Genomic DNA, 460,232 nt, shown 5'->3' on the forward strand with positions numbered 1-460,232 from the left:
TGTAGCCTTGCGCGTAGTCCGGCATGCGGGCGGCCGGCACGTCGATATAGCTGTTCTTCAGGCCGAGCGCGGGGAACAGGCGCTGTTGCATTAGCGGCGTGAACGCTTCGCCCATGCTTTTGGCCGTGATCAGGCCGAGCGTGCCGATGCCGGGATTCGAATACGTCCGGCAAGTGCCTGGCGCGCAACCCGGTTTCCATGCTTTGAGGTAGCCCAGAAACTGCTCGTCGTTCTGGATCTCGTCGGGCACCTGCAGCGGCAGCACGCCGGGCGTATGCGTGCCCAGATTGACGAGACGCACGTTGCCGAACGGACTGCCTTGCAGCGACGGCAAGTAGTGGCTCGTCTTGTCCGACAGCGATAGCTTGCCCGTCACTTGCGCGTACGACGCCAGCGTCGCCGTGAAGGTCTTGCTCACGGAGCCGATTTCGAACAGCGTGTCTTGCGTGACCGGCTTGCCGGTTTCCGTCGACGCCACGCCGTAATTGAACACGTAAGGCTGACCCGCCACGATCACGCCGACCGCCATGCCGTGTACGCCGTCTTTGGCCATGAGCGGTTGAATGGCGGCGTCGACCGTGTGTTGAATGTTGGCTTGCGAGGCGTTGTTGTTGTCGGCGGCGTGCGTTGCGGCGGCGGTGGCGCACAGGGCGACGAATGCGATCGTCGCGATGGGAGTGAGGGGGCGGAGTTTCATCTGCGTTGTTTCCTTGACTATCGGCCAGGCCGCACTATCCGATATTTACGGTTGGCTGACAATCGACGATATGTTGCGTGAGGGTAAAGAAAATCTTGTGGGCGAGGAGCGCACGCCGATTCCGGGTTGGCCCGCTCCGGTTTCGAACAACCCGTCTTTACCTCCCTATCTGAGCAGGTGTTTTCCCCGAGGGAATTACTAAGCTGCCTGTGTGCCATTTCTGGTTATTCAGCATGCCGGGCGGATAGAGCGACCCGTTAATGAAAATGGCCAAAATTGATTCTCACTCAGGAGAAAACTTTGAAAGCCAACATGATAAAAGGCATTGCGGCCGGTCTTTTATGCGCCGTGATCGCAGCGTGTGGTGGAGGTGCTTCAGATCCGGTCGGTGTCAGTCAAAAGAAAATGTCCCATGCCGCCGTTGTGGCGAAGGGATTTATTTTCAGTCCCTACAAAGATCTCACGATCAATATGAACTGGAACACGAATGTGATTTCCACCAACGTGACGGGGTCGTTACAACCCATTCTGAGTGTGATGCCGGGCAAGCTCAATACGCTGACCTGGGCGTTCGCCACCGGCGAATGCGGGAGCGAAAACTGGGCGGGGCTGACGCCTTCGCAGGTGGCGGGGGCGAACGTTCAGGCGGCCGTCAATGCGGGCAAGAGCTATATCGTGTCCACCGGCGGCGCGGCAGGCTCGTTCACCTGCGGCTCGGACGCCGGCTTTAGCAAATTTATCCAGACCTATTACTCGGCCAATATGCTCGGTGTCGATTTCGATATTGAAGCGGGCCAAAGTCAGGACGACATTAATAACCTGATCCAGCGCGTGATCGTTGCGCAGAGAACTTATCCCAACTTGCGTTTCAGCTTTACGATCGCGACATTGGGCGGTAATTCGCCGCAAAGCCTGGGCGGCACAGGCGAGATGGTCATGAACGCCATTCAATCCGCCGGCTTGACGAATTACACGATCAACCTCATGACCATGGACTATGGCAGTTCCATTCCCGGCAATTGCGTGGTGGGCAGTAGCGGTTCGTGCGATATGGGGCAATCGGCGGTGCAGGCGGCGATCAATCTGCATGGCTATTACGGCGTGCCGTATAGCCAGATCGAACTCACGCCGATGATAGGCGGCAACGATACGCAGGACGAGGTCTTCACCACCGCCGACGTCGCGACCGTCTCCTCGTTCGCGACGCAGAACGGCCTGGCCGGCGTGCATTTCTGGTCGTTCGATCGCGACAACGACTGCGCGCCGGGCTACGCGTCGCCCACCTGCAATAGTTATGGCCAGGCGGGCACGCTGGGCTTTACCAATCAGTTCATCGCGCAGTTGGGCCTTTGATCGACGTGAGCGAAGCCACAACGGCGGCGTTCACACCGCCGCTGTGGCCTCACGTTTTCTCGAAGGCGTGCCGTTCGCGACGAAGTAGGGCGTTTCGACGCGCGCCAACGCTGCCCGTCCGCGGATCTGGTCCGCGATCTTTTCCGCGAGCATGATGGTCGGCGCGTTCAGATTGCCAGTCGTGATGAGCGGCATGATCGACGCGTCGACCACGCGCAGCGCTTCCATGCCATGGACGCGCCCCTCATTGTCCACGACCGCCATGTCGTCATAGCCCATCTTGCACGAGCACGACGGATGGAACGCCGTCTCCGCACGCATGCGCACGAAGGCGTCGAGCTGTTCGTCGGTGCTCAGCTCGGCGCCGGGGTTCAACTCACGGCCGCGATAACGGTCGAGCGCCGGTTGCCGCATGATTTCGCGCGTGATGCGAATGCCGTCGCGGAACTCGCGCCAGTCGAGCGGATCGGCCATGTAGTTGAACAGAATGCTCGGATGCGCGTTCGGATCGCGCGAAGCGAGCTTCACGCGGCCGCGGCTCGGCGAACGCATCGAGCCGACGTGGGCCTGAAAGCCGTGCATCCTGATCGCGTTCGAGCCGTTGTAATTGATCGCGACCGGCAGGAAGTGATACTGGATGTTCGGCCACAAATCGTCGTCGCGTGTGCGGATGAAGCCGCCCGCTTCGAACTGGTTGCTCGCGCCGATACCCGTGCCGTTCAGCATCCATTCGAGGCCGATGCCGGGCTGGTTCCACCATTGCAACGCGGGGTAAAGCGACACCGGTTCCTTGCACTCGTACTGGATATACATCTCCAGATGGTCCTGCAGGTTTTCGCCGACGCCGGGCAGATCGTGCACGAGCGGCACGTCGAGTTCGCGCAGCCACGTCGAGCGACCCACGCCGGAGCGCTGCAACAGTTGCGGGGAGGCAATCGCGCCGCTGCACACCAGCACTTCGCGGCGCGCCTGCGCGTTCACCGCCTTGCCGTGATGCAGATACGTAACGCCGACCGCCCGTTTGCCGGAGAACAGCACGCGGTCCGTCACCGCATGCGTGACGATGGTCAGATTCGGCCGCGTTTTCGCGCGATCCAGATAGCCGCGCGCCGTGCTCGAACGCCGGCCATTCGCGGTGACGGTGCGGTCCATCGGGCCGAAGCCTTCCTGCTGGTAGCCGTTCAGGTCGTCGGTACGCGGAAAGCCGGCCTGTACACCGGCTTCGACCATCGCGGCGAACAGCGGATTGTTGCCGGGCTTGCTGGTCGTGACATGCACGGGGCCGTCGCCGCCGTGATACGGATTCGCGCCCACGTCGCGTGTTTCGGCCTTGCGGAAATACGGCAGGCAATCCAGATAGGTCCAGTTTTCCAGACCCGCGCGCGTGGCCCAGCCGTCGTAATCGAGCGCATTGCCGCGGATATAGCACATGCCGTTGATCAGTGACGAGCCGCCGAGTCCTTTGCCGCGCCCGCATTCCATGCGCCGGTTATTCATATGCGGCTCGGGGTCCGTTTCGTAGGCCCAGTTGTAGCGGCGGCCTTGCAGCGGATAAGCGAGCGCGGCCGGCATTTGCGTGCGGAAATCGAAGCGGTAATCGGGACCGCCCGCTTCGAGCAGCAGCACGCTCACGTCCGCGTCTTCAGTGAGGCGCGACGCGAGCACGTTGCCCGCCGAACCTGCACCGACGACGATGTAGTCGTATTCGTTCGAAGCCATCGCGTTTCTCCTCGTCAGAACACCGGTTGATACGGGCCGAGTTCGACCTGCACGGACTTGATGCGCGTGTAGTGTTCGAGCGTGGTAATGCCGTTTTCGCGGCCGACGCCCGACTGTTTATAGCCGCCCACCGGCATTTCGGCAGGCGACTCGCCCCACGTGTTGATCCAGCAGATACCCGCTTCGAGCCGATGAATCACGCGATGCGCGCGCGCCAGGTTTTCGGTCACGACGCCCGCGGCGAGTCCGTACGCGGTGTGGTTCGCGCGGCTGACGGCTTCGTCTTCGTCGTCGAAAACGAGCAGGCTCATCACGGGCCCGAAGATTTCCTCGCGGACGATACGCATCCCGTCACGACAGTCGGCGAACACCGTGGGCTCGACGTATTGACCGTTGGCGAAATGACCGTCGGTAAGACGCTTGCCGCCCGCGATCAGCCGCGCGCCTTCCTGCACGCCGCTTTCAATGTAGCCCAGCACCTTCTGCAATTGCGCGGCGCTGACCAGCGGGCCGAAGTTGGTGCGCGCGTCGTTCGGCGCGCCGACGCGAATGCGCTTCACCCGTTCCAGCACGAGCGCTTCGAAGCGTGCCATCACGCTGCGTTGCACGAACACGCGCGTGCCGTTGGTGCAGACCTGGCCGGAGCTGAAGAAGTTGGCGCTCATCGCGATGTCGGCGGCGCGTTCGAGGTTGGCGTCGTCGAACACGAGCAAGGGCGACTTGCCGCCGAGTTCCATCGTCACTTCTTTCAGCGACGAAGCGCCGGCCATGGACATCACTTTCTTGCCGGTCTCCACACCGCCGGTAAACGAAATCTTCTCGATGTCAGGATGCGCGGCGAGCATTGCGCCCACGCGGCCATCGCCTTGCACGACGTTGAAGACGCCAGGCGGCAGGCCGGCTTCGGTGTAGATCTCGGCGAGCTTTAACGCCGACAGGGGGGTGATTTCGCTCGGCTTGAAGATCATCGCGTTGCCGGCCGCGAGTGCGGGCGCGGATTTCCAGCACGCAATCTGGATCGGGTAATTCCACGCGCCGATTCCCGCGCACACGCCCAATGGTTCGCGCCGCGTATAAACGAACGAGGTCGGCCGCAACGGAATCTGCTGCCCCTCGATGGCGGTGGCGAGCCCCGCGTAGTACTCGATCACGTCCGCGCCGGTGACGATGTCCACGGCCTGCGTCTCCGCAATCGGCTTGCCGGTGTCGCGTGTTTCGAGCGCGGCGAGTTCGTCGTTGCGCTCGCGGAGTAGCTCGACCGCGCGGCGCAGAATGCGCGAGCGCTGCATGGCCGTGAGCGCGGCCCATTCGCGCTGACCGTCGCGCGCGGATTGCACCGCACGGTCAACGTCCGCCGCCGACGCCTGTTGCACCGTGGCGAGCATTTCGCCGGTGGCGGGGTCGAGCGTGTCGAAGGTTTCTCCGCCGGTCGCGTCGACGTAGCCGCCGCCGATATAGAGACGTTGGGTTGCGAATACCGCCATGACTTGCTCCTTGCTGAAGAGTGGACTGGTCTAGGCGCGTGCCGCCAGCACCAGATCGATATATTCATTGGCCACGCGCAGTGCCGCTTTGGGGTCGAACGGTTCGCCCGACAATGCGCCGCGCAGCCACAAGCCGTCGATCAGCGCCGCGAGGCCGCTGGCCGCGCGGCGCGCCGCCGGACGCGGCAGCGCTTTCGAGAAATCCGCGCACAGATTCGAGTTCAGCCGCCGCGTGTTCACGTACTGCAGGCGCCGCAATTGCGGCTTGTGCATGCTCTCGGACCAGAACGCGAGCCAGGTTTTCATCACCGGACCGCTGGTTTGCTCCGCGTCGAAATTCGCGGCGACCACCGCGCGCAGTTTCGAGCGCGGGTCGGCCTTGGCGGCGCGACGGCGGCGCGACGTGGCCTGCCACAAATCGCGCAATACGTGCCGCATGGTGGCTTCGAGCAGCCCGTCCTTGTCGCCGAAATAGTGGCTGACGATGCCGGTGGAAATGCTCGCGCGCTGCGCCACGGAAGCGAGCGTGGCGCCCGCGAGACCGGTCTGGTCGATCGTGAGCAGGGTGGCGTCGATCAGTTGCGCGCGACGGATTTCGCGCATTCCGAGTTTGGGCATGGCGCTGGCAGTAACAGGGCAAAAGGCGGGCACGTATCGTTTCGCCCACCGGGTCGATGGGGCATGTTAGTTTTTTTATATTGAACGGTCAATCAATAAAAACCGGCTAGCATCAACGTGGACGCGGCTTGCGGCGGCCGTGTCGGTTCCGGTCAAACTCCTGTCGCGTTAGACCCCAGTGCTTTGTTCAGCGGGCGCTACGCTCGTTGAACGGCGTGCCGCGCGAGAGTCGGTCACGCCGCTCACAAGACATGGAGACAGACAATGAGCAGCAATCGCGGCGTCGTGTATCTCGGGCAGGGCAAGGTGGAAGTGCAGTCGATCGACTTTCCGAAGATGGTCGATCCACGCGGCCGGTCGATCGGCCACGGCGTGATCCTGAAGGTGGTGAGCACGAATATTTGCGGCTCCGATCAGCACATGGTGCGCGGCCGCACGACCGCCGAAGTCGGCCTCGTGCTCGGTCACGAAATCACCGGCGAGGTGGTCGAGGTGGGCCGCGACGTCGAGACGCTGAAGATCGGCGATCTGGTCTCGGTGCCGTTCAACGTGGCCTGCGGGCGCTGTCCCACCTGCAAGGCGCAGCACACCGGTGTGTGTCTGAACGTGAACCCGGCGCGTGCGGGCGGCGCGTATGGCTATGTGGACATGGGTGGCTGGATCGGCGGCCAGGCCGAATACGTGCTGGTGCCGTATGCAGACTTCAACCTGCTGAAATTCCCCGACTACGCGCAGGCCATGTCGAAAATCCGCGACCTCACATGTCTGTCCGACATTCTGCCGACCGGTTATCACGGCGCGGTGATGGCCGGCGTGAAGCCGGGCGCGACTGTTTATATCGCGGGCGCGGGGCCGGTGGGCATGGCGGCGGCGGCTTCCGCGCGACTGTTGGGCGCGGCCTGCACGATCGTCGGCGATATGAACGAAGCGCGGCTCGCGCATGCTCGCAAGATGGGTTTCCAGACGATCGATCTGTCGAAAGACGCCACGCTAGCGGAGCAGATCGAGCAGATTCTCGGCAAGCCGGAAGTGGATTGCGCGGTGGACTGCGTGGGCTTCGAAGCGCATGGTCACGGCAGCAGTGGTTCGCACGAGGAAGCACCGGCTACCGTGCTCAATTCGCTGATGGAAATCACGCGGGCGGCCGGCGCGATCGGCATTCCCGGGCTCTACGTGACGGACGATCCGGGCGCGGCCGATGCCGCCGCACGCAAAGGTGCGCTGAGCATCCGCTTCGGGCTGGGTTGGGCGAAGTCGCACTCGTTCCATACCGGGCAAACGCCGGTGATGAAGTACAACCACAATCTGATGCAGGCGATTTTGTGGGACCGTCTGCCGATTGCGGATATCGTCAACGTGACGGTGGTGTCGCTGGATGATGCGCCGGAAGGGTATCGCCAGTTCGACGGCGGCGCGCCGCGGAAGTTTGTGATTGATCCGCATGGGTTGTTGAAGGCGGCTTGATGCGCGGAGGGGGGCGTAGCGGGAACCTGAGAGTGCCGCACCTACAAAAACAAAACGCGTTGAACGATGTTCCGTTCAACGCGTTTTTTGTTGCCTTGGGCTTTTCCGAGCGAAGCCGCTTAAGCTAAATTCAAGCCAACCTTCAAGCCGCCATCACCGGCATCGCCGCCAGCGAAGGCGCCTGCTTGCGCCGCTCGCGCGTGGGTGCCGTGCCGAACGCGTCGCGATAACTCTTTGAGAAGTGACAAGCCGACTGGAACCCGCACGCCATCGTGATGTGCATGATCGACATATCGGTCTGCAGCAGCAATTCACGGGCGCGCCGCAAGCGCAGCGTCAGATAGTAATGCGTCGGCGTCATCCCCAGATGTTCGCGGAATAGCCGCTGCAATTGCCGTTGCGACATCCCCGCGAGCCGCGCGAGTTCTTCGCGCGAGAGCGGCTCTTCGATGTTGTTCTCCATCAGCGAGATCACTTCGAACAGCGACTTGTTGGCCGAACCGAGCCGCGCCACCAGCGGCATTTTTTGTTGCGCGCTGGTGTCGCGCACATGTTCGACGATGAACTGCTCGGCGATCTGCGTGACGCGCGCCGTGCCGACGCGCGGTGCGATCAGGTTCAGCATCATGTCGAGCGGCGCGACGCCGCCGGTGCAGGTCACGCGATCGCGGTCGATCACGAACAGCTCTTTCAGAAAGCGCGTGTCGGGAAACTCTTCCTTGAGCGCCGACATGTTCTCCCAATGAATCGCGCACGCGTAGCCGGCCAGCAGACCGGCGCGCGCCAGCGCATAAGTGCCCGTGCACAGGCTGCCGAGCACGCTGCCCATGCGCGCGAAACGGCGCAACGCGGACAGGTGATCGGGAGTCGTCGCGCGTTGCACGTCGATGCCGCCGACCACGAACACGATATCGGGCTGGCCGACGCATTCGACCGGGCCGGTGTCGACCGACAGGCCATTACTCGCCGCGACCGGACCGCCGTCGGGACTCACGATCGACCAGCGGTAAAGCGTTTGCCCCGTCAGATAGTTCGCCATGCGCAGCACTTCGATGGCGTTGGTGAACGCGATCATCGTGAAGTTGGGGAGCGGCATGAATGCGAAATGCGACAACGACGCCGTGCGATCGGTGGACATGGGAGGAGTGATTCCTTCGAATCTGTAATGTCGCGTCGCCGTGGGGAGCGGCGACTGCTGCAATTCTGAGGACTAGCGCAACTACCGTGCCATCAGGCTAAACCCTCGGTTGGCTGGCGAATGGCCTGGAACACTCAACGAACAGCACCAGAACGGAGCCCGACAAGACGGTTGGCGCACCCGAAGCGCGCACGACGTTCAGGTGCAGTGCAGCATGAGCGGGTCGCGGGCGTCGTTCAGCGGCGCGCTTGCCGCGAGCGACACGCTCAGCGACCTACGCCGACTTGTCGAAAAAGGACGTCTATGGCGGAAAAGGCAAAGAACGCGTCTGAATTCGTAAATTGACGCGCGGGGCAAGCGTCAAGAATAGACCCAATGCAGAGCGGCGACAGCGCGGCGCAAACACCGCACCGGGCGGCGCTCACGGCCCTTCCGTCAACGACTTAACGGACTTTCCATGTCGAACCCGAATCCCTTCTTCGAAGAACCGCTGGCCACCCGCGACGCGGCCGTGCGCGGCGCCATTCTGAAAGAACTCGAGCGCCAGCAGTCGCAGGTCGAACTGATCGCGTCGGAAAACATCGTGTCGCGCGCGGTGCTCGAAGCGCAGGGCTCGGTGCTGACCAACAAGTATGCGGAAGGGTATCCGGGCAAGCGTTACTACGGCGGTTGCGAATATGCGGACGTGATCGAAACGCTGGCGCTCGATCGTATCAAGCAACTGTTCAACGCGAAATTCGCCAACGTGCAGCCGCATTCCGGCGCGCAGGCGAATGGCGCGGTGATGCTCGCGCTGGTCAAGCCGGGCGACACGATCCTCGGCATGTCGCTCGATGCGGGCGGCCATCTGACGCACGGCGCCAGGCCGGCCCTGTCGGGCAAATGGTTCAACGCGGTGCAGTACGGCGTGAAGCGCGACACGATGTTGATCGACTACGAGCAGATCGAAGAGCTCGCGCAGCAGCACAAACCGGCGTTGCTGATCGGCGGCTTTTCCGCTTATCCGCGTGAACTGGACTTTGCCCGCTTGCGCAAGATCGCCGACGGCGTCGGCGCGAAACTGATGGTGGACATGGCGCACATTGCCGGCGTGATCGCGGCGGGCCGTCACCAGAATCCGGTGGAACACGCGCATGTGGTCACGTCCACCACGCACAAGACCTTGCGCGGTCCGCGCGGCGGTTTTGTTCTGACGAATGACGAAGACATCGCCAAGAAAATCAATTCGGCGGTGTTCCCCGGCTTGCAAGGCGGTCCGCTGATGCATGTGATCGCCGGCAAGGCGGTGGCATTCGGCGAAGCGCTGCAACCGGGTTTCAAGACCTATATCGACAACGTGCTCGCCAATGCGAAGGCGCTCGGCGAAGTGCTGAAGGAAGGCGGTGTCGATCTGGTGACCGGCGGCACGGACAACCATCTGCTGCTGGTCGATCTGCGGCCGAAGGGCCTGAAAGGCAATCAGGTCGAGCAGGCGCTGGAACGCGCGGGCATTACCTGCAACAAGAACGGCATCCCGTTCGACGCCGAGAAGCCCACGGTCACCTCCGGCGTTCGTCTCGGCACGCCGGCGGGCACCACGCGCGGCTTCGGCGTGAGCGAGTTCCGCGAAGTGGGGCGCCTGATCGTCGACGTGTTCGACGCGCTGCGCGATCACCCCGATGGTCATGCCGCCACCGAACAACGCGTGCGCCGCGAGATTTTCGCGCTGTGCGAACGCTTTCCCATCTACTGAGCACGCCTGGAGCGAACCATGAGTACTCTGCACGACAACAGCATCATCATCGACGGTCTGAACATTTCGAAGTTCGAGCGCTCGGTGTTCGAAGACATGCGCAAGGGCGGCGTGACCGCGGTCAACTGCACGGTGTCGGTCTGGGAGAGCTTTCAGAAGACCGTCGACAACATTGCCGAAATGAAGCAGCAGATCCGCGAATACGGCGAGATGCTGACGCTGGTGCGCACCACCGCGGACATTCATCGCGCGAAGAAAGAGAACAAGACCGGCATCATCTTCGGCTTCCAGAACGCCCATGCGTTCGAGGACAACCTCGGCTATATCGAAGCCTTCAAGGACCTCGGCGTGAACGTGGTGCAGCTCTGCTACAACACCCAGAACCTGGTGGGCACCGGTTGCTACGAGCGCGACGGCGGCCTGTCCGGTTACGGTCGCGAAGTGATCCAGGAGATGAACCGCGTCGGCATCATGGTCGATCTCTCGCACGTGGGCGGCAAGACTTCTTCTGAAGCGATCGCCGCGTCGAACAAGCCGGTGTGCTACTCGCATTGCTGCCCGTCGGGGCTGAAAGAACACCCGCGCAACAAGAGCGACGAACAGTTGAAAGAGATCGCCGACGCGGGCGGTTTTGTCGGCGTGACGATGTTCGCGCCGTTCCTCAAGCGCGGTCCGGACGCGACCGTCGACGACTATATCGAAGCGATCGAATACGTGGTGAATCTGATCGGCGAGGATCAGGTGGGGATTGGCACCGACTTCACGCAAGGCTATAGCACGGAGTTCTTCGACTGGATCACGCACGACAAGGGCCGTTATCGTCAACTGACGAACTTCGGCAAGGTCGTGAATCCGGAAGGTATTCGCACGATCGGCGAGTTTCCGAACCTGACGGCTGCGATGGAACGCGCCGGCTGGAGCGAAGCGCGCATTAAAAAGATCATGGGCGAGAACTGGGTGCGTGTGTTCGACGAAGTCTGGACAGTTTGAATTCCACGCTGGCCTGCCACCCCCACACGTAAAAAAACGGAACCCTCACATGCAACCGCAACTGCCTATCAACGTCGATCCGGACACCGGCGTCTGGACCACCGACGCGCTGCCGATGCTGTACGTGCCGCGCCATTTCTTCACGAACAATCACACCGCCGTCGAAGAAGCGCTCGGGCTCGATGCGTACGCCGAGATTCTCTACAAGGCCGGCTACAAGTCCGCGTATTTCTGGTGCGACAAGGAAGCCAAACAGCACGGCATTGCCGGCATGGCGGTGTTCGAGCATTACCTGAACCGACTGTCGCAACGCGGCTGGGGTCTCTTCAAGATCACCGAAGCCGATCCGTCCAGCTCGCACGCACGCATCGAATTGCATCACTCGTCGTTCGTGCTTGCGCAACCGGACAAGGTCGGCAAGCTTTGCTACATGTTCTCCGGCTGGTTCGCGGGCGCGATGGACTGGGTCAACGACACGGCGCCCGACAGCGCGCGCAAGGGTCCGCCGTCCCATTCGCGCGAAGCGCAGTGCGCGGCCGAACACCACGACCATTGCGTATTCGAAGTGTCGCCGCTCGCGGCGTAGTGCCTGACTGACGCGTTTATCACGACGCCGACAAGCGCGCGGCAGAGCGCAACAAGCTATTTATTCCGAGGTCGATCGCGATGCGTTACCCGAACCTTTTCAAGCCTCTCACGCTGAACCAGCTGACCTTGCGCAACCGCATCGTCAGCACGGCGCACGCGGAGGTGTATGCGGAACCCGGCGGCTTGCCCGGCGACCGTTATATCCGTTACTACGAAGAGAAGGCGAAGGGCGGTGTGGGCCTCGCCGTGTGCGGCGGCTCGAGTCCGGTATCGATCGACAGTCCGCAAGGCTGGTGGAAGTCGGTCAATCTGTCGACCGACAAGATCATCGATCCGCTCGCGCGGCTCGCCGAAGCCATGCACCGCCACGGCGCGAAAATCATGATTCAGGCCACGCATATGGGCCGCCGTTCGGCGTTTCATGGCGAGCACTGGCCGCATCTGATGTCGCCGTCCGGCGTGCGGGAACCCGTGCACCGCGGCAACGCGAAGATCATTGAAGTGGAAGAAATTCGCCGCATCATTCGCGACTTTGCCGCGGCGGCGAAGCGCGTGAAAGATGCGGGCATGGACGGTGTCGAAATCTCGGCGGCGCACCAGCATCTGATCGATCAGTTCTGGAGCCCGCGCACCAATTTTCGGACCGACGAATGGGGTGGCTCGCTCGAAAACCGTCTGCGCTTCGGCACCGAAGTATTGAATGCTGTACGTGAAGCGGTGGGCGCGGATTTTTGCGTCGGCCTGCGCATGTGCGGCGACGAGTTTCATGAAGACGGGCTCGATCACGAACAACTCAAGGAAATCGCTCAGGCGATGAGTGAAACCGGCCTGATCGATTACCTCGGCGTGATCGGTTCGGGTGCGGATACGCACAACACGCTCGCCAACTGCATGCCGCCGATGGCGCTGCCGCCGGAACCGTTCGTGCATCTCGCCGCCGGGATCAAATCGGTCGTGAAGCTGCCGGTCATGCACGCGCAGAGTATTCGCGACGCGGGCCAGGCGGAACGGCTGCTGGCGAGCGGCATGGTGGATCTGGTCGGGATGACGCGCGCGCAGATTGCCGATCCGCACATGGTCATCAAGATCCGCGATGGCCGTGAGGACGAAATCAAGCAATGCGTCGGCGCGAATTATTGCATCGACCGTCAGTACAACGGGCTCGACGTGCTGTGCGTGCAGAACGCCGCGACGTCGCGCGAAGAAACCATGCCGCACGTGATCGCGAAGACACGTGGGCCGAAGCGCAAGGTGGTGGTGGTCGGCGCGGGTCCGGCCGGACTGGAAGCGGCGCGCGTCGCGAAGTCGCGCGGCCATGACGTCGTGCTGTTCGAGAAGAACGACTACGTAGGCGGTCAGATCATGCTGGCCGCGAAGGCGCCGCAGCGTGAACAGATGGCGGGCATCGTGCGCTGGTTCGATATGGAAACGAAGCGCCTTGGCGTGGATCGCCGTCTCGGAGTCGCCGCCGACGACAAAACCATCATGGCCGAGAAGCCGGACATCGTGGTGCTGGCCACGGGCGGTTCGTCGTTCACGTCGCAGGTCGCGGCGTGGGGCGTCGACGAAGGGCTCGCCGTGAGTTCGTGGGACGTGCTGTCCGGCAAGGTCGAACCCGGCAAGAACGTGCTCGTGTACGACGGCGTCAGCACGCACGCCGGCGCGGGCGTGGCCGATTTCATGTCGAGCCGCGGCTCGAACGTCGAAATCGTGACGCCGGACGTCAAGGTCGCCGACGACGTGGGCGGCACCACCTTCCCGATTTTCTATCGACGGCTCTACGCGCAAGGCGTGATCCATACGCCGAATTACTGGCTCGACAAGGTCTACGAGGAAGACGGCAAGAAGATCGCCGTGATCCGCAACGAGTACACCGAGGAGCAGGAAGAGCGCGCGGTCGATCAGGTGGTAATCGAAAACGGCAGCACGCCGAACGACGAGCTGTACTGGAAGCTCAAGCCGGAATCGGTGAATCTCGGTCAGGTCGACGTGCACACGTTGTTCGCGTCGGAGCCGCAACCGTCGCTCAGTGAAGAACTCGGTAATGGCCGCTTCCTGCTGTTCCGTGTCGGCGACTGCATTTCCATGCACAACATTCACGGCGCGATCTACGACGCGCTGCGCCTTTGCAAGGATTTCTGACGATGAGCCCCGTGTTTGTCATCACCGTCCTGCTGTGGTTGTCGATGGCGGGTCTGGCGTTCGCGCTCGTCAAACGCGCCGCTTACTGGCGCGAAGGCCGCGCCACGGCGGCCGGCGCGTACGGCTGGACCCATCTGCTGACGATTCCGAAACGCTACTTCGTCGATCTGCATCATGTGGTGGCGCGCGATCCGTACATTGCTAAAACGCACGTGGCCACGGCGGGCGGTGCGATTCTCGCGATGGCGCTGGTGTTCGTCAATTACGGCCTGGCGATCTACTCGCCGTGGCTGGACAAGCTGATTTTTCTGGCCGCACTTGTGATGCTGGTCGGCGCCGTGTTCGTGTGGCGTCGCCGGCATGGGGCGAAAGCGGTGCCGGCGCGGCTCTCGCGCGGGCCCTGGGATCATCTGCCGCTGTTGCTCGGCTCGTTCGCGCTGGGGCTCGTGCTATTCATCGCGTTGCCGGCGGGTGCCATGTCGGGTGCGCTGGCTGTGGTCGTCGCGTTGCTGATCGCCGCGGGCGCCTTCACGATGACGTTCGGCGCGGCGCGCGGCGGTCCGATGAAGCATGCGATGGCGGGCTTGCTGCACCTGGCGTTTCATCCGCGTCAGGAACGCTTTGCCGAGCGCAACGACAACGACGTCGTGCCGCCGACGGCCCTGAAGGTGCCGCTGCTCGACGCGAAGGAATACGGCGTCGGCAAACCGGTCGAGTTTCGCTGGAACCAGTTGCTCAGTTTCGACGCGTGCGTGCAGTGCGGCAAGTGCGAGGCGGCCTGTCCCGCGTTCGCCGCCGGTCAGCCGCTCAATCCGAAGAAGCTGATTCAGGATCTGGTCACCGGCATGGTGGGCGGCACGGACGCCGACTACGCGGGCAGCCCGACGCCCGGCATCCCGCTCGGAAAACACGCTGGCGCACCGGAAAAACCGCTGATTTCCACGCTGATCGAAGCGGACACGCTGTGGTCTTGCACCACGTGCCGTGCCTGCGTGCAGGAATGCCCGATGTTGATCGAGCACGTCGATGCGATTGTGGACATGCGCCGCAATCAGACGCTGGTGGAAGGCAGCGTGCCGGGCAAAGGCCCGATCACGCTCGCGAATCTGCGCGAAACCGGCAGCTCGAACGGTTACGACATCGGCGCGCGTTACGACTGGGCGGTCGATCTGCAAGTGCAGGTCGCGCAACCGGGGCGCCGGGTGGAGGTCTTGCTGATCGCCGGCGAAGGCGCGTTCGACATGCGCTATCAGCGCACGCTGCGCGCGCTGGTCAAGGTGCTGAACCGCGCGGGCATCGACTACGCGGTGCTGGGCGGCGTCGAAACCGACACCGGCGACACGGCCCGTCGTCTCGGCGACGAAGCCACCTTCCAGCAACTCGCCCGCAAACTGATCGGTACGCTTTCGCAGTATTCGTTCGGCAAGATCGTCACGGCCGACCCGCACGTGCTGCATAGCCTGCGCAACGAGTATCGCGCGCTGGGCGGTTTCTACGAGGTGCAGCATCACACCGCGCTGATCGACGAACTGGTCACGAGCGGCAAGCTGTCGCCGCGAGCGGTCGCCGCGCTGGCGGAACGCAAGATCACCTATCACGATCCGTGCTATCTGGGCCGCTATAACGGCGAGACGGAAGCGCCGCGCCGTCTGCTGAAGAGCATCGGCATCAAGGTGGTGGAAATGGAGCGCAACGGCATGCGCGGGCGGTGCTGCGGCGGTGGCGGCGGTGCACCGCTGACCGACATTCCCGGCAAGCGGCGCATTCCGGACATTCGTATCGACGACGCCCGCACGATCGGCGCGGAGATCGTCGCGGTGGGCTGCCCGAATTGCACGGCCATGCTCGAGGGCGTGGTCGGCCCGCGTCCGGAAGTACTGGACGTCGCCGAACTGGTTGCAGCAGCGCTGGAGTAACGCGATGAATACGCTCAAACGAATCGATCCGCGCCGGCCGTTCACGATCACGGCGGAGGGACTTAAACGCATCACGCTGGGTATGACCGGCGTGGTTGGGTCATTGGAACTGATGGCGGCGTCCGGTGCGGCGCATCGCGAGCAGGTCAAAGCGCGTCGTACCACGGCCGCGCCGCAGCGCGTGCTGCTGGTGGCCGCCCATGCCGACCGTGGCGCACTGGACGATCATGCACGCCAGACGTTGGCCGGCGCCGCGTTGATCGCGGACACGCAGACCGAAGTCGTGCTGCTCGTGTTCGGTGAATTTACCGGCGACGCTGCCGCGCTCGGCGCCGACAAGCTGATCGAATTGCCGATGTTCGACCGCCGCCGCTTCGCACCGGTCGACGAACTGAACGCGCTGGCCGCGTGCGTGGTCGCGTATGCACCGGTGCATGTTTTCCTGCCTGATAACGCCACTGGCGACGGCGATCTCGGCCGTCGTTATGCCGCCGCTGCGAATGCGAGCGTCGCGACGCATGTGGTCGAGATCGACGCCGCGCACGTCGCGTCTTTTGTCCACGCGAATACGGCGTTCGCCACGCGTTCGCTGCCGGACGTGATATTGCTCGCGGCAAATGCCGTCGAACCGAAGTTGCCTTTTGTCGGTGCAGGCGAACGAGTCGTCTGGCGTTTCGACGGCGCGTCGACCGGCGCGGGTGATAGTGCTGGTGCTAGTGCTAATGAAAGCACCCTGCGCGATCTCGGCATCGAGGAAATCGACGCCGCGCAACTGGCGCTGGAAGAAGCGGATTTCATCGTCTCGGCCGGTAACGGCGTGAGCGATGTGCCCGCGTTCGAGCGTCTCGCGGTCACGTTGGGCGCCGCGATCGGTGCAAGCCGCGTCGCCGTGGACGACGGCAAATTCACTCGCGACAAGCAGATCGGCGCGACCGGCAAGACGGTTGAAGCAAGCGTATATATCGCGTTCGGCATTTCCGGCGCGGTCCAGCATTTGCAAGGCATCAAGGATTGCCGTCATGTGATCGCGGTGAATCTCGATGCCAGCGCACCGATTGCCAAGCGCGCGAATCTGACCGTGATCGCGGATGCGCAGGAAACCATCGCGGCGCTCAACGAGGCGGCTGCGGCGGCGCGTAACGCGCGCGGCACGGGCGCTGCGCTGTTGAATTCATCCGCTGTTGCCGAAGGAGCGCTCGCATGAAGATCGCCGTGCTGGTTTCCGTGGGCCGTCATCCGGTCAGCGGCGTGGCGCGCTATAGCCGCAACGACGCTGCCGCGCTGACGCTGGCGCTCTCGCTGGTCAAAACCCACAAGGCGACGCTCGACGTGTTGCACGCGGGCGATGCATCGAATCCCGCGTTGCAGGAGTATCTGGCGCTCGGCGCTCGCTCGGTGGAAGTGCTTGAAACGCGCGCGTCCGACGGTGTGCAAGCCGACGCCGCGACTCAGCTCGCCGCGCGTCTGCGTGGTTACGACCTCGTGCTGACCGGCACGCGCGCGGAAGGCGCGTTCGACAGCGGCATGTTGCCGTACCGCGTCGCCGCGGCGCTCGACATGCCGCTAGTCGGCGCGGCGGTCGACGTCACGCTGCGCGACGGTTGCGCCGAAGTCCGCCAGTTCATGCCGAAGGGTCTACGCCGACGCGTCGAAGTGCGCTTGCCCGCGCTGATCGCCGTGCATCCGCTGGCCAATGCAACGCCGACCTACGCGTATGCCCGTTTGCGGGAAGGCACGATCCGCCCGGTCGCCGCGTCAACCGTAGTGAATGCAGACGCAACCCACGCCGACAACCTCGTCTGGACGACCCGTCCCGTGACCGCCAAACCGGTGCGCCTCGCCGCCGCCGAAAAGCGTTCCGGCCACGCCCGCATGCTCTCGGCGACGACCACCGAAAGCCGCGGCGGCAGCGTCGTAATTGAAGGGAGTTCCGTCGAAAAAGCACAAGTGATTCTGGCGTATTTGCGCGAGCATCAACTCGTGGATTACTGATTTCCGGTTCGGGCCAGCAGGCGACCAGGAGGGCCTGGCGCTGCGCCAGACGTGACATGCAACGGAGCACACAATGAAAGTTTCGGCAGACGTTCGCGCAATGATCGAACGCCGCAAAAAGAATCACACGCTGGAAGCGCCGTTCTATACGAGCGAGGCGATTTTCGCGCTCGATATGGAAGCGATTTTCCGGCAGCACTGGATTCAGGTGGCAGTGGAACCGGATGTGCCGGAACCGGGCGATTACATCACGGTGGAGATCGGCCAGGACTCGATCCTGATTGTGCGCGACGACGATATGCAGGTGCGGGCGTTTCACAACGTCTGCCGCCATCGTGGCGCGCGGCTGTGCAATAGCGACAAAGGCTCGCTCGGCAATATCGTCTGCCCGTATCACAGCTGGACGTATAACCTGAACGGCGATCTGATGTTTGCCGAGCACATGGGCGACCAGTTCGACCGCTGCAAACACAGCCTGAAATCGGTGCATGTCGAGAATCTCGCCGGGCTCATTTTCATTTGCCTGGCCGAGAATCCGCCCACCGATTTCTCGGTGATGCGTGCCGCGATGGAGCCATACGTGCTGCCGCACGATCTGGCCGGCTGCAAGATCGCCGCGTCGATCGACATTATCGAAGATGGCAACTGGAAGCTCACGATGGAGAACAATCGCGAGTGCTATCACTGCGTCGCGAATCACCCCGAGCTGACCATTTCGCTTTACGAATACGGCTTCGGCTATCAACGCACGCCGGCCAACGAAGAGGGCATGGCCGCGTTCGAGGAAACCGTGGCGCGTCGCACCGCGCAGTGGGAAGCGATGAAGCTGCCCTCGGCGGAAATCGAACGGCTTGCCGATCTGGTGACGGGTTTCCGGACGCAGCGTTTGCCGCTCGATCGCGACGGCGAATCGCAGACGCTGGACGCGAAAGTGGCGTCGAAGAAATTGCTGGGCGGTTTCGAGCAGGCCGATCTCGGCGGTCTGTCGTTCTGGACCCAGCCGAATTCGTGGCATCACTTCATGAGCGACCATATCGTCAGCTTTTCGGTGATTCCGCTGTCGGCTGGTAAAACGCTGGTGCGCACGAAATGGCTGGTGCACAAAGACGCGCGCGAGGGGATCGACTACGACGTGAACAATCTGACCGCTGTGTGGCGCGCCACCAACGACCAGGATCGCGCGCTCGTCGAGTACTCGCAACGCGGCGCGACCAGCAGCGCGTATGAGCCGGGCCCGTATTCGCCGTTCACCGAAGGGCTCGTCGAGAAGTTCTGCGAGTGGTACATCGGCCGGATGGCGAATTACAGCGATGCACCCCAAACCCACGACGCCGACGGCACCACACCGGCTTCACACGGCGAAAAAGTCGTGTCTTTCATGCGCTGAGCGCGATACCGCAACCAGGAGCGGGAGTAAACAATGATGCGCGATCAGGCGACGTTTCAGGTCAGCCCCGAGTCAGCCCCAAGCCGCGCGGAGAACCGTGTCACGCAGCCGCGTTTCTGGGACGCGCTGCCGGCGCGCTGGGACAGCGATAGCGACGACACGCTCGTGTGCTGCCAGGTTCGTCAGGAAACGCACGACGTGAAGAGCTTTTTCTTTCGTGCGCCGTCCGAACGGGCTTTCGTGTTCGAACCCGGGCAGTTCATTACGCTGGAACTGGAGATAGACGGCGAGTCGGTGAATCGCTGCTACACGATCTCGTCGCCGCCCACGCGGCCGCATACGATTTCGATCACCGTGAAGCGCGTGCCGGGCGGCAAGGTGTCGAACTGGCTGCATGACAATCTGCAGGCGGGTTCGCCGGTTCGCGTGCTCGGGCCGTCGGGTGAGTTCACCTGCGCGCGGCATCCGGCGCGCAAGTTTCTGTTTCTGTCTGCGGGATCGGGCATTACGCCGCTCATGTCGATGAGCCGCGCACACCACGAACTCGGCGAAGATAGCGACATTGTGTTCGTGCACAGCGCCCGCACGCCGGACGACATCATCTTTGCGCGCGAGCTGGATCTGATCGCGTCGAATCAGGCGCGCTTTCGCACGGCGTTTGTTTGCGAGCGGCTCGGCGCGCGCACGAATTGGCCTGGCGTGACGGGGTTTCTAAGCTTACCGTTGCTCAAGCTGCTTGCGCCGGACTTCATGGAGCGCGAGATTTTCACGTGTGGTCCTGCGCCGTACATGCAGGCCGTGCGCAATCTGCTCGACGAGGGCGGCTTCGATCGCGGCCATTATCACGAGGAAAGTTTCTCATTCGAGACCGTCAGCGAAGTGGCCGCGCAATTGACTACCGCGCATGTCGCGGATACGTTGCAAGCCGCAGGCGCTAACGCTAGCGCGGAGAGTTTTGTCGAAGCGCGCGAGCAGGCGCTGGGTTTTGCGCCGGAGGTGGCGCCTGCTACGATCGAAACGGAAACGCGTTTCAAGGTGAGTTTCGCTAAAAGCAATCGCGAGATCGAATGCGGCAGCGGCCAGCATGTGCTCGACGCGGCGAAGAAAGCGGGCGTGCGCTTACCGGCGTCGTGTACGCAAGGCATGTGCGGCACCTGCAAGGTCAAACTGGTGTCCGGTGAAGTGTCGATGAAGCACGCGGGCGGGATTCGTCAGCGGGAAATCGATCAGGGCATGGTGCTGTTGTGCTGCAGCAAACCGCTGACCGATCTCGTCGTCGATAAGTAAGACGAGACGCGCGAGTGCGTGGGCAAGTCGAAGTCGCGTGTGGACAACTCAACGTCGTAAAACAACGCTACCCGGCAATTCTGGCTGGCGATTCTAAATGCTCATTGGGTGGATTGGAAACGGGAGAACGGCGATGAGACTGATCAAAAAGATACTGGTGTTGAGCGCGATGAGCGCGGCGCTGGCGGCCGGCAGCGTGAGCATGGTGTCGGCGGATACGAAGCCGACCATCAAGATCGGCTACGTGGAAGGCTGGGACGATAGCGTCGCGACGTCGAACGTGGCCGCGCAGGTGATCGAGAAGCGCCTGGGTTATCAGGTGACGCTCGTGCCGGTTGCGGCTGGTGTGATGTGGCAGGGCGTGGCGCGCGGCGATCTGGACGCGACCCTGTCGGCCTGGTTGCCGGTCACGCACGGCGCGTACTGGAACAACTTCAAGGATAAGGTGGTCGATCTCGGCCCGAATTTCAACGACGCGAAAATCGGTCTGATCGTGCCGGACAATGCCGACGTAAAAACCGTGGGCGATCTGGAAGCGAAGAAAGCGGAGTTCGGTTCGCGCATTGTCGGTATCGACGCCGGTGCGGGCGTGATGCAGAAGACCAGCGAAGCGATCAAGGCCTATGGCCTCGATTATCAGTTGATGCCGAGCTCGGGCAGCGCGATGACGGCGGAACTGGCGCGCTCGGAAGCAGCGAGCAAGCCGATCATCGTGACGGGCTGGAAGCCGCACTGGATGTTCGCGAAGTACAAGCTGAAATTCCTTGACGATCCGAAGAAGGTGTTCGGCGACTCGGAGCATGTGGATAGCGTTATCAATCCTGAGCTGGAGAAGAAAGCGCCGACGGTGGTCGCGTTTCTGAAGAAGTTCCAGTGGAAGCCGGGCGAGATCGATAGTGTGATGCTGGCCACGCAGAACGGCGAGAAGCCGACTGCCGCGGCGGATGCGTGGATCAGCGCGCATGGCGATCGGGTGGATAGCTGGGTGAAGTAAGCTTGGGTTGTCTGGTTTTGTGTGAAGGAACCGCCGCTGTTTGAGCGTGGCGGTTCGCAAAAAACGCCGCTTTTAGCGGCGTTTTTGTTTGTCGAAGCTATCGACGGCTATTGATGCTATTGCAGTACGACGGTTCTATCACCATTGATAAACACCCGACGCTCGATAAACGCCTTCACCGCACGCGCCAGCGTAATGCTCTCGACGTCGCGTCCGGTGGCCAGCAATCGTTCCGGACTGTACGAGTGATCGACGCGTTCCACGACCTGTTCGATGATCGGACCTTCGTCGAGATCGTCGGTCACGAAATGCGCGGTGGCGCCGATCAGTTTGACGCCGCGCGTATGCGCCTGGTGATACGGCTTCGCACCCTTGAAACCAGGCAGAAACGAGTGATGAATATTGATCGCGCGTGCCGCCAGCGCACGGCTCGTTTCGCCGGATAGAATTTGCATGTAGCGCGCGAGAATCAGCAATTCCGCGCCGGACGTGTCGAACAGATCGAGCAGGCGCGCCTCCTGTTGCGGCTTCGTGTCCGCCGTGATCGGCAGATGATGAAACGGTAAGCCGTGCTGCTGCGCGAGCGGTTCGAGATCGCGATGATTCGAACCGATGCCGACAATATCCATTTTCAGCTCGCCCATCCGCCAGCGGAACAGCAGATCGGCGAGACAGTGCTCCAGCTTCGAGACCATGATCAGCACTTTCGGGCGCGTGCCGACGTCGTGCATGGCCCATGTCATCCTGAAGCGTTCGGCAATCGGCTCGAACTCGTGTTTGAGCGACGCGGCGTGCAGCGTTTCGTTACTGTCTACGCCGTGGAACACGCAGCGCACGAAGAAGCGCTCGCTGAGGTCGTCGTCGAACACGGTCAGTTCGTCGATATAGCAATGATGCCGGTCGAGAAAGCCGACGACAGCGGCGACCTGGCCCGCCGCGCTCGGACACGCGACAGTGAGAACCAGTTGATCGGGACGGGAATCGGCGGACATGCGCTCTCCACATAAACGATAGAACGATGCCGCAGGGCGCGGCATGCATCATCGCAGTAGAGCAAATGGACGGCCTGCGCGGATAGAAGCTAACCGCCGTTGCGCTGGAACGGGTGCGCCAGGCGCGGGTTCGCTGACTGAGCTGACGGAAATGATTGATTCAATTCACGCGCTCATTCCGTATCGAGTCCGCATTCACCGAGCAGCCATTGGCGGAATGCGTTGATGACCGGGTTCGCCGCGCGCTGCGTAACGAGCAGATAGCCGCGCTCCGTGACGACGGGTGCATCGAACAGTTCGACGAGTTGCCCGGTCGCGAGCAGTTCGTCGACGAGCGGCGCCCAACCCAGCGCGACACCCTGGCCCATGATCGCCGCGTGCGCGACCAGCGTGAAGCTGTTGAACGTGATGCCGCGATGCGCGGCCGGTGTGTCGAGACCGTGCGCGGCGAACCAGTCGCCCCATGACAGCCAGCGCGCCGGTTGCGTGGGCTCCAGATGCAGCAGCGGCACGCCCGGCAAGTCGGACGGCGTGCGCAACGACGGATGCGCGGCGAGAAACGCCGGGCTGCATACCGGCATGACGTGTTCAGGAAAGAGTTTCACCACGCCGCGCGCGGTCCAGTCTGCGTGGGCGTCGCCGAAAGCAATCGCAATGTCCGCCTGATCGTGCGACGGATCGAACACGCTCTGCGACGTGATGATTTTCACGTCGACGTCCGGCATCAGCGCCTTGAATTGCGACAGACGCGGCATCAGCCAATACGTGGCAAAGCCGAAGTCGGTAGAGAGCGTGAGCGTTTGCGGCGTGCGCCGCGCGCGGATTTCGGTAGTCGCCGCGCGGATCGTGTCGAGTGCATGGCGCACCGCTTCGAACAGCCGCTCGCCGTCTTCCGTCAGCGTGACGCCGCGATGGCCGCGTTCGAAGAGCGGCGCGCCGAGCGCTTCTTCCAGTTGTACGACGCGCTGACTGACCGCCGGTTGCGTCGAACCGAGTTCTCGCGCGGCGGCCGTGAAGCTGGCGAGACGCGCGGCAGACTCGAACATCGTCAACGCCTGCATAGGCGGCAAGCGATCCTGCCTCGACATAACGCCCCCTTATAGACACATAACGAATTGCCGTCTTCACAGCCGCGAATTGGACGGCAATAGTGGTGCTCATCGCGGCGGCCAGAATAGCGCATCACACATTGCGCGCGACGCCTCCCGCTTCTTGCACCGCTTCTTGCACTATTCCTGGCACCGACACTTGCGATTCTATTCGAGGCGCACTCTCATGCTTGACAGCAAAAAGAATATTCTCATTCTTATGGCGGATCAGATGACACCGTTTGCGCTCGCCGCCTACGGAAATACGCTGACGAAAACCCCCCATCTCGATCGCCTTGCCAAACAGGGCGTGGTATTCGACTCGGCCTATTGCGCGAGTCCGCTGTGCGCGCCGTCGCGGTTTTCATTTCTGTCGGGCAAGCTGCCTTCCGCGATTGGCGCTTACGACAATGCAGCAGAATTTCCGTCGCAAACGCTGACGTTCGCGCATTATCTGCGCGCCGAAGGGTATCGCACGATCCTGTCCGGCAAGATGCATTTCTGCGGCGCCGATCAACTGCACGGCTTCGAAGAGCGGCTGACCACCGACATCTATCCGGCCGATTTCGGCTGGACGCCGAATTGGGACGACTTCGATACGCGCCCGAGCTGGTATCACAACATGAGTTCGGTGCTCGACGCCGGGCCATGCGTGCGCACCAATCAACTCGACTTTGACGACGAAGTCACCTTCACCACGCGTCAAAAGCTCTTCGATATCGCACGCGAACGTCATGCCGGCAAAGATGCACGACCGTTCTGCATGGTGGCCTCGTTAACGCATCCGCACGACCCGTACGCCATTCCGCAAAAGTACTGGGACATGTATCGCGACGAAGATATCGCGTTGCCCACGCATCGCGATTCGTTCGATGAAGCGGACGCGCATTCCAGGCGTCTGCGCCACGTATGCGAAACCGACCGCACGCCGCCCACCGATCAGCAGATCCGCAACGCGCGCCGCGCGTACTACGGCGCGATCTCCTATGTCGACGACCAGTTCGGCGCGATCCTCGACGCGCTCGACCAGTCCGGACTCGCGGAAGACACGGTGATCGTCGTCACGTCGGACCATGGTGAAATGCTGGGCGAACGCGGGCTCTGGTACAAGATGACGTTTTTCGAGGGCGGCTGCCGCGTGCCGCTGATCGTGCATGCACCGCAGCAATTCGACGCGCACCGCGTGCGGAGCTCGGTATCGCATCTCGATCTGTTGCCGACGCTGGTAGAACTGGCGCGCGGCGAGGCACCGACCGAGTGGCCCGATTCGCTCGATGGCCAGAGTCTCGTGCCGCATCTTCTCGGTACGCAGGGCGGCCACGACGAAGCCATCGGCGAGTACCTTGCCGAGGGCGCGATTGCGCCAATCGTGATGCTGCGACGCGGGCGTTTCAAATTCATTCATACGCCGGTCGATCCCGATCAACTCTACGACGTCGATGCCGATCCGCTGGAGCGCGAGAACCTCGCGGCTCGTGCGGAATACGCGTCACAGGTCGCCGCGTTGCGCGAAGAGATCGCGCAGCGCTGGCATCTCGATGCGCTGCACAACGAGGTGCTGCAAAGCCAGCGGCGCCGCCGCTTTCATTTCGACGCCACGACGCAAGGCACCGTGGCGTCGTGGGACTGGCAGCCGCATGTGGATGCAAGCCAGCGGTATATGCGCAATCACATCGACCTCGACACGCTCGAAGCGATGGCGCGGTTTCCCGCTGTTGTCCGTTGATACCCGAACGCCTTATCGATCTCACCTACAGGAAGCCGACATGATGAAAAAGCTCTTCAAACAGGCGGTATCCGGCGTGGCGCTGCTTTGCGCGGCGACGGCCTTCACGGCGGCTGCGGAGCCGCAATCGTGCACGCAGGTCAATATGGCGGGGCCCGGCTGGACCGATATCGACGCGACCAATGCAATGACCGGCGTGCTGCTGAAGGCGCTCGGTTACAAGCAGAACGTGGCCAATCTCTCGGTGCCGATCACTTACCAGGGCTTGAAGAAAGGCCAGATCGACGTGTTCCTCGGTAACTGGATGCCGGCGCAGGCGCCGGTCGTCAAGCCGTTCGAGGAAGAGAAGTCGATCGAGGTCGTGCATCCGAATCTGAGCGACGCGAAGTTCACGCTTGCGGTGCCGGATTACGTCGCGGCTGCGGGTATTCACTCATTCGCGGACCTCGCGAAGAATGCCGACAAGTTCGACAGCAAGATCTACGGCATCGAGCCGGGCTCGCCGGCTAATCAGAACATCAAGAAGATGGTCGACGACAAGGCCTTTGGACTCGGTAGCTGGAAGCTGGTTGAATCGAGCGAAACCGGCATGCTCACGCAAGTAGAGCGAGCCGTGCGCGATAAGAAGTGGATCGTGTTTCTCGCGTGGGAGCCGCATCTGATGAACACGAAGTTCAAGCTGACCTATCTGGACGGTGGCGATAAGTACTTCGGTCCACATTACGGCGGTGCGACCGTCAATACCGTCGCGCGCAGCGGCTATGCGGAACAGTGTCCGAATGTGGGGCGTCTTTTTAAACAACTCACGTTCAATGTCGATCTGGAAAACGGCGTGATTACCGAAGTACTGGAGAAGAAAACCGGTGTGGATGTCGCAGCGACCGAAGCACTCAAACGTCATCCGGAATTGTTAAAGACCTGGCTGGATGGCGTGAATACCGCGAGTGGCGCTAATGGGCTACAAGCCGTGCAGACCGCACTCGGCGTGAAGTAATGATGAAGTTGTCGCTTTAAGGTCGCTGAGCGACAGATTCATGTCGCTTCCGGTCGAATCAAACTAAATCTGGACCCGTATTCTTGTCCCGTCGATACCGCTTCGTCTGGTCAACGAAGTCATCGACGCCGGCCTCAGCCGTTTCAGTCAGTCTCAACCGGTTTCGAACTGCCCGTCATGCGAGAAGCGCGGCGCGCTGGGTGACAGCGCGCGGCAGGGATCGCTTTATCCAACGAAATAAGCAGGCAAAGAGCAGGGGAGAATCAGATGAAGAAGAACAGTGCCGTCAGCCTATCCGGACTCGCGATCGCGGCCAGCGCCGTATGCGCTTCTCCAGCGGTCCATGCACAAAGCAGCGTTACGCTGTACGGCATTCTGGATGCGGGTATTACGTATGTGAACAATGCCGGCGGTGCGCATCAATTCAAATTCGACGACGGCGTCTCGTACGGCAACCGGATCGGCTTCAAAGGTGTTGAAGATCTCGGCGGCGGGTTGCAGACGGTATTCGTGCTCGAGTCGGGTTTTCACCTGGGTAATGGGCAATACGGATTCGGCGGTGCGGAATTCGGCCGTCAGGCTTATGTCGGCCTGAAGAGTAATACCTGGGGGACGGTCACGCTCGGCAATCAACTCGATATGACCGAGGAGTTCGTCTTTCTGTACAACATCTCAGCGTGGGCGAGCGGCTACGCGATTCACCAGGGCGACTTCGACCGGATGAACGGCGACCGGTTGCCGAATTCGATCAAGTACATGTCGAACGACTATGCGGGCTTCTCGTTCGGCGGCATGTATTCGTTCGGCAATACCGCGGGCGATTTCCATCAGAAGAGTGCGTGGAGCGTGGGCGCGCGTTATGAGCACGCCGCGTTCAATATCGGCGCGGCTTATACGCAGTTGAACAATCCGTTCGGTATCTACGCGTTCGACCCGTACGCGATGATCGGCACCAAAACCTTCCTCGGCCAGCCGACGGTGTCCGTCGATCCGGCAACCGGAGCGGTGACTGATCTGTATAGCGCATCGTCGTTTCCGGTCGACAAGCAGGGCGCGTTCGCGATCGGCGCGGCTTACACGATCGGCAACGTGATGCTGACCGGCGACTTTACCTACACGACGATCAAGGGTCTGGGGCAAACCTCGCATATGCAGGTTTATGAAGGTGGCGCGTCATACACGATCACGCCCGCGTTGATGCTGTACGGCGGCTATCAGCACACGAGCTTTGAAGGCAACCACTGGAATCAGGGTTCGCTGGGTCTGCACTACCTGCTGTCCAAGCGCACGGATGTGTATATCTCCGGCGATTATCTGCGCGCGTCGGATGGCGTGAATGCGGTGATCGGCTATAGTTTCACGCCGTCGACGTCGAACACGCAGTCGGACGTGCGGATCGGGATGAAGCATTCGTTCTGATGCGAAGGTTGCTTGCCGCGATACCTTGCGGCAAGCACCTCGCGATGCGATGGAACCCGATGCTCGTGAAGCTCGGCGCGCGCTTCACGAAGCAGGGCGATTCAAGCCGGTTTGCGTGACTTTGCTTTGCTCGCGGCGGGCGTGATGGCTTTGGTGGGCCTGGCCGTCTTAGTGGCCTTAGTGGCCTTAGCGGCCTTGGCACTCGCCAAAGCCGCTTCTTCGCGTTCCCGACTCCAGTGCTCAAGCAGCGTGCGTGTCTGCTCGCGGATGGTCGACTTGAGCTGTTCAGCCTTCTCGGCATCGATGCTCGTCCAGCCGAGCATGGCCAACGTCGAGCGATGCGCGACGTGAAAAATCACCAGTTGCCCATGCAGGCTGAAGCTGCGGATCAGCGTCGTCGGGTCGTTGGCGGCACGCCCGGTAATGCGCGAGAGGAGCGCCGCGCTCGCATCGTTTAGCGGCTCGCGGATCTTGCACGCCAGGATATGCGTCGCGCTTTCGGGTTCGTAGCCGGCCTGCTCGCGCGCAAAAAACATTCGCCGGCCAGGTTTGTTCGCCTTCTCGAAAGTGCGGTCGGCCATCACGTCCTGAATGCCGAGAAAGGCGTCGATCAGGACCGCGATGTCGGCGTTGTCGCGCAGCATCTGTTGCGCGTGTTCGACGGCCGGCCCGAAGCTCTCCCATGCGTCGTCCGCGAGCGCTTCGACGCAGGCGCGATACACCCCTTCCTTATTCTCGAAGTAGTACTGCAGCGCGGGCGCGTTGACGCCGGCGCGCGCCGCGATATCGCGCGTCGACGCGCCTTCGAAACCGTGTTCGCCAAACAGCTCGACCGCCGCCTCGATGATCCGATGACGTGTTTCTTCGCCGCGCGCATAGCCGCCTTCCGGCGAGCGCCGCAGTCTCTTTGCGGTGTTCATGCGTTGTGTTCTCCGCCTTTTCCGTTTCTCTTCATGACAGCTGCAGGACACCCCTACGAGGTTCCGCAGAAATATATCACTTGACACAATTTTACCGGCTGGAATAATTGTGCCAACTGGAAACAATTGGACCACCTAGATGTCAACCACCGCAGGCTCTCCCTCCCGCCCGACTCCCGCTGACGATCAGCTTACGGCAGGCGCTCGACGTCCTTCCCGGCGAACCGTGTTAATGGCGCTCGGCGTCGTCGCGCTGATTGTCGGCGCGGTCTGGCTAGCACGCTGGTGGACCGTGGGGCGCTTTATCGAAAGCACCGACGACGCCTATCTGCAAGCCGACAGCGTCACGGTCGCGCCGAAAATCGCCGGCTACGTCACTGAAGTTTATGTCGCGGACAATCAGGTGGTGAAGCCCGGCGATCCGCTCGTGCATCTCGACGCGCGCCAGTATCGGGTGGCGCTGGACCAGGCGCAGGCCACGATCGACGCGCGCAAGGCCGACATCGAGCGAGCCCAGGCGGATATCAAACAGCAGCAGTCGAATATCGCGCAGGCCCAGGCACAGCAGCAGGTGGCGCGGGTGAGCGCCCAGCATGCCGGCGACGAAGTACGGCGTTACGCGCCGCTCGTCGCGACCGGTGCCGAAACCAGTGAACGGCTGGCGGAATTGACCAGCAGCCGCGATCAGGCCAACGCCACGCTGGCGGCGAATTCCGCGGCGGTCGAGGCGGCCCGCTCGCAGATCGGCTCGGCCACCGCGCAACTCGCGCAGGCCCGCGCGCAACTCGAAGCGGCCCAGGCCAGCGCGCAGCAATCGCAACTCGACCTGGACAACACCGTGGTGCGCAGCGTACTCGGCGGCAAGGTCGGCGATCGCACGGTACGTGTTGGGCAGTACGTGCAACCCGGCACGCGGATGCTGACGGTCGTGCCGGTGCAAAGCACGTATCTGCTGGCCAATTTCAAGGAAACGCAGGTCGGCCAGATGCGGGTTGGTCAGCCGGTGGAAATGCACGTCGACGCGTTGCCGGGTCATACGCTGCACGGCGTGGTCGACAGTTTCTCGCCGGGCACCGGCTCGCAATTCGCGCTGTTGCCGCCGGAAAACGCCACCGGCAACTTCACGAAGATCGTGCAGCGGGTGCCGGTGCGGATTCGCATCGACACCGGCGCGGAAACGCGTAGCGTGCTGTTGCCGGGCCTGTCGGTCAACGTGGACGTCGATACGCGCTCGGCGCGCGACCGCGACGAACGGATCGATGCTGAGAACCATCATGGCTGAGCCGGGCGCCGCAGTGCCCGCCACGCCCTCCGCAGCCCCTGCAGCCACCGCGCCGCATGCCGAGGAACGCGCCAGCGTCAGCGACTGGATCGCGGTTGCCGCCGGCGCGCTCGGCGCGTTGATGGCCACGCTCGACATTTCGATCACGAACTCCGCGCTGCCGCAGATCCAGGGTGAAATCGGCGCCACCGGCACTGAAGGTACGTGGATTTCGACCGGCTATCTGATGTCGGAAATCGTGATGATTCCGCTCGCCGCGTGGCTCACGCGCGTGTTCGGCTTACGCAATTTTCTGCTGACCAACTCGGTGCTGTTCATCGGCTTTTCGATGATGTGCGGCTGGTCGCACACGTTGCCGATGATGATCGTTGGCCGCATCGGGCAGGGCTTCGCCGGTGGGGCGATGATCCCGACGGCGCAGACCATCATCCGCACGCGGCTGCCGCTTTCGCAGATGCCGGTGGGCATGACCGTGTTCGGCCTGACCGTGTTGCTCGGGCCGCTGTTTGGCCCGGTGGTTGGCGGCTGGCTCGCTGAGAACATTAGCTGGAGCTGGTGCTTCTTTATCAATCTGCCGGTCTGTATTGCGCTAATGACCTTGCTGATCGTCGGCCTGCCGTCGGACCGGCCGCATTGGGAAGCGTTTATGAAGGCGGACTGGATCGGTATCGTCGGATTGGCGATCGGCCTCAGTTCGCTTACCGTGGTGCTGGAAAACGGTCAACGCGAGCGCTGGTTCGAATCGTCGATGATCGTGACGCTCACCTGCGTGTCGCTGTTCGGCATGCTCCTGATCGCCGCCTCGCAAATGACCGCGAAAAAACCGATCGTGCGTCTGAGCTTGATGCTCAACCCGAACTACGCCAGCGTGATCGTGATCGTCTCCGCGGTCGGCGCGGCGCTGTACGGCGTGTCGTATCTGCTGCCGCAGTTTCTCGGCGTGGTGGCGGGTTACAACGCCGAGCAGGCCGGCGCGATCATGTTGCTGTCCGGATTGCCCGCCTTCCTGATCATGCCGGTGCTACCGAAACTATTGAGCAAATTCGATTTTCGGGTGCTGGTGATCACGGGGCTGACGTTATACGCGATCAGTTGCATGATCGACATCGACCTGACCGCGCAGAGCGTCGGCCACGATTTCGTGTGGTCGCAACTGATTCGCGGCACGGCCCAGATGCTCGCGATGATGCCGCTCAATCAGGCGTCGATGGCGGCCGTGTCGCGTGAAGATTCGGGCGACGCCGCCGGGCTCTACAACATGGCGCGCAATCTCGGCGGGTCGATTGGCCTGGCGATTATCGGCACCGTGATCGACCGGCGCACGACATTTCATGCCGCCACGATCCGCGAGTCGGTCAGCGCCAATTCGCTGATCGGTCAGGAGACGCTGGCGGCCAACGCGGCGAACTGGTTCACCCATACGGGGGATATGGCGTACTCGCAGATGCGTGCGCTCGGCCAGCTCGGTGCGCAGATCCAGGTCCAGGCCACCGTGATGACTTACTCGGAAACCTTCTATCTGCTCGGTATCGCGTTGCTTGCCTGCATTCCGCTCGCGCTGCTGTTGAAAACGCCGCGCAGGAATGCGCCGCTGCCTTCGTCCGCTGGACACTAATGCTCTTCAATCGCCCCATGATGTCCAACCGTCTGACGTGTTTCGCACTCGCCGCCGTTACGTTGCTGTCCGTCTTACCGGGCTGCACCGTCGGCCCGGATTATCACGGTGCGCCGCCGGTCGCGCAGGACGCCCGTAGCAGCGCTACTTTCGTGCGTACGCCGGCTGCCGGCACCACGGCGGCGCCCGCGTCGAACCAGTGGTGGCTCGCCTTCAACGACCCGCAACTGAACGACCTGATCGCCGCCGCGTTCGCGCACAATCCCGACGTCGATGCCGCAAAAGCGCGGCTGCGGGAATCGCGCGCGCAATTGCAGCAGCAACGGGCCAACGAATTGCCGAAACTCTCCGGCGATGCCGCGGCGCTGCGCATGCGTGAGCCCGACGTGAGCGCGCTGAGCTCGTCGAGCGGAGGCAGTTCGGGTTCGTCGGGAAGAGGGCCGTTGCAGCTTTATACGGCCGGCTTCGACGCCACGTGGGAAATCGATCTGTTCGGCGGCACGCGGCGGGCGATCGAAGCGGCCTCCGCGGATGCCGAAGCGGTCGACGCCGATCTCGCGGACACGCGCGTGTCGCTCGCGGCTGAAGTGGCGCAGGCGTACATCGATCTGCGTGACCAGCAGGCGCGGCTCGCACTGGCGCAGCGCCAGGCGGAAACCGAGCAGAAAAGTTTGACGTTGACGCAGCAGCGCAGGGCGCGCGGCACGGCGGCGGACGTCGACGTCGAGCGTCTGACCACGCAGGTGGAAAACACGCGCGGCACGCTGACGCCGCTCGACGCGCAAGTGACCGATTCGCTCGATCGCCTCGCCGTGCTGACCGGCCGTGCGCCTGGCGCGCTGGACGCGCAACTTGCCGACGTGCGGCCATTGCCGGCGCTGCCCGCTACGGTGGCGATCGGCGATCCATCGACGATGTTGCAGCAGCGGCCCGATATTCGCGCGGCCGAGCGACGGCTCGCGTCGAGCAATGCGCAGATCGGCGAACACGTCGCGGATTTTTTCCCGAAGGTGACGCTGCTCGGCGATATCGGTTTCAGTGCGGGCGATCCTGGGCACCTCGTGCGCAAGAGTAATTTCAGTTGGATCGGTGCGCCGTATCTGCAATGGAATGCGCTCGATTTCGGGCGTACCTTGGGTAGCGTGCATGCGGCCGAAGCCTCGCGCGACGAAGCCGAGGCGCGTTATACGAAGGCCGTGCTCGGCGCGTTGCAGGATGCGAATTCATCGCTGTCGCGCTATGGGCATCAGCGTGAGCACGTTGTGACGTTGCAGAAGGTGGAGGCGTCCGCGAGTCACTCGGCCGTGTTGATGCGGCAGCGGTATTCGGCGGGCGTGTCGACGTTGATCGATCTGCTGGATACGCAGCGGGAAGAATTTACCGCGCAGCAGAATGTGGTGGCGGGGCAGGCGGAGTTGCTGAAGGACTTTGTTTCGCTGCAGAAGAGTCTTGGGATTGGGTGGGAGGCACAGCGGGGCTAGGGCGCGATTCTTTGAAAAAATCTGCGGTGTCTTGAGCGATTCGATTGATGGGGTACGCTTGCGTTTTGACCAGCGTGAGTTTTCATCGATGAAACTGAAAAACAGAGTCGCCATCATCACCGGCGCGCAACGCGGCATCGGCTATGCGATCGCGAGACGTTACCTCGACGAAGGCGCACACGTCGTGCTCGCGGATGTGAACGATGCTCGTGACCAGTTGCCGGGTTTGAACGGCGCGCAAGGCACTGCCAGCTTTGTGAAGACGGACGTGAGCATCGATGCGCAGGTCCGTGCGCTGGTCAGCAAGACGCTCGAGTTGCATGGCCGTGTCGATATCCTCGTGAATAACGCGGGCATCGAATTTGCCAAGACCGTTGTGACGACAACGGAAGACGAGTGGGACCAACTGATGGCGGTCAATCTCAAGGGTGTCTTTCTCTGCTCGCGCGCTGTGATTCCCGTCATGCAGCAGCAAGGCAGCGGCGTGATCATCAACGTGGCGTCCGAACTGGGGCTCGTCGGCGAGGCGGGCGTCGCGGCCTACTGTGCGTCGAAGGGCGGAGTCGTCATGCTAAGCAAGGCGATGGCTATCGACCATGGGCCGCAGGGTATCCGGGTAAATTGCCTGTGCCCGGGGCCGGTCACGACGCAATTGCTCGAAGACGTTTTTGCCAGCAGCGACGATCCCGACGGTATGCGTCGAACCTTCGAAAATCAGACGGTACTGAAGCGCCTTGGGCGACCGGAAGACATCGCGGCCGCCGCCGCGTTTCTCGCTTCCGACGACGCCGCTTTTATGGCGGGCAGCGATCTGGTGGTCGATGGGGGATGGACTGCGCGGTAGGACTTTGAGGTCGGCTCGGGGCGCACTCGGGGCGCTTCAGCGCGCTAGCGTGATAGATTGAGTCTGTGTTTCAGCAGGGTGATATTGCGTCACCCATTTTCTTCACCTGCCTGGATGACGATCGATAGATCACAGGAGCGTGTATGAACTGGGGAGGCGGGACTTCCTTTCATCTCCGTGCTCACCAATCCGACGACCGGCGGTGTATCGGCAAGCTTTGCCTTTCTCGGTGACGTGGTAATCGCCGAACCGAAAGCGCAGATCGCATTTGCGGGTCCGCGAGTCATCAAGCAGACCGTTGGCGAGACCTTGCCCGACGGCTATCAGCGATCTGAATTTCTGGTGGAGCGGGGGGCGATCGATATGATCGTGGACCGTCGCAAGATGCGCGAGGAGATCGCGCCCTTGGTGGCACTGCTTACGCGTCTACCGACGGACTCGATGGTCTAACTGATACCTCTGCTGCAATCGATCTACCGAACAAGGAACCCGTATGTGAGCGGGTCTCGCTCATCCACAATCCAGTTCGCGAAGCCGCACACGAAAGCGTTGCCTTCGACTTCGGGAATGACAGCCTTGAAATCGCCAACAGTCGTCTCGCTCAGCACGCGGCCTTTGAACACAGTACCGATGATGGATTCATTGACAAGCGTCTCATCCTTTCCCAACCGGCCACGCAGATAGAGCTGGGCAACACGGCCACCCGTACCGGAACCGGTGGGCGAGCGGTCCACTTCACGGTCCGCGAAAACGCAGCAATTCGCCTGGGTCGAACCGGCATGTCGGGGTGCGTTGGCGATGATGGTCCCGTAGATATGATTGATCTCCGGGATATGTGGATGCTCGACAGGGAACGCGGCGTTGGCGGCCGCCTTCACCTCGGCACCGAAGCGGATCAGTTCTTCCACCGACGACTCGCGAACTTCGAGTCCGTGCGGTTGGCCATCGGTGTAGAAGTAGAACGCGCCACCGAACGCAATATCGCCCGTCACCTTCCCAAACGACGGCGTGTCAACCGTGACGTCTTTTTTCCAGATGAACGACGGCACGTTGACGAAGCGTACGTTGCCCGCATGCTCGCCGTCCCACTGCACGAACGCTTCGATGAACCCGCACGGCGCGTCGATTCCCACGCGCGTTTCGGGTATCTGACGCTGTACCCAGCCCAACTCGACCGCCGCGGTTGAAAGCGCAATGACACCGTGGCCGCAGTGGTCGCTGTAGCCTTCGTTGTGAAGGAAGATGATCCCGAAGTCGGCATTCGGGCTAACCGGTTCCGTCAGATACCCGCCGTACATGTCGGCATGGCCGCGCGGTTCGAACATCAGCGCGCGGCGAATGTCGTCGGCGTTCTCTTTCAACCATGCGCGCCGCTTGACGATCGTGTCGCCAGGCAGCCGCGGCAGACCGCTGGTGACGATGCGAAAGGCTTCGCCGCCGGTGTGGACTTCGACAGTCGAGAGGGTGCGGGAAATTTTCATGTGTGCTTCGTGAGGTCAGTGGGGCGATTGCGCTTACTGGCCGTACGGAACCGGCAGACCGTTCTTGATCACATACACGGTGGTCGGTGCGCCCTTGAGGTCGCCGTATTCGTCGAACGAGTAGGTGCCGGCAACGCCCTTGTAGTTTTCCCTGGCCAGTTGAGCGATGAGTTTCGCCTTGTCGGTCGTCGTGCCCGCCTTCACCATGGCATCAGCCAGCAACTTCACGCCGTCGTAGTAACTGACGGCGTAGACCTGCGTATCGGTGTTGTAGGCGGCCTTGTATTTCTGCAGGAACTCGCGGCCGGCCGCCGTCTTGTCGAGCGCAATGCCGCCCTGCGCGCAATACACGATTGAAGCTGCATCGCCCGCCACCTTGCCCATGTCCGCCGAGCAGATACCGTCGCCGCCAAGCAGCTTCGCCCGGAGGCCGCGCTGGCGCATCTGCTTCGCCATCGGCGCGCCCTGTGCCGCGTAACCGCCGAAGAAAATCACGTCGGGATTCCTGGCCTTGATGGTGGTGAGAATGCCGAGAAAATCGGTCGCCGCGGAGTTGGTGAACTCCTGATCGACAATCTGGATGCCGTTTGCCTTGGCCACCTTGATGAACTGTTCGGCGACGCCCTGACCATACGCCGTGCGGTCATCGATTACCGCCGCAGTTTTGGCTTTCAGCGTCTTCGCCGCGAACTGCCCCATTGTTCCGCCGAGTTGTTCATCGCTAGCACCGATACGGAAAATGTTCTTGAAGCCTTGTTTCGTCAGGGCAGGGTTGGACGCGACCGGCAGCATCGGCACACCACCGGCATTGAAGACGCGTGACGCAGGAATAGCGACGCCCGAGTTGTACGGCCCGACAACCGCGACGACTCCGCTGTCGACCAGTTTCTGGGCGACCTGCACGCCGATTTTTGGATCAGCCTGGTCGTCTTCCGAATCGAGTTTGAACGTGACTTTCTGACCGGCAACCGTGACGCCCGTTTTGTTCAGCTCTTCGATCGCGAGACGTGCGCCGTTCTCGTTGTCCTTGCCGTTCGGTGACTGCGGTCCGGTAAGCGGAGCCGAGTGACCGATGGTGACGACGACCTGCGCGTTGGCGGACAGCGTAAATCCAGCGGCCACGGCAGCAACCGCGATTGTTGCGAGACGGCGCATACGAACTCCAGGTGAGCTAAGGGGAGGCCAGACCATTCCAGTCGGGTCGGCTGACGATGTGACTTCGAGAATGTAGGGGGGCTGCGGGCATCGGGATAGTCGGGTTAACGGTCGGCCGGCCCCTAACGTGCGACGCGGCAAGGGTCGCCTCGGCGTCGAAATTCTGTTTTATTACGGCAGCCATTCGGCTCGCCTGGCTCAAGTCATTCTGCAATGCGTTTGAAACTGGCGTAGTAATCGTCGGTGTAATAGCAGTCGCCGATCTGCCTGCGCGATCCACCGCACACGATGCGTCGCTGCCCGCGGTCCGCCGAGCCAGGCGTGCGAACTGTGTATGCGTGGTAATAGCCGCGCGGATGCAGCGGCAGTAATACCGCGCTGTTACGAAACAGGACCCCATCCTCGCCAAAAGGGTAGGGACCGCCCGCTTTGATCAAACGCAATGTTTCGGCGGCTTCCCCCGGCAATTGCGCCTTGGTGACCGTGACTGGCGTGCTCCGCGCCTGGGCGCCCGACGCGGCGGCTGTGTCGCTCGCGGATTGCCCAGGCTGAACCGGCGCCTGACTCGCGGATGCACCCGCATCCGGAGTAGCGTTTCGCGATCCGTCCTTGCCGCATCCGCCGAGGATCGCGCTCAAGGCGAGGATGTAGGAGAAAGCCCACGCTCGCATCACGAAACGGTTGTCTCCGGGTTGACTAGCATTCGACGACCATCATCCATTTGAGGGTACAGCCAACAGCGGAGCGAATCAACGTTCAGCCCGAAACTGGGATTTTTTTACTCGATAATTGCTGATTTCTTCGGTGGTCTGTCAAGTCACTTTGCACCGTTCGCGGCGAACATCTCCTTCGCCTCGGGTGAAGCCAGGAACGCGATGAAGCCTTCGGCTGCATCACGTTGTGAGGTGTTCGTCATAAGAACGGCGGTGTACGCGAGCGTGCTCTGGAGATCACCCGGGAGCGGGCCGAGGAGCTTTATGCCGGGTGTAGTCGCGATGAGCGGTATCGTACCTGCGACCATGTCGTTGCCATTGCCCTTTAACACGGGTTCAAAAATCCCATTGGGAGTCGTGCGCACAATTTTCGGCTTGAGTGTTTCTGCAATTCCCAGCTGCTCAAGGGTGTTCGCAAAGGCTTGTCCTGATTTAACACTGTTAAAGACGAGGAGGTCCGCACCGAGCAACGTGTTCCTGAGTTTCTCAACAGTTGAAATGTCGTACGCTGGACTATCCTTGCGGTTACCGAGGCCGACGCCAACATGCGCGATTATCGGTCTGTCCCCGGCACTCACCTTGCCCGATTTCGTAAGATTGTCAGCGAAGTCCGGCTGAACGATAACAACGTCGGCCGCTTCGCCGTCTTCAATCCTTTTCTTCACAACCGGCGATGGATCGAACACCAGCCTGACCTGGTTATGTGTCTGCTGGCGATAAAGATCGACGACCTTGGTCAAGGCGGGTTCGAGGGGGCTGTCGCTCATGACCTTAATGTCTGCTGCTTGAATTGATGCAGCGAACGTACAGAATGAGCCAGCCAGAAAGGTGCTCAAGCTGATGCGTTTAAGTTTTGCGTTCATGGAACCTGCCTCGCCGCCGGCCGACATATCAGACGAATCTCCGATTGAACCGGCAAGACCGCCAAGCCAACAACGAAGTAGGTCATGGACTGGGTCATGGCAGTCTCCTTACAAGGTCGCAAGCATGCTTTTATTGTAGGTCAGCGCTCACCGAAGTGGCGTGCGAGGAGCACACGCATCACTGACCCTGTAGCGGCTTGCCGGTGCTGAGGCGACGTTCAAATGACCGCGAGACTGCGCCGGCGACTGGCCGGAGTCAGCCGACAGGGACCCACGGCAAAGCACTACGCACCCGCGTCAGACGATCCCGGCGAAGCGTTGCTCCAGGTACGCGATGATCGCCTTGGAATCGTAAAGCCAGCGCGACTGGTCTTCTTCCTGAATATGCAGGCACGGCACCTTGATCTTGCCGCCGCCTGCCAGCAAATTCTCCCGTTGCGCGGAATCGTTTTTCACGTCGTGCAGAGTCATCGGTACGTTCAGACGATGCAGGGCACGTCGCGTCTTGACGCAGAAAGGGCACGCATGAAACTGATACAGCGACAGTCGCGCCGCTTCCTTTTTCACTGCGGCCTGACCTTGTACCGAACGGCGTTGCGGCCGCGGGCGGCTAAGGGCGTCGCCGAGCACGATTAGCTGGCCGAGACCGACACGCAGGGCTTTCATCAACATAAGGGGTATCTCGAGCGGGGAATAGAAGCTGGCAAGTCTACTCGTTCCAACAGCCGGTCACTTTGTAGTGGTCAAGCTTCTTTGGATACCCACGATGGGGCTTTTCAATAAATAGAAGTTTCGTATCGCACTGGCGGCGACCGATTTGCCGCCGAATGTATGCGCCTGCTGTGAAAGTCAGCGATGTAGCCCGTGATGTCGCGCCGGGCGAGTTCGTGGCTGGCGTACTCCTACATGTGGGTTGACATAATATAAATTATCAACAATCTGTCTGTAGCAGCAATATGAGAATGTCGTGTTTCAGCAAGATACAGATGTCGTGTTTTGCGGCTGGTGCCATGCTCGGCGTTTCCGGTCTGATTGCGGGAGCCCGTCATGCGTGCAGCCGAACTGGTGACACTGAACATGCGCGAACTCGACCGGTTGAAGGTAATCCAGGCGATTGTCGAGATGGGACTGAAGCCCGGCCGTGGGGCTGAGCGCCTGGGACTGAGCGTGCGTCAGGTCGAGCGGCTGGTGATCCGCTACCGGGCCTCGGGCGCCGCCGGTCTGTGCTCAGGGCGGCGCAGCCGTCGAGGCAACCGGAAGCTGGACGAAGGACTGGCGGCGCGTGCGCTGGCGATCATCCGTGAACGCTATGCCGATTTCGGGCCGACGCTGGCGCGCGAGAAACTGCGCAAATGTCACGGGCTGATGGCGTCCAAGAAAACGGTGCGACAACCGTCGCGCGTCGGGTTCGCCGTCACGAACCAGTCAGGGGCAGGCGCCGAAGTCGAAGGAGCGCAGGACCGGCACAAAAAAGCAGCGCGAAATCACGGTTGAGGATCTGAACACCGCGATTGGCAAAACAGCGGCCAGCCTCCAGGACTCCGTACTCAGAACCTCGTCATCCGGTTATGGGATTTATCAACCGGGTGCGAGGTCAGGCATCCACACCGGTCACGATCTCGCTAAAGGCAAAAATCGGCCAATAGCCGACTTGCCCCGGCACAATCGCATCGCCGGAAAGCGGCCATTCGCCGGGAGCGTAGGAAACATTACGGCTCGATAAACAGAAACCTTGCATATCTTCCGCTTCCGTAATTCTCGGGCATTCGACATTTCTGGTAGCACTGTACCAACCGGAAACCGGCCTTCTCACGATCTGACTCATCGCCTTCCTGAGACCAGATACCGTAACTTTTCTCTGCGAGAGTGACGAGAAAGTTCCTCTCCCCTCCCGAGAGCGTTGAGCGCTCCAGCAGATCGCACACGAGATTTGCAGTCACCACGCCAAACAGGCGGCGCTGTGCACGAGAGTCGAGCGCAACCATGAGTTGTATCGCCTCTGTGAATATTTCCTCGCCCTCCTGCGCTGACCGCTGCAACGTGATCGCAGGCAGAGCAAGCGCAGTGATATAAAACTGGTCCTGCTCATCGAAGCTGTCGAGTCGTACAGTCGAATCCTGAGCTTTCACGAGTACGGCTTGTTGACGTTTCACACGCGAACAGCAGGCAAGAGACGCGTGCGGATGTTCATGTCCCAGCTGTTCCAGATAACGTATTCCGTTCTGCCAGTCACCCAGGTGCTCGCCGAATACATGGGAAGCGAGCGCCGCCAATTCAACGAGATCTGACTCGCCCATCGGGGACGATAGCCTTGTCCAGAGCCTCTCAGCAACACCCTCAGGCTTCTTCGTATGGTCCTGCCAGTCCTGCTTCAAGGCTTGACGAAGCAATTCGTCGTTCATCGGCATCGTATTCATACACACCTCCCGTTAGATTGCCTAAATGGTAGATTCGAGGCTGGTGTGCGTACAGCGCATGTTTTACAGGTATAAGTTGCGTTCAACGCATCTTTATGAAGGAGCCATAGCGAACTATATGGATCTCAACCTGCTACTCGCGCTGAAAGCGCTGATTGAAGAGGAAAGCGTGTCGCGTGCAGCGATCAAACTTAACCTGAGTCCGTCGGCGATGAGCCGAAGCCTTGCTCGCGTCCAAGATGCTTTCGGCGATAAGGTCCTGGTTCGAGCAGGAAAGAGAATGGTGGTTACGGAAACAGCACGGCACCTGAAAGACCCGCTGGACCGGATCCTTCACGACGTCGGATTGCTGCTTGGCAGGCAACAAAAAGCGATCGCGACGGAGAGAGTCGTCAATATAAGTGCTAACGATGGATTCATTGACTCGTTTGCCGTGCACCTCATTGCAGAAGCGCACGAGGTCTGGCCGCTTGTGAAGATCCGTTTTTCGCCAAAACACGAAAAAACCCCTGAGTATCTTCGCAGCGGCGACCTCGATTTCGAAATCGGGGTGGTCGGCAACACCGGTCCGGAAATCTTGATTAGAAAGCTGTTCGATGACCGTATGGTCGGTGTCTGCAGGAAGGGACATCGACTGGCACGACGCAAAATAACACTCGACACCTACCTTGCCTTTCCGCACATTAGCGTGTCCCGTAAAGGTCGATTTCATGGGCCGATCGATGACGCGTTGAGGGTTCAGGGGCTGACACGGAACGTAATCGCTGTTGTCCCGAGCTTCAGTTCGGGTATTGAACTCGCCCAGCGTTCTGACTGGATCGCTCATGTTCCTGAAAAGCATACAGTCCAGTCCCGGCGCGACGTTGTGACCTTCAAACTGCCGATAGTCACACCAGCTTTAGCCATTTCAATCATGTGGCATCCCCGGTTTGAACACGACCCGATTCATACCGGGTTGCGAGACATGATCGTGAAAGTCTGCAGGCGGATCACTGGGGCGTCGGTGGATTGATACTTGAACGTAGGTGGCGATCAGTGAAGCCACAGCCGTGCTGGTAATGAGGGGGCTTGACGTGGGCTTACGCGGCGCCGTGAAAAGCGGCGCGCTACAGGCGGGAGTCGGCCTGGGTGCCGGCCGGTCGGCACGACGTAGAGATGCCCGGCAACGAACCGGACATATCAACTGCGACGAGTATTTCGTGCAGTCCGCTCGCCGCCTGGTCATCGCAGCTCTCCAACACCGTCTGCGCAGCTCGCAGGATCGACATGCGGGAATGCAGACGCCTTTCACAGTCGGCAACGTAACGTGCAAATTCGATAGGCTCGTCGACAGACAGTCGATCAATCAACTCTCGATCATCCTTCACGATCAATGGATTCATTCTTGCGAAACTGAAGATCCGCTTCAACGGCAAGAACCTCTGGCTGCGGACGATCGTGTCGACGCTGTTCGCCGAATTCGTCTACTCGTATGTATGCAGCTTCATCGCTTTCCACAACAACCTGCAGGTGATCGATCTGATCAAGCTGCAGTTCATGATGGTCACGATCAAGGTCATGTGGGAAGTCGTTGCGACACCGCTTCTGTATGTCGCCTCGCACGTGCTGAAGAAGCGCGAAGGGGTCGATGTGTACGACTATTACACCAACTTCAACCCGTTCTCTCTCGCGGTGAAGTGAGCTCGCGCGTTAGCGCACGCCGCACCGGGCCGACGGTGCGGCGGCCTGGCATAGCGCCAACGCTGGCGCATTCTGCCGCCTGGTCGTGCCGCTCAGCGGCGCGCAACCATGAAGAGCCGTTCGAATGGCAGCGTGCATGAGCCATCGTCGTTCTGGTAGTGGCGCGCCAGATGGCTCGAATAGTTCTGGCAATACACCTCGAACGACGCGGGATCGAGCATGCTGCTGACCGGTCGAAGCGGCGCGCGCCCTTCGCCCACTCGACGAGTCCTTCGACGCCGCTGAACGTCAGCTCATAGGTCGAAGTCCAGATCTCACAGGTTACGCCGAGCGATGCCATGATGGCCGCATATTCATCCGCACCGAGCACAGGAGCCTGCCTGAGCTTTCCCTGCAACCTGCCCTTCCATTCAGCCGTCCCGGCAACCGCAAGGATTGCCGTATAGAAAGGCGTGCAGAACATGTTCGGCATCTGGATCGCAAGCGTTCCTCCCGCCGTCAACATCGCGCCCAGTCGCACCAGTTGACGGGGGTGATCGGCGATCCACTGGAAAGACGAGCCGAGGTAAAGCAGATCGGTTCCCTCGTCGGCCTCGAATGTTTCGATCAGGCCGGTACGCCATTCGACGTCGGCCGCCGGTTGCAACTGGCGGGCCTCGTCGATCAGCGACGCGGACGAATCGATTGCATGGATGTCGGCGTGGGGATAGCGCCGGCGCAATGCAAGCGTCGAACAGTCGCCTGAACCGCACCCCAGATCCGCGATTCGGCTCGGCTCGCCGTGAATTTTCGCGATCAGTTCTTCGTTGGGCCAGTTGCGTTCCAATGCGAATAGCCTGTACTGATTCGCGTCCCATTCAGTCACCACGCCGAATCTCCCGCACTTGCCCCAACTTGCGATAATGGCCCTTCAACAGCGGGACGGATTCGAACTTTGCATCGGCAAAGTGCAGAGTTTCCCGTTGCTGTTTCCTGATGTAGTTGCCCACCATGATCCTGCTGTCGGCGGCCTGAATCAGGAACATCTCTCCTGCGGAGAAGTCGGCCTCGTAATCGACAATCAACAGATCATCGGAGCGAATAATGGGCGCCATCGCACGGAAATTTTCCACTCTGGTTGCGTAGAGCGTCGATTCCGCCAGTGTCGTGTCGACACACGATGGGTCCGAAGCAAACGCTCGTTGGTTTCACCCTTGCGCCGTTGCCTGTCGAGCGGTTGATCGGCCCGCAGTTGCGCCGTAGTGACAGAGAAGAATTCGGCGACAAGCGCAAGTGTGGCGTCCGTAGGCGTGGCCGTGCGTCCGAGCAAAATATTGTTGATCGCCTTCTGCGATACGCCGGTTAGTCTGGCGAGTTCGCGTTCACTGACGCAAACGTCATCCATCAGGTATCGCAGCACATGCGCTGTGGACTGAAGCAGAACAGGTTCGGTATCGGTGCCGGCCAGGTCCGATGCAAGGTCAGCCGGGCTCACACCGAAAAAGTTGCCCAGCACCCTGAGCGTCGAGGCGCGAGGGTTTGACGCGCCGTTGACGAGCGCCTGCAGCGCAGACAGTGTGATGCCACTGCGCTTCGACAATTCATTGACGCTCGCTATACCGTGTCGGCGCATCAACGTTCGGATGTGTTGGGCGATGGTGCTCAACGTGGCTTCCTGGCAGGATGATTATCTCGTTCGCATGATAAGTGAAAACGGCTACGGCTTGACGCACATTCTGAACACCGCGTTGCATGTACGAGGTTCGACGACACGCTTCGAAATGACAATGACTTCACCTCAAGGTCTTAACGCTCGAACCATCGTTCCGCAGCCTCCTATCTCACCTCGACCGTCACCCGATCGTAACGCCCGCTTTCGTCGAACGCCGTAATCGCATAATCACCCGGCTGCGGAAACTGCACGGTCCACCCACGCCCCGCCGCAGCACGACCGACCAGCATTCCGTTCACGAGCCAGCCGACCGTGCCGCGCGCACCATTTACACCCAGACGCACCTGTGGCGGCGCAGCGCCGTATGCGCGCTGAATCACTTCCCCGGCACTCGCGCCGGTAATCGCCAAACGCCCCGCCCCACCCGTCTGCGGTGCACACCCCGGCGCCCAGCGTGGTGGATCGAGACGCCGGCTGCGCTCATCGAGCCACGGTTCGAGCACCGCGGGCCATAACGGACTTTCGGCTTCCCGCAACGGATGATTCGTGCAGTCCGACGTAGCCCGCAATCCGCTCACGGCGTCGACGGTGTAACGCAGAATCGGTTCGCCGCCGCGCACCGGATCGGGAAACGTCGGCGGCGCCACGCCACCGAGCAGCCATGCCCGACGCTGCGCGGCACACAAGTTATCGGGCTGCGTGTCGACCGCATTGCCGAGCGGCCAGCAGATCTGCGTCTGCGTCACATCCGGCGGCGGTTCGCGATGCAGCGTTGCGACCGCGTCGGGCAACGCCGCGAAGACGCTCATCATCAATGGCGTCGCCGCGTTGGCGCCGAAATAACCGGGGTTCGGCGTGCCGTCAGGCCGTCCGATCCACACGCCGACCGTGTAGCGATCCGTCACGCCGACGGCCCACGCGTCGCGAAAGCCGAAGCTCGTCCCGGTCTTCCACGCAATGCCGTGCGGCGCCCCGCGTTCTTCGATCGCGCGCCCCAACGGGCCGCCCGTCTCCAGAATATCGCGCACGATAAACGCCGCGCCCGCGCTCATCATCCGATGCTCGTCGCGCGGCGCATCGGGCGTGAGACGCGGCTGGCCCGCCATGCCGCCGCGCGCGAGCGAAGCGTACGCGCCGACCAGGTTCTCGAGCGTCGTATCGGCGCCGCCGAGAATCACCGCCAGATTCGGCGTGGCGCCGCGTGGAAAGCGTAGTGTCAAACCGCCCTGACGCAGCTTGCCGACGAAACGATCTGGGCCGTACTGGTCGAGCACCTGCACCGCCGGCACGTTCAACGAGCGTGTCAGCGCTTCCGAGACGCTCACCGCGCCGCTGAACGATTGCTCGAAGTTGCCCGGCTGATAGCCGCCGAACGATTGCGGCACATCGGACAGCAGCGACTCCGAATCGATGATCCCGGCGTCGAGCGCGAAGCCGTAGAGAAACGGCTTGAGCGTCGAACCCGGCGAACGCCACGCGCGCACCATGTCGACGTGGCTGGCGCGTTCGAGATCGCCGAAGTCGGCCGAACCCGCATAGGCGCGAGTCTCGAGCGTCGCGTTGTCGATGACGAGCGCCGCGCACGACGCATGGCGCGGCAACGTGCGCACCCGCTCGAGCAGCAGCGCCTCAACGGTGCTTTGCAGATCGGCGTCGATCGTGCTCGTCACGTGCAGTTTGCCGTGCGCGCCGCGCTTCAGGCGCTCGGCCAGCAACGGCGCCAGCATCGGCTCACGGATCGTCTGCGCGTAGACAGGCTCGGTCAGCGCATCGGCAATCACGGCAGCCGGCCAACGATCCGTCATCCGCTGCAGCACCTTGTCGCGCGCGTGCCGGGCACGCTCGGGAAAACGGTCGGGGCGCAGCAGCGACGGCGCCTGCGGCAGCACCGCGAGCATCGCGGCCTCCGCATGGCTCAGATTCGAAGGCGGCTTGCCGAGATAGGCGCGGCTCGCCGCGTCGACGCCTTCGAGCACGCCTCCCATCGGCGCATAGTTCAGATACAGCGTGAGGATTTCGCGCTTCGAGAAATGGGCCTCGAGTTGCAGAGCGCGCAGAACCTGGCGCAGCTTGCCGGTCAGTGTGTGCGGCGTCGGGTCGATCACGCGCGCGACCTGCATCGTGATCGTCGAGCCGCCGGACACGATGTGGCCGTGCAAGGCCCACTGTGCGGCAGCGCGCACGAGCGCAAACGGGTTGACGCCCGGGTGCCACCAGAACGCGCGGTCTTCGTAGCCGATCACGGCCTCGACATAGAGCGGTGAAACCTGGGCGAGCGTGATCGGATTGCGCCAGATGTAAAGCTTGTCGGGAAACGCGCGCAGCGGCGTGCCGTCGCGCGCCGTGACGATCAACGAAAACGGTGCCGAGCGCCCCGGCGTCGGCAGCGGACAGAGACGGTCGGCGACTAGAGCCAGCACGCCGACACCGACGGCCGCGGCAAGCGCCACACGCACCGCGCGCGACGCCCGAGCCCAGCCCAACACGCGACAAGCGCGCGCCCGGCCACCTGCCCAGCATGAACGTGCCGGCACTACCACGCGGTCCCCGTCGCTCGACACTGCCGCTACCTCAGTTGACCGTCGCAGTCGAAGCAGCGGACGAAGTCGCCCTCGCGCTGGCCGGTTCCGCCGCCACGGCGCGCGTCGCACTCGCGGCAGCAACGGGCGCCGGCGCAGCGCTGTCGACAATCGTCATCTTCGTCTGCGGATCGAGCACGCCGAACACCTCGGGCCGGTACATATCCTGCGCGAAAAGCGGCGGCACCGTGTACTGCCCGGGCGTCACGACGCGCGCGCGGTAGAACAGATCGAGACTGCCCCAGCCGAGTTTCACCGCCGCCACGAAGCGATCGTCGCGGAACTCGACGTGCTGGATGCGGTTGCTCTGCATCGCCTCGTTGACATTGATGCCGTCCACCTTGAGGCTATCGCCGTTCTCGCCTTGCACGAGGTTCGCGTTCTCGATTTCGAGGCCGGCCGGAATCCGGTCGACGACGATGGCGGACGCCGTCACATAGCTCGCCGCGCTCGCGTGAAGATGGACCAGCACCGTATCGCCGATTTTCAGCGTCTCGTTGCCGAGGGCCGTGCCGTCCGCCTTCCGATACTCGCGGGTCAGCGAGATCTGCGGCACGCCGCTCGCGGGCTGCGGCGTGTGCACGGGGCTACCGCTCAACGCCAGTTCCACGAACAGGTGTTGATCCGACGGATTCGTCACGGTCAGCCCCTGCGCGAACTCCGTCGCGCTGACGTCGGCGAACTGCGTCGCCACGCTGTCGACGCTGCGCGTGCCGCTCGCGCTATCGATCGTCGCGCGCCACGGCTTCGGCTCCTCGGAGGCCAGTGACTGACCCAGACGGAACAGCGCGAGACGCTCCTGCGTGCTGAAGTAGTACGAACCGCGCGCTGCCATCTCACCCTGCACGCGGCCGAGCAGCGTCGCCGCCTGCGGCGCCTGGATGTTGTCGCGCCTGAGCAGCACGAATTCCATCGCCTGGTCGCGCAGATTGCTGCCGTAGTCCCACCACCAGTAGCCGCTCCGGCGCTCGACCTTGAGCCCTTGCGCAATGGCCTGCTGGCCGCGCGCGTTGTCGCCCATCAGGTTCAGCGCGATGCCCAGTTCGACCAGCGAGAGCCCCGAGTTGGCGTACACGCGCTGATCGAACAGCAGACGCAGCGTCGCGAGCGGCGCCTTGCGTTCGTGCGCGAGCACGTACGCGGCCTGCACAAGCGCTTCGTACGAGCGGTTGTTGCGCGTCACGTCGTCGATCAACTGGCGCAGCGTGTCCGGGGTCACGTGCGTGGGCAATGGCGTGATCTGCGCGCTGCCCTCCTGCAAACCGCGCAGCAGATAAGCGGTCGCCTTGCTGTAGAGCGCGTCGGGCACCGCGAAACCTTGCGCGCGTGCGTCCTGGAGGAAGCCCGTCACATAGGCGGACAGCCAGAAGTCGTCGGGCGTGTTGCCCCACAGGCTGAAACCGCCGTGCGCCGACTGGTAGCCGCCCAGCTTGCCGAGCGCGAAGTCGATCCGCTGGGCGCGCTCCTCGCGGGTGTAGACCTTGAGGCCGTAGCGCTTCGCCGCCGCCTCGTCGACGTAGAGCCACGGATAGGCACTGCTGGTCGCCTGCTCGGCACAGCCGTACGGATATTCGAGCAGCCACTTGACGGCCGCCTTCACGTCGACGGGCGGCGTGTTCGAGACGAACAGATGCGCCGACAGCGAGCCCGGATACAGACCCGCAATGGCCGGGTCGCGGATCGTGAGCGTCGCGCCCGGGTCGATCGTGTAGCGCAGCGTCTGTTGTATCGACGGGGTCGGCGCTTCCACTTCGAGCGCGTAATGACGCGTCAACGCCACCCCCGCGCCCTGCACCGCGACGTCGATGGCATGCAAGCCTTGCTGGTCGCCGGCATCGACGTCATAGCGCAGCGTCACTTTCTGCTGCGGACGCAAGGTCACGTCGCGCGAGCCGTTCTGCACCGTGAGACCGTCCTGCGCCTTCACGTCGATCCTGAACGTACCGGCGCCGCCCGTGAGGTTCTGCACGTCGAGGGCGAGCGTCGAGTGATCGCCAAAGTTCAGATAGCGCGGCGTCGACAGCTCGGCGATTACCGGCGCGGCGACGACCATCTCCTGGCTCTGGCTACCGAAGCGGTCAGCGGTTGCGACGACCGCGGCAAGCCGCAGCGTGCCGTTGAAGTCGGGCAGCGTCAGCGGGATGTCGGCTTCGCCGTTTGCATCGAGCGTGATGGGGCCGGTGAACAGGTCGACGAGCTTCACCTTCTTCGGCAGATCCTGGGTCGACTTCGGCGTCGTATCGCCGCCCCATTTCAGCTTGCCCTTCTTGCCCGCCAGCTTCTCGATCAGACGACCGTAGATGTCGTGCAGGTCCGCGCCGTATTGCAGCTTGCCGAAGAACCCCTGGAACGGATCGGGAACCGGGAACTTCGTGATGTTGAGAATCCCCACGTCGACGGCCGACAGCGTCAGCATCGCGCTCTGTCCTTTCGCCGCCGGCACCTTCACCTTGATCTTCACGACGGTCTCGGACTTGACCTTCGCCGGCGCGTCGATCGACACGTCGAGCCTGCGGTCCTGGCGCTCGAGCGGCAGCGCAATCAGACCGAGCGCGCGCGCCGGCGTGACCAGATCGCCTTCGTTGCCGGGGCGCAGCACCATCACGTTCACATACAGGTCGTGCCGCTGCCAGGCCGGCTCGACCGGAATGTCGACCGTGCTGCTCGCGCCGTCGATCTTCACGCGCTTCGTCCACAGCGTGCGGTCACCGTCGACCGTGATCAGCGCGCTACCGGCGTGCGGTGGCGTGATCGTCAGATGCGCGGTGTCGCCGCTGCGGTACGCGTCGCGATCGAGCTTCAGCGTCACGCGGTCGGGACGCTGGCCGGCCTGCTCATTGGTCTGCGCGTTCCAGCCCGCATAGAAGCGATAGCGCTGCGTGAGGCCGGTTGCCGCGTCGAACAGTTCGAGGCGATAGCGGCCGTATTTGACCGGCACGTGCAATTGCCCGCGACCGCCCGCCGGAATATCCAGCACGCCCGTGTACATCAGCTCGTCGGTATCCGTGAAGCCGGAGTTCCAGCCGCGCTGGTCGTCGAAGCGCCAGTAGTAGTCGCGGTTCTCGCGGAACATCCGCACCTGCAGGCCCTTGGCGGCTTTCGGATTACCGGTCTGATCGACGCGGATCACTTCGAAATCGGTGGGGGAGTTTTCCGGTGCGTAGTCGCCGGTGAACAGCGGACGAACGGCGGTCAGGACCGGCGCCGGCCAGATGGTGCGTTCGAGATTGCGTACCACCGGGCGGCCGCCCGATTCGAGCAGGCTCAGCGTAGCCCGTACCGTGACCGGCGAATGCGCGTCTTTCGCGGGATCGGCGGGAATTTCAAAAGAGAGCTTGCCGTTGTCGTCGAGCGCCTGGTCGTCGAGTTGCTGGCGCGCATGCAGCGCGTCGTCGTTCGCGTCGCCGAACTCGAAACCCGGATAGCGTGCGTTGAGCGGATTCTTATCGCGCTCGAACTCCGCGACGCCGAGCAGACGATTGCCCGCCGCCGGCGCACCGTACAGGTACATGCCCGTCACATCGACGTGGAACGCCTGCCCCGGCGCGAGCACCGCCGACGGACTTGCCAGGTCGAGCTTCATGCGCTCCGGCAGGAATTCCTCGACCTTGAACTTCACGGTCGCATTCGGCGCCTTGCTGGCCGGGTCGTTGCGCAACTCAAGCGCCCAGCCGCCGGTAGGAGCGTCCCCAGGCAGCGTGATCTTCTGCTGGTAGTAGCCGGGACGCCCGGCCACCGGTTGCCAGGTCGAGACGAACTGCGTCTTGCCGTCGGCGCGCCGCAGCGTCGCCTGCAACGGCTGCGGCGGTACGGGCCGGCCGTCGGCGTCGCGCGCGAGCACCGACATCGTGAAGGTCTCGCCCGGCCGGTACAGGTCGCGCCCACTCCACGCGAAGAGCCGCACCAGCTTGTAGTCCGACCCGGCGATGTCGAACTCGCCGAGATCGAGCGCCGCTTCGTGCACCGATAGCACCGACATCTGCCCTTCTTTCTGCGCCAGCACGAGGGCGGCGCCGTCGGGCTGCTTCGCGAACGACGCGTGTCCGTCACCGTCGGTCTGCCCGCGCCCGAGCACCTTGCCCTGTCGGTCGAGCCAGGTGATGTCCACGTTCGATACGGCACTGCCGTCGGTCAGCGAGCTGACGAAGGCTTCGGCCGCGTGATCGAAAAGCCGCAGATGCAGCCCGAGGTCGCTGACGTAGTAGTAGGTGGTCTGGTATTCGTAGCGGAAGCGCCCCGGCTGCGACATCACGGCGACGTAGATGCCGGGTTCCTGCAGCGCCTTGATCGTCTCGACCGGCAGATAGGTCACGCTGCGCCGGTCGGTTTGCTGCTCGGTCAGGAAGCGCCCTTGATAGACGCTATCCGCCATCTTGTGGAGGCCGTCGAGCGACCAGAGCGATACCGCGCCGTGCAGATCGCTGTTCAGATCGGGGTCGCGGGATTGATTGCTGTTGTCGCCGGAATCATCGTCGTCGCCCGACGAGGGCGACGGCTGCTTGCGCGCGAGCATCGCATCGATGAAGCGCGGCAACTGGTCCGGCCGCACGCGCATGAACTGCACGTCGACTTCCGGCACATTCACGGTGACCACCGGCAGGCCGCCGCTCTCCTTCGCCGGCAGCACCATGCCGCGGCTCGCGAAATAAAACGCGGGCGAGACGGCGGGCGTGTTGATCGAATAGCGGACTTCGCGGCCGAGCTTGCGACCGTCCTTGCCGGTCAGCGTGTCCTGAATCTGCACGACGTAGTGCGTCAGCGGCTCGACGTGCGGGAAGTAGAGTAAGCGCGGATTGTCGCCGACGACCCATGCGCCGGAGACGGCCACGCCACCCGCGAGATCGGTCAGCTTCTCCGACGTGCTGACTTCGCTCGCCGCCGATGCGCCTTGCGCACTGGCGGCGCTGTCGTCGCTATCTTCGCTATCGGTCGACGCGGTCGTTTTGGCGTTGCCTTTCGACGGCATCTTGAAGACGCGTACGACCTTATCGTAATCGGTGCCCGCATCGAGCGGCTGTGAAAATGTCAGCGCCAACGCCGGGTGTCCGTCGAGCTCGCGGTTGGCGGCGTCGATCACCGTGAATGGCGTGTTGGGATCGGAGGCTACGTCCGCTTCTTCCGCGTGGCCGCCATGCAGGTAGCGCACCATGGCCCAGATCGCCAATGCGGCGACGATCAGCAGGAAGGCGGCGGCGAGTCCACGTTTGTAGTTCTTCTTCATACGACCCCTGGTCGAATTCGCTGCGGGCGCTAGAGTGGTCGGCGCAGCATTTTTTGGCAAGCGACTTTAGCATGCGTGGAAGGCGTTACGACGAGTACCTGTGCGCAAACACCTTCAACAAGACGGAAGGGCAAAGCGGCGTGATTAACGGTGCGACTACTGCGCGGTCTTTCTCCACGACCGAAACAGATCGAGCAGGACACGACACGGCGTCGACATCGCACCGCCCCTCCGCCAGACTGCGCCGACATCCATGGTCGGCACCGTCACGCTGAGATCGCGGCGACTAATCCGGTTTCCCTCCAGAGACCAGGGTCGATAGACCAGATCCGAAAGGATCGTGACACCCTGCCCGAGCGCGACAAGACTTCTTACCGCTTCGATCGATTTGCTCTGCATCCAGACATTCGGTGCGACGCCGTAACTTCCCCAGTACTTGCCGACCGTTCGCAGATGCTCGTCCATGTCCAGAAGCAGATAGTTCTCGCGCGCAACATCTTCGAGTGTGACCCGTTGCGCCTCTTGCAGAGGATGGTCAGGGGAAGTCCACAACCGGCGGGTAAAGCGAAGAATCGTCTCGTACTTCAGGGTTTTGATTTCCGCCGTGTTCGACACCAGCAGGAGCGCGATATCGAGGCGATCGTCGACGAGCATCTCCTCAATGACTTCCCGCTCGCGTTCGACGATGCTCACACTCAGGTTGCCGAAACGTTGGGCAATGGCGGAAATCAGCGACGGCATCAGGTAAGCCGAGATGGTTTCGGTCACGCCGATCCGGACATGTCCCGAGATCTGTTCTGGATCTTCCTGTGCCGCGGCAACGGCGCGCTCGACCGACACCGCCGCGTGTTGCACATGGCGCAGAAATCGCTCTCCCGCCTGGGTGAGCCGAACCCCTTTCGAATGACGCTGAAGCAGCGTCACGCCCACCGCATCCTCGAGTTTCTTCAACGCGATCGTCATGGACGACTGGGACACCGCGCAAAGGTCGGCCGACTGGGAAATCTTCCCGGTGTCGGCGACGGAGACGAAGTATTCGATCTGGCGAAGCGTGATGGATGTGCTCACGGGCATGAACCTGGAAAGGCCGGGCAGTGATAGAACAGCACTGCCTCGAAGACCGGACAGTACATCGGATCGGGCCGCCTGATATTGATCCAATATATATCAGGCTATCAAAAGTATGAATTTGTCATGATCATTTCGGCTTCCTAGCATGCCGTAATCATGAAGCGGACGATGCGAACGAATGGATACGCAGGAGAAAAAGGGGTTTTGCACGCTGTGCCGGTCGCGGTGCGGCACGATCAATGTCGTGCGTGGCGACATGATGATCAAGGTACAGCCCGACCCCACGCATCCGACCGGCCATGCGATGTGCATGAAAGGTAAAGCCGCGCCTGAACTGGTGCATAGCCCGAACCGCGTGCTGTATCCCATGCGGCGCACGCGCCCCAAGGGTTCGGCCGATCCCGGCTGGCAGCGCATCGGCTGGGACGAAGCGCTGTCCGAGATTGCGGAGCGCCTTGCGCATTTCAGGCGCGAGAACGGCGCCGAGTCGGTTGCGTTCGGCGTGACCACGCCGAGCGGAACACCGATGAGCGACAGCATCGACTGGGTCGAGCGATTCGTCTGGTTATATGGAAGTCCGAATATCTGCTACGCGACCGAGATCTGCAACTGGCACAAGGACAGCGCCCATGTCTTTACGTTCGGTTGCGCAATGCCGACAGCGGACTACCAGAACGCCGAGCTCATCATTCTGTGGGGAAACAATCCCGCCAACACCTGGCTGGCCCAGGCCGATGCGATCGCAAAGGGTCGCCGCAACGGGGCACGGCTGATTGTCGTCGACCCGCGGCCGACAGCGCTCGCCCGCGAAGCGGACCTCTGGCTGCGCGTCCGCCCGGGAACGGACGGGGCGCTCGCGATGGCGATCGCGCGACAGATGATTGCGATCGGCAACGTCGACGATGCCTTCGTCCGGACATGGACGAATGGCCCGCTGCTGGTGCGTGCCGATACTGGCCGGTTCTTGAGGGAACGGGACATCGACAGGCACGCATCGAACAACCGGTACGCAATCTGGAACCAGGCGCTCGATCGGCTGGAACTGGTCGGCGAAGAGGTCGGCACCACGCCTTTCGATCTGTTGATGTCGGGCACGCGTTACGTTGCGATCGATGATTCGACCGGCCGCCGGACCGAGGTGGCGTGCACACCGGCATTCGACCTCTATGCGAGGGCGCTCGACGACTTCACACCAGAACATGCGAGCGCGATTACCGGCGTCAGCGCAGACGACATCATCAAGGCCGCCGAGATGCTGAAGCCGCGCCAGCGTATTGCGTATCACGCGTGGTCTGGGGTTGGCATGCACACCAACGCCACGCAGACGGAGCGCTCCATCGCGACGCTGTATGCGTTGACGGGCGCGTTCGACACGCGTGGCTCGAATCGGGAACTGAAGAAGCAACCGGCCAATGTGGTCAGCAGCTACGCGATGCTGAATCCGCAGCAGCGTGCGAAAGCGCTCGGCCTCGACGAGCGGCCGCTCGGGCCACCTTCGCAGGGTTGGGTGACCGCGCGCGATGTCTATCGGGCCATCCTCGACGGTGAACCCTATCGGATCCGTGCGCTGGTCGCATTCGGCACGAACATGGTGATGTCCCAGGCGGATGGCGGCATCGCCCACGACGCGCTCTGCGCGCTCGACTTCCACGTTCACTGCGATCTCTTCGAAACGCCGTCGTCGCGCTATGCGGACATCCTGCTGCCCGTGAACACGCCGTGGGAGCGCGAAGGGTTGCGGCTCGGCTTCGAGATCAACGAGCGTGCGGTCGAACTGATCCAGCTCAGGCAGCGCATGGTGCCGCCGAGGGGAGAAAGTCGCGCGGACTACGACATCGTCTTCGATCTCGCTGTACGTCTCGGGATGGGTGACGCGTTCTTCGGCGGGAGCGTCGAAGCGGGATGGAATCACGTGCTCGAACCGCTCGGACTGGACGTCGCATCGTTGCGCGCCCGTCCGGAAGGTGTCGACAGGCCATTGGTCCAGCGCGAGCGGCAGTATGCGTCGCCGACGCCCGACGGCGCACGCGGGTTCAACACGGAGACCCTGCGCGTCGAGCTGTATTCCGAGAAGCTGCATCGCCACGGCTACCCGCCCGTTCCACACTACGTGCCGCCGCAACACGGCCAGGACGGGGACGCGAACAATCGCCGCCGTTTCCCTTGCACGTTGACCTCGATGAAGAACGGCTACTACTGCCACAGCCAGCACCGCGGTCTCCCGAGCCTGCGTCGCCGCGCACCGTATCCGGTCGCTGAACTCAACGACGCGCTGGCGGCGGAACACGGCATTGTCGACGGTGACTGGTTCCTGATCGAAACGACGAACGGCTCGGCGCGCTTCAAGGCGCGTCTCGTCGCGGAACTCGCGCGGGACGTGATCGTCGCCGAATACGGCTGGTGGCAGGCCTGCGACGAGATCGGCATGGATTCGCTCGAAGCCGACGGTCAAAGCAACAGCAATTTCAACCAGCTCGTCTCGGCGGCAGTGCTCGATCCGGTAAGCGGCTCGTCGCCGCTGCGCTCCGTGCGTTGCCGCGTCCGGCGTGACCCGTCGATCGATCCGGCGCGTCGGGCGTGGCCGGGGCTGCGGGAATTCGTCGTGTCCGCCGTACGGCTAGAAGCGAGCGGCGTGCGAGCCGTCACGTTCCGGGCCGCGGATGGCGGCGCGCTGCCGGACTACCTGCCCGGCCAGCACGTGACCGTGCATATTCCGGCGCTCGGCGACGGCGGCACCACGCGAGCCTATTCCCTGACCGGCGCGGCTCGCGAAGACAACCGCCTGACCTACTCCATCGCCGTGCGTCATCAAAAAGGCAACACTCGCGACGGCGTGGCTTTCGAAGGCACGATGTCCTCGTACATCCACGGCGCTCTCAAGGTCGGCGACCCCGTACTGCTTGGCGCGCCCGCCGGTACGTTCATCGTGCCGCCCGCGTTGAAGCAGCCGGTCGTGATGTTCGCGGGCGGCATCGGGATCACGCCGTTCGTCTCCTATCTGGAGTCGATCCAGGATCTGGGCGACCAGGCACCGGAGTCGCGACTCTTCTATGCCAATCTGAACAGCCGGACTCACGCCTTCCGGGAACGCATCGAAACATTGAAACGGCGCTTGCCGAAGCTGGAAGTGGTCGACTGCTACAACCAGCCCAATGACGAGGCACTGGGCCACGATTTCCAGATGCGTGGCTACCTGACGGCCGACGTGGTCAGCGACGATCTGATCCAGCGGCGCGCCAGGTTCTATCTATGCGGCCCCGAGCCGATGATGCAGGCGATTACGTCCGGGCTGATCGAGCGTGGCGTGCCGCCTGTCGACATCTTCAAGGAAGCATTCCGGTCTCCGTCCCGGCCGGCGGCCGATCCGTCAAAGCGATTCGCCGTGCAGTTCACGCGATCGCATCGCACGGCCACCTGGACACCGAGCGACGGAAGCCTGCTGTCGTTTGCGGAAAACCTCGGGATCGCCATGCCGAGCGGTTGCCGCGTCGGGCAGTGCGAGAGTTGCGCGGTCAGGGTCGTAGCGGGAGAGGTCACGCATCTGAGCGGGCACGGACCGGACGAAGCGGAAATGTGTCTTGCCTGTCAGGCCATTCCAGCCACCGACGTCGTCATCGACGCATGAGTTCATTTGAGAAAAGGACTGACATGAAAATTTTTGACACCCTCGCGACACGCGAGGCCCTCGATTTCGAATCGCTGATCTCGCGTCTGAGACAAGCCTTTATCGACGGCTGTCATGTGCCGCTACGTCATTCGCACGTACTCAATACAGACAGCGAAAACGAGGGAACCGTTCTCGTGATGCCGGCGTGGCAAGACAACGGTTACCTGGGCATCAAGACGGTCAACATCTTTCAGGGCAACGCGAAACGCGGCATGCCCGGACTGCACTCGACCTATGTGCTGTATGACGGAAGAACCGGCGCCCCGCTTGCGCAACTCGACGGAAATGAAATCACGTCGCGCCGCACCGCTGCCGCTTCCGCCCTGGCCGCAACCTATCTGGCCCGCCGCGATGCCTCGCGCCTCGTGCTGCTGGGCGCGGGTCGGGTCGGCAGCCTGGTTCCGCTCGCCTACCGCAGCCAGTTGCCGATCGCGAACGTCGAGGTGTGGGATAGAAATCCGGAAGCCGTTGCCGCGCTGGTCGATCAATTGATCCGTTTGGGCTTCAATGCGGCGCCCGTCACCCACCTTGAAGCGAGCGTTCGTCGCGCGGACGTCGTGACGTGCGCAACGCTTGCGACGGAACCTGTCGTATTCGGCGAATGGTTGTCTCCGGGCTCGCATCTTGACCTGATCGGCAGCTTCACGCCGCGCATGCGTGAGGCAGACGACGCTTGTTTCCGGCAGGCGGAAATTTATGTCGACACGGACGAAGCGCCGCAAAAATCCGGCGACTTGCTCGGCCCGCTGTCTCGCGATGTCATGACGATCGGCAGCCTGAGCAGAACGCTGACGGCACTGTGCCGCAGCGAGGTCGAGGGGCGCGTCAACGACAGTCAGCGAACCGTTTTCAAGGCAGTCGGCACTGCGCTGGAAGATCTGGCGGCTGCCGTGCAGGTTTACGAAAAATCAAACTGAAACCGTGACGCGAAAGGAGATCGAGATGAAAGAATTGACGGAAATGCGCAAGAGTGACGCGTCCGACGCCGAGCGTGAGGGCGTACTCGAACGAATGGCCGCCAGCGTGGCGCGCTGGTCGGAAAAGTGGTTTCCGGACGCGTATATTTTCGCGGCCATTGCGGTCGTGATCGTGGCGGCCGGCGCGCTGGCGATCGGCGCGCCGGTCAGGCAGGTCGGCATTGCGTTCGGCGACGGTTTCTGGAGCCTCATCCCGTTCACGATGCAGATGGCGATCGTCGCCATCTCGGGTTACGTCGTCGCGGTATCGCCGCCCGCGTCGAGACTGATCGACGGGCTCGCGCGCCTGCCGTCGTCCGGGCGTGCGGCGGTGGCGTTCGTCGCGCTGATCAGCATCGGCGCATCGTTGTTCAACTGGGCCATCAGCCTGATCTTCAGCGGTCTCCTGGTTCGTGCGCTTGCGCGCCGTACCGACCTGCGCATGGATTACCGGGCCGCCGGCGCGGCCGCGTATCTGGGCATGGGCGCGACGTGGGCGCTTGGCTTGAGTTCCTCAGCCTCGCAACTGCAGGCGAATCCGGACAGCCTGCCCAAGGCATTGCTGGCCATCACCGGGGTGATCCCGTTCTCCGAGACCATCTTTCTGCCTCAGTCGATGCTGATGGCCGCGGTGCTGACCGCTGCGTCGTTGCTGATCGCTTATCTGTCCGCACCCCGCGACGCGCGTGCGAAGACCGCGACTGAGCTGGGGATTCAACTCGACGAAGCGCATGCGACGATCGCGCGACCGACACGCCCGGGAGACTGGCTCGAATACAGCCCGCTCATCACCGTCGTTATCGTCGCGATCGGTGCGATCTGGGGTTGGCACGAGCTCACGACGAAAGGCCCGATGATCGCGATCTCGAATCTGAACACCTACAATTTCCTGTTCCTGATGCTCGGAATGTTACTGAACTGGCGGCCACGGCGATTCCTCAACGCCGTTGCACGTTCGGTGCCGTCGGTTGCCGGCGTACTGATCCAGTTTCCGTTGTACGGTGGCATCGCCTACCTCCTGACGAAAGCGTCGGCGCCCACCGGATTGCCGCTCTCCGATCACCTCGCGCATTTCTTCGTCGCGCTGTCCTCGCATTCGTCGTTTCCCGCGGTGATGGGGGTGTATTCCGCCGTCCTCGGATTCTTCGTGCCTTCCGGCGGCGGCAAGTGGATCATCGAAGCACCCTACGTGATCGAGGCCGCCAAACTGCTGCAGGTTCACCTGGGCTGGGCGGTGACGATCTACAACGCGGCCGAGGCATTGCCGAACCTGATCAACCCGTTCTGGATGCTGCCGCTCCTCGGCGTGCTCGGGCTGCGCGCACGCGACATTGTCGGATTCACGTTCACGCAACTGGTCGTGCATCTCCCGCTGGTGATCTTCATGCTCTGGGCCTTTGCGGGAACGCTCACCTACCATCCGCCAGTCATGCCTTAACTCACGCCGCGCTCCCGATGACCGACTGACTTCGCCTCAATCTTTCCGCGCGCCGCGCACTCGAAGCAGCCGAACGATGCCGCAGCTTTACCGCGGCCGCCAACGAACGGAGTCTGACACACGGCGCGATCCGCCATCAGATCCGGCAGATCGAATCGATGCTGGAAATTTTTTCGCGGCGGCGATTTGGGAATTCTCCCCGGCTGTTCTTGCCAAAATGGCCACAGCACCTCACCGAAGATTGCTGTGGCCATATGTTCCGGCTAAAAACACTGATGTAAAACATTTACGAAAAGTCGCGACGATGAATCACTTTATTTTTCCGCGCAGACATTTTCATTTACATCAGTGCGGAATATCAGCCGCGGTGCCAAACCGTGTTGTTCGACCACAGCAACTTACCGTCAGTCGCCAGAACACCCGTTTTAGGCGGTTGATCGTCAGTAAAATTGACGGTCAGAACCGGGGCGCCCAGGTTTGAGCTATAGCCTTGAAACGGACCGCGGCCGCCTGAATATTGAACGGAAACAACGTCCCAGGCACCGGTAATCGTGATTTTGGTATTGTTGCCATCGATCCACTGTCCTGCAAATGTATTTGCACTCATGTCTTTATCCTCGGAATGGCCTCTCACAGGGACCAGCGAATTATTGAAGTGAGTAGGCATCTGCAATATGCAACTGGAAGGCGTTGCCCCGTTAAACGTGGCGCCACAAAAAAATCCATAATAAATAGAAAGGGCCTTCGTGGCACGCCAATAATGGACCGCTGCATTTTACAAGTAAACCAGATTGTGGGTAAAATATGATATCGGCATAAAAATGTGAAATAAAATGATTCGATTCGATTATTTCATGCCTGATAGATTGATAATCTCGTGCCGACTCGCCTGGTTCAACTGGAGTCCACTATTCCCGATCTGATGAACTCACTTTGTCACAGGCTTGCCATTAAAATCATGAATCACTTGGTTCAAGTCAAAGGTGCTTGAAAATATCGCCGGGATACCGTAAACGAGAACCGCTGGACCTTCGTTGAGACCAGAAGACGTTCTCCGGCAACGAGCGCTCGAGATCGAGCACGTGAAGCGGTGAACCGCGAAACGCCAGCGCATGCGGTTCGGGCGCAAGTTGACGAAGATCGATCGCGGGATCGAGCAACTTGAGCCTCGCGGGGCTGCCAACTAGCAGTCAGACGAACACGTTAATGATCCCGCCAATCAACCCCACCACAGGCGCAACCGCTGCAACCGCCGCGGCAACGTGGACCACGTCGCCGGCGATACGGTCCACTGTCTGAACGAAATTCGAATTCGACGACGGCGCACGCTGGTTCGACGACGACGTCGTCCATTGATTTGATGCTGCGACAGCGGAGCTCGCAAGGGAACCGATATTCACGCACACCTCCAGTGAGATCAAACAAGGCAGAACAGGTTGGCAGCCCGCATGACGACATTCAGTGCTTACCGACCCGTAACACCCCTTACTTTAAATAAGCGTTGCTGGCCGCGCTCGCCGGCGCGTCCACGTGCAACATCGCAGCCATGCGGACCTGATTCATCGGACGCTGGAATCATATGAAACATTTTCCTTTCCGGCAAGTAAGCTGTTGTGAGAGATTTGGTAAGGAAATGGAAGTTCTTTTGATAGAAATACGGCAGCGTGCGCTGAGGTTTTTTCCACGCTACAAGAATCATTACGGATTCCAGATGATCTGGATTTCGCCCAATGCCCTCTAAAATTCAGTACATAGTCAGCGCACGGAACGCCATTCATACCGCTCGACAAAAACTTCACCAATGCAAAGCCCCCTCCTCTTCCGTCGTCACCCGCAACGGTCATCCACGCGACCCTCGCGAAAGTCACGATACCGTCACGAAATCACCGCCACACTGCGGCTCTCAACTGCGGCCGCTTCAGCCCACCTCGTGGTGCACTTCGCGTTGAATTGAGCATAGACTTGGCAAGCGCGATTTCCATCGAGCGCTGCTATGCGCCGCACAACGCTGGTCACACGCGATTCGCCGCTGCAACAGTAATCATCTGACCAGGAGCTTACGTATGCACGACATGGCGGCTACGGACGACTTGCAAAAAGCGAATATCAAGTCGGTCCAGGAGTACATCGACGAGCGGCCGATGTGGGCAGACGGAACGCGCTTACCTTCAATTCCAATGACCAAGATGCAGTGGCGCATCTGGTCACTCGCCGCGGCCGGAAAGTTCTTTGAAGGCTTCGTCGTGTTTATGACCGGTGTCGCGCTGCCGCTGATCTCGCGCGAGTTCGGCATCGGCGCGGCACAAAACGGCTTTATCAGTGCGGCGAGCCTGTGCGGCATTCTGGTCGGCGCGGTGGGACTGGGCGGCATGTCCGATCACTTCGGACGCAAACGCATGTTCATCGTCGAGATGATCATCTTCGTCGCGTTCCTCGTGCTGCTGGTGTTCTGCACCAATTTCGTTTCGCTGGTGGTGTGTCTGTTCGGTCTGGGCGTGGCGCTCGGTTGCGACTATCCGACCGCCCACATGATCATCTCCGAAAGCATTCCGAGTACGAGTCGCGGCAAGCTGGTGCTGGCCGCGTTTGCCTTTCAGGCCGTGGGCGCGCTGGCGGGAACGGGCGTGGGCTTTCTGGTGCTGTCGATGGTGCCGACGCTCGACGCATGGCGCTGGATGTACGGCACGGCGATTTTCCCGGCCTTGCTGGTCACGATCGGGCGCTTCTTCATTACCGAAAGTCCCAACTGGCTGCACGTACGCGGCGCGACCGATCGGGCGGAACTCGCCGCTCGCCGCTTGCTGGTTCGTTACCCGCAGTATCCGGCCGAGATCGTTCTCGCGCGCGAATTCGTCGTGGTCGGAAAAGGTGAGCACGAGAAAGGCAGCTTCCTCGCGCTGTTCGAACGGAAGAACCTGCGCGCGACGATCTTCGCCTCCGCGCCCTGGTTTCTGCAGGATCTGGGCACCTACGGCATCGGCATCTTCACGCCGACGATTCTCGCCACCGCGTTCGGCGCCAAGCCCGATCACGTGCGCAGCATCGCCGATCTGATCCTCAACGATATCCTCGCCGCCAAGGGCGCCGCGCTGATCACGGCCCTGCTGATCATCGGCATCATGTTCGCGGTTGCGCTGGCGGACAAGTTCGGGCGAATCTGGCTTCAGGTCGTCGGCTTCGTCGGCTGTGCGGTCGGCTTGCTGATCGCGTCGTTCTCCGACAGCTTCGACGGCACAGCGAAAACCGCGATGATTTTCGCGGGCTTCATGCTCTTCAATTTCATGACCAATCTCGGACCGAACGCGCAAACCTATCTGCTCGCGGGTGAAGTCTTCCCCACCTCGATCCGCGGAACCGGCGCGGGCTTCGCGGCAGCGGTCGGCAAAATCGGCGCGGTCGCCACGGCGTTTCTGTTTCCGATCCTGCTCAACAGCATCGGCACGGGTCCACTTCTTTACATTCTGGTGGGTACGTCGCTCCTCGGCGCCGTGGTCACGTGGTTGTTCCGTATCGAAACCAACGGGGTGAACCTCGACCAGATCGGCCGCTAATCGTACGCGGCCGATTACCGGCACGCGATTGAAGCAATGCTTTCGCAACAAGGCGACGGAGACTCGCATGGCTTACCCGCGTAACAGGCAGGGATTCTGGTTAAAGTGGCGCAACTTCGCAGGATGGACGCTCGGTGCGGCGACACTCACCATGCTGGTCAGTGCCCCCGGTCTGGCACAAGAGATGACGCTCAACGAAACAGGCTCGACCCTGCTCTATCCGCTTCTTACCATTTGGGTCGCGCAATACGCCAGGTCACACCCCGGCGTTCAGATCAACATCGGCGCCACCGGTTCCGAGGCGGGTGTCCAGCAAGTGATCGCAGGCAAGGTGAATATCGGCGCGTCGGACGCCTACATGTCGGACGCGGAGATCAAACACAATCCGCGGATCATCAATGTGCCGCTGGCCATCGCCGCCCAGTCGATCAACTACAACGTGCCGGGGCTCAACGCGATTCATCTGAAGCTGGATGGCCCGACGCTTGCCGGGATTTATTCCGGTACGGTCCGCTCGTGGGACGCACCGCAAATCACGGCACTCAACCCGGGTGTGTCGCTGCCTCATCACGCGATCGTGCCGATTCGTCGCGCGGAAGGTTCGGGCGACACGTTCGTGTTCACGCAATTCCTGACGTTCTCCACGCCTTCGTGGGAGAGCGATCACGGTTACGGCACAACGATCTCATGGCCCAGCGTGCCTGCCGGCATAACGGCCACCGGTAATGCGGGCATGGTGAAGTCGATCCAGTCGACCGACTACTCGATTGGTTATGTCGGCGTGAGCTATAGCGATAACATTGCCCAGGCGAAAATCGGCACGGCGGCGCTGAAGAATGGCGCGGGCGAATTCGTCTTGCCGACCCGGGACACGATCATGGCCGGCGCTGCTTCGCTCGGCGCACGCACGCCGCCTGACGAGCGCCTCACGCTGGTATTCGCGCCCGCTAGCGGCGCTTATCCGCTCGTGAACTATGAGTACGCCGTTGTCTCTACCCAGCAATCCAGTCCGGCAACCGCCGCCGCGATTCGTCGTTTTCTGCTCTGGACGATTCTGCCGTCCGAAGACAACGAGGCATGGCTGACCGGCGCGCACTTTATTCCGTTGCCGCCGCACACCTGGGAATTGAGTCAGGCGCAGATCCAGTCGATCAAATGAAAAAAGCCCTGCGCGACGCGCAGGGCTCGACGCTCATTGCGTAACGCCCCTCAGGGCTGATTGACCACAATGTAGGTCACGTTGCTGCCTTGATACTGCGGTTGATACCAGACCGTCCCGCATTGCATGTACGCGACATTGACACGCATCACCTGAACGCAACTCGGCGGCAACTGATTGGCGCGTATCACCGAGCCGACCACCGCCGACGTAACCGCTACCGTTGCGGTCACGGCCGCGGCCGTCGCGATCGGATGATAGTGGTCGTCATAACGGCCGCCGTGATTGTCGACGTTGATGTTGACGTCACGATTGCTGTTCACGTTGACGTTCTTGTTGCTGTTCACCGTGGTCCGGCTCGAACTGCGGTTCACCTTGTTGCCGCCCGCCGGCCCGGGTCGATTGATGGATGCCTTGGCCTGCCCTTTTTCACGCGGTCCGGCCAGCGAGTCGGCCGACGCGGCAGCGGTGACAAGCGCAACAGCCGTGACCGCCAGCAGAACGAATTGCGAATGTGTCCGTTTCATCTGGTCACCCCTTATTCCTTGACTTTCTTGAACGGGATCGACGTATCGCCCTTGCCCGGTGCGAACGTAAAGCTGGATTCCTTGATGGCCGGCGTCAGGTTCCAGCGGTACACCGCGCTGTATTCAGGCTTGCTGTCGTCGTCGGTCGTCGTGATGACGAGCTTGCAGGGCAAGGGCTTGTCGGAGCGGGACACCCACAACTGCCAGTCGGCGCCATCCTGGCGGAACGCCAGGTGATCGCATACCTTGCCGTCGACCTTCGACGGGCCGACGTACGCCGCGCTCTTGAGCGCGTCGATCTGCGACTGATCGCTGCCGAACAGGAACAGATCTTCCATGGGCAACTGCAGGCCGTAGTAATCCTCGAACTGGTGCAAGGCATCGAGGATTTTCGGCGGTGCGTTGACCGTGGTGTAGTACTTCAGGCTCGGCGAGTACTGCGTAAGCTGTTTGCCGTTGTAGAAGTACTCGCGGCTTTGCGTGTCGGTTTCGGCTCGCGCGTAGAGATGACTTCTGCCTTGCACCACCATCTCCGTGGTGCCGAGCGTCTTGATCTTTTGCCCGTTGTCGAGCACGACATCGCGCTCCACCGCGGCGTTCACCTGGAAATCAGGCAGGCTGCGAAGGTAATCTCCCATTTGCACCACTTTGTCCACGACCTGTGGATTGACCACGGCGGCGGAGTCGGCGGGTTCGGGGGCATTGGTTGCGTCGGCGGCCCAGACTGAGGTGGTCAGTGGAACCACCAGCAGACATAGCAATCTGGCGCTAGGTGCCATAGGGCTTCTCCTGAATAGTCGTAGTACAGGATCGAAAAACGGCGGTAATAGCGATTTCGAACAGGCAGCTGATACGGCGGGTCAACGCGGGCCGGCCTCAGCCCAATGGTTATTGCTCGTGTTTCGTTGATGCGTATTTCAGTGACACTCAATGAAATGCGAATTCGCGCAGACAATCAAAGCCACGGATTCGAGTTCGACAAGCGGTGGAGGATGGATATCCGCGTCAGACTTTACTTCAATTTTCACTGCATGCGTGATGTTGGCGATAAAAATAGGGATCAGTAATTCGTGCTGAATCGAAGTCCATATCACATATTTACAATGGTGGCGCATTCGCTGCCAAAAATTCCAGTCATTCCATTATGCGTATGCCGGGAACCCCGTGGGCCAATGAACATCGGCATGCCGCGGAACGGTTGCTGTATTGCATCATCGATTGATATGTTGAATTTTTCTTTTCGGGTGCTACACTCAATTCGCGCACAATCATGCATGACAGGTGTGGCTTTCTTTTAAACCACCGCTGACTTTTCATGGAAGTCAGTGTGAAAGCGAGCCTGCGCAAGATACTGCTCGTCATGCCGGCGTTTTATCGCGTTCGCTTCGCGCAACGATTCAATCGTGAATCGTTGTAATAGACATGCCGTTGCAATACGCATTTCATTCGACTATTCGTCGTTGTCCAGGTGTCCACGCAATGAAAATTCGACCTCCGCGTTAAAGGTCGATCCGTGATCGCCACCCTGCGGTTCGCGACGATTCTGCATGCCGTTTTCGCCGAAGCTTCCCATTCCGATTGCGATGCTCACGATTGACGACGCCATGAACCATATCTTTCGCCTGTGCTGGAATCGTGCTCTCAAACAGTGGGTCGTTGCGTCCGAGCTGGCCACGCGTCGATCAGCGGGCGCCTCCGGCCAATGTGGCCGAGCCGCGAAACGCGGCGTGGGTTCATCGTTCGTCGTGACGGTGTCGTTCATCGTCGCCGAGCTGGCGCATGCGGGCGGCCCGAGCGGCGGACAGATTGTCTCCGGCGCCGGCAGTATCCAGCAATCGGGCGCGACGACCACGATCCAGCAAGGCAGTCAGACGCTCCAGTTGAACTGGCAAAGCTTCAATATCGGCGCGGGCCAAACGGTCAATTTTCTGCAGCCGGGGCGCGGTTCGATCGCGGTCAATCGCATCCTGGGCAGCACGCCGAGCGAGATATTCGGGCGTCTGAACGCCAACGGCCAGGTGTGGCTGATCAATCCCAACGGCGTGCTGTTCGGCCCCACGGCGCAGGTCAACGTGGGCGGCCTGGTGGCCACTACACTGGACCTCGACGCCGGCACCCTCGGCAGCAATAGTCGCCGTTTCAGCGGCTCCGGCAAGGGCAGCGTCGTCAATCAAGGCACGATATCCGCCGCCGACGGCGGTTACGTCGCCCTGCTGGGCAACGTGGTCTCCAACCAGGGCGTGATCAGCGCGCGGCTCGGCACGATTGCGCTCGCCGGTGGCAGCGCCGCGACGCTGACGTTCAACGGCTCGCAGCTCGTGCGACTCCAGGTGGACGGCAGCACGCTGAACAACCTCGCGGAGAACCGCCAGTTGCTGATCGCCGACGGCGGCCAGGTGATCATGACGGCCGGCGCCAAAGATGCGCTGCTGGCCAGCGCGGTGAACAACACGGGCAAGGTGCGCGCGCAGACGGTCGAAAACCATCAAGGCACGATCACGTTGCTGGCGGGTATGGAAGCCGGCCAGGTCAACGTCGGCGGGACCCTGGACGCCAGCGCGCCGGGCGGCGGCAACGGCGGCTCGATCGAAACCTCGGGCGCGCATTTCAGCGTGGCGCCGGGCACCCGGATCACGGCGGCCGCGCCCAGCGGGCGGGCCGGTACGTGGCTGGTCGACCCGATCGATCTGACTATCGACGCCACCGCCGCCACCGCCATTTCGAGCACGCTGCAGGGCGGCACGAACGTTACCGAGCAGACCACGGCGTCGGGCGCCTCGGGCTTCGGCGTGCAGGCGCCGGGCGCGGGCGACATCAACGTCAATTCGGCGATCAGCTGGAGCAACGCGGCCGCCAGTCTGACGCTGCAGGCGCTCAACGCGATCTACGTGAACGCGCCGGTAACCGGTGCGGGCGCGGTGACGATGCAGGCCGGCACCGGTAATCTGACCATCGCCTCGGGCGCGTCTATTGTGGGCGGCGCCGGCGTGGTGCTGGCCACCGCCGCCAACTTCGTGAACAACGCGGGTAGTGCCGCCGTCAGCACGGGAACCGCGTCGCCGTGGCTGATCTATTCGACCAACCCCATGAGCGATACGGCCGGTGGACTCACGCCTTCGTTCATCCAGTACAACGCCGCATACAACGCCACGAACCCCACCGCACCGGTCGTTACCGGCAACGGCTTCCTCTATGGCCTGGCGCCCACCGTCACCCTCACCGGCCTGACCGGCAGCGTGACCAAAGTCTACGACGGCACGACGCTCGCCAGTCTGAGCGGCGCCAACCTGGTGACGACGGGACTCGTCAACGGCAATATCGTCACGAAAGCCACCGGCACGTATGCGTCGGCAAATGCCGGTTCGGGCATTTCGGTCAGCTCGCCAACCTCGATCGCGAACGTCAGCTTCGCCGATTCGACCGGCACCATTCCCGTGTACGGCTACAAAGCGGCCGGCTCGCCCGCCACCGCCATCATCGGCATCATCACGCCCGCGCCGCTCACGGCCACCATTGTCGGCAATCCGACCAAGGTGTACGACGGCACCACCTCGGCGCCGCTCACGGCGAGCAATTACGGTTTCACCGGTTTCGTGGCCGGCCAGGGCGCGACGGTCAATCAGGCCAGTTCCGTCTCTTATGCAAGCGCCGACGCCGGCACGGCGATCCCGGTCAATGCGACGTTCACGTCGACGAATTTCGTCGCGAACACCGGCACGAATCTGGCGAATTACTCGCTGCCGGTCTCCGCGACGGGCAGCGGCGCCATCACGCCCGCGCCGCTGATCATTAGCGGGCTGATCGCCGGCAACAAGGTCTACGACGGCACGCGGGCCGACACGCTCAACGTGAACGGCGCGTCGCTCTTCGGCATCATCGGCGCGGACAGCGGACAGGTGGCGCTGAACGCATTGGGCGCGACCGGCACCTTCTTTACCCCGAACGTCGGCACCGGCATCACGGTGGTCGCCAGCGGCTTCACCCTGACGGGCGCGAAGGCGTCCAACTACCAGATCAGCCCGCCCTTGAACCTCGCGGCCGACATCACGCCGAAGCTTCTGTCGATCACGGGCGTCACCGCGAACAGCAAGGTGTACGACGCCACCACGACGGCTTCGCTCAACGTCGGCAGCGCTGCCGTGTCGGGGCTGGTGCCGTCCGACAGCGGCAACGTCACCCTGTCGACGAGCGGCTCGACCGGCACCTTCAGTCAGGCCGATGTGGGCAGCAACCTGGCCGTCTCGGCGAACGGCTTCGTGCTGGCCGGATCGGCGGCCGGCAATTACTCGGTCGCGGCGCTCATCGGCGTCACGGCGAATATCACGCCGGCTGCGTTGACCATTACCTTCCTCGGTTCGCCGACCAAGGTCTACGACGGCAGCGTCAACGCCACGCTCGGCGCGGCGAACTACACGATCGCCGGTTTCGTGGGCGGCCAAGGCGCCACCATCGGACAGACCTCGTCGGTCTACGCCAGCAAGAACGCCGGGACCGGCATTGCCGTCACCGCGACGCTGGCGCCGTCGGATTTCACGCCCGCGGCGGGCACCTCGATGTCGAACTACACGTTCCCGGCCAGCCTGACGAATCCGAACGGCATCATCCAGCAGGCGCCGATCGTGGTCGGCATCATCAACAACCCGACCAAGGTCTACGACTCGACGACCACGGCGACGCTCGGCCCCGGCAACTACCAGGTGAGCGGCGCGATTCCCGGCGAGACCGTCAACCTGAATCCGGCGCCGACCACCGGCGCCTATGCGTCGCCCAACGTCGGCTTCCAGGGCGTGAGCACCAGCCTGAGCGCGGCCAATTTTTCCGCGGGGCCCGGCACCCTGCTCTCCAACTACGCGCTGCCCGCCACGGCGATCGGCATGGGCACGATCGTGCAGATGGCGCTGAGCGGCAGCTTTACCGCGGCGATTACCAACAATCCGTCGAAGACTTACGACGGCACCACCGTCGCCACGATTCCCGCCGGCGACTTCACGCTGTCGGGCTTCCAGGGCAACGACAGCGCGGCCGTGTCGCAAACCATCACCGGACAATATGCGTCGAAGAATGCGGGCCAGCAGCCCGTTTCGGCCACGCTGACCCTGGGCGACTTCACGGCCGGACCAGGCACGAATCTGGGCAATTACACGTTCCCCGTGATCGCCTACGGCGTCGGCACGATCATTCCGGCGCCGCTCACGGTCAGCATCGTCGGCAATCCGAGCAAGGTCTACAACGGCGTCGCGAGCGCGCGGCTCAACAGCGGCAACTTCCAGATCGGCGGCTTCGTGAGCGGCGAAGGCGCGACGATCACGCCGTCCACCCAGTTCGACTACGCGCAAGCCAATGCGGGCGGCTGGACCGTCAGCGGGCAACTGGTGCCGGGCAACTATGCGGCCAACGGCAATACGCTGTTGAGCAACTACACGCTGCCGACCACCGCGTCGGGCCCCGGCACGATCACGCAGGCGCCGCTCTATATCCTCAACACCTACGCGAACAACAAGGTCTACGACACGACCACGGCCGATACCCTGAATGTCGGCAGCGCCGCGCTGTCGGGCCTGGTGGCGGGCGACACGAACAGCGTAACGCTGAACACCTCCACCGCCGGTACGTTCGCGCAGTCCAACGTCGGCAACGGCATCGCGGTAAGCGCGAACGGCTTCAGCATTTCAGGCAGTGCCGCCGGCAATTACGCGCTGCAGCCGATCGCCGGACTGACGGCGAACATCACCCCGGCGCAACTGTTCGTGAACGGCGCCATGGCGAACAACAAGGTCTACGACGGCACTACGGCGGCGACGATCAATAGCGGCGGCGCCACGTTGTCGGGCGTGCTCGGCAACGACAACGTCACGCTGGCTTCCGGCGCCGCCAGCGGTCAGTTCATCACACCGGCCGCGGGCACCAATCTGCAGGTGGTCGCGAGCGGCTTCACCGTCGGCGGCGCGCAGGCGGGTAACTACACGGTGTCGCAACCGTCGAACCTGATCGCCAATATCACACCGGCGCCCCTCTCCGTCGTGATCAGCGGCAATCCGGTCAAGCAGTACGACGGCAGTACCTCGGTGTCGCTCGGGGCGTCCGATTTCACGCTCACCGGTTTTGTGGGCAGTCAGAGCGCCACGGTCACGCAGACCGCGTCGAGCGGTTATTTTTCGCCGAACGTCGGCACGAACATTGGGATCGGCGCCACGCTGGAGCCGTCCGACTATGCCGCGCCGCTCGGTACGAACCTCTCGAACTATCTGCTGCCGACGTCCGCGACGGGTTCGCTCGGCGCGATCACGGCGAAGGTGATCGACCTCACCGGCACGCGGGTCTATGACGGCACGATCAACGCCGAATCGGGACTCTTCAGTTCGGGCGGTCTGGTCAACGGCGTCAACGGCCAGACGCTGACGTTGAGCGGCGTCGGCATGCTGCCCAGTAAAAACGTCGGCAACAAGGTGCCGCTGGGCAGTCTGGGCACCCTCGCGTTGTCCGACGGAACCGGCCTCGCGAGCAACTACACGCTGACGGGTGGCACCGATTGGGTGACCGTGACCCCGGCCCTTCTAACGGTCCTCAATACGACCGCCAGCAACAAGATCTACGACGGCACCACGGCGGCGGCGCTGCAGAATGCGCTGCTGTACGGCGTGATCGGCGGCGACAGCGTGTTGCTCGGCAATGCGGCGACCGGCACGTTCAACAACAAGAACGTCGGCACCAACAAGCCGGTGTCCACGCAGATGACGATCTCCGGCACGGACGCCGGCAACTACACGCTGGTCCAGCCGAGCGGCATTGTGGCCAGCATTACGGCGCTCGGTATCACGGTAGGCGCCACCGGCATCAACAAGGTGTACGACGGCACCACCGCGGCGCAGGTGTCGATGAGCAGCCCCGGCGTGGTGGCGGGCGACAATGTGGCGTTCACCAGCGCGTCGTCCAGTTTCGCGCAGGCCGACGTCGGCAACGCCATTCCGGTCACGGTAATGGGCATCGGCGTGAGCGGCAGCGATGCCGGCAACTACACGCTGAACAACACCTCGGCCACGACCAGCGCCAACATCACGCCGTTCGTGCTGAATCTGACCGGCAACCGGGTGTACGACACCACCGCTATCGCGGCGGCCAACCTGTTCGGTGCGAACGGCACGCTGGCCGGCGCCAACGGCGAGACGCTGACGCTGACCGGCACAGGGCAACTCACGGACAAGAACGTCGGCAATCAGAAGGCCTTCGCGGCGAACGGCCTGAGCGGCTACACGCTGACCGGCGTAGGCGGCGCCAAGTCGACCAACTACACGTTGAGCGGCGGCACGGACTGGGTCACGATTACGCCCGCGAGCCTGACGGTCACCGGCACGTATGCCGACAACAAGGTGTACGACGGCACGACCAGTGCGGCACTTCACGGTGCGGCGCTGAACGGCGTGCTCGGCTCGGACAACGTGACGTTGGCCAACGACACGATCGGGCAATTCAACGACAAAAACGTCGGCACCGGCAAGCCGGTCACCACCAGCATGACCACGACAGGCAGCGACGCCGGCAATTACACATTGACCCAGCCCGGTGGCATCACCGCCGACATCACGGCGCTCGGTATCACGGTCGACGCCACCGGCAACAACAAGGTCTACGACGGCACGAGAAGCGCCACCGTGGCGCTCGGCAGCACGGGCGTGGTGGCGGGCGACAACATCTCGTTCACCAGCAGCTCGGCCACCTTCCTGCAGCCCAACGTCGCTAACGGCATCCCGATCGCCGTGGTCGGCATCGGGACGACCGGCGCCGACGCGGGCAACTATACGTTGAGCAACAGCACGGCGTCGACCAGCGCGAACATCACGCCTTATGTGCTGAGTCTGCAGGGCACGCGTATCTATGACGCGACCACCGGCGCCAACGCGACGCTCTTCGGCAGCAACGGCGTGCTCACCGGCGTGAACGGCGAAACGTTGACGCTCGGCGGCGCCGGCACGCTGTCCACCAAAAACGTCGGCACGCAGCAACCGTTCGCGGCCGGCGGCCTCGCCGGCTTCACGCTGACGGGCAACGGCGCGGCCCTGCAGAGCAACTACACGCTGACGGGCGGCACCGACTGGGTCACCGTTACGCCGGCGACGCTCACGGTGAGCGGCGCCTCGGTGAACACGAAAGTCTACGACGCCACCACGAGCGCCACGTTGAGCGGCGCGACGCTATCGGGCGTGCTGCTGGCCGATACGGTCACGCTCGGCAACGACACCAGCGGCACGTTCGCCGACAAAAACGTCGGCACGTCAAAAACCGTGACGGCGTCCACCATGACGATCGGCGGGGCGGATGCCGGCAATTACACGCTCGTGCAACCCTCGGGTCTCACCGGCACGATCACGCAGCGCCCGATCACGGTCACCGCTACCGGCAACGACAAGGTCTACGACGGCTCGACGTCCGCGACGGCGGGCGTCGCCAGTACCGGCGTGCTGGCGGGCGACACCGTGAGCTTTAGCTACGGCACCGCCGCGTTCAACTCGCCGAACGCGGGCACCGGTATTCCGGTTCAGGTCGGCGGCATCACCGGCAGCGGCGTCGATGCGGGCAACTATTCGTTCAACACCACGGCCACGACCTCCGCGAACATCCTCCAGGCGGTGCTGAACCTCACCGGCACGCGCGCTTACGACGGCAGCACGAACGCGGTCGCAGGCCTGTTCGGCAGCAATGGCGTCGTGACCGGCGTCAACGGCGAAACGCTTACGTTGAGCGGCACAGGTACGCTGACGTCGAAAAACGTCGGCACGCAGACGCCGTTTACCGCCACGGGTCTGAATGGCTTCTCGCTGAGCGGCAACGGTGCTGCGCTGGCCAGCAACTACACGCTCGCGGGCGGCGTCGACTGGGTCACGATCACGCCGCTGTCGATCACCGTCGGCGCGACCGGGCAGAACAAAACCTACGACGGCACGACGGCCGCGACGGTGACGCTCGGCAGTAGCGGCGTGATCGCGGGCGATACGTTGAACTTCAGCTACGGCTCGGCCAGCTTCAGCACACCCAATGCCGGACACGCGATTCCGATCGCTGTAAGCGGTATTGCCGGCAGCGGCGCGGACGTGGGCAATTACGCCATCAATACGACCGCCACGACGAGCGCAGATATCGATCCGTTCATCCTCACGCTGAGAGGCACACGCGTCTACGACGGCACGACCGACGCCAACGCGATCCTGTTTGGCAATAGCGGCGTGCTGAGCGGCGTCAACGGCGAAACGCTGACGCTCACCGGCACGGGTACGCTGGTGGGCAAGAACGTGAGCCCGGCGCAGGCGTTCACCGCGACGGGCCTGAACGGTTTCACGCTGACCGGTAACGGCGCGGCGCTGGCCGGCAACTACACGTTCGTGGGCAGTGTGCCGTGGGTCGCGATTACGCCGAAGGCGCTGAGCGTGACGGCCGTCGGGCAGAACAAAACCTACGACGGCACGACGCTCGCGCAACTCGGCAGCTTCACCGTGAGCGGCCTCGTGGCGGGCGACAACGCGTCGATCTCGTACGGCGCGGCCAATTTCGGCTCGCCGAATGTCGGCACCGCGATTCCGGTGACGGTCACGGGTATCAGCGGCAGCGGCGCGGATATCGCCAACTACACGTTCCCCGGCTCGGCCACCACCAGCGCGGATATCACGGCGGCGATCCTGAACCTGACCGGCACGCGCAGTTACGACGGCACGGCCAACGCGTCCGCCGGGCTGTTCGGCAGCAATGGCGTGTTGACCGGGGTGAACGGCGAGACGCTGACGCTGGGCGGCGCCGGCACGCTGGCCACGAAAAACGCGGGCACCCAGCAACCGTTCGCCGCCAACGGTCTCGCCGGCTTCACGCTGACGGGCAACGGCGCGGCGCAGGCCAGCAACTACACGTTCGCCGGCGGCGTCGACTGGGTCACCGTCAACCCGCTCGCCGTCACGCTCACTGCCAGTGGGCAGAACAAGACCTACGACGGCACCACCACCGCCCAGGTCACGCTCGGCGAGAGCGGCGTGCTGACCGGCGACACCGTCACGTTCCACTACACGGGCGCGAACTTCAACACGCCGAACGTCGGCACCGCGATTCCGGTGCGGGTCTCCGGCATTACCGGCAGCGGCGCGGACGCCGGCAACTACACGTTCGCGAACAGCGCGACGACCAGCGCCAATATCACCCCGGCCATTCTCAATCTGACCGGCACGCGCAGCTACGACGGCACCGCCACCGCAGCGCCGGGGCTGTTCGGCAACAACGGCGTGCTGACCGGCGTCAACGGCGAAACGCTGACGCTCGGCGGCACGGGTGCCTTGTCCTCGAAGAACGTCGGCACGCAGATTCCGTTCGCGGCGAATGGGCTCGGTGGTTTTACGCTGACGGGCAACGGCGCGGCGCAAGCCGGCAACTACACGTTCGCCGGAGGCGTCGACTGGGTGAGCATCACGCCGCTCTCGCTGACGCTCGTCACCACGGCGCAGAACAAGACCTACGACAGCACGACGACCGCCCAGATCAGCGGCTTGACGATTCGTGGCCTGCTGGCGGGCGACTCCGCCAACTTCACCTACACCGGCGCGAACTTCGTCACGCCGAACGCCGGCAATAACATTCCGGTGGTGGTGTCCGGCATCGTCGGCACGGGCAGCGATCTCGGCAACTATTCGTTCAACACCACCACGCTGACGGTGGCGAACATCACGCCCGTGGTGCTGAACCTCACCGGTAGCCGGACCTATGACGGCAGCAATCAGGCCGCCGCCACGCTGTTCGGCAACGGCGGCGTGCTGACCGGGGTCAACGGCCAGTCGTTGACGCTGAGCGGTGCCGGCACGCTGGCGAGCAAGAATGTCGGGCAGCAGCAACCGTTCGCATCGGGCGGCCTCGCCGGTCTCACGCTGACCGGTAACGGCGCGGCGCTCGCGAGCAACTACACGCTGGCAGGCGGGGTCGACTGGGTGAGCGTGTCGCCGCTGGCGATCACGGTCACGGCGACAGGTCAAAACAAGGTCTACGACGGCACGAGAACCGCGTCCGTCAGTCTGGCCAGCAACGGTGTGGTGAGCGGCGACAACGTGACGTTCAGCCCGGGCGCCGCCAGCTTTGCTTCGCCGAATGCCGGCAACGGCATCGGCATTGCGGTCGCCGGTATCGCCGGCAGCGGCGCGGACGCGGGCAACTATACGTTCAACAACGCGGCCGCCACTTCCGCCGACATCACGCCCGCCCAGCTCAATCTGACCGGCACCCGGATCTACGACGCGACGACGAGTGCCACCGCAAGCCTGTTCGGCACGAACGGCACGCTGCAAGGCGTGAACGGCGAAACACTGACGCTCGGCGGCGCCGGCACGTTGTCCACGAAGAATGTCGGCACCGCGCTGCCGTTCGCGGCGGGCGGCCTCGCCGGCTTCACGCTCAGCGGTAACGGCGCCGCACTCGCGAGCAACTATGCACTGGCCGGCGGCACGGACTGGGTGACGATCACGCCGGCCACGCTCGCTGTCGTCGGCACGACGACGACCAACCGGCCCTACAACGGAACCGTGCTCGACGGTCTGTCGGGCGCGACGTTGTCCGGCGTGCTCGGTAGCGATCTGGTGACGCTCGGCAATCGCACCGTGGGCACGTTCCAGGATCCGAACATCGGCATGGACAAACCGGTGGGCACCGGCATGACGATCGGCGGCGTCGACGCGGGCAACTATGTGCTGGTGCAACCGGCCGGACTCACTGCGGACATCGTCGCGCCGGTCACGCCCGTGCCGCCTGGTGCGCTCGCCAGCACCCAGGCCCTGCTCGGCGCCGACGCCGTGTCGACGCCGTACGGCACGGCGTCGTCGACCTCCGAAGGCAATTTCGCGGGCAACCAGAAACAGGAGGATCGCCCGGTGGAGCGCAATCTGACGCGCACGGATTTCCGCTCCGGGCTCGCCCTCACCGTACTGAACGGAGGCGTCAAGCTGCCGACGAATTGAGGCCTCTCGTTGAAGCAAAAAATAAAGTGCGCCGTAGCGCGTCCAATACCTTCTTCAAACTGGCGAACATGACCGCGATTCACTCGAACGGCTTACGTATCACCCGCATGTGTGTCGCCCTTTCGCTCGCTACGACTGCCATCACCGCGCTCGGGCAGGTGCGGATCACACCACCGCCCGATAGCGGTCAGCTTCTTCAACAGGTGCCGCAGGCGCCGATACAGCCGCCGTCGTCGAACCTCGGCCTGACCGTCGAGCCGCAAAGCCCAACGCCGGCGGACAATACGACGTCGTTTCCGGTGCGTTCCATCGTGATCACGGGCAACACGGCGCTACCCACGGCAACGCTGCACGCGCTGGTGGCGTCCAGCGAGGGCAAACGTCTCACGCTGAACGATCTCAACGCGCTGGCCGAGCGCATCAGCGACGCGTATCACCAGCAGGGTTATCCGCTGGCGACCGCGTATGTGCCGCCTCAGGCGATCAAGGACGGCGTGGTGCGGATCGACGTGGCCGAAGCGCGTTATGGTGCGGTATCGCTGAACAATCAGAGTCGCGTCGCCACGCGTGTGCTCGATTCGACGCTCGCCGCGCTGCAACCAGGGCAAGCCATCACCGAATACGAACTCGAACGCACCCTGCTGCTGCTCTCCGACATCCCCGGCGCGACCGCCAGTTCCACGCTCAAGCCTGGACAGCAGGTTGGAACGTCGGACCTGCTGGTCGATATCGCCCCGCAGCAGCGTTTCACGGGCGAGGTCGGGGTGGACGACTTCGGCAACAAATACACCGGCCGGGTACGCGGCAATGGCAGCTTCAACGTCAACGGACTGTTCAACCAGGGCGACGCGCTGAATGTCAACGCAATGACGTCCGGCAACGGCATGACGTATGGGCGCCTCGGCTATACGTACCTGCTCAACGGTGAGGGCACAACGCTAGGCGCGTCGGTTTCCGGGCTCGACTATCACCTCGGCGACGATCTTTCCGCACTGGAAGCGCACGGCTCGGCGTTTGTCGGCAGTGTGGTGCTGGCGCATCCGTTGATTCGCAATACACGGGGCAATCTGTTCGGGCAGGTCGAATTCGATTACCGCAAGCTCAACGACAATATCGACATTATCGGCATCCAGAACGACCGTCAGACCAGTAGCTGGACGGCCACGCTCGCCGGCGACGAACTGGATTCGACCGGCGTGATCAACGCGCGCGCCTCGCTCACTTACGGAATTCTGGCCGCCAATAACCTGCAGACCGACTATATCGATCAACTCGGCACGGACACGTCCGGACACTACGTCAAACTCGCGCTTTCGCTGTCCCGCCTGCAGCAACTCACGCGCCACGATGCCCTCTACTTCGGCTTCTCCGGACAGACCGCCAGCAAGAACCTCGATACCTCCGAGCAGTTCTATCTGGGTGGTCCGGACAGCGTGCGTGGTTACGATGTGGGCGTGCTGGCCGGCGCGCAGGGCTATCTGGCGACGCTCGAATACCGTCACGACGCCGTGTTCCCGCGCGTGCCGGGTGTCTGGCAGTTTTCCGCGTTTGTCGACAGCGGCTGGGTGCAGCAATACAAGGATCCGTTCGTACCGGGGCCCAACACCGGCCAGTTGAGCAGCGCGGGCGTCGGGGTTCAGTGGAGCGGCCCGTATCGCGTGATGCTTAGCGTGAGCGTCGCCGTTCCGTTTGGCAAAAGGCCCGAGTTGCTAGGCAGCAATACGAGCCGGTCAACGCACGCGTGGCTACAGTTCCGCAAGGGATTCTGATCGGGGTCTACCGATCCGAGGTCGAGTTATTGAGGTACATGGACTGAATCCCCACGCGCCCCGGACCCGTGAACCGGTTCACGATGAAATTGACGCCCGCGCCAAAGAGGCCACTGGTCAATCTGTCGACCACCGTATCCATCTTGACCTGCGGATCCTTGTAAAGCCAGCCGCCGGGTTCGATGTCGATGGTCTCGCCGGCCGCCAGTACCTTCTCGAACACATTGCCATAGCCGTGGAGCCAAAGCACCCCTTCGCCGCCGTGTCCGTGGAACTTGTCGATAAAGAAACCAGTTTGTCCGAACAGCATGTTGGTGATGCCGCGAATCCGTTCGAAGGTGTATTCCACGTTGCCGGTGGCGGCTAGAAACTGATGCTCGCGCACATGCAATTCCTCACCCGCGCGAAGATGGATCGGCACGATGTGACCGGCGCCGTCACGGCTGAACGCAATGATGCCGTCGCCGCTCGCCTCCGTAATGAACACCTGCATGCCGGCGAGCATGCGCTTCACGGCGCCTTTGACGGGCCGGATGCCAATCCGGACATTCGAGTTCTTCCACAGCAGAATGTGGTGCTCGAAGTAGACCGGCTGCCGGGAGACGTCGACCGACAACACCGGCACCAGCTCGCCGCCAATGTGATAGGTGACGCCGCCGAACGTTTCGTCCGCCGCAGCCGTCGGCAGAAGCCGGGGCAATTGATTCATGCGTTTCCTTTCACTCGTTAGCCGACACAAAAAGCATCGAAATATAAAGAATCGTCGACACTACGATAATCGCCACGCCGACCAGTACCTTCACGCGATTGAACTCCAGCCCGCCGTCGATCGCCACGGCAATGCCCACGACCGCCGACAACGTACCGATTGCCGCGAGCAGAACATGCACCTTGCTACGAATCAGCTTTCTGCGTTCGGGCGGGAATCGGTCTTTCAAAGAGTGATGTTCCATTCGAAGCTCCTTCGTGCGGAATGGTACGGGACCGTGGCGCAGGCTCACCGCACACTACTGCGTGGTGTTCATCGTCCAGCCATATCCCAGCGCCTTATACAACGCGACAACCTGCGCAAGCTGCTGATCCTGCAACTGCGACTGCTGCAACTGCGCCGCGAAAAGATTGCGTTCGGCGTCGAGTACTTCCAGATAGCTCGTATAGCCGCCCTCGTACAGATCATGCGCAAGCGACGTGTATTGAACCAGCGCCTCGACCTGTTGATTGGTCGCCTTCAACTGGTCGCGCGTACTCGTCACGCCGACCAGTGCGTTTTCCACATCCGCGAACGCCGACTGGATGGTCTGCTGATAGCTGAATAACGCTTCCTGCTGCTGCGCCTCGGCCGTGCGCACCGAGCCGGCAATCGCACCGCCGGTGAAAATCGGCTGCGATATTGCGCCCGCGAACGACCAGATGCGCGCGGGTCCGGTCCAGAGTCCGGACAGTGCGGTGCTCGCCGCGCCGAACAAACCCGTCAACGATATCTCCGGAAAGTATTGCGCGCGTGCCGCGCCGATCGATGCATTCGCGGAGACCAACGCCTGTTCGGCCTGCAGCACATCCGGCCGCCGCTCGAGCAGCGACGACGGCAGCCCCGCCGGAATCGCCGGCGCGGTTAATTGCGTGAGCGGCTTGCCGCGTGGAATCGGCCCCGGGTTATCGCCGAGCAGTAGCGACAACGCGTTTTCCTGCTGCGCGATCTGTTGCTCGAACGCATACACCGAAGTCTGCGCCGATTGAAACTCCGACTTCGCCTGACTCACCTGCAGTTGCGAAACCACGCCACCGCCAAAGCGCTCCTGAAACAGCGCAAGCGCGTCGGACCGGCTCGCCAACGTCGATTTCGCGATCTCCAGCCGTTGATCGAGATCGCGCAACTGCAGATAAGCGGTCGCCACGCTCGCGATCAACGCGATACGTGTGGCCTGTTGCGCGGCCTGCGTGCCGAGATAGTCGGCCCGCGCGGCTTCGGTCATGCGCCGCACCCGGCCGAACAGATCGATTTCCCACGACGCCATCAAGTCGAGCTGAACCTGATTGCCGACAGCCGGCGGATAACCCGGCGCGGGCACGCCGCGGCTGCGGCCACCGGCCAGGTTCGCGCCGACTTGCGGGAACAGTCCGGCGCGCGTTGTCATCAAGCGGCCGTAAAACTCGTCGACGCGTGCGGCCGCGATGGAGAGATCTTTGTTCTGCGCCAGCGCCCGCTCGATCAGCGAGTCGAGCACAGGGTCGTTGAACTGATTCCACCATTGCAGCGCGGACGGGTCGACCACTTCGGCATCAGGCGCTGCGTAACGGAACGATGCGGGCGTGACCACTTCGGGCCGATGATAGTTGGGCCCAACCGTGCAGCCGGCCAGCCAGCACGCGCAGACCACCGGGGCGAGTCGACGTAGCGAGGGTTTCATGTTCAACCCTCCTTCGGCCCGGGCGCAACGGGCGGCTCGGTGGCCGGCTCAGGTTTGCCCTTGCGTCGCGACGACAGGGTTTCGAAGCCCCAGAAGAACATCGGAATAAAGAACAGCGCGATAACCGTCGCGCCGAGCATGCCGAAGATCACGCCGGTGCCGAGCGAGCGGCGGCTCGCAGCCGACGCGCCGCTCGCGATCGCCAGCGGCACGCAGCCGAGAATGAACGCGAGCGAGGTCATGATGATCGGCCGCAGACGCAGCTTGGCGGCCTTCAACGCGGCGTCGTAAGGCGACAGGTTCTCTTTCTCGCGCATCTCGACGGCGAACTCGAAGATCAGAATCGCGTTCTTCGCCGCGAGCGCGATCAGCACGGTCAGGCCGATCTGAAAGTACACGTCGTCTTCCATGCCGCGTAGCAGGATGCCGATCAGCGCGCCGAACAGCGCGAACGGCACCGCGAGCAGCACGCCGATCGGCAACGACCACTTCTCGTATTGCGCGGCGAGAATCAGGAACACCATCAGCAACGCGAACGCGAACACCGCGGCGGCGGTCGAGCCGGCCTGTTTCTCCTCGTAGGCCTGGCCGCTCCACGCATAGCTGTAGCCGTCGCCCAGCACTTCCTGCGCGGTCTGCTCCATCGCGGCGAGCGCGTCGCCCGAACTGTGCCCGGCCGCGGCGTCGCCGGTGATCTTGGCGGCCGGGAAATTGTTGAAGCGCGTCACGATGTCGGCGCCCGGTACGAAGCGGAACGTGGTGACGGCCTTGATCGGCACCATGTCGCCGCTGCGGTTGCGCACATAGAGTTGCTGGATATCGTCGGGCTGCGTGCGGTATTGCGGCTCGGCCTGCACGATCACCTGGAAGAGCCGGCTGCTCTTCGGAAACTGGCTGACGTACGACGAACCGAACATGGTTTGCAACGCCGCGTAGATGTCCTGCACCGGCACGCCGAGCGATTCCGCCCGCTCGCGATCGACCTCGACCAGCAATTGCCGCGAGTGCGTGTTGATAGTCGAGTTCACGCCGCGCAGTGCCGGGTTCTGGCGCGCCTTCGCAATGAACGCGCGCACGCGTTCTTCGAGGTCCTGGTAGCTGCCGTCGCCGGTGCTTTGCAGCCAGAACTCGAAGCCGCCGGTGGTGCCGAGACCCGGAATGGACGGTGGATTCAGCGGCACCACCACGCCGTCCTTGTAGCCGGAGAAGGCCTTGTTCGCGTCGCGGATCAGGTCTTCCGCAGTGCCGTTTTCGCCGCGTTCCTTGAAACCCTTCAACGTGATGAACAAGGTGCCCGCGTTCGACTTGTACTGCGAATCCACCAGGCTGTAGCCGATTGGCGCCGCGACCGATTTGACCGCCGGCTGTTTGGCGAACCATTGCTCGGCGCGCTGCGACAGATCGCCGGTGCGGTCGAGACTGGCGGCGTCGGGCAGCACGACCGCGCCGAGCAGATAACCCTGATCCTCGGTCGGCACGAACGACGACGGAATGTGTTTGAAGAGGCCGCCCGTCGCGATGATCATCACGACGATCAGCAGGATCGACACGACGACGCGGCGAATCGCAAGTTGCACCGCGCGGCCGTAGCCTTCGGTCATGCTCTCGAAGCGCCTGTTGAACCACAGGAAAAAGCGGTTCTTCTTTTTCGTTTCCGGTTTGAGCAGGATCGCGGCGAGCGCCGGCGACAGCGTCAACGCCACCACGCCCGACAGCACGACCGACACGGCGATCGTCACCGCGAACTGCTTGTACAACTGCCCGGTAATGCCGGACAGAAACGCCACCGGAATGAACACCGCGAGCAGCACCAGCACGATCGCGATCACCGGTCCGGTGACCTCGTCCATGGCGCGTTTGGCGGCCTCTTTCGGCGGTAGACCGAATTCGGACATATTGCGCTCGACGTTTTCGATCACGACGATCGCGTCGTCCACCACGATGCCGATTGCCAGCACCATGCCGAACAGCGTCAGCATGTTGATCGAAAAACCGAACGCCATCATGCCGATGAACGCGCCGAGAATCGACACCGGTACCGCGAGAATCGGCACGAGCGTCGCGCGAAAACTCTGCAGGAAAATGAACACCACCAGAATCACGAGAATCACCGCGTCGCGCAACGTGTGCACAACCTCGCCGATGGACTCCTGCACGAACTCGGTCGTGTCGAGCGCGACCTCGTATTTGAGGCCGGGCGGAAAGCCCTTCTGCATCCTTTCGAGGGTCTGGCGCACCTCTTTCGCGACCTGCAGCGCGTTGGCGCCCGGTTGCTGGTACACGGCGATCAGCGTGGCGGTTTTGCCGTTATAGCGGCCACGCAGCGAGTAATCTTTCGCACCGAGTTCTGCGTGGCCGATATCCTTGATACGCACCGTCGACGCATCGCCCGAACCGGCGCGCAGAATGATGTTGTCGAAGTCGGCGGGTTCGGTCATGCGGCCTTTAGTGGCGACCGGGAAGGTCTGCTGCACGGGCCCGTTGGTCGGCGACTGGCCGAGGCGGCCGGCGGAAAACTGCTGGTTCTGGTTGCTGACGGCCTGCTGCACGTCGGCGACGGTGATGCCGAGCTTCGCCATCCGGTCAGGCTTGATCCAGATGCGCATGGCGTAGTCGGCCGAGCCGAAGATCGACGCCTGATTCGCGCCCGGAATCCGCTTCAACGCGTCGAGCACGTAGACGTTCGCGTAGTTCGCCACGTACGACTGGTCGTACGTGTTGTCCGGCGAATAGATCGCGATCACCATCATGAACGCCGACGAGCGCTTCTGCACCGAGACCCCTTGCGCGGTCACCGAATCGGGCAGCGTCGGCAGCGCCAGATTCACGCGGTTCTGCACATCCACCTGCGCGAGCGACGGGTCCGTGCCGGTCTTGAAGTACGCGGTGAGCGTCATGTTGCCGGTCGATGAACTCGACGAGTTCATGTACATCATGTTGTCCGCGCCGTTGACCTGCTGCTCCAGCGGCGCCGCCACGTTCTGCGCGACGACTTCGGCGCTCGCACCCGGATAGGTTGCGCTGACGGTAATGGTGGGCGGCGCGATGTCGGGAAACTGCGAGATCGGCAGGTTGAACATCGCGACCGTGCCGGCCACCACCAGGATGATCGACACCACTGACGCGAAAATCGGCCGGTCAATGAAAAAGTGGGCGAACTTCATCGCTCAGCCTCCGGTCGTGGGGCTGAGGGTGACATCGACGCGGCGCGATTTGTCGGGCGCGTCGGTGGCGACGATCCGTGCGGGGCGGTGCATGTCGATCCGCGCGACGTCGACGCCCGCGACGATCAGCGCGGAGCGCACGGTCGCGGCACGCGCGGCGGCCAGTTTGACGTTGTCGGCGTAGGAGCCGGTGGCGTCCGTGTAGCCGGAAATCGCCACGCGCGCACCGGGCGAAGACGCCAGTTGGCGTGCCACGGTGGCTAGTGTGTCGGCGGATTGGTGGTCGAGGCTTGAACTGCCGACGGCGAAGAAGAGTTCGGTGTGGGCCGGTTGTGCGGCGCCGGCTGTTGTCGTGCTTGCCTGAGCGCCGGCGTTGCCGTTGGTGCTGTTGGTGCTGTTGCCCGTTGCGCCCGCTGTTGCGGCACCGCCAGCGGCACCTGCCGTCGCGCTCGTGCCGGACTGAGCCGCGCCACCTTGCGCCCCTGCCCCCGCACCGTTTTGACCCGCCGCCCCGGTCGTTGCGCTCGCACCCGATTGACCCGCGGCTTTACCGCCACCCCCCGCCGTTCCACCCGCCCCGCCCGCGATCGCCGCGATATTCACGCTCGCGGCCGGCAACGGCACCACACGCGCATTCACCGCCGCTCCCGGCATCAATCGCATCGCGTTGTCGATCACTACCCGATCGCCCACCTGCAGGCCGGAATTGACGACCCAGTCGTTGCCGTTCCATTCGCCGGCTTCGATCGCGCGTTGCTGCGCCTTGTTGTCTTTATCGACGGTCCACACGTATTCGCCGCGCGCTCCCTGCATGACCGCGCCCTGCGGCACGGCGACCGCCGCGCTGCGCTGCGCGCCGAGCAGCTTGATCCGGACGAACTGCCCGGGCCGCAACGAGCCGGCCGGGTTCGGCACGGCGGCGCGAATCAGATACGTGCCGGTCTCCGAACTCAACGCCGCGTCCTGAAACGCGATATGGCCGCGCTGCGGATAGATGCTGCCGTCGGCCAGCACGATCACCGCTTCGAGATCGCCGAGCGGCGGCAGCTTCAGCGTGCCGTTCGCGGTCTGCGCCCGCAATTGCAGCATCTCGTTCTCGGACAGCGAAAAATTGATCCACATCGGATCGAGCTTGGCGACGTAAGTCAGCAGACTATTGGACGAATCGATATACGAGCCGTCCTGCTTCTTCGCGAAGCTCGACAGGCCGGTGACCGGCGCGGTGATCGTCGTGTAGCCGAGATTCAGATTCGCACTGGTGACGTTGGCGCGCGCCTGTTCGAGCGCGGCGGCGGCGCTCAACTGCTGGCCGATCGAATCGTCGAGATCTTTCTGGCTCAGCGCATTCTTCGCGACGAGCGGCCGCACGCGATTGAGATTCGCCTGCGCCGTATCGAGCCGCGCTTTCTGCTGTGCCATTTCGGCGCGCGCGGCGTCGAGCGCCGCTTCGAACGGCTTGCGGTCCATCACGAACATCACGTCGCCCTGATGAACCATCGCGCCTTCCTGGTAGACGCGCTTCTCCAGAAAGCCGTTCACGCGCGCGCGGATCTCGACCTGTTGCGAACTCTCCGTCTGGCCGACGTAGTCGAACGGCACGGGCACGTCGCGCAGCGCGACGTCGACCACGTCGACGTTGACCGGCGCTCGCGCGGCTTCCGGCGCCGGTTTGTCGTGGCATCCACTCAGCGCTGCCAGCACCGTAATGGCGAGGCCAGTGGTTAAGACGTGCAACGCTCGCATCATCGTGATCTCCGTCGGCAAAGCGGCTGGACCGTGGTGCACGGACGCCGGGACGCAATCGCGCCACGCCGCGGCGTGTTGCCGGTGCGTGCGCGTGGAACCATCTTGATACTGCGCTGCAGCGCCAGGTATTCCGCGCGAATGTGCGTGTGCTCAACGTGAAATCCGTCTGCGGACCAATTCGCTTCCGCTCGTTAAAAACGGACAAACGTGGAGCGTCCTGTCGTTCAGCGACGACTCACGGCCTATGACAAAGCCGTTAAAGCGACCGCAAAAAACGGGTGAACCGCATGGAAATGAAGGGAGGCAAACCGCACGGATGAGTGCGGCGCCAGCAAGCGTGTTTCGGGTGACTCGTCCACTGATGCATACGTGCTCCTTATTTTTCTAGCAGTATGTCAATCGGATATCCAGTACCGTTGCACCGAGTTAGAAGGCAATGGCCATTTGCCCGGGAATGTTTCGTGCGTTTTCCCACCTCTGCGCGCAGGCAGTGTAGCACCGCTAATCGAAAAACAACATGTGAGGGTGGGAATCAGGCTGCGCGAATAATAGGTCTATTTTGTGTGCTTTTCAGCGTGCGCCACATAGTGAGTTGGGCCATAGACCAGGCTGCCAGGCGAGTTGACGGATCGCCGACCGTTGCGCGAGCTTCGCCGGTTTTTGCGGCGAAGCTCGACAGCTCGATTACGGCGAAACCGTGAACGCCGGATTCGGGCTGACCGACAGGCTATTCACCTTGCAGTTGCCGGACAGCGGCTGATTGCTGGCGCTCAGCGTATTGGTCGCGTTGCTCCACGCGCCGCTGATCGTGGAAGGACCGCAGTTCGCGCCGAGCACGCTGAAGCCGACGTTCGCCACATTGCCGGTCGTCGTGCTGGTGGCGACGAGCTTCCACGGCAGTCCGATGATCTGCGGCACGCCGCACAGGCCACCGCCCGTGATCGCGACCGAGTTGATCTGCGCGTACGTGCCGTCGGTGCTCACCACGCCGCTGAGCGTGATACCGCAACTCACATTGGGCGCGATCGGTGTGCTGACGTTGATCGTGCCCGGTGCGCTGAAGGAAGCGCCTGCCGGTCCGATCGTCGCCGCGGCGGCGATCGGCGCGACGGCGGCGAATGCGATAGCGATGGCGCTGCTGCATGCGAAAGTTTTGATCAGCTTCATGATTTACCTTCCCAGAAAAAAGGCTAAAGAAATTGCTGGAGTTGGGCAGCCGGCGGCGCTGTGCGTGGACCTCGCCGCCTGACCGTTTGACGCGCCTGACTACTGCCATCCGCTCGGTCGGCGGGCATCGTCATGCCTGCCGCCGTCGGCGTCGTTCGTGATCCTGATCGCCTTGGTGTGGTGTTTTCAGGAAGGCCGAACCTCATGCGATTGCTGTTTCGATTGCGATTGCCATGTTGGTTGCGATTGCACGAAGGCCCGCATAATGACGGCCGACACAGCGCCACGCACAGGTGTCCCAAATCCCATTGCTTTGTCTCCGTCAGTATTTTTAATTCGCCACGCACGATAATCGTCCGGCATACGTAAGCCGGTTTGATACGGACGTAACAGGCCACGACATTAAAATGCCGCGTATAGGACTGCCCGGCCCAGTTGGCCGAGGATCTATTCAGTCGGAAAATGCGCGCCGCATTTAAAAACGGGTGAATCCCGTAATAGGCGTGGTGTCTCGCGAGATGCTTGTGCCATCGCACTCCTCGTTGGATTGGGATGCTGCAGTGCACCGCAGTCATTGGCCGGATGTTTCAAATAATTATGTGGGCACACAGTAGTCTGGACGGCGCGGCCTGTATATAGAATTTTTGATCCAAACCGATGCTTTCGGCTGAGCCTTGTATTGCCGTCGTTTCGCGGATGTTTTTAAACGGTCGAATGAATCCGGTATCGCGGTGCGGAGGCGTTTAATAGTTTCGACCTCATGCAATTAGCGTATTCTGACTGCCGGGCCGACTAATTTAGAAAGCGCCGCGATCCGATTGATTGCGTCGGCAATCGGCTGTTAATGGGGAAACGCGCACTATGTCATTTCGGAACGCGAGAAAACCTACCGCCATGCGGTTATGGCTTTTCGCCGGCTGTGGGGTATTGGGCTTCGGCACGATTGCGCTGACTGCGATCTTGATGGGGCAGTGGCCGACGCGCGCGGACCCCGCCACGCAGGTTGCGATTCAAGCGGAGGCTGAGCCTGGAAATACTGGACAGGTCACGAATCGCCACAGCCTGACGGTCGCATCTTCTGCTGCGCCGGCCTCCTCGACCCACATAGGGATCGACGTGCTATCGCGGCTGGAAACGGCGGGACGCGATAAATCGCTGATCCAACCGGAAGCCAACCTCAGCAATACGCTCGACGAAGCGCTGCAGCGTGCGCTGTCGTTTCCCGATTTCGGCGCGCTCGCGGGACGCACCGACCCGGAGGGTCTCTTTGAAGCCGCGGCCTGGGTCGATGCCTGCGAGCGTGGCGCCTTCGCCGCTCAGGAGATGTCGTTGCGATGCCGGGAACCGGATCTGCACGGCGCGCATTACGCGGACGACCTGTTGAAGCAGGCCGCCGATGCGGGCCAACCCGGCGCCGTTCTGAGCCTGGCCGCACGACACCCCGAACAGTGGCTGGAGATCCCTTTGCGCAGCGGCGGCATGCTCGGCGACCGCGTGTTCGCACTCGCCGCGCGGGGCCGATCCGCCGCGCTCGTGCTGCTCAGTCAACTGTGCGCCGTGCCCGACGCCTGCGTCGACGAACAATTGACGCGCAACGTGCTGGCGCTGCTGCAGTTGAGCATCTACAAAACGGGGACGTCGGAGACGGGTGACTATCTGACGGGCGCCGAGATCAACCGCCGCGAAGCGGTCGATCGCGCCGAACGGATTCGCACTGCACTGCAATGGCCGCCTTGAGCCATCGCAGCTAGGCCGCAGCAAGCGGTTCACGCCGCGTCGGCGCCGCGGCCACCGCAGCGGGTTGCGACAGATTTTTCGGATCGAAAACGCGTTCATGCAACCGCGTGAACGAGCGGAAATTCCACAGGCTACGCGCCACGAACACGCGCTGCACCCAGCGATACAGGGGCTGGTGGAAGCCGCACAGACGCTCGGCTTCAGCCGCGCCGAACTGATCCTTCATGTGGTGCTGCCCGGTGCGCTGCCCACCGCGCTGGTGGGCCTGCGTTATGCGCTCGGTTCGGCATGGCTCGCGCTGGTGTTGGCCGAGCAGGTGAACAGCCAGGGCGGGCTCGGCTATCTGGTCACGTTTGCCCGCGAAGTCTATCGCACCGACATTATCGTCGTGTGCCTCATCATCTATGCGCTGCTGGGCCTCGCTGCGGATTTCGGCGTGCGCGCTCTCGAAAAGGGACTACTGTCATGGCATCCGGCATGTCGCGCTCGTTAAATCATCCTGTTGCCGTGGACGACACGCTCGCCGTGCGGGTCCGCGACCTCACCAAACGGTTCGGCGCGCGCCGCGTGATCGATGGTCTGTCGCTGGAGATTCGTCGCGGCGAATTCGTCGCGCTGGCGGGACCGAGCGGTTGCGGCAAGAGCACGCTGTTGCGCGTGCTCGCCGGGCTCGATCGCGAGATCGACGGCGCCGTGCGGGTGTCGGCGAAACGCGGCGTCGCGTTCCAGGCGCCGCGTCTGCTGCCGTCGCGGCGCGTGTGGAAGAACATCGTGCTGGGGTTGCCCGGCGATCGCAGTCGCAAGCGCGCCGACGCCGCGCTTGCTGAGGTCGGACTCGCGCATCGCGGCGGGGCGTGGCCGAAGGATCTGTCCGGCGGCGAAGCACAGCGTGCGGCACTGGCCCGCGTGCTTGCCCGCAACCCCGATCTGCTGCTGCTCGACGAACCGTTCGCGGCGCTCGACGCGCTCACGCGGCTCACGGTGCAGGCGCTGGTCTCGCAGCGATGGGAGCGCCACCGTCAGGCGATTCTGCTGGTCACGCACGATATCGGCGAGGCGCTGCTGCTGGCGGATCGCGTGCTGGTGATGAAGGAAGGTCGGATCGCGTTCGAACTGATCGTGGATTCGCCGAGGCCGCGCGATATCGACAGCGAGTATTTCGCGCAGGCGAAGCATGTGTTGCTGGCGCAACTGGGTATTGCGCGGCATGACGATTTGGAGGCCGATGCCGATGCCAATCAAGACTCGCTGGTTCGCGCAGCGGCCTGACCTAAACGAGGTGACGCTACGTGCGTAACCTGACACTGATCGGCTCGCTAACCCGCCACGGCCGCGGTGCAGACGCTCGCCTTCCTGAGCTGGCCGGGCAGCGTGCGCGAACGCTTCAATACCGCGCTGCTATGCTAAGCAGCGGGCGAAGGAATGGACCGCGTTGTCGTGCCTATACGCGCACAAATTAACTGAAGATCGCCAATCTATTCGACGAGTCGGACGTTATCGCTTGAGGTTCGCTACTAGCGCGCCCTACCCGCACAGTTTGCCGATATCCATATCGATTATGGTTGTTTGTTCAATCAGTTCGGCTTGCTTAAGGTGACTTGCCACCTCGCTTCTCGCACCGGCAAATCATCCCCGACTTCAATAAAACTGATTTGAACAACCATGAAAAAAATCATCTTCGCCTTTGGCGTGTCGTCTCTTCTGGCCGGTACTGCCAGTGCTCAAAGCAGCGTCACGCTGTACGGCATTGTGACCGGCAACGTGACGTATTCGAACAATGCGCAAACCGCGGCGACGTCGGCCTCCGGCAAACCTAAAGGCGGTGCACAGGTCGCGCAGCTCGACGGCGGTTCGTCGGGGCTGTCGTCAAGCCGCTGGGGCCTCACCGGCGCGGAAGATCTGGGCGGCGGACTGAAGGCGATCTTCAAGCTCGAAAGCGGCTTCAGCGTGAATAGTGGCGCGCTTGGACAAGGCGGCACCGAGTTCGGCCGTCAGGCGTGGGTGGGATTCACCGCCGACAAGTACGGCACGTTCACGCTGGGGCGTCAGGCCGATACGTCGGTGGAGTTCATCTCGCCGCTGCTGGCCGGCTGGTACTGGGGCAACCTCGCGATCCACCCCGCCGACTACGACAACCTGAACTTCACGCACCGTATCAACAATACGGTCAGGTACCTGTCGGATTCGTTCAGCGGGTTCCGCTTCGGCGCGTTGTACAGCGTGGGCGGCGTGGCCGGGAATGTCACGCAGAATCAGTTCTGGTCGACCGGTTTGAGTTATAGCGGCGGGGCATTTGCCTTCGCGGCGTCGATCATCAATGCGCGCAATCCGAATTCGTCGCTCTACGGTACGAACGCCAATGCGAGCGCGACCGGCAATAACCTCGGTTCTGCCGGCTCGGCCACGGCCGCGGAGTCCAATCCGGCGATCGCGGGTTTCGCTTCGGCGCATACGCAACAGACGGTGTCGGTCGCGACCACGTACACGGTGGGCGGTGCGATCTTAGGCGCGGCTTATTCGACCACACAGTTCCGCGGGCTCGGCTCGAACGCGTCGCTGAATACGCTCAACTACAGCGGCTCGACGACACTCAGCACGGTCAGCGCGAGTCTGCGTTATCAGGCGACGCCGTACCTGCGCTTCGGCACGTCGTTCGATTACACGCAAGGCGGCAGTGTGGGCAGCAAGGGCAATGCGAAGTACGAGCAATTCAATCTCGGCAGCGCGTATTCGCTGTCGAAAGCGACCGAGCTTTACCTGACTGGGGCATTCCAGCATGCGAGCGGCACGGATTCGCTGGGCCGTCCCGCGGTCGCGGCGATCGGCTATCTGACACCTTCCGCGACGGACAGGCAGGTGGCGGTATCGGCGGGGCTGAAGCATCTGTTCTGATGCACTCGAATGACAGGGCCTGTTGCATGGATGGCCCTCTCCTACCTGATGCGGGACCGTGGATGCGCTGCATTCCGACGGTCCCGCGCCAGTATTTTCATCACCGGCTTTAGCGTGCCAGTTCAGCCTCGATTGCCGCAACGAGGCGCGGGTCATCGGCGGTGACATCGGGAGAGAAACGCCCCACCACGCGACCGTCGCGACTGACCAGGAATTTTTCGAAGTTCCACAGCACGTCGGGTACCGCGTTGGGTTCGATGCCGTAGCCCTTCAGCCGTTCGCGGAACGGACCCTCGCCGGTGGCGTCGGGCTGCGCGGCCGTCAGCGTGTGATACAGCGGATGCTGGTCGGCGCCGACCACCGATATCTTCGAGAACAGCGGGAATTTCACGTCATAGGTGCTGGTGCAGAAGGTCTGGATTTCCTCGTCGCTGCCCGGCTCCTGGCCTTTGAAGTTGTTCGCCGGAAATCCCAGTACTTCGAGACCGTCGCCGCGTTTGTCCTCGTAGAGTTTTTCCAGACCTTCGTATTGCGGCGTCAGCCCGCATTTCGAGGCCACGTTCACGACCAGCAGCACCTTGCCTTGAAACGGCTTCAGTGTTTGCGGCGTGCCTTCAATCGACGTGACGGGTACATCGTATAAGGCTTGACTCATGGATCACCTTCGGTTGGTTGAGGGATGAGACACGATACGCCGCTTTCTGGATTTCGGCAGAGCACGGCATGGCCGCCCTTCAATATCCTTATTCCTATTGATTGGTTCGCCTGGTTTCGGCGGGACGCTATTGTCGAGCGCTCGTACGGTCTCACTCACTCCACCCAAAACACAATGAGAGTTCAGTCATGAAACTACCACGTTCGCTACGCCTCACCGGCTCAGTTCTGCTCAGCGCGATCGCGTCGATCGCCATGGGCTTCAGCACGCTCGCATTGGCCGGCGTCGCGCTGGATCTCAGTCCGCAGCAACCGGACCGGATCCGCGTGCAAAAAGATCCGGCGGCCGTGAAAGCCGTGTCCGCGCAGTTTCGTTTCGTGAAAGACGACACGCTGACGATCGGCATTCATCCGACCATCCCGCCGATCAGCACCTATGCCACCGACGCCAAAACCGTAGTCGGTTTCGATGCCGACCTCGCGCAAGTAGTCGCGGATAGCCTGGGTAGAAAGCTGGAGCTGGTGCCGGTGGCATGGGCCGACTGGCCGCTTGCGCTGGAGTCCGGCAAGGTCGACGCGGTGTTGTCGAACGTCACGGTAACGGAGGAGCGCAAGCTCAAATTCGATTTTTCCAGCTACCGTCAGGATCAGGTTGGCTTTTACGTGAAGTCCGATAGCAAGATCGTTTCGCTGAAGGAGCCGAAGGACGTGGCCGGCCTGCGAATTGTCACGGACTCCGGCACCAACCAGGAAAAGATCCTGCTGGCGTGGGACAAGGAGAATGTCGCGCACGGTCTGAAGCCGGTCGCCGTCCAGTACTACGACGACGTTGCCGTGAGGAATCTCGCGCTTCAAGCCGGCCGCGCCGATGCCGTCTTCAGCGTCAATGCGACCCAGGCTTATCAGGCCGCGCAGCAAGGCAAGACCCGACTGGTCGGCACGGTAAGCGGCGGCTGGCCGCGCACCGCCGAACTCGCAATCGCGACGCGCAAAGGCAGCGGTCTCGCCGATGCGCTCACCACCTCGTTGAACGACCTGATTGCGTCAGGTACGTACACGCGTGTGCTGGACCGATGGAATCTCGGTTCGGAGGCGATCGCGCGGTCGGCGACTAATCCACCGGGGTTGCCGAAGCTCTGAGGCGGTTTCGCGAGCAAGCGCTCAGCGCGCGGCGCTGAGTTTTCGGGCTCGACGCCGCAAGTAGAGGTTATTGAGGATCAGTGCGAGTCCCGTCGTACACGCACCGGCAATCTGCGCGCGCGCTGGAACGACGCCGGTCAGCGACGACAGCACGAACGTCGTGACCGGCAGGACGTCCATGAAGAGCACGCCGTTGAGCGGCGTCAGAATCCGGTTGCCCATATTCCAGAACAGAATCGCGACGAAACCCGCAATCGGACCCATATAGAGCAGATGCGGCGCGATGGCCCACAATTGGCTGCCCGACGGCACGGGGACGACATGCAACGCGAACAGCAAAGCATTGAGCCCGAGGATTGTCGTCAAGCCGAGCCACAAGGTCACTGTGGTGTACTTCAGCGCCGACCAGCGCTTGAAGTGCGAGGCGCTGAACGTGTAGATGACCCAGCAGAGCGCGCCGACCAGAATCAGGCCATTCGCCGAATAGTGCTGCGGTTCGTGCAGCGCCGACACGACATCGCCTTTCGTGACCACCAGCGAGACGCCGACGAACGACATCAGAATGAAGAGCAGCGTCACCACCGGCGGCATGCTTTTGCGGACCAGCGAGTTCAACAGCAAGCCCATCATCGGCTGGGTCGCCATCATGATCGATGCGGTCAGCGCGCCTTGCGGGCCGGCGAGTTGCTGACCGAGAAACACAAATGAACCGAAGCCGCAAAATCCGACCGAGCCGAGCAGCCAGGCCAACGCAAGCGATCCGCCGTTCGGTCGCCATGCGCCCTTGCCTTCCTTGATTACCAATAGCGCGAGAAATGCCACGCCCGCGATCAGATAGCGCAGCGACGTGAAGGTGAACGGGTCGACGTGCGTCAGCGCGTCCGTCATCACGGGGAACATGATGCCCATCAACACGGTCGCCGCGACGCAGAACAGTACGCCTTTGCCATAGGAACCATGAGCGGCCGGCGTTGTGGCGCTTGCGGCTTCGGCACGACCGGCGGTGACTGTCGATAATCCAGGCGGCGTATTCATGAATGATCGTTCCAGAAATGGAGAAAAAATTTTAGAGCAACGCGCGCATCGTCATTTCAACGACGGGCACGAGATCTTTCTCGTGGAAATTCGCTTTGCCCAGCACACGAAAACCCTGGATCACGCACAACAGGAAGGTGCTGACCGCTTGCTCGTCGAGCGTGCAATTAAATTCTCCCGCTTGCTGGCCGCGGGTCACGGCAGCCGCGAGGTGCGACGCGATACGGCGCAAAGTGGCTTCGATATGCGGACGCAAAGCTTCGTCTGCGGGCAGCAGTTCGATGACGGCGTTCGTGATGAAACAGCCGTGACGTTGCGACAGCTTGGCTGACACCCTGGTGTAGTGCAGCAACGCCTGGCGTAACGCCTCTTGCGGCGACTCCGCCGCTTCCAGCCGCTCTTTCACGCGGGCGACCGCCCCATCCGCATATTGACCGAACGCAGCGACGAGCAGACCGTGCTTGTCGCCGAACGCACTGTAAAGACTGGCACGGAATAGACCCGTGGATTTGCACAGCGTCTCGATCGACGTAGCGTGATAGCCCTGCTGCCAGAAGACCCGACCTGCCGCTCGCGTGACTTCGTCGATATCGAACTCGCGCGGGCGTCCACGCTCGGCGGAAGCGGACGATGAGGGCGTGGGCGGGCTATGTCGTGGCATGGTGTGCGGATATTAAGACTGATCGTTCCACAAAGCAAGCGGACTGAAGGCCATATCGCCGAAGGAATTCGGCTTCCTTGCCGTGCCCTGGTACATGAGCAGCCTGCCCGTTTTCGGCTCGATCTGTATTTTTGCATTGTCCGTACTGGGACTGGCAGCAAAGATAAATGGCGGCAGCGCATCGACCGCTTTTGTCGCGCCAGTCATGTTTGGATCAGCGCTCTATGACTTCATCCAAATAGTCATGTCAGCGAGAAAATTGAAAAAATAGACGGACTGTTGTCCACTCGCCGACGCACAGAAATCGCCCATTCTTGCCGCGTCGAAATGGCACACCGCACGCCTCAGCAACCGTCTACATCTTGCCCATACCGGGCCGCCCGATCCCATCATCCTCAGATGAAACAGGGCGCCTGCGCGCCACGGACATCGGCGAGATCGCCGAGAAAACCGCAAACCCCAACACCATCGCGCAGATCGCACCAGCCGCGGCAAGCCGAAACATCAGCGTCTGAAAATAAGCCTCGGGCACACCAAACGCAAAGATCGAAACCAACGCGCCTAACTGGATGACAACCGCAGACATCGACGCGGTCACCAGACAGGCGCGCAACCTGACGGTAGTGGAAAGCTTCATGGGCTGCTGCCTGATAAGCAAAACGCGACGAGCGTTGCGCGCGCAACCAACCGTCCCAAACGACGAAACCGTCCGGGCGGCACACTACGCACATCACAGTACGCACATCAACCGACGTTCCAGCCTATCAAGCGAACCTTAATGGAACCTGATGCGGCGAGAATCTTCGCCGCACGAATCCCAGATCACCAGCGCACGCGCCCTAAGCCCCACGCGGACGCTTCACGCGCGCCCGCAGCGCCTCGATCTCGTCCAACAGGTCGAGCGCAAGCGCGATGCCCGGCGGGTTGATCTCCAGATCGTGCGCGAGGCGCTGCGCGGTTCGCACGCGCCGTAGCGCGACGCCGCTAAATCGCCACTCATCGGGCCGTTCGCCCGCGGGTTCGAACACGCCTTCGGAAACCCACAGCGTCATCTCTTCCGCCGACGCCCCGCTCACCCGGCACAACTCGACCAGCGTGAATTCGACGTTTTCATCGACGATCTGGCCTTCCATGTAAGTCGTCACAGTGGTCTCCTTCACGAGGATGATCCATAAAAGTGCGCGCGCGGATCGAAGCTGAAAGACCGGCGCATCGTCTCGTAAGCGGCCTTCGCGGCGTCGCTGTCCGCGGGCGGCAGCACGAGATTCAGCACCACGTACAGATCGCCCGGCGGGTTGGCGGGAATCCCCTTGCCTCTCAACCGTAGACGCCGTCCGCCTGCCGAGCCGGCCGGCACGGTCATCTCGACGGAACCGTCGACGGTCGGCACCGTGACCTGCGCGCCGAGCGCCGCTTCCCATGGCGCGACCGGCAACTCGATGGAGACGTCGCGGCCATCCACGCGAAAACGCGGATGCTCGCGAAAGCCGACTTCGAGGTAGAGATCGCCGGCGTTTTCGGGCGTCGAGCCGGGGCCGCCCTGGCCCGCCAGCCGCAGGTGCTGCCCCGCGCGAATGCCTTTCGGAATGGCGACGTCGAGCGTGCGCGTTTCCAGCGTGACATGGCCTTGCGCGTCGACCACCGGCATCTGTAGGGAAATGGAGCGCTGCGCGCCCCGATACGCGTCTTCGAGATCGATCAGCACCTTCGCGTGATGATCTTCGCCGCGCATGTCGAACGGCCGGTGCTGCGCCTGCGTCCCATGTCGGCCCTGCGGGCCGTGCGCGCCGCCGCCGAACATCTGCTCGAAGAACGACTGAAAATCGGCCTGCGCGCCGGCCTCATCACCCGCACCGCCTGCACCGCCCGCGCCACGGCCATGGAATTCGAAGCCCTCGTCCCAGTTCGGCGGCGGCTGAAATTCCTGACCGTTGCGCCATTCGCTGCCCATGCGATCGTAGGCGGCACGCTTCTCCGGGTCCTTGAGCACTTCGTAGGCTTCGCCCAGTTCCTTGAAGCGCTCCTCGGCGTCGGCCTCCTTGCTGACGTCCGGGTGATACTTGCGCGCGAGCTTGCGATACGAGCGTTTGATGTCGTCCTGAGACGCACCGCGCTCAAGCGCAAGCACCTCGTAATAGTCCTTGTATTTCATCCTGGCGGCAGCTCCTTGAGGTCAGGAAGCAGCCGTGCGGCGCCTGCGCGCCGCACGGCAGTCACCGTTTTACTTTATACCAATCTGGGCGGCCCGCCAGTGGCGCAGCCCATATGGAAACCCGCCCCAACCGACGGCGGTCCATCAAATGCCGGGCAGTACCGGATACGGCTCCGTGTGGTCTTCCACCCGCTTCACGCCAGGAATACCTTCGGCCGCCACCCGCACCGCTTCGACGGCTTCCATCGAATGGAACACGCCCCAGAGGTGAATCACGCCGTCCGTCACGACGACGTTGCGCCCCGCGAACGCCCACGTGTGACCGGCCAGTTCGCCGAGCAGCATCGCGCGGATCTCGCGGTCGGAGAAGGTGGTGTCGGGTGCCGGTTCCTCGGGCAGGCTCGCCAGCGCCTGAACCAGGTTGGCGCGGCTGACAATGCCGGTGAGCTGTCCCGCCTTGGTGACCGGCACGCGTTTGATGCGACGTGTTTCGAGCAGGTTGGCGATTTCGCCGAGCGGCATGTCTTCGTCCACCGAGACCACCGGGCTCGACATGATGTCCTGCACGTGCATCGCATGTGACTTGACGTAGCCGCGGGCGTCGTCGTTCGTGGAGAACAGTTCGAGCCACGACGATCGGCGGCGTTGTTCGGTGCCGATCTCCACGCGATGCAGCAGATCGCCTTCGCTGATCATGCCGATCAACTTGCCGGCTGCATCGACCACGGGCGCGCCGCTGATCTTGCGCTCCACGAAAATGCGCGCGACTTCGCGCACGGTCATCTCGGGTTTGACGGCAATGACGTTACTGGTCATCACATCGGCTGCACGCATGATGAATCTCCCTGACGGTTGCGTTGAATGTTTTGCCGCACGCTCACTCCGCGCGGCGCGTTGCCTGAGCATGGCCGTGAGGCCGTATGACGCACGGCGGTTATGACACTTCGATAATCACTTTCAGCGCATGCGTTTCGGCCGCGCGGCTGAAGGTGTCGTAAGCGCCGGCCATGTCTTCGAGCTGGAAGCGATGCGTGATGAGCCGCGTGGGATCGATGCGTCCCGCGCTCACGGTTTTCAGCAGCATCGGCGTGCTGATCGTGTCGACCAGCCGCGTGGTGATCGAGATATTGCGGTCCCACAGCTTGTCGAGATGCAGATCGGCCTTCACGCCGTGCACGCCGACGTTGGCGATCACGCCGCCCGGCGCGACCAGCGCTTCACACAACTCGAAGGTTGCGGGCACACCCACCGCTTCGATCGCGCAGTCGACGCCGATCTGTCCGGTCAGCGCGAACACCGCGTCGACCGGATCGACCCGGCCGCTGTCGATGCACGCCGTGGCGCCGAAGCGGCTCGCCACCTCCAGCCGGTTCGGGTCGAGATCGATCATCACGATCTGCGCCGGCGAATAGAGTTGCGCGGTCAGCAGCGCGGCGAGGCCGATCGGCCCCGCGCCGACAATCGCCACGGTGCTGCCGGGCTGGACCTTGCCGTTCAGCACGCCGCACTCGAAGCCGGTCGGCAGAATGTCCGACAGCATCACCAGCGCTTCTTCGTCGGCGCCGGCGGGAATCGGGTACAGACTCGTTTCGGCGTGCGGGATGCGCACGTATTCGGCCTGGGTGCCGTCGATCCGGTTGCCGAGAATCCAGCCGCCGGTGGTGCAATGCGAATACATCGAGCGGCGGCAGTAGTCGCAGCGGCCGCACGACGAAATACACGAAATCAGCACGCGGTCGCCGGCCTTCAGCGTCGACACCGCCGCGCCGACTTCCTCGATCACGCCGACGCCTTCGTGGCCAAGCACGCGTCCCGGCTCGCAGCTCGGCACGTCGCCCTTGAGGATATGCAGATCGGTGCCGCAAATCGTGGTGCGCGTCATGCGGACGATCGCATCCGTGGGAGCGATGAGGGTGGGCATCGGCCGTTCGTCGAGCGACTTCTTGCCGGGACCGTGATACACGAGCGCTTTCATGTGCTGCCTCCGTGGTACGCAATGAGCAATGAGCTTGCAGGACTGACTTTAAGCTCGTCCACGCCCTGCCCATTGACGTGCATCAAGCGATCCCTTTGCCCGCCGAAGCCTCGCTCGCTGCGACCGTTGCTTGATCCAACGCAACCGCATCGGCGCGGGCCGCGCGTATGTTGAGCCGACGTCCGCTGTCCGTATTGGGGGCATGGCGGCGTTTATCGAAAGGACCTCCCTCGTGCAAAAAACTGATCCGCTTCACCACGCAACTCGCCACGCCGACCTCGCTACCGACCGACTCGCCGACACGGCGGACGGCCAGTTCTACCTGGTCGGCGGCGGCATCGCCGCAATGGCGGCCGCGGCCTTCCTGATCCGCGACGGCCGGGTACGTGGCCGCGACATCACGATTCTCGAAGCGCTCGACAAACCCGGCGGCAGCCTCGACGGCGCGGGCACGGCGCAAAGCGGTTACGTGGTGCGCGGCGGGCGCATGCTCGAAAGCAAGTATCTGTGCACCTACGATCTGTTCTCGTCGATCCCCACGCTCGACGACAGCAAGAGCGTCACGCAGGAAATCTTCGACTGGACCGAGACGATCCGCACCTCGTCGACTTCGCGGCTGGTCAGGAACGGGCGACGCGAAGCCGCGCCCGCGTACGGGCTCGACGAAAAACATCTGCTCACGCTGGGCCGTCTGTCGATCGAACCGGAACGGATGCTCGCCGACAGCCGGATTGCCGACCACTTCGACGCGTCGTTCTTCGAGACCAATTTCTGGCTGATGTGGTGCACGACCTTCGCGTTCCAGCCGTGGCATAGCGCGGTCGAATTCCGCCGCTATCTGCTGCGTTTCGCGCATATGTCGGCGGGCTTCAACCAGTTGCACGGCATCATGCGCACGGTCTACAACCAGTACGATTCGATGGTGCTGCCGCTGCGCCGCTGGCTGGACGATCACGGCGTGGTCTTCGAAGCGGACACCTGCGTGACCGATCTGCTGGTCGACGAGACGGACACGCTCAATCGCGTGCGCGGGCTGGTCTGCGAAACCGCGCAGCGGCGTGTCGAGTTGCCGGTCGGCCCCGCCGACAAAGTGATCGTCACGCTCGGTTCGATGACCGCCGCGTCGAGTCTGGGCGGCATGGATCGCCCCGCGCCGTTGAACACTGTGGACAGCACCGGCGCCTGGCGTCTGTGGAAAAACATCGCCGCCGGCCGGCCCGAATTCGGCCACCCCAGCGTGTTCGCCGATCACACCGATGCGTCGAAATGGCTCTCTTTCACCGTGACGCTGCGCGATCCGACGCTGTTCCGGCTGATCCGCGATCTGACCGGCAACGTGCCGGGCGAAGGCGGTCTGATCACGTTTCCGGAATCGAGCTGGCTGGCCTCCATCGTGTTGCCGCATCAGCCGCATTTCATCGGCCAACCGGCCGACGTGCAGGTGTTGTGGGGCTACGGATTACGCGTCGACGAGCCGGGCGATTTCGTCGGCAAACCGATGCACGCCTGCACCGGCCGCGAAATCCTGACGGAGATGCTCGGTCATCTGCAGATCGACGCCGAAGCCGCTCGAATCCTCGATCACGCCAATTGCATTCCATGCATGATGCCGTTCATCACGAGTCAGTTCCTGCCGCGCAAGCATGGCGACCGGCCGGCCGTGACGCCGGAAGGCTGGCGCAATCTCGCCTTCATCGGGCAGTTCTGCGAGTTGCCGGACGATGTGGTGTTCACGGTGGAGTATTCGGTGCGCTCGGCGCAGAACGCCGCTTATGCGTTGCTCGATCTCGATCGTGCGGCGCCGGCAGTCTACAAGGGGCAGCACGATCTGCGGGTGGTGCATCAGGCGTTCTCTTCGCTGCGGGACCGGACGTAGAGAGCGTGATCTGAATCAACGCCGCGCGGCCTCGCGCTCATAGACTCGGGGCACACGTTTGTGCGTCGCATGTGCGTCGTTCGTTCACTTTCGGAGCCTTGCCATGAGCTACAGGACCCTCGTCGTTCATCTGGATACGAGTCTGCGCGCGCATCCGCGTCTGGAACTCGCTATCACCCTCGCCAGACAGTTCGGCGCGCATCTGACCGGCGTGTTTGCGCTGTACACGCCGAATCCGCGTTCGCTCGACGTGATGTCCGGCACGTCCGGTTACTTCGAGGCGCACCAGCAGTTGCGTGCCGAGCGGCGTGGCGCGCTCGAACGGCTCTTTCATGCGGAGCTGAAGCGCGCCCAGGTGCCGGGCGAGTGGCTCGCCACCGATCAGGCGGCCACGCTCGCCATGCCGCAACTGGGCCATTGCGCGGACCTGATCATTGCCGGTCAGGACGACCCGCAGGATCCGGAGGCGTACGTCGGCGACAATTTCGCGGCCAACCTCGTGCTGTCCGCCGGCCGGCCGGTGCTGCTGGTGCCCTACGCGGGCAGCGTCGAGTCGGCCGGGACACACGTCCTGGTCGGCTGGGACGGCAGCCGCGAAGCTGCCCGCGCGGTCCACGACGCGCTGCCGTTCATGCGCTCGGCCGCGCGTATCACGGTCGTGGCAGTGAACGGCGCGCATCGCGACGCGACGGCGCGGATTCCGGTGGCCGGCATTGCCACGGCGATCGCGCGGCATGGCGTCCATGTCGAGACCCGCGACGTCACGGTCGATTTGGAGGCGTCGGTCGGCGATACGCTGCTCTCGGAAGCGGCCGGACTCGGCGTGGACCTGCTGGTGATGGGCGGCTATGGCCGTACGCGCTGGCAGGAACTGGTGCTGGGCGGCGCGACCCATACCGTGATGCAGTCGATGACCTTGCCGGTGCTGCTGTCGCATTGAGCCGGCGAGCCGGGGCATCATGTCGGACGCACTGGTACGAATCGCGCAAATCGCGGAAAATGCGCGGAGCGGGTTCGGCGCGCGGCTTGCATGAGTAGGCGCCGCGCGGCCACCGCTGATCGTTGACTACTGCTTTGCTGGCCGCGCTCGTCCGTCGAGATATCGCGCCGTTCCTGATCCGCCCCGCGCTGTTATCGGTACGACTTGCGGATCGATCTTCACTCCAGGAGGCGCCCATGCCCTGTCGCGGTAAAACGCCCCTCACACCCGAATCGCCTTCCGCGTCGCCAACGCCTGCGCCCGCGCGCGCACCGACCACCCAGCGGTTGCGACGCCCCGCCCTGATCGCGGCGACGACACTGGCCGTCGCGCTGGCCATTGCATTTACCGCGTGGCAGTGGGCCGTTTCAAGTTTCGCCGGCGACACCCCCGCGGCCGCTCACACCCTGCTGGCCGCGTATGTGATCGCAGCCTGCCTGCTCTGCGCCCTCGCCTTCGTCCTGGCGCTGCAGCACGGCGGCTCCAGCGCGAGGAATGAGGCGCTCGACCAGTCGAGCCTGAACGAAGCGCGCATGATGGGCATCATCCGTTCGTCGATGGAAGCGATCATCACCGTCGACGAACGCCAGAACATCGTCATCTTCAATCCCATGGCCGAGCATGTGTTCGGCTGCAGCGCGCACGAGGCGATCGGCGCGTCGCTGGCGCGCTTCATCCCCGAACGGTTTCGTGCGGGCCATGACCGGCATGTCGCCCAGTTCGGCGTCACCGGCGTCTCCGAGCGGCAAATGGGCCGGCAGCAACGCGTGCTATTCGGCCTGAGAAGCAACGGCGAAGAGTTTCCTATCGAAGCGTCGATCTCGCAGGTGCGCGACGGCGACAGCAAGCTCTACACGGTCATGCTGCGCGACATCACCGAGCGCTTCGAGGCGGAAAGCGCGCAACGCAAATCGCGCGAGGAATTGCGCGAACTGTCGGCCAATCTGCAAAAGGTGCGTGAGGAAGAGAAGACCCGCATCGCCCGTGAATTGCATGACGATCTCGGCCAGCAACTGACCGCGCTGAAAATGGACCTCTCGTCGGTCGAGCAGGCGCTGGACACCCGCACCGACCCCGAGGTGCTGCAACAGCTCGGCGGCATGCGCCGGCTGATCGATGCAACGGTCGCGTCGGTGCGGCGGATCGCCGCCGATCTGCGGCCGGTCATGCTCGACGACCTCGGCCTGATTCCGGCGATCGAATGGCTCGCCAACGACTTCACGAACCGCTACGGGATCGATATAGATCGCGACGTCGAGGTCGGCGAAGCGAATTTCACCCCGGCCGGCGCGACCACGCTGTTTCGTATCGTGCAGGAGGCGCTGACCAACGTCGCGCGTCACGCGGAGGCCACGCTCGTCACGCTCACCGTGCGGCTGGACACGGACACCTGCATCGTGCGGATCGCGGACAATGGCCACGGCGCGAGCCGTTCCACCGCGCCCACCGAAAAATCATTCGGCTTGCTCGGCATACGCGAACGCGCGCACATGCTGGGCGGCACCGTCGACATTCATACGGTCAACGGCCAGGGTTTCGCGCTGACGGTGCGCTTCCCGGCCACGGCCGTGCAACAGCAGGAGATGGAAACATGATTCGAGTGCTGATAGCCGACGATCACGCGCTGGTGCGCGACGGTCTGCGGCATATCCTGCGCAACGCCGACGGCTTCGAAGTCGTCGGCGAGGCCAACGACGGCGCGAGCGCGATCGCGCTCGTCCGCTCGCAAGCCGCCGAGGTACTCGTGCTCGATCTGTCGATGCCCGGGCGCAACGGCGTCGAACTGATCAAGCAGATCAAGGAGGAAATGCCGGCGCTGCGAATTCTCGTGCTGACCATGCATGCCGAGCAGCAATACGCGGTGCGCGCATTCAAGGCGGGCGCGTCGGGCTATCTGACCAAGGAAAGCGCCAGTGCGGAGCTGGTCGCGGCGGTCTCCAAAGTGGCGTCCGGCGGCGTCTACGTGAGCCTCGCCATGGCCGAGCGTTTCGCGCAGAGCCTCAACGAGCCGGCCGACACGCTGCCGCATCAACGGCTGTCAGATCGTGAATTCGACGTGTTTCGCCGCATCGCCGCCGGCCAGACGCTCACCGAGATTGCCGGCGAACTGTGCGTCAGCAGCAAGACGGTCAGCACGTACAAGACACGCATCTTCGAGAAAATGCAGATGCCGCATGAAGCCGCGCTGGTGCGCTACGCGCTGCGCCACAAACTGCTCGGCGACGACGACGAAATTTGACGCCCGGCTTATCTGCAACGCCCCCGCTGTTCTTCTGACTGCAACACCTTCGTGTAGGAAATTCCCTACACGACTTCCTCCTCGCCTACCTGAAGTTCGTTCAGCGCCGATTTCTTTTTGAGATAGCGCGCCCGATACTGCCAGCCATGAACTCAAGCCCGTCACAACACGCGTTGCGCGTGTTCCTCGTCGAGGATGCGCTGGCCATTCGGGCGCGCATGGCGGCCCGTCTGGGTGCGATCGAAGGTGTCGAAATCGTCGGTGAAGCCGAGGAACCGGACGCCGCGCTCGCGGCGATCGGCGCGACTGCTGCGGACGTCGTGGTACTCGATCTGCGCCTCGCGGGCGGCACCGGTCTGGAGTTGTTGCAGCGCCTTGCGCAGCGCAACTCGCCGGTCGTCACGATGGTGCTGACGAACCATTCCGGCGCGTGGTTCCGGCAAGCCTGCCTGACGAACGGCGCGCGCTATTTCTTCGACAAGACCAGCGAATTCGATCTTGCCTGTCACACCATCAAGCGACTTGCCCACGCGCATTGCGCACGGGATCTCTATCATCTGGGAGCACACCATGTCTGATGTTGCCGACTACCTTGAAACCCGGCCGTTAACGCCGGCCGCGGCTGTCGTGCCGATCGTGCCGATCTCGTCTTTAACGGGCGCCGCCGTGTCGCCGCAAGCGAAACAGGCCGGGCTCGCGGCCCCCGACGCGAAACGCGCCGGCGTGCCCTGCTCGAGCTGCGCGATGCATTCCTTCTGCATGCCGGAAGGTTTGACGAGCGCCGAGGCCGAGCGCATCGAAGCGTTGATCTGCCCGTCGCGCACCATCCGCAATGGCGAGACGCTGTTTCGCACCGGCGATTCGTTCCAGAGTCTCTACGCGGTTCGCGCGGGTTCGTTCAAGACCATCGTGATGCATCGCGACGGCCGCGAGCAGGTCACGGGCTTTCATCAGGCCGGCGACATGCTCGGGCTCGACGGCGTCTGCTCAGGCCACCATAGTTGCGACGCGGTCGCGATCGAAGACAGCCAGGTCTGCATCATCCCGTTCCATCTGCTCGAGGCCATGTGCCGCGACGTCAAGGTCGTGCAGCAGCACGTCCATCGCATGATGGGCGGCGAGATTGTGCGCGAGGCGACGCTGATGATGCTGCTCGGCACGATGTCCGCCGAGCAGCGCGTGGCGACCTTCCTGCTGAACCTGTCGGGCAAACTGCAGAAACGCGGTTACTCGCCCGCCGAATTCCATCTGCGCATGACGCGCGAAGAGATCGGCAGCTATCTCGGCATGAAGCTCGAAACCGTCAGCCGGATGTTGTCCAAATTCCAGAAAGACGGTCTGGTCGACACGCACGGCAAACAGATCCGGATTCTCGACATGGAGGGTCTGCGTCGCGTGTAGATGCAACGACGCTACGGCACGGCGAAACGCAGGCGCAAACGCTGAGATTCAAGCGCTGAGATTCAACCGCTCAGACTCAAGCACTGTCGTGAGGCGTCGGAATCAGCAGCGCAACGAAACCGATCACGCCGATCACCAGCGCCGCCGCGCCGTAGTGAATGAAGCTGGGGCTGTCGTCCAGCAGGCCGCGGATCGCCGCGCCGATCCCCGCCAATGCCGTGAACACCGCCACCACCGCGCAAACGATTCTGGGTTCGCCACTGACCATGATGTCCTCCTGGGCCGAGGCACGCGAGGCACGGCGCGGAGGGTGTCCGCGAGCCGGCGAGTCGACGTAGAGAGATCATCATCGGCCTGTTGGCGGCCGAGCGGTTGATTTGCGGCAAAGAAATATCTGTCGCCGGCGAGCGGCCGTCTGTTCGATGCGGCGGTCGATTGGGCCGCCGCGTCCTGAACGATCCGATCTCGTTACCGCCGCCCCTCACGCGGCGGCGCATCACGTCTATGTCAGATCGCCCGCCTCGATCAGTTCGCCTTCGTGCAACCGCAGCGGCGCCCCTGTTCAGCCCCGGCGAATCACTCCGGCTGCGGCCGTACGCGCGCGGAAGGCTGCAAATCGGGCTCATGCGGCTTGTCCGCTTTGCCCGCGTCCGCTGAATCAGCCGCACCGGCATGCGCGAGGCGCTTGACCCGCTCAGCCACGTTCCTCGCACCGCGTCGCGCCCGCATCGCCAGTAGTCCCCAGATCGAATTGACGATCTGCACGGTCCACGCGGTGCTCGCCTCGTCGCGCGACCAGTACGATTTGAAGCGCTCGACACCGACGCCGAAGTCGAGGTCGTAACCGTTATCGAAGGCCCATTTGACGCATTGCTCGACCGCGATCAGGCCGGGACAGCATTTGCCGACGTACGGGTCGTAGCCCGCGAAAATTGCGCTGGCCCACGGATTGCCGAGACTGACGATAATCCCGGCCACCGGCGCTTCGTCCAGCGTGACCACGATCAGGCGCGCCATGGACGGCACATCGGCCGAGTAGATCAGCTTGCCGAGAAAACGCTCGAACTCCGGCGAATCGAGCCACACGCTGCGTTTGCCGACCCGGTCGCTCCAACTGCGCTTGCAGTTGAACATCCATTCGATGACCGCCGCGGTCTCGCTTTCCTCCGTGGGATCCATCACACGCACCGCCACCTCGCCTTCCTTCGACAGCCGGTTCGCGAAGGTGCCGGGCCGTTTGCCGAACAGCGTGCCGAGCGAGCTGCAATACTCGTCCCACGTCCCCTGACCGCGCAGTTTCGCCGCCGACGCGTTGTGCGCTTCGGCGAACAGCACATGACGCTCCTGTGTCACCAGCCGATGCAGATCGAGCATGTTGCGCACATACGGCAGGTGAATGAAATCGGCGCCGCAGCGCCGCCGGGCGGTGTGCCAGGCGCCTTCCACCCGGGCCGTCGTCGCCGCGTCGTTCTCGACGAGGACGCTCGTGTAGTCGCCGCCTTCGGGACCGAGCGGCACCAGATAGGTCCACAGCACGCGCTTCACCGTTTCGAGCGGCCAGATCATCACCAGTTGCCCGGCTTCACGACACACGATGCATTTGAGCCCGCGGCCATGCGGCTTCGTCACATGTTTCCATGCGAGCCAGCAAAAACTGAACGACTGGTAGTAATAACCGTGCGCCCTTAACCAGAGCGCATCCCATTCGGGCTGCAATGCGCGAAAATCGTCTTCGTCGCTGATGATGTCGTAACGCCGCGTGCTCGGGGTGCCCGGGGTACTTTGCGTGCTGTGCCCGGTCTGCGTAATCGCGTCCACATTGGCTCCCGGAAAGCCGGACGTGTTGACGCGCGCGCAAGTACGTCGCGGACACGAAGCATCGCCGGCATGGGTGAAAACGGATGCGCAAAGCATGCGCCGGAGCGTTATTCGCGTGTGTGCGGTGCCGAACATTACAGTACCGCAACACGACATTTCAAAACCTTTCAGTGGCGCCGAACGAGCGCCGCGCAGGAATCGCCGTTGTGCCCCCGTTGTGCCCCCGTTGTGCCGCGGTTGCGTCGCAACTGCGTTATTCTTTGCGCCGAAGGCTCGCCACGAGGAGGCAATCATGAATAACAGACGTTTTTGCTATCGGTCTCTGGGCGCGGCGGCCGCCCTGCTGCTCATGCTGTTCACGTTGCTGACCCCGCCGCCCGCACGGGCGAGCGAAGAAGGCGCCAACGCCAGCACCGAAGCCGCCGGCCAGCGCGCGCGATTTCTCCAGGACTTCTGCGGCGCGTCGCCGGAAGACATCGCGCAATACAAGGACAAGCTCAGCAAGATCCTCACCGAAGCGAGCGACTTCGAGACCCGCTGGCAGAACGGCTGGCGGCTCGGCGAACGCGACGCGCTGCAGTTGCGCGCGCTGCAACTGAATTCGCCGGCCGAATTCGCCACGCGCGTCAAAAACAATTGCGAGCGCGTCAAGTGGCAGGCCGACAACTCGCTGCGGCCACGCCCACCCAAGTAGTCCGCGCCGCGAAACTGTTATTCTTCACGCTCTTTCGACCGTCATCTGGTCCCCTGCCGCCTCCGGGCGGCCTCCCCAAGCGGCGCTCATGCGCCCGGCATCCAAGAGACAGGTATCTGCATGTTCGGTTTTCTGCGTGGCTATTTTTCCAATGACCTGGCCATCGACCTCGGCACGTCGAACACCCTGATTTATATGCGCGGCAAGGGCATCGTGCTGGACGAGCCCTCGGTCGTGTCGATTCGCCAGGAAGGCGGTCCGAACGGCAAGAAGATCATTCTGGCCGTCGGCAAAGAAGCAAAACAGATGCTCGGCAAAGTGCCGGGCAACATCGAGGCGATCCGCCCGATGAAAGACGGCGTGATCGCCGACTTCAACATCACGCAGCAGATGATCAAGCGCTTCATCCAGATGGCGCACGAGACGCGCATGTTTGCGCCGTCGCCGCGCATCATCATCTGCGTGCCGTGCGGCTCGACCCAGGTCGAGCGGCGCGCGATCAAGGAGGCCGCGCACAGTGCCGGCGCCTCGCAGGTCTATCTGATCGAAGAGCCAATGGCGGCGGCCACCGGTGCGGGGCTGCCGGTGTCGGAAGCGACCGGGTCGATGGTGGTCGACATCGGCGGCGGCACGACCGAAGTGGGCGTGATCTCGCTCGGCGGCATCGTGTACAAAGGCTCGGTGCGGGTGGGCGGCGACAAGTTCGACGACGCGATCGTCAATTACATTCGCCGCAACTACGGCATGCTGATCGGCGAGCAAACCGCCGAAGCGATCAAGAAGGAGATCGGCTCCGCGTTTCCGGGCTCCGAAGTCCGGGAGATGGAGGTCAAGGGCCGCAATATGTCGGAAGGCATTCCGCGCAGCTTCACGGTATCGAGCAACGAGATTCTCGAAGCGCTCACCGACCCGCTCAATCAGATCGTCTCCGCCGTGAAGATCGCGCTGGAGCAAACGCCGCCGGAACTGGGCGCGGACATCGCCGAGCGCGGCATTACGCTGGCGGGCGGCGGTGCGTTGCTGCGCGATCTGGACCGCCTGCTGGCCGAGGAAACCGGCCTGCCCGCGTTCGTCGCCGAAGCGCCGCTCACCTGCGTGGTGCGCGGTTCGGGCATGGCGCTGGAACGAATCGAGAAGTTTGGCGGGGCGTTCTCGTACGAGTGATTTTCGTGCGAGCGATTTTCGTTCGAGTAAGGCGGCGGCCGTTCAGGACACGAACGGCAACTTGCTGTCCCGCGCGGCCGCCAGCATGGACAGCGTGATCTTGCGCACCTCCAGCTTGCTCTGCGTGATATGCGCGCGTAGCAGGATGATCGCTTCGGTCATCCTGCCGCGTTCGATCAGGTTCAGCATGGTCGAATGTTCGTCGTAGGTGGCGCTGGTGCGGTGCGGCTTCAGAAAATCCAACCGCCGCACAATGCGAATCCGCTCGGTCACTTCGTTATGGACACGCAGCATTTCCGCATTGCCGGTGGCGGCCACCAGTTGCCGGTGAAAGTTTTCGTCCATGCCGAACATTTTCACCGGATCGCTCTCGCGCTGCGCGGGTTCGACACACCACACCGCCTTCAACGCATCCAGCACCGCATGCGCGGTGTCGCCACCCGCGCCGATCCGTTCGACAGCCGCCACTTCCAGCACGATGCGTAAATCGTAGAGCTGATCGAGCTGATCAAAGTTGATCGGCGAGACCTTCCAGCCGCGCCGGAAGCCGACTTCCAGATAGCCTTCGCGTTGCAGCCGGAACAGGCCGTCGCGCATCGGCGTGCGCGACACGCCGTAGTGTTGCGCGATGCCGTTTTCCGAAAAACGGTCGCCCGGAAACAGCCGGAAACTGAAGATGTCGTTTTTCAGTTGCTGATAAACCTGTTCGGCAAGCGGATTGGCCGCGCCCGGCGAACTGGCCGCAGCGGGCGCAGCGGGCGCCGCGGGCGGGTCCTGCGCGGTCGTGACGCTGCGTGTCTCGAGCAGATTCGTCGGGTCGTCGTTCATCTTGCCTGATTCCCTTTTTTCTTATTATCGGCGTTTCAGGGCGCGTTTATCGGGTCGAGTGCGTCGTTGTCGCGAATCGGGCCGATCAGGCTGACGTGAGCGGCGACGATTTTCCAGCCCTCAGTAGGACCGAGCCGCGCCCACGTCTGCATCTGGCGGCCGAGCAACGGTGTCGCGTCGCTGGTGAATTCGGTGCTGACCGTTGCAAAGTCGCGGCCGAAGGTCGTCACCACGGTGCGATGCAAGGTGCGCGAGGTCGGCACCGGCTCGCAACTCTCGCGCCACGCGCGAATCGCCGCCCCGCCATGCTGGATTTCGCCGATGCCGTAGCGCACCGTCTGCGGCGTGTGCCAGAACAGCGCGTTCATCGCGGCGATGTCGTGGTCGACCAGCGCCCGTTCGTAATCGGCAAACGCCGCCTGCACCTGCGCCACGATCTCCGGCTGATTTATTTCCATGCTGGGTGAGTCCCGTCGAGTTTCATCAAGGAAGACAGCGGCGCGGTCCAGCCGACAATACCGCCTTGCGAGCGCACCATGTCGAGCGTCGCCTGTTTGAACGCGGGGAAATAGCTCGCGGTCGCGTCTTCGATCAGCAGGCTGTCGTAGCCGCGATCGTTGGCTTCGCGCATCGACGTCTGCACGCACACTTCGGTGGTTACGCCGGCGAACACCAGGTGCGTGATGCCACGCAGCGCGAGTTCTTCGCCGAGGCGTGTCGCGTAGAACGCGCCCTTGCCCGGTTTGTCGATCACGAGCTCGCCGGCCAGCGGCGTGAGCGGCTCGACGATCGCATTGCCGGGTTCGCCGCGAATCAGAATGCGGCCCATCGGACCGGCATCGCCGATACGCATGTTCGGCGCGCCACGCAGACGTTTGGCCGGCGGGCAATCGGACAGGTCGGCGGCATGCGCCTCACGCGTATGCACGACCAGCCAGCCATGGCGACGCGCGAACGCCAGCAGCGCGGCCACGGCCGGCACGATTTCGGCGAGCAGCGAGACGTCGTTGCCGAGCGATTCGCCGAAGCCGCCCGGCTCGATGAAATCGCGCTGCATGTCGATCACGACGAGCGCGGTGGACGCGGCGTCGAAAGAAAACAGGCTGGGTTGAGCGTCGATCGTCGAGGTCGTGGCGGCGGTCATTCAATCGCTTCCTTGTCGTGTTCCGCGGGCACGGCGTGCCGCGCCGGGGTGTCGCCATGCCCCGCCATGTGTTGACCGAGCACGGCACGATCCGCGTGCGCCGCCGGGGTGTCGAACACCAGTTCGCCTTCGGCGATCACCATGATGCGGTCCGCCAGTTCCAGCAACTCGTCGAGGTCTTCGCTCACCAGCAGCACGGCCGCGCCGGCGTCCCGCGCGGCCATCAGACGCGCATGAATATCGGCCACCGACGCAAAATCGAGCCCGAAAACCGGGTTCGCGACGATCAGCACGTCCACCGGTTGGCCGAGTTCGCGCGCCAGCACCGCGCGCTGCACGTTGCCGCCCGAGAGCGTGCCGATCGCCCGTTCGGGCAGCGGCGGCCGCACGTTGAACTCCGCGATCCGCTGCGCCGCGCGCTCGCGCAACGCGCGACGGTCGAGCCACCAGCCGCCGCGCCGCAACGGCTCGCGGTCGAAGTCGCGCAACGCGAGATTCTGCGCAACGCTCATTGCGCCGACGCAGGCGTTTTTCAGCGGCTCCTCGGGGATCGCGAATACGCGTCGCTGGGTCATCTCGGCGCGGGTCGCGTGGTACGGCTTGCCGGCGATCCGCATGTCGCCGGTTTTGACGCGGCGCTGGCCGACCAGTGCTTCGACCAGTTCCTTCTGGCCGTTGCCGGATACGCCCGCGAGTCCGAGAATCTCGCCCGCTCGGACCGACAGCGTGGCGTGTTTCACCGCGGTGTGGCCGCGATCGTCTTCCACCGATACATCGCGCAGTGCGAGACGCACGGTGGCGGATTCGTCGAGCGGTTTGCGTGGGAGGCGTTCTACCTTGACGGCGGCAAGCACGGCGGCGTTGGCGGCGGCGGGTGTTGCGGTCGTGGTGGGCGTTGTGGTCGCCGTGCCCATCATCCACGCCGCGAGCTGGTCGCGGCTCGTGTCCGCCACCGCGCTCGTGCCGACCTGACGGCCTTTGCGCAACACCGTGACGTCGTCGGCATAAGCCATCACCTCGCGGAACTTGTGCGTGATCATCAGCACTGTCAACTCGCCGCGCGTGGTCAACGCGCGCATCAGGCCCAGCACCTCATCCGCTTCCTGCGGCGTCAGCACCGAGGTCGGCTCGTCGAGGATCAGAAAACGCTGCTGCAAATAAAGCTGCTTGAGAATTTCGAGCTTCTGCTTTTCGCCGGCCGCCAGCGCGGCGACCGGTGCGTCGAGCGGCAGCCGGAACGGCATGCGCTGCATGAACGCGGCGAGCGCGGCGCGTTCCGCTTTCCAGTCGATTTTCCACGGCATCTGGCCGCGCGCGAGCAACAGGTTTTCTTCGACCGACAGCCCGCTAGCCAGCGTGAAATGCTGATACACCATGCCGATGCCGAGCGCCTGCGCGTCGCGCGGCGAATGAATGTGGACCTCGCGGTCGTCGGCGGCGATCTGCCCGTCGTCGAGCAGGCCGTAGCCGACCAGCCCCTTGACCAGGGTGCTCTTGCCCGCGCCGTTTTCGCCGAGCAGCGCGTGAATCGTGCCGGCTTTCACCTTGAGCGAGACGCCGTCCAGTGCGCGGAATGCGCCGAACGATTTGCCCGCGTTCATCACTTCCACGCCGAGCGCTTGTCGCTGTGCCGTCGCCATGATCAGCCACCCAAGGTCTGGAGCAGCGCGGTCGAGTTCGAGACCGTGCCGAATACGCCGCCTTGCATCGTGATCATGTGCAGGGCGGCGGCGTGATTGCCGGGATCGGTCGCGCCGCAACAGTCGGCCAGCAGCGTGCATTCGAAGCCGCGGTCGTTGGCTTCGCGCATGGTCGTGTGGACGCAGACGTCGGTGGTAATGCCCGTCAGAATCAGATTGACGATGCCGCGCGTGCGCAGGATCAGTTCGAGGTCGGTCGCGCAGAACGAGCCCTTGCCCGGTTTGTCGATCACGATTTCGCCCGCCAGCGGCTTCAGTTCGTCGATGATCTCCCAGCCCGGTTCGCCGCGCACGAGGATCCTGCCACACGGGCCGTCGTCGCCGATGCCCACGCCTTCGGTGCCCGCGCGACGGCTGCGCCAGCGCTTGTTGACGGGCAGGTCGGACAGATCGGGGCGGTGCCCTTCACGCGTATGGATGATCGTGAAGCCCTGCTCGCGCAGCGGCTTCAGCACACTGTTGATCGGCTCGATCGGCGCGCGCGTGAGCGACAGGTCGTAACCCATCTTGTCGACATAGCCGCCGTGGCCGCAGAAATCCGTCTGCATGTCGATGATCACGAGCGCGGTGTTGTCCGGGCGCAGGTTGCCGTCGTAGGGCCATGGGTACGGCTTGGCTTCGATGAATCGGGTCATGGTCGGCATGTCCTCGTTGGGGTTCGTGTGCGCCGAAGGAAAATGCGTTCGGCTTTCCGTGTGCGGCGAAAGCAGCAACAACGTCTGCAGCGGCGTGAACATTTCAGCGGGTCAGGCTGAGTTCGCCGGGCGCGCCCGCGAGGGTGCGATCCGGACGGCAATTGACGATCATGATCGCGAGCGTCAGCACATACGGCGCGGCGTTGAACAGGTAGTAGCCGCTGGTTACGCCGACCGCCTGCAACGCGGGCCCGAGCGCGCCGGCCGCACCGAACAGCAACGCGGCCCACAGGCAGCGCAACGGTTGCCAGCGCGCGAAAATCACCAGCGCGACCGCCATCAAGCCTTGTCCGCTGGAGAGCCCTTCGTTCCAGCTCCCCGGATACACCAGCGACAGATACGCCCCGCCGACTCCCGCGAACACACCGCCCACCGCCGTCGCGGCGATGCGTACGCGGGTGAGCGGATAGCCCATCGCGCGCGCGGTTTCGGCGTGATCGCCGACGAGCCGCAGCACCATGCCCCAGCGGGTATTGCGCAACCCCCATTGCAGAACGAAGGCCAGCGCCACGCCGATCACGAACAGCAGATTCAGATGCAGCGCGTTATGCAGTTGCGGCGACGACGACCACGCGCCGAGATCGATAAACGGCAGCATCGGCGCTTGCGGTTCGATGAAGGGTTTGCCGAGATAGAACGCGAGTCCGGTGCCGAGCAGCATCAACGCGATGCCGAACGCAATGTCCGACACGCGCGGCAACGAACACACGAGACCGTGCAGACAGCCGAGCAGCAAACCGACCAGTCCGGCGGCGAGCACGCCCACCCACGGCGAGCCGCTCAGAAACGCAGCGGCATAACCGCTCATCGCGCCGGAGACGAGAATGCCTTCAAGGCCGAGATTCACGCGCCCGCCCTTCTCGGTCAGACACTCGCCGAGACTGACGAACAGATAAGGCGTGCTGACGCGGATTGCGCCGGCGAACAGCGACAGCAACAGGATCACGATGGGCGAGTGCATATCAGGCATGGGTCTGCTCCAGTTGCACGGCAGGTTCGGTGCGCGCGGCGGCCTGCAATTTGACGCGCCACGCGGCAATCCGGCGGCCGAGCGCTTCCCACGCGAGCAGGTTGGCGAACAGCAGGCCTTGCAGCACCAAGGTGGTGGCGTCGGGCAGATCGAGATGCCGTTGCAGCAGGCTGCCGCTCGCTTCGATGCCGCCGATCATCAACGCGCACGCAATGATGGCGAGCGGATTCTGGCGCGCGGCGAAGGCCACCAGGATGCCCGCGTAACCGTAGCCCGCGAGCAGCGACGCATTCGCGCTGCCCTGCACCGCCGCGACCTCGAACATGCCGCCGAGGCCGGCCGCCGCGCCGCCGAGCACGCAGGCGCTCAGCGCCAGCAGGTTGACGGGCAGGCCAACCAGCCGCGCGGCGCGATTGCTGCCGCCCACCACGCGCATCGCGAAACCTTGCGTGCTGAACTTCACGAAGACCCACGCGGCGATACATGCCACCACGCCCCAGAACAAGCCCCAATGCGTGTCGAGCCCCGGGATCGAGCCGATCATCAACGCGTCGGGCACCGGCAGCGTGGACGGCTTGTTCAGGCTCGCGGGATCGCGCAGCGGTCCTTCCACCAGATGCTTGAACACGGCGATCGCGATATACGACATCAGCAGGCTGCTGATCGTCTCGTTGACGCCGCGCCACTGCCGCAACGCACCGACCGCGCCGATCCAGATGCCGCCGGCCAGCATGCCGGCGAGCGCCATCAGCGGCGTGGCGATTAGCCAGGGCGTGTTGTGCGGCAGCAGTTGCGGGACGATCGCCGCGCCCAGCCCGCCGAGCGCGAGCGCCCCTTCGCCGCCGATCACGATCAGCCCGACCTGGGCCGGCAACGCCACGCACAACGCGGTCAGCATCAGCGGCGCCGCGCGCAGCAAGGTGCTTTGCCATGCGAACGACGAGCCGAACGCGCCTTCGAAGATCAAACCGATTGCATCGGGCGCGGGCTGCCCTTGCACCAGCAGGAACAGCGAAAACAGCAGCAAGGTGCCGAGCACCGCCAACACGGTCGGCAGCGCGGGCAGGAGCGACAGCAGCGCTCTCGCGGCGAAGGGATTGGGGGGATGGGCACGCATCACGGCTCCTCGATTCACGCAATTTCGTCAGGCAAACGCGTCAAGCTAAAACATCACGTACGCGCCGCGCCGCGATCAGATCTGACCGACGACGCCCGCGACCAGATAGTTCATGCTCTCGAGCGTGTAGTCGGTCTGCCCGTGGCTCGCGCCCGAGGCGATCGCCATGCCGCCCTTGTTGTCCTTCATCGGGCCTTTGAAGATCACGAAATTACCGGCCACCATGCTGGTTCTGATCGCGTCGGCGTTCTGCTTCGCGGCCGCGCTGACCTTCGCGCCGTACGGCGACATTTTCACGAAGCCTTCCTTCAGGCCGCCGCGCAGCACGTTGGGTTGCGGCGTGCCGGCCTGCGCGCCCGTCACCAGTTGCTTGTACGGCGTCGCCCAGTCCCACTCGGCGCCGGTCAGATAACCCTTCGGCGCGAGCGCCGCCTGGCTCGCGTGATAGCCGCAACTCATCGCGCCGCGTTTCTCCGCGGTTTCGACCACGACCTTCGGACCGTCGACGTGGCAGGTCACCACGTCGCAACCCTGATCGACCAGGCTGTTGGTCGCCTCGGCTTCCTTGACCGGCATCGACCAGTCGCCGGTGAAGATCACCTGGGTGGTGATCGACGGATCGACCGACTGCGCGCCGAGCGTGAACGAATTGATGTTGCGCAGCACCTGCGGGATCGGTTTGGCGGCCACGAAACCGAGCTTTTTGCTCTTCGTCATATGACCCGCGACCACGCCGTTCAGGTACTGGCATTCGTCGATATAGCCGAAGTAGCTGGTGATGTTCGGCGGGTTGCCCTGCTTCCACAAACCGCCGCAATGCGCGAAACGCACCTTCGGATACTTCGCCGCCATCTTCAGCACGTGCGGGTCGAAGTAACCGAACGAGGTCGCGAAGATCAGCGTGGCGCCGTCCTGTTCGATCATCGCTTCCATGGTTTTTTGCACGGCGATGGTTTCCGGCACGTTCTCTTCTTCGACCACCTTTACATCGGGCATCTTCTTGATCACGGCGGCGGCTTGCGCCTGCGCCTGGTTGTAACCGTAGTCGCCGCGCGCGCCGACGTAGATCACGCCGACGGTGGTCTTCGGCGCGGCAAACACCGACTGGAACGGCAGGATATTGCCGAGCGTCAGCATGCTGGCGCTGGTGATGAAATGGCGGCGGCTGGTCATGGTGTCCAATTCCTGATCGAGGGTTAGAGAGCGTTGGCTTGCGGGTTCGGCTGAAGACCGGCGGGCGAGTCGCCGTGCGGGCTGTCGTGCGGCTCGGCGCGCTCGGCCGTGGCGCTGTCGAGCCACGCGAGCCAGCCGCCGAACGCGGTGATGTCGTGCGCGCCGCTGGCGTCGCTCACGGCCGACGGTTCGCAGATAAAGCCCTTCACCGCGCGACCGTCCGCGAGTTGCAGCGTGCCGATGCCGAGCGGCGCGGGTACGTCGGCGACGAATGGGCCGAAGGTGCGCAGCGGGATCTGCCAGACTTCGACGGCAATCGGTGCGCCCTGGTGCGACGCGTCCGTGCGGACCAGGCCGGGTTTGGGCGGTTGGGTGTTGGCGAGCGCGTAGAGCCGGTAATCGGCCGTTGTGGCGGTGGCTTCGACGAAGCGCGCGCCGGCTTGCTGAAGCTGCCAGTTCAGCGGCTGGCCACGCAGATGCGCGCCGACCACGGCGAGTGCGACGCTGGGTTCCTGGAATGGCAAAGGGGCGATCGCGCTGGCGATGGTGTCGGTGCTCGTTCCAGCGGCAACGCTGTTTGCGTCGGCGAACAGCGCCTCGATCCGCGCCCCCAGTTCCGCGAGCCGACGATCCGCGCCGCTTGGCGCGATCAGCGTGACGCCGGCCGGCAAGCCGTCGTGCCGACGCCGGCACGGCACGGCCAACGCGCACAGATCGAGCAGGTTCACGAAGTTCGTGTAGTAGCCGAGCTGGCTGTTCAGTTCGACCGGATTGGCCACGACGTCCGCGATCAACGGATGGGTCGGCACGGTCGGCACAATCAAAACGTCAATGGTGTCGAACAACGCTTCGGCGCGCCGTTTCAGATCGACGAGCGCGTACTGGCCGTTGAACGCATCGACGGCGCTGAACCGGTCCGCCTGGCCGATCACTTTCGTGACGACCGGGTCGATCGCTTCACGATGCGTGTCGAAAAAAGCCCCGAGCGCGGCACGGCGCTCAGCGACCCACGGACCGTCGTACAGCAGCGCGGAAACTGCCTTGAGCGGTTCGAAGTCGACCGGCTGGAGGCTCAAAGACAGATGCGTCGACAGTGTGTCGAGCGCCGACGAAAACGCCTCGCTCGCTGCGGCGTCGCCATAAAATTCGAGCGAATCCGGCACGCCGATCCGCGGGGCGGCGTGCAGCAGACCCTGCATCGGCAGCTTGCGCGAATAGCCATCGAGCGGATCAAAAGCCGCGATTTCGACGAGCACGCGCCACGCGTCGCCGACGTCGTGCGCGAATACGGAAATCGTGTCGAGGCTGCGGCAGGCCGGCACCACGCCGCGCTTGCTGACCAGTCCCAGCGACGGTTTCAACCCGACGAGTCCGTTGAATCCGGCAGGCACCCGCCCTGACCCGGCGGTATCCGTGCCGAGCGAAAAAGCTACGCAGCCCGCCGCCACGGCGACCGCCGAGCCCGAACTCGAACCCCCCGACACACGCAGCGGATCCACCGGATGCCGCACGGCGCCATACGGCGAACGCGTGCCGACGAGGCCGGTGGCGAACTGGTCGAGATTGGTCTTGCCGATCAGGATCGCGCCGGCATCGAGCAAACGCTGCACGGCGAACGCGGACACGTCGGGCGTGGTGCTGAACGCGGGGCAAGCGGCGGTGGTCGGCAGACCGGCGACGTCGATGTTGTCCTTCACCGCGAACGGCACGCCGAACAGCGGCATGCGCTCGAAGACGGCGCCGCCCTGCTCTTCATAGGCCACGTCGAGCGCACGGGCGCGCGCCATCAGGTCGGCGCCCGGCACACGGAGCGTCCAGACTTCCGGCCGGTCGATGCCGTCGATACGTGCGAGCGCCGACGCTACGACTTGAGACGGCGTGAGAACGCCCGAGGCATAGTCGTCGAGAAGGCTGCGAACCGTAAAAGGTCGTGGAATAGACACGCTGTTTTCCTTGAGTCCAATCTTGAATACAAGTTTGAACTCAACTAAGCAGGAGCTATGCCAAATGCAGTGCCGGCTTCGGTGCAGAGCCTGCGCGGCTTACCTGGTAAGGGTTGCGAGGCGACGCTGTCGGTCCCGGCGCATCATTGCGGCGCTCACGGCCAGCCGCACTCATGGTGCAGCGCTCACCAACTCGGGGCCGGCTCGCCCAGTCTTTGCGCCCGGCCGTGTGCCGTTGCGACGCATAGTCCGCCCGTGGCGCCGACGTTATATTTCGCCCGGTAGCCGCCACTTATTCAATTCATTATCCCGATCGAATGAGCGTGTTTCTGGATCGGAATATCGCGAGGGAAATCTTATGCCGCGAACGTTAAAACACGTTCTGATTTATTGCACCCTGCTTTTAACGGGCGTCTTTCTCCTTTCCGCCGCTAATGCAGCCGATACGCAAGCACTTTGGCAAGATTCAGGCAATCCGCGAAACGACACACTGAGATCAAGAATTGAAGCGGGATATCCGGCACAGCGGCGAATTCTCACCCTGGATTTCGCCAGCTTAAAATCAGAAATAGCGGCCATTCCGATAGTTTCAGAAGAAATAACGCCACGATCTAAATACCCGGATATCCGGCTGTCTTTACCTTTACCTGAAGGCGGTTTTTCCGAGTTTGTCCTGTCCGATTCCGGGACCCTGCCGCCGGCGCTAGCCCAACGCTACCCGGAAATCCGCAGCCTGAAGGGCCGTGACGCCGAAGGACGCACCGTGCGTCTGGACATGTCGCCGCAAGGCATGAAAGCCATGGTCTACGACAAGGACGGCGCCTGGCTGGTGCAGCCCGCGGAAACGCTGAGCGGTAAGGTGCAAAACGCCCCGGCGCGCGGCGGACAATACTGGAGCTTCCGCCGTCATTCGCTCCCTGCTTCGGATCAGCCATTTCACGAACACATCAGCGATTCGGCTTCCGGCGATCGACAATTCGACGCGAACCGCGACGCGTCCCAGTCGCGCACCGCGACCGGTAATATTCGCCGCGATTATCGTATTGCCGTGGCGGCGACCAGTGCCTATACCGCCAAATTCGGCGGCACGGTGGCCGGCGGATTGGCGTCCATCAGCCTGATGATCAACCGCGTCAATGAAATATTCGAGCAGAATTTCAACGTGCATCTCACGCTGATTCCCAATAACGACAAGCTTATTTATACGAAGGCCGCCACCGACCCGTACCTGAATAGCGGCGATGTATTGCTGGCCAACGTCGAGAATCTGGACCGTGTCGTCGGCGCGGCCGGCTTCGATCTTGGGCACGTCGTCACCACGGCTAGCGGAGGCGCCGCCGGACGTATCGGCAACACCTGCCGCAACGATGCCGGTACAAACAATAAGGCGGCCGGCATGTCGGGACGGACCCATCCCGTGGGAGATGCGTTCCACGTCGATTTCGTCGCGCATGAGTTGGGGCATCAATTCGGCGCCTGGCATACCTTCAACCGCTGCGGCGGAGGAAGATCGACGCTACCGGGCTCGGCGCTCGAACCCGGCAGCGGCTCCACGATCATGGGATACGCGGGCATGTGTCTGCCCGTGGAGAATCTGCAGGATCACTCGGATCCGTACTTCCATGCCGTCACTCAGGCTCAGGTGAATGCCTGGATTTCATCGAAAGGCGGCGACTGCGCGGTTAAACGTCTCAATCCGGGCAGCGCGCCGACCCTCGAGCCGCTCAGTCTGTCGGCCGGCGGCCTCGACACGCTGACGATCCCCTCGGGTACGCCGTTCGTCCTGCGGGGCCACGCGACCGGAAGCACACGCGCAAGGATGACGTATGGCTGGGAACAGTTCGATGCCGGGCCGGTGCAGGGCATCGTACTCAAAGACGACGGCCTGGGTCCGCTGTTCCGTTCCTATCTCCCCAATATCAGCGGCGAGCGCGTGTTCCCGCGCCTCGCGGCGGTCCTCGGTGACGAGCCGTTGGGCAAGGGAGAGGCCTACCCCGCCACGAACCGCACACTGACGTTCCGCTTGACGGCGCGCGATACCCTCCAGAACACCACCGCCAGCTCGGATGTCACGCTCAATGTGCTGAAGACCGCGCGTCCTTTTGCCGTGACACTGCCGGGACGCTCGGCGACGCTATCCGGCGGCTCCGTCCAATCGATCGGCTGGGACGTCGCGAGCACCGACCAGGCGCCGATCTCGTGCACGGCGGTGCGTATCGACCTCTCGGTGGATGGCGGGTACACCTATCTGCCGCGCCCGCTGGCTGCTGCCGTACCGAACACCGGCAGCGCGTCCGTCATGCTGCCGCGCGTGAGTGAGCGGACCGCGAAAGGTCGCGTCAGGGTAAGTTGCATCGGCAATGTCTTCTTCGCGGTTTCACCTGCCAACTTTGTTATCCAGTAACGACGCGGAACGCGTCACGTAGTAACGCGCCGTGCCGATTATTGTCTGCACGGCGCGCGAATTTATACTCCGTACTCCGACGGGTTCGCTCACGCCCCGTCTCTCGCTGCGGAGTAGCCATTGCCCGATACCCGACTCGCCGTCTCGACCGGCGGCATGGTCACCAGTCCTCATGCGTTAGCTAGCGAGGCCGGCCGCGACGTGTTGCGTGCGGGCGGCAATGCGATCGAAGCCGCGATAGCGATCGGCGCGGCGCTGTGCGTGACGTATCCGCACTTCACCGGTTTAGGCGGCGACGCGTTCTGGGTTATCGCCGACCGGCACGGGACGCTGCGCACGTTATCGGGCATCGGTCAGGCCGCGGCGCAACTGCCCGCATTCGACGGCGCCATTCCGCTACGCGGCGCGACGGCAGCGCTCACCAGCGCTGCCACGGTCGATACCTGGTCTCAGGCCGACGAGATCAGCCGCACGGTCTGGGGCGGCCGGCAGACGTGGGCGGCACTCTTCGCGCGCGCGATCGAATACGCCAGCGAGGGTTTCCCGGTGACGCCGTCGCAGCACTTCTGGCAAAGTCTGCGTGCCGATGAATTGCGCGCCCTGCCCGGCTTCGCCGCGACGTTCGCGCCGCACGGCCGGATTCCCGCCATTGGTGAGCGCTTCGCGCAACCGGCGCTGGCAGGAAGCCTCGACCGTCTGGCCCGGTTCGGTGCGCAGGAGTTTTATCGCGGCGAACTGGCCGAACGCATGGCTCGCGGCTTGCAGCAGGCCGGCTCGCCGCTGCGCTTGAGCGACCTCGCCCAAACCCGCGCACGCGATGAAGCGCCGCTACGGGTTGCTTACCGCGGTGGCGAACTGGTGAGCATGCGACCGCCAACCCAGGGCGTCACCACGCTGCAGATCATGGGGATACTCGAACGCTTCGATCTGGGTCAGATCGCCGAAGGCAGCGCCGACTACTATCACCTGCTGGTGGAAGCGGTGAAATGCGCATTCATGGATCGCGATCGCTACGTGGCCGATCCGGAGTTCACGCACGTGCCGGTCGACGACATGCTCTGCGCCGCCACCCTCGACGCGCACGCACGCACCATCCACCCGCACAGCGCACGGCCGTGGCCGCACACGTTCCGGCCGGGCGACACGGTGTTCATCGGCGCGACGGATCGCGAGGGCCGTAGCGTGAGCGTGCTGCAAACGGTGTACTTCGATTGGGGCAGCGGCGTGGTGGCGGGCGACACGGGCATTCTGTGGCACAACCGCGGCGCGTCGTTCAGCACGAACCCCACGCATCACAACGCGATACAACCGGGCAAGCGCCCGTTCCACACGCTCAATCCCGGCATGTATCTGCAAGACGGCCGGCCGCGTTTTCTGTTCGGCACGCAAGGCGCCGACGGTCAGCCGCAAACGCTGGCCGCCATCCTCACGCGCCTGATTGACTACGGCATGGACCCGCTGACCGCGCTGGCCCGGCCACGTTTCCTGCTGGGCAAAACCTTCTCCGACACGCGCGATGCGTTGAAACTCGAAGCGGATGCCGGCGCCGACGTCTTCGCGGCCCTCGCCGCGCGCGGGCACGAAGTCAGCGCGATCCCGGTGCAGAGTCCGCTGGCGGGTCACCCTGGCGTGATTCGCCTCGACGCGAACGGCGCGGCGTGCGGCGCGCACGATCCACGCAGCGATGGGCGCGCGCTCGGCGTCGATTTCTAGTCAGCCAGCCAGCCGGTTACGGCACGGCGCAACGGCCCTACGGGAAACCGGATCAGCCCGCGCAACGAGCCTGCTAAGCTACGCGGACGCCGTGTGGGCCAGACGCGCTTGCGCTGCCAAAGACCGCTCGCGCTCCCCATTCCAGAACCAGAAAAAATCGGAGACAAGATGAAGCCGACCGTTCATCCGGATAGCGACACCGCTTCAGCGAACATCACCAGACGGATCGAAGAACTGGCGGACTGGCGTGGCGAAACGCTCGCGCGCATCCGCGAACTGATTCACGCGGCCGACGCCGACATTCAGGAAGAGTGGAAATGGATGGGCACGCCCGTCTGGTCGCACGACGGCATTGTCTGCACCGGCGAATCGTACAAGCAGGCCGTCAAGCTCACGTTCGCGCGCGGCGCGGCGCTGAAGGACCCGAAGAAGCTTTTCAATGCCAGTCTCGACGGTAATACGCGGCGCGCGATCGACCTTCACGAAGGCGAGAAGATCAACGAGACCGCCTTTAAGCAACTGATTCAGGCCGCGGTAAAAGCCAATACCGAAGCGCTCGCCGAACGCGCGGCGAAGAAAAAAAGCAAACCGCGCGCGTGAATCATGTAGTGGAATCTGACGCCTATTCCAGCGTAAAGCGGTCCCGCGTGGTCACGTAATCGCTGGCGCCGAAACGGCCCACCGGAAAGTAGTGCTGCAGCCGCACGCGCCAGGTGTCGGTGTCGATTAACTCGTCGCGCGCATGGAGCCGATGCACCCGGCCGATGAAAATCTGCCGGCTGCTCGTCTCCAGCGTTTCCCAGATCGTGCATTCGAACGCAACCGGCGCTTCGGCGATTCGCGGCGGCGCTACATGCGTGCTGGGCACCGCCGTGAAACCCACCTCGGCCAGCTCGCTCACGTTGGGCGGCAGCCGTTCCCCGCAGCGATGCATCTTCAGCGCGATGGCTTCGTCGGCGAGATGCACGACGAACTCGCCCGTGCGTACGATATTGACCGCCGTGTCCTTCAGCGTGCCGTCCGCGACGCGGTTGATGCTGATCATCACGATCGGCGGTTCCTCGCCGAGCATGTTGAACATCGAAAACGGCGCGGCGTTGATCGTGCCGTCGGCGCCGAGCGTGGTGACGAGCGCGATGGGACGCGGCACGATCAGGCTCGCCATCAGTTTGTAGCGCTGGTATTCGGTGATCGCGTCGAAGTCGATTTCCATGTCAGCGCCCCTGAATCGGAACAGCGTGCCCGACGAGGCCGAGCAATTGGCCCAGACTTTTTTCGCCACGCATGCGCGTGATTTCGATGCGCTCCTCGATATGCCGCAAATGCGCTTCCATCAGCGTCATTGCACCCGCGGCATCGCGCGCTTCCAGACAATTGACGATCGCCGCGTGTTCCGCGTGCTCGCACGGCGCGTTGCCCGGCGTCTCGTAGACGCCGACAATCAGCGAACAGCGCGAGACCAGTTCCTTCAGGTAGTTCTGCAGGATCGAATTGCCCGCCAGCGCCGCGATGCGCATATGGAAACCGCTCGCAAGCGTCGCCCATGACGGTTGATCGAAACGATGCATCGCCGCATGCTCGCTCGCGAGTTGTTGACGCAAGGTCTCGATGTCGTGCGCGCTCGCGCGCTGCACGGCCAGTTCCACCAGCATCCGTTCGACCGAGCGCCGCGCTTCGAAAATCTCGCGGGTTTCCTCCGGCGTCGGCTCGGCGATCACCGCGCCTTTGTTCGGGCGCAACACCACGATGCCATCGTAGGCGAGCTTTTCCAGTACGCGGCGCACGACCGCGCGGCCGACGCCGAACAACTGGCATAGCTCGGGCTCCGGCAATTTCGTGCCGGGCGTCAGGCGATGATTCAGCACGCCGTCGAAGATCGATTGATAGAGGCGCGCGTCGACGTCGGCGTCTTCCTTCTGCGCTCCCTTCGGCGTTCTTTTGGCGGTGGCCGCGCCGGCGTTCGCGCTCATGCCTCGGCCGGCTGCAACACGCCGTCCCGTTCCAGTTGGTCCATGTGATCCGCGATCGCGCCCGGCGTGGTGATCCACACGTCGCCGCGCGCGCGTGCCGCGGCGATATGCTCGAGCGCGCGCCGCACATGCCGCAAGCGATACGGCTGCCCGACCAGATAAGGATGCAGCGCGATACCCATCACCAGCGCCTGCGGCTGGGCGCCACGGTTGGCCTGATCGAGCATCTCGTCGAACTGGTCGACGATCATGTCGGCGAACGCGCGGCCGTCCATCAGGCGGCCCACCATCATCGGCAGATCGTTGAGTTCCTGCGGATACGGGATCGACCACAGCGGCGCGCCGCGCGTGGCCATCCGCACCGGACGGTCGTCGTGGCACCAGTTCAGCGTATAGCGGTAGCCGGTTTCCGCGAGCAGATCCGGCGTTAGATGCGACTCCGAAATCCACGGCGAAAGCCAGCCGTGCGGCGGCGTGCCGGATTCGTCGGCGATCCGTTCGCGGCAATGCAATAGCAGCTCGCGCTCGCCGGCTTCGTCGAGTTCGCTCTGCCGGTGCGCGTTGGTGTGGCCGTGGCCGATCAGTTCGTCGCCGCGCGCCACGCACGCCGCGATCAATTCCGGGCAGTGATCGTAGAGCGCGGTATTGATCAGCGTGCCGGCCGGCATGGCCAGTTGATCGAACAGTTCGATGCAGCGCCATGCGCCCACCCGGTTGCCGTATTCGCGCCAGCTATGGTTCAGCACATCCGGTTGCGGCGACAACGGACCGAGCGCCGCACCGAGACCTTCGCCAAAGGCAAAGTGCTCGATGTTGAAGCCCAGATACACCGCGAGCCCGCTGCCGCCCGGCCAGCGGAACGCGTCGCGATCGGTGATCGGCCGGTACGAAAAACGGCCGTGCGTGGCGAGCCGTTGACGCGCGCGGTTCTCTGCTACGGACAAATTGCGTGTGTCGTTCATGGAAAGAAAGCGTGGGTGACGAAACGCGGCCGGCGCCGTTGCGGATGAACCGGTTTGGCCGGTTCATGCCCCGCGTCGGACCGAAGACGCACCGTGATCGCGCAAACCGGATGGCTCGGATCGCTAACGATCGACGCTTCGGATCGTTTGCAATATATGCGCCAACTCGCCGACGTTAAGCGGACCGGCGTGTCGGCGATCGACGCGCGTCGCGACGCAATGGATGGCACATGTCTTGCATTTACGTCGCTTCGCATAGGCCGTGCGGTTTCTCGCATGCGTGCCGCGCTTCGCCGTTCACGAGGACTTGCCCTTCATGATTCAGCCTGTTTCAAAGGTGCTCGACACCCACGCCGCCGATATCGAACTGGTCCACGTGTCGAAGCAGTACGGCGACGCGCTGGCCGTCGACGCCATCGACCTGCGCATTGCCGGCGGCCAGTATTGCTGCCTGCTTGGGCCCTCGGGATGCGGCAAGACCTCGACGTTGCGCATGATCGCCGGGCATGAATCGGTCACCGAAGGTGACATTCTGATCGCGGGCCGCAACGTCACGCGTGCCGAGCCCGCGGCTCGGGGCACGGCGATGGTGTTCCAGAACTACGCGCTGTTTCCGCATCTGAGCGCGCTCGACAACGTCGCGTTCAGCCTGAAAATGCGCGGCATCGCGAAAGACGAGCGCCGCAAGCGCGCCGGCGAACTGCTCGAACTCGTCGCGATGTCCGCGTATGCCGAGCGCAAGCCGGCCCAGTTGTCGGGCGGTCAGCAGCAACGCGTGGCGCTGGCGCGCGCGCTGTTGAATCAGCCCGGCTGCCTGTTGCTCGACGAACCGCTGTCCGCGCTCGACCCATTCCTGCGCGTGCAGATGCGCGCGGAACTCAAGCGCTGGCAGAAGGAACTGGCCATCACGTTCGTACACGTCACGCATTCGCAGGAAGAAGCCATGGCGCTGGCCGATCTCGTGGTCGTGATGAGCCACGGGCGGATCGAGCAGAGCGGCACGCCGCATGAGGTGTTCAACCGTCCGCGCACTGAATTCGTCGCGCGCTTCCTGGGCGGTCATAACGTTTTCAAGAGTAATGGCCACTTGTTTACCGTGCGCGCCGATCATCTGCGGATCGTGCCGCATGGCGTGACGCCCGTGCAGAACGCCGGCGGCGACAGCGGCCTGACGCGGATCGGCGGCGTGCCTTGCACGGTGCGCGAAGCCGAATACCAGGGCACGCATCTGCGCATGACGCTCGATCCGCTCGATGGCTCCCCCGAACTGATTTCGCTCGTCAGCGATGGCGACTATGACCCGGCGCGGCTCGGTCCCGACGCCCGCGTCGTGGTCTGGTGGAACGAGCAGGACGCGCATCCGCTCGCCGCGTGAGCGGCGGCATGCTTGTAGTGAATAGAACGTCAAATCGAACGTCAATCCCGCGTCAACTGAGGAGAAAGCAATGACTGAAGCGAACGAGAGCCCGGCAGCGGCCGCCGTAGAAGGCAAGGAAAAAGGCCTGTCGCGCCGCACGTTCATCAAGGGCGCGGTGGCGGCGGCCGGCATTGCCGGTTTTCCGTACGTGCACGCACAGGAAAAGATCACGCTGCGTTATCTCGGCACGGCGGTCAACCAGAGTTCCGACATTGCGAAGAAGTTCAAGGAAGACACCGGCATCGAGATTCAATACATTCCGGTCACCACCGACGACGTCGCCAAGCGCATCATCACGCAGCCCAACTCGTTCGATATTGTCGACACCGAATACTTTTCGCTGAAGAAGCTGATTCCGGCCGGCACGCTGGCGGGCATGGACACGAAGCGCATCAAGCTCGCCGACAAGATCACGCCGGTGCTCACACGCGGCGAAATCAACGGCAAGAAGATCGGCGACCAGGGCACCGCGCCGAAGAAGGTGATGTTCCTGACCGGCCCGCGGTCGACCGAGTTCTCCGCCACGCCAACGCAATGGATGACGCTGATCCCCACCACCTACAACGCGGATACGCTGGGCATTCGTCCCGACCTGATCAAGCGGCCGATCGACAGTTGGGCGGAATTGCTCAACCCGCAATTCAAGGGTAAGGCGGCGCTGTTGAACATTCCCGCAATCGGCATCATGGATTCGGCAATGGCGATCGAGGCGATGGGTCATATCAAGTACGGCGACAAAGGCAACATGACCAAGGCCGAGATCGATCAGACCATCAAGATCCTGATCGAAGCGAAACGCGCCGGCCAGTTCCGCGCGTTCTGGAAGGACTTCAACGAAAGCGTGAACCTGATGGCGTCGGGCGAAGTGGTGATTCAGTCGATGTGGTCGCCCGCCGTGACGAAGGTTCGCACCATGGGGATTGCCTGCAAATTCCAGCCGCTGAAAGAAGGCTACCGTTCGTGGGCCTCGGGTTTCGGTTTCCCGCGCTCGCTGCAAGGCAAGAAACTCGACGCCGCGTATGAGTTCGTCAACTGGTTCCAGGACGGCTGGGCCGGCGCTTATCTGATGCGTCAGGGCTACTACTCCGGCGTGCTCGAAACAGCGAAGACCCACATGCAGCCGTACGAGTGGGACTACTGGATCGAAGGCAAAGCGGCGGCGCAGGACATCAAGGCGCCGGACGGCCAGTTGCTCGAAAAAGCCGGCACCGTGCGCGACGGCGGCTCGTACACGCAGCGCATGGGCGCGATTGCCTGCTGGAACGCGGTGATGGACGAGAACATCTACATGGTGCAGAAGTGGAACGAGTTCATCGCGGCCTGAGTGTCCAGCCGAGCGATCAAACACGCGTTCAATCAAGGGACTAACCGAGCAAGCCATGGCCACCATCGACCTTTCGTCGCGCGCGCAGGATGAGCCCGTCAAGCACCGGCGCGCGCCGGCCTGGCTGCAGGCGACGCCGCTGACGCTGACGTTCCTGCTGTTTTTCATCGTGCCGCTGGTGATCACGCTGATCGTCAGTTTCTGGGACTTCAACGAATACCAGATCATCCCCGCGTTCACGCTGAAGAACTACGCGGCGATCTTCAACGGCTGTTCGTCGATGACCGACATCTGCGTAACGCTCAAGACCTACTGGTCGACGCTCAAATTCTGCGCGATCGTGTGGGCGGTGACCCTGCTGCTGGGTTTTGCCATCGCCTACTTTCTCGCGTTCCATGTCCGCACCACGAGCATGCAGACAGTGCTGTTCCTCGTCTGCACGATTCCGTTCTGGACCTCGAACGTGATCCGCATGATCTCGTGGATGCCGCTGCTCGGCCGCAACGGCCTCGTCAATCAGGCGCTGATCGGCGCGCATCTGATCGATCAGCCGCTCGAATGGCTGCTGTACTCGAACTTTTCGGTGGTGCTGGCGTTCGTGCATCTGTACACGTTCTTCATGATCGTGCCGATCTTCAACGCGATGATGCGGATCGACCGCTCACTGCTCGAAGCGGCACGCGATGCCGGCGCGAGCGGCTGGCAAGTGGTGCGCGACGTGGTCGTGCCGCTGTCGAAAACCGGTATTGTGATCGGCTCGATCTTCGTGATCACGATCGTGATGGGCGACTTTCTGACGGTCGGCGTGATGGGCGGCCAGCAGATCGCGTCGGTCGGCAAGATCATTCAGGTGCAAACCGGCTACCTGCAATTTCCCGCGGCCGCCGCCAACGCGATCATTCTGCTGGCCGTGGTGCTGATGATCGTGTGGGCGTTGACGCGGGTCGTCGATATTCGCAAGGAGCTGTGAAGATGCAGGCCATTCGCGTCAAACACCGGGAACGGCGGCCGGCCAGTTTCTACTGGCTCGCGCTGCTGTTCGGCCTGTTCGTGCTGTTCCTGTATGGACCGGTGATCACGATTTTCATTCTGTCGTTTCAGGGCCCCGAGGGCGGTCTCACGTTCCCGATGCGCGGCGTGTCGCTGCACTGGTTCGCGGTGTTGCGCGACGGCGTGGGCGACATCGATATCTGGGCCGCGTTCGGGCGCTCGGTGCGGCTCGCATTGGCGGTGACGGTGCTGACGGTGCTGTTTTCCGTTGCGGCCGGTCTCGCGTTCCGGCGCAAGTTTCGCGGCGATACCGCGGTGTTTTATGTGTCGGTCGCCAGTTTGATCATGCCGTCGATCATCGTTTCACTCGGCATCGGCCTGACCTTCCGCCTGCTCGACAACGGCGTGAAGTATCTGGCCGCCGCGTGGGGCTATCAGTCTGTCGCCGATAGCTATACGACCTCGATGGGCCTGTTCACGTCGGCGCTCGGCGCGCATTTGACGTGGACGCTGCCGTTCGGTCTGCTGGTCATGTTCGCGGTGTTCAACCGCTTCAATCCGGCTTACGAAGAAGCGTCGCGCGATCTCGGCGCGACGCCGTGGCAGAGTTTCCGCCACGTCGTGCTGCCGATCATCGGACCTTCGGTGGTGGGCGTCGCGATGTTCGGCTTCACGCTCTCGTGGGACGAAATTGCCCGTACCTCGCAGGCTATCGGCGACCAGAACACGCTGCCGCTCGAACTGCAGGGACTCACCACGTCGGTCACGACGCCGGTCATTTACGCACTGGGCACGATGACGACCGTGTTGTCGCTGACGGTGATGGGCGTGTCGCTATTCGCGGTGCGGTGGCTATCGCGCAGGCGCGCAGTGGCGGCGTTGAAATAGCGCGTGTGGCGGCAGCCGGTCGAGTCGAACCCAGCGCGCATTTCACTTCTCGTGCTAAGAATCGGCCAATTTCTTCGTTGCTAGCGCACGCCCTGCTCCCGTACCGTTCTCCGATTGCGCACCACGCGCACCTGTTTTCGGAGAACCTATGGCAGCAAATGAATCGCAATCAAGCCGGACACACTCCATCGCCGACGCCGCACAACTAGCCGGCGAAGACGAACTGACGCGCCGCTTCGCGCCAGTCTTCGCGCGGATCGCCGAAGGCGCGGTGCAGCGCGAACAGCAACGCGAACTGGCCTATGCGCCGGTCGACTGGTTGCGCGAGGCGGGCTACACCAGACTGCGCGTGCCGACAGCGTACGGCGGCGAAGGCGTGTCGTTCACGGCGTTTCTCACGTTGGTCACGCGACTCGGCGAAGCGGATTCGAATCTGCCGCAAATCCTGCGCGTACACGGCGGTTTTATCGAGTCGCTGCTGGAAAGCGACGACGAGCCGTTGCGCGACCGCTGGTTCACGCGCATCGCGCAAGGCCAGATCATTGGTGGCGCGACCTCCGAGCGCGGCGCCGCGACGGACAACAGCGTGCGTCTCACGCAGACTAACGGCGCATGGCATCTCGACGGCGAAAAGTACTACACCACCGGCACGCTCTACGCGGACTGGGTCGACGTCACCGCGCACGACGGCGAGAGCCATGTGCGCGTCATCGTCAAAGCCGACGCGCCGGGGCTCGAACGTATCGACGACTGGGACGGCTTCGGCCAGCGCCTGACCGGCAGCGGCACCGCGCGCTTCAACCATGTGCCGGTTGCGATCGACAATCTGTACCGCCGCTATCGCGCGTCCGAGCCGCGCAGCAACAGCCTGCTCACCACGTATTACCAGGCGCTGCATATCGCGAATCTGGCGGGCATCAGCCGCGCGGCGTTGCGCGACGCGGTCGTCTTCACGCGGGCTAAAACCCGCACCTTCGGCGTTCCCGGCGAATCGAGTCCGCGTGACAACCCGCTGGTGCAGCGGGTGATCGGACGGCTCGCCAGCCTCGCCTATTCGACGCAGAGCCTGAGCACGTCGCTGGCGCGCGCGATCGACGAAGTCTCGACGGCCCGCGCGCAAGGCCGCAGCGATGAACAGGCCTACGTGCATCTCGACATTCAAACGTTTCAGGCGCAGCAGATCGTGATCGAACAGACGCTGCAAGCGGCGACGCTGCTGTTCGAAGTGGGCGGCGCGTCCGCGACCAGCGAGTCGCTTCGTTTCGACCGCTACTGGCGCAATGCGCGCGTGCTCGCCTCGCATAATCCGGCGATTGTCCGCGAGGCCGCGATCGGCGACTTCTATCTGAACGGCAACGCGCATAACGAGCGCTTCGGGCTTGAGCCGCAAAGCGCTTCGGCTTCTGTTTCAGCCGCCGCGTAATAACCGGCCTCGCCAGGCCGGTCGAATCTACGCCGCCCCAGGGCGCCCGGTCGGCACACGCATGCGCTAAGCTTGCGCAACCGAACAGCCCTGACGAGCGCCATGAAGAACCTGCCCGCCTACGAGCCTCCCGTCGACGAAGCCGAACTGCTGCTGAAGTGGATCCGCCGCGCGCGCGAATCGCAGATGAGCCATTACGACATGGCCGACCTGTTATCGGCGCGCGACCGCCAGCTCGGCTGGCTGGTCACGGCGTTGACCGCGTTCGTCGGCACGGCGGTGTTCGCGTCGCTGACGGCGGCGGCGGTCTCGCCGGCGTTGCGGATCTTCGTAGGGTTGGTGAGCGTCGCGGCGGCGGTGTCGGCGGCGTTGCAAACTTTTCTGCGCTATGCGGAGCGCGCGGAAAAACACCGCGCCGCCGGTGCGCGCTATGGCGCGGTGCGCCGCCGGCTCGAAGCGATCTTCGCCGGCGACGCCGATGCGCGCGACGGCCACTACCTCGCCGCCACGCGCGAAGAGCTCGACCGGCTCGCCGAAGATTCGCCCAATGTGCCGCCACGCGTGTTTTATCGCACGCAGCGCAAGCTCTCCACCGACCCGCTGCGCAGCCGCGACGCCTGAGCCACGCGAAGCCCTGACGAGCCCGCGCACACCGGCCCCGTCCGGTCGTCGCGCCACCTCGATCCCGCCACGGCTTAAGCCTCGCTTAAGCGGACGCCGCCCATAATCCGTGACGCTCGGCATACCCGCTCGATCCCCGTGCGATGGCGCCCGGATTCACGCCGCCGCCTTACTGTCCGATAGCAGAAGCCTTACATTTTGGCGGCCTTTGAGGTGGCCTGATTATGGTATCGTCCGGCCTGCGCTTTGAATGCGCATGCCACACTCAATCGGGCGCGAAATCGCTCCCCAAAAAAATATCATGGATGTCCAAAACGCCCGTCGCTGGGCACCACGGGGTACACGCGCCTGGCTAGTCGCGGCCGCTGCATTGGCGGTTGCCTGCGACGTGCGCATGTTGCTTCACCCATTAATCGGCCCGTTCTTGCCGGGCACCGCGTTCTGCATCGCGGCGTCGCTGGTCGAGTATTTTTTCGGCCTGGCGCCCGCCCTGACAGTGATGCTGCTTGGCCTCGGCATTGCCGACTATCTTTTCGTACCGCCTTACGCGGCCATCACCGTGTTCAATCACGCCGACGTGGTGCTGCTGATCTCCTATCCGCTGGTCACGCTGCTCGTCATCATTCTGATCGAACGCTTGCGGCGCTCGCAGTTCCGCGCCGAGTTGATCGCGTCGGTCGCGCAGTCGCGCTATGAAATGCTGCTGCGTCACGATAACGAACGGATGCTCGCGCGCCGCGCCGTCGACGAAACGCACCGGTTGTTGCGCCATCTGTCGCATCACCACCGCACCTTCATTTTTATTCAGGCGCTCGAACGCGATGCGCTGCAGCCGGTCGACGACCTCAAACAGAACAGCGTGCTGCCGCGCCTGCCCAATGAAATCGCGCCGGGCCCGCGCTTTGCCGACGTCGATCCCGACGACATTCAGCGCCTGGGCAAAGCATTGCGCCCCGGCACGCACCGCGTGCGCCTGAAAACCGGCGACGGCGCGGCGAAGCTCACCGAATGCGTGTGCGAACGCTTCACCACGCACGCCGGCGACTTCCTCGTGTTGCGGATCGGAGCCTGAGCCATGAATCAACCGACCCAGCCGACCAGCCTGTTCTTTCCCGGCGACGACCACGCGGTGCTGATGCTGCACGGCCTGTCGAGTTCGCCGCTCGAATTGCGTTTTCTCGCGCGCTATCTGAATGCGGAAGGCTTTACCGCCTGCGCGCCGCTGCTGCCCGGCTATAGCGCCGGCTCCGAAGAAGCCGCGATGGAAACGTGGATCGACGCGGCCGTGCGCGAGTACGACGCGCTCGCCGCACGCTTCACGCATGTGTCGATCTGCGGGCTGTCGATCGGCTCGGCGCTGGCTCTCGCGCTCGCGCATCGGCGTCCGCAGGCGCAATCGCTCGTGTTGTTGTCCTTGACGCTTTCTTACGACGGCTGGGCGATTCCCTGGTATCGTTTCCTGCTTAATTGGGCTTACTACACGCCGATGCGCAAGCGCTGGCGCTATCGCGAGGCAGCGCCGTTCGGCCTGCGCAACGAGGCGCTGCGCGCCAAGATCGCGCGCGCGATGCAGCGTAGCGACTTCAGCGAAGTCGGGCCGTCCACGATCTCATTGCCGGCGCTGCACGAGGCGAGCCGTCTGGCGTCCGAAGTTCGCACGCTGGTGCGCGACATCAAGACGGATTGCCTGATCGTGCATGCGATCGACGACGAGACATCGAGCCCACGTAATGCCCAATTCGTGGCCAGCCATATCGGCGCGGCCTTTTTACGCACAATCTGGCTGGATGACTCGTATCACATGATTACGTCGGACAACGAGCGCGAAATCGTCGCGCGCGAAACCGCGCTGTTTCTGCGCGAAAGCGAAGCCGTTCGTAGCGGCGGAGACGACGGCCGCCAGCCCGTCGTCTCGAAGGCGCTCGCGCGGCGCCTGCGGCAACTTGCGGCACTCGGCAAGGAGCGGGCATGAGCGCGCGCGTGAAGCCTGCTGGGCATGGCCTTGTTGGACACCGCGTTGTTGAGCACCGCCAGCCGGCGCGTGCGTCGTCGCTGACGCTGGCATTGGCGCTAAGCGGCGCGTTGCTGGGTTTGACGACAGCGCAAGCCGCGCATGCCGACGACACGACGCCCGCTACAAACGCCGACACCAGCACCGCGACCGCCACGTCGTCCGACAGCAAATGGAAGATCGGCGTCGGCCCCGGCCTGGTGGTCACGCCGAAGTATCCGGGCTCGCGGCAACTGAGCTACATCCCGTTTCCGGCGCTGGACATTTCCTACGACGACCGCTTTTTCTCGCAAGGCCCGGACGTGCTCGGCGTCAACGTGCTGCGCGGGCCGGCCTATCACCTGGGCGCGGCGCTGAGTTTCGACTTCCAGTCGCGCAAGGAGTCGGACGATCCGCACCTGCACGGTCTCGGCGACGTGGACGGCGGTCCCAAGCTGAAGCTGTTCGGCGACTACACGTGGTGGGCGTTCACCGGCTCGGTGGCGCTGTATCAGGATATCGCCGGGCATCATCAAGGCACGACGATCAGTACCGATCTGGTGGCGTCCGCGCCGGTGGGCGGCTGGCTGTTCTCGGTCGGGCCGGGCTTTACGTGGGCCAACGGCACCTACACGCGAACCTTTTTCGGCGTCTCGCAGCAGCAGAGCGCGGCGTCGGGATTGCCGACGTACAACACCAGCGCCGGCATACGCGACATCCATATGAATGCGATGGTGACTTACGATTTTTCGCGGCACTGGAACGGCTCGGTCGCGGCGACCTTCGGGCGCCTCGAACACAATGCGGCAAATAGCCCGATTACCGAAAAGCGCTTCGAGTTGAATACGCTGGCGTCGGTGAATTACAAGTTCTGATTGTTGTTGAATGCGCGCCTGGCGGGCCGGCTTGCACTGACGCCGGCCCCGACTCAAACGCGCAATAGGTGAAACGCCGCTCAGGCGTCGTCGCCCAGATCGTCGACCGCGATCCCCAACTCCGCGGCCATGCGCCGCACTACCGTCTTGAGCCGGCTCACTTCTTCCGCGAGACGCTTCTGCTCGGCCTTCACCGCCTCGAACGCGGATAACGGCACGGAGTCGTCGTCATTGCCCGGCTGGGCCAGATCGCTCGCGTTGACTTCACCGCACAGCAGATGCGTCCAGCGGTTCTCACGTTCGCCCGGCGTGCGCGCCAGTTTGACGACGCGCGGCGGATCGTTGGCCGCGAGTTCGTCGAGAAACGCCTCGACCGATGAGATGTCCGCGAAACCATGCAGGCGTGCGCTGTTCAGGCGCAATTCGGCTGCGGTCTGCGGGCCACGTAGCAGCAAGGTGGTCAGCAACGCGCCCGACTGGCTCGGCAAGCCCAGCACCCGGTTCATGTTCTGCTCGAAACGCGGCACGCGGCTGCTGCTGCCTTCCATCACCAGACTCAGTCGTTTCAGACCGTCGACGGCGGTCAGCACTTCGGCTTCGGTGGCGTTCATCACCGGCGCGCGGCCGGTTTTCTGATTGCAGCCCAAGGTCAGCGCGTTCAACGACAGCGGATAACTGTCCGGCACGGTGTGCTGCTTTTCGACGAGCACGCTGAGCACGCGCCCTTCGAGCAAGGTCAACGCGCGGAGGGAGGGACGGGAAACAGCGTCGGGAGTGGTGTTCATGGATGATGTTGCGGCTGGAGTCGCCGGGTCTCGTAGATGTGGTGCGTTGCCGTTGCACAGCCTGGCGGCGCTTTCTGGATGGCGGCCCCTATGATAAACGGGCCAGACGGTGCGCGGTGCATGAATGCCGGTCGCCGCGCGTCTACGTTCACCTTCACGCTGCGAGCGGTGAACATGGTGCCGAACTTCACTCCTCCTTTTTGTTCCGATTGACGAATTTCCATATTTGAGATAATTTCCCGAATATGGAAATAACTCACCCCGACGACAACGCCATCGACCGCCGCATCGCGCAGCGTCTGCGAGCGCTACGCGCCGAACGAAACTGGTCGCTCGACGATCTCGCGCGACTCAGCGGCGTCAGTCGCGCCACGCTGTCACGCCTCGAAAACGCCGCCGTGAGCCCGACCGCGAGCGTGCTCGGCAAGCTGTGCGTGGCCTACGGCCTGCCGATGTCGCGCCTCATGCATATGGTCGAAGAGGACTTCGCGCCGCGGGTGCCGCGCGCCGAGCAGCCCTTGTGGACCGACGCCGCGGCCGGCTTCCGGCGTCGCTCCGTGTCGCCGCCCGCGCAGGCGTTGGCCGGCGAAGCGCTGGAGTGCGAACTCGAACCCGGCGCGCACATTACCTACGACGCGTCGCCGAGACCCGGGCTTGAACATCATCTGATTCTGCTGGAAGGCCAACTGCGAATCACCGTCGACGGTCAGAGCCACGATCTGCAGCCTGGCGATTGCCTGCGCTACCGGCTGTTCGGCCCGAGCGCTTTCGTGACGCCCGCACACAGCGGCGCCCATTACTTTCTTTTCATCGTGTGAGCCGACATGAGCGCCATGACCATCACCCCTTTTTCCGCCGACGATCTCGAACGCCATCTGCCGGAACTCGGTACGCTGCTGCATGCTTGCGTGCATGACGGCGCCAGTGTCGGTTTCGTGCTGCCCCACGGCGTCGACGAGAGCGAAGCGTTCTGGCGCGGCAAGGTGCTGCCGACGCTGCTTAATGGCCGGCTGGTTCTGCTTGTCGCGCGTGAAGGCGACGCAATCGCCGGCACCGTGCAACTGGATTACGACACGATGCCGAACCAGCGACATCGCGCCGAAGTGCGCAAGTTGCTGATTCATCCGGCGTGGCGTCGTCGGGGGATCGCCCGTGCGTTGATGATGGAGTTGGAGCGGCACGCGCTGCGTTTGCAGCGCAGCCTGCTCACGCTCGACACGCGTACCGGCGATCACGCCGAGCCGCTGTACATCGCACTCGGCTATCAGGCGGTCGGCATGATCCCGGGCTACGCGCGCGGACCGGACGAGGAACGCTTCGACGCCACGACGATCATGTATAAGTCACTGCGCCCGCGACACCTTGAAGATGAATCGCGAATGGACGGATCGGCGCGATGAATAACCCATGCCGCGTGCTCCCCGAGCAGGTCGGCAGTCATACTGCCGACCGTTACATGCGGCCATCGCCAGGCGCCGCACGCTCATTCGGAATCGCTGGATTTTCTGTCGCGCGGCACGCCTCGTTCGAGAAGGTGAATCTTGCTGGCCTGACCCGCTGCCGCGTCGATATGCGCCTCGAGGAACTCCAGCGCACCTTCCGCGACTTCGCGTGGCGGCAACTTCTTCAAGGCCTCCGCTGTGCGGCCCGTTGCATGCGCGACAAACTCGGTGTTGTAGTCCACGTTGTCTTTCAGTGACGCGCCCTTGTACCCTTTCGCATCGATTGCGTATAAGTCGTAGTGACCCTCCCCGTATTCACCGTTGCCGAAGATGCGGGCACCTTCCGGCGTTTCAGAAACGATAATCGCGTCGCCCTGGATCATCTTCTGAATTCCGCCGAAGTGATTGGACGGACTAAAGCCATGCGCGGCGATCTCTTCTCGAAGACCGGGACGCTCAACCCGATACACGGTTGAAAACGACGACTTCTCCAGCATGCCGACTTCATTGATATGCATGCCGCGCGGCACGGCGTTCGGGCTGAGATAGGGATCGGGACCGCGTATTCCGGCATGACTGGCGGACGGCGCGCTGCCTTGCGCCGAATCGGCCGGCCGGTCTGCCGTGGTCCCATCCGGGCGACCCGCTGCGGGCGTGGGTGATGTGTCCTTCGGCGATGCTGGACGGGATGGCGCGGGCGACACGTCCATCGGCGATGAAGGACGCGACGGTGCGGGCGACACGTCCATTGGCGATGAAGGACGCGACGGTGCAGGCGACACGTCCATCGGAGAGGGAGGACGGACTGGAACCCCGGATGGCTTCTGGAGCATCTCGGTCGGGCCGCCGGCTAACACCGCGAAAGATATCGCCAATAAAATATCGAGGGTCGATTGCTTCGGCTGCTTGCCTTCGTTCGCTGGTACCGAGCCCGCCTCGCACGTGCCGCTCTGGCGGTTATTCCAGTTGAAATGTCTACACTGGAATTCGCTCCAGGTCTCCTTGGTGGACTGCCATCGCGGTTCAGTCAACGCCCGTTGCGTACGAACGTGCGCTGCGCCCGCGTGACCGTCTCCCGGCAAGAGACTCGGCCCCTGTCCCGTCGGCGCGTTCGTCTTCGTAAGATCGGGGCGAGAGGCCGGGGCCATGGACTGCTGCCCGCCGGCGCTAGCACCGGTGCCGACAGACTTCCTTTGAAATGCAGATTGAAGGGGGGAATCGCTCCGAATGGGCATGCTCATGTCGTTCATCCGCCTTTTCCAGTGTCGTCCGCCGGGGTAGCAGACTAAGGAGTCAGCATAGACATGACGACAGTCAGGCGGTCATAGCGGAGTAACGCAACGACACGCCGCACGCAGAGCGTTTGCCCGGGAATGCTATCGAACCGCTTACCGACGCGAATCGAGCGCGATTCGCACCGCGAGTCCGGCGAGCACCGTGCCCATCAGCCAGCGCTGCACCCTCAGCCACACGGGACGACCCGCGAGGAACCCGGCGATCGACCCCGCCATGCTCGCGATAATCGCATTCACCGTCACGCTGACCACGATCTGCACGCAGCCGAGAGCCAGCGACTGCAACAGCACACTGCCATGTCCCGGCGAAATGAATTGCGGCAGCAGCGACAGATACATCACCGCAATCTTCGGATTCGCGAGGTTGGTGACGAAGCCCATGGTGAACAGCTTACGGGGGCTATCGTGCGGCAGATCGCGCACCTGGAACGGCGAACGGCCGCCGGGTTTGACTGCCTGCCACGCGAGATACAACAGATACAGTGCGCCGCCGAAGCGCAATGCGTCGTACGCAAACGGCACCGTGAGCAATAACGCGGTAATGCCGAACGCCGCGCAGAACATATAGAACACGAAACCGAGCGCCACGCCGCCGAGCGACACGAGACCGGCGCGCTTGCCCTGACAGAGCGATCGCGAGATCAGATAGATCATGTTCGGTCCCGGCGTGAGCACCATGCCGAGTGAAACCAGACCGAAAGCGAGCAGCGTTGTGAAAGCGGGCACGGCGTTCTCCTCGTTGATGAATGGGGATTGTGCCGCTGACTATAGCCGATCGCCGCCACGCCGACCCGGTACACAATCGCAGCACACGCACAGGACAGCGCGCACGCATACCCACGCTCGGACAGCACACACGCGCTGCAACGCAGCGCACGAAACACTTGCGGCAATAATTTTTGCCCGGTATCGTCGTGCCGTTCTGCATGCAGCGCGGGAGAGATCGTCATGCGGTTAGTGACGACGCCGACGGAGCAACCGCCCCGGAAACTCTCAGGCAAAAGGACCGCGCAGCGGGAACATCTGGAGAGCGACGCCGCCGACACTTGCGCGCGTCCACCGAAGGGGATTCCCCACTCCGGCTCGCATTGAGCCGGCATGGCGCGGGAAGAAACTCTCAGGTACAGGGACAGATGGGGCATCGACGCCGGTTTCGACACGAAATCGACACCGGTGATGCTCAACTCATCTGGACTATGTCATGTCACGAATCGCCATTATCGGCGCCGGCATTACCGGCGTCACGACCGCTTACGCCCTCGCTCAACGCGGCCACCACGTCACGGTTTTCGAACGCCATCGCTATGCGGCAATGGAGACGTCGTTCGCCAACGGCGGCCAGCTATCGGCCAGCAACGCCGAAGTCTGGAACAGCACCGCCACCGTGCTGAAGGGTCTGCGCTGGATGCTCACGCGCGACGCCCCGCTACTGCTCAATCCACTGCCCACGTGGCACAAATACTCGTGGATGGGCGAATTCCTGCGGCAGATTCCGCACTACCGGAGCAACACCGTCGAGACCGTGCGGCTCGCGATTGCCGCGCGCGAACATCTGTTCTCGACGGCGCGTAGCGAGGGCATCGAGTTCGATCTCGAACGGCGCGGCATTCTGCATATCTACAAAACGCAGAAGGAATTCGCTGCGGCGAATAAGGTGAATGCGTTGCTGCGCGAAGGCGGCCTCGACCGCAATCCGGTGTCGGCGACCGAGTTGCAGCGGATCGAGCCCACGCTGCAAGGCGATTTCTTCGGCGGTTTTTTCACGCCGTCCGATTCGACCGGCGACATCCACAAGTTCACGCGCGGTCTCGCGGATGCCTGCGTGCGGCACGGCGTCGAGTTTCACTACGACGCCGAGATCACGGCGATCGAGCAGCCCGTGGAGGGCAAGTTTTCGCTGACGGTCAATCTGGAAGGCGAGTCGCAGCGCATTGCGTTCGAGCGGATCGTCGTCTGCGCCGGGGTGAAGAGTCGCGATTTTGCGGCGATGCTCGGCGATCACGTGAACATCTATCCGGTGAAAGGCTATTCGATCACGGTCTGTCTCGACGACGAAACCAGTCAGCGGCGCGCGCCGTGGGTGAGCCTGCTCGACGACAGCGCGAAGATCGTCACCAGCCGGCTCGGTGTGGATCGATTCCGCGTGGCGGGCACGGCGGAGATCAACGGCTTCAACCGCGATATCCGCTCGGACCGGATTGCGCCGCTGGTGGACTGGACACGGCGCTACTTCCCCGAAGTGTCGACGTCGCGTGTGATTCCGTGGGCGGGTTTGCGGCCGATGCTGCCGAGCATGCTGCCCAAGGTGGGACGGGGCAAACGGCAAGGCGTGTTCTACAACACCGGGCACGGGCACCTCGGGTGGACGTTGTCGGCGGCAACGGCACAGGCGGTGGCTGCGGCGATTGTGTAGCCTCCGTTTGCAACGCGCCCCTGCTGTGGGACGTCCCCCACAGCAGGGGCGAACGCTTTTGTGGATGGCGATCACGGCGGCAAAGGCCGAATGCAAAATCCGTCACATCTGCTAGTGTTCTCCCATCCCCGCAATCTCCGTGGAGAACCCATGCCACACCACCGTTCCACGAAACACAGCACGACCAGCCCGCGCCTGACCGACGCTCAGATCGCCGCCGAAGCGACCCGTCGCCTCGCGTGGGATACCGCGGTTCCCGAGCACGCCGTCAAGGTGAAAGTCGCCGCCGGTCGCATCACGCTGCGCGGCGAACTGCAACGCGATCAGCAACGAATCGCCGCCCTCGAAGACGTCACGCGTCTGTTCGGCGTCACCGGCGTATTGGATCGCACGACCATCAAGCCGAAATAAGAGGCTAGGTCAGCGGCAAAGAAAGCGGCCAGATCAGTTCAATGCGCCTCAGCGCGCAACAGCGTCCGGCAATGCCGCGCGATCTGCTTCTCTTCCTCGGTATGAATCGCCCTCACCTTGCCCGCCGGATCGCCCTCCACGAGTCCCATGAAAGCAAGCCCGTCGCACACGCGCTTGCGAATCCCCGCGCTGTGTTCACCGATCCCACCCGTGAACACCAGCAGATCGATCCCGCCCAGCAACGCCGCATACGCGCCAATGGTTTTGCGCACCGCCGTAGCGAACGCATCGAGCGCCAGCGCCGCATTGGCATCGCCCGACGCGGCCAGTTTTTCCAGCGCCTGCATATCGCTTTCGCCGTCCGTATAACCGGCGAGGCCGCTGTGCCGATTCAATAGCGTCTCCAACGCGGCGGCGTCCAGCTTCTCGACCCGCATCAGATACAACAACACGCCGGGATCGAGATCGCCGCTGCGCGTGCCCATCGGCACACCGCCGGTCGGCGTCAACCCCATCGACGTATCGACCGACTTACCGTCGCGCAGCGCGCACAGGCTCGACCCATTGCCAAGATGCGCGAACACCGCGTGCGACGGCAGCGCGTTGCCGAGCTGCGTGACCAGCGACTCATACGACAGCCCGTGAAAACCGTAGCGGATCACCCCCGCCTTTACATACCGCCGTGGCAACGCGAGTTGCGCCGCGCGCGGCGGCAGCGTTGCATGAAACGCGGTATCGAAGCAGGCGAAATGCGGCGCGTCGCCGAAAATCCGCGCGGCCTCGTCGATCAGTGCGAGCGCCGGCGGAATATGCAGCGGCGCGAAATGCACGGCGTCCTGCAGACGCTGACGCACCTCGGGCGTGAGCCGCTGATGCTTGCGCAAATGCGGCCCGCCATGCACCACCCGATGCCCGACCGCCGCGGGCCGCCCATGACCCTGCTGCGCGAGCACCTCGGCAAGCTTGCGCAACGCGTCGGTCTGCGACTCCAGCACCCGCTCCTGCTGCACCAGCACGCGGCCGTCCGGCGCCTTGATCAGCAGGCTGCCGTCGCCGCGCCCGATGCCTTCCGCACTGCCGGCGAGCAGCAACGCTTCGTCGCCGCTCGCGTAGGTGAACAGCCCGAATTTCAGCGACGACGAACCGCTGTTCAGCACCAGAATCGTCGGCGCCGGGGCGCGCTCTTGAGGTTCCATCGCCTGCCTCGCTCAGCCTTTCCAGGTCCAGTTGCGGATCTCTTCCTTGTCGATGCCTTCGGCATGCGCATAAGCAAGATGCTCGATGATCTGGCCGCGCAGCCATTCCTTCGCATGGTCGCCGACGCCGCGCAACGCCGGCACGCGATCGATCACGTCGATGGCAAGCGAGAAACGGTCCACCTGGTTGATGATCGCCAGTTCGAGCGGCGTATTGATGTTGCCCTTCTCGTGATAGCCGTGCACGTGCAGATTGTCGTGATTGGTGCGGTTATAGGTCAGCTTGTGCACCAGCGAAGCATACGAATGGAAGTTGAAAATCACCGGCTTGCTGGTAGTGAACAGCGAATCGAAATCGCGGCTCGACAGCCCATGCGGATGCGCGTGCTCGGGCATCAGACGGAACAGATCGACCACGTTGACGAAGCGGATCTTCAGATCGGCGAAACGCGCCTTCAGGATCTCTACCGCGGCGAGCGCCTCCATGGTCGCGATGTCGCCCGCGCAGGCGATCACCACGTCCGGCTCGACGCCCTGATCGGTCGACGCCCAGTCCCAGATGCCGATGCCTTTGGTGCAATGCGTGACGGCCGCGTCCATGTCGAGATACTGCAGATGCGGCTGCTTGTCGGCGACGATCACGTTGACGTAATCGCGCGAACGCAGGCAATGATCGGCCACGCTCAGCAGGCAGTTCGCGTCGGGCGGCAGATAAATACGCACTACGTCCGGGCTTTTATTCGTGACCACGTCGAGAAAGCCGGGGTCCTGATGCGTGAAGCCGTTGTGATCCTGACGCCAGACCAGCGACGTGATCAGCAGGTTGATCGACGGCACCGGCTGCCGCCAGCCGAGGTCGCGCTTGGCTTTTTCCAGCCACTTGGCGTGCTGGTTGAACATCGAATCGATCACGTGGACGAACGCTTCGTAGGTCGCGAACAGGCCGTGACGGCCGGTCAGCACGTAACCTTCGAACCAGCCTTCGAGCGTATGTTCGCTCAGCATTTCCATCACGCGGCCATCGGTGGAAAGTTCGCCGCCGTCGGCGTCGCTCGCTTCGGTTTGCGCGAGCCAGGTCTTTTCGGACGCCTCGTAGATCGCCGTCAGCTTGTTGCTGGCGGTTTCGTCGGGGCCGAATACGCGGAAGTTCGTCATGTTATTGCGCATCACGTCGCGCAGGAACGTGCCGAGCACTTCGGTGGGCGACGTGTACGAGGCCGCCGGTTTTTTCACCGCGACCGCGTAGTCGCGGAACGGCGGCAGGTCGAGCGTCTTGCACAGCAAACCGCCGTTCGCATGCGGATTGGCGCTGATACGGCGCGCGCCTTCGGGCGCGAGCTCGCGCAGTTCTTCGACGAGACGCCCCGCTTCGTCGAATAGCGATTCGGGTTCGTAGCTGCGCAGCCAGTGTTCGACCAGCTTCAGGCTTTTGCTATTCGTGACCGGATCGAGCACCGGCACCTGGTGCGCGCGCCACGAGCCTTCCACTTTATGGCCGTCCACTTCCTTCGGGCCGGTCCAGCCCTTCGGTGAACGCAGCACGATCATCGGCCAGCGCGGTCGCGTGGCGTCGTTGCGTTCGCGCGCATGCTGCTGGATCGCGCGGATTTCGCCGATGCATTGTTCGAGCGTCGCGGCCATCTGCTGATGCATCGTGTCGGGGTCGTCGCCTTCGACGAAATACGGCTTGTGGCCGTAGCCGGTCAGCAGTGCTTCGAGCTCTTCACGCGGAATCCGCGCGAGGATGGTCGGATTGGCGATCTTGTAGCCATTCAGATGCAGCACCGGCAGCACCGCGCCGTCGCGGATCGGGTTGAGGAATTTGTTCGAGTGCCACGAGGTGGCGAGCGGGCCGGTCTCGGCTTCGCCGTCGCCGATCATCACGGTGACGATCAGGTCGGGGTTGTCGAACGCCGCGCCATAGCCATGCGACAGGCTGTAGCCAAGCTCGCCGCCTTCATGAATCGAGCCAGGCGTTTCGGGCGTGCAGTGCGAACCGATGCCGCCGGGAAACGAGAACTGCCGGAAGAAGCGGCGCATGCCGGCTTCGTCCTCGCTGCGGTCCGGATAGATCTCCGAGTAGTGTCCTTCGAGGTAGCAATTGGCGAGCGTGGCGGGCGCGCCGTGACCGGGGCCGGCAATGTAGATCAGATTCAGATCGAGCTTGCGGATCATCCGGTTCAGATGCACCAGCAGGAAGCTTTGTCCCGGATCGGAGCCCCAATGGCCTAGCAAGCGGTTCTTGATGTGTTCGGGTTTGAGCGGCTCGCGCAACAGCGGGTTGTCGCGCAGGTAGATCATGCCGGCCGACAGGTAATTGCAGGCTCGCCAGTAACGGTCCATCTTGCGCAGTGTGTCGGGATCCAGAATCGTCGGCGGGGTCGCACGTGAGGTTGCTTCGGCCATGGCGTCACTCCTCGAAAAGGACTGTCAGGCAGGTTAGCGGGTGCTGCGGCGATGATGCGTGACATGCGCGGGCTTTTAAAAAAAGCGATGAAACGGCCGGCTTGTCATGCGCATGACATAACGGAAGCGTCAAAGCAAAGACTCGACGCGCATCGCGTGGCGGGACTTCGTCGACGATTGTCAGGGGTTGTGACCCACAGTGCGCGTCATGGTTCGACGCAATTCGCTCATGCTTTGATATAGATCGCGTTTGCCGCGTTCAAGCGACGGCCGACACGAGTATCGGCCGCGATTGTGAGGTAAAAACTAGTCGGCCGTGCGCGCCTTTTTGGTCGGCGAACGACCGGCCTCCAGCGCGATCTCCTCCCGTCCCGGCGGACGGTAACGCCATTTACCGGCGCTCGGATCGTTACGGGCGTCGTCGTGACGTCGTTGCTCGGCACGCGCTTCGTCGGCACGGCTGAGTTCCGCGCGCCGGTCACGCGTGGCGGCAGGCGTATCGGACTGACGCAGCGTTGACGGCGGCGGTCGTTGCGTGGGTAGTGACGACATGATGACTCCCTGATCGAGGATAGGCGTGAGACTGCTTGGGAACGGATTTGCCGGTCAGCGCTTCTTGCCTGTCCAGCGGCGGTCCGGGCGATGCAGAAGATGGATTTGACGCAGGTAGATCGAAGCGCCGAACATCAGCGCCGTGCCGGCCACGATGCCCCAGATTGCGGATGTCATGATTTTCCTTTTGGCCCGCCTGTCACGCGGCGCCTGAGCGCCGGCAACGAAACCGCGGGCAACCGACGGCGCATGTGGCTGACTTTGAACAAACCCGCATCACTCGTGCCGCGATGCACGGAGTATGCGCCCTAATGAACCACACGTCTGGTCGCCGTTCGATCGCGCGGTGCAGCGGCCGGCCGGTGCTCATGCGTTAGACTTTAAGCACGGATTAAGCGAACCGGTTTATGCTCGCCGCGCGGTGCGCATCGGCGGTGCGCATCGGCGGAGCGCATCGGACGCGTGTAGCACGCCTTCCTCTCATCCCTCATTCTCAACGGCCATCATGTCGACACCCAGCCGCTTCAAGGCGCCTCTGATTCTCGTTCTTTCGATCGTGCTGCTGTTCGCGGGCGTCTCTGTGCTGATCGGTGTGTTCGGGTTGCTGGTCAAGCTGTTCGGGGTGACCTGACGCGAGGCCGGACATGCGAGGTGGGCACGGGATCTGCGCGGACTGTACGCGGACTGTGTATTCTGAGCGTTCGCGCGGCGCCAGCATGGCGCCCAGGCTCATTGCAAGGAGATTCCATTGACCCACCATCCTGAACCCTCCCCGGCCGACCCGTCGAAGATCGATCCTGAACTGATCGAACTCGCGCAGCAGGTATTCGATCTCGCACGACGCGGCGACGCCACGATGCTGGCCGCGGTAATCGAAAAAGGCGCACCGCCGAATCTGCGCAACGACAAGGGCGACAGCCTCGTGATGCTGGCGAGCTACCACGGTCACGCGGATGCGGTGCGCGTGCTGCTCGAACGCGGCGCCGATCCGAACCTGCGCAACGACAACGGCCAGACGCCGATCGCGGGCGCGGCGTTCAAGGGCTTCGACGCGGTGATCGAGACGTTGCTCGCGCATGGCGCGGATGTGGAAGGCGCGTCACCCGACGGCCGCACCGCGCTGATGGTTGCCGCAATGTTCAACCGCACGGCGATCATGGAGTTGCTGATTGCGCATGGTGCCAACCCCAACGCGCGCGACGCGAACGGCGTGAGCGCGCTGGATGCCGCCGGCCGCATGGGCGCGGGAGACACGCAGGCGCGGTTGAAAGAACTCGGCGGCGCCTGAGTTCCGGTTTTCTGTTGAAGCGCTGGAGTGGCGTTGGTCCAAGCGTCATGCCATGCCTTAGTACGGCACGGCATGAAGCGTGGCAGCCAACCCAACTCGCAACCGGGAAGGGCTACCGCCCGTATCAGCCCTTCCCGCCCAGCAGCGCATCCAGATCGATCTCCGCCAACTCGCCGATCCGTTCGACGCTTACATCCGCCGGCGGATTGCTGGAGATTTCCTTCGGATCGAAAGCGTAGTGCCCCTGGCGCGGAAACACCGTGGTCAGCTTCTCGCCCCACGCCTTCTTCATCGCGGTCAGAATGCGCAGCTTGTCGTCGACCATCACATAGTGGCGCGCCGGGTAGCACTCCATCACCTGATCGAGCATCTGCTCCTTGTGGATGTAGATCAGCACGCGCCCTTCGACCTCGTCCCATAGACCCGAACGGGCAATCTTGCGCGGCTGGAACACCACGTCGCCATCGGACAGAATCACCGTAGGCCCGCGTTGCGCGACGTGCCGCAACGCATCCAGCGCGCCCGGATAGAGCCGGTTCGCGAACGGATACTCGATCAGAAACGACGCCATCAGCAACAGGCGCGTGTCGCGCGGATGTTCGAGCCGGTAGCGCTGCAACGCGCCAAGATAGTCGGCGTAACCCAGTTCCGAACGCAACTGCTCGAAAATCTCCCAATAGCGTGCGCTGTTTTCCGCGCCGAACGACTTCATCATGTGCGCGCGCAAATCCGCCAGCACATGATCGTTGTCCAGCAAGGTGTTGTCGCAGTCGAACAGAAACACGACGTCGTGCGGCGTGGCGGGGGTGGCTGACATTGCTGCTCCGTTGATTAACTCTTCTGCCCGTCGGGCGGCGTAGCGGCTTTCTCGACGTGGCCGCCGAAGTCGTTGCGCATGGCCGACAACACCCGGTTCGAGAAGTCCGCTTCGCCGCGCGAACTGAAGCGCGCGAACAGCGCCGCGCTCAGCACCGGCGTAGGCACGCCTTCGTCGATGGCGGCCGCGACCGTCCAGCGCCCTTCGCCCGAATCCGATACGCGGCCCGCGTAGTTCTTCAGCTCGGCATCGCTGACCAGCGACCCCGCGATCAGATCGAGCAGCCACGAGCCGATCACGCTGCCGCGACGCCAGACCTCGGTGACCTCGGCGAGATTCAGATCGTATTGATACAACTCGGGACGGCGCAGCGGCGTGGTTTCAGCGTCGACTTCGCGCGCGTGTTTGCCGGCGTCGGCGTGATGCAGGATATTCAGCCCCTCGGCGTACGCGGCCATGATCCCGTACTCGATGCCGTTGTGAACCATCTTCACGAAGTGCCCCGCGCCCTGCGGCCCGCAATGCAGAAAGCCCTGATCCGCCGTGCTGGCGCTGGCCGTGCGGCCCGGCGTGGGCGTCGCCGCCCCCGCGCCCGGCGCGAGCGCCGCGAAGATCGGTTCGAGGTGTTTCACCACCTCCGGCTCGCCGCCGATCATCAGACAGTAGCCGCGTTCGCGACCCGCCACGCCGCCGCTCGTGCCGACGTCCACGTAGTGCAGCTTGCGTGCGCCCAGTTCGTTACCGCGACGAATGTCGTCGTGGTAATAGGAGTTGCCGCCGTCGATCACGATGTCGCCCGGTTCCAGCAGCGGCACCAGCTTGTCGAGCGTGGCGTCGACCACGGCGGCCGGCACCATCAGCCAGATGGCGCGCGGCTTCTCCAGTTGCGCGACGAGGTCTTCGAGCGAACTTGCGCCCGCCACGCCGTCCTGTTTCAGTTTGTCCACTGCCGCTGCCTGCACGTCGTAGGCAATACAGTGCTGACCGCCTTTCGTGAGGCGTCGCACCATGTCGGCGCCCATGCGTCCCAATCCAATCATGCCTAGCTGCATATCTCGCTCCGGAAAGTGCGTCGTTGCGTTGCTCGACCTGGTTCGTTTTACTGTGCATCACCGCGCGCGTCAAAAGACGATACGCCTCTTTGCAGAGGTTTTGCACGGCGTAAAGTTCCGCGTGAATGGAATTGGTTTGGTGTGCCGCCCGTGTGGGTTTCGATTCGGCTGACGGTCGTCTTACAGGTGGGTCTTTTTACGCGGCTGTTGCGTGTGGGTTTTGCACGTTGCGCTTAGGCCCGGTCACGCCGTCCACCGCCGCGTGCCTGCAACTTCACATATTGCGCACGCGCGAAGCGCTTCACCGCGCGCCACATCAGCGGATAGCGATCGCCCGGCACCGCGAACAGCACCAGCGCGCACAACGCCAGCAAACCGCAAAACAGGAACGTGCCGCGATAGCTGAACGCCTGCACCAGCAAGCCCGACAACACGCCCGACAGAATCGAGCCGACCCGCGCCGCGTTGAAGAACAGCGCGGTGGCGCGGCCCGGCGCATGCGGCATCAGATCCTGCACATAGGTCATGCCGAGGCACGAGGTCACGGCGACCACGAACGCGTTGAGGATCTGCATCGGGATCAGCATATGCACCGTGCCGGCCATCGACATGCCGACGAAATACACCGCGTGCACGGCGGCGCACGCCGCCAGCCAGTTCGGCTTGTGCAGCGAGGACGACTTCGCGCCGAGCGCGAGCATCATCGGGATTTCGGTCAACGCGCCGAGGCCGAGCATCACCGACACGTCCAGATGCGTGCCGTTCAGGCCATGCACGATGTACAGCGGCAGCACGATCATCGTCGCATTCGCGGCGAGCCCCAGCAGCGTGAGCGCGGCGACCGCGCGGCCGATGTCGTTGGCCGACGCGACGCCGGGCAGGTCTTCGTGTGCGTCTTCGCCCGGCGTGGTGAGCGGCGGCACGGTGATCGACGCCGACGGCTCCGACGCCGTGTCTTCCACCGTGTGGTCGCCCAGATGACCTTGCGGCTCGCGCATACGCCAGACGATCGCCGCGCAGGCCGCGAAACTGGCCGCGGCGAACAGGAACAGGCCGTAGAAACTGCTGGCGGCCAGCACCAGCGCACCCACCGACGGCCCGAACACCCACGCCGCCGACAGAATGGTCCGCAAGGTCGCGCTGGCGAACACGCGCTCGGCCGGGTCGCCGACCGGCAACGCCGCGCGGCTGAACGAGAAGACCATGGAAATCGCCGAGCCGCCCGCGCCGATAAAGACGATGCCGACCGCCAGCAGCAAGCGGTAATCACGCACCACGCATAAACACAGATAGCCGAGCGCGGCCGCCACCAGTGCCGCGAGCAGCAACGGGCGATGCCGTCCGCTCGCATCGCTCCAACGGCCCGCGAGGGTGCTGGCGAGCACACCGCTGGCGGCGATCAGCGTCATGAAGACGCCGAGCCTGAACGGCGTCATGCCGGCGCGTTCGACGCCGAACAAGGACAGATACGGAGCGGTGAACGACATCGCGACGCCGAGCATGAGGGTCGCGGCGGCGAGCGGCTTGAAGCCAGGGATGCGCAGCAGGTCGAAAAAACGTGAGGTTTTCAACACGGGTGGCGGTGGGTCAGGAGGAGCGTGCCCGCGAAACGCAACGCGCGCCGAGGACTTCGTAGCCGGAACAACCGGGGCATTATCAACCTGGCTTGCGGGCGCGTAAACCCGTGCCGGTCGCATCCCAAATCCGCTTACCTAGCAGTTTGCGCGTCACAGCACGACATACCCGCGCTTTTCCAGCGTCCAGCGATGCCACTGATTGCCGTACACCCCGCAACCGACGCTGAACAGCACGCCGAGCACAGTACCGATCCAGTCGGCCGTTTCGCCCCACAGCCCGGAGCAGAACAGAATCACGCTGACCGCCAGCATCACGAACGCGGCAAACCACATCTTCTTCGACAGCGCCCACATGAAACCCAGCAGGCATGCGCCCCAACTGAAGCCGGTCGGGACGGCGACGGTGTCCTCGTTGCCGGGATAATGCAGATAGATCCTTGCTCCCATGTCCTTTCCTCAATGCAATACGCCGCCACTCGACGGCGCGTGACGATGTTTAACACGCCACGAGAACAGGCGGATGAAAATGCGCGCAAAAGGGGCGGCCGAGCTCGCCGTGCGGTGCTCCATCGAGGCCTTGCTCACTGACGATTAGAAGCATAGCTGCTACTCTTACCGAATTCACGCGCCGGCCTTCCCACCCCGCGAAAGGCCTGCCCGCAAAGATCGAACCGCACCGGAGCATGCATGGCCACCCAGACCGCCTACTCAACGAAAGCCCCTTCGCGCGCCGAACTCGACGCCCTGCCCGGCGCCACCGTCGTCGAATTCGGCACCGACTGGTGCGGCTATTGTCAGGGCGCGCAGGCATCGATCGCGAAGGCGTTCGAACCGCATGCCGACATCCGCCACCTGAAAATCGAAGACGGTCCCGGCCGGCTGCTGGGCCGTTCGTTCAAGGTCAAGCTTTGGCCCACGCTGGTGTTCATGCGCGACGGCATCGAAGTCGCGCGCGTGGTGCGGCCCACCGGCGCGGCGGACATCACGCAAGCGTTGACGTCGCTGTGAGCCGATGAGATAGCAGGTCGAGTCACCAGATTCATCGCAGGTTTTACTGCAGGATTCCATCCGCAAACCGGATCAAAAGGGAGCACACCTCATGGACACCCGTAGCGAGCTGCAAGCCACCGTCAAGGCCATGGTTCAACCCGGCAAAGGCCTTCTCGCCGCCGACGAAAGCGGCCCGACCATCGCCAAACGCTTCAAGACGATCGGCCTCGAATCGAGCGAGGAAAACCGCCGCGCGTACCGCAATCTGCTGCTCACCACGCCGGGGCTCGGCGAGTTCGTGAGCGGCGTGATCCTCTATGAAGAAACGCTCGGCCAGAAAGCCGACGACGGCACGCCGTTCCCGCAACTGTCGGCGAAAAACGGCGTCGTGCCCGGCATCAAGGTCGACCTCGGCAAGATCCCGCTAGCGCTCGCGCCGGGCGACGAAATCACCGAAGGGCTGGACGGCCTCGCCACACGCTTCGTCGATTACAAACGGCAAGGCGCGCGTTTCGCCAAGTGGCGCGCGGTCTACAACATCACCGCGAGCCTGCCGAGCCGTCTCGCGATCGAAGCGAACGCGGATTCGCTGGCGCGCTACGCGGCGATTTCGCAGGAAGCGGGCATCGTGCCGATCGTCGAACCAGAAGTGCTGATGGATGGCGATCACACCATCCAGCGCAGCGCGGAAGTGACCGAAGCCGTGCTGCACGAGGTGTTCAATGCGTTGCACCGGCACCGCGTGGTGCTCGAACATATTCTGCTGAAGCCGAGCATGGTGCTGGCCGGTTCCGAGCACGCCCATCAGTCGTCGGTGGCCGAGATCGCGGCGCATACCGTGCGGGTGTTGCGGCGTACGGTGCCGTCGGCGGTGCCGGGCATCGTGTTTCTGTCCGGCGGTCAGACGCCCGAAGAAGCCACCGCGAATCTGGATGCGATGAATCGCCTCGGGCCGCTGCCGTGGAATCTGAGCTTTTCGTATGGGCGCGCGTTGCAGGAACCGCCGCTGCAAGCGTGGAAGGGCCAGCCGGGCAACGTCAAGGAAGCGCAGGAGGCCTTGCTCAAGCGCGCGCGGCTGAACAGCGCGGCCGCGCTGGGGAAATACGACGCGGCGCAGGAAAAAGGCTAACGGTTAGCCGTTAGCCGTAAAAGTAAACGGCGAGACGCCACTCGCCGACAAACCTCGCGCGGCGTCCTTTATAAAGGCGCCGCGCCGAACGCCTGCCGCTGCGCAAGCGAGACAAAAGCCTGCGCGTCACGCGCGGCCTCCACCACCGGCGCCATCCCGAAGAACTCATGCGTCGCGCCGCGATAATTGCGGTGCTCCACCGCTACGCCCGCCGTATGCAGTTTCTGCACCAGCGTCTCACCGTCCGAGCGTAACGGATCGATGCCCGCGGTCACCACCACCGTCGGCGGCAAACGGGACAGGTCGGCGCTCACCACATCGATCAACAGGCTGGTCAGATCGCTCTCGCTATTGATCACGTTCTGCATGAACCACAGCATCATCGGCTTGTTCAGCGGCCGCGCATTGCGGTTCTCTTCATAAGATACCGACACGATATTGTTGCTCGCCACCGGATAGATCAGCGTTTGATGCATGGGCGTGTGCATGCCGGCATCGCGAGCGCGGATCGACACGTTGATCGCCAGATTCGCGCCCGCGCTCTCGCCCATCACGGCGAGTTTCTCCGGATCGCCGCCGAGGCTCGCCGCATTCTCGACCAGCCAGTGCCACGCGCTGAACGCGTCGTCGTGCGCCGCCGGCAGACGATGTTCGGGCGCTTGCCGGTAATGCGCGGACACCACGATCGCGTGGCTTTGCGCGGCGATGGCGCGCGGCGTTGCGTCGTAAGTGTCGAGATCGGCGATCACCCAGCCGCCGCCGTGAAAATACAGCATCAGCGGGAACGGCCCTTCGCCTTGCGGCGTATAAACGCGCGCCGGATTGCCATGGCCGCCCGCGCCCGGAATCACGATGTCTTCAGTACGCACCGCCTCCAGTTCCAGCGAAGGCCGCGCGCTGAATGCCGGCTGCGTCATCAGTTTCTTGACGGCGTCGGCGGGCGTGGGCTGTTTTCTCGCCTCCGCTACCGTGCATTTTTCGATCGGTTTGGGATTGAGGCTCTTCAGTGCGTCGAGCACGGCCTTCATATCGGGATCGGCATGTCCGGTGGGATCGAGTCCCACCATGCCTTTGATCGTGTCGCCGAGTGTCATGTCGCAACTCCTGATGGGTGAAGGCACGGACCCATCGGAGGCACTTTCAAAGCGGCGCTCGACGACCGTGTATGCGGTCGAATTCAGCAAGCGCTATACCCATCGAACGAAGCATTCAACGGCCCATTCGATGGCGAAACATCAGACTAAACGCTCAGCACTAACGCTCAGCGGTTCGCGGTGGTTGCGCGCGCAATCTTGTCGAGCAGCGCCTGCAACGAAACCGGTTTGCCGAGATGGCCGTCGTAGCCCGCGCGAATCGCACGCGTGGCATCCTGCGGACGGCCGAAGCCGGTCAGCGCGAGCGCCGGCACCGCAGCGGTGGCCGGCAGCTTGCGCAACGCCGCGATCAGCTCATAGCCGTCCATGCCCGGCATGCCGATATCCGACAGAATCAGATCGAACGTCTGATGCGCGGCGACCGCCAGCGCGGCCGCGCCATTGGTTTGCGGCCACACCTGCGCGCCTTCCATTTCGAGCAGGCCCTGAAACGCTTGCAGGCTCTCTACCGCGTCGTCGACCAGCAGAATGCGCATGCCCTTCAGCAGACTGGCGTCGCCCTGAGCCTCGCGCGGTTCGATTCGCGGCGCGGCATTGTCGGCCGGCAGCCAGACGCGGAAACGCGCGCCCTTGCCCGCGCCCGCCGACGCCGCTTCGACCCGTCCGCCATGCATTTCGCTCAGTTGCTTGACGAGCGCGAGTCCAATGCCCAGGCCGCCGCTATGCCGCCGGTGCGCGCCCTCCGCCTGGCTGAACATATCGAACACGTTGGGCAGAAACGCCGCCTCGATGCCGCGCCCGGTATCGCGCACTTCAATGCACGCATGGTCGTTCTCGCGCGACAGTTGCAGCGTCACGCGTCCGCCCGGCGGCGTGAACTTCACCGCGTTGCTGACGAGGTTCCACAGAATCTGTTCGAAGCGCACGGCGTCGGCGTCGATAAAAAACGGCTCGGCGACGCCGATCACCTCGACGCTCACCTGATGCGCGGACGCATCCGCCTCGATCGCGCTGGCCACCTGCGCGGTGATCGCCGCGATATCGACCCGCGAGCGTTCCAGCGCCAGCTTGCCGGTACGCACGCGCGACAGGTCCAGCAAGTCATCGATGATCTTCGCAAGGCTGATCACCGAACGGCGGATCGCGTCGGCCGCGTCGCGCACTACCGGCAAGCCCTGGGTGGACGGTGCGCGATCCAGCATGTCCGCTTTCACATGAATCAGGTTGAGCGGATTCTTCAGTTCATGCGACAGCACCGCGAGAAATTCGTCCTTCAGGCGGCTGGCGGCTTCCACCTTCTGCCGCACCGAGCGTTCCAGCGAAATCTTGCGTTGTTCGAGCGCCTCGGTGCCTTTGCGCTCGGTCAGATCGCGCACGATCTTCGCGAAGCCGCTGAAACTGTCCGACGCGACCGGCGTAATCACACCGCTGCAATAGAGCCGCGCGCCGCTCTTATGGACGTACCAGCGCTCGTCTTCCGCGCGGCCGTCGTTCTGTGCGCGGCGCCGTTCGCTGGCGGATTCGTTGGCTTCACGCTCTTCCGGCAGGTACAGGCGGTCGAGCGTTTGTCCGACCATCTCCTGTTCGCTGTAACCGAAAATACGCTCGGCGCCCTTATTCCAGGTCGCCACGCGCCCGTCCATGTCCTGCACGATGATCGCGAAATCATTCGTGCTTTGCGCGGCCAGATGCAGGCGCTCTTCACTGGAGCGCACCAGTTGCTCGGCACGCCGCAGCGCCGAGATATCGACGATGGTCAGCACCGCGCCCTCGATGCGATCGTCGGTGGTGCGATACGGCGACAGCCGCGTGAGGAAATGGCGCCCGTTGATGCCGCGAATCTCGCGTTCGATCAGTTGCAGCGAATCGAATACGGCAACCGTGTCGTCGGCCAGTTGCGGGTAGTCGAGCCGGTGCGTGATGTCGTGCAGCGGACGGCCCACGTCCGACGGAATCACGTTGAACAGTTCCGTGGCGGCGGGCGTATAGCGCTTGATACGCATCTCGCGATCCACGAACACCGTCGCGATGCCGGTCGACGCGATCACGTTCTGCAAGTCGTCTTTGGCCTTGCTGGTTTCCTCGATCTTGGCCTGCAACTCGGCGTTGACGGTGAACAGTTCCTCGTTCAACGACTGCAATTCTTCCTTGCTGGTCTCGAGTTCTTCGGTGGCGGCGCGCAGTTCCTCGTTGATCGCCTGCAGTTCTTCGTTCGACGCCTTCAGCTCTTCCGTCGACGCCTCCGACTGCTCGACCGTCGAGCGCAATTCCTGTTTCGTGCGATGCAGCTCGTCCTCGAGATGCACCAGAAGCGAATCCTGCGCGGCGGGCTGGGTCCGCGGACCCAGCCCGCCGGCAGCAGCGCCGGCGGCGACCTCCTCGAACACCACCAGCGCGAATTCCGGCGCATCCTCCGAACGGCGGTAAGGCCGCACGACGATCCGCACGTGCGCTTCCGGCGTGAATTCGATCGACTCCGTGGTCACTTCGCTATTGCCGCGCAGCGACTGGAACAGCGCTGCGCGCAATTGCAGGCGCAGCGCCGGGTTCACCAGCATGATCAGGTTGTACGACGGCTCGCCGCGCGCGAAACGCAGATAGCGGCCGGCATGCTCGGAGATATGCAGGATGTTCGCGTCGGTATCGACCACGATGCTCGGCGGCGCATACAGTTCGAGAATGCGGTGATGCAGCGCGGAGAACGGCAACGCCTGCGGTAGCGGCTGCACCGGGCCGGCGTAGGGGGTGGCGCTCACGCCACCGTGCTGAATGACCGGCATGCTGATCGGCGGACGCACCGCGGTCGTCACGCGGTTCGCGCGGTAGATGCGGTTTTTCTTGTCGACCGGGGTGAAGAGTTCGCCGGCCGCCTCCGCGGATTCGGAGCTGCCGAGCAGCAGATAACCGCCCGGCTGCAACGCGAAATGGAACATTTGCAGCACCTGGCTCTGCACGCTGCGGTCGAGATAGATCAGCAGATTGCGGCACGACACCAGGTCGACGCGCGAAAACGGCGGATCGCGCAACACGTTGTGCACCGCGAACAGCACCCGTTCGCGGATCGGCTTGCTGACCCGGAAGTGCGAGCGCTCGGGCGTGAAAAACTGCCGCAGGCGTTGCGCGGAAACGTCCGCCGTAATCGACTCCGGATAGAGCCCCGCACGCGCGAACGCGATAGCGCGTTCGTCGATGTCGGTGGCGAATAGCTGCACCGGAATGCCGTCGTGATGCGCGGGGTGGTCGGCGAGCAGCATGGCGAGCGAATAGGCTTCCTCGCCCGTCGCGCAACCGGCGACCCACACGCGCAGCGGATCGTCCTCGGATTTCTTCTGGAACAGCTTCGGCACGATCTCGCGCTCGACCACCTCGAAAGTCTCGCGGTCGCGGAAGAAATTCGTCACGCCGATCAGCATGTCCTTGAGCAGCGCCGGGGTTTCTTCCGGATGCGTGAGCACATAGTCCTGGTAACTCTGCAGATCGGGAATTCCGTTGACCTGCAAACGGCGTTCGATACGCCGCAGAATCGTCGCGCGTTTGTAACGGCGGAAGTCGTGGCCGGTGCGCGCGCGCAACGTGGCGAGCACGCCGAGCAACGCGCGCTCGGCGGTGGAGGCCGCGTCGGGCTGGGCGGCGGCGAGCGCTTCGGGTTCTTCTTCGGCGGCCGGCAGGCGGATCGCGCGGGCGTTGTCGGCCAGTTCGCGGAGCTTGCGCGGCATCTCGGCGGCCGGCAGCGCGAAGTCGATCATGCCGGTCGCCATCGCGTTCTGCGGCATTTCCGGGTACTCGGCGTCCGACGGCTGCTGCGCGATCGTCACGCCGCCCTGCTCCTTGATCCGGCCAATCCCGGTCGAGCCGTCCGCGCCCGTGCCGGAAAGCACGATCGCAATGGACCGCTCGCGGTGCGTGTCGGCGAGGCTGCGAAAGAACAGGTCGATCGCGATCGGCCGGCCACGCGGCCGCCCGACTTCGGTCGGCGTCAGATGGCCGTCGTCGAGCGCGAGGTCGTGCGACGGGGAAATTACGTAGACGTGGTTCTTTTCCACCTGAACCGGGTGTTGAACCTGCAGCACCGGCATGCGGGTGGCGTGTTGCAGCACCTGGTCGGCGCTGCTCGCATGGTTGGGCGACAAATGCAGCACGACCACGAAGGCCATATCCATATCGGCCGGCGCGTTCTCGAAGAAACGCAGTAGCGCCTGCACGCCGCCCGCGGACGCGCCAATGCCGACCACTGGAAAATTCAATGGGCTCGACTCGGACGCAGCCGTCTGCGCCGAAGTCGCGGCGGCGCTTTCGGCGTGGGTGGAGGTTCCTGTTTGCGTGCTCGTGGTCGCCGTGGTCTGCGCGTTGGCTGGAGACGCCCCTGCTTCACTGCCGGTCATACCCATCCTTGTGTGCTGCGCTGCGTCCCAGCGGCCTCGCCGTCATTGCGACGTGGGCCTCCCTTTGTTCAGCCCGCATTGTCGCGTGTGTCGGGCCGCATTGCAAAGGCTGGGATGGGGCTGGACGGGGTCGGTGCGGGCGCTGGGCCGCCCGCTTCCTGCTCGCCTGGGGTTCGCCTGGGGTTCGCCTGGAACTCGCGGCGTCCTTATTGCCCCTTTGTGTCGCTGCTGGCGTCGGCGCCGGGGGTATTGGTCGAATCGGTCATCGGCTTTTTGGCCTTCTTCGTGTGATGCTTTTTCATCGACTTATGCGCGCTCGCGCCGGACGCCTGCATGTCACCGCCCTCGCGGGTCGAACCGGCGTTGGTGCCCGCGTTCGGGTCGTTGCCCGCCGCGCCGCCGCCCCCGCTGCCTTGCGCCATGGCCAGCGACGAGGCCGCGAGCAACGTTGAGATGAGCAATGCGTGTTTGATCTTCATGATCCTTCTCCCGTTCCTGAAAGTAGCGGGTCGCGCCGGCTGCGCCAGCCGGATACGCGAACCTCGTCCACATCACAGCAAGGGGTGTGCCGCGAGTCATGAAACGCTTCGAACACGCCGACCTTTGCCTTACACCCGCGCCTTAGGGTTCGCAGACCACCAGCGCGTGCAGTTCGTCGATATTGAACGGCTTCGCGAGAATCGCAACGCCGAGACGCCGTGCGCGGTCGAGCTCGTCGGCGTAGCCGGTCATCAGCGCGATCTTCTGCGACGGCCACGCGCTGCGGACTTTTTCCGCGAGATCGATGCCGTTGAGCTTGCCGGGCATCTGGATATCGGACAGCACGAGCTCGAAGCGCGCGCCGCCCGTCAGCACGTCGAGCGCCTGGTCGGCGGTCGGTTCGTGCCGCACTTCGCAGCCGAAGGTCTCCAGCACGGCAGCCACGCCCGCCGCGACGTCTTCGTTGTCTTCCACCAGCAGCACCACGCCCGCCGACGCCGGCACCGGCTGGCGAGCCGTTTCGAGATTCGCGGCGGCGGCGGTCTGCCGTTCGCGGTGACGCGGCAAATACAGCCTGACCGTCGTGCCGCTGCCCGGCACGCTTTCGATCTTCGCGGTGCCGCCGGCCTGTTCGCACATCGACAGCACCTGCGCGAGACCGAGACCCGTGCCCGAGCCGCGCAGCTTGGTGGTGAACAGCGGCTCGAAGGCGCGCCGCGCGACGGCCTCGGGCATACCCTCACCGTCGTCGGAACAGGCGATCAGCACGTATTCGCCGTCGGGCAGCAAGGTATCGCTACCCACCAGCCGGTTGTTCTGGCAACGAATCACGAAGTGGCCGCCGCGCGGCATCGCATCGCGCGCGTTGACCGCGAGGTTCATGATCGCGAATTCGAGGTCGGTCGAATCGGCCAGCACCTGCCAGACGTTGTCGACCATGTTCAGCGCGAGTTCCACGTTATCGCCGAGCGCCGCGTCGATCAGCGGCGCGGCGGCGGGCAGCCAGTTCGCCAGATCGACCGCCTCCTGCTTGAGCGGCTGCTTGCGCGCCACGCTCAGCAGACGCCGCGTCAGCGATTCGGCGGTCGCGGTGGCGCGCTCGACCGCGAGCACTTCTTTTTCGAGGTTGTTGTAGCGCTTGAGGCGCGCCAGTTCGGTATTGGCCGCGACTACCATCAGCAGATTGTTGAAGTCATGCGCGACGTTGGCGACCAGATTGCCGAGCGCGCCCATACGCTGCAACTGGCGGCTCGATGCTTCGGCGGACAGCCGCATCGCGACCTCCCCCTGCCAGCGCTCCCACGCGCGGCGCTCGCCTTCGAGTTGGCGCAGCGAGTAAAACACCAGCAGCCAGATCGCGATGCAGGGCACTGCCGTGAACGCGGCGATCATGATGAAATGCTGACGCCACGCGACGCCGATCGACTCGGTCGCGTACGCGCTCATCACATACAGCGGGTAGTCGCCGACGCGGCGAAACGCCAGCAGTCGCTCCACGCCGTCGACGGTGGAATGCAGGCGCACATGGCCGAACAGTTGTTTGTCGCGCAGGGCTTCGGTAAAGGCGCTCTGCGAGGTGGGCTTCGAACCCGGCGGCCATTCGGGGTAACGCACCAGCAGATTGCCGTCCTGGCGATACAGCCCCAAGGCCAGCGACGAATCGCCATTAGTCAGTTCACGGTAGAAGCGTAAAAAGTAGTCGTTGCGCAGCGCCACGGACACTTCACCGAGGAACTGGCCATCCACGCCGGAGCGGCCGGTCGAGGTGGTGAACACATTGGTGCGCGACACAGGCCCGAAGATCGGCAACGAGAAATACGGTTGCGGACGCATGGCCTTGGCGGCGATAAAGTCATCGCGCTGCGCGTTCGACAGGGTCGGCGCCGGATACGCGAGACTCGACACCAGCAGATCGCCTTTCGCGCCGAGCAGATAGATGGACGACACCTGCGGAAAGTCACCGCCGATTTCGCGCAACCGGCCGTGCAACTGCGCGTCATGCGCGCGAACCTGCGCGTCGTCTTCATTGCCGAGCAAATCGACAATGCGCGACGCCATCTGCTGGTTGAGGTCCATCACCTTGACGGCCTGTTCCTCGGTCACGCGCGCGAGCCGGTCGATCATGTCGTTCGAATCGGCAATGCGGCGCTGGTAATCGAAGTAGCCATAACCCGCCAGGCAGACCAGCGGAAACACGATCGATACGGCGAGCACGATCAGCAGCATGCGCCGCGTGGCCGCGAAGTTTCGCGACGGCATCGGGAAATCGACTGCAACTCGCTCCGCACGCTGCACGGCCACGATCTCCATGAAAGGTCTTTACAAGGCAAGGCGCGCATTTCTTTCGAATACCCATGCGCGGCGCGTTGTTCGTGCGCTATTTCCTGCTTTCCTGAATTTACCTCACTTCCGTCGTTCTCCCTAGCGCGCGCGATGACGAAAAATGTCTTCGGACAAGTCGAGCGGTCGTGGGCACGTGGATTGCTGAAGCAGAGGCGTTCGGCGAATTCCGCCATGCCTGTGTGCTGCGCTGCAATGCGCGACATCGCTTTAAACATCGAATCGAAGTTCACCGCCCGCGAGGAACCGGCCATGTCCACCACTGCCCGACGCGTCGCCCAACTCTCGCAACTGCGAGCGGATCGTGCTGAACGCGTGGAGGTGGACGACGAAAAAATTCTGCTGGTGCGCGACGGCGATACCGTTCGCGCCTACGCCGCCGATTGCCCGCATGCCGGCGCGCCACTGGAAGAAGGCGCGCTGTGCAATGGAAAAATCATTTGCCCGTGGCACAAAGCCATGTTCGATGTCGCCACCGGCGACGTGCTCGAACCTTGCGCGCTGATCGCGCTCGACCGTTACCCCGTGATCGTGACCGGCGACGACGTGATAGTCACCCCCGAAAAACTTCCGCGCCCGATGCACAACGCATCGTCGCGCGATCCGCATTACGTGATCATCGGCGCGGGCGCGGCGGGTGCCGCCGCTTGCGCCGCATTACGCGAAGGCGGTTTTGCGGGCCGCCTCACGATGATCGGCGCCGAGCCGCACGCACCTTACGATCGCACTGCACTCAGCAAATTCGTGCCGTCCGGTGAAATGGCGCCGGCCGATGTGCCGCCGCTCCTGGCGCCCGACTGGTACGCGCAACACGACGTGGAACGGCTCGTCGCGACAGTCGCACGTCTCGACGTGCCGAAGCGCACGATTCATTTTGAAAGCGGCGGCGAACTCACTTACGACACCGCGCTGCTCGCCACCGGCAGCACGCCGAAACTACCCGATATCCCCGGCTGCGAACTCGGCGGCGTGCATGTACTGCGCACGCTCGACGACGCCGCCTCGCTGGTCGACGCGTTCGGCGACGACCCGTCGCAAGTGCGGGTCGCGATTATCGGCGGCAGCTTTATCGGTCTGGAAACGGCCTCGGCGTTACGCACGCGCAATGTGCAGGTCACCGTGATCGCGCCGGACAGCGTGCCGTTCGCGAAGCAGTTCGGCGAACGTGCCGGCGCGATGATCCGCGAATTGCACGAGCGTCATGGCGTGGTGTTCCGGCTCGGCGCGAAGGTCGCCTCGCTCGAAGGCGAAGAAGGCAACGTGCATGACGTGATGCTCGAAGGCGGCGAACATGTGGCTGCCGATCTCGTGTTGCTAGGCACGGGCGTTGCGCCGGCTACCGGTTTTGTCGAAGGACTGCCGTTGCAGAAAGACGGCGGCGTGATCGTGAATGCCGGCATGCAGGCCGCGCCCGGACTGTATGCGGCCGGCGATATCGCGGCGTTTCCGCTGGTCGAGAACCGCGAGCCGTTGCGTATCGAACATTGGCGGCTCGCGCAACAGCACGCGCGGATCGCGGCGCAAAACATGTGCGGTGCGCGGCACCGTTATAGCGGCGTACCGTTTTTCTGGACCTATCACTTCGGCAAAAACTTTGAATACCTCGGCCATGCGAGCGAGTGGGACGAGTTCGTCGTCCGTGGCGAGTTGGAGAACCAGCAATTCATCGCGCTGTATGTGAAGGATGGGCAGGTTGCCGCCGTACTCGCCTGCGAGCATGAAGCGCACACCGCGCGTCTGATCGATGCGATGCGCGACGGTCTGTCGCGCGCTGACGCGTTGGCGATTATCGAAGAAGTCGATTCCCTGAAGGAGAAACCGCAATGACGGAACACAAGGAAAAACATCCGCACTCGAACAAGAGCGAGAAACAGATCGACAAACAGGTCGAAGACAGTTTTCCCGCCAGCGATCCGCCCTCCACGGGTGGCACCACGAAGATCGTGCCCGACAAGGAACACGCGTCTAAGCCACACACGCCGGCCGATAAGCCGGCTCACCGCTAGCACGCTTTCCGTACCGATACCGCCCCGACGCACCGCCGACGGGGCGGTTTTCTCTGCTATGCATCTGCTGCCCCTCTCGAACGACGGGAACGAATCGCCATGTCAGACGAAACCGACGCCGCTGAAGACACACAAGAGCAGGACGAACATAAAAAACCGCAGGACAGTAAAGACGAGAAGTCGGACAGCAATAAAGACGACGACAGTGGCAAAGGTGATGGCAAAGGCGACGACGGCGACGACAAAAAGCGCAAGAAGCCCAGCAAAAAACCGCTGATCATTCTCGCCATCGTGGTGATCCTGCTGGCGATCGTCGCGTTCATCTGGTGGTTCGCGACCCGCAACGAACTGACCACCGACGACGCCTACACCGACGGCAACGCAATCACCATGGCGCCGAAAGTCTCGGGCTATGTGGTGCAGCTCGCCGTCAACGATAACGTTTACGTCCACAAGGGCGATCTGCTGATCGTGATCGACAAGCGCGACTATCAGGCGCAAGTCGATCAGGCTCAGGCCCAGGTCGGCCTCGCGAAAGCGCAACTGAATGCCGCCCAGGTTCAGCTCGATATCGCGCGCGTTCAATATCCGGCGCAGTACCGTCAGGCCAGGGCACAGACCTCGTCGGCGGAAGCGAACCTCAAGCAGGCTCAGGCCGCGTACATCCGCCAGCATGCGGTGGATCAGCGGGCCACGTCGCAGCAGAATATCGACACCGCCGATGCGCAGCAGCAATCCGCGCACGCCAGCGTCGAGCAGGCGCGCGCGCAGCAGCAGACCGCGAGCCTCGTGCCGCAACAGATCCGCCAGACGGAAGCGACCGTCGAGGAACGCCGTCAGCAGGTGCAGCAAGCCGAAGCACAACTCGAACAGGCGCAACTGAATCTCTCGTACTGCGAGGTGCGCTCGCCTTCCGACGGCTGGATCACGCGGCGCAACGTGCAGCTCGGCAGCTTTTTGCAGGCGGGCGTGTCGCTGTTTTCGATCGTTACGCCGCAGGTGTGGGTGACGGCGAACTTCAAGGAATCGCAACTCGAACGCATGCGGCCCGGCGACAAGGTCAAGGTCGAAGTCGACGCGTATCCGAATCTCGATCTGCACGGCCACGTGGACAGCGTTCAGCTCGGCAGCGGCTCGCGTTTCTCGGCGTTTCCGGCGGAGAACGCCACCGGCAACTTCGTGAAGATCGTGCAGCGCGTACCGGTGAAAATCGTCATCGACGACGGCTTGCCGCGCGATCAGCCGCTCGGACTCGGCTTGTCGGTCACACCGAAGGTGTATCTGAAATGACGGCGCTCGTGTCGACCTCGAAAACGGCGCTCGTTCGCGTGGTATTTGCCGGCCTCGCCAATCCGTCTGACGCGGTGTGCTCATGAGTTCAGCCGACGCCAGCCAGGACCACGCCAACTGGAAGCCGGCCGCCAATCCGTGGCTGATCGCGATTGTCGTGACGCTCGCGGCATTCATGGAAGTGCTCGACACGACCATTGTGAACGTCGCGTTGCCGCACATTGCCGGCACCATGTCCGCCAGTTACGACGAAGCCACGTGGACCCTCACCTCTTACCTCGTGGCCAACGGCATCGTGCTGCCGATCTCGGGTTTTCTCGGCCGCGTGATGGGTCGCAAGCGCTACTTCCTCGTCTGCATCATCGCGTTCACGGTCTGTTCGTTCCTGTGCGGAATTGCTACCGATCTTTGGCAACTGATTATCTTCCGCATCTTGCAGGGCTTTTTCGGCGGCGGTCTGCAGCCGAACCAGCAGTCGATCATTCTCGATACCTTCCCGCCCGAACAACGCGGCCGCGCGTTTTCGATTTCGGCGATAGCGATCGTCGTCGCACCCGTGCTCGGGCCGACGCTCGGCGGCTGGATCACCGACAACTTCTCGTGGCGCTGGGTGTTTCTGCTCAATGTGCCGGTCGGCGTGCTGACCACGCTCGCGGTCATGCAACTGGTCGAGGACCCGCCGTGGAAAAAGAATGCCGACACGAAAGTATCGATCGACTACATCGGCATCTCGCTGATCGCGATCGGGCTTGGCTGTCTGCAGGTCATGCTCGATCGCGGCGAGGACGACGACTGGTTCTCATCGAACTTCATTCGCATCTTTGCGGTACTGGCGGTCGCGGGGATTGTCGGTGCCACGCTCTGGCTGCTGTACACGAAGAAACCCGTGGTCGATCTGCGCTGCCTGAAAGACCGCAATTTCGCGCTCGGCTGCATGACGATCGGCGCCTTCGCCACCGTGCTGTACGGCAGTGCGGTGCTGGTGCCGCAACTCGCGCAGCAGCAACTCGGCTACACGGCGATGCTCGCGGGCCTCGTGCTGTCACCCGGCGCGGTGCTGATCACGCTGGAGATACCGATCATCAGCAAGCTGATGCCGTATATCCAGACGCGTTTCCTGGTCGCGACGGGCTTCGCGTTGCTGGCGTGCGCGCTCGCCTATTCGCATCTGCTGGTGCCCAATATCGATTACGCGACGCTGGTGAAGATGCGCAGCGCGCAATCGCTCGCGATCGGCTTTCTATTCGTGCCGATCACCACCCTCGCCTACCTGACCGTGCCGCCAAAGTTGAACGACGACGCGTCGGCGCTCTTCACGATGTTTCGCAACGTGGCGGGGTCGATCGGCATTTCGCTGTCGACCGCGCTGATCCGCGAGCGTACTCAGGCTCGTATGGCGCATCTTTCCGAACACATGTCCACGCTCTCGCAAAACTACAACGACGCCGTGCAGCGCAGCGCGAAAACCATCGCCGACATGACCGGCGTGCCATTCGCGCAGGCCATGCAAACCGCCACCGGCCGCCTGTACACCGAGTTCATTTCGCAATCGACCATTCTCGCTTACGTCGACGTGTTCGCGATTCTCGCGGTGTTCTGCGCGCTCTGCATTCCGATGACGTTCTTCTTTTCTCCGGCCAAAGCGGCCGGCGGTGCGGGAGGACATTGATATGACACGCTCGCGTTTTGCTCCAAAGCTATCGGTGCTTTCTCTGGCCATGTTGCTCGCCGCTTGCAGCGTCGGGCCGGATTTTCATGCGCCCAACGCCGACGTGCCCGCGCGGTGGCGCGATCCGCAGCGCGCCGCTGCTGCTGCTGCTTCCACGGCTTCGGCCACGGCCACGCCGGCTTCCGCTGCGAGCGTGGCGTCCGTGCCGACGCTCGACACCGATCCGGACCCTCGCTGGTGGCGCAATTTCAACGATCCGCAGCTCGACACGCTGATCGAACGCGCCGTGCGCGGCAATCTGGATTTGCAGGAGGCCGTGTTGCGCATCGTCGAAGCGCGCACGCAGGTGCAAAGCGCCGCGGCTCAGGGACTGCCGAACGTGCGCGCGACCGGCAGCTACCAGCGCGAACAGCTTGGCGTGAAGGGCTTTCTCGAATCGGACGGCGTCTACGACAAGGTCAACCAGCTCGGCGCGGCGAACTCGCCGGTCAACGCGATCGCGCCGGGTGCGGGCGCGACGCTGCAAAGCGGCGCGAACAACCTGCTGAACGAGCTCACCGCGCCGGTCAATCTCTGGCAGGCGGGCTTCGACGCGTCGTGGGAGCTGGACCTGTTCGGCCGTGTGCGTCGCTCGGTCGAGGCCGCGAACGCGCAAACCGAAGCGGCCGAGGAAAGCCGCAACGACGCGCTGCTGTCGCTCGAAGCCGAAGTCGCGCAAACCTACCTGCAATTGCGCGGCGCGCAGGCCTTGCACGACATCACGGCGAGCCTCGTCGATCAGCAGCGCGAGATCGTCACGCTGACGCAGAGTCAGGCGAAGGTCGGTCTCGCCAGCCAGATCGATGTCAAAAGCGCCATCGCGCAGCTCGCGCAAACCCAGGCGCAGTTGCCGCAATTCGACCAGCAGATCGCCCAGGCGTTGAACGGTCTCGCTTATCTGGTGGGCGAGGCGCCCGGCGCCCTGGAAGCGGAACTCGGCACGCCCGTCGCCGTGCCACCGGTGCCGCCCACCGTGCCGGTCGGTTTACCGTCGACGCTGGCGCGCCGCCGGCCGGATATTCGCCGCGCCGAGGCCAACCTGCATGCCGCGACGGCGAACGTCGGCGTGGCGGTCGCGCAGTTTTACCCGGACGTGTCACTGACCGGCCAGGTCGGCACGCGCGCGACGAATGCAAGCGATCTGTCGCGCTGGTCGCATCTGTTCTATTCGTTCGGGCCGAGCGTGTCGCTGCCGATTTTTCAGGGCGGTGCGCTGGTGTCGAATCTGCGGATGTCGAAAGCGCAGCAGGCGGAGGCGGCGCTCGATTACCGCAAGACCGTGCTGACGGCGCTGCGCGATGTCGATAACGCGCTAGTGGTGTATCGCACCGATCAGGCGCGACGCGACGCGTTGGGCGACAGCGTGGCTGCGCAGCAAACTTCTTACGAACTGGCGCGGGACAGCTATCGGAAAGGGATCACGAGTTTTATCAACGTGCTCGATGCGGAGCGGCAACTAGCGCAGGCCCGGCAACAATATGCGCAGGGCACCGTGCAGGTGAGCACCGATCTGGTGGCGTTGTATAAGGCGCTGGGAGGTGGGTGGCAAGGTGGGGAGGCATCGAGCGTTAGCCGCTAAACGATGGGGGTCGTTTAGTGTGTACCGCTAGCGCTCGCCCGTTTGAGGCGGTGCAGGTCACGCGTTGACCACCGCCAGCGCCTCCTCTTCGTGCGCGCTTTCAATACGCCGGCACGCGGCCAGCATTTCCCGCAACGAACTTGCGTAACACTCCGCGCCGAGGGCGCTTTGCAGATCGGCACTCCACTTGCCCGTATCCTGAGCGCCCCACAAGCCGACGACGATATGCACCTGTGGCAACCTCGCGCGAAGCCGCCTGACCAGATAGCGCAAATGCGACGGAATGCCGTCGATCCGCAGGTAGAGAAGGCAAACGGTATCGACGTCGTCCGCGTCGAGCCGCTCTATCGCGGCCCGCGACGCGGCGTCGTGCGGCAAGGTCCGCGAGACGAAACCGTGCTTGCCGAGTAGCTGCAACAGAATCGTGGCCGCGAGCGGATCGAGCGGCCCGCGTCCGGGCAGGCATAGCACGCGGTTTCGCGCTGGCTGAGAGGTGCTGCTTTCGCGTCCAGAGGGAGACTTTGCCGGCACTTCGAAGGTAGTGGCGAGCGGCTTGTCCGTTGCGACATTGCCGGTGGAAACGCCTTGCATCTTCAGTGGCTCGACTCGGCGCGCCGTGTTGCCTTGCACGCCGGCGCTCCGGTCTGCCTCAGCTTCGACGGACGCTGCGTCGGCAGCTTCCGGATCGTTCGGCGGCACGACGGGACTTATCGCGCTCCATGCCTCCTCCACCACCGGCGGCGCAGGCTCTTCGTCTTCGTAACCGTCGAGGCCATCCACCAGATCGTTGGTCGTCGATTCGATCCGCGCGAGTTGCGCCGCTGTCACGCTGCCGCGTTCCACGTCGTTGGCCGCGAGCTGCAAGCCCTTGATCGCCACCTCGTCGTAGTACGTCGACAACGACCGGTCCCGCAACAGAATCTCGGCCTGTTCGATCGCTTCGTCCGGATCGCCCGCGAGCGCACGCTGGTAAAAATTCTCGACGGGAGTCAGCGCGGGCTGATCGCCGAGCAATACGTCGAGAAACTCCAGACGCCGCACATGACGACCCAGCACCAGCAGACACAACGTGAGCGGCGTCGACAGAATCAGCCCTATCGGCCCCCAGATCCAGCTCCAGAAAATCGCCGCGACCACCACGGAAAACGGCGAGAGTCCGGTGCTGCGTCCGTACAGCAGCGGCTCGACCACCTGCCCGACCAGCAGTTCGACGGTCGCGAACAGCGCCAGCGAGCCGATCGCCATCGCCCAGCCGGGACTCACCGCAGCAGCGAGCGCGGTGGCCAGCGTCGCGGAAATCCAGATGCCGACATACGGCACGAGCCGCAGCAACGCCGCGAGAATGCCCCACAGAATCGGACTCGGCACGCCGATCAGAAACAGTCCCGTGCCGATCACCACGCCGACGCCCGCGTTCAGTCCCAACTGCGAAACGAAATAGCGACTCAGACGCCCAGCGGCTTCATCCATCACCGTTGTCGTGCGATGCAAATCACGCGAGCCGAACAAACGGATCGCGCGGTCGCGCAAATCGTCACGTTGCAACAGGATCACGATCATCACGACGAACACGATGAACGCGGTTTCGAGCGGACTGATCGCGGGCGACAACACCCGGCGCGCCAGTTCGAACGGCGTCGGCATCGGCTCGCGCACTTCCACAGGGACGGCGGCCGGCGCGTGCGCCGTACCGGGCGACGCGCTGCCGCGCAACGGCTCCGCTGGCGGCGGTTCGCTGGTCACGCGTTGCAGCGCCTGGCCAGCCGCGCCCGCAAAACGGTCGAGCTTGCCGATCGTCAAGCTATGCACGGTTTCCATCTTGTGTTGAATGGTCGCCTGATAGCGCGGCATGCCGGCCGCCAGATCGGTCAACTGGGTGGCGATCAGCGTGCCGAGCAGGCCGATCACCGAGACCGACACCAGCACAGCGGCGAAGACGGACGCGACATGACCCAGCCGCAGACGCGCTAGCGCATCCACCAGCGGCGCGACCAGAAAGCTAAGCAGAATCGCGAGCGTGATCGGTATCAGCACCGCGCTCGCGAAGTACAAACAGGCAACCACCGCCATGCCGACCGCCAGCGCGATCAGACTGTCGATGCCGAAGGCGGCGGGCGGCGCCTGAATCCGGGTGGCGGGCCGCGCGCCGCGTGGGTCGGGTAGGTCTTTCATTGCCGACTACTTGGCGGGCTCCTTTGCCGCTTCTTTGGCGGATTGTCGGGTGGGCGGTTCCTCCACGCCTTCATCCCCATGTCCCGCTACCGGCTTACTCTTGCCCAGCGGCGTATTCTGTTCGACCTCGGCGCGTGCCTGTTCCCAATACTCGTCAGGCGGGCCCTTCGTGCCGGTGGCTTGCTCCCACAGGTAATAGGCGCGCTCGCGAATCTGTTCCTCTTGAGAGGTTGTGTCCTGTTCCATTTGATCACCTCGGTTAGACCTGACGAAAACCGGTATCGGTTGTGCTGCGCGCCGGCCGCACAAAAACATCGGCGGCCACGCGCGCAGTTGCAGGCAATCGAGCAAGCGCTATACCCGGCTATTCAAATGCTTCGGGGTCGTGCGCTTCGTCGGTCCATTGATGCGATGTCACGCCGCGTCGGGCGTTTCGCTTTCGTCCGTGGTGAGCTGTTCTTCGAGGCGGTCGAACACGCGTTGCGTCGCGCGGCTCGGCGCTTCGAGCGCGAACAGCAGTAGCGAGCGCGCCGTCACCTGGTACGCGTCGCCCGCGCTGAACTGCGGCAACTCGGCGCGCACCGGCATATTGGTGTCCAGCAGACAGGTCCACTGATCGCCCTCGGGAATATCGGGCAGCGTGAAATTGACGACGTCGTGATGTGCGTTCAGCACCAGCAGCAAGGTCGCATCCGAAGCCGGCCGGCGAATCCCGCTCGCCTGCGCGCGGCCGTCGATCACGAGGCCGAAGCAGCGCATCGACGGATCGTCCCACTGTTCCTGCGACAGATCCGTGCCGTCGGGCGACAGCCAGCGCGCGTCGGTGACTTCCAGCGCCTCGTTGAATTCGCCGCTCAGAAAACGCCCACGCCGCAGTACCGGCAAACGATGCCGCAAGGTGGTCAGATTCTTGACGAACTCGGTGAGCGCGCGGCCGTCGTCGTCGATCGCCTCCCAATCGACCCAACTGATCTCGTTGTCCTGGCAATAGGCGTTGTTATTGCCTTGTTGCGTGCGACCGAATTCGTCGCCCGCGAGAATCATCGGCGTGCCTTGCGACAGCAGCAGCGTGGCCAGCAGATTGCGTTTCTGGCGCTCACGCTGCTGGCGGATCTCGGCGTCGTCGGTCGGGCCTTCCGCGCCCATGTTCCACGACTTGTTGTCCGAGTGGCCGTCTTTGTTGTCCTCGCCGTTGGCCTCGTTGTGCTTGTCGTTGTACGAGACCAGATCGTTCAGCGTGAAGCCGTCGTGCGCGGCGACGAAATTTACGCTCGCCCACGGACGCCGTCCGCGATGATTGAACTTGTCGCCCGAACCGGTCAGCCGGGTGGCGAGATCGGCGACCTTGCCTTCGTCGCCCTTCCAGTATTCGCGCACGGTGTCGCGAAAGCGGTCGTTCCACTCCGCCCAGCCCGGCGGAAAGCCGCCCACCTGATAACCGCCGGGGCCGCAGTCCCACGGCTCGGCGATCAGGCGCACGCTCGAGAGCACCGGGTCTTGCCGGCAGCTATCGAGAAAGCCGCCGCCTTCGTCGAAACCGTGGGTTTCACGGCCGAGAATCGTCGCCAGGTCGAAGCGGAAACCATCCACCTTCATTTCCGTCACCCAGTAGCGCAGGCTGTCGGTCACCATTTGCAGCACGCGCGGATGCGACAGGTTCAGCGTATTGCCGGTGCCGGTGTCGTTGATGTAATAGCGCGGCTCGTCGGGCATCAAACGGTAGTACGACGCGTTGTCGATGCCCTTGAACGAGATCGTCGGGCCGCGCTCGTTGCCTTCGGCAGTGTGGTTGTAGACCACGTCGAGAATGACTTCGAGATTGTTGTTGTGAATGCGGTCGACCATTTCCTTGAACTCGGCCACCGAATCCGTCGACGATGCGAAGAAACGCGGATCGGCCGCAAAAAAGCCGATCGTGTTGTAACCCCAGTAGTTGGTGAGACCTTTGTCGAGCAGATAGCTGTCGTTGACGAAGGTCTGGATCGGCATCAATTCGATCGACGTCGCGCCGAGGTTGCGAATGTAGTCGAGCACGGGCTGCTGGCCAAGGCCGGCAAAGGTGCCGCGCAAAGCCTCAGGCACGTCCGGATGACGTTTGGTAAAACCTCGCACGTGGGTTTCGTAGAAGATCACGCGCTCCCACGGCAACGCGTTGCGCTCAGGGTGGCTCCACGAGAAATTGGCGTCGACCACCTTGCACTTCGGCACGAACGGCGCGCTGTCGCGTTCATCGAACGATAGATCGCCCTCTTCCGAACCGAGCGTATAGCCGAAGATTTCCGGCGCCCATTTGAGTTCGCCGATATGCGCCTTGGCATACGGGTCGAGCAGCAGTTTGTTCGGATTGAAACGGTGACCTTGTTCCGGTTCGTAAGGGCCATGCACGCGGTAACCGTAGATCGCGCCGGGCTTGAGTCCGGGCACGAAGACATGCCACACCTCGTCGGTATATTCGGGCAGTTCGATGCGTTCGATTTCGTCCGTGCCGGTGTCGTCGAACAGACACAGTTCGACCTTGGTGGCGTGCGCCGAGAACAGCGCAAAGTTCACACCGCTGCCATTCCATGTCGCGCCGAGTGGGAACGGCGTGCCTTCGGCAATGCGCATCGAGAAGTTGGCCTGGGATGACATAGCGTTTCCTGTGAAAGCATGGGCGCTTGCGCGCGAGTTGGGCTCGCTGATGTAGCAACTTCCAGACCTGAGAGGGTGCGAGGCACAGCTGAGGCACAACTCTTGCAGCCGGCAAGGTGGAATCGGATCCATCACGCGCCGCAATGAGCGCCCACTACATCAGGGAGAAAACACATCATGCGCCGACTTCATCTCAAACCGCTTGTCGCCTCCGCGCTGCTGCTCGGCGCGCTGACAGGCTACGGCAATGCCTACGCACAAGGGGCGCCCCAGGCGATTACGGAAAAACGCACGGACGTGGTCCAACTCGCGAGTGGGTATAGGGCGTCGAAGCTGAACGGCGCTGACGTCTACAACAGGAATAAAGACACCATCGGCACGCTAGACGACCTGATCGTGTCGCCGAGCGGCGATCGCGGCACCTACGCAATCCTTTCCGTTGGCGGTTTTCTTGGCATGGGCAAGCATCTGGTGGCCGTGCCGTTCAACGATTTGCAGATCAATAACCGGCGGGTTGTGCTGCCGGATGCCACCAGGAAATCGCTTGAGGCGTTGCCGGAGTTTAAGTACGCGCCAGATTGATCGATCCGCGAGAATTGCGGTCGGGCATTATTCTTCGTGCTTGATGTTCAGGCGCAATCGGGCTGCCGCGATCGACTGATGGAGCTTGGCCTGCAGGGTTTCCCGTGGGGGCAAAACGGTCAGATACTCCGCAACGTGAATGCCGCTCTTGTCGAGTTCGAGCAATTCGATTTGTTCCTGCTTTTTTCCCGCGCAGAGAATGATGCCGAGCGGCGGCTGCTCGTCCGCCTCCTGTTCGTGTTTTGCCAGCCAGCGAAGATACAGTTCCATCTGGCTCTTGTATTCGGCCTTGAAAGCGCCGAGCTTCAGTTCGACCGCTACCAAACGCTTGAGCTTGCGGTTATAAAAGAGCAAATCGATGTAGAAGTCATCGTTGTCGATCTGCAGTCGCTTCTGGCGCGCTACAAATGTAAATCCCGCGCCCAGTTCAAGCAGAAATTGCTCCATTTCCCGCAGGATGGCGTCCTCGAGATCCCGTTCCAGGTAATGATCGTTCAGTCCAAGAAAATCAAGAATATACGGGTCTTTCAGCAACACGTCCGGCGACACGCGCTGCTCCTGCCGCAATTGCGCGAGGTCGTGTCTTACGGCCTCATCGGGCCGCCGCGAAATCGCCGTGCGCTCGAATAGCATCGAACTGATACGCTCCTGCAACTGTCGTGACGACCAACGTTCGAGCCGGCACAATTCGAGGTAAAACTCGCGTTTCAGCGGATCCTCGATGTACAGGAGCGCCTTGATGTGCGTCCAACTCAATTCTCTCCGCACCGCGGAGAGAATGTTGTCATCGGGAAAAATCTCGGCGGCCCGCAGGCAATGACGCAACTGCTGCGCACTCCAGCCGCGCCCATATTCCGCGGTGAGGGTTCGCGCAAGCGATGCAATCACCTGCTGTCCGTACTCAGCGCGCGCACCATTAAGCACCTCCGCGCGAATGCACCGTCCCACCTGCCAGTACAGCAGGGTTAGCTCTGCATTGACGGCGGCTGCGGCGCGCTCCCGCGCCGAATCGATCAGCTGTCGGACTTCGGAAAGTAGAGGGGCATGCGTAAGGGCGCTCATGCTGGATCAGTCTCGCGTGTCAGAAAAATGGCGTTATTAGCTTCCTCATGCCACGGTGACTTGATCGGAGCATTGCCACCGCGTTGTTCATGAATGAAGACCGACACGTTACCGGATCGTGACCCCACCGGCAAACCAAGCAGCAGGTGCAACGCTTGGACACGCTCCATCGCGGGGGGCGTAGCAGTTCGCTGGTGAGGAACAGGGCTTTCAACCACAAGCCGCCCTTACGGCGGCCCGGCCGCATGCAGTGCCGCCGCCGATTCCAGCACCCGCAACAGCCTTTCCGGCGTCAGCGGCTTCGCGCAATGCGCATCGAAACCGACCGCCTTCGCACGCGCCCGATCATCGCGCGACGCGAAAGCCGTACACGCCACCAGCAGCATATGCGAAGTGTCCGGATGCGCGCGCAGACGCCGCGCCAGCTCCAGCCCATCCAGCCCCGGCATCTTGATGTCCAGCACGACGGCAAACGGCTGCCATTCGCACGCCATGTCGCACACGGCGTGCGGATCTTCCAGCGCGCGGCATTCGAAGCCGTCCGCGTTCAGCAGCATCTGCAAGGCCTCCGCCGCTTCTCGGTAGTCGTCCACCACCAGCACGCGACGATGCGAAGCCATCGCGTACTGAATCGGCCGCCACACTACGACGTCGTCGTTGTCGTCCATTCGGTCATCGAGCCTCACCCTGTTCTCCTTATTCTTCCGGCGCCCTGTGCGCGCAACCCGCGGCGTATGCGCAAGATTCGCTCCCGCGATCCGGCAAACTGCATCTCTCATCGGATGAACTCGCAGACGCGGGTCACGTCGATAGCATGCAGTCAACTGGGGGCGCGTCAATAAAAGACAGCGGGTTTTCCAGGGTTTCCGCTCTGAGGGTTATCCCGTTCGATCGTCGATAAATCCTTTGAGCATAACGAGCGTGTCGGCGTCGTCGATGGTTTTGTCGGTACGCCAGCGCAGCATGCGTGGAAAACGGACCGCCACGCCCGATTTATGGCGTGGGCTCGCCTGAATGCCTTCGAAGCCGATTTCAAACACCAGGGTGGGCGTAACGCTGCGCACGGGGCCGAATTTTTCGATCGTGGTCTTACGGACGATTGCGTCGACCTGGCGCATCTCGTCGTCGGTGAGACCGGAATAGGCCTTTGCGAACGGCACGAGCGTGCGCACGCCGTTCGCTTCGTCCCAGACCGCGAACGTGAAGTCCGTGTAGAGACTCGCGCGGCGGCCGTGACCGCGTTGCGCGTAGAGCAGCACGGCGTCTACCGCGTAGGGATCAATCTTCCACTTCCACCAGGTGCCCGATGCTTTGGTGCGGCCTACGCCATACATCGAGTCGCGCTCTTTCAGCATCAGACCTTCCACGCCACGCGCGCGGCTTTCCTCGCGCAGTGTGGCGAGCGTCTGCCAGTCCGGCGCGTCGATCGACGGCGAGACGCGCAGCAGATCGCGCGCCAGCGTGCCGTCTATCGACACGGCCAACGCGTCGAGTTGTGCGCGCCGTTGCGCAAGCGGCGTGGTGCGCAGATCCTTGCCTTGCGCTTCGAGCAGGTCGTAGGCGAGCAAGGTGGCGGGCGAATCGGCGAGAATCTTTTTCGTCAGCGTTTTCCGCGCAATACGCGGTTGCAGCCGCGCGAACGGCAAAGGCGCACTCGCGCCCGGCTGCCATGCGAGGATTTCGCCGTCGATCACGTAGCCGTCCGGCAACGCGTCGCCGAGCGCCGCGACTTCGGGAAAGCGGTCCGTGATCAACTCTTCGCCGCGCGACCACAGCCAGACGCGCCCATCGCGTTTGACCAACTGTGCGCGTATGCCGTCCCACTTCCATTCGATCTGCCACAGCGACGGCGCGCCGAGCGTCGCCGGATCGGCCTGCAACGGATGGGCGAGAAAGAACGGATACGGCAGGCCGAGATCGCTGTCGTGCCTGAACTCGCCGTGCTGCGCGTCGCCGTCTTCGTCCGTGGCTTGTGGCGCGATCAGACGCAGATAGCGCGCGGCGTCGGGCTTCTGTTGCGAGTCGGTCCAACCGACCATGCGTTGCGCGATCCGCTTAGGGTCGACGCCCGCGACTTCCGCTAACGCCCTCACCACCAGTTGCCGCGCCACGCCGACCCGAAAGCCGCCGCCGATCAGTTTGGTCAGCAGAAAACGGCCGCTCCAGTCGAGTTCGTCCCAATAGCTGAGCAAACGCGTGCGCAGTTCGTCGGGCGCGATGCCGCGCAGCGGCAGCACGCGTTGCTCGATCCATTGCGTGAGGCCCAGTTCGGAACTGCGTTGCGCGGGCGGCAAGATATGCGCGATGGTCTCGGCCAGATCGCCGACCGCGTGATACGACTCTTCGAATAGCCACGGCGGCAGGCCGGCCCGTTCGCGGGCGATCTCGCTCAACTGACGGGTGGGCACCGATTGACGCGGCTTGCCGCCGGCCAGGAAGTACGATGCCCACGCGGCGTCTTCCGGCGCGGCCACGGAGAAATAGGCGGTCAGCGCTTCGAGTTTGTCGTGCGTGGAGGTGCTGGCGTCGAGCGCGGTGTAGAGGGCGGCGAAACGTTTCATGGGGTGTTTGCGCCAGTGATTGAATCGTCGCGCGCTTCGGGCTGGTCGATGCGTTGGATGCGCTCGTCAGCCTGCTCGGCCGATGCATGACGCTCCGCATCGCTGTCCTGCGCGGACGCCGTTTCATCCGCGACCGCCGCATCCGCTTCGACCGTGTCGTCGCCGTATTGCGTTTCAAACGCGCCGGCTTCAAGTCCTTGCTCGTGCAACCAGCGCACCATCGGTTCGACCGAACCATGCGTGACGATCACGCGGCCGGCCTCCGTCGCCTGAATCGCGCTTTGCAGGCTCGGCCAGTCAGCGTGATCCGACAGCACGAAACCGCGATCGACGCCGCGTCTGCGCCGCGCGCCACGCAGGCGCATCCAGCCCGACGCAAACGCGTCGCTATAGTCGCCGAAGCGCTTGAGCCACGCGCTGCCTTGCGCGGACGGCGGCGCCACGATCAACGCCTGGCGGAACATCGCCTTGTCCTTACGCTCGATTTCGCTGACCAGCCTGACCGGCGGCAACGGCACACCGGCGTCGCGATACGCGCGATTGAGCGGTTCGACGGCGCCATGACAGAAGATCGGGCCGATGCCCGCGTCGACGCTGGCCAGCACGCGCTGCGCCTTGCCGAACGAATAGCAGAACAGCACCGACGCGCGCCCTTCGGCGGCGTTGTGGCGCCACCATGAATCGATACCGTCGAACACGCTTTGCGGCGCGTCCCATCGGTAAATCGGCAAGCCGAAAGTCGATTCGGTGATGAAGGTATCGCAGCGCACGGGTTCGAACGCGTGGCAGGTGGGGTCGGGGTCGAGCTTGTAGTCGCCCGAGGCGACCCATACGCGGCCGGCGTGTTCGATCCGCACTTGCGCGGAACCCAGCACATGTCCGGCGGGATGCAACGACACGACCGTGCCGCCGATCGGGAGGCGCTCGCCGTAAGCGAGCGTTTGCAGCGTAATGCCGGGCAAGCGCGACAGCAGCACGTTCGCCCCAGGTTGCGCCGCAAGATAATGCCGATGGCCGAAGCGTGCGTGGTCGGAATGCGCGTGGGTGATCACCGCGCGCTCGACCGGCCGCCATGGGTCGATGTAGAAGTCGCCCGCCGCGCAATACAAACCTTCGGGGCGCGCGACGACGAGGTCTTGACTGTCGTCGTGCGCGCGGTCCTGCTTCACAGGCTGATCGTCCTGCTTCTCATGCTGATTGTCAGACGCGGTATTCAATGGCGGCTCCGTTGCGGTGGCCCCCTCGGCCCGTTGCGATAATCCTGCGCCCGTTGCCGACCGGTAAGCCTTGCTGCGCAGCGGCAAGCAAACTGTATTCCTGACACGCGCGCGGCACGCGCCGCAACGGCGTATCGCGCAAGCGAACCGCCGCCAGCCCGCTATCCACGCTCAGTCGAGCCACCCAGCCACAGTATGGCTGCGTTCTTGCTTCAGTTCACGCAATAGAGTTCAGTACGTGGGCAAGGGCGGCCTTCCCGTCACCGTCCACCACGTGCGCCGCGAGGCCCCATGCAAACGCTCATCGACCAACACGCGTTATATGTCGCGAAACATCCCGGTAGCTTCGTGCTGCAAACGCTGAAGGCGTTCCGCGCGAATCAGGGCCTGCTGCTCGCGGGTGCGGTGGCGTATTACGCGTTGCTGTCCATCGTGCCGTTGCTGATCCTGATCGTGATCGTGCTGTCGCGGATGGTCCCGCAACATGTGCTGCTGAACGCGCTCGGGCATCTGCTGCAATGGCTCGTGCCGGGGCAATCGAGTGCGCTGGTGCGCGAGCTCGCGAATTTTCTGGCGCACCGCGCGGTGATCGGCTGGGTGCTGCTGGTGACGATGATCTTCTTCAGTTCGCTCGCGTTCACCGTGCTGGAAAACGCGATGTCGTTGATCTTCGTGCATCGCGTGGTGGCCAGGCGGCGGCACTTTTTGCTGTCGGCATTGCTGCCGTATTGCTACATTCTGTTTCTCGGCGTCGGCCTGCTGATCGTCACGTTCGTGTCGAGCGGGTTGGAAGCGATCGGCGCCGAAGGTGTCGATCTGTTCGGCCTGCATGTGTCGCTGCAAGGGCTCTCGCGAGTGGTGTTGTATCTGCTCGGCCTGGCCGGTGAAATCTTCGTGCTGACGTCGATCTATCTGGTCATGCCGGTCGGCAAGCCGTCGCTCAAACACGCGCTGTTCGGCGGCGTGGTCGCGGCCGTGCTGTGGGAAATCACCCGCCATGTGCTGGTCTGGTATTTCGCCACGCTCTCGCAGGTCAGCGTGGTGTACGGCTCCTTGACCATGGCCATCGTGATCCTGTTCAGTCTGGAATGGCTCGCGACGCTGCTGCTATTCGGCGCCCAGGTGATCTCCCAATACGAACGCTTCGGACTCGAACCGGCCGGCGCCCCGTTGCCCAAAATTAAAACCGGCTGAAGGCGTTTCATGACGAACTACCTGGCGTCGTCAATGCGTATCGCATGACCGGCGCCGGCTGTCTGGCGCGCACACTTCTCGAGCGGGTTAGTCCAGTCGCGATTTGCCACAAGACTGCGGTAACATCCCTCGAAGTCGGCGGGCCTGGCGCAATCGCCGCTTCATGCCCAGCAGGCCTCAGGACACCACGATGAGCATCGCGCAGCGCAACGACTTACCGACTACCGCCAGCGGCAAACGAATCACGACGCCGGCCATCCACGCCTCGACCGGGCCACGGGTCCCATAACGCAATGTCAAGCACGGACCGCCCGCCGCCTTCCGCCGACGCACTATTCGAGCACGCCGCCTGCGGCTTGCTGCTGACCGATCACCGCGGCCGCCTCCTGCGCGTCAACGCGAGCTTCTGCGATTGGCTCGGTTATGACGCCGCCGAACTCATCGACCTGAAGCACCTGCAGGATCTGCTGAGCGCCGGCGGCAAGGTGTTCTATCAGACGCACTGGGCGCCGCTGCTGCAAACGCAGGGCTCGGTGAGCGAGATCAAACTGAACATGGTGCACCGCGATGGCCACATGGTGCCGATGCTGCTCAACGCAGCATGCCGCCGTCACGGCGAAGCCGACTTCATCGAGATCGCGGTGCTGATCGTCGAGGACCGTCATAAGTACGAGCAGGAATTGTTGCTTGCACGACGTAACGCGGAGGCTTCGGTGGCCGCGCATCAGCGCGCGCAACAGGAGTTGCAGGAAAGCCGCGACGTGCTGAGTCTGGCGATGCGCGGCGCGCGCATGGGCGCGTGGTCGCACGAGCCCAAGTCCGGCAAGTTCTGGTGGAGCCGCGAACTGGAAGCGCTCGCGGGCTACGCCGAAGGACGCTTCGCGAAGATGCCCGGCGGCTTCTTCGAACTGATCCATCCGCGCGACCTGATCGCGCTCAACGAGGCAGTGGAACGTGCGCTCGCGAGCGGCGACGATTACGTGGTGGAATTCCGCTTTCTGCATGCGAGCGGCGACTGGTGCTGGATGGAAGGCCGCGGCCGCTCAACCTATGACCGCCAGGGCGAGCCGCTGACCGTCTACGGCCTCGGCACCGACATCACCGAGCGCAAGGAAGCGCAGACCGTGCTGCTGCGCCAGGCGGCGATTTTCGAGCACCTGAGCGACGCGATCGTGATCACCGATCTGCGCGGCAATATCACCGACTTCAACGTCGGCGGCGAACGCATGCTGGGTTATCGGCGACGCGAAATTCTCGGCAAACCCATTACGATGTTCCACCCGCAACAAGACGCGTTGCGGGTTCGCCGCGAAGCGTTCGCCGCGCTCGCCGCCGACGGCACCTGGCGCGGTGAATTGCCGTTCGTGCGGCGCGACAGTTCGCGCGGCGTGTGCGACACCGTCGTCAAACCGCTGGCGAACGCGCGCGGCGACATCTACGGCGCGGTTTGCGTGAGCCGCGACATTACCGAGCGACGGCGCGCCGAGCAGCAATTGCAGCGCTTGAATCTCGAACTCTCGAAGGCCGATCGTCGCAAGGACGAATTTCTGGCCACGCTCGCGCACGAGTTGCGCAATCCGCTCGCGCCGATGCGTAACGTGCTCGAGATTTTGCGGCTCAAGGAGTTTGCCGATCCGCAACTGAACTGGTCGCGCGACGTGTTCGACCGTCAGTTGCAGCATATGACGCATCTGGTGGACGATCTGCTCGAAGTTTCGCGCATCACCCAGGGCAAACTGGAGTTGCGCAAGCAGCGCCTCGAACTCGCCCGCTCGATGCAGTCGGCCATGGAAGCGGCGCGGCCCACGGTGCAGGCGTCATCGCATCATCTGAGCGTGACGCTGCCGCGCGAGCCGCTTTATCTCGACGCGGACCCGACGCGCCTGTCGCAAATGATCCTCAATCTGCTGAACAACGCCGCCAAGTACACGCCGCCGGGCGGCCGCATTTCACTCGCGGCAGAGCGCGAAGGCGACGAGGCGGTGATCGTGGTACGCGACTCCGGCATTGGTATTCCGCGCGAGCATCTGAACAGCGTGTTCGAAATGTTCTCGCAGTTGGCACCCGCGCTCGACCGCTCGCAAGGCGGCCTCGGCATCGGTCTCGCGCTGGTGCGCGGGCTCGCGGAACTGCACGGCGGCACGGTCGCGGCCTTCAGCGACGGCGCCGGCACCGGCAGCGAGTTCATGATCCGCCTGCCGCTATCGCGCGCGGCGTCCGCACCGGCGGACCATGCGACGCCCGAACCCGCGCACGCGGCCGGCCTGCGGGTCGTGATCGTCGACGACAACGCGGATGCCGCCGACAGTCTCGCGATGGTGCTCGAACTCGAAGGCCACGAAGTGCGCACGGCCGGCGACGGTCTCGCGGGGCTCGCGTTGATCGGCGAATTCGCGCCGCACGCCGTGATTCTCGATATCGGATTGCCACGGCTCAACGGCTACGAGGTCGCGCGACGGGTTCGTCATGAATATGGCGACGCGAGCATTCTGCTGATCGCGGTAACGGGCTGGGGTCAGCAGCAGGATAAGCAGACCGCCGTGGAAGCGGGCTTCGATCATCACTTCACGAAACCGGTCGATCCGCGCGAGTTGCAGCAGGTGTTGGGGCGGCAGCGGGTTTGAGGCTGGGTTTGAGCCCTGCGGGCAGCCCTTGCTAAACTAACGCGCTCGCTTCCCGCCGGCTATCCATGTTCAACGATTTCACCATCACCGTGATCATCCACGCCCCTTCATCCTGCGGGACGCTTACTCATGCTTGATCCGGCTCAGGTCACCCGCAGCCTCGCCGCGCGCGGCATCGAGCCCGACGCCAGCCAGCGCGACGCGATCGCGGCGCTCGTCGCGCTGCTACATTCGGAAGCCCGGCGCGAGAACGTCGACGCTACGTCTGCGCGCCAGGGCGTCTATTGCCACGGTCTGCCGGGCCGCGGCAAAAGCCTAGTAGTCGACACCGTGTTCGAACTGGCCACGTGCAGCAAACGACGTTTGCACTTCCACGAATTTCTGCGCGAGATGAACCGGCGGCTCGTCAGCGAACCTCGTGGTGACGACCGGCCTGGTTCGGTCTCGCGGCAGTGGCTCGATGGCGTCGACCTGCTGTGCTTCGACGAATTCCATGTGCACGATATCGCCGATGCGTTCCTGATGGCCCGTTTCCTCGATACCGCGATCAGCCTCGGCACGCGCATCGTGCTGACCTCGAACTACGCGCCGGATGCGCTGCTGTCCGACCCCGAGTTTCACGAGCGTTTTCTGCCGACCATCGAGCAGATCGAACGCTGCTTCACGGTGATCCATTTCGACGGCGCGCGCGACTATCGTTTCGGTGGCGAAGAAGCCGACGCGCCGCGTTTCTTCGCGCCGCTCGACCCGTCGAATCACGACGCGCTTCGGCAGATTTTCGTGCGTCATGAAGGCGACGATGCGAGCCTCGAACCGGTCACGCTGAGTGCGGCGGGCCGGCCACTTACCGCGCGTGCGGCGGGCACGGCGTTGCTGTGGGCGGACTTCGACAGCTTGTGCGTGGCGAGCCGTTCGCACCTCGATTACCTCGACCTCGCCGGGCAGTGGCATGGGCTGATTCTCGACAACCTGCACACCGACTGGCTCACGAAATCGCATACGTTGCAGCGGCTGGTGTGGCTCGTCGATATTTTCTACGACCGCAAGCGGTCGCTGTTTATCGCGTCCGATCAGCCGATCGAAGCGGCACTTGCAGGGTTGGAAGGCGCACACGATCTGTCGAGAACGCTGAGTCGGCTCGCGGAAATGCAATCGCGCGGATATCGCAGCACGCTTGAAGATGTGGCCGATGGGGCCGGGCAAACAGCGGTCAAAACCTGATTCGCGCCAAGCCTTAAGACGCGAGCGGTCGGCTTCGCTCTGGCGCGAGGCGCAAGCGAGCGGCAGCGCTAAACGCGAGCAGTCAGCAAGCCAACCTCGCGCATCTCCTGCGCGCATTCCTGCAAATCTTGCAATGCAACGGCAAACCCTGCGCGACAGCACAGCGCGCGTTAGCCCGCGCAAACTCCCTATTCATAAGCTGAAACGACGAATCAACCACGCCCACCCCAGGCGCGGGAATGCGCCCTGCTAACGCCGTTGCGGGCTCATTCTTCAGCGGATTACGCTCCGCCTCCTTCGTTGCCATGATCAGAACCGCTTCTGTCGCCGCAGCACTTTGCGCGGCCTGCCTCACATCGGCTTGCGTCCATATCGGCCCGTCCCGTCTCAAAGCCGACCAGGTCGACTACGCCCGCGCGCTAGGCGACGCCAAAAAACGCGAGATTCTCGCCGCCGTGGTCGGCCTGCGTTATGGCGATGCGCCGGCCTTCCTGACCGTCAGCAGCATCATCGCCGCCTACACGTTCGACGCCACCGGCGGCGCCACCGCCAACGCCGGTTCCGGCAGCCAGCCGAGTTACGCGCTCGCCACCGGCAGCGTGTCCTATTCGAATCACCCCACCTTCACGTTCGCGCCGACGACCGGCGAGGCATTCGCGTCCGCGTATATCCGGCCGCTCGCGCCATCGCTCGTATTGCCGCTTGCCGAGGGCGGCATTCCGATCGATCTGTTGCTACGTATCACCGCGCAATCGGTCGGCGGTTTGCAGAACGGCAACGCGCTCGGCGGCGAAAACAGCGCGGGCGCGCCGGGCTTCTTCGAACTGCTGCAAGCGCTGCGTCGTCTGCAGCTCGCGGGCGAACTGAATGTCGAGTCGCGCCAGGCCGACGCGAAGAGCGGCCAGATGGGCGTGTATCTGGTGATGGGCGCGGCCACCAGCGGCGAATCGCCGCAAACCGGCGCGGATCTCGCGCGGGTGCGCAAGCTGCTGCATTTGTCCTCAACCACGCGCACGTATGAGATCGTCTACGGGCCGTCGTCGTCATCGAAAAAGGGCGACAGTATTCCGATGGTCACGCGCTCGGTGCTCGGCATTCTGAGCGATCTCGGCGCGCAGGTTCAAGTGCCCGTCGCGCGTATCGACGACGGGTCGACCAAGCCGACCGTGGGCCTGATCGGCGGGGAGACGCGGCCGACGATCATCGTCCATTCCGGCAAGACGCCCCCCGATAACGTGTATGTGATGATTTCTTATGGCCCATCCTCGTATTGGGTGGACCGCAACGACTTCGATTCAAAATACGCGTTCACCGTCGTGCAGAATCTGATGGCGCTGGCGGAGGCCGATACGAGCAGCAAGGCCCCGGTGGTGACGATTCCGGCGAATTGATTGGAGCGTTCGTTGAAACTGAGGTTATCGGCGTGACATAAAAAAACCGGCGGCTTTTACGCCGCCGGTTTTGGTACTGCGCATCATGCAGTTCAAAGCGAACCGAATTAATGCGTTAAAACCCGCTTAACTCCGTTTCGCCTGCGCCCTCGCAATCTGCTGCTTCGCCGCCTCATACACATGCTCGGGCGTAAAGCCGAACTTCTTCTTCAGCTCGGAGAGCGGCGCGGACGCACCGAACGTATGCATCACCACCTGTGCGCCATGCCGGCCCACATAACGATCCCAGCCCAGCGAAGCCGCCTGCTCCACCGCCACACGCGCAACCACGTCATCCGGTAGCACGGCATCCTGATACGCCTCGTCCTGACGCTCGAACACATCCCACGACGGCATCGACACCACGCGCGCCGCGATGCCCTCGCTCTTGAGTTTTTCGTAGACGTCGACGCACACCGACAATTCACTGCCGGTCGCCATCAGAATCACTTGCGGCTTCTGCCCATCGGGTGCATCGGCGAGCACATACGCGCCCTTCTGCACACCCTTCGCCGACGCATAACGGCTGCGGTCGAGCGTCGGCAATGCCTGGCGCGATACGACGATGCACGACGGCCGCCGTGGATGCGACAGCGCCAAACGCCACGCTTCGGCGACTTCGTTCGCGTCGCCGGGACGCAGCACGGTCAGTCCCGGCACGCCACGCAGCGACGCCAGTTGCTCGATCGGCTGATGGGTCGGGCCATCTTCGCCGACGCCGATCGAATCGTGCGTAAAGACGTAAATCGCCGGCACTTCCATGATGGCCGACAGACGGATCGGCGGCTTCATGTAGTCGCTAAAAATCAGGAAAGTCGAGCCGAACGGCCGTAGATTCGACAACGCGAGGCCGTTCACCGCCGAGCCCATTGCATGTTCGCGAATGCCGAAGTGCAGATTGCAGCCGCCGTAGTTATCCGCTTCGAAGCTGCCCGCCCCTTCGAATTTCAGATTGGTCTTGGTGGACGGCGACAGATCCGCCGCGCCGCCGATCATCCACGGCACGCGTGCGGCGATGGCGTTGAGCACCTTGCCCGACGAATCGCGCGACGCGACGCCCTTCGGGTCCGCGTCGAAGGTGGGAATGTCGCTGTCCCAGCCGGTGGGCAATTCGTGCGCTTCGATCAACGCGAGTTCGCGCGCCAGTTCCGGATACTGCTTGTTATAAGCCTCGTGCTTCGCGAGCCATGCGTCGCGCGCCGCCTTGCCGCGTGCGCCGATGCCTTGCGCGAAACGTTCGTGCACGCCGTCCGGTACGTAGAAAAATTTGTCTTCGGGCCAGCCGTACGCCTTCTTGGTCAGCGCAACCTCTTCGACGCCGAGCGCTTCGCCGTGCGCCGCCGACGTGTCCTGCTTATGCGGCGAACCCCAGCCGATAATGCTGTGCACCACGATCAGCGTCGGCCGGTCCGTGATGCTTTTCGCCTCGACGAACGCGGCTTCGAGCGCGGCGGCGTCGTTCGCGTCGTTGACGTGCAGCGTGTGCCAGTTGTAACCGCGAAAGCGGCTCTCCACGTCGTCGCTGTACGCGAGATCGGTGTGGCCTTCAATCGTCACGCGGTTGCTGTCGTAGATCCAGATCAGATTCGACAGCTTCAGGTGTCCCGCGAGCGACGCCGCTTCGTGCGAGATGCCTTCCATCATGTCGCCGTCGCCGCATAATGCGTACACGCGGTAGTCGAAGAGCGGCACGTCCGGCTGGTTGAAGCGGCTCTCGTACCAGCGCGCGGCCATCGCCATGCCGACGCTGTTGCCGAGTCCCTGGCCGAGCGGTCCGGTGGTCGTTTCCACGCCGGTGGTCATCCGGTACTCGGGGTGGCCCGGCGTCTTGCTGTCGAGCTGACGAAAATGTTCGATGTCGTCCAGCGACACCGCGGGGCCGCCGGTCGCGTGGCCTTCTTCGTCCACGGCCTTCACGTTGGCCAGATGCAGCAGCGCATACAGCAGCATCGACGCATGCCCCACCGACAGCACGAAGCGGTCGCGATTCGGCCACAACGGTTCGTCCGGATCGTAACGCAGATGGTTTTGCCACAGATGGTAAGCAACCGGCGCCAGCGCCATCGGCGTGCCGGGGTGACCGGAATTGGCCTTTTGCACGGCGTCCATGGCCAGCGTGCGAATCGTGTTGATGCACAACTGGTCGAGGGCGGGATCGTTTTGCATGGGGACACTCCTTGTTCGGCGGTGGGGAACATGGCCGGCATGCCGCGCCTCATTCGGCGATTCGGCGAGCGCGGCCGGTGGTGGTGTTCAGGGGATAACGCAGGGAAACCGCACAGGCTCACCGATGATGCGCCCATGCGCGCGATTCTGCACGCTAGCTGCCAGGCAGCGGCGCGCGGCGGGCGGGTTGGACGATGGATCTTTCAGGAGGCTTGCGACACTTGCTCCGACGCATGGAAAAAAGAGGAATGGCGCGCGTTTGTTTATCCGCTGCGAGCCGCATGCAGCCAAAACTCGATCAACGGGCCGAGCTTGCCGTCGATCGGATCCATGGATGGGAACGGCAACGCGTCCATCGCTGCCACTTCTTGCGGCGTGAGCGCTTCGCGGCGGATGTCCCACTGCTGCCCGTCCGGATAACCGCCCACCACCTGAAAATGGCGCGCGAAAGATTGCAGGCAATGGCCGGTGCCGGCGGGTAGCAACAACGCATCGCCCGCGGACACGGTCACCACTTTGCCACCCGGACCGCCGACGATCACCTGCGCGGAACCGTCCGCGATGCCGAGCACTTCGTGCGCACTCGCGTGGAAATGGTGATAGTCGAAAATACCGTCGCGCCATTGCGGCGGCCAGTCGTTGCGCTCGAACAGAATCTCGAACGCCGCCGCAAGGTCACCGCTATCGGGCAAAAGTGCCCGGCGATAAATCACGACCGGTAGTTTGCGGTTGTTCGGCACCCAGTCGTGCGGCTCCAGCATGAAGGCTTCGTACTCGGTCTGCGCCGCGTCGAAACCGTGCTTCGAATCGTTGAACATGGTTCGCTCCTGTGCGTGCTGCCGGGTGGTCGCCTATGGTGTGCGGTGCGGCGGTGCAGCTTTGCGGCGCCATTTACTCCTTGCGCTGCGACTCTCGGCCGCCGCCGCCCGGAGGCTCGGCCTGCGCGCCGGTGCCGAGCGGGACTTCGGCGGTCTGCGCGGGATGTTCGGTCGAACGCGGCGGATTGGTGGCCTTGTCGACGCCCGTCTGCTCAACCGGTTCGATGCCCAGCGGACTCGGTTCGACGTAATGCGTGCCGCTCGGTTTGTTGCGCTGCTTCGTTTCCGGTGAGATGTTCCATACGTTGGTGGTAGCGCCGGATTTCCCTTGCTCGGGGTCGCTGTTGTCGCTTCTGCCGCTATCGTTGTCTTGCGCGTCGTTCTGGTCCATGTCGCTCTCCTTGACTGGCCTGTCGGCTATCTGATCTGTGCAGCAACAATTGGTCCCTGTCTGTGAAACGCGCGCCGAGGGGCCTCGCGCAACGCTTCCGCCGATTCACTGCGCACGGCCATTGCCACGCTAAATGCGGAGGTCACGGCCATTGTTTGTAAAAAGGAGAACGTCATGACGATCGCGACGATTTGCGAGTCCAGCGTCACTGCTCCGGGGCCAAGCGATCGGCGGCCACGATCTCGCGTCCGTAATCGATCGCGGCGCGGCGCGCCTCGTCGGCGGTCGCGTAAGGCCCGATCTCGGGCGCGCCATCGAATGGAAACAGAAGCTTCCTGTCCGCTTTTCTGACTACCTTCAGCCCACCTACGTAACGGCCGTCGCCTGTTCCGTGATAGCTCGCGTAAATCTCGAAGTCATCGTCAGCAACGTCGGCCTTATGTCGCGCCATGTGTCTTTTCCCTTATCCCTGCACTCGTGGTGCGTCGTATTCCGTGTCATCGTGCGGCACTTATAGCGGTAACGCCGCCGCGTATTGTCCAAGGTCGAGCAAGCCCCGTTCCACACGACGCCGGGCCGCGTCCGCCGGGCTTGAGGCGCACCGCGCGTAACTCCGAGCGCGACTCATCGGCCAAAGGCAAAAAAGGGCATGCCGGATAAACCCGGCATGCCCTTTTCTAACACCGGACACGTCGATCAACCGTGCCCGGCGCTCACCTCGTACTCATCTCAGCGCAGCTTCCCCACATCCTTCTCCGTCACCTGCACCGCCGCCGGATTCCCAAACTGCGTCGTCACGTAATTGGCAAGCGCAGCAATCTGCGCATCGTTCAACTGCGTAGCAAACGCCGGCATCCCGACATCGTTACCCGCAGTCTTGCGCTGCACACCATGCAAAATCACCTGCACCAGATTGCCCGGATTCGACGCCCCCACCGTGGTGTTATGCAGCAGCGGCGGATAGTATCCATCCGGCGTGCCCTTGCCTTGCGCCTGATGGCAAGTCGCGCAATTGCCGAGATACAACCGCGCCGGATCGAGCGTGCCGTCGCTCATCGCAACACCCCGCAACCGCGTCACGTCCGTGGCCGGCTTGCCCCACGTAGCGCGCGCTTGCCGGCTGCCGTCGCTGACCGCCGGCACCGTGCGCACGTAGGTAGCGATCGCGTTGATATCGGCGTCCGTCATCTTCGAGAAGCTGTGTTCCACCGCCTCACCCATCGGCCCAGCGGCTTGCGCGAGACCCGGCACGCTCCCCGTCTGCAGATACTGGACGAGTTGCGCATGGGTCCATCCGCCAATCCCGCTGTTGGTCGCCGATGTGATGTTGTAGCCATCCCAACCCGCCAGCACCGAACCGCCGAGAAAATCGCCGCCGGTTTCGTCGAGCGCTTTCTCCTGCATTGCGAAGCCACGCGGCGTGTGGCACGTGCTGCAATGCGCGAGGCCCTGCACGAGGTACGCGCCACGATTCCATTCGACGCTCTGGCTCGACTTCGCCTGATACGGACCGCTCGTCAGGAACAGCCAGTTCCACGCGCTCAGCGGCCAACGCATATTGAGCGGCCACGGAATGTCGCTCACGCGCGTGGGCTGATTCACCGGCGCGACGCCGTAGCGGAAGTACGCGTACAGCGCCTTCACGTCGTCGTCGCTGACCTTCGCGTAGGACACATAGGGCATGGCCGGATACAGATTGTGGCCGTCCTTCGAGACGCCTTTGCGCAGCGCGCGATCGAAGTCGTCGAGCGACCAGGTGCCGATCCCCGTTTGCGGATCGGGCGTGATATTGCTTGAATAAATCGTGCCGAGCATCGGTACTTTCAGCGGCAAGCCACCGGCAAACGGCTTGCCCTTTACCGAGCTATGACACGCCATGCAATCGCCGGCCGTCGCGAGATATTCGCCGCGTTTAATCAATGCGGTGTCGTTGCCGTTCACAGAAGCGTCCGCCTGCGCCAACGCGGGCAGAGTCAACGCACCGGCCAGCAGCCAGAAAAAGGTTTTCTTCAGCACGTTCAAACTTCCTTCTTCAACTGGTCGGCCATGCGCAGCGCCAGCGCCGCGATGCTCAGCGTCACGTTGACGGTGCCCACGGTCGGCATCGTCGCGCTGCTCGAGATAAACAGGTTCGGGTGATCGAAGGTACGGCAATGCTTGTCGACCACCGAATCGCGCGGATCGCTGCCCATGATGGTCGCGCCCGTGATGTGATTGTTCGGCGCGAACTCGTCCTGATACTCGATCTCGGTGCCGCCCAGCACTTTCGCCGCGTTGGCGTAGACCTCGCGCGTATGCACGGCGCCGCGCTTAACGTAATCGTCGATACGATACGTAATCTCCGGACGGGGAATACCGATCGCGTCGGTCTCCGTTTTGCTCGGCACGATGCGGTTTTCCGGCGCCGGCAGAATTTCGTGGAAGCAGTCGAACTCGACAAAACGCGCCGCGCGGTCGCGAATCTGCGCGTCCAGTTCGGCCGGTTTGATCAGCTTGCCCTGCTTGAAAATCTTCTGCGTTTCCTGATCGATACGCGACAGGTTCGACAGGTGGATCTTCTTCGCGGCTTCGGTCGCGCGGAATGCGCCGTCGCGGAAACCGATCAGCGAGGTCATTTCCTGCGGGCCGCGGCCCGGCCACAGTTTTTCGTCGGCGTAGAACGTCACGCCGGTGCCCGGGTGGTCCATCAGATTGCGGCCCACCATGTCGGAGCTATTGCCCACGCCGTTCGGGAAATCGTGACTGGTGGACATCAGCATGATCTTCGGTGTTTCAATGCCGTTCGCGGCCAGCACGAAATACTTGCCTTCCACGCGATACTCGTTGCCCTGCGGGTCTTTATACAAAGCCGCGACGATGCGCTTGTCCGCCCCCACTTCGAGCTTGTAGACGACCGCGTTGTCGATCAGTTTCGCACCGGCCTGCTCCGCTTTCTCGACGTGCACAATCCCGTTGTACATCGCGCCGATCGGACAGATCGGCATGCAATTGTTGTTGCCGCAACAGGTCGGGCGGCCGTCGTACGGACGGCTATTGCGCGCCACCGGTTCGGTTACCACGTGATAGCGCGAGTCGAACGCGTTGAGCTTGCCCTTGATGGTCTGCTCGTTGTACGACAGCGGCAGCGGCGCCATCGGATACGGCTGGCTGCGCGGCGAACCGAGTTCTTCGTCCGTCGGGCCCCACACGCCGAGTTCTTCTTCGGCGCGCTGATAGTACGGCTCCAGTTCGTCGTATTCCATCGGCCAGTCACGGCCCACGCCGTACACGGTCTTCATGCGGAAGTCGTTCGGCATGAAGCGCCATGCGGAAGCCGCCCAGTGCCACGTTGTGCCGCCCACCGCGCGAATGTACTGCGAGTTGAATTTGTGCTCGCCCTTCAGGATCAGATAATTGTTCGGCGGACCGTATTCCGGATGCGGCGCCCATTGACTCGACGGATACGGCGCCGAGTTATCCGACTTGTCGAACTGGTTGCGAAAGCGTTCGACGATTTCCCAGCGCGGCATGCGCGGCCCGGCTTCGAGCAGAATCACGGACTTGCCGGCCAGCGCCATCTGATGCGCGACGATCGCGCCCGCCACGCCCGAACCGACTACGACGATATCGGCCTGCTGGGTTTTGGGTTGTGTTTGATTGTGTGAATCGGCCATGCTCAGGCTTGCCTTTCGATCGGTTTGGCAGCCCAGAAACCGGGCTTGTTGGGGCAGTACGAACGGATGATCAGCGTGTCGGAAACCACGTCGTACATCAGCGCCTGTTCGTACGTGACCACGGTCGTATCGACGGTGCCGAGGTACCACGCTTCGAGAATTTTCAGCGCGAGCGCCTGCTGCGAGGCGTCGGCGGAACCGGCGGCGAGCGCGCCGGCCAGCTTCGGCAACTGCTGCGCGAAAGCGGGCGACGACGTCTGCAGCGCGGCCAGCAGGCGCGTGCCGACGTCGCGATTCAGCGTGGCTCGCGCGGTCAGCGATTGCGACAGGCTCATGAACGCGTCGACGGGCGCGGCGGAGGTGTCCGCGGCGAGTGCCTTGAGCGCGAGCGAGCCGGTCAGGCCCGCGGCGGTCAACGCGAGTGCGCCCTGGAGCCAGCGGCGGCGCGTCATGCTCGACGCTTCACCGCTCGTGGCGAAGGCTGTCCCGTCGCGGGACTCGCCGTGAGTATCGTGTGGAGTCAATTGTTGTTTATCCCTTGTGAGGCGTTCTTCAAAACTTATTGCGGGGTGATGCGAGATCGGCCGAATGCAGCACGAGCGGCACCACGAGCGCCGTTCGCTCGTAGCACGTTCCATGCCGCTTATCGCGCAGCGTCAGAACTGATGCAGCATCCCGACATAAGCGCCGGTCTGCGATTCGCCGACCAGCGGACTCGTGTTGCTGGTCGAGTCGCGCGGCGACGCTTCGAGCGAGAAGTTCGAGTTGCCGCCGTTGTTCACGTAACCCACCGTGCCATACAGGAAGGTGCGCTTCGTCAGGTTGTAGGTGGTGCCGAGCACGTACATCATCGCGTGGCCGGACGGGTCGTGCGCGACGTCGCCGCTGCCGTCGCCGACCTTCACGTAGTAGCCGCCCGCCGTCACCGCCCAGCGCGGCTGGAAGTTGTAGGTCGCGCCGAGCCAGTAGTGATCCGCGCTATCGGCCACGCCGACCGGCGAGTCCGGCGCCGAGTAGTGCGTATAGGCGCCCTGAATCTTCACCGCATCGAAATGCACGTTGGCGCCCACGAAATATTCGCGCGACGCCTGGAAGATATTGCTGAAGCGGCCGTTGCTGTCGCGCAGTTCGTCGTAGATACCGCGCACGTCGAACAGAGTGGAGTGATAGCTCAGCATGATGCCGTCGGAGCGGCCGAACTCGCCGTTGGCACCGCTGTTGAACGAGCCCGGCTGATTGCCGAACGAGTATTGCCCCTGCACGTCGAAGCCCCAGAACACCGGGCTGTGATATTCAACGTTGTTGCTGGTCTGCTGCCAGTTGCGCCCGCGCACCAGCGAGGCCGACGAAAACGCCTGCTGCACGAACGGATCGAATTCCCACACGCCGTCGCTATCGATAAACAGATTGCGGCCCGCCTGCAGCGTGCCCCACTCCTGGCTCTTCAAGCCGACGAACGCGCGCCGCGACCAGAGGCGCCCGCCGCTGGTGGTGCCGTTCATCACCTGCAAGCCGGTTTCCAGGTTGAAGATCGCATTCAGGCCACCGCCCAGATCTTCATTACCCTTGAGGCCCAGCATGCTGGTGCCCCAATCCCCGCCCTCCGCGCTCCAGCGGCTCGAACTGCCGCCCGCGGCGTTGCTGATGTGATTCAGGTATTCCAGACCCGCGTCCAGGCGGCCATATAACGACACACTGGTTTGACCATAAGCCAGCGGACTGGCCGCTACCGCGAGCGCCGCCATTAATTTTTTAGCAGGTAGTCTCATTGTTTTGCCGTGAATTGTTTTGTATCGCGAGGGAGGGCAAAGCCAAATGCAGATGATTCAAAACTACTCGGTGCAGCGTCGGCCGCGCTCAGGCTGCGACCGCCCGGACAACACCGGTGTAAAGCGGGATTCGAAAACGATGAGGGGTAGAACGATGGATAGATGTTGCGAAACTACATCCTGCGCGGTCGAACTATAGGGGATACGCGGCTGATAGCCTATCCGTTTGACGCAATAAACTTTTGCGGACCGCGGACTCGACATTGAGTGGGCAACCGAAAAGGGTGATCGAAAGCTGCTCAAGATAAGATAGATGCTCATTACGTCCGCGCCAAATAGAAACGTATAAACCGTTATCAATCCTTTACCTCCTGCCATGAATGCGCCCGAACTGACCGAAGACGAACACCTTGGCCTTTACCAACGCGCAACGGATAACGGCGCTGAATGGTGGCGCGTCAGCGTCGCCGACCGCCCGGAAAACTATCGCCTCGAACATGGCACGGACGACGGCGAGCGCACTGGCGCGGTCGATATCGATCTGGTGGTCGACGCGGAAAACCTGCGCGCCAAGCTGAAAAAATGGCGCCGCGAAGGCTTCGCAATCGATATCGACGACACCAACGCGGAGCACGACGCGGCCGAACGCATCGCCTTCATGCCCGCCTTGCAGCGCGCCGCAGCGCTCGCGGCGGTGGCGAAACAGCGGCACGCCGAAGGCGTAAACGAGAGCGAGAGCGTGCGCATCGGCCATCTCGACGTGCCCTGCGGCATGGATGGTCCGCTGGTGCCGCGCATCAATCCCGCCTATCTGTTTTCCGAGCGCTTCAACGACATCGTCGAAGATATCGTCGAGAACCGCCGCGTCATGCTGATCGGCCACACCGGCGCCGGCAAGACCAGCCTGATCGAACAGGTCGCGGCGCGCTCGCGACACGGCGTGCTGCGCTCCAACATGAACGGGCAGACCACGGTCGGCGATTTCGTCGGCTTCTGGACGGTCAAGGGCGGCGAGACTTTATGGGTCGACGGTGTGCTGCCCACCGCGATGCGCGAAGGCCTGTGGCTGATCGTCGACGAAATCGACTTCGCCGAGCCGTCGATTCTCGCCGCGCTCACCGCCGTGCTCGAACCGCACGGCCGCCTCGTGCTGAAGGAGAAAGGCAACGAGATCGTCGCGCCGCATCCGGCATTCCGGCTCTTCGCCACTGCGAACGCGGTCGGCGCAATGAGCCAGTTCCGTCATCTGTATCAGGGCGCCAATCTGATGAACGAGGCGTTTCTTGATCGCTGGCGCGTGTATCTGCTCGACTATCTGTCGCCCGCCGAAGAAGCCGATGTGCTGATCCGCACGCTCGCCCCGCACATGACCCGCACGCTTGCCACCACGCTCGCCGCAATTGCCGCCGACTGCCGCGCGGCGTTCTCGCGCGAAGATCTGTCGAGCGCGTTCTCGACGCGGCGCCTGCTCGATTGGGCCGAGCTGATGTTGCGCACCGGCGACCCCGAACGCGCGGCCGGGCCGGCCATCTACGCGAAGGTGAGTCCGGAAGACGCCGCGTTGATTCGCGGCATCATCCGCCATCACATCGCGCCGGCCGCCTGAACGTGGGCACGATGCACGCTACGCACGACACGCGCGGTTTCACCTTCGAATCCACGCTCAGCAAAGTCGCCCGTGTGCTGACGGGGCAATACGGCGTGACGGTCGCGTTCAGTCCGGACGGGCCGCGCGTCGAACCTGGCCGGATCGTGATTCCCGATTACGAGCTGAACGGCGGCATCGAGCGCGATGTGCTGATCGGCTATCTGGATCTGCTGGTGGCGCGCGCGAAACATGCGTCGCTCGCGGAGCTCGACGCGTTGCCGGCCGGGATCGAAGCGAAATTTGCGCAGGTGATCGACGACCGTCGCGTGTGCGGTGAATTGCTCGACGAGTATCCGGGCGCGCGCTGGTTCATCGGCAAACTGCGCGTGCATGCGGCCGAACGTGTGCGGCAACGCTGGCCAAAACTGCATTGGCGCGACCGGCTGGTCTGGCTGGTGGAGCGCGCGCTGTGGGACGAGTCGCCGACGCGAAGCGAAGCGGTCCATTCGCTGCTCGCCGCGTTGCATGCGTCGCAGGATCTATTGCACGAAGCACGTGGCAGCCGCTCGACCGCGCAGAGCATCGCGACGGCGCGAACGCTGGTGGCGCGCGTGCGCGCGTTGTCGGCGGGTGACGTGAACAGCATGGTCTTCACCGCGGACCCGGTCGAAGATATCGACACAGAAACGGCCGCGAGTTCGTCCGCGCCGCTCGACGACGAAGACGACACCGTGCTGCCCGATCACGACAGCGCGAATTCGCCGCCGTCGGAGCGCAGCGGCGGCGCTGAGGCGGAGAACGCGGTCGGCATGGGCCAATCGCTCGGCGACGCGCAATCGCCTTCGGCGGATAGCGAAGGCGAAGCCGGCGCTGCTGTAGCCAACACAGTGCGCGCACAACTGTCCATTCCCCTCGCCACCGAATTCGACGACATCGCCGACCTCACCGGTCAGGGCGACAGCGCGGCGTGGCGTGAACTGCGCGCGCAAGCCCGTGCGGACACCGCGCCGCTGAAGGAAAAACTCGAACGTGCGCTGAGCGCCGACGAACGCACGCGCTGGCGCCGCGAGCAGGAGCGCGGCGAGATCGACCGTACCGCGCTCGCGAAACTCGCCACTTCGCCGGGTTACCGCACGCCGTTTCGTACGCAGCGGGCGCACAAGGGGCGCGACGTGGCGGTCACGTTGCTGATCGACCGTAGCGGCTCGATGGCCGGCCGCAAGATCGAACTCGCGCGCCAATGCGCGACCGCGTTGTGCGATGCGCTGACGCAGTTGTCGTTCGATTGCGAGGTGCTGGGCTATTGTTCGGTCGAATCGGAGCCGATGCGTCAGCTTTATCAGCGGCAGCTTGCCGCGGGCGCGGATTTGCGGCGCTATAACCGGTTTGTCGAGCGGCTCGATCTGAAAGTCTACAAACGCTTCGGCGCGACGGACCTGAGCGGCATCGCGCGGATCGACTGCGGACACGAGAACCCCGACGGTGAAGCGCTCGCGTGGGCCGCGACGCGTCTGGCGGATCATCAGGCCAGCCGGCGCATTCTGATCGTGTTCTCCGACGGTTATCCCTCCACCGGCGACGGCGACCCGCAAGTGCTGCGCAGTGATCTGCGCGAACGCGTGGCGGCGATCGGCCAGCGCGGCATCGAGTTGGTGGGGATTGGCGTGTTGACCGACGCCGTGGAGGATTTCTATCCGCACAACGTGGTGGTGAGCCGTCTCGCGGAATTACCGTCGACGGTGTTCTCCGTACTGAGCACGATGCTGCTGAAGCGCTAGCGCAACTCAGCTTGGCGCGACCCTCACCCGCTCAGAACGCGTTCAGCGGAATCTTCAGATAGCGCACGCCGTTCGCCTCCGGCTCCGGCAGCGCGCCCGCGCGGATATTGATCTGGATAGCCGGCAGAATCAGCGTCGGCATGCCGAGCGTGCGGTCGCGCGCAGTGCGCAGCGCGACGAACGCCTCTTCGCTCACGCCGTCGTGCAAATGGATATTGTCGCGGCGCTGTTCGGCCACGGTGGTCTGCCAGCGCGGTTCGCGCGAGGGTGGCGGGTAGTCGTGGCACATGCACAGCCGCGTTTCCGGCGGCAGCGCCAGCAACCCGCGCGCGGACTCGTACAGCGTACCCGCGTCGCCGCCCGGAAAATCGCAGCGCGCCGAGCCGAGGTCCGGCATGAACAGCGTATCGCCGACGAACACCGCATCGCCGATCCGGTACGCCATGTCGGCGGGCGTATGGCCCGGCACATGCAGCGCCTCGCCGCCCAATCCGCCGATGCTGAAGGTCTCGCCCGGGGCGAACAGATGATCGAACTGGCGGCCGTCAGTGCGCATCTCGTCGGCCAGATTGAAGACACGTTTGAACGCGCCCTGCACGATGCGGATATCCGCGCCGATGGCGATCCTGCCGCCCAGCGCGCCCTTCAGATACGGCGCCGCCGAAACATGATCGGCATGCGCGTGCGTCTCCAGCAACCATTCGACCTGCAAGCCATGGGCTTTGACAAAGTCCACGACGCGTTCCGCCGACGCCGTCGACGTATGCCCGGACTTCGGGTCGTAGTCGAGCACCGGATCGATCACCGCGCAGGCCGAGCCTTCGGCGGCGAACACCACATACGTGAACGTGCCGGTCGTGGTGTCGTAGAAGGCTTCGATCAACGGGCTCATGCTCTGCTCCATGCTACTCATACAACTCATCCTGCTCGAAGGTTCACGCCAGTTGCGGCTTGAACGGATATTGCTCGATCGTGCCGCCGCGCGCCACCACCGCCGTGCTTTCGGGAATTTCCTCCCACCAGCCCGGCAGATCGGCGAGCGGCTCGGACAGCACCAGAAACGCGTCGTCGCCGGCCGCCGTGATGCGCGAGTCGTCCGGATACAACTCGTGCAGATGATGAAGCGACGTGCTGTGAAACAGCGAGCGCGACGCCCCTTCGCTCGAATAGCGTACCGCGACGATCTGCTCGCCGTCGGTCGCGCACACCGTCATGTTCAGCGGTTCGTCGACGCCATGCGCGCGGCCGGTGGCTTCGACGAAACCCACCATACGTTCGAGCGCGGTAACCGGCGCGAGTTCAAGGCCGAACGTCAGCGCCAGAAAGAACAACACCTCGGAATCGGTCGAGCCTTCAATCGAAGGAAACAGCTCGGGGTCGATCGCCAGCATCAGATCGCGCCGCACCACCGGATAATTGCGCACCAGGCCATTGTGCGCGAACAGCCAGCGGCCATAGCGGAACGGATGACAGTTGGTTTCCTGCGAAGGCGTGTCGGTCGCCGCGCGGATATGCGCGATGAACAGCGGCGCGCGAATCGCCCGCGCGGCTTCGCGCAGATTGCGGTCGCTCCACGCCGGCTGGATGCAGCGGTAACGGAACGGAATATCGGTCGGGTGGCCGTACCAGCCGATACCGAAGCCGTCGCCGTTCGTGGTGGTATGGCCGAGCCGCGAATGCAGGCTCTGATCGATCAGCGAGTGTTTCGCGTTGAACAGCACCGTTTCGAGCTGAAGCGGGTTACCTGTATAAGCGAGCCAGCGGCACATTGGGTTCTCTCCGGTGCGATGCAACCTGGCGGCGGTTGCGCTCTGCTGCGACACAACGCTCCGGCGCGGCAGGCTGCCGCCCGGCCCGACACTACTTGATCACCGGCTGCAACGTCGCGATCGGAATCAGGAATTCGGAGAAGCCGGTCAGCATGATCTGCACGCCAATACACAACAGCAGAAACGACGAGACGCGCATGGCGACCTTGGTGCCTTCCACGCCGAGGTAACGGGCGAAAATCACCGCACGGCTGTATACCAGATAGACGCTGAGCGCCACCAGCAGCGAGATAACCACCGACGCAACGCTCGACAGCACGAACTCGGACAGCTTGTGCGTGCGGTTCGCGGTCAGCGCGATGGCGGTGGCGATCGAGCCCGGCCCGGTGGTCAGCGGAATGGTGAATGGGAAGAAGGCCTTCGACATGGCGTTGTCCGCGTCGACGCGTTTCACCGCCGGTTGCTCGGCCGGCTGGGTATCGGGCGCGTTGAGCATCTGCCAGCCGCCGACCGCGACCGCGAGGCCGCCGCCAATGCGCAGCGCCTGCATCGAAATGCCGAAGAAATGCAGGATCGGGGTGCCGATAAAGAACGCCACCAGCAGCACGCAGACCACGTTGATGGCAATCTTGCGGGCGAGCGCGGTGCGCTCCTCGGTGGTCAACGACGCAGTCCGGTCAAGGAAGACAAAGGCAATGCCGATCGGGTTGATGATGCTGATCAGCCCGGTGAAGCCAAACAGAATGTCCGAGATCAGACTTTCGACCATATGCGTTTTCCGTGATGAACGACTGCTCGCGTCGCGTGACCGGGATGATATCGCGCCGCGCCAGCCGGCACGGTGAAAAGTGCGCAACCGGCACCCTTGCCATAGTCTCGTCACCGCGGACGCCGCGCATTGCAGCGCAGCAAGCCGCGCGGAAAACACGCAAAAAAGATGCACGCGCAACTTTCGGAAAGCCTACACTTTTTTGACTTACTTTACGTACCCAAAGCATCAGGCATAAAGTCCCCAGCGAAGCCGCACTTTCAACGAGACGTACTCACCGGTTCGAGGAGTTGCCCCCATGTTGCTTCGTGTACTCGCCGCGCTGCCGTTCGTCGGCATACTGCTCGGTGTTCCGTTTGTGAATCGCGTCGAGCCGCTGATGCTCGGCATGCCGTTCGTGCTGGCCTGGATCGTCATGTGGGTCGTGCTCAGCGCGATCATCATGGCGGTCGTCTACCGTCTGGACCCGTCCAACCGTCAACTCGCCGCCGTCGAAGGCGAGGAGGTCCGCCCATGAGCGCCCTGCTGATCATTGCTGCCATTACGCTGTTCGCGCTGTACCTCGGCATACGCGCGCGGCGCGGCCACGACATGAGCCTCGAACAATGGACGGTGGGCGGCCGCAGCTTCGGCACCGCGTTCGTGTTCCTGCTGATGGCGGGCGAGATCTACACCACCTTCACCTTCCTCGGTGGCAGCGGTTTCGCCTATGGCAAGGGCGCGCCGGTCTACTACATTCTCGCGTACGGCACGCTCGCGTACATCATCTCGTACTGGATGCTGCCGCCCATCTGGCGTTATGCGCGAGACCACCGGCTCGTGTCGCAACCGCACTTCTTCGCGCGCAAATACGATAGCCCGGCACTCGGCACGCTGGTCGCGCTGGTGGGTGTCGCCGCGCTGATTCCGTACCTCGTGCTGCAACTCAAGGGGCTCGGCATTATCGTCGCGACCGCGTCGTACGGCGCGATTTCGTCGACCACGGCGATCTGGCTTGGCGCCGGCGTCGTGACCGCTTACGTGATCGTCTCCGGCGTGCGCGGCTCGGCGTGGAATTCGGTGGTGAAGGACACGCTGATCCTCGCGATCGTGCTGTTCCTCGGCATTTATCTGCCGATTCACTACTACGGCGGCTTCAGCGACATGTTCCGCGCGATCGACGCCGCCCGCCCCGGCTTCCTGACCTTCCCGGCCAAGGGCTCGAGCGTGACCTGGTTCCAGTCGACGGTGCTGCTGACCGCGCTGGGTTTCTTCATGTGGCCGCACTCGTTCGGTTCGATCTTCACCGCGCGCGACGAACGCATCTTCCGCCGCAATGCGATGGTGCTGCCGCTGTACCAGCTGATCCTGCTGTTCGTGTTCTTCGTCGGCTTTGCCGCGACGCTGAAGGTGCCGGGCCTCAAGGGCGGCGACATCGACCTGTCGCTGTTCCGCCTGTCGCTGCAGACCTTCGACCCGTGGTTCGTCGGCGTGATCGGCGGGGCCGGCATTCTGACCGCGCTGGTGCCGGGCTCCATGATCCTGACCTCGGCCTCCACGCTGCTCGCCAACGACGTCTACCGCGGCATGGTGAACCGCAACGCGTCGGACGCCACGGTGACCAATCTGGCGCGGCTTCTGGTGCCGGTGGTAGCGCTGGTGGCGGTCGGCTTCACGCTGCACGGCGGCGAAACGATCGTGGCCCTGCTGCTGATGGGTTACAGCTTCGTGACGCAGTTGTTCCCGGCGGTGATCTGCAGCCTGCGGCCGCATAACCGTGCCACCAAACAAGGCGCGTTCTGCGGGATTCTCGCCGGCGTGGCGGTGGTCACCATCACGACCACGATGCACCTGAGCGTCGGCCAGTTGATGCCGTTCCTGCCGGACGCGCTGAAGGACGTCAACATCGGCTTCCTGGCGCTGGCGGTGAATATCATCGTGTTCGCGCTGGTCAGTGCGGTGACGCAGCCGCATCCGGTCGAACAGACGCACGCGCCGGTGCATTAAGCTTCGCTTCCCGCAGGACTTGAAAGGGCTGTCGCCATTGGCGACGGCCCTTTTCCGTTTACCGGTCGCGCGCCGAATGTCAAATCTACATAAGAATGAAAAAACCGCCCGCGTTCCAGCGCGAACCTCAGCGCGAACGTCACGGCGAAATACAGCGGCCCGCACTGCAACACAAACCCGCAGCCGCGGCGCAAATCTTCCGCCCGCTCCGGGCACACCCCTTGCTGAATAGACACATCGCCGAATCCGGCCGCACTGTGCAAGTGCAAAAATTTGCGTCCCTGGGGGCCACCTTGTCGCTCAACGTTCTTCTTGTCGCTTCCGAAGCCCTGCCGCTCGCCAAATCCGGCGGCCTCGGCGACATGGTCAGTGCCTACGCCGCCGCGCTGCGCGATGCCGGTGTGGATGTCTCGATTCTGATGCCCGCTTATCCCGAGGCGCTCGAACGCGCCCTCAACGTCGCGCCCGTCGCGCGCATGACCGGCCTGCCCGGCGGCGACGCCCGGCTGCTGCGCGCGCGTATGCCCGACACCGGCGTCACCGTGCTGCTGCTGCAAATGGATCACCTGTTCGCCCGCGAAGGGCTGTACCGCGATCCGCAAGGGCGCGACTACCTCGACAACCTGACGCGCTTCGCGTCGCTCGCCGCGGCGGCCACGCGTATCGCGCGCGGCGTGCGTAATCTGAAGCGCCCCGACATCGTGCACGCGCACGATTGGCATGCAGGCCTCACGCCGCTTTATATGCGGCTCGCGGGCGTCGCCGCGAAAAGCGTCTTCACGATTCACAACCTCGCGTTCCAGGGCAACCATCCGCTCGCGATGGGCGGCTGGATCGGCGTGCCGTCCGACTTGCTGACGCCCGCGTTGTCCGACGAGCGCAGCATCGAGTTCTACGGCTCGCTGAGCATGATGAAAGCGGGCATCGTCCACGCCGACCGGGTCAACACCGTCAGCCGGCGCTATGCGCGCGAGATTCTGACGTCCCGCTTCGGGCACGGCATGGAAGGTGTGTTGCAGGCGCAGGCGGGCAAGCTGTCGGGCATCGTCAACGGGATCGATACCGTTGCGTGGAATCCGGCGACCGATTCGCAGATTGCGCGCCCCTATTCCGTCGACGACACCGCCGGCAAGCAGGCCTGCAAGCGCGAGCTGCAACAGGCGTTCGGACTGACGCGTGACCCGTTCGCGCCGCTGGTCGCGATCGGCAGCCGGCTGACGGAACAGAAGCTTGCCGACGTCGTGGTGCACGCGCTGCCCACGCTGCTCGAACGGCATCCGCGTTTGCAATTCGCGATTCTCGGTCAGGGCGAGCCCGCGCTCGAACTGGCGCTGCAGCAACTGGCGGCAGCGTGGCCTGGGCGCGTGGGCGTGCAGATCGGTTATGACGAACGACGCGCGCATATGCTGCACGCAGGCGCGGACATGCTGCTGCATGGCAGCCGCTTCGAACCCTGCGGACTCACCCAGCTTTACGCGATGCGTTACGGCACGATTCCGGTGGCGTCGCGCGTGGGTGGGCTGGCGGATACGATCGTCGACTATGTGCCGCTCGAGGCGCCCGATCCGCGTGAGCCGCGTGACGTGCGGCTCATGCACGGTGAAGACAGCGCGACCGGCTTTCTGTTCGACGGCGAGCAGGTCGACGATGTCGTGCATGCGCTCGGACGGGCCTTGACCGCGTTCATGCAACCGGCGTCGTGGCACGCGTTGCAGCGCAATGCGATGAGCCGCGATTCGGGTTGGGAAGCGTCGACCGAGAACTATCTCGCGTTGTATGCGGAGATGGTCGATGCACGCCCGGCGCTGCGCGAGACGCGCGTTCGCAAGACACCGGTTCGGGCTCGCGCGGCGGGCTCCTCGAGTGCGACGCGCCAGGCTGCGCGTGCGGACGAGGGGTTCAACGCGGGCGTCGGAGAGATGGCGCGCAGTGCATAACCCGCGCTTCGAATAACCCCACGCGGCAACGGTTGAACGACCCGACGCCGCGTCCCGCACGTTAAGCTCGCTGGCATACTCGTCTTTCCCGGAGTTGCCGATGCCGTCACCCGTTCTCCGCGTCGCCCGTCCCACCAACCAGCTCAATCAGGTCGCCGATTTCTACACGCGTGGACTCGGCTTCGAGGTGCTGGCGCGTTTCGCCGATCACGAGGGTTTCGACGGCGTCGTCGTCGGACGGCGCGACTGTCCGTGGCACATCGAATTCACGCATCAGCACGGCGTCAGCGTCGAACGCGCGCCGACTCACGAACATCTTCTCGTGCTCTATCTGCCCGCCCTCGGCGAGTGGACCGCCGCGGTCGAGCGGCTTCAGGCATTCGGCGCGATGCCGTGCCAGGCCGAAAATCCCTACTGGGATCGCCAAGGCAAAACCTTCGAAGATCCTGACGGTTATCGAATCGTCCTGCAGCATGCCGCCTGGGGCTGAGTTCGATAATTCATCACGCATAGCATGCGCAAAAGCGATGTTCCACACCGGGCACACTCGCCCGATGTTGAACGCTTCCTGACAATCCCGGCGAACTGAATGCTGCTTGACAGCTCGCGAGCACGCAAGGCAAGCTTCGGCATCCAGAACAATTCCCGCTTCCATTCCCTTCCATTCCGGCTAGCTGCATTTCGCGTGTTGTGCCTGTCGTACCCGTTACCTCCCGTGTTCCGATTCCGTTGACGCTGTCCATGCCTGCTTCGAGAGGGTCGCCATGTCAAGAAGTCGAATCATCGCCGCCGTGCTGCTCGCTATCGCACTGACCGCCTGCCAGACGTCGCCGAGCGGCGACATGGCCCAGTCCCGCGCCGCGCCCGTGACCGCCAGCACCGCCGAGATCCGCTCGATCGCCAAAGACGCGTATCTCTACGGCACGCCCCTGGTTGCTGTGTACAGCACGATGTATGCGTTTTCCGTGGACAGCACCAATCCGCAATACAAAGGTCCCTTCAATTCCATCCTGAACGTCGCACGCGTTTTCACACCCGACGACACCGCTTTCGTCACGCCCAACTCCGACACGCCCTATACGTTCGCCGGTCTCGATCTGCGTGCGGAACCGGTGGTTATCACGGTCCCGCCGATGGACCGGAAACGCTACTTCGTGTTCCAGTTGCTGGACCTGTACACCTTCAACTTCGCCTATATCGGCAGCCGCACCACCGGCAACCACGGCGGCACATTCCTGATAGCGGGTCCGCGCTGGAACGGTCAGACGCCGAACGGCATCACCCAGGTGATCCGCTCCGAGACCGATCTGGTGAACGTCGTGGGACGCACGCAACTGTTCAATCCCGGCGACCTCGACAACGTCAAGCAGATTCAGGCGGGCTACAAGCTGCAGACGCTCTCGGCGTTCACCGGCACCGCGCCACCGCCCGCCGCGCCGGCCGTGCAATGGATCAAGCCGATCTCGCCGGCCGCCGCGCGCACCTCGCTCGAGTTCTTCAACCAGCTCGCGTTCGTGTTGCAGTTCGCCCCCGTCAATCCGGACGAAGCCGGACTGCGCAGCCGCTTCGCACAGATCGGCGTGGTGCCGGGGCAGCGCTTCGACGTGAACGCGCTGTCGGCGGAGCAGAAGGCGGCGTTTAGCGCCGGCATGCAGGACGGCCAGAAGGCGATCGACGACCGGCGCGCGTCGCTCGGCGGCAAAACGGACACCTTATTCGGCACGCGCGAGTATCTGAAGAACGACTATGTGACGCGCGCCACCGGCACCCAGGTCGGTATCGGCGCGAATTCGCGGGAAGAAGCGCTGTATCCGGTGCTCGACAAGGACGCGAGCGGCCAGCCGCTGGACGGCAGTCAGCATCGTTACGTGCTGCGCTTTCCCAAAGGGCAATTGCCGCCGGTGAACGCGTTCTGGTCGGTGACCATGTACGGATTGCCGGACCAGTTGCTGGTGAAAAATCCGCTCGACCGCTATCTGATCAACTCACCGATGCTGCCGCAACTCAAAAAGGATCGGGACGGCGCGGTGACGATTTATATCCAGTCCGAAGCGCCCGCCAACGCCCGCAAGGCGAACTGGCTGCCGGCGCCGGATGGGCCGTTCATGATCACCCTGCGCTATTACTGGCCGAAGCAGGCGCTGCTCGATGGCAAGTGGAAGACGCCCGTGGTCAAACGCGTGAACTAGCGGGTTAAGTGCGCGCGGCGTCGACCCGCGTCATCCCGTCGGCGCTCCATTCTTCCGAGCCCACGCCGTGGTGTACGAAGAACAGGCCGTCGGGATCGTACTGGCGCTTCACCGCCGCGAGCCGCGCGTGATGGTTTCCCCAGTAGGCCCGCTGCCAGTCGCTTTCGAAGAAGTCGCTCTCGGACAGATACGTACCCGGGTCGGGCACGATGGTGCGCAGGATCTGCGTGGCCTGGGCGATGCTCGTTGCGCTGCGCCGCCCGTTGCGCGTATCCGGCTCATGTCCCGCGATGCCCGGAAACGCCGGCGCGCCCAGGTCCGCGAGGATCGCGAGCGCGAAGGCATCGAGTACCGCGGGATTGGTCGCGGTTTGCCGGGTCGCGTTCAACGCGTCGGCCGGAGCGCCCGCCAGTCCCTTGTTGAAGTGCAACGTGACGGACCAGCGCCGGCTGCTCTGCACCAGCGTGTCGGCGAGGTCGCCGCGCCGTGCGGGCGCCAGCAGCGCGGCCGGCAGCCAGGTCGAGGTGTAGCCGTACAGGTACTGGCCGGCATCGACCAGGTTGTCCGTCCAGAAGACGTTGCCTGGGTCGGCGCCCGGGCGGTCGTCGACCGTTAGCGCGTCAGGGACGTGTTGCGCGAGGAAGGCCGGGTCCCAGAAGTGCCGCGCCGAGGCGGTCAGCACCTGGGGCGGTGTGGTCGTGCAGCCATGCTCGCCGTTCGCGACCCAATCGAAGAACGGCTGCCAGACGCGCATAGCGGTGTCGCGATCAAGCCCCTGGAACACCATCGAAATGCGCAGCGTATTGTCGCTGCGGAACGCCACCGTCTCGCCCCAATGCGGATTGATCAGACTGGCCGCGCTGAACGCGATGAACTCGCCCACCAGCGCGCGGAATGCCGTCTCCGACGACGCCTTCACCGTCGCGTTCACGACACCCACCAGATCGGGCAGTTCGTGCGTGCGCAACGTCAACTGCGTCACGACGCCGAAGCTTCCGCCACCGCCGCCTTTCAATGCCCAGAACAGATCCGGGTGCGTGCAGGCATTCACCGTGCGCACCACGCCATCGGCCGTCACGATTTCGGCTTGCAGCAAACCCGCGGCCGCCGAGCCGAACCGCTTCGAAAAGCTGCCGAAGCCGCCGCTCTGCACCAGCCCGGCGACGCCGACCGTCAGGCAGCCGCCGCCTTGCACATAGCGCCCGCTTTGTGCGCTGACAGCGGCATAGACATGCCCCCACAGCGCGCCGGCGCCGATCGTAACCGCAGTCTCCGGTTTGACGCGCCCTGCGCAACCGTCCGGGACGAAAGCGTCGTGCGAGGTGATGCCGCGCATGGCGTGCGTCCAGACCATCAGCGAATCGGCCGCGTTCGAGGTGCCCTGATAACTATGGCCGCCGCCTTTGACCACCAGCCGCAGGCGATGCCTACGCGCGAAGTCGACGGCGCTCGCAATGTCTTGCGCTTCGCCCGCTGCGACGACGTACTCGCTCGGCACGGAGGTCCACGCGTCGAGCCAACCGCAGGTCTGCGTTAGTGCCGGGGTATCGCCGATATAGAAGGGGTTTTTAAGTCGCTTGAATTCGTCCGCGCACGCCTGGCTCGCGGGCGATTCGGCGCATACCGCGAGCGGGGAGCGAACCACGCTCAAGCGCCCGTTCACGGCCGCATTCAGTTGTTGCCAGGCGTCCGTGGAAGGCCACGCTGGATCGCCGGGTCGCACGCGACGCAGTGTCGGACCGGCTGCTTCGCTCGCCTCACTTGCCTCGATCGTCTTGTCGGCCTGCGCATTGGCCGGCCCCTGTGCGAGCGGTTGCGGTTGCGGTTGCGCCAAAACTCGCCAGTTCGCGCCGAACCATGGCGCGGCGAGTGCGCCTTTGAGCAGAGTCCGCCGGTCGAATGCGCACATACGCTTGCCTGTCTCCCGAATGGCCGCGCTGCGCAACGCCCCATGGCGCGGCATCAGGTGAATGCTTTACGCTGCGGTGTGATCGAACCGCATGCCCGTTCCGGCCGATAAAACGGTCGAAGGATAGTAGCCGCGAACCCCCGCATCCGCTACTACGAGAACGCGCGTTACCGCGCCGCCGATGCGATAAATGGCGCTAGACTACCGCCGGATCGAACCACCAAAATCGCACAATTATCCGGAGCGCATCGATGCCTTACGTTCTCTACTATTCGCCCGGCGCGGCCAGCATGGCGGTGCATTGGATACTGATCGAACTGGGCGTCGCATTCGAAGCCCGCCTCGTCGATATCGATATCGGCAAGCAGCGCGAACCGGACTATCTGCGGCTCAATCCCTCGGGTCGGGTGCCGACGCTGGTGGTCGACGGCGTGCCGCGTCACGAATCGGCTGCACTGCTGATGCTGCTCGCCGAACGCCATCCCGAAGCCGGCTTCGCGCCCGCGCCCGGTTCCGCCGACCGCGCCGAGTGGTTCGAAACGATGATCTTTCTCGCCAACACGGTGCTGCCCGCCATGCGCGACTGGTTTTACGCGGAGGTCGACGGCGACGCGGCCGGCGCCGACGCAGTGCGCGCGCTCGCGGAGCGACGACTCGTTGAAGCGTGGGACCGGCTCGACGCGCAACTCGCCGACAAGCCGGGTTACCTGATCGGCGGCAAGCTCAGCACGGTGGATTTGATGGCGCTCATGCTGATGCGCTGGACCCGCAATCAGCCGCGACCGGCGACCGGTTGGCCGCATCTCGCCGGCTATATCCACCAACTGCGCGCGCTACCGTCGTTTATCGAATTGAATACGCGCGAAGGGTTGACCGAGTGGCTTAACCCGAACGATTGACCGGCACGGAGGGCCAGGCTTCAGCCCTGCCGCTTGCCGATCACCACGACGCCGCGCGACAACCCGCTCACGTTATCGACCGCGAGCGCCGCCGCGTACAACTGCGCCACCGGCACCCACACCGCCGGGTACTTGTAGCGCGCTACATCGAGCAGCAAGGCGCTGTCGCTCGCCGCGTCGTACGCAGCAAGCGGCGACCAGTGTCCGCCACCGGTTTCGCCGATCTCGACACGCCGGAAATTCAACAGCGCGAAACGATCGCCGTGGCGCGTGGTCTCGCGAATCAGATCGCGAAACTGCGCCAGCGTGAGGTCCGCCGCGTGGTAAGGCTGCACCGCGACCGGAAATGCCTGCAAGGCTGCGCCGAGCTGGTCGAGCGTCATGCCCTCGTGAGAAACGCGCGCCGCGTTGGCCACTTGCGGATCGACGCCGCGAAAGAAATCTTCCTGCGAGAAATACGGAAAGTCCGGATAGAGCGTCGAGGCGGGCCGGCGAATACCCAATGCGTTGAGCGCCATTACCGACGTCGCGACCGAGCAATACGCTTCGTTGCGCTGGGTTTCGAAATACTGCGAGAGCGGCCAGTACGACTGATTGGCCGCGGCGCCGATCAGGCGCTTCTGGCCGGCCGGCTGCGCCAGGGCGACGAGGTTGGGTGGCACGGGCAGCGGGCCATCGGCGGACTTCGCATTGATGGGCGGCGTTTGAGCTGAGGGCTGCGCAACGGGCTTCTGCGTGGCGGTTTGAATGGCGACCGGATTCGCGGTCTGACTCGCGGTCTCACTTGCCGTCTGACTGGTCGCTACCGGCGCCGGTGCGCAGGCTGCGAGTGCCGCCGTCATCAGCAGCGCGGCAATCCACGCGAGCCGACCGGCGCGCCCAACGGTACGCTTCAAGGAGTATCTGGACATGGATCCTTCCGCTGCGGATGAACTCGGAACGACTGCGCCGCCGCCGATGCATCTCGACAGGCACGGCCAGGCTCCGGTTTTGTAACACGAAACGAAACTGCGCGTGAATCGCGGGAAAGCCTTGGCGTCGCGCCTTACGCAAGCATCAACGGCGCGCTGCCCGGCCGTGTCCAGTTCAACGGCCAAGTGCGGTAAGATCCGTCGCCATCGAAATCAAACCAACGGAATCAGCAGCTTGAGCATGACTATCCCGTCACCTTGCGTCGACGTCTGCAGACTCGACGGCGCAACCGGCTTCTGCATCGGATGCCTGCGCACACGCGACGAAATTCGCGGGTGGAAAACCATGACCGACGACCTGCGCGTGCAGGTGATCGCTCAGAAAACCCATCGGGAAGTGACAGCGAAAGCGCAGATTCACGGACCTCGCGCGGCGGTGTAAACGTCCTGAACGTGCTGATCGGCAGCGCTTATTCAGGCGGCACCGCGAACGCGAAACTGTTTTTGCCGCTGCGCTTGACGTGGTACATCGCTTCGTCGGCGGCGGCAACCAGCCGCTGATAATCGTCGACGAGATCGGGAAAGCTCGCAATGCCGACGCTGGCGCTGACCGAGCCGATGCCCATCTGCGTATCGGTCTCGACCACGCAGGCAATCAGCCGCTGGGCGATCTCGCCCAATTCCGCGGCCTTCGAAAACTCCCGCACCAGCACCGCGAACTCGTCGCCGCCAATCCGCGCGACGACGTCGCCTTTACGCACCGAGACGCGAAAGCGCCGCGACACCGCGATCAGGAATTCATCGCCGACGCGATGGCCGAGCGAGTCGTTGATCTGCTTGAAACCGTCGAGGTCCAGATACAGCACCGCGATCTTGTACGGCGGCGGCGTTGCAAGGTCGCTGCGCCGGGCGATCGCATGCCAGTTTTCCGCGGCGTCTTCGAGCGTGGCGAACAGCTTGCGGCGGTTCGGCAGCCCGGTCATCGGATCGTGCAAGGCCGCCTGCTCGAACTCCTGCGATTGCCCCACCAGTTGACGGTTGCGTTTGGCGTACAAACCCAGCGCCGCGAGCAGCAGGCAAAACAGCAACGCGGCCAGCGCGATCAGCAGATTCGCGACATGCGCGATCCGCAGCCGCACGTCGGCGCTGTCGACATCGTGTTGAGCGCGCCAGTAGGCGGACACCGTGGCGAGCCATGTGTCGATGCCGTTCAGCGGCGCGTCGGGCGCGAGCGCCGCGGGTGGTATGCGTGGCGCGGGAATCGGGCTGGCATTGACGAGCGCCGCGAGCGAATCGAGGCGCTGCGATAGCTCGACGCGCGCGATCTTGACGCCCTGGGCCGTGCGCTGGCTACTGCCGGGCGCCTGCTGCCACACGCCGACGACCGCTCGCGCGCCTTCCGCGCGATGCACCGCGTCGAGCACCAGTCCGGCGTAGTCCTGTTTCAACTGGTCGGAGAAGATCGTTCTGATCTGCAGCGCGAGATACAGCAGGCCGATCAGCAGACATAGCAGCGATACGGCGGCCAGCATGGCCGGCGCCGGCCCGAAGCGGGTCGCGAAAGCGCGTTCCGTGCGACCGCGCCAGGAGCGGTGCCGCTCACGGATGGGAGTAGATGTCTTGTTGACTTGCGTTGCCATGCTGCCGATAGCTCACACGATGGAAGAACTGCCCCATGCGAGCGAACAGGCTTTTGTGTCGGTTGTTCGCGGCGTGGCGCTCGGAAGGGGAAGCGGCGCGCGCGTCGGTGGACCGTGGGTCTTTGGCGGGCCTGGCGGCGGTGAATTGTTGAGTGGGCGAATCGGTTGCGGCCGTTGAGCGGCGGTTCGCTGACGATGACGATGCGATCGGCGTGGCGTCTGTTGCATCAGTGGCGCGAGCGAGTTCCGGGTCCGGCGTGGACGGTCGTGCTACCTGACCGGACCACGAGGCCAGGCGGCCACCCTGCTCGGCCGGTTGCTCCGCCTGTGCTTCGGCGGACGTTCCGGCCGCCGTGGGTGCCACCGTCGTCGGGTTCGGTGCTGCGAGCGCTGCAGGGGCTGCGTTCACCGCATTTGCCGTAGCAACGTTTGCCCGGGCTGCGTTTGACGTAGCTGCGTTTGCTATGGCTCCGTTTGCCGTAGCTGCGTTCGCTATGGCTCCGTTTGCTGCGGGTCCGTTTGTCATAGCCGCGTTTGTCGTAGCCGCGTTTGTCGTAGGCATGCCTGCTCGCCCCGCCGCACCGCCCGCCCCCACACCTACTCCCGCACCCGCACCAAGCGCCTGCCGCGCGCCCGCAATCGCCTCTGCATAAGCCTGCTGATCGTGATTGAACCAGACGCCGTACGCAACCGTCCCCATCACGCCAAGCGCCAACGCGCCGGCGATGGCGACGCCCATCGCCAGTCGGCCGAAGCGCGGCGGCGCGACGGCGGGCGCAGGCCAGCCGTACGTGTCGCCGGCGGGCGCGAGGCCGTCGATTGAAGAAACTGAGGGATTGGGCAAGTCGGTATCGTGGTACATCGCAATACGCTCCGGAATCCTTATGTCTGACGTGTATACAGACTGGGGTTTCGCGCGACCTTGCCGAGCCGACGCCTGGTCGTTCGAAGAATTTACCCCGCTTAACGGATAGCGACAACACGGCAATGCTGCGCTTTAAACGCCATCGTTACGAGAGCTATTCGCGTCGGGCATTCAGGTAAAACCTGCCAGGCTACCCGTTGCCGGACGCGCCGCCGGGAAGCCTCCCGGCGCGCTATCGCCCACCGGAACAAGGCCCGGCGTGGCGAACGGCTCTCAACCGCGTTCGATGGGATTGATAGACGCAACAACCAGGCCTGCACCAGACTGGCGCTGTGCCGAACCATGAATTTTCGCGGGCGCCGCTTGAAACGCAGGGGCGAAAAACAACGGACGAAAGACCGCCCGCGAACGCATGTTGACCCGACCCACACGGCGCCGTTACTCGACGGTAATCGTCTCCTTCATGGTCGGATGAATGCCGCAGAAAACCTTGTACACGCCCGGCTTATCGAATTTGAACTGGTACGTGTCGTTCTGATCGAGCGCGGCGGAACGGAACAGACCCGCGTCGTTCACCACCGTATGCGGCTCGCCGTCGAGGTTTTTCCATGTCACCGTCGAACCGGCTTTAACGGTTATCGCCATCGGCGTGAACATGAAATTCTTGATGACGACAGCGCCCGGTGTCTGCGCGCACGCAACAGACGAACCGGCCGCCGCCGCAAACAGGCTCGCGCCCAGAAACAGCACACATGACACGCGACGAAGAGTAGGGATTTGCATAGTCGATCTCCTGAATCTGAAAAGTGCGCTGGATCAGACCAGCGTCGTATCGTCGAGCGTTGCCTTGAGCGGATGGTGCGCGATCTTGATGCGGGTCACGCCGAGCATTCGGGGCAGTTGGTCGCTCGCCACCATCAGCGGGCCGGGACCGGGGCCGTTGCCCGCGGTCGGCTGCGGATAAGCCGTGGAGCGCGCGGTGTGGAACGTGATGTTGCCTTCCACCTTCGAGACGATCTGATGAATGTGCCCGTTGAGCACCGTCACCGAGCCGAAGCGCTTCAGGTAGCTCATCGCCTGGCCCGCGTCGCCGGTGCCCCAGCCCCACGGTTCATAAATTGTCCACATCGGCATGTGCGCGAACACCACGATCGGTGTGCTGGACGAGCGTCCTTTCAGATCGTTTTCGAGCCACGCGAGCTGGTCGTCGCCGAGACCGCCCAGACCGTTCGGCTTGAAATGCATCACGTTGACGAGCGCGACGAAATGCACGCCCTGATGATCGAAGCTGTAATAGCCCTTGTTGTCCGAAGCCTGACCGAAACGGCTGAAGTATTCGGTGCCGGTGCCGTCGGTCACGTCGTGCTCGCCGGGCACCGTGTGCAGCTCGGTGATGTTCAGGCCGGACATGAGTTGCGCGGCGAGATCGAATTCCGCGGGCCGCGACAGGTGCGTGATATCGCCCGTATGAATCGTCAGCGCAGGCTTCACCGGCATCGCGTTGACGAAGTCGATGGTCTGCTTCAGCGTGCCCGCCACGTCCGGATTGGCCTCCTTGTTAAAGCCGATATGCGAGTCGCTGATCTGCAGGAAGAGCGGCACGCCGGACGTTTTCGCGTCGGCGGCGAGCGCCAGTTCCATGGGCGTGAGAATCCCGCCTGCCAGCACGAACACGGTGCCCACGCTGCCGAATGCCAGGCATTTGAGCGCGTTGCGACGTGACGCGTCGAACGGTTGATGTGACGACATGGTGACCACCTCAGTGTAAAGACTCGCGAACGGACCACCGGATCATCCGGCGGGTGTCGCGACTCGGTTCGTCACGCATGACTGGCGGGGTGTCGGTTTTATTCCAACTTATTGACTGCGCGCCGCCCCGGCGAGCTCGACCAATTGTCTTTACCTCGCTATTCCCATGCCTTTTGAGCATGCCTACCAGCTTATAAAGTCTTTTTCCTCCGGCTGCCGAACCACTAAATTGCATTCAAGCCAACGATTTGACGCCACTCGCAACGTACCGAACGCGACGGCGAACAGGTCGGCCCCATACCGCAAACACATACCCGTCAGGAGTTGAACATGAACCAGCCCGTCATTCTGATCACCGGCGCACTCACCGGCATCGGCCGCGCCACCGCCGTCGCTTTCGCGCAAAGCGGCGCCCGCCTCGTCGTCTCCGGTCGCCGCGCGGCCGAGGGCCGCGCACTCGAACAGGAACTGCGCGATCTCGGCGCGGATGCCCACTTCATCCAGGCCGACGTGCGCCGCGATGAAGAAGTGGCGAGCCTCGTCGACCAGACGGTCGCCCGCTTCGGCCGCCTCGACGCCGCCGTCAACAACGCCGGCACAGAAGGCCAACCCGGCGCGATCACGAACCAGACCGCCGAGAGCTACACCGCCACGTTCGATACCAACGTGCTCGGCACGCTGCTCAGCATGAAGCACGAACTGCGCGTGATGTCGGCGCAAAAGAGCGGCAGCGTGGTGAACGTGTCGTCGACCTACGGTCATGAAGGCGCCGCCTTCGCGTCGGTCTACGCGGGCAGCAAGCATGCGGTGGAAGGCATGACCAAATCCGCCGCGCTCGAAGTCGCGTCGCTCGGCGTGCGTGTGAATGCGGTTGCGCCGGGACCGACCGACACCGGCATGCTCGACCGTTTCACCGGCACGCCGGAAAACAAGGCGGCGCTCGCGGCGAAGGTGCCGCTCGGCCGGATCGGCAAGCCGGATGACGTGGCGCGCGCAATCGTCTTTCTTGCCTCGGAAGCCGCGTCGTTCGTGACGGGGCAGATCGTCAGCGTCGATGGCGGCAAGACCGCAGGCTGAATCCATTCCATAACGTGGGCTAAAAAAATGAACGCTTCTTCCGAACTGAAACTGCTGTCGCCGGCCAACGTCGGGCCGATGTCGTTGTCCCATCGCGTGGTCCTCGCCCCGATGACGCGCCTGCGCGCCGATCCGGACGACAGCCCCAGCGCGATGATGGTCGAGTACTACCGGCAGCGCGCGTCCGCAGGCGGCCTGATGATTACCGAAAGCGCGCATCCGTCATACGACAGCCGCGGCTATCTCGGCGCGCCCGGCATCTACACCGACGAGCACGTCAACGCGTGGCGCAAGATCACCGACGCGGTCCACGCACGCGGCGCGCGCATCGTCATGCAGATCGCGCACGACGGCCGGCAATCGCACGTCGACCTGAGCTGGGGCAATGCGCCGGTGGCGCCGTCGGTGGTGCCTTATGACACGACCGTGTTCACGCAGAACGGCTGGGTGCCGAACTCGCCGCACCGCGCGCTCGAACTCGACGAAATTCCCGCGCTGATCCGCTCGTTCCGCGACGCGGCGGCGCGTGCGAAAGATGCCGGTTTCGATGGTGTCGAATTGCACAACGCCAACGGATACCTCGCCGATACATTCCTGCAGGACGGCACCAACAGACGCACCGATGCCTACGGCGGCACGCTCGAGAAGCGCGCGCGCTTTTCGCTCGAAGCCGTCGAGGCATTCGCTTCGGTGTGGGGCGCGGATCGCGTCGGCGTGCGGGTGTCGCCGAGCGGCCAGTGGGGCGCCATTTCGGACAGCGATCCGGAAGCGACGTTCGGTTACTTCGCGCAACGGCTAAACGAGTACGGTCTCGCGTATCTGCACGTGATCGAACCGCGCGTGATGGGCACGGAAACGCTGGTCGAGGGGCAAACGCCGGTTGCGTCCGCGTTCCTGCGCCGGTTTTTCAGCGGACCGATCATCGCCGCGGGTGGTTTCGATCGCGACGGCGCCGAGCAGATTCTGCAACGCGGTGACGCCGACCTGGTGGCATTCGGCCGGTGGTTTTCGTCGAACCCGGATTTGCCCGAGCGTTTCCGGCTCGGACAGCCACTGACTCAGTACAACCGCGAAGCGTTCTGGGGTGGCGACGAACGCGGCTATCTCGACTTTTCCACTTACGCGGAAGGCGTCGCGGCTTAACGCGCGCGTTCGGCATCTTCAACATCGTTCAAAGGAAGCCTGTCATGACAACCGAAACATTGACGCTGTACCACGGCGTTTCGTCGCCGAATTCACGCCGTGTCCGCGTCTTTCTCGCTGAGAAAGGCCTCACGGTCCCGCTCGTCGCGGTCGACCTCGGCAAAGGCGAACAACACGGCGACGCCTATCGCGCGATCAACCCACGGCGGGTCGTCCCGACGCTGGTGCTCGCGGACGGCACGTCGATCGGCGAGGTGCCGGTGATTCAGCGCTACATCGAAGACATCTATCCGGACGTGCCGCTTCTCGGCACCACCGCGAAAGACAAAGCGTTGATCGCGATGTGGGACCGGCGCGTGGAACAGGAGGGTTTCGCGTCGGTGATGGAAGCGATCCGCAATCTAGCGGCGGGTTTGAAGGGCCGCGCGATTGCCGGGCCGCACGATTACGCGCAGATTCCCGAGCTTGTAGAACGCAGCCGGCAGCGCACCGTCAATTTTCTGGCGGATCTCGACGAGCGCCTGCAAAAGACGGCGTTCGTCGCGGGTGATCTTTTCTCGGTGGCCGACATTACCGCCTTGGTCACGATCGATTTCGCGGCCAAGGCGATCGATCTGCCCGTGCCGACGGCGTTGCAGTCGGTGAAGCGCTGGTATGACGGTGTATCGGCGCGAGCCAGTGCCGCGGCTTGATGGATCGGCGCGCGTGAAGCGTCGCCTCGTTCGAGGCGACGTCGACAATCAGGCTGGAACAATGGCCCGCTTCGCTGTATTGCTGCATCGTGCTGCTTCGCTGCATTGCGATGCGGGCCACCCTGCTACTCACTCCTACCGCTTATTGCCCCTGCTGCGCCTGCGGCTTCAGCCGGAACTTGCCCTGATAGCGGATCGTCGGACGTTGCGACTGCGTGGTCGGCGCCGTCATCAGCATCTGACGCGCGAGCGGTGCGGCCGTCGGACTGAGCGAACCGATACTCGTGGCACGCGACGGATCGGCCAGGCCGTTCTTCACCAGCAACTTCGCCTCCAGTTGCAGGCTCGTCAGCAGCACAGGATCCTTCAGCGCATTACCCTGCGCGAGCAACTGACTCCACGCGGTGTTGCTGTAGTTGGTCACGTAGTAGTCGAGACCGCTCGGATCGGCGAGCACCGCGGAACAGCCGTTCAACCGCAGTTGGGTTTGCGTGTCCTTCAGCGCAATCGTCTTGCGCGACGTGAGTCCGTCGCCATAAGCGAGCGTCAACGGAATCGTCCACTGCGTGCCCGGATACGGGTTCTGGTTCGGGAACGGCGACTGTTTCAACGTCACGACGGTCTGGTTGGTCGTCAGATCGCACTGGGTATCCAGCGAGATCAACGGCACCCCCGTTTGCCGCACGAAGCTATCGCCGATCGCGCCCATCGGCTGCCCGCTCGCCTTGCTCAGTTCGTCCCACAGGCGCTTCGGCGTACCGTTGCCGAGCGAGTAATCGGCCAGATACGACTGCAGGCCTTTACGCAACACGTCTTCGCCGAGATAGTTCTCCAGCATCTTCAGCACGTGGCCGCCCTTGTTGTACGTGAAGGCGCTCGCGCTCAGCACGAAGTCGTTCGACGCCCAGCCATTGAAGTTCGGCTGCACCGGGAACGCGGTCGACTTCAGGTCGGCGTTGATCACCGCGTACTTTTCCTTCACGTTGTCGACCCAGTTGAAGCGGTCCGGGAAGAAGCGCACCTTGGTCTTGTTCTCGAAGAACGTCGCGAACGATTCGTTGAGCCACACGTCGTCCCACCAGTCGAGCGTGACGAGATCGCCGAACCACTGGTGCGCGGCTTCATGCGTGAGGACCGTCACGCCGTAGTCGGACATCGGCGTGCCGGGCGGCGGCAGAATGTCGTCGGCGAATTCCAGAATCGCCCCCCAGTTCTCCATGCCGCCGAAGTTCAGGTCCTTCTGGTCCTTGAACGCGTCGTTCGCGGCGATCGTGTCGAACTTGGCGAGCGGCAACGGAATGCCGGTGTAGCGATAGTAGTAATCGAGCGCCTGCTTGGTCTGCTGCATCGCCGGTTTGGCCCAGTCACGCATGCCGGGCGGCGTGAAGATACGCAGATGCAGACCCTTGCCGTCGGGCAGCGGGCTCGTGAAGTCGTCTTCGAGAATATCGAACTGACCGCCGCCGAAGAACAGCAGATACGACGGCATGGGCGGCGTCCTCTCGAACGACACCAGCTTGTAGCCGCTATCCACGTTCACCGCCGGTTTTTCGGCCGCGTTCGAGACGACGTTCCAGTTCTGCGGGACTTCGGCGCTCACCTCATAGGTCGGCCGGAAAGCCGGTTCGTCCCAGCCGGGGAACCATTGCCGCGACAGATTCGTCTCGCCCTGCGTGAGAATCGCGCCGCTGGTGCTGCCGTCGGTGGACTTCAGATCGACGCGGAACACGCCCTCGGCCGCGGAGCAGCCCGGATACGGATCGTCGCCGCAACTGCCGCCGGTCTTCGCGACGGGATCGTCGTAGGTCTTGAAGTTGATGATGCCGCTCCACTCCATATGCAGCGAGTAGTTGCCGGCGGCGATCTGGCCGCTGACCGGGCGGAGCTGGTAGAAATCGCCGTCGTCCTGCGGGGTGGCGATCAGCGAGATGTTGCCCGGCTGCAGCGTGATCGTGCCGTTGGTGAACTTGATCCGGTGGCCGGCAATCGTGATCGCATTGACCGCTTTCTGCACCTTGATCTGCACGTCCGCGCGGCCGTCGAACGACGAGAGCGCCGTGTTCGGCCGGAACCACAGCTTGTAGTTGATCGGCGTGACGGTGTCCGGCAACTCGACCGGCGGCACGCTCCTGTTGATCGATGTATCGGCAACGACCGGTGCGGCCGGCGGCGTCAGCGCGGCTTCGGACGCGGCGACGGGAGGCTGCGCGGCCTTGCTGCTCGGCGAAGGCGAGCCGTCGCTACCGCCGCATCCCGCCAGAACCACGATTCCGGCAAGTGCGAGGCACTGTATCTGCAATCGGAAATTTATACGCATTTTTAATCCTCGACTGACAATATCGGCATAAAGAATGTGCGATGAGTACTTGAGCTGTGTTTCTCTGTTTTTTTCAGCAAAAAAGGTCTCCCGCACTAGCACCGAATTGCTAGCGAGAATATAAGGACGTGTTACACCCTCAGCACTAACGGCTGATTTTCAAATGACGACTTCAATTCATTACAATGCTTTCAGAATGACGGCTTGAGCCGTTTTCTTCGGCTTTCACGCAATCGCCCACCTGACCGGCACAGCGGCGCCTCACCTGCGTCTCCGGGCAGGTGCATCAAAGCAGGATCAGTTTTGACGACAGTGCGTAGCCTAGTTTGGCAGACGTTCTCATGTCAACTTTCTTTCAAAATATTTCACGCACGCGTTTCGGCGTATGCCTATCGAATGGATTAGGTAATCGCGAGAGTTAATCTTCTAAATCGCGGCATTCACGCCGACACTACGGGGAAACTTAATTTCCCATGAGTCTGGAATGTGTTATTCGCGTCGCCGACATCAATCGCGCTCAATGCGAGTTCAATTTGAACCGGCAATTGAGTTCGCCGCCATGCGGCATGGTGATGCGGCTGTCGGTGGAATGTTTTGCGGGAACGAGCGAGCCCTGTGGCTAGATCAGATCGCGTCGCTTGAACTCGTCGCGCAGTTCGGCGGCGCCGACGAAAAGATAGCCCTGCAAACCGGCGTCGATCGCACCGTTGACATTGGCCTGGGTGTCGTCGACGAACAGCGTTTCCGCAGCCGGCACGCCGAGTTGTTCGACGCAGCGCCAATACGTCTGCGCTGCGGGTTTCGCTGCACCGAACGACGCCGAAGCGCAAACGTCAGGGCCAAACAACCGCGCCACCGGCGGGTTCAGATAACCGATGTTCTCGGCCAGCATCCGGCAATTGTTCGTGAGCACCGCAATGCGCCGATGTTGCGCGACGCTCGCGGCTAGCGCGATCACATCAAGGTTCGGCGTGATTGAAGCATGGCGCGCCGTCAGCCAGTCGTCGCGGCTAACCGGATAAGCCAGCAGCGCGCTCAACTCGCTCAGGTAGTCGTCGTCATCAATCTGGCCCGCGTCGACGCGGCCTTCGAGACCCGACGTCCAGATCGCGTCACGCACCGTGTCCGGCGTGCAACCTGAAATTGCCGCGAGACGCTCGACTCGCGCGGCGCGATCGTAATGCGAGAGCACCCCCTCCATGTCGAACAGAACCAGCGCGATCGGTACGTTCATGCTGACGGCCTCGCTTCGAAAGCTTTCAGAAATGAAGGCAGCCCATAATGCGGTGACGCCGCACGTCTGCCCGTTTTCGATTGTGCCCCGCCGATTGTCGGCAGGCCGCTTTTCGGCACGAGTTTTTCGGCACCCTTGCGGCAAAAAACAAAAAATCGCCCCGACCTGCCATTTGCCGCGCGCCGGATGCCTCATTCCGCCGTGCGGTCGACCCGTCAGATCTTTTTTCGACCCGCTGTCAGAATCTTGCGCCCTTCCCGACCAAGCACGACACCGACTTTTGTAGAGGGAATCAGAGGGTGGACGATATCAACTTTGAATGCACGGCCTGCGGTAAGTGCTGCCACGATTTACGCCTGCCGCTAACGCTGGCCGAGGCGGCCGCGTGGCTCGCGCGAGGCGGCCAGATGGAGCTGCTGTGCGAGGCCATTCCATGGCCGGTCGAACCCGAAGCCGGCAACGAACAGGCCGCCTACAAGAAGGCGCGTTCGGCGCCGACCATGAGCGGCACGTTGCCGGTGCGCGTCTCGGTCCTGCTGGTCGCCGCGTTCGCCGGCCCCTGTCCGAATCTGGACGCCGACATGCGCTGCCGTATCTACGAACAGCGGCCGCTGGTGTGCCGGATCTATCCCGCCGAAATCAATCCTTTCGTGCCGCTTGCACCGGAAAACAAGGGCTGTCCGCCGGAAGCCTGGCAGCACACGCCGCTGCAACGGCATGGCGTGCTGGTCGATGAAACGACGCGAGAACTCGTTGGCGAGTCGCGCCGTATGAGTGAGCTCGAGGCCGCGTTGCGCGTGAAGTTGTGTCTCGCGCTGGGTATGAACGAAGCGGCCCTGGCCAACGAAGGTTTCGTGATCTACGCGCCGGACAGCGACGCGCTGCGCAACGCGCTCGAACAGATTCGCACGACGCCGGACGCTCTGGTTGAAGCCGAGCCGTGGACCTTCGTGTCGAATCGCGCGGTGACGGTGGAAACGCTGCTGTCGGTCGGCGCGACGGGTCGCCTCAGCGAACCCGCTTCAGACGCGCATTTCCGCTATCACGGTTATTTCCCGGCGGAGCCGGCATGATTGCGCCGCGCGCTGGCGTCGCGTGAAGCAGGTTCAGGTGAGAAAAGTGAGAGGTTGGACACGCCGCCTGCGCGTCTAACTCTTCACACCGCGCACCGCGTAAGCCGACCACGTGGCAAGCCGCCCGACACTCAGCATCCTGGCGATCCGCTTCACCGCGTGTCGCACACGCCCACGCAAATGCGCCACGCGCATATGCCGCCAGAAACGGTCCGGCGCGAATTCGCCGAACCGCGCTTCCTTTTCGAGCAGCGCCTTGCCGCCCGGCAAATGAACGAACGAGCAGCAGCGAAACCAGCGCACGTCGCGATAGTTGTTGCCCGGCCAATGACGCCCCACGGCCTGGTAGGCGCCCACCTCGATCAGCACCTGCCCTTCGTCGACCAGCGTATTGAGCGCGGCGGAGATGAACGCTTCGTCGCCATGATGTTTGAGGCGCCCGCTTTCGCTGAGATAACGCGCGTAATAGGCGCGCGCGCACGGCACCAGGCGACGCAGTGAAGCCGGCGTGGCGAGCAGGAATTCGCCGCCGTACCAGCGCGGATTTTTCAGGCGCCGATCCGCGACGATTTCCAGATCCTCGACAACGCTCTCGCTGCCATACGCCGGAAACACCTGATCCGAAATATCGAACACGCCAAGCCCCGCTTCCGCGCAACGTTCGACGAGATTCCGGTCGAGCGGCAGCAGCGCCACCATATCGGCATCGAGCAACAACATCATCGTGTCTTCGGACAAACTCGCGGCCACCTGGTCCATCAGGTCGAGCTTGAAATGCGCGGCGTAGAACGGCGTGTTCTTCGGCAGTTCGATCGTCGCGGCCAGCTTCGTCACCGCCGGCCGATGCTCCGCCGGCATGCTGGCAAGCCGCTGCTCGACGAGTGCCGGCGCGTTCGTCATGATGGTCAACGCCGGCATGCCGACGCGCCGCAAGCTGTTGTTCAGGCAGATCGCCTGGCTGACATACGACAGCGGATCGCGGTTCGTCGAATTCGGACCGGGCTTCGCGTCACCATCCACATAAACGAGCGTGCAAGGAAAAAGATTCACGTTGCTCCTCACCATGCGTGAGAGACGGTTCGCTTTTTCCAGCGCTGCCGCAATTGTTCGGAAGTCGAATCGGTGTGAGACTGATCTGCGGCGATGGAGTCAGATGAACCGGGGCGCAGGCATCAGGTATGCCCAATCGTTTCACGTCCTTGCATTACCTTTCCGCCAAAAACCAGCGAGACATAACGCAGCGAGAATCGATCGTGTTTCGGCGTCGCGGCTCTGCGCAATAATTGCAGGTTGCTGATTGGGCGCGCATGAACAACTTACTGATCAATGCGATGACCAGCGCGACATGTGACGCGCGACACGTTGCAGCGTCATGCTGTGGTGAGGCGTGGCCGACTCACCTGAAAGAAAACATCAGGCGCGCGCTTCGCTTTCCACGCCTTCGCGCATGCCGTGCGCGGCCAGCAAACGGTACAGCGTGGCGCGTGAAATGCTGAGTTCACGGGCGGCGTCGCCGGGGCGGCCGCGATGACGCAACAGCGCGAGTTCAATCGCCTGGCGTTCGGCGGTTTCGCGTGCCTGCGCGAGCGTCACCGGCAGCGTCGTGGCGTAGCTCGACAGTTCGAGATCTTCGGCGCTGATTGTGCGCCCTTCCGACATGACGATGGCACGACGCACCCGGTTGATCAGTTCGCGCACGTTGCCGGGCCAATCGTATTGATGCATGGCCGTGATCGCGTCCGGTGAGAAGCCGTATAACCGGCGGCTTGCGTCCTTGCGATAGCGGTCGAGCGTGGACAGCGCGAGCAGCTCGATGTCCTTGCCGCGCGTGCGCAACGGCGGCTCGTCGATCCGCAACACGCACAAACGGTGATACAGGTCGGCGCGAAACCGGCCGGCTTCGATCGCGGCTTCCATGTCCACGTGAGTCGCGCAGATAATGCGCACGTCGATATCGATGGAACCCTGCCCGCCCAACCGTTCAATGGTGCTTTCCTGCAGAAAACGCAGCAGGTTCGCCTGGCTCTCAAACGGCAGATCGCCGATTTCGTCGAGAAACAGCGTGCCGCCGTTGGCCGTTTCGACGCGCCCGACTTTGCGCTGATTCGCGCCCGTGAACGCGCCACGCTCGTAGCCGAACAACTCGGATTGCAGCAGATGCGGCGGAATCGCGCCGCAATTGATCGCGACGAACGGCGCCTTGCGGCGCGGCGAACGCGCGTGGATCGCGGCGGCGGTCAGTTCCTTACCGGTGCCGGACTCGCCGGCAATGAACACCGGCGCGTCGGTGGTGGCGACTTTGCGGATCGAGCGGAACAGCGCGAGCATGGCGTCGCAGGTGCCGATCATCTCGCCTTCGGCCTCCGCGGTGTCGATGAACGCCGGTTCGCCGAGCGAGATCATGCCGCAGGCGTGGCCCACGGTGTCGACGATTCTTTCGTTGGCGGCCGGCAGCGTGATGTAGTCGAAGCAGTAGTCCCGCACCAGCCGGCGTGAATTCGCGTCGTCGAGTTGCGTGGCCGCGGCCATCGCCACCCAGCCGATGGTCGGCAAGGCCAGACAGGCTTCGAGCATGGCCGCGTCGCGCGGCTCGTACACGCTCGAAAAATCGACGAGGCCACCGGCCAGCGAGCCGTCCTGCATGACTTGCCGCACTTCCTGAACCGAGCCGATGACTTCGACGTTCCATTCGCGCGCCTGGAAGCTCGCGAGCAGATCCGCCGAAGGATCCCGGGTGAAATAGATGACGCGCCGCGTAATGGCCTTCATTTTATGCATTGTTTTTTGATGGTCCGCACTGTCTGCACTGGACTGTATCGAGCCCAGCCCCCTCGGCGCTGCGCTATGCCGATGCGCTATGCCGATGTGTGTCCCGGATACGGTGAGGACCGTCGATGATACGCGGTACGGCCCCCATTCAGACCGAGTCTGACGAAATTTAATGGTTCGGCGGTCATGCTGTTTTGCGTTCTTTTGCGTTTTTTTGTGCTCTTCCAGACAGAGATCCGCGCTATTTGACGCTATGCCGCAAGGGTCTGAAAAACGTGCGGATCTCGTGGGCGAGTAACGCGGGCTGTTCCATGGCCGCGAAATGGCCGCCGCTCGGCATCTCGGTCCACTGCTGGACGTCGAAGGTTCGTTCGAGCCAGCTACGCGGCGGATGGTTGATCTCCTTCGGGAAACTCGCGAAGCCAACTGGCGGCACGACGCGTTGATCCGCGGCGAAGCGCATCGGTTGCAAACGGTTCTCCCAGTACATCTGGATCGACGGGCCAATGCTTTGCGTGTACCAGTAGAGCGAAATGTCGGTGAGCAGGTCGTCTTTCGAGAACACCCGCTCTATCTCGCCGCCGCAATCGCTCCACGCACGAAACTTTTCGCCGATCCAGGCGGCGAGTCCCACCGGCGAATCGTTGAGCGACGCCGCCAGCGTGAGCGGCTTCGTGCCGTGCAAGTGGGCGTAGCCGCCTTCGAGCGTGGCCCATTCGGTTTTCGAGCGCAGATAGTTTTCTTCGGCGGGCGTGAGCGGCTGCCGGTCCGCGCCGATCGCGGGTTCATACGAGGACGGCAGAAAGTTGAGGTGAATCCCGTCGACTTGCTGTGGATGCCGCGCGGCCAGCGCCACCGACACGCCCGCGCCAAGGTCGCCGCCCTGCGCGCCGAAACGCTCGTAGCCGAGCCCCTGCATCAACGACGCCCACAGGTCGGCCACCTGAAACGCGGAACAGCCTGGCTGAGCCGGCGCCGGTGAAAACGCGAAGCCAGGCAGCGACGGCGCGACGACGTCGAACGAATCCGCGGGGTCACCGCCGAACGCGGCCGGATTGCACAAGTGCTCGATAAGCGTGTGGAACTCGAAGAACGAGCCCGGCCAGCCGTGCGTCACAACTAGCGGATACGGCGCGGGACCTTCACCGCGCCGATGCACGAAGTGCACGCGCTGACGGTCGACATGGGCGAGGAATTGCGGCTGCGCATTCAGCTTGCGCTCCGCCGCGCGCCAGTCGAAAGCGTCGGCCCAATAGGCGGCCAGTTCACGCAGCCACGCGTTGTCGGCGCCTTGCTGCCACGCGGGCGACGGCGTGGCCGGCGCCCAGCGCGTCGCGCGAATCCGCCTGCGCAGATCGTCGATGTCGGCGTCGGGAATGGCAACGTGAAACGGGTCTATCCGCATGGGGGAACTCATCCGCAAGAGGCTGGGAAATCACGCGCGACGCCCAACGGCCACCCTGCGCACGCTACGAACACGAAGCAGGGGCCATGGTACACAATGGGCAAATTTTCCGTTTCCCCCTGTCCGTTCCGGAGACCGTCATGCTTGGAGCGCTCGCTGCCCTACTCACGTTTCAGTGCCTTGGAGAAGGCATTTCGTACCTGTTCCATGTGCCCGTACCCGGACCCGTGATCGGCATGCTGCTGTTATTCGGCTTCCTCATGCTGCGTCCGCAAGCCGCCGACGCGATCGAGCCGACCGCGCTCGAATTGCTGCGTCATCTGTCCTTGCTGTTCGTACCGGCCGGCGTCGGCATCATGGTGTCGGCCGAGCGGATTCGCGGCGACGCGCTGGCGGTGATCGTCTCCATTGCGGTCAGCACGACGCTCGCGATCGCCGTGGCCGCGCTCGTCACGCGTGCATTGATGCGCCGGCAGCGGACTGATCCGGTCGCGCCGGAGGCCGCATCGTGACCGCCATTCCGAAGCTCGGTGCGATCTGGGTCTATCTCGCCGCGAGCCCGCTGCTCGGGTTGACCATCACGTTGATCGCATATCTGATCGCCCAGATGCTCTACACCAAAGCGCGCTTCAATCCGCTCGCCAATCCGGTGCTGATCGCGGTGGCGATACTGGTCGCGCTGCTCGAAATCACCCACACGCCGTATGCGACGTACTTCGAAGGCGCGCAGTTCGTGCACTTCCTGCTCGGCCCCGCGACGGTGGCGCTCGCGCTACCGCTTTACCGGCAGTGGCCCAAACTGCGCCGCTCGGCCTTGCCGCTGATCGGCGGGCTGGTCGCCGGATCGCTGACGGCGATCGTTTCGGCAGTGGGCGTGGCGGCGATGTTCGGCGCGTCGCATCAAACGCTCGCCTCGCTCGCACCTAAATCCGCGACCACGCCGATCGCCATGGCGGTGGCGTCGGAAATCGGCGGTATTCCTTCGTTGACGGCGGTGCTCGTTATCTCGACCGGCGTGTTCGGCGCCGTATTCGCGCGCGCGATTCTCAACGCGCTGCGGATCGTGGAACCGGAGGTGCGGGGCTTCGCGCTCGGGATCGCGTCGCACGGTATCGGTACGGCCCGGGCGTTTCAGGTCAGCGAGGAAATGGGTGCGTTCGCCGGTCTGGGCATGGGGCTCAACGGCATCTTCACCGCGCTCGTCGTGCCGGTGTTGATGCCGCTGGCGGCACGGTGGTTGATGGGTTGATGTGCGCAGCGGGGAATCGTAGGGCGCGGAAAAGCGACGGCTAGCCGCTGTACCTGCGTCTGCGCTTGGCGGCGTTCAGCAAGCGCAATCTCAAGGACGCTGCGCGTTGACCAGACTCGGCGCGCCGCCCGGCCCCGCCGGGTCCGGATTGCCGAATGCCGGCAGGCTGCCGTTGCTTCGCGCGCGAACAATCTCCTCGCGCACCTGCTCGCGCGTTTTCGGCCCCTCCGATTTCAACAATGTCCCGCCCGGCGCGGTCGGCTGCAGCGACGTCGACTGAAGTGGCGCTTGCGCGGTCAGTTCGGCCTGGCGGTTCGACGGCGACGCCTGCTCGACGCCGGCTGCCGGTGGCGTTTGCAGGATCAGCGGCGGCACGGCCGGCGCGCTGGCGAGTCCCTGTCCCACCCTTATCGTCGGCGCAATGGTACGCGCTCGCGACGTCAGCACGGTAGGCTCGTCAAGCGGGACGTTGCTGGCCGCCATGCGATCGCCTGAAGAACCCGTTACCTGGGTTCCCACACCGCGCCGTTTTGTCGCGTAGCCGGATGCACGGCTTGAATAATCGCGAGTGGCATAGCGGCGCTCACGAGAGTGATGGCCCTTCACCGGCGCCGACGTACGCGTCGCTTTCGGCTCCTCCAGCGCCACGACCTGCGCCTGCGGCGAGGCTTGCGCGCGCGCCTGCACCTCGCGCTGCAGCGCGGCCACCTGGCCATCGTTTTTGTGCGTCGCCGCTACCGCGTCGAGTTGCGCCTGCGCGGCGCCAAGGTCGTTGCGCTGCAAACTACTGCGTGCGGCTTGCAAGCCGCTGGACAACGCGGCATCCGAAGCACCGCCAGCCAGCACCGGACCGGACGTGATCGCCCCGCTCATGATGTCGCCGCGCGCGTGCCGGGCCGCCTCGCCGCCGCTGTCCATGCTGGGTTCATCCACCGAGAGCCAGTGCCGGCCTGCCGGTGAGACGTAGGCCGCAATCGCTACCGCGCCCACCACGAGACCGCTCAGAACGACTTTCCTGGGTTCGCCATGCATACCTTGTCCCCTCCGATCGTGGCCGCCCGCCGCGCTCGCCGCAACGTGTCCGAACTCATCAGAAGGTTCGCGGCGACCGGCAGATCGATGCCACCGCAACGACCACGAGTTCGGGGCCGATCCAGTCACGTACGAAAGTGTGATTGAACTGGATGCGAGGAAATCTCGGTTTCCGCGTTTGAAACGCCGAAACGTCGGAATGGGCCTGCCAGTTGTCCGAAAAGACCTGCGGCAGCGGGGTTTTCTTCCGAACGATGTTGGAACTGCCTGGCAATCCACCGACATGAAACCATGCCCGCAGGTCCGGCATGTGGGACTAGACGAGCGGCCCTTCCGCCTGCTTGCCGCGCATCGCCACCGCAATCGAACTGCCGACAATCAACGCGATGCCTAGCAGCGCCATCGCGCCGATCGTCTCGCCCCACACCACGTAGGCGAACAGCGCCGCCCAGACGATGCTGGTGTAGTTGTACGGCGCGAGCGCGCCCGCGTCGGCCTCGCGAAACGCCATCGTCATCAGCAACTGCCCGGCCGTCGCGAACGCGCCGAGCAGGGCCATCGTCACGAGCGCTTCGAGCGTCGGCGTGCGCCACGCCAGCAACAGCGAAGCGCCGGTGACGAGCGTCCCGATCACCGTGAAGTAGAGCACCGTGGTGCCCGAGTCGTCGGTGGCGCGAATGCGCTTGATCTGAACGATCGACAACGCGCCGAAGAACGCGCTCGACATCAGCAGCACCGGCCCGAGCCAGCTCGAATGCGCGCCGTCCGGGCGCACCACGAACAGCACGCCGATAAAACCGACCGCCGCCGCGATCGCATCGCGCGGCTTGAGCGTTTCCTTCAGCAGCAGCGGCGCCAGAACGATCACCAGCAAGGTCTCGGAATAAACGATCGCGACCGCCTCGCTGAGCGGCATGTACGGCAAGCCGGCGAAGAACAGACCCGACGCACCGAGCAACGTCAGCGCGCGCAGCGTCTGACCGCGCACGTCCATGTGTCTGAGACGTTCGGCAAGCGGCTTGCCGCGCAGGCAGACCGCGACGGCCGGCACGAGACCGAACAGCATGCGGAAGAACGTCACTTCGTTGGCCGGATAGGCGAGCGCCACGGATTTGGCGAGCGCGTCGACGAGCGCGAAACAGAACATCGAAACGAGGATCAGCGCGATGCTGCGCGGCGGTACGGCGGTCGTCCGAACGGCGGTGATGGGCGGCATGAGGGGTCCTGGGAAGCGCGCGTGACGAGCGCGGCGCCGGGGTTTTGCGTGATGTTCGTGGGGCGTTCTTGCGGCCCTCGTGCAGCGTTTATGAAGCGCGCGCCGTCGGAAAACGGATTATGCCCGCTGTCCGGAAGGCGGGTCGATCCCAGTCCAACGGGTCACCCAATGCGCATCGCATCACCGCCCTCGCCGTCCGGAAACTTTCCACCGACGATTCCGGGTAAGTCCCGATACAGGTAAGCAAAAGTAATAATATTATTCATATCGATTTCCGCATCGCGAGGCCAAGACTCTCTGTCCATGGCCCCGTTCAGCTTTAATAATAATTATGACCATCTACTAAGCGGGGACATCAGGAGATACAGGTGCGCAATTATCTTGTGCTTGCGGCGCTGGCTACGCTCGGCGCTTGCGGTGGCAATGACGGCTCGCCCGGTGCGGCCGCATCGGCGAATAAACAGACCGTCGCGGCCGATCCTTCGGCTTCGGCCTCTTCCGCGGCGGCCGCGGCATCGGCTGCCTCGGCCGCCGACCTGGCCAGCGTCGACAACGAATTCCGGGCCGCGAAAACCGTTCCGCTCGGCATGAAAACGACCACCCCGCCGCTCGTGATCGCCGATCCGACGCTCAACCTGCCGCCGTACACACCGCCTGCGTCGCCCGCGCCGGTCTCCACCACCACACTCTCGTTCGGCGACTTCACCAGCTACCTCGCGCCCGGCTCGAATCAAGGCTGGCAGACCGGCGCCAACAGCTCGACGATCGCGATTCCCGCGCCGCCGACCAATGGCACGGGCGCCGGCGACAAGACCGTCGCGCTCGGCAGCACCTACGCCACCGCGTCGTACGAAGCCGACCTGACGGTCAGCGCACCGGTCGGCAACGGCGCCGCCAACGCGGGCTTTCTCGTGCGCACCACCAACCCGACGGCCGGCGGTCCCGACAGCCTGACCGGCTACTACATCGGCCTCGACACCGGCACGCACTCGGTCGTGGTGGGACGCGAGAACAACAACTGGACGAACTTCATCGCGTATCCGGTCAGTTCGGTGGTGGGCGGCAGCACGCATCACCTGAAGGTGACGACGAGCGGCACCGCGATCACCGTCGACCTCGACCAGCAGCGCGTAATCAGCGTCAACGACGCCACCAATGCCCTGCCCGCCGTGTTCCAGTCGGGCAGCTTCGGGCTGCGGCGCTTCGGCGTCGGCGCAAGCTTCAGCAACGTCACGATTCGCACGTATCCCACCGTGACCTCGCCGAGCTACGATTTTTCCAAGGTGGTCGGCGCGGTGTACACGCCGTCGAACGCGGTGAACGCGATCGACTTCTGGGAGAACTACGACCCGGACATCGTCAATCGTGAACTGACGTACGCGCAGACCTACGGCATGAACACCATCGCCGTGTATCTGCACTACCTGGTGTGGGCGAACGATCGCGTCGCGTTCCTGAGCAAGTTCGAGAACCTGCTGAAAATCGCCGCGCGTCACGGCATCAAGGTCTCGCCGATTTTCTACGACGACTGCTGGAACCCTACGCCGCAATACGGCCCGCAACCCGCGCCGGTCTGGGGCGTGCATAACAGCCAATGGGTGCAGTCGCCGGGCACGCCGGTCGAACAGGCGTATTTCCAGCCGAGCGCGTTAAACGCCAGCATCACGTACAAGGCGAGTCTGGCGAGCTACATCACCGACTTCGTCGCGCCGCATCGCAACGATCCACGCGTCATCTTCTGGGAGACGATGAACGAGCCCGGTTGCAGCGGCAATGGCGCGCTGCAGGAAACCCGCGCGGTGTTGATGAACGACGCGCGCATCGCGATCCTTAATGCCGGCGCCACCCAGCCGATCAACGCGCCGCAAGTGCAGGAGGACGAAGGCACGTACTTCTCGGACTTCTACGCGTTCCATCCGTACGGCAATCCGTACACCGGTCCGGTGAACGGAAGCTCGGTCAGTGCGCTGAATTCCGAAACCTTGCAGCGCGGCTTTCCGGGCACCACGGGGCAGACTATGCCGGGCATCGTCGCGAACTACGGCGGCAGCACCGGTTTTATCGTGTGGGAGTTGATGATCGGACGCACCAATACGCGCTTCCACTGGGGGCAGGTGCCGAGCGCACCCGCTACGGTCGAACCGGCCATCCCGTTCCAGGGGACGATCTATCCTGACGGCCACCCGTGGCAGACCTCGGAGACGCAGGCGCTGACCGGTGGTTTCGATGTGAAGTTGCCGGTGCTGCAGGTCGGCTACTACAACGATCCGACCTTCAAAAGTGCGCCGGTCAAGACGTCGGTTACGCCGTTGATCGACTTCGATCTGAACACCGAGCGCGGCACCGATTCGCCTGACGCCTCCGCCGGCGTCAATGCGACCGGCTATGGCGTGCGTTGGACCGGTGCGATTCAGGCGGCGCAGTCGGGGCTCTACACGTTCTCGATCGATAGCGACAACGTCGCACGGTTGTGGATCAACGGCGTGAAGATCATCGACAAGAAGAGCGCGTCGCAAGGCACGTTGAGCGGCAAGACCTGGCTCGCCGCGAAGCAGCGCGCGTCGATCAAGGTCGAGTACGTGCATGGGACGGGGCCGGCCAGCATGCATCTGCTGTGGTCGAGTTCGGCGGCGCGCAATCCGTCGGCGTTGCGGATCGTGCCGTCGGATTCGCTGGTGACGGCGAATTGATCAGGTGGTGAGAGAGTCGTCCGGCAGTGCGGTGCTGCCGGACGACTTGTCTATCCAGCAAGAACCGATCGACCTTTCCCAAGCGAAAAACCACTGTATAAAAACACAGTACAATAGACGACAGCAAACACCCGCGCCCTTCCGCGCCCTCGTTACCGTCGTTGGAATGATGTCCGCCCAGCAAGCCCTCTTCGCCGCCGAACCCGTCTCTCTCGTTCATGACGACGAAGGCGGCATCCGCTATCTGCCCGACTCGATCCCGCCGGCTGTCGCGCAGCGCTGGTTCGACGAGGCACAGCGCAACGTCGGCTGGCTCAGCCAGCAGCGCATGATGTACGAACGCGAGGTCGCCGTCCCGCGCCTGCTCGCCACTTTCGCCCGCGAATCGGCCGATCTGCCCGCGCCGCTCGGCGAGGCGTTCGAAGCCGTGCGCGCGCTGATCGGCGCACCGTTCAATCGCGTCGGCCTCAATCTCTATCGTGACGGTAGCGACAGCGTCGCGCCGCATAGCGACAAAACGGACAAACTCGTGCCGGGCCAACCGATTGCAATCGTCTCGCTCGGCATGAGCCGCCGCATGTCGATCCGTTCCAGAACAGGCCCCGGCCGAACCGTGCACGTCGAACTTGAACCGGGGAGTTGCCTCGTGATGAGCTACGCGTCGCAATTCACGCACGAACACGGCATCCCCAAGCTGGCGGATGTCGCCCGGCCGCGCATCAGTCTCGCGTTCCGCTGTTTCGCGCCTTAGATCAACGTGACCTTGCCCGTCGCCAGATCGTAAATACCGCCCACTACCTTGACCTTGCCGCGTCGCACGTACTGGCCGATCAGCGGTTTCGACACCATCAGCCGACTCGTGTTCAGCTTCACGTTCTCGATCGTGGCGCGCGCAACCAGATCGTCATCATGAGCTGAACCGGCCAATTGCACCGCCGGCTTGAGCGAGCGAACCAGGTCGGGCAAGTGCCCCGGCAATACGGTGCCCTTCTGAATCACCTTGACGGTCGCGGCAATCGCGCCACAGTTCGTATGCCCGAGCACCATGATCAGCGGCACGCCGAGAAACTCGACGCCATACTCGAGGCTCGCGAGCATATCCTCGTTGACGAAATTGCCTGCCACGCGCACCACGAACAGATCGCCCGGGCCCTGATCGAAAGCGAGCTCCGGCGCGACCCGCGAATCCGCGCAACCCACGATCGCCGCAATCGGATACTGCGCCTCCACGCGCGCCACCCGGCCTGCGGAAAAGTCCTTGTTTGAAGGGCTATTCACAGCGTAGCGCGCGTTGCCTTGCATGATCCGGTCGAGCGCTTCCTGCGGTGGAATCGAATTCGGCGCATTGCCGGCAACCGGTTCGGCCGCCATGACATCGTGCGGCGACAACGCCGCCAGCGTGATGGCGGACGCGCCGGCCAGTAGCCAGTCACGTCGCGTGGAAGAAATCGGATGGTGTTCGCACATGGCAGGTCTCCTATGTGCTGGTGCGCTACGGAGATACTCAGGTCACGCCAAGCCTGGCAAGCAACGCCTTCGCGGCCGCTTCCGACGAAGCCGGATTCTGCCCGGTGATCAGATTCCCGGCGACCACCACATGCGACAGCCAGTCCGGTCCTTTCGAATAACTCGCGCCGTTTTTCTTCAACATGTCTTCGACCAGAAACGGCACGACGTCGGTGAGCCCGACAGCCGCCTCTTCGGTATTCGCAAAGCCTGTGACGGGTTTATCGCGCACCAGCGGCGTGCCGTCGGGCGTCTTCGTGTGACGAAACACCGCGGGCGCATGGCACACCGCGCCGACCGGCTTGCCCGCGGCATACAGCGCTTCGACGAGCGCGATCGAGTGCGGATCTTCCGCCAGATCCCACAGCGGCCCGTGACCGCCGGGATAAAACACCGCGTCGTAATCCGCCGCCGACACACTGGAGAGCGTGACCGTATTCGCCAACGCGGCTTGCGCATCGGCGTCTTTGCTGAAGCGCCGGGTTGCGTCGGTCTGCGCGTCGGGATCGTCGCTCTTGGGGTCGAGCGGCGGCTGTCCGCCTTTGGGCGACGCCAGGGTCATCGCGATACCCGCGTCTTTGAACACGTAATAAGGTGCGGCAAATTCCTCGAGCCAGAATCCGGTTTTTCTGCCGGTGTTGCCAAGCTGATCGTGGGACGTCAAGACCACCAGAATTTCCATATCGACCTCGTAAACGGTTTCGATTCGCCCGGCTTGCGCGCGCCGGACGGCGCTGGAGTGGCGCCGCAGTGGCGCGAGCCGCTCCAGGCGCTCTGGCAGTATAGGTGGCGCCAGGTGACGTCGAAGAGGATTTCTTGCCGCGCGAGCGGGCCGCGTCGGCGGGCCGCTCACATCGAAAAACGCGATGTCAGACCGCGTAAATATTGGGGTTGTCCACCAGCGGCAAAAATTGGCCGGTGCGCCCGTCGAGCGCGAGCATCGTGCCGCTTTCGATGTCGAAGATCCAGCCGTGCAATTGCAGCGTTTTATTCACGAGCCCGACCGCCACCGACGGATGCGTGCGGATATTCGACAACTGCGCGATCACGTTGTCCTTCACCAGCGCGGACAGACGCTCGGCGTCCGAGTGATACGTGCGTGACGCGTTGATTGCTTTGGCGGCATCCGAATGACGCAGCCAGCTGGCCACTGCCGGCAGATGATCCAGATTCGTGCAGGTCGAGATCGCGGTCATCGCGCCGCAGTTCGAGTGTCCGCAGATCACGATATCGCGCACGCCCAACACCGACACCGCGTATTCGACCGTGGCCGACACGCCGCCCGGCTCCGGACCATACGACGGCACGATGTTGCCCGCGTTGCGGATCACGAACAGCGCGCCCGGCTCGGTCTGCGTCAGCAACTCCGGCACGACGCGACTATCGGAACAGGTCACGAACAGCGTATTGGGGCTTTGCGCGGCCGATAAGCGCTTGAACAGCGCACTCTGCTGCGGAAAGACGTCACGTTGAAAGCGGATGATACCTTCGATGATTTCCTGCACGATGATCTCCAGATAGTCGAAGCTTAGGTCTGCAGCGCCCGCACCGGTCAAGCGGTGCGAGTCGGCTGTCTGTTGGCGGGACTATACCGCAGCCGGCGTCTGGCTCACCGGCCACGCGAGGTGGTGAATCGTGCGTGCGACCATCACAGCGTTTTGATCTGAAGGCCGCGCCCATAAAAAAAGCCCCGACTGTTACCAGCCGGGGCCAACTCTCTCGCTCGCACACCGGAACCGTGCGTGCATGACTACTGTATCTGGGTCGACGAAGCGGATATAGGTGCCGCGCTGGAAGAGTCCCTTCCATCGCGGCTCACTCTCGAAGCGTTGCGCTAATGCGCGGTTTCAACACCGGACACGCATAAGCGCAACACAACCAGGCCGCTCGACATTCACTGCGATTACATCGCGCTCCGTCGGATAAGGCACACTGAATCAACGGCTATACATCGCATTCCAGTCGGCCTTGGACACCGCCGGGCGACCGCTTTCCGACGCCCCTGCCGCGTTGCCGCCATAGCCGCTGACGTTGCTGTTTTGCGCGGCCACGCGCGCTTCGGCGGCCTGAATCGCGTCGGGATAATGCGCCTGGTCGCCGTCGCCGACGTGATAGCCGGCCTGTTCGAGTTGAACCAGTTCGGCGCGAACCTGCTCGCGGGTGACACGGGTGGTCGACTGGGCAAACACGGTGGCCGAAGCAGTGAGCGAAGCGACGATAACAACGGCCTTGAGCAATGACTTCATGATAAAAACAACCTCCGGTAATTGATGGTTTGCGGTGCTGCGAGTCGGACTCACCGTCACCGCAGGACTCAATATAGGCGTCGATTCGTCGGAGAATAATGGGCGCGCATCGAAGGGATTGTTGCTGGATCTGGAGAAGTCGCGCTCAAGGCGCCGACTCAGAGTCGGGTACTCAAAAGCAACGACTCAAAAGCGGGTACGCAGCCCCACGGTGCCGACCACCTGATTCCCGGTCGACGACGCGCCGCCCGCTGTATTGATGAACGCGGTATAGCCCTGCCCGGTCACGTGCTGAAACATCGCTTCGGCGTACACGTCGGTACGCAGCGAGAGCGCATACACGGCTTGCAGATTCACCTGGTTCCATTTCGGATCGGCGCCGAAGCTCGTCGTGCCGCCCACGTGCGCGTCCGTGTACGTGTACGCCGCGCCGAGGCTGAACGCCGGCGTCACCTTGTACTTGCCGTTCACTTCGTAGTTGTCGAAGCGCATCGAGCCGTGCGTGGCGCCGAACGACGCGGTGTTCTGAAACTGGCTGTGCGTGTAGACGAAGCCGGCCGTCACGGGACCGAAACCATAACTCAGCGCAGCGCCTGCCGTGCGCTGAACCTCGGCGCCAAGCTGGAAGCCACCCGTGCCGTTCGCCGTCGATTCGCCGAGATCCACCGCACCCGCCGTGTTGGTGGCGGAGTTGGAGCCGTTGATCTGCAGATAACCTGCGGCCGCTTTGAACGGCCCATTGCTATAGCTCACGCCTGCGCTGTACGCGCGATTGACCGCGAAGTCGCTGTTGTTCGAGAACGCGTAGAGGCCACCGAACTTCAGACCCGCGTAGTTCGCGCTGGTGTATTTGACGGCGTTGCTCATCCGCACCGAGTGGTTCAGATTGTCGTTGTCGAACGGATGCGCGAAGCCGGTGTCGCCGAACGTGCCCGCTGTGCCCGACAACGGCGCGACGAAATCGACCAGCGAATCGTACTGACGGCCGAGCGTGAGCGTGCCGAACTGCTGGCTGCTCAAGCCCGCATACGCCTGACGTCCGAACAGACGACTGTTCTGGCCGAGCTTGCCGTTCTGCACGTTGTAGCCATTTTCGAGCACGAATACCGCTTGCAGACCGCCGCCCAGGTCTTCGCCGCCGCGCAAACCGAAGCGGCTGCCGTTGACGTTGCCGCTGGTCGCCTGCACCAGCGCGCCCTGCGTGCCGCCCTTCTTGACGTTGTTGGTGTACATCACGCCGGCGTCGATAAGGCCGTAAAGCGTGACCGAACTTTGCGCATGCGCGAGCGTGCCGGCGAGTCCTGCAAACGCCGCGACCGCGGCCGAAATCTTTTTCACTTGATGCTCCTGCGTAGCTGGGTGTGGGGTTGAACAGCGACGCGGAGTATAAAAACGCGGCCTTCGAAAACGGATGCCCGCGGCCTGGAGGAGTCCTTTATCGAATCAGGAACAATCGGTCACGGAGAAGTCGCAATCGTGGCGCGGTGCGCGTTGGCGCGATGTTTCGATGGCGTGATCGGCAGGCGTGGCATGCCGGGATGGCGCGTGGGGTGGTGTGTGAACAACGGTGCGCAGCACCGATGAAAAGCGCCGATGAGAAGCGCCGATGAGAAGCAACGATGAGAAGCAACGATGAAAAGCACCAGCGGCAAGCATGCCGCGAAAAGCCCGGCGCGCGAACGCCGGACTTTCTATGCCCTAATTGAAGTCGTCCGTCTCGAGTTCCACGGACTGTCCGCCGTTTTTCTCGAGGACCCGGCGCGTAGCGTTTTCAATCCTTGCGCGATTTGCCTCGAACGTATTGACGAGATGATGGGCCGATGGGCCGTCGTTGCCGAAATGGTTGTTCAGCGCATCCAGCGACACGCTGCACCAGACGTCGGCCCCGTCGACATTGGCTTCGAAGGCGACGCGCGCCGCGGCTACCACTTCGCGGCGTCCGGTGAATTCGATCCTCATAGTGACCCTCCATGTGTGAAAGTAGCGTTGGACGCGCAAACGCCGTGCCAAAGCTGGGCGATCCGCTCAGGCTCGCCCGCACGATTGGTGCGCTGCGCGCTTTCTCCGCAAGGTGCATACTCGACCCTCGGCCGCTTTCGCGCGGCCGCGCTGATGCGTCGCGGCATGACCGTAGTTGGTGCCGTGCGACGTGCCTGACATCCTAATACTAACGCCCCATGTCCTCCCGCAACCCACAATCGTCGCGTCCTCTAGTCATTGCCGCGGTCATGGCCTCAATGGCGATGGTCGCCATCGAAGCCACCATCGTCTCTACCGCGATGCCGCAAATCGTCGCGCAACTCGGCGACCTGCATCTGTATAGCTGGGTGTTCTCGTCGTTCCTGCTCACGCAAACCGCCATGACGGTGGTGTTCGGCAAACTCGCCGATCTGTACGGGCGCAAACCGATCATGCTGATCGGCATCGCGATCTTCCTGGTCGGCTCGGTGCTGGCCGGCTTCGCGTGGTCGATGCCCGCCATGATCGTGTTCCGCCTGATTCAGGGCGTCGGCGCGGGCGCGATCCAGCCCGTCACGCTGACCATCGTCGCCGATCTCTATCCGGCTCATGAACGCGGCAAGGTGCAAGGCTATCTCGCGAGCGTCTGGGCGATTTCAGCGGTGGTCGGGCCGATGGTCGGCGGCTTCATCATCCATAACCTCTCGTGGGCATGGATCTTCTGGATGAACGTGCCGATCGGCCTCGCGTCCGCGGCCGGCTTCATCGCGTTCCTGCGCGAATCGGAGCGCCACGCGCGGCCGTCCATCGACTTCGCCGGCGCGGCGCTATTCATGGCGGCGATCGCCGCATTGATGATGGCGCTGACCTATGCGGGCGACGACGAAATCGCGCGCGCCTCGCTGGCGGGCGGCGCGTTCCTGCTGTGCGTGCTGTTGTTCGTCGCGCAGGAGCGTCGCGCGGCCGAACCGATGATCTCGTTCGCGCTATGGAGCCGCCGGCCGATCGCCGCATGCAACGGCTCGACGTTGCTCTCCGGCATGATCCTGATGGGCGCCACCACGTTTCTGCCGATGTACGTGCAGGGCGTGCTGCATCGCTCGCCGGTAGTGGCCGGCCTCGCGCTGACGATGATGATGGTCGGCTGGCCGACCGGCGCCACGCTCGCGGCCAAGTCGTTTCACCGCCTCGGCTTGCGGCGCATTCTGATCGTCGGCAGCGCGTTCGTGCCGATCGGCGCGGCGCTGCTGCTTTTCCTGTCGCCCGGCGCGTCGCCGTTGATCGCGGCGTTCGGCTCGCTGATCATGGGCTTCGGCATGGGCACGTCCAGCGTCTGCTCGCTGGTACTGATTCAGGAAATCGTCGGCATGGACGAACGCGGCAGCGCCACCGCGTCGAACCTGTTCTCGCGCAATCTCGGCAGCACGTTGGGCGCGACGCTGTTCGGTGCCGTGCTCAACTTCGGGCTGACGCATTCCAAGGGTCTGGCGGTCGTCACGTCGGATCAGTTGAAGTCGCTGCTGCAGAATCAGGCAGCGAGTCTCGGCGACAGCGACATGATCCGCATGGTGTTGCATCAGTCGCTGCACCTCACGTTCATCTCGCTGTTCGTGATCGCGATTTTCGTGGTCGTGTTGCTGGCGTTCGTGCCGCCGGTCAACATTCGCACCGCGAGACCCGTGCCGCTCGAAGCGTTGTCGCCGCTGGAAGATTGACCGTCGGCTAAGGCTGCTTCTCAAGCTGCTTTTAAGGTTGTTTCGCCGGCAGCGTCGCGGCAAAAAAATCAACCGCCTGCGCCGCTGTCTTCGCATGCACCGCGTCACGATCCACGCCGGGATTGTCCCGGCAGATGCGGGCAAGACGCGTGGCCACCGCCGGCAAACAGGTATCGAGAAACGTGTAGTGCCACGCGTCAGGCACGAACGTGACGCTGGCCTTGGGCATCGATGCCGCAATGCGACGAATGTTGGTGTCCACCGGAGCGGTGACGTCGCCCGCGCCCGCGACCAGCGACACGGGAATCGTGATCGCGGCGAGCGACTCCGCGGTCAGCGCCTCGCCCAGCGCGGGCGCAATCGCGAACACCGCCTTGACGCGCGGATCGCGATACGACGCACCAGACCGCGCACGCGACGCCTTGGTCTCCGCCGACGCCGCATCGTCTGTTGATTGATCGCGCAACGGCACCGTCGCGCCGGACGCGTCACGAATCCGCGCCGCTTCCGGCGGCTGGCAGATCGCATCGGCCGCCGGCGAGGCGCAGAACCGATCGAAGCCCGCCAGATCGGTGCGCGCTCCCGCCAGTTCCAGAACCGTATAACCGCCCAGAGAAAAGCCCACCGCGCCGATCCTGTCGCGGTCGACATGCGCGCCCAGCTTCGGGTCCGCCAGCACGCTATCGAGCACTTCGCTGGCGTCCGTGGCGCGTTCCCACCACAGCGTGAAACCGTCGCGGGTCAAGGGTTCGAGTTCGTTGTTGCCCGGATGATTGACGCCCGCCACGATATAGCCGTGCGCGGCCAGCGCGGCGCCGAGCCAGTCGAGACTGTCCGCGCTGCCGCCGGTGCCGTGCGACAGCACCAGCAACGGATACGTAGCGCGCGCGCTCGACAGCGGCGCGCCGTCGGCGACGGGATGCCCAACGAACAACGGATCGCCGGGTTTGCCGACGTCATGCCGCTGCTCCGGCACGGACGGATCGACGGGATACCAGATGCGCGTGACCAGCGCCTCGGTGGCCGCGCCGCGCCAATTGCGCGCGACAGGCGGATGAATGATCCGCACCGTCTCGCCGACATGCCAGCCGGCCCCGGCAGCCTCCGCCGATACAGCGCCGCCCGCCCACGACAAAGCCGCCGCACACAGGAGCGCGGCACCGCATTTGCGAAACATGGTCAGTCCTTGCGAATGGGGATCATCAGATCCGTGACGCAGGCGCGCTGCGATCCGGCGCGCGCCGGGCTGCGGTACAACTCCAGCGCCGGACGGATATCGAGCGCATAGCCGCTTTGCGGCAGCCACACGCCGTACAGCGCGCGAAAGGTCGGCGCGATCAGCGCATACGGGCCGACCAGCCGGTGTACCGCGTATAAACCACCGTCCACGCGCAGCGGTTCGACCGGCGCGCGCGGCGCTTCATGCGATGCAACATCGGGCGACGCGACGATCCCCGCCAGATAGCGAAAACTGCCCTTGAGCGCCGGGTCGCGCACGCAAATGCCGACGCGCCGATCCGTGCGCGGGTCGTCTTCGCAGCGCAGCATGTGCATCAGATCGCGGAACGTCTGGCCGATCGTCGCGACCGGTCCTTCGTGGCGCAGGCAGAGCACGTCGATCGGCGCGATCTCGGCGAGTTCGACTGCGGGCCAGAGCGACATGCGGCCATCGTCGGGATTCGTTGCGTCGTTTGCGTTGGCCTCGTCGGCGTCGTTGGCGTCACGTTTATCCGTGGCGTTCGCGGCATCGGCGGCATCGGCCATGTTGCCCGCCGCGCCCGAGCGCCCGCTCGCCGCCGGTGTCGCGAGATGTTTCTGGCGCGCCTTGAATTCACTCGGCGTGACGCCGGTAAAACCGCGAAATGCGCGGGCGAAGGCCTGCGGACTGTTGTACCCGGCATCGTGCGCGACGGCGGTCACGCGTGCGGACGCGTCGGTCAGACGTTGCGCGGCTTGCGCAAGACGCAGGCGCTGCACGGTCTCGACAATGCTCTCGCCAGCGAGCGCGCGATAAATGCGATGAAAGTGATACGGCGACAGATGCGCGACCGCCGCCAGACTGTCGAGCGTATGCGGCGCGCCTGGTTCGAGCAGAATCGCCTCGATCACACGAGCGATCCGCCGACGATAATCGAGTTCCGTGCTGGCTTTCATCATGGCGCTAGGATAGCGGCCTCGTCGCCACAAAACGGTGCAGAGCTTGCGAAATTTCATCGCGAGTTCACGGCGATGCTGCCGCGCGTCATGGCACTATGGCGGGCATTGCTTTGCAAGCCCCGCGCAACGTGCGTTGCTTTCCCGCTTGGTGCCGTACCGTGGCCGACGCCTACACAGCATCACGGCACGACACGAAACCCGGCGAAGCGACACGACGCATACCGCGCTTGCCATGGAGTCCCGACGACATGATGCAGCCTGCAGCGAGCGTCACGCGTGCCTCGATCCGCCGCCGGCTAGGCGCTGCGCTGCTGCTGACCGGCGCCCTGCTGCTGGCCGGTTGCACGCTGCCGTCGCTGGCCGGCCGCACGGAATCGGCGGCGCTCGATCCGGTGCAGGCTCAATCGACCCATCTCGGCATGGCCGTAGCGGGACCGCTTGCGCAGCATCCGGGCCTGAGCGGCATCTATCCGCTCGAAAATCCCCACGACGCGTTCGCGGCCCGCGTCTTTCTCGCGCACGCGGCGCAACGCACGCTGGACGTTCAATACTATATCTGGCGTGACGATCTGACCGGCACGCTGATGCTGGAGCAACTGGTCGAAGCGGCGCAGCGCGGCGTGCGGGTGCGCCTGCTGCTCGACGACAACGGCATTCCCCCTTCGCTCGACACCACGCTCGCGGCGCTCGACGCGCATCCCAACATCGAGGTGCGCCTGTTCAATCCGTTCGTGGTGCGCAAGCCGAAGTCGATCGGCTTTATCACGGACTTCTCGCGCGCCAACCGGCGTATGCATAACAAGTCGTTTACCGCCGACAGCACCGCGACGATTCTCGGCGGCCGCAATATCGGCGACGAGTATTTCGGCGCGACGGACGGCGTGGTGTTCTCCGATCTCGACGTGCTCGCGGTCGGTCCCGCTGCCGGCGCTGTGGCGCATGACTTCGACCGCTACTGGTCGAGCGAGTCGTCGTATCCCGTGGACCGGATTCTGCCGCACGTGAGCGCCGATCAGTTGCCCGCGCTCGAGGCCAGAGCGAAGGCCGTTGCCAGCGATCCCACCGCGCTCGCCTACGAAGACGCGTTGCGCGAGTCGCCGATCGCCCAGCAGTTGCCCACCGGCACACTGCCGCTCGAATGGGCCGCGACGCGTCTGATCAGCGACGATCCCGCCAAAGGCCTGAACCGCTCGCCGACCGACGCGCTGGTGCTGAAGCAGATGCACGAGATACTCGGCGACCCGGCCGAGGAACTCGACCTGGTGTCGCCGTATTTCGTGCCGACGGAGGTGGGCGTCCAGTACTTCACCCGGCTCGCCTCGCGCGGCGTGACGGTGCGCGTGCTGACCAATGCGCTCGAATCGACCGATGTCGCCGCCGTTCATTCCGGCTACGCGAAACACCGCGTCGCGTTGCTCAAGGGTGGTGTGGCGCTCTACGAACTACGTCGCCAGCCGGGCGCGGACGGCAAAACCGAACAGCGCGCCGGTCCGTTCGGCAGTTCGGGATCGAGCCTGCATGCCAAGACGTTCGCGGTGGACGGCCAGCGTGTTTTCGTGGGTTCGTTCAACTTCGACCCGCGCTCGGCGAAGCTCAATACCGAACTCGGTCTGGTAATCGACAGCCCCGCGCTGGCGGGGAAAATCCGTTCGACGTTCCAGACCCAGGTGCCGCAAGTGGCGTACACGCTTAGCCTCGACGACAAGGGCAAGCTGGTCTGGCTCGAACAGGACGGCGCCAACACGATCCGCTACGACACCGAACCGAACACCACCTGGGTGCGCCGGCTCGGCGTGTGGTTCATGTCGATCCTGCCGATCGAATCGTTTTTATAAATCGGCGGGCCGGCACAGGCCGATCATCCACGCATGCACGGCATCGACCGCGACCGAACGCGCCGGCTGCGCCGAGCGCATCAGCCAGAGCGGCGCCAACGCGAAGCCCGGCACCTGCGGCAAGACTGCCACGCGGCCGCTCGTCAACGCGTCTCCCGCCGTGAGCCGCGACACCATCGCAATACCCGCCTCCTGCTCGGCCGCCGCCACGACGAAGCGTGGATCGCTGACCGTCAACGCGCGGCGCGTGCGCAAACCGCCGCGCCTGAGTTCCGGCAGCCACGGCGCCCATTCCGGACGCGCTTCGTGAACCAGCAGCGGCGCTTGCGTGAGCACGTCGGGAAACGGCGCGTCACGCAGACGGCGTGCCGTTTCCGGTCCGCAGATCGCCACCGCCTCTTCGTCGAGCAACAGCTCGCAGGTGACTTCCGGCGTACGGATCGGCCTGGCTGACACCACCAGATCGACATCGACGCGATCGATCTCGTTGACCTCCTCGTCGGTCACGAGCCAGATCTCGAGCGTCGGCAGCGCCTCCGCGAACTGCCGCATGCGCGGCATCAGCCAGCCTGAGGCGAATTGCGGCGCGCAAACAAGAATCACCGAATCCGGATTGCCATACGGCTCGATCCGGTCGCGCCCGTCGGCGAGTGTGGCGAGCGCCGTCGTGACGGTTTGCGCGTACAGCACACCGGCGGCGGTCAACGCGACGCCCCGGCCGATCCGCCGAAACAGCGGCTGCCCGGTCCACTCCTCCAGTTGCTGGATCTGATGGCTGATCGCCGACTGGGTCAGCGCGAGTTCTTGCGCCGCGCGCGTGAAGCTGCCGACGCGCGCGGCGGCGTCGAAGGCGAGCAAGGCTTGCAACGGGGGCAGTCTACGCATGAGCGATCCCAGTCAGATATTAAAAATATCGATACTTCCAGCAAGATTCTTCGCTTTTCGCGGGAATTTTTCCCCGCAATCATAGCTCCAGTTGCCCTCCACCTGTTTTCTCCTTTCAGCAGACATGAGAAATATTTGTGCGACGGGCGCCCCACTTAAATCGGCTGAACCCACTGGACCGACAAGCATGACTCTGGATCTCTCCCCCCATCCGCACGCGCCCGGCAGCGAACTGTCTGCCGCCCCCACCTACGCCGGCGTGCTGTCGTTCATGCGCCGTCCCTATACGCGCGACCTCACGGGCGTCGATGTCGCCGTCTCAGGCGTGCCGCTCGACCTCGCGACCACCTTCCGCCCTGGCACCCGCTTCGGGCCAGCCGCGATGCGCGCCGCCTCGGTCCAACTGGCCGGACTCGGCGCGTTTCCGTGGGGCATCGATCCGTTCGACCACTTGAACGTGGTCGACTACGGCGACTGCTGGTTCGACGCGCACAACCCGCTCGGGATTCGCGACGCGATCGTCGCGCACGCTCGCGGCATTCTCGCGACCGGCACGCGCATGCTGACGCTCGGCGGCGACCACTACATCACGTATCCGCTGCTGATCGCGCACGCCGAGAAATACGGCAAGCCGCTGAGCCTGATCCACTTCGACGCGCACTGCGACACCTGGCCCGACGACAACCCCGACTCGCTGAATCACGGCACGATGTTCTACAAGGCGATCCGCGAGGGCTTGATCGATCCGGCGCGCTCGGTGCAGATCGGCATTCGCACGTGGAATGAGGACTTCATGGGCGTGCGCATTCTCGACGCGCCGTGGGTTCATCGCAACGGCATTCAGGCCACCATCGACGAGGTACTGAAGATCGTCGGCGCCGCGCCGACCTATCTGACCTTCGACATCGACTGCCTCGATCCCGCCTTCGCGCCCGGCACGGGTACGCCGGTGGCGGGCGGCCTGAGTTCGGCGCAGGCGCTGGAGATCGTGCGGGCGCTCGGCGCCGTGGATATCGTGGGCGCCGACGTGGTGGAAGTGTCGCCGCCCTACGATCACAGCGACGTCACCGCGCTCGCCGCCGCGCATATCGCGTACGACATGCTGTGCCTGATGCGCAACCAGAAGCTGCAACGCCAGCCGCGCCGCTAGACACCCTCACACGCACTGACGACAAACCCCCACGAACCCCTAGCGGACGATCCGACGACCATGCCCCATACCGCCACGAAACCGATCCTGACCGCGTTACTGATGTGCGCATTCGGCACTGCAGCGCACGCCGACGACAAGCAGCTCAATCTGTACAACTGGGGCGACTACATCGCGAAAGACACCGTGCCGAACTTCCAGAAGGAGTTCGGCATTCAGGTGCGCTACGACGAGTACGACGGCGACGAGACCTTGCAGGCGAAGCTGTTGACCGGTTCGACCGGCTACGACGTCGTGGTACCGACCTCGAATTTTCTTGCCAAGCAGATCGAAGCCGGCATTTATCAGAAGCTCGACAAATCGAAGCTGCCGAATCTGGTGAACCTCGATCCCACGCTGATGAAACTCGTCGCCGATGCGGATCCCGGCAATCGGTACGCGGTGCCGTGGGCGTGGGGCACGACCGGGCTCGGCTACAACGTCACGCGGGTAAAGAAGATTCTCGGCGACAACGTGCCGCTCGATAGCTGGGACGTGCTGTTCAAACCGGAATATCTGAGCAAGCTGAAGAGCTGCGGCGTGTCCATGCTCGACGCGCCGACCGACGTGTTCGCAGTCACGCTGCACTATCTCGGCCGCGATCCGAACAGCGAAAATCCGGCCGACTATCAGGCCGCGTACGAAGCGCTGAAGAAGATTCGCCCGTATATCACGCAGTTCAATGTGACGAGCTACATCAACGATCTCGCGGGCGACGATATCTGTTTCGCGCTGAGCTGGTCAGGCGATGTGTCGATGGCGAGTCATCGTGCGCGCGAGGCCAACAAGAGCTACCAGGTCAAGTACTTCATTCCGCAAGGCGGCGCGCCGGTCTGGTTCGACATGATGGCGATCCCGAAAGATGCGCCGCATCCGCAGGCGGCGCTGGAGTGGATCAACTATATCGAGCGACCGGAGGTTCACGCGGCGATTACGAACACGGTGTTCTATCCGAATGCAGATGCAGCCGCGCGTAAGTTCGTGAACGCGGACATTCTCAACGACCCGACCGTGTATCCGCCTGAGCCGGTGTTGAAGACGCTGTTTCTGCTGAAGCCGTTGCCCGCGCCGATCAAACGGCTGGAAGGCAGGTTGTGGGCGCAGTTGAAGTCGGGGTCGTAGAGGTTCACGTTTGACTCGTGCCGCCTGATAGACGACGCGGTACGTTCAATCCTTCGCGTACAACGTCGAGTCCGCGAAACCTTCGGCGGCCAGCACCTGGCCGACCAGGATCAACGCGGTCCGCTCGATCGATGTCGACTGCACCTTGTCGACAATATCGTCGAGCGTGCCGGTGATCTTCTCCTCGTCGGGCCAGCTCGCGCGATAGACCACCGCGATCGGACACGCGCCGCCGTAGTGCGGCCGCAGTTCATCGACGATTCGTGCGAGATGCCGCACGCCCAGGTGGATCGCCATCGTCGCGCGGTGCCGCGCGAGGTCGGCGAGCTGTTCGCCTTCGGGCATGCGGGTTTTGCTCGCGTAGCGCGTGAGAATCAGCGTCTGCGAAACGTCGGGCAGCGTGAGTTCGCAACCGAGCGTCGCGGCACAGGCGGCGGCCGCCGTCACGCCCGGCACGATTTCGTACGGAATGTTCAGCTCGCGCAAACGACGGATCTGTTCGCCGATCGCGCCGTATAACGACGGGTCGCCGGAGTGCACGCGCGCGACATGCTGGCCGTTGTCATGCGCGGTTTTGAGCAACGCGACGATCTGGTCGAGATCGAGGTCGGCGGTGTTGACGACGAGTTCGGCGGTGTGACCTTCAAGCACCGCGTCGGGTACCAGCGATCCGGCGTACAGGATCACCGGGCAACTGCGGACGAGGCGCTGGCCTTTTACTGTGATCAGTTCCGGGTCACCTGGACCCGCGCCGATAAAAAACACCGTCATTGACTGCTCCGTGGTTTGTTGGGGTGGCGTGGGTGGCATGCGCTGCGTGAGTGGCCGCTTCCGTTTTCGCGGCACAAGCTCACGTGGTGGCGGAGGCCGTGACTAGCACTACGATTCAAGCCGCCGTTAAGACCGAGGTTCACGCGAGCACTCGCAGTGCGTCGAGCAGACCGTCAACGCTGTCGAACTCACGATCCACCGCCGGCAGGTCGGGCCGGCGCAACATCACCACCGGCAAGCGACGTTCGCGCGCTACCTCGAGTTTCGCTTCCGTCGCGCCGCCGCCGCTGTTTTTGCTGACCAAGACATCGAAGGTTTGCAGCGCGAACAACGCGCGTTCGCCTTCGAGCGTGAACGGGCCGCGCGTCGCGATGATCCTTGCGCGCGTGGCGTCCTGGTGCGGATCGAGACAGCGGACAGTCCAGAACTGATGCGCGGGAATTTCGTCGAGATGCGCGAGCGGTTCGCGGCCGAGCGTGAACAGCGGCTTTCTGAATGGCGCGAGCGCCGCCGTGAGTTCGTTCCAGTCGCCGACCATCCGCCAATCGTCGCCGGCTTGCGGCTGCCAGGCCGGACGGCGCAGCGCCCAACACGGCACCTGCGCCGCATGACTGGCGCGCGCGGCGTTCGCGCTGATTTGCGCGGCGTACGGATGGGTCGCGTCGATCACGAGGCCGATGCGTTCGTCCGCGAGGTATTGCGCCATGCCGTCGCTACCGCCGAAACCGCCGACACGCACCGAGCACGCCAGATCGTCGGGCACCTTGCCGAGACCCGCGAGACTGTACACGTGCGTGGAATCGAGTTGATGCGCGATTCGTAACGCGTCGCCAGTGCCGCCTAGCAGCAGGATTCGCGTCATTGCGGGGTGCCGCTGTTTGCGGCGCTGACGGTGTTCGCGGTGCTGACCGTGTTTGCCTTGTTTGCGCCGCTCGCATCGCTTCCGACGCTTGCCGCGTCCACCCCACGCCCCGGCTTCATCACCTCCAGCAACGTAATCGGCAACGCCTGCCGCCACGTATCGAAACCGCCGAGCGGTTGCGCATCCGCCAACGCAATCCGCGTCAACGTGCCGCCAAACCGCTCGCGCCACGCAACCAACGCCGCCTCGCCCTGCAACGTCACCGCGTTGGCAACCAGCCGGCCGCCTTCGCGCAAGCTCGCCCAGCACGCTTCGAGCACGCCCGGCACGGTCACGCCACCGCCGATGAACACAGCATCCGGCGCCGGCAAGCCCTGCAGCGCATCCGGCGCGCGACCGGCCACCAGTTGCAGACCCGGCACGCCCAACGCATCGCGATTGTGTTCGATAAAGCGCTGCCGTTCCGCGTGACCTTCAATCGCGATCGCGCGGCACGCTGGATGCGCGCGCATCCATTCAATGCCGATCGAACCGCTGCCCGCGCCCACGTCCCACAGCAACTCGCCGGGCGTCGGCGCGAGACGCGCGAGCGTGATGGCCCGCACGTCGCGCTTGGTCAACTGACCGTCGTGACGAAACGCATCGTCGGGCAAGCCGCAAGTGAGCGGCAGACGCGGCGCGCCCTGGGTCGCCCGGCATTCGAGCGCGATCAGATTCAACGCGGCCACCTCGCTCGCGGACCACTGATCCGCGCGACCGTCGATCCGGCGTTCCAACTCCCCGCCCAGATGCTCCAGCACGATCATGCGCGTCGCGCCGAAGCCGCGCGCGTTCAGCAACGCCGCGAGCGCCGCGGGCGTGCGGCCATCCGCGCTCAGCACGAAAACGCGCGCGCCGTGATGCAAATGCGCGTTCAATGCCGGCAGTGGACGGCCCACCAGCGACACCGTCGCGACGTCCTGCAACGGCCAGCCGAGACGCGCGGCCGCCAGCGACAACGACGACGGCGCAGGCAACACCCGCAACTCATCCGCCGGCAATTGACGCGCGAGCGTCGCGCCGACGCCGAACAGCATCGGGTCACCACTCGCCAGCACGCACACCGCACCGCCACGCTCGGCGAGCAACGGCGCGAGATCGAACGGACGCGGCCACGCGGCCCGCCGCGCCGTGAGACGCGCGGGCAGCATCGCCAGATGCCGCTCGCCGCCATACACCACCGACGCCGCCAGCAACGCACGTCGCGCGGACCGCCCCAAACCGGCGAAGCCGTCGTCGCCAATGCCCACCACGGTCAGCCATGCCGGCATCCGACCATCCTTATTCTGTATCTTCAAATAATGCGCTGAGCCACGCCGATCAAGGCGTCCAGCCTCGTTATGCTGTTCGAAAAAAGGCATAATACAGCCGCCGGCGCCCTTCGGGGCCTAAGAGGGAACACAGTGTCACTGTGGCTGCCCCCGCAACTGTATGCAGCGAGTCCGCCCGCGCTGCGCGCCACTGGTTCGACCGGGAAGGCCGCGACGGACTTTGACCTGCCAGCCAGGAGACCTGCCGGCGAGACTGTTCGTGCCAACCAACATCGGGCGGGGTGTACCGATGCCGCAGCAACGCCCGCTCCCAGGCTTGCTCGGGCCACCGCGCGACGCTACCCGGTGTCCGTTTTGAAGCAAGCTTCGTCCTCCCCTGTTATGCAACATGCGGCGCTCGCGCTGCGGCCGTCGGCCTGTCCGGGGCTGCTGCGGATCGTCGTCGCGCGCGACGGGGGGCTGTGCCGGATCAAGCTGCCCGGCGGCGCGTTGAGCGCGGCCCAGGCGCGCGCGATTGCCGATGCGAGCGTGCTGCACGCCGCCGGCGCGATTGAGGTGACCAATCGGGCGAATCTGCAGGTGCGGGGCGTGCGCAGCGGGCAGGAGGCGGCGTTGATCGAGGCGTTGATGGAGGCGGGGCTTGGGCCGAGCGACGCGTTGGTCGAGGACGGGCTTAGGCCGAGCAGCGCATTGCTTGAGGGCGTGCTTGGACCGGCCGACGCGTTGATTGAGGCGGCGCCTAGGCCGACGGAGACGGTGGCAGCCGCGGAAGCCGGCCACGTAAATCCAACCGCCGCCTACCCAGCGACCGCCCTCGCAGCCGACGATGTCCGCAACGTGATGATCAGCCCCGCCGCGGGACGCGATCCGTTTGCGTTGTTCGATACAGGTCCCCTTTGCGCCGAATTGCTGGCGTTGCTGCAAAGCGAGCCGCGTTTCGCGGCGCTGTCGCCAAAATTCGCGCTGTTGCTGGATGGCGGCGAAAAGCTTGCGCGTATCGATCATCCGCATGACGTGTGGCTGGCGGCGACGCGAGATGTCGATCACGTGCGGTTTGTCTTCGGGCTAGCGGGTTGGCCGCCTGAAACCGGATCGCAACACGCCGGCCACACCGGCGCTTTAGCTGCCGTGCTCCCGTCACAAGTCTGCGCGCTGATCCGCGCGTTGCTGCACACGTTTCTCGACCTCGCCGCAGCCGATGCCACGCGTATGCGTCACCTGCTCGCGACCCATTCCGCCGATGCGCTCCTGCACCACGCGCAACGCTACGTCGATTTCCCGCTGTCACGCGATGCGTCGCTAGCCCGGTGGCAACGCCGCACACCCGCCGACGCGACGCTCCGGCTCGGCGCACACGAGCAAAGCCAGCCGGACACCTGGCACGCAGGCGGCCAGCCGCCGCTCGGACGTCTCGACGCGGCCACTCTGCACGGCCTCGCCACACTCGCCCAACAGCACGGCAACGGCACACTGCGGATGACGCCCTGGCAAAGCGTCCTGCTGCCCGACATCGCATCACACGCCGTGCCGGCCGTACTAGCCAGCCTGGCTGAACTCGGCCTCGCCACCGACCCCGCGCAGGCCATTACGCGTCTGATCGCCTGCGCCGGTTCGACCGGCTGCGCCAAAAGCCTCGCCGACACCAAAACCGACGCGCTGCAACTCGCGCCGCGCCTGCCCGCCGATGTCGACGTGCATCTGAGCGGTTGTCCGCGTTCGTGCGCCGCCGCGCATTGCGCGCCGTATACGCTGCTGGCGATCGCGCCCGGCGCCTACGACCTGTATCGACGCGACGGCCAGCCCGGTTTCGGCGCCTGCGTCGCGCGTCGACTAACGATCGACCAGGCCGCCGACACGCTCGCACGCCTGGCCTCTATCGACGCCCCAATCAACGCCGCTATCGAAGCCTCAATAGACACCCCTATCGACGCCCCTATTCACGACGCCGATAAGCGACACCCACGAGCAAAACCCATGAGTAACCCCGATGCTTGATTACATCCGCGACGGTCAGGAGATCTATCGCCAATCTTTCGCGACGATCCGCGCGGAGGCCGATTTGTCGCGCATTCCCGCCGACCTCGACAAGCTCGCGGTCCGCGTGATCCACGCGTGCGGCATGGTCGACGTGGTCGACGCGCTGCGGTTTTCCGAAGGCGCCGGCACGGCCGGCCGCGCGGCGCTCGCGCAAGGCGCGCCGATTCTGTGCGATGCGGGCATGGTCGCGCAAGGCATCACGCGCGCGCGTTTGCCGGCGAACAACGAAGTGATCTGCACGCTCACGCATCCGGACGTGCCGTCGCTCGCGCGCGAACTGGGCAACACGCGCTCGGCCGCCGCGCTCGAATTGTGGCGCCCGCATCTGGCGGGCAGCGTCGTCGTGATCGGCAATGCGCCGACTGCCCTGTTCCATCTGCTCGACATGCTCGATGACGGCGCACCGAAGCCCGCGCTGATTCTTGGCTTTCCGGTCGGCTTCGTCGGCGCGGCGGAATCGAAAGCGCTGCTCGCGGAAAACAGCCGCGGCGTGCCCTATGTGGCGATCGAAGGCCGGCGCGGCGGTAGCGCGATGGCCGCCGCCGCCGTCAACGCGCTGGCCACGGAGGTCGAATAAATGACCGTGCGAGGACGTCTAGTCGGACTCGGTGTCGGCCCCGGCGACCCGGAACTCATCACGCTGAAAGCGCTGCGTCTGCTGAAGGCCGCGCAGGTGGTCGCTTACTTCGTCGCGAAGGGCAAGAAAGGCAACGCCTTCAGCATTATCGAAGCGCATCTGCACGACACGCAGCAACATCTGCCGCTGGTCTATCCCGTCACCACCGAAGCGCTCGAACCGCCGCTCTCGTATGAAGCGATCATCGCCGAGTTCTACGACGGCGCGGCGGAGATCGTCGCGGGCCATCTGGATGCGGGCCGCGACGTCGCCGTGATCTGCGAGGGCGATCCGTTCTTCTACGGTTCGTACATGTACCTGCACGACCGCCTTGCGCCACGCTATGAGAGCGAAGTCGTGCCGGGCGTGTGCTCGATGCTCGGCGGCGCGGCCGTGCTCGGCGCGCCGCTGGTGTACCGGAATCAGAGCCTGTCGGTGCTCTCCGGCGTGCTGCCCGAAGCCGAATTGCGCCGCCGTCTCGCCGATGCCGACGCTGCCGTCGTGATGAAACTCGGCCGCAATTTCGACAAGGTGCGGCGCGTGCTGGGCGAACTCGGTCTCGCCGATCGCGCGCTGTACGTGGAACGCGCGACGATGGGCAACCAGCGCATCGTGCCGCTCGCCGACGTCGATCCGATGGCGTCGCCGTATTTTTCGCTGCTGGTCGTGCCGGGGGAAAAATGGCAAGGATGAACGCCCCCGCCATTGTGATTCTCGGCGCGGGCGCGTTGGAAACCGCGCGGCGCATTCAGACGCTGTATGCCGGCAGCCAGGTGTACGCGCTGCAAGGACGCGTGACCGCCGACGTGCCGTACGCCGAACTCAGCGCGCAATTGCGCGAGCTGTATGCGAGCGGTACGCCGATCGTCGCGTTGTGCGCGGCCGGCATTGTGATTCGCTGCGTCGCACCGTTGTTGACGAACAAAGGCGTCGAGCCGCCGGTGCTGGCGGTGGCCGAAGATGGCAGCGCGGTCGTGCCGCTGCTCGGCGGTCTTGCCGGCGTCAATGTGATGGCGCGCGAGATTGCCGCCGCGTTGAAGGTGCCGCCCGCAATTACAACGAGCGGCGAATTGCGCTTCGGTACCTGCGTGCTCAATCCGCCGGACGGTTACACGCTGGCGGATATCGGGCAAGGCAAACGCTTCGTGTCGGATCTGCTGGCGGGGGAAAACACGCGCGTCGAAGGTGAAGCGCCGTGGCTCGACGACGCGCAATTGCCGCGCTCGGCATCGGCGCGTCTCGCGATTCGCGTGACGCCGCGTGCGTGGGATGGGCGTGAGGATGAGCTGGTGATTCATCCGCGCAGCGTGGTGGCGGCGGTGGCGGCGGTGGCTGCTGGTGCTAGCGATGGCGATGGCGCTCGCGCGAGTGCATGCTCGTCAAGCGCCGAAATTGCGGCAAGCGTACGCGCTGCGTTGAACGAACATGGCCTCGCGACGCTTTCACTAGCCGCCCTGCTCGCCGCGTCGGATCGAATGACGCACCCCGCATTGGCCGAAGCCGCTTCGAGCCTGAACGTCCCACTGCGCTTCGCCCAAACCCGTCCCGAAGACGGCGCCCCGCCCAGCAACCTGCTGCACGCGGCGTTGCGGATCCCCTACGAAACCCTCCACGACGACCCCGACGCGGGCGTCGCGCTGGCACTCACGCCGCTCGCCATCGACGCGAACACGATCGGCATGGGACGCGGCCGCCTGACCGTCATCGGTCTAGGCCCGGGCAGCGCCGAGCTGATGGTGCCCGCCGCGCGCCTCGCGCTCGACCATGCGACCGATGTCCTCGGCTACGACACCTACGTGAAAATGGCCGGGCCGTTCCGCGCCGATCAGCGGGTCCACGGCACGGATAATCGCGAGGAATTGCAACGCGCACGTCATGCGTTCGAACTGGCGAGCGCGGGACGTTCGGTGGTGATGGTGTCGTCGGGTGACCCCGGCGTGTTCGCGATGGCCGCTGCGGTGCTCGAAGCGCTCGAAGCCGCTGGGAACGACACATGGTCTGCGGTCGAACTCGCCATCGTACCCGGCGTGTCAGCGGCGCTGGCGACCGCCGCGCAAGCCGGTGCACCGTTGGGTCACGACTTCTGCATGCTGTCGCTGTCGGACAATCTGAAGCGGTGGAGCATCATCGAAACGCGTCTGCGGCACGCCGCCGAAGCGGATCTCGTGATGGCGTTCTATAACCCGATTTCGCGTGCGCGTCCGTGGCAACTGGATAAGGCGCTGGATATCGTGCGGGCGTATCGCGCGGCAGCGACGCCGGTGGTGTTGGGACGCGATATCGGCCGGCCCGGCAGCACGTTGCGTACGCTCACGCTGGGCGAACTGCGCTCGTCCGACGTGGATATGCGCACGATGGTGATCGTCGGATCATCGACGACGCGGCGCTTTGCGAAAGGTGTTGAAGGCGGCGAATGGGTTTATACGCCGCGATGGTATAAGTGACGCGGGATGAGTGACGTGGGATGAGCAGACATGATGCGCTGGCTGATACAAAAAACCAGCCACCGCATCATCGCTTCATCCCTTCGTTCAGCGCGCGCATCTGCACGCCGTCAACCCGCGCCAGGTCGTCCAGAATCGTGAAGTGATTGCATTCTGGCAACGGCACGAACGCAACCGTTTCCCCCGCCTGTCGGCACGCCGCCACATAGTCCTCCGAATGCCGGACCAGTTCCGGCAACTCCGCCGTGCCGACCGTGACCGTCATCGGCACCCCTTTGCCGATGTGCCGCATCGGGCTATAAGCCGCGATTTCAGCGGGCGTGAGTTGCAGTTTGTCGTTGAGCCATGACAGCGCAATCGGTTCGAGATCCACCAACGCGCTGATCGGCATGGCGTGCACCACCGCTTCGTGTGCCCGGTACAACGCGCTCAATTGGCCGCCCGCCGAGTGTCCGGCGAGGCAGATCGGACCGCGCGTGCCGAGTCCGTCGCGATCGGCCGCGAGCGCGGCGAGCAACGCGTCGATCTCGCCGACGATCTGCGTCATCGACGCCTCGGGCGCCAGCGTATATTCGGCCAGCACGACATTGAAGCCGCAACCCAGCGGCCCGCTCGCGACGAACGCGAAATCTTCCTTGCTGCGCGCCTGCCAGTAACCGCCGTGGATGAATACGAAAACCGGTGCGTCGGTCTGCCCGCACGGCAGCCAGTCGAAGCGCTGGCGCGGCAGCGGTCCGTAGCGAAGGTCGCGCCGGCATGGCACGGCCTCATACAGCGCCGTGCTGCGGGCTTGAAAGCCGAGCATGCGCTCGGCGACGTCCGCCACCGCCGCCACGTTGTCGTAGGCGGCGCGCAATGCCGTTCGATCCATGCCACGGTAAAGCTCGGTCATGATGTTCCTGAATGATTCACTGCTTAACAGCCTCAGTGCCGGACGACACGCTTAACAAGCCTAGGCCGCCACTTTCAAATCGTCGATAGCCCGTTGCCGCACGCCCAGATCGTCCCACAACTCCGGATGACACGTGAACACCAGAATCTGATGCCGCGTGGCCGCGTCGAGCAGCGCGCGCTTGATCGCGTCGCGGCGCGCAGCGTCGGTGTGCACGGCCGCGTCGTCGAGCATCAGCAAGGTTGGACGGCCTGACGCCTTCAGCAGGTCCGCGTAAGCGAGCCGCGTCAGGATGCCGAGTTGTTCGCGTGTGCCGAAGCTCAGCGCGTCGAGCGTATCCGCCCGGCCGTAACGGTCTAGCGTCGCGGGACTCAGATCGTCGCCAAGCGCGATCGTCGATTGCGGGAAAATTCGGCGCAGGTAATACCCGAGCCGCTCGGTCAACGGCGCACGCAATTGCGCAACTGCAGAGTCGCGTTCGTCGACGAGCACTTCGTCGAGCAGACTCAATGCGCCGGCGCGCAGGCTCAACTCTTCCTTGCGACGCGTGGCCTGTTCGACACGCGCCTCCAGCGCCGCCAACCGTTCACCGAGCCCGGACGCGCCGACGGTTTCCAGTTGGCTGCGCAACTGCGCGATTCGCACCTGACGCTCATGCTGCTCACTGCGCGCCAGATCCGCCGACGCGCGATAACGCTTCGCCTCCGCCGCCGGATCGTCGAGCCGCGCCGCCTGCAATTCGCGCTCGCGCGCTTCCTGCTGCTTGCGCTGCGCGTCGACCTGGACGCGTTGTTCGACGATTTTCGTCTGCCATTGCGCACGGTTGCGGCAGAAGGTTTCATCGCTCAACTGCGCTTCCTTGCGCTGCAATTGCGCAGCCAGCGATTCCGCGTTGGCGACGCCGGTGGATCGTTTCTCCGCCGCCAGCGACAACACCTTGCGCGCCGCCTCCAACGCATCGCGCGCGGTCGCAGCGTTGCGGCGCGCTTCGTCGAGCGGCGGCGCGGCGGAGACGTCGGGCAAATGCTTCAGCCGGTCGTTCGACGCCTGCCAACGCGCAGCCGCCGAAGCCAACGCCGCACGCAGCGCGTCGATGCCTTGCGGTGCGTGGACTTTGAGAATGCCAGCATGACTCTTCTGCTGCGCGACGAGCGCCTTCCACTGTTCGCGCCTGAGTTCGCCTTCAACGAGCGACGCCACACCCAGCGCCTGCAGCAACTGCGTATGCTGCGCTTCCAGCGACGCCAGTTCGGTCAACTGCGCGGACAGGTCCGAAACGCCCGGAATCACCCGCAATTCACCGAGTTCGCCGAGGCCGATCAACTTTTCTTCGTCGACACGCAGCACGCCGTCGCCGTTTATCGTCCTCTCGTTGACGGTCAGCGCGCCGGTCAGCCTGTATTCGATGCGTGTCATCGCCGCTTCGGTGCGGGCGCGCAAAACGGTCAATTCGCCGTCGAGCTTGGCGAGCTGTTTCAGCTTCGTCTCGTCGATTTCGACAGCCGCCGCTGCGCGAGCGGCTTCGAGCACGGCGTCATTCGCCTGGCCGGCGGCCTGGATGGCCACGTCGAGACGCTGGCTTTCCGTCTCGTAGAGGCCGATCTGATTGCGCAAGTCGGCTGCGGTTACGGCCGCGTTCGCAAGATCGAGCGCACGGTCGGCCGCCACCGACGCCAGCTCGAATTGCGCGACGCTTGTCTTGGCTTGCTCGTGATCGGCCTGTACCGCCGCGACGCTGGCTCTTTCAATATCAAGTTGCTGCCGCTCACGGGCCACAGTCGCTTCCCGCTCCGCCGCGCCCTGTTCCTGCTGCAACGACAGCGACAGTTCCGCTTCGCTCAGTTTCAGCGACTGCACCAATCCCTGCAGCCCGCGCTCCATTTCCGCAGCGTCCTCCGCACGCTGTTGCGCCAGCACGGCCTTCTGCTCATGAAGCTCCCACGGACGCTTGCGCTCGGTGTCTTCAAACGTTTCCTGCTGCGTCGCGAGGCGTGCAATGTTCTCTTCAAACTGCAGACGCTGCTGCTCCAGTTCGTCGCGGTCCTCAATCAAACTGGCGAGCGTCTGTTCCGCTTCGGCCAGCGGCCCGGTGGATTTCTGCGTGCGCGCGGTGAGCAATTGCCGGAGTTCGCGTTGCACGGCGACGATCAACGCGTCTTCGCCGGCCGATTCGCTGCTGCCCGACAATTGCGACAACGCATCGCGCAGATACTGCGCCGCGTGGCCGGTGGAGTCGCGCACCTCCTGCGTGCCGCCTTGTTGCACCCACAACAAACCCGGCACACCCGCGTTCTCGGCCTTCAACGGCCCACGCGCGGCACGCGAAAAACCGAGCAACGCAGCGAGTTTGTCTTCGGCTTCGTCTTCGCCGAACACGCTCTGGCCGATCTTCAACTCGCAGCGCTGCCGCGTGACGAACTGCTTCGACAACCGGCAGGCGGTGCCGTCCAGATTGAAACTGACTTCCACCGACGGTTGTCCGCTCGCCTTGCCCCACGGCAATAAATCCTTCAGGTGCGAAGCCTTGTAGCGCTCCAGAAACACCACGCGGACCGCTTCGGCAATCGTACTTTTGCCGGCCTCGTTCGGCCCGACGAACAGATTGAGTCCCGGCTGCAAATCGTCGATAACAATCCGCCCGGCGAACTGCTTGAATTCCTGAATCGCGATACTTTCCAACTTCATGCGGACCTCGCTTCGCGCGGCAGTTCACGTTGAAAACGCGCCAGAAGCAACAACGCTTCCGCCGCGCGCTTGACCTGTTGCGGATCGGACTGCGGGTCTTCCTGCAAGCCGCGCAGACGCGCCACCACTTTCGCGAGATAACCGCTTTGCGCGCCGAGTTCCGCGAGGTCGTCGGCGGTGGGCAGCACTTGCAGGCCGCTCAGATCGACGCGCAACGCGCGCACGCGCGCACGGGCTTCTTCGACCGCGACATGAATCGCTTCGGCGTCCGCCAGCGCCGTCGTGCCGCTCACGGCCACGCGCAGCACGTCATGGCTGCCGAGCGCCGCGAGCCGCGTTTTGAGCGCGTCCACGTCGGTCGGCACCGCGATCGTCTCATCCCAGCGATGCCACTGATATTGACCGACCCGCACCGCCTCGACGACCGGCGCGGCGCCCGGCTCGCTCAAGGTCACGTCGAGCATGAAACCCGGATCGTTGGCACGGAACCGGTCCTGCTCGTGCGTGCCGGCGTACCAGGTGCGCTCGTCGACGCGTAGATGACCGTGCCAGTCCCCCAACGCGAGATAGTCGAGACGCGCGCTCACGGCACGCGTCGGCGCGATGGGATTCGATGAGTCGATGCCTTCCTGCAGAATGCCGCTCACGCTGCCGTGTGCCAGGCCAATGCGGTGATAACCCGCTGGCGTCTCCGTCGTATCGAAGAAGCCGGTGGTGTCATCGTAGGTGATGCGCTGCGTGAGCGGCGCGCACAGCAACGCGCAGCGGCAATCGTCGAGCAGCACCACGCCGGGTTCGAGCACCACGCGCACGTTCGGCGCGATGCAGTTCAAACGCTGCGCGCGGGTCCACACGCTCTCCACCAGCGCCGCGTCATGATTGCCCGGCAGCATGATCCACGTTCCGCTGAACGCCTGCAGCGCACCGAACAGACGGCGGATCACCGTATCCGACACGGTCTGCAGATCGAATACGTCGCCCGCGACGAGCACCGCGTCGACCTTGCGCGCGGCGGCTTCCGTCGCGATGCGGCGCACGGTTTCGAAACGCGCCTCCGCGAGATGCGCGGCTTCGTCCGACTCGAACTGGCCGAATTGCGTGCCGATCTGCCAATCCGCGGTGTGCAGAAACCTGATCACTGTGCCTCCATGGCGTTCACATTGCGTTCTATTACACGACCTCGTAGTCTAACCGCGAATGTTACCGCGCCGACGCGGTAAAGCGAGTCCCGCGCCGCGTGCTTGGCGCATGGACCGGCGAGCGGCGCTACACTCGCGTGTCTGGACGGGCGCCGACCGTGCCGTCTCATTGCCTCAGACCCGAACCCTGCCTAATCGCCGATGAATAAAGCAATCGAACTGAAACAGGCCAAGCGCACGCCCTTACTCCTGTTGCTCGCCGCCGCCTGCGTTTTCGTGGTGACCGCGTTCATGCCGCGTGGTGTGTGGGTGGACGGCATCAAGGCCGTAGCCGAAGCCGCGATGGTCGGCGCGCTCGCCGACTGGTTCGCGGTGGCCGCGCTGTTTCGCCGCGTGCCGATCCCGATCGTCTCCGCGCACACCGCAATCATTCCGCGCAATAAGCATAAGATCGCCGACAACCTCGCGGTGTTCGTGCAGGACAAATTCCTCGACGTGTCCTCGCTGGTCGGCCTGATCAAGCGGCACGATCCGGCGCGGAGCATCACCGGCTGGCTGACCGAGCCGGCCAATACCGCACGCCTGGGCGACTACGTCGTGAAGCTCACCGGCGGCATTCTGGAATTGACCGACGACGTGCGGATTCAGAGCTTCATCAAGGACGCGCTGCGCGACGTGCTCACCAAGGTGGACCTGTCGCAATCGATGGGCTCGATTCTCGATACGCTCACCAAAGACGGCCGCCACCAGGAGTTGCTCGACGCCGGCATCGAACAGGTGGTGATGCTGCTGCGCGAACCGCAGGCGCGCGAGTTTATCGCCGAGCGGATCGTCGACTGGGTGAAGAACGAGTATCCGAAGATGGAGAAAATTCTGCCCTCCGCGTGGCTCGGCGAGAAAGGCGCGGAAGCGATCGCCAATACCGTGGACCGCATGCTGCAGCAGATCAGCGACAACCCCACCCACGAATTGCGCGACCGGTTCGACGAGGCCGCGCACAAGCTGATCGTCAAGCTGAAGACCGATCCGGCGTTCCTGCAGAAAGGCGAAGACCTGAAGCGCTATCTGGTGGAAGGCGAAGCGCTTAGCACGTATGTGAAAGACATGTGGGGCGAGTTGCGCGCCTGGCTCAAGCGCGACCTGCAGAGCCCTGATTCCGCTTTGCATGCGCGCGTGATGGCTATGGGCCAATGGGTCGGCCGTGAACTCGCGAACGATCCCGCGCTGCGGCAATCGTTGAACGATCATCTGGAAGACGCAGCACGCGCGATGGCGCCGGAGTTCGCGCAGTTCCTCACGCGTCATATCAGCGATACGGTCAAGAACTGGGATTCGCATGAGATGTCGCGGCAGATCGAATTGAATATCGGCAAGGATCTGCAGTACATCCGGATCAATGGGACGATTGTCGGCGGGTTTATTGGCTTGTTACTGTATGGGAGTTCATTGCTGTTTGAGGTGCTGCGCGCGCACATTCAGTGATTTGCTGGGCGCGACCTTATCAGGCAAGCGGCGTTGCTATGCTTTTTTTCCAACAATTGATGTCTACTCAATCTACTAATGACGAGCCTTTACTCGATTCGCCGTGCCCGCCCCACCGATCTACCGACAATCTATCTCGGTGAGCTGGACTACATCCGGCAGATCGAGCCGCAGCAGGAAACACGCTGGACGGGTGGGATGCAATTTCATCTGAAACAATGGACGACCGATCTCGATCGCATGTTCATCGCCGAATCGGGTGACACGTCGGTGGGCTATTTCTTTTGGGAAATCCACGGCGAAGCGGCGGTTCTCGCATCGATTTACGTCATCCCGGATCGGCGTGGCAATGGGCTCGGTCAGCAACTGCTCGCGCAGTTCATCGCCGATGCCCGTGCGCAGGGTTTTAGCAAACTAACGCTAGGGGTGAAGGCTGACAATCCGGCTCGCCGTCTCTACGAAAAAGCAGGCTTTAGCTATACGCATGACGAACACGGCTATCGTCATTACGTCTATCCGACGGCGGAGCGGATAACGGGCGCGGAAGCCTAAGCGTCTCAGGGAAACATTGAGCGACTGACCTAAACCCGCATCCCGGCCAGAATCTGCTCCGCGAGAAAATCGCAAGGCGGCCGGTCCGATCGGGCGCTGCGGGCAAGCACCACCTCGAGATCATCCAGCGGCGGCAAGCCTTCGTTTTGCGACAACTGAGCCAGGTGCGCCGGTACGCTGCACCTGGCAAGCGGCGCGACCGCGAGCCCGGCGTCCACCATGCTGATCAGGCCCAGCAGACTCGGGCTTTCGTACGACATGCGATATTTAATGCTCTCCCGCTGCAGCGCGCGGATCGCATTGGCACGCGCCGTACTCCCCTGCGCGAACACGGCGATCGGCAGCGGGCGCTCCTTCCACACTTTTCTCGCGGACGACCCCACCCACACCATCGGCTCGAAGCGGATGAATTCGCTCGCGACTCCCTTTACTTTGGTGATGCAGGCGAGGTCCAGCGTATTGTCTTTCAGCAACGCGACGAGCGCGGTACTGGCGAGGCCGATGACCCGAATGTCGACGCGCGGATGCGCCGCCGCGAATTTTCTCAGCACCTGGGGCAGCAACGACGAAGCGTAGTCGTCGGGAACGCCGATGGTGACGCGCCCCTTCATCTCCGGACGCACGATCGACGCCCAGGCTTCCTCCCGCATGGCCAGCATGCGACGGCCATAGTCCACGAGCGTCCTGCCCTCCGCCGTAATCACGACGTTGCGCGTACTGCGCTCGAATAGCGGCTTGCCGAGCGCGTCTTCCAGCGCCTTGATCTGCATGCTCACCGCCGACGGCGACCGGTGCACCGACTCCGCACCGCCCACGAACGATCCCGTCTCGGCGACCGCCACCACCATTTCCAGCACATCGAGATCGAGTTTTTTCATATTCGTCAGAAAATCTGAGCAATGGGTTCAGTTTAATGCGTTTTACTTGAAACTGCATCGAACCGATACTGTCAGCGACGATCTCTTGAAGGAGCTGGTGAACATGCACGGTACGGCGTCGATTTACGGATTTCTCGCGGTAGGCGGCATGCTGGCCGTGACACCGGGTCCGAATATGGTCTACGTGATGTCGCGTTCGATCGCGCAAGGCCGCACCGCCGGACTGATATCGCTGGCTGGGGTGATGCTCGGGTATCTCTTCTATATGTTTTCGGCTGCGTTCGGCATTACGGCGCTGTTTTTAAGCGTGCCGTATGCGGGGAGCGTTCTGGGCGCCGTGGGCGCCGCGTATCTGTTTTATCTCGCGTGGCAGGCGGTGAAACCTGGCGGCCGCTCTCCGTTGGAGGTGCGCGATCTTCCTCGCGAACAACCTCGCCGGCTTCTCGCGATGGGCGCCACCACCAGCCTGTTGAACCCCAAGCTCGCGATGATCTTTCTGTCGCTGCTGCCGCAATTCATCGACTATCAGGCGGGCGGCGTGTTGAGGCAATCGCTGGTGCTCGGGTCGTCGTTGATCGTTGCGTTCGCATCGGTTAATGGCTTCGTGGCGATCTGCTCCGGGAGTATGGCGACGTTTCTCGCGAGCCGCCCCGGACTTCTGCTCGCGCAGCGCTGGGTCATGGGTTGCGTTCTGCTTGCCCTCGGCGGACATATGGCGATCGATGCCGTGAGGCTGGCGGGCGGGCAATGACTCGACTTCTTGACGACACGACACGTCACAACACGTCAGATCGACTCAGCGAGCGCGCGTTGATGCAACACCCCTAAGGATAAGATCGATGCCCGCGACAAAATCGGCACGGTCGTCGTGCGTGGGCAACTGGCTCGCTACGCTGCGGGTAAACGGGTACTCATCCGGATCGAGTTCAGACCACACGGTCGACACCTCACCCAGAAAGTTGGAGCGATCGAGCCCTTGCTCCCGGGCGAAATGCGTATTCGCCGCGTTCTGCCCGCCGACACCGACGATGTAACTCAGTAACGCCGACACCGTGGCCCACTCTTCTTCGCGCGGTACACCCAGCGCCCTTAACTGCTGGCCGATGCGCTCGAACACGCGCACCGTCGGCAACTGCCCGGGGGCACGTGTGAGTGCCGAGCCGACCCATGGGTGTTCGTCGATCGCGTCGAACATCGCCAGCGCCAGCGCGCGAATGCTTGCTTCCGGCGTCGTGCCGTCCACGGGCGCGTTCATCGTTTGAGCGACGATGGCGTCGCACGCGGCAGTCAGCAGTTCGCCCTTGCTCGCGATGTGCCAGTAAATCGCACCGGGACCGGTAGCGAGCCGCTCCGACAGCGCGCGGAACGTCAGCCCCTTCTCTCCGCTGCTGTCGAGGACCTCGATCGCGGCCTCAATGATTCGTTCCGGTGAGAGCGAATCCTCTCGACGTTGAACGCTACGTGCTTTCTTTGCCATGCTTCGTCTTGACACTTCTGGAATGTTGTTCCAATATTACTATGGAATGACATTCCAGAGACTATCTTCGGCAGATGCTCTGGCGATCTCCAACTGCTTGAGGGAATCAGGATGGACACTTCAATTGCGATTATCGGTGCGGGGCTCGGCGGGCTGACGCTGGCGCGGGTTCTCCACGTTCACGGCATCGCTGCGACGATCTACGAAGCGGAAACCTCGGTCGACGCGCGAGCGCAGGGCGGCATGCTGGACATTCACGAAAACAACGGACAGCTCGCGCTCAAGGCTGCGGGACTCTTCGATCAATTTCTCGGCATCATCCACCCGGGCGGCCAGGCCACGCGAATGCTCGACAGGGACGGCAAGGTTCTGTTCGACCATCCCGACGACGGCACGGGCGGTCGTCCTGAGGTACCCCGAGGGGAGCTTCGCCGGATTCTGCTTGAGTCGCTGCCTGCCGACTCGGTGCGCTGGGGGCACAAGGTCACGGAGGTGTCCGCGCTTGCCGGTGGACAGCACGTGCTGAAGTTTGCCAACGGCGCTACGGTCACGACCGATCTACTCGTAGGCGCCGACGGCGCATGGTCGAAAGTCCGCGCGCTTGTTTCGGATGCGAAGCCGGCGTACGTCGGCACATCGTTCATCGAGACTTACCTGTTCGACAGCGACACCCGTCACGCGGCAAGCGCGGAAGCGGTGGGTGGTGGCGCGCTATTCGCGATGACGCCGGGTAAGGGCATTGCCGCGCACCGTGAGCCTGGTGGCGTGCTGCACACGTATGTGCAGTTAAACAAGCCCAAGGACTGGATCGACAGCATCGACTTCTCCGAGCCGGCGACGGCCTTGGCTCGCGTGGCAGAAGAATTCGATGGATGGGCCGCGGAGTTGAAAGCGTTGATAACCGATGGTGAAACCGACCCGGTGCCGCGCCCTATTCATGCGCTGCCGGTCGAGCACCGATGGTCGCGCGTGCCCGGCGTGACGCTGCTCGGCGATGCGGCGCATCTGATGGTGCCGTCCGGCGAAGGAGCGAACCTCGCCATGTTCGACGGCGCTGAACTGGCGAAGGTTTTAGTCGCTAATCCGGGGAATGTAGAAGCGGCGCTTGTCGCGTACGAAAAAGAGTTGTTTCCTCGCAGCGCGCTCGAAGCCCGAGAGGCGGAAGGTATTCTCGATATCTGTCTAGGCCCTAACGCGCCACGGAGTCTGGTCGACCTGTTGACCAATCATCAGGCTGTCGAATAGCGGGACCATTTAGCACATCGCGTTACCGTCGATTGAAGCGATTACCCGCCGGCCCGCTTCGCGCTGTGGCCGTATTTTTTGAGTGCTTCGATGACGCGCTCGCAATGATCGCCCTGCACTTCAATCACGCCGTCCTTGACCGTTCCGCCCGTGCCGCAGGCCGTGCGCAATTGCTTGCCGAGCACGGCCAACGCGAGAGGATCGAGCGCCAACCCTTTGACGATTGTCACGCTCTTTCCGCCGCGGCCTTTGGTTTCGCGACTCACTCGCACGACGCCGTCACCTGCCGGTAATGTTTTGGCAGCGGTCTTGCAAACGCATTGCGCGAGTACCTGCCGGCAGTCGGGACACATCCGCCCGCCTTCGGTCGAATAGACGAGGCCGCCTTTTGAACTGCTCTTCATGATTGGCTTACTGGAAGACTTTGGAGATCGGGAACGCGAGAAGTTTAGCAGGTGCGTTGGTGCAATCGTCTCAGGCTTGGAATCAGGCCAGACTGCCGACCTCTTGTCTGGCGTCGCCGGTATTTCAGAGCCACGAAATAAGGGCGCCGGTCGTAACGACCCGGCGCCCCGCGCGATTGATTCGCCTATTCGCGGCTCGATCGCGACTAGTTCTTCATCTTGACCAAGCCGCTACTACTGGCGACTACTGGCCCGCAGCCGGCGACACCACGCTCGGCCTTGCCAGCGTGTTATTGCTCTTCGGCGCGCTGTTGGTCGACGTACTGTTCGTGCTGCTCGGCAGGCCCGAATTCGGCGCGCCCATCACCCTGCCGCTATCCGAGTTAGGCGTGCCCGGCGTACCGTAGCCGCTGTTAGCACCGTTGATCGGGTTCATCTGGTTCGCCGGACTTGCCGTGCTCCCCGATGACCCGCCGCTGTTCGAACCGCCGGCCGCTTGTGCATAAGCGCCGCCCGACAACGTGAGTGCGGCGACGGCCGCGATTAATGCGCTGGTTGCCTTGTTCATGATCCATCCCTCCTCGATCGGATTGGACTATCGACGCAGACGAATATCGCCTGCTTGACCATGAATCGAGCAAGCGGTGTGCCGCGAGATTGCGGGGATGCATCGAAGGCGGGGCGAATACCAGTGTGTCTGCTGCAAAGTGGATGCTTTTACCGCGCGGATTCGGGTTGAACGCTTTGAGGTCGGAAAAATTCGGACTTTTTGAGTCGTGCGGCGAGGTTTGCATGAGCAGAAACTGACTGATTCCTCCCCTGATTGCCCTAGGAAATGACCATGACGGCGGCAGCATTCAACGAAGAAAATTGAGTACATGGTAATTTGGTCAAGCCGGATTCCGTGTAGCATCGCGACCCACCACCACATTGCTGGCCCTTAGGAGGTTCGTGTATGAAAGCTCTCTGCGAATGGATGTTCAAGCAACATAACTTCAAACCCTCTTCGCACGAGAATCATGTCCGACACGACCAACGATCCGCTTCGCTTTTCCACGATTGCACATCGTGACCATCACTATCTGAGCCCGCTTTCACGCATCAAAGCTCATCAATGCTTGCAAAGCCTGACCTGCAATCTCTCCGCCGCCGACATCGTGCTCGACGCCGGTTGCGGCAAAGCCGCGCTGTTGCGCGATGCGCTGCAGATGTCGCCGGTGCACGGCGTGGGCGTCGATATCAATGGATGCTTTCTCGACGAGGCGCGCGCTCTTTTTCAACGGGACATGCCGGACGATCCGCGGCTATGTTTGATCAATTCGCCGCTGCTCGACCATGCGCGTCCGAACGAAGGCTACGCGGCGATTCTCTGTGTGGGATCGACGCATGCATTTGGTTCGTTCGAAGAATGCCTGCGCGTCAGTTTCGACTGGCTCAAGCCCAATGGCCGTTTGCTGATTGCCGATGGTTTCTGGAAGCAGGCGCCCTCGCAAGATTACCTGCAAGTTCTTGGCGGTACGGTCGACGAGTTCGTCTCCCATGCTGAGAATGCCGAACGCGCGCGTGAGTGTGGGTATCACCTGCTTCGTACGGCAACCAGTAGCGATGACGAATGGGATGAGTACGAGGGCAAGTACTGCAATGCCATGATGCAGTATCTCGTTGCGCATCCAGACGATCCGGATTCGGAGGAATTTTTACGCCGGATGCAGGGGTGGCATCAGGCTTATCTGCAATGGGGACGGGCTACGCTCGGCTTTGGTTATTACCTGCTTTCAAGGCCGTAATCGAGATTTGAAAGCGTGACCCGGTCGGCCATTTTTTGCGGACCGGGTTCGCCGTGGGGTATCGCTAGTCATTGCAGGCCGGCACGAGTCGATACGCAGACCGCCACCCAGTGCGACTGCTTTCACAGGAAAATCCCAAAGTTTGGCCAGTGCTTGCCGTCTCTCACCGACCGACGTGAGTTCCATCACGTTCCGCGACTCATTGTCGGTCTCGATCAGTTGAGCGCCGCTCAACGTAATTCGTCCGGACGATGTAGCACGTGAACAGATTTCTTTCCTGGTGAAATGGGACTGGTCAGAGGTCTGGTGATAAACGCACATTTCATCGAAGTCTGAGATGCGGCGCGACTCGGTCGAAAACTTGAAAGATGGCTTCATCACATCGTTCATAGCCCTGCTCCCGGCCATTACCGTGAACGTGTCTCCGTCTCTTTGAATGCGATAGATGCGGTGGTCCCGCGTCTGATCGCCCGCATCGGACAGCTTCAACGGGGCCGTAAATGAATCGCCAAAACCAACGTCGGCAAGATACCGGTCTCCGTCAAGATCGACCAGAAGAGCCATGTGATCGAATAGCGGACCCGTTGTACCGCCCTCCCTGAACACCTCTGCCGCAACCATAGTCACGTCGAAGCCGATATCGGTCAACAAACGCGCGAACAGTCCATTCAGTTCATAGCAAATTCCGCCACGCTTCTGTTCCACGATTTTCGTAAAGAGACGATCCTCCTCAAGGACGATCTTCCGACCGAGATGGATGTCCAGGTTTTCGAAGGGAACCGCCCGCATGTGCGCTCGATGCAGACTCTGGAGCGTCGCAACGTCAGGCCCGGGAGTCTCGTGGAAATCAAGCCGCGTCAAATATTGGTTGATTTTCATATCTATTCGAATGAATCAATTATTGGACAGATGGTCGTCGTTCTTCAACAAACTGTCGAAGATCCCTAAGTGGCAGGCAAGTACCTTTTTGGGCCGGGAATATCGGCAGCGTTGCCCTATGCGTGCTCAAGTTGCGCCAACGAGGGCTGTCGAGACTCATCATTGTGATTGTCTTTGGGGCATTCAGCGTTTCAGGCACGGCACTACACCGCCTTCCATTCACGTCGCAACAAACCGTAAAGCGCACTATCCGTGAGCACGCCGTTCACGACACAACTTTCGCGGAGATGGCCTTCCTTGGTGAACGCATGGCGACAACTTCGCAGAAAATCGACATAATGCGCCCGCGTGGAATGCACGCCGAAGCACAATCGCAAAAGAAGGGATCCTCGTAGCACTATGAAATCTCGTCTGAAAGCATATCTTGCCATCGGAGCTCTTGCCGGCTTCCTGGCCGCGCCATGTGGCTCAGCATCACAACGAGCGGAGCCCGCCCTCAAGACCGTTGAGTCCTCTCGACCGCCGTATGTCGCCAGAATCGCAGGCACTGCGCTGATTTCGATTGCATTGCCACCGATGCTTTTACGGCTGGACATGAATGCCGAGAATTCGATCGCGTCCGAAACCGGAGATTTCAAACCGGCACGCTATTCATTTCCTGACGCGGCTGTTCCGCAATCGGTTCTCCGTGACCTGACCAGAATCTATAGTTACGATCGTCGACGAGACGTTCCGATTGTCTCTTCCGGAGGCGACTGGGTCATTGCGGAATATTTCGTGGCGGGCTCTCATGTCCCCATGTCACGATACCGATTGCTGGGCAAGCAGGTCCAGCGTCAGGAACAACTGGACCGGACCGGACGAACGACCCGGATCATCGCGATTGGCTGGGCCCGCTCGTCCACGGCGGAAGATGACGAGACGGCAGACATGTCAAAGCTCGGCGAACATCCTGTTTGGATTCGAGTATTCAAGGTGTCTCCCGCAGGAAAAAAGTCACTCGTTGCATTGGCCTGGCGACGGCAGGGTTTCACCGCTGCGCCCGCGATCTATGACGAACCGGACGACAAGTCACTCATGTTTGGTCTACCGGATGGCACAGTAAAGTGGCATACCAAAGCCGAATTCTTGAAAGCACAGGATATCGATCTCAACGCGAGAAGATTGTCGGGAGGAGTCGTATCAACAGCAAAGTCGCCGGCAGATTTTTGATCAACAGGTGCCATGCGTAACGCACAAATAATGTGGACTAGCCGCTGCAGTCGTTCTGATCGCTTTGCCATGTCCGCACAGTTCACCAAACCGCTTGTCATCAGGTTGACCATCCACGCCATGCGCTCGAATGGGTCTTCCTGACCGAACCAAGACGAACGCCAAGCCTCCCGGGTTCGCCTCCCTATTCACCCGCCCTCTCCAAAGCAGACGCTCCAACCGCTCAACCGAGGGCGCAAAACCGATACGTTATAAAATGCTCATCGGTTTCCACTGCCCGGAAACCCAGCCCCTCATAAAAACGCATCGCCCCTTGATTGCACAAAAAACATGACAACGTCAACGGCCGACTCGACCTGGACGCGTCTGACATTAACGTTCGCATGACCTCTCGACCGATCCCCCGACTGCGATATTCTGGCCGCAGAAGCAACAGCGACAAATGAACTTCTCCGACGTCATCCTTTAGCGCAACATACCCTACGTCTGCCGAACCCAGCGTGACCGCAATGAACTCAGGATCACGATACGACTGATTGAATCGATCTTTCTGGAAGTTCTCGTCCCAGCCGAATGTCTGATCGATATGTTCGTGAAGCGACACTTTGTAGAGTGCGAATAGCGCTTGCCTATCGACAACACCCTCGGCCATCGGGCGCAATCCAATTGCGCTGGCGTTAGAGCCAGGCAGCGGTGTGGTATTCATCGTGCAGATCAGCTAAATATGTGCGAGGAAGTCAATCTAAAATCATCCGGCGAGCCTCCCATCGCCGTCTTGACAGGCGACGCCGTTAAAGTCAGTTTGCCAAAACCGCTATAACCGGAAGGAGGTCATCGTTACCTCCGCGTCTCACGCTGGTGGCCTAACCCACCACCTCCCGGCACAGCGTACGAATAGTGATACTCATCACTAACTGCACCTTTGAACTCGTCGGCGTGAGGCACTAACCGGGTTCGTAAGAAACCGAGCGTCTCGATCAATGCGATTGAAGCCGCATTCCGGGTGTCGATCTCTGCGTCCACGCGAGCCAGTCGAAAACCTGCGACGACTTCCGCTATCGATGCACGAATCGCCTCGCTTGCAATCCCCTGTCGGCGATGCGCCGCGAACACGAAATAGGCGACAAGGGCGCGCTGCTCAAGAGGCCTGACCGTGAATTGTATGTAACCGAGAAATTCCCGCGTCGCTGCCGAGCTTATTACCCAGTTGAGCCATGCCTCCTGGCCATCCGGCGATCGACGGCGTTCCAGGCGTCGATATCGTTCCTCGAGAGTCGCCACATCCTGGTAAGGGATATCTGGCGTGAAATCGTAACTGGGCACATCGCTCAGTCCGGCGAACATTTCTGCGGCATGGTTGGCCTTCAGCGGAAGCAGGATCAACCGCTCCGTTTTGATAAGCTTTTCGTCAAGTTGATCCATGCGCTTTTTTCTCTTGTGCTCTGCCAAGGACCATGGCCTCACCTGGACCGACACGAAACATGTCGCCACAAAAAATCACTTCACACGAACCCACGACCCCCAATCCCCCCGGAGCTTTACAACATAGGTACATGCCACCCAAATAAAGAAAACAGCGAGCGTCACTCCACCAGCACGATCAAAAAGCGTTGCATACTCCGGCGCTGCCCCCGAAGCAATCCAGAGACCGGCGAGGCTAAACACAGCAGACCCTGTTAAACCACAAATCGAATGCAGCGTACTTTTTGTCATCTGAATTTCAACCTGTGAAAGAAAGTTCACCCGCCGAACCGTGCATTTAATCAACGGTACAGGTGCGTCTCACCGAGTCCCTGAGTGGAACCATGCCGGCGTCATATATGCGTTATGAATTCCCGAATTATTCCGGGAACCTCGTCGATCTATCTGACCGGACCGAATTGTCGGCATTTCTGGGCCGCTTGTCGAGTGCCCGTAAATAGCCAAGCCAGAAAGCTCAATCAAACCGCGAGCGGGCCAACACGCCGACGTTTCAGAGTATGCGAAACAGGTCGTCTTTCGGATACGGCAGCGCCAGTTCCGGCATTTCATTCCTTTTGAAATACCGAATTGACTTTGTTTCAGAATCGAAAGGCACGCCGGAACCACCAACGATCTTGCATTGAAACAACGTCACGACATACTCAACCTGGTCGCCATTAGGGTAGGCGTATCGAAACGCATGCCCACCAAAAACACCGAGAATGGCGTGGATGCGAACGGCATATCCCGTCTCCTCCATGACCTCCCGAATGATGGCTTCCTGCGGACTTTCTCCCAATTCGATTCCGCCAGCCGGCAGGCTCCAGGCTTCACCGGAGGACTTTTCCTGAAGGAGCAGTTCTCCTTCCTCGTTATGAATCACTGCCGCAACGGAGGGACTCAAAATCAGTTCGTTGCCAACCTTTCTCCGCAGCCAGCTCATATAGCTTTCGTTATTGAAAAACGGCATGCCCCTAAACCCTCGAAAAGTTCTTATCGGCCGATAGTCAGCAACTCACACGCATCCACCTGGGCGGCATCGTCCCCTCACGCGAACCCCACCTGATCACGCACCACCCCACCCTGCCCCTGATGCTCACCAAACTGCAACGCAGCAAGCTGCGCATACAGCGGCGAGCTAAGCAGAAGATCGGCATGCCGCCCCTGCGCGACGATACGACCTTGCTCAAGCACAATAATCCGGTCCGCTTGCTGCACCGTCGCAAGACGGTGCGCGATAACCAGTGTCGTGCGATTCTGCGCGGCGTTATCCAGCGCCGTTTGCACGAGCCTTTCGCTCGCGGCGTCGAGCGCACTGGTCGCTTCGTCCAGCAGCAAAATCGGCGGGTTCTTCAGAATCGCGCGCGCGATCGCAATGCGTTGACGCTGTCCACCCGACAAGCGCACGCCGCGTTCGCCGAGAAACGTGTCGTAGCCTTCCGGCAGTTCTTCAATAAATCCCGCCGCAGCAGCCATGTCGGCCGCGCGCTGTACTTCCGCGAGCGAGGCGTCGGGCGCCCCGTAGCGAATGTTGTCGAGCACGCTGCCCGAAAAGATCACCGACTCCTGCAGCACGACCCCGATGGCCCTGCGCAACTCGACGAGCGGCACCTGTTGCGTCGGAACGCCGTTGATCAGAATGCTGCCGGTCTGCGGATCGTAAAAGCGCAACAGCAGTTGAAACAGCGTGGTTTTGCCGGCGCCGGAGGGTCCAACCAACGCAACATGCTCGCCGGCGCGGACATCGAGTGAAAGACCGGAAAGCGCGGCAATGCCGGGACGCGACGGATACGAAAAACCGATGTTCTCGAACCGGATACCGTCGCCACGCGCAGGCAACGGAACCGTGGTCTGCGCCTCCACCACCGGCGAGCGTGCCGCCAGCAATTGCAGCAGACGTTCGGTCGCGCCGGCCGCCCGCTGCAGATCGCCCCACACTTCGGCGACAGCGCCAACCGCGCCGGCCGTGAACACCGCGTAGAGAATGAACTGGGACAATTGACCCGCCGTCATCCGCCCGGCCAGTACGGCTTGCGCGCCGAGCCACAACACGAAAACGATCGCCGTGAACACCAGCACGATCACGACCGCGGTCAACCACGCACGCGCCCGAATCCGCGTCAGGGCGGTCTCGAAGGCCGTCTCCACGGCACCGGCAAAACGCCGCGCCTCGTACGGGCCTTGCGTGTACGACTGCACGGTCGGCATCGCATTGAGCACCTCGCCGGCCAGCGCGCTGGCGCCCGCCACCTTGTCCTGGCTGGCGCGCGAGAGCCGCCGCACGCGTCGACCGAAAATAACGATGGGCGCCACCACCACGATCAGCGTCGCGATGATGTAACCGGACAGCACCGGACTGGTCACGGCCAACATCGCCACGCCGCCGGTCAGCAGAAAGAAGTTGCGCAAGCCCAGCGACAGGCTGGTGCCCACCACGGTCTGGATCAACGTGGTGTCCGTGGTGAGTCTCGACAGCACCTCGCCGGTCTGCGTGGTCTCGAAGAATTGCGGGCTCATCTCGAGCACATGGTCGTAGACCGCGCGCCGCAAGTCGGCCGTAACGCGCTCGCCCAGCCACGACACGAGGTAAAAACGCAGCGCCGTGGCGCCGGCGAGCACCAGCGACACGCCAAACAGCGCCAGGAAGTAGCGATCGATATGCGTGCGATCGCCCGCGGCGAAGCCATGGTCGATCAGATATTTGAACGCCACGGGCAACAGCAGGGTCGCGCCCGCCGACGTCACCAGCGCGAGGAACGCCAACGCCCAGCGCCCCGCATAGGGCCGCAGGAAGGGCAACAGCGAGAACAGCGGACCGATACGGACCGGGCGCGCGACAGCGTCTGACATGAGGGTTCCCAAGCGGATCGAAGAAGAAATCATCCGATTGTGCCAGCACCGATGAACCCGTTGCGAACTCCGCTGACAGACACGTCGCCCTCACCGCAGCGAACGGCTCATCACCCGGCAGCAATCGCCAACGGCAAGCTATGCGTCATAACTAAAAAGCAAAGCATAAATGAGTGTTTGTCGCCGCCCTATCCGCCGGTCTTTAATAACAAACTCGCCGTCGCGAGGCAGCGTCTTGGCGGATCGGTTCGCTATCCGGATCGCTGGGCAACACGCATCCGCCCTGAGGTGGTTCGACCTGTGCTGACTCCTTCCCGGAGCAGTGCTTTTTTCTCGCTAATCTGGAATCGGCATGGCTGACGTCACTTATTCCCGCAACGGCTATGTTGCTTCGACCCGGTTGTACCTCGGGATTTCAAAAGGCACGCTCTACCGCTGGCTTTCGTGGCTGGTCCCCGTGCTCGTGCTGGTGCTTTGGCAGGTCGCCGCACAAGTCGGACTGATCGCCCCTCAGGTTCTGCCCGCTCCGAGCAGCGTCGCGGCCACCGCGCTGGAGCTGGCCAGAAGCGGCGAGCTCTTCGTTCACCTCGGCGTTTCGCTGTTGCGTGCCGCTACCGGCTTTGCAATCGGCGGAAGCGTCGGACTCGCGCTCGGCGTGCTGGTCGGCTTTTCGCCACTGGCGCAGGCGCTGCTGGATCGCTCGGTCCAGATGGTGCGCGCGGTCCCGTTCCTCGCGATGCTGCCGCTCGTCATCGTCTGGTTCGGCGTAGGCGAGGTGGCAAAAATCTTTCTGGTCGCGCTCGCGGTGCTGTTCCCGATGTATATCAACACCATGCTCGGGATTCGCCAGATCGATCCGAAACTGATGGAGCTGGCGAAGGTGATCGGCCTCGACTGGACCGCGATCGTACGACGGATCGTTCTGCCCGGCGCGATGCCGTCGATCCTGACGGGCGTGCGCTATGCGCTCGCTCACGCGTGGCTCGCGCTCGTCATCGCCGAAACGCTCGCGACGACCAAAGGCATCGGCTTTCTGGCGATGGATGCCCGCGAATTCCTCCAGACCAATGTGATTCTGCTGACCATCGTCATCTACGCGATCATCGGCGTCGTGGCGGACGCGCTGGTGCGACTGCTCGAAGCGCATTACCTGTCATGGCACGCGAATTACGCGCGGGGAGCGCAGCCATGACCGTCACGCTCGCCCACCCTTTGGATGCCGCGCTTCCGGCGTTCACCGAGCAACCCGTGAGCCGGTCGCCGCTCGCCGTCTCGGTGCGCGGCCTGCAGCGCCGCTACGGCAAGCGTGTCGTGATCGATGCGCTGGATCTGGACATCCGCGAAGGTGAATTTATCGCGCTGCTCGGCGAGAGCGGCTGTGGCAAGACCACCTTGTTGCGGGCGCTGGCCGGGCTCGACCGGCCCGACGCCGGCCAGATTCGCGCGCCCGAACGCCCGTCCGTGGTGTTTCAGGAGCACCGGCTTTTGCCATGGGCAACGCTGTGGGAGAACGTCGTGCTCGGTCATGAAACGACGGTCGGCCGTGCCGGTGCAGCGCGCGCATTGGCCGAAGTCGGGCTGTCCGGCCGCGAGGACGACTGGCCGCGCAACCTGTCCGGCGGTCAGGCGCAACGCGTCGCGCTGGCGCGTGGCCTCGTGCGCGATCCCGCCTTGCTGCTGCTCGACGAACCGTTCGCGGCGCTCGACGCCCTCACGCGAATCAAGATGCACGGACTCGTCAAGGAACTCGTCGCGCGCCATCACCCCGGCGTGCTGCTCGTGACGCACGACGTGGACGAAGCGCTCACGCTCGCCGACACGATTCTGGTGATGCGGGCGGGACGCATTGCAGCGTCCTTCCAACCGAAAAACACTACGCCGCAGGCATTGCGGCCGATTCTGCTCGAAGCACTCGGCGTTCAGTCTCACTGAACGCTCTTCCGCCTGACTCCAAGGACCTGACAAGAATGAACGATTCTCCGCTGAGCCGCCGCCAACTGTTGCGCGCGGCGGGTGGCCTGTTGGCCAGCGCCGCCGCCGGCAGCCTGTTTCCGGCTCGCGCCGCCGAGCCGCGCAAGCTCACCCGCAACACCGATACGGTTCGCGTCGGCTGGGGCTACGGCAGCTTGCCGGACATCGCCCGGCAGCGCGGTGTGTTCGACAAAACGCTCGCGGCCAGAGGCATCAAGGTCGAATGGGTCGGGCCGTTCCCGAATCATGCGCCGTCGATTCAGGCGGTCGTGGGCGGCAGCGCGGATTTCGGTTTCTGGGGATCGACGACGCCGGCACTCGCCGCCATGCTGGCCGGCTCGCCGCTCGTCTTCAACGCGTTCGATATCTATTCGCCGCGCTCGACCGCGATCATCGTGAAGAAATCGAGTGGTATCAATTCTGTGGCCGATCTCGCGGGTCGCAAGGTCGCGGTCAACCGCTCGGGTCTCGGTGAATTCCTGCTGATCGCCGCGCTGGAAAAGCATCACGTCGATCGCAGCAAGGTGGAGTTCGTCTATCTGAATCCGCCCGATGCCGCGCCGGCGTTTGCGCAAGGCGTAGTCGACGCATGGTCGATGTGGTCGCCGGCCGTGGATATCTCACGCTACGCCAACAACGCCAAAGACATTTTCAACGAAGGACGCGACCTCGATTTCCTGATCGACTACAGCTCGCTCGTGTCGCGCCGCAAATTCACCGAAGAGAATTCTGAACTGGTCCGCGCGGTGATCGACGCGTACTACGTGGAAGGCACGTGGCAGTCGGCACATGCGGCCGAATCCGAACAACTGGTGCAGCGGCAAGCCGGATATCCGGATCAGGTGCGCGACTATCTCACGAGCCTGAAGCGCGTGAATCAATTCCATGAACCCGACGACGCCGCGTTCATCGCGCAGTTCCAGCGCGCCGCAGACTGGCTCGCGGAACGCAAGATCATCAACGCGCGCATCAAGGTCGCGGACTACAGCGTGAAGGTTTGAGGGGAGACACCATGGTTACCTCACTCGTCTCGCCCTTGTCGGCAACGCTCGGCTTCGCCGGGACCCTCACGCAACTCGCCGCGAGCGCGGCGGAGCGCGAACGCAATCAGCGTTTGCCGCACGAGGAAATCGCGCAGCTCAAAGCGCTCGGCTTCGGCGCGCTGCGCCTGCCGGCCGACGCGGGCGGCCTCGGCCTGTCGTTGAGCGAATTGTTCGTCGTAGCGCGCGACGTCGCGGCGGCGGATTCGAACATCGCGCATGCTTTTCGCAATCATCTGTGGCAAGTCGAAGCAGCGCTCAGGCGACGCGATCATCCGTTCCATGCCCACGTTCTCGAACTGACGGGCCAGAAGAAAACCATTGGCCTCAGTTTCGCCGACACCGACGCCGTGGCGGCCGGCGCGCGACCGAGCCGGGTATTGAGCCGGCTTGAATGGAACGAGGCACGGCGCGCGTATATCGGCTCAGGCGAGAAGGTCTACGCGACCGGCAACCTGTACAACGATGCGTTCGTTGGCCTTGCGGTCGAAAGCCGCGAAGGCAAAACGGTGCAATACGTCCTCGAACGCGGCGAAGGCGTCGGCAACGACGACGGCTGGCAAGGGTTCGGTCAGCGACTGACGGGTTCGGGCACGGCGAAGTTCGACGCCGTGAGCGTGCCCGCGGCGCATGTCTATCCGACCGATCCGCCGCGTGCCGACGAAGCCGCGCCATGGGGCTACACGTTTCATCAGGTCTATCTGACGAACTGCATCGCGGGTATCGTGCGGCGGGTCGCGCTGGACGCCGTCGAGGTGTTGCGCGCACGCGGACGCAACTTCTATCACGGCGACGCCGCGCATCCCGCCGACGAGCCGGTACTGCAAACGCTGCTGGGCCGGATTCGCGCGTATGCCGCCAGCGTGGAGGCAACCGTCGATCGCGCCGTGGCAGCGCTGCAGAACGCGTGGGATCGCTACGGAACCGCCGACGAATACGACGCCACGCTTGCCGCAACACTCGCGGCGGCCGAAGCCAAGGTCGTGGTCGACGATCTCGCGCCGCAGATTGCCAGTTGGCTGATCGATCTTGGCTCGGGTTCGGTGGTGTCGCGCGTGGGCGCATTGGACCGGCATTGGCGCAACATCAAGGTGATTGCTTCGCACAATCCGCGCCTTTACAAGGAGCGGCTGCTCGGGCAGAACCTGCTGACCGGGCAGCTTCCGCCGACCGGAGCGTTCTTCTGATCGCGCACGGCTCGCCGTGTTCGCCCTGATCGCACGCACGCGGTATCGCGTGCGATGCGGGACCCACTGCGCTCAGTCGCTCACCTCGACAGCAACCGGCGAACCCGTGGCACGACCTCTTCCGCGAAACCGCGCATGTCCGCTTCGAACGGCTGGAACTGCAACATGAAGAGTTCGATGCCCGCCCGGTGAAAGTCGGCCACGCGCTGCGCGACAGTGTCGTAATCGCCGACGAGCCCCGCGGCCGTGCCGCCATTCGACCCGACGCGCGCCGATTGCGCGAAGGTCTGATGCATCACCACGTTGGGATCGATATTGACCTTCTGCCGCTCGCGCAGCGGCTTGTCCAGCTCGGCCAGCGCGAACAGATGCGCAAGATGAGCCGCTGCCTGCTCCGGCGTTTCCCGCGCGATCACGAACGCCGACAGACCGAAGCGCAACGCCGCCTGCCCGGCAGGACGCCGGCGTGCGCGGACATCCGCAATCAGCCGCGCGACGTCGTCGTGCGGCTGTCCGTTGATAAACCACACATCGCCCTGCGCCACCACCAGTTCGCGCGCCGGCTCCGACTCGCCGCCCACGTAGATGGCCGGACGCGCGCGATACGGGTCGACGGGATGCAACTGGTAATCGTCGATCCGAAAGTTGCCGCCATGATGATTCACGACCTCGCCGCGCAACAGCGCCGCGACGACTTCGATCCATTCACTGCCGTACGCGTAGCGCGCATCGTGCTCGGGAAAACCGATGCCGGCACGTTCGAGCTCGGGTCGATTCCACGCATTCACCAGGTTGATTGCGAAGCGTCCGCCGCTGATGTGCTCGATCTGCTGAGCCATCTTCGCGAGCACGACCGGGTGATAGAGATAAGGCTTGATCGCCGCGATGATCTCGATGCGCGAGGTCAGCGCCGCCAATGCGGCCGACGCGGTCCACGCCTCGAGCTGGTCGAGCGAAGGATCGTGCGGATTGATGGTGTGCTGGGCGACGAGCACCGAGTCGTACCCGAGGCGCTCGGCCTCGAGTACCAGCGCCTTGTTGCGGGCCCACGATGCATCGTAGGGTTCCGCGGGATCCTGCAACGCGGCGCGGCTGCCGTGCACGAGCGCCCAGACGCCGAAGCGGAGAGGTTTGACTGACATCGCTGAAATACGCGGTGAGGCGGAAGAGCAAAACGCCCATGTTAGCCCTGCCTGCACGCGCGTCCTTCCAATTTCTATCGATATGGAAGTGACGCAAACGTATTAAGGCCCGCGGAGCGCGGCGGCCCGTCTCGTACTTCCCTACTTCTCCACCACGCCCAGCAGCGCCTGTTTCCCGCCGACGTATTTGTACAGCGAAATCACGCCATGCCGCAGATCGCCTTTCGAATCGAACTGCGTTTCGCCCAGCACGCCCTGGTAATCGGTCGCCGGCATCGCAGCGAGAATCTTCGCGGAGTCGGTCGATTGCGCGCGCTTCATCGCCGCAACGATCACGCCGACCGCGTCGTACGCGAACGGCGAATTCAACACCGGCGCGTAGCCGAAGCGTTTCCTGTAACGTTCGACGAACGCCGGACCGTCGGCCATTTTCAGCAGCGGTGCGCCGGCAATCGAGCAGATCACGTTATCGGCGGCGTCGCCCGCGAGCCTGGCGAGATCGTCCGCGCACAGACCATCGCCGGCCAGCACTTTCACCGTAATGCCGAGTTGCTTCGCCTGCTTCGCGAACGGGCCGCCGGTGCCGTCGAGCCCACCGTACATGATCGCGTCGGGCCTCTCTCCTTTGATCTTCGTGAGAATCGCGCGGAAATCGACGGCCTTGTCGGTGCTCGCGTCGTGCGACAACACGGTGATGCCGTTCGCCTTCGCCTGCTTCTCGAACTCGACCGCCAGCCCCTGGCCGTACGCGGTCGAATCGTCGACGATGGCCACCGTCTTCACCTTCAGCGTTTTCGCCGCGTAGTCGGCGAGCGTCGGACCCTGCTGCGCGTCGGTGGCGACCACGCGGTAGGCGGTCTTGAACCCTTGCAGCGTGTAGGCCGGATTGGTCGCGGACGGCGACACCTGCACGACCCCGGCGTCGTTGTAGATCTTCGACGCGGGAATCGTCGAACCCGACTGCATGTGTCCGACCACCGCGACCACCTTATCGTCCACCAGTTTCTGCGCGACCTGGGTCGCCTGACGCGGATCGCCCGCATCGTCCTGCGCGTCGAACACCAGCGTGACCTTCTTGCCGCCGATCACGAGACCCGCCTGATTGGCTTCCTCGATCGCCAGACGCGCGCCGTTTTCCGTGTCCTTCCCCAGATACGAGGCCGGTCCGGTGACAGGCGCGGCCTCGCCGATTTTCACCATCTCGTCGGCACGGGCGACGCCCACGGCAGCCACCGCGAGGCTCCCCAGAATGCCGACAGTCGCCATGCCGCGACCCAAGGCTGTACGTTTGCTCATGCTTCACCCGAATAGTAGTGAGTGGTGGTTGGCCGCGACGAACCGGCAGCGCCGAGTGCCGTTCGCCGTTCGTCGATTGCCGTTCGTCGATTGCCGACTGGATACACAGGCCGCACGCAACTGCACACGGCCGGTCTTGCCGCCTTCGTTTGATCACTCGCCGCTCGCGGCGCCGCGTCGTTCGTCAGCGGTTCCAAATTTATGTAGCCAGAATGCGTGGGCATTGCACCGATCTGCCGAAAAATAGAAGAATTGCGTCAAGCCGGGAATGCGTGAATCTGTGGCACGTCACCGTATAATCGGAGCAAACCGCCCTCGAGTTCGCGCATGCCGACTGCCCGCTCCGCCCCCTCTGTTTCCGTGCCCGCCGGGCCGTCGGCTCATGCGCTGGTCGAGCAACTGGACACGTTGCCGCGCACGCCGCAGACTCGCCCGAGCCGTTCCGATGCGGAGTTGAGCGTCGCCATTCTGTTGTGGCCGCGCTTTCCGATGCTGTCGCTCGCCGGCTTGTGCGACGCGCTGCGCCACGCCGCGGACCGGGGCGACCAGAGCCGCCAGTTGCGCTGCCTCTGGACGATCGTCGGGGTGCAGGCCGAAGCGGTCGAAGCGAGTTGCGGCATCCCCGTGCAGGTGCAGTCGGCGTTTCCGGACGTCGCGCAATTCGACTACGTAGTCGTGATCGGCGGACTGCTGCCGCATCTGGACCAGGTCGACCGGCGCTACTGGGACTATCTGCAACGCGCCGCTCAGGCCGGCATTCCACTGGTCGGCATGTGCACCGGCAGCTTCGTGCTGGCGCGTGCCGGTCTGCTGGAGGACCGGGTAGCCTGCGTGCACAGCTTCCATCTCGACGACTACAAGCGCATGTTCCCGGCGCTGCGCGTGATCACGCATGCCGACTATCTGATCGACGGCGACCGGATCACCTGCGCGGGCGGCATTTCCGTGGTCGAACTGGCCGCGCGTCTGATCAGTTTGCATTGCGGGCCGGACCGCGCGTCGAAGGTGATTCATCAGATGACGGTCAGCCGTCAGGGCGGCTCGTCGTTCGTCGAGCGGCGCGCCGCGCTGGGTTATCTGTCGGTCGAGGACGCGACCGTCCGTCACGCGGTGCTGCTCATGGAAGAAAATCTGGAAGCGCCGCTGAATATCGCCGTCATCGCAAAGATGATCGGCACCAGCGTGCGCAACCTCGAACGCGCGTTCATGACCGAGATGGACGCGTCGCCCAATGAGTTCTATCGACGGATGCGGCTGCGCTACGCACGCTGGATGCTTGTCAACACGGCGCGCAAGATCACCGACATCGCTTACGAATGCGGTTTTGCGGATTCGGCGCATTTCATCCGCGTATTTCGCGAGGCTTATGGCGTCACGCCCGGCAAGCTGCGCACCTCACGCGGCGCCGTCACGGCCTGAGTTTTCCGGGGCCGCGACTCGCGGCTCGCATCGCGGCGCGTTGGGTATCTGCCGCGTTTCTTCTACTTTCCGGCAGATCGATGCAATGCCTCGACCCGAGGCGCGCCGTACATTCAGGTCTTGTACTCCCAACCTGAACGAACCCGCATGACAGAAAAAGCCAATCTCGTGGTGATCGGCACCGGCGGCACCATCGCCGGCCAGGGCAAAGCCAGCGTCAATACGTCCTCGTATCTGTGCTCCGTGCTCGGCATCGACGAGATACTCGGCGCGATTCCCCACGTGGCCAACCTGGCGAATCTGCGTGCGGAACAGTTACTGCAGACCGGCTCCGAGAATTTCAACAATGCGCATCTGCTGGCGATCGGCCGCCGCGTCGCCGACCTGCTCGCACGAGATGATGTCGATGGCGTGGTGGTCACGCACGGGACCGATACGATCGAGGAAACCGCCTACTTCCTGCACCTGACGCTCAAGAGCGCGAAGCCGGTGGTAGTGGTCGGCTCGATGCGGCCGCCGTCGGCGATGAGTTCGGACGCGGCGCTGAATTTATACGATGCGCTGGCGGTCGCCGCGCATCCGTCGTCGCGTGGACTCGGTACGCTGGTGGTCGCCAACAATGAGATTCACACGGCGCGCGACGTCGTCAAGAGCAACAGTTTCAAGCTCGACGCGTTCCGCTCGCCGTACGGTGCGCTGGGGGTGGTGATCGAGGGCGTGCCGCGCTATTACCGTCGGCCGGCGCGCGCCCATACGCTCGACACGCCATGGTCGATCGAGTCGCTCGACACCTTGCCCAAGGTCGACATTGTCTATGCGTACGGCGCGCTCGACGCCGACGCGCTCGACGCGATCACCGCGAACGCGCGCGGGCTGATCTATGCCGGGACCGGCAACGGCAACGTCGCCGGTCATCTGATCAATCCGTTGCGGGTGGCGGCAAGGCGCGGTGTTCGCGTGGTGCGCGCATCGCGCACGGGCAGCGGCGTTGTGCTGCACAACGGCGCGCAACCCGACGACGAATTCGGCTGGCTCACAGTCGACGACCAGGCGCCGCAGAAAGCGCGACTGTTGCTGACGTTGGCCCTGACGCAAACCGACGACCGGCAAGCGTTGCAGGCTGTTTTCGAGCGTTACTGAAACGGGCGAATCCGGCGCGGCGCGACTGGCGCGCGCCGCCACGCTCAAGCGCCGGGCCGCACGGTCACGAGATCCGCCATGCTGCGAAGGCAAACGCCTCCAACCGGTCACCACCCCACCAAAGCGCCTACAATCCGGGCATAAGGTTTGCTCTGCCGTTTTGCCTGCACGACCTCGTTGTGTCCACACGCGGCCCCGCATAAAACGACAGCGCTCCTCAACCGGAAAGTGTGCTCATGAAAATATCGTTACCGCCGCCGCAGGGGCGGCCGAACCGCGTTTACCCACCGGGCACGCCCAGTCTGCATGGTCTCGCGTCCGTGGTCACGGGCGTGGTGGTGGTGTGCGGGCTTTACTTCGCGCGCGAGGTGCTGATTCCGATCACGCTGTCGGTGCTGCTCAGCTTCCTGCTCGCCCCGCTCGTGCAAATGTTGCGACGGCTGCATATGGGCCATCTGCCGTCGATTTTTATCGCGGTGCTATTTGCCCTCGCCACCCTGCTCGCGGTCGGCGGGCTGATCACGGCGCAACTGGTGCAACTCGCGGGGGATCTGCCGCAGTACCAGGTGGCGATCGAACAGAAGATCGAAACGGTGCAGGAAAAAACCGTCGGCCGCGCCGATTCGCTGATGAGCCGCGCCGCCGCGACCTTGCAACGGGTCGCACCGTCCAAACCGAGCCCGCCGCGTCTCACCGGACGCGCCGCGCGCAATGCGCCGCCGGTGCCGACGCCGGTGGAAGTCCACGAGCCCTCGCCCACGCCGATGCAGCTCGCGCAACGCGCGCTGTCGCCGGCTATCGCGCCGATCGAAACCACCTTCATCGTGCTGGTGGTGACGATCTTTATCCTGCTGCAGCGCGAGGATCTGCGCGACCGGTTGATCAGCCTGTTCGGCTCGCGCGATCTGCACCGCACCACCACCGCGATCAACGACGCCGCCGGGCGCCTGAGCCGCTACTTCGTCGCGCAACTGGGCGTGAACCTTAGCGCGGGCGGCACGATCGCAATCGGGCTGGCGATCATCGGCGTGCCGGGTGCGCTGCTGTTCGGCGTGATCGCCGCGCTGCTGCGCTTCGTGCCATATATCGGCATCTGGATCGCGGCGATCCTCGCGGTGTTTCTCGCCGCCGCAATTCAGCCGCAATGGACCATGGCGGTCTATACGCTGATCCTGTTCATCGTCGTCGATGTGGTGGCCGGGCAGATCGCCGAGCCGCTGCTGTACGGCCATCGCTCGGGACTGTCGCCGCTCGCGGTGGTGGTCGCGGCGATTTTCTGGAGCTGGCTGTGGGGCCCGATTGGCCTCGTGCTGTCCACGCCGCTCACGCTGTGTGTCGTCACGCTCGGGCGTTACGCCGACCGGCTGAACTTCCTCACCGTATTACTCGGTGATCAGCCCGCGCTCACACCCGCGCAGAACTTTTATCAGCGGCTGCTCGCGGACGATCCGCACGAAGCGATCGTGCAGGCGGAGCGCCTGCTGCGCGAGATGTCGCTGATCGACTACTACGACAAGGTCGCGCTCGAAGGCCTCAAACTCGCTCGCAACGACGCGATGCGCGGCGTGCTGATGCCGGACCAGTTGCAGCGGATCAACGACGCGCTGGTCGATATCGTCGAGAACCTGGAAATCGCCGACGGCTTGCCGGACCGCATGTCGCGCCCCGATCCGGCGAACGCGGCTGGTGCGCTGCTGGCGTCGGTGTCGGCGGATCTTTCCGAGCGGCACGACAGTCACATTGCAGCGCATCCGCAGTTGCGCGCGAATGCGCAGAAGACTTCCGTGCTGTGCGTGCCGGGCCGCGGCGCATTCGACGAAGTCACGACCGCGGTCGCCGTGCAGTTGCTCGGCCGCTACGGCCTCGCGCCGATGATGGCCACGCACTCGGGCTATCGCAGCGCGCGCGCCGACGAACCGAGCTTCCAGGACGCGCCGATCATCTGCATCGTCTCGCTCGACGCGCCGGAGTCGCCGCCATACCTGCGCAATATGCTGCGGCGCACGCGCGAATGGCGGCCACGCGCAACGCTGGTGGTCGGTGTAGGCGGCGCGGCGGAGGGCACGCCGGAGACGGGCGCAACCGGCGCTTCGCATTCGGCGCCGACGTTCCGCGCGATGATCGAGGAATGCCAGGCGGCGTCGAGTGTGCAGCACACGCGGCAGGCCTCGCATGTGGGCGGGGCGGATTGAGCGTCGGCACAGGTTAGATTGAATGCTTGAACAAAAAACCGCGAGTCACGTAAGTGGCCCGCGGTTTTTTTGTACCTAAAATGAGGACAGCCCGGCACACGCCCCCCTTCATACTCGATTATCGATTCGCCCCGCGTCGAACCAAGGGCCCATCAGCGGCCCCGGCGGGCAATCCTTAGCCTTGAGGACCAGGAGACACGCATGAGCCGCAGCTTCAAACCCTATCCGTTTTCGCCGCGCCACTATGAAGGCGCGGCACCGCCGCTAATCGACGGCCGCGACCCGGTGCAGCGTGCCGTGGCGATTGTCGGCGGCGGCCCGGTGGGCCTCACGCTCGCGCTCGCGCTGGCCCGCCAGGGCGTGCGCTCCGTGCTGATCGAAGCCGACGACAGCGTCTGCACCGGCAGCCGCGCAATCTGTATTTCGCGGCGTAGTCTGGAGATATTCAAGCGGCTCGGCGTGCTGCCCGGTTTCCTGCAGCAGGGCTTGCCGTGGACCGGCGGCCGCAGCTTCTACCGCGACGCCGAAGTGTTCCGCTTCGCGATGCACCAGGACGACGAGCAGTCGCTGCCGCCGATGATCAACATCGCGCAATATCAGATCGAACAGTTGCTGCTCGACGAGGTGGAACGACACGCGGATCTGATCGACATCCGCTGGCAAACCCGCGTGGCAGGCATCGAACGGCACGACGGTCGCGATCGGAACGGCGGCGCTACCCTCGACCTGCGCACCGGCGACACCGCGTGGCAAATGGACGCCGACTGGGTCGTCGCGTGCGACGGCGGCCGCAGCACGATTCGCGAGGCGCTCGGCCTCAAACTGACGGGCACCACGTACGAAGGCCGCTATGTGATCGTCGATATCGAGCTGAACAGCTCGCGCGCCACCGAACGCCTCGCCTATTTCGATCCGCCATCCAATCCGGGTTCAACGGTGCTGGTGCATAAGCAGCCGGACAACGTCTGGCGCATCGACTACCAGCTTCGCGACGACGAAGATCCGGACGTCGCCATCCGACCGGACAACGTGATGCCGCGCGTACAGAGTGTGCTCGATTCGATGGGCGAAACGGGCGACTGGTCGCCGATCTGGATCACCGTCTACAAGGCCAATGCGTTGACGCTGGAGCGCTATCGCCACGGCTGCGTGCTGTTCGCGGGCGACGCCGCGCATCTGGTGCCAATCTTCGGCGTGCGCGGCGCGAACTCGGGAATCGACGACGCCGACAATCTCGGCTGGAAACTCGGTTGCGTGATCAACGGCATGGCCGCGCCGCGTCTGCTGGACAGCTACAGCGACGAACGCGTGTTCGCGGCGCGCGAGAACCTCAGCTATGGCATGAAGAGCACCGAATTCATGGCGCCGCCTTCGTTCGCGTTCGACCTGATGCGCAACGCGGTGCTCGGACTCGCCACGCAGCATGCCGCCGTGCGGCCGCTAATCAATCCAAGGCAGACGCATGCGATCGCTTACGCACAGTCGCCGCTAAATCACGTTACGGGCGAGCCGATGGGTACGTTTAGCAAGGGTCCGGCGCCGGGCAGTGTGCTGCCCGAATGCAGGCTCAAAAAGCGCAACGGCGACGGCGTGGATGTCGACATTCATCTGACGGATTTGCTGGGGCCTTGCTTTACGGCTTTGCGTTTCGGCGCTGATCCGGAAGGCGACCAAGGCAACCAAGGCAACGACACCTGGCAGCAGATAAAAAACACGCTCGCCGCACAAGGCATTCCATTCAGCGTGGTCACACTGCTGACGAGCGACGCGGCAAGTACGACGGCACGGCAGGTACGCGATCACACCGGCCGCTTGCACGACCTGCTCGACGCCACGCCCGGCACCGTCTATCTGATCCGCCCCGATGGCCATGTGCTGGCCCGCTGGCGCAACGCCAATGCGGCCGAAACGCTGCGTGCGCTGGCCGCCGCGCTGGCCAACTAAAACAGGAGACCCATCATGACCGATAGCGATCTCGACCTCGTCTACACGACGCTCTGCAAAACCCTCACGACCGAAGGCGAAGCACATGCGTCGCTGTATCTCGCCCGCCTCACGCTGCTGTGCATGACCGAACTCGACGACCCGCAGCAAGCGTTGGCGTTGATCGAAGCGGCTCGCTTGCCCGCCTCGTCCGCTATGACTTCGTGAGACGCAAAAAAGCCGCCGCGCACCTGAAGCGCGCGGCGGCTTTTCGTTTCTGCAGCCGTGTTACTGCCTCGGATACAAACCCAAGGTGCTCGCATGCAAACGCGCGAGACCGAGCAATGCATCGGTGTACGGCGTCGGCACGTCGGTCAGTTGACCCAACTCACGCACCGCGGCGACCAGCGCGTCGAGTTCGACCGCCTTGCCCGCCTGCACGTCCTGCAGCATCGAGGTTTTCATCGCGCCGAGTTTCAGCGTGACCTCGTGCCGGTCCGCCGGTGCCTGCGCAATCGGAATACCGAAACGCGCGCCGATTTCCTTCGCCTCCAGCATGATGCTCGTGACGAAATTGCGCACCAGTTCGTCGCTGAGAATCCGGTCGGTTGTGGCCCCCGTGAACGCGCTGATCGGGTTCATCGTCATGTTGCCCCACAGCTTGTACCAGACGTCGCGCTGAATCTGCCCGGACGCCGACGCGTTGAAGCCGGCCGCCTTGAGCGTGGCGGTGAGCGCCGCGACACGTTCGCTCGCGTGCCCCGATGCCTCGCCGATGATCAAGCCATTGCCCTGGTGATGACGGATCACACCCGGCGAATCGATCAGGCAACTGGCGTGCACCACGCAGCCCACCGTCTGCGCGCTCGGAATCGCGGCGGCAATCGCGCCGTCGGGATCGATCGACTTCAGCCGCTTGCCCGCGAAGTCCTCGCCGAGCCCGTCGCAGAACCACCACGGCACGCCATTCATGGCCGTCAGCACGATGGTTTGCGCGCTCAGCAGCGGCGCGATGCGCGCGGCCACCGACGACATGGCCGGCCCCTTGACCGCCACCACGACGAGATCCTGCACGCCGAGATCCGCCGGTTTGTCGCTGGCTGTGACGTTCACGGCGTGTGTTTCACCGCCTTCGATCAAACGCAGGCCATGCTGCTGCAATGCCGTGAGCGTCGCGCCGCGCGCCACCACGCTCACGTCATGACCGGCCTGCGCCAGCTTCACGCCCATCCAGCCGCCGATCGCGCCGGCGCCGTAAATTGCTACTTTCATCGGTTGAATCCTTGTTTGTGCTCGCGTTGATGCGGCGTTATTCGCGTGTTATTTCCTCACTATTCCCGCGTTATTCCTTATAGCTCGCGTCGATGCGGTCGACCTTGCGCACCAGCGCGTCGAACACGTCCTGCCCGGCGCCGTGACGCGGATCGAACTGTAGCGCGTCGCGCGAGCAGCGGATCGCGACCTCTTCCGGCACCGGCCGCGCGCGGCCCATCGAGAAGGTCGCCATCTGGATCTCGCAGGCGCGATTGAGCGTCCACAGCATCGCGAAAGTTTGCGGCAGCGTATGGCCCCACGTCAGCAGCCCATGATTGCGCAGAATCACCGCCTGTTTATTGCCGATATGCTCGAGCAGCCGCGGCCCCTCTTCCGCATGCACCGTGATGCCCTCGAAATCGTGATACGCGACACGGTCGTGCAATTGCGCGCTATAGAAGTTGGTCTGCTGCAAGCCCTCTTCCAGACACGCCACCGCGACACCCGCCGTGGTGTGCGTGTGCATCACGCAATGCGCGTCGGGCAAGCCTTCGTGAATCGCCGCATGCACGACGAACCCAGCGGGATTCACTGGATACGGCGAGTGATCGAGCACGCGACCGTGCGCGTCGATCTTCACGAGATTGCTCGCCGTCACCTCGCTGTAGTGCAAGCCGAACGGATTGATCAGGAAATGCCGCTCGCCACCGCTCACGCTCGCCGGGACCCGCAACGTGATGTGGTTGTAGATCATCTCGCTCCAGCCGAGCATGTCGAAGATGCGATAGCACGCCGCCAGTTGCACGCGCGCGTGCCATTCGTCGGGATGCATCGCGGCGGTCTTCGGCACGCTTGCGGGTTCCATTTCGAGGGTGGTCATGAGGATCTCCGGGGTTATCGTTCTGGCTTATGGGTTCGGCTTGCACTTTTGCTCCGGCGCTGCGCGGCCATTACGCGATCGTTACGCGCCCGACACCACGGCCGCGATCGACGACGCCACATACTCCGCGTTGCGTGCATTCAGCCCCGCCACGCACATGCGTCCCGAGCGCAGCACATACACCGCGTATTCGCTGCGCAGACGTTCAACCTGGCTTTCGCTCAAGCCCGTGTAGGTGAACATGCCGCGTTGCGCGACGTAACGCGCGCGCATCACTTCATCGACACGGCCGGCGAGTCCGCTGTGGATCGTGCCGCGCATCGCCAGAATCCGCTCGCGCATGGTGGCGAGTTCGGCTTCCCACGAAGCGCGCAACGTTGCGTCGGCGAGCACGTTGGCGACCAGTCGCGCGCCGTGCGTCGGCGGATTGCTGTAGTTCGCGCGCACCGTGGAGCTCAATTGCCCGAGCACGCGGCTCGCTTCTTCCGCGCTGCGGCACACTACGCTCAACGCGCCGACGCGCTCGCCGTACAGCGAGAAATTCTTCGAGAACGAATTGGCGGCGATCAGCGGCACGTCGGCATCGGCCAGCATGCGTACGCAGGCGGCGTCTTCTTCGAGACTGGCGCCGAAACCCTGATAGGCCATGTCGACAAACGCGATCAGCTTGCGGCGCAGCAACACCGGCACCAGTTCGGCCCATTGCGCCGGGCTCAGATCGACGCCGGTCGGGTTATGGCAGCACGCATGCAGCAGCACGATGCTGCCTTCCGGCAGGCGGCCGATGGCGTCGAGCATGTCGGCGAAACGCAAGCCGCCGGTTTGCTCGTCGTAATACGGATAGGTGTTGACCGTGAGGCCCGCGCCTTCGAATACGACCCGATGGTTTTCCCAGCTCGGATCGCTGATCCAGATCTGCGCACCCGGAAAATAACGTTTCAGGAAATCGGCGCCGACCTTGAGCGCGCCCGACCCGCCGATAGTCTGCAGCGTCGCGATCCGGCCCGCAGCGCGCGCCTCGCTGTTCGCGCCGAAGACCAGCGCCTGCGCGCCGTCGCGATAGAGCGGCAGGCCCGACATCGGCAGATAGGAACGCGGGCCGATCGCGTCGAGCAGCGCGGTTTCGGCGCGGCGCACCGCGCCCATGACCGGCAGCTTGCCGGCGTCGTCGAAATAAATGCCGATGCTCAGATTGACCTTGTTGGGCCGGGGATCGAGTTGAAAGTCCTCGTTCAGGCTCAGGATCGGGTCGCCGGGATAGGCGGGAATATGGTCGAACATGGCAAATCCTTGTATGCGGAGCGAGACGGAAGTCTAAGCGGCTTGGCGGCTTGCGTCGATCAGGAGAAGTCTCAGCTACCAGCGCGCTGCGCACAATCAATCGATTTTTCACGATTCGTAAGTTTTTCTTTAGAATCGACAGATGCCACTCACCCGCGCCACTCTCCGCCAGTTCGAAGCGTTTCTCGCCATCGTCGATTTGCACAGCATCGGCGCGGCGGCGGAACGGCTCGGGCTGACCTCGTCGGCGGTCAGCCAGTTGCTGGCCGAACTGGAAACCGAACTCGGCTTTCGCCTGTTCGATCGCACCACGCGGCGCGTTGATCTGTCGAGCGCGGGGCAGGACTTTTTATCGTCGGCGGAATCGGTGTTGCGGCACGTGCGCGCCGCCGCCCAAACCGCCGACGACATCCGCAACCGCGCCGCCGGCATCGTGCGGGTCGGCGCGCCGCTGGTGCTGGCGGCCACGGCGCTGCCCGCCGCCATTGCCGACTACGCGCGCGACAAACCGAAGGTAGTCGTGCGCATTTACGACACCGTGGTCGAGCAACTGGTGGAGCGCGTGGAAAGCGGCGATGTGGATCTCGCGATCGGACCCGACCGGCAAAGCGGCACGCGCGTGCGCTGCGATCCGGCGTTCGCGAGCCCGTGGGTGATGTGGTGCGCGCCGACGCATCCGTTGAACGCGCGGCGCCGCGTGCAATGGCAGCATTTGCGCGACGTGCCGATCGTCGCCACCGGCCGCGATCACGAGCGTGCGGTCGGGCAGATGCTGGCCAATCTGCCGCCGGAGGCGCGCATCATTCCGATGGATGTGGTGGACAATGTCACCACCGCGTTCGGGCTGGCGTCGCAAGGGTTGGCGGTGACGCTCGCGCCGGCGTATGTCGCGCCGCTCGCGCGCACCTTCGGGCTGGTGATGAAGCGTATCGTCGATCCGGAAACGATCCGCGAGGTGTGCGTGTATCGCGCCACGGAGCGCGCGTTATCGCCGCCCGCCGACGGTTTCGCGGATTTCATCGTGCCGTGGCTGAAACGTTGGGACCGTGAGACGCAGGCGGAAGCGCGCGCCAAACGCAGTTGACAAACGTGACTGACAAACGCAGTTGACTACAGACGCTCTGGCAGCAGACACAGCGCGAACAACTGCCGCTGACTCGAAATACCGAGCCGCGCATAAGCGCGCTTCTGATACGTGATAACGCTGGCCGGTTTGATGCCCATTTGCAGCGCGATCTCCGCGGCGGTGGCACCTTCGAGCGTGCCGCGCAATACATCCAGTTCACGCGACGTCAGCGCCGGGCACACGCGCCGCACGCGTGCGAGCATCACGGCCGCCGTCCCCTGCTGATGCTGTCCATTCAACGCGTAATGGCTCTTCGCCGCGTGCGCGAAAAGCGGCGCAACGCGTTCTACCTGCTCCAGTTCGCCCGGCTGAAACACGCCATAAGCGCTGTCGCGATACAGATTGATGGAGAGCCACACGTGTTCCATCGGTTGCACGAGCAACGATAAGCGGTCGGACACGTTCGGCTGCGCGTAGCAGGCGGCGCGATAGGCTTCGTTTTCGATCTCGGCGCCTTGTTGCTGATGCAGCACGAGCGCGTCGCGCGAATGCCGGTCCGGCGAGCGTTCGATGATGGTGCGATTGCCGTCCAGCGCGTAGAAATGGGTGGCGTAGCGATCCGCGACGTCGCGCAGAAAGCGTCCGCCGCGATGATCCGCCGCCGACACGGTGCGCGGTTTAGCGTCGAATTCGTAGGCGAAGACGGTGCACTGCGAAACCGGCAGCGTATCGCCGACGATCTTCAGCATGCTGGCCGCGAGCGCATCCGGATCGGCCTGCGAGATCGCCATGACGAGATCGGTTGCACGCAACGTGCTGAGTTGTCCGCTTCCGTGCGGTGCGGCGAGGCGCCAGGAACGCATGATGAGATTCGGCTCGTGCGGCGTAGATAGGGATCCGCCAAGCGTAGCACAGCAGCTATCGGCGCGACTCTTCGCCGCGCCGGCGGCGGTCTGGTCCTAAAGCTGCCACAGCTTGACCGCCAGAAAATCCACCAGCAAGCGCGTTCGCTGGGGGAGACGGCGCGTTTTCACCCACATCGCGTGCAGCGGCAGCGGCGCAAGCTGGAAATCGGGCAACAGCACTTCCACGCTGCCCGCCTCGACCCACTCCTGTATCTGCCAGTAGGCGGCCACGCCAATGCCCATTCCGCCGAGCACGCCGGCGTTCACCGCTGCGACCTGATTGCTGTCGAAACGGCCTGACACGGTCACCGCGATCTCTTCGCCGCCGGGTTCTGCGAGAAGCCAGCGTCCCGGATGCGGGCCGCCGGTTCGCACCACGCATTCATGTTTGAGCAGATCGCGCGGATGAGCCGGCCGACCGTGCTCCGCGAGATACGCGGGCGCGGCGAACACCACGCGCCGCAGCGTGCCGATCCGCCGCGCGATCAACCGCGAATCGGGTGTTTCGCCGATCCGGATCGTCACGTCTGCGCCGGTCTCGGCGGGATCGCGATAGTCGTCGCTCAGATCCAGCGATAACGTCAGTTGCCGGTGACGCTGCAAAAACTCCGCCGCGAGCGGTGCAACGAATTTCGGGCCGAATAGCGTGGGCGCGTTGACGTGCAGCCGGCCGCTGAGCTGGTGCGCTTCTTCGGCCAGCTCGGTACGCGCCAACTCCAGTTCGCTCAGCGCGCCTTTGACGCGCTCGTAAAAGCGCATGCCCGCCGCGCTCGGTTGCGAGGTGCGGGTGGTGCGCACGATCAGCGTCGAGCCGTGCGCGCGTTCGAGCATTTGCAGCGAGCGACTCACGGCTTGCAATGAGCGGCCAAGCCGACGGGCGGCGCTCGTCAGACTGCCTTCTTCGACGATCGCCACCAGAGTTTCCAGATCGCGCAGCGCGTCCATGGTCGATTCTCCCGAATATCGTGAGGATGTATCCCGCTTGGTGCGAATTGTGTTTGCCGGACGTGAGAGTAGCATCCTCTGCACCTTCCCTTGCTGCGAGACCGACTATGGATTCATCCGCAATCGAATGCCAGACAGCGCGCCCGACCCAGACCCCAAGCCGCGCCGCCGTGCCGCCGGAACAGAGCGTGCCCACCGCCCGCTTCGCTGCGATGGTCGCGGTCGCCGTGTTGCCGCTTTATGCATCGCAAACGTTGATCGGTCCGCTGGACGCGTCGTTGCATCTCGGCGCGTGGACCACGCTCGTCACCGCGTTGACGCTGCTCGGCTACGCCGTGGGGCTCGTCGGCCTGGTGCCGTTGATCGACCGGCTGCCCAACCGGCCGTTGATCGCCGCGACCTTGCTCGCGCAGATCGCCTGTCTCGCGCTGGCCGCCGTCGCGCCGTTCGCGCCGGTGTTTCTGGCGGCGTCGTTCGCGGTCGGCGTCACGTCGAGCGTGGTGCAGATGCTGGTGCCCGCGGCCGCTTCGCTGGCGCCGCCGGCTTCGCGCGGCAAGGTGGTCGGCAATGTGATGAGCGGCCTGATGCTCGGCATTCTGTTGTCGCGGCCGCTGGCCAGTCTGATCGGCGGCCTGATGGGTTGGCGCGCTTTCTTCGCGGCTGATTCGCTGGTGCTCGCCGCCGTCGCGCTGGCCGTGGTGCCGCGTCTGCCGGACGTTCGGCCGGCCGGTGCGCCGTCGTATGGGACGTTGCTGGCGTCGATGGGACGGTTGATCACGCAGGAACCGGTGCTGCGCCGGCGCGCGCTGTATCAAGGCCTGCTGATGGCCGGCTTCAACGTGTTCTGGAGCAGCGTCGCGATCGTCTTGACGCACGCGCCGCTCGGACTCGGCAGCAACGCGGTCGCGCTGTTCGCGCTGGCCGGCGGCGGCAGCGTGTTCATCGCGCCGCTGGCGGGCCGCGCCGGCGATCGCGGGTGGTCGAGGCGCGCCACGCTCGTCGCGCATCTGGTTGCGATGACGGCGTCGTTGCTGGCGGCATGCGCGTTGATGCCGGGCGTGTCGCGCGGTGGGTCGATTGCGATGCTGGCTATCGCGGCGTTCTTTATCGACGGCGGTGTGATCGCCGATCAGGCGCTCGGTCGGCGCGCCATCAATCTGCTCGCACCGGAATCGCGCGGGCGCGTCAACGGGCTGTTCACGGGGCTGTTTTTTATCGGCAGCGCGATCGGCGCGACGATCGCCGGGCCGGCTCTCGCGCATTGGGGCTGGCCGGGCGTGTGCGTGGTCGCGTTGGGGTTCTTCGGCGCGGCGATGGGTTTGCATCTGCGCGATGGTTGGCGGGGGGCGTGATGCGGGCTCGTGCTTCTCGCGTCGTGCTGCTGATCTTTGGAACATCCGGATGGACGCGGTGCACCGATTCTCGCTATCCTCTGCCACTGCCCGGCTCGCTGCGGGTCGGCAATAGCGTGATGTCCAACCCGAAAGATAAATGAAAACAACGCATCCATTGCACGGCAAGACTTCTCAAACACGTATCCGGGCAGCACAAGCATTCGTCATTCTCGCCTGCGTCATGGGCACAGTCACAGCGGAGGCCAATACGACATCGGCGCCGTCGTATGTGCCGGCGCAGAGCATTCCATGCACCTATGGGCTGTCTGCCGACGATCTGAAATCCGCGGGTCCGGCAGTGGAACACGCACCTCGCCCGGACGTCGCGGTTCGGGCATCGATCGATGAACGAGGACAGATTAGCGACGTGGTTGTGGAACAGTCGTCGGGCAATGCCGCGTTCGACAATCTCGCCCTGCAGGCATCCCGGCGAGCACAGTGCCGACCTTTTCCCGGTATGGACGGCAAGCCGGTCGCGGTCGAAACGAACTTCGTCTTCAATCTGCCGCAGCCGAACGCCAATGCAACGCACGCCGCCCCGAATCTGGCGGCGGCCGCAATCAATCCGGGCGCTGCGGGTGGCCGCCCTACACCGTCTTTCCCCATGAGCGCCGCCACGCCCCCGCTTCTGGCCGCGGCCCTCCCGTTTGAATTCAGCAAGCCGCTCGATACCAGCACGCTGGCCAGGTTCGGCATCGCGCCCGGCTCGTCCAAGGCGAAGCTATTCGACGACTGGGCCAAAAAACTCGCGGCTGATCCGGACATCAAGAACTACTTCACGTCCGACAACAACCCGGCTAACGCGGGCCCGTTTGCGTTATCGCGCGCGCTGGGCGTGCTGGACGCGATGGCGAGAATCTCGCGGGACGACCGTGAACGGCTGACGCGTTTCACGACACAGGCGCTGGACAATGCGCCGCCGGATTGCGGCGGCATCAAGAATCTGCAGATAATCACGTCGCGCTATCTGTCAATGAGCACTGAGAGCGACGCAGAGCTTCAGGCTCAGTTGGACACGATCTACAACCTGCTCAAGCAAGCCCCCCAGAGCACGCCGCTGCCACAGATCACCCCCGGCCAGCGATTGCAAGGTCAACTCGCGCTCTCGGCGTCCCTCTCGGATGCACTGAAACGCGATCCCGATGAGACCGAAGATCTCGGCCTTCTGATGAGCGGCAAACAGGCGGAGCTTTCGCCTGCCGCGTGGTGTAAAGCCACGCGTTTATACCGGCATGCTTTCGACAAAACGCCGCAACCAGCGCGCGACTGGCTCATGCTTTCGGAGTTGGAAACCCAGCGACGTGCCGCCGCCGTTCTGCTGACCACGCTGAATAATCTCAACGCGATGGCTCAGGCCGCCCGACAGCCCGTCGCCGCGCCTCAGGTGTTCGACTATCCGGAGTTGTTGCGGCGACGCATCCGTCCCAACATCGTCTGGAATGGCAAGGCGAGCCGACTCGAAACGGTGGTCGAAGTCCACTGCGCTCCTTCAGGCAATCTGGAGTCGGTGAAAATTGTCCGCTCGAGCGGTGACCCGGCGTGGGACCGCGCAGCACTTGAAGCGGTCAAGCGGTCCGATCCCATGCCGCTGGACGAAAGCGGCCAGGCGCCCCGGACGTTCAAGATCACGCTGAGACCGGGGGTGTGAGGGTGCGGCGCCATGCCGACCGACCCTAGTCCGATCCCATGTCATCGGACTGCATGACCAGAAAGTCCTCGTAGCGTCGATTCCTGATCCAGGACGGCGCGCGTCCACGGCCGCTCCAGGTCGCCCCGGTGACGGGGTCCTGATACTTCATCCGAAGCGGCCTGGTCTTATACGTGCCGCGCCGGTCCACGCGTAACTGGTTAGGCACCAGGTTGAAGAAGTTCATGACCTGGCGGACATGTTCGATGGCCGCTTTCTGCTCCTGCTGCCACGCGATCAGGATCCGCTCATCGAGTTGCGCGAGTTGCTGTTTCAACGTCTTTACCCTGCTGCTCATACTTTGTTTCCGTAGTACATGACCCGGTCGTTGCACTGCATCCCGGTCTTTGCGATTGCGATCATTCACATATCAAGTGAGATATGCAATGCAATCGTAATACTAGCGAGTTGAATTTTAAATATCAACTGATATCCTTGCGACCATGAACACGGCGAGCAAACCCCAGCGGCTGAGCCGCGAAGAAAGTCGATTGCAGACGCGGACCCATTTGCTGGCTGCGGCGAAGCGTCTGTTTGTCGACCGAGGTTTCGGCGCCACCTCGCTCAGGGATATCGCGACCGAGGCCGGCTATACGCAGGGCGCGTTCTATTCGAATTTCGCGAGCAAAGAAGAACTGTTTGTCGAACTGATGCGAGAGCGGTCGAAGGCGCAAGTGACCGACATTGCCCAAACGCTGAGCGATCCCGCTGCGTCCGCGGACGACATTCTGAGCGCGCTGGAAATGTGGGCGCAGACACTCGATGCCGAGCCCGAGTGGTCCGTGCTGGGGGTTGAATTCAAGCTGATGGGACGCCGCAGTCCTGGTTTTGCAACCGCGGTGCAGGCATTGCTGGACACTCACCGTGACGGCCTCGCCTATTGCATCGGGCAGATTTTCGCCAGACTGAAAAAGGTGCCGCCCGAATCGCCGATCGTATTGGCCACGTCCTTCATGGGCCTCTCGCAAGGCCTCGCATTGCAACGGTCGATGCTGTCCGAAGTGCCTATCGGGCACATGATCATGGTGTTTCTGCGCAGCCTGTTAGCCGCCGCGCCGCGTGTGCGCTGATTGACGATGGCGAGGTGATTGCTCATCGGCCTTCGATTGGCGCAGCGATAACAAAGGAGACCGCCGTGAGATTGATGGCCGTGATCGTCACGCTCTTTGCTCTGCTTGCCACACCTGCCCTCGCCGCCGATGTCGGCTTCGTGGAGGTCAAGATAGCGAACGGTGCGGAGCCGCCGCTAACGGCCGGGGTCTGGTATCCGACTGATGCGACGGCGACGCCACATGCTCTGGGCAATGTCACGCAGACGGTGGCGCTCGACGCGCCCATCGACGGCCATAGCCTGCCGCTGGTGGTCATGTCGCATGGCGGCGGAGGGTGGTACGGCAGCCATTACGACACGGCGCTAGCCCTGGCTCACGCGGGCTTCGTGGTGGCGGCTGTCAGCCACGCCGGCGACACGTTCGATGACCAGAGCCGCGTGTTGCAACTGTGGCGCCGTCCCGCGCAACTTCATCGTTTGTTGGACTACATCCTCGACGACTGGCGTTGGCATGAGCGACTGGACGCGGGCCGCGTCGGCGCATTCGGCTTCTCTAACGGCGGCTTCACCGTGCTCGTAGCCGCGGGCGGGATCCCGGATCTTTCGAAGATCGCACCGTATTGCGAGGCTCATCCTGAGCATGACCTTTGCACGGCCTTGAAACAGGCCGGTGTCGATCTCCATTCGATCCCGGAGGTTTCTGCCAGCGCCTGGGTTCACGACCCGCGCATCAAGGCCCTCGTCATCGCCGCGCCCGCGTTCGGCTTCAGCTTCGGCCGCGCGGGGCTCAGCAGCGTGCACGCCTCGATCCAACTCTGGCGAGCTGCCGATGATCGTCATCAGCCAGATCCGTATTATGAGGAAGCGGTGCGCGGCGATCTGCCTCAGACACCTGAATATCGTGTGGTTCCTGATGCAGGGCATTACGACTTTCTGCCGCCCTGCGATACGCGGCTGTCCCGGAAGATGCCGGAAATCTGCAATAGCTTGCCGGGCTTCGACCGTGCGGCGTTCCATGAACAATTCAATGCCGACGTGGTGCAGTTCTTTCAGGCGACGCTGCGATAGCCGTTTGCGAGACTTTTACCGCCAGCCGGTCGTATGAGGTCACTCGTGGTGAGCGGAGCATTTCAATGCGAACGACACTTGTTCTATTTCCCTCACTGCATTAGGCTTTGGCCTATGAACCCGTCCCAAATCCACTCGATTATTACCGCCGCGAAAGTCTCGGCGGGATAGCTATTGAGTTGACAATAAGCCATCGCAACCCGCCCAGAAGGCGGGTTTTTGCTTTCTGGGCGCTAATCGGAGCGCCACGAAATGACGAGTAAGAACACGTTGGATACTGCAGTGGGCCTTTGCGATGCGGCCGTTCTGCATATGGTCTGCGGCAAGATTGCGTCGGGCAAGTCCACGCTCACGGCTCGCCTGGCCGATGCTCAGCGGACGGTTCTGATCAGCGAAGACGTATGGATCGCGCGTCTTTATCCGGACGAAATTCATACGCTGGCGGACTATGTGCGCTGCGCGGCACGCTTGAAGACGGTCCTCACCGAACACATTCAGTCGCTTCTTGCGGCGGGAATATCCGTGGTATTGGACTTCCCGTTTAACACGACCGACACGCGTACATGGGGACATGCTTTAGCGCGAGCTGTCGGCTGTGAGCATCGGCTTCACTATCTGGAAGTGAGCGACGAGATTTGCAAATCTCGCTTAAGGGCAAGGAACGCGTCAGGCGAGCATCCGTTCGAGACTTCTGAAGCGCAGTATGAATTGATCACTCGTTATTTCGTCCCGCCGACCGCAGATGAAGGGTTTGAGCTTGTTGTCTACGATGAGACGGGGAGTGTTCGTGGACTGAGTGCGGCGGAGATGGGATTGTTCGGAATGCCCGATACAAGCTCATTGCTGTAGACGAAACATAAGTCGTGAAAGAACTGAACCCTCACTTCCGAGGGACGGCGAATGTCGAACTCCTGCCGGTTTCATTTCGCGACACGGGCGCTCGAAAAGCGCGGACACGAGTTCGTCAACAGGCTTGTCGGCATCTTTCGAACGAAATGCAGTTCCCGCCAAAGCAACGCCCATGGAGCACCAGGCCATCCATTCCAGCGTTGCCAACTCGACGGACTCCCGTGTTTTCCAGGTGCGGCGATGAATCAGTTCGGCCTTGTACAAGCCGTTGATTGTCTCGGCCAGTGCGTTATCGTAACTGTCGCCACGGCTACCAACCGAGGGCTCTATGCCTGCTTCGGCCAGTCGCTCGCTATAGCGAATGCTAACGTATTGCGAGCCTCTGTCGGAGTGATGTATCAACGTTCCATCGCCGCCTGGGCGCCGCGCATAAAGTGCCTGTTCAAGTGCATCCAGAACGAAGTCTGTAGTCATCGACGAACTGACGCGCCAACCGACAATCCGTCGCGCGAACGCGTTTGCCGCACTTGCGAAGTACGACCAGCAGCAGCGGATTCTGAAGGATGGCGAAGCACCGCTGGCGCAGGCCCGCGAATCGACATCGGCCGGCTATCGCAACGGCAGAAACAGCCAGCTCGATGTGGTCGAGGCGGATGCGCAACTTCAACATATTCAGGAAGCACGCATCCTGGCGCAGTCGGCGAGCGCGCGTTCAGCCATCGCAACGTTCAAGGCGCTGGGTGGCGGATGGGATAGCGGGCCGGGGACAACGGGACAGACCGTTGCGAACCGTTAGAGATGATTGGCGGAGACAAGGCTTGCAGAGCGTCCGACCGGGGCGAGTGCATTCGCTTGCGCGAGTGGGCCAGCAGACGCCGGTTGCTCTCCCATCAAGCTTTCGATTTGCTTCGCGACCAGTTTCGCCATGTGGGCGGCGTCGGCGTCCACCGTCGACTTCCTGTCTCCCACCGCTTTCTCGGCCGCGCCTACCGCCAGCGAACCGGTGCCGAGGGACGAGATCGCGCCGGGCTTTTTCCCGCTCGTCGAGTCGAGATCAAACGCCAGCATGACTGTCGCGTGTCCCGCCGTCACCGACGACACCGTCACGTGGGCCTTGAGATCGCTGGCGCCGCTGCCCAGGCCGATCATCACCCGCTCGCTCTTGCTGCCCTCGTCTATCGCTGTAAATTCGCCGTCTACCACGAGGCTCGTCCCTCTGCGTTCAGCGTCGGCATTGCCGGTCGTTGCTGCCGCAATGTGGTCGGTAGCGAGTTGATCGGCCAGCGCCTTGCCGAATACGGCTTGAACGTGCTGAGCCAGCACGTCGGGTGTCGAGTCCGCATCTTTCCCATGTTTCACCAGCCGGTTCCTGCGCAAACGGCCGGCGATAGACTGATCGAGCGAGACGGCATCGGCGCGAACCGCGAAGTCGTGAATGGCGACCCGGTCAGGCTTCGGAACGATTTGCCCTTTGCCATCCTGCTCGACCGACTGCACCTTTGCGCGCCCACTCCAGAAGTTGCCAACGCTGCTCTGGGCGTGCGCTACCTGAATTTGCATGACCGCCACAAGCGTAGCTGCGATGAGCGTCGGTTTCATCTTTCGTCCTTTGGGGAACCGGCTCGCCGGACGGCCTCGCGAGCCCCGACAACTCTTTGGTGAGTCGTGGAGACAAGCCAGTTAGCTGGTGTGAAACCGATCTTCGCGGCTCCCCTCTTTAGCGGCCATCCGTTTGCGACGAAGCGACACGATGTGTCGCGAAACGACGCCGATCGGGCGCGACCGAACCCGGGCGGCTGGCGAAAGACTTCATCTCCTGAACCGAGGTCGTTGCCATGCGTGCGCTTTCAAATTCTCCCTTCCGACACGTAGTCCACTTCGCGATATCGCGGCAACCGCGCGCCGCCTCATCGCGTCACGAGGCTGAGTTCGTTGCCCCGACCCGGGGCGATCGGAATGGGTTGCGAGAGATAGCCGTTCGCAGGATCGCGGACATACTCAAGGTAGGCGTTCCCATAATCGAACGCGTTTTCCGCGAGGATCAGTGCGCCGCTTCTTAAGCGCGGTTCGAGCAACTTCAAGATGGGCAGATACAGGCTGAACGCACCGTCGAGCAGAACCAGGTCGATTTCACCCGGCACCTCGGCGAGCGTCTCGCGCGCATCCCCTACGCGGATGTCGACCAGATCGGCAAGGCCCGCGGCTTCAAGGTTGGCACCCGCGCGCGCCGCTTTGCCAGGTTCCAGCTCACTACCGATCAGGTGTCCACCGCCCATGTCGCGCAGTGCTGCCGCCAGATAGACGGTGGACACCCCCATCGACGTCCCGAACTCGACGATCCGCGTTGCCTTGCTTGCGCGCGCGCATTGGTAGAGGAATTGCCCGTAGGCCGGCGTCACGTTCAGGAAGTTGTTCACGTAGCCGTGATAGAAGCCGCGCAGATCCCGGCGCTCTTCGGCGAAATGTTCGGCGATCGAGTCGGCCAACAACTGCTCCGGCTGGTCGCTCTCGCTGAAGGCTGCCATCAGCGCGCCATCGGCTTGCTCCGCTTCCGCGAACATACGCTGCAAGGTCTGGGCGACGCGCCCGGTGCTCAATGAATTCATGGTGTCGAGTGCTCTGAAGAGGTTCGGAAATTTTTCGGCGGATGCGGTTGGGACCGTCCCGCTCAGCCGATCGGTCAGTGCCCATGGGCATGCTAAATAACCTTGCTCTTGGCAGCATCAGGAAACTTGGCCAAAATATGTGGAGTTCTTGCCAATCAACCTACTGACGCGCAGCGCGTCCATCGGGCCACGCCATGCCGGTTCTCAGCCAGTTGTCAGATCCCTCGGAATGGCTGGATCCCGACGATGTGCCCCGTCCCGTGGTGACGGTTGGCGCGACCGGTTTCGACATGAAAACGCTCGATGAAAAGGCGGCCGCCCTGTATCGGGAACGGAAGGAAATGGGCGCGCATCATCATCGCAAGGGCGAACTGATGCTTGCGATGCACGGAGTGCTCACGTGCGAGGTGGAAGGCAGCTTATGGATCGTTCCGCCGCAGAGCGCGATCTGGGTGCCGGGCGGCGTCGTGCATAAGTTCGTCGCCGCCGGCAGGCTCGAGTGCTACGTCGCCTTCATCGATCCAGGCGTCGCGTCAAACTTGCCGTCCGCGTGCTGCGCCCTTTCCGCGACGCCGTTGCTGCGCGAACTGCTCATCCGTTCCGCCAGCCTGCCCACCATGTATGTGGACGGTGGCATTGAATCGCATCTCGTCACGCTGCTGCTGGATGAAATCGCGGCAGCGCCGATCGGCAACCTTCATCTGCCGATGCCAACCGATACGCGATTGCGCAGGATCGTCGAGATGATCACGGCCAATCCCGCCGATCGCAGCACGATAGAGATATGGGCGCGGCGAGTCGGCATGAGCGAGCGCACCCTGGCTCGTGCGCTCACCAGTCAGACGGGCATGAGTTTCGGGCGCTGGCGACAGCAACTTCATCTCATGCTGGCCGTGCAATGGCTGGGCGCGGGGGCATCGGTGCAGCAGGTCGCTGACGATCTGGGCTACGAGAGCGCAAGCAGCTTTGTGTCGATGTTCCGCAAAAAGCTCGGCTCTCCGCCCGCGCGTTATATGTCGGAGCGGGCTTGATGGAGATCGCTTCGTGTTGAGTGCCGCGCTTGGTGCTGCGCCTGGGTCGGTCCATGCTCGCTCCTGCCGCCGCAATGTTGACGCGGCCCGATAGGGACAACTGCGTGTGACGCAGGGTGACCCCGTTGCGGTGGTCTCTGCCTGGACGGCTATGCCTTCGATGACGGATCGACCCGCATGCCACGCGGATCGACCCGTCGGGTATCGCCGAGCCCGTCAGGAGAAGTTCGACGAAATATTTTCAATGTGGTCAGGGAGATAACCTGCCGCATGCGCCCCGCGCAACCCGCCTGCGCCGAGCGCCGCCGTGCTGGCCGCCGTATGGGCAGCGCCGTTACGCGCGAACCCTGCCGCCGCTGCAATTTTGTCGGCCGACGTGGCGGCGCCGGGCCCATTGGCGGCCGCATGTTCGAATGCCGAGAGCTTCGCCATATTCTCGGCCGTGGCCGGCAGCTTGCGTAGTGCCTGCCCTTGCGCGCCACCCGACTCGTTCACGACCTTCGGAGAAACCCCGGTCGTGAAGCTAAACACTTTCTTGGCCATGTCCTGCACCTGACCCACACTGTGCGGCGGTCGCTGCAAGGCGCCCAACTGCGGGTGCGCCGAACTGTCGCTCGACGCGGTGCCGACATTTTCCTTTGGCTTGGCGCTGGATTGCTGCGGCGCGGACGTGTTTTGAACCGGGGTTCTGCTAGAGACTCCGTCCAATGGCATGCTGACCTCCTTGAATCGGTTGACGTAGGTGCGGGAAGGATGTTCCCGCAGTGCCTGGACGCCCTTGGCGCTATCGCTTGCTTATGGCAGAGCGAAGCCGACCATACGGGGCGTTAGTCGATCTTGAGTGCGGCCGACGATTTCGTCGTTGAGAGGTGCGAAGCTAGCGCCACGGGAGCGAACTGGAACTACGGGTTTTCGGATGAGGAGGCGTGTCGGGTCGGGGGAAATAGGCGCGCGTACTGTGCGCGTCGTCAGCACGCAGCGAGACGAGACGCTCCGTCACTGGCAACTCGGGCTACTCGCTTTCGAGGCGGCCCTCATAAAATCCCAATCGCTCGTAGACGATGGAAAAGCGGTCTCCCAACTCCGATTGAAGATGATCACGCATCGCGAACGCCGCCGCTTCGAAGCGCTCGTACTCGTGCGCATCCCATGGCCCGGGGTCTGGCGGATATTCCCAGTTGAGGGATAGGTCATGCCACACAGTTATCTCTGCAAGCTTTCTTCGCGTCTCATCGGCTAACGGCAGCGAGTCTTCAATCGGACCTACTCCGTATTGGCGACGAGTTGTGTCGTCTCCCACCCAAATACAGCCACCGCCCCACTCGAACATGAGCCTGAGTCGATAATTTTCGGCCATCTTTTATCCCAATCAAAAACACGTCCGATAGTACGTGCCGACGGTAGAAGTCGCAGGGAGAAAAACTCCTTTCACCCGTTAGTCGCCTACCCAACCTTTGCGCGAACTTTCTTTGTCGCCCCGGAACGGTCCGTCAGCGCTCTACAAAACGGCTGGTCAATCCGTATCAGGAACGCCCATATGCGGATTCAGTTCGACCAGTTCTCGAACCAGACCGGCAGTGATTATGAAGCCGCAATGGGTACAAACGTTGTTCTCGGTTTGCTTACCGCAGCAGGGACAAAACCATCGTCCAAGCCTGAACTGAAAGGCTTTACGGGAAGGGAGAACCCCTTCCAACGCAGCCGTCTCAAACTGCGCTCGAATAGAACGGCTAAACAGGGCGCCCGTCGACAGGCATCGGAACTCTCCCGCGGCGGTGTCTACGAGTTTTGCGGCGCAATAAGGACAATGCATTGAATATCGGGTGTGGGCAACCTGGTTGCTGACAATCTTCGACGAGATGCCCGAAGTCCGCAAGTGGCTGGACCTGGCCCGAGGTGACCGGCGCGGGCGCAATCAAGCGCCGGGACGCACAAATTGCAGCCCGAATTTCACGTTATAAGCCAGGAACTTCCCATCGGGTGTCGCGACGAGTCCCGTGATATTTGCTCGTTGGAAGTCGTCCAGATTAGAGTCATCGTCGGCGTGAAGGCTCACAGTCAGAGCCCCGTCCCTCTCGACAATAACTTTGTAGTCATAGTCCACGACCGTCCCGAAACAAATGATCTCGCCTCCATCCACAACCAGCTCTGAAAACGGATCATCTGCGGCTATCCAATGGCCCTGCATTTGCTCAGGGAGCGGCTCTTCACGTCGTAATCGATTCACGCTTGCCTCTCATCCACGAAAGAGATAAATGGCATTGTCGGCAATCTAAGCGGCGATGTCGAACGGCCGCTTCTGCCCGACATGTGCCTGAGGTCGATGCTCATCAATAGCATCATGCGACAGAATCCGGGCATTCTCCCGCCTTCCAGGCTGCATAGGCTTTTTTTGTGGGGCGTCGCAGGATGCATTGCTATTCTTTTGATTGGAGTCCCCATGCTCCAAGCCCTGAATCTACGCCATTGACCTCTTGCTCCGTTGCCCATTCGGGTCAATCGTCAATGCCGCCATTGCCGACCAATCCCTGTCCCCCATACCTGCTTCCACAGTCGCGGCCATCTGCCCATACACAGCCGCGAGCATTGGCAAAGACCGGCCGGCCTGTTCGGCTGCTTCGGACGCGATACGCAGATCCTTCAATCCAAGCGACGCCTTGAAGCCAGGCTCAAATTGACCGGCGACAATACTCGCCGAATAGACCTGATACGAACGGCTGCCGAACAGCGTGTTCAGGATCAGTTCGAAGAACGGTTCGCGAGCAAGCCCATTGGCTTCGGTCAGCACCACGGCTTCCGCCATCGCCTCGATCGCCATCGTGATCATCATGTTGCAGGCGATCTTTGCGGCATTCGCGGCCGGCGCGTGAGCGCCCATGTCCCAGACACGTTTGCTGATTGCATCGAGCAACGGTCCGACCTTCGTCAGCGCGTGCGGCGCGCCGCCGGCCAGCACGTTGAGCTCGCCCTTCTCCGCGACATCCGGACGCCCGAGGACCGGCGCCGACACATAGTCGATCCCCGCGGCTTCGTGCAGCGCAACGAGTTCGCGTGCGAAGGCCACGGAAATCGTCGACGAAACGACATGCACCAGCCCGGGCTTTGCATGCTTCAGCACGCCGGGATCGAGCAGCGTCGCGCGGATCACACTGTCCTCAGGCAGCATCGTGAGCACGGCGTCGCTCTGGAACGCATCGATGGGTGACGCGACCATCGTCACGCCTTCAACCGAACCGCCTGAACGGTTCCATGCCTTCACTGTGTGACCCGCTTGCACGAGATTTCGCGCCATCGCCCGGCCCATTGCGCCGAGACCAATCATGCCGATATCCATCTGCGTTCTCCTTTTCGACTGGGGATACAACATCAGCGCACGGCTTCCTCATGCGCGGCTTCCGTCTTCAATATGAGCCATTCGAGCACCGGCGCGAGCGCGGCGTCGGAGTTCTTTTCGTAGATCAGGCCGTGTCCGTTGCCGCGCACGTCGTGATCGGCGAGATCCATCAACTCGGCCGACGCGCCGCACGCGTTGAGAAACGCGGCCGTCGGCGGGCTGGCCGCGGCGAATTCGGATGCCTCCGCTGTCACGATCAGAATCGGCAAAGCGCTTAGCGCGGGCAATGCGTACGTGCCGGGCGCTGCGTTGCGCACGTCGTCAGGGTTCGCTGCCGACGGCTCGAAACGCAACAGCGCAGCGGTGGGCCCCCAGCGCATAGAACCGATGTTGGGAATCTGGGCGAAAGGCGGCCCCATCGGCTCGATCGCGGCAATCGCCTTGACGAGATGGGGACGACGGTCGGCGACGAGCCAGCCGTCTGGACCCGACGCGGAATGCGTAATCAGGATCGCGGGTCCGATGCGGTCGAGCAGCGCCGCGGTGCGATCCGCGTCCATGGTCTCGGAGGCTTCGAGGTCGGCCGGCAGCGGCCCGTATCCCGCGATGAACTCGTCCATCGCAGACGCGTCGTCTGCGGCAAACGGCCATTGCGTATGCCGCGGATCGTCGCCGGGAAAGTAGATCTGCCGCCCTCCTTCGTACGAAAACGGCGGCCCCATCGTCCCCAAGGTGTCGACGTGATACGGCGAGCGTCCATGCCCGGGCCGGTCGACCACCAGCACCGCATAGCCCGCTTCAACCAGACGCTGCGCCCAGCCGGGACGGCCGTCCGGCGTATCGAACCATTCCGTGCCCTGAAAACCACCACCATGCATCAGCACGACCGGCCACTGACGCGTGACCTGCTCCGGCGCTTCCCATTCCACGTACATCGGTCCGCGCTGAACCGTCCGGTTGCCGATCGCCACGCGCTCGCCGGGAATCCAGAAGTGACCGCGCCTGATCGTGCGTGAGGGCACGGTCGTCCACGGGGCAAATGTTTGAGTCATCGGCATCTCCTGCTCAGACCGAAACGGCACGTACGTGCTCGTTGAATTATTGGAGCGATCACTATATATTTCACAAAACGACGATGCAAGGAATTTGTGTAGTGACCACTACTTTAAAGACAACCGCGAAGCGAGGCCGCGGCCGCCCTCGCGCCTTCGACCCCGAAGCGGCATTGGCCGTCGCTCAACGACTGTTCCACGCGTCCGGCTACGACGGCGTCGGACTGAGCGCGCTGACCAGTGAACTCGGCATCACACCGTCCAGCTTTTACATGGCGTTCGAGAGCAAGGCGGTGTTCTTCGAGCGCGTCCTGGAACGCTATGCGCGCACCGAAATCGCGCTAGCGGATGTGCTGGAGGCCGGGCGGCCAACGGGCGAGGCACTCGCTGATTTGCTCGAGCGTGCGGCTCGAACGTATGCACGCGACCCGGAGCGGCTGGGTTGTCTGGTACTCGAAGCGGCGCGCGGCGCCGACAGCGAAAGCGCGCTGATGGCGCGCCGCACCGCGGAAGGCCGGCGCGCACAGGTTCGCGCGTTTATCGCCGAAACCCATCCCGAAGCCGCCGATGTCGTCACGGACTTCATATCGACCGTCATGTCGGGGCTGTCCGCGAGTGCGCGCGAAGGCATGGGGGAAGCACGGCTCGTCAAGGTGTCGCGCGCCGCGGCGGAGAGCGTTGAGGTGATGCTTCGTTGAATGCGTCGGAAGTTCGGCTCGCGATATGTATTCAATCGATGGCCGCACACGCACGTTCGGCGGCGCTGACGGTTTGGGCGATAAGCGTTGACATGGTCATCGGCCCCACACCGCCTGGAACCGGCGTTACTGCCGCGCATCGACCCATCAGACCATCGGGCCATCGGCTTTCCGAGAATGGCGCTGCGCCCTACGACCACCGCCCGCTTGCCGGATACGTCGATTTTGTAATAGGCCAGCAAGCGCATGATGCCGGCGGGCTTTGCCCTTCATGCTGACGTAAGTCGCCGACGAAGGATCATCTCCTACCAGGATCGTGGCCAGTATGGGTGTCTGGCCGCCATTTCTTGTCTTGATGGCCGTAGCGTGTTCGGATAGTTCCCGCTCGCGCAAGGCCGCTACTGCTTTACCGTCGAGAAGTATGCTCATGCGTTTTCCCCTTGTATGACGCATCGGGAACGGGCATCGCTCACCATCCCATCCAGCATTTTGAACAGTTAAATTATCGAGCCGCAACAACATTCGTCGAAATGACTTCAGCCCACCACAGCAACACGTCGTATCGCACGGTATCGCTCGAAACCGACCGCCTGCTTCTGCTTCCACCCACGCTCGACGATTTCGAAGCCTTGCATTCGATGTGGTCGGACAGACAGGTCGTCGCTCAAGTCATCGACGCGCCACTCACCGAGGAAGAGGTTTGGGCGCGGTTACATCGGATCGTGGGGCACTGGGCGCTGCTTGGGTTCGGTCATTGGATTGTCCGGAAAAAGCACAGCGGAGAATTTGTCGGCGAGGTGGGGTTCTTTCGCTTCAAGCGCGCGCTAACCGCCGACTTCGACAACGCGCACGAAATCGGCTGGATGTTTGCGAAAGACTCACAGGGACGCGGTTATGCCACCGAGGCGGCGACAGCGGCGCTAGAGTGGCTGGAGGCAGATTCTCCCTGCAAGGAAACGGTGTGCCTCATTGCCCCTGACAATCCCGCGTCGCTAGCCGTGGCGAAAAAGCTCGCGTATGAAATAAAGGATGAGGTTACCTACCGCGGCAGGTCGATGCTAGTTTTGCGGCGGGAAGCCAGGCCACTGCGTGCAGTGTTCGAGTAGAGGTTATTGCGGTTGACTGCGGAAGAAGTCGAAACCTGCTTTCGTTCTTTCAATAAGGCGGCACGATCGTAGCATGAGCAGATATAGACCGCTTGTGGAATGGCCTTGCGGCAAGTGGCGCGCGTGACGGCTTCATAGAGACCGATGCCCGATTGCAGGATCGATCTCTTTCGCGGTGAGTCCAAATCTCGCCATCCGCGCGCGATGCTCAGACGAGCCAAGATATAGACAGAGTTGCGCATTCACCGCGCGAATCAGTTCACCGTTGCTCTTGTTAAAAGAGAACGCACCGACCGGAGGCCGCTGTTGCCCTTCACTTTCAGTTGCGTGATCGACCGCCTCGACAGCGTTTCCAATCTGCTGCGCGAGTATCCGATTGCCCAGCGCAGTACTTGCGTACGCATCGATTCCGCCGGAACAAACCGCTTCGATCGCGTCGGCCTGCTGCTCGAAGATGACGATCTGATCCGCAGGCACACCCGCCGCTTTCGCCGCGTCATGCTGGACCTGTCCGGCGATGATGCCGAGGCGCGCATCTGCACGTTTCGCGACCGATGCGTAGCTATCGAGTACTTTTGGATTTCCCGCCCGCACCAGAAAACCATCGCCAATCGCCCACACCGGCAGGCTGAATGCGACCTTGGCGGCCCGTTCGGGCGTGACGAATAGCGGCACATTCATATCCCAGCGACCGGCCTCGACGCCGGGCAACAACTCGCTGAAAGTCGTCAGGCAATGCTCGATCCGGGTCACGCCGATCGCGCGAAGAACCGCATCGGCCAGATCGAGATCGGCGCCCGTCGCCGTCCCGTCCGAGCCCGTCCAACCGAATGGCGGTTCCTGCAGGTACGCAATGGTGACTTTCACAATATGCCTCGCTTAGCTGGAACCCATTTGCCTCACTGCGGCGCACGCTCGATCGTGACGTTTCGAATCACGACCTCGGTTCGCCCGTCTTCGTCGTCAATGGACTGGGTCCAGGCGATGTTGTAATCGGTCAACCACACGGAATGCCAACTCTCATTCTTGCCGCGCGTCACGGTGTCCGTGCACTGCAGACCGATAGCCGTGCCCGTCAGCGACGGGAAGATCGTCGACGCGGGCACCGCCTGACCAATCTCGCAGCGCCTCGACTTCACGCCCTTCCGGGAGGGTTGCGGCACGGCGAGTTCAAGGCTTTGCCCGGGCACGAGCTCGCGGTCGGCCGCGGGAATCGCGGCCTCGTCCTCGATCGTGCTCCGTTGAGTCAAATCGGTGCCTTTCACCACGACTTGCGTGCGCAAGACAGCGATACCGTAGCTCAACGTAAAAGCCGACCACCTGTCTGCATTGGCGACATCGGCAATCACACCGTTATTGCGCCGATTGATAAAGACGTTTTTGAACGCCACATTGTCGGCGGGCGTCTTCTCGTTCACCCAGTCGGCTTCGAAGGTCAAACGCGAATACGGCAACGGATGGCTACCGTCGGCAGGCAAGTGACGGCGAAGCGTCTCGGGCAATTGACGCTCGTCGAACGCGTCGTCGAGATAGGCCGACGGGTTATCGAGCACGGTCTCGAATGCCGCCTTTTGACCGCTCATCATGCGGATAAATTCGAACGACGCACGCTGCCGCACGGGCTCAGGTAAACCGGTGATTGCGTCGACCGAGAATGCGAGGATGCCGCATGCGCCCGGTGGATAGCCATGCGTTCCCGGCGCGACGGGCGGCGTCGCATTCAACTGTGCATCCGCGTCGAGAAGATCCGTCACGCTGTACTGATCCTGCGGATGCTGCGATTTTCCGCTATTGATCGAGATTTCCAGAATCTCCATTAAGTCCTCGATAACGCGAGGCGACGCCGTCTTTGCGAAGCCGATGAAGTCAGAGCCAGCCATCGACGGCAGGTGACAGTCTTTCTGCGAGTCCATGGCCATGTCTTTGAGCAACTGCAGCATTCGCAGCCGATCGTCCGCCGAGAGAGGCGCCGACCAGAATTTCTGCGGGTCGCCAGCCCGCTGCGCCAAAGCAGCCTTCCATGCGGGATCGCTGGAGAATTTCGCAAGCCAGCGCATCAACACCTTCCCCTGCCCGGAGTCCGGATCGATACCGGCCGCGAGCAGATTGCCGCGATATTGCGCCACGCTCAGCGTGGTTCCGCCCGCTGTCGCCGCGTGCTGCGGTGACGAGTCCGATATCGACGACGCCGGTTCGGGCGGCGCGCCGGACATATCAAGGCCATAGGCCGCCGCCGTTGAAAACATCAACAGCGCGCCGAGCATTCTTATGGTGGTTGTCATTTTTTTTCAGAGCAGATCTGGCTGCGGAAACAGATGAAGCCGTTTTGCGACCGTCTTGTCAGTGAGTCGTGGTGAGTTTTTTCCTTAGCCGACGTTAACGGCATGCAGTGGAAGAACTTGATTGCGATCGCGTCTATCAAGGCACTCCTTATACCAGGATCGATCGTTGCCTTGTCCCGGCTTGATAGGGGATCAACAATGCGTAACCCATCCAGACAGGTCCGCGTCGACAGGCAGGGACCACGAACAGAGAAAATCTCCCATGAAAATCGCGGTCTTGCCGGGCGACGGCATCGGCACTGAAATCGTCGCTGAAGCCATCAAGGTGCTGCATGCCCTGGAGCTGAACTTCGAAACCGAATTCGCCCTGGTTGGCGGCGTCGCCTACGCGGCGCACGGCCATCCTTTGCCGCAAACCACACTGAAGCTGGCCAAAGAGGCCGACGCCGTGCTGTTCGGCGCGGTGGGCGACTGGCGATACGACCAGTTGGATCGCCCGCTACGCCCCGAGCAGGCGATCCTCGGACTGCGCAAGCACCTGGGGCTGTTCGCCAATCTCCGGCCCGCGATCTGCTTCGAGCAACTGGCGGACGCTTCAAGCCTCAAGCCGGATCTGATCTCCGGTCTCGACATACTGATCATTCGCGACGCGACCGGCGACGTCTATTTCGGGCAACCTCGTGGACGCCGCACCGTGATGGACGGCCATTTCCCCGGCACGGAGGAAGGCTTCGACACCATGCGCTACTCGCGCCCCGAAGTCGAGCGCATTGCGCACGTCGCCTTCCAGTCCGCCCGACAGCGCGCCGGACGCGTCACCAGCGTCGACAAGGCCAACGTGCTGGAAACCTCCCAGTTCTGGCGGGACATCATGACCGAGGTCGGCAAACACTACCCCGATGTGGAACTGGATCACATGTACATCGACAATGCGGCAATGCAACTGGTCAAGGCGCCCAAAAATTTCGACGTGATCGTTACCGGCAATCTGTTCGGCGATATTCTCAGCGACGAAGCCGCCATGCTCACGGGCTCCATCGGCATGTTGCCGTCGGCCAGCCTGAGTGCAAGTCACCGGGGTCTCTACGAACCCAGCCACGGCAGCGCGCCGGATATCGCGGGCAAGGGCATCGCGAATCCGTTGGCGACGATCCTCTCCGCCGCCATGATGTTGCGCTTCTCGCTGAAACAGAACGCCGCCGCCAACCGCATTGAATCCGCAGTCAGGGACGTGCTTGCATCGGGATTACGTACGGCCGATATCTATTCCGAAGGCACACAGCGGGTCGGCACGAGCGAGATGGGCGATGCAGTCGTGGCAGCTATCGCGAGAAGCGCTTGAACCGACTAATGTCGTCGCGCTATCGAACAGCATTGCACGCGGCATCTCAATGCGACGAAACAAACTTTGCCTCTGGAAAAGCGGGAGGCAGCGCAAAGCTCTGGCGAAGATGTTTCGTCTCCGCGGCAGGCGTTCGGCCAAAGAGTCGCTTGAACTCGCGATTGAATTGAGAGGCGCTGGTATAGCCGACTGCATGACATGCCGCCTCCGCGGTCATATCCTGGCGCACCATGAGCAAACGGGCCTGATGTAAGCGGGTGGACTTCACGTACTGCATCGGCGAGGTCGACGTGACGGTTTTAAAGTGGCTGTGAAACGTCGCGACGCTCATCCCGGCCTGGCTTGCCAGGCTAGGCAGATCGAGCGGCTCGGCATAGGTCGCGTGGATACGTTCCAGCGCCCGGCCGATCTTGCCGAATTGCCCTTGCATCGAAAAAGCCGTACGCATTGCGCTGCCTTGTGCGCCGGTGAGAACCCGGAAATACAATTCACGCATCAGTGCCGGCCCAAGGATGGCCGCGTCGGGCGGCTGGCTCATTGCCTCCAGAAAACGCAGTACAGAGGCTCGCATGGCCGCATCCATCGGGCTCGACATCATGGGCTGCGGCACCTCGCCCGACGGCGGCAAACCATGGCGGTCGATCTGAATCATGAGCTCGGCCGCCACCTGAAAATCCAGATGCAGGTAGAGAGCCAGCAACGGAGACTCGGGCGTTGCGTCGGTCTCCATGGTGAAGGGAACCGGGACCGCCACGGCGAGATAGTGCTGCTCGTCATACACATAGACCTGGTCGCCCAGATATCCCCGCTTTCTACCCTGACACACGATCACGATGCCGGGATCGTAGAGCACCGGCGTGCGAGATAGCGCCCGGTCCGAACGCAGAATACGCACATCGCGCAACGCGGTCAGGTTGTAGCCTTCCTGCGGAGCCAGCGCGGTCAGCAACGCCACCATGCGGCGCTGTTCATGTGCGCCCGCAGCGGAAACCGCTCGTTTGACGCTTTCCTTGCTAATCGCTTGGCTCATAGAAATAGGCAATAAAGGCAGAGAATCCGGGCTGATTTCCAGGGAAAACCCAGAATAACATGCAACTCTCAACCCAGCCCTGGAGTGTTGCCATGTCATCGAATAGAACCATCTTTATCACGGGCGTCAGTAGCGGCTTCGGCCGCGCATTGGCCGAAGAAGCGCTCGCCGCGGGCTATCGAGTCGTCGGTACGGTACGAAGCGAGCAGGCGAAACAAAGCTTCGAATCGCTCGACCCGGCGAACGCATTCGGTCGGGTGCTCGACGTTACCGACTTCGATTCCATCGAAGAGGTCGTCAGCGAAATCGAGGCAAACGTGGGTCCGCTGGACGTGCTGGTGAACAACGCCGGTTACGGGCACGAGGGCGTGATGGAAGAGTCGTCGCTTGACGACATGCGTCGCCAGTTCGACGTGAACGTGTTCGGCGCCGTCGCCGTCATGAAGAGCGTGTTGCCGTACATGCGCGAACGCAAACGCGGACATATTCTCAACATCACATCGATGGGCGGCTTTATCACCATGCCGGGCATCGCCTACTACTGCGGCAGCAAATTCGCCTTGGAGGGCATCTCCGAAGTCCTCGGCAAAGAAGTCAAGCCGTTCGGCATTCGTGTGACCGCAGTAGCGCCGGGTTCTTTTCGCACGGCGTGGGCGGGTCGTTCGATGGTTCGAACACCGCGTTCGATTCCCGACTACGATGCGCTGTTCGACCCGATCAGAAAAGGACGCGAAGAGAAAAGCGGCAAGCAACTCGGAGATCCCGTGAAAGCCGCGCGCGCCATGTTGTCCGTTATCGAAAGCGATGCGCCGCCAGCGCATCTTCTGCTGGGCAGTGATGCGCTTGGCCTGGTTCGGGAAAAGCTCTCGTTGCTTGGCGCGGAATTTGATGCGTGGGAAGGGGTTACCCGCTCGACGGATGGGTCAAGCTGACGCGGATCAAAGGGCACGTAACGCCAGGGCGATCAGTGATACGTCGTCGACGACGACTGAAGCTTCGTCAACTCGCCGCCCACGAACCGGAACCAGCCTTGCGATCCTTGCATAACGACTTCGTCGCCTTGCCAGAACACGCGCTTAACCGTCATGCGCCGGCCCGAGCGCTGCACGAGCGGCGGACGGCGTCGAAAATCGTACAGCACCGGACCGGCATCGGTTTGCACGAGCATGCGGGTGACCGTGTCGTTTGCGTTGCCGGTAGCGTCGAAATGGGCGAGCGTGTTCGCGTCGAAACGATCGAACGTTTTCTGGTCGAGCATGACGACGACGTCCCGGTCATTGCGCACGAATTGCAGTTCGCCTGAGGCTGTCGCGATTGGGCCGGCGTCGCTGCTTTGCGCATGGGCGCACGTCGCGAACGACAGGGTTGCGAGCACCGCGAAGAGCCATCGCCTCCCGTCGCGTTTGATAAGTTGGCTGATCACAAGTCCTTCCCGCTTTGGTCTTCGACTTTCATCGAGTTTCACTAACGCCTGCAATTCAGCAGTCTAATGTGAAATGAAGCCGATATTGAACAAAGAAGTCGTTCTGCGATGTCGATCTAACCCGGTCTCGAACGTCGAACAGGTATGCGCCGGGTTGTATGTCCGGCACACAACGAAACGTTCAATGAAGGAGAAACCACCATGTCCCCTCCACTGCTTCCCGTTATCACCGTCTTTGAACGGTCGCCCGATCGCGGCAGAGGGCTGGGGCGTGACATGCGTGTTCGCTGGGCGCTTGAAGAAGCGGGCCAGGCTTACGAGGTTCGTCTGGTTTCGTTCAGTGCGATGAAGGAACCCGCGCATCGGGCGCTGCATCCTTTCGGACAGATCCCGACCTATGAGGAAGGCGCGCTTGTTCTGTTCGAGTCGGGGGCGATCGTGCTGCATATCGCGGAGTGCCACGCGGGCCTGCTACCTGACGATGCGCATGCCAGACCACGCGCCATCACATGGCTATTCGCCGCGCTCAACACAGTCGAGCCGCCGATCCTCGATCTCCAGACCATCAGGTTCCAGGAGCGCGACAAGCCCTGGTACAAGGAGCGCCTGCCCATGGTCGAGGATCGCATCCGTGGCCGGCTTGGCGAGCTTTCCGAGCGCCTTGGCAACGCCGATTGGCTCGATGGCGCATTCAGCGCGGGAGACCTCATGATGGTGTCGGTGTTGCTCAGGTTGAGAGCATCGGGTCTGCTGGACGCTTATCCGAACCTTACCGCCTATGTCGCTCGCGGCGAGGCGCGGCCCGCGTACAAGCGCGCTTTCGCGGCTCAATTGGCGGTGTTCACAAGCCAGTCGTCCACCGGTTGATGACGATCAGCTTTCCGCTCATCGGCTCGCTCATTGCTTGGACGTTCCCTGCCCGCTTCGACCCGCTGACACAGACGAGGCTCGCGCGCTGATCATCCAGCAGGCAGCGGTGTAGCGAACTTCAGCACCGTGTACATAGGGCTCAAAAGCCGTGCGAACAGACTCGATGACCTGCGTGCGCGTCCGCTCATCCATCTCTCCCTGAAGCATCATGCCGAGAGGGCCGAGCCGACCGAAGTAGCCGACCAATTCCCGCTCGGGCAGTGTGCAGGCTATATCGATCGGCTGGATATCTACGCCCACCCAGCCGCTCGCTTCGAGGAGTGAGGCAATCCGCTGCCGATCCGCGAAAGAGAACTGGCCCGCCGCGTCGGGTCGGCGGGCGGGCAAGTCAGGCAACAGAGACGCGGCAGCGCGCTCGGCGGTTGTCATGAACGGATTGTCCGCCGCACTGCGCCAGGCGATGCAATGCAATTCGGCGCCGTCTCTTGCCGCGCGTGCCAGATTCGCGAAGGCCGACACCGGGTCGTCGAAAAACATGACGCCGAAGCGCGACAGTATCCTGTCGAAACTTGCCGGCTCGAAAGCATGGGTCTGCGCATCGGCACAAATGAAACTCGCCGTCGAGTTCGTCCGTTTGGCACGCTCCTGGGCAACGGCGATCATCGGCGCCGAAACATCGACCCCGATGCAATGGCCTTTCATGCCAAGCCGTCGTGCCGCCGCCAGCGTCGTACTGCCCGTGCCGCAGCCGACGTCGAGCACCCGAAGCTCGGCGCCGACGCCCATCATGTCGACAAGCAGGTCTTCGAACGGCTGGAACATTTGATCGAGTACCGCCTGCGCGGCGATCCATGCGCGCCCGGAACGACCATTCCAAAGCGCCGTCTGTGCGTGGCCGGTGTGCTGTGTGTTGCCCATGATCGTTGTCCTTGGCTTGTCGCGGGGAGCGGAAGCTAAACTATGCAAGTTCAAGTCGACTTGAGGTCAAGCGATGATCAGGCTAGATATCGGCGAGGTGGTGCAGCGCTCCGGCGTTCCCGCGTCGACGTTGCGGTTCTATGAGGAAAAGGGGCTGATTACATCGAACGGTCGCAGAGGATTGCGCCGTCTCTTCGATCCCGGCGTGCTGGACCGGCTCGCATTGATCGCGCTGGGACGCGCCGCGAGCTTCTCGCTCGACGACATCGCGGCAATGTTCGCACCGGAGAGAGCGCCGAGCATCGATCGTCAGATGCTCGCGGCCAAAGCCGAGGAACTGGACCAGACGATCCGCACACTGAGCATCATGCGCGACGGACTACGACACGCCGCTGCGTGCCCTGCGCCGAGCCACATGGAGTGCCCCAGGTTTCGCCGGATACTTCGTGCTGTGGCGTCCGGGGCTACGGGCGCGCGAACCAGGAAAGCCCCTCGGCAAACGTAGCGCTCTGCGGGCTATTCGCAGACGGCGCGGCAGCGGTCTTTCCCCCGCTGCAAACGGCCCTTTGAAGACGAGATCGTTATCGAGTACGACGGATGCCCCCTGATGTCTGTCAAGGTATCGGCCTGTCCAATCCAGGCCCAGCGAGTCGAAATCGCGAGCGACAGAACCACCGATATTGCCATCGCCAGCAGAACGCTGAACCCAGCTGGAACCCGTCTTCATCCGTCGTTGCGCGCTTTTTGAGCGCGCTCGTCTCGCCAACTACCCGAACGTCGGCTCCAGAAACCGCTCGATCCAGACTGCCAAACGGTCGGCCGCAAAACTGGCATTGCGTGTGCCGGCACGGCAGACAATCGCGTCACCCTCACGCACAAACTGCAACGCGCCACCAGCCTCTTCCAGCCACAGCAGACCAGCCAGCCACGCCGCGTGCTCGGCCGATACGACCTGCCCCACCGGCCGCGTGAGGAACTCGTTCAGCGTGGTCGGCGAAGTCCAGATCAGCGCATCGCCACCGCCGCGTACCGTGGCGCCGAGGACTTCAGCGAACACCTGCAACGCATCCGCCGCGCTGCGCCCCGCATGCTGCGTACGCAGCTCCGTCAGGCGCAGGCTGACCGCGTGGCCGAAGCTGCCGCCGCACTCGCTCTCGGCACGCACCAGGTCGGCGTAGTCCATACGCTGCCAGTCCGGCTCTGCATTGCGCGTACCGGCCAGTTCGGTGCCGGCCAGGTAGGTTTCCATCGGCTGGAAGCGGCCCGGACCGATCAGGCTGGCGCACAGCGTGTGCACGATGCCGATGCGGGTGGCCAGGGTCTGCGTCTGCAGCACGCTCAGCTTCTCGCGCACGAGCTGGTCGCGCTCCTTGCGCAGCCCCGCCAGCTCCAGCGCCTGCTTCATCTCCATACGCAGCGCCGTGATGTCCCACGGCTTCTTGATATAGCGATGGATTTGCCCCTGATTCACGGCCTCGACGGTCTGGTCCAGCTCCGAATAGGCCGTCGTCAGAATCCGCACGATGTGCGGATAGCGCTCGCGCGCATAGCGCAGCAGTTCGTTGCCGTGTTCGCCCGGCATGCGCTGGTCGGACACCAGCACGGCCAGGCTGTCGGCGTGGGCGTCCAGCATGGCCTTGCCGTCCTCCACGGAGGCGCCCGTCACGACCGGCGCGATCGCGCCGATGGCGCGCTCGAAGTATTTGACCGCGGTGGCTTCGTCATCAACGAACAGAATCGCCGGGGGCGGTGTCTGGTTGGCAATCGTATTGCTCATTGGTAACTCCTGTGGATTCGATCCTTGAAATTTTGGAATGCCAGCGTCACGGTCGTGCCGGCGCTGGACGCGGATGCGATCCTGATACTCCCGCCAAAGGACTGCATAACGCGGTTGCAGAAAATCATGTGGATGCCTATGCCGATGCCTGTACCGCTAACGCCGGCGTTCGTGATAACGGGGTCGACCCGCAGGCGCGATATCACTTCGGGCGCAACGCCGAAGCCGCTGTCGCTGCTGCCAGCAGCTCGCGGACCGTACTCAGGCCTAGCGGCTTCTCCAGGACTCGAAACACCTCGCCAGCATTGTCCGCTTCCAGTAGCGCATCCTTGTCCGCGTAGGCTGTCACAAGGATCCGCACGATATGCGGATACGCCTGCGACACCTGTCGCAACAGGTCGCCGCCGTGCCGGCCCGGCATGCGAAAGTCGGTCACGAGGATCGCCACCCGTGCCCCTTCGCGGCTCAGGATCGAAAGGGCTTCGTCCGCGTCGCTCGCGAGCAGCACCTCATAGTCGCTGCCGGCCGCGCGCGCGAAGTACTTGCGAGCCAATTCCTCGTCATCGGCATAGACGACAATCTGCCGTGCTTGCTGGGTCTCGGTCATGTCGGCATCACTCGGCACGCGGCAGATCGAAGTTGAACGCCGTCCACTTGCCCAACTCGCTTTCCGCAAACAGTGTGCCGCCGTGCCGCTCCACCACCGCATAGCTGATGGACAGACCAAGGCCGAGGCCCTGGCCGACTTCGCGGGTCGTGAAGAATGGCTCGAACACCCGCGCCAGATTCTCCGCGGCGATCCCCGGGCCGTTGTCGCGCACCTTCAGGTGCAACCGCTCGTCTTGCCATTGCGCCTCGACATGAACCTGCGGCGATACGGTGCCGGCCTTGTGCATGGCCAGCGCGGCATTCGAGAACAGGTTGATGAGCACGCCGATCACTGCGGCTTCGTCGCCCAGCACCAGGGTGTCGAGGGGCAGCTCGCGCGTAATCGTCACGCCGCGCAACTCATGCGCGCTCAGCCGGATCGACGAATCGAGCGCCTTCTCGAACAGGAACGGCACGTCGTCGGCCGTCGCTCCGGGCTTGCGGTACGCAAAGGTCTTCAGGTCCGACACGATATGCTGGATGCGGTGCATGCCCTGCCGGGCATCCGTCAGGCATTCCTGCAGCGACGGGCTGTCTTTGACCTGCGGTTCTTCCATCGCGACTTCGATCGCCATCAGACAGAAGTTGACCGGGTTGTTGACCTCGTGGAGCAGCCCCGCGGACAACGTACCGATTGCCGCCATCTTCTCCTGCTGCAACAACTGGCCCTTGATCTTCGCGAGACTTTCATTGGTGCGGGCGAGTTGCTCGTTCTTGTGCGCCACCTCATCCTTTAGTCGGAAAAGCTGGAAGCGGCCCTTCTCGTTGAAGTAGGTGTAAATGGAGCTGGCCAACGCGCAGAAGAAGATCAGGATGAGCTGGAACTGAAACTTGCTTGGGTTGAGTATGCCGCCCGGATGCGCCGTGCAGGCGATGTAATAGAGGCAGACTGTGGCCAGGCCGAACGCGAGCGTCTGCCAGTAGCCGGAAGGAAACAGAATCCCCACCGCGAAGATCGTCAGGCTGAGCCCGGCATAGAACAGCGACTCCTCGCCCTGCGTGAAATAAATCATCCACGAGATCATGGCCTGCGGCAGCAGCAGCCAGAAGAACGTGATCACCTGCACGTGGCGCCGGCCCATCTTCGTGTAAAGCGAGAGCAAGGCCACACCAATGGCGACGCTGGTCAGTACCCGAACCATCGCAAAGTACTTCTGCTCCGACGGATACACGACATAGTCCAGCGCCACGCCCATCAGCACCAGCAGGATCACGGTCAGACCGCCGGCCTTGCTGCATAGCAAGCGGTAGTCGCGCAACTCTTCACGATAGTTCGAATGCAACTCAACCAGGGACGTTGTCATCTCAGGCCACTTGTTGCTGGCCGACGAGCACCTCGGCGAACACATTCACGCCGGTTACGTCCGTGTACAGACGCGGCTGGCCGCAGTCCTCCGGCATGATTTCGGCCATCTGTGCCTCGTTGCGGTAGATCAGATACCACTCCAGCACGTGCTCCATGCTGAAGCGCTCCGGGTTGTCGGCGTGAACGTTGGTGACCAGCAGGTGGCCGCCGCGCCGGGTGCGGCTGGCGAAATGCTGGTTCAGCCGCGCACAGACCTTGTCCGACAGATAGTCGAACAGGCCGGCGCAATAGACCGCGTCGAACTCCCGGACATCCGGTGCGTCCGCATCCATGCGGCGCTTGAGCAGATGATGAACCGAATCATGCGTAAAGCTGATGGTCATGCGCTTGCCCATTTTCTGCGCGATGGAGCCGAGGCGCTCGCGCGTCCAGTCCAGTGTCTCCTGACTGAAGTCGAGCAGCTCGAACGTCAGCCATTCCGGTTCGTCGTATTCATGGATGAAGCGCTGAATCTCCTGAGCCGGACCGCAGCCCACGTTCAGCACCTTGAACGGCCGCCCCGCGGCGCGCGCTTCATTGGCGAGGCGGGTCAGGTAGTCCACCAGCAGTTCGACGCGATTGCGGTGCGCGCGTGCCACGGCCGTCTGCAGGAAGGCCGCGTTGACGATCTGGAAATACGTGCTCGGGCCCTGGCGCGGATCGTCGAGCATCTGGTTGACCATCTGGTAGTCACCGGCATAGCCCAACGGCTTCGTGAAAGTGCGGAACACGAAGGGCGAGCGCAGCAGCAGCGGATGTAGCGCGGCCTGCGCAAAGGCACGGTGGGCCGGCGCCAGTTCTTCGTCGACCAGGCGCGCCTCGCCTTCGAATTCGTCGAAGTAGGACTTGGTCTTTTCCATTAGCGGAGAGGCGAGTTCGAGGAAGTAGTCCTCGCGCAGGCTTTTGCCTTCTTTCGGCATGGTGTCCGCCAGATCCGCCTGTTCGACCCAGCGCGACATGTCCGAAAGAAACGCACGGATATGGTTGACCGCGATCTGGTACTCGGGTCGAATCTGGAAACGCTCGGCCCAGCCCTGCACGAACCGGCGGGCTTCTTCCCCCACCGTGCGCGCTTCCAGCGTGTTGCCGCTCAGTTCGCGCCACTCGGCGATCAGCGTGACCGAGACAATCGCGGTCAGGCCGGTATTGACCATACTGATCACGACCGCCTTGCCCGAATAGGCGAGTTCAACGCCCATCTTGACCGACAGATCGTTCAGCACCTCACTGACCTGAACGATCGAGTACGGGTTATAGACCTCCATCACCAGGGACTTCCGCTGGAGATTGATGATCGTGCCTCGCACCTGCTCACCTTGCGAGTTGAGGAAGCTCACTACCGGATCGATTTGCGTTTTGGAATACACAGTATGGCGGCCAGGTAAGTACCACAAGAAGTTGGTTTGAAATCTGGTGCCATACCCAAGCCAGTAGGTGGCCCGGTTCAGCGTCGATGGTTCCTCGGTTCAGGTGACGAAGCGTCGCCATCGGTCTTTCAGTTGCCGCCACGGCAGCCCGCTTTTTCCGGGCAACACACCGCTTCCTCCCGAACTGCATCGGCCAGACAAAATATGCATTTGACTTATCCGCGTTACCTCGCAACTGCACGTGCACAAATGGCATCGCGGTTCAACGAGACTCGTTAGCCTGGTGGGCCTGACGGCCCGTTTCGGAACAGCACTGACTTTTGCGTCTGCAGCATTCTACTGATAAAAAAGAATGCTGTCGTCTTACTCGCGCAACGAGATTCAATAGCCCGCGCACGCCGATCAGGCGACAAAGATCACTTGCACTCGCGCTCGCGTTGAATATATGATCCGTATACGTTTCATATATCGGGGAAGATGATGGGTATCGTGAACATTGACGACGATCTGCACGATCAGATGCGCAAGGCGAGCACAGTGTCGTGTCGATCGATCAACGCGCAGGCAGCGTTCTGGATCAGGATCGGCATGTTATGCGAAATGAATCCGACGCAAAGTTTCAACGAGATCGTTGCGAGAGAATTGCGCGCGGCGGGCGTCGTCGAGCCAACCGCCAGGATGGCTGCCGCATGACCAGGCGGCCGGAAGAAATCGCCTTGATGGCGGAGTCAGGCAAGTTGCTGGCGGAAGTGTTTGGGCACCTAGACCAGTTGAATTTGATCGGCATGTCGACCATGCAGATCAATGATCTCGTCGACAGCCTGATCGTGAATGACCTGAACGCGCGCCCTGCAAGCAAAGGGCAATACGACTATGCCTACGCACTGAATTCCTCGCGCAACAGCGTGGTTTGCCACGGCGTTCCCTCCTCGACGGAGGTATTGCAAAGCGGCGATATCGTTAATTTCGACATCACGTTAGAGAAGAACGGCTATATCGCCGACTCGAGCAAAACCTATCTTGTCGGCGAGGTTTCACCACTCGCCAAGCGACTCGTGCAAGTGACTTACGAAGCGATGTGGAACGGAATCAAAGCCGTTCGTCCGGGTGCAAGACTGGGCGATATCGGGCACGCAATCGAGCGCCACGCGCGGCGAAACGGCTATACGGTCGTGAGGGAATATTGCGGACACGGCATCGGGCGTGAGATGCACGAGGAGCCGCAAGTACTGCATTGGGGACAGCCGCGGACGGGTTTGTTGTTGCGCGAAGGCATGGTGTTCACCATCGAACCCATGCTTAACCAGGGACGGCATACCGTTCGAACCGAAGAAGATGGCTGGACGGTCGTCACGTGCGACGGGCAACTGTCGGCGCAATTCGAGCACACCGTCGCCGTGACTCAGAACGGTGTGCGCGTCCTGACGTTGCGTCCCGAGGAAAAGACGCTGAACTGAGGGCGCAGTCCGTACCTTGATATCAGCGTACTAACTGAACCAGTTCTCCAATATGTTCCGCCACGCACCGCTCGCCTCTCGCGGACCAACGCTCGCCCGACATCGTGCCGCTCACCACGCCAATAAAGCTCACGCCGGCAGCCCGCGCCGCGTCGGCATCGACAGGATGGTCGCCCACGTACACCGCCGAAGCGGCTGCCACGCGCAATTGCGTCAATGCCAGCACAAGCGCATCGGGGTGGGGTTTGTGACGCTGCACGTCCTCCGCGCCAACAATCACGTCCACCAACGGGCGCAAGCGGGCGACATCCAGAATCGCTTCGATGCGGTAGCGAAACTTACTCGACACGATTGCCACACCGATGCCCTCGGCGCGCAGCCGTTCAAATAGATCGGGAACTTCCGGATAGATTCGAGTCGATGACACCATCACTTCATCGGCCTGCTCGACGAACAGACGCGCGAATTCATCGGCGCGTTCTGCCTCTCCGTTTCCCGTCAACGTGCGGAACATTGCCTGTAACGGCAGACCAATAACGGAGTGGATCAGCCCGCTCCCGACTTCCGCGAATCCCATTGCTCGTAACGCGTACCGTGTACATTCCACGATCCCGCTGGACGAGTCGGCCAGCGTGAGATCGAAATCGAACAGGATGGCTTCGACATGTCCAACTGCCATTAAGAGGCTCCCGGTTTGAGGTTCAGATAGCCGCGCTTTAATCCGCGACCTATTCGTCAGAGAGAATCTGGTCCATCACGTTATCAACCACGACAGGGCTCTCAAAGTACGTGACCGAAGGAGCCGCGCCGAATGTCTCCTGCGCTAGTACTTTCCAGTGCTCGGTGTACATCTTCTCCGCTTCGGCGCGCGAGCGCCAGAGATAGACGCCACCGGCGGCGCTTCCATCTTCCGACAGAACATAGTACTTACGCACAAGGCCGGGCACGCCTCTATATCTCGCGGCCTTACTCAGGAAAAGACTTCGTGCCTCTTCGCGTGTGATCGGCTCTGACAACCTGAACGACGTAATGACGGTGATCATCGAAACGCTCCTTCCGTAGTAACAACCGTTGGATACATCGCCGACTCATTGCGGAGCCCGCTGGTCGCGCGCGATCGTGGTAAAGAGGCCAGGCGGCGACACGTCTGGCGGCATGATCTTCTCCAGCGCTTCATGGATGGCTGGCGGAAATGGCGGCTCAACGGGCGCAATACGGGCAGGCAGGTGATCTACGCGTGCTATATTTTCAATAGCATATTCTGGACACGTTGCTATGAAAAGTAAAGCATGAAGATACCGAAAGTAGGTCAGCCAGTACGCGGGTCGACAACGGGCCGCCCTATCATGGTCGTGCTCGATCTGCTCGGGCGACGGGCGGCGTTACGCATTCTGTGGGAATTGCGGGGCGAGCCGCTAACGTTTCGCGCGTTGCAGGAAGCGGCCGAAACCAATCCCAGTCTGCTCAATACGCGACTCAAGGAATTGCGGGAAGCGGGGCTCATCGATCATCAAGGACAGGGATACTGTCTGACCGAGGCCGGCGTGGCGTTACGGTTGGCGTTACGGCCGCTAAGTAATTGGGCGGAGACCTGGTGCAAGTGATGCCGGGCCGGCATCACTTCACGCCAGTCACACAGGCTTGACTACTTCGAACCTGCCGGTGCCTGAATCATCTTCCAGCCATTCCCGGCCGGGTCGCGAAACCCTGCATCCACGCTACCAAAACGCTCCACCGGTTCCTGGGTGAATTCCACACCGCAGGCTTTCAGCTTCGCATAGGTAGCGCGACAGTCATCCACGGAGAGCACCAGCGGCGGCATCGCGCCTTTCGCGACCATCGCCCGCAGCGTTTGCGCGGTGGCTTCGTCGTGAATCGGCGGGCCAGGCACGAACAGCCCGAGCTGGAACGAAGGCTGATCCGGATGCTGCACCGTGAGCCAGCGATACGACCCGTTGCGTACGTCCGTATGGACCTTGAAGCCGAGTTTATCGACGTAGAACGTCAGCGCTTCGTCCTGGTTATCCACGTACAAACCCACCACATTGACACCTTGATTCATGACACCTCCCTGGTTGATGACGGGACTGTATCGTCGGCCACGCGGCGGCGCTTCTCCAAAACTGCGATGTTGAGATCCGGGCGTTGCGCGGCCTTCAGTACGCAGGCCGGCACGCGTTCGAGTTCAGGCATGCCGGCTCGCAGATCGACGCGCATGGCGCCCGGACTTTTCCCGGTGATATCGCGAAAGATGCGGCCGAAGGTGCCGAGGCTCTCCCAGCCGGTCGTGAAGGCGATCGTGGTAATGCTGAGATCGGTGTCGCGCAGCAAGGTGGTGGCCTGTTCGATGCGCCGAGTCAGCAGATACCGATGCGGCGGAACGCCGAAAGCCCGCTTGAAGGAGCGCGCGAAATGGGCTTCAGAAACGCCGCTGACTTCAGCCAGACGTTTGACGGGCCAGGCCTCGTGCGAAGCGGCGTCCATGCGGTCTTTGGCGCGCAGCAGGCGGCGCAGCAAGGCCGGATCCTCCAACGCATCGGCGCCGGCCGGTGCGGGCGATGAGACAGGCGGCTGGGCGTGACGGTCTTGGAGAGCGCGCATGAGTTCCAGGGAAGCTGGCGGTATGCGCGTAGTTTAGGCTCAACGCCAGCCGCAGCAAAGCGCGGCAAGCGCCTGAGAAATCCTGCAAAGGCCTTAAAAAAGCACACTCAAACGCGCATCACTTGCGGGTAAACGACCCACGCTGCAACGTCACCATCCGCGGCAGTTCGATCGTGAACACCGTGCCCGCCACTTCATCCGAATTCACGCTGACGTTGCCGCCATGCATCCGCGCAATCTCCTGCACGATATGCAGGCCGAGCCCCAGTCCTTCACGCGAACGCGCGCCGCTGGTGTTCTGCCCGAACGCCTTGAACAGATGCGGAAACACCTCCGACGGAATCGTGCCGCGATTGGCCACCTTCAGACGCACCGAATCCACCGCCTCGCCGTCCACCTCGACGCCGATATCGCCGCCCGCCGCGCCGTGATGCAGCGCATTGCTGACCAGATTCGACATGGCCTGCCACACCAGATCCATATCCCACGCGCCGCTGCTATTGCCGCTGCTCGTAAACACGATGCGCTTGCCGTTCTCGCGTGACGCGAATTCGTCGATCACCGAGCGGCACAGCGTCGCCAGTTCGATCGAGCGCGGCTGCAACGGTAGCCGCCCGCCCTGCAGACGCGCCAGATTGAGCAGTTGATCGACCATCCGCGCCATGCGCAGCGAACTGTTCTTCACGCGCGTGGCGACGGTAATCGACTGCTCGTCGGCCGCGGTGCGCATCAGATATTCCGCCGACGCCAGCACCGCGCCGAGCGGCGTGCGCAAATCGTGGCTCAGTACCGCCATCAGCATTTCGTTGGCTTCGAGCATTTGCCGCGTCGTGACGAGCTGCGCCGCGAGCTGGCGTTTCTGCTGTTCCAGTTGCACGAACACGTCGACCTTCGACTGAAGAATGCGCGGATCGAACGGCTTGTACAGAAAGTCGACCGCGCCGGCCTCGTAGCCACGGAACGTGCGCGAAGCGTCCTGCGCGGTCGCCGTCAGAAAGATGATCGGCACATGCGACGTGCGCGGACTACCGCGCATCAACGCCGCGAGTTCGAAGCCGTTCATGCCGGGCATGTTGACGTCGAGAATCGCCAGCGCGACCTCGTGCTTGAGCAGCAGATCGAGCGCGGCGGTGCCCGAATCCGCCACCAGCACGTGCACGTCCGGCCGCGCCAGCAACGCTTCGAGCGCGGTGATGTTGTGGACGATGTCGTCGACGATCAGAATGTTCACGGGTGAGTTCGTCATGGCATCGGGTCAGAGAGAGGCCGGCAATGCGGCAAGCCGCAGCGCCATAGTTTCGGGAGTGTAAATGTAATCGGCCGCGCCGGTTTCGATGGCGGCGCGCGGCATTTCGGGCGAGCTGGCGGTGTCCGGCGCCTGCACCCAGGTGGTCCCGCCGAACGCTCGCACGCGCTTCAACCCTTGCGCGCCGTCGTCATTGGCGCCGGACAGCAGAATCGCCAGCAAGCGTGCGCCGCACACCGCCGCCGCCGACTCGAACAACACGTCGATCGATGGCCGCGAAAAGCGCACCGCGGCATCGGTGGAAAGCGCCACGGTGCGATCGACTTCGACCAGCATGTGATAACCGGGCGGCGCAACATGCACGCGCCCAGGCAGAATCCGCTCGCCGGCATCGGGTTCGAGTACCGGCAACGCGCAGCGATGCGTGAACGCCGGCACCAGATAGCTCGGCGAATCGGGCGGCAAATGCGTGACGATCATGACCGCCGCCGCGAAGTCCGCGGGCAATGCGCCGAGCAGCACGTTCAGCACTTCGATCCCGCCCGCCGAGCCGCCGATCACCACGAGCTCGTACGCGCGCGACTCGGCCTTGCCTGGCTGGGCGGCGGCAGTAGCGGGCTGAACGGTTGAGCCTGACATGGCGACCTAGCGCTTCTGATAAATACGTTCGCTCGAACGAAACTCGTCGAACGCTTCGTAATGACGGGAAAAACGCAAACTTTCCTTGCTGCCCAAGCCGAGGAAACCGCGCCGCACCAGCGCGTTTTCGAACAGGCCCAACGCGCGATCCTGCAGGCCGCGATCGAAATAGATCAGCACGTTGCGGCACGACACGAGGTGCGCTTCGAGAAAGACTTCGTCGGTCGAGAGGCTGTGGTCCGCGAACACCACGCGATCTTTCAGCGAGCCGGCAAAGCGCGCGCCGCCATACGCGGCGTGATAGTAATCGGACAACGAACGCTTGCCGCCCGCCGCCAGATAGTTTTGCGTAAAGCCTTGAATCCGGTCGAGCGCGTAGATGCCGGACTCGGCGCGCGCGAGCGCGTCCGGATTGATGTCGGTCGCGTAGAACAGCGTGCGCTCGGTCAAGCCCTCTTCGTCGAACAGGATCTTCAGCGACCAGAGTTCTTCGCCGGTGCTGCAGCCCGCCACCCACACCTTGATCGACGGATACGTGCGCAAACGCGGCAGCACATGTTCGCGCAGCGCCAGAAAATACGCGGGATCGCGAAACATGTCGCTCACCTGCACCGTCAGGTACTGGAACAGCCGCGAGAATTCGTCGCCGTGACGCATGATGCGATCCTGCAACTGCGAGAGCGTCTTCAGGCCAAATTCCTCGAGCGCCTGCGACAGCCGGCGTCGCAGCGACGACATCGCGTAGTGGCGAAAATCGTGCTGGTATTTGAGGTAAATCGCCTCCAGCAGCAATTTCAACTCGATGTCGAAATCGCTGATGCGTTGCGGCGCGTCGAATTCAGACCCACTCATTCGTTCAGGCTCATCCGTTCAGACTGGTTTATCGGGTTCCCGCGACGACCGTTTACCGTTGACGCAGCCAGACGCGGCACAGCGCGACCAGCTTGTCCACATCGATCGGCTTGGACACGTAGTCGTCCGCGCCGGCTTCGAGACAGCGCGTGCGGTCGTTCGCCATGGCCTTCGCCGTCAGCGCGATGATCGGCAGATGCGCGAAGCGCGCGTTGCGGCGAATCTCGCCCATCGCGGTCAGCCCGTCCATCTCCGGCATCATGATGTCCATCAGGATCAGATGCACTTCGGGGCCGTTCTCCAGCGCCTCGAGCGCCTCGCGTCCGTTGCGCGCAATCTGCAGTTTCGCACCGAGCGGCTCCAGCACGTGCGAGAGCGCAAAAATATTGCGCACGTCGTCTTCGGCCAGCAGAATCGTGCGGCCTTCGAACGCGTTGTCGCGCTGCCGCACGGTGCGCAGCATGCGCTGCTGTTCCGGCGCCAGCGACGACTCCACGCTGTGCAGGAACAGCGTCACTTCGTCGAGCAAACGCTCGGGCGATTTCGCGCCCTTGATGATGATCGACTTCGAATAGCGGCGCAGGCGGTGCTCTTCCTCGTCGGACAGCATGCGGCCCGTGTAGACGATCACCGGCAGCGCGGCATGCGCGGTGTTCGCGGCGAGCCGTTCGAGCAGATCGTAGCCGGTGCCGTCGGGCAGCGCGAGATCGGTCACCACGCAGTCGAAGCTGAACTTCGTCAGATAGTCCAGCGCTTCGGCGAGCGTGGCGACCGCGACGATCTCGGTGTTTTCGCTTTGCAGCAACGCGCGGATGCTCTCGCGCATCGGTCCGTCGTCCTCGATCACCAGCACGCGTTTGATGCGCTGCTGCAGGCGCGCTTCCAGCCGGCGAATCGCGGCCTCCATCGTGCTGCGCGCGGTCGGCTTGAGCGTGTAGCCGATCGCGCCGAGATGCAGCGCCTTGTCGGCGTGGTCGGTGGCCGAGACGATGTGAATCGGAATGTGACGCGTGAGCGGATCGTTCTTCAGCCACTCGAGCACGGTCAGGCCGGAGCGGTCCGGCAAACCGACGTCGAGCAGCACCGCCGCGGGGCGCATGTCGCGCACCAGCGCGAGGCCGCTCGCCGCATTGCTGGCGTGGACGAAATCGAAGTCGAGTTCGTGCGTCAGATCGCGCAGGATTTCGGCGAACGCGAGATCGTCTTCGACCGCGACGATCAGGCGGCCGGTACGCGTGCGGTTGTCGCGGTCGTCGGCGATCGCGCCGCCGGTCGTTTCGGGCGTGTCGCCGAGGCTCAGACCGTTGGCGGGCGTAATGACGGCCGTCTGGTTGAAGCTCGACGGCGCGCGGACCAGTGGCGGTTCGGCTTGCGCCACGGCCGCCGTCGGCGCGACTGCATGCGCCGGCGCGAAGGCCGGCATCGGCGTCGGCGCGTTATGACCCTCCGCCAGAGCCGCCTCGGCATCGACCGGCAGCCACAGCGTGAACACGCTGCCCTTGCCGACTTCGCTGGCCACGGTGATCCGGCCACCCAGCAAACGCGAGAACTCACGCGAGATCGACAGCCCCAGACCGCTGCCGCCGTATTGACGGCTGGTGGAACCGTCGGCCTGCTGGAACGCTTCGAAGATCATCTCCAGCTTGTCCCCCGCAATACCGATGCCGGAATCGCGCACGTCGATGCGCAGCATGTTGTCCTGCGACGCCGCGATCGACAGCGCCACTTCGCCACGCTCGGTGAACTTCACCGCGTTCGAGAGCAGATTGCGCAGAATCTGTGTGACGCGCTGACCATCGGTGACAAAGGTATCGGGCGTACCCGGCGTACGTTCGAAGTGAAGCCGCAAATGCTTGGCGGCCGCCAACGGCTTGAACATTTCTTCCAGCGACTGCAGCGTCGCGTCGATCGACACCGTTTCGAGTTCGACCGTGACCTGACCGGCCTCGACCTTCGACAGATCGAGAATGTCGTTGATCAGCACCAGCAGATCGCTATTCGACGCGTGGATCGTTTCCGCGTAGCGCACCTGCTCGTCGCTCAGGTTGCCCGTACGGTTCTGCTGCAGCAGCTTGGCAAGAATCAGCGAACTGTTCAGCGGCGTGCGCAGTTCGTGCGACATGTTGGCAAGAAACTCGGACTTGTAGCGGCTCGACTGTTCGAGGCGTTCCGCGTTGGCCGCGAGGTCGTCCTGCGCGCGCAACAGATCCGACTTCTGCCGCTCGAGACGCTGCGCGTATTCTTCGAGCTGCACGTTGGTCTGTTCGAGTTCGGCCTGCTGCGCTTCGAGCCGCACTTGCGATTCCATCAACGCGCGGCCGCGCTCTTCGAGGCCTTCGTTCGAGACGCGCAACTCTTCCTGCTGCACCTGCAATTCTTCGTTCAGTTGCTGCGTTTCGGCCAGCGCGTCCTGCAGACGTTCGCGATACAACGCGGCCTCGACGAAGTCACCCAACGCGTTGCCGATCAACTCCATGAACTCCTGATCGCGCACGGTCAACTCGCGAATAAAGCCGAGTTCAATGACGCCGTTCACCTGCCCGTCGTTGACGATCGGCATGATGAGAAGATTTTTCGGCGCGCTCTTGCCGGTGGCCGACACGACCTGCACGTAATTGTCCGGCAGGTCGCGCAAAACCAGCGTGCGGCGCGCGGCGGCGGCCTGGCCGATCAGCGTTTCGCCCTCTTCGAAATTGCGCGCGCTGCCCTGCTCGCTTTCGCGGCTAAAGCCATACGCGGCGATACGGCGCAGCGTGCCGTGCTGCCGGTCGCGAATGTAGAGCGCGCCAACAGCAGCGTCCAGATACTGGGCGAGAAAATCGAGCACCGCGCGGCCCACCAGTTGCGGGGTCGTCTGCCCGACTACCTTCTCGGCCAGCAAGCGCTGCCCCGAGCGCAACCACACCTGCTCCTGCAACATCTCGGTCTGTTCGGTCTGCTGCCGCAAGACGCCGTCGTAAGTCGAAGACAGGCTCAACAATTCGCGGCGGCCCATCCACGCAAGCAGCGCACTCACGCTCAGACTGAACAGCAGGAATACGCCCACCAGCGTGGTGGTAACGCGCCGGGTCGCATCGCCTCGGTCCTGGCGCAGGCGCAATTCGACGTCGAGAAAATCGCCGAATTCGCGGCGTGTTTCGTCGAATTCGATTTTGCCGCGACCGCTCGCCACCGCGGCTTCATAGTTCTGGTTGCGGCGGCGCGCGTCGATCATCTCTTCGGCATAGCGGGACCAGCGCTGCTGAATCGCCTCGATCTCCTTGAGCTTGACGACCTGCGGCGGATTGTCCGACACCATCTGCTGCAGCATTTCAATCTGCGTCTTGAACTTCGGCCCACCGGTTTCATAAGGCACGAGGAAGCTCTCGTCGCCCGTAATCAGGAAACCGCGCATGGACGATTCGCGATCCACGGCGAGGCGCAGCATTTCGTTGGCCTGGCCGATCACGCGTTCGGAGTGCTCGGCCCAGTTCATGGTGGACACGAGATACGCGATCAGCCCGACGAACACCGCCATCGTGACCAGGCCAACGCCTAAAGGCAGCGCGATGTTACGGCGAATGATGCTGCGAAAACGATTCTGGTCGACGGCCTGAGATGCGGTCATTTTTTCTGTCTTCGGCTTGGCGAATCGAGTCGATTCGGCATATTTTTCGGATTTTTCGCGCGGAGCGGTATGTCGTTGAACGACCCGCGTCATCATACAGGAAGGGGCCCATTTTTGAGACGTTATACGACGGCTCAGGCTTGCTGGGCGGGGCTGTTGCCGATCCACGCAAGTTTGCACGGCTGACGCGAGTCAGCCGTGCAAAGCATGCGAAGGAAGCTGAAATGCGCCTACGCCGGCACGGTCTCCGCCAGCGTCGCGCGCGACCACACGCGATGCTGTTCCGCCGCCGCGATGAACGCCTTCAGCACATCGGCGACCTGCTTGTCGTCGCCGGTGGCGACGCCGTCGGCGTTGTCCGGCAACTGCGCCGCGGCGAGCACGTCACGCCCCGCGCCGAGCGCCGCAATCGCCTTCAGATGCTTGAACGCCTCGAGCACGAAATGCCGCGCGTCGCCCGATTGCGCGAGCCGCTTCGCACCCGCCTCGCCACCTGGGACGATCACGGCGTCGAACATGATCGACGGCAAGCCGGCAATCGTCGCGTCGGGCGCCATGCCGTCGATCGGCGCGAGCGTCGGGGCGATCAGCATGGGCGTTGCGCCTTCGTCCTGCAGCGCCTGCTGCAGTTTCCTGATCGCCGCGCCATCGGAACCCGGCGCGGCCAGCAACGCGATCTTGCGGGTCTTGATGCCGGGCTTCACACGATTCAGCAGACTCAAGGCCGGGGAATCCTTGGGACCGCTCAGCTTCGCTGTACCCTTCTTCGGCGCGGGCAAGCCCAGACCTTCGGCGACGGTCGCCGCGAGCCCCGCGTCGAAGTTCGCGAGAATCTCGTTCACCACGCGCGCGCGAATCTCCGGCTTGCTGACCTTGCCGAGTTCGAACTGATACGCGGCGGCGATATGGTCCTTCTCGGGCTGCGACATGCTGTTATAAAACAGCGCGGCCTGCGAGAAATGATCGGCGAACGATTCACTGCGCACGCGGATCTTGGTGCCCTCCACGCGCTCCTGATAACTTTCGAAACCACCGTCGCTCGGCGCGGGATCGGTTTCCTTCGGCCAGCCGCCACTCAGCGAATTCGGTTCGTAGGAAGCCTGCCCGACGTTGATCGTCTGGCGATGCATCGCGTCGCGCTGATTGTTGATGAACGGACAGACCGGCCGGTTGATCGGAATCTCGTGAAAGTTCGGCCCACCCAGCCGGCTGATCTGCGTATCCGTGTACGAGAACAAACGCCCTTGCAATAGCGGGTCGTTCGAGAAATCGATACCCGGCACGACATGCCCCGGATGAAACGCCACCTGTTCCGTCTCGGCGAAAAAGTTATCCGGATTGCGATTGAGGGTCATCTTGCCGACGATCTTCACCGGCACCAACTCTTCGGGAATCAGCTTGGTCGGATCGAGCAGATCGAAGTCGAAGTTGTGCTCGTCCTCTTCTTCAACAATTTGCACGCCGAGTTCGAACTCGGGGAAATCGCCCCGCGTGATCGCTTCCCACAAATCCCGCCGATGAAAATCCGGGTCCTTGCCCGCGAGTTTCTGCGCTTCGTCCCATAGCAATGAGTACGAGCCCAGCACCGGCCGCCAGTGAAACTTGACGAAACGACCTTTGCCCTGCGCGTTGACGAAACGGAACGTGTGAATGCCGAAGCCTTCCATGGTGCGCAGGCTGCGTGGAATCGCGCGGTCCGACATGGTCCACAAGACCATATGCGCGGATTCGGGCACGAGCGACACGAAGTCCCAGAAGGTGTCGTGCGCGGAGCCGCCGGTCGGCATTTCATTCGGCGCTTCCGGTTTCACCGCGTGCACGAAGTCGGGAAACTTGATGGCGTCCTGAATGAAGAACACCGGCATGTTGTTGCCGACCAGATCGTAATTACCTTCCTGCGTGTAGAACTTCACCGCGAAACCGCGCACGTCGCGCACCGTGTCGGCGGAACCGCGCGGGCCTTGCACCGTGGAGAAACGCACGTACACCGGCGTCTGCACGCCGGGGTCCTGCAGGAATGCGGCCTTGGTGTATTCGCGCATCGACTCGTAGACCTGAAACACGCCATGCGCCGCCGAGCCGCGCGCGTGCACGATGCGCTCCGGAATACGCTCGTGGTCGAAGTGCGTGATCTTCTCACGCATGATGAAGTCTTCCAGCAACGACGGACCGCGCGGACCCGCGCGCAGCGTGTTCTGGTTGTCGGCGATCTTGACGCCCTGATTGGTTCTCAGCGCCTCGCCTTGCGGACTCGCTCGAAACTGTTCGAGGTCTTGCGATTTCGGATCGCTCGCCGGCGCGTTTTTCGGTGTGGGCTTGTGCGTACTCGTTTTACCAGCCATGGGGATCTGCTCCTTGCGTTCGGGCGTGCCGGGGGGAATCCGGTCTCACGCATGGAGAGAAGGCAGCAAGGGATATTCCCGCGAGCAGGCGTCGCGTTGGCGGGTGGACGAAAAACGCGGCGTACGTCAAGCAATGGCGCCCGGTACGCCGCCGCGTCCTTCAGGTTGAAACGTGTGAATACGCTATGTCAGAAGCGATAGTTGATCGAGATATCCGCGACGCCGTTCGCTTTGCGGTGCGTGATCGGACTATTACCTGCACTACCCACCAGTTGCTCGTACGCACCGTCCGCAGTCGCGAACCAGTGCTTGTTGAATAGCCACACCGCGCTGATGCCGAAGCCCACCGACTTGAAGCCGGCGCTCGCGTGATATTGCGAGTACTGCGATTTCGCCGCCTGATTCTGATTCACGCCGAACCAGCTATTCATATACGTGGAGTCCGCCAGCGACACGTTCGGGCCGGCGAACCAGAAGAACTTCTTCGTGCTGCCCGGCATGGGCATATACGCGCCGAAGTCGCCGGTCCAACCGTTCGAACCGCCGAAATAGCGCCGCACGTCCGCGCGCAGCACCAGCGGGAAATCTTTCGAGATCACGTATTCGCCGGCCAGTTTGACGCCCGGCGCCGCGTTGATATTGCCGAGGCCGTTCAGCTCCTGCGGATCGTCGTGAGCGCGTCGGCCGAGATCGTAAACCGCAGCCAGACTGGCGCGCCAGTTCTGCCCTTGCGCGAAGTTAACCCCGAAGCCTTCGCCGCTCGACAGGAAAAACAGGTCCTTGTAGCGCACGTCGATGCTCGGGCCGCCCATTACGTGGTAGCGATCCGAACCTTCGTAGCGCGGCTGGAACGAGGAGGCCAAACCGAGGCGCACCTGCCAGTCGGGGATGTTCGGCTGCCACATCTTCTGCAGCGGAATGCCGACCGAGTATTGCCATTCGTTGAGTGGCGAAGGCGTTTGTGCCATGGCAGAGCCCGGCAGGAAGGAAATGCCGCCCAGGGTCACGGCCACCAGAGACGTCGCCGCGATGCTTGTTTGTTTATTGCGGAACTTGCCAATCCGCTTTCTACGGCTGTTCAACACCAGAAGCCTCCGATTCTCGCGTATCGCGAAGAGGGTTATGTTCTCGCCCGAGGTTCGCGGTGGCCTGTGGACCTCAGGCGACCGCCGCGTTGCTACGAGCAGCATGTAATTTTTTCAGCTAACGACACGCACTATCCGGCAAAACGCGCTGCTCGATTCTATTAAGCCCTGTAAAACGGGCTTTTGTACGAGCAAAGACGTGCGAAAGATTTGCCGATGGACACGCTAGTGCAAATTGCGGGCCTGGCGTGTGGAGAGCCGCCTCGAATGGGATAAGAGCAGGCAGGAAGCGATGAAGAGGGATGGCAAAAAAGACGTCCGGCGCCACCGTTGCGGCGCCGGACGGACAGGAAAGGTGCTTGAAGCTGTATGAGTTGCGTGAGGGCGCTCCAGGCTATTGCGCCGCTTCCACGAGCACGGCTTTGTCGCGATAGAGATTCGGGAACAGCCGCTTCAGATTAGCGACCTTCGGCATATCGTTGATCGCGATATACGCGGAGTTCGGGTGCAAGGTCAGATAGTTCTGGTGATAGAACTCGGCCGGATAAAAGCCCTTGAACTGCTCCGTCCGGGTGACGATCGGCGCCGGGTACACATGGGCCTTGTCGAGTTGCGCGATATAGCTCTGCGCGACGCGCCGTTGCGTGTCGTTCAGCGGGAACACCGCCGAACGGTATTGCGTGCCGCTGTCGGGCCCCTGCCGGTTCAACTCGGTCGGGTCCTGAATCACCGAGAAATACACCTGCAGCAACTGGCCGTAAGTCACCTTGCTCGGGTCGAAGGTGACCTGCACCGATTCCGCGTGGCCCGTCTCGCCGCCGCTAACCGTCTCGTACTGCGCGGTGTCGCGCTGACCGCCGGAGTAACCCGACACCGCCCGGGTGACGCCGCGCACGTGCTGGAACACGCCCTGCACGCCCCAGAAGCAGCCGCCCGCGAACACCGCGGTTTCCTCGTGCGCGGTGGCGGCCGAAATCGGTTCGTCGAGCGCGGGCGGCGCAATCACGACCGCCGTCTCCGACGAAAACGCCATTCGTTGCGCCAGCAACAAAGCCAGCGCGCCAAAGCCGACCGAGAGCGAAATGGCAGTCAGCCGCGAGCGCGCGGGCCGGCCTTTCGTAATGCGTGTCTCGAAGTTCATGATGTCCGTCCTGATCCGCTCAGCTCACACCGTTCGATGCGGGCGTAAAGGTCAACGCAAGACCGTTCATGCAATAACGCAGACCGGTCGGTTTGGGGCCGTCGTCGAACACGTGGCCGAGGTGGCTGCCGCAGCGACGGCACAGTACCTCGTCGCGCGTCATGCCGAATGACTTGTCCGTATGCGTGATGACCGCGTGGTCGAGCGGCTGGTAGAAGCTCGGCCAGCCGGTGCCGCTGTCGAACTTGGTCTTCGATGAAAACAGCGACAGTTTGCAGCCCGCGCAGCCGAACGTGCCGGCGTGGTGCTCATCGTTCAGCGGGCTGCTGAACGGCCGCTCGGTGCCCGCATCGCGCAGGATCCGGTATTGCGCGTCGTTCAGCATCTTGTGCCATTCGGCGTCGCTGTGCGACACCTCGTAGGCCGCCGCCGCGCCGCTGTCCGCCGCGCGCGTCACGTTCCACATCGAAGCCGTGCCGCCGGCCAGCGACGCCGCGCCGATAAACCTGAAGAATGTTCGTCTGTTGCAAGTCATGATGTTCGCCCCGGAAAGTCCGTGCCGTTCACCCGGTCAGGCGCCGGTCGCGCCGTCTGCGAGTGGTCTCGATGCTTGGTCGTGCTAGATCGGGTTTTATGACAGCATGCTCGTCTTTTTTGTCAGGCGGCGCTTACAGCGGAAATTTCGTGGTCGAGAGAATTTCCTTCAGCACCATGAACGAGCGGATTTGCCGGACGCCCGGCAGATACAGCAACTGTTCCGCGTGCAGACGGTTGAAGCTGTCGCTGTCGCGCGTGCGGATCGTCATGAAATAGTCGAATTCGCCGGTCACGACGTGGCATTCCATGCAACCGGCCACCTTCTGCGCCGCTTTCTCGAACTCGGCGAAGGATTCCGGCGTGGACCGGTCCAGCACCACGCCGATGATCACCAGCATCCCCGCGCCCGCCGCCTTCGGGTCAATCAGCGCGACCACGCCACGAATCAGCCCCGACTCCCGGAGCCGCTCGACTCGCCGCAGGCAGGCCGGCGCGCTCAGCTTCACTTTGGCCGCGAGCGCGACGTTCGAAATCGACGCGTCGGTCTGCAACTGCCGCAGGATCGCGCGATCGATACGGTCGAGCGCCTGCAGGGGATCGGTCTGGACGGCGGCGGGGTCGACCGCTGCAGAAGTGCGACGAACTTTTGTTGTGCTCATAGGTTGGTTGGCCGACTTTTATTAATTCGATTTTCGATATGCATTTTTAAAAGTAAGCTTAAGCCATTTATTTCGCAAGCTCATTTCAGACGGTTTTCCCTACCATGTGTTTCGACGCGCCGGGTTCCCGGCCGCCTCGACACCACGGACAACGGAGCTGCCATGAACCTGCAACGATTCCCTCGTTACCCGCTCACTTTCGGGCCGACGCCGATTCAACCGCTCAAACGGCTGAGCGACCACCTCGGCGGCAAAGTGCATCTGTATGCGAAACGCGAAGACTGCAACAGCGGTTTCGCGTTCGGCGGCAACAAGACGCGCAAGCTCGAATATCTGATTCCCGAAGCACTGGCGCAGGGATGCGACACGCTGGTGTCGATCGGCGGAATTCAGTCGAACCAGACCCGCCAGGTGGCCGCGGTCGCGGCGCACCTCGGCATGAAGTGCGTGCTGGTGCAGGAGAACTGGGTCAACTACTCGGACGCCGTGTACGACCGCGTCGGCAACATCCAGATGTCGCGCATTCTCGGCGCGGACGTGCGTCTGGTTGCGGACGGCTTCGACATCGGCTTTCGCAAGAGCTGGGAAGACGCGCTCGATAGCGTGCGCGCCGCCGGCGGCAAGCCGTATGCAATTCCGGCCGGCTGCTCGGACCATCCGCTGGGCGGGCTCGGTTTTGTCGGTTTCGCCGAAGAAGTCCGGCAGCAGGAGGCCGAACTGGGTTTCAAGTTCGACTACGTCGTGGTGTGCTCGGTGACGGGCAGCACGCAGGCCGGCATGATCGTGGGCTTTGCCGCCGACGGCCGCGCCGAACGCGTGATCGGCATCGACGCCTCCGCGAAACCCGTGCAGACGCGCGAGCAGATCACCCGGATCGCGAAGCAGACCGCGGAACAGGTTGGCCTGGAACGCGACATCACCGCGGCGGACGTGGTGCTCGACGAGCGTTTCGGCGGCCCGGAATACGGCCTGCCGAACGACGGGACGCTCGAGGCGATCCGCCTATGCGCGCGTCTGGAAGGCGTGCTGACGGATCCGGTGTATGAGGGCAAATCGATGCACGGCATGATCGAGATGGTCCGCAACGGCGAGTTTCCGGCAGGCTCGCGCGTGCTGTATGCGCACCTGGGCGGTGTGCCGGCGCTGAACGGCTACAGTTTTATCTTCCGCAACGGCTGAGCTCACGCCGCGAGGCGCTGGCGCAAATGCTCCCTCAGGAACTCGACAAACGTGCGGATTGTGAGGGAGCTTTGCCGATGCTGCGGGTACACGGCATAAACGCTGGCCGCGGCGGGCAGGAATTCGTCGAGCACGGTGACCAGCAAACCGCTTTTGAGCGCGTCGGCAACGATAAAGTCCGGTAGCCGCACAATGCCGAGCCCGGCCACCGCGGCATCGCGAATCAGGTCGCCGTTATTGGCGCGTAGCGGCCCGTGCACTTCGACGCTTTTCAGCGCGCCCTCTATTGCAAACTCCCAACTCACCGTACCGCCATGACCGTACAGCAGGCATGAATGCCGTGCCAGATCGGCGGGCACGGCGGGCGCGCCACGGCGCCGCACATAGCCCGGACTGCAGCACGCCACCATCCTGACGTCGGCGAGTTTCTGCGCGATCAGCGTGGAGTCGGCCAGCGTGCCGATGCGGATCGCCATGTCGAAACCTTCGCCGACCACGTCGACGGTACGGTCGCTCAGTTCCATGTCGAAGCGCACTTCGCCGTGCTCACGCAGAAACAGCGCCAGCACCGGCGACAGATGCATCATGCCGAACGACATTGGCGCACTCACCCGCAAGAGCCCGCGCGGGCCGGCGCGCTGCCGCGACATGGCCTGCTCGGCGTCGTCGACTTCACCCAGAATGCGCGTGGCGCGCTCGTAAAACTCCTGACCGAGCTCGGTCACGGCCAGCTTGCGGGTATTGCGGATCAGCAATTGCACGCCGAGCGTTTCCTCCAGCGCCATCACACGTCGGCTGACGAACTGCTTGGACAGCGACAGCCGCTGAGCCGCCGCCGTGAAGTTATGCGCGTCCACTGTCGCGACGAAAATCCGCATGTCGTCGAGTTGCATTTTATTGTCCACTCCATGGTGACAGTGTTTCCTATTTCACCATGATTATAACGATCCAGATTGACCTACACTCCTGTTCATGGATCGCGGACAACATCTGGCCGGATCGCACAACCCAAGGAGAAAAAAATGCTCGATATCAGACACGCCAATCAACGCGGCCGCGCGGAGCACGGCTGGCTTAGTTCGCGTCATACGTTTTCCTTTGCGAGCTACCACGATCCGAAGCAGAACGGCTTTTCCGACCTGCTCGTGATCAACGACGACCGCGTTGCGCCGGCTCAAGGTTTCGGCAAGCACCCGCACCGCGACATGGAGATCTTTTCGTACGTGCTGGAAGGCGCGCTGGAGCACAAGGACACGATGGGCACCGGCTCGGTGATCGTGCCTGGCGACATCCAGTTGATGAGCGCGGGAACCGGCGTTGCGCACAGCGAATACAACCATTCGAAGACCGATCCTGTGCACTTCATGCAGATCTGGATCGCGCCCTCGAAGAACGGTGCGGCGCCGCGTTACCAGCAACGCCACTTCAGCGCGGAAGATAAGCGCGGGGTGTTGCGGCTCGTGATGTCGCCGGATGGCGCGGATGGTTCGCTGGAGTTGCAGCAGGATGCGCGGGTCTACGCCGGTTTGTTCGACGGCGACGAAACGGCAAAGCTCGAATTAGGCAGCGAGCGTTATGCGTATGTTCAGGTGGCGCGCGGCAGCGTGATGGTGAACGGCGTCGAGTTCGGCGAAGGCGATGGTGCGCGAGTGCGCGATGAAAAGTCGCTGACCTTCACGCAAGGTCACGATGCCGAAGTGCTGGTGTTCGATTTGCGGAACATCGAAACGTCGGCGTTGTGGGCTTGAGCCGGATCACTTTTTGTTAAAGGCAGCTCGCCGGAGAGTTTGCGGCGAGCTGCCTCACTTCCCTGCTTTTAAAATTTAGATCGAGAAAAAATCATGCGCTACACGCTATTTGAAAACCAGAAAGACGGGATTATTCTCGTCGCCCGTGTGCTGTTGATGGTGCTGTTCGTGATGTTCGGCTGGTCGAAGTTGACGGGTTTTTCCGGCACGGTCGCTTATATGACGTCGAGCGGCGCGCCGGTGCCCGAGTTGTCGGCGGTGATCGCCGTGGTGATGGAGTTCGTCGTGGGTGTCGCGCTGCTGGTCGGCTTCTTTACCCGGCCGCTTGCGCTGCTGCTCGCGGTTTATACGCTCGGCACCGCGATTATCGGTCACCACTACTGGAACATGACCGGCGCCATGCAGTACGACAATATGATTCACTTCTATAAGAACATCAGCATCATCGGCGGCTTGCTGTTGTTGGCTGTGACCGGCGCGGGTAAGTATTCGATCGATCGGCGGTAAGCGTGGGGTGTTGACGTGCTAGATACAACATCTCGCACGTCTGCGCCGATTAACCCGCGAATTGCGCCAACACCCGTTCGCGGATAGCAGGACGAATATTCGACTGCGCCATGTTGCCGTGATAGTGCGCGACGACGCGTGGGTTCATCACATGGAACCACAACGGCGGCACGTACGCGAACATGATCATCGTGGCGTAGCCGGACGGCAATTGCGGCGCGCCGTCGAAATGACGCAGCGCCTGATACGAGCGGGTCGGATTCGCGTGATGATCGGCGTGACGCTGCAACTGGTACAGAAACAGATTCGTCACGATACGGTTGCTGTTCCACGAGTGCTGGGGCTGGCAGCGCTCGTAACGGCCGCTCGCGAGCTGCTTGCGGCCCAGCCCGTAGTGCTCCAGATAGTTGACCACTTCGAGCAACGACGCACCGTACACCGCCTGGATCAGCAGGAACGGAATGATCGTTTTGCCGAACAGCGCGATCAGGCCGCCCCACAGCACGACCGTCATCGCCCACGCATGCAGGACTTCATTGCGCCACGTCCACGGCGATTTGCCGAGACGTTCGAGGCGGTGCTTTTCGAGCCGCCACGCGGACGCGATGCTGCCGAACACGGTGCGCGGCAGGAAGGCCCAGAACGATTCGCCGTAGCGGGCGCTGGCCGGATCGGGCGGCGTCGCCACCCGCACGTGATGACCACGATTATGTTCGACGAAGAAATGCCCGTAGCAGACCGGCGCCAGCGTGATCTTGGCGAGCCAGCGCTCGAAACGATCGGTTTTGTGGCCGAGTTCGTGCGCCGTGTTGATGGATACGCCGGTCGCCGCGCCCAGCGACAGCGCGAAGCCAAGATAGTCGTACCACGCCAGGGCATGCGTGCCGACAATCCACACCGCGCCGAAGAACGACACGTATTCGATGAACGTGGCGAGATAAACGACGCGCCGGTAATAGCGCTCACGCTCAAGCGTCGGGACGACGTCTTCGGGCGGGTTGCTGGGGTCGTCGCCGATCACATAATCGAGCAGCGGGATGATGCCGAACACGAATATCGGCCCGAACCACCAGAAAATATGCCAACCGGTATGCAACGCCAGATTCGCGGCATGCAGCGGCAAGGTGATCGTGAGCGCGCCGAGCAGCCACAGGTAGCGTTTGCTGTCGACCCACCGCGCGGGGGCCGCTTGCGATGTTGCCATTGTCTCCCTCCTTGTTTTATGTCGCCCTTATCCGCGCATGGCTCGATGAAGGCCCGCGCATAGGTCGGTAGGACTTTTTCCGACTTCCAGATTTATATGGCCTGGAGCGTGGGATCGCCAAGGAATTGAGCCAGGTGGGAGTCTCCAAACGGGGCAGCGGCAGATGAGGCTTGTTGGCGCAGGGTCGAGCGGGTGAATGAAACGGGTGTTTGGGTGGAGGGAATGGGTTGGTCAGTGCGGCGCGCGGTCACCTGTTGCCCCCGGCCAGTTGCTTGACCACGGTCACTAGGATCGAATCTTCGGCCCCAAACAAAAACGGCGGCCCGAAGGCCGCCGCGCACTACTCACTCAACCACACTCCACCCTCAGACCGTCGCTTCGGCCTCAGCCTCGCTCACCGTCTCAAGCTCTTCGCTGTTGCGGATCAGGTGATCAAAAGCGCTCAGCGATGCCTTCGCGCCCTCGCCCACTGCAATCACGATCTGCTTGAACGGCACCGTGGTGACGTCGCCGGCCGCGAACACGCCCGGCACCGACGTCGCGCCGCGAGCGTCGACAACGATCTCACCGTGCTTCGACAACTCCACCGTGCCCTTGAGCCACTCGGTGTTCGGCACGAGACCGATCTGCACGAATACGCCTTCCAGTTCGATCGTCTTCACTTCGTCCGAACGCAGGTCTTTATAGACCAGACCGTTGACCTTCTTGCCGTCGCCGGTAATCTCAGTAGTCTGTGCCTGCGTGACGATGGTCACGTTGGCCAGGCTGCGCAGCTTGCGTTGCAGCACTTCGTCCGCACGCAGCGTGGCGCCGAATTCGAACAGCGTCACTTCACGCACGATCCCCGCAAGGTCGATAGCCGCTTCGACACCCGAATTACCGCCGCCGATCACCGCGACGCGCTTGCCCTTGAACAGCGGGCCATCGCAATGCGGGCAGTACGCCACGCCGTGATTGCGATACTCGCGCTCGCCCGGCACGTTGATTTCGCGCCAGCGCGCACCGGTGGCCAGAATGATGGTCTTCGCCTTCAGCACGGCGCCGTTGGCCAGGCGCACTTCGTTGATGCGGCCCGGAATCAGCGCGTCGGCGCGCTGCACGTCCATGATGTCGACTTCATACGTCTTGACGTGCTGTTCGAGCGCCGTGGCGAACTTCGGCCCTTCGGTTTCCGTGACGGAGACAAAGTTTTCGATGGACAGCGTATCGAGCACCTGGCCACCGAAGCGTTCCGCCACGACGCCGGTCACGATACCCTTGCGCGCCGAGTAAATCGCCGCTGCCGCGCCCGCCGGCCCGCCGCCGACGATCAGCGTATCGAACACCGGCTTCTTTTCCAGTTCCTTGGCGGCCCGCGCACCGGCATTGGTGTCGAGTTTGGCGAGAATTTCCTTCACGCCGCTACGGCCCTGGCCGAACACTTCGCCGTTCATGAACATGGTCGGTACCGCCATGATCTGGCGCGCTTCGACTTCGTTCTGGAACAACGCGCCGTCAATCGCCACGTGGCGAATGCGCGGGTTGATCAACGCCATCACGTTCAGCGCCTGGACGACTTCCGGGCAGTTCTGGCATGACAGCGAAAAATACGTTTCGAATTGATAGTCGCCGTCGAGATTGCGGATCTGTTCGATCACCGAATCCTCGAGTTTGACCGGATGGCCGCCGACCTGCAGCAAGGCCAGCACGAGCGACGTGAATTCATGCCCCATCGGAATACCGGCGAAACGGATGCCCGTTTCCTTGCCGGGGTTGCCGATCGAGAACGACGGCTTACGCTCGCTGTCGCCGCGACGTTCGATCACGGTGACGCGTTCCGACAGCGTCGCGATATCGTTCAGCAGTGCCAGCAGCTCTTGCGATTTTGCGCTGTCGTCGAGCGACGCGACGATCTCGATAGGGTTACTAACCTTTTCGAGGTACGTTTTCAACTGAGTCTTGAGATTGGCATCAAGCATGGCGATTCGATTCCGTGGCGATGGGTATTGGGTTCCCGGCGCCGCACGCATCCGGAGAGAAAACGTGCGGCCCGGGGACGCGCGAACCGTTCTATTGAACGGTCCGCACGCTGACACGCCGTGAGGCGCCTGTTGCGGTTGCTACCAGCGGTCTGGAGACCTTAGATCTTGCCGATCAGGTCCAGCGACGGCGTCAGCGTTTCTGCGCCCGGCGTCCACTTGGCGGGGCACACTTCACCCGGGTGAGCCGCGACGTATTGCGCAGCTTGCACCTTGCGCAGCAGTTCGCCTGCGTCACGGCCGATGCCGTTGTCGTGCACTTCGCACAGCTTGATCTCGCCTTCCGGGTTGATCACGAACGTGCCGCGCAGTGCCAGGCCTTCTTCTTCGATCAGCACGTCGAAGTTGCGCGAGATCGCCAGCGTCGGGTCAGCGATCATCGGGTACTTGATCTTCTGGATCGTGTCCGACGTGTCGTGCCATGCCTTGTGCGTGAAATGCGTGTCGGTCGACACGCTGTAGATTTCAACGCCCAGCTTCTTGAATTCGTCGTAACGATCGGCCAGGTCACCCAGTTCGGTCGGGCAAACAAACGTGAAGTCAGCCGGATAGAAAACGAACACCGACCACTTGCCCTTCAGGCTTTCTTCCGTGACGGTCTTGAAATCGCCATTGTGAAAAGCCTGCGCCTTGAACGGTTTAACTTGACTATTGATGATCGGCATTTACTGAGTCCTCTTTCGGAGTGGTTGGAAAGTGGAGTCAGTATGTCAGACGACGCTTAATAGGTAAAGTGAAGTGTTTCAATAATTGTGATAGTTTTACACTATTTGTTGCGCCGCCGCAGGCTATTGCGTCGGATCAGCCTTTCATCAAGCGCCAGAGGGTGGTTCGGCCGATTCCCAGCGCCCGGCTTGCCGCGGCGCGGTTGCCGCCGGACTCGTCGAGGGCGCGCATGACGTCTTCGCGGGTTGGCGTGGCGCGGGCTTTGTCGGCACTGGGTTGAGGATGGCGCTGCACAAGATCCGCCGCCGCTGCCCGCGTCATTCGCCCGAATTCGGGGAACACCGCCTGCCAATCCTCGCCGCCTTGCGATGCGGCCAAGGCGGCCATGCTGCCCGTCGTGGCCGATGTAGCGGCGTCGCCGAGATAAATCGCGGCGCGCGCCAGCAGATTTTCCAGCTCCCGCACATTGCCGGGCCACGCGTAGCCGTCGAACAACGGGGCGAGAAAGGCCAGCACCCGGTCCAGCGCGACGTCCGACAAACCATATTGGAGCGCGCTTCGGCTTAACAAGTGCCGCGCCAGTTGGGCGACATCGCCGCGCCGAGCGCGCAGCGGCGGCAATTCTATCTGAAGCAGATTCAGCCGAAAGTACAGATCCGCGCGAAACACGCCCTGCTCGACCAGCGCATGCAGATCGCGATGGGTCGCGGCAATCACCCGCACATCGACCGGCGTGGCGCGCCCGGCGCCGAGTTTCATCACCTCGCGCTCCTGCAGCACGCGCAGCAGCCGGCTTTGCAGCGCCGCCGGCATTTCACCGATTTCGTCGAGAAAAATGGTGCCGGTATGCGCGATTTCGAACAGGCCGGGCTTGCCGCCGCGCCGCGCGCCGGTGAACGCGCCCTCCTCGTGCCCAAACAGCTCGCTTTCGATCAGCCCTTCCGGCAACGCCGCGCAATTGAACGCGACGAACGGATTGCCGCGCCGCCGGCTCGCGTTGTGAATGCCCTGGGCGACCAGCTCCTTGCCGGTGCCGCTTTCGCCGGTGAGCAGCACGGTGGCGTCGTGCGCCGCGCCTGCACGGGCCAGCCGCCGCACCCGCTCGAGCGCCGTCGAATCGCCGACCAGATCGCCCAGATGATGCCGTGCGACCAGATGCTTCGGCCGCTGGCTGGTGCGCAGCGAACGGTCGATGCGCTGCGCGACCAACGCATCCTGCAACGTCACGACCGACCCGGAACGCACGCCCTGCTCCACGACCGGCACGCAGTTGACGATCAGCGCCCGGCCGCCGATCTGCTCGACGCGCTCCTCGATCGGCTGACCCTGTTCAAGCATTTCGCGCAGCAACGGCCCGACGGCCTGCGACACCTGGGCAGCCACGTCCCGTTCGCGGCCGGCCAGCAGCATGTCTTTCGGAGCATCGAAGCCCAGTAGATCGAGCATGGCCGGGTTGACCGCTTCGAGCTGGCCGGCTTCGTCGAAGGCAGCCACACCGTCGCGCAGATGGCCGACGATCGTATTCAGCCGCTCTCGCTTCGCTTCTTTTTGCCGGCTCACGCGCGCCAGTTCCACCGAGCGCTCGAACGCTTCCTCGACCGCGCCGAGCGAGTACAGAAACACGCTGGCCAGCCCCGCCTGCTGCGCGACGTCGCAGGCCATGCCGGGACCGATGATCACGCTGCAGCCTTCGGCGGCCAGATTGGCGACGGCGAGCCGCACTTCGTCGATCGACCGGTAGGCGCGCTGCTTCAGGCCGACCTTCAACCACGCGCTCAGGTCCGCCAGTTCATGCGAGATCGTCTCGTGCAGCACCAGGCCGATCTGCGCGCCGGGCCACGTGGTGGTGGCGCGGGTAATCGCGCTTAGCACGTCGAAACCGTTCACCTTGACCATCACGACCGGCACGTTCAGGTTGTCGCGCAGATACGCGCCGTTCGACCCGGCAGCAAGCACGACGTCGACGGCGCCCGCGTCCACATAGGCCTGCAAGGCCGTGACGGCCGCGCCGTAGCCCTCGCGCACCGAAAAGAATCGCGCACGCCCGGCGTAGCGTGGCGCGACGGTCTCGCAAAGCGATTGCAACCGGCTGATACTCACCAGTGCAACGCCCGGCCGGCCCGCCTGCGGCGGCGGCACCGACAGGGACGATGTGAAAGTGGACACCACGGTACTCCGCTTCGAATATGAAACGTTCCATGAAACGTTTCATGGAACAGTCTGCTCATTGTGCCACGAACCGCCGCGCGCCCTGTATTGCAGCTAAGTCGCTGATTGTTAGGCACAAAGCCAAAACCGAGGCCAATGGCATGCTTCTTGCAAAGCTTCATGCAGCTTCCTTCACTCCTATTCCTAACTGGAGACACACCGTCATGACCACTTCCGCCACCCGCCGCGCCGCGTTCCGCGCCAAAGTCTACGAACGCCAGGGCCTGCTCGTGCCCGGCGCTTTCAATGCGATGAGCGCGCGCGTCATCGAGGACGCCGGTTTCGAAGCGATCTACATTACCGGCGCGGGCGTCACCAACATGTCGCTGGGCCTGCCCGACCTCGGGTTCATCGGTCTCGCGGAAGTCGCCGAGCACACCGCGCGGATTCGCGACGCGGTCGCGCTGCCGCTGATCGTCGACGCCGACACCGGTTTCGGCAACGCGCTGAACGTGCGCCAGACCGTGCGCGTGCTCGAGCGCAGCGGCGCCGACGTGATCCAGTTCGAAGACCAGATCATGCCGAAGAAGTGCGGCCACTTTGCTGGCAAGGAAGTGGTCAGCGCGAGCGAGATGGTCGGCAAAATCCGCGCGGCCGTCGACGCCCGCGAAGACGGCAATCTGCAGATCATGGCGCGCACCGACGCGGCCGCGGTCCATGGTATCGAAGACGCGATCGAGCGCGGTCATCGCTTTATCGAAGCCGGCGCCGATATTCTGTTTATCGAGGCGACCGAATCGCTGGCCGACATCGAACGACTGCCGGCGCTGTTCGACACGCCGCAACTGATCAACATCGTGATCGGCGGCAAGACGCCGGTGCAGTCGCGTGAAGCGCTGGCGAAACTCGGTTACGGCATCGTGCTGTACGCGAATGCGGCGCTGCAGGGCGCGGTACTCGGCATGCAACGCGCGCTCGGCACGTTGAAGAGCAACGGCCGTCTCGACGAGGACGCCACGCTGGTCGCGCCGTTCAGCGAACGCCAGCGGCTCGTCAACAAGCCGCTGTACGACAAGCTGGATCGCGAATACGCCGCGAAGGACTGAAGCGGAGAGATAACCGGGGACACGGAGGGCCGTCGCGTGCTCGCGGTCGGCCCGCCATCCGCCGTTATGACGGCAATCCCCGGCGATACAAGCGGGTCGGTTGCGTTACGATTCAAGGCTAGCGGCCATGAGCCCTATTTCTACTGGTACGTCACCGTGTGGGCCGCGATCTCCTTGCTCGTCTACATACGCACACCGGAAACCCGCTTTCGAAAGGTAGTTGCAAGAACATGAAGCCAATTGAGCATCGCGCCAGCCGCCCGCGCGTCGTACGCGCCTTCGTATCCCGCACGCAGTCGATGAGGATCGGGCAATGACCGCAGGCGGCGCACGCAATTCGCACATCGGCTGGCTGCCGTATATCGTCGCGGCGACCTTCTTCATGGAGTATCTCGACACCACGGTGATCGCCACCGCTCTGCCGCAGATGGCGCGCTCGTTCGGCGTCGGTCCCAACAGCCTCAGTCTCGGCATGACGGCCTACATGCTGGCGCTGGCGATCTTTATCCCGGTGAGCGGCTGGGTCGCCGATCGCTGCGGTTCGCGCACGGTATTCTTCAGCGCGATCGGTGTGTTCACGGTGGCTTCGGTGTTGTGCGGGCTGTCGCAGAACGTTACGGAATTCACCGCGGCGCGTCTGCTGCAAGGCGTCGGCGGCGCGATGATGGTGCCGGTGGGCCGTCTGATCGTGGTCCGCAGCACCGAAAAAAGCCGCATGATGCAGGCAATTTCCACCATCACGTGGCCAGCCATCGCCGCGCCGGTGATCGGACCGCCGGTCGGCGGTTTCATCACGACCTACGCGTCGTGGCGCTGGATCTTTCTGCTCAACGTGCCGTTCGGCATCGCGGTCATGGCGGTGGCGCTCGCGTTGGTGCCGAACCTGCGCGGCACGGAGCGCAAGCCGCTCGACGTGGTCGGCCTGCTGCTCAGCGGCACGACGCTCACCGCGATTCTGTACGGCGCGGAACTGGCGAGCCAGCCCGGCGAGAACCCATGGGTCGCCGGCGCTGTAGTGCTGTTCGGCTTGTTGATGGGCATCGTGGCGTTCCAGCATGCGAAGCGTCATCCGCATCCGCTGATCGACGTGTCCACGCTGAAAATTCCGACTTTTTCCGTGACGGTGGTGACCGGCTCGTTCACGCGGATCGGTATCGGCGCGGTGCCGTATCTGATGCCGCTGCTGTTCCAGGTTGGCTTCGGGTTGTCCGCGTTCAAGTCGGGGCTGTTGCTGCTCGCGAGCGCGCTCGGCAATCTCGGCATGAAGGCGCTGACCACGCGCATTCTGCAGCGCTACGGCTTCCGCATGGTGTCGATCGTCGATGTGACGGTGGCGGGCCTGTTCATCGTCGCCTGCGGGCTGCTGACGCCGAACGTGCCGCTCGCGCTGGTGCTGATCGTCGTGTTCGTCTACGGCGTGGCGCGCTCCATGCAATTCTCCACGCTCGCCACCCTCGCCTACGCCGACGTCGCGCAACCGCAGATGAGCGCGGCCAGCACGCTGTGGAGCGCCGCGGCGCAGATGACGATCGGTCTGGGTATCGCGTTCGGCGCGGTGTCGCTGCGCGCGGCGGCGTTCTTCAACGGCGAGACGACGGGCCGCGTGTTTACGCTCGACGATTTCCGCCTGGCGTTTCTGTTCGCCGGTGTGCTGACGCTGGTGTCCGTGATCGGCTACTGGGGTCTGCCGCATAACGCGGGACAAAGCATTGGCGGCGGCTCGCGCGGCACGGAAGATCCCGCGAAAAGTTGACGGCGAACGCGTGACACGTCACGGCGTGAGACCGCGACCTGAGACAGTGACCTGATACGGCGGTGCGCGAAATGCAGCACCGCCGTATTCTTTTGAGGCATCGACAAACCGGAGGAGACACACGGTGCAAGCCAGCGATTTGACCATCTCGAGCAACAAGGCCGATCTCGACATCGAGATGATTTACACCTTCCTGACGCAACACACCCCGTGGGCCAAGGGCATGCCGCGCGACACCTTCGAGCGCGCCGTCGCGGGGTCGCTATGTTTCGGCGGCTATCTCGACGGCCAGCAGATCGCGTTCGTGCGCCTCGTCACGGACGAAGCCACTTTCGCGTACCTGTGCGACGTTTTCGTGTTGCCGGCGTATCGCGGCAAGGGCGTCGCGTCCACGTTGCTGAAGCACGTTTTCGCGAGTCCCTCGCTCACCGGTTTGCGACGCATCGTGCTGGTCACGAGCGACGCGCATCACGTGTACGCGCCGCATGGTTTCACCGGGCTGGCGAATCCGGAGCGTTATATGGAATTGCATAACCCGGCTATCTACAAGACGGACTGAGCGCCATCGGACCGCTGTCATCGCCGTGCCACGTTCGCCCGGTACTTTGCTGCGACAACAGAAAAACGGTCCCCACCCAATGTCCCAGCTTTTCGAGCGCGACTGCCGCAGCCATGCCCTTTTCGGCGGCCACCTTGTTTAAGGCCGCCTCCGCGAGCGCGCTGCTCAACGCTTTCCTCTGCGCGATGCAAATTGCCATCGGCGTGATGGCGCATTCGGACGGACTGTTTGCCGACGGCATCCACACGCTGAGCGATCTGGCGGCCGACAGCGTCGTGCTGGTCGTGCTCTACCTCACCACGCGACAGCGCGGCACCGCCCCGCGCGCCGCCGGCAACGGCATCGAGCAGGCGCTGGCGTCGCTCTTCATCGCCGCCGTGCTGTGCGTCACGGCGATCGAAATGTTGTGGAACAGCATCGCGCAGACCTCGACGCTGACCGACAGCACCGCCATGCATATCGGCGCGCTCGCCATCAGCGGCTTCGTCACGATCGCCAAAGAAACGCTGTTTCGCTACATGCGCGCCGAAGCCCGCCGCACCGGTTCGGCAATGCTACTGGCGAGCGCCTATCACGCTCGCGTGGATGCGGTGTCGGCGCTGGTCGCGACGTTGGGACTGGCCGGCAGTCTGGCCGGCGTACCGGTGCTCGACCACGTGGCCGGCGCCGCGATCGGCCTGATGATTCTGCGGATGGGTTACACGAGCGGACGCACCGCGTTGAAGCAACTGCTCGCCGGCTCGACCGACGCCGCCACCATCACGGTGGGCCAGACGGTCGAATAGCGAGTCAAATAACGCCGCGTCGAATAGCGCGGCGTCAGCCGTAGGCGCGTTCGCGCATCCACTTCGTCATGATCCATTTGTCGCCGCCAAGCACGGGCGAGCCGCCGTGCAAGGTCAGCGGATCGAGCTGACGCTGGCCGTTCATATAGCGGAAATACACCGCGCCGCCCTGGTTCGCCGCGACCGATAAACCCGCTTCCGGGAAGATCGTTTCGCCGCCGTCGGGCACGTCGTTCAGATAGATCACCAAGGTCGAGACGCGCTGGCCGCCCTGCGCGGTATGCACGGCGCTGCCGGGTTGATCGGGTGGGAAGTAGTCGAAATGCGGACGGTATTCGCCGGTCACGCCGTAATGCAGAATCTGCAGCCCTTCGCCGTTTTCGACCGGCCAGTTCATCAGGCTGGAGATGCGGCGGTCCATCTTCTCGATGAACGCGTCCTCGCCGCGCTGATACCAGATGCCCTCGCTGGTGCGATTGCGGATCACGTCCTCCTTGCCGGTGTCCGGATTGACGATCGTGGAACGTTTCAGCCGATGCCGCGAACGCTCGATCATCTCCTCGCATTCTTCGGGCGACAGCACGTCGGCGAACACGATCACTTGCGGCCGTTCGCAGCGCATCAGCACGCGCACGTCGCGGTCATGGGCGCGGATCACGTTGCCGGCGGCGACCGGCGACTCATCGTAGTGATACGTGCGCGGCGCGGTTTTGGCGAGCACGGCTTCGGTCGCGGCGAGCGACGCCGCTCCGGCGTCCTGCGCTTCCTGGCCGAACGCTTTGTGGACGGCCGAGCGCGCGGCGTCGGCGGCGAAACCGGCCTGCACCATCGAGTCGATCATCGAATCCACGCTGCAGCCGCGCGCCACATTGCTGCTGAGCCACTCTTCCCAGGCGGAATCCACTACTGGCATGACATCCCCTCGTTTCGTCGGCGTGACGAAATACTATCAACTCGCCGGCACATGGCAAGCGGCGGGAGGGATGGGCGACGGCGGGCGGTCAGCCCTGCAGCTGTCGGCCGCGATAAAGCGCCAGGCCTTTTTTCGCTTGTGCGCGGATGGCGCGCTTCACCAGCGGCGACCAGCCGAGCAGCATCCCCTTGACGCCCAACGCCTGACGCGACCAGAGCCACACATCGAAACTGTCGCGATGCTCGACGATAAGGCCGTCGCGAAACACGAAACGCGCGTCGATCCGGTTGACCACCTCGCGGCCCGTTTGGCTGAACAGGTAGCGGGCGACCCAGTGGGCGCGGCCGTTACGCTCGTCCGAGTCGACGTTGTCGAAGCTCAGCGAGAAGTTCTGCGCACGCGCCACCAGCATGCGCCACATGTCACGCGCTTCGTCGCCGCGCAATTCGCCGAACACGGGATCGCTGAAGACCACGTCGTCGGCATAGCAGGCGGCCATGGCTTCGGCGTCGCGCTGCTGGAAGGCCGTGTAAAACCGCTCGATCAATGCGTTGTGGGTTTGGCTCATTTTTTTTCGTATTGTGCGTTGCCGGGATTAGCGAAGAAACCTGGGTCCGGAAGTGCCGCGCGGTTATTCGGGCGCGAGCACGCAGCACACAATATCGGAAAACGGCGCGGGCTGGATAGCCTGGCCGCGCTCTAGCCGTTCGACACCACCCCACGTACCTGCGCCGCTTCGGCGCGGCCGCCCAGCAGCCAGACGCCGGCCGCGATCGCCGCAGCGGCGAGCCCGGCCAAGCCCAGCGCAGCGGCAAAGCCGCTGGCAAAGCTCGCATGCGCGGCCGACATCAGCGTCTGCCGCAGCGCCGACGACATAGGCGCGGTCGCTTGCGCCGTGTCGCCTGACAGCACGTGGGACAGGAAACCGGCGTCGAGCGCGGCTTTGACTTCGGGCGTGAGCGGCGTATTGGCGATGAAAGCCGTGTGGGTGCGGGCCGCGAGCACCGCGCCTAGCACGCCGACCGAGGTCACGATCGCGGTGAAACGCGTGGTCGTGCTGATGCCGGACGCCATGCCGGTGCGGTCCGGCGGCACGCACGCCATGATCGCTTTCTGGGTATCGCCGTTCAGAATGCCGGCGCCCAATCCCGTCACGATCATGCCGAGCGCGACCAGCGCATAGCGCTCGTCGCCGGCCACCAGCGCCGTCAGCAGATTGCCCAGCGCGATCAGCAGCAAACCGGCCGACAGCAGCGCCATCGCCGAAAAGCGCCTGCCGAGCGCCGCGCCGATGTACGGCCCGACCACCATCGCCAGCGCGAACGGCAGCATGCCGACGCCCGCCGCCACCGCCGACAACCCGAACGCGTTCTGCAGATACAGCGGCAGGAACGTCATCATGACCTGCGCGCAGGCGGCGTAACCGAACATCGCGAGCACGGCGGCGACGAAGCGCGGCTGGCGGAACAGCGCGAGATCGACCATGGCGTGCGTCCGCGCGCGTTGCAACTGGACGAACCAGCCCAGCAGCAGCGCGCAGCCCGCGAGCCTGGCGGCCGTGGGCCAGCTCGCGAGGCCGTCGGCGGGCACTTCGATCAAGGCCCAGATGCCGAGCGACAACGCCAGCCCGAACAGGACGCCGCCGGCGACGTCGAGCGGACCGCGCTGCGGATTGCGCGATTCGACGATCGTGCGCGACGCGCACCACGCCAGCACCGCGCACACCGGCAGATTCAGCAGAAAGATCCAGCGCCAGCCGAGCCATTGCGTGATGACGCCGCCGACCAGCGGCGCGATGGTGGTCGCCAGTCCCATGCAGGTGCCCCACACGGCCCATGCGCGCACCCGCGCCGGGCCTTCGTGGAAGGTGTTCGCGATCACCGCGAGCGCCGCGGTCAGCAGCATCGCGGCGCCCACGCCTTTAACCGCGCGCGCGACGTTCAGGAACAGCGCGGACGGCGCCGCCCCGCAACCGAGCGACGCCAGAAAGAACACCGCGAGGCCGAGCAACAGCATCTTCTTGCGACCGACGCGGTCGGCCAGACCGCCGGCGGGCAGCAGACACGACGCGAACGCGACCATGTAGGCGCTGACGACCCATTCGACGTCGGCGAAACTCGCGTGGAACGAACGCGCGATTGAAGGCAGCGAGACGGCGACGACGTTGGTGTCGAGCACGATCAGCGCGCAGGTCGCGGAGGCGGTGGCGAGGATGAACGCGGGGTTGGGGGCCGGCGTGGGCGTGGGCGTGGGCGTTGTGGCGTGAGCAGAGTCAGGTGGCATGGGCGCGGTGTCTAACTAAAGAGGAGCGGAGTCACCTCATCGTAGCGACGCTGGTATTTCCTGTCATTGGCATAGAATCGCAAAATAATTAGCCTCAGGTGAAATACAGACACCCATGCGCCAGCTCGAACTCCGTCATATCCATGCCTTCGTTTGCGTCGCGAAACAACTGCATTTCTCGCGTGCCGCCGACGAACTGGGCATCGCCGCGCCGTCGCTGACCAAGCTGATTCAGGAAGCCGAACGCCTGCTCGGCGTGCGCCTCTTTCATCGCACCAAACGCTCGGTGGCGCTCAGCGCCGCCGGCAGCGCTTACCTCGCCAAAGCGCTCACCGCGCTCGACCACCTCGCCCGTGGCGAAGAGCGCGCGCTGCTCGCCGAGCGCGGAGAACTGGGGCGGATCGAACTCGGCTATGTGGCGTCGGCGGTTTATGCGGGCGTGCTGCAACGGTCGGTCGGCGGCTTTCGCGACACGCATCCGGGCGTCGACATTTCGATTCGCGAGGTGCCGATGGACGCCGTCGCCGCCATGCTGCACGACGGTCTGCTCGACGCCGCCTATGTCCGCCCGCCGATGCCGCTCGCCGACGGCATTCAGGCCGCCACCGTGCATCACGATCGCTTCGTGCTGGCCATCCCCGCGGATTCCCCGCTGGCCGCGTCGGAAAGCGTCAAACCCGCGCAACTGCACGACCAGTGGTTCGTGCTGCCGGAACAGGAGGCGCCCACCTTCGAAGTGGCGCGGCGCGGGCGCTTCTCACCTCGCCTCGGGCCCCGGCCCGGCACGCTCGCGTCGGTGCTGGCCTGCGTATCGCTGGGCGGCAAGGTCGCAGTGGTGCCGCAGACGCTGGCCGAATGCGTCGCGTTGCCCGGTGTCGTGTACCGCGACATCGCCGGTAAAGCGATCGCGTCGGAGATCGCGATTGCCTACCGGAAGTATGAAAAAACGGCGGCGGTGAAAGCATTTCTGGACTTCGCGCGCAAGGGATAGAGGTAGCGCAACCAGGCCACAAGCCAGGCATCACCCCAGGACAAACCCAAACCGAACGCTCGTTTGGATCAACACCCTGGCGGCCTTTCGTTATATCCTGTCGAATATCACGGTCGGCTTTATGCCGCGTGGCGGCTGGTCCTCCAGCCTTGTCCATCGCCTCGCCGACCCTTGAAGCCCAACCAGCCAGCAGGAGCCTTTAGCGGTGCGCAGCCGATCCACTCCGTCCGACCCGGCAACTAGCCGCCAACGCTTTGCGAACGAGATTTCGTCGACGATCGTCGCGGTGAAATCGGCGTCCGAGCGCGGCCGCGCCGAATCGATCCGCGACGTCGTGGATGCTTACCGGCGCCTGTACGGCAGCGTGCAGCGCTTCGTGCTGATGCTGACCCACGACCAGCTCAACTTCGCGTCGGTCGGCACGTCGGGCTCGCATTCGCTGAACCAGTTGCTGTCGATCCTCGCCGAGCGGGCCCGGGCGGCGGGATTCGCGCGTCTGCACGACCTGAAGGCGGCGATCGAGGAAGCCCGGTCGGCCGAACAGTTGCGCGACGCGATTTTCTCGGATGCGTTCAGCAACGATCTGGCCGCGTTACGCAACGTCGTGGCGCAGCTTGAACGGCTCGATACCGTTTTTATCGGCCTGTGCGTCGGGCATGTGCTCGAACAGCATGGGGCCGTCACGGCTAACTTCGCGTCGAGCGCCGGCACGCGCGCCACGGGCCGCCGCAGCCGCGCCGCCACGGCGGTTCGGCGCGACGCGCACGCCGAACCCAGCCTCGTCGGCTCCAACGACTGATTCGACAGTAACGAACATGAACGCTCCCTTTCGCTTACCGCTATATCTTCGCGAATACACCGTCGCTTCGGCGTGCGCGGAAAACCTGCCGCGCGCGTGTCACGTTCACGTCGAGCAAGACTGACCCCGAACCGGATTCGAGGACCTCATGCACACGCCCCCGTTTCGCCTCGCCCAGCCCTCGCGTCTGAAACTGTCCGGCGACGAACTTGCCAACGCCGGCATGCATGCCGCCGCCGACGCATGCTGCACGCCGGGCAACGCGCCGCAGTCCCGGCCGGGCGCCCAACGGCGCGCGCGCCTCGCCGAACTCGACGGTCATCTGCATTGCTCGATCATCGGCACCTGTCTGAGCACGCAGGAACTGCGCAAGCTGGTCCCCAAATTCACGAACCTCGATCGCCGCGACGCCAGCGACCTCGAGATTCATCACGCCGCGGTAGAACTGGCGATTGAAGGCGGCGCCTGCGCCAAGGCGCTGCACAAGTCGCTCGACGAGCACTATGCGGCGGCGATCCGCCGCTTCGACCAGGCCAGCGACGACATCGAGTTGCTGAAACTGTGGGACGAGGCGTTGAAAAACGGCGACATTCCACCGGCGTATTGGGCGTTGATGACGCATCGGCACGCAACCCTGCCCGTACGCCAGAAAGCATTCGGCGACCTGCATATGCTGTCGCATCTGGTCGGCGCGGCGAACCGCGCGGATATTCGCCGGCTGGTCGCGCTGGAAGAAGAAAACGCCGCGCTGAAAGAGAAAATCGAGCGCCAGCAGAGCCGGCTGAACGAATTGGGCGCACAGCGCGATGCCTCGATCGCCGCGTTGAAGGAGCAGATCGCGCAACTCAGCGCGAGCGTCGCCCGTCATATTCCCGCCGACGCCGCCGATCTCGCCGCCGAAGCGCAGCACTTACGCGAACGGCTGAGCGACGCCGATCAGCGCGTGGCCTTGCACACCAGCCGCCGCGAAGTCGCCGAGCAACGCGTGCTGCAGGAACAGGACGCCGCACAGGCGCTGCGCAGGAGCCACGACCAGGCGCTCGCGCTACTCAAACTGGTGCAAAGCGAATGCGACGCGCTGGAACGCGCAACCGTCGACGCCGCCGATGCTACGCATGGCGCCGGCGCGCGCCGGGCGAGTCTCGACAGCGTGCAAGGCAAGCGGATCGTTTATGTGGGCGGTAGGCCCGGCTCGAACGCCGCGCTAAAGCGTCTGGTGGATGCGGCCGGTGGTGAACTGCTGGTGCATGACGGCGGCCTGGAAGATCGCAAGGGCCTGCTTGCGGCCGCGTTGCCGGGCGCGGATATCGTAGTGTTTCCGGTGGACTGCATCGATCATGATTCGATGAACACGCTCAAACGCGTCTGCGAGCGTCATCAGATCGACTATCACCCGTTGCGCACGGCGAGCGTGGCGAGCTTCGTGGAGTTGATGGCGCGTCTGCATCCTGAGCAGGTTGCGCAACTGGGCAACCCGCCGCCTTCGGCGTTTTGCTTGCGGCATGGTTGAGGACTGAATTCGGGCGGGGGGAGGTCCGCCGCTCGCGCACCCTCAGCTCACGAACGAATCAACCGCGTCAACTCGGCAATCTGCTTTGCGCAGCTTCGCTCAGCTTCCACTTCGACGTCCCGATACAAACGGATGATCGTCTCGCCGACCGGCGTCAGCGTGCAGCCGCCGCCGCTTTGGCCGCCCTGCTCCGAATGCGTGGCAGGCGATTTCAGCGAGCGGTTCAGTTCGTCGATGAGCAGCCACGCACGCCGGTACGACATGTCGAGACTGCGCGCCGCCGCCGAGATCGAACCGAACTCGCGCACGGCTTCGAGCAGTTCGACTTTGCCCGGTCCGAGCGCCACGGTGTCTCCGGTACGGATACGCATTCTGAAGCGCACTTCGGGGCGCACCTTAGCGGATTTTTTCGCGGATGCTGGTTTGGTTTTTGCAATGTCGGCCATGCGCGAAAGCATACACGAACCGCCTCGCACTGCCACCCACGCGAGACGGTGCCTAACCGAGGTTTGGAAAGCAATGCCCGTAGTCTTCGCAGCCTGGGCAGCCGGGCGCGGGGCCGGGCGTCAACCCCAGCGAAAGCGCACGTTGTTCAGCGAGGAATTTCTTCCATCGCAGGTTCGCGACGTTGCGTTCGACCAGTGTCGGGAAGTAACGCGTCAGCATCCACGTGACGTCGTCGCGGCCGCGCAGGCCGAGGTCGCGCCACAGGTGATCCGGGCGCAAACAGGCATGCGCGATGATCGTCGCAAGGCAATCGGCGTCGGCCGGATCGACCGACTCGTTTGTGTGCGCGCGCAACAAAGTGTGAAGCGTGCGGACGAAGTCGATCTGGTCGATCGCATTGATTGGGAGCGGTAGCGCAACAGCCGATGCGCGCGTGAAGTGTCTTGCCAGAAGCGCACGCCATGCCGGCTGGTGCAGACCGAGCAGCGCGAGTTCGCTGCGCGCGTCGCGCGCGGCGATCAGCCTGGCGAGGAGTTGCGTGTCGGGCGAGGCGGCGTCGGTGGCGACTGAAAGCCAGGCGGCCGTGCGTGCGGCGACGTGCGCGTCGAGCGAATCAGGTGCGGCAACACCAGCAAGCGGATTGTCAGACATGGCATCGACACGCGGAAGAAGAGCGGACCATGTTACGCCTGCAGCGTGCTACTGATCGCCCGCCTTCGCCCAGACAACTCAAACCACGCAACCCCGAAGCCAACCCCAAACCCAAACCTAAACCTAAACCTAAACCGAAGCCGAAGCCGTCAAAACCTGCGCCTCGATCCGCGCAAGCCTCTTGACATGCCGCGGCGCCGGCAAGATATCCGAGCCCGAAAACAGAATCGGCGCGCCCTCCCCGGCATCCAGCGCGCGGCCGCCGCATTCGTAAGCCACCAGCACGGTCTCGCCAACCGGCGTGTTAAACAGCTCGTGCCACGAAAACGTCACGACATACCCGTCCTGCCCGACCGCGACAAACACCGTGCGCTTGAACTCGCCCGGCACCGCATCCGGCAAACCCGCCTCGTTGATCAGCGTCGTCAGACGCACGCCACGATACGGCTCGACGCTGCGAATAAAGCGGTTCGTCGTATAGCAGCGCAGATCGAACGGCGTGGCCAGCACGCTCTCGTACTGCCGCAGTTGCTCGATACTGAACCGTAGCGGACGCTGGAATCGTCCGGTCAAAACCAGCGCGCCGTCCACAGCCGGCGCGGCAATCACGTTCACACTATCCATTCGCGCTTATCTCCAGCATCGGCAGCCTGGCGGCCTGTTCATTCGTTATGTCCGTGTGTATATTACGCGGCGACGATGGCTTGCGCATAAAACCGCGCCGAAACTTCGTCGATAGGCACTATATCGCCGGGCATATCAGCCGACCGGCGGCAGCACCCTGACGCAAAACAACCAACAACAATGAACGGCGCACCGTCTTGCGCTGGCCCATGGCCAACGCACACGCTCGCCACTCCAGGAGATCTCATGCGCCTCGCTTCCACCCTGCACCGCAGCACCCGTCTCGCGCTCGTCACCGTCGGCCTGATCGCCGCGCTGGCCGGTTGCGGCGGCGACAACGTCACCGCCTCGCCGCAACGCTTCGCCGTGAGCGCCGCGCCGAACGGCATCGCGGTGCGCGCCGCCGACGGCACGGTGTTCATTACCGACGACCAGACCAGCAGCGTGCTCTCCTCACCCGACGCCCACGCGTTCGCGCATTACGCCAGCGTGCCGACCGTCACGGGCCAGGCGAACAGCCTGAGCCAGCTGAGCTTCGCCGACGCGGGCGCGCTGATGATCGAACGCTTCGGCTTCGGCACGGCAAGCGCGGTGTTCAGCATCACCGGTACCGATACGATCGCGGCGCTGACCGGTCCCGATCCGACGCGCCGCCGCCTCGGCCTGATTTCGATCGGCTCGAACCGTCTGCTGTCCACGTGGTTCATCAAGAGCGGCAGCAATCCGCCGCAAGGCGCGCTGAGCCTGATTACCTACGATCCGAACGCCCATACCGCGGTTGAACGCGATCTGCTGACGGGACTCGGCAAGCCGGTCGGCATTGCGGTGTCGGGCGACAACGTGTACGTCTCGGACCAGGCGAATAACGACATCGTCAAAGCCAGCCTCAGCGCGTTGCTCGCCAGTTCCCAGGCAGTAGCGGCCAGCGGCGCGTTCGTGCAGATCAACAGCCCTGACCTGATGAGCGTCGACGCGCGCGGCACGCTGTACACCAAGTGCAACACCACCGGCCTGTGCCGGATCGCGCCGGACGGCACGATGAGCGTGCTTGCAAACGACTTTCAGGATGCTCGCGGCCTCGCCGTGGACGCGCCACGCGGCCTGCTATACGCGATCGACCGCGCGACCGCCAGCGGCGGCACCAGCTACGTCCGCACTTTTCCGCTGAACTGACGTCGCGCTGGATGACGCCATCCGTGCAACACGACACGATGGCGTCGTAATATAGCGCTCTTAATAACGTATCGGGGTTATCGCATGATTCGCAAGCTGCTCGCTTCTCTCGTCGCTCCACTCGTCGTGGTCACCGGCATCGTGACGGCCGCGCCCGCCTTCGCCGACGACAGCAACACGGTCAACGTGCTGTACGCCGGTTCGCTCGTCAATCTGATGGAGCGCAGCATCGGCCCCGCGTTCGAGAAAGCCACCGGCCAGCAGTTCCGCGGCTATGCGGCGGGCTCGAACAAGATCGCCAACGAAATCAAGGGCAAGCTGCGTCGCGGCGACGTCTTCATCAGCGCGAGCCCGAAGGTGAACGCGAGCCTGATGGGCGAAGCGAACGGCGATCACGTCACGTGGTACGTGAATTTCGCCGAATCGCCGCTGATGATCGGCTACAACCCGCAGAGCAAGTTCGCGGCGCAGTTCAAGAGCAAGCGTTGGGACCAGGTGCTGCAGGAGCCAGGCATCCGCATCGGCCGGACCGATCCGAAGCTCGATCCGAAAGGCGCGTTCACCGTCGAGATGATGACGAAGGCCGCCGAGCTCTACCATCAGCCGGATCTGGTCGAGAAGACGCTCGGCGCGGCGGAAAATCCCGCCCAGGTTTTGCCTGAGGAAACGCTGGTGGGCCGCCTGCAATCGGGCCAGCTCGACGCCGGCTTTTTCTATTCGACCGAGACGTCCGACCTGAAGATTCCGGCGATCCGTCCGGCGCCGGAATTGCAGGCCAAGGCCAGCTACACGCTGACCATTCTCAATGACGCGCCGAACCGTAACGGCGCGAGCAGCTTCGTCGACTTCCTGCTGAGCGAGAAAGGCCGTGCGCTGCTCAAGCAACATGGCGTGGACGTCGTCAAACCGACCGTGAGCGGCAATGTGCAAGCCATGCCGCCTTCGGTGCAAGCCGTGATCGACGCCAACGCGCCGTAACGCGGTGAGCCGTTCTAGCGCGCGGCCGCTGCTGTGGCTGGCGGCGCTGCTGGCCGTCTATCTGTGCGCGCCGTTTATCGCGAGCGTGCCGCAGCTTGGCGCGGCCGATTGGGCGAACGTCGACTGGGCGGCCACGTGGTCGGCGGTCGGCGTGTCGGCGGCGAGCGCCAGCGTGGCCTCGCTCGTGATTTTGCTGGGCGGCGTGCCGCTCGGCTATTTTCTGGCGCGCTCGAACTCACGCAAGGTGGCGCTGCTCGGCTTCGTCGTGCAGTTGCCGCTGGCGCTGCCGCCGCTCACCAGCGGCGTGTTGCTGCTGTTTCTGCTGGGGCCGTATAGCTTCGTCGGCCGCTTCACCGGCGGCATGCTGACGGACTCGTTCACCGGCATCGTGCTGGCGGAAACCTTCGTCGCGGCGCCCTTCCTGATCATCGCCGCGAAGTCCGCGTTCGCCGCCGTCGATCCGGTCCTCGACGACGTCGCCGCGACGCTCGGCCATCGCGCCGGCAGCCGTTTCTTCCGTGTCATGTTGCCGGTCGCGTGGCCGGCCATCCGCGCCGGGCTCGCGCTCGCATGGCTGCGCGCGTTCGGCGAATTCGGCGCGACCGTGATGGTCGCCTATCACCCGTATTCGTTGCCGGTCTACACGTACGTGGTGTTCGGCGGCCAGGGGCTGCCCGCGATGATGCCGTTGCTGCTGCCCACGCTGGCCATCGCGATTCTGTGCGCGGCCTTGTCGATTTACAGCCTTCGGCAAAAAGCGGCGTTGGAACAAACCGAAAATGGCGACGACGCGCTCGATCCCATCGCCGGGCAGGCGACGGCGAGTCGTGGCGAGGCTGAAGACCGGCGCCTCGCGTTTCATCTGCGGCGCCAACTCGGCGCGTTCGATCTCGACATTGCGTGGACACCCGCCACGCGCCGACTCGCCATCATCGGGCCATCGGGTTCGGGGAAATCGCTCGCGTTGCGACTGATCGCGGGACTCGACACCAACGCAACGAGCACCGTGCAACTCGGCGAGAAACAGCTACACACGCTGCCGCCCGAGCGTCGTCAGATCGGCTACATGCCGCAAGACTACGGCCTGTTTCCGCACATGAGCGTGGCGCGGCAACTGAGCTTTCCCGTCGATGCCGACGCCGCGAGCGCGCGTTACTGGCTGGAGCATCTGGGTCTCGCGCAACTGGTCGCGCGTTTGCCGCATCAGTTGTCGTTCGGCCAGCGCCAACGGGTTGCACTGGCGCGAGCGCTGACGCGACATAGCGAACTGCTGCTGTTCGACGAACCGTTCGCCGCGCTGGACACGCCACGGCGGCGCCGTCTGCAGCAATCGTTGCGCGCGTTGCAGCGCGAGATCGCCGCGGTGACGATCATCGTCACGCATGATCCGGACGAAGCCGCGTTGCTGGCCGATGAAGTGCTGGTGGTCGAACAGGGGCGCGTGCTGCAATCCGGTTTTATCGATGCCGTGTTCGAACGGCCGGCCTCGATGCGGGTAGCCGGCCTGCTCGGTTTGCACAATGTCGGCGAAGGCATGATGACGGGTCCCGCGCAGGTCGAAATCGCGCCGGGCTTCTCCATGATGATCGGCACAGGCGCAAGCGAACAGGATCTGCAAACGGGACAACACGTGATGTGGCGCGTCTCGTCGCACGCGGTGACGATTTCACCGGACGGTGAGCATAACGGCGTGGTCGAATCGGTCGAGTTGCGGCGCGGCGAGCGCTATCTCCGCGTGAGTCTCGGCGGCGTTCATTTCGACCTGGCCAGCGAAGATGCGCGCCTGCGCGAAGGCGCGCCCTGCCGGATCGACGTGCGGTCGGCAGGCGTGACGGTTTGGCTGCCAGGCGCCGCCGATTGATTAGCCTTCGTGCGCGTGAGCGCGGTTGCGAATATCGGTGAGCGAGACGTCGATCAGCAGCTTGCCGGAGTCGAACACCGTCACCAGCGCGTCGTCCCACTCGCTTTCAACCGTGCGCTCATCCCACACGACCGGCAGCGTCGTCGTTCGATACTCGCCGGTGTGGCGATTTCGCAGCAGCGTGAGGCGGCCTTTCATCGAGCGCTTGCCGGCATCCGTGACCGGATCCTTGAGCACGTCGTGCCATTCGTCGCCGAGGCGGATCGCCGAGCACTTCATCGCGAAGCGCTGGGTGTCGCGATTGATCTGCTGCAACAACGCGCCACCCATGCCGAACACGATGTTGTCCGCCGCGAAACCGGCTTCGTCCATCGCCGCAAGAATTGCCGCGATGGATTCCGGATTCACGCCGTCGCCCTGAATCACGCGTACGTTGTTGAGCACGCGCCTGCCCTTGCCGTTCAGTGTCGAACCGAACGACGCGTCGAGCGCGTGCAAGGTTTGCAACACGATAGTCTGCGGATCGCCGGAGTCCGGCCGGATCACCAGCATGCCGCCGGAATCGAGCACTGCCTGCTTCAACTCCGTGCCCCACACGTCGAGCGCGGCGAACAGATCGTAGGAATCGGACACCACCGAAACGATCGCGCCCGGCTTGCCGAACTGCGCGAGCATGTTGCGGAACGCGTCGGTTTCGCGCTCGCGCCCCCATGACGTGATCGTGCTGTGCTCCGCCGCCGGCACCGAAAACGCCGCCATGGTTTCGTTGTAGTAGTGGTTCGCCGCGACCACGCCGAGCACCGTATCCGAGCCCATGAAACTGACCAGATGCGCCGCGCCGCCAATCGCCGCCGACTCCGCGCTCGACACGCCGCGCGCGCCGAAATCGTGCAGCTTGAACGGCAATTGCGTGAGGTCGTCGCTGCTCTGTTCCAGCGCGCCGCGAATCGTCTGGCGCACATGCCAGCTTTGCGTTGCCACCGTGATCGGATACCAGACGCGCAGCAGCATGGTCTCCAGATACGAGGCCAGCCAGAACACCCGCGGATCGTCGCACTCCACCGTGACCAGCACGTTGTGAGTCGGCACGACCGATCCTTCCGGCACCGCGCGAATCCGCACCGGCAGATAGCCGCCGAACTGCTCGACGATATAGCGCCAGCCGGCTTCGTTGAACGGCTCGCCGTGCGCGGTGAAGAACGCCTTGGCCTGATCGATCATCGCCGGGGTGATGGGCCGGCACAGATACTCCTTGATCAGCATCTGCAAGCCGAAGAACAGCGTGCGCCCATAGCGTCCGCCGCGCGACTCGATGTACGAGAACATCGCCGACGCTTCGGGCGGATATTGCAGGTAATGCGAGGCCTTGTACGAATCCGTGTTGAGGATCGGATTCGACAGGATCGACGCGATGTCGTTGAGACCGTGGCTAACGTTGTGCATGGACGATGCGGCGCCCGAAGGCGCTCTCGAGAGTGATCGGGCGGGTGGTGGTCTTTTTACCATACACCGCCGCGACACCTCGTACGGGATCGCTAGGCGTCGTCGCTACGACGACTCCGCTCAATGCCCGGGCTTCAACTGCGGCGGAATACTCGGCCGGCTCGAAAACAACCGCCCAAGCACCCCCTTGCGACGCTCGACGAGCGGCGGCCACAGCATGTCGGCCAGCAACCGGATGCCTTGCGCCAGCGCACTATCGCGCGCCGACGTCACCACCGGCACGCCGCGACTCAGCGCCTCGTTGGTCAACTGTTCGTCGCGCGGAAGCTGATGCGCGACCTTCGCGCCGAGCGTTTTTTCGAGGGTCGGCAGATTGATCTGCGCGTTCTTGTCGTACTGGTTCACGACCACCCGCACCTTGCTCGCCGGATAACCCAGCTCGCGGAAAATATCGAGCATGCGGCGTCCGCCATGCAGGTACAGCGGATTTTGCCGCACCACCATGCAGATCGAGTCGCTGCGATTGAGCGCATGGATCGTCAGCGGATTGAGACTTTGGCCGACGTCGATCAGCACCGCGTCGTAACGCTCGCGCACCAGCAGAAGAATCCGCTCCAGTTGCGAGGGCAACAATTCGGCCGCTTTCAACGGATCGCCGGCGCCCGCCAGCACGTCGAGATTCGCATGCACGTGCATCAGGCAGGATTCGAGCAGGGCCGCGTCGAGCCGGCCGATCTGCGAACACAGATCGGCGAGCGTGGTAGGCGGCGGTTTATCGGCGAGCAGCAGGCTCGCGTCGGCGAATTGCTGGCTCAGGTCGATCAGCAGCACGCGCCGGTTGCGCGCGGCGGCCAGTGAATACGCGAGATTCACGGCAATCAGCGTCGTGCCGCTGCCGCCCTTGGACGACGCGAGCGAAACGATCCGTCCGGCACGGCGGCTGCGGGCGGTCTTGCGGGCATGAATCTGCGCGAGCGCACCGGTGATCTCGCCGGTTTCGAGCGGCCATGCGAACACGTGCCGCACACCCACGCGCATCGCCGCGCCGAGCAGCGCGGTCGACGGCTCCGGCGTTACCAGCATGCAATGCAGCGCCGGCGTGCAGGCCAGCGCCTCTTCCACGCCGTCCAGTTCGCGGGCATTCAGATCGATGTCGTCGACGATCAGCAGGTCCGCGCTCCGGAAGGCGCGTACGTGCGTCAGCAATTGCCGCGCGGTGCCGTAAATAATCCGCAGCCGATGCGGCACGGAGCTTTCTTCAAGGCGCGCGGCAATCTGCGACGCGCGTTGCGCGCTGGAGGAAATCAGCAAAATGTCGATCATGTCGAGTCTCCGCCGTTCTTGGGCCGTTCGGCCGGCGAGGCCGTGTCGATCACGATCGACGTTCGGTTCGGGTTTATTCTTCGTCGGCGTCGGATGGATAGACGTCCGTGCCACGTTCTTCGTGCCGCTCCGGTCGCACCGGCATGTCGTAGAGCGCTTCGCGCAACGCGTCGCGCTGAATTTCCGCCTGCGCCCGGCGCTTGATCTGGTCCGCGATCACGAGCGTCAACAGATCGGGCGGCGGCGCGGCGAACAGCGCACGCGGCGCGTCCTGCAGCCGCCGCCATGACAAGGCGTCGGCCCGTCCGGTGATTCCACGATCCAGCCGCGCTGCGGCGACCGGCTTGCTAGTCTGTGTTTTCATGACAAACCCCGAGTGATGATCCACTTCACGACTGCTGCTTCGCGACTGCTGGTTGATCTTCACCAAGAGCCGTGTCCGCCACCACGCGAACACGGCGCCCAGCTCACCTCGTACTGTGGTCTCTCTATGGAGACTCGGGCCCTGGCTCCCCGCTTCGTCGCGCCGGCTGATCCTGACCGTGCGCTGCTTTCCCCGTCGCTACTTCCTTGCGTCGCTGGTTCGCCGACTGCGCGAACTCGGTACGTGTCGTCGTTGCCTGCGCTTCGATTCCGTCATCTCGGACGGAAAAAGTGGCGAGGTCAACGCGTCACGTTGTCCGGTCAGCGAATGACCGATACCCCATACCGGTCATTCGCGCCGTTTTTTTGACATCCGCTTCTTTTGGCCCCGCCGTACCCTCGTAAGTCACATTCGATTCCACTGCCGTGCTTACGAAGTCTGTGTTTGCCGCCGGTCTCTTGTGGACTCTGCTTCCCCGTTGCGAACCGGGCGGCAACGCATTCTTTCTGTATGAGCCATCTATTGCAATGGCTATGCCATGTGCCCTCAAACCCCGATGGCACCGTGATTTTTGCTGCAATGCACCGTATTACCCCCACCTGAGCGCATGGGGTTGATTCGGATTCGAGACGCGCCGCAACCGGCCACCGACCGCTCAGGAAAGCGGGTCCGGCGGCCAGTCTTACCGACCGTCCACAGGGACGCCTTTGCAGCCAAGGGATTACGCCGGGTGCCGGTCAAATGTGCCGGTGCTTCGGGGCATGAAAGGGCACCAAGCGGCATAAAGCGACGCGTCTCGCGGCTTGCCCAAGTTGTCGCAAGCTTGAGACGCGACGCATGACCTGCGTCGCGTGTGTTTCAGGATGACGAAATGGCGGAATACACCGGTATGTGGGATCCCCCGCATTGCCGGGATTGACCGATGATTTTTGAACGGCCAGCGCGGCGCGCGCCGTGTGGGTGAGGCTCTGAATCCAGATTTGTTTGTATGGCGCTCCCAGGCGGTTTCGCTTATGGTTAAGCCATGCGCCACCTAGAGCGCTGGTATCAGGCCAACGAGGTAACAAACGGTTGTCGTTCGGGGATGAAAACGTCTGGCGGGTTTCAGCAGTGAACTGCTGTTCTGCCATCTGTCCGATATGTAGCACCTCGCGGCTCGCGCCGCCTGTTCATGCCCCCGCCGTTGCCGCCATCGTGAATCCGTCATCGCCCGGTTACTCGGTTAGAGAAACCGCAAGCGGCGGCGAAACGCAGGTCGAGTTCGTGAAAACGAACCGGCTGGCTCAGTTGGCCGAAGACCGGTGCGTGTTGCCGGTCTGTCCAGTACGTTGAACTGCAGTCCTGAGAGCAGCATCGAACCGGGGGAAACATGACTACCAATTGCACGCCTGTCGACACTGAACGCACCGTTCTGTACGTGTCCACTACGCCGGATCACAAGCTCGCGGATTTCCTCGCGGCGTCCGGCTGGCAAGCTGTGCATGCTAAAAGCACGGCGATCGCCGAACGGCTGATCGAGCGCGGCAACATCAAGGTCGGGCTCGTCGAACTGCCCGGCGACTGCACGTCGCAGCATCTGTCCGCACTGGCCTCGTGCATGCGGCGCGTCGAAACCAATTGGGTCGCCCAGATTGCGCCGGGGCAGGCGGAAAACGAACTGGTCAGCCGCTTCATCCTCGACTATTGCTTCGACTTCGTGACCCGGCCGTGGCTGAACGACCGGCTCGTGTTCGCGCTCGGCCATGCGCACGGCCTCTCCAGCCTGCGGCAAACCCAGGTGGCCCCCGAGCCGTCGCTCGGCCGGCACGGCATGGTCGGACAATGTGAGGCGATGCAGCAGTTGTACCGGCGCATCGACAAATGCGGCGTGACCGACGCCCCGGTCTTCGTGGCCGGCGAATCGGGCACCGGCAAGGAACTGACTGCCCGGGCCATTCATGAGCGCTCGCCTCGCGTGGGCCGCGCGTTCGTCGCGATCAATTGCGCGGCGATTCCGCCGAGCCTGCTGCAGGCCGAACTGTTCGGCCACGAGCGCGGCGCGTTCACCGGCGCCTTGCAGCGCAAGATCGGCCGGATCGAAGGCGCGCACGAAGGCACCCTGTTTCTCGACGAAATCGGCGACATGCCGCATGAATGCCAGGCGGTGCTGTTGCGCTTCCTGCAGGAAGGCACGATTGAACGGCTGGGCGGCAATGGTCCGATTCATGTCGACGTGCGGGTCATTTCGGCGACCCACGTGGATCTCGACAAAGCAGTCGAAGACGGCCGTTTCCGCTCCGACCTGTATCACCGCTTATGCGTGCTGCGTCTGATCGAACCGCCGTTACGCGAGCGCGGCGGCGACATCAAACTGCTCGCCAATTACGCGCTCAGCATGTACAAGCAGGACGGCGCGCGCAAACTGCGCGGGCTCTCCAGCGACGCGATCGTCGCGATGTCGAACTATCCGTGGCCGGGCAACGTGCGCGAGCTGATCAATTGCGTGCGCCGCGCGGTCGTGATGAGCGAAGGCCGCTTTATCACGGCCAGCGATCTCGGCTTGCCGGAAGCGGACAACGGCCCGGCGGTGACGCTCGCCGAAATCCGCAGCAAGGCCGAGAAAGACGCGATCGAACATGCGCTGCAGCGGCATGGCTACAAGCTGTCGGAAGCGGCGGCCGAACTCGGCATTTCGCGGGCCACGCTGTATCGGCTGATGCATGCGAACCGGCTGCATCAGGAACCGGCGGCCGGGCGTGCGTCGGGTGCGAGCGGTGCGGATGCCGACGACGAGGCCGAGCGGCAGGCAAGTTCGATGGTTTGAGTGCGGGCGGGCCGTGAAGGCCCGCTTTTTTTGATTGACGGCTGCCGTGTGCTTGCCGTCTCGTCTGCTTGTCATTCGCGCCTTTCGGATGCCCGCCGCCGTTGCTATGCTGAAAGCCGTTCATCCCACCCGGAGCGGACTTGGCTGATCAGCAGATTCCGGCGCTCGAGCGCCGTCCCTCCTCCACGCTTCCCGCGCAAGCCAGTCCGTGCGACGCGCTGACCATCCGCGCGCAATCGCTCAGCGCCGGCTCGCCCTGCCGACGTAAGAAACTCGCGCTGGCCGCGACCATCCTCGGCTCCAGCATGGCGTTCATCGATGGTTCCGTGGTCAACGTCGCGTTACCGTCGATCCAGACCGAACTGGGCGCGAGCGTGGCGGCGATTCAATGGGTCGTCGATGCGTATCTGCTGTTTCTCGGTGCGCTGGTGCTGGTGGGCGGTTCGCTCGGCGACAAACTCGGCCGGCGCACCGTGTTTATCACCGGCATCGTGCTGTTCACGCTGGCGTCGATCGGTTGCGGCCTTGCGCCTGGCGCCGCCGCGCTGATCGCGGCGCGCGCCGTGCAAGGCGTCGGCGCGGCGCTGCTGGTGCCGAGCAGCCTGGCGATCATCGGCACGGTGTTCGACGACCGCGAACGCGGTCAGGCGATCGGCACGTGGGCGGGCGTCGGCGCGATCACGTCGGCGCTTGGACCGGTCTCGGGCGGCTGGCTGGTGGACGCGTTTTCGTGGCGGGCGATCTTTTTTCTCAACGTGCCGATTGCCTGCGCGACGGTTGCGTTGGCGGTCATCGCCGTGCCGGACAGCCGACTGGACGATGTCGCCGCGGAGGGGCCGGTGGGCAGCGGAGCGCGGGTTCAACCCTCCACGCCAGTGAAACTCGACTGGCTGGGCGCAGCCACCGCGACCGTCGGGCTTGCCGCGCTGACCTATGGCCTGACGCTCGCGTCGGCGCACGGTTTCGGCGACCGCTGGGTGCTGGCCGCGATAGTCGGCGGCTTGCTGGTAATGGGCGCATTCATCGCGCTTGAAGCGAGAACGCCGAATCCGATGATGCCGCTCGACGTGTTCCGTTCACGCGATTTCGTCGGCGCCAACCTTGTCACGCTGCTGGTTTACTTCGGGCTAGGTGGCGCGCTGTTTTTCCTGCCGTTCACGCTGATCCGCGCTTATGGCTACAGCGCGACCCAGGCCGGCGCGGCATTGCTGCCGGTGCCGGTGACGATCGGCCTGTTGTCGCGCTTTACCGGCGGTCTGACGAGCCGTTATGGCGCGCGCGCCTTGTTGACCGCGGGTCCGGTGATCGCCGCGGCCGGCTTCGCGATGATTGCATTGCCGTGGGTACGCGGCGAGTACTGGCGTGGGTTTTTCCCCGCGCTGACGGTGCTTGGACTCGGCATGACGATCACCGTCGCACCGTTGACGACGACCGTGATGACCTCGGTCCCGGCGGCACGCACGGGTGTCGCGTCGGGGATCAACAACGCGGTGGCGCGGGTCGCGAGCTTGCTGGCAATCGCGGTGCTGGGGATCGTGTTCGTCTGGTCGCACGATGCGACTCTCGATGCGCGGCTCGACGCGTTGCATGTGCCGCGAGCGGAGCGCGAGGCGGCCAGTCTTGCGCGCAGTGGTGGCGAGGCGGTCGATGGCGGCGATGAGCCGTCCGGGTCTGTGCCTGCGACGGGCAACGCTTCTTCGGACTCAGGGCTGCAAGCGTCCGCGCCGGGCGCAGCTACGCAAGCGGCAATTGCTACTGCGCAAGCCGACTCGCTAGGCGCCGCATTACGAGCCGTGGCACTGATGTCGGCATTGTGCGCACTGATCGGCGCGGCATTGGCGGCGACGACCATCCAGCGCGCGGAGCGCAAGCCATAGCACGTCCGTGACACTGGCCTCGGCATAGTGCTCGTTGGCCGGCGCAACGCAGCGCCATAGCACTTACCAACCCGCCGCAAGCTCCCCGCTTCCGACACTTCACAACACCCTGAAACGTCCCCGCCCGCCGATCTCCATACTCACGTCATGGCAGTGCAAACGCCCTCACTCCACCGGGAGCTTCTCCATGACGATCACCTGCTTCATCCGTTACCAGATCGATCCGTTCCAACGCGACGCTTTCGACGACTACGCGCGCAACTGGGGCCGCATAATTCCGCGCTGCGGCGGTCATCTGGTCGGCTATTTCCTGCCGCACGAGGGCACCAACGACATCGCGTGGGGCTTGATCGCGTTCGACAGCCTCGCCGCCTACGAGACCTACCGCGCCAGGCTGCGCACCGATTCCGAAGCGCGCGACAATTTCCAGTTCGCGCAAACCCGGCGCTTCATTCTGCGTGAAGAGCGGACTTTCACCGAAGTCGTCGACGGCACGTTCGAGGTCGCGCCGCAGTAAAGGCGGCAACCGGCCAGGCGCGATATGCGGAGACGGCGCGCACCGTCCCGCATATCGCGCGCGCCCATCTGCGCCCCCCCCAGACCGCCGACCACCCCAGCGCCGTCCGACAGGCCGGTTTTTTGCTGCCCGTGCTAGCCTGTCGGCTGCCGCTTGTCGGCCGCCCGGCGTCGAAGCCCGCCCAGCTTGCCCGAGGCGGCCGCCGACCCCGCCGCGAGGAACTTGTATGACCTGAGCCGTGTCGGTTCAAGGTCACGCCGCCGAACCGGTCCACGCGTCCCGGCCCAGCCGTCCGCACCTGGAACCCCGCCTTACACCCTATGCGCAAATTACTACTCGTCTGGTTGGTCCTCCTTTTCACCGTCGGCGCGTCGCCGGCCTTCGCCGCTGCGGCGCAAGCCGCGCCCGCCTCGTCGGCCTCCGGCGCCGGCGTCACGCTGACGCCCGAGCAGGCCCGCCAGGCGCTCGCCGTCCTCAACGATCCCAAACGCCGCGCGCAGGTTGCCGACACGCTGCAAGCCATCGCCGCCGCCGGCGCGCTCAGCGCCCCCCCCGCGGCGTCCGCCGCATCGGCCGCCTCGGCCCCAGCCGCGGCCAGCGCCGCCGCCCTCGTCCCAGCCGCGTTCCAGTCCAACGGACTCGCGTCGCAACTGGCTCGCCAGGGCGCGCATTGGGCGATCCATCTCGGCGAATCATTACGCGCGTCAGTGGCTGCGCTGCTCGATACGACGTCGGTGCGCGCATGGTGGAACTGGCAATTGACCAGTCCGCAAGCGCGCGCCGTGCTGGGTCACGTCGCGTGGTCGCTGCTGGCGGCGCTGGTGCCGGCGCTGGTGATCGAATGGCTCGCGCGGCGTCTGTTGCGCCGCGCTTATAAAGCGCTCGCCGCCCGCCGCGAACTCGGCACGGAAGACGACTCGCCGCAAGCCGGCCTGCCGGTCGACGTGACGCCGCAACCCGCCGACGCCCCGAACGCCGCGCCGCCGCTGCCGGTCATGCCGATATCGAACGACGAGGCAACAGCCGGCGCGGCGGCCGCGACGGCAAGCCCCGCCAGCGCGCCAGCCGCCAAAGGCAAGCTCGACGAAGCGCAAGGCAAACAACGCGCCGCGCATCACTGGACCTTGCTGCAGCGTCTGCCGCGCGGACTGTTGACGCTGGTGCTGCGCTTCATCCCGCTCGCGGTGTTCGTCGGCGCGGCCAGCGGACTGATGTCGATCGTCACCGACGACGGCACGCCGCAAGACCGCGCGCTCGATTCGCTGATCGACCTCTACGTACTCAGCCGCGTGATCGTGATCGTCAGCGGCTTTTTCCTGCAGCCGGGCGCGCCGCGTCTGCGTCTGTTGCGCATGAGCGATGCGTGGGCCGCCTTCATGCAGCACTGGATCGTCCGGATCGTCAGCGTGGTGGCCGCCGGTTCGGCGATCGCGGAGATCGCACAGTCGCTCGGTCTGAACGACGCGGCGCATCTCGCGCTGATGAAGGTGGTCGCGCTCGCCGGCCACGTGATGATCTCGATCCTGATCCTGCAATGCGCGACGCCGGTCGGCGAACTGATCCGCAAGCGCTTTGCCGCGCGCGAATCGCTCGCGATGTTCGGCAACGCGCTGGCGGACCTGTGGGCGTGGCTCTCCGTGTTCGTCGTGATGGCGCTGTGGTTCATCTGGGCGCTCGACGTGCGCAACGGCTATCACGAGTTGCTGCATCTCGGCGGTATTTCGCTGGCGGTGCTGGTCGGCGCGCGGGTGGCGTCGATCGTGATCTTCGGCGCGTTGGCGCGGCTCTTCAACGTGCAGGACGACGCCGACAAGTCGCTCGTGCATCGGCACGCTTACCGCTATTACCCGCTGCTGCGGCGCGTGGTGTCGTGGATCATCGGCGTGGTCACCGCGCTGGCGCTGCTGCAGGTGTGGGGCGTCGACGTGATCGATCTGTTCCGCGCCGGCTCGATCGGCCACCGGCTGGCGTCGGCGCTGGTCACGATCGGCGTCGCGGCGGTCGTCGCGCTGCTGGTGTGGGAAGGCGTCAACGTGTCGGTCGAACAGCGGCTGGAGCGCTGGACCACCAGCGGCGACCTGGTGCGCGCCGCGCGCCTGCGCACCTTGCTGCCGATGCTGCGTAGCGCGCTGTTCTGCGTGATCGCGCTGGTGGTGGTGCTCACCGGCCTCAGCGAACTCGGCGTGAACATCGGGCCGTTGCTCGCGGGCGCGAGCATCTTCGGCGTGGCGCTCGGCTTCGGCTCGCAGAAGCTGGTGCAGGATTTCATCACCGGCATTTTTCTGTTGATGGAAAACGCAATGCAGGTCGGCGACTGGGTCACGCTCGCGGGCGTGTCCGGCACCGTCGAATATCTGTCGATCCGCACCGTGCGGCTGCGCGGCGGCGACGGCTCGCTGTACACCGTGCCGTTCAGTTCGGTGTCGACGGTGAACAACACCAACCGCGGGCTCGGCAACGCGGCGGTGAAGGTCAATATCGTGTTCGGCGAGGACGTGGATCTGGCGATCGACACGCTCAAGGCAATCGGCGCCGCGCTGCGTGAAGACGAGAAATTCAAGGACGGTATTCTGTCCGACTTCAGCTTCTGGGGCGTCGATGGCCTGGATGGGTCGGCGGTCACGCTGGCCGGCCAGATCCAGTGCCGCGACAGCGCGCGCTGGGGCGTGCAGCGCGAATTCAACCGGCGCATTCTGAACCGCTTCAGCGAACTGGGTATCGCGATCGCGAATCCGCAGCGGCATCTGCTGACGTGGGACCCGGAGAGCGTGCCCGCGCAGGTTGAAGCGGGCGATGCAGCGAAGACGGCGCGGCAGGATGAGCCGCCTTCCAACCCGCCGTCCGCTGCGGAAGCCGCTGAAGCCGCTGAAGCCGCTGAAGCCGCGAAGGCCTCCGATGCTGATGCCACGACGCGCAAAGGCGATGCACCCGTGGACGATCAGTTGCCCGTCGACCCTAAGCCGGCCGGCGGTCCAGGAACGCCAGCAAATCCTGGTTCAACCTCTCCGCATGCGTGAAGTAAAGACCGTGGGCGGCGTCCTCATAGACGTAGAGTGACGCGCCGGGGATCAGCCGCGCCGTGGGCCGCCCGGTCAGTTCGAGCGGCGCCGACACGTCGCGCTCGCCATGCACCACCAGCGACGGCACGTCGACCCGCTTCAACTCCTCGCGGAAATCGGTAATGGTCTGCAAGTGCGCGAGTTCCAGCACGGCCTGATGCGAGGTCTGCAGCATCATCCGGATCGTCCAGTCGCACGGCGCGCGCGACACGCCCGCGCCGAAGTACGGCGCCGCATTCGCTTCGATCCAGTCGGGAAACGAGCGACGTAGCGCGGCGCGGCCCTGTTCGAACAACACGCCGTCGATACCGTTCGGGTTGTCGGCGGTTTTCAGCAGATACGGCGTGGCCGCGGGCGCCACGAACGCGATCCGGGCGATCCGCGACGAACCGTGCCGGGTCAGATAACGCACCGCTTCGCCGCTGGCGATCGAATGCGTGACCAGCGTCACGTCATGCAGATCGAGCGTGCTCAACACGCTGTTCAGATCGTCGGCCAGCGTATCGAAGTCGTAGCCGCGGCCCGGGTCGCTCGAACGGCCATGGCCGCGCCGGTCGTACGCGATGCAGCGGCAGTTCAGCCGCGCCAGCGGTTCCATCTGATACGCCCACATGTCCGAATTCAGCGTCCAGCCTGACAGAAACACGATCGGCGTGCCTTGGCCCCAGTCGCGGTAGAACAGACGCGTGTTGTCGGCCGCGCGGATGGTGTTGGGTTCGTCGGCGAGATGCGGGGCGGTGGCATTCATGGCGGCCTCTGGGTCCGTAGGTGGAATTCGTGATGCGATGGCGTCACTGTGCCGGGCGGCTGTACGCAGGTCGATTACGTGGGAGGTAAAGAAATCGGCTTCAGGATGCGTTTGCGGGGCGGCTCCGGTGTTATCGCGTCGCGGGCTCAATCCACCTGCCACCAGCGCGGCAGTAAGCGCCGCACCTCCGCTCGCCGGTAGCGGTCGTCGATCAGATGCACCACGCCCTGATCCTGCTCCGTGCGAATCACGCGACCCGCCGCCTGCACCACCTTCTGCAAGCCCGGATACAGATACATGTAGTCGTAGCCGCTGCCGAACTTCGCGTCCATCGTGCGGCGCATCTGCTCGTTGACGTCGTTGATTTGCGGCAAGCCGAGCGTCGCGATAAACGCGCCGATCAACTGCTGGCCGACCAGATCGACACCTTCGGAAAACGCGCCGCCCAGCACCGCGAAGCCGACGCCCTGGTGATGCGTGCGAAAGCGCGCGAGGAACGCGTCGCGCGCGGCTTCGTCCATGCCGGGTTCCTGAGCCCAGACCGGCACGTCGGGATGCCGTTCGCGCATCAGCTCGACCACACGTTGCAGATAGTCGAAGCTGCTCAGAAAACCCAGATAATTACCCGGTTGCGCCGCGTACTGCCGCGCGATCAGATCGACGATCGGCATCAGCGAACGCTCGCGGTCGCGCCAGCGCGTCGACACGTTGCCGGCCACGCGCACCTGCAATTGCTCCGCGCGAAACGGTCCCTCGACATCGAGCCATGACGTCGACTCGGGCAAGCCCAGCGTATCGCGATAGAAGTGATACGGATTCAGCGTGCCGGAGAACATCACGGTCGTGCGTGCGGCGGCGTAGCGCGGCGCAAGAAACGGCGCGGGAATCACGTTGCGCACGCACAGCGTGGCGGCGGTTTTATCGCGCGGTGCGAAACGATCGGCGCTGAGCGTGATGTCGAAAATCGAATGCTCGCCGAACTGCTCGGCCAGCGCGACGAAATGCATGGCGTCGAAGAAAAACCGCAGCGAGGCTTCGTCGATGGAAAGCGGCGCGTCGGCGAGTTGATCGGTCACTTCGCCGATCAGCTTTTGCGCGGCGAACAGCAGTTTGCTGGGAACGTCGTCGTACACCTGGTACGTTTCGCTCTGCGCACGTTTGAGCGCGTTCCACTCGCGCTGCAAGCGCTCGAGCGGTTTGCGCAACGTGGCCGGCGCGGTTTTGCGCGCGAGCCGCAGCGCCGCCTGATCGAGCGACGCGCTGTACATGCGGCGCGCGCGGTCGAGCAGATTGTGGGCCTCGTCCACCAGCACGCCGACGCGCCACTGATTGATCTGCGTGAGCGCGTACAACATCGCGCTGCTGTCGTAGTAGTAGTTGTAGTCGCCGACCACCACGTCAGCCCAGCGCGCCAGCTCCTGCGCCAGATAGTACGGACAGACCTCGTGCGCGAGCGCGACGTCACGCACCGTCGCGCGATCGAGCTTCGGGCCGGCCAGCGCCGCGCTGCGCGCCGCGTCGAGCCGGTCGTAGAAGCCGAGCGCGAGTGGGCACGACTCGCCGTTGCAGGCTTTGTCGGGATGCTCGCAGGCTTTGTCGCGCGCGACCAGTTCGAGGGTTCGCAAGGGTAGCGCTGAACTGGCCGAGCCGGCCGCCGCAGTGCTGCGGTGAAGCGTGTCGATTGCGTCGAGCGCGAGCGCGCGGCCCGGCGTTTTCGCGGTGAGGAAAAAGATGCGCTCGATCTGATCCGCCGCGCACGCCTTCAGCAGCGGAAAAATGGTCGCAAGCGTCTTGCCGATGCCGGTGGGCGCTTGCGCCATCAACGGCTTGGCGTCGCGCGCCGCGCGATAGACCGACACCGCCAGCTCGCGCTGCCCGCTGCGAAATTGCCCGTGCGGAAACTGCAGCGCGCCGAGCGCGGCATTGCGCGCGGCGCGATGCGCTTCTTCCTGCACGGCCCAATCGAGAAAGCGCTCGCATTGTTCGACGAAGAAAATCTCCAGATCGCGCGCGGTATGAAACTCCTCCAGCACCGTCTCTTTCTGGGTGCCGATGTCGAAGTACACCAGCGCAACCGTCAACCCGGCAAGCCCGCGCGTGCGACACAGCAGATGCCCATAAACGCGCGCCTGCGCCCAGTGCAGCGTGCGGTGATTGTCGGGCATGCGCGTGAGGTCGCCGCGATACGTCTTGATCTCTTCGAGCCGGTTCGCCAGCCGATAGAAACCGTCGGCACGGCCGCGCACGGTCAGGCCGCGATGCGTGCCGGTCAGCGTGATTTCGGTTTCGTAGCCGCTCGCGCGACGGCCGGCCACCGCGACGTGGCCCGCCATACCTTCGAGCGATGTCGGCGCGGGCGTAAAGCGCAGATCCAGATCGCCGCGCTTCGCGGTGAATTCACACATGGCCCGCACGGCGACGACGTAGGTCATGGGGGCGACTCGGTAGCGTGGATGCTGAGGGCGGCGGCGTTGGCGTCATCCCCCACCCAGCGCACGTCGACCACGCGCACCGGCATGCCGTGCTCCACGCAGTACGCGAGCCAGCGAATCTGGTTGTCTTGCAAACGGTCGCCCGGTCCTTTCACTTCGATCAACTCATAGCGACGTTCGGCTGGCCAGAAACGGATCAGATCCGGCAACCCCGAGCGATTGCTTCGAATATCGTGCAACAACCGCTCGAACCACAGCTTCAGATGCGCGGCCGGCAGACAGTCGAGTGCGAGCGCAACCAGTTCCGGCGTCAGCATTCCCCAGAACACGAACGGCGATTGCAAACCCGCCTTGCTCTGCAGATGCCGCAAAATCGTCTCGCGATAAGCGTCGCTGTCGAGTTGCGCGAGACACGCCGCGAATTGCGCCGCGCGACGCGCCTGAAAATCCGGCGCATGCAGATCGGCCGGACCGCGCTGGAACGGATGAAAAAACGCGCCGGGCAACGCGGCGAATACCGGTTCCCAACACAGCAAGCCGAATAGCGAATTGATCAGCGCGTTCTCGACGTAATGCACCGGCGCGGTTTCGCAGGTGAGATGGTCGCGCGTGACGTATTCGACCGGTAGCGCATCTTCAGGTTTAGGCAACACCAGCGTGCTGCGCTCCACCGGACGCGCCGCCGCCACGCGAACCATCGGCTCGCCGAGCTTGCGCCGCAGACGCGGCATCATCCGCGCGACACGCTGCGCTTCTTCTTCGCTTTCCGGCGCGGCGCAGGCCTCGCCGGCCAGCGCGAACGCTTCGCCGAAACGCTCACTGCGTTCAAGCACGCGCACGCGCCGATGACGCGCGCCGGGCCATGCGCAAGCCGCGTAAACGGGGAGCGCGGCGGCCCAGTTCTGCCGGCGTTCGCAATGCTGTCCGATCCGGAACAGCAGTTTCGCGCGACGCGTTTCGAGCCACGCGTTCGACGTTGCAATCTCGCGGATGGTAGCGACCAGCGTGTCGATTGCCGCCGGCTCCGCGTCGTCGTCCGGCAGCCAGTCCAGCGCTTCACGGCACGCATGCAGCGCGAGATAGACATCGACGTCGGCCCGCTGCTGGAATGCGCGCGACGACGGCGCGAACGGCACCGTTTCATACTGGAACACGCCGAGATCGGCGAGCACGAACTCCGACCAGTCCTGCTGCAAATTGCCGAAGAACATCAGCCGCAGACGCTCGCAGAGCGGCGCGATCGCGACGTGGAGAATGCGATCGGACGTGGCGCCGTGCCACGAGGAAAGGGGACGTTCGGTCGGGTTTTCAGCGTCGCCTTCAAGGCCGCTACCGCCCTCACCCTCATAAAACGGCCGCAACGTTTCCAGCAGATCGGCCTTACGCAACGCCCTCGCGCCAGGAATCAGCGCAATCGCCTCCGCAAAAATCTCCAGCAGCGCCGGCCGCGTAGTCAGCGCGAACAGGTTCTCAAGCGTGAGACCGGGTTCGGTATCGATCCAGCCGAGCGCCGTCATCGGCGCGGCCGCGAGCAACGGGCAGCCGACCTCGTCGTAAGTGAGCCGGCTCGCGCGGAACAGCGTGCCCTGGCGCATCAGCATGCGCACCAGCAGCGCGCGCGACGCCTGCGGCAAGCCCGCGAAAGCGCGCAGAAACGCCTGTTCCTCGGTGTCGAGCAGGTCGTCGTAGCGCTCGGCCAGCCACGCCAGCGCACGCTCGAAGTTCAGCAGATAGTAAGGGACGTCAGACCGCAGATCTGACCGGGCGCCGGTTGCCAAGGTGCTTTCACGATACCTGTATGTTTATACAGTGATCATAGCAAAGTCCACGGCGGTTTCACTACCTTCGTGTTAGCCGGCGATCTGCCCGAGCCGCAAGCGCAGCGGCGCTTCGGGCCTGAGCGACACATTCAGCACGGGCCGCGGCGCTTTCATCCCGTGCGGCACGCTCAGCTCGAAGCGCTGCAATAGCATGGCCGCGATCACGGTCAGCTCGGTCATCGCCAGGTGCTGTCCGAGGCACACACGCGGCCCGGCGCCGAACGGCATATACGCGCCGCGCGGCAACTTCGGCGCGTCCGAAGAGAAGCGCTCGGGCCGAAACGTCATCGGCTCGGGAAACCAGCGCGGGTCGTGATGCATCAATTGCACCGGCACCATGAACATCGTCCCGGCGGGCAATTGCCAGGGGCCCAGCGTGAACGGCTGTGTCGACCGGCGGCTGCTGAGCACCGGCACGGCCGGGTAAAGCCGCAACGTCTCCTGCAACGTCTGCGTCAGATACGGCAAGGACGCCAACGCGTCCGCGTCGGGTTCGGCGCCTTGCAGCACCCGCCGGACTTCGTCGCGCGCGGCCGTCTGCGCGGCCGGATTGGCGGCCATGCACCATGCCCACCAGATCAGCGTAGCGGCGCTGGTGTCATGGCCCGCGAGGAAGGTCGTCATGCACTCGTCGTGGACGGCCTGCAGCGGCCATGCCGCGGGGTCGGACAGATGCAGCTTCAGCAGACGCGACAGCAGATCGTCCGGCCACGCGTTGCGCGCCAGCCGCAATCTCGTTTGCAGATGACGTTCGATCAAGCCGTCCAGCATCGCCTGCGCCCGCCGCGTGGCACGCTTCCACGGCACCCAGCGCGGTGAGCTCATCGGCCAGTAGAGGCCGGTATAAGTCGACACGATCAACGTATGCGCGGCTTGCTCGGCCATGCGCGCATCGCTGCCGATCTCGCTCGAGAACATCATCCGCATGATCACGTCCATGGCCAGCGACGTGATCGCGCTCTCGATCGGCCACGCCTCCTCCTTCTGCGGCCAACCCGCGAACGCCGCGCCGGCCGCCGCGACCATGGTCGGCACGAACGCATGCACCGATGCCCGCGAGAACCCAGGCTGCAACGTGTGCCGCTTGTCTTTCCACGCATCGCCCTCGGCGATCAGCACACTGTGTCCGTGCACTTCGCCGAACACGCGCATGCCGTGCTCCCAGCGGATCAACTCGTCATGGCGATTGACCAGCAGCTCACGCACTAACTGCGGATCGCTGACGACAAGCTGATGCTCCGGCCAGATCCGCAGATAGACGACGTCGCCGAAAGCTTGCTGCCACTCGGCCACCGTCGCCAGCAGATCGTGCGACATGCGTCTCAACGCGCCCCAGCCGGTCAGGCCGACGGACGGCCCGGGCGGCCAGACGCCGGCAGCGTGAGGGACAGGCGGAGGCGGCTCATCCGCGTGGAAGGGGCACTGGGAGGAAGGTGAGGTGGTCATGTCGCGCATTGTTGGCCAGCGCGCCGCCCTCGTCTTGAACGCAAACGACATCGTGCCGTTGTCGGCATCAATGCTCCGCCGTGACGCTCGAAGCTTGCTGACACCCGCACCGGTTTTACTTAAACTCTGCCGCCATGACACTCGACTTGCTTCCGCAACAGGCGTCCTGCCCCGATCCGCTCGCGCGCGCCACGCGACTCTCCCGTGAGAGCGACGCCGCGCATGGGCGGATTCATCTTGCGCCCGCCGTATTGCAAGGCGCGATCGTCGCGGTGATCATTCGCGACACGCGCGGTCTGGCACTGAACGACGCGCAACGTCTGACGCATTTTCCGGCGTCGCCGCTGGTGAGTCTGTCGGCGTTTCAGCACATGAACGGCGGACTCGTGGACCGCACTCCCGACGGGCCGCGCTGGCAGCCATTCAGTGCGTCCGTGATGCTGTCGGGCAGCCAGTCCCAGCCAACCGTCAGCTGGTCGCCTACGGGTGGCCGTGGCTGCATGATCTGCTTCACGGCGGATACCGCGCGGTCGCTGTTCGGGCTCGATCCGGCAGCCGTGCAGGACCGCTTCGTCCCCGCGCAAACGGTGCTCGGCGAGGTCTGGCAGCCGCTACTGCAAGCGCTGCTCGACGCCCCCGACGATGCGGCCACGTTCGCCGCCTTGCAGCAACATCTGGCCGCGCGCTGGCAAGCGTTGCAGGGCCGCGCGTCGGCCACGCCGTCGTTGCGGCAGATCGGCCGTCATTGGGTCGAACGTCTCGGTCTGCAGGCGCATGAATGGCGCAATACGCACAGCGCGCGTCAGGTCGAACGCCGGATCAAGGCGCATAGCGGACGGTCGCTGCGTGAATGGCAATGGCTCGTCAAAACCGAAGGCGTCTTCTTCAACGCGCGGGACCGCTACGACGCGGGCGAATCTGTCGATTGGGCCGCAGTGGCCTTCGACGAAGGTTTCGCCGATCAGGCTCATTTGAGCCGCACGGCCAAACGCATCACCGGTTTTTCGCCGGGCGAATTCGCGCAGCGTTTTGCCGAGGATGAATCGTTCTGGCTGTACCGGTTGTGGGTTTGAGAGGAGTGAACCGAGGCCGCTTGGGCCGGTTTGCGCGGTCCGCCAGCAATACCGATACTGTTGTGACTTGAAATACGCACCGGACTCATCGACAGGGAACTCACTGCCATGCCCTCTTCCGTTCGCAACTCGCTGGTCTGGATTTTCGATGCATTCGAGCGCGATCCGACCTACATCACCAAGCGGATGTTCGGCAGCGACGCCGCGTATCTCGACGGCCTGCTGTGTCTGATCGCCGCCGATCGCACCAGGCCATGGAATGGCCTGCTGATCTGCACATCGCACGATCGTCACGCGGCGTTGATCGAAGAGTTTCCCGCTTTGCAACCGCATCCGGTGCTGGGGAAATGGCTTTATATCGCGCAGGACGACCCGGCATTCGAAGCCGTCGCCGACAGCATGACCGCGCTGGTACTCGCGCGCGATCCGCGAATCGGCGTCGAGCCGAAACCGCGTCGCAGCAGAAAGAAGTCCACGTTGCCGGATGCCTGACTACGCGTTTGCCGTGTGCTATCGCGCGGCCACCCACACCACCATCAGCGAGCGCACCCCTTGCGCGCCGCGAATCAGCACGCCTTCGATATCCGCCGTCGCCGACGGTCCGGTGACCAGCGCCGCATAACGCGCGCCGCGGAAATCGTCGCGCCGGTAGACGTCCTGCAAGCCGTCCATCAACTCGGCCGGGTCGAGCAACACGATCAGATGCTGCACGATGTAGCCCAGCGCGTTGACCACATACTCACGTTCGCTGAACCACACCGAGCCGGTTTCGGCGACACCGAAGCGCGCTCGCACCACACCGACATCGATATCCTGCAACGACGCCGGTTCGGTATCCGCTGTCAGCGCACGAGTGCCCGCGACTTCCGGCGTAGCCGACGCCACCGACGCCGCGTCGCCGAAGCGCTCGCGGATCAGCGCGCTCACGTCGGCCGCCGAGGCAACTTCGACGCAAGTCCCGCCCATTGCCTGTAACGCAGCCGTAAAACGCGCACGCAGATCGCCGCCCACCGCGTCGAACAACGGCACGTCGGGCCGTGGCCGCGCAGCCGGTTGCGCTTGCCGCACTTTCTCCAGAAACGCCTCACGCGTTGCCATCTTTAACTCCACGATTCTTCTTGTACCAGGCGTGGAAGGTCAGCTTAGGCGCCTCCGGCAACTCCCGTTGCTTGCCCCAGATATTCAGCGGGTTGTACAACATGAAATTCGGCAGCCCGCGCAACGCGCTACCCATCGACGACACCGTCGCGCGATACAAGGTCGGACTCGCGAGCAAGCGCCCCGCCATTTTCAGCACTTCCTGCTTCACGAACGGCACTTCATGATGCTCGGCGATCACCGTGCGCCACTTGTAAATCTGCTCGTGAATATTGATCTTCACCGGACACACGTTCGTGCAACTGCCGTTCAACGTCGACGCGAACGGCAACGCGCTATAGCGCTTCAGATCGTAGGTGGGATTGATAATCGCGCCGATCGGCCCCGAGTACGTGCCGCCATAAGAGAGCCCGCCGCTGCGCCGGTACACCGGACAGGTGTTCATGCAGGCGCCGCAGCGAATGCACTTGAGCGAGTACCAGAAATCTTCCATCGCGAGCCGTTCCGAACGGCCGTGATCGACGAGGATGAAATGCATCTCCGTGCCCGGACGCGGCGCGCGGAAATGCGACGTGTACTGCGTGATCGGCGAACCCAGCGCGCTGCGCGACAGCATGCGGATAAACACGCCGAGATCGGCCACTTTCGGAATCAGCTTTTCGATCCCGATCGACGCGATATGCAGCGGCGGCACGTTCGCCGAGAGATCCGCATTGCCTTCGTTCGTACACACCACCACGGTGCCCGTTTCCGCCACCGCGAAATTGCAGCCGGTCATGCCCGCCGTTTTTTCGCGCACGAAGTACGGCCGCGTGTTCATCCGCTGGCTCTCCGCGAGATAGTGGATGTCGCTGTTCTTCGGATCGGTGCCGATAGTGCGGCCGAACAGTTCGGCAACGTCGGCGCGCAGCTTGTGCACCGCCGGCACCACCATATGACTCGGGTCCTGATGATCGAGCTGCTGGATGCGCTCGCCCAGGTCCGTTTCCATCACCGTGATGCCGCGCGGTTCCAGATACTCGCGCATCTTGCATTCGTCGGTGAGCATCGACTTGCTTTTGACGAGCGTGGTCATGCCGCGCTCGGACATGATCTGGTGCACCAGCGCGTTGTGTTCTTCGGCCGTCGACGCCCAATGTACGGTCACGCCGTTCGCCTCGGCTGTGGCAGCGAACTGCTCCAGATATCCGGACAGATGCGACAGCGTGTGTTCCTTGATGCCCGACGCCAGCTCGCGCATCGTCTCCCATTCGGCAATGCCGTGCGCCTGCGCGTCGCGCTTCTCACGCAAATCCCACAACCGCTTGTCGTGAAACGCCACGTGCTCGGTCTTCTTGATGAAAGCGCCGGCGGCTTTCGCGTGATCGATGCGGCTCATGTGCGCGCTCCGTTGAGCACCTGCGCGATGTGGATGAAGCGCGCCTCGGCCTTCATGCGCTCCGCGCAGCCTTGCTGATGCATCAGGCACGACATGTCGCCCGAAACGATGTATTCGGCGCCCGCCTGCAGATGATCGCGAACCTTGTCCTGTCCCATGCGCACCGACACCGGTTCCTCGGTCACCGAGAACGTGCCGCCGAAACCGCAGCATTCGTCAGGCCGCGCCGGCTTGACGAACTCGATTCCCTTCACGCCTTCCAGCAGCGTGCGCGGCTTCGAAAACGGCGTGCCCGACACTTCGGAAATGGACGCTTCTTTCAGATGCCGCAACGCGCTGCAGCTATTGTGCAAACCCACGCGATGCGGAAATTCGGCCCACGGAAACTCGCGCGCGCCGACCACGTCGTGCAGAAACTCGACGAGTTCATACGCGTTGGCGCGGACCTGTTTCACTTCGTCGGTCTGTTCGAGCGCGGTCAGATGTTCGCGCACATGGTGGATGCAGCTCGCCGACGGCCCGACGATGTAGTCGTAACCCGCGAAGTTGCGCGCGAACACGCGTTCGGCGCCGGCCGCGTCGGCATGCGCGCCGCTGTTGGCCATGGGCTGCCCGCAGCAGGTCTGCTCCTGCGGATAGTCGACCTCGATGCCAAAGCGTTCGAGCAATTCGAGCGTGGCGATGCCCACTTCGGGATAGAACGCGTCGATAAAGCACGGGATAAACAGAGCGACTTTCATAAGCTTTTTGAAAGAAAATCGGCAGCCGACGATTCACCTACTTTACTGCGGAATCATGCCGATGAGCCGGACCGCGGGTTTTGCCCAATCGGTCAGCGTGGTAATGTTGGTCTGACCAAGAAATATAGGGAAGTCGCCGGGCGGTGTCAATCCGCGAATGGGCCTGGATGGGGTGAGGCAGCGCGCGCTCTCAGCGCGTAAGGCGTGGTCGCCTTACGTCAACGGCGATTACGAAACGACATTCGCCGCGGGATTCGCGGCGTCGTCCTTGTAGATTTCGCGGACAAAAGTCAAATGACGCTCGGCCGCCCTGCGTGCTTTTTGCGCGTCGCGCGTCATCACGGCGTCGTAGATCGCCTGATGCTGGGTCATCAACTGCTTTTCCATCGCGTCGTCATAATCGATCAGCCGATGGTACTGGCGCATGCCCTCGCGAATCAGCGTATGGATGCCGTGCATCACATGCGCCAGCGCGATGTTGTGCGTGGAATCCGCGATCGCGAGATGAAACGCGGCGTCCAGTTCCGCGAGGTTCACGCGGTCTTGCGACTGCGAACCGGCCTTCAATGCCTCGAACGCGTGGGTGATCTTTTGCTGATCGGCGGCCGTGGCACGCTCCGCCGCATACACCGTGGAAATCGCTTCGAGCCCCTGGCGCAATTCCAGAATATCGGCGCTGGTGCGCGGATTCTGCGTAAGCAGTTCGGCCAGCGGCTTGGAGATGATCGGCGCGGTGACGTCGACCACCGTGAAGCCGCCCCGCCCCGAGGTTTCGATGTAACCGTCCGCTTCGAGCCGGATCAGCGCTTCGCGCAGCGAAGGCCGCGATACGCCGAGTTGCGTGGCCAGATCGCGTTCGGCCGGCAAGCGGTCGCCGGGCATCAGCGTGCCGTCCGAGATCAGTTGCTTGATCTGGTCGGACACCACGTCGGAAAGCCGTTTGCGCGTGAAAGACTGGATCGGGCGAAATGGCATGGGCAGCGCTGGAACAGTGGTGAGAGCCGGGTTGATGAGGCGGGATTCAACGCACTCGGCCGCCGCGCGAGCGAGGCCTGATGCGAGTGCGTCGAAGCATTGAATTATACCGGTCCACGGTTCGCGCCGATCCCGCCTTGAAGGCCTAATGCGCCGCCGCCCCCGCATAAAAGCTCGTCAGATCGCGCTTGAGCGCATGCAACGCCGCGTCGTCGAGATAGATCATGTGGCCGGTCGGATAGTAGGCGAGCCGCACGTTGGCGCGCAGCGGCGCGTCCACGCCGAGATGCGCGAGCGCGTATTCGGTCGCGTAGAACGGCGTGGCGAGATCGAAATAGCCGTTCAGCGACATCACGCGCAATTGCGGATTCTGCCGCATCGCCTCGGCCAGATCGCCCGCCGCGTACGGCACCGGCAAATGTTCGCCCCACCATTCGCGATGCTTCCAGTCCCATTGCGTCAACGCTTCGTCGTTGAAAACGCGGTAACGGTCGGTCGGCGTGAAATGCAGGTCTTGCGCGAGGTGCTGGTGCAACGCGGCGTCGAACGCGCTCGACACGCTGGTCACCGACGCGTCGTAATCCGGGCGCTCGGACACGCCGTCGAATTCGAGCCCTTCGAAACGCGCGTCGTAACGGCCGACGCTGCGCCCCTGATCGCGCAGCAGTTCACTGCGAAAACGCGACGGATACAGGCGCAACCGGCTGCGCTTCACATAGCCGACGTCGAGTCCGGTGAACTGTGCAACGCGTGCCGCGATCGCATCGCGTTCGGCGTCGGGCAGCGCGTCGCCCTGAGCCAGTGCTTGCGCGTACGGTCCGCGAGCGAACGCGCGGGCCTCGTCGAGAAATGCCGGCAGGCTGGCCGGCTTCGGCACGATCTTGTCGTGATACCACGCAATCGCGGCGAAGCTCGGCAGATAGCTTTCGCTCTGGAAATCGGAGCCCGGTGAAAAGTCAGCGGAATCGAGCACCGACGACATCAGGATCACGCCGTTGAGCCCGATATTGTCCTGGCCCAAGCGATACGCCAGCATCGCGGCGCGCGCGGTGCCGTACGACTCGCCGAGTAGATACTTCGGCGAATTCCAGCGCTGGTTCACCGTCAGATAACGGTCGATGAATTGCGAGAACGCGTCGAGATCCTTGTCGACGCCCCAGAAGTCCTTGCCCGTGCCGTGCCCGACGACTCGCGAAAAGCCGGCGCCGACGGCGTCGATAAAGACCAGGTCGGTGCTGGCGAGCAGGCTGTCGGGGTTGTCGTCGAGTACGTACGGCGCGGGCGGCGTGATCGCGGGGCTCGCCGTGTGCGCCCGCTTCGGTCCGAACGAGCCCATCATCAGGAACACGCTGCCGGCGCCTGGGCCGCCGTTGAACAGGAATGTGACCGGGCGCGTGCCGGGCGGTTTGCTGGCTACCGTGTACGCCACGTAAAAAACGCTCGCGTTGGCCTGGCCGCTTTTGTCGCGCAGCAGCAGATTGCCGGCGGTCGCGGTGTAGTCGAGCTTGCGGCCGTCGAGGCGGATCGTGTGCTGGGTGACCGCAGCGGTTTCCGGCGGCACGGGGATCGCGGCGGCTTCGGGCTTCGTCGTATCGCGCGAAGAAGCGTTGGGTGTGCCGCTGCGCGTGGCGGCGGACAAACGTTGCGGCGCGTCGTTGCGTGGCGGGCTATTTGCATCGATGTGCCGGCTGGACGCAGGCGCCTGCGCCGACGGCACGCTTGACCCCGAAGCGGCTGTTGCGGCGTTCGTGCTCGTGCCAGGACTCATGCTCGTGGGCGAATCGGGCCCAACATCGGTTTCGGCTGCCGCGCATGGCTGACCGAATGCGATCATCGCGGTAAAAACCACCGCCGCCACGCGAGCGGACATCATTGACCGCGCCGCTCCTGACCCCCGCAACGAACAATCAAAACGAACGCCCATGATGTCCCCGATGAAGAATCGCCAGTCGTCGATCTACGCCGATCTACGCCGATACCCGCGCCGCCTTCAATCCGCCGACAAACGCCGCGATCCGCTCGCACGCGTCGATCAGTTGCGCTTCATCGACCACGAAACCGAGCCGCACGAAGCCATTCGCGGTATCGCCGAACGCGCTCGCGTCGAGCAGCGACACGCCTTTCGCACGAAACAGTTGCCACGTGAAATCGACCGTATCGAGGCCGGTGCCGCTCACGTCGACCATCATGAACATGCCCGCTTCGGGCAGCAGACAGCGCAAACCCGGCACGCGATGCAGGCGCTCGAACACCACGTCGCGGCGACGCCGATAGATCTCGCGCATTTCAGCGGCGATCTGCGCCTTATGCTGCAACGCCGTCAACGCGGCCTCCTGGATAAAGCCCGGCAAACCATAGAGCATGGCGAGCGCGAGCCGCCCCCAATGCTCGATCAACTCCGTCGGGCCAATCGCCCAGCCGACGCGCCAGCCCGCCATGGCATGCGATTTCGACAGACTGCCGAGCGTCACCGTGCGCTCCGCCATGCCGGGCAACGCCCCGATGCTCACATGCTCGCGTTCGAACGTGAGCTCTGCATACACCTCGTCGGACAGCACCCACAGATCATGCTCGCAAGCGAGCCGTGCGATGCGTTCCAGATCGGCACGCGGCATCACCACGCCGGTGGGATTGCACGGCGTCGCAAAGAAAATGGCCCGGGTGCGCGGCGTGATCGCGGCTTCGAGCACGTCGCAGTCGATATGAAAGGCGCGCGCGGCGTCGACCGGCACGGCCACCAGCGTGGCGCCCGCCGCGCGCACGCAGGCCTCGTAGGTCAGATACATCGGTTCGGGGACGATCACTTCGTCGCCGGCTTGCAGCAGGCACAGCGACGCGGCGAACACGCCATTCTGCGCGCCGGCGGTCAGGATCACGTTGGCCGCGCGGGTGGCGCAGCCGGTCATGCGCATGTGCTCTTCGGCGATCGCCACGCGCACGGGTTCGCGGCCCGACACCGCGCTGTAGTGCGTGTCGCCGCCGCGCAATGCCTCGACGGCGCGCTCGACAATTGGCGCGGGCGTTGCGAAATCGGGGTCGCCCACGCTCAGCACGATGACATCTTCGCCGCTGGCCTGCGCCTGTTGCGCGGCGCGATGAATTTCCCACGCCGACGTGCGTCTGCCCTGCAGGCGCTCCACCAGATTCGAGTACTTCATTGCGTTCACCCCGTTTTTACTGGACCCGCCAATGTAATGGGGCAAACACTAAACGTCCAGATACGAAAAAGCGCCACGCGAACGGACAGTTCGCGTGGCGCTTCTTTTGACTTTTGACATCGGTTCAGCGCAGCCTTTTCGCGGCAAGCATGCGCCGCCTGGTGACGACGCCGGCAGCGACGCCGACGCTCACATCTGCCGACGCAATTCCGCCGGCGGCACCTTCATCAGATGCCGGTACTTCGCCACCGTACGACGCGCCACCAGCACGCCCTGATCGGCGAGCATCTTCGCAAGCGAGACGTCCGACAGCGGATCGCGCGCGTTTTCCGCTGCGATCATTTCCTTGAGCAGCGCCCGCACCGCGGCAGCCGAACAGGTTCCACCGCTTTCCGTGCCCAACTCGCGCGGGAAGAAATGCTTGAATTCGAAAATGCCGCGCGGCGTGGCCATATATTTGTTGCCCGTGGCCCGCGAAATCGTGGACTCGTGCAGACCGAGTTCGTCGGCCACATCGCGCAGCACCATCGGCTTGAGCGCGATTTCACCATACTGGAAGAACGCTTTCTGATGCGCGACGATGCATTCGGCCACGCGCTGAATCGTGTCGAAACGCTGCTGCGCGTTACGGATCAGCCAGCGCGCTTCCTGCAACTGCTGCGCGAGCGGCGAACGGCTGGCGCCGGCCGACTGCGCGAACAGCTCCGCATACATGCGGTGAATGCGGGCACGCGGTTGCACCGCCGGATTGATCGCCACCGCCCACTTGTTGCGCACCTGACGCACGATCACGTCCGGCACCACGTAGTTGTCTTCGGTACGGCCGTAGCAATTGCCCGGCTTCGGGTCGAGCTTGCGCACCAGCGCGCAGGCCACGCGCAATTCATCCGCGCTGCAGCCGATCTGCTTCTGCAATTCGGCCTGCTCGCGCCGCGCGAGACGTTCCAGATGATGATCGACGATCTGTCGTGCGACATCACGTCCCGGCGTGTCGGCGGGCAACGCATTCACCTGCAGCGACAGACACTCCGACAGCGAACGCGCGCCCAAACCCGGACGGTCGAGCGATTGCACGAGACGCAGCGCCACCAGCAATTCGTCTTCGGTCAGCTCCGGTTCGAGATCGACGCTGTCGGCGAGATCCGCGAGGTCCTGGCGCAGATAGCCGTCGTCGTCGAGCGCTTCGATAATGAAACGGGCCACCGCGCGATCGCGATCGTCGAGGCGATACAGGCGCAGCGAATCGTGCAGTTGCTCGCGCAACGTAGGTTGCGAACGCGCCCATTCGGCGGGATCGCTGCTGTCGGAATCGCCGTTCTGACGCGACGAGCTACGGCTGCCGTAGTCGCCCGAGAACTCGCCGCCGAAATCGCCGGGCATGTCGTCCTGGCCCGAGCTTTCCATCGAGTCGCCGCTGGCTGCTTCGGCGGGCATGGCCTCGGGTTCGGCGCTCGCGACGGTATCGGTCGAGGGCAACGCGCCGGCGTCTTCGCCCGACGAAGTGGTTGCCAGCGCAACGTCTTCCGTTTCCGACGAGTCGTACTCGAGGAACGGGTTGGTGTCGAGCGCCGTGCGCAACTCCTGTTGAAACTCGAGAGACGACAACTGCAACAGACGCACCGATTGCTGAAGACGCGGCGTGAGTGCGAGAGACTGCCTTGTGCGAAGTTCGATGGAAGGCATTGTAGTGAGGTCCCGTTAGTAGCCGAAAGATGGTTCGTGACCTCAATAGAGCAACTGTCGTACCAGCTCGCGCAACACACTGTTTTTTATATGGTTTGCGTTTTCAGGCCCGCCAATTGCGCAGGCGCCGCGCGGCCTTTTTTACAAACACCCGGCAAATTCCGGACCCCGTCGGCGCAAGCCGCCTGGCGCCGCGTCGCGCCGCTATTCCCCGCTATTCCTCAGGCGAAATGTCCGCCCCGTAACGGCTTGGCGGGTTCGTGGGACGACTCGACCCTCAGCCGGGCACACCCCTTGCGGATGAGCACTATGTGGACGGACGCGGGTTTTTGCAGCGGCAGTCAGCGCGGCAACGCAGCACGGCAGCAACGCCGCGAAGCGCAGCAAGCACCCTCGTCCGGTGTCGATAACGGGCCGTGACGGAACCGTAGCGGCAACGACCCCACGCGAGTCATCAGCGGCTTCGGCCGCGATCGTTCGCAGGCAACAAGACCGCCATTTTCATCAACACCCGAAGGAGAAACCATGAAGACGATCCAATTTCTCAAGGCAGCAGGTAGCATTGCTTGTGTCGCATTCGCACTGAACGCTACGGCGCAAACGAGCGCTTCGGCGCCGTCGGCCGCGTCGGAAACCATCGGTCAGCACGTTGACGACGGCTCCATCACCACCAAGGCCAAGGCCGATCTGCTCGCGGCCAAGAACGTCAAGTCGACCCATATCCACGTGAAGACCCGCAAGGGCGTGGTGTGGCTCACGGGTTCGGTGCCTTCGTCCGACGACAAGGCCGCGGCCGGCGAAGTGGTCGAAGCCGTCAAGGGTGTGTCGAGCGTGAAGAACCATCTGAAGATCGCCGCCGAATAAGCTCGGGCAAGCCGACGGGTGGGGCCGGTCAGCACCGGTCCCTTCCCGCGGCGCCTCTGCGGAATACAGCAAAGCCGTTCGCCCTGCGCGAACGGCTTTTTCTTTGCCGCGCCGTTCCTGGAGTTTTTGCCGCTTCTGCCGTGTGTTCGCGCTGCGTGAGGTGCGTCCGGCGCATTCGCCCCGCCTGGCTCCGCCTGGTCCCGCTCGCCCGGAACCCTTGAGCCGCACGCCTTCGACCGGTATGGGATAATCACAAAGTTTGCCCGAAGCGCGGCTCAAAAGGTTGTTCGCACGGGCGCGTGAGGGGCCTTTACTCCCGTGGCCCGCTACCCTTTCCGCGTTACTTTTCAACCACCACCATGCCCGCATACCGTTCCAAAACCTCCACCGCCGGCCGCAACATGGCAGGGGCGCGCTCGCTGTGGCGCGCCACCGGCATGAAAGACGAAGACTTTTCCAAGCCGATCATCGCGGTCGTCAATTCGTTCACGCAGTTCGTGCCCGGCCACGTGCATCTGAAAGACCTGGGCCAGCTCGTCGCGCGCGAAATCGAAGCCGCGGGTGGCGTCGCCAAAGAATTCAACACCATTGCCGTCGACGACGGCATTGCCATGGGCCACGACGGCATGCTGTATTCGCTGCCCAGCCGCGACATCATCGCGGACTCGGTCGAATACATGGTCAATGCGCACTGCGCCGACGCCATGGTCTGCATCTCGAACTGCGACAAGATCACCCCGGGCATGCTGATGGCCGCCATGCGGCTCAACATTCCGGTGATCTTCGTGTCGGGCGGCCCGATGGAAGCCGGCAAGACGCGCCTCGCGAATCCCAAGACCGGCACCATCGAGTTCAAGAAGCTCGACCTGGTGGACGCCATGGTGATCGCCGCCGACCCGAGCTATTCCGACGCCGATGTCGCCGAAGTGGAGCGCTCCGCCTGCCCGACCTGCGGTTCGTGCTCGGGCATGTTCACGGCCAATTCGATGAACTGCCTGACCGAAGCGCTCGGTCTGTCGCTGCCGGGTAACGGCACGGTGGTGGCCACCCACGCGGACCGCGAGCAGTTGTTCAAGCGCGCCGGCCGCCAGGTGGTGGAACTGGCTCGCCAGTATTACGAAGAAGAAAACGCGTCGATCCTGCCGCGCGCGGTGGGCTTCAAGGCGTTCGAAAACGCCATGACGCTGGACATCGCCATGGGCGGTTCGACCAACACGATCCTGCACTTGCTGGCGATTGCCCGCGAAGCGGAGATCGACTTCACGATGACCGACATCGACCGCCTGTCGCGTATCGTGCCGCAGTTGTGCAAGGTGGCGCCGAACACCAACAAGTACCACATCGAAGACGTGCATCGCGCGGGCGGCATCATGGCGATCCTGGGCGAACTGGACCGCGCCGGCAAGCTGCACACCGACGTGCCTACGGTCCACACCGCCACGCTGAAAGATGCGCTGGACCAGTGGGATATCGTCCGTACGCAAGACGAGGCCGTGCGCACCTTCTACATGGCAGGCCCCGCCGGTGTGCCGACGCAGATCGCGTTCAGCCAGAACACGCGTTGGCCAAGCCTGGATCTGGACCGCGCCGAAGGTTGCATCCGTTCGTACGAACACGCGTTCTCGAAAGAAGGCGGCCTCGGCGTGCTGACCGGCAACATCGCGCTCGACGGTTGCGTCGTGAAGACCGCGGGCGTCGACGAGAGCATTCACGTGTTCGAAGGCACGGCCCATGTGACCGAGTCGCAGGACGAAGCGGTCGAAGATATTCTCAACGACAAGGTCAAGGCCGGCGACGTGGTGATCGTGCGCTACGAAGGCCCCAAGGGCGGCCCCGGCATGCAGGAAATGCTCTACCCGACGAGCTACATCAAGTCGAAGGGTCTGGGCAAAGCCTGCGCGCTGCTGACCGACGGCCGCTTCTCGGGCGGCACCTCGGGCCTGTCGATCGGCCACTGCTCGCCTGAGGCGGCAGCCGGCGGCGCGATCGGCCTGGTGCGTAACGGCGACAAGATCCGCATCGACATTCCGAACCGCACGATCAACGTACTGGTGTCCGATGAGGAACTCGCGCGCCGTCGCGAAGAACAGAACGCGAAGGGCTGGAAGCCTGCGAATCCGCGTCCGCGCAAAGTGTCCGCGGCGCTGAAGGCGTACGCCAAGCTGGTGATGTCGGCCGATAAGGGCGCAGTGCGCGATCTGTCGCTGCTGGACGACTGATCTCGCGGCGGCCCGTGTGCCCGTTCGTATTGAAGCCGCTCTGTGGAGCGGCTTTTTTTATGGGCGCGATGTTCACTGCGACGTTCACAGCGATGCGCAGTGCGATCGCTGTGGCGAGCATCGCGCAGCGCCACGCTTAATGCGAAACGGCCTGGCGCTTTTACAAGCACCAGGCCGCCAACCTACTCAAGCAACGACCTCATGCGGCCACTAACAACGCGGCCGCAGATTCGCCCACTATCAACGCTTCGCCGCCGCATACTGATCGCGCAGATCGCGCACGCGGTCATGGTTCTGCAGTACGCCCTGATACTGCCGTTCGACGATCGCGCGAACGTCCACCGGCAAATCCTTTTCGAGCGCGTCGTGATAGTGCTTCTTCGCGACGTCTTCGCCCTTTTCACAGTCGGCCAGAATGTCGTGGTCGCTGCGGTCCGTGACGGCCGACTTCAGATCGACCCAACCGCGATGCAACGCGCCGCTCATGCTGCCGCCCGTGTCGGGCTTGCCGCCCAACGCCTGCACGGCGTCCTGCAACTCACGCGCGCCACGCGTGCAGTCTTCGGCACGCGATAGAAACATCGTCTTCAACTGCGCGTCGTGCGCGTCATCGGACGCTTTGCGAAAGCCCTTCTCCCCGTCCTTCGACGTTTCGACCAGATCGTTCAGTACGGAAACAACGTTCGTAGCCATGCAATACCTCCAGGGGTTTCGTTGATCGTCGAATCCGTCAGCCGGCAAGTGCGACCCGCCGACGGCCTTCGTAGAGATATCCGCATGACGCGTGCCCGGCAGGCAAAGGTGATAGATCAGGCGAATTCGGCGCGAAAGAGCCTTCTGTGCCGCTGCCATTCTTGCCAAGCCACGTAAATGTTGCGCGCCGCACTCGTCACGCATGCGCTGAGCGCCCTGTTGCACGGCGCTTTCACGAATGGCACGACTGTTGCTCTATATGCTGCGCCCGCACGACGCCGACAAACACAACATACGGCCACTCGTGCGAAGGAATTCAGAACAACAGGCAGGCAAAAACGACAGGGAGTGTCACCATGAAAATCAGGCGCGCGGAATGTCTGGTTGCGGTTGCAATCGTCACCTCAGCGACCGTGATGCAGATTCGCGAACATCTCCTGCAACACGAAACGCCGCCAGCGAGCATGCAAAACATGTCGGCGACTTGCGGCGCGATGCACGAAGGTTTGGTGCCCGCCGGTTGCGAAGCAACCGGCGACAATCGTCAGGGGGATCGTGCGCCGGTGCCGTCGCATGACGCGCCGCGAATCTGGGTGTGAAGGGGGCGTCTCAGCCGCAAGTCAATCAAGTCAAGCAACGCAAAACGGCCCGACATCGTCGGGCCGTTTGCTATTCGAGGCGTCCAGAACGAATCAGGACGCCCCTCACACGCGCTGTATCAAGCGTGTCTTTCCTTGAACTCGCTCAACGGCTCCGGCTGCTTCAGCGGATCGAAGTCCGCCCAGCGTCCCTGCTGCCAGCGGCCGGTCGCGCGCTCGACCGCCGCGCCGCCCGCTTCACGCAGCACGCGCGCGGCGTCGAACTGATTGTCCGGCGATACATGAACCGCGACGAGCACCCCCGAGTCGCGGGTTTCCTCGTGAAAAGGCGAGCGATGACCCGGCGTCCCGCCGCCTCGCGTACGCATCATCGCGCCGGCGAGCGAGCCGATATAAGCGCCAACACCGGCCGCGATCAGCGACACGATAATCGGCGCCGAAAACGCCGCAAAAATACCGACGCCCACCACCGCGCCCGCTACCGCACCGATCGTGACGCCGAGACCGGCGCCCTTCGGCGCGTCCTTCGCATTCGCGTCGGTGCCGGTATCGCCGCCAATCGGATAACGCGCGTGCTGGCCGCGCGGATTGACGAAAAACAGCGTGACGTCTTCTTCGACGAAACCTGCGTTGAAGAGCTTCTGCGCCGCGTCTTCCGCGGTCGGAAAAGTCGTGAAACGTGCTGCGACGATGAGTGACATAAGGCCTCCTTGCATCGTTGATTGACGTTCGCGAACTGCGCGATCATGCATTGCTGCGCTGCAAGACGTTCAAGCAGGCATACAGCAGGTACACAGCAGACACACGACCACGTTGACGCTACGCCGCCGTGGCGCCGCGATCCGGTTCCATGCCTTCCACTCTGAACAGTCCGCTATGCAACACTACGCCTTCGCCGGCATTCAGGTCGAGCGCTTCCGCGCAGACCGAACGGATGCGATGGCGGCCTTTGTCGAACGCGGACATCAACGCGGATTCGAGCGCGGATTCGGCGCCGAAATGATCTTCCAGCGCTTCGGCGGTGATCGCGCACGACACGACTTCGCCGTCCACGCGCGCCATGAAGCGCACCACCAGATTCGCGCCGTCGAAGGCCGGTTTGTCGTCGGAAAAAGTGATCTGCATCAGGGAGTCCTCATAGGCCGGACGCGGCAGGATCGCGTTCATGACGAACCCTTCAAGGCGCCGGCGAGTTGCTGCGCCATCGCGAGATGATGTTTGATGGTCGGCAACGCATGCGCGGCAGCGGCCTTCAGTTGCGAGTCGGTGCCGCTCTGCGCTTCCTGCTGGAACAGGTCGACCGCGCGCTGATGCGCTTCCAGTCCGATCTGCTCGACGTACGCCTGATCGAACGCGTTGCCCTTCAGCGTTTGAAGTTTGCCGACCAGTGCGGCATCCGCGGACGGCGTCGTCGTGAAGCCCTTCTTCGCGACCAGCGCCGCCATGCCATGCGAGAGTTTCGTGTGATCGACGATCATCTGCTGCGCGAATTTCTTCACGTGCGGATCGCTGGCGTTCTTCAGCGCGATCTTGCTGGCGGCGATTTCGGTGGCGTCGGCTTGTGACGCGTCCTGCACGAACTGCTGGTCGGCCGGCGAGAGTTGCGTGCCGCTAACCGGCGCATCGCTGGCCGGGGCGTCGCTGGCTTGCGCGTACACCGCGCCGATCGACGCCACGCCCAGCCCCAGCGCGGTCGTCATCACTTGTAGGGAATACCGGAGTTTCATGCATTTTCTCCCTGGTCGACGGGTTCACCGACGCACTGCGTTGCCACGCGACGTCGCCGGGTTTGTGGTCCGACGCGCCGCGTTCATCGCTCGCGCTTATGCCGCCTTGCGCCTGGATAGTTGCGCAATCAGCGTTTTGTTGAATGCGGGCAGATCGTCGGGTTTGCGGCTCGTAATCAGGTTGCCGTCCTCGACGACCTCCTGATCGACCCACGTCCCGCCCGCATTGCGAATGTCGTCTTGCAAGCTCGGCCAGCTCGTCACCGTGCGGCCCTTGATGATCCCGGCCGACACCGGCAGCCATGTGCCGTGGCAGATCACCGCGATCGGCTTCTTCGCGCTGTCGGCGGCTTTGACGAAGGCCTGCGCCTGCGGCAGCAGACGGATCGCGTCGCCGTTCACCACGCCGCCCGGCAGCACCACGGCGTCGTAGTCGGACGCGGTGACTTTGTCGAAGGTGATATCGACGTCGACCGTGTCGCCCTTGTCGACATGTTTGAAGCCCTGGATCTTGCCGGGCTTCGACGAAATAACGTGTACGGTGGCGCCCGCATCGGCGAGCGCGCGTTTCGGCTCGATCAGTTCCGCCTGCTCGAAACCGTCCATGGCGAGGACCGCGATCTTGCAGCCATTCAGCGTGTTGCTCATTCGTGCTCTCCATCTTTAGATGAGTGCTGGGACCGGGCGCGTCACGCGGCGAGGTCCCTTCGTTGTGGGGATAGCAGCAAAAGGTGTGCCTATGCCGGTACACCTATGCCACCGTCGCGTATCAAAGTCCGTGGGGATCGTCGTCGAGACCGTCGTCGTCGCGGGCTAACGGGTCGATCGGGTCGATCACGCGGTCCGGTTCGATATCGCGGTCCGGCGTGAGCGTCGAGTCGCCGTCGGCTGCGGCGCGCTCGCCCGTGCCCGCGCGATCCGTATCGCTACCGAGTTCGCTGTCGCCGGTTTCGAGCGCGTGGTTGTCCAGTTCCGAATCGACGTCGAACGCATGGCGTTTCGCGCCGGCAATGTCGCTGCCGCTGTCGGACGAATCGCTCGGGCCGAGCGCGCCGGTCGTGCCCGCCGTCTGTTTGACCACCTGTTGCGGCTCTTCATCGGGGTTTAGCGTGCTGCTCATGGCTTGCTCCTTCGTGTGTTGAGGTCGGTAGTAGAGCTGGCGCAAGGACCGTTCCGCCCGTGTTTGCGCAGTGCGCTGCAGCATGCGCCGGGCACTGCCTTTGCTTGATGCGCAGGCATCGGCGACGTAGTGCCCCATCGGCGCCCCATGCTTGAAACTTCTACCTGCGACCATGACCGACACGTCCATTCCGAACCCGCGCCGCGCGGACCGTCCCGGCGACAGCGCAGCTCAAAGCGCAACGCCAGCCGCGCCGCCGGCCATGCCGCCAGGTCTGCGCCACGCCGACGACACCAAACCCGGCTACACCCGCAAGCGCGATAGCGATAAGAACGGCTTCACCTACTTCGACGCGGCGGGCAAGCGCATCGACGACGAAGACGAGATCAAACGCATCAACGCACTCGCGATTCCACCGGCTTATGAAGACGTGTGGATCTGCCCCGACAGGCGCGGCCACATCCAGGCCACCGGCCGTGACGCGCGAGGCCGCAAGCAATACCGCTATCACCCGCGCTGGCGCGAAACACGCGATGCCGACAAATACGAGCGCATGGCCGAGTTCGGCCGCGCGCTGCCGAAGATCCGCGCCCGCGTGGCGCGCGATCTGAAGCTGCCGGGCATGCCGTGCGACAAGGTGATCGCCGCGATCGTGCAGTTGCTGGATACGACGCTGATCCGCATCGGCAGTGTTGAATACGCGCGCGATAACCAGTCGTACGGTTTGACGACGCTGCGCAAGAAGCACATGAAAATCGAAGCCGGGCAATTACGTTTCAGGTTTCGCGGCAAGAGCGGCATCGAGCACGACGTCACGGTGAACAATCCGCGCATCAAGCGGATCGTGCGGCGCTGCGCGGAACTGCCGGGGCACGACCTGTTCCAGTATCTCGACGACGACGGCTCGCGCCACACGGTCGGCTCGGCCGATATCAACGACTACCTGCGCCGTGCGAGCGGCGCGGATTTCACCGCCAAGGATTATCGGACGTGGGCCGGCAGTGTCTATGCGCTGGCCGCGTTGCGGCGCTTGATCTGCGGCAGTGCGGCGGAAGCGCGCCACCATCTGGTGGCGACCGTCAAGGACGTGGCGGCGTTACTGCGCAATACGCCTGCGGTGTGCCGGCGTTGCTACATTCATCCGGCGGTGATCGGCGCGTTTGAAGCCGATGAGTTGCAAACGCTACCGCCGGGTCAGACGCGCCGGGGCTTGCGGGTGGATGAAGTCGCGTTTGCCGCGTTGCTCGCGCATGCGGAGAAACGCGCGGCCAGTTTGGCACGTCAGGCCGGCGCGAAGGGACGCAAGACGCGCGAGGCGGCGGTAGCGGAGAGCGTCGACGATACGTTGACGAGTTTGCTGAAGAAATCGCGTGTGGTGCGCAAGGCGAGACGCCAGGGAACGCCGGTTGCTGCAGCTTGCGTACATCCAACCTGTAGAGGAGTCACATCATGCTCAACCAGTCACAGACGCAAGCCGGCATGAGCCAGGGCCAGGGCGCCCGCATCGTCGGCAAAGGCAGCGCAACCGCGGAAGGTCCCGGTCCGGACGTGATGGCCGCGGCCACCCTCGACGGCAACAAGGTGCTCAGCAGCGACGGCGAAGACATCGGCAAAATCAAGGACATCATGCTTGACGTCGGCTCGGGCCGGGTGGCGTACGCGGTGCTGTCGAGCGGCGGTTTTCTCGGTATCGGCGACAAGCTGATGGCCATTCCCTGGCACGCGCTGACGCTCGATACCGAGCAGAAGTGCTTCATGCTGAACATGACCGCCGAGCGCGTCAAGAACGCGCCGGGATTCGACAAGGATCATTGGCCGGCCATGGCGGACCAGACCTGGGCCACCTCCGTGCATCAGTACTACGGCAGCGAACCGTATTGGGGCCGCGGTGCATACGACACACGCGACGACCTGGGCGTCGGCGATATCCCGGCGGGATCGTCGGACGCGCCGGAAGCGGGCGGGTTGAAGCTCTAAGGCCGCGCCAGCAAACTCTGGCGCAACGCGTCCGGCTTCACGCTGCTCTTCAACCGGTCGGCATGCATTCCCCGCATGCCGACCTTAACCGGATGCTCATGCACGAAACACTGTGGTTTCTTATCGTCGGCGCCGTGCTGGTTTTCATGGGCGTGGCGGCGACGACACTGCGGCGGCTGCCCGTCAGCGCCGCGATGTTTTATCTGCTGATCGGCTACCTGCTCGGGCCGCCCGGCTTCGATCTGTTGCGCCTCGATATGGTCGCCGACGCGCATGTGCTGCGCGTGGTTACCGAAATCGCGCTGCTCGTCTCGCTGTTCGCCATCGGTCTGCGCCTGCGGCTCGGCGTATTCGACAAACTCTGGACCGTGCCGCTACGGCTCGGCTTCGTCGCGATGCTGGCGACCATTCCGCTGCTGACGCTATTCGGCGTGTACGTTCTGCAATTAACCTGGGGGCCGGCCTTGCTGCTCGCCGCGATTCTCGCGCCGACCGATCCCGTGCTCGCGCACGACGTGCAAGTCCACAATCCCGGCGATCACGACCTCTTGCGCTTCGCGCTCTCCGGCGAAGGCGGTTTGAACGACGGCATTGCCCTGCCATTCGCGGCGCTCGGCCTCGCGCTCTGCGCCACGCCGGCCGGTCACGCGGCCAGCTTGCTGAACCTCGCCCTCGTCGGCGGCATGGTGTGGGGCGTGGCGGGCGCGATCCTGATCGGCGGCGGGCTCGGTTGGGTCACCACGCATGCGGTCGCCTGGCTGCGCACGCGTCACGCGCAGGCGCTAGGGCTGGAAGGCTTTTTCGCACTCGGGCTGATCGTGTTGTCGTTCGGCGCCGCGCAACTCGCGAATACGTACGGGTTCCTGGCCGTGTTCGCCGCGGGCGTCGCGATGCGCCGCGTCGAACATCGCGCGAGCGGCGGCGTCTCGCCACGCCAAGCGATCGGCACGGTCGATTCCGAAGACGTCGAAGCCACCGCCGCGCATCCCGACAAAGCGCACGCGTATATGACGGAGTCTGTGCTCGGTTTCACGATCGAACTCGAACGCATTGCCGAAGTGGCCGTCATGGCGATGGTCGGCAACGTGCTCGCCAACCTGCCGGGCCAACTCTTCACATGGCAGACGGTTGCGCTGTGCGCCGCGCTGTTCGTGATCGTACGGCCGGCTGCCGTCGAACTGTCCCTGCTCGGCTCGAGCGCGACGCACACGCAACGGCGGCTGATGAGCTGGTTCGGCATTCGCGGCATCGGCTCGTTTTACTACCTCGCGTATGCGCTCGAAAACGGCGCCCCCGCCGACGTCACGCGACTCGTGCCGCTGACGCTCGCGGTGATTGCCGCCTCTGTCGTCATTCATGGTGTATCGGCTACGCCGTTGATGAACTGGTATCACCGCTTGCGCAGCCGCGAAACCTGATCAGCGCAGGACGCTGGACACCAGAGCGAACATGCACCGGCCGCCATGCAAACGGCATGCATAGCGGCCGGTAAAGCCTCTGCCGATTACACACGGCATTTCAAACAAATGACTGAAACATTCGCGCTCAATTCGAATACCGATGCGTCATGCATTTTTTGAAAATAATTACCGCCAATAGACATTGGACGAAAGCGAAAAACCCAAAATCGAGTCTAGTCGCTTTAAGCATTGTTAACTAAGATAGCCGCTAACTCATTGCTGAGAGCGCGACGACATCGATGCGAAAGTACCGGGTCAATTTTGCCGTTCCAGGCGAATGCCACGTATAAATGACGCAATGTGGCTCGCGTTACTCGCCCAGGGTTTGGCTTCGGCCGGCAGCACGTGAGCCGATGTCCGCGCGGCCTGAGCGCGCGGCGTCGCACGTCGTGCGGCTCGCGTTGCGGTTTGGATTATTCGCGCTGGTTACCGTTTCAATCTGGCTGCTTGGCGGCGCCGCAAACGCCGCGACGGATACCAGCACCGCGATAGCGCCAGGCGCGTTTGCGTCCCAGACCTTATCCTCCGCGAATGTCCCAGCCGCAACCCCGCGCCAGCCTTCGTTCGCGCTGTATTACGGCAAGAACCCGCCCGTCGAGCTGCTGTCCGCCTACGATGCCGCCGTAGTCGAACCCGACAGCGGTTTCAACCCGCTGGCTCACGCGCTGCCGCACACCACCTGGTTCGCTTACGCGAGCGTCGGCGAAGTGCTCCCTTCGCGCAGCTACTACGCGGCGCTGCCTAAAGCCTGGCTCGCGGGCCACAACGAAGCCTGGGCCTCGCGCGTGGTCGATCAAAGTCAGCCGGGCTGGCCCGCCTGGTATGTGGAACAGGTCATTGCGCCGCTCTGGGATAAAGGCTATCGCGGCTTTTTTCTCGACACGCTGGATTCATGGCAATTAGTCGCCAAAACGGATGCCGATCGCGCCGCTCAACAGGCCGGATTGGTGGCAGTCATTCGCGCCATCAAACAGCGCTATCCCAATGCGAAACTGATCCTGAATCGCGGCTTCGAAATTCTGCCGCAAATTCACGATCTCGCTTATGCGGTCGCATTCGAGTCTTTATATCGCGGCTGGAATCAGGCGCAGCAGCGCTATACCGAAGTCCCGCAAGCCGATCGAGACTGGCTGCTGGGCGAGGCGAAGACGATCCGCGAGCAATACCATCTGCCGGTGATTTCGATCGACTATTGCGCGCCCTCCGATCGCGTCTGCGCGCAGAACGCCGTCAGCCAAATCCGCGCGCAAGGCGTCGTGCCGTACGTGACCGACGGCGGGCTTGTCACCGCGGGCGCGGGCGCGGTCGAACCGCTGCGGCGTCGCATTCTCGTGATCCAGGACCCACCGGCGCGCACCGATCTGAACGTGTCGCCGGGTGTGCGTTTTCTGGCCATGCCGCTGAACTATCTGGGCTACCGGATCGATTACGCCGACGCGCGCGAGCCGTTGCCGCAAGGCGATCTGCGCGACCGCTACGCCGGTATCGTGCTGTGGATGAACAACGACGTGCCGCGCGCCACCGACTATCGCGCGTGGCTGTCGGCGCAAATCGATGCGGGCTTGCCGATCGCGGTGTTCACGTCGTTCGGCGCACAACTCGATCCGGCGCTCGCGCAAAAGCTCGACTTGCAGGTCGTGCCGGGCCAGCCGTCGAACGGCAAACTCGAGGTCGAATCGTTCGATCCGAAGCTGATGGGTTTCGAAATGAAGCCGCGCCCGGACCCGCACGATTACACCGCCGTGCGCGTCGGCCCGCATAGCCGCTCGCTGCTGCGGCTGCGCTCGGGCAACTTCGTGATCGACGGCGCGGCGCTCACGCCGTGGGGCGGCTACGCGATGCGACCGTTCGGCGTGTTCGATCTGGGCGCGGTCAATCAGGCGCGCTGGGTCACGCAGCCCATCGCCTTTCTGCAAGCGGCGTTGCGATTGCCCGCCGACATGCCGGTGCCCGACACCACCACGGAGAACGGCCGCCGTCTGCTGATGTCGCATATCGACGGCGACGGTTTCGCGTCGCGCGCGGAATTCAGCGACCACGGTACGCCGAACACCGACGCGTCGCCGCAATATTCCGGCGACGTGCTATTCCGGCTGTTGCGCGACTCGGGCATGCCAACCACCGTCTCGCTGATCGAAGGCGAAGTCAGCGACGACGGGCCGTATAAGGCCTTCGCCGCGCATTTGCGCCTGCTCGGCCGGCGCATCTTCGAACTGCCTAACGTGGAAGTCGCGACCCACACTTACACGCATCCGTTGCAATGGATGCGCGTCACCGGACTCGGCATTTCCAACGACAAGGACGTGCCGACCGAAGGCGGCAGCCAGACCAACAGCACCGGCCTGTCGATCGACATTCCCGGCTACCGCTTCAACATCGACCGCGAGATCGGCGGGTCGATCAGCTATATCGACAAACAGATCACGCCGCTCACCAAGCCGGTACGCATGGTGCTGTGGAGCGGCGACTGCCAGGTGCCCGCGCCGGTGCTGAAGGCCGCGTATGACGCCGGTGTGCTGAACATGAACGGCGGCGACACGCTGATCACGAAAAGCTATCCGAGCTGGACGGCGATCGCGCCGCTCGGCGTGATGAAAGACGGCTACTTCCAGGTGTTCGCGCCGAACCAGAACGAGGAGTTGTACACCGATCTGTGGCATGGACCGTATTACGGTTTCACCCGCGTGCTCGAAACCTTCGCGATGACCGACCAGCCGATCCGCTTCAAGCCGATGGACATTTACTACCACATGTTCTCCGGCACCAAGTTCGCGTCCGTGCAGGCGCTGCAGCAGATTTTCGACACCGTGTTGCGGCAACCGGTGAATCCGGTGTTCTCCTCCGACTACGCCCGCAAGGTGCTGGATTTTCTCGACATGAGCATTGCCCGCGACGGCGCGCGCTGGGTGGTGCGCGACGCCGGTCAACTGCGCACCGTGCGGCTGCCGCCCGGCCGGGTGCCGGACATGGCGAGCGCGACCGGCGTGGCCGGCTATCTGCCCGGTCCGGGCGGCACCTATGTCCATCTCACCGGCGGTGAGGCGAGCTTCACGGTGATCGATGCGGCCAGCGCGCCGCGCGTGCCGTATCTCGCCGACGCGAACGGCCGCATCGACCATTTCGAACGCACGTCGGGCGGCTTCTCGTTCGATCTGCGCTCGCGGATCGCGCCGCAATGGCGCCTCGCGAATGCGGGCGCCTGCCGCGTGAGCCGCCGACCTCTTTCCAACGACGCCCATCAATTGCATGTCGACGTCGCCTGCGACACCTGAACGGCAACGGCTGTTTTCGCCGGCCGTCATCCTCGTGCTCGGCGCGCTCACCGCGCTGATGCTGGTGCTCGCCTATCCGCGCGACAAGCTGGAAGCACGGCTGCTGCGCGGCGCCAACGCGGACGGCTTGACGATCGCGTATCTGGAAGCGTGGCTGCGGATCGATCCCGACAATCCCGACGTGCTGTCCGAACTCACCCGCGAGTATCTGAAGGGACAGCGGATTGCGGAGGCGTCGCGCGTGCTCGACCGCTTGCAGCAGTCGCACGATCCGGCCGCGCGGCAAGGCGCGCTGGCGATTCGCGTGTCGATCGCGCAGCAGCGGCTGTACCTGCTGAAGGCCGACGATCCGGCGCGGGCGGCGCGACTGCGCGAACTCGACGCGCTGCTGCACGAGGCCGCCGCGTACACCTGGGACAATGAGCAGCTTGCGTTGCTGGCGCGTCAGGCGCGCGGATTGAACGACAGCGATCTTGCGGCGCGTTATTACCGTCAGTTGATCCAGCGCGATCCCGCGCATGCGAGCGGCTGGCTGGTCGATCTCGCGCAAACCGAACTCGGCAACGGCCGCTATACGGCGGCGGCGAATGCGTGGTTCGAGGCGCAACGGCATACCGACGATCGGGACCAGCGGCGCGCGCGTTTCATCGCGGGCGTGAAGGCGCTGCAGGCAGGCAACGATCCGCTCGCGGCGATTCAGGCGGCGAACGCGCATCTCGGCGATCTCGCCGACGATCCCGATACGTTGCGCTATCTCGCCAATCTGGCGCTCGCGGCTGGCCGGCCTGATCTGGCCGAGCAGTATGTGAAGCGGCTGCTCAAGATGTCGGCGGTGATACCGCGCGAGATGCGCTCAGTGCGGCCCGCAGCGCTTGCCGATCGTGCGCCTGCTGACTATCGCAATGCTCAGGGCGTCTGGTTACGCGCCGCGTGGTATCGGCCCGCGCGTGTGGTTCGTGCTGACGCGCCGAACAACCACCACAGCGGCTTCCTTAAAGTCGCCGCCAGTGCGGCGCCCGCAACCGGTGCGCCAACCCCCGCAACCGTACCCACCACCGCCGCCGAATCCGACAACGAACTCGCCTACCGCGTGTTCCTCGCCAATGGCGACGTCGCCAACGCGCAGCGCATCGCTCAGGCCGCGCTCGACAAAGACCCACAATCCACCCTGTGGCGCGGCCGTCTCGCGCAGGTCGCGGAATGGAATCATCAACCGCAGGTGGCGCTGCGTAACTACCTCGCGCAGGCGCAGGCCAATGGCGACGCCAACGCCTGGCAGCAGGTCGCGCGCCTCGCGCCCGGCCTGAACGACAACGCCGCCGTGCTGGCCGTCACCTTGCATCAGTCGGAACAGCAACCGGACAATCTGAAGCTGATCGACGCCGTGGTGTTCTCGTACGAACAACTCGCCGACCCGGACAGCGCACTGCGCTTTCTGCAAGCGCGCATGCACGGCGCGCAACGTCGCGCGGTGATGGAGCGTTACGCGCTGATCGCCGAGCGCAAAGGCGACGACGATCTCGCGCTGCGCACCTGGCGCGACCTCGAACGTGAATTCGGCCCGAACAGCGCCTATGGCCTGAAAATCGCCACCCTGCTCTACACGCGCACCCAGTTCGACGCCGCCCTTGCCGCGATGAACGAAGCCAAGCCCGCCGCGCCGAATACCGATGGCGACTTCTGGCGCTTCTACGCGCTGCTCGCCAACACGGTCCAGCATCCGCATGAGGCGAACCAGGGCTATCGCGCGCTGATTGCCGGCGGCAAGGCCGACGCCGACGACTACGAAGCCATGACCGGTTTCTACAACGATTCGCCGCTCGACGCCGGCCGCCTCGCCGAATACGCGTACCGCCATGGCGGGCCGCCGCGCGCGCTCTCGCAAGCGCTGTATAACTATCAGCGCGCGCGGGCCTGGGGCCGGATTCGCGTATTGCTTGCATCCCTCTCGCCCGAGGAACGCGGCGCCGCCGAACAGTCCGCCACCTTCCTGCTGGCGCGCGCCGAATACGAACGGCAAACCGGCTCGGTGGAAGACGCCGAGCGCGACATCAAACGCGCCGCGAGCCTCGCGCCCGACAACGTCGAAGCGCGCGCCGCGTATCTGTGGATGCTGACCGACCGCGGCACCGACGCCGAACTGCGCAACGCCATGCGCAACGAGGCCGGCGACGCCGAAAACGACCCGCAACTGTGGGCGCCCTACGCCGCGGCGTCGATGCGTCTCGGCGACGGCCGCGCGGCGCTGCACTATCTGCACAAGCAGTCGGCGCAGGCCGCGCAGAGTCCGCTGTGGCGGCTGACCTATGCGGACGCGCTGGAGCTGAACAGTCGCATCGACGAAGCCTGGCAATTGCGCCGCAGCGTGTGGCTCGAACTCGCGCGGCGCCGTCGCGATCCGGCGCAGGCCAACGCGCTGCCCGCCGCCGAGCAGGACGATTTGCGCGGCCGCTATGTCGCGCTGACCACGCTGTTCGACAACGGCGACCGCTCGCGCGCCGTGCTGATCGAGATGCTGCGCGCGGATCAGGCGAGTCAGACCGACGCGCAATCGGCGCAGACCTCCGAACTCGGCGACATCGGCCTGCTGCCGCCCGCGCAACAGGACGCGATCCGCAAAGAGCGGCGCGTTTATACGGCTATCGCGCGCGAGGCGGCGATTTCATGGGCCCAGGTGCAGGACGCGTCCGACATGGAACGCGCGTGGCTGGAAAAGCAATACATTCAACGCAGCACGCGGCCGGTGTACGCCGAGGCGCAACTGGCGATCAACGAGGGCGACGTCAACGAACTGTCGCGGCTGCTCGACACCCTGCCCGATCTGATTCCCCGGCAAAACAAGGTCGATGCGCAAACGCTGACCGGCCGCAACGCCGATGCGCAAACCACCGCGTTCGAGTCGCTCACGAGCCTGCCCAACGACAGCGTGATGCACGGCCAGTTGCACGACCGGCTGCTCAGCAACGCGCAGGCGGTCGCGCCGTCGGTGCGTTACAGCGACCAGGGGCCGTTGCGCTTCAGCGAGGAATCGATCACGGGCGGCGTGCGGTTGACGCCGTCGCAGGCGCTGCAATTGCGCTACCGGCAACGCGACCAGAGCACCGACGCCGGGTCGCTGCCCAACGCACCGAATCACGACCGCTTGCTCGAAGGCGTCTACTCGCACAAGGGGCAATACGACGAAGAACACGTGATCGTCGGCCGCCGCGAAGCGTTGAAGGATTTCGTGACCGCGCGCGTGGAAGGCACCTACGCGGTGAACCCGAAACTCACGCTCACCTATGCCGCCGGCTACAACCAGTCCGCCACGGAAACCACGCAACTGACCGTGGCCGGCGTGAAAGATATGGCGTCGGTCGGCTTCAACTACCGGCTCGATTCGCACTGGTTCGGCGGCGGCCGTTACGAGTACGACCGCTTTCATGGCCAGGACCGTTCGTCGCTCGGCGACGGCCATCTGGTCGAATTGAACGCCGGCTACAAGATCAAGGCCGACTATCCCGACTACACGATCCGCGCGGTGTTCTCGCACGGCCAGTACAGCGCCAACGGCACACCCGGCGCGGCGCTGCAGAACCTGCTGCCGGCCGGCACCCCGTTCAACGCGCAGGCCTTCATGCCGCAGACCTTCACGCAGGGTGGCCTGCTGTTTTCTTTCGGCGACGACCTGCCGGAGAACTACTCGAAAGGCTGGCGGCCGATGTTCTCCGCCGGTCCGTTGCGCGACTCGCGCGCGGGCTGGTCGGGCCAGGTGATGGCCGGCCTCGTGGGCAGCCTGTTCGGCGGCGATCAGGTGCTGATCTACGGCTTGTATCAGGGGGCGTCGTCGAATCACTCGACCTCGGTGAAGGAAATCGGCGCGCGGTATCAGTGGCTGTACTAGAAGACGTCGGCAAGCCGCGGCTTGCCTCGCGAATCAAGCCTGTCTGACTGGAGAGCAAGATGGACCAAGCAAAACAAGCTCAAACGAAGCGGCCCCGTGTGCGCGCCGCGATGCTGTCGATCGTGCTCGGCGCCGCAGTCGGCGCGGCCCTTGGCGGTTGCTCGGTGATCGACCGGAGCGCCGCGCCGGCGTTCTCGAAGAGCGATACGTGGGTGATCCTGCCGATCGCCAACAACACCGAGACGCCGCAAGCCGGACAGCGAGCCGCATCGATCGCGCAAAGCCTGTTGAGCGCGTATGGCTACGCCAATCTGACGCGCTATCCGACTAGCGCCGACGACGAAACGCTGTTCGATCCGGCCAAGCCCGACGCCCAGCAGAACGCGCTGAACTGGGCCCGTCAGCAGAATGCGCACTATGCGCTGAGCGGCGCGGTCAACGAGTGGCGCTACAAGGTTGGCGTGGATGGCGAGCCGGCCGTCGGCATCACGCTCGAAGTACTCGACGTGCAAAGCGGCAAGGTCGTCTGGACCAGCACCGGCAGCCGCACTGGCTGGAGCCGCGACGCGGTGTCGGGCGTGGCGCAGAAGCTCGAGCGCGAGTTGCTGAGCCCGCTGGCGCGCTGACGCTGAGCCGGGATCATGCCGATACGTCCGGTGCCATCTCAACGTTCGCAGCGTTCACGCGGAACGTGCGGGCCAGGCGCTCACGCCAGCGGTCTTTCAACCGAAATCAGGAAGCCCTCGCCATGAACACGCGTGCTCCGGATCAATTCGCGCCGCGCTCCCGTTTCAAGCGTCGCCAGGCGCAAAGCATCGGCGCGGGCTCGTGGTGGGCGCGGCTGGTCGCGCCGCCGCGCGGCTCGGCGCGTCGCCGCGCCGTCACCACGCTCGAATCGGTCCTCGCGACACTGCTCGCGATCGGCCTGTGCTGGCTGTTCCGGCCGCTCAACCCGTTGCTGATTCACGTCGGCTTCGTGTGGATCTGGAGCGTGCCGATCGTGCTGGCGTTGCGCTACGGGTCGATTGCCGGGACGTTCTCCGGGCTGATTCTGCTCGGCGCCTGGTACGTGCTGTATCCGGGCGCGGACCCGTCGTCGCTCGGTTCGATCGCGCATGCGCTGGGCGAGCCGCAAATGGAACCGCAGCCGTTTCCGGTCGGCTTCTTCTTCGGCGGCTTTGCGTTCACGCTGCTGTGCGGACAATTCGGCGACGTGTGGATCACGCGGCTCGGCCAGGCGCGCATGGCGAACGACTACCTCGCCGAGCGGCTGTCGATCCTCACGCGCAATCAGTTTCTGCTGCGGCTTTCGCATGAACGCCTCGAACAGGATCTGCTCGGCCGTCCCGCCACGTTGCGCGATTCGCTGGCGCGTATGCGCGCGGTGACGCTGACCCAGGAGCCCGGTAACGCGCAACGCGGCGTGGTGGATCTGCGTGGCGCGCAACAGTTTCTCGATACCGCGGCGCAGGCTTGCCAGCTGGAAGGCGCGCGTCTTTACGCGTGGCGCGACGGCCATCCGCATCACGAAGCCGCCGCGTGGATCGGCACCACCTTCGAGCTCGACGCGGACGATCCGCTGGTGCGCGAAGCACTCGAAGTCCGCACGCTCGTGCATATCGAGTCGGCGACCCAGCAAAAGGCCGCGCAAAGCCGCTATATCGCGTGCGTGCCGTTGATCGACGCGCTGAAGCAACCGGTCGGCCTGCTGGTGATCGAGCGCATGCCGTTTCTCGCGTTGACGCGCGACAACCTGCAATTCCTGCTGGTGCTGTGCAACTACTACGCGGACGGCGTGCAGCATGCCGACGTCACGCGCGACCTGCTGCAGGTGTTTCCCGATTGTCCCTACGATTTCGCGCTCGATTACGCGCGGCTCGTGCATCTGTATCGCGATACGCGGGTGCGCTCGTCGCTGGTCGCGCTGGTGTTCGACGAGCGCACGGCCAGCACCACCTGGTACGACCACGTGCTGCGCACGCGGCGCGCGCTGGACGTGCAATGGGCGCGCAACAACGGGCCGCTGCGCGCGATTCTGACGCTGATGCCACTGTCGGGCGAAGGCTCGATCGATGGTTATCTGCTGCGGATCGAAGACAATCTGCGCGCGCAATACGGCGTCGATTTCGAATCGGCCCGGATTGCCGTGCACGCGATGCTGATCGCCGACGCGGATCCGGTGAATGAATTGCGGCGTTTGCTGGAGCGTTGCGATGCACGAGCCTGACGCGGATTCGGTGCGGGCAGCCTCCGAGTCGGCCTACGTGTCGCCCCGTGGCTCCGCTTCGGCTTCACGTTCCGGCGTGTTGTCCGCGGCGCTGGCTTTGCTCGCCGGACTCACGGGCGTCGCGTTGCAACTGGCGGTTTTCCTGATCGCCACCCACGGCGCGCCGGACACCTCCGCGCAATGGCTCGGCGGCCTCCCCGACGACGCACCGGCCAGCGACGCCGCGCGTCTGAACACGCACACGCTGCTGCTCTGCCTGCTGATGCAGGCGCTGGCCGCCCTGCTGATCTCGCTCGGCATCGCCCGCGCGCTGCCGCCGCGTTACCGCGCGCCGCGCACAGGCGTACTCGCCGCGCTGTGGTTCCTGAACTTCGCGCTGCCGATCGGCGGCGTGGCCTGCACGCTCGGTGCGCTGGCCATCGCGCGAATCCTGCCGCGTCCGCCTGAACGCTTGCCGGTCACGCAGATCGACGAGCCCGAATTCGCCGCCAATCTGATCGGCAACGTGTCGTACGGCCGTGGCGCGCGTCTGAAGGCGGAATTGCAGAACGCCGATGCCGGCACCGCGTTTCGCATGACCGCCCTGCTGGCCATGCAATCGATGCCCGCGCGCACCGTTTCTCCGTTGCTGCAAGGCATGCTGGCCGACCCGCTCGACGACATCCGCCTGCTGGCGTACGGGATTCTCGACAATCGCGAGAAAGCCCTCACGCAGCGGATTCTGGTGGAACGCCCCAAGCTAGACCGCAAGCTGCATCCGGAGCTGAACGACACCGACCGGCGACGCGCCAACAAGACCCTCGCCGAGCTGTACAGCGAGCTGATCTACGAGCATCTGGTGACTGGCGACGTCTATCGCAACGCCGCCGATCAGGCCGACGGTTTCGCCATCGCGGCGCTCGACGCCGATCCCGACGACGCCTCGCTCTGGCGTCTGCGCGGCCGCCTCGCGCTCGACCGGCGCGAACTCGACAACGCCGACACGATGCTGCAACGCGCTATCGACTGCGGTTTTCCGCGCGAACGGATGCTGCCGTATCTCGCCGAAGCCGCCTATTTGCGGCGCGATTTCTCGCGCGTGCGCCGTTTGCTGCGCGAGATGGACAGCCACGCGGGCGGCTCGACGCTGCACGCGGTGCTGGCGTTCTGGCAAGAGCGTGAAGCGGGTGCAGCGAGTACAGCGACTAACGCTGCCGACCCGCGCGATTCGCGTGGCCCGCGCGCGGCCGACGCCGACGCCGACTCCAACGCACCCGACGCATCCAGCTTGTCTAACGCTTCCGACTCATCGGCTCGCGGCGCCATGCGCCGTGCCATGCCCGACCCCCTGTCCGCGCCGGACGCACCGCCGAGACGCCCAACATGAACACTCCCAAAGCCGCCACCGCTACCGTCGCACATGCTGCGCAAACCCCGCACGCTCCGCACGCCGCGGCCAAACTCCCGCGCGCGGCCTCAGCCGATATCGCGCTGCTGCTCGAAGGCACGTTCCCCTATGTGAGCGGCGGCGTCTCCAGTTGGGTCAATCAGATCATCCGCGCGTTCCCGGAGTACACGTTCGCGCTGTGCTTTCTCGGCAGCCGTCCACAGGACTATCCGAAGATGTCGTATGCGTTGCCCGATAACGTCGTGCATCTGGAGAATCACTATCTGTACGACTTCGCGCCGCCGCCGATGATCCGTCACCAGCCCGGCGACCCTGCCGCCTTCATGCAGGCCGGCCAGATGCACGAGAAACTGCGCAACCCTGCCATGCGCCAGGCGGCCGGCCGGATGCTCAGGGACATGCTCGACGATCTGCGTCCCGGCGGCGCGCTCGGCGAAGAAGCGTTTCTGTATTCGAAGGAATCGTGGACCTACCTGACCGATCAATACCGGCAGTTCTGCACCGACCCGTCGTTCGTCGATTATTTCTGGACCGTACGCATCATGCACAAGCCGCTGTGGCAGTTGGCCCGCATTGCCGAGGGACTGCCAAAGGCGAAGATGTTCCATACCGTCTCGACCGGCTACGCGGGTTTTCTGGGCGCTTTGCTGCGCTACCGGCATGGCCGTCCGCTGCTGGTGTCCGAACACGGCATCTACACGAAGGAACGCAAGATCGATCTGTTCCAGAGCCAATGGATTCGCGACAACCGCAGCATTTTCGAACGCGACGTGTCGCAGATCGGCTATTTTCGCGATCTGTGGGTGCGTTTCTTCGAAACGCTGGGCCACGTTTGCTACGACGCCGCCGAGGACATCATCGCGCTGTACGAGGGTAACCGTCGACGTCAGATCGTTGACGGCGCACCCGAGTACAAGACCGCCAATATTCCGAACGGCGTGAATCTGCCGCGGCTCGCGCCGCTGCGCGCGCAACGCGGCGCGCAGATACCAAAGACGCTGTGCCTGATCGGCCGCGTGGTACCGATCAAGGACATCAAGACCTTCATTCGCGCGATGCTGACCGTGGTGCGCCAGATGCCGGAGGCCGAAGCCTGGATCGCCGGACCCGAAGACGAGGACGAGTCGTACGCGAACGAATGCCGCGCGTTGGTCGAGAGTCTCGGCTTGCAGGACAAGGTGAAGTTTCTCGGCTTCCAGAAGATCGACGAGTTGCTACCCAAATGCGGCGTGCTCGTGCTGAGTTCGATTTCCGAAGCGCTGCCGCTCGTGGTGCTCGAAGGGTTTGCGGCGGGCGTGCCCTCGGTGACGACCGATGTCGGCTCGTGTCGCCAGTTGATTTATGGACTCGACGGCGAGGACGCGGCGCTCGGTGCGGCGGGCCGCGTGGTGCAGATCGCCGATCCGCGCGCGCTCGCCGAAGCGGCGCTCGACCTGCTCGACGAACGCAACTGGCACGCGGCGCAAAAAGCGGGCATTGCACGGGTCGAGCGGTTTTATACGCAGGACCAGATGGTGGGCTCGTATCGCGAGTTGTACGCGCGGCTTACCGCGCTAGCGAATCTGGAGCCGACGCCGCAGCAGGCGCTGTCGTCCTGAAGCGGCGCTCAGACGACGCGGATGCCGCACTGAGCCACTCCCCACTCAACGCAAACGGGACGGATCGCCATGGCCGGAATCGGGTTCGAACTGCGCAAGATGCTCCGCCGCGATACGCTGCTGGGGCTGATGCAGGCTTATACGTACGCCGGGCTGATCGGCGCGGGGCCGTGGGTGCTGTCGATCGTCGGCATTCTGCTGATCGGTGTGCTGAGCCTGCCGTTCGTCTTGCCCACCGGGCTCATCACACAGTTTCAGGTCTCGGTGACGTATCTGATCTCGTTGTCGCTGATTCTCACCGGCCCGTTGCAACTTGCCTACACGCGCTTTACCTCCGACCGTCTGTTCGAAAAGCGCGACGACCTGGTGCTGCCGAACTATCACGCGGTGGCGTTCGTCGTGACGGCGGCGTCCGCGGTGCTCGGCACGCTGGCGATCGTGCTGCTGTTTCCGCAGCAGACCGTCGCGTACCGGCTGCTCATGCTGGCCGGCTTCGTCGTGATGTGCAACATCTGGATCGCGACGATTTTTCTGTCGGGCATGAAGCAGTATGTGTCGATCATCGTGGTGTTCTTTATCGGCTATACCTTCACCACCGGCGCGGCGCTCGCGCTCAACCGCTTCGGCCTGACCGGGCTGCTATCGGGCTTCGTGACCGGCCAGACTATCTTGCTGGTCGGCCTGCTCGCGCTGATCTACCGCGATTACCGCAGCGATCATTTCATCTCGTTCGAAGTGTTCTGGAAGCAGTACCGTTATCCGTCGTTGATGCTCACCGGTCTGCTGTACAACCTCGCGATCTGGGTCGACAAGTTCATGTTCTGGTACTCGCCCGGCACGGGCCAGCCGGTGATCGGGCCGCTGCGGGCGTCGCTCATCTACGACATTCCCGTGTTTCTCGCGTATCTCGCGATCATTCCGGGCATGGCGGTGTTTCTGATGCGGATCGAAACCGACTTCGTGGAGTACTACGACGCCTTCTACGACGCGGTGCGCGAAGGCGCGTCGCTGCAGCATATCGAGCGCATGCGCAACGCGATGGTGGAAGCGCTGCGCAACGGCATCTGGGAGATCATCAAGGTGCAGACCATCGCCGCGATGATGCTGTTCGCCGCCGGCACCGTGCTGCTGTCGTGGCTGAAAATTTCGACGCTTTATCTGCCGCTGCTTTATATCGACGTGATCGCCGCCAGCATGCAGGTCGTGTTCATGGGCACGATCAACGTGTTCTTCTATCTCGACAAACGCAAGATCGTGCTGTGTCTGGTGGCGGGGTTCGTCGTGTTGAACGTGATTTTCACGGCGTTGACGCTCTCGCTCAATCCCGCTTTCTACGGCTATGGTTTCGCGGGTGCGCTGCTGGTGGTCGTGCTGGCGAGTCTTTACCTGCTCGATCGTAAATTGGAATCGCTAGAATACGAAACCTTCATGCTGCAATAAGGCCTCCTCTTTCGATGACCTTACCCAACGAATCGACACGTAACGCGCGAGCGAGTGCAGCCAACTCGCTGTTTGCCTTTCTGAAGGCGTTGCCGCTTGGCGAGCGGCTGATCGAAGGCGGTTTCATGGCGGTGCAGGCGGTGGCCGGCGCGAGTCTCGCGTTCGAGATCGGCCGCCTGCTGCATACCGAGCAGGCCTTCTGGGCCGCGATCACCGCGATCGCGGTCAGCCAGCATAGCTATATCGACACGCGCAATCTGTCGCGCGATCAGTTTATTGGCGCAATGGTGGGCGGCGTGTGCGGGCTGGCGGGCGCGCTGCTTGGCGGCGGGTATTTCGCGGCTTATGCGGCGACGGTGGGCGTCGCGATTGTCGTGTGCTGGATTCTGAATGTGGGTAGCGCGGCGCGGCTGGGTGGGATTACCGCGACGATCATGCTGCTGGTGCCGGGGATGGGGCCGCCGTGGGATAAGGCGTTGCTGCGGTTGGGTGAGGTGACCCTGGGCACGGTGTGCGCGTTGTTGATGGCGTGGTTGATGTCGAAGGTCGAACAGCGGTGGTTTGGGAAGCCGCGGAATACGTGAGGGACGGTCAGCGATGAGCCGTTCGTTGGTAGCGCCATAGCGTGCGGTAGCCGGCGAAGATCAGGCCTCCGACTAACAGCGTGGAAACGATCCAGTAAAGAAGTAAGGCGAGCATTTCCATGTCGTCGGCGTTCGCCAGGTCATTGTTTCCCGTCACCGAGAGCACGAAGCGGATGAAGCCGTCGACGAAATCCGGCATGTTGAACGGCAGGAGACTGAAGAGGCACGCGAGATACCATCCTCCTATAACGGAAACAACCACAAAGACCACGACGGCTAATATTTTCATTGCAAGCTGTCTATTCACTTCACTTCAACCGTTCCGTATGCCTTCATCGTAGTGCCTGGAACCGGCATCGTGAGCCCCCTGGATCGAATGAATTTTTGAGGTGCATCAAATGCACCCGAATTGACGACGGTAATGCATCCTTGGCTCAGTCGGAGCGGCCCCATTGGATGCAACCGGAAATTTCCCCTGGCGATTCCGTTAATGTTCGTGGTATCGCCCGACACGGGATTCCACAACATGAACCAGTACTGCCTGTCGGTGGAGCCAAAGCCGTATGTGCTCCACAAGTCACGCATCATTCCCATACGCCCACCCGAATGGCGGTCGACCAGATAATAAACTCCTTTAGGTAGCGGTCCGAGATTCGGAATAGCCGTGTCGTCCGGATTGTCCCGCCCTCGATCAGTTCCAGAAAAGGCCGTAACAGGTGCGGTTCCTGGACATGTGAGAATCGAAGTTTTCTGCTTGTTGAGAATGAAAGTGCATGCGACTGGCATATGACCATTCTTTATGTCCGTTCGGGGACGGCCATACTATCAACGTGGCTCTCTCATAAATCATTGAAGCCACTCCGTGATTTCACTCTCTCGCGTCACGCCGTACTTCAAGGAGTTATTCTCGATACAGCCAGCCTCGGACCGGTAAAGCGCACGTAAGCACGGCATGCAATCTGAATGTCCCGAGCAACGTACGTATTTTCTGACACACGATTTGCAAACCTCACGATCGCCAGGTGCGCAGAGCGGCATTCGCCGCAAGCAAGCGCAGCTAGCCTTGCGCCGCATCATCCTCTTGCGGCCGACGCCGGTAACGCCCCGGCGTCACGCCGATACTTTGCTGAAACGCCTTGCCAAACGCGGCTTCCGATTGATAGCCCACCATCTCGCCGATCTCCGCCGCGCTACGCTGCGTGCGCAACAGCAGGTCGCACGCGATCGTCATGCGGATCTGCGTGAGGAAATCCATTACCGTCATGCCCGCCCGCTCGTTGAAATGGCGCGCGTAAGTGGCCCGGGACATCGCGGCGACGTCGCCTAGTTCGGCAATCGTCCATGCACGCTCCGGCGCGCTCAACATGCTTTGTACGGATGCGCCCAGACGCGCGTCAGCGAGCAGCGTCAGCACGCCCGAGGTCGACGCGTTCTGTTCGCCATGCACGCGCAAGGCCATCGCGAAGAGCGCGTGGCTCAGCGCGGTGACGATGGCCAGCGCGCCCGGTTGACGATGCTCCGCCTCGGCGCGCATCAGCGCGATCACCGTTTGCAACGGCCCGAGTGCCTGCGCGCCGCCGAGCGACACGTGGAACGGATCGGGCAGCGCATTCAGCAGTAACGCGGATGAGCCCGGCGAGTAAACGAAGCGGCCGCAGAGGAGATCGACATCGGGCTGCGCCGCGGGCGCGTTGCTGTTGTCGCCGTTGTTGCTATCGTCGCTGTCGTGGCCGTCGTTGCGTCGCACGGGCAGCATGCCGTCGTGACTTAGCGTCAACGGCGCCGTGGCGTTAGTTCGCGCCACATTGCGCACACGATGCGCCGCACCGTGCGGAAACAGCACGAAATCGCCCGGCCGCAGCGCCACTTCCCCGCCGCCGGTGGTTTCGATCAGGCAGGCGCCCCCGAGCACCAGATGAAACGGCGCGATACCCGTTTCCATCGGCGCGTGATCGATATCGAAGCCGCCCGAGAGAAGGCAACGCAGATCGAGGCTGGCTTGCGGGCGGGCAAGGTCGATCAATCGGCTGAGCATGTCCATGAGACGATCGCGCTAAAAGTTGAGCGAATTGAGTATTCAGGATATCGCGGCGCAGCGCAATACTTTGTCTCACGACGCCGGCACCCGCCGACGCGCAATAGAGACGAAGGAGCATGGCCATGTTGAACTGGATCGAATACCGCAAAGAACTGTTCGGCCGCATCGGCGAGATCGGCAAACTGTCGCCGGATACCGTCCGGGCCTATCAGACGATGTCGAGCGCGGGTCAGAAAAGCGATCTGCTGGGCGCGAAGACGCGTGAGCTGATTTCGCTGGCTGTCGCGGTGAGCTTGCGTTGTGACGGTTGTATTACCGTGCATACGGCCGAAGCGCTGAAGCATGGCGCGACGCGCGATGAAATCGCCGAAGCGCTGGGCGTGGCGGTGGCGATGAATGCCGGCGCGGCCATGGTGTACTCGGCCCGGACGATGGATGCGGTCGCGGCTTATTCGAGTGACGCGGCGGATGCGGGTCGGTAATCGTCCGACTGCATGAAAAAAGCCGGTTACATGCACACGAGCATGCAACCGGCTTCGTTGCGCGCGGTAGTTACACCGCGTGCCGCGCCTCTTCCAACTGCTTGCGACGCGCCTCGCCCTGGCGCTCCAGCATCCAGCCCGGATACTCGGCCGGCAGCGTGCTGACCTGATCGAGCTTCGCCAGCTCATCCGCGGTCAGCGTGACGGCGGTCGCGGCGATGTTGTCGTCGAGTTGCTCGACCTTCTTCGCGCCGACGATCACCGACGTCACCACCCGCTGGTGCAACAACCACGCGAGCGCGATCTGCGCGACCGATACGTGCTTGGCCTCCGCGATATCGCGCATCACGTCGATGCAGTCGTACGCGCGCTCACGGTTGACCGGCGGAAAATCGAACGTCGTGCGACGGCTGCCCGTCTCGCCCTGCTGCTCACGTCCATATTTGCCGCTCAGCAAACCGCCCGCGAGCGGACTCCACACCATCAGGCCCAGGCCTTCGCTGTGCAGCATCGGCACGAGTTCGCGTTCGAGGTCGCGCCCCGCCAGCGTGTAATACGCCTGCAGCGATTCGAAGCGCGCGAGCCCAAGGCGCTCCGCGATACCGAGCGCCTTGACGATCTGCCACGCGGCCCAGTTCGACACGCCGACATAGCGCACGTGGCCGTGCTGAACCAGCGTGTCGAGCGCGCGCACGGTTTCTTCGATCGGCGTGGCCGGATCGAAACCGTGGATCTGATACAGGTCGACATGATCGAGTTGCAGGCGTTTCAGGCTTGCCTTCACACCGTCGATGATGTGATACCGCGACGCGCCGCGCGCATTCGGAAACTCGTCGGTCTGGCCGAACACCTTGGTCGCCACGACGACTTTGTCGCGCGGCACCTTGAGGTTTTTCAGCGCCTGGCCGGTGATCTGTTCGGACAGGCCGCCCGCGTAGACGTCGGCCGTGTCGATGAAGTTGATGCCCGCGTCGAGCGACCGGCCGACCAGCCGCTCCGCGTCGGCCTGCTGCAGATCGCCGATCTGCTTCCAGATGCCCTCGCCGCCGCCGAAGGTCATCGTGCCCAGACATAGTTCTGAAACAAAAACTCCAGTGCGGCCTAACGGGTTGTAACGCATTGCGGAGACTCCATCGTGAAGGGGTGGATGGGTGAGGCGTAGAGGTTACTGCAATTGGGGGAAGTCGGCTGGCGGGGCGGCAGGGCCACGGGTCGGTGTTGCTGGTAGTCACGGACGCGGCGCGATTTAATTCAATCTGTCGAGGTAAATATTCTCGTCGCCTCTAATCTTTACGACTCATTCAATGTACAAAAAATATTCGTCGTTGCGGCCAAAGATGAGGCCGACGATTAATTGTCAAACCTCTTGAAAATCAATACGAACAAGCGCCATCTCAACCTGAAAGAACATCCTCGCCAACAAATTCACCATGTCGCCCCGCTGCTCGCTAAGCACCCATCACGCATAACGCCATCCCAATATCGAGATCGCATAAATTGGAATAATTTGCCCGCTAAAATCGCGGCCTTCTGACGGAGAATGCGATGAGTGATAATCACAACGTTTACAGATATGGCCTCCATACCAACCTTCGCCCCGTGGACCTGTTTGTCTTCGTGGCTTTGGACGAAACCCGAAAGCAACTTGGTCTTGATGACCTTGCCAGTGCGGCAGCTATCTTGCTTGGTAACAATGACGTGCCCGTCGCAGGGAAGCTTGGCGGTGCGGTGACAGGCACATCAGTCGCCTCGCTAGCAGCGCGGCGACTCCTCCCGTTCAACGTAGCAATCCGTTTACCTACCATTACCCGCGCCGGAATCGGCGGTCTTCGGATCGCGATGACCAGAAGTCTTGGGGCTTTCGTTGGAAGAGCGATTCCGGTGATTGGTGTGGTGGTGCTGGCTCGCGATGTCTTTCTTATCATGAGACACTCGGTGATGATGTTTAACAGGCTGGTAAAGCCCGAAGACCGGATATTCTGAAATGGCCGATGAAACTTGGGATCAACTTGAAGCGTTTGCCCGCAAAGAATTGGGGCGGCCGATTTTCGGCGGTCCACTTAGATTGACACCGGCTAGCAGACTTGAAGAAGACCTCCGGCTAACTGGGCTTGATGCTGTCGAATTTATCGACAAATGGGCTGAGACTTTCCACGTCAAGGCCTATGGTTTCCCGTATCGTCGCTACTTTGGCCCGGACAGCCTCGACGTGATCAAGTCAGTTCTCGGCGTGTTCTCGGAGAAATTCCGCGATCCAGAACTCGTGCCGCTTACCCTGGGTATGCTCGCCGAAGCGATGCGACGCGGGAAATGGGACACCGAAGAGATTGAAGCAGCACGCAGTATCGGCCTTCGCCGACAACCGTAGATAACCCCCTTCCTTGCCCAAATGAGCCCCGCTTCGCGCCGGGTTTTCATTTCGTGCCGCAATCACTTCATTGCAATTGATTGCATCGACCGCCCGGCTCGCTCGCGCACACGGTCACCCGCCTCGCGTCCCCCCAGCAAACCCCGCGTAAACCTGCCAGACTGACCCGAAACCGCGCCTCTAGATATGGCACGCCACGCCCCCATCTAAGCCCCATGACTTCGGCAAAGACAAAGCCCACCGCCGCGCTAAACGCGGCTCGCCCATCCAAAGCGTCGCGCAAAGCGGCGGGCACAACCTCGGCCCAATCAACCACGTCCACCACGTCCACCGCCCTAACCCCCTTCCACCCCGCCGTCTCCAACTGGTTCAAAAAAACCTTCCCCGCGCCCACCGACGCCCAAACCGCCGCATGGCCGCAAATCCGCAGCGGCCGCTCCACGCTGGTCGCCGCTCCGACCGGCTCCGGCAAAACCCTCACCGCCTTCCTCTCCGCACTCGACGATCTGGTCCAGCAAGGCCTCGCCAACGGCGGCGCCCTGCCCGATGAAACGCTGGTGGTCTACATCTCGCCGCTGAAAGCCCTTTCCAACGACATCCGCATCAACCTGCAATCTCCATTGCAAGGCATCGCCGAAGAACTCGCCGCGCTCGGCCTGCCGCCGCTCGATATCCGCACCGCCGTGCGCACCGGCGACACCACGCAGCAAGAGCGCAACGCGCTAAAAAAACGCGCGCCGCACATCCTGGTGACCACACCCGAATCGCTCTACGTGCTGCTCGGCTCCGACTCCGGCCGCCGCATGCTCGCCACCGTGCGCACGGTCATCGTCGATGAAATTCACGCGCTCGCGGGCAGCAAGCGCGGCAGTCATCTCGCGCTCAGCCTCGAACGGCTCGACGCGTTGTGCCAGCGTCGCTTGCCGCGTATCGGCCTGTCGGCCACGCAAAAGCCGGTCAGCGCGGTCGCACGCTTTCTGGTGGGCGGCGCGAGTCTCGCGAGCAGCGAGTCCGCCGACTGCGCGATCATCGACGTCGGCCATATCCGCGCCCGCGATCTCGCGCTGGAAATCCCGCCGGTGCCGCTCGAAGCGGTCATGTCGAACGAAGTGTGGGAACGCGTCTACGACCGCCTCGCCGAACTGGTGGCGATGCACCGCACCACGCTGGTGTTCGTCAACACGCGCCGCATGGCCGAACGCGCCGCGCGTCATCTGACCGAGCGGCTGGGCAAGAACGCGGTCGCCGCACATCACGGCAGCCTCGCGAAAGAACATCGCTTCGACGCCGAGCAGCGCCTCAAACGCGGTGAATTGCGCGTGCTGATCGCAACGGCATCGCTGGAACTCGGCATCGATATCGGCGATGTCGAACTGGTCTGCCAGATGGGTTCGCCGCGCGCGATCGCGCCGTTCCTGCAACGCGTCGGACGCTCGGGCCATCAGGTCGGCGGCATGCCCAAAGGGCGGCTGTTTCCCGCCTCGCGCGACGATCTGATCGAATGCGCGGCGCTGCTCGATTGCGTGCAGCGCGGCGAACTCGACGCGCTGCGGATTCCGCGCGCGCCGCTCGACGTGCTCGCGCAGCAGATCGTCGCCGAAGTCTCCAGCGCCGAGTGGGACGAAGACGCGCTGTTCGACATGATGCGGCGCGCCGCGCCCTACGTGGATCTCGAACGCGAGCAGTACGACGCCGTGCTGCGCATGCTTGCCGAAGGCTACACGAGCCGCAACGGTCCGCGCGGCGCGTATATCCATCGCGATGTGGTGAGCGGCACGCTGCGCGGCCGGCGCGGCGGCAAGCTGGTGGCCGTGACCTCGGGCGGCACGATTCCCGAGAACGCCGACTACGCCGTCGTGCTCGAACCGCAGGCGATCAACATCGGCACGGTCAACGAAGACTTCGCGGTCGAAAGTCTGGCCGGCGACGTGTTCCAGCTCGGCAATGCGTCGTACCGGATTCTGCGGATCGAGAGCGGCCGCGTGCGGGTCGAGGACGCGCAAGGCCAGCCGCCGAATATTCCGTTCTGGCTCGGCGAAGCGCCGGGACGCAGCGACGAACTGTCGTTCGGCGTGGCGCGCTTAAGAGAGCAGATCGGGCATTTGCTCGAAGCGCAAACCGAAACCGAAACGCACCCCGCCCACCTCGACCACGCGATCGACTGGCTCATCGACACCCTCGGTCTCGACGAAGCCGCTGCGCGCCAGATCGTCGACTATCTCGCCCGCGCCCGCGCCGCGCTCGGCGTGCTGCCGACGCAAAACACGCTGGTCATGGAGCGTTTCTTCGACGAATCCGGTGGCACCCAACTCGTGATTCACGCGCCGTTCGGCAGCCGCGTGAACCGCGCGTGGGGACTCGCGCTGCGCAAGCGTTTTTGCCGGACCTTCAACTTCGAACTGCAAGCCGCCGCTACCGAGGACGCGATCGTCCTGTCGCTGACCGGCAGCCACTCGTTCGTGCTCGACGAAGTGTGGCGCTATCTGCATTCGAACAGCGCCGAACATCTGCTGATCCAGGCGCTGCTCGACGCGCCGCTGTTCGGCGTGCGCTGGCGCTGGAACGCGACCACCGCGCTCGGTTTGCCGCGTTACACCGGTGGCCGCAAAACCGCGCCGCAACTGCAGCGCATGCGCAGCGAAGACCTCCTCACAAGCGTGTTTCCGGAGCAGGCGGCGTGTCTGGAGAACGTCGTCGGCGAGCGCGAATTGCCGCGTCATCCGCTAGTCGACCAGACCGTCGACGACTGTCTGCACGACGCGATGGATAGTGACACCTGGCTGGCGCTGCTGCGCCGTATCGAACAGGGAGACGTGCAACTGGTGGCGCGTGATTTGCCGGCGCCATCGCCGCTGGCCGCCGAAATCCTGACCGCGAAACCGTACGCCTATCTGGACGACGCGCCGATCGAGGAACGCCGCACGCAGGCGGTGATGAATCGCCGCTGGACCGATCCCGCCAGCGCCGACGACCTTGGCGCACTCGACGCCGACGCGATCGACAGCGTGCGCGACGAAGCCTGGCCGCAGGCGCGCAACGCCGACGAGATGCACGAAGCGCTGACGGGCCTCGCCTGCATCACCGAGGCCGAAGCGCAGGCGCACGAAGACTGGCCCGCATGGCTCGCCGCGCTGGCCGGGTCGGGCCGCGCGACACGCCTGCAGGTCAGCGAAAAAGTCGCGCTGTGGCTGCCCGCCGAACGCCTCACCGGCTTCCAGGCGCTCTACCCTGACGTCCCGGCCGCTCGCTACGCGCCGCCGCTCGTCGCGCCCAAAGGCTACGCCGAAACCTGGACCGCCGACGACGCCCTGCTCGACGTCCTACGCGCGCGCCTGACCGGCTTCGGCCCGCTGCCGGTCGAAGCGATCGCGCAAGCGCTCACTTTGCCGGCGGCATCGGTCGAACCAACGCTGACGCGCCTTGAAGCGGAAGGCTACGTAATGCGCGGCCGCTTCACGCCGCACGCCGACGTGGAAGAATGGTGCGAACGCCATCTGCTCGCACGCATCCACCGCTACACGGTGAAACGCTTGCGTCGCGAAATCGAGCCGGTGGAACGGCGCGACTTCATGCGCTTTCTGTTCGCATGGCAGCACCTGACGCCCGACACACGCAGCGAGGGCCGCGACGCGCTCGCCGCGGTGCTCGACCAGATGGAAGGCTTCCAGGCCGCCGCGGGCGCGTGGGAAGACGACATCCTGCCGGCTCGCGTGAAGGCTTATTCGAACACTTCGCTCGACGAACTATGCCGGGCCGGCAAGATCGTCTGGACCCGTCTGAGCGACCGTGCGCGCAGTGGTGCCGGACCGGTTCGCAGCACACCGATCGTGCTGTTGCCGCGCGGCCAGGTGCGCATGTGGAACGCGTTGATCGATCCGTCGAAGCAAGCGGCGTTGTCGGCGCGCGCGCAAAGCGTCTACGACGCGCTGGCGCAACACGGCGCCATCTTCTTCGACGAACTGCTGACGGAAGTCCGCGTTTTGCGGATGGAACTGGAGAGCGCATTAGGCGAACTGGTGGCCGCCGGTCTCGTAAACTCGGACAGTTTCGCGGGCCTACGCGCGCTGCTGAAGCCCGTGGCCAAACGCAATGCGTTCACCAGCAACCGGCGCGCGAGGTCGAGCGCATTGATCGGAGGAATGGACGATGCGGGTCGTTGGGCGCTGGTCAGCCGCCCGGCGCCCGCCGCCGAGCCAGTGCCCACACCTGCACCCGAGCGGCGCAGGCAGTTGCCGCCCGACGTGCTCGAACACGTCGCCATGACGCTGCTGCGCCGCTATGGCGTCGTGTTCTGGCGTCTGCTCGAACGCGAGGCCGACTGGCTGCCGCCGTGGCGCGATCTGCTGCGCGTGCTGCAACGCCTCGAAGCGCGCGGCGTGATTCGCGGCGGACGCTTCGTCAACGGTCTAGCGGGCGAACAGTTTGCGTTGCCGGAAGCGATTCCCCTATTGCGAGAGGTTCGCCGCCATGCGAACGACAGTGCTTTTGTGTGCGTCGCCGGCACCGATCCGTTGAATCTGGCGGGCACCTTGCTTGTCGGCGAACGCGTGCCCGCCGTGGCCGGCAATCGGGTGCTGTATCGCGATGGCGTGGTGATCGCCACACTCGTGGCAGGGACTTTCTGGTTCGCGCCCACTGTGGAGGAAAACCCGGTCGAACGGGAGCGGGCACGCGGCTGGCTGGCAAAAAGGTTCCAGGGTTTGCACGCGGTTTGAACGCGAATTACACAGCGAATTACCCGGCTAATTACACAGTCGGGTCATTTAGAAGCACTAAAGCCGATTTTGAAGCAAGCCCTAAAGCTCCGGGCTGTCCTACCGTTAATGTTTATAAGCCCGAAGCGCAGCCGCTTAGCTACAATGGGTAGAGTCTTAAGTATGATGAAGACTGTCTGCCGCCTTCCGCCTTTACGGCGGCCAACGGCACACATCGCCCGGGGATCCCATGAACGACGACCAACACGAGCAGGTGCTTTTTGCCCAGTTCGGCACAAGCAGCCCATGCTGGCGTCTGTCGACCGACAGCAACGCGCTTGAACTCACGCCCGTTACCGGCGACGTACCCGCCAATGTCGCGATTCCGCTGAACCCTCAACAAGCTTCGCAGATTCGTTGCCTGACCGGCGTCACCTCGCATCTGATCTTCGACGTGCGCCTCTTCGGCGAACCGTTGCGTCTGCATCTGGTCGGCAAAAAACTCAACAGCAACACCTGGGCCGGCACCGCGTCCGCGTACGACGACACCGAATCGGTGGCGCGCGATCTGGTGCATGGTCTGTCGTTCGCCGAACAGGTCGTCTCCGAAGTGAATTCGGTCGTGGTGATCGTGGACCGGCATGGGCGAATACAACGCTTCAACCGGCTGGCCGAAGAACTCACCGGCGTCAAGGAAGAGAACATCATCGGCCGCAACGTGTGGGCGCTGTTCATGTCCACCGAAGACGGCGCCGCCTCCAGCCAGAACATTGCCGGCTTCTTCAATCGCGGCGTGTCGTATGAAGTCGAGCGGCGCATCAAGACCGTGCACGGTGAACGGCTCTTCCTGTTCCGCAATAAATTCGTCCAGAGCGGCAGCGGCGTCGAAGAGCAATTCCTGATCTGCTCGGGCACCGACATCACCGAAGAACGCCTCGCGCAGGAACGGCTCACCCTGCTGGCCAATACCGACGCGCTCACCGGCCTCGCCAACCGCAACGCGATCCAGGACAAGATCCGCGTCGCGATCGAAGAAGCCGCGCCCGGTGAAGCGGTCGGCGTGCTGTTCCTCGATCTCGACAACTTCAAGAAGGTCAACGACCACTACGGTCACGTGTTCGGCGACCGGCTGATCCGCGACGTGTCGTCGGCCATCAGCACCTGCCTGAACGAAGGCGACGTGCTCGCGCGACTCGGCGGCGACGAGTTCATCGTGCTCGCGGCCAAGGGCACTGCGCACGAACTCGAAGCCACCGCGCAGCGCATTCTCGAACGCATGCGCACGCCGTTCGCACTGGGCCTCGTGGAGGTCTACACCGGCTGCTCGATCGGCATTGCGTGCTATCCGGAACACGGCGACAGTCTCGAATCGCTGATCCGTTCGGCCGACACGGCCATGTACGTCGCCAAAGACGAAGGCAAGCGCACGCACCGCGTGTTCTCGCCGGACATGAACCGCCGGGTCGCCGAGTACATGTGGCTCGACACCAACCTGCGCCGCGGGCTCGACGAAGGCCAGCTAACGTTGCACTACCAGCCCAAGCTGTCGCTCGCCACTGGCACGGTGCAAGGTGCCGAAGCGCTGGTGCGCTGGAATTCGCCGGAGCGCGGGCAGATCATGCCGGCGGAGTTCATCCGCTATGCGGAGGAATCCGGTCTGATCGGCGTGCTCGGCCGCTGGGTCATGAACACCGCCGCGAAGCAGGCCGCCAGGTGGAAAGCGGACGGCTACAACCTGCGCATCGCGATCAACGTGTCGGCGCGGCAACTGGTCGATACGGCCGTGGTGCGTCATTTCACCGAGGCGCTGCAGAACGCCAGTCTCGACCCTTGCCTGATCGATCTCGAGCTCACCGAGAGCTGCCTGATCGAAGACGAAGCGGCCGCACTGGAGCTCATCAAACAGTTCCGCGTGCTCGGCGCGCAGGTGCATCTGGACGACTTCGGCACCGGCTACTCGTCGCTGTCGCAACTGGGCCGCATTCCGCTCGACCTGATCAAGCTCGACCGCAGCTTCGTACGCTCGATCAACGCCGACACCAAGGCGCAGGCGCTCGTGCGCTCCATGGTGGCGGTCGCGCAGGAGCTGGATCTGAAGGTGGTGGCCGAGGGGATCGAAACCGAATCGGAAGAACTGTTCATGAAGGGACTCGGCGTCGATTACGTGCAGGGCTTTTTGTACGGCCAGGCCATGCCGGCCGCTGAATTCGAACGCTGGTTGCAGGATAGACAGAAGCTCAGGCTGATTGCCTGAGCTTCCGCCCGCTCCGTAGAAAGTCCCATTGAGACCGCCCGTTGCGGTTCGAGGCGTTTGAATCAGCCGCGATTCACGCGAAGTTGGCCGCGCTGGTAGCCGCCTGGCGCATGTTAGACGTGCGGCGGTTTTGCAGCGTCACCAGCCGCTCCATGAAGGCGAGGTCCTTCTCCTCGATCGTGAAAGCAGCGTCCACCCAGTCTTCGGTAATTTCCATCAGTTCGGCACGCGACAATTGCAGCACGCGCTGGCGGGCCCGCAACATCGCGCGAATGCCGTTCATCTTCGGCTTGAGCGTATCGATAAACGTGCGCGTGGCGAGATAGGCGTCGCCGGGTTCGAACAACTGATCGACCAGCCCCTTGCCGTAGTGCCATTCCGCCGTATGCGATTCCCCCACGCCGATCAATTCCTCGGCGAGCCGCATGCCGGCCTTGCGCGCCACCAGCGAGTACCCGCCCATGCCCGGAAACAGATTGAACGCGATCTCCGGGAAGCCCATGCGCGCATCGTTCTGCGCCAGCAGGAAATGATGGGCGAGCGCCGCCTCGAAGCCGCCGCCGAGCGCCGTGCCCTCCACCATCGCGATCGAAATCGCGCCGGTGTCGAAGCCGCGCGCCGCGGCATGCACGCAATCCACACAGGCCCGCGCGTAGGCCATCAGCGCCTGGCGCTTGCCCGAACGAATCGTCTCGGCGAAGAAATCGAGATCGCCGCCGACGTTGTACATGGTCGGAATCAACGACCCGGTCACCCAGAAATCGATCTGCAGCCCCGACTCTCGCGCCGCCTGCGCGAGCCCCAGAATGTCATGCACCAGATCGAGGTTGAAACAGGGACGCGGTTGCGCTCGCAACATCATCCACATGATGTTGCGGCCTTCTTCATAGTAAGCGGAGATTTGCGACAGGTTGCCGGCTTCGATGAACGGACGGCAGGCGTGGTGGCTATGCAGATTCATTTTGAACGGTCCTTTAAGGTTAAACACTGGTAATGCAATGCGAGCCTAAAGCAGACCGGAATCGGATGGGAGCGGTGTAACCAACAGATGAATGCAAGCGCTTATCGAAGCCACGCCGGGCGGCGCTCCGGCGGCAGGCGGCCGTCTATTCGCACGATGCCGCGGACGCAAACGGTTGCGCACCGAAGATGGGCGAAATTAGCCCGCAAATGAGCATGCCGCCGCATGCAAAAAGCGGGCGGCGTAAATCCGAATTTTTTGCCGAATTGGAATGAAAAGGAAATAACGCGCGGTTAGGCAATGCAATCGAAAATACGTATTGCGGATGTATATTTTTTGAATGGTGGCCTGACAGACGGAATACCCAAATTGCATAGCGCGGGTCTTTCCCCGCGGCTATGCGAGTCGTGCCGGTCGGGTCTGACCGAGCGGCACGAACTCATGGACCTCCGGACCTACGAACTTACGGGCGCACGAACGTACGAACGCTCACGGCGCGGCGGCGATCACATCGGCCACCGCGGCGGTCAGCTTCTTGCCGTACGGCACATGCAGGAACTCGTTCGGCCCGTGCGCATTCGACTTCGGCCCCAGCACGCCGCACACCATGAACTGCGATTTCGGGAAGCCCGCCTTCAGCACGTTCATCAACGGAATCGTGCCGCCCTGCCCCATGTACGCGACGTCGGCGCCATAGTGTTGACGCGATGCGTCGTTGAGCGCGGTGGCGAGCCACGGTGCGAGATCGGGCGCGCTCCAGCCGCTCGCCGCGCCCGCGTCCGGCTTGAACGTCACCTTCGCGTTGTACGGCGGATCGACTTCGAGCAGCGCCTTCAGTTCGGCGACGGCCTTCTCCGCTTCGATCATCGGCGGCAGACGCAGCGACAGCTTGAACGCGGTGCGCGGACGCAGCACGTTGCCGGCATCGGCGAGCGCGGGCATGCCCGCCGCGCCGGTCACCGACAACGACGGACGCCACGTCGAATTGAGCAGCGCTTCCTGCGGATTGGTGGTGGTGGGCAGCACCTGGCGGCCGTTCTCGCCGCAGGCCCACGGCAGTTTCTTCCAGACGTCGTCGCCGAGAATATTCGCGGTCGCTTCCGCTTCGCGCAGGCGGTCGGCCGGAATCTGAACGTGGAAGCCCTTCGGCAGCAGCGTGCCGTTCGCGGAGTCTTCGAGACGGTCGAACAGTTGCCGCATGATGCGGAAGCTCGACGGCGCGATACCGCCGTAACCGCCCGAGTGAATGCCTTCGTCGAGCACCTGCACTTCGAGGTCGCCGGCCACGAGTCCGCGTAGCGACGTGGTGAGCCACAGTTGATCGTAGTTGCCCGCGCCCGAATCGAGACACACGACGAGCCCGACCTTGCCGAGTCGCTCGCGCAAGACGTCGACGTACGGCAGCAGATCGTAGCTGCCCGACTCCTCGCAGGTTTCGATCAGACCGACGCAACGCGGACGCTCGATACCTTGCGCGTCCAGCGCGGCGAGCGCGGTAATGCTGGCATAGATCGCGTAGCCGTCGTCGGCGCCGCCGCGGCCGTAGAGTTTGTCGTTCTCGAGCTTCGGCGTCCACGGACCAAGGTCGTTGCGCCAGCCGTCGAACTCGGGCTGCTTGTCGAGGTGACCGTACAGCACGATGGTTTCTTCGCTGCCCGAACGGGTCGCGGCCGTTTCGAAGAAGATCACCGGCGTGCGGCCCGGCAAGCGGATCACTTCGAGCTTCAGGCCGCGCACGGGTTGCTGTTCGGCCCATTGCGCGGCGTCGGTGATCACGCGTTCCAGATAGCCGTTCTTGACCCACTCGGGATCGAACGCCGGGCTCTTCGCCGGAATCGCAATGTAGTCCGTCAACGCCGGCACGATCTCATCGTTCCATTTACGGTCGACGAATTCGCGTAGCGTGTCGTGGTTGATGCGTTGGGTCTGCTGGGTCGTATCGTCGGAGATCATGGTGGCGTCCGTGTCGGCTCTGGTCGGTCGAAACGGACATGATAGTCCTGATGCCCGATGCGCTGAAGCCCTCGCCACCTGGCCCGGCCGCCAGCGGCCCGCGGCGACCGGTCGCTCGACACGAAAAATCGTTCCGCATGGACGCTGCGCAAAAGAAACAATCGCGCGACAATCGTGGTTTACGTTGCGTTTGAGGAGTGCCCCCATGGCGGGCAATGTCATCGTTCAGGCTGTGGCCGCCGTGCTCGCATTGGCGCTGTATTTTCTGCCGGCGATTCTGGCGGATCGTCGCAAGCGTCACGACGTGCTGACGCTGGCGCTCTTCAACGCGTGCCTGGGTTGGACCGGTTTCGGCTGGCTGCTTGCGCTTTACTGGTCGTTGCAACCGAACCCGCCGAAGAACGTCGCCGGCGAGGTGATCGAGACACGCAAGATCGTGCGGATGAAGGCATTTTCGACCGCGTTGCTGGTGCGCGTGCAACGACGCGCCACCGCACGGGATAGTTTGAAGAAGTAAGGCCGCGAAGCCGACCTGATTTGCCTGGCCGCGAGCGCTCAGGCGGCCCGGCGCCCCACCCGGCTCCATTGCACGGACCCGGCGGGGATGGAGCGCGGCTCGGCGCGCACGCTGGCCGGCGCGAACATCTCGCGGCGCAATTCGCCGTGTTCGTCGAACCACTCGCAGATCAGCCAGTCGCCGGGATTGAGCGCCACCGGTCCCGCATAGGTGACCGTCATGCGCGAGCCGCCGTCCTTCAACGTCACGACGTCGCCGACGTTGAAGCTCGCGGCTGGCGGTATCTGAAGTGCGTCAATGGTGGCGGTCAGCATATTCAATCCCCTGGAACTGTTGAGCGGCATTTAAGTCATTGCACCGGACTTTTCGACGTTGGAACTTCTGAGGGATGACTCTAAAAAGTGAACCCAGATTAACAATTGAATTTAATCCCGGCAAGCGCTTTTTATTGACATCGTTTTCAGCGGCACTGCAATAGGTTTGGCATAGCGGGCCAGCGCACAGAAAGCAGGGAAAACCCTTCAACACCAAGCCAGTCATGCCGCCCATGCGGCACCGCACGATCGCAAGAGTTACGGCTTTCGACTCGCTTTCCCAGTAGAAAATGCGAGTTGTATTTCGTCATATTTAATGCGCTTACATACCGTTATCCGGGTTTATTGTGATCCCCGTCAAACGCCGCAAACGGAATTACCTGTGAACGACGCGCTCACCGGCAAATAAGCTATGCCCGATATTACGGTTTGTTGAAAGTGCATAATAATTTCCGGCCAGCTTGCTGAAAACGATAACCGGCCCGCGATTTTCAAACCGGCTGTGTCGCGAGGCGCAGCGCATGTTGCTGATGCCGCACCAGCAGCACGCTCAAACCGATACATACGAACATCAGCAGCGCATTGATCGCGAGGCTGAACTGGAAGCCATGCGCGTACGCGGTGGCCGTCGAATGACCGCCGATCACACCAAAGAACGCGCCGCTGATCGCCGCCGTGCCGAACGCCGAGCCGATCTGCAAGGTCGACGAGACCACGCCCGACGCGAGCCCGGCCTTCTCCGGCGGCACTTCCAGCAGCACGATGCGCACAATCGACGGCAGCAGCAAACCGTTGCCGATGCCCGCGCACACCAGCCCCAGATAGAACGGCAGATCCGGCGTCACGGAGTGGGCGGAGGCCCAGCCGGTGATCGCGAAGCCGACGGTCATCATCGAGAAGCCGAGCGTCAGCACGTGACTGCCGATCCGCTTGACCACCATCGGCGACGTCAACGGTCCAGCGACGAAGCCCAGCGCGAACGGCATGATCGCCATGCCGGAGGCGAGCGGCGTCCAGTGCAGCCCCGTCTGCAGGAAGATCCCGTACGTCAGGAAAAACGCGCTGTTGCAATAGAACAGGAACGCGAGCACCAGACCCAGTGCGAAGGCCGGATTGCGGAACAATTGCAGATCCACCAGCGGATAACCGCCGCTGCGCTCCACCCGCCGCTCGGTCGTCACGAACAGCGCGAAGACCGGCACGGCGAGCGCGAACATCACGAAGGTCCACACCGGCCAGCCGGCTTCGCGGCCATGCGTCAACGGGTAAATGATCAGCAGCAGCACCGCGGAGAGCAACGCCACGCCCTTCAGGTCGATGCCCGCGCGGGTGGCCGGCTGATTTTCCGGCACGAACTTCCACGTGCCGATGAACGCCACGATGCCGATTGGAATGTTGATCAGAAAGATGATCCGCCAGTCGAGCCCGAACGGGTGATACGTGATCAGCGCCCCGCCGCCCAGTTGCCCGACGATCGACGACAGCCCGAACATGAAGCCATACAGGCTCATCACCTTGGTCTGCCGATGCAGCGGCACCACCGCGCGCACCGTCGCGAGTACCTGCGGCGCCATCACCGCGGCGGCGATGCCTTGCACGATCCGCGAAATCACCAGCATGTGGCCGCTGGTGGCGAAGCCGCACAGCGCGGAAGCGATCACGAAGGCCGCCATGCCCGTCATGAACATGCGACGGCGGCCATATAGATCGCCGAGCCGTCCCCCCGTGATCAGCAGCACCGCATACGACGACGCGTACGCGGACACCACAAGTTGCAACTGCGCGTTAGTGGCGTTCAGGCCGCTGTGAATCGACGGCAGCGCGAGATTGACGATGAAGTAGTCGAGCGGCGCGAGAAACGCGCCGACGAACAGCACGGCCAGCGCGAGCCCCTGCCGTTCACCGCGCGGCGCGGTTTGCTTCGGGGTCGCCGCCGCAGCGGACTTGATTGCTTCACAATTCATGACCGATCGTTCAAAAATTAGGCAAAAAAATTTAGACGAGCGCGCGCATCGCGACGTCCACGATTTTTATCAGCGCGTCTTCCTGATGGGCGACGCGGCCCATCACGCGCAACCCCTGCATGACGCACAGCAGGAAATCGCCGACGGCTTTTTCGTCGAGCGTGGCATTGAATCCGCCGCTCGCCTGGCCGCGAATCACCGACGCCGCGAGCAAGGTCGCCATGCGCCGCTGAATCGCGGCGACGCGGGTGCGCAGCTCGTCGTCGCCCGGTTGCATTTCGAGCGTGGTGTTGGTGATGAAGCAGCTACGTTCGCCGGTCAATGCGCAGGCAACCCGCGCGTAATGCAGCAACGCGTTGCGCAGCGCTTCCTCAGCCGGGACCGGCGCGTTCAGCCGCTCGGCGAGCCGCGCGACCGAACCTTCCGCGTAGTGATCCAGCGCGGCCAGCATGATGCCGTGCTTGTCGCCGAATACACCGTACAGGCTGCCGCGCAACAGGCCGGTCGCCTTGCACAGGTCGTCGATCGAAGTGGCGTGGTAGCCGTGGTTCCAGAACACCTGGCTCGCGCTCGCCAATACCGTGTTGGTATCGAACTCGCGCGGCCGGCCTCTTGGACACCCCGCACCTGCTTTCTTCGCCGATTGATTGGGAGAACCGGATTGCTTCATGGGATGGATATTATGACTACCCGTTCAAGAAAGCAAGGTCGAGTTTTCGTAGACCCACGGGCTGGCTCGCCGCTCAGCCCGGCTTTCGCCACTTCTGGTCCGCCGCCGTGAACAACTGATTCATCTCACTCCCGCTGGCCGCTTCTTTCGTGAAATCGAACGTGCCGTGCTCGCGCATCTCGTGCGCCGCGCGCTGGAATGCGCCCAACGCCGCGCGCGCCAACGATCCGCCGACGCTCACGCGACGCACGCCCAGCGCCCGCAATTCGTCGAAGCTGAGCACGACGCCTTGCAGGCCCATCAACACGTTGACCGGCCGGTCCAGCGCGCTGACCACCGTGGCGATTTCTTCGCGCGTCTTCAGACCGGGCGCGTACAACACGTCCGCGCCGGCTTCCTGATACGCCTGCAAACGGCGGATCGTATCGTCGAGATCGGGACGGCCGGTCAGATAGTTTTCGGCGCGTGCGGTCAGCGTGAACGGGAACGGCAGCGCGCGAGCGGCTTCGACCGCGGCGCGCACGCGCTCCACGGCGGCCTCGAACGAATAGATCGGGTCGTCGTCGCGGCCGGTCCAATCTTCGATCGAACCGCCGACGACCCCGGCCGCCGCCGCCTGGCGAATGGTTTCCGCGCAATCTTCGGGGGCGTCGCCGAAGCCGTTTTCCAGATCGGCGCTGACGGGCAAATCGGTAGCGCCGGCGATCTCGGCGAGGTGCAGCATCATCTGCGCGCGGCCGATCGCGTTATCCGGCAAACCGCGTGTGAACGCGTAGCCGGCGCTGCTGGTAGCGAGCGCTTTGAAGCCGGCCAGCGCGAGCAGTCGCGCGGTGCCGATGTCGTACGGATTGGGGATGATGAAGGCTTCGCCGGCGGCGTGATACGACTGGAATTGCCGTGCTTTGTCGGATTGCGTTGTCATTGACGGTTCCATGGAAGACCGCCAGCCCCGGCAGGTTGCCGCAGCGCAGCGGTGAATCGTTGAGGAGGCTTGCGAGCAACGAGAAAAGCCGGTGGCGGGGTCAGCCCGCGCACCGGCTTGCCGCATTATGACAGCGGGTTTGAAAGCGGCAACTCGCGATGCGGCTTGGGTTGGAACTCAGGTTTCAAGCCAGGTTGCGGCTTAGGTTTCCGCTCAGGTTGCGGCTCAGGTTTCGAGCTTCGCGTCCAGCGTGATGGTGGCGTTCAGGACCTTGGAAACCGGGCAACCCGCCTTGGCATCCGCCGTGGCTTTGTCGAAAGCGGCCTTGTCGCCGCCTGGAATCTTCACGGCCACATCGAGATGCACGGCGGTGATCGAGAAGCCGCCGCCGTCTTTATCCAGCGTGACGGTGGCCGTGGTGCCGATCCGTTCGGGCGTGATGCCGGCCTTGCCCAGTTCCGCCGATAGCGCCATCGAGAAACACCCCGCATGCGCAGCCGCGATCAGCTCTTCCGGATTCGTGCCGATGCCGTCCGCGAAGCGGGTCGCAAACGAGTACTGGGTTTCCTTGAGGACGCCGCTGTCGGTGGAAATCGAGCCCTTACCGTCTTGCAGGCCGCCTTGCCAGACTGCTGATGCTTTGCGCTTCATCGCTTTCTCCTGTCGACCAGAGTTGGCGCTTTAGCGCTTACTCTGGTCCCATGCAACGAAGTTGCGCTCAACCAGCGTTAGCGCTTCAGCGCTCACTCTGGTCCCACGCAACGCAGTTGCGAGTTGTACCCTCTCGGGCGGAAATCGAACTTCATCATAGGCGCTTCCGTGTGCTAACGCCGTGACGGTGCCATAAACGTCCAGCACGGAACCCACCTCAGCAACCATATCAATATCAGTAACAATCTTTCTCTGGAACACGGCTTTTTCACGGACCTTGCAAGAAATAGACTGATTTCAACAGATCGGGACACAGCATTCCACCCGGTCTCTCCAACAATCGAATACCGGAGGTCATCATGAAATCGCTTATTTCCGCTGTGGTCGTTGCATCCGCTCTCCTCGTTCCGGCCGTGTCGTTTGCGCAGCAGACGAATGGCCCGGTGACGCGCGCCAAGGTTCGCGCCGAACTGGTTGCCGCGCAGCAAGCGGGGCTCCTGAACCAGAACGACACCACCTATCCGAAGACCGTGCCGCAAAACGCGGTCCCGGTCGCAGTCGCTGAACAAGGTTCGCAGGATGTGGGCGGGACGAGCGCCGGGTCGTCGGCGGCTGGCGCGCCGACGTCGGTGCAGCAACGCCTGTTCTCGACGTATCGCGGGCAGTAAGAAGCTCGCAGTTCAGGCGGCAACGAAGGGGTCTGGCTGTAGCAGTAAAAAAGCGCTGAGGTGGCGAATTAGCTCGCCACCTCAGCGCTTTTTGTTTGCAGCGCAAAGATCGAATGCGCCTGGTTCAGAACGCCGTTATTCGTCGAACGGCAAACTCTCCTGCCCCACCGCCCGCATGCCGAACACGTTCAACGTCATCGCCACCAGCGCGTAGTAGCCGAGCAAGCCGACCAGGTTGATCACCACCTGATGCCCGAAGCGCTCGACCGCCTTCGCATAGGTCGCGTCCGACACGCGTTTCGTGTCGTACAGCTCGCTCGCGAAATCGTGGATCAGCGCGTCGTCGGCGTCCACGAAATCTGGACGATGACCTTGGCGGATCGTCTCGGCATCCGCGGCCGGCACGCCCGCTTCCAACGCGATCGGATAGTGGATGGTCCACTCCGCCTGCGCCTGCCAGCGCGCGGCAGTCACCAGAATCGCCAGCTCCGAGAGGCGCAGCGGCAACCCCGTCCGGTAGCGGCAGAACGCACCCAGGCGCTGCGCCTGCTGCGCCAGTTCGGGACTATGAATCCAGCCGAGAAACGGCCCGTTCAGATTGCCGCGCGGACCGGACAGGATTTCGTCCAGCACAGCCTTCTGTTCGGGGGTGGCGTCGGACGGGTCGAAGTGAGGCAAACGCTCGGTCATCATCGGTCTCGCAGGTCGCGTGGCGTGGTCGGAAAGGTGAATGAGAAGTCGCTCGGCATCACACGGCGGCCAATGCGCCGCTAATCGCGTCGCTCAGCCGCCCGACGATCTCGTCGATGTCGCGTACCGTGCAGATGAACGGCGGCGCCAGCAGCACATGATCGCCGATCTTGCCGTCGACCGTGCCGCCCATCGGATACACCATCAAGCCGCGCGCGAACGCTTCGCGCCGGATCGCCGCGTGCAGTTTCATGCCGGCATCGAACGGCGTTTTGCTCGCGCGGTCCCTGACCAGTTCGACACCGACGAACAGCCCGCGTCCGCGCACATCGCCGATATGCGGATGCTGCGCGTAGTGCTCGCGCAAGCGGCCGCGCAACTGTTCGCCGCGCGCCAGCACGTTCGGCAGCAGGTGTTCGTCGACGATCACGCGCTGCACTTCGAGCGCGGCGGCGCAGGCGGTCGCGTGGCCGATATAGGTGTGCCCGTGCTGAAAAAAGCCCGATCCGCCGACGATCGTCTGATAGACACGATCGCTCACCAGGGTCGCGCCAATCGGCTGATACCCCGCGCCGAGGCCCTTGGCGATGGTCAGCAGATCCGGCGCCACGCCGTCTTCCTCGCAGGCGTACAGATAGCCGGTACGGCCCATGCCCGACATGATCTCGTCAAGTATCAGCAACACGCCGTAGCGGTCGCACACCGCGCGAATCTTGCGGAAATACCCGCGCACCGGCGGCACCGCGCCGGCCGTTGCGCCCACCACCGTTTCCGCGACGAACGCCGCCACCGAATCCGCGCCGAGTTCGAGGATCTTCTGCTCGAGTTCATCGGCGAGACGTTGCGCGAAGGCCTCTTCGGTTTCGTCGGCGTGTTGCTCGCGATACGCGTAACACGGGCTGACGTGATGCGCCTCGATCAGGATCGGCAGGAACGGCTCGCGGCGCCACGCATTGCCGCCAATCGCCAGCGCGCCCAGCGTATTGCCGTGATAACTCTGCCGGCGCGCAATGAAATGCCGACGCTGCGGCTCGCCCTTCTCGACGAAATACTGACGCGCCAGTTTCAGCGCGGCCTCGATCGCCTCGGAGCCGCCCGACACGAAGTACACGTGCTCGAGCCCGGCGGGCGCGCTCGCGACCAGACGGTCGGCGAGTTCCTCGGCGGCCTCGGTCGTGAAGAACGACGTGTGCGCGTACGGCAACTGCTGCGACTGCCGTTTGATCGCGTCGATCACGCGCTGGTTGCTGTGGCCGAGACACGACACGGCGGCGCCGCCGGACGCGTCGATATAGCGCTTGCCGGTGGAGTCGATGATTTCGATGCCGTCGCCCGCGACGGCAACCGGCAGCGACTGCTTCGGCGAACGATGGAAGACGGTGGACATGGTGGTCGGTTTCCTGGCAAATCCTGCTTTCACAGCACGGCTAGCACTGATTCAACAATCGATCCGCATTTATACGATATTACAACATTTGTTGTCAACTAGCATGAGCGTGAACCACCCGGAGCCATGCTGCTCCGGGTGGTTTTTACCTCAATTCAAACGGACATTTTCAAGGGACGTACGCGCCCTTGGCGTGCAACGACTGCTCGGCGATGGCGAGCTGCTCGACCGCGTCTGCGCCTTCCAGCGCCAGCAGATGCGCGACCAGCGATTCGGTAATCGCGGTCGCCGCCACCAGCGACGGAAAGAACGACGGGCTCTCGTGCGAAAAGATCAGCACCTTGTCGGCATTCAACGCGATCGGCGAGACCGCGCTGTCGGTAATGGCGATCAGCTTGCTGCCTTTTTCCTGCGCGGCTTCGGCCACGCGTGCCGCCTCCACCGAATACGGCGCAAAACTGACGACGACGGTCGCACTATCGCGCTCGACCGAACGCAACTGCATTTCCAGCGTGCCCGCTTCGCCGTTGATCAGCGACACGGACGACCGGAACAGCCGATACTCGTAGACGAACCCGAAAGCCACCGCATAACAGGAACGGAAACCGGCCACATGCACATGCGGCGCGCGCCGTAACAGGCGCGCCGCCTCCACGATCGCGCGACCGTTGTGCGCGGCGGTGACCGCGAGATTGTGCTGTTGCGCGGCCAGCAGATCGATAGCCAGCGCGTCTTTCGATTTGACCAGCGAGCGGGCGCGGCTGGTCAGGGCTTCGGGCCGCGTGCGCACGCGCGCGACGAACAGGTTGCGCAATTCGTTCCAGCCGGGGAAACCGAGTTGCTGCGACAGGCGCACCAGCGAAGCCGGTTGCACCTGCGCACGCTCGGCCACTTTGCGCATGGACGAGACCGCGACCTCGTCGGGATGATCGAGCAGGAAACCCGCTCCCATCTGGAACTGCGGACTCAGTTCGGAAAAGCGCGCCCTGATCAGGGCGGCGAGCTGGTCGAAACTGTCTGGCATGCGGATGTACCGGGCGAACGGCCGATGAGGATGACAACAAATGTTACCACCCGGCACATCGCATCCAACATTAGTGACAACACGGTTTTACCGCCGATTTACAACAGCGCCACCACCCGCACATCGCCCTGCTCGGCCGACGCAACCACCTTCTCGCCAATGCGGCGGAACGTGATCGACACCGACGAATCGCCGACCCGCAGATCGCCGACTTCGAGCCAGTCGATGCCTTCGGGCAGCATCGGCTGTTCGATCAGCACTTCGCGGCGCTCGGCGTCGATCGTGATGCCCAGACACGCTTCGAGCATCATGAACGGCGAGCCCGCTGCCCAGGCTTGCGGCAGACACGCGACCGGATACGCGGTAGGCGGCTCGCCGCGTCGCCGCGGAAAACCGCAGAACAGCTCGGGCAAACGCATGTCGAAATTCACCGCCGCCTGGAACAGCGCCTGCAGAAGCCGAACGGCGGCCGCTTTACCGCCATAGCGCGACAGACCGCGCGCGCACAGCGCGTTGTCGTGCGGCCAGACCGAGCCGTTGTGATACGCCATCGGGTTGAAGCGCGCCTGGCTCGCGGCCAGCGTGCGCACGCCCCAGCCGGTATGAAACAGCGTGGAGTCGAGCGCGCGCACCACCGCTTCGCCGCGCTCGCGCGCAGGCAACCCGAAGGCCAGCAGATGGCCCGCGTTCGACGCCATCACGCGGCACAGTTCGCCGTGACCGTCGAGCGCGATGCCGTAGAAGCCGGACTCTTCCATCCAGTACTTTTCTTCCACGCACTGACGGATTTTTTTCGCGCGTTCGCTGTAGTGCTCGGCCGGTTCGTGCAGGCCGCGCAGCTTCGCGAAGTGCGCCATCGTGTCGAACGCGGCGCTCGCGTAGGCCTGCACTTCGACGAGCGCGATCGGGCCGTCGGGAAAGCGGCCGTCGGCATGAAACACCGAGTCGTGGCTGTCTTTCCAACCTTGATTCGCCAGACCGCCGTCCGACTCGCGCTGATAGTCGAGCAAGCCGAAACGGTTCTTGTCGCACACGCCCGCGACCCATTGCGCCGCGCGTTCCAGCGCCGGCCACAATTCGTCGATCAGCGCGAGGTCGCCCGTGCGTGCCGCGTAGGCGCCGGCCAGCACGATAAACAGCGGCGTGGTGTCGACGCCGCCGTAGTACAACGCGAACGGCACTTCGCCCGTGGCGGCCATTTCGCCCTTGCGCATTTCGTGCATGATCTTGCCGGGCGCGGCGTCGCGGAACGGCGAGTTTTCACGCGCCTGATGCTCGGCGAGAAAACGCAACACACCGGCCGCCAGTTGCGGCTGCAACCACAACGTCTGCAGCGACGTGATCACGGCGTCGCGACCGAACGGCGTGGAGAACCACGGAATGCCGGCATACGGATACGGACCGGTGGCGAGGTCCGTGGTCAGTAGACCCAGGTCGGCGAGCGAACGGTCGATCCATGCGTTGAACAGCGGATTGCTCGAACGTACCCTCGCGGTCACGCGACGGCGCTCGCGCATCACGAGGTGGGCGTCGACCAGCGCGGCGCGCACCGCGGCGCGGCCGACGCGCGGACGCTCCGCGTCGATCTGCGACATGTGCGCTTCACTCTGCGCGTGAGTGGGCTGGGAGACTTCGGCGGCGGGCTTGCCCGCTTGCGGCACGACCTGCACCGCCACCGACAGATAAATCGACACGCACGCCTGCGCCGGCAGCTTGACGGTGTAATCGGCACGGTCGGCGAACAGCTTGTCCGGTTCCGGCGAGAACGCGATCTGCACGTTGCGCGCCACGTCGTCGAGACCCAGATAGCCGAGCAGCACCTCGCGGTTTTCAATCCGTGCGGGTTCGATGCGGCCTTGCTTGTCGCGCTTCAGGCCGCGCACTTCGAACATGTCGCGGAAGTCGCTGGCGAACGAAATGGACAGCGGCACGGTGGCGTCGCTGGTGCCGTAATTGGTGAGTTCGATCGCTTCGTTGAGCACGGTGCCCGACAGCACCCGCACGCGCTCGACGTGGATCACGCCCTCCGGTGTACTGTCGCCGCCGAGCGGCGGCAGCGGACGATTGGTCAGATGCGCGGTAAACGACGTGTTGTCGCTGCTGACACTGCCCGACAAGAGCGACGGCGCGCGGCCGCCGAAAGTCAGCCGCAGTTGCGACAGCACCCGCGTGTCGTTGACGAACAGGCCGTCGTCGTGGCCCGTGATATCGCCGAGCGGATCGTTGACGATGAAGGTGTCGCCGGACTTCAGCACATGCTGGGCGGCGCTCGCGACGTTGAGATTTTCCGTCGGGATGAATGCGCCGTCCGGCTCGGGTTCGTGATGATCGATTCCGCCCGAAAGGCCGCCGAGGGCTTCTGGCTGCTGCATCAGAGTCACTCCTATGGGTTCGCTTGTGCGTTCATGGTGCGTTCGGTGTCCCATCCGGTTGCTACTGGGACCAGCCCGGTCGCTTCCGATTGTAGAGGGTCTACCCGCGTCAGACGAACTTATCACGGCGGAGTTTCGGATTTTTTTCCGTGGCACAGGACGTGCAGGGTTTTCGCGGCGGCGGCGGCAACGACGCAACGCAGCGCCGGCAGCGGCCATAAAAAAAGGCGCGATCGCTCGCGCCTTTCATCGGCTTACTTCCGGTGAACGGAAGTAAATTGTTTCAGCCAATCGTCATGCACCACACGATTGCTTTACCGCTGTGCCAGCGGCTTCGCTTCACGTTGCGTCTCGCCCACGAAGAGCTGACGCGGACGACCGATCTTCTGTTCCGGATCGGCGATCATTTCGTTCCACTGCGCAATCCAGCCGACCGTACGCGCCATCGCGAAGATGCACGTGAACATCGCGGTCGGAATACCCAGCGCGCGCTGCACGATACCCGAGTAAAAGTCGACGTTCGGGTACAGCTTGCGCGACACGAAGTAGTCGTCTTCCAAGGCGATCTTTTCCAGCGCCATGGCCAGCTTGAACAGCGGGTCGTCGTGCAGGCCCAGTTCTTCCAGCACTTCATAGCAGGTTTCGCGCATCAGCTTGGCGCGCGGATCGTAGTTCTTGTAGACGCGGTGACCGAAACCCATCAGCTTCACGCCGGAGTTCTTGTCCTTCACCTTCGCGATGAATTCGGGGATGTTCTCGACCGAGCCGATTTCCTCCAGCATGTTCAGCGCGGCTTCGTTCGCGCCGCCGTGTGCCGGCCCCCACAAACACGCGATACCGGCCGCGATACACGCGAACGGATTCGCGCCCGACGAACCAGCCAGACGCACGGTCGAGGTCGACGCGTTCTGTTCGTGGTCCGCGTGGAGGATCAGGATACGGTCGAGCGCGCGCACCAGCACGTCGTTGACTTCGTACTCTTCGGCCGGATTGGCGAACATCATGCGCATGAAATTCGCGCTGTACGAAAGCTCGTTCTTCGGATAAACGAACGGCTGACCGACGGTGTACTTGTACGCCATCGCCACCAGCGTGGGCAGCTTCGCGATCATGCGAACCGCGGAAATGTCACGATGCAGCGGATTGTTGATGTCGAGCGAGTCGTGATAGAACGCCGACAGCGCGCCGACGGCCGCTACCAGAATCGCCATCGGGTGCGCGTCGCGACGGAAGCCGCGGAAGAAGAAATGCATCTGGTCATGCACCATCGTGTGCTGCGTGACGGTCTCGACGAACTCTTCCTTCTGCTGCGCGGTGGGCAATTCGCCTTTCAGCAGCAGATAACAGGTTTCGAGGAAGTCGGCGTTTTGCGCCAGATTGTCGATCGGATAACCGCGATACAGCAGCTCGCCCTTGTCACCGTCGATATACGTGATTTCCGAATTGCAGGCCGCCGTCGACATGAAGCCCGGGTCGTACGTGAACTTGCCGGTCTGGCCGTAAAGCTTGCGAATGTCGATTACGTCCGGCCCGAGCGAGCCTTGATAGATCGGCAGATCGATAGTCTGGTCGCTGTCGGAAAAGCTCAGCGTTGCGTGTGTCTTCGAGTTCATCTACACGTTCCTTTTACTGTCACATCGCACACGTGCCGGCATGCTCGATCGTCACAGCGTGCTATGACCGGGTTGGCATGCTCAGGCTCCGCTTCGCATTCTAAGGTCCAGAGGGGCCTTCATTGCGACGATTGGCCGCAACAATCCATCTCGACTGGCGCAACATTCGTTGCCGCGGACGGCGCTGAAACGCACGCCGGCTGGCTGCGCGCAAACGCGTCGTGCAACTATTTACAAGCGCCGCTGAAATGAAAGCTAGCGCGCTCGTTGCAACAATGTTTTGCGGTAGTCAAGCTGCGCGGGCGGAATCCATCTGCGATACTGGCTTCGTGTTTTGCTTCCCCTGCGAACACATGCTGTCTTTGGCCCGCCGGTTGACGGCGGGCCTTTTTAATCGGCCAGAACAAAGGAAGGACCCGATGAACGCCTCTCTCGAAACGCTGTTTCCGGACCATGTCCACAACGAAGACAACATCGTCACTGCGCTGAATCATCAGGACATCGTGGTCGCGTTGTCAGCAGCGCTGAAGACGCAAGATGTAGCGGTACTGCACATGCTCTACCCGCGCACCGACGCACGTACCCATCGCAGCCTCGACGCGCTCGTCGACGTGTTGCACGGTCACGGCCTGCACGAAGTCGCGGATCTGATCGCGCAGGAAGCGCACTATCTGCTGTTCAAAGACCCGGTGAAAGCGTGGAAAGCGTTCCACGAAATCCGCAACGACTCGCTCGCGATCGGCGTGCATCTGTACTACCACGGTCTGGTTGGCGAAGCGGCGGAACTCGCGCTCGACAAAGACGCCCATCGCAAAGCTTGAGTTTTTTGCAGGCTTGCCGCGCGTTCAACCCGCGTTGATCGCGCCGATAAACTCGTGCACATAGCGATTGAACGCGGACGGATGCGCCAGGTTCATCCCATGCGACGCGCCGCGCACCGTCTCGCGGCGCGCATTCGGCAACCATTCCTGTAATGCGTCGGCGGCCCGGCGGAACATCAGCGGGCTCTTTTCGCCGTCGATCAGCAAGACCGGGCAGCGAATTTCAGTGGCTTCGTCGCGCACATACGCCGGCAACGGATCGCGGAATTGACGCGCGAGCGTGTGCGCGTTGTCGGTCGCCATCTGCCGGAAACCCGGCGTGCTCATCGCCCAGAAGCCAGGTCGGCTCACCGAGTCGACGAACAGTTGCAAGCCGGCTTCCACTTCCCCCGTTTCAATCAATTGCGCGGCTTTGGCGCGTAACGCGTTGACCGTTTCCGGCAAGCTCGCGGGTGGACGCCCGGCAATCTGCAGCGGACCGCCCGGATCGGCGAGCGTCAAAGTGCGCACTCGCCCAGGGTGACGTCGCGCGAAATGATAGGCCACGCAGCCGCCGCGCGAATGCCCCACCACGTGCGCGGGCCCCATGCCGAAACGGTCGATGAATTCAGCGACTTCGTCCGCATGTTCGCTCCAGCTGAACGGCAAGTCGGGTTCGGTATCGGTCACTGGCCAGTAATGCGTGAGACTCACCGCGACGCAGCGGTAATGCTTCGACAGTCCCGCGAGTTGCGGTTGCCAGTAACGGAGATCGCACAGCGAGCCATGCACGAACAGCAGCAACTCGCCTTCGCCGGCTTCGACGTAAGGCATGCGCAAACCGCTTTGGAGTTCGACAAAGGAAGACGACGACGGGGACGAAGCGGAAACAGATTGATTCACGGGTGGTTCACGGACAGCGCGGCGACGCGTGGATTCAGCGTTACCGGCTTGAAATTGAATTGAAAGAAAAAGCGAGTCCGCGTCCCTGCAAGTGGGACGCGTGGCGTATTGTCACACAGCCACTCGAACCGCGTGGCAGGTGTTCAACGCGATGCAGCGGTGCTGCACTCAGCGTGGGGTCCGGATTGCGCCACCGGCAATCGCGATGGCAACGACGCGGGCGGGCCCGCGCCGGCTCATTCGTACGCGAGATCGTCGAGCAAACCGGCGCTCGCCGCCGCGCCCGCGCCACGTACTGCGCAGGTGAGCGGTTCGTCGGCGACGCGCACCTCGAGTCCGATTTCATTCGTCAGGCGGCGACTCAGATTGCTCAGCAGCGCGCCGCCGCCGGTCAGCACGATGCCGTTGTTCGCGATGTCGGTCACCAGTTCGGCCGGAGCCTGTTCGAGGCCGCGCTTCACCGCGCCGATCACCTGGCGCAGCGGGCCTTCGATCGCATCGGCGATATCGTGGTTGCTCAACTGGACCGTGCGCGGCAAACCGTCGTCGACACTGCGGCCGGTTGCGTTCATGTGCTCGGCCGGCACGTCGCGGATGGCCGAACCGATACTCTTCTTGACGTGCTCGGCGGTCTGCTCGCCAAGCAGCACGCCGTACAGATTGCGCACGTAACTGATGATGGCCATGTCGAAGCTGTCGCCGCCCACGCGAATCGAGCCGTTGTACGCCATGCCGCCGAGCGCGATCACCCCGACTTCGGTGGTCCCGCCGCCGATATCCACCACCATCGAACCGGTCGCCTCAGACACCGGCAAGCCCGCGCCGACCGCCGACGCCAGCGATTCGCCGATCAGGCTCACCTTCCACGCGCCCGCCGCAACCGCTGCTTCCTTGATCGCGCGACGTTCGACCTGGGTCGCGCCGGCCGGCACGCACAGCGTGAACGCGGCGCGGCGGCTGAACAGCGGCCGTGGCCGCGCCATGTCGACGAATTGGCGAATCATGTGTTCGGCGGCGGAGAAGTTGGCGATCACGCCATGACGCATCGGCCGCACGGCTTCGAGGTTGCGCGGCGCGCGGCCGAGCAGTTGACGCGCCTGGGTGCCGACCGCGGCGACGCGTTGCGCCCCGGAAGCAGGCTGTTTCTCGAAGCAGACCACGGACGGCTGATTCAGCACGATGCCGCCGTCGTCGGTATAGATCAGGGTATTGGCCGTGCCGAGGTCCACCGCCACGGAATGACGGAACAGGCGATCGAAAAGCGGGTAATGCGGCGTCGGTTTGGCCATAAGAAGGCTCTGTTGTGTCGTTATCCGCCCATACCGGGCAGTCTGAAAAGTGCGCCCCCGGTCACCCGAGCCGCGTGGCACGCCCAGCAGGACGTAACGCGGTCCGCGCGGCGGGGGTGATTTTCATGCTAATGAGCTATTAACGGCAAGCAGATCGAAATCTTTAGGGCCACTTTTCAATCGGGGCCGTGTCAGCCGCGCGACAAAGCTCCCAATGCGTGCTCCAGCGCTTCCTGGCCGAGCGCGACGCCGTCGGCATTGATCGTATGACCAATGCCGGGCAGCGCGTAGGCGTCGACCGTATAACCGGCGTTGCTGAAGGTGTCGGCGGCGTATTCCAGTTCCTGCACCGGGATCACTTCGTCGTCTTCGCCGTGGATCAGCGTGAGCGGCGTGCCGTTGTGCACCGTGACCACCGACGCGAGCCGCCCCGAATACGCAACCACGCCGGCCGCGCCCTCCGCGCTGGTCGCCACGTGATGCATCGCCATGATCGAGCCTTGCGAGAAACCCACCAGTGCAAGCCGGTCGAAAGCTACGCGCCAGTGCGCGAGTTCCGCGTCGAGCACGGTGCGCAGTGCCGGATAGGCGGCGGCGACGCGTGCTTCGCGGTTGCCTTCGTTGACCTCGCGCAGGCTGAACCATTGGCGGCCGCCGAAGCCGCCGTCGAATGCGTCGGTGCCGTCGAGCGACGTGAACGCGACGTCCGGCAGACTCTCGCTCCAGATGTCCGCGAGCGGCATCAGATCGCGCGCGTTGCTACCGACGCCGTGCAACAGCACGACGAGACCTTTGGCCGGCGCCGTTGCCGGTGCGCGCCGCCAGCCGTGTTCGAATTGCTCCCAGGCCATATCTGATCCCTTGTTTCGCTGATGTTTCGTGTTGTGTGGTTCCGCACGCGACGGCCTTGCCTGGCAGCCTGCCGCCATGTGCCCTTACGGCTTCAGCCGCGAGCATACGCTGCCGGCTTTGTTTCCGCCGCCCTGTCTGCGGAGTTCGACGACGCCCGGGCGTGATTGCGGGTATTCTTTTGCGAGCATCCGGCCGTCTCGCCGCGGCGCCCGCCGCGCGGGCGTGGCAGGCCATCAGCGGCCCCGTCGCCGCATCCCGATCTGGAGAATCCGTTGAGCCAGCCCTCGTCCGCGCCTGCCTCGGCGTCACCGCCACCGCCCGCACCGCCACCGCCACTGCAAGGTGGCCGACTCGTGCTGGCGACCATCGCCGTCGCGCTCGCCACGTTCATGAACGTGCTCGACACGTCGATCGCGAACGTTGCGATCCCAACCATCTCCGGCAACCTCGGTGTCTCGGTCGATGAAGGCACGTGGGTCATCACCGTGTTCGCGGCGGCTAACGCCGTGTCGATTCCGCTGACCGGCTGGCTCACGCAGCGCATCGGCCAGGTGAAGCTTTTTGTCGGCGCGATTCTGGCGTTCGTGCTCGCTTCGTGGTTGTGCGGCATTGCGCCGACGCTGCCTATCCTGCTGCTCGCGCGGATCTTCCAGGGCGCGGTGGCCGGCCCGTTGATTCCGTTGTCGCAAGCCATTCTGCTCGGCTCGTATCCGAAGGAGAAATCGTCGACCGCGCTCGCGCTATGGGCGATGACCGCGACCGTCGGCCCGATCGCGGGCCCGGCGCTCGGCGGCTGGATCACGGACAGTTATAGCTGGTCGTGGATCTTCTATATCAACATTCCGGTCGGCATCTTTGCGGCCGGCGTGACGTGGATGATTTATCGCACGCGCGAGTCGCCCACCCGCAAGCCGCCTATCGACGTGGTGGGACTCGGCCTGCTGATCACCTGGGTCGCGTCGCTGCAGATCATGCTCGACAAAGGCAAGGACCTCGACTGGTTTTCGTCGCCGGTGATCGTGATTCTCGGCATTACTGCGCTGATCAGTTTCGCGTTCTTCCTCGTGTGGGAATTGACCGAAGAACATCCGATCGTCGACCTGAGGCTATTTCAGCAGCGCAATTTTCTCGGCGGCACGATTGCGATTTCGGTCGCGTATGGTGTGTTCTTCGGCAATCTCGTGCTGCTGCCGCAATGGATGCAGGAGTACCTGAACTACCGCTCGGTGGATGCCGGCCTCGTCACCGCGCCGCTCGGCATATTCGCGGTGCTGCTCGCGCCGGTCATGGGCCGTGTGCTGCCGCGCTCGGACGCGCGCGTGATCGCCACGCTGGCGTTTATCGGTTTTGCGATCGTGTTTTACATGCGCTCGAAATACGTGGTCGAAATCGATACGTGGCACCTGGTGCTGCCCACGCTGCTGCAAGGCATTCCGATGGCGCTGTTCTTCGTGCCGCTGACGTCGATCATTCTGTCCGGCCAGCCACCCAGCAAAATTCCGGCTGCCGCGGGTTTGTCGAACTTTGCGCGGGTGTTTTGCGGTGCGGTGGGGACGTCGATCGCGGGCAACGAGTGGAACAACCGCACGGTGCTGCATCATGAACGGCTCACCGAGCAGGCATCCGTCACCAACCCGGTGTTCAATCAGCAGATCGAATCCACGCAGACGCTACTGCATCTGAATACGCAATCGGCGCATGCGCTGTTCGATTTCACCGTCAACACGCAAGCGGCGATGATGGGCCTGAACGATATTTTCTTCGTGTCGGCGGTGATCTTCATTCTGATCATTCCGCTGATCTGGATCACGCGGCCGGCCAAGGGTGGCGGCGGTGCGGATGCGGCGGGCGCGCATTGAGGGTGTGAGCGTCAACCCGAGCGGAAATAACGCGCCGGCGTGTCGCCGAAAACATCGCGGAACACCGCGATAAACGACGACACGTCCTGATAGCCCACATCGAGCGCTACCTGCGTGACGCTCGCACCGGCGCCGAGATGTTCCAGCGCGACCAGCAAGCGCAACTGCTGACGCCACTGACCGAAGGTCTGGCCCGTTTCCTTGACGAACAGACGCGCCGCCGTGCGCGCGGTCACGCCCGCGCTCGCGGCTAACTCGTCGAGTACCGCCGACACTGTCGGGTCGGCGTTCAACGCGTCGGCAATCTGCTGGATGCGCGGATCGCGCGGCCAGTTCAACCCGAGCGGCGCGGCGGGCACGCGCGCGAGGCGATCCAGCAGCACTTGCAGAAGGCGTTTGGCGGGCTCGTCGTAGGGTTGGTCGTAGTGCAGTTCCGCGGCGGCGGTCAATAAAGCTTCCACCAATCGATCAGGCGCGATCGCGCCGCTTTGCGACGGTAGCGGCGCGGCGTCTTTGCCGGCGTACAGCGAAACAAACTGAACCGGACGGCTGGCGGACAGGCGGTGCATCACGTCGGGCATCATCGACACCGCGTGGCCGGGCGGCGCCACCCAACGTCCCGTTTCCGTGAGCACCGTCAGCACGCCTGCGCTGACGTGAATCAACCGCGCGCGCCGATACGCCCGCCAGGGTTCATCCAGCGCGTCATGGCGCTCGCTGACCACGAATGGCGTCGGCTCGACGAGGTCTGGATCGAAAGCTTCCATCAGGCGTCCGTTTTGCCCGGTTATGGGCGGAAAGGCAGCAAGATTAGCATAAGCCGTGCGACGGCCTACCCTACGCGTTTGCGACCTGGCCACGCCTTCCACGCAGGTCCCACTTGGGCGCCCTTGCCAGTAGAATCGCGGCTTCGACGGTCCGAGCCCAATGAACTACGCATCCATCCTCGAACAGATTCACCGCGATCTGCAGCCTTATCTGGGCACCGGCAAGGTCGCCGATTACATTCCCGAACTCGCCAACGTCCGCGCCGACAGCTTCGGCATGGCAATCGTGACGGCGTCGGGCGACGTGTTCCGCACCGGCGAAGCCGACACGCGCTTTTCGATTCAAAGCATCTCCAAGCTGTTCGCCTGCACGATGGCGTTCCGGCTACTCGGCGACGCGCTCTGGCAGCGCGTGGGACGCGAGCCGTCCGGCAACGCATTCAACTCGCTGGTGCAGCTCGAAGCCGAGCAAGGCAAACCGCGCAATCCGTTCATCAACGCTGGCGCCCTGGTCGTGACCGACGTGTTGTGCCGCCGTTTCGTGCAGGCCGAAACCGCGCTGGTCGAATTCATGCGACGGCTGACCGGCGAAACCGGCATCGACTACGATTCGCGCGTCGCGCAATCGGAATTGCAGCACGCGCACCGCAACCGCGCGATGGCGCATTTCATGGCGAGCTTCGGCAACATGGAGATGCCGCCGGAGGTAGTCGTCGACGCCTACTGCCGTCAATGCGCGATCTCGATGAGTTGCGTCGAGCTCGCGAAAGCGGCGCTGTTCCTGACTAATCATGGCGTGGTGCCGGCTACTGGCGAGCGGATCCTGGATACCAGTTCGGCCAAGCGTCTTTCCGCGTTGATGCTGACGTGCGGCACCTATGACGCGGCGGGCGATTTCGTCTATCGGGTCGGCTTGCCGGCGAAAAGTGGCGTAGGCGGCGGGATCGTGGCGGTGCTGCCGGGCGAGATGGCGGTGTGCGTGTGGTCCCCGGGGTTGGATAGCAATGGGAATTCGCTGGCGGGGGTGCTGGCGCTTGAGTGGTTGACCACGTTTACGGGGCAGTCGATTTTTTGATTTTTATCGACAGCGTGGGGCGTGATCGGCTTCGCCATCACGCACCACGCTGTGGCGTTCGCTGTTTTATCTGGCGCGCTTCACCCGTTCCGCCAACATCCTCCGATCCCCTCGCGTTCGTTCATGTCGTCCTCGAACTCGGTGTAACCCGAGTTGAATCCATCTATTGTCTAAATGACGTGCCGGCTTTGCTACCTGGCGTCCAGTAGCACGCGCGCCGTCGACCTGCCCTGCCTCGCTCCCGCCGCTTACCACGAACACGTTCGTTGCCCCTGAATTCGTCGATACCACCCAAGCAAGCATTCCAGACCGCCTAAGCGATTTTTCGACGCATAAGTGCTGCCTTTTCAATGACATTTCGTCATGTGACCGGAGCGGCGAACGGTCATATCGCAAAAAAGATGTTTGACAAACTATCTTTAGATATATATCTTACGATGCATCTTAAGACACAAACGGAGCGCCCAAGATGCGTCATCATCACCGTTTTTCCCGTTCGCGCAGCGCGGACGACAGCATCCATACCGGCCCTGAACGTGCGTCGCTGCATGCGCTGTGGCACGCGTTCACCCGCCAGCACCCTGAGTATCGCGGTGAACGTCGCGAAGGCGTCGAACGCCGCCACGGCGAGCGCGGCGAGCGCGGCGAGCGCGGCGAGCGGCGCGAGTTTCAACGCGATGCCGAAAGCCATGGGCGTCATCACGAGTTTCATCGCGACGAACGCGGCCATCGTGGCCATCACGCCTATGCTGATGAAGGCCACGGCCGCCACGAGTCGCGCAGTGAAACCCACGGTCGCGGTCACACCCATGGTCACGGCCACGCCCACGGCCACACCCACGGCCGCCGCGGCCACGACCGCCTCTCACTCCACGCGTTGTGGCACGCCATCGGCGGCCACCATGAGCATCGCGGCGGCGGTCGTGGCGGCCGCTTCGGCGGAGGTGGTGGAGGTGGCGGCGGCGGTTTCAGCGGCGACGGCGACGGTTTCCCGCGCGGCCGCAAATTCAGCTCCGACGACCTGCAGTTGCTGCTGATGTCGTTGATCGAAGCGCAGCCGAGCCACGGCTATGAGCTGATCAAAGCGCTCGAAACGCGCTCGAACGGCTTCTACACACCGAGCCCCGGCATGGTCTATCCGGCGCTCACGTATCTGGAAGAACTCGGCTACGTGACGGTACAACTGGAAGGCAATCGCAAGCGCTACGAATTGTCGGACACGGGCCGCGACTATCTGGCCGCCAACCGCGACCGCATCGACCTGATGCTCGCGAAGCTGAGCCATTTCGCCCGCAAGATGGATTCGGTGCGTCGCGCGTTTGCCGACGAAGAACCGGCCGACATCAGCGAAGGCGGCTGGCTGCCCGAGCTGACCGAAGCGCGGCGCAAGCTGAAGAACATGCTGGTGCTGCGTGGCAACGCGTCGGCCGACGAACAGCGCCGCATCGCCGTGATTCTGATGCGCGCGGCGAGAGAAATTGAAAGCGACATCAAGCCTAGCAACGACAACAACGAGCAGAGCGGCGAACAGCCCACCTCTTGAGATCGCACCGCCCGTCCCCGCAATACGCTTGTCCCCGCGATCCCCGCGAGAAGCCGCTGCCCCGTGCGCGCTCTCGCGTCAACCGACCCACCGCAACCCTGTTGCATCGCACCGAATGAGCGCTGAAACGCTAATTCGAATCGATACAACCCGGTTGCATGGGACCCGAGTCAGCGCTGAAGTGCTAACCCGGGTCGACCCAGGAGCAACCCTCTATGCTGACCAATGATCACCGAGCCGACCTGACAGTCCAGCGCGTACGGCATCCCTTGAAGTTCCGTCTGCTGCAGGTCAAGCAGGTAAATGCGCTGACCCCGCACCTGATCCGCGTCACCTTCACGGGCGACGATCTGCACGACTTCGTCTCCGCTTCGTTCGACGACCACATCAAGGTGTTTTTCCCCGAACCCGGCGCGGACCGACCGGCGCTGCCGGAAGCCGGCCCCGACGGTCCGGTGTTCCCGGCCGGCCAGCCGCGTCCGACCGCGCGCGATTTCACGCCGCGCCGTTTCGACCGCGAAGCGCGCGAGCTCGACATCGAATTCGCGATGCACGAAGCGGGCCCCGCCGCCACGTGGGCGGCGCAAGCCAAAGTCGGCCAGTATCTCGGCGTCGGCGGGCCGCGCGGTTCGCTGGTGATTCCTACCGGCTTCGACTGGCATCTGCTGATCGGCGACGACACCGCCTTGCCGGCCATCGCTCGCCGCCTGGAGGAACTGCCGGCCGGCACGCGTGCCGCCGCCGTCATCGAAGTGGCCGATCCGTCCGCGCGCATCGAGTTCACCACCCGCGCCGAACTGCATCTGGTCTGGTGCTACCGCAACGAAACAGGTTATCGCGGCGAGCCGCTGCTGCAAGCGGTCCGCGAAATCTATCTGCCCGAAGACGGCGAAGGCTACGTGTGGGCCGCCGGCGAATCGGCGACGATGCGCGCGGTGCGCTATCACCTGTGCACCGAACGCGGCGTCGACAAATCGCGCATTCGCGCGGCCAGCTACTGGAAACAGGGCGCCGTGGCGGTTCACGAAAACCTTGATGACTGAGCCAAAGCGCCGCGCGATAATTCGCACGGCGTTTCGGCATCGAGCGGCGCGCTTCGGACAACAACAACTACAACGAGGAATCATTCGATGTATTCAATCAGCAGCAAACACGAGCGCCATCTGCTTTGGCTGCTCGCGCTGACGCAGTTCACCATCATCATGGACTTCATGGTGATGATGCCGCTCGGCCCGCAGATCATGCACACCTTCGCGATCACGCCGGCGGCATTCGCCACGGCCGTATCGGCGTATTCGTGGTGTTCGGGTCTGTCGGGGCTGTTCGCGGCAACCTATATCGACCGCTTCGACCGGCGTCGCCTGCTGCTCACCGTGTATGCGCTGTTCGCGCTGTCGAACCTCGCCTGCGCGCTCGCGAGCAGCTTTCCGCTGCTGCTGGCGGCACGGGCCTTTGCGGGCCTCACCGGCGGCGTACTGGGCTCGGTGATCATGGCGATCGTCAGCGACGTGATTCCGGTGAATCGCCGCGGCGCCGCGACCGGCACGATCATGACGGCCTTCTCGCTCGCCGCGATTGCCGGCGTGCCGGCCGGCGTGATGCTGGGGGCGCACTTCAGTTGGGCCGCGCCGTTCTTTCTGCTGGTGGTGTTGTCGGTCGTGGTCTGGGTGGTCGCCCAGAAGCAGGTGCCGTCGCTTGCCGAGCATTTGAGCCGGCGTCCGCCGCCGCTCGCCGAAGTGCTGCCGGATCTGTGGCGGCTCCTGAGCAACCCACGCCATCTGAACGCGTTCGCGCTGACCCTCGTCATGATGGTCTCGCACATGCTGGTGATTCCGTTCATTTCGCCGGTGCTGGTCGCCAATCACGGTGTAGCGCCCGAGCAGTTGTCCTGGCTGTACATGGCGGGTGGCGCGGCGACGTTCTTCACGTCACGCCGGGTGGGCCGTCTCGCGGACCGCTACGGCACGCGGCGCGTATTCCGGGTCATGGCGGTGCTGTCGTTCCTGCCCGTGCTGTTTGTCACGCATCTGCCGGATTTGCCGTTCTACGGCCTGGTGCTATTTTTCCCATTCTTCATGGTCCTGCTGTCCGGGCGGATGGTGCCGATGCAGGCGCTGTTGACCACCGTGCCCGAGCCCGCGCGGCGCGGCGCGTTCCTCAGTGCGAACAGCGCGATTCAGGCGCTGAGCATGGGCTGCGGCGCGTGGTTCGGCGGTTTGATGTTGAGCAATTCGCCGACCGGCCGGATCGACGGATACGGCACCGTGGGCGTGGTCGCGGTAGCCATTGCGTCGATCGGTTTGTTCTGGGTCTCGCGCGTGCACGGCTCGAAACACAATGCACCGCCGCCCAGCGCGTTGCCGGTCGACGCGATCGGAGAAAGTTAATCTGCGGGCCGCTCCGCGCTTCGGGTCCCAAGCATCCAGAGCGCGGAGCGACTCCCTCATCCGGAAGAACCCACCAGACCCGCGCAAACCGTCAATCGGTTTTACCCGTCAGCGCACGCCGCGCCGCGTCGCCTTCGGCACGCGAAGCCGAGTAGAAGACCCAGGCGCGGCCGATAATGATCTTCAGCATCGCGATCACCGGCACGGCGAGAAAGATTCCCGCCACACCGCCGAGCTGATCGCCGGCCAGCAGGCCGACAATCACCAGAAACGGGCTGACTTCCACCCCTTCGCTCATCAGATACGGATTGAGCACGTAGTCCTGGAACAGCCGGTAGAGCACGATAAAAATCACCAGCCACAGCAGGTGCGGATAGCCGCTGAACACCGCCACTACCAGGGTAATCGCCACCGCACCTAGCGGTCCCGCGAACGGCACGAACTCCAGCAAACCCGCGCTGACCGCGAGCAGAAACGCGTAAGGCACGCCGAGCAGCGAGAACGCGACGCCGTAGCAGATCAACGTAGCCAGCGATAAAAACAGCAACGCTCGCACGTACTTCGACAGCAGCACGTTCAGATCCGTGACGATCTCCGCCCACAAAACACGATGCCGGTCCGTCAGCAACGCCAGACACGCGTCGCGCATTTGCGGGCCTTCCTTGATCAGCAGGAAGCTCAGAATCGGAATCAGCACGAGATAAATCAGGTTGCTTGCCGCATGCACGACGCCGAGGCCGACACTGCGCGCCATCGGCACGGCCTTGTCGGAACCGGTCTCGATCTGGCTGCGCACGAAATCCACGATCCGCTCGCGCAACGGCTCAAGGAAATGCGGCAACGGAAGACGGTTGGGCACATCTGACTTCATCAGCTCGGGCAGTTGCGCGAACAGATGGGAGGCCTGATCCTGCAACTGAACGCCGAAGATCGAGCCGACCACCGCGATCACCGCGACCACCACGACGAACACCAGCGCGATCGACGCCACGCGCGGCACGCGCCGCGGCCGGATCCGCTCGACGAGATCGACCATCGGGTAAATCAGGTAGCTGAAGAAGACCGCGAACACGACCACCAGCACGGCGGACGAAGCGGTATAGATAACAAACAGCAGCAGCGCGATCAGAAACGCGGTCCAGACTTTTCTGGCCGTGGAAACGTCGAATCCCAGCATGAACCTTCCTCGAATAGACGATGAGATCCGGCGCCTCGAACGCGCCGGGAGCATCGGACAACCATCGGATCAATCAGGCACCGGCGGGGTTAAAACAGCGAAGCGTGCCGCGCGGCCGGTGCCGAACGCATCGGACGGCGCGACACACGCAAGCGTCACATCAGCTTGCCCAGCAGAAAACCGACGCCGACCGCGATCAGCAGCGCGCCGATCGGATTGTTGCGCGCAGTTTCGGCGACATGATCGACGCTGTCGCCGTATTTCGCCTGCGCCTTGCCGGCCAGTTGGCGGACTTTGCCTTCGGCTTGCAAATCCATATCGCCGGTGAGGCCGCCGACCGCGTCCTGCACCTTGCCTGCCGCGTCTTTCACGGTCCCTTCGAGCTGATTGGCATTCATCGTGTTTGTCCTTGAATAGAGTGAGCAAGCGGCCGGCGCCCGAAGGCGGCCGGCCATGACGGCCTCATGTGCCGGTAGTGCGATATCGGCCTAGCGCTTCACGCGGTCGCGCACCGCGTCCGCGGCCTCGCCGACCTTCGATTGCACCTTGCCGGCGAGCTTTTCCGCCGCGCCTTCGGCTTGCGTCGTGCGATTGCCCGTGACCTTGCCGATCGCTTCCTTCACGGAGCCCTTGACCTGTTTTGCCGCACCTTCTACGCGATTCTTGTCCATGACGGTTTCCTTGAAAAAAGTTGAGTTGCCAACGAGTTGCCGACTCAGGATTTCATTGTCCCGGCTCAATGCACCGGACGAAAGCCGCGAATGCAAGTGATCGTCTGGTGCATTTGAGCCTCTCCTACGAGCCGTCTCCACCTACACCGCCTGACCATTCGCCCCACTTCGACCCGATCCACTTCAGACCAGGGCGAACATCAGCAGCACGATTCATTCCCGGACCGTTTCTACAGCAAAAAAACCGCCTGAAACCCGCTCACGCGCCCTTCGCACCCTTTCTGCGCGGTGCACTCCCCTGAGCGAGCCCAAAGTGCCCGCGAGTCTGCGCCCACACAATCGCCTCGCCGCGACTATGCACGTCGAGCTTTGCGTAGATCGTGGCGACGTGGTTACGCACCGTGTTCGGCGCCAACCCCAATTCGCGCGCGATCTCCTTGTCAGCGAGACCGCCGCACAGGCAGGCGAACACGTCGCGCTCGCGGGCGGTCAGATCGGCGAGATGGCCGCCCGCGTCGGGCGCATTCGCGCGCCGCACGTTGACGAGCTTTTCGATCAGGGTCTGGCTGAACCACGAGGCGTCCTGCATGACGGTTTCGATCGCGGTCACCAGTTCCATTTCGGAGCGCTTGCGCTCGGTGATATCGAGCAAGGTCATCAACACGCAGTCCTTGCCGTGAATGCTGACCGCTTCCGCCGACACGAGGCAATTCAGCGTCTCGCCGCCATGGCTCTTCACCAGAAATTCGACGTTGCGCAAACTGCCGGATTCGACCAGCGCCGCGCTGATCCGAGCGCAGGCGTCGTCGGTCCAGAGCGGGCTCTGATCGAGCGGCTTGCCGAGCAATTCTTCGGAGCCGAAGCCGGTGGTCACGGTAAACGCGTCGTTGATATCGAGCGTGGTGTAGTCGTCGGCGACGAATAGCGCGGTGGATACCGGTGTCATCCTGAACGACTTCTCGAAGCGTTCCTCGCTCTGGCGCAGCGCGCTTTCCGCGCGTTTGCGCGGCTCCAGATCCATGAACGTGAACAGCATGCAGGCCTCTTCGCCGATGTCGATCGGCTGGCCGGCCACCACCACGAACTTGGTGCCGCCTTCGGGCAGGCGCAGCAACGCCTCCATCTGCGGAATGGTCGCGCCCTCGCTGAGGCGTTCGATCGCGAGCTCGCGTTTATCAGCGCCTTCGAACACGTCGAGCTCGTACACCGAGCGGCCGATCACGTCCTCGCGCGCGTAGCCGGTCATCTCCAGAAAGCCGAGGTTGACCTTGATGTAGCGCTGGTCGCTCAGCCGGCAGATCACGGCCGGCGCGGGATTCGCGTTGAAGGTCTTTTCGAAGCGCTTCTCGGCGCTCGCCCATTCGCTGGCGTCGTGCAGAATCAGCGCGAGACAGTCGGGCTCGCCGCGCGCATTGGTCAGCACGAGGCTGCGCACGCGGTGCACCCAGTTCACTTCGTCGTCGTGCGCGGGAAAAACTTCGACCACTACGTCGCTAAAGCATTCACCCGCAACCACGCGCTCGATCGGATAACTGCCTTCCGGCAGCGGATGGTTATTGCGGTAGCGCAGCCGGAAGCGTTCGCGGTACTCGGTGACATCGGCGCCCAGTTGCGCGACTTCGGTGATGCCGTGCATCTCCAGCGCCGCCTGATTGGCCCAGACGATGGTCTGATCCGGCTCGACGAGAATCACGCCCTCGGTGAGCCCGGTGATGATCTGCTGCAACTGGCGACGATCGGTCTGCGAGCGCAGCACTTTGTCGTCCGGCGGCGGGGCGTCGTCCGAAGCGGGAGATTGCACCAGTGACGCCGGTGCAGCGGAAGTCGTGTCGGTCATTATGTTTTTGCGCGCGCGAACCGTGCGCGATAGCCTGTCCAGACCGCAGAATCGCCGAAATCGCGGCGTTATGCCAATAGCCAATGCACCAGGCGGTCTGATGCAAGTGCACCAGATGCAGGGGAGACAGGCCGGTCGCGTGGGCAAACCGGCAAACTTCACGCTTTTTCCGGGTCTGATACGAGCAAACTTCAGGACGAACCGGTAGAAAGTACGAATACGGCGCCATTGCAGCGCCGTCAGAAGGATTCACGCGTCATTCCGCGGCGCTGACCCGCGCCGCGTCAAACCTTGTCAAATCGCGCTCCGCTAAGCCCCCAACGCAACCAGTGGATGCGCCTCGCGCTTCCACGGCGACGCCAGAAAATGCCGGACCCGCTCAGGCCGCACTTCAGCCAGCGTGGCAGGCGCCCAGCGCGGCTTGCGGTCCTTATCGATCAATTGGGCCCGCACGCCCTCGCAGAAGTCGCCCTCGTCGATCACGCGTTTGACGATGCCCAATTCCATCCGGAAGCACTCGGCGAGCGTCATCTGCCGGCCGCGCAACAGCGCCTCACGCGTCACGTACAGCATGGTGGGCGAATGGCCGGCGAGCGCGTCGTAGGTGGACTGCAGCCATTGCCTGACCTCGCGCGGCGGCTCGCGCTCCAGATCGTGGCGCAATGTCGCGACCATGCGTTCGATGCTCGAGCGCCGGTCGAAGTGCCGCAGGATCAGTTGCGTAAACGGCCCTACCGCCGCGTGCGGAATGATGTTGCACGGCGGTTCGAACACGCCGCGCAACGCGGCGAGCAGATCGCCGTCGTGCGGCATGCGCTGCAGGCGTTCTTCGAAGGTAGCGAGCCACTCGGCCGGCACGCACAGATCGGCGAGTTGCAGGCGCAATGCATCCGCGCCGGACAGCGTCGCGCCGGTCAGCCCGACATACAACGCCAGTTCCGGCGGCATCACGCCCAGAAAGTGCGTCGCGCCGACATCAGGCAGAAAGCCGATACGCGTCTCCGGCATCGCGATCTTGCTGCGCTCGGTGACGATACGCAGCCGCGCCGCCTGGCCGAGCCCCATGCCGCCGCCCATCGTCACGCCGTCGAGCAGCGCGACCACCGGCTTCGGGAACGTATGCAGCGCGTAGTCGAGCCGGTATTCGTCGACGAAGAACGCCAGCCAGCGGCTGTCGGCATTCTTCGCCAGCTTTTGCACTTCGCGCACGTCGCCGCCGGCGCAGAAGCCTTTGGTGCCCGCGCCCTTCAGCACGAGCGCGACGATGCCGTCGTCGCTACGGCAATGTTCGACCAGCACCGCGAGTTCGCGCACCATGGCGTGCGATAGCGCGTTGAGCGCGGCCGGCCGGTTCAGTGTGATGATCGCCACGCGATTGACGACGCGAAACAGAATCTCGCGTTCCGCTTCGACTTGCGTGTCGAGCGCGGCGCTTTGCACGGCGCTCATCGATTCGTCTCCTGCACGGCCTGAGCAGAGTGATCGCCCTGCTGCCCCTGCGCCACCTCCCAACGCGGTGCGCGTTTTTCGAGGAACGCGTTGACTCCTTCGCGCTGATCGGCGCCGTCGAACAGATCGACGAAACGCTCGCGCTCCAGCGCCAACGCCGCCGAGCGCGGCACGCCGTTGCGTCCCTGATGAATCAACGTCTTGCTGAAGCCGACCGCTTGCGGGCTCAGATTCGCGACCCGTGCCGCCATGCTCAGCGCGGCCTCGCGCGCGGCGCCTTTCTCGACGACTTCCTCGACCAGACCGATCCGCAACGCGGTCGCTGCGTCGACGCGTTCGCCAGTCAGGATCATCCGCTTGGCCCAGCCTTCGCCGACCAGCCACGGCAGTGTCTGTGTGCCGCAACCGCAGGGCAGCAAGCCGACCGCCGTCTCGGGCAAGGCCAGCAACGCGTGCTGTTCCGCGATGCGGATATCGCACGCCAACGCGCATTCGAGTCCACCGCCCATCGCGTAG

The 460,232-nt window shown here is 63.4% G+C and carries 394 protein-coding genes, 7 pseudogenes and 2 riboswitches (2 of these 403 cut by a window edge); of the genes and pseudogenes, 177 read left to right on the forward strand and 224 right to left on the reverse strand.

The genetic code is table 11. The annotated features are described in order from the left end of the window. Window positions 1-697, reverse strand: the 5' portion of a protein-coding gene (gene ampC, locus HWY05_RS00425) for a class C beta-lactamase (RefSeq protein WP_176057045.1). It extends 491 nt beyond the left edge of the window; 697 of the gene's 1,188 nt are visible here — the first part of the coding sequence; its start codon is at window positions 695-697; the stop codon falls past the left edge of the window. A 300-nt stretch (window positions 698-997) separates the two neighbouring features. Between ampC and HWY05_RS00430 the strand changes: the two genes are divergently transcribed. Next, window positions 998-2,050 carry a glycosyl hydrolase gene (locus tag HWY05_RS00430; protein WP_035557005.1) on the forward strand — a complete coding sequence of 351 codons (1,053 nt, stop codon included), beginning with the start codon at window positions 998-1,000 and terminating at the stop codon, window positions 2,048-2,050. 30 nt (window positions 2,051-2,080) lie between these two features. Here the strand turns inward: HWY05_RS00430 and betA are convergent, their stop codons facing one another. From betA to betI, 3 genes are read right to left on the reverse strand one after another with little or no spacing between them, the layout of a single operon-like run. Further along, window positions 2,081-3,769 (reverse strand): choline dehydrogenase, encoded by a 1,689-nt coding sequence (betA, locus tag HWY05_RS00435; RefSeq protein ID WP_176057046.1) that lies wholly within the window; start codon window positions 3,767-3,769, stop codon window positions 2,081-2,083. A 14-nt stretch (window positions 3,770-3,783) separates the two neighbouring features. Then, window positions 3,784-5,253 (reverse strand): betaine-aldehyde dehydrogenase, encoded by a 1,470-nt coding sequence (betB, locus tag HWY05_RS00440; protein ID WP_176057047.1) that lies wholly within the window; start codon window positions 5,251-5,253, stop codon window positions 3,784-3,786. 30 nt (window positions 5,254-5,283) lie between these two features. Next, on the reverse strand, window positions 5,284-5,871 hold the full coding sequence (gene betI, locus HWY05_RS00445; protein ID WP_035557008.1) for a transcriptional regulator BetI: 588 nt from the start codon (window positions 5,869-5,871) through the stop codon (window positions 5,284-5,286). A 264-nt stretch (window positions 5,872-6,135) separates the two neighbouring features. Here betI and fdhA point away from each other — a divergent pair, with 264 nt between their 5' ends. Beyond that, window positions 6,136-7,335, forward strand: a complete 1,200-nt coding sequence (fdhA, locus tag HWY05_RS00450) for a formaldehyde dehydrogenase, glutathione-independent (RefSeq protein WP_176057048.1) — start codon at window positions 6,136-6,138, stop codon at window positions 7,333-7,335. Window positions 7,336-7,477: 142 nt separating this feature from the next. Here the strand turns inward: fdhA and HWY05_RS00455 are convergent, their stop codons facing one another. Continuing rightward, the gene (locus tag HWY05_RS00455; RefSeq protein ID WP_035557010.1) at window positions 7,478-8,473 is read right to left on the reverse strand and encodes a GlxA family transcriptional regulator; all 996 of its coding nucleotides are present in this window, start codon (window positions 8,471-8,473) and stop codon (window positions 7,478-7,480) included. Window positions 8,474-8,930: 457 nt separating this feature from the next. On the opposite strand from HWY05_RS00455, the gene HWY05_RS00460 reads away from it, so the two are divergent. From HWY05_RS00460 to HWY05_RS00505, 10 genes are all read left to right on the forward strand, one after another. Beyond that, window positions 8,931-10,205 (forward strand): serine hydroxymethyltransferase, encoded by a 1,275-nt coding sequence (locus HWY05_RS00460; RefSeq protein ID WP_176057049.1) that lies wholly within the window; start codon window positions 8,931-8,933, stop codon window positions 10,203-10,205. 18 nt (window positions 10,206-10,223) lie between these two features. Continuing rightward, window positions 10,224-11,195, forward strand: a complete 972-nt coding sequence (locus HWY05_RS00465) for a dipeptidase (protein WP_176057050.1) — start codon at window positions 10,224-10,226, stop codon at window positions 11,193-11,195. A 49-nt stretch (window positions 11,196-11,244) separates the two neighbouring features. Next, on the forward strand, window positions 11,245-11,781 hold the full coding sequence (locus HWY05_RS00470) for a DUF5943 domain-containing protein (protein WP_176057051.1): 537 nt from the start codon (window positions 11,245-11,247) through the stop codon (window positions 11,779-11,781). A gap of 80 nt (window positions 11,782-11,861) precedes the next feature. Next, a complete protein-coding gene (locus HWY05_RS00475) occupies window positions 11,862-13,925 on the forward strand; it encodes an NADH:flavin oxidoreductase (protein WP_176057052.1) in 2,064 nt (687 codons plus the stop codon). Window positions 13,926-13,927: 2 nt separating this feature from the next. After that, on the forward strand, window positions 13,928-15,841 hold the full coding sequence (locus tag HWY05_RS00480; RefSeq protein ID WP_176057053.1) for a (Fe-S)-binding protein: 1,914 nt from the start codon (window positions 13,928-13,930) through the stop codon (window positions 15,839-15,841). Between the two features lie 4 nt (window positions 15,842-15,845). Then, entirely contained in the window at window positions 15,846-17,045 is a 1,200-nt protein-coding gene (locus tag HWY05_RS00485) for an electron transfer flavoprotein subunit alpha/FixB family protein (protein WP_176057054.1), read from the forward strand. Beyond that, window positions 17,042-17,833 carry an electron transfer flavoprotein subunit beta/FixA family protein gene (locus HWY05_RS00490; protein ID WP_176057055.1) on the forward strand — a complete coding sequence of 264 codons (792 nt, stop codon included), beginning with the start codon at window positions 17,042-17,044 and terminating at the stop codon, window positions 17,831-17,833. Before HWY05_RS00485 ends, HWY05_RS00490 begins: the two co-directional genes overlap by 4 nt. A gap of 73 nt (window positions 17,834-17,906) precedes the next feature. Continuing rightward, on the forward strand, window positions 17,907-19,220 hold the full coding sequence (locus HWY05_RS00495) for an aromatic ring-hydroxylating dioxygenase subunit alpha (protein WP_176057056.1): 1,314 nt from the start codon (window positions 17,907-17,909) through the stop codon (window positions 19,218-19,220). Window positions 19,221-19,253: 33 nt separating this feature from the next. Next, entirely contained in the window at window positions 19,254-20,507 is a 1,254-nt protein-coding gene (locus tag HWY05_RS00500) for a hybrid-cluster NAD(P)-dependent oxidoreductase (protein WP_176057057.1), read from the forward strand. Between the two features lie 133 nt (window positions 20,508-20,640). Then, window positions 20,641-21,501 (forward strand): glycine betaine ABC transporter substrate-binding protein, encoded by an 861-nt coding sequence (locus HWY05_RS00505; protein ID WP_035557023.1) that lies wholly within the window; start codon window positions 20,641-20,643, stop codon window positions 21,499-21,501. Between the two features lie 116 nt (window positions 21,502-21,617). On the opposite strand, the gene purU is transcribed toward HWY05_RS00505, so the two are convergent. Continuing rightward, on the reverse strand, window positions 21,618-22,493 hold the full coding sequence (gene purU, locus HWY05_RS00510; protein WP_176057058.1) for a formyltetrahydrofolate deformylase: 876 nt from the start codon (window positions 22,491-22,493) through the stop codon (window positions 21,618-21,620). 173 nt (window positions 22,494-22,666) lie between these two features. After that, window positions 22,667-23,581 carry a LysR family transcriptional regulator gene (locus HWY05_RS00515; protein ID WP_176057059.1) on the reverse strand — a complete coding sequence of 305 codons (915 nt, stop codon included), beginning with the start codon at window positions 23,579-23,581 and terminating at the stop codon, window positions 22,667-22,669. A gap of 187 nt (window positions 23,582-23,768) precedes the next feature. Between HWY05_RS00515 and betC the strand changes: the two genes are divergently transcribed. From betC to HWY05_RS00530, 3 genes are all read left to right on the forward strand, one after another. Next, window positions 23,769-25,307, forward strand: a complete 1,539-nt coding sequence (betC, locus tag HWY05_RS00520) for a choline-sulfatase (protein WP_176057060.1) — start codon at window positions 23,769-23,771, stop codon at window positions 25,305-25,307. 40 nt (window positions 25,308-25,347) lie between these two features. Then, window positions 25,348-26,301, forward strand: coding sequence for a choline ABC transporter substrate-binding protein (locus HWY05_RS00525; RefSeq protein ID WP_176057061.1), 954 nt, complete (start codon window positions 25,348-25,350; stop codon window positions 26,299-26,301). 267 nt (window positions 26,302-26,568) lie between these two features. Continuing rightward, entirely contained in the window at window positions 26,569-27,720 is a 1,152-nt protein-coding gene (locus HWY05_RS00530) for a porin (RefSeq protein WP_035557033.1), read from the forward strand. Between the two features lie 101 nt (window positions 27,721-27,821). On the opposite strand, the gene HWY05_RS00535 is transcribed toward HWY05_RS00530, so the two are convergent. Further along, a complete protein-coding gene (locus HWY05_RS00535; RefSeq protein ID WP_176057745.1) occupies window positions 27,822-28,640 on the reverse strand; it encodes a CerR family C-terminal domain-containing protein in 819 nt (272 codons plus the stop codon). Between the two features lie 232 nt (window positions 28,641-28,872). Between HWY05_RS00535 and HWY05_RS00540 the strand changes: the two genes are divergently transcribed. From HWY05_RS00540 to HWY05_RS00560, 5 genes and pseudogenes are all read left to right on the forward strand, one after another. Beyond that, entirely contained in the window at window positions 28,873-29,922 is a 1,050-nt protein-coding gene (locus HWY05_RS00540) for an HlyD family secretion protein (RefSeq protein WP_156126711.1), read from the forward strand. Beyond that, window positions 29,915-31,537 (forward strand): MDR family MFS transporter, encoded by a 1,623-nt coding sequence (locus HWY05_RS00545; RefSeq protein ID WP_244146516.1) that lies wholly within the window; start codon window positions 29,915-29,917, stop codon window positions 31,535-31,537. The genes HWY05_RS00540 and HWY05_RS00545 overlap by 8 nt, the downstream gene beginning before the upstream one ends. A gap of 17 nt (window positions 31,538-31,554) precedes the next feature. Further along, window positions 31,555-33,018, forward strand: coding sequence for an efflux transporter outer membrane subunit (locus tag HWY05_RS00550; protein ID WP_035563151.1), 1,464 nt, complete (start codon window positions 31,555-31,557; stop codon window positions 33,016-33,018). Beyond that, the gene (locus tag HWY05_RS00555) at window positions 32,987-33,862 is read left to right on the forward strand and encodes a glucose 1-dehydrogenase (RefSeq protein ID WP_176057062.1); all 876 of its coding nucleotides are present in this window, start codon (window positions 32,987-32,989) and stop codon (window positions 33,860-33,862) included. Before HWY05_RS00550 ends, HWY05_RS00555 begins: the two co-directional genes overlap by 32 nt. A 153-nt stretch (window positions 33,863-34,015) precedes the next feature. Continuing rightward, window positions 34,016-34,312 (forward strand): annotated as a pseudogene (locus HWY05_RS00560) (acetyl-CoA carboxylase carboxyl transferase subunit beta); the annotation flags it as partial. A gap of 23 nt (window positions 34,313-34,335) precedes the next feature. Here HWY05_RS00560 and lhpH read toward each other — a convergent pair. The 5 genes from lhpH to HWY05_RS00585 all read right to left on the reverse strand — a co-directional run bounded on the left by lhpH (window position 34,336) and on the right by HWY05_RS00585 (window position 38,746). Then, window positions 34,336-35,343: a trans-3-hydroxy-L-proline dehydratase gene (gene lhpH, locus HWY05_RS00565; protein WP_035557039.1), complete on the reverse strand. Its 1,008-nt coding sequence runs from the start codon at window positions 35,341-35,343 to the stop codon at window positions 34,336-34,338. Window positions 35,344-35,376: 33 nt separating this feature from the next. Further along, on the reverse strand, window positions 35,377-36,498 hold the full coding sequence (locus HWY05_RS00570) for a branched-chain amino acid ABC transporter substrate-binding protein (RefSeq protein WP_035557041.1): 1,122 nt from the start codon (window positions 36,496-36,498) through the stop codon (window positions 35,377-35,379). A 203-nt stretch (window positions 36,499-36,701) separates the two neighbouring features. Then, the gene (locus tag HWY05_RS00575) at window positions 36,702-37,172 is read right to left on the reverse strand and encodes a ribonuclease (protein WP_035557043.1); all 471 of its coding nucleotides are present in this window, start codon (window positions 37,170-37,172) and stop codon (window positions 36,702-36,704) included. A gap of 143 nt (window positions 37,173-37,315) precedes the next feature. Next, window positions 37,316-38,074, reverse strand: a complete 759-nt coding sequence (locus HWY05_RS00580) for a substrate-binding domain-containing protein (protein ID WP_176057063.1) — start codon at window positions 38,072-38,074, stop codon at window positions 37,316-37,318. A 297-nt stretch (window positions 38,075-38,371) separates the two neighbouring features. Then, window positions 38,372-38,746: a glutathione S-transferase N-terminal domain-containing protein gene (locus tag HWY05_RS00585; RefSeq protein ID WP_176057064.1), complete on the reverse strand. Its 375-nt coding sequence runs from the start codon at window positions 38,744-38,746 to the stop codon at window positions 38,372-38,374. Between the two features lie 375 nt (window positions 38,747-39,121). Between HWY05_RS00585 and HWY05_RS00590 the strand changes: the two are divergent. Then, window positions 39,122-39,466: pseudogene (locus HWY05_RS00590) on the forward strand (helix-turn-helix domain-containing protein); the annotation flags it as partial. Window positions 39,467-39,668: 202 nt separating this feature from the next. Here HWY05_RS00590 and HWY05_RS00595 read toward each other — a convergent pair. Further along, window positions 39,669-39,812, reverse strand: a complete 144-nt coding sequence (locus tag HWY05_RS00595) for a hypothetical protein (protein ID WP_176057065.1) — start codon at window positions 39,810-39,812, stop codon at window positions 39,669-39,671. Further along, window positions 39,784-40,491, reverse strand: coding sequence for a hypothetical protein (locus HWY05_RS00600; protein ID WP_176057066.1), 708 nt, complete (start codon window positions 40,489-40,491; stop codon window positions 39,784-39,786). The genes HWY05_RS00595 and HWY05_RS00600 overlap by 29 nt, the downstream gene beginning before the upstream one ends. A 118-nt stretch (window positions 40,492-40,609) precedes the next feature. Here HWY05_RS00600 and HWY05_RS00605 point away from each other — a divergent pair, with 118 nt between their 5' ends. Continuing rightward, window positions 40,610-41,503: a LysR family transcriptional regulator gene (locus HWY05_RS00605; RefSeq protein ID WP_176057067.1), complete on the forward strand. Its 894-nt coding sequence runs from the start codon at window positions 40,610-40,612 to the stop codon at window positions 41,501-41,503. Between the two features lie 94 nt (window positions 41,504-41,597). On the opposite strand, the gene HWY05_RS00610 is transcribed toward HWY05_RS00605, so the two are convergent. Beyond that, window positions 41,598-41,873, reverse strand: coding sequence for a hypothetical protein (locus tag HWY05_RS00610; protein WP_176057068.1), 276 nt, complete (start codon window positions 41,871-41,873; stop codon window positions 41,598-41,600). Between the two features lie 16 nt (window positions 41,874-41,889). Here HWY05_RS00610 and HWY05_RS00615 point away from each other — a divergent pair, with 16 nt between their 5' ends. Then, window positions 41,890-42,171 (forward strand): VUT family protein, encoded by a 282-nt coding sequence (locus HWY05_RS00615; protein ID WP_244146517.1) that lies wholly within the window; start codon window positions 41,890-41,892, stop codon window positions 42,169-42,171. On the opposite strand, the gene HWY05_RS00620 is transcribed toward HWY05_RS00615, so the two are convergent. The 6 genes from HWY05_RS00620 to HWY05_RS00645 form a co-directional block, all read right to left on the reverse strand. Then, window positions 42,143-43,039, reverse strand: a complete 897-nt coding sequence (locus HWY05_RS00620) for a methyltransferase domain-containing protein (RefSeq protein ID WP_176057069.1) — start codon at window positions 43,037-43,039, stop codon at window positions 42,143-42,145. The genes HWY05_RS00615 and HWY05_RS00620 overlap by 29 nt on opposite strands. After that, window positions 43,029-43,265, reverse strand: a complete 237-nt coding sequence (locus HWY05_RS00625) for a hypothetical protein (RefSeq protein ID WP_176057070.1) — start codon at window positions 43,263-43,265, stop codon at window positions 43,029-43,031. Before HWY05_RS00625 ends, HWY05_RS00620 begins: the two co-directional genes overlap by 11 nt. Next, window positions 43,232-43,816 carry a helix-turn-helix transcriptional regulator gene (locus HWY05_RS00630; protein ID WP_081936159.1) on the reverse strand — a complete coding sequence of 195 codons (585 nt, stop codon included), beginning with the start codon at window positions 43,814-43,816 and terminating at the stop codon, window positions 43,232-43,234. The genes HWY05_RS00625 and HWY05_RS00630 overlap by 34 nt, the downstream gene beginning before the upstream one ends. Before the next feature lie 170 nt (window positions 43,817-43,986). Next, window positions 43,987-46,305, reverse strand: coding sequence for a penicillin-binding protein 1C (pbpC, locus tag HWY05_RS00635; RefSeq protein WP_244146518.1), 2,319 nt, complete (start codon window positions 46,303-46,305; stop codon window positions 43,987-43,989). A gap of 88 nt (window positions 46,306-46,393) precedes the next feature. Further along, a complete protein-coding gene (locus tag HWY05_RS00640; protein WP_176057071.1) occupies window positions 46,394-51,622 on the reverse strand; it encodes an alpha-2-macroglobulin in 5,229 nt (1,742 codons plus the stop codon). A 156-nt stretch (window positions 51,623-51,778) separates the two neighbouring features. After that, window positions 51,779-52,690, reverse strand: a complete 912-nt coding sequence (locus HWY05_RS00645) for a LysR family transcriptional regulator (RefSeq protein ID WP_176057072.1) — start codon at window positions 52,688-52,690, stop codon at window positions 51,779-51,781. Window positions 52,691-52,871: 181 nt separating this feature from the next. Between HWY05_RS00645 and HWY05_RS00650 the strand changes: the two genes are divergently transcribed. The 4 genes and pseudogenes from HWY05_RS00650 to HWY05_RS00665 form a co-directional block, all read left to right on the forward strand. Then, entirely contained in the window at window positions 52,872-56,318 is a 3,447-nt protein-coding gene (locus HWY05_RS00650) for a molybdopterin-dependent oxidoreductase (RefSeq protein WP_176057073.1), read from the forward strand. 23 nt (window positions 56,319-56,341) lie between these two features. Then, entirely contained in the window at window positions 56,342-57,277 is a 936-nt protein-coding gene (locus HWY05_RS00655) for an ornithine cyclodeaminase family protein (protein ID WP_176057749.1), read from the forward strand. A gap of 25 nt (window positions 57,278-57,302) precedes the next feature. Next, window positions 57,303-58,754 (forward strand): TIGR00366 family protein, encoded by a 1,452-nt coding sequence (locus tag HWY05_RS00660; protein WP_176057074.1) that lies wholly within the window; start codon window positions 57,303-57,305, stop codon window positions 58,752-58,754. A gap of 107 nt (window positions 58,755-58,861) precedes the next feature. Continuing rightward, a pseudogene (locus HWY05_RS00665) lies at window positions 58,862-59,035 on the forward strand (hypothetical protein); the annotation flags it as partial. Between the two features lie 77 nt (window positions 59,036-59,112). On the opposite strand, the gene HWY05_RS00670 reads toward HWY05_RS00665, so the two are convergent. The 3 genes from HWY05_RS00670 to HWY05_RS00680 all read right to left on the reverse strand — a co-directional run bounded on the left by HWY05_RS00670 (window position 59,113) and on the right by HWY05_RS00680 (window position 60,453). Then, a complete protein-coding gene (locus HWY05_RS00670) occupies window positions 59,113-59,361 on the reverse strand; it encodes a hypothetical protein (protein WP_035557162.1) in 249 nt (82 codons plus the stop codon). 583 nt (window positions 59,362-59,944) lie between these two features. Then, window positions 59,945-60,154, reverse strand: a complete 210-nt coding sequence (locus HWY05_RS00675; RefSeq protein ID WP_035557164.1) for a hypothetical protein — start codon at window positions 60,152-60,154, stop codon at window positions 59,945-59,947. A 65-nt stretch (window positions 60,155-60,219) separates the two neighbouring features. Continuing rightward, entirely contained in the window at window positions 60,220-60,453 is a 234-nt protein-coding gene (locus HWY05_RS00680; protein WP_176057075.1) for a hypothetical protein, read from the reverse strand. Between the two features lie 364 nt (window positions 60,454-60,817). Between HWY05_RS00680 and HWY05_RS00685 the strand changes: the two genes are divergently transcribed. Further along, entirely contained in the window at window positions 60,818-62,305 is a 1,488-nt protein-coding gene (locus tag HWY05_RS00685) for an MFS transporter (protein WP_051980793.1), read from the forward strand. Between the two features lie 67 nt (window positions 62,306-62,372). Then, window positions 62,373-63,464: a phosphate ABC transporter substrate-binding protein PstS gene (gene pstS, locus HWY05_RS00690; RefSeq protein WP_176057076.1), complete on the forward strand. Its 1,092-nt coding sequence runs from the start codon at window positions 62,373-62,375 to the stop codon at window positions 63,462-63,464. 50 nt (window positions 63,465-63,514) lie between these two features. On the opposite strand, the gene HWY05_RS00695 is transcribed toward pstS, so the two are convergent. Both HWY05_RS00695 and HWY05_RS00700 read right to left on the reverse strand, forming a co-directional pair. Further along, window positions 63,515-63,991 (reverse strand): hypothetical protein, encoded by a 477-nt coding sequence (locus HWY05_RS00695; protein WP_035557168.1) that lies wholly within the window; start codon window positions 63,989-63,991, stop codon window positions 63,515-63,517. Between the two features lie 11 nt (window positions 63,992-64,002). Beyond that, on the reverse strand, window positions 64,003-64,770 hold the full coding sequence (locus HWY05_RS00700) for a DUF2092 domain-containing protein (protein WP_035557171.1): 768 nt from the start codon (window positions 64,768-64,770) through the stop codon (window positions 64,003-64,005). An 825-nt stretch (window positions 64,771-65,595) separates the two neighbouring features. On the opposite strand from HWY05_RS00700, the gene HWY05_RS00705 reads away from it, so the two are divergent. Together HWY05_RS00705 and HWY05_RS00710 are read left to right on the forward strand one after the other, a co-directional pair. Next, window positions 65,596-75,966 carry a YDG domain-containing protein gene (locus tag HWY05_RS00705; protein ID WP_176057077.1) on the forward strand — a complete coding sequence of 3,457 codons (10,371 nt, stop codon included), beginning with the start codon at window positions 65,596-65,598 and terminating at the stop codon, window positions 75,964-75,966. 68 nt (window positions 75,967-76,034) lie between these two features. Continuing rightward, window positions 76,035-77,735 (forward strand): ShlB/FhaC/HecB family hemolysin secretion/activation protein, encoded by a 1,701-nt coding sequence (locus HWY05_RS00710; protein WP_176057078.1) that lies wholly within the window; start codon window positions 76,035-76,037, stop codon window positions 77,733-77,735. A gap of 7 nt (window positions 77,736-77,742) precedes the next feature. Here HWY05_RS00710 and HWY05_RS00715 read toward each other — a convergent pair whose 3' ends face one another. From HWY05_RS00715 to praA, 6 genes are all read right to left on the reverse strand, one after another. Next, entirely contained in the window at window positions 77,743-78,444 is a 702-nt protein-coding gene (locus tag HWY05_RS00715; protein WP_035557174.1) for an AIM24 family protein, read from the reverse strand. Window positions 78,445-78,454: 10 nt separating this feature from the next. Further along, window positions 78,455-78,688 (reverse strand): DUF2964 family protein, encoded by a 234-nt coding sequence (locus HWY05_RS00720; protein WP_051980799.1) that lies wholly within the window; start codon window positions 78,686-78,688, stop codon window positions 78,455-78,457. Window positions 78,689-78,742: 54 nt separating this feature from the next. Then, entirely contained in the window at window positions 78,743-80,143 is a 1,401-nt protein-coding gene (locus HWY05_RS00725; RefSeq protein ID WP_176057079.1) for an efflux transporter outer membrane subunit, read from the reverse strand. Window positions 80,144-80,145: 2 nt separating this feature from the next. Next, a complete protein-coding gene (locus tag HWY05_RS00730; RefSeq protein ID WP_035557180.1) occupies window positions 80,146-83,307 on the reverse strand; it encodes a multidrug efflux RND transporter permease subunit in 3,162 nt (1,053 codons plus the stop codon). A 3-nt stretch (window positions 83,308-83,310) separates the two neighbouring features. Then, window positions 83,311-85,053, reverse strand: a complete 1,743-nt coding sequence (locus tag HWY05_RS38695; protein WP_176057080.1) for an efflux RND transporter periplasmic adaptor subunit — start codon at window positions 85,051-85,053, stop codon at window positions 83,311-83,313. 684 nt (window positions 85,054-85,737) lie between these two features. Next, window positions 85,738-86,220 (reverse strand): alkane oxidation protein activator PraA, encoded by a 483-nt coding sequence (praA, locus tag HWY05_RS00740; protein ID WP_035557186.1) that lies wholly within the window; start codon window positions 86,218-86,220, stop codon window positions 85,738-85,740. A gap of 894 nt (window positions 86,221-87,114) precedes the next feature. Here praA and HWY05_RS00745 point away from each other — a divergent pair. The 4 genes from HWY05_RS00745 to HWY05_RS00760 all read left to right on the forward strand — a co-directional run bounded on the left by HWY05_RS00745 (window position 87,115) and on the right by HWY05_RS00760 (window position 90,849). After that, a complete protein-coding gene (locus HWY05_RS00745; protein ID WP_176057081.1) occupies window positions 87,115-87,957 on the forward strand; it encodes a hypothetical protein in 843 nt (280 codons plus the stop codon). A 97-nt stretch (window positions 87,958-88,054) separates the two neighbouring features. Further along, window positions 88,055-88,450, forward strand: coding sequence for an ABC transporter permease subunit (locus HWY05_RS00750; RefSeq protein WP_176057082.1), 396 nt, complete (start codon window positions 88,055-88,057; stop codon window positions 88,448-88,450). Continuing rightward, entirely contained in the window at window positions 88,435-89,226 is a 792-nt protein-coding gene (locus HWY05_RS00755; protein WP_208459067.1) for an ABC transporter ATP-binding protein, read from the forward strand. Before HWY05_RS00750 ends, HWY05_RS00755 begins: the two co-directional genes overlap by 16 nt. Before the next feature lie 393 nt (window positions 89,227-89,619). Continuing rightward, window positions 89,620-90,849, forward strand: a complete 1,230-nt coding sequence (locus tag HWY05_RS00760; RefSeq protein WP_176057084.1) for a porin — start codon at window positions 89,620-89,622, stop codon at window positions 90,847-90,849. A gap of 109 nt (window positions 90,850-90,958) precedes the next feature. On the opposite strand, the gene HWY05_RS00765 is transcribed toward HWY05_RS00760, so the two are convergent. Then, the gene (locus tag HWY05_RS00765; protein ID WP_035557199.1) at window positions 90,959-91,504 is read right to left on the reverse strand and encodes a glutathione peroxidase; all 546 of its coding nucleotides are present in this window, start codon (window positions 91,502-91,504) and stop codon (window positions 90,959-90,961) included. A 254-nt stretch (window positions 91,505-91,758) separates the two neighbouring features. Here HWY05_RS00765 and HWY05_RS00770 point away from each other — a divergent pair, with 254 nt between their 5' ends. After that, the gene (locus HWY05_RS00770; RefSeq protein ID WP_231585148.1) at window positions 91,759-92,643 is read left to right on the forward strand and encodes an ABC transporter substrate-binding protein; all 885 of its coding nucleotides are present in this window, start codon (window positions 91,759-91,761) and stop codon (window positions 92,641-92,643) included. Between the two features lie 21 nt (window positions 92,644-92,664). Here HWY05_RS00770 and HWY05_RS00775 read toward each other — a convergent pair whose 3' ends face one another. From HWY05_RS00775 to HWY05_RS00810, 8 genes are all read right to left on the reverse strand, one after another. Next, the gene (locus HWY05_RS00775) at window positions 92,665-93,678 is read right to left on the reverse strand and encodes a DMT family transporter (RefSeq protein WP_176057086.1); all 1,014 of its coding nucleotides are present in this window, start codon (window positions 93,676-93,678) and stop codon (window positions 92,665-92,667) included. Window positions 93,679-93,709: 31 nt separating this feature from the next. Then, window positions 93,710-94,339, reverse strand: coding sequence for a TetR/AcrR family transcriptional regulator (locus tag HWY05_RS00780; protein WP_176057087.1), 630 nt, complete (start codon window positions 94,337-94,339; stop codon window positions 93,710-93,712). Between the two features lie 12 nt (window positions 94,340-94,351). Then, window positions 94,352-94,546, reverse strand: coding sequence for a hypothetical protein (locus tag HWY05_RS00785; protein ID WP_176057088.1), 195 nt, complete (start codon window positions 94,544-94,546; stop codon window positions 94,352-94,354). 148 nt (window positions 94,547-94,694) lie between these two features. After that, complete coding sequence (locus HWY05_RS00790) at window positions 94,695-94,976, reverse strand: hypothetical protein (protein WP_176057089.1); 282 nt, start codon at window positions 94,974-94,976, stop codon at window positions 94,695-94,697. 202 nt (window positions 94,977-95,178) lie between these two features. Beyond that, complete coding sequence (locus HWY05_RS00795; RefSeq protein ID WP_244146520.1) at window positions 95,179-95,508, reverse strand: chaperone modulator CbpM; 330 nt, start codon at window positions 95,506-95,508, stop codon at window positions 95,179-95,181. After that, entirely contained in the window at window positions 95,496-96,491 is a 996-nt protein-coding gene (locus HWY05_RS00800; RefSeq protein ID WP_176057090.1) for a DnaJ C-terminal domain-containing protein, read from the reverse strand. Before HWY05_RS00800 ends, HWY05_RS00795 begins: the two co-directional genes overlap by 13 nt. A 144-nt stretch (window positions 96,492-96,635) precedes the next feature. Continuing rightward, complete coding sequence (locus HWY05_RS00805; protein ID WP_035557211.1) at window positions 96,636-97,325, reverse strand: CBS domain-containing protein; 690 nt, start codon at window positions 97,323-97,325, stop codon at window positions 96,636-96,638. A 100-nt stretch (window positions 97,326-97,425) separates the two neighbouring features. Further along, window positions 97,426-98,466: a zinc-dependent alcohol dehydrogenase family protein gene (locus HWY05_RS00810; RefSeq protein ID WP_176057091.1), complete on the reverse strand. Its 1,041-nt coding sequence runs from the start codon at window positions 98,464-98,466 to the stop codon at window positions 97,426-97,428. Between the two features lie 232 nt (window positions 98,467-98,698). On the opposite strand from HWY05_RS00810, the gene HWY05_RS00815 reads away from it, so the two are divergent. The 6 genes from HWY05_RS00815 to HWY05_RS00840 all read left to right on the forward strand — a co-directional run bounded on the left by HWY05_RS00815 (window position 98,699) and on the right by HWY05_RS00840 (window position 104,961). After that, window positions 98,699-100,342 (forward strand): oleate hydratase, encoded by a 1,644-nt coding sequence (locus HWY05_RS00815; RefSeq protein ID WP_244146450.1) that lies wholly within the window; start codon window positions 98,699-98,701, stop codon window positions 100,340-100,342. Between the two features lie 103 nt (window positions 100,343-100,445). Next, window positions 100,446-101,282, forward strand: a complete 837-nt coding sequence (locus HWY05_RS00820; RefSeq protein WP_176057092.1) for a universal stress protein — start codon at window positions 100,446-100,448, stop codon at window positions 101,280-101,282. Between the two features lie 236 nt (window positions 101,283-101,518). Then, a complete protein-coding gene (locus HWY05_RS00825; protein ID WP_063771804.1) occupies window positions 101,519-102,916 on the forward strand; it encodes a PAS domain-containing sensor histidine kinase in 1,398 nt (465 codons plus the stop codon). Continuing rightward, on the forward strand, window positions 102,913-103,560 hold the full coding sequence (locus HWY05_RS00830) for a response regulator transcription factor (protein ID WP_035557218.1): 648 nt from the start codon (window positions 102,913-102,915) through the stop codon (window positions 103,558-103,560). Before HWY05_RS00825 ends, HWY05_RS00830 begins: the two co-directional genes overlap by 4 nt. 146 nt (window positions 103,561-103,706) lie before the next feature. Next, window positions 103,707-104,138 carry a response regulator transcription factor gene (locus HWY05_RS00835; protein ID WP_035557222.1) on the forward strand — a complete coding sequence of 144 codons (432 nt, stop codon included), beginning with the start codon at window positions 103,707-103,709 and terminating at the stop codon, window positions 104,136-104,138. Next, window positions 104,131-104,961, forward strand: coding sequence for a helix-turn-helix domain-containing protein (locus HWY05_RS00840; RefSeq protein WP_176057093.1), 831 nt, complete (start codon window positions 104,131-104,133; stop codon window positions 104,959-104,961). The genes HWY05_RS00835 and HWY05_RS00840 overlap by 8 nt, the downstream gene beginning before the upstream one ends. Window positions 104,962-105,037: 76 nt before the next feature. Here HWY05_RS00840 and HWY05_RS00845 read toward each other — a convergent pair whose 3' ends face one another. Both HWY05_RS00845 and HWY05_RS00850 read right to left on the reverse strand, forming a co-directional pair. Continuing rightward, entirely contained in the window at window positions 105,038-105,229 is a 192-nt protein-coding gene (locus tag HWY05_RS00845; RefSeq protein WP_176057094.1) for a DUF2964 family protein, read from the reverse strand. Between the two features lie 308 nt (window positions 105,230-105,537). Continuing rightward, window positions 105,538-106,779 (reverse strand): GNAT family N-acetyltransferase, encoded by a 1,242-nt coding sequence (locus HWY05_RS00850; protein ID WP_231585040.1) that lies wholly within the window; start codon window positions 106,777-106,779, stop codon window positions 105,538-105,540. Between the two features lie 292 nt (window positions 106,780-107,071). Between HWY05_RS00850 and HWY05_RS00855 the strand changes: the two genes are divergently transcribed. Both HWY05_RS00855 and HWY05_RS00860 read left to right on the forward strand, forming a co-directional pair. Beyond that, on the forward strand, window positions 107,072-107,473 hold the full coding sequence (locus tag HWY05_RS00855; protein ID WP_035557227.1) for a hypothetical protein: 402 nt from the start codon (window positions 107,072-107,074) through the stop codon (window positions 107,471-107,473). A gap of 120 nt (window positions 107,474-107,593) precedes the next feature. Beyond that, the gene (locus HWY05_RS00860) at window positions 107,594-108,637 is read left to right on the forward strand and encodes a rod shape-determining protein (RefSeq protein WP_035557230.1); all 1,044 of its coding nucleotides are present in this window, start codon (window positions 107,594-107,596) and stop codon (window positions 108,635-108,637) included. A gap of 42 nt (window positions 108,638-108,679) precedes the next feature. On the opposite strand, the gene HWY05_RS00865 is transcribed toward HWY05_RS00860, so the two are convergent. From HWY05_RS00865 to atzF, 9 genes are all read right to left on the reverse strand, one after another. Continuing rightward, complete coding sequence (locus HWY05_RS00865) at window positions 108,680-109,465, reverse strand: GntR family transcriptional regulator (protein WP_176057095.1); 786 nt, start codon at window positions 109,463-109,465, stop codon at window positions 108,680-108,682. A gap of 35 nt (window positions 109,466-109,500) precedes the next feature. Then, window positions 109,501-109,923 carry an oxalurate catabolism protein HpxZ gene (hpxZ, locus tag HWY05_RS00870; protein ID WP_176057096.1) on the reverse strand — a complete coding sequence of 141 codons (423 nt, stop codon included), beginning with the start codon at window positions 109,921-109,923 and terminating at the stop codon, window positions 109,501-109,503. Next, on the reverse strand, window positions 109,914-110,609 hold the full coding sequence (locus tag HWY05_RS00875; protein ID WP_176057097.1) for an isochorismatase family cysteine hydrolase: 696 nt from the start codon (window positions 110,607-110,609) through the stop codon (window positions 109,914-109,916). Before HWY05_RS00875 ends, hpxZ begins: the two co-directional genes overlap by 10 nt. After that, complete coding sequence (locus HWY05_RS00880; RefSeq protein WP_176057098.1) at window positions 110,606-112,249, reverse strand: ABC transporter ATP-binding protein; 1,644 nt, start codon at window positions 112,247-112,249, stop codon at window positions 110,606-110,608. Before HWY05_RS00880 ends, HWY05_RS00875 begins: the two co-directional genes overlap by 4 nt. Before the next feature lie 2 nt (window positions 112,250-112,251). Continuing rightward, on the reverse strand, window positions 112,252-112,944 hold the full coding sequence (locus HWY05_RS00885; RefSeq protein WP_176057099.1) for an isochorismatase family cysteine hydrolase: 693 nt from the start codon (window positions 112,942-112,944) through the stop codon (window positions 112,252-112,254). A gap of 103 nt (window positions 112,945-113,047) precedes the next feature. Beyond that, window positions 113,048-113,974, reverse strand: coding sequence for an ABC transporter permease (locus HWY05_RS00890; protein WP_051980811.1), 927 nt, complete (start codon window positions 113,972-113,974; stop codon window positions 113,048-113,050). After that, a complete protein-coding gene (locus HWY05_RS00895; RefSeq protein ID WP_176057100.1) occupies window positions 113,967-115,091 on the reverse strand; it encodes an ABC transporter permease in 1,125 nt (374 codons plus the stop codon). Before HWY05_RS00895 ends, HWY05_RS00890 begins: the two co-directional genes overlap by 8 nt. Before the next feature lie 75 nt (window positions 115,092-115,166). Beyond that, entirely contained in the window at window positions 115,167-116,264 is a 1,098-nt protein-coding gene (locus HWY05_RS00900; protein ID WP_176057101.1) for a BMP family ABC transporter substrate-binding protein, read from the reverse strand. Window positions 116,265-116,287: 23 nt separating this feature from the next. After that, window positions 116,288-118,207 carry an allophanate hydrolase gene (gene atzF, locus HWY05_RS00905; protein ID WP_176057102.1) on the reverse strand — a complete coding sequence of 640 codons (1,920 nt, stop codon included), beginning with the start codon at window positions 118,205-118,207 and terminating at the stop codon, window positions 116,288-116,290. Window positions 118,208-118,565: 358 nt separating this feature from the next. On the opposite strand from atzF, the gene HWY05_RS00910 reads away from it, so the two are divergent. From HWY05_RS00910 to HWY05_RS00920, 3 genes are all read left to right on the forward strand, one after another. Continuing rightward, window positions 118,566-120,611 (forward strand): zinc-dependent metalloprotease, encoded by a 2,046-nt coding sequence (locus tag HWY05_RS00910; protein WP_176057103.1) that lies wholly within the window; start codon window positions 118,566-118,568, stop codon window positions 120,609-120,611. Between the two features lie 120 nt (window positions 120,612-120,731). After that, window positions 120,732-122,324: a gamma-glutamyltransferase family protein gene (locus tag HWY05_RS00915; RefSeq protein WP_208459068.1), complete on the forward strand. Its 1,593-nt coding sequence runs from the start codon at window positions 120,732-120,734 to the stop codon at window positions 122,322-122,324. 168 nt (window positions 122,325-122,492) lie between these two features. Beyond that, entirely contained in the window at window positions 122,493-122,924 is a 432-nt protein-coding gene (locus tag HWY05_RS00920; RefSeq protein ID WP_176057104.1) for a DUF1801 domain-containing protein, read from the forward strand. Between the two features lie 22 nt (window positions 122,925-122,946). Here the strand turns inward: HWY05_RS00920 and HWY05_RS00925 are convergent, their stop codons facing one another. From HWY05_RS00925 to HWY05_RS00935, 3 genes are read right to left on the reverse strand one after another with little or no spacing between them, the layout of a single operon-like run. Beyond that, on the reverse strand, window positions 122,947-123,537 hold the full coding sequence (locus HWY05_RS00925; protein WP_035557256.1) for a flavin reductase family protein: 591 nt from the start codon (window positions 123,535-123,537) through the stop codon (window positions 122,947-122,949). Between the two features lies 1 nt (window position 123,538). Beyond that, complete coding sequence (locus HWY05_RS00930) at window positions 123,539-124,294, reverse strand: GntR family transcriptional regulator (RefSeq protein ID WP_176057105.1); 756 nt, start codon at window positions 124,292-124,294, stop codon at window positions 123,539-123,541. Continuing rightward, window positions 124,291-125,256 carry a polysaccharide deacetylase family protein gene (locus tag HWY05_RS00935; protein ID WP_176057106.1) on the reverse strand — a complete coding sequence of 322 codons (966 nt, stop codon included), beginning with the start codon at window positions 125,254-125,256 and terminating at the stop codon, window positions 124,291-124,293. Before HWY05_RS00935 ends, HWY05_RS00930 begins: the two co-directional genes overlap by 4 nt. Window positions 125,257-125,572: 316 nt before the next feature. On the opposite strand from HWY05_RS00935, the gene HWY05_RS00940 reads away from it, so the two are divergent. The 9 genes from HWY05_RS00940 (at window position 125,573) to HWY05_RS00980 (ending at window position 134,784) form a co-directional block, all read left to right on the forward strand. After that, window positions 125,573-126,631: an ABC transporter ATP-binding protein gene (locus HWY05_RS00940; protein WP_176057107.1), complete on the forward strand. Its 1,059-nt coding sequence runs from the start codon at window positions 125,573-125,575 to the stop codon at window positions 126,629-126,631. 70 nt (window positions 126,632-126,701) lie between these two features. Then, window positions 126,702-127,997: an extracellular solute-binding protein gene (locus HWY05_RS00945; RefSeq protein ID WP_035557266.1), complete on the forward strand. Its 1,296-nt coding sequence runs from the start codon at window positions 126,702-126,704 to the stop codon at window positions 127,995-127,997. 55 nt (window positions 127,998-128,052) lie between these two features. Then, window positions 128,053-128,967, forward strand: a complete 915-nt coding sequence (locus HWY05_RS00950; RefSeq protein ID WP_176057108.1) for an ABC transporter permease — start codon at window positions 128,053-128,055, stop codon at window positions 128,965-128,967. Between the two features lie 2 nt (window positions 128,968-128,969). Then, complete coding sequence (locus HWY05_RS00955) at window positions 128,970-129,875, forward strand: ABC transporter permease (protein WP_176057109.1); 906 nt, start codon at window positions 128,970-128,972, stop codon at window positions 129,873-129,875. Between the two features lie 148 nt (window positions 129,876-130,023). Then, on the forward strand, window positions 130,024-131,298 hold the full coding sequence (locus tag HWY05_RS00960) for an acyl-CoA dehydrogenase family protein (RefSeq protein ID WP_176057110.1): 1,275 nt from the start codon (window positions 130,024-130,026) through the stop codon (window positions 131,296-131,298). A gap of 102 nt (window positions 131,299-131,400) precedes the next feature. Further along, complete coding sequence (locus HWY05_RS00965; RefSeq protein WP_176057111.1) at window positions 131,401-131,919, forward strand: SLATT domain-containing protein; 519 nt, start codon at window positions 131,401-131,403, stop codon at window positions 131,917-131,919. A 301-nt stretch (window positions 131,920-132,220) separates the two neighbouring features. Continuing rightward, a complete protein-coding gene (locus tag HWY05_RS00970) occupies window positions 132,221-132,991 on the forward strand; it encodes a DUF4118 domain-containing protein (protein ID WP_176057112.1) in 771 nt (256 codons plus the stop codon). Between the two features lie 3 nt (window positions 132,992-132,994). After that, on the forward strand, window positions 132,995-133,891 hold the full coding sequence (locus HWY05_RS00975) for an alpha/beta fold hydrolase (RefSeq protein WP_176057113.1): 897 nt from the start codon (window positions 132,995-132,997) through the stop codon (window positions 133,889-133,891). After that, the gene (locus tag HWY05_RS00980) at window positions 133,888-134,784 is read left to right on the forward strand and encodes a MipA/OmpV family protein (RefSeq protein WP_176057114.1); all 897 of its coding nucleotides are present in this window, start codon (window positions 133,888-133,890) and stop codon (window positions 134,782-134,784) included. Before HWY05_RS00975 ends, HWY05_RS00980 begins: the two co-directional genes overlap by 4 nt. Window positions 134,785-134,864: 80 nt before the next feature. Here HWY05_RS00980 and HWY05_RS00985 read toward each other — a convergent pair whose 3' ends face one another. Further along, window positions 134,865-135,569: a YceH family protein gene (locus HWY05_RS00985; RefSeq protein WP_176057115.1), complete on the reverse strand. Its 705-nt coding sequence runs from the start codon at window positions 135,567-135,569 to the stop codon at window positions 134,865-134,867. 245 nt (window positions 135,570-135,814) lie between these two features. Between HWY05_RS00985 and HWY05_RS00990 the strand changes: the two genes are divergently transcribed. Beyond that, window positions 135,815-136,387 (forward strand): XRE family transcriptional regulator, encoded by a 573-nt coding sequence (locus HWY05_RS00990; RefSeq protein WP_176057116.1) that lies wholly within the window; start codon window positions 135,815-135,817, stop codon window positions 136,385-136,387. Between the two features lie 6 nt (window positions 136,388-136,393). After that, window positions 136,394-136,969 carry a GNAT family N-acetyltransferase gene (locus tag HWY05_RS00995; RefSeq protein ID WP_176057117.1) on the forward strand — a complete coding sequence of 192 codons (576 nt, stop codon included), beginning with the start codon at window positions 136,394-136,396 and terminating at the stop codon, window positions 136,967-136,969. Between the two features lie 83 nt (window positions 136,970-137,052). Here HWY05_RS00995 and HWY05_RS01000 read toward each other — a convergent pair whose 3' ends face one another. After that, window positions 137,053-138,042, reverse strand: coding sequence for a hypothetical protein (locus HWY05_RS01000; RefSeq protein ID WP_176057118.1), 990 nt, complete (start codon window positions 138,040-138,042; stop codon window positions 137,053-137,055). Window positions 138,043-138,399: 357 nt separating this feature from the next. Next, a complete protein-coding gene (locus HWY05_RS01005) occupies window positions 138,400-139,032 on the reverse strand; it encodes a LysE family translocator (protein WP_111934982.1) in 633 nt (210 codons plus the stop codon). 198 nt (window positions 139,033-139,230) lie between these two features. Next, window positions 139,231-139,325: riboswitch (glycine riboswitch) on the forward strand. 182 nt (window positions 139,326-139,507) lie between these two features. Here HWY05_RS01005 and HWY05_RS01010 point away from each other — a divergent pair. Further along, entirely contained in the window at window positions 139,508-140,719 is a 1,212-nt protein-coding gene (locus HWY05_RS01010; RefSeq protein WP_176057119.1) for a D-amino acid dehydrogenase, read from the forward strand. Window positions 140,720-140,869: 150 nt separating this feature from the next. Next, window positions 140,870-141,130, forward strand: coding sequence for a BON domain-containing protein (locus HWY05_RS01015; protein WP_035557304.1), 261 nt, complete (start codon window positions 140,870-140,872; stop codon window positions 141,128-141,130). Between the two features lie 38 nt (window positions 141,131-141,168). Here the strand turns inward: HWY05_RS01015 and HWY05_RS01020 are convergent, their stop codons facing one another. The 4 genes from HWY05_RS01020 to HWY05_RS38585 form a co-directional block, all read right to left on the reverse strand. Beyond that, entirely contained in the window at window positions 141,169-142,326 is a 1,158-nt protein-coding gene (locus HWY05_RS01020) for an acetate/propionate family kinase (RefSeq protein ID WP_176057120.1), read from the reverse strand. Between the two features lie 12 nt (window positions 142,327-142,338). After that, window positions 142,339-144,732, reverse strand: a complete 2,394-nt coding sequence (locus HWY05_RS01025; protein WP_035557310.1) for a phosphoketolase family protein — start codon at window positions 144,730-144,732, stop codon at window positions 142,339-142,341. A 306-nt stretch (window positions 144,733-145,038) separates the two neighbouring features. After that, window positions 145,039-145,284, reverse strand: coding sequence for a hypothetical protein (locus tag HWY05_RS01030; RefSeq protein WP_035557313.1), 246 nt, complete (start codon window positions 145,282-145,284; stop codon window positions 145,039-145,041). A gap of 54 nt (window positions 145,285-145,338) precedes the next feature. Next, window positions 145,339-145,461, reverse strand: coding sequence for a hypothetical protein (locus HWY05_RS38585; RefSeq protein ID WP_279614052.1), 123 nt, complete (start codon window positions 145,459-145,461; stop codon window positions 145,339-145,341). A gap of 328 nt (window positions 145,462-145,789) precedes the next feature. Here HWY05_RS38585 and HWY05_RS38590 point away from each other — a divergent pair, with 328 nt between their 5' ends. Both HWY05_RS38590 and HWY05_RS01035 read left to right on the forward strand, forming a co-directional pair. Then, entirely contained in the window at window positions 145,790-145,915 is a 126-nt protein-coding gene (locus tag HWY05_RS38590) for a hypothetical protein (RefSeq protein WP_279614053.1), read from the forward strand. Between the two features lie 117 nt (window positions 145,916-146,032). Next, on the forward strand, window positions 146,033-146,572 hold the full coding sequence (locus HWY05_RS01035) for an ankyrin repeat domain-containing protein (RefSeq protein ID WP_051980815.1): 540 nt from the start codon (window positions 146,033-146,035) through the stop codon (window positions 146,570-146,572). Between the two features lie 124 nt (window positions 146,573-146,696). Here the strand turns inward: HWY05_RS01035 and HWY05_RS01040 are convergent, their stop codons facing one another. The 4 genes from HWY05_RS01040 to HWY05_RS01055 form a co-directional block, all read right to left on the reverse strand. Then, the gene (locus tag HWY05_RS01040; RefSeq protein WP_176057121.1) at window positions 146,697-147,389 is read right to left on the reverse strand and encodes an HAD family hydrolase; all 693 of its coding nucleotides are present in this window, start codon (window positions 147,387-147,389) and stop codon (window positions 146,697-146,699) included. Window positions 147,390-147,403: 14 nt separating this feature from the next. After that, window positions 147,404-148,441, reverse strand: a complete 1,038-nt coding sequence (gene gnd / locus HWY05_RS01045) for a phosphogluconate dehydrogenase (NAD(+)-dependent, decarboxylating) (RefSeq protein ID WP_176057122.1) — start codon at window positions 148,439-148,441, stop codon at window positions 147,404-147,406. Between the two features lie 233 nt (window positions 148,442-148,674). Further along, entirely contained in the window at window positions 148,675-150,015 is a 1,341-nt protein-coding gene (locus tag HWY05_RS01050; protein ID WP_035557321.1) for a sugar efflux transporter, read from the reverse strand. A 153-nt stretch (window positions 150,016-150,168) separates the two neighbouring features. Beyond that, complete coding sequence (locus HWY05_RS01055; RefSeq protein ID WP_035557324.1) at window positions 150,169-150,465, reverse strand: DUF2628 domain-containing protein; 297 nt, start codon at window positions 150,463-150,465, stop codon at window positions 150,169-150,171. Window positions 150,466-150,705: 240 nt separating this feature from the next. Here HWY05_RS01055 and HWY05_RS01060 point away from each other — a divergent pair, with 240 nt between their 5' ends. Then, on the forward strand, window positions 150,706-151,026 hold the full coding sequence (locus tag HWY05_RS01060) for a thioredoxin family protein (RefSeq protein WP_035557327.1): 321 nt from the start codon (window positions 150,706-150,708) through the stop codon (window positions 151,024-151,026). Between the two features lie 91 nt (window positions 151,027-151,117). Continuing rightward, the gene (locus tag HWY05_RS01065) at window positions 151,118-152,137 is read left to right on the forward strand and encodes a class I fructose-bisphosphate aldolase (RefSeq protein ID WP_035557329.1); all 1,020 of its coding nucleotides are present in this window, start codon (window positions 151,118-151,120) and stop codon (window positions 152,135-152,137) included. Window positions 152,138-152,205: 68 nt separating this feature from the next. Here HWY05_RS01065 and HWY05_RS01070 read toward each other — a convergent pair whose 3' ends face one another. The 4 genes from HWY05_RS01070 to HWY05_RS01085 all read right to left on the reverse strand — a co-directional run bounded on the left by HWY05_RS01070 (window position 152,206) and on the right by HWY05_RS01085 (window position 160,403). After that, window positions 152,206-153,231, reverse strand: coding sequence for an alpha/beta hydrolase (locus HWY05_RS01070; protein ID WP_176057123.1), 1,026 nt, complete (start codon window positions 153,229-153,231; stop codon window positions 152,206-152,208). Window positions 153,232-153,398: 167 nt separating this feature from the next. Next, entirely contained in the window at window positions 153,399-157,613 is a 4,215-nt protein-coding gene (locus HWY05_RS01075; protein WP_176057124.1) for a CheR family methyltransferase, read from the reverse strand. A gap of 206 nt (window positions 157,614-157,819) precedes the next feature. Next, a complete protein-coding gene (locus HWY05_RS01080) occupies window positions 157,820-158,092 on the reverse strand; it encodes a hypothetical protein (protein ID WP_035557335.1) in 273 nt (90 codons plus the stop codon). Window positions 158,093-158,234: 142 nt separating this feature from the next. Next, window positions 158,235-160,403 (reverse strand): hybrid sensor histidine kinase/response regulator, encoded by a 2,169-nt coding sequence (locus HWY05_RS01085; RefSeq protein WP_244146451.1) that lies wholly within the window; start codon window positions 160,401-160,403, stop codon window positions 158,235-158,237. A 282-nt stretch (window positions 160,404-160,685) separates the two neighbouring features. Here HWY05_RS01085 and HWY05_RS01090 point away from each other — a divergent pair, with 282 nt between their 5' ends. From HWY05_RS01090 to HWY05_RS01110, 5 genes are all read left to right on the forward strand, one after another. After that, on the forward strand, window positions 160,686-162,260 hold the full coding sequence (locus tag HWY05_RS01090) for an FAD-dependent oxidoreductase (protein WP_176057125.1): 1,575 nt from the start codon (window positions 160,686-160,688) through the stop codon (window positions 162,258-162,260). After that, window positions 162,257-162,439, forward strand: coding sequence for a hypothetical protein (locus HWY05_RS01095; protein WP_176057126.1), 183 nt, complete (start codon window positions 162,257-162,259; stop codon window positions 162,437-162,439). The genes HWY05_RS01090 and HWY05_RS01095 overlap by 4 nt, the downstream gene beginning before the upstream one ends. 99 nt (window positions 162,440-162,538) lie before the next feature. After that, complete coding sequence (locus HWY05_RS01100) at window positions 162,539-163,729, forward strand: HlyD family secretion protein (RefSeq protein WP_176057127.1); 1,191 nt, start codon at window positions 162,539-162,541, stop codon at window positions 163,727-163,729. An 82-nt stretch (window positions 163,730-163,811) separates the two neighbouring features. After that, window positions 163,812-165,398 (forward strand): DHA2 family efflux MFS transporter permease subunit, encoded by a 1,587-nt coding sequence (locus tag HWY05_RS01105; RefSeq protein ID WP_035557345.1) that lies wholly within the window; start codon window positions 163,812-163,814, stop codon window positions 165,396-165,398. Window position 165,399: 1 nt separating this feature from the next. After that, window positions 165,400-167,016 (forward strand): efflux transporter outer membrane subunit, encoded by a 1,617-nt coding sequence (locus HWY05_RS01110; RefSeq protein ID WP_176057128.1) that lies wholly within the window; start codon window positions 165,400-165,402, stop codon window positions 167,014-167,016. 57 nt (window positions 167,017-167,073) lie between these two features. Here the strand turns inward: HWY05_RS01110 and HWY05_RS01115 are convergent, their stop codons facing one another. The 3 genes from HWY05_RS01115 to glgX all read right to left on the reverse strand — a co-directional run bounded on the left by HWY05_RS01115 (window position 167,074) and on the right by glgX (window position 171,819). Further along, on the reverse strand, window positions 167,074-169,188 hold the full coding sequence (locus HWY05_RS01115) for an AI-2E family transporter (protein ID WP_176057129.1): 2,115 nt from the start codon (window positions 169,186-169,188) through the stop codon (window positions 167,074-167,076). A 6-nt stretch (window positions 169,189-169,194) separates the two neighbouring features. Beyond that, complete coding sequence (locus HWY05_RS01120; protein WP_035557353.1) at window positions 169,195-169,434, reverse strand: DUF2934 domain-containing protein; 240 nt, start codon at window positions 169,432-169,434, stop codon at window positions 169,195-169,197. A 168-nt stretch (window positions 169,435-169,602) separates the two neighbouring features. After that, on the reverse strand, window positions 169,603-171,819 hold the full coding sequence (gene glgX / locus HWY05_RS01125) for a glycogen debranching protein GlgX (protein WP_176057130.1): 2,217 nt from the start codon (window positions 171,817-171,819) through the stop codon (window positions 169,603-169,605). Window positions 171,820-171,996: 177 nt separating this feature from the next. On the opposite strand from glgX, the gene HWY05_RS01130 reads away from it, so the two are divergent. Then, on the forward strand, window positions 171,997-172,401 hold the full coding sequence (locus tag HWY05_RS01130) for a PRC-barrel domain-containing protein (protein WP_176057131.1): 405 nt from the start codon (window positions 171,997-171,999) through the stop codon (window positions 172,399-172,401). 27 nt (window positions 172,402-172,428) lie between these two features. Here the strand turns inward: HWY05_RS01130 and HWY05_RS01135 are convergent, their stop codons facing one another. The 4 genes from HWY05_RS01135 to HWY05_RS01150 all read right to left on the reverse strand — a co-directional run bounded on the left by HWY05_RS01135 (window position 172,429) and on the right by HWY05_RS01150 (window position 177,193). Then, window positions 172,429-173,463: a PDDEXK nuclease domain-containing protein gene (locus HWY05_RS01135; RefSeq protein ID WP_035557360.1), complete on the reverse strand. Its 1,035-nt coding sequence runs from the start codon at window positions 173,461-173,463 to the stop codon at window positions 172,429-172,431. Window positions 173,464-173,690: 227 nt separating this feature from the next. After that, window positions 173,691-174,149, reverse strand: coding sequence for a response regulator (locus tag HWY05_RS01140; protein WP_156126723.1), 459 nt, complete (start codon window positions 174,147-174,149; stop codon window positions 173,691-173,693). A gap of 192 nt (window positions 174,150-174,341) precedes the next feature. Further along, window positions 174,342-176,024, reverse strand: a complete 1,683-nt coding sequence (locus HWY05_RS01145) for an ATP-dependent DNA ligase (RefSeq protein WP_176057132.1) — start codon at window positions 176,022-176,024, stop codon at window positions 174,342-174,344. Further along, window positions 176,021-177,193 (reverse strand): ligase-associated DNA damage response exonuclease, encoded by a 1,173-nt coding sequence (locus tag HWY05_RS01150; RefSeq protein ID WP_244146521.1) that lies wholly within the window; start codon window positions 177,191-177,193, stop codon window positions 176,021-176,023. The genes HWY05_RS01145 and HWY05_RS01150 overlap by 4 nt, the downstream gene beginning before the upstream one ends. 339 nt (window positions 177,194-177,532) lie before the next feature. On the opposite strand from HWY05_RS01150, the gene HWY05_RS01155 reads away from it, so the two are divergent. Further along, window positions 177,533-178,435, forward strand: coding sequence for a YihY/virulence factor BrkB family protein (locus tag HWY05_RS01155; RefSeq protein WP_176057133.1), 903 nt, complete (start codon window positions 177,533-177,535; stop codon window positions 178,433-178,435). A 177-nt stretch (window positions 178,436-178,612) separates the two neighbouring features. On the opposite strand, the gene HWY05_RS38595 is transcribed toward HWY05_RS01155, so the two are convergent. After that, a complete protein-coding gene (locus HWY05_RS38595) occupies window positions 178,613-178,735 on the reverse strand; it encodes a hypothetical protein (RefSeq protein ID WP_279614054.1) in 123 nt (40 codons plus the stop codon). On the opposite strand from HWY05_RS38595, the gene HWY05_RS01160 reads away from it, so the two are divergent. The 3 genes from HWY05_RS01160 to HWY05_RS01170 all read left to right on the forward strand — a co-directional run bounded on the left by HWY05_RS01160 (window position 178,729) and on the right by HWY05_RS01170 (window position 183,671). Continuing rightward, the gene (locus HWY05_RS01160) at window positions 178,729-181,059 is read left to right on the forward strand and encodes a PAS domain S-box protein (RefSeq protein WP_176057134.1); all 2,331 of its coding nucleotides are present in this window, start codon (window positions 178,729-178,731) and stop codon (window positions 181,057-181,059) included. The genes HWY05_RS38595 and HWY05_RS01160 overlap by 7 nt on opposite strands. Window positions 181,060-181,188: 129 nt before the next feature. Next, window positions 181,189-182,280: a cell division protein ZapE gene (zapE, locus tag HWY05_RS01165; protein WP_176057135.1), complete on the forward strand. Its 1,092-nt coding sequence runs from the start codon at window positions 181,189-181,191 to the stop codon at window positions 182,278-182,280. 305 nt (window positions 182,281-182,585) lie between these two features. After that, window positions 182,586-183,671 (forward strand): hypothetical protein, encoded by a 1,086-nt coding sequence (locus HWY05_RS01170; RefSeq protein WP_035557377.1) that lies wholly within the window; start codon window positions 182,586-182,588, stop codon window positions 183,669-183,671. A gap of 126 nt (window positions 183,672-183,797) precedes the next feature. Here the strand turns inward: HWY05_RS01170 and tkt are convergent, their stop codons facing one another. The 8 genes from tkt to HWY05_RS01210 form a co-directional block, all read right to left on the reverse strand. Further along, window positions 183,798-185,876 (reverse strand): transketolase, encoded by a 2,079-nt coding sequence (tkt, locus tag HWY05_RS01175; RefSeq protein ID WP_176057136.1) that lies wholly within the window; start codon window positions 185,874-185,876, stop codon window positions 183,798-183,800. Window positions 185,877-186,139: 263 nt separating this feature from the next. After that, window positions 186,140-186,694, reverse strand: a complete 555-nt coding sequence (locus HWY05_RS01180) for a cupin (protein WP_176057137.1) — start codon at window positions 186,692-186,694, stop codon at window positions 186,140-186,142. 73 nt (window positions 186,695-186,767) lie between these two features. Next, window positions 186,768-187,085, reverse strand: a complete 318-nt coding sequence (locus HWY05_RS01185) for a hypothetical protein (RefSeq protein WP_244146452.1) — start codon at window positions 187,083-187,085, stop codon at window positions 186,768-186,770. Window positions 187,086-187,290: 205 nt separating this feature from the next. Next, entirely contained in the window at window positions 187,291-187,536 is a 246-nt protein-coding gene (locus tag HWY05_RS01190) for a DUF6723 family protein (RefSeq protein ID WP_035557388.1), read from the reverse strand. A 278-nt stretch (window positions 187,537-187,814) separates the two neighbouring features. Further along, on the reverse strand, window positions 187,815-189,101 hold the full coding sequence (locus HWY05_RS01195; RefSeq protein WP_176057138.1) for a cytochrome c: 1,287 nt from the start codon (window positions 189,099-189,101) through the stop codon (window positions 187,815-187,817). A 2-nt stretch (window positions 189,102-189,103) separates the two neighbouring features. Next, the gene (locus HWY05_RS01200) at window positions 189,104-190,738 is read right to left on the reverse strand and encodes a GMC family oxidoreductase (protein WP_176057139.1); all 1,635 of its coding nucleotides are present in this window, start codon (window positions 190,736-190,738) and stop codon (window positions 189,104-189,106) included. Window positions 190,739-190,740: 2 nt separating this feature from the next. Beyond that, window positions 190,741-191,190, reverse strand: coding sequence for a sugar dehydrogenase complex small subunit (locus tag HWY05_RS01205; protein WP_176057755.1), 450 nt, complete (start codon window positions 191,188-191,190; stop codon window positions 190,741-190,743). Window positions 191,191-191,394: 204 nt separating this feature from the next. Then, window positions 191,395-192,507: a porin gene (locus HWY05_RS01210; RefSeq protein ID WP_244146453.1), complete on the reverse strand. Its 1,113-nt coding sequence runs from the start codon at window positions 192,505-192,507 to the stop codon at window positions 191,395-191,397. 376 nt (window positions 192,508-192,883) lie between these two features. Between HWY05_RS01210 and HWY05_RS01215 the strand changes: the two genes are divergently transcribed. Both HWY05_RS01215 and HWY05_RS01220 read left to right on the forward strand, forming a co-directional pair. Further along, window positions 192,884-194,113: an AAA family ATPase gene (locus tag HWY05_RS01215; protein WP_176057140.1), complete on the forward strand. Its 1,230-nt coding sequence runs from the start codon at window positions 192,884-192,886 to the stop codon at window positions 194,111-194,113. Window positions 194,114-194,124: 11 nt separating this feature from the next. Then, window positions 194,125-195,873 (forward strand): cobalamin biosynthesis protein CobT, encoded by a 1,749-nt coding sequence (locus HWY05_RS01220; protein WP_176057141.1) that lies wholly within the window; start codon window positions 194,125-194,127, stop codon window positions 195,871-195,873. 31 nt (window positions 195,874-195,904) lie between these two features. Here HWY05_RS01220 and HWY05_RS01225 read toward each other — a convergent pair whose 3' ends face one another. The 3 genes from HWY05_RS01225 to HWY05_RS01235 form a co-directional block, all read right to left on the reverse strand. Then, on the reverse strand, window positions 195,905-196,765 hold the full coding sequence (locus HWY05_RS01225) for an MBL fold metallo-hydrolase (protein WP_176057142.1): 861 nt from the start codon (window positions 196,763-196,765) through the stop codon (window positions 195,905-195,907). Window positions 196,766-196,808: 43 nt separating this feature from the next. Next, window positions 196,809-197,642 (reverse strand): class II glutamine amidotransferase, encoded by an 834-nt coding sequence (locus HWY05_RS01230; protein WP_176057143.1) that lies wholly within the window; start codon window positions 197,640-197,642, stop codon window positions 196,809-196,811. A 91-nt stretch (window positions 197,643-197,733) separates the two neighbouring features. Continuing rightward, window positions 197,734-198,411, reverse strand: coding sequence for a MarC family protein (locus tag HWY05_RS01235; protein ID WP_035557423.1), 678 nt, complete (start codon window positions 198,409-198,411; stop codon window positions 197,734-197,736). A 298-nt stretch (window positions 198,412-198,709) separates the two neighbouring features. Between HWY05_RS01235 and HWY05_RS01240 the strand changes: the two genes are divergently transcribed. The 5 genes from HWY05_RS01240 to HWY05_RS01260 all read left to right on the forward strand — a co-directional run bounded on the left by HWY05_RS01240 (window position 198,710) and on the right by HWY05_RS01260 (window position 204,523). Then, entirely contained in the window at window positions 198,710-198,928 is a 219-nt protein-coding gene (locus tag HWY05_RS01240; protein WP_035557426.1) for a DUF3311 domain-containing protein, read from the forward strand. Continuing rightward, window positions 198,925-200,397, forward strand: a complete 1,473-nt coding sequence (locus HWY05_RS01245) for a sodium:solute symporter (RefSeq protein WP_035557429.1) — start codon at window positions 198,925-198,927, stop codon at window positions 200,395-200,397. Before HWY05_RS01240 ends, HWY05_RS01245 begins: the two co-directional genes overlap by 4 nt. A 293-nt stretch (window positions 200,398-200,690) precedes the next feature. After that, window positions 200,691-202,334 (forward strand): glycogen synthase GlgA, encoded by a 1,644-nt coding sequence (gene glgA / locus HWY05_RS01250; protein WP_176057144.1) that lies wholly within the window; start codon window positions 200,691-200,693, stop codon window positions 202,332-202,334. Between the two features lie 100 nt (window positions 202,335-202,434). Beyond that, the gene (locus tag HWY05_RS01255; protein WP_176057145.1) at window positions 202,435-202,824 is read left to right on the forward strand and encodes a VOC family protein; all 390 of its coding nucleotides are present in this window, start codon (window positions 202,435-202,437) and stop codon (window positions 202,822-202,824) included. 274 nt (window positions 202,825-203,098) lie between these two features. Then, complete coding sequence (locus HWY05_RS01260; RefSeq protein ID WP_176057146.1) at window positions 203,099-204,523, forward strand: DUF1254 domain-containing protein; 1,425 nt, start codon at window positions 203,099-203,101, stop codon at window positions 204,521-204,523. Window positions 204,524-204,527: 4 nt separating this feature from the next. Here the strand turns inward: HWY05_RS01260 and HWY05_RS01265 are convergent, their stop codons facing one another. Next, window positions 204,528-206,432 (reverse strand): FAD-binding oxidoreductase, encoded by a 1,905-nt coding sequence (locus tag HWY05_RS01265; protein WP_176057147.1) that lies wholly within the window; start codon window positions 206,430-206,432, stop codon window positions 204,528-204,530. Window positions 206,433-206,683: 251 nt separating this feature from the next. Between HWY05_RS01265 and HWY05_RS01270 the strand changes: the two genes are divergently transcribed. Further along, window positions 206,684-207,331: a glutathione S-transferase family protein gene (locus HWY05_RS01270; protein ID WP_176057148.1), complete on the forward strand. Its 648-nt coding sequence runs from the start codon at window positions 206,684-206,686 to the stop codon at window positions 207,329-207,331. 20 nt (window positions 207,332-207,351) lie between these two features. Here HWY05_RS01270 and HWY05_RS01275 read toward each other — a convergent pair whose 3' ends face one another. Further along, entirely contained in the window at window positions 207,352-208,242 is an 891-nt protein-coding gene (locus tag HWY05_RS01275; protein WP_176057149.1) for a phytochelatin synthase family protein, read from the reverse strand. A gap of 241 nt (window positions 208,243-208,483) precedes the next feature. Between HWY05_RS01275 and HWY05_RS01280 the strand changes: the two genes are divergently transcribed. Next, entirely contained in the window at window positions 208,484-208,684 is a 201-nt protein-coding gene (locus tag HWY05_RS01280) for a DUF1289 domain-containing protein (RefSeq protein ID WP_176057150.1), read from the forward strand. Between the two features lie 28 nt (window positions 208,685-208,712). Here the strand turns inward: HWY05_RS01280 and HWY05_RS01285 are convergent, their stop codons facing one another. From HWY05_RS01285 to HWY05_RS01300, 4 genes are all read right to left on the reverse strand, one after another. After that, complete coding sequence (locus tag HWY05_RS01285) at window positions 208,713-209,774, reverse strand: GGDEF domain-containing protein (RefSeq protein ID WP_244146454.1); 1,062 nt, start codon at window positions 209,772-209,774, stop codon at window positions 208,713-208,715. Between the two features lie 67 nt (window positions 209,775-209,841). Beyond that, a complete protein-coding gene (locus HWY05_RS01290) occupies window positions 209,842-210,744 on the reverse strand; it encodes a hypothetical protein (protein ID WP_176057152.1) in 903 nt (300 codons plus the stop codon). 441 nt (window positions 210,745-211,185) lie between these two features. Next, window positions 211,186-211,530, reverse strand: a complete 345-nt coding sequence (locus HWY05_RS01295; RefSeq protein ID WP_176057153.1) for a cupredoxin family copper-binding protein — start codon at window positions 211,528-211,530, stop codon at window positions 211,186-211,188. Window positions 211,531-211,563: 33 nt separating this feature from the next. Continuing rightward, on the reverse strand, window positions 211,564-212,496 hold the full coding sequence (locus HWY05_RS01300; RefSeq protein WP_176057154.1) for a metallophosphoesterase: 933 nt from the start codon (window positions 212,494-212,496) through the stop codon (window positions 211,564-211,566). A gap of 330 nt (window positions 212,497-212,826) precedes the next feature. Between HWY05_RS01300 and HWY05_RS01305 the strand changes: the two genes are divergently transcribed. The 3 genes from HWY05_RS01305 to HWY05_RS01315 are packed head-to-tail and all read left to right on the forward strand — an operon-like array spanning window position 212,827 to window position 215,408. Further along, window positions 212,827-213,573: a glucose 1-dehydrogenase gene (locus tag HWY05_RS01305; protein ID WP_035557455.1), complete on the forward strand. Its 747-nt coding sequence runs from the start codon at window positions 212,827-212,829 to the stop codon at window positions 213,571-213,573. Window positions 213,574-213,600: 27 nt separating this feature from the next. Beyond that, window positions 213,601-214,716: an alkene reductase gene (locus tag HWY05_RS01310; RefSeq protein WP_176057155.1), complete on the forward strand. Its 1,116-nt coding sequence runs from the start codon at window positions 213,601-213,603 to the stop codon at window positions 214,714-214,716. A 44-nt stretch (window positions 214,717-214,760) separates the two neighbouring features. Next, complete coding sequence (locus HWY05_RS01315; RefSeq protein ID WP_176057156.1) at window positions 214,761-215,408, forward strand: glutathione S-transferase; 648 nt, start codon at window positions 214,761-214,763, stop codon at window positions 215,406-215,408. 142 nt (window positions 215,409-215,550) lie between these two features. On the opposite strand, the gene HWY05_RS01320 is transcribed toward HWY05_RS01315, so the two are convergent. Together HWY05_RS01320 and HWY05_RS01325 are read right to left on the reverse strand one after the other, a co-directional pair. After that, window positions 215,551-217,725 (reverse strand): M1 family metallopeptidase, encoded by a 2,175-nt coding sequence (locus tag HWY05_RS01320; protein WP_176057157.1) that lies wholly within the window; start codon window positions 217,723-217,725, stop codon window positions 215,551-215,553. 619 nt (window positions 217,726-218,344) lie between these two features. Next, window positions 218,345-218,959, reverse strand: a complete 615-nt coding sequence (locus tag HWY05_RS01325; protein WP_176057158.1) for an HAD family phosphatase — start codon at window positions 218,957-218,959, stop codon at window positions 218,345-218,347. 299 nt (window positions 218,960-219,258) lie between these two features. Here HWY05_RS01325 and HWY05_RS01330 point away from each other — a divergent pair, with 299 nt between their 5' ends. Continuing rightward, the gene (locus HWY05_RS01330; RefSeq protein ID WP_176057159.1) at window positions 219,259-220,032 is read left to right on the forward strand and encodes a YkgJ family cysteine cluster protein; all 774 of its coding nucleotides are present in this window, start codon (window positions 219,259-219,261) and stop codon (window positions 220,030-220,032) included. 75 nt (window positions 220,033-220,107) lie between these two features. Here the strand turns inward: HWY05_RS01330 and HWY05_RS01335 are convergent, their stop codons facing one another. The 3 genes from HWY05_RS01335 to HWY05_RS01345 form a co-directional block, all read right to left on the reverse strand. Continuing rightward, the gene (locus HWY05_RS01335) at window positions 220,108-221,082 is read right to left on the reverse strand and encodes a hypothetical protein (RefSeq protein ID WP_035563250.1); all 975 of its coding nucleotides are present in this window, start codon (window positions 221,080-221,082) and stop codon (window positions 220,108-220,110) included. A gap of 363 nt (window positions 221,083-221,445) precedes the next feature. Beyond that, the gene (locus HWY05_RS01340; RefSeq protein ID WP_035557471.1) at window positions 221,446-222,801 is read right to left on the reverse strand and encodes a sigma-54 dependent transcriptional regulator; all 1,356 of its coding nucleotides are present in this window, start codon (window positions 222,799-222,801) and stop codon (window positions 221,446-221,448) included. Window positions 222,802-223,042: 241 nt separating this feature from the next. Next, window positions 223,043-224,206, reverse strand: a complete 1,164-nt coding sequence (locus HWY05_RS01345) for an epoxide hydrolase family protein (RefSeq protein WP_035557481.1) — start codon at window positions 224,204-224,206, stop codon at window positions 223,043-223,045. 140 nt (window positions 224,207-224,346) lie between these two features. Between HWY05_RS01345 and HWY05_RS01350 the strand changes: the two genes are divergently transcribed. Beyond that, entirely contained in the window at window positions 224,347-224,718 is a 372-nt protein-coding gene (locus HWY05_RS01350) for a CidA/LrgA family protein (RefSeq protein WP_176057160.1), read from the forward strand. Next, window positions 224,715-225,455 (forward strand): LrgB family protein, encoded by a 741-nt coding sequence (locus HWY05_RS01355; protein WP_176057161.1) that lies wholly within the window; start codon window positions 224,715-224,717, stop codon window positions 225,453-225,455. Before HWY05_RS01350 ends, HWY05_RS01355 begins: the two co-directional genes overlap by 4 nt. Window positions 225,456-225,545: 90 nt before the next feature. Here HWY05_RS01355 and HWY05_RS01360 read toward each other — a convergent pair whose 3' ends face one another. Both HWY05_RS01360 and HWY05_RS01365 read right to left on the reverse strand, forming a co-directional pair. Continuing rightward, complete coding sequence (locus tag HWY05_RS01360) at window positions 225,546-226,487, reverse strand: DUF4148 domain-containing protein (RefSeq protein WP_176057162.1); 942 nt, start codon at window positions 226,485-226,487, stop codon at window positions 225,546-225,548. A gap of 316 nt (window positions 226,488-226,803) precedes the next feature. After that, a complete protein-coding gene (locus HWY05_RS01365; protein ID WP_176057163.1) occupies window positions 226,804-227,703 on the reverse strand; it encodes a DMT family transporter in 900 nt (299 codons plus the stop codon). A 368-nt stretch (window positions 227,704-228,071) separates the two neighbouring features. On the opposite strand from HWY05_RS01365, the gene HWY05_RS01370 reads away from it, so the two are divergent. Together HWY05_RS01370 and HWY05_RS01375 are read left to right on the forward strand one after the other, a co-directional pair. After that, entirely contained in the window at window positions 228,072-230,393 is a 2,322-nt protein-coding gene (locus HWY05_RS01370; RefSeq protein WP_244146455.1) for a PA14 domain-containing protein, read from the forward strand. A 169-nt stretch (window positions 230,394-230,562) separates the two neighbouring features. After that, window positions 230,563-231,144 (forward strand): alpha-ketoglutarate-dependent dioxygenase AlkB, encoded by a 582-nt coding sequence (locus HWY05_RS01375; RefSeq protein WP_176057758.1) that lies wholly within the window; start codon window positions 230,563-230,565, stop codon window positions 231,142-231,144. Here the strand turns inward: HWY05_RS01375 and HWY05_RS01380 are convergent. The 6 genes from HWY05_RS01380 to HWY05_RS01405 form a co-directional block, all read right to left on the reverse strand. Then, window positions 231,141-231,860: a carbonic anhydrase gene (locus HWY05_RS01380; RefSeq protein ID WP_176057164.1), complete on the reverse strand. Its 720-nt coding sequence runs from the start codon at window positions 231,858-231,860 to the stop codon at window positions 231,141-231,143. The two genes, HWY05_RS01375 and HWY05_RS01380, sit on opposite strands and share 4 nt — an antisense overlap. 37 nt (window positions 231,861-231,897) lie before the next feature. Next, window positions 231,898-232,581, reverse strand: a complete 684-nt coding sequence (locus HWY05_RS01385; protein ID WP_176057165.1) for a type 1 glutamine amidotransferase domain-containing protein — start codon at window positions 232,579-232,581, stop codon at window positions 231,898-231,900. Between the two features lie 187 nt (window positions 232,582-232,768). Then, on the reverse strand, window positions 232,769-233,404 hold the full coding sequence (locus tag HWY05_RS01390) for a carbonic anhydrase (protein WP_035563251.1): 636 nt from the start codon (window positions 233,402-233,404) through the stop codon (window positions 232,769-232,771). 432 nt (window positions 233,405-233,836) lie between these two features. Then, window positions 233,837-234,145 carry a DUF4148 domain-containing protein gene (locus HWY05_RS01395; protein ID WP_035557509.1) on the reverse strand — a complete coding sequence of 103 codons (309 nt, stop codon included), beginning with the start codon at window positions 234,143-234,145 and terminating at the stop codon, window positions 233,837-233,839. Between the two features lie 186 nt (window positions 234,146-234,331). After that, complete coding sequence (locus HWY05_RS01400) at window positions 234,332-235,483, reverse strand: porin (RefSeq protein ID WP_176057166.1); 1,152 nt, start codon at window positions 235,481-235,483, stop codon at window positions 234,332-234,334. A gap of 360 nt (window positions 235,484-235,843) precedes the next feature. After that, window positions 235,844-236,104, reverse strand: coding sequence for a DUF1488 domain-containing protein (locus HWY05_RS01405; protein ID WP_035557515.1), 261 nt, complete (start codon window positions 236,102-236,104; stop codon window positions 235,844-235,846). Between the two features lie 218 nt (window positions 236,105-236,322). On the opposite strand from HWY05_RS01405, the gene HWY05_RS01410 reads away from it, so the two are divergent. After that, a complete protein-coding gene (locus tag HWY05_RS01410; protein WP_176057167.1) occupies window positions 236,323-237,819 on the forward strand; it encodes an MDR family MFS transporter in 1,497 nt (498 codons plus the stop codon). A gap of 31 nt (window positions 237,820-237,850) precedes the next feature. On the opposite strand, the gene HWY05_RS01415 is transcribed toward HWY05_RS01410, so the two are convergent. Together HWY05_RS01415 and HWY05_RS01420 are read right to left on the reverse strand one after the other, a co-directional pair. Continuing rightward, a complete protein-coding gene (locus HWY05_RS01415) occupies window positions 237,851-238,996 on the reverse strand; it encodes an alpha/beta fold hydrolase (protein WP_176057168.1) in 1,146 nt (381 codons plus the stop codon). A gap of 2 nt (window positions 238,997-238,998) precedes the next feature. Then, entirely contained in the window at window positions 238,999-239,973 is a 975-nt protein-coding gene (locus tag HWY05_RS01420; protein ID WP_176057759.1) for a GyrI-like domain-containing protein, read from the reverse strand. Window positions 239,974-240,224: 251 nt separating this feature from the next. On the opposite strand from HWY05_RS01420, the gene HWY05_RS01425 reads away from it, so the two are divergent. Then, the gene (locus HWY05_RS01425; protein ID WP_244146456.1) at window positions 240,225-241,811 is read left to right on the forward strand and encodes a phospholipase D family protein; all 1,587 of its coding nucleotides are present in this window, start codon (window positions 240,225-240,227) and stop codon (window positions 241,809-241,811) included. On the opposite strand, the gene HWY05_RS01430 is transcribed toward HWY05_RS01425, so the two are convergent. Continuing rightward, window positions 241,806-242,696 carry a LysR substrate-binding domain-containing protein gene (locus HWY05_RS01430; protein WP_051980817.1) on the reverse strand — a complete coding sequence of 297 codons (891 nt, stop codon included), beginning with the start codon at window positions 242,694-242,696 and terminating at the stop codon, window positions 241,806-241,808. The two genes, HWY05_RS01425 and HWY05_RS01430, sit on opposite strands and share 6 nt — an antisense overlap. A gap of 187 nt (window positions 242,697-242,883) precedes the next feature. Here HWY05_RS01430 and speB point away from each other — a divergent pair, with 187 nt between their 5' ends. Together speB and HWY05_RS01440 are read left to right on the forward strand one after the other, a co-directional pair. After that, window positions 242,884-243,846, forward strand: a complete 963-nt coding sequence (gene speB / locus HWY05_RS01435) for an agmatinase (RefSeq protein WP_176057169.1) — start codon at window positions 242,884-242,886, stop codon at window positions 243,844-243,846. A 60-nt stretch (window positions 243,847-243,906) separates the two neighbouring features. Further along, entirely contained in the window at window positions 243,907-245,007 is a 1,101-nt protein-coding gene (locus HWY05_RS01440; protein WP_035557526.1) for a polyamine ABC transporter substrate-binding protein, read from the forward strand. Between the two features lie 45 nt (window positions 245,008-245,052). Here HWY05_RS01440 and cobM read toward each other — a convergent pair whose 3' ends face one another. The 3 genes from cobM to cbiE form a co-directional block, all read right to left on the reverse strand. Next, window positions 245,053-245,778, reverse strand: coding sequence for a precorrin-4 C(11)-methyltransferase (gene cobM, locus HWY05_RS01445; RefSeq protein ID WP_176057170.1), 726 nt, complete (start codon window positions 245,776-245,778; stop codon window positions 245,053-245,055). 139 nt (window positions 245,779-245,917) lie between these two features. After that, complete coding sequence (locus tag HWY05_RS01450; RefSeq protein WP_176057171.1) at window positions 245,918-246,640, reverse strand: cobalt-precorrin-6A reductase; 723 nt, start codon at window positions 246,638-246,640, stop codon at window positions 245,918-245,920. Then, a complete protein-coding gene (gene cbiE / locus HWY05_RS01455) occupies window positions 246,637-247,950 on the reverse strand; it encodes a precorrin-6y C5,15-methyltransferase (decarboxylating) subunit CbiE (RefSeq protein WP_244146457.1) in 1,314 nt (437 codons plus the stop codon). The genes HWY05_RS01450 and cbiE overlap by 4 nt, the downstream gene beginning before the upstream one ends. Window positions 247,951-248,034: 84 nt before the next feature. Continuing rightward, window positions 248,035-248,214, forward strand: a riboswitch (cobalamin riboswitch). Window positions 248,215-248,331: 117 nt separating this feature from the next. Between cbiE and cobG the strand changes: the two genes are divergently transcribed. From cobG to cobJ, 4 genes are read left to right on the forward strand one after another with little or no spacing between them, the layout of a single operon-like run. After that, window positions 248,332-249,945, forward strand: a complete 1,614-nt coding sequence (cobG, locus tag HWY05_RS01460) for a precorrin-3B synthase (protein ID WP_176057761.1) — start codon at window positions 248,332-248,334, stop codon at window positions 249,943-249,945. Continuing rightward, window positions 249,938-250,564, forward strand: coding sequence for a precorrin-8X methylmutase (locus tag HWY05_RS01465; protein WP_035557536.1), 627 nt, complete (start codon window positions 249,938-249,940; stop codon window positions 250,562-250,564). The genes cobG and HWY05_RS01465 overlap by 8 nt, the downstream gene beginning before the upstream one ends. Further along, the gene (locus HWY05_RS01470) at window positions 250,565-251,296 is read left to right on the forward strand and encodes a precorrin-2 C(20)-methyltransferase (protein WP_035557538.1); all 732 of its coding nucleotides are present in this window, start codon (window positions 250,565-250,567) and stop codon (window positions 251,294-251,296) included. It begins immediately after the preceding gene. Beyond that, window positions 251,293-253,047 (forward strand): precorrin-3B C(17)-methyltransferase, encoded by a 1,755-nt coding sequence (cobJ, locus tag HWY05_RS01475; RefSeq protein ID WP_176057172.1) that lies wholly within the window; start codon window positions 251,293-251,295, stop codon window positions 253,045-253,047. Before HWY05_RS01470 ends, cobJ begins: the two co-directional genes overlap by 4 nt. Window positions 253,048-253,114: 67 nt before the next feature. Here cobJ and HWY05_RS01480 read toward each other — a convergent pair whose 3' ends face one another. From HWY05_RS01480 to HWY05_RS01490, 3 genes are read right to left on the reverse strand one after another with little or no spacing between them, the layout of a single operon-like run. After that, window positions 253,115-253,939, reverse strand: coding sequence for an alpha/beta hydrolase (locus HWY05_RS01480; RefSeq protein ID WP_176057173.1), 825 nt, complete (start codon window positions 253,937-253,939; stop codon window positions 253,115-253,117). Window positions 253,940-253,999: 60 nt separating this feature from the next. Further along, window positions 254,000-256,624 carry an AAA family ATPase gene (locus tag HWY05_RS01485; RefSeq protein ID WP_176057174.1) on the reverse strand — a complete coding sequence of 875 codons (2,625 nt, stop codon included), beginning with the start codon at window positions 256,622-256,624 and terminating at the stop codon, window positions 254,000-254,002. Next, window positions 256,621-257,763, reverse strand: a complete 1,143-nt coding sequence (locus HWY05_RS01490) for a DNA repair exonuclease (RefSeq protein ID WP_176057175.1) — start codon at window positions 257,761-257,763, stop codon at window positions 256,621-256,623. Before HWY05_RS01490 ends, HWY05_RS01485 begins: the two co-directional genes overlap by 4 nt. Before the next feature lie 201 nt (window positions 257,764-257,964). On the opposite strand from HWY05_RS01490, the gene HWY05_RS01495 reads away from it, so the two are divergent. Together HWY05_RS01495 and HWY05_RS01500 are read left to right on the forward strand one after the other, a co-directional pair. Next, complete coding sequence (locus HWY05_RS01495; protein WP_176057176.1) at window positions 257,965-259,245, forward strand: DUF445 domain-containing protein; 1,281 nt, start codon at window positions 257,965-257,967, stop codon at window positions 259,243-259,245. 78 nt (window positions 259,246-259,323) lie between these two features. Further along, window positions 259,324-259,797, forward strand: a complete 474-nt coding sequence (locus HWY05_RS01500; protein WP_051980821.1) for a GNAT family N-acetyltransferase — start codon at window positions 259,324-259,326, stop codon at window positions 259,795-259,797. A gap of 29 nt (window positions 259,798-259,826) precedes the next feature. Here the strand turns inward: HWY05_RS01500 and HWY05_RS01505 are convergent, their stop codons facing one another. Next, window positions 259,827-260,675 carry a LysR substrate-binding domain-containing protein gene (locus HWY05_RS01505; RefSeq protein ID WP_176057177.1) on the reverse strand — a complete coding sequence of 283 codons (849 nt, stop codon included), beginning with the start codon at window positions 260,673-260,675 and terminating at the stop codon, window positions 259,827-259,829. A gap of 103 nt (window positions 260,676-260,778) precedes the next feature. On the opposite strand from HWY05_RS01505, the gene HWY05_RS01510 reads away from it, so the two are divergent. Continuing rightward, entirely contained in the window at window positions 260,779-261,426 is a 648-nt protein-coding gene (locus tag HWY05_RS01510; protein WP_035563264.1) for a LysE family translocator, read from the forward strand. 45 nt (window positions 261,427-261,471) lie between these two features. Here HWY05_RS01510 and HWY05_RS01515 read toward each other — a convergent pair whose 3' ends face one another. After that, window positions 261,472-262,152, reverse strand: coding sequence for a TetR family transcriptional regulator (locus HWY05_RS01515; protein WP_035557559.1), 681 nt, complete (start codon window positions 262,150-262,152; stop codon window positions 261,472-261,474). Window positions 262,153-262,263: 111 nt separating this feature from the next. Between HWY05_RS01515 and HWY05_RS01520 the strand changes: the two genes are divergently transcribed. Next, a complete protein-coding gene (locus HWY05_RS01520) occupies window positions 262,264-263,397 on the forward strand; it encodes an NAD(P)/FAD-dependent oxidoreductase (protein ID WP_176057178.1) in 1,134 nt (377 codons plus the stop codon). A 41-nt stretch (window positions 263,398-263,438) separates the two neighbouring features. Here HWY05_RS01520 and HWY05_RS01525 read toward each other — a convergent pair whose 3' ends face one another. Together HWY05_RS01525 and HWY05_RS01530 are read right to left on the reverse strand one after the other, a co-directional pair. Continuing rightward, window positions 263,439-263,801 (reverse strand): translation initiation factor Sui1, encoded by a 363-nt coding sequence (locus tag HWY05_RS01525; RefSeq protein WP_176057179.1) that lies wholly within the window; start codon window positions 263,799-263,801, stop codon window positions 263,439-263,441. Between the two features lie 244 nt (window positions 263,802-264,045). After that, window positions 264,046-264,369 (reverse strand): hypothetical protein, encoded by a 324-nt coding sequence (locus HWY05_RS01530; RefSeq protein WP_035557568.1) that lies wholly within the window; start codon window positions 264,367-264,369, stop codon window positions 264,046-264,048. Window positions 264,370-264,958: 589 nt separating this feature from the next. On the opposite strand from HWY05_RS01530, the gene HWY05_RS01535 reads away from it, so the two are divergent. Beyond that, window positions 264,959-265,588, forward strand: coding sequence for a class I SAM-dependent methyltransferase (locus HWY05_RS01535; protein ID WP_244146458.1), 630 nt, complete (start codon window positions 264,959-264,961; stop codon window positions 265,586-265,588). Here the strand turns inward: HWY05_RS01535 and HWY05_RS01540 are convergent. After that, window positions 265,577-266,467, reverse strand: a complete 891-nt coding sequence (locus HWY05_RS01540; protein WP_176057181.1) for an arylamine N-acetyltransferase — start codon at window positions 266,465-266,467, stop codon at window positions 265,577-265,579. The two genes, HWY05_RS01535 and HWY05_RS01540, sit on opposite strands and share 12 nt — an antisense overlap. 399 nt (window positions 266,468-266,866) lie before the next feature. Between HWY05_RS01540 and HWY05_RS01545 the strand changes: the two genes are divergently transcribed. Next, window positions 266,867-267,679, forward strand: coding sequence for a hypothetical protein (locus tag HWY05_RS01545; RefSeq protein WP_176057182.1), 813 nt, complete (start codon window positions 266,867-266,869; stop codon window positions 267,677-267,679). Window positions 267,680-267,902: 223 nt separating this feature from the next. Here the strand turns inward: HWY05_RS01545 and HWY05_RS01550 are convergent, their stop codons facing one another. The 4 genes from HWY05_RS01550 to HWY05_RS01565 all read right to left on the reverse strand — a co-directional run bounded on the left by HWY05_RS01550 (window position 267,903) and on the right by HWY05_RS01565 (window position 271,990). Further along, on the reverse strand, window positions 267,903-268,385 hold the full coding sequence (locus HWY05_RS01550) for a GNAT family N-acetyltransferase (protein WP_081936190.1): 483 nt from the start codon (window positions 268,383-268,385) through the stop codon (window positions 267,903-267,905). Window positions 268,386-268,516: 131 nt separating this feature from the next. After that, window positions 268,517-269,101, reverse strand: coding sequence for a GNAT family N-acetyltransferase (locus HWY05_RS01555; protein ID WP_176057183.1), 585 nt, complete (start codon window positions 269,099-269,101; stop codon window positions 268,517-268,519). Window positions 269,102-269,651: 550 nt separating this feature from the next. Then, window positions 269,652-270,110: an NUDIX domain-containing protein gene (locus HWY05_RS01560; RefSeq protein WP_244146459.1), complete on the reverse strand. Its 459-nt coding sequence runs from the start codon at window positions 270,108-270,110 to the stop codon at window positions 269,652-269,654. A 77-nt stretch (window positions 270,111-270,187) separates the two neighbouring features. Next, window positions 270,188-271,990: an ABC transporter transmembrane domain-containing protein gene (locus tag HWY05_RS01565; protein ID WP_176057184.1), complete on the reverse strand. Its 1,803-nt coding sequence runs from the start codon at window positions 271,988-271,990 to the stop codon at window positions 270,188-270,190. A 352-nt stretch (window positions 271,991-272,342) separates the two neighbouring features. Here HWY05_RS01565 and HWY05_RS01570 point away from each other — a divergent pair, with 352 nt between their 5' ends. From HWY05_RS01570 to HWY05_RS01585, 4 genes are read left to right on the forward strand one after another with little or no spacing between them, the layout of a single operon-like run. Next, window positions 272,343-273,182 (forward strand): ABC transporter permease subunit, encoded by an 840-nt coding sequence (locus HWY05_RS01570; protein WP_176057185.1) that lies wholly within the window; start codon window positions 272,343-272,345, stop codon window positions 273,180-273,182. Then, entirely contained in the window at window positions 273,179-273,922 is a 744-nt protein-coding gene (locus HWY05_RS01575; protein ID WP_176057186.1) for an ABC transporter ATP-binding protein, read from the forward strand. Before HWY05_RS01570 ends, HWY05_RS01575 begins: the two co-directional genes overlap by 4 nt. 35 nt (window positions 273,923-273,957) lie before the next feature. Beyond that, complete coding sequence (locus HWY05_RS01580; protein ID WP_176057187.1) at window positions 273,958-274,962, forward strand: NrtA/SsuA/CpmA family ABC transporter substrate-binding protein; 1,005 nt, start codon at window positions 273,958-273,960, stop codon at window positions 274,960-274,962. 11 nt (window positions 274,963-274,973) lie between these two features. Next, a complete protein-coding gene (locus HWY05_RS01585) occupies window positions 274,974-276,188 on the forward strand; it encodes an acyl-CoA dehydrogenase family protein (protein WP_176057188.1) in 1,215 nt (404 codons plus the stop codon). Window positions 276,189-276,268: 80 nt separating this feature from the next. On the opposite strand, the gene HWY05_RS01590 is transcribed toward HWY05_RS01585, so the two are convergent. Both HWY05_RS01590 and HWY05_RS01595 read right to left on the reverse strand, forming a co-directional pair. Further along, a complete protein-coding gene (locus tag HWY05_RS01590; RefSeq protein ID WP_176057189.1) occupies window positions 276,269-277,330 on the reverse strand; it encodes an LLM class flavin-dependent oxidoreductase in 1,062 nt (353 codons plus the stop codon). Window positions 277,331-277,471: 141 nt separating this feature from the next. After that, window positions 277,472-278,596 carry a branched-chain amino acid ABC transporter substrate-binding protein gene (locus HWY05_RS01595; RefSeq protein WP_035557601.1) on the reverse strand — a complete coding sequence of 375 codons (1,125 nt, stop codon included), beginning with the start codon at window positions 278,594-278,596 and terminating at the stop codon, window positions 277,472-277,474. A gap of 357 nt (window positions 278,597-278,953) precedes the next feature. Between HWY05_RS01595 and HWY05_RS01600 the strand changes: the two genes are divergently transcribed. From HWY05_RS01600 to HWY05_RS01620, 5 genes are all read left to right on the forward strand, one after another. Continuing rightward, on the forward strand, window positions 278,954-280,045 hold the full coding sequence (locus HWY05_RS01600) for a GlxA family transcriptional regulator (RefSeq protein ID WP_051980826.1): 1,092 nt from the start codon (window positions 278,954-278,956) through the stop codon (window positions 280,043-280,045). A gap of 147 nt (window positions 280,046-280,192) precedes the next feature. After that, complete coding sequence (locus tag HWY05_RS01605) at window positions 280,193-281,185, forward strand: asparaginase (RefSeq protein WP_176057190.1); 993 nt, start codon at window positions 280,193-280,195, stop codon at window positions 281,183-281,185. Window positions 281,186-281,421: 236 nt separating this feature from the next. Then, window positions 281,422-283,377, forward strand: a complete 1,956-nt coding sequence (locus tag HWY05_RS01610; RefSeq protein ID WP_176057191.1) for an AI-2E family transporter — start codon at window positions 281,422-281,424, stop codon at window positions 283,375-283,377. 201 nt (window positions 283,378-283,578) lie between these two features. Further along, the gene (locus HWY05_RS01615; RefSeq protein WP_176057192.1) at window positions 283,579-285,321 is read left to right on the forward strand and encodes an FAD-dependent oxidoreductase; all 1,743 of its coding nucleotides are present in this window, start codon (window positions 283,579-283,581) and stop codon (window positions 285,319-285,321) included. Window positions 285,322-285,336: 15 nt separating this feature from the next. Continuing rightward, window positions 285,337-285,528, forward strand: coding sequence for a hypothetical protein (locus tag HWY05_RS01620; protein ID WP_035557615.1), 192 nt, complete (start codon window positions 285,337-285,339; stop codon window positions 285,526-285,528). A 60-nt stretch (window positions 285,529-285,588) separates the two neighbouring features. Here HWY05_RS01620 and HWY05_RS01625 read toward each other — a convergent pair whose 3' ends face one another. The 3 genes from HWY05_RS01625 to HWY05_RS01635 form a co-directional block, all read right to left on the reverse strand. After that, window positions 285,589-286,572, reverse strand: a complete 984-nt coding sequence (locus HWY05_RS01625) for a 2-dehydropantoate 2-reductase (protein ID WP_176057193.1) — start codon at window positions 286,570-286,572, stop codon at window positions 285,589-285,591. A gap of 70 nt (window positions 286,573-286,642) precedes the next feature. Continuing rightward, window positions 286,643-287,434 carry a class II aldolase/adducin family protein gene (locus HWY05_RS01630; RefSeq protein ID WP_176057194.1) on the reverse strand — a complete coding sequence of 264 codons (792 nt, stop codon included), beginning with the start codon at window positions 287,432-287,434 and terminating at the stop codon, window positions 286,643-286,645. An 81-nt stretch (window positions 287,435-287,515) separates the two neighbouring features. Beyond that, window positions 287,516-288,715: an amino acid aminotransferase gene (locus tag HWY05_RS01635; RefSeq protein WP_176057195.1), complete on the reverse strand. Its 1,200-nt coding sequence runs from the start codon at window positions 288,713-288,715 to the stop codon at window positions 287,516-287,518. A 142-nt stretch (window positions 288,716-288,857) separates the two neighbouring features. Here HWY05_RS01635 and HWY05_RS01640 point away from each other — a divergent pair, with 142 nt between their 5' ends. Continuing rightward, window positions 288,858-289,799: a LysR family transcriptional regulator gene (locus HWY05_RS01640; RefSeq protein WP_035557628.1), complete on the forward strand. Its 942-nt coding sequence runs from the start codon at window positions 288,858-288,860 to the stop codon at window positions 289,797-289,799. 26 nt (window positions 289,800-289,825) lie between these two features. On the opposite strand, the gene HWY05_RS01645 is transcribed toward HWY05_RS01640, so the two are convergent. Together HWY05_RS01645 and HWY05_RS01650 are read right to left on the reverse strand one after the other, a co-directional pair. Further along, window positions 289,826-290,644, reverse strand: coding sequence for a helix-turn-helix transcriptional regulator (locus HWY05_RS01645; protein ID WP_176057196.1), 819 nt, complete (start codon window positions 290,642-290,644; stop codon window positions 289,826-289,828). Between the two features lie 96 nt (window positions 290,645-290,740). Continuing rightward, the gene (locus HWY05_RS01650; RefSeq protein ID WP_035557631.1) at window positions 290,741-291,631 is read right to left on the reverse strand and encodes a LysR family transcriptional regulator; all 891 of its coding nucleotides are present in this window, start codon (window positions 291,629-291,631) and stop codon (window positions 290,741-290,743) included. A 107-nt stretch (window positions 291,632-291,738) separates the two neighbouring features. Here HWY05_RS01650 and HWY05_RS01655 point away from each other — a divergent pair, with 107 nt between their 5' ends. Together HWY05_RS01655 and HWY05_RS01660 are read left to right on the forward strand one after the other, a co-directional pair. After that, window positions 291,739-292,983 (forward strand): MFS transporter, encoded by a 1,245-nt coding sequence (locus HWY05_RS01655; RefSeq protein WP_176057197.1) that lies wholly within the window; start codon window positions 291,739-291,741, stop codon window positions 292,981-292,983. Between the two features lie 139 nt (window positions 292,984-293,122). Continuing rightward, window positions 293,123-294,673 (forward strand): TonB family protein, encoded by a 1,551-nt coding sequence (locus tag HWY05_RS01660; RefSeq protein ID WP_231585048.1) that lies wholly within the window; start codon window positions 293,123-293,125, stop codon window positions 294,671-294,673. Window positions 294,674-294,698: 25 nt separating this feature from the next. Here HWY05_RS01660 and HWY05_RS01665 read toward each other — a convergent pair whose 3' ends face one another. Further along, entirely contained in the window at window positions 294,699-295,010 is a 312-nt protein-coding gene (locus HWY05_RS01665; RefSeq protein ID WP_176057198.1) for an H-NS histone family protein, read from the reverse strand. A gap of 193 nt (window positions 295,011-295,203) precedes the next feature. Between HWY05_RS01665 and HWY05_RS01670 the strand changes: the two genes are divergently transcribed. From HWY05_RS01670 to HWY05_RS01680, 3 genes are all read left to right on the forward strand, one after another. Next, window positions 295,204-295,782, forward strand: coding sequence for a TetR family transcriptional regulator (locus tag HWY05_RS01670; RefSeq protein WP_231585049.1), 579 nt, complete (start codon window positions 295,204-295,206; stop codon window positions 295,780-295,782). Between the two features lie 74 nt (window positions 295,783-295,856). Then, window positions 295,857-296,831, forward strand: coding sequence for a dienelactone hydrolase (locus tag HWY05_RS01675; protein WP_176057763.1), 975 nt, complete (start codon window positions 295,857-295,859; stop codon window positions 296,829-296,831). 252 nt (window positions 296,832-297,083) lie between these two features. Next, window positions 297,084-297,680 (forward strand): ATP-binding protein, encoded by a 597-nt coding sequence (locus HWY05_RS01680; protein ID WP_176057199.1) that lies wholly within the window; start codon window positions 297,084-297,086, stop codon window positions 297,678-297,680. A 180-nt stretch (window positions 297,681-297,860) separates the two neighbouring features. Here HWY05_RS01680 and HWY05_RS01685 read toward each other — a convergent pair. The 3 genes and pseudogenes from HWY05_RS01685 to HWY05_RS01695 form a co-directional block, all read right to left on the reverse strand. Continuing rightward, window positions 297,861-298,289: pseudogene (locus HWY05_RS01685) on the reverse strand (DDE-type integrase/transposase/recombinase); the annotation flags it as partial. 183 nt (window positions 298,290-298,472) lie between these two features. Further along, complete coding sequence (locus HWY05_RS01690) at window positions 298,473-299,279, reverse strand: DUF4410 domain-containing protein (RefSeq protein ID WP_035557639.1); 807 nt, start codon at window positions 299,277-299,279, stop codon at window positions 298,473-298,475. A 308-nt stretch (window positions 299,280-299,587) separates the two neighbouring features. Continuing rightward, entirely contained in the window at window positions 299,588-300,286 is a 699-nt protein-coding gene (locus HWY05_RS01695; RefSeq protein WP_176057200.1) for a class I SAM-dependent methyltransferase, read from the reverse strand. Between the two features lie 194 nt (window positions 300,287-300,480). Between HWY05_RS01695 and HWY05_RS01700 the strand changes: the two genes are divergently transcribed. Next, window positions 300,481-301,317 carry a helix-turn-helix transcriptional regulator gene (locus HWY05_RS01700; RefSeq protein ID WP_035557642.1) on the forward strand — a complete coding sequence of 279 codons (837 nt, stop codon included), beginning with the start codon at window positions 300,481-300,483 and terminating at the stop codon, window positions 301,315-301,317. A 216-nt stretch (window positions 301,318-301,533) separates the two neighbouring features. Here the strand turns inward: HWY05_RS01700 and HWY05_RS01705 are convergent, their stop codons facing one another. Continuing rightward, window positions 301,534-302,031 (reverse strand): hypothetical protein, encoded by a 498-nt coding sequence (locus tag HWY05_RS01705; protein WP_035557644.1) that lies wholly within the window; start codon window positions 302,029-302,031, stop codon window positions 301,534-301,536. 298 nt (window positions 302,032-302,329) lie between these two features. Next, window positions 302,330-302,674: a hypothetical protein gene (locus HWY05_RS01710; protein ID WP_051980833.1), complete on the reverse strand. Its 345-nt coding sequence runs from the start codon at window positions 302,672-302,674 to the stop codon at window positions 302,330-302,332. A 180-nt stretch (window positions 302,675-302,854) separates the two neighbouring features. On the opposite strand from HWY05_RS01710, the gene HWY05_RS01715 reads away from it, so the two are divergent. Next, the gene (locus tag HWY05_RS01715; RefSeq protein WP_176057201.1) at window positions 302,855-303,133 is read left to right on the forward strand and encodes a hypothetical protein; all 279 of its coding nucleotides are present in this window, start codon (window positions 302,855-302,857) and stop codon (window positions 303,131-303,133) included. A gap of 99 nt (window positions 303,134-303,232) precedes the next feature. Here the strand turns inward: HWY05_RS01715 and HWY05_RS01720 are convergent, their stop codons facing one another. The 3 genes from HWY05_RS01720 to HWY05_RS01730 form a co-directional block, all read right to left on the reverse strand. Further along, window positions 303,233-303,544, reverse strand: a complete 312-nt coding sequence (locus HWY05_RS01720) for a hypothetical protein (RefSeq protein ID WP_197070253.1) — start codon at window positions 303,542-303,544, stop codon at window positions 303,233-303,235. A 231-nt stretch (window positions 303,545-303,775) separates the two neighbouring features. Continuing rightward, window positions 303,776-304,651, reverse strand: coding sequence for an NAD(P)-dependent oxidoreductase (locus tag HWY05_RS01725; protein ID WP_176057202.1), 876 nt, complete (start codon window positions 304,649-304,651; stop codon window positions 303,776-303,778). A gap of 32 nt (window positions 304,652-304,683) precedes the next feature. Then, the gene (locus tag HWY05_RS01730) at window positions 304,684-305,703 is read right to left on the reverse strand and encodes an alpha/beta hydrolase (protein WP_208459069.1); all 1,020 of its coding nucleotides are present in this window, start codon (window positions 305,701-305,703) and stop codon (window positions 304,684-304,686) included. A 101-nt stretch (window positions 305,704-305,804) separates the two neighbouring features. Between HWY05_RS01730 and HWY05_RS01735 the strand changes: the two genes are divergently transcribed. Continuing rightward, window positions 305,805-306,401 (forward strand): TetR/AcrR family transcriptional regulator, encoded by a 597-nt coding sequence (locus HWY05_RS01735; RefSeq protein WP_035557648.1) that lies wholly within the window; start codon window positions 305,805-305,807, stop codon window positions 306,399-306,401. A 31-nt stretch (window positions 306,402-306,432) separates the two neighbouring features. On the opposite strand, the pseudogene HWY05_RS38135 reads toward HWY05_RS01735, so the two are convergent. Continuing rightward, window positions 306,433-306,531: pseudogene (locus tag HWY05_RS38135) on the reverse strand (bifunctional methylenetetrahydrofolate dehydrogenase/methenyltetrahydrofolate cyclohydrolase); the annotation flags it as partial. Window positions 306,532-306,716: 185 nt separating this feature from the next. After that, window positions 306,717-306,923: pseudogene (locus HWY05_RS38700) on the reverse strand (hypothetical protein); the annotation flags it as partial. Here HWY05_RS38700 and HWY05_RS01745 point away from each other — a divergent pair. After that, window positions 306,842-307,507, forward strand: coding sequence for a GNAT family N-acetyltransferase (locus tag HWY05_RS01745; RefSeq protein WP_176057203.1), 666 nt, complete (start codon window positions 306,842-306,844; stop codon window positions 307,505-307,507). The pseudogene HWY05_RS38700 and the gene HWY05_RS01745 sit on opposite strands and share 82 nt — an antisense overlap. Window positions 307,508-307,639: 132 nt before the next feature. Here HWY05_RS01745 and HWY05_RS01750 read toward each other — a convergent pair whose 3' ends face one another. Continuing rightward, entirely contained in the window at window positions 307,640-308,374 is a 735-nt protein-coding gene (locus HWY05_RS01750; protein ID WP_176057204.1) for a transporter substrate-binding domain-containing protein, read from the reverse strand. A gap of 32 nt (window positions 308,375-308,406) precedes the next feature. Beyond that, window positions 308,407-309,789: a hypothetical protein gene (locus tag HWY05_RS01755; RefSeq protein WP_035557654.1), complete on the reverse strand. Its 1,383-nt coding sequence runs from the start codon at window positions 309,787-309,789 to the stop codon at window positions 308,407-308,409. A 262-nt stretch (window positions 309,790-310,051) separates the two neighbouring features. On the opposite strand from HWY05_RS01755, the gene leuB reads away from it, so the two are divergent. Then, entirely contained in the window at window positions 310,052-311,131 is a 1,080-nt protein-coding gene (gene leuB, locus HWY05_RS01760; RefSeq protein WP_176057765.1) for a 3-isopropylmalate dehydrogenase, read from the forward strand. Window positions 311,132-311,177: 46 nt separating this feature from the next. Here leuB and HWY05_RS01765 read toward each other — a convergent pair whose 3' ends face one another. Beyond that, window positions 311,178-312,089 (reverse strand): AraC family transcriptional regulator, encoded by a 912-nt coding sequence (locus HWY05_RS01765; protein ID WP_208459078.1) that lies wholly within the window; start codon window positions 312,087-312,089, stop codon window positions 311,178-311,180. A 164-nt stretch (window positions 312,090-312,253) separates the two neighbouring features. On the opposite strand from HWY05_RS01765, the gene HWY05_RS01770 reads away from it, so the two are divergent. Then, window positions 312,254-313,093 (forward strand): oxidoreductase, encoded by an 840-nt coding sequence (locus HWY05_RS01770; RefSeq protein ID WP_176057206.1) that lies wholly within the window; start codon window positions 312,254-312,256, stop codon window positions 313,091-313,093. A 32-nt stretch (window positions 313,094-313,125) separates the two neighbouring features. On the opposite strand, the gene HWY05_RS01775 is transcribed toward HWY05_RS01770, so the two are convergent. Then, entirely contained in the window at window positions 313,126-313,536 is a 411-nt protein-coding gene (locus tag HWY05_RS01775) for a hypothetical protein (protein ID WP_156126834.1), read from the reverse strand. A 249-nt stretch (window positions 313,537-313,785) separates the two neighbouring features. Between HWY05_RS01775 and HWY05_RS01780 the strand changes: the two genes are divergently transcribed. Next, window positions 313,786-314,451 (forward strand): glutathione S-transferase family protein, encoded by a 666-nt coding sequence (locus tag HWY05_RS01780; RefSeq protein ID WP_176057207.1) that lies wholly within the window; start codon window positions 313,786-313,788, stop codon window positions 314,449-314,451. 30 nt (window positions 314,452-314,481) lie between these two features. Here the strand turns inward: HWY05_RS01780 and HWY05_RS01785 are convergent, their stop codons facing one another. Next, window positions 314,482-315,372 carry a class I SAM-dependent methyltransferase gene (locus HWY05_RS01785; RefSeq protein ID WP_176057208.1) on the reverse strand — a complete coding sequence of 297 codons (891 nt, stop codon included), beginning with the start codon at window positions 315,370-315,372 and terminating at the stop codon, window positions 314,482-314,484. Between the two features lie 73 nt (window positions 315,373-315,445). Between HWY05_RS01785 and HWY05_RS01790 the strand changes: the two genes are divergently transcribed. After that, window positions 315,446-315,877, forward strand: coding sequence for a helix-turn-helix domain-containing protein (locus HWY05_RS01790; RefSeq protein ID WP_176057209.1), 432 nt, complete (start codon window positions 315,446-315,448; stop codon window positions 315,875-315,877). Window positions 315,878-316,138: 261 nt separating this feature from the next. Here HWY05_RS01790 and HWY05_RS01795 read toward each other — a convergent pair whose 3' ends face one another. The 4 genes and pseudogenes from HWY05_RS01795 to HWY05_RS01810 form a co-directional block, all read right to left on the reverse strand. Next, on the reverse strand, window positions 316,139-317,149 hold the full coding sequence (locus tag HWY05_RS01795) for a response regulator (RefSeq protein WP_176057210.1): 1,011 nt from the start codon (window positions 317,147-317,149) through the stop codon (window positions 316,139-316,141). Next, window positions 317,146-317,756 (reverse strand): annotated as a pseudogene (locus tag HWY05_RS01800) (response regulator). Before HWY05_RS01800 ends, HWY05_RS01795 begins: the two are co-directional and overlap by 4 nt. A gap of 7 nt (window positions 317,757-317,763) precedes the next feature. Continuing rightward, window positions 317,764-319,101 (reverse strand): ATP-binding protein, encoded by a 1,338-nt coding sequence (locus tag HWY05_RS01805; RefSeq protein ID WP_035557677.1) that lies wholly within the window; start codon window positions 319,099-319,101, stop codon window positions 317,764-317,766. A 1-nt stretch (window position 319,102) separates the two neighbouring features. Then, the gene (locus HWY05_RS01810; RefSeq protein ID WP_035557679.1) at window positions 319,103-320,509 is read right to left on the reverse strand and encodes a class I SAM-dependent methyltransferase; all 1,407 of its coding nucleotides are present in this window, start codon (window positions 320,507-320,509) and stop codon (window positions 319,103-319,105) included. Window positions 320,510-320,989: 480 nt separating this feature from the next. Between HWY05_RS01810 and HWY05_RS01815 the strand changes: the two genes are divergently transcribed. Together HWY05_RS01815 and map are read left to right on the forward strand one after the other, a co-directional pair. Continuing rightward, the gene (locus HWY05_RS01815; protein WP_035557682.1) at window positions 320,990-321,202 is read left to right on the forward strand and encodes a ParD-like family protein; all 213 of its coding nucleotides are present in this window, start codon (window positions 320,990-320,992) and stop codon (window positions 321,200-321,202) included. Further along, window positions 321,199-321,966 (forward strand): type I methionyl aminopeptidase, encoded by a 768-nt coding sequence (gene map, locus HWY05_RS01820; RefSeq protein WP_035557685.1) that lies wholly within the window; start codon window positions 321,199-321,201, stop codon window positions 321,964-321,966. The genes HWY05_RS01815 and map overlap by 4 nt, the downstream gene beginning before the upstream one ends. A 22-nt stretch (window positions 321,967-321,988) precedes the next feature. On the opposite strand, the gene HWY05_RS01825 is transcribed toward map, so the two are convergent. Together HWY05_RS01825 and HWY05_RS01830 are read right to left on the reverse strand one after the other, a co-directional pair. Next, on the reverse strand, window positions 321,989-322,645 hold the full coding sequence (locus HWY05_RS01825) for an HAD family hydrolase (RefSeq protein WP_176057211.1): 657 nt from the start codon (window positions 322,643-322,645) through the stop codon (window positions 321,989-321,991). Window positions 322,646-322,694: 49 nt separating this feature from the next. Further along, window positions 322,695-323,009, reverse strand: a complete 315-nt coding sequence (locus HWY05_RS01830; RefSeq protein WP_176057212.1) for a YdhR family protein — start codon at window positions 323,007-323,009, stop codon at window positions 322,695-322,697. A 246-nt stretch (window positions 323,010-323,255) separates the two neighbouring features. Here HWY05_RS01830 and HWY05_RS01835 point away from each other — a divergent pair, with 246 nt between their 5' ends. Further along, window positions 323,256-323,570, forward strand: a complete 315-nt coding sequence (locus HWY05_RS01835; RefSeq protein WP_035557693.1) for a helix-turn-helix domain-containing protein — start codon at window positions 323,256-323,258, stop codon at window positions 323,568-323,570. Window positions 323,571-323,611: 41 nt separating this feature from the next. Here the strand turns inward: HWY05_RS01835 and HWY05_RS01840 are convergent, their stop codons facing one another. The 11 genes from HWY05_RS01840 to HWY05_RS01890 all read right to left on the reverse strand — a co-directional run bounded on the left by HWY05_RS01840 (window position 323,612) and on the right by HWY05_RS01890 (window position 336,675). Continuing rightward, window positions 323,612-324,028 carry a VOC family protein gene (locus tag HWY05_RS01840; protein WP_035557696.1) on the reverse strand — a complete coding sequence of 139 codons (417 nt, stop codon included), beginning with the start codon at window positions 324,026-324,028 and terminating at the stop codon, window positions 323,612-323,614. Next, window positions 324,025-324,567, reverse strand: coding sequence for an AraC family transcriptional regulator (locus tag HWY05_RS01845; protein ID WP_176057213.1), 543 nt, complete (start codon window positions 324,565-324,567; stop codon window positions 324,025-324,027). The genes HWY05_RS01840 and HWY05_RS01845 overlap by 4 nt, the downstream gene beginning before the upstream one ends. A gap of 118 nt (window positions 324,568-324,685) precedes the next feature. Further along, complete coding sequence (locus tag HWY05_RS01850) at window positions 324,686-325,813, reverse strand: hybrid sensor histidine kinase/response regulator (RefSeq protein WP_176057214.1); 1,128 nt, start codon at window positions 325,811-325,813, stop codon at window positions 324,686-324,688. Window positions 325,814-325,822: 9 nt separating this feature from the next. Then, complete coding sequence (locus HWY05_RS01855) at window positions 325,823-326,452, reverse strand: chemotaxis protein CheB (RefSeq protein ID WP_035557705.1); 630 nt, start codon at window positions 326,450-326,452, stop codon at window positions 325,823-325,825. Window positions 326,453-326,458: 6 nt separating this feature from the next. After that, entirely contained in the window at window positions 326,459-327,304 is an 846-nt protein-coding gene (locus HWY05_RS01860) for a CheR family methyltransferase (protein WP_035557708.1), read from the reverse strand. Window positions 327,305-327,356: 52 nt separating this feature from the next. Beyond that, window positions 327,357-330,911 (reverse strand): response regulator, encoded by a 3,555-nt coding sequence (locus tag HWY05_RS01865; RefSeq protein WP_176057215.1) that lies wholly within the window; start codon window positions 330,909-330,911, stop codon window positions 327,357-327,359. A 230-nt stretch (window positions 330,912-331,141) separates the two neighbouring features. Beyond that, window positions 331,142-333,253, reverse strand: coding sequence for a catalase HPII (gene katE, locus HWY05_RS01870; protein ID WP_176057216.1), 2,112 nt, complete (start codon window positions 333,251-333,253; stop codon window positions 331,142-331,144). Window positions 333,254-333,441: 188 nt separating this feature from the next. After that, the gene (locus HWY05_RS01875; RefSeq protein ID WP_035557716.1) at window positions 333,442-334,338 is read right to left on the reverse strand and encodes a MipA/OmpV family protein; all 897 of its coding nucleotides are present in this window, start codon (window positions 334,336-334,338) and stop codon (window positions 333,442-333,444) included. A 394-nt stretch (window positions 334,339-334,732) separates the two neighbouring features. Continuing rightward, the gene (gene msrA, locus HWY05_RS01880; protein ID WP_051980841.1) at window positions 334,733-335,479 is read right to left on the reverse strand and encodes a peptide-methionine (S)-S-oxide reductase MsrA; all 747 of its coding nucleotides are present in this window, start codon (window positions 335,477-335,479) and stop codon (window positions 334,733-334,735) included. A gap of 19 nt (window positions 335,480-335,498) precedes the next feature. Next, entirely contained in the window at window positions 335,499-336,014 is a 516-nt protein-coding gene (gene msrB, locus HWY05_RS01885) for a peptide-methionine (R)-S-oxide reductase MsrB (protein ID WP_035557718.1), read from the reverse strand. Window positions 336,015-336,147: 133 nt separating this feature from the next. Further along, on the reverse strand, window positions 336,148-336,675 hold the full coding sequence (locus tag HWY05_RS01890) for an Lrp/AsnC ligand binding domain-containing protein (RefSeq protein ID WP_176057217.1): 528 nt from the start codon (window positions 336,673-336,675) through the stop codon (window positions 336,148-336,150). 162 nt (window positions 336,676-336,837) lie between these two features. On the opposite strand from HWY05_RS01890, the gene HWY05_RS01895 reads away from it, so the two are divergent. Beyond that, window positions 336,838-337,854 (forward strand): 1-aminocyclopropane-1-carboxylate deaminase, encoded by a 1,017-nt coding sequence (locus tag HWY05_RS01895; protein WP_176057218.1) that lies wholly within the window; start codon window positions 336,838-336,840, stop codon window positions 337,852-337,854. A 2-nt stretch (window positions 337,855-337,856) separates the two neighbouring features. On the opposite strand, the gene HWY05_RS01900 is transcribed toward HWY05_RS01895, so the two are convergent. Beyond that, window positions 337,857-338,747, reverse strand: a complete 891-nt coding sequence (locus HWY05_RS01900) for a LysR family transcriptional regulator (protein WP_176057219.1) — start codon at window positions 338,745-338,747, stop codon at window positions 337,857-337,859. Between the two features lie 129 nt (window positions 338,748-338,876). Between HWY05_RS01900 and HWY05_RS01905 the strand changes: the two genes are divergently transcribed. Together HWY05_RS01905 and HWY05_RS01910 are read left to right on the forward strand one after the other, a co-directional pair. Continuing rightward, on the forward strand, window positions 338,877-339,602 hold the full coding sequence (locus tag HWY05_RS01905; protein ID WP_035557729.1) for a pirin family protein: 726 nt from the start codon (window positions 338,877-338,879) through the stop codon (window positions 339,600-339,602). Window positions 339,603-339,695: 93 nt separating this feature from the next. Next, window positions 339,696-340,109, forward strand: a complete 414-nt coding sequence (locus HWY05_RS01910; RefSeq protein ID WP_035557732.1) for a DoxX family protein — start codon at window positions 339,696-339,698, stop codon at window positions 340,107-340,109. Between the two features lie 49 nt (window positions 340,110-340,158). Here the strand turns inward: HWY05_RS01910 and HWY05_RS01915 are convergent, their stop codons facing one another. The 4 genes from HWY05_RS01915 to prpR form a co-directional block, all read right to left on the reverse strand. Further along, window positions 340,159-341,313, reverse strand: coding sequence for an alkane 1-monooxygenase (locus HWY05_RS01915; RefSeq protein WP_176057220.1), 1,155 nt, complete (start codon window positions 341,311-341,313; stop codon window positions 340,159-340,161). A gap of 365 nt (window positions 341,314-341,678) precedes the next feature. Continuing rightward, window positions 341,679-343,271, reverse strand: a complete 1,593-nt coding sequence (ahpF, locus tag HWY05_RS01920; protein ID WP_035557740.1) for an alkyl hydroperoxide reductase subunit F — start codon at window positions 343,269-343,271, stop codon at window positions 341,679-341,681. A gap of 161 nt (window positions 343,272-343,432) precedes the next feature. Continuing rightward, the gene (gene ahpC, locus HWY05_RS01925) at window positions 343,433-343,996 is read right to left on the reverse strand and encodes an alkyl hydroperoxide reductase subunit C (RefSeq protein ID WP_035557742.1); all 564 of its coding nucleotides are present in this window, start codon (window positions 343,994-343,996) and stop codon (window positions 343,433-343,435) included. A 136-nt stretch (window positions 343,997-344,132) separates the two neighbouring features. Next, window positions 344,133-346,163 carry a propionate catabolism operon regulatory protein PrpR gene (prpR, locus tag HWY05_RS01930; RefSeq protein WP_244146461.1) on the reverse strand — a complete coding sequence of 677 codons (2,031 nt, stop codon included), beginning with the start codon at window positions 346,161-346,163 and terminating at the stop codon, window positions 344,133-344,135. A gap of 206 nt (window positions 346,164-346,369) precedes the next feature. Here prpR and HWY05_RS01935 point away from each other — a divergent pair, with 206 nt between their 5' ends. From HWY05_RS01935 to HWY05_RS01950, 4 genes are all read left to right on the forward strand, one after another. Then, entirely contained in the window at window positions 346,370-347,251 is an 882-nt protein-coding gene (locus HWY05_RS01935) for an oxaloacetate decarboxylase (RefSeq protein ID WP_035557745.1), read from the forward strand. A 313-nt stretch (window positions 347,252-347,564) separates the two neighbouring features. Beyond that, on the forward strand, window positions 347,565-349,004 hold the full coding sequence (locus tag HWY05_RS01940) for an MFS transporter (protein WP_176057221.1): 1,440 nt from the start codon (window positions 347,565-347,567) through the stop codon (window positions 349,002-349,004). A gap of 124 nt (window positions 349,005-349,128) precedes the next feature. Then, window positions 349,129-349,563, forward strand: coding sequence for a GNAT family N-acetyltransferase (locus tag HWY05_RS01945; RefSeq protein WP_176057222.1), 435 nt, complete (start codon window positions 349,129-349,131; stop codon window positions 349,561-349,563). Between the two features lie 113 nt (window positions 349,564-349,676). After that, window positions 349,677-350,348, forward strand: coding sequence for a cation diffusion facilitator family transporter (locus HWY05_RS01950; protein ID WP_279614063.1), 672 nt, complete (start codon window positions 349,677-349,679; stop codon window positions 350,346-350,348). A 34-nt stretch (window positions 350,349-350,382) separates the two neighbouring features. Here the strand turns inward: HWY05_RS01950 and HWY05_RS01955 are convergent, their stop codons facing one another. From HWY05_RS01955 to HWY05_RS01965, 3 genes are all read right to left on the reverse strand, one after another. Next, entirely contained in the window at window positions 350,383-351,261 is an 879-nt protein-coding gene (locus tag HWY05_RS01955; RefSeq protein ID WP_035557754.1) for a 2OG-Fe(II) oxygenase, read from the reverse strand. An 88-nt stretch (window positions 351,262-351,349) separates the two neighbouring features. Then, window positions 351,350-351,829 (reverse strand): nuclear transport factor 2 family protein, encoded by a 480-nt coding sequence (locus HWY05_RS01960; RefSeq protein WP_035557757.1) that lies wholly within the window; start codon window positions 351,827-351,829, stop codon window positions 351,350-351,352. Between the two features lie 131 nt (window positions 351,830-351,960). Next, window positions 351,961-353,544, reverse strand: a complete 1,584-nt coding sequence (locus HWY05_RS01965) for an MFS transporter (protein WP_176057223.1) — start codon at window positions 353,542-353,544, stop codon at window positions 351,961-351,963. 115 nt (window positions 353,545-353,659) lie between these two features. On the opposite strand from HWY05_RS01965, the gene HWY05_RS01970 reads away from it, so the two are divergent. The 3 genes from HWY05_RS01970 to HWY05_RS01980 all read left to right on the forward strand — a co-directional run bounded on the left by HWY05_RS01970 (window position 353,660) and on the right by HWY05_RS01980 (window position 356,844). Beyond that, a complete protein-coding gene (locus tag HWY05_RS01970) occupies window positions 353,660-354,535 on the forward strand; it encodes a LysR family transcriptional regulator (RefSeq protein WP_176057224.1) in 876 nt (291 codons plus the stop codon). Between the two features lie 205 nt (window positions 354,536-354,740). Continuing rightward, complete coding sequence (locus HWY05_RS01975) at window positions 354,741-355,334, forward strand: hypothetical protein (RefSeq protein ID WP_176057225.1); 594 nt, start codon at window positions 354,741-354,743, stop codon at window positions 355,332-355,334. Between the two features lie 148 nt (window positions 355,335-355,482). Beyond that, entirely contained in the window at window positions 355,483-356,844 is a 1,362-nt protein-coding gene (locus HWY05_RS01980; RefSeq protein ID WP_176057226.1) for a DUF2325 domain-containing protein, read from the forward strand. A gap of 47 nt (window positions 356,845-356,891) precedes the next feature. Here the strand turns inward: HWY05_RS01980 and HWY05_RS01985 are convergent, their stop codons facing one another. From HWY05_RS01985 to HWY05_RS01995, 3 genes are all read right to left on the reverse strand, one after another. Further along, window positions 356,892-357,290, reverse strand: coding sequence for a LysR family transcriptional regulator (locus HWY05_RS01985; protein WP_197070307.1), 399 nt, complete (start codon window positions 357,288-357,290; stop codon window positions 356,892-356,894). A 52-nt stretch (window positions 357,291-357,342) separates the two neighbouring features. Beyond that, the gene (locus tag HWY05_RS01990; protein ID WP_176057228.1) at window positions 357,343-357,942 is read right to left on the reverse strand and encodes a nitrogen fixation protein NifQ; all 600 of its coding nucleotides are present in this window, start codon (window positions 357,940-357,942) and stop codon (window positions 357,343-357,345) included. Between the two features lie 129 nt (window positions 357,943-358,071). Then, on the reverse strand, window positions 358,072-358,566 hold the full coding sequence (locus HWY05_RS01995) for a molybdopterin-dependent oxidoreductase (protein WP_176057229.1): 495 nt from the start codon (window positions 358,564-358,566) through the stop codon (window positions 358,072-358,074). Between the two features lie 246 nt (window positions 358,567-358,812). Here HWY05_RS01995 and HWY05_RS02000 point away from each other — a divergent pair, with 246 nt between their 5' ends. The 3 genes from HWY05_RS02000 (at window position 358,813) to HWY05_RS02010 (ending at window position 362,578) form a co-directional block, all read left to right on the forward strand. After that, window positions 358,813-359,739, forward strand: a complete 927-nt coding sequence (locus HWY05_RS02000; RefSeq protein ID WP_176057230.1) for a hypothetical protein — start codon at window positions 358,813-358,815, stop codon at window positions 359,737-359,739. A gap of 84 nt (window positions 359,740-359,823) precedes the next feature. After that, complete coding sequence (locus HWY05_RS02005; protein WP_176057231.1) at window positions 359,824-360,717, forward strand: extracellular solute-binding protein; 894 nt, start codon at window positions 359,824-359,826, stop codon at window positions 360,715-360,717. A gap of 4 nt (window positions 360,718-360,721) precedes the next feature. Next, window positions 360,722-362,578 carry an ATP-binding cassette domain-containing protein gene (locus HWY05_RS02010; protein ID WP_176057232.1) on the forward strand — a complete coding sequence of 619 codons (1,857 nt, stop codon included), beginning with the start codon at window positions 360,722-360,724 and terminating at the stop codon, window positions 362,576-362,578. Here HWY05_RS02010 and HWY05_RS02015 read toward each other — a convergent pair whose 3' ends face one another. The 3 genes from HWY05_RS02015 to HWY05_RS02025 all read right to left on the reverse strand — a co-directional run bounded on the left by HWY05_RS02015 (window position 362,579) and on the right by HWY05_RS02025 (window position 365,708). Then, window positions 362,579-364,021: a nicotinate phosphoribosyltransferase gene (locus HWY05_RS02015; RefSeq protein ID WP_176057233.1), complete on the reverse strand. Its 1,443-nt coding sequence runs from the start codon at window positions 364,019-364,021 to the stop codon at window positions 362,579-362,581. A 120-nt stretch (window positions 364,022-364,141) separates the two neighbouring features. Then, window positions 364,142-365,344: an AAA family ATPase gene (locus tag HWY05_RS02020; protein ID WP_035557780.1), complete on the reverse strand. Its 1,203-nt coding sequence runs from the start codon at window positions 365,342-365,344 to the stop codon at window positions 364,142-364,144. 73 nt (window positions 365,345-365,417) lie between these two features. Further along, window positions 365,418-365,708: a hypothetical protein gene (locus HWY05_RS02025; protein WP_176057234.1), complete on the reverse strand. Its 291-nt coding sequence runs from the start codon at window positions 365,706-365,708 to the stop codon at window positions 365,418-365,420. A 1,369-nt stretch (window positions 365,709-367,077) separates the two neighbouring features. Between HWY05_RS02025 and HWY05_RS02030 the strand changes: the two genes are divergently transcribed. From HWY05_RS02030 to HWY05_RS02045, 4 genes are all read left to right on the forward strand, one after another. Next, window positions 367,078-368,511, forward strand: coding sequence for a sigma-54 dependent transcriptional regulator (locus HWY05_RS02030; protein ID WP_035557782.1), 1,434 nt, complete (start codon window positions 367,078-367,080; stop codon window positions 368,509-368,511). A gap of 140 nt (window positions 368,512-368,651) precedes the next feature. Then, window positions 368,652-370,388, forward strand: a complete 1,737-nt coding sequence (locus HWY05_RS02035) for an MFS transporter (protein WP_176057235.1) — start codon at window positions 368,652-368,654, stop codon at window positions 370,386-370,388. Between the two features lie 187 nt (window positions 370,389-370,575). Then, complete coding sequence (locus HWY05_RS02040) at window positions 370,576-370,905, forward strand: NIPSNAP family protein (protein WP_035557784.1); 330 nt, start codon at window positions 370,576-370,578, stop codon at window positions 370,903-370,905. 320 nt (window positions 370,906-371,225) lie between these two features. Then, window positions 371,226-373,922, forward strand: a complete 2,697-nt coding sequence (locus tag HWY05_RS02045; protein ID WP_176057236.1) for a mechanosensitive ion channel domain-containing protein — start codon at window positions 371,226-371,228, stop codon at window positions 373,920-373,922. On the opposite strand, the gene HWY05_RS02050 is transcribed toward HWY05_RS02045, so the two are convergent. From HWY05_RS02050 to HWY05_RS02065, 4 genes are all read right to left on the reverse strand, one after another. Beyond that, window positions 373,861-374,712, reverse strand: coding sequence for an alpha/beta hydrolase (locus tag HWY05_RS02050; protein WP_051980846.1), 852 nt, complete (start codon window positions 374,710-374,712; stop codon window positions 373,861-373,863). The genes HWY05_RS02045 and HWY05_RS02050 overlap by 62 nt on opposite strands. A 146-nt stretch (window positions 374,713-374,858) precedes the next feature. Beyond that, a complete protein-coding gene (locus tag HWY05_RS02055) occupies window positions 374,859-377,144 on the reverse strand; it encodes an ATP-dependent DNA helicase (protein WP_176057237.1) in 2,286 nt (761 codons plus the stop codon). After that, complete coding sequence (locus HWY05_RS02060; protein ID WP_176057238.1) at window positions 377,141-378,922, reverse strand: VRR-NUC domain-containing protein; 1,782 nt, start codon at window positions 378,920-378,922, stop codon at window positions 377,141-377,143. Before HWY05_RS02060 ends, HWY05_RS02055 begins: the two co-directional genes overlap by 4 nt. Window positions 378,923-378,994: 72 nt before the next feature. Beyond that, window positions 378,995-380,410 carry a cytochrome P450 gene (locus HWY05_RS02065; RefSeq protein ID WP_176057239.1) on the reverse strand — a complete coding sequence of 472 codons (1,416 nt, stop codon included), beginning with the start codon at window positions 380,408-380,410 and terminating at the stop codon, window positions 378,995-378,997. Window positions 380,411-380,544: 134 nt separating this feature from the next. Between HWY05_RS02065 and HWY05_RS02070 the strand changes: the two genes are divergently transcribed. Continuing rightward, window positions 380,545-381,483 (forward strand): helix-turn-helix domain-containing protein, encoded by a 939-nt coding sequence (locus tag HWY05_RS02070; RefSeq protein WP_176057240.1) that lies wholly within the window; start codon window positions 380,545-380,547, stop codon window positions 381,481-381,483. A gap of 108 nt (window positions 381,484-381,591) precedes the next feature. Beyond that, on the forward strand, window positions 381,592-381,975 hold the full coding sequence (locus tag HWY05_RS02075) for a hypothetical protein (protein ID WP_035557796.1): 384 nt from the start codon (window positions 381,592-381,594) through the stop codon (window positions 381,973-381,975). An 18-nt stretch (window positions 381,976-381,993) separates the two neighbouring features. Here the strand turns inward: HWY05_RS02075 and HWY05_RS02080 are convergent, their stop codons facing one another. The 7 genes from HWY05_RS02080 to HWY05_RS02110 form a co-directional block, all read right to left on the reverse strand. Beyond that, window positions 381,994-382,581, reverse strand: coding sequence for an LUD domain-containing protein (locus tag HWY05_RS02080; protein ID WP_035557798.1), 588 nt, complete (start codon window positions 382,579-382,581; stop codon window positions 381,994-381,996). Beyond that, window positions 382,568-383,959 (reverse strand): LUD domain-containing protein, encoded by a 1,392-nt coding sequence (locus HWY05_RS02085; RefSeq protein WP_035557801.1) that lies wholly within the window; start codon window positions 383,957-383,959, stop codon window positions 382,568-382,570. The genes HWY05_RS02080 and HWY05_RS02085 overlap by 14 nt, the downstream gene beginning before the upstream one ends. Continuing rightward, the gene (locus tag HWY05_RS02090) at window positions 383,956-384,699 is read right to left on the reverse strand and encodes a (Fe-S)-binding protein (protein ID WP_134964829.1); all 744 of its coding nucleotides are present in this window, start codon (window positions 384,697-384,699) and stop codon (window positions 383,956-383,958) included. The genes HWY05_RS02085 and HWY05_RS02090 overlap by 4 nt, the downstream gene beginning before the upstream one ends. 228 nt (window positions 384,700-384,927) lie before the next feature. Next, window positions 384,928-385,674: a FadR/GntR family transcriptional regulator gene (locus HWY05_RS02095; protein WP_176057241.1), complete on the reverse strand. Its 747-nt coding sequence runs from the start codon at window positions 385,672-385,674 to the stop codon at window positions 384,928-384,930. 145 nt (window positions 385,675-385,819) lie between these two features. After that, complete coding sequence (locus HWY05_RS02100) at window positions 385,820-387,544, reverse strand: peptidase S10 (RefSeq protein WP_244146522.1); 1,725 nt, start codon at window positions 387,542-387,544, stop codon at window positions 385,820-385,822. 97 nt (window positions 387,545-387,641) lie between these two features. Continuing rightward, entirely contained in the window at window positions 387,642-388,832 is a 1,191-nt protein-coding gene (locus HWY05_RS02105) for an aminotransferase class I/II-fold pyridoxal phosphate-dependent enzyme (RefSeq protein WP_176057243.1), read from the reverse strand. Window positions 388,833-389,021: 189 nt separating this feature from the next. Beyond that, entirely contained in the window at window positions 389,022-390,515 is a 1,494-nt protein-coding gene (locus HWY05_RS02110; RefSeq protein ID WP_035557816.1) for an RNA polymerase factor sigma-54, read from the reverse strand. A 525-nt stretch (window positions 390,516-391,040) separates the two neighbouring features. Between HWY05_RS02110 and HWY05_RS02115 the strand changes: the two genes are divergently transcribed. Together HWY05_RS02115 and ilvD are read left to right on the forward strand one after the other, a co-directional pair. Beyond that, complete coding sequence (locus HWY05_RS02115; protein ID WP_035557819.1) at window positions 391,041-391,379, forward strand: BON domain-containing protein; 339 nt, start codon at window positions 391,041-391,043, stop codon at window positions 391,377-391,379. Between the two features lie 359 nt (window positions 391,380-391,738). Then, window positions 391,739-393,598, forward strand: coding sequence for a dihydroxy-acid dehydratase (ilvD, locus tag HWY05_RS02120; RefSeq protein ID WP_035557822.1), 1,860 nt, complete (start codon window positions 391,739-391,741; stop codon window positions 393,596-393,598). 240 nt (window positions 393,599-393,838) lie between these two features. On the opposite strand, the gene HWY05_RS02125 is transcribed toward ilvD, so the two are convergent. Further along, on the reverse strand, window positions 393,839-394,291 hold the full coding sequence (locus HWY05_RS02125; RefSeq protein WP_035557824.1) for a PA2169 family four-helix-bundle protein: 453 nt from the start codon (window positions 394,289-394,291) through the stop codon (window positions 393,839-393,841). Window positions 394,292-394,647: 356 nt separating this feature from the next. Here HWY05_RS02125 and HWY05_RS02130 point away from each other — a divergent pair, with 356 nt between their 5' ends. After that, a complete protein-coding gene (locus HWY05_RS02130) occupies window positions 394,648-394,890 on the forward strand; it encodes a hypothetical protein (RefSeq protein WP_176057244.1) in 243 nt (80 codons plus the stop codon). A 119-nt stretch (window positions 394,891-395,009) separates the two neighbouring features. On the opposite strand, the gene HWY05_RS02135 is transcribed toward HWY05_RS02130, so the two are convergent. The 5 genes from HWY05_RS02135 to HWY05_RS02155 all read right to left on the reverse strand — a co-directional run bounded on the left by HWY05_RS02135 (window position 395,010) and on the right by HWY05_RS02155 (window position 397,737). Then, window positions 395,010-395,591 carry a hypothetical protein gene (locus tag HWY05_RS02135; RefSeq protein ID WP_176057245.1) on the reverse strand — a complete coding sequence of 194 codons (582 nt, stop codon included), beginning with the start codon at window positions 395,589-395,591 and terminating at the stop codon, window positions 395,010-395,012. 118 nt (window positions 395,592-395,709) lie between these two features. After that, window positions 395,710-396,057 carry a DUF1488 domain-containing protein gene (locus HWY05_RS02140; RefSeq protein ID WP_176057246.1) on the reverse strand — a complete coding sequence of 116 codons (348 nt, stop codon included), beginning with the start codon at window positions 396,055-396,057 and terminating at the stop codon, window positions 395,710-395,712. Next, window positions 396,054-396,617 (reverse strand): DUF4142 domain-containing protein, encoded by a 564-nt coding sequence (locus HWY05_RS02145; protein WP_035557834.1) that lies wholly within the window; start codon window positions 396,615-396,617, stop codon window positions 396,054-396,056. Before HWY05_RS02145 ends, HWY05_RS02140 begins: the two co-directional genes overlap by 4 nt. 96 nt (window positions 396,618-396,713) lie before the next feature. Next, complete coding sequence (locus tag HWY05_RS02150; protein WP_035557837.1) at window positions 396,714-397,265, reverse strand: type 1 glutamine amidotransferase domain-containing protein; 552 nt, start codon at window positions 397,263-397,265, stop codon at window positions 396,714-396,716. 121 nt (window positions 397,266-397,386) lie between these two features. Beyond that, window positions 397,387-397,737 carry a chemotaxis protein gene (locus HWY05_RS02155; RefSeq protein ID WP_176057247.1) on the reverse strand — a complete coding sequence of 117 codons (351 nt, stop codon included), beginning with the start codon at window positions 397,735-397,737 and terminating at the stop codon, window positions 397,387-397,389. Between the two features lie 172 nt (window positions 397,738-397,909). Here HWY05_RS02155 and HWY05_RS02160 point away from each other — a divergent pair, with 172 nt between their 5' ends. The 11 genes from HWY05_RS02160 to HWY05_RS02210 all read left to right on the forward strand — a co-directional run bounded on the left by HWY05_RS02160 (window position 397,910) and on the right by HWY05_RS02210 (window position 415,565). After that, complete coding sequence (locus HWY05_RS02160; RefSeq protein WP_176057768.1) at window positions 397,910-399,220, forward strand: DNA topoisomerase IB; 1,311 nt, start codon at window positions 397,910-397,912, stop codon at window positions 399,218-399,220. Then, window positions 399,187-399,714 (forward strand): PRC-barrel domain-containing protein, encoded by a 528-nt coding sequence (locus HWY05_RS02165; protein WP_051980848.1) that lies wholly within the window; start codon window positions 399,187-399,189, stop codon window positions 399,712-399,714. Before HWY05_RS02160 ends, HWY05_RS02165 begins: the two co-directional genes overlap by 34 nt. Window positions 399,715-399,812: 98 nt before the next feature. After that, a complete protein-coding gene (locus HWY05_RS02170; RefSeq protein ID WP_176057248.1) occupies window positions 399,813-401,132 on the forward strand; it encodes a cation:proton antiporter in 1,320 nt (439 codons plus the stop codon). A gap of 395 nt (window positions 401,133-401,527) precedes the next feature. Further along, on the forward strand, window positions 401,528-404,446 hold the full coding sequence (locus HWY05_RS02175; protein ID WP_176057249.1) for a bifunctional glycoside hydrolase 114/ polysaccharide deacetylase family protein: 2,919 nt from the start codon (window positions 401,528-401,530) through the stop codon (window positions 404,444-404,446). Further along, the gene (locus HWY05_RS02180; protein ID WP_176057250.1) at window positions 404,421-408,329 is read left to right on the forward strand and encodes a tetratricopeptide repeat protein; all 3,909 of its coding nucleotides are present in this window, start codon (window positions 404,421-404,423) and stop codon (window positions 408,327-408,329) included. Before HWY05_RS02175 ends, HWY05_RS02180 begins: the two co-directional genes overlap by 26 nt. A gap of 110 nt (window positions 408,330-408,439) precedes the next feature. Beyond that, on the forward strand, window positions 408,440-408,955 hold the full coding sequence (locus HWY05_RS02185) for a penicillin-binding protein activator LpoB (RefSeq protein ID WP_244146523.1): 516 nt from the start codon (window positions 408,440-408,442) through the stop codon (window positions 408,953-408,955). A 122-nt stretch (window positions 408,956-409,077) separates the two neighbouring features. Further along, on the forward strand, window positions 409,078-410,556 hold the full coding sequence (locus HWY05_RS02190; RefSeq protein ID WP_035557848.1) for a PelD GGDEF domain-containing protein: 1,479 nt from the start codon (window positions 409,078-409,080) through the stop codon (window positions 410,554-410,556). Continuing rightward, window positions 410,543-411,922, forward strand: coding sequence for a sugar ABC transporter permease (locus HWY05_RS02195; protein ID WP_244146463.1), 1,380 nt, complete (start codon window positions 410,543-410,545; stop codon window positions 411,920-411,922). The genes HWY05_RS02190 and HWY05_RS02195 overlap by 14 nt, the downstream gene beginning before the upstream one ends. Beyond that, window positions 411,919-413,541 carry a GT4 family glycosyltransferase PelF gene (gene pelF, locus HWY05_RS02200; RefSeq protein ID WP_244146464.1) on the forward strand — a complete coding sequence of 541 codons (1,623 nt, stop codon included), beginning with the start codon at window positions 411,919-411,921 and terminating at the stop codon, window positions 413,539-413,541. The genes HWY05_RS02195 and pelF overlap by 4 nt, the downstream gene beginning before the upstream one ends. A gap of 69 nt (window positions 413,542-413,610) precedes the next feature. Beyond that, window positions 413,611-414,981: an exopolysaccharide Pel transporter PelG gene (gene pelG / locus HWY05_RS02205; protein ID WP_176057252.1), complete on the forward strand. Its 1,371-nt coding sequence runs from the start codon at window positions 413,611-413,613 to the stop codon at window positions 414,979-414,981. A gap of 14 nt (window positions 414,982-414,995) precedes the next feature. Next, entirely contained in the window at window positions 414,996-415,565 is a 570-nt protein-coding gene (locus tag HWY05_RS02210; RefSeq protein WP_035557852.1) for an FUSC family protein, read from the forward strand. Between the two features lie 7 nt (window positions 415,566-415,572). Here the strand turns inward: HWY05_RS02210 and HWY05_RS02215 are convergent, their stop codons facing one another. The 3 genes from HWY05_RS02215 to HWY05_RS02225 all read right to left on the reverse strand — a co-directional run bounded on the left by HWY05_RS02215 (window position 415,573) and on the right by HWY05_RS02225 (window position 417,606). After that, window positions 415,573-415,854, reverse strand: coding sequence for a hypothetical protein (locus HWY05_RS02215; RefSeq protein WP_035557856.1), 282 nt, complete (start codon window positions 415,852-415,854; stop codon window positions 415,573-415,575). Between the two features lie 14 nt (window positions 415,855-415,868). Then, on the reverse strand, window positions 415,869-416,351 hold the full coding sequence (locus tag HWY05_RS02220) for a DUF2778 domain-containing protein (protein ID WP_176057253.1): 483 nt from the start codon (window positions 416,349-416,351) through the stop codon (window positions 415,869-415,871). A gap of 271 nt (window positions 416,352-416,622) precedes the next feature. Next, the gene (locus tag HWY05_RS02225; protein WP_035557860.1) at window positions 416,623-417,606 is read right to left on the reverse strand and encodes an AraC family transcriptional regulator; all 984 of its coding nucleotides are present in this window, start codon (window positions 417,604-417,606) and stop codon (window positions 416,623-416,625) included. 119 nt (window positions 417,607-417,725) lie between these two features. Between HWY05_RS02225 and HWY05_RS02230 the strand changes: the two genes are divergently transcribed. Further along, window positions 417,726-418,085 (forward strand): carboxymuconolactone decarboxylase family protein, encoded by a 360-nt coding sequence (locus tag HWY05_RS02230; RefSeq protein WP_035557863.1) that lies wholly within the window; start codon window positions 417,726-417,728, stop codon window positions 418,083-418,085. Window positions 418,086-418,155: 70 nt separating this feature from the next. On the opposite strand, the gene HWY05_RS02235 is transcribed toward HWY05_RS02230, so the two are convergent. Further along, a complete protein-coding gene (locus tag HWY05_RS02235) occupies window positions 418,156-419,205 on the reverse strand; it encodes an aldo/keto reductase (RefSeq protein WP_176057254.1) in 1,050 nt (349 codons plus the stop codon). 425 nt (window positions 419,206-419,630) lie between these two features. Between HWY05_RS02235 and HWY05_RS02240 the strand changes: the two genes are divergently transcribed. The 4 genes from HWY05_RS02240 to pdeR all read left to right on the forward strand — a co-directional run bounded on the left by HWY05_RS02240 (window position 419,631) and on the right by pdeR (window position 427,401). After that, the gene (locus HWY05_RS02240) at window positions 419,631-420,068 is read left to right on the forward strand and encodes an STM2901 family protein (protein WP_176057255.1); all 438 of its coding nucleotides are present in this window, start codon (window positions 419,631-419,633) and stop codon (window positions 420,066-420,068) included. Window position 420,069: 1 nt separating this feature from the next. Beyond that, entirely contained in the window at window positions 420,070-420,453 is a 384-nt protein-coding gene (locus tag HWY05_RS02245; protein WP_176057256.1) for a DUF1493 family protein, read from the forward strand. A 215-nt stretch (window positions 420,454-420,668) separates the two neighbouring features. After that, on the forward strand, window positions 420,669-425,168 hold the full coding sequence (locus HWY05_RS02250) for a DEAD/DEAH box helicase (RefSeq protein ID WP_176057257.1): 4,500 nt from the start codon (window positions 420,669-420,671) through the stop codon (window positions 425,166-425,168). 229 nt (window positions 425,169-425,397) lie between these two features. Further along, on the forward strand, window positions 425,398-427,401 hold the full coding sequence (gene pdeR / locus HWY05_RS02255) for a cyclic di-GMP phosphodiesterase (RefSeq protein ID WP_035557874.1): 2,004 nt from the start codon (window positions 425,398-425,400) through the stop codon (window positions 427,399-427,401). A gap of 73 nt (window positions 427,402-427,474) precedes the next feature. Here the strand turns inward: pdeR and HWY05_RS02260 are convergent, their stop codons facing one another. Both HWY05_RS02260 and HWY05_RS02265 read right to left on the reverse strand, forming a co-directional pair. Then, window positions 427,475-428,362, reverse strand: a complete 888-nt coding sequence (locus tag HWY05_RS02260) for a crotonase/enoyl-CoA hydratase family protein (RefSeq protein WP_035557877.1) — start codon at window positions 428,360-428,362, stop codon at window positions 427,475-427,477. A gap of 489 nt (window positions 428,363-428,851) precedes the next feature. Next, window positions 428,852-430,315 (reverse strand): M20 family metallopeptidase, encoded by a 1,464-nt coding sequence (locus HWY05_RS02265; protein ID WP_176057258.1) that lies wholly within the window; start codon window positions 430,313-430,315, stop codon window positions 428,852-428,854. 205 nt (window positions 430,316-430,520) lie between these two features. Between HWY05_RS02265 and HWY05_RS02270 the strand changes: the two genes are divergently transcribed. Beyond that, a complete protein-coding gene (locus HWY05_RS02270) occupies window positions 430,521-430,832 on the forward strand; it encodes a superinfection immunity protein (protein WP_176057259.1) in 312 nt (103 codons plus the stop codon). Window positions 430,833-430,870: 38 nt separating this feature from the next. On the opposite strand, the gene HWY05_RS02275 is transcribed toward HWY05_RS02270, so the two are convergent. The 5 genes from HWY05_RS02275 to HWY05_RS02295 all read right to left on the reverse strand — a co-directional run bounded on the left by HWY05_RS02275 (window position 430,871) and on the right by HWY05_RS02295 (window position 435,353). Further along, on the reverse strand, window positions 430,871-431,146 hold the full coding sequence (locus tag HWY05_RS02275) for a YodC family protein (protein WP_035557884.1): 276 nt from the start codon (window positions 431,144-431,146) through the stop codon (window positions 430,871-430,873). 491 nt (window positions 431,147-431,637) lie between these two features. Then, window positions 431,638-433,110, reverse strand: a complete 1,473-nt coding sequence (locus tag HWY05_RS02280; protein ID WP_081936210.1) for an MFS transporter — start codon at window positions 433,108-433,110, stop codon at window positions 431,638-431,640. 31 nt (window positions 433,111-433,141) lie between these two features. Further along, window positions 433,142-433,780, reverse strand: a complete 639-nt coding sequence (locus HWY05_RS02285; protein WP_035557886.1) for a TetR/AcrR family transcriptional regulator — start codon at window positions 433,778-433,780, stop codon at window positions 433,142-433,144. A gap of 73 nt (window positions 433,781-433,853) precedes the next feature. Next, window positions 433,854-434,702, reverse strand: coding sequence for an isocitrate lyase/phosphoenolpyruvate mutase family protein (locus HWY05_RS02290; protein WP_176057260.1), 849 nt, complete (start codon window positions 434,700-434,702; stop codon window positions 433,854-433,856). A gap of 225 nt (window positions 434,703-434,927) precedes the next feature. Further along, the gene (locus HWY05_RS02295) at window positions 434,928-435,353 is read right to left on the reverse strand and encodes an OsmC family protein (protein ID WP_176057261.1); all 426 of its coding nucleotides are present in this window, start codon (window positions 435,351-435,353) and stop codon (window positions 434,928-434,930) included. Between the two features lie 359 nt (window positions 435,354-435,712). Here HWY05_RS02295 and HWY05_RS02300 point away from each other — a divergent pair, with 359 nt between their 5' ends. Then, entirely contained in the window at window positions 435,713-436,021 is a 309-nt protein-coding gene (locus tag HWY05_RS02300) for a DUF4148 domain-containing protein (protein WP_176057262.1), read from the forward strand. Window positions 436,022-436,156: 135 nt separating this feature from the next. On the opposite strand, the gene HWY05_RS02305 is transcribed toward HWY05_RS02300, so the two are convergent. The 5 genes from HWY05_RS02305 to gltA all read right to left on the reverse strand — a co-directional run bounded on the left by HWY05_RS02305 (window position 436,157) and on the right by gltA (window position 443,107). Further along, window positions 436,157-436,711 carry a carboxymuconolactone decarboxylase family protein gene (locus HWY05_RS02305; RefSeq protein WP_176057770.1) on the reverse strand — a complete coding sequence of 185 codons (555 nt, stop codon included), beginning with the start codon at window positions 436,709-436,711 and terminating at the stop codon, window positions 436,157-436,159. 58 nt (window positions 436,712-436,769) lie between these two features. Next, complete coding sequence (locus HWY05_RS02310; protein ID WP_176057263.1) at window positions 436,770-438,098, reverse strand: aspartate aminotransferase family protein; 1,329 nt, start codon at window positions 438,096-438,098, stop codon at window positions 436,770-436,772. Window positions 438,099-438,267: 169 nt separating this feature from the next. After that, window positions 438,268-439,122, reverse strand: coding sequence for a MurR/RpiR family transcriptional regulator (locus tag HWY05_RS02315; RefSeq protein ID WP_176057264.1), 855 nt, complete (start codon window positions 439,120-439,122; stop codon window positions 438,268-438,270). 98 nt (window positions 439,123-439,220) lie between these two features. Next, window positions 439,221-441,494, reverse strand: a complete 2,274-nt coding sequence (locus HWY05_RS02320) for an amylo-alpha-1,6-glucosidase (protein WP_035557902.1) — start codon at window positions 441,492-441,494, stop codon at window positions 439,221-439,223. Window positions 441,495-441,808: 314 nt separating this feature from the next. Further along, window positions 441,809-443,107 carry a citrate synthase gene (gene gltA, locus HWY05_RS02325; protein ID WP_035557905.1) on the reverse strand — a complete coding sequence of 433 codons (1,299 nt, stop codon included), beginning with the start codon at window positions 443,105-443,107 and terminating at the stop codon, window positions 441,809-441,811. Window positions 443,108-443,526: 419 nt separating this feature from the next. Here gltA and HWY05_RS02330 point away from each other — a divergent pair, with 419 nt between their 5' ends. Further along, window positions 443,527-443,928, forward strand: coding sequence for a hypothetical protein (locus HWY05_RS02330; protein WP_035557907.1), 402 nt, complete (start codon window positions 443,527-443,529; stop codon window positions 443,926-443,928). 24 nt (window positions 443,929-443,952) lie between these two features. On the opposite strand, the gene HWY05_RS02335 is transcribed toward HWY05_RS02330, so the two are convergent. From HWY05_RS02335 to HWY05_RS02345, 3 genes are all read right to left on the reverse strand, one after another. After that, the gene (locus tag HWY05_RS02335; RefSeq protein WP_176057265.1) at window positions 443,953-444,741 is read right to left on the reverse strand and encodes an alpha/beta hydrolase; all 789 of its coding nucleotides are present in this window, start codon (window positions 444,739-444,741) and stop codon (window positions 443,953-443,955) included. Between the two features lie 305 nt (window positions 444,742-445,046). Next, window positions 445,047-446,099 carry a rod shape-determining protein gene (locus HWY05_RS02340; RefSeq protein WP_176057266.1) on the reverse strand — a complete coding sequence of 351 codons (1,053 nt, stop codon included), beginning with the start codon at window positions 446,097-446,099 and terminating at the stop codon, window positions 445,047-445,049. A gap of 191 nt (window positions 446,100-446,290) precedes the next feature. Then, window positions 446,291-446,950: a dienelactone hydrolase family protein gene (locus tag HWY05_RS02345; protein ID WP_035557914.1), complete on the reverse strand. Its 660-nt coding sequence runs from the start codon at window positions 446,948-446,950 to the stop codon at window positions 446,291-446,293. A 273-nt stretch (window positions 446,951-447,223) separates the two neighbouring features. On the opposite strand from HWY05_RS02345, the gene HWY05_RS02350 reads away from it, so the two are divergent. Next, window positions 447,224-448,810 (forward strand): DHA2 family efflux MFS transporter permease subunit, encoded by a 1,587-nt coding sequence (locus HWY05_RS02350; RefSeq protein WP_035563375.1) that lies wholly within the window; start codon window positions 447,224-447,226, stop codon window positions 448,808-448,810. 11 nt (window positions 448,811-448,821) lie between these two features. Here HWY05_RS02350 and HWY05_RS02355 read toward each other — a convergent pair whose 3' ends face one another. After that, the gene (locus HWY05_RS02355) at window positions 448,822-449,577 is read right to left on the reverse strand and encodes a helix-turn-helix transcriptional regulator (protein WP_176057267.1); all 756 of its coding nucleotides are present in this window, start codon (window positions 449,575-449,577) and stop codon (window positions 448,822-448,824) included. A 160-nt stretch (window positions 449,578-449,737) separates the two neighbouring features. On the opposite strand from HWY05_RS02355, the gene HWY05_RS02360 reads away from it, so the two are divergent. The 4 genes from HWY05_RS02360 to HWY05_RS02375 all read left to right on the forward strand — a co-directional run bounded on the left by HWY05_RS02360 (window position 449,738) and on the right by HWY05_RS02375 (window position 454,582). Then, on the forward strand, window positions 449,738-450,652 hold the full coding sequence (locus HWY05_RS02360) for a glutaminase (RefSeq protein ID WP_176057268.1): 915 nt from the start codon (window positions 449,738-449,740) through the stop codon (window positions 450,650-450,652). Window positions 450,653-451,121: 469 nt separating this feature from the next. Then, a complete protein-coding gene (locus tag HWY05_RS38225) occupies window positions 451,122-452,195 on the forward strand; it encodes a PadR family transcriptional regulator (RefSeq protein ID WP_244146465.1) in 1,074 nt (357 codons plus the stop codon). Between the two features lie 215 nt (window positions 452,196-452,410). After that, on the forward strand, window positions 452,411-453,238 hold the full coding sequence (locus tag HWY05_RS02370; RefSeq protein ID WP_176057269.1) for a siderophore-interacting protein: 828 nt from the start codon (window positions 452,411-452,413) through the stop codon (window positions 453,236-453,238). Between the two features lie 87 nt (window positions 453,239-453,325). Next, on the forward strand, window positions 453,326-454,582 hold the full coding sequence (locus tag HWY05_RS02375) for an MFS transporter (RefSeq protein ID WP_035557924.1): 1,257 nt from the start codon (window positions 453,326-453,328) through the stop codon (window positions 454,580-454,582). 91 nt (window positions 454,583-454,673) lie between these two features. Here HWY05_RS02375 and HWY05_RS02380 read toward each other — a convergent pair whose 3' ends face one another. From HWY05_RS02380 to HWY05_RS02405, 6 genes are all read right to left on the reverse strand, one after another. Beyond that, the gene (locus tag HWY05_RS02380; RefSeq protein ID WP_176057270.1) at window positions 454,674-455,759 is read right to left on the reverse strand and encodes an AI-2E family transporter; all 1,086 of its coding nucleotides are present in this window, start codon (window positions 455,757-455,759) and stop codon (window positions 454,674-454,676) included. A gap of 155 nt (window positions 455,760-455,914) precedes the next feature. Continuing rightward, a complete protein-coding gene (locus tag HWY05_RS02385) occupies window positions 455,915-456,157 on the reverse strand; it encodes a CsbD family protein (RefSeq protein ID WP_035557929.1) in 243 nt (80 codons plus the stop codon). A 90-nt stretch (window positions 456,158-456,247) separates the two neighbouring features. Beyond that, a complete protein-coding gene (locus HWY05_RS02390) occupies window positions 456,248-456,430 on the reverse strand; it encodes a CsbD family protein (protein WP_035557932.1) in 183 nt (60 codons plus the stop codon). A 259-nt stretch (window positions 456,431-456,689) separates the two neighbouring features. Next, window positions 456,690-458,267 (reverse strand): helix-turn-helix transcriptional regulator, encoded by a 1,578-nt coding sequence (locus tag HWY05_RS02395; RefSeq protein ID WP_081936216.1) that lies wholly within the window; start codon window positions 458,265-458,267, stop codon window positions 456,690-456,692. Window positions 458,268-458,576: 309 nt separating this feature from the next. Beyond that, the gene (locus HWY05_RS02400; RefSeq protein ID WP_176057271.1) at window positions 458,577-459,716 is read right to left on the reverse strand and encodes an enoyl-CoA hydratase/isomerase family protein; all 1,140 of its coding nucleotides are present in this window, start codon (window positions 459,714-459,716) and stop codon (window positions 458,577-458,579) included. Continuing rightward, window positions 459,713-460,232, reverse strand: partial view of an enoyl-CoA hydratase gene (locus HWY05_RS02405; protein ID WP_176057272.1) — the 3' portion only. 308 nt of this gene lie beyond the right edge of the window; 520 of the gene's 828 nt are visible here — the last part of the coding sequence; the start codon falls outside the window, past its right edge — the gene reads right to left on this strand; it ends in the stop codon at window positions 459,713-459,715. Before HWY05_RS02405 ends, HWY05_RS02400 begins: the two co-directional genes overlap by 4 nt.

Origin of the sequence: Paraburkholderia sp. BCC1876, assembly GCF_902833695.1 — a bacterium.
Classification (GTDB): Bacteria; Pseudomonadota; Gammaproteobacteria; order Burkholderiales; family Burkholderiaceae; genus Paraburkholderia.

Excerpts from the sequence above, each read along its gene's own strand:
- HWY05_RS00855 (WP_035557227.1), top strand. The coding sequence starts at position 107,072 with ATGAATAACAGACGTTTTTGCTATCGGTCTCTGGGCGCGGCGGCCGCC.
- HWY05_RS01235 (WP_035557423.1), bottom strand. The coding sequence starts at position 198,411 with ATGGTCGAAAGTCTGATCTCGGACATTCTGTTTGGCTTCACCGGGCTG.
- HWY05_RS01540 (WP_176057181.1), bottom strand. The coding sequence starts at position 266,467 with ATGAAAATCAACCAATATTTGACGCGGCTTGATTTCCACGAGACTCCC.
- HWY05_RS01275 (WP_176057149.1), bottom strand. The coding sequence starts at position 208,242 with ATGTCCAGATACTCCTTGAAGCGTACCGTTGGGCGCGCCGGTCGGCTC.
- HWY05_RS01225 (WP_176057142.1), bottom strand. The coding sequence starts at position 196,765 with ATGAGCCCGTTGATCGAAGCCTTCTACGACACCACGACCGGCACGTTC.
- HWY05_RS01725 (WP_176057202.1), bottom strand. The coding sequence starts at position 304,651 with ATGGATATCGGCATGATTGGTCTCGGCGCAATGGGCCGGGCGATGGCG.
- betA (WP_176057046.1), bottom strand. The coding sequence starts at position 3,769 with ATGGCTTCGAACGAATACGACTACATCGTCGTCGGTGCAGGTTCGGCG.
- HWY05_RS01715 (WP_176057201.1), top strand. The coding sequence starts at position 302,855 with ATGCGGATTCAGTTCGACCAGTTCTCGAACCAGACCGGCAGTGATTAT.
- HWY05_RS01155 (WP_176057133.1), top strand. The coding sequence starts at position 177,533 with ATGCAAACGCTCATCGACCAACACGCGTTATATGTCGCGAAACATCCC.
- HWY05_RS01905 (WP_035557729.1), top strand. The coding sequence starts at position 338,877 with ATGCTCGATATCAGACACGCCAATCAACGCGGCCGCGCGGAGCACGGC.
- HWY05_RS02385 (WP_035557929.1), bottom strand. The coding sequence starts at position 456,157 with ATGAATGCCAATCAGCTCGAAGGGACCGTGAAAGACGCGGCAGGCAAG.
- HWY05_RS01600 (WP_051980826.1), top strand. The coding sequence starts at position 278,954 with ATGCCGACTGCCCGCTCCGCCCCCTCTGTTTCCGTGCCCGCCGGGCCG.
- HWY05_RS01910 (WP_035557732.1), top strand. The coding sequence starts at position 339,696 with ATGCGCTACACGCTATTTGAAAACCAGAAAGACGGGATTATTCTCGTC.
- HWY05_RS01485 (WP_176057174.1), bottom strand. The coding sequence starts at position 256,624 with ATGAAGTTGGAAAGTATCGCGATTCAGGAATTCAAGCAGTTCGCCGGG.
- HWY05_RS01160 (WP_176057134.1), top strand. The coding sequence starts at position 178,729 with ATGTCAAGCACGGACCGCCCGCCGCCTTCCGCCGACGCACTATTCGAG.
- HWY05_RS00490 (WP_176057055.1), top strand. The coding sequence starts at position 17,042 with ATGAAGATCGCCGTGCTGGTTTCCGTGGGCCGTCATCCGGTCAGCGGC.
- fdhA (WP_176057048.1), top strand. The coding sequence starts at position 6,136 with ATGAGCAGCAATCGCGGCGTCGTGTATCTCGGGCAGGGCAAGGTGGAA.
- HWY05_RS02250 (WP_176057257.1), top strand. The coding sequence starts at position 420,669 with ATGACTTCGGCAAAGACAAAGCCCACCGCCGCGCTAAACGCGGCTCGC.
- HWY05_RS01530 (WP_035557568.1), bottom strand. The coding sequence starts at position 264,369 with ATGAACAAGGCAACCAGCGCATTAATCGCGGCCGTCGCCGCACTCACG.
- HWY05_RS02215 (WP_035557856.1), bottom strand. The coding sequence starts at position 415,854 with ATGAAAATATTAGCCGTCGTGGTCTTTGTGGTTGTTTCCGTTATAGGA.
- HWY05_RS00745 (WP_176057081.1), top strand. The coding sequence starts at position 87,115 with ATGCGGTTATGGCTTTTCGCCGGCTGTGGGGTATTGGGCTTCGGCACG.
- HWY05_RS00995 (WP_176057117.1), top strand. The coding sequence starts at position 136,394 with ATGAGCGCCATGACCATCACCCCTTTTTCCGCCGACGATCTCGAACGC.
- HWY05_RS02155 (WP_176057247.1), bottom strand. The coding sequence starts at position 397,737 with ATGAGCAGCACGCTAAACCCCGATGAAGAGCCGCAACAGGTGGTCAAA.
- HWY05_RS01060 (WP_035557327.1), top strand. The coding sequence starts at position 150,706 with ATGGCCACCCAGACCGCCTACTCAACGAAAGCCCCTTCGCGCGCCGAA.
- HWY05_RS00500 (WP_176057057.1), top strand. The coding sequence starts at position 19,254 with ATGATGCGCGATCAGGCGACGTTTCAGGTCAGCCCCGAGTCAGCCCCA.
- HWY05_RS01090 (WP_176057125.1), top strand. The coding sequence starts at position 160,686 with ATGTCCACCACTGCCCGACGCGTCGCCCAACTCTCGCAACTGCGAGCG.
- lhpH (WP_035557039.1), bottom strand. The coding sequence starts at position 35,343 with ATGAAAATTTCCCGCACCCTCTCGACTGTCGAAGTCCACACCGGCGGC.
- HWY05_RS00580 (WP_176057063.1), bottom strand. The coding sequence starts at position 38,074 with ATGAACGCAAAACTTAAACGCATCAGCTTGAGCACCTTTCTGGCTGGC.
- HWY05_RS02245 (WP_176057256.1), top strand. The coding sequence starts at position 420,070 with ATGGCCGATGAAACTTGGGATCAACTTGAAGCGTTTGCCCGCAAAGAA.
- cobJ (WP_176057172.1), top strand. The coding sequence starts at position 251,293 with ATGAACGCCCCCGCCATTGTGATTCTCGGCGCGGGCGCGTTGGAAACC.
- HWY05_RS02295 (WP_176057261.1), bottom strand. The coding sequence starts at position 435,353 with ATGAAGCGCAAAGCATCAGCAGTCTGGCAAGGCGGCCTGCAAGACGGT.
- pelF (WP_244146464.1), top strand. The coding sequence starts at position 411,919 with ATGAACACTCCCAAAGCCGCCACCGCTACCGTCGCACATGCTGCGCAA.
- map (WP_035557685.1), top strand. The coding sequence starts at position 321,199 with ATGACCAGGCGGCCGGAAGAAATCGCCTTGATGGCGGAGTCAGGCAAG.
- HWY05_RS00705 (WP_176057077.1), top strand. The coding sequence starts at position 65,596 with ATGAACCATATCTTTCGCCTGTGCTGGAATCGTGCTCTCAAACAGTGG.
- hpxZ (WP_176057096.1), bottom strand. The coding sequence starts at position 109,923 with ATGGAAATAAATCAGCCGGAGATCGTGGCGCAGGTGCAGGCGGCGTTT.
- HWY05_RS01780 (WP_176057207.1), top strand. The coding sequence starts at position 313,786 with ATGTCCCCTCCACTGCTTCCCGTTATCACCGTCTTTGAACGGTCGCCC.
- HWY05_RS01525 (WP_176057179.1), bottom strand. The coding sequence starts at position 263,801 with ATGAAGAGCAGTTCAAAAGGCGGCCTCGTCTATTCGACCGAAGGCGGG.
- HWY05_RS38695 (WP_176057080.1), bottom strand. The coding sequence starts at position 85,053 with ATGATGCGAGCGTTGCACGTCTTAACCACTGGCCTCGCCATTACGGTG.
- HWY05_RS00715 (WP_035557174.1), bottom strand. The coding sequence starts at position 78,444 with ATGAATCAATTGCCCCGGCTTCTGCCGACGGCTGCGGCGGACGAAACG.
- HWY05_RS01575 (WP_176057186.1), top strand. The coding sequence starts at position 273,179 with ATGACCGTCACGCTCGCCCACCCTTTGGATGCCGCGCTTCCGGCGTTC.
- HWY05_RS00875 (WP_176057097.1), bottom strand. The coding sequence starts at position 110,609 with ATGACCGCCGCCACGACCTCGACGATCGACGCTCAACCCAGCCTGTTT.
- HWY05_RS01260 (WP_176057146.1), top strand. The coding sequence starts at position 203,099 with ATGTCAAGAAGTCGAATCATCGCCGCCGTGCTGCTCGCTATCGCACTG.
- HWY05_RS02095 (WP_176057241.1), bottom strand. The coding sequence starts at position 385,674 with ATGCCATTTCGCCCGATCCAGTCTTTCACGCGCAAACGGCTTTCCGAC.
- HWY05_RS01230 (WP_176057143.1), bottom strand. The coding sequence starts at position 197,642 with ATGTGCCGCTGGCTCGCTTATACAGGTAACCCGCTTCAGCTCGAAACG.
- HWY05_RS01505 (WP_176057177.1), bottom strand. The coding sequence starts at position 260,675 with ATGAAAAAACTCGATCTCGATGTGCTGGAAATGGTGGTGGCGGTCGCC.
- HWY05_RS01220 (WP_176057141.1), top strand. The coding sequence starts at position 194,125 with ATGCACGCTACGCACGACACGCGCGGTTTCACCTTCGAATCCACGCTC.
- HWY05_RS01240 (WP_035557426.1), top strand. The coding sequence starts at position 198,710 with ATGTTGCTTCGTGTACTCGCCGCGCTGCCGTTCGTCGGCATACTGCTC.
- HWY05_RS01985 (WP_197070307.1), bottom strand. The coding sequence starts at position 357,290 with ATGGCCGACATTGCAAAAACCAAACCAGCATCCGCGAAAAAATCCGCT.
- HWY05_RS01590 (WP_176057189.1), bottom strand. The coding sequence starts at position 277,330 with ATGTCAGTCAAACCTCTCCGCTTCGGCGTCTGGGCGCTCGTGCACGGC.
- HWY05_RS02195 (WP_244146463.1), top strand. The coding sequence starts at position 410,543 with ATGCACGAGCCTGACGCGGATTCGGTGCGGGCAGCCTCCGAGTCGGCC.
- HWY05_RS01565 (WP_176057184.1), bottom strand. The coding sequence starts at position 271,990 with ATGTCAGACGCTGTCGCGCGCCCGGTCCGTATCGGTCCGCTGTTCTCG.
- HWY05_RS02210 (WP_035557852.1), top strand. The coding sequence starts at position 414,996 with ATGACCTTACCCAACGAATCGACACGTAACGCGCGAGCGAGTGCAGCC.
- HWY05_RS00775 (WP_176057086.1), bottom strand. The coding sequence starts at position 93,678 with ATGAATACGCCGCCTGGATTATCGACAGTCACCGCCGGTCGTGCCGAA.
- HWY05_RS00965 (WP_176057111.1), top strand. The coding sequence starts at position 131,401 with ATGAAGAACCTGCCCGCCTACGAGCCTCCCGTCGACGAAGCCGAACTG.
- HWY05_RS01805 (WP_035557677.1), bottom strand. The coding sequence starts at position 319,101 with ATGACAACGTCCCTGGTTGAGTTGCATTCGAACTATCGTGAAGAGTTG.
- HWY05_RS01320 (WP_176057157.1), bottom strand. The coding sequence starts at position 217,725 with ATGCGTATAAATTTCCGATTGCAGATACAGTGCCTCGCACTTGCCGGA.
- HWY05_RS02380 (WP_176057270.1), bottom strand. The coding sequence starts at position 455,759 with ATGCTGGGATTCGACGTTTCCACGGCCAGAAAAGTCTGGACCGCGTTT.
- cobG (WP_176057761.1), top strand. The coding sequence starts at position 248,332 with ATGCAACATGCGGCGCTCGCGCTGCGGCCGTCGGCCTGTCCGGGGCTG.
- HWY05_RS01305 (WP_035557455.1), top strand. The coding sequence starts at position 212,827 with ATGAACCAGCCCGTCATTCTGATCACCGGCGCACTCACCGGCATCGGC.
- HWY05_RS00695 (WP_035557168.1), bottom strand. The coding sequence starts at position 63,991 with ATGAAACGGACACATTCGCAATTCGTTCTGCTGGCGGTCACGGCTGTT.
- HWY05_RS02300 (WP_176057262.1), top strand. The coding sequence starts at position 435,713 with ATGAAATCGCTTATTTCCGCTGTGGTCGTTGCATCCGCTCTCCTCGTT.
- HWY05_RS01855 (WP_035557705.1), bottom strand. The coding sequence starts at position 326,452 with ATGTCAGGCTCAACCGTTCAGCCCGCTACTGCCGCCGCCCAGCCAGGC.
- HWY05_RS38225 (WP_244146465.1), top strand. The coding sequence starts at position 451,122 with ATGCGTCATCATCACCGTTTTTCCCGTTCGCGCAGCGCGGACGACAGC.
- HWY05_RS02320 (WP_035557902.1), bottom strand. The coding sequence starts at position 441,494 with ATGCAGCAGCCAGAAGCCCTCGGCGGCCTTTCGGGCGGAATCGATCAT.
- HWY05_RS00805 (WP_035557211.1), bottom strand. The coding sequence starts at position 97,325 with ATGCGTGCAGCCGATGTGATGACCAGTAACGTCATTGCCGTCAAACCC.
- HWY05_RS00460 (WP_176057049.1), top strand. The coding sequence starts at position 8,931 with ATGTCGAACCCGAATCCCTTCTTCGAAGAACCGCTGGCCACCCGCGAC.
- HWY05_RS01350 (WP_176057160.1), top strand. The coding sequence starts at position 224,347 with ATGCTTGGAGCGCTCGCTGCCCTACTCACGTTTCAGTGCCTTGGAGAA.
- HWY05_RS01080 (WP_035557335.1), bottom strand. The coding sequence starts at position 158,092 with ATGAAGATCAAACACGCATTGCTCATCTCAACGTTGCTCGCGGCCTCG.
- HWY05_RS01970 (WP_176057224.1), top strand. The coding sequence starts at position 353,660 with ATGCGCCAGCTCGAACTCCGTCATATCCATGCCTTCGTTTGCGTCGCG.
- HWY05_RS01900 (WP_176057219.1), bottom strand. The coding sequence starts at position 338,747 with ATGCAACTCGACGACATGCGGATTTTCGTCGCGACAGTGGACGCGCAT.
- HWY05_RS01790 (WP_176057209.1), top strand. The coding sequence starts at position 315,446 with ATGATCAGGCTAGATATCGGCGAGGTGGTGCAGCGCTCCGGCGTTCCC.
- HWY05_RS02240 (WP_176057255.1), top strand. The coding sequence starts at position 419,631 with ATGAGTGATAATCACAACGTTTACAGATATGGCCTCCATACCAACCTT.
- HWY05_RS01680 (WP_176057199.1), top strand. The coding sequence starts at position 297,084 with ATGACGAGTAAGAACACGTTGGATACTGCAGTGGGCCTTTGCGATGCG.
- HWY05_RS00470 (WP_176057051.1), top strand. The coding sequence starts at position 11,245 with ATGCAACCGCAACTGCCTATCAACGTCGATCCGGACACCGGCGTCTGG.
- HWY05_RS01270 (WP_176057148.1), top strand. The coding sequence starts at position 206,684 with ATGCCTTACGTTCTCTACTATTCGCCCGGCGCGGCCAGCATGGCGGTG.
- HWY05_RS00895 (WP_176057100.1), bottom strand. The coding sequence starts at position 115,091 with ATGCGTGCCCATCCCCCCAATCCCTTCGCCGCGAGAGCGCTGCTGTCG.
- HWY05_RS01085 (WP_244146451.1), bottom strand. The coding sequence starts at position 160,403 with ATGGAGATCGTGGCCGTGCAGCGTGCGGAGCGAGTTGCAGTCGATTTC.
- HWY05_RS38585 (WP_279614052.1), bottom strand. The coding sequence starts at position 145,461 with ATGACATCCGCAATCTGGGGCATCGTGGCCGGCACGGCGCTGATGTTC.
- HWY05_RS02020 (WP_035557780.1), bottom strand. The coding sequence starts at position 365,344 with ATGATCGACATTTTGCTGATTTCCTCCAGCGCGCAACGCGCGTCGCAG.
- HWY05_RS01410 (WP_176057167.1), top strand. The coding sequence starts at position 236,323 with ATGTCCTCCCGCAACCCACAATCGTCGCGTCCTCTAGTCATTGCCGCG.
- HWY05_RS00755 (WP_208459067.1), top strand. The coding sequence starts at position 88,435 with ATGTCGCGCTCGTTAAATCATCCTGTTGCCGTGGACGACACGCTCGCC.
- HWY05_RS00640 (WP_176057071.1), bottom strand. The coding sequence starts at position 51,622 with ATGAAGAAGAACTACAAACGTGGACTCGCCGCCGCCTTCCTGCTGATC.
- HWY05_RS01695 (WP_176057200.1), bottom strand. The coding sequence starts at position 300,286 with ATGAATTCATTGAGCACCGGGCGCGTCGCCCAGACCTTGCAGCGTATG.
- HWY05_RS02395 (WP_081936216.1), bottom strand. The coding sequence starts at position 458,267 with ATGACCGACACGACTTCCGCTGCACCGGCGTCACTGGTGCAATCTCCC.
- HWY05_RS01315 (WP_176057156.1), top strand. The coding sequence starts at position 214,761 with ATGACAACCGAAACATTGACGCTGTACCACGGCGTTTCGTCGCCGAAT.
- HWY05_RS01395 (WP_035557509.1), bottom strand. The coding sequence starts at position 234,145 with ATGAAGTCATTGCTCAAGGCCGTTGTTATCGTCGCTTCGCTCACTGCT.
- HWY05_RS01845 (WP_176057213.1), bottom strand. The coding sequence starts at position 324,567 with ATGCGCGCTCTCCAAGACCGTCACGCCCAGCCGCCTGTCTCATCGCCC.
- HWY05_RS00605 (WP_176057067.1), top strand. The coding sequence starts at position 40,610 with ATGGATCTCAACCTGCTACTCGCGCTGAAAGCGCTGATTGAAGAGGAA.
- HWY05_RS01830 (WP_176057212.1), bottom strand. The coding sequence starts at position 323,009 with ATGATCACCGTCATTACGTCGTTCAGGTTGTCAGAGCCGATCACACGC.
- HWY05_RS00925 (WP_035557256.1), bottom strand. The coding sequence starts at position 123,537 with ATGGAAATCGACTTCGACGCGATCACCGAATACCAGCGCTACAAACTG.
- HWY05_RS01765 (WP_208459078.1), bottom strand. The coding sequence starts at position 312,089 with ATGGTGGCGTTGCTGACCGCGCTGGCTCCGCAGGAAGGCTACAACCTG.
- HWY05_RS02340 (WP_176057266.1), bottom strand. The coding sequence starts at position 446,099 with ATGGCCAAACCGACGCCGCATTACCCGCTTTTCGATCGCCTGTTCCGT.
- HWY05_RS01785 (WP_176057208.1), bottom strand. The coding sequence starts at position 315,372 with ATGGGCAACACACAGCACACCGGCCACGCACAGACGGCGCTTTGGAAT.
- HWY05_RS00680 (WP_176057075.1), bottom strand. The coding sequence starts at position 60,453 with ATGATTCTTGTAGCGTGGAAAAAACCTCAGCGCACGCTGCCGTATTTC.
- HWY05_RS01655 (WP_176057197.1), top strand. The coding sequence starts at position 291,739 with ATGGATTCATCCGCAATCGAATGCCAGACAGCGCGCCCGACCCAGACC.
- HWY05_RS02150 (WP_035557837.1), bottom strand. The coding sequence starts at position 397,265 with ATGAGCAACACGCTGAATGGCTGCAAGATCGCGGTCCTCGCCATGGAC.
- HWY05_RS01325 (WP_176057158.1), bottom strand. The coding sequence starts at position 218,959 with ATGAACGTACCGATCGCGCTGGTTCTGTTCGACATGGAGGGGGTGCTC.
- HWY05_RS01510 (WP_035563264.1), top strand. The coding sequence starts at position 260,779 with ATGCACGGTACGGCGTCGATTTACGGATTTCTCGCGGTAGGCGGCATG.
- HWY05_RS00750 (WP_176057082.1), top strand. The coding sequence starts at position 88,055 with ATGCAACCGCGTGAACGAGCGGAAATTCCACAGGCTACGCGCCACGAA.
- HWY05_RS02070 (WP_176057240.1), top strand. The coding sequence starts at position 380,545 with ATGACACTCGACTTGCTTCCGCAACAGGCGTCCTGCCCCGATCCGCTC.
- HWY05_RS01070 (WP_176057123.1), bottom strand. The coding sequence starts at position 153,231 with ATGACACTCGGCGACACGATCAAAGGCATGGTGGGACTCGATCCCACC.
- HWY05_RS01420 (WP_176057759.1), bottom strand. The coding sequence starts at position 239,973 with ATGAAAGCCAGCACGGAACTCGATTATCGTCGGCGGATCGCTCGTGTG.
- HWY05_RS01130 (WP_176057131.1), top strand. The coding sequence starts at position 171,997 with ATGCGCCGACTTCATCTCAAACCGCTTGTCGCCTCCGCGCTGCTGCTC.
- HWY05_RS02130 (WP_176057244.1), top strand. The coding sequence starts at position 394,648 with ATGAAAATCAGGCGCGCGGAATGTCTGGTTGCGGTTGCAATCGTCACC.
- HWY05_RS02315 (WP_176057264.1), bottom strand. The coding sequence starts at position 439,122 with ATGCCAGACAGTTTCGACCAGCTCGCCGCCCTGATCAGGGCGCGCTTT.
- HWY05_RS01770 (WP_176057206.1), top strand. The coding sequence starts at position 312,254 with ATGTCATCGAATAGAACCATCTTTATCACGGGCGTCAGTAGCGGCTTC.
- HWY05_RS00930 (WP_176057105.1), bottom strand. The coding sequence starts at position 124,294 with ATGAGCGCGAACGCCGGCGCGGCCACCGCCAAAAGAACGCCGAAGGGA.
- HWY05_RS01075 (WP_176057124.1), bottom strand. The coding sequence starts at position 157,613 with ATGACCGGCAGTGAAGCAGGGGCGTCTCCAGCCAACGCGCAGACCACG.
- HWY05_RS02115 (WP_035557819.1), top strand. The coding sequence starts at position 391,041 with ATGAAGACGATCCAATTTCTCAAGGCAGCAGGTAGCATTGCTTGTGTC.
- HWY05_RS02100 (WP_244146522.1), bottom strand. The coding sequence starts at position 387,544 with ATGTCCGCTCGCGTGGCGGCGGTGGTTTTTACCGCGATGATCGCATTC.
- HWY05_RS00685 (WP_051980793.1), top strand. The coding sequence starts at position 60,818 with ATGCACGACATGGCGGCTACGGACGACTTGCAAAAAGCGAATATCAAG.
- HWY05_RS00970 (WP_176057112.1), top strand. The coding sequence starts at position 132,221 with ATGGATGTCCAAAACGCCCGTCGCTGGGCACCACGGGGTACACGCGCC.
- HWY05_RS00790 (WP_176057089.1), bottom strand. The coding sequence starts at position 94,976 with ATGAAGCTTTCCACTACCGTCAGGTTGCGCGCCTGTCTGGTGACCGCG.
- HWY05_RS02030 (WP_035557782.1), top strand. The coding sequence starts at position 367,078 with ATGACTACCAATTGCACGCCTGTCGACACTGAACGCACCGTTCTGTAC.
- HWY05_RS01385 (WP_176057165.1), bottom strand. The coding sequence starts at position 232,581 with ATGGAAATTCTGGTGGTCTTGACGTCCCACGATCAGCTTGGCAACACC.
- HWY05_RS01940 (WP_176057221.1), top strand. The coding sequence starts at position 347,565 with ATGACCGCAGGCGGCGCACGCAATTCGCACATCGGCTGGCTGCCGTAT.
- HWY05_RS02230 (WP_035557863.1), top strand. The coding sequence starts at position 417,726 with ATGTTGAACTGGATCGAATACCGCAAAGAACTGTTCGGCCGCATCGGC.
- HWY05_RS02145 (WP_035557834.1), bottom strand. The coding sequence starts at position 396,617 with ATGAAACTCCGGTATTCCCTACAAGTGATGACGACCGCGCTGGGGCTG.
- HWY05_RS01025 (WP_035557310.1), bottom strand. The coding sequence starts at position 144,732 with ATGGCCGAAGCAACCTCACGTGCGACCCCGCCGACGATTCTGGATCCC.
- HWY05_RS00475 (WP_176057052.1), top strand. The coding sequence starts at position 11,862 with ATGCGTTACCCGAACCTTTTCAAGCCTCTCACGCTGAACCAGCTGACC.
- HWY05_RS00840 (WP_176057093.1), top strand. The coding sequence starts at position 104,131 with ATGTCTGATGTTGCCGACTACCTTGAAACCCGGCCGTTAACGCCGGCC.
- HWY05_RS00865 (WP_176057095.1), bottom strand. The coding sequence starts at position 109,465 with ATGAACGACGACCCGACGAATCTGCTCGAGACACGCAGCGTCACGACC.
- HWY05_RS02025 (WP_176057234.1), bottom strand. The coding sequence starts at position 365,708 with ATGAAAACACAGACTAGCAAGCCGGTCGCCGCAGCGCGGCTGGATCGT.
- HWY05_RS01465 (WP_035557536.1), top strand. The coding sequence starts at position 249,938 with ATGCTTGATTACATCCGCGACGGTCAGGAGATCTATCGCCAATCTTTC.
- HWY05_RS01955 (WP_035557754.1), bottom strand. The coding sequence starts at position 351,261 with ATGCCAGTAGTGGATTCCGCCTGGGAAGAGTGGCTCAGCAGCAATGTG.
- HWY05_RS01015 (WP_035557304.1), top strand. The coding sequence starts at position 140,870 with ATGCCACACCACCGTTCCACGAAACACAGCACGACCAGCCCGCGCCTG.
- HWY05_RS00650 (WP_176057073.1), top strand. The coding sequence starts at position 52,872 with ATGGATACGCAGGAGAAAAAGGGGTTTTGCACGCTGTGCCGGTCGCGG.
- HWY05_RS01990 (WP_176057228.1), bottom strand. The coding sequence starts at position 357,942 with ATGTCTGACAATCCGCTTGCTGGTGTTGCCGCACCTGATTCGCTCGAC.
- HWY05_RS01480 (WP_176057173.1), bottom strand. The coding sequence starts at position 253,939 with ATGACCGAGCTTTACCGTGGCATGGATCGAACGGCATTGCGCGCCGCC.
- HWY05_RS01010 (WP_176057119.1), top strand. The coding sequence starts at position 139,508 with ATGTCACGAATCGCCATTATCGGCGCCGGCATTACCGGCGTCACGACC.
- HWY05_RS01185 (WP_244146452.1), bottom strand. The coding sequence starts at position 187,085 with ATGGACCAGAACGACGCGCAAGACAACGATAGCGGCAGAAGCGACAAC.
- HWY05_RS01895 (WP_176057218.1), top strand. The coding sequence starts at position 336,838 with ATGAACCTGCAACGATTCCCTCGTTACCCGCTCACTTTCGGGCCGACG.
- HWY05_RS01690 (WP_035557639.1), bottom strand. The coding sequence starts at position 299,279 with ATGAAACCGACGCTCATCGCAGCTACGCTTGTGGCGGTCATGCAAATT.
- HWY05_RS00945 (WP_035557266.1), top strand. The coding sequence starts at position 126,702 with ATGACTGAAGCGAACGAGAGCCCGGCAGCGGCCGCCGTAGAAGGCAAG.
- HWY05_RS01595 (WP_035557601.1), bottom strand. The coding sequence starts at position 278,596 with ATGGCGACTGTCGGCATTCTGGGGAGCCTCGCGGTGGCTGCCGTGGGC.
- HWY05_RS00955 (WP_176057109.1), top strand. The coding sequence starts at position 128,970 with ATGCAGGCCATTCGCGTCAAACACCGGGAACGGCGGCCGGCCAGTTTC.
- HWY05_RS01100 (WP_176057127.1), top strand. The coding sequence starts at position 162,539 with ATGTCAGACGAAACCGACGCCGCTGAAGACACACAAGAGCAGGACGAA.
- HWY05_RS00910 (WP_176057103.1), top strand. The coding sequence starts at position 118,566 with ATGCCGCGAACGTTAAAACACGTTCTGATTTATTGCACCCTGCTTTTA.
- betC (WP_176057060.1), top strand. The coding sequence starts at position 23,769 with ATGCTTGACAGCAAAAAGAATATTCTCATTCTTATGGCGGATCAGATG.
- HWY05_RS00505 (WP_035557023.1), top strand. The coding sequence starts at position 20,641 with ATGAGACTGATCAAAAAGATACTGGTGTTGAGCGCGATGAGCGCGGCG.
- HWY05_RS01980 (WP_176057226.1), top strand. The coding sequence starts at position 355,483 with ATGCACACGCCCCCGTTTCGCCTCGCCCAGCCCTCGCGTCTGAAACTG.
- HWY05_RS00730 (WP_035557180.1), bottom strand. The coding sequence starts at position 83,307 with ATGAAGTTCGCCCACTTTTTCATTGACCGGCCGATTTTCGCGTCAGTG.
- HWY05_RS00550 (WP_035563151.1), top strand. The coding sequence starts at position 31,555 with ATGATGTCCAACCGTCTGACGTGTTTCGCACTCGCCGCCGTTACGTTG.
- HWY05_RS01665 (WP_176057198.1), bottom strand. The coding sequence starts at position 295,010 with ATGAGCAGCAGGGTAAAGACGTTGAAACAGCAACTCGCGCAACTCGAT.
- HWY05_RS00985 (WP_176057115.1), bottom strand. The coding sequence starts at position 135,569 with ATGAACACCACTCCCGACGCTGTTTCCCGTCCCTCCCTCCGCGCGTTG.
- HWY05_RS00600 (WP_176057066.1), bottom strand. The coding sequence starts at position 40,491 with ATGAATACGATGCCGATGAACGACGAATTGCTTCGTCAAGCCTTGAAG.
- HWY05_RS38590 (WP_279614053.1), top strand. The coding sequence starts at position 145,790 with ATGTCGACACCCAGCCGCTTCAAGGCGCCTCTGATTCTCGTTCTTTCG.
- HWY05_RS00960 (WP_176057110.1), top strand. The coding sequence starts at position 130,024 with ATGGCAGCAAATGAATCGCAATCAAGCCGGACACACTCCATCGCCGAC.
- HWY05_RS02065 (WP_176057239.1), bottom strand. The coding sequence starts at position 380,410 with ATGACCACCTCACCTTCCTCCCAGTGCCCCTTCCACGCGGATGAGCCG.
- HWY05_RS01285 (WP_244146454.1), bottom strand. The coding sequence starts at position 209,774 with ATGCTGGCCGCCGTATCGCTGCTATGTCTGCTGATCGGCCTGCTGTAT.
- HWY05_RS00655 (WP_176057749.1), top strand. The coding sequence starts at position 56,342 with ATGAAAATTTTTGACACCCTCGCGACACGCGAGGCCCTCGATTTCGAA.
- HWY05_RS01635 (WP_176057195.1), bottom strand. The coding sequence starts at position 288,715 with ATGTTCGACCATATTCCCGCCTATCCCGGCGACCCGATCCTGAGCCTG.
- HWY05_RS01650 (WP_035557631.1), bottom strand. The coding sequence starts at position 291,631 with ATGGACGCGCTGCGCGATCTGGAAACTCTGGTGGCGATCGTCGAAGAA.
- HWY05_RS00765 (WP_035557199.1), bottom strand. The coding sequence starts at position 91,504 with ATGAGTCAAGCCTTATACGATGTACCCGTCACGTCGATTGAAGGCACG.
- HWY05_RS00975 (WP_176057113.1), top strand. The coding sequence starts at position 132,995 with ATGAATCAACCGACCCAGCCGACCAGCCTGTTCTTTCCCGGCGACGAC.
- HWY05_RS00720 (WP_051980799.1), bottom strand. The coding sequence starts at position 78,688 with ATGGAACATCACTCTTTGAAAGACCGATTCCCGCCCGAACGCAGAAAG.
- HWY05_RS02000 (WP_176057230.1), top strand. The coding sequence starts at position 358,813 with ATGCGCCTCGCTTCCACCCTGCACCGCAGCACCCGTCTCGCGCTCGTC.
- HWY05_RS00980 (WP_176057114.1), top strand. The coding sequence starts at position 133,888 with ATGAGCGCGCGCGTGAAGCCTGCTGGGCATGGCCTTGTTGGACACCGC.
- pdeR (WP_035557874.1), top strand. The coding sequence starts at position 425,398 with ATGAACGACGACCAACACGAGCAGGTGCTTTTTGCCCAGTTCGGCACA.
- HWY05_RS01660 (WP_231585048.1), top strand. The coding sequence starts at position 293,123 with ATGAAAACAACGCATCCATTGCACGGCAAGACTTCTCAAACACGTATC.
- HWY05_RS02125 (WP_035557824.1), bottom strand. The coding sequence starts at position 394,291 with ATGGCTACGAACGTTGTTTCCGTACTGAACGATCTGGTCGAAACGTCG.
- betI (WP_035557008.1), bottom strand. The coding sequence starts at position 5,871 with ATGCCCAAACTCGGAATGCGCGAAATCCGTCGCGCGCAACTGATCGAC.
- HWY05_RS02330 (WP_035557907.1), top strand. The coding sequence starts at position 443,527 with ATGAACGCCTCTCTCGAAACGCTGTTTCCGGACCATGTCCACAACGAA.
- HWY05_RS02185 (WP_244146523.1), top strand. The coding sequence starts at position 408,440 with ATGCTGTCGATCGTGCTCGGCGCCGCAGTCGGCGCGGCCCTTGGCGGT.
- HWY05_RS00700 (WP_035557171.1), bottom strand. The coding sequence starts at position 64,770 with ATGGCACCTAGCGCCAGATTGCTATGTCTGCTGGTGGTTCCACTGACC.
- HWY05_RS02260 (WP_035557877.1), bottom strand. The coding sequence starts at position 428,362 with ATGAATCTGCATAGCCACCACGCCTGCCGTCCGTTCATCGAAGCCGGC.
- HWY05_RS00485 (WP_176057054.1), top strand. The coding sequence starts at position 15,846 with ATGAATACGCTCAAACGAATCGATCCGCGCCGGCCGTTCACGATCACG.
- speB (WP_176057169.1), top strand. The coding sequence starts at position 242,884 with ATGACTCTGGATCTCTCCCCCCATCCGCACGCGCCCGGCAGCGAACTG.
- HWY05_RS00780 (WP_176057087.1), bottom strand. The coding sequence starts at position 94,339 with ATGCCACGACATAGCCCGCCCACGCCCTCATCGTCCGCTTCCGCCGAG.
- HWY05_RS02310 (WP_176057263.1), bottom strand. The coding sequence starts at position 438,098 with ATGTCCACCGTCTTCCATCGTTCGCCGAAGCAGTCGCTGCCGGTTGCC.
- msrA (WP_051980841.1), bottom strand. The coding sequence starts at position 335,479 with ATGAACTTCGAGACACGCATTACGAAAGGCCGGCCCGCGCGCTCGCGG.
- HWY05_RS01890 (WP_176057217.1), bottom strand. The coding sequence starts at position 336,675 with ATGAGCACAACAAAAGTTCGTCGCACTTCTGCAGCGGTCGACCCCGCC.
- HWY05_RS01215 (WP_176057140.1), top strand. The coding sequence starts at position 192,884 with ATGAATGCGCCCGAACTGACCGAAGACGAACACCTTGGCCTTTACCAA.
- HWY05_RS00545 (WP_244146516.1), top strand. The coding sequence starts at position 29,915 with ATGGCTGAGCCGGGCGCCGCAGTGCCCGCCACGCCCTCCGCAGCCCCT.
- HWY05_RS02180 (WP_176057250.1), top strand. The coding sequence starts at position 404,421 with ATGTCGACGTCGCCTGCGACACCTGAACGGCAACGGCTGTTTTCGCCG.
- HWY05_RS01675 (WP_176057763.1), top strand. The coding sequence starts at position 295,857 with ATGGCCGTGATCGTCACGCTCTTTGCTCTGCTTGCCACACCTGCCCTC.
- HWY05_RS00670 (WP_035557162.1), bottom strand. The coding sequence starts at position 59,361 with ATGAGTGCAAATACATTTGCAGGACAGTGGATCGATGGCAACAATACC.
- HWY05_RS02335 (WP_176057265.1), bottom strand. The coding sequence starts at position 444,741 with ATGCCTTACGTCGAAGCCGGCGAAGGCGAGTTGCTGCTGTTCGTGCAT.
- HWY05_RS02355 (WP_176057267.1), bottom strand. The coding sequence starts at position 449,577 with ATGGAAGCTTTCGATCCAGACCTCGTCGAGCCGACGCCATTCGTGGTC.
- HWY05_RS01700 (WP_035557642.1), top strand. The coding sequence starts at position 300,481 with ATGCCGGTTCTCAGCCAGTTGTCAGATCCCTCGGAATGGCTGGATCCC.
- HWY05_RS01430 (WP_051980817.1), bottom strand. The coding sequence starts at position 242,696 with ATGCGTAGACTGCCCCCGTTGCAAGCCTTGCTCGCCTTCGACGCCGCC.
- ahpF (WP_035557740.1), bottom strand. The coding sequence starts at position 343,271 with ATGCTTGATGCCAATCTCAAGACTCAGTTGAAAACGTACCTCGAAAAG.
- HWY05_RS00990 (WP_176057116.1), top strand. The coding sequence starts at position 135,815 with ATGGAAATAACTCACCCCGACGACAACGCCATCGACCGCCGCATCGCG.
- HWY05_RS01020 (WP_176057120.1), bottom strand. The coding sequence starts at position 142,326 with ATGGAACCTCAAGAGCGCGCCCCGGCGCCGACGATTCTGGTGCTGAAC.
- HWY05_RS01095 (WP_176057126.1), top strand. The coding sequence starts at position 162,257 with ATGACGGAACACAAGGAAAAACATCCGCACTCGAACAAGAGCGAGAAA.
- HWY05_RS01615 (WP_176057192.1), top strand. The coding sequence starts at position 283,579 with ATGAGCCGCAGCTTCAAACCCTATCCGTTTTCGCCGCGCCACTATGAA.
- HWY05_RS02135 (WP_176057245.1), bottom strand. The coding sequence starts at position 395,591 with ATGTCACTCATCGTCGCAGCACGTTTCACGACTTTTCCGACCGCGGAA.
- HWY05_RS00825 (WP_063771804.1), top strand. The coding sequence starts at position 101,519 with ATGCCCTGTCGCGGTAAAACGCCCCTCACACCCGAATCGCCTTCCGCG.
- HWY05_RS00595 (WP_176057065.1), bottom strand. The coding sequence starts at position 39,812 with ATGCAAGGTTTCTGTTTATCGAGCCGTAATGTTTCCTACGCTCCCGGC.
- HWY05_RS00860 (WP_035557230.1), top strand. The coding sequence starts at position 107,594 with ATGTTCGGTTTTCTGCGTGGCTATTTTTCCAATGACCTGGCCATCGAC.
- HWY05_RS01935 (WP_035557745.1), top strand. The coding sequence starts at position 346,370 with ATGACCACTTCCGCCACCCGCCGCGCCGCGTTCCGCGCCAAAGTCTAC.
- HWY05_RS01055 (WP_035557324.1), bottom strand. The coding sequence starts at position 150,465 with ATGGGAGCAAGGATCTATCTGCATTATCCCGGCAACGAGGACACCGTC.
- HWY05_RS02170 (WP_176057248.1), top strand. The coding sequence starts at position 399,813 with ATGCACGAAACACTGTGGTTTCTTATCGTCGGCGCCGTGCTGGTTTTC.
- HWY05_RS00935 (WP_176057106.1), bottom strand. The coding sequence starts at position 125,256 with ATGAACGACACACGCAATTTGTCCGTAGCAGAGAACCGCGCGCGTCAA.
- HWY05_RS01515 (WP_035557559.1), bottom strand. The coding sequence starts at position 262,152 with ATGGCAAAGAAAGCACGTAGCGTTCAACGTCGAGAGGATTCGCTCTCA.
- HWY05_RS02225 (WP_035557860.1), bottom strand. The coding sequence starts at position 417,606 with ATGGACATGCTCAGCCGATTGATCGACCTTGCCCGCCCGCAAGCCAGC.
- HWY05_RS01860 (WP_035557708.1), bottom strand. The coding sequence starts at position 327,304 with ATGAGTGGGTCTGAATTCGACGCGCCGCAACGCATCAGCGATTTCGAC.
- HWY05_RS00770 (WP_231585148.1), top strand. The coding sequence starts at position 91,759 with ATGGGCTTCAGCACGCTCGCATTGGCCGGCGTCGCGCTGGATCTCAGT.
- HWY05_RS01255 (WP_176057145.1), top strand. The coding sequence starts at position 202,435 with ATGCCGTCACCCGTTCTCCGCGTCGCCCGTCCCACCAACCAGCTCAAT.
- HWY05_RS00880 (WP_176057098.1), bottom strand. The coding sequence starts at position 112,249 with ATGGCGACGGCACAGCGACAAGCGCTCGGCGTGGAAGTGATGAACGCG.
- HWY05_RS00820 (WP_176057092.1), top strand. The coding sequence starts at position 100,446 with ATGAGCTACAGGACCCTCGTCGTTCATCTGGATACGAGTCTGCGCGCG.
- HWY05_RS02080 (WP_035557798.1), bottom strand. The coding sequence starts at position 382,581 with ATGGCAACGCGTGAGGCGTTTCTGGAGAAAGTGCGGCAAGCGCAACCG.
- msrB (WP_035557718.1), bottom strand. The coding sequence starts at position 336,014 with ATGACTTGCAACAGACGAACATTCTTCAGGTTTATCGGCGCGGCGTCG.
- HWY05_RS00725 (WP_176057079.1), bottom strand. The coding sequence starts at position 80,143 with ATGAAACCCTCGCTACGTCGACTCGCCCCGGTGGTCTGCGCGTGCTGG.
- HWY05_RS02190 (WP_035557848.1), top strand. The coding sequence starts at position 409,078 with ATGAACACGCGTGCTCCGGATCAATTCGCGCCGCGCTCCCGTTTCAAG.
- HWY05_RS01570 (WP_176057185.1), top strand. The coding sequence starts at position 272,343 with ATGGCTGACGTCACTTATTCCCGCAACGGCTATGTTGCTTCGACCCGG.
- HWY05_RS02375 (WP_035557924.1), top strand. The coding sequence starts at position 453,326 with ATGTATTCAATCAGCAGCAAACACGAGCGCCATCTGCTTTGGCTGCTC.
- HWY05_RS02110 (WP_035557816.1), bottom strand. The coding sequence starts at position 390,515 with ATGCCTTCCATCGAACTTCGCACAAGGCAGTCTCTCGCACTCACGCCG.
- HWY05_RS02165 (WP_051980848.1), top strand. The coding sequence starts at position 399,187 with ATGCTCAACCAGTCACAGACGCAAGCCGGCATGAGCCAGGGCCAGGGC.
- HWY05_RS01340 (WP_035557471.1), bottom strand. The coding sequence starts at position 222,801 with ATGAAGGCCATTACGCGGCGCGTCATCTATTTCACCCGGGATCCTTCG.
- HWY05_RS01040 (WP_176057121.1), bottom strand. The coding sequence starts at position 147,389 with ATGTCAGCCACCCCCGCCACGCCGCACGACGTCGTGTTTCTGTTCGAC.
- HWY05_RS01965 (WP_176057223.1), bottom strand. The coding sequence starts at position 353,544 with ATGCCACCTGACTCTGCTCACGCCACAACGCCCACGCCCACGCCCACG.
- HWY05_RS01450 (WP_176057171.1), bottom strand. The coding sequence starts at position 246,640 with ATGACGCGAATCCTGCTGCTAGGCGGCACTGGCGACGCGTTACGAATC.
- HWY05_RS00835 (WP_035557222.1), top strand. The coding sequence starts at position 103,707 with ATGAACTCAAGCCCGTCACAACACGCGTTGCGCGTGTTCCTCGTCGAG.
- HWY05_RS01710 (WP_051980833.1), bottom strand. The coding sequence starts at position 302,674 with ATGGCCGAAAATTATCGACTCAGGCTCATGTTCGAGTGGGGCGGTGGC.
- HWY05_RS01265 (WP_176057147.1), bottom strand. The coding sequence starts at position 206,432 with ATGTGCGCATTCGACCGGCGGACTCTGCTCAAAGGCGCACTCGCCGCG.
- pelG (WP_176057252.1), top strand. The coding sequence starts at position 413,611 with ATGGCCGGAATCGGGTTCGAACTGCGCAAGATGCTCCGCCGCGATACG.
- HWY05_RS02265 (WP_176057258.1), bottom strand. The coding sequence starts at position 430,315 with ATGATCTCCGACGATACGACCCAGCAGACCCAACGCATCAACCACGAC.
- HWY05_RS02140 (WP_176057246.1), bottom strand. The coding sequence starts at position 396,057 with ATGAACGCGATCCTGCCGCGTCCGGCCTATGAGGACTCCCTGATGCAG.
- HWY05_RS02175 (WP_176057249.1), top strand. The coding sequence starts at position 401,528 with ATGTCCGCGCGGCCTGAGCGCGCGGCGTCGCACGTCGTGCGGCTCGCG.
- HWY05_RS01205 (WP_176057755.1), bottom strand. The coding sequence starts at position 191,190 with ATGACGCGCCGCCGCTGGCTCCAGGGCGCACTCGCGTTGACCGCCGCG.
- HWY05_RS01415 (WP_176057168.1), bottom strand. The coding sequence starts at position 238,996 with ATGTTTCGCAAATGCGGTGCCGCGCTCCTGTGTGCGGCGGCTTTGTCG.
- HWY05_RS00465 (WP_176057050.1), top strand. The coding sequence starts at position 10,224 with ATGAGTACTCTGCACGACAACAGCATCATCATCGACGGTCTGAACATT.
- HWY05_RS01915 (WP_176057220.1), bottom strand. The coding sequence starts at position 341,313 with ATGGCAACATCGCAAGCGGCCCCCGCGCGGTGGGTCGACAGCAAACGC.
- katE (WP_176057216.1), bottom strand. The coding sequence starts at position 333,253 with ATGGCTGGTAAAACGAGTACGCACAAGCCCACACCGAAAAACGCGCCG.
- HWY05_RS01625 (WP_176057193.1), bottom strand. The coding sequence starts at position 286,572 with ATGAAAGTAGCAATTTACGGCGCCGGCGCGATCGGCGGCTGGATGGGC.
- HWY05_RS01495 (WP_176057176.1), top strand. The coding sequence starts at position 257,965 with ATGAATAAAGCAATCGAACTGAAACAGGCCAAGCGCACGCCCTTACTC.
- HWY05_RS01210 (WP_244146453.1), bottom strand. The coding sequence starts at position 192,507 with ATGAGACTACCTGCTAAAAAATTAATGGCGGCGCTCGCGGTAGCGGCC.
- HWY05_RS00890 (WP_051980811.1), bottom strand. The coding sequence starts at position 113,974 with ATGCCTGATATGCACTCGCCCATCGTGATCCTGTTGCTGTCGCTGTTC.
- HWY05_RS01835 (WP_035557693.1), top strand. The coding sequence starts at position 323,256 with ATGAAGATACCGAAAGTAGGTCAGCCAGTACGCGGGTCGACAACGGGC.
- HWY05_RS02370 (WP_176057269.1), top strand. The coding sequence starts at position 452,411 with ATGCTGACCAATGATCACCGAGCCGACCTGACAGTCCAGCGCGTACGG.
- HWY05_RS02285 (WP_035557886.1), bottom strand. The coding sequence starts at position 433,780 with ATGAAGCAATCCGGTTCTCCCAATCAATCGGCGAAGAAAGCAGGTGCG.
- HWY05_RS02270 (WP_176057259.1), top strand. The coding sequence starts at position 430,521 with ATGGCGGGCAATGTCATCGTTCAGGCTGTGGCCGCCGTGCTCGCATTG.
- ahpC (WP_035557742.1), bottom strand. The coding sequence starts at position 343,996 with ATGCCGATCATCAATAGTCAAGTTAAACCGTTCAAGGCGCAGGCTTTT.
- HWY05_RS01120 (WP_035557353.1), bottom strand. The coding sequence starts at position 169,434 with ATGGAACAGGACACAACCTCTCAAGAGGAACAGATTCGCGAGCGCGCC.
- HWY05_RS01500 (WP_051980821.1), top strand. The coding sequence starts at position 259,324 with ATGACGAGCCTTTACTCGATTCGCCGTGCCCGCCCCACCGATCTACCG.
- HWY05_RS01755 (WP_035557654.1), bottom strand. The coding sequence starts at position 309,789 with ATGACAACCACCATAAGAATGCTCGGCGCGCTGTTGATGTTTTCAACG.
- HWY05_RS01610 (WP_176057191.1), top strand. The coding sequence starts at position 281,422 with ATGAAAATATCGTTACCGCCGCCGCAGGGGCGGCCGAACCGCGTTTAC.
- HWY05_RS01815 (WP_035557682.1), top strand. The coding sequence starts at position 320,990 with ATGGGTATCGTGAACATTGACGACGATCTGCACGATCAGATGCGCAAG.
- HWY05_RS01290 (WP_176057152.1), bottom strand. The coding sequence starts at position 210,744 with ATGTACCACGATACCGACTTGCCCAATCCCTCAGTTTCTTCAATCGAC.
- HWY05_RS01295 (WP_176057153.1), bottom strand. The coding sequence starts at position 211,530 with ATGCAAATCCCTACTCTTCGTCGCGTGTCATGTGTGCTGTTTCTGGGC.
- HWY05_RS02290 (WP_176057260.1), bottom strand. The coding sequence starts at position 434,702 with ATGACAACGCAATCCGACAAAGCACGGCAATTCCAGTCGTATCACGCC.
- pstS (WP_176057076.1), top strand. The coding sequence starts at position 62,373 with ATGGCTTACCCGCGTAACAGGCAGGGATTCTGGTTAAAGTGGCGCAAC.
- HWY05_RS01795 (WP_176057210.1), bottom strand. The coding sequence starts at position 317,149 with ATGAGCAATACGATTGCCAACCAGACACCGCCCCCGGCGATTCTGTTC.
- HWY05_RS02015 (WP_176057233.1), bottom strand. The coding sequence starts at position 364,021 with ATGCACAACGTTAGCCACGGTCTCAACGACATCGCGTCGATCCTGTCG.
- betB (WP_176057047.1), bottom strand. The coding sequence starts at position 5,253 with ATGGCGGTATTCGCAACCCAACGTCTCTATATCGGCGGCGGCTACGTC.
- HWY05_RS00710 (WP_176057078.1), top strand. The coding sequence starts at position 76,035 with ATGACCGCGATTCACTCGAACGGCTTACGTATCACCCGCATGTGTGTC.
- HWY05_RS01110 (WP_176057128.1), top strand. The coding sequence starts at position 165,400 with ATGACACGCTCGCGTTTTGCTCCAAAGCTATCGGTGCTTTCTCTGGCC.
- HWY05_RS01840 (WP_035557696.1), bottom strand. The coding sequence starts at position 324,028 with ATGAATCAAGGTGTCAATGTGGTGGGTTTGTACGTGGATAACCAGGAC.
- HWY05_RS02280 (WP_081936210.1), bottom strand. The coding sequence starts at position 433,110 with ATGAATTGTGAAGCAATCAAGTCCGCTGCGGCGGCGACCCCGAAGCAA.
- HWY05_RS01180 (WP_176057137.1), bottom strand. The coding sequence starts at position 186,694 with ATGTTCAACGATTCGAAGCACGGTTTCGACGCGGCGCAGACCGAGTAC.
- HWY05_RS01960 (WP_035557757.1), bottom strand. The coding sequence starts at position 351,829 with ATGAGCCAAACCCACAACGCATTGATCGAGCGGTTTTACACGGCCTTC.
- HWY05_RS01640 (WP_035557628.1), top strand. The coding sequence starts at position 288,858 with ATGCCACTCACCCGCGCCACTCTCCGCCAGTTCGAAGCGTTTCTCGCC.
- ilvD (WP_035557822.1), top strand. The coding sequence starts at position 391,739 with ATGCCCGCATACCGTTCCAAAACCTCCACCGCCGGCCGCAACATGGCA.
- leuB (WP_176057765.1), top strand. The coding sequence starts at position 310,052 with ATGAAAATCGCGGTCTTGCCGGGCGACGGCATCGGCACTGAAATCGTC.
- HWY05_RS01865 (WP_176057215.1), bottom strand. The coding sequence starts at position 330,911 with ATGACCGCATCTCAGGCCGTCGACCAGAATCGTTTTCGCAGCATCATT.
- HWY05_RS01405 (WP_035557515.1), bottom strand. The coding sequence starts at position 236,104 with ATGAGGATCGAATTCACCGGACGCCGCGAAGTGGTAGCCGCGGCGCGC.
- HWY05_RS01605 (WP_176057190.1), top strand. The coding sequence starts at position 280,193 with ATGACAGAAAAAGCCAATCTCGTGGTGATCGGCACCGGCGGCACCATC.
- HWY05_RS00535 (WP_176057745.1), bottom strand. The coding sequence starts at position 28,640 with ATGAACACCGCAAAGAGACTGCGGCGCTCGCCGGAAGGCGGCTATGCG.
- HWY05_RS01030 (WP_035557313.1), bottom strand. The coding sequence starts at position 145,284 with ATGTCGTCACTACCCACGCAACGACCGCCGCCGTCAACGCTGCGTCAG.
- HWY05_RS02040 (WP_035557784.1), top strand. The coding sequence starts at position 370,576 with ATGACGATCACCTGCTTCATCCGTTACCAGATCGATCCGTTCCAACGC.
- HWY05_RS00785 (WP_176057088.1), bottom strand. The coding sequence starts at position 94,546 with ATGACTGGCGCGACAAAAGCGGTCGATGCGCTGCCGCCATTTATCTTT.
- HWY05_RS00800 (WP_176057090.1), bottom strand. The coding sequence starts at position 96,491 with ATGAAATACAAGGACTATTACGAGGTGCTTGCGCTTGAGCGCGGTGCG.
- HWY05_RS01300 (WP_176057154.1), bottom strand. The coding sequence starts at position 212,496 with ATGTCGTCACATCAACCGTTCGACGCGTCACGTCGCAACGCGCTCAAA.
- HWY05_RS00570 (WP_035557041.1), bottom strand. The coding sequence starts at position 36,498 with ATGCGCCGTCTCGCAACAATCGCGGTTGCTGCCGTGGCCGCTGGATTT.
- HWY05_RS00585 (WP_176057064.1), bottom strand. The coding sequence starts at position 38,746 with ATGTTGATGAAAGCCCTGCGTGTCGGTCTCGGCCAGCTAATCGTGCTC.
- HWY05_RS00540 (WP_156126711.1), top strand. The coding sequence starts at position 28,873 with ATGGCGCTCGGCGTCGTCGCGCTGATTGTCGGCGCGGTCTGGCTAGCA.
- HWY05_RS01065 (WP_035557329.1), top strand. The coding sequence starts at position 151,118 with ATGGACACCCGTAGCGAGCTGCAAGCCACCGTCAAGGCCATGGTTCAA.
- HWY05_RS02345 (WP_035557914.1), bottom strand. The coding sequence starts at position 446,950 with ATGGCCTGGGAGCAATTCGAACACGGCTGGCGGCGCGCACCGGCAACG.
- HWY05_RS02275 (WP_035557884.1), bottom strand. The coding sequence starts at position 431,146 with ATGCTGACCGCCACCATTGACGCACTTCAGATACCGCCAGCCGCGAGC.
- HWY05_RS00660 (WP_176057074.1), top strand. The coding sequence starts at position 57,303 with ATGAAAGAATTGACGGAAATGCGCAAGAGTGACGCGTCCGACGCCGAG.
- HWY05_RS01705 (WP_035557644.1), bottom strand. The coding sequence starts at position 302,031 with ATGCCATTGGACGGAGTCTCTAGCAGAACCCCGGTTCAAAACACGTCC.
- HWY05_RS02045 (WP_176057236.1), top strand. The coding sequence starts at position 371,226 with ATGCGCAAATTACTACTCGTCTGGTTGGTCCTCCTTTTCACCGTCGGC.
- HWY05_RS01360 (WP_176057162.1), bottom strand. The coding sequence starts at position 226,487 with ATGCATGGCGAACCCAGGAAAGTCGTTCTGAGCGGTCTCGTGGTGGGC.
- HWY05_RS00610 (WP_176057068.1), bottom strand. The coding sequence starts at position 41,873 with ATGAATCCATTGATCGTGAAGGATGATCGAGAGTTGATTGATCGACTG.
- HWY05_RS01375 (WP_176057758.1), top strand. The coding sequence starts at position 230,563 with ATGTCCGCCCAGCAAGCCCTCTTCGCCGCCGAACCCGTCTCTCTCGTT.
- HWY05_RS00480 (WP_176057053.1), top strand. The coding sequence starts at position 13,928 with ATGAGCCCCGTGTTTGTCATCACCGTCCTGCTGTGGTTGTCGATGGCG.
- HWY05_RS00845 (WP_176057094.1), bottom strand. The coding sequence starts at position 105,229 with ATGGTCAGTGGCGAACCCAGAATCGTTTGCGCGGTGGTGGCGGTGTTC.
- gnd (WP_176057122.1), bottom strand. The coding sequence starts at position 148,441 with ATGCAGCTAGGCATGATTGGATTGGGACGCATGGGCGCCGACATGGTG.
- HWY05_RS01825 (WP_176057211.1), bottom strand. The coding sequence starts at position 322,645 with ATGGCAGTTGGACATGTCGAAGCCATCCTGTTCGATTTCGATCTCACG.
- cbiE (WP_244146457.1), bottom strand. The coding sequence starts at position 247,950 with ATGCCGGCATGGCTGACCGTGGTGGGCATTGGCGACGACGGCTTCGCC.
- HWY05_RS00525 (WP_176057061.1), top strand. The coding sequence starts at position 25,348 with ATGATGAAAAAGCTCTTCAAACAGGCGGTATCCGGCGTGGCGCTGCTT.
- HWY05_RS01620 (WP_035557615.1), top strand. The coding sequence starts at position 285,337 with ATGACCGATAGCGATCTCGACCTCGTCTACACGACGCTCTGCAAAACC.
- HWY05_RS01580 (WP_176057187.1), top strand. The coding sequence starts at position 273,958 with ATGAACGATTCTCCGCTGAGCCGCCGCCAACTGTTGCGCGCGGCGGGT.
- zapE (WP_176057135.1), top strand. The coding sequence starts at position 181,189 with ATGCTTGATCCGGCTCAGGTCACCCGCAGCCTCGCCGCGCGCGGCATC.
- HWY05_RS01345 (WP_035557481.1), bottom strand. The coding sequence starts at position 224,206 with ATGCGGATAGACCCGTTTCACGTTGCCATTCCCGACGCCGACATCGAC.
- HWY05_RS01170 (WP_035557377.1), top strand. The coding sequence starts at position 182,586 with ATGATCAGAACCGCTTCTGTCGCCGCAGCACTTTGCGCGGCCTGCCTC.
- HWY05_RS00920 (WP_176057104.1), top strand. The coding sequence starts at position 122,493 with ATGAAGCCGACCGTTCATCCGGATAGCGACACCGCTTCAGCGAACATC.
- HWY05_RS02085 (WP_035557801.1), bottom strand. The coding sequence starts at position 383,959 with ATGAGCCGCATCGATCACGCGAAAGCCGCCGGCGCTTTCATCAAGAAG.
- HWY05_RS00495 (WP_176057056.1), top strand. The coding sequence starts at position 17,907 with ATGAAAGTTTCGGCAGACGTTCGCGCAATGATCGAACGCCGCAAAAAG.
- HWY05_RS01200 (WP_176057139.1), bottom strand. The coding sequence starts at position 190,738 with ATGGCCGATTCACACAATCAAACACAACCCAAAACCCAGCAGGCCGAT.
- HWY05_RS02390 (WP_035557932.1), bottom strand. The coding sequence starts at position 456,430 with ATGGACAAGAATCGCGTAGAAGGTGCGGCAAAACAGGTCAAGGGCTCC.
- HWY05_RS01105 (WP_035557345.1), top strand. The coding sequence starts at position 163,812 with ATGAGTTCAGCCGACGCCAGCCAGGACCACGCCAACTGGAAGCCGGCC.
- HWY05_RS01850 (WP_176057214.1), bottom strand. The coding sequence starts at position 325,813 with ATGACGAACTCACCCGTGAACATTCTGATCGTCGACGACATCGTCCAC.
- HWY05_RS01585 (WP_176057188.1), top strand. The coding sequence starts at position 274,974 with ATGGTTACCTCACTCGTCTCGCCCTTGTCGGCAACGCTCGGCTTCGCC.
- HWY05_RS00940 (WP_176057107.1), top strand. The coding sequence starts at position 125,573 with ATGATTCAGCCTGTTTCAAAGGTGCTCGACACCCACGCCGCCGATATC.
- cobM (WP_176057170.1), bottom strand. The coding sequence starts at position 245,778 with ATGACGGTGTTTTTTATCGGCGCGGGTCCAGGTGACCCGGAACTGATC.
- HWY05_RS01310 (WP_176057155.1), top strand. The coding sequence starts at position 213,601 with ATGAACGCTTCTTCCGAACTGAAACTGCTGTCGCCGGCCAACGTCGGG.
- HWY05_RS02220 (WP_176057253.1), bottom strand. The coding sequence starts at position 416,351 with ATGCCAGTCGCATGCACTTTCATTCTCAACAAGCAGAAAACTTCGATT.
- HWY05_RS02235 (WP_176057254.1), bottom strand. The coding sequence starts at position 419,205 with ATGCGTTACAACCCGTTAGGCCGCACTGGAGTTTTTGTTTCAGAACTA.
- HWY05_RS02400 (WP_176057271.1), bottom strand. The coding sequence starts at position 459,716 with ATGAGCGCCGTGCAAAGCGCCGCGCTCGACACGCAAGTCGAAGCGGAA.
- HWY05_RS01560 (WP_244146459.1), bottom strand. The coding sequence starts at position 270,110 with ATGCCGTTTTTCAATAACGAAAGCTATATGAGCTGGCTGCGGAGAAAG.
- HWY05_RS01440 (WP_035557526.1), top strand. The coding sequence starts at position 243,907 with ATGCCCCATACCGCCACGAAACCGATCCTGACCGCGTTACTGATGTGC.
- HWY05_RS00760 (WP_176057084.1), top strand. The coding sequence starts at position 89,620 with ATGAAAAAAATCATCTTCGCCTTTGGCGTGTCGTCTCTTCTGGCCGGT.
- HWY05_RS02050 (WP_051980846.1), bottom strand. The coding sequence starts at position 374,712 with ATGAATGCCACCGCCCCGCATCTCGCCGACGAACCCAACACCATCCGC.
- HWY05_RS00810 (WP_176057091.1), bottom strand. The coding sequence starts at position 98,466 with ATGAAAGCGCTCGTGTATCACGGTCCCGGCAAGAAGTCGCTCGACGAA.
- HWY05_RS00625 (WP_176057070.1), bottom strand. The coding sequence starts at position 43,265 with ATGGCGCCCATTATTCGCTCCGATGATCTGTTGATTGTCGATTACGAG.
- HWY05_RS01630 (WP_176057194.1), bottom strand. The coding sequence starts at position 287,434 with ATGACCACCCTCGAAATGGAACCCGCAAGCGTGCCGAAGACCGCCGCG.
- gltA (WP_035557905.1), bottom strand. The coding sequence starts at position 443,107 with ATGAACTCGAAGACACACGCAACGCTGAGCTTTTCCGACAGCGACCAG.
- HWY05_RS02105 (WP_176057243.1), bottom strand. The coding sequence starts at position 388,832 with ATGAAGTACTCGAATCTGGTGGAGCGCCTGCAGGGCAGACGCACGTCG.
- HWY05_RS01550 (WP_081936190.1), bottom strand. The coding sequence starts at position 268,385 with ATGAATACCACACCGCTGCCTGGCTCTAACGCCAGCGCAATTGGATTG.
- glgX (WP_176057130.1), bottom strand. The coding sequence starts at position 171,819 with ATGTCATCCCAGGCCAACTTCTCGATGCGCATTGCCGAAGGCACGCCG.
- HWY05_RS01365 (WP_176057163.1), bottom strand. The coding sequence starts at position 227,703 with ATGCCGCCCATCACCGCCGTTCGGACGACCGCCGTACCGCCGCGCAGC.
- HWY05_RS02005 (WP_176057231.1), top strand. The coding sequence starts at position 359,824 with ATGATTCGCAAGCTGCTCGCTTCTCTCGTCGCTCCACTCGTCGTGGTC.
- HWY05_RS00455 (WP_035557010.1), bottom strand. The coding sequence starts at position 8,473 with ATGTCCACCGATCGCACGGCGTCGTTGTCGCATTTCGCATTCATGCCG.
- HWY05_RS01555 (WP_176057183.1), bottom strand. The coding sequence starts at position 269,101 with ATGGATCAACTTGACGAAAAGCTTATCAAAACGGAGCGGTTGATCCTG.
- HWY05_RS02360 (WP_176057268.1), top strand. The coding sequence starts at position 449,738 with ATGAACTACGCATCCATCCTCGAACAGATTCACCGCGATCTGCAGCCT.
- HWY05_RS01190 (WP_035557388.1), bottom strand. The coding sequence starts at position 187,536 with ATGGCGCGACATAAGGCCGACGTTGCTGACGATGACTTCGAGATTTAC.
- HWY05_RS01520 (WP_176057178.1), top strand. The coding sequence starts at position 262,264 with ATGGACACTTCAATTGCGATTATCGGTGCGGGGCTCGGCGGGCTGACG.
- HWY05_RS01280 (WP_176057150.1), top strand. The coding sequence starts at position 208,484 with ATGACTATCCCGTCACCTTGCGTCGACGTCTGCAGACTCGACGGCGCA.
- tkt (WP_176057136.1), bottom strand. The coding sequence starts at position 185,876 with ATGCAAAACGATCCCGCCCTCGACCAGTTGTGCATCAACACGATTCGC.
- HWY05_RS01645 (WP_176057196.1), bottom strand. The coding sequence starts at position 290,644 with ATGCGTTCCTGGCGCCTCGCCGCACCGCACGGAAGCGGACAACTCAGC.
- HWY05_RS02160 (WP_176057768.1), top strand. The coding sequence starts at position 397,910 with ATGACCGACACGTCCATTCCGAACCCGCGCCGCGCGGACCGTCCCGGC.
- HWY05_RS01730 (WP_208459069.1), bottom strand. The coding sequence starts at position 305,703 with ATGACTCAAACATTTGCCCCGTGGACGACCGTGCCCTCACGCACGATC.
- HWY05_RS02075 (WP_035557796.1), top strand. The coding sequence starts at position 381,592 with ATGCCCTCTTCCGTTCGCAACTCGCTGGTCTGGATTTTCGATGCATTC.
- HWY05_RS01425 (WP_244146456.1), top strand. The coding sequence starts at position 240,225 with ATGATGCAGCCTGCAGCGAGCGTCACGCGTGCCTCGATCCGCCGCCGG.
- HWY05_RS02055 (WP_176057237.1), bottom strand. The coding sequence starts at position 377,144 with ATGACCTACGTCGTCGCCGTGCGGGCCATGTGTGAATTCACCGCGAAG.
- praA (WP_035557186.1), bottom strand. The coding sequence starts at position 86,220 with ATGAAGCTGATCAAAACTTTCGCATGCAGCAGCGCCATCGCTATCGCA.
- HWY05_RS01470 (WP_035557538.1), top strand. The coding sequence starts at position 250,565 with ATGACCGTGCGAGGACGTCTAGTCGGACTCGGTGTCGGCCCCGGCGAC.
- HWY05_RS00885 (WP_176057099.1), bottom strand. The coding sequence starts at position 112,944 with ATGACCCGATTCATCGAAGCCAAGCCGTACCCATGGCCCTACGACGGC.
- HWY05_RS00515 (WP_176057059.1), bottom strand. The coding sequence starts at position 23,581 with ATGTCGAGGCAGGATCGCTTGCCGCCTATGCAGGCGTTGACGATGTTC.
- HWY05_RS00530 (WP_035557033.1), top strand. The coding sequence starts at position 26,569 with ATGAAGAAGAACAGTGCCGTCAGCCTATCCGGACTCGCGATCGCGGCC.
- HWY05_RS00900 (WP_176057101.1), bottom strand. The coding sequence starts at position 116,264 with ATGACCAGCCGCCGCCATTTCATCACCAGCGCCAGCATGCTGACGCTC.
- purU (WP_176057058.1), bottom strand. The coding sequence starts at position 22,493 with ATGTCCGCCGATTCCCGTCCCGATCAACTGGTTCTCACTGTCGCGTGT.
- HWY05_RS01145 (WP_176057132.1), bottom strand. The coding sequence starts at position 176,024 with ATGAAACGTTTCGCCGCCCTCTACACCGCGCTCGACGCCAGCACCTCC.
- HWY05_RS02090 (WP_134964829.1), bottom strand. The coding sequence starts at position 384,699 with ATGAAAGTCGCTCTGTTTATCCCGTGCTTTATCGACGCGTTCTATCCC.
- HWY05_RS01115 (WP_176057129.1), bottom strand. The coding sequence starts at position 169,188 with ATGAAAGACCTACCCGACCCACGCGGCGCGCGGCCCGCCACCCGGATT.
- HWY05_RS00950 (WP_176057108.1), top strand. The coding sequence starts at position 128,053 with ATGGCCACCATCGACCTTTCGTCGCGCGCGCAGGATGAGCCCGTCAAG.
- HWY05_RS01545 (WP_176057182.1), top strand. The coding sequence starts at position 266,867 with ATGAAATCTCGTCTGAAAGCATATCTTGCCATCGGAGCTCTTGCCGGC.
- HWY05_RS01135 (WP_035557360.1), bottom strand. The coding sequence starts at position 173,463 with ATGAGCGCCCTTACGCATGCCCCTCTACTTTCCGAAGTCCGACAGCTG.
- HWY05_RS01950 (WP_279614063.1), top strand. The coding sequence starts at position 349,677 with ATGCCCTTTTCGGCGGCCACCTTGTTTAAGGCCGCCTCCGCGAGCGCG.
- HWY05_RS01380 (WP_176057164.1), bottom strand. The coding sequence starts at position 231,860 with ATGTGCGAACACCATCCGATTTCTTCCACGCGACGTGACTGGCTACTG.
- HWY05_RS01995 (WP_176057229.1), bottom strand. The coding sequence starts at position 358,566 with ATGGATAGTGTGAACGTGATTGCCGCGCCGGCTGTGGACGGCGCGCTG.
- HWY05_RS01245 (WP_035557429.1), top strand. The coding sequence starts at position 198,925 with ATGAGCGCCCTGCTGATCATTGCTGCCATTACGCTGTTCGCGCTGTAC.
- HWY05_RS02305 (WP_176057770.1), bottom strand. The coding sequence starts at position 436,711 with ATGACCGAGCGTTTGCCTCACTTCGACCCGTCCGACGCCACCCCCGAA.
- HWY05_RS00830 (WP_035557218.1), top strand. The coding sequence starts at position 102,913 with ATGATTCGAGTGCTGATAGCCGACGATCACGCGCTGGTGCGCGACGGT.